The organism is Entomospira culicis (genome assembly GCF_028748145.1).
GTDB lineage: Bacteria > Spirochaetota > Spirochaetia > WRBN01 > WRBN01 > Entomospira > Entomospira culicis.
This window is the reverse complement of sequence record NZ_CP118181.1, coordinates 1-461,373: the sequence shown is the minus strand read 5'-3', so window position 1 is coordinate 461,373 and position 461,373 is coordinate 1. Positions and strand designations below refer to the sequence as shown.

Sequence of the window (461,373 nt, the reverse complement as noted above, 5' to 3'; positions counted from 1 at the left end):
CCCCCATCATCACCTTCCTCAATAAGCTCGATCGCGAAGGCAAAGATCCCTTCGAAGTTCTCGATGAAGTAGAACGCGAGCTCAATCTCCAAGTTACCCCCCTTAGTTGGCCCATCGGACAAGGACAAGCCTTTAAGGGAGTCTACAATCTTTTAGAAGACAACATCCTCCTCTTTGATGCTCACGCCACCGATCTTGAAGCCAAAATGATCGATGGTAAAGATCTCGATAGTGCCGAAGTTAAAGGCCACATCGCCGAGCATCTCCTTACCAAACTTAAAGAAGATCTCGCGATGATCCGTGGGGTCTACCCCACCCTCAACCAAGCAGATTACCTTAAAGGAACGATCTCCCCCGTTCTCTTTGGCAGCGCCCTCAACAACTTTGGCGTACGAGAACTCCTTAATGCCTTGGCGAAGTATGCGCCATCGGCTGGGGCATTTGCCACCGAACAGCGCCTGATTCAACCCGATGAGCCAACACTTAGTGGCTTTATCTTCAAAATTCACGCCAACCTCGACCCCAAACACCGCGACCGCATCGCCTTTATGCGTATCTGTAGTGGCGTGTTTGAAAAGAACAAACTCTACACCCACCCACGCACCGGCAAAACCTATCGCACGGCAACCCCGCTTGCCTTTATGGCACAGAGTCGTGAGGCCACCGATAAGGCCTATCCTGGCGATATTATTGGACTACACGATACGGGTCTCTTTCGCATTGGCGACGCTATCACCGAAGGAGAGAGGCTCGACTTTAAGGGCATTCCTGCCTTCTCGCCCCAACTCTTTCGACGCATCCTCAATAAAGATCCGCTCAAGAGTAAACAATTTAACCGCGCCCTTACCGAACTTAGCGAAGAGGGCGTTATCCAAGTCTTTACCACCTACTACAGCAAGGAGCGCCTCATCGGTGCAGTGGGTGTCTTGCAGTTTGATGTAACCCAATTTCGCCTCACCAGCGAGTATGGTGCCTCCTGTAGTTTTGAAGGGGTCGACTTCAACATCGCCTGCTGGGTCTCTAGTCCAAACAAAGAGGCATGGGATCGCTTCTTTGGCTTTTATGAGAACAAAATCGCCCTCGATAGCAAAGAACGCTTCGTCTTTTTAGCCACCAACCGCTGGACACTCGAACGCACCATGGAGGATCATCCCCAGATTCACTTTGCCTTCACCTCCGAAGGATAGGGCGAATTTATCCTAAAAAATGGCGTCATCTATTGCTAAATTGGGTATAAATTGCGCGTATTTGGTTAAGATCGTTACAAACGAACGCACCATGGAGGATCATCCCCAGATTCACTTTGCCTTCACCTCCGAAGGATAGGGTAAATTTATCCTAAAAATGGCGTTATCTACTGCTAAATTGGGTATAAATTGCGCGTATTTGGTTAAGATCATTACGAAGATAGGCTTGCGCCCAAGGAATCACTAGTGCAGGATCGCCTTGGGGCAAAATAATATCAGGTTGATACCCCCCACGGTCGATTGCCACGTGATAAGAGTTGAGCTCTAAGCTCGTGCCAAAGGAGAGGGCATAGCGCTTACTAGGCAAGATGGCGTAACGTAAATTACCGCTATCGGTACAGCCCATCGAGGGAGATTGCCCCAACACGATGACCTTAAAGCTCTGCTTGGCGAGGTGAACGAGTGTCTCGGCAGAGCTGGCGGTCTTATTGTCGATTAAAATCGCTACTCGTTGGGGATAAGGTCTTGGCTGCTGGAGATGAATCTCCGGCGAAAATCCCGGTAAAGGGGGAATCACAAAGTTACCACTCTGTACGCGCATCGCCTTAACCACGCTCTCGTACCAGAGGCTATCGTTGTGTGCGCCCCACAGCTTAGCATAGTGCGCGGCCAAGGTAAAGTACCCTTGATTGCCGCGACTCGCGCGAAATGCCGTACCGCCCTGCAACAACACGCCAGAAGAGAGATAGGGCCAAAAGTGCGACCAAATCCGATCCGATCCCCCACCATTACCACGCAGGTCAATAATCCAATAAGGCAGGTGCTCCATCGCCTGACGATATTGCGCAAGTAACCCTTCTAAACGAGGCATAAAACCCACATGCAAACTGGGAATCTGCCACAACAGCGTATCACTATCGATAACCGAGGCTTGGGGTTCGAGATTGTTAAACGTAACCGCATGTTGCATCGGCATGCCCACACTTGGTTGATAAAACGATCGAAAGTGATCTTCGTACAGGCGCTCCAGCGATCGCGATGGGGTGAGGATCGACTCCAGACGCACGTGCGGATCTTTTATGTGCTTAATGAGTTGCTGTAAAATAACTTCTCGTCCAGCAAGAGAAATCGTAGCATAGTGCTTAAGCGCGTGGCGACGAAAGAGTTGAAAAGGGATATTTTGGCTCAAGGTGCGCCCTTTCACATAATCGTTGGTTAAATAAAAGAGTAATCTCTCTAAATCATCCACAGTACACACCCACCATCAAGAGTCTTATGTATCAAGCAAATATGCTCCTCACAATCATTTTCTTGCTTACTTATCGGTATTAACTCGCATCAAGTATAATCCTAGAGCCAAGAAGCGTCCACAAACAGATGTATCTTATTGATTAAATTGAATATTCATGTTATGATATATTAAGATCAAATTCATAAAAGAGGACTTTCCCATGAATCGTTTAATAAGATTCTCCTATAAAAAATTTAGTGCGTTCCTTGGCTTAACGCTGTTGATAAGCTTTTATGCCTGTAAGCCATCCACGCCTACCCCCCCAGTAGATATTGATGAAGATATCTATCAACCCAGCGATGCCGAGTTACAAGCTATTGGTATGCAGATTTTTCAAAATGAGACAGGGGGTAATAAAGATCACCTCGTCTTTTGGAACGCTAACGAACCCTTTCCCTCCCTAGGATTAGGACATTTTTTATGGTTTCCGATGGACTATAAAACTGAATTTGGACAAGCAAGTTTTCCCCCACTCATAGAATACTACAAAAAGCATGGCTATACAGAGTCTCAATTGCCCAAGCTCCTCCAAGGAGATACGCAATTTGCACCATGGAGTACGCGCGAAGAGATGTATGTGCAACTCAACGCCAAGGAGCCTGAGATCATGGAATTACGAGACTTTCTTTATAATACCTTTCCCATCCAAGTCAATTTTATTTTTGAACGCCTTAATAACTCTCTCTCCAAAATGCTCATCGTTGCCAGCGATCGTGATCATCTCAAAGCGCAATATCATCGAATGGCAAACAGCCCCAGCGGATACTATCCCCTCATTGACTACGTCAACTTTAAAGGCGAAGGCCTTAGCGGCGATGATCTCTTTACTCCGCTCACCTATATCATAGATATTCTTGGCGACAAAGGCGAATCGGCCTACAATCCTAAACGTGCACGGGTGTATCAAGGTTATGGTTGGGGATTGCGTCAGGTGTTAATGGAGATGCAAGGCAGTGAGCGAGGGCAGGCAGCATTAGATGAATTTAGTCGTAGCGCAGGATTAGTCTTAACCCGCCGTGTAGAGAACGCTCTGCTTGAGGGTAAAGATGAGTCCATCTTTCTGGCTGGTTGGCTCAACCGCACCAAGACCTACGCCCACCCTCTCTTTTAGACTATTATGCTTTATGCTTGAAGAGAAGAGCATGATTAGGTATTCTCTTCAAGCCACCGTTCGATATGTTGCACCATCTCCAAGTGAATTTCTTGCGCCGAACGCCATGTACCATCTGGCTGCGCACAGGCGATACGCACGACGTTCTTCTCCTCTGCCAACATAGCTTGATACGCCTCGCGCACACGCGCCTGAAAAGAGAGATCGCGCTCATAATGATCGCTCTTGCCGTCGGCCGTGCGTTGCTCAAGATTAGCACTCGTCAACGTATCGGGAAGCTCCAAATAAAAGAGCAGATCCGCAGGTGGCAAGGAGAAGATCTTGCTAACATCAGCCAGCCATTGCCGAAATGCCAAGCGCTCTTGCGCGTGAGAAAACTTTGCCGAGTGATAGGCCATGTTACTATAATAATAGCGATCGAGAATGACGAGATCCTCTTTGGTGTCGATATTTTTCATATAATCAAATTGATCGCACGCAAAGAGCAGCGCAACTAAGGCCGGATGCGTCGCCTCAATATCGCCTAAATCGCCATGTAAAAAGCGCGAAATCAGATCACCAAAAGGGCGCTGATGATGGCGTGGAAAGTGCAACACCTCTGGCTGATACAAGGCAAAATACTCTTGCAGTAATCGCGTCTGTAAGCTCTTGCCCACCCCATCCAATCCTTCCAAAACCACCAACATAGCAGATACCACCTCATCATTAACGTCCTTTACTTATCGACGCAGTAAGCCAATAATTCAAATCCATCAGCCAAGCAACCGAAAAAAATTACATGACATTTGTTGCATTTACGCTTGCGTAATTAACAAAATTACTTTATAATGATAGTAACAGGAGATTACAACTTTATGTATATTAGGAGAAATTCCAAAAGTAAACGCATCAGCCTACTCTTAGCCATACTCATGCTAACCAGCTGTCCTCAAGCCAAGCAAGAGCAACCCCAAGCCACCCAGATGCTCCATACTTTTTTAGGGGTAGATTCGCACTACAATCTGCTCTTTAGCGATCAACCCATCAAGGTGGTAACGACGGAGCCGACCGAACATATCTTGGTTGTAAAAGAGTATGTCGAACCGCATGAGATGGCGCGCGCCGTCTGGATTGGGACGATCTCGCAGTTGCACTATCCGCGTAAGAATGCTGATGGAACTCCACGGCTAAGCCTCGCCGAACTCCAAAGCGATTGGCTGGAGATCTTAGCAAATGCGCAATTTCTCCATCTTAATATGATAATCTTTCAAGTGAGCCCGATGCTCGATGCCTTTTATACCTCGGAGCATCGTCCTTGGTCGCAATTTCTTAATGCAGAAAATCGTCAAGGCATTAAGCCCGAATGGGCAGATAGTTTTGATCTTGTCGCATGGATGATTGAGCAGACGCATCAACGTGGCATGGAATTCCACGCTTGGTTCAACCCTTATCGTGTAACTGCTGGCGGACACTACACCATCTCTCTTGGCTCTGATGGCACGCTAGAGGGTGAGTTATCGGTGTTACCTGCTGGGAATTTCGCCAAGGATAATCCCAATACAACCTACCTTTTCGATAAAAAAGTCTACCTCGACCCCGGACTAGATACCACAATAAACCATATTGAAGCGGTCATTGCCGAATTCCTAGAGCGTTATGATGCCGATGCCATTCACTTTGACGACTACTTCTACCCTTACTCCATTTTTGCCAACGGCGAGCGCGTACACTTTGCCGATCAACTGCTCGACCGTGAGACCTTTCGTAACAACCGACGTGGCTTTACCTTTATTGAGGATATCGAAGGGGAAGCTGACTTAGCTCGCTATCAACAAGAAGTTGCCAAGTGGCGTAATGACAACAACGATCGCATGGTTTTGCGCGTTAAAGCTGTCATCGATGCCCACAATGCAGAGAGAGGCAAAGCAGTGCAGTGGGGCATTAGTCCCTTTGGTATCTGGGCGCATTACGACGAAAATCCCCTAGGCTCCAAGACACCCGTTGGCTCTACCGCCTCCTATCGAGATATCTATGCCGACACCCTCAAGTGGGCAAAAGAAGAGCATATCGACTACATTATTCCTCAAGTTTACTGGAACTTTGAGACCAAAGCCGCGCCTTACTCTACAATCACTTACTGGTGGCAAGATGCGCTCAAAGATGCAAGCACGCACCTTTATATTGGACACGCCAATTACAAAACCGGCGTTGCGTGGAACAACTATAGCGATATCGCGAACCAACTGCGCTACAACGCGCGCTTTCCCAAGATTCAAGGCTCTGCCTTCTTCAGCTATAATGATCTGCTCTGGCAAATTCCCAACAACACCGCACGCGCTGTACGCAACCTAGAGCTTATCACCTTGCGCGATCACCTGCGTAAGACCAGTCTCATTCCGGCTAAGCCTTGGCTCGATAGAAAGGAGACCCTCCCCCTCACCTTTATCCATTATGAACCAAGTGAACACCGCCTCTCTTTCCATGACTCCCTTCTTAATGATACGCGCTTTTATGTCATTTACGGCCTTAATGGGGAGCAACGCGAGATCCTTCAGGTTGTTGGGCGCGATAAAAAGATCGCAAAACAAGCCTTCACGCTCAACCCACTAGACCTCCATGGCTACACCCAATTAGGCATTAGCATTAAGGATTTTTCTGGTGTAGAAAACACCATGCAGATCATCAATTTACCGCAATTATAGGAGACATCTTGTATGCAATCATTTCATCTTAAACGGCTCACGTTACTAACCCTTGCTCTCGCCTTTGTCGCGAGCTGTGGATCTGTGGACAACGCAGAGAAGAAGGCAAAACCCAAAAAAGAAGAGCTGGACGAACTCTACACCTTTGAAGGGCTTGCGGATGATTTTTCCCTTATCTTTAGTAATAGTAAGATTCGTGTGGATAGTTCGGAGCCGGGATCTACGGTGCGGGTGGTACGTAACTACGAGGAGCCCAAAGAGATGATGCGCGCTACCTGGATTGCCACGGTGGCGCAGTTGCATTATCCACGTAAAAATGCCAATGGCACCCCTCGTTTGGCGCTTACCGAGCTACAGAGCGACTGGTTAGCAATTCTTGCCAATGCACAATCGCTCAACCTTAATACCATCATTTTTCAGGTGAGTCCTACCCTCGATGCCTTTTATGCCTCCAAGCATCGCCCGTGGTCTGCGATGATCAATCCGCAAAATCGCCAAGGCGTTGCCCCCGAGTGGGCGGGGCGCTTCGATCTTATCGAATGGATGATCGAGGAGACCCATCAACGCGGAATGGAGTTTCATGCATGGTTTAATCCCTATCGCGTAACCGCCGATACCCGTATGCATCAAGCCACGGCTAGCGATCCATTGGCGCATATTCTCAATCAGCTCGATACGAATAATTTTGCTCGTCAACATCCCGATGCCGCCTATCTCTTTGTTGATAATAAAGTCTACCTCGACCCCGGCTCTGCCAAGACGCAAGCCCATATCCAAGCCGTTATTGGCGAATTTATCGCGCGTTATGATGTGGATGCCATTCATTTTGACGACTACTTCTACCCCTATCCTGTCTGGGTAAATGGGGAAAAAGTCTCCTTTAGGAATACCACCCTCGACCACGATAACTTCCGCGATAACCCGCGCAACTTTCGCTTTAGCGAACAGACACAGAGTCCGCGCTATCAACAAGAGGTGGAGAAGTGGCGCAAAGATAACAACGATCAGATGGTAAAACATGTTGCTAACGTCATTGCTCAACACAACGCCACCACGGGTAAGGCGGTGCAGTGGGGGATTAGTCCGTTTGGTGTTTGGGAGCATTTTGATATCGATCGACGCGGAACGTTCACGCGTATTTACGCCTCATCATCCCGTCGAGACATCTACGCCGACACCCTCAAGTGGGCGCAAGAGGAGACCATTGATTATATTATTCCACAAGTCTATTGGCACTTCGAGAGCACCGTCGCCCCCTACTCTACCATCACCTACTGGTGGCAACATGCGCTACGCAAATCTCGCACCCAGCTCATCATTGGACACCCGAACTTCAAAACCAATCAAGAGTGGGAAAATTATCACGAAATTACCAATCAACTGCGCTATAACGCGCGCTTTCCTAAAATTCAAGGCTCTGCGTTCTTCAGCTACAACGACCTCGTACCCGCCCAAGGAACATCTCGCGCTGCGATCATTCGTAACAAAGAGATTCAAGCGCTTGGCGAACATATGCAAACCATCACGCCCAACCCACCCCGCCCGTGGCTCGACCAAAAAGAGACGCTCCCTCTCCAAAACCTCCAATTCAATGCCCGCGACAAGCTCATCACCTTTCAAGACGCCCTCGATAACGACAGCCGTTTCTACCTCGTCTACGGCGTTAAAGGAATGGAGAAAACGCTGCTCCTCATGGTAGGGAGAAACAAAAAAAGCATCGCCCAGAGTCTCTCTTTACGCAATATCAACCTTGATGGCTACGAAACATTGAGCATTAGTATCAAGGATTTTGCTGGCGTGGAGGGTCTAAGTCAATCTATGAATTTATAGGCGAGCCTCTTGACCAACAGAAAAAAATATGGTACATTTGGCAAAAATCTGAACCAATGTGAAGGAAAAAATGAATATATCGTTGTTTATTACATTTAAAGATAATTGCCAAGAAGCGATTGCCTTTTATGCTAAAATCTTTAATACCAAGGTGCAAGATCTAATGACATTCGGGCAGATGCCTACCCAAGAAGGATTTGTCATTCCAGAGGAAGATCGCGAAAAAGTTGTCTTCGCAACGCTAAATGTCTATGGCACTACACTTATGTTCAGCGATCGCATGAGTGGGCAACCTTGGTCAAATCAAGGTAACATCAACGTTACCCTGCGTGGAAAAGAAAAAGACGAGCTTCAGCGTCTTTATGCCGAACTTCAAGTGGGGGGCAAGGTTCTCGTGCCAATGCAACCCACCTTCTGGAGCGATCTCTTTGGGATTGTTCAGGATAAATTCGGAACAACCTGGCAACTTTCCCACGACGCTACTGAGGCATAATTACAAGAGAGGGTACAACTTATGCGACCCTCTCTCTTCTTTACTACTCCCACTCGATGGTGGCCGGTGGTTTGTTCGTGATGTCGTAGACCACACGGCTAACATGGGCAACCTCGTTGACGATACGCGCACCGATACGCTCTAACACCGACCAAGGGAGTTGCGCGAAACGACCGGTCATAAAGTCGTCGCTCTGGATCATCCGCACACCAATGGTGTAGTCATAACTGCGATTATCGCCCTTCACGCCCACGCTCTTGACGGGCAAAAAGACGCAAAATGCCTGCGAAACCGCATCGTAAAGACCAGCAGAGTGCAACTCATCGAGCATAATCGTATCGGCATGTTGAAGAATCGGGATATACTCCGCCTTCACCTCCCCCAAGATACGGATCGTTAAGCCCGGCCCTGGAAAGGGATGACGCATTACCAACGCACGATCAATCCCCATCGCCAAGCCAAGCGCGCGCACCTCATCTTTAAAGAGATACCGTAATGGCTCGACCAACTCCAAATGGAGCTCTTCGGGCAACCCACCGACATTATGATGGCTCTTAATCAACTGCGATTTACCTCCGTGGGCGCTCTCGATGACATCGGAATAGATCGTGCCCTGCGCCAAGAACGTTAAGTGATGCGATTGAATTTGCTCCTTTGCCACGGCTAAAAAGGTCTCGACAAAGAGCTTACCAACAATCTTTCGCTTAGCCTCAGGATCCTCCACCCCCACCAGTGCCGAGAGAAATTGCTCACTCGCATTGACTTGAATAAGATTCAAATTAAAATGTGCCTCGACATACGCCCTCACCTGTTGCGCCTCGTTGGCGCGCATCAACCCGTGATCGACAAAAACACAATAGAGCTGGTTACCAATCGCGCGATCCAGAATTGCCGCGCTCACCAAGCTATCCACCCCGCCCGATAACCCCAGCAAAACCTGTCGATCGCCAATGCGCTCACGCAAAACCTTCACCTCTTCCTCTAGGTAGTAGGGCATCGACCAATTGGCCGGTGCTCGCGCGATGGTCTGCAAAAAGTTGATAAAGAGCGCCTCCCCATGCACCGTATCTTCAGATTCGGGGTGAAACTGTACGGCATAATAAGGTTTTTCACGATGCGCATAGGCAGCCAGCACCCCTTGATCGGTGTAGGCAAGCGCGTCAAAGGCATCGGGCAATACTTCGATATGATCCGAGTGGCTCATCAAGACCTTCGACTCCATCTGCCATCCACAAAAGAGCGGATGCTCCGGCTTAACCAGACGGATTAATGTGGCGCCGAATTCACGCTTTTGCGAACTCTCCACACGCCCACCCGCCTCATGCGCCAAGCGTTGCGCGCCATAGCAAATAAAGAGCATCGGCTTACCACTTGCTAAGAGTGCAGGCGGAATTCCCTGCGCATCCGCATCATGCACACTCATTGGGCCACCGGAGATAACAAAAGCACAGTATGCGTTAAGATCGATAGTAGAAAAGTCGCTGTCGTAGGCAACCACCTGCGAGTAGACGCCCACTTTTCGGGAGCGCTTGGCAATCAGCTGTGTCAACTGCGACCCATAATCTATCACCAAGAGTGCGTCGGTAAGCCAAGCTTCGTGCTTATTTAAGCTCACGCAAAACCTCACTCACATAATTAATATCTACGGTTGAGACATCTAAATGGGTAACAAACCGAATCGTATGCGCATCCAAGGAGAGAACCGCAATGCCACGTTGCGCCAACTTCTCGACAATTTGTACCGCAGGACGATCGGTGTGGAGGAAGAGAATATTGGTTTCCGGCTCGATAACTTGCGTAAAGATCGGATTCTCCTTGGCTGCCTTTGCCAAGAATTGTGCGTGTTGATGATCTTCGGCCAAACGATCGATGTTATGATCGAGGGCGTAGATACCGGCAGCAGCCAACATTCCTGCTTGGCGCATACCACCACCGAGCATTTTTCGCGTACGGCGAGCTTCGTAGACAAAATCACGATCGCCTGCCAAAATCGAACCCACCGGCGCACCTAATCCTTTACTTAAACAGAAAGTTACCGAATGACAATCTTTCACAATCTCCTTGGCACTCATCCCCGAGGCAACACTGGCGTTAAAGAGTCTTGCCCCATCCATGTGGAGCGCCAATTTATGCTCGCGCGCGAAGTCGGCAATCTCCACTAGCTCCAATGCATTCCAGACACTTCCGCCACAAAAATTGTGGGTGTTCTCAATAAAGATTGCACTGGTACGCTCCATATAATAGATGGCTCGCTTGTTCATCAGAGGCTCGAGCGCTTCTCGCTTAAGAATACCGCGATCGCCACTGGCAAGCAATGGCTTTGCCCCCGCCACCGCCGAAATACCCGAAAGCTCCGTACGGTAAGTATGGGCACGTTCGTGCATCAAGACCTCGGTGCCTCGTGGTGCATGCAGATAAGCTGCGATAAGATTACCCATCGTACCACTGCTGACAAAGAGCGCCGACTCCATCCCCAACAGATCGGCAGCCTTCTCTTCTAACGCAAGAATGGTCGGATCCTCCAGATAGACATCGTCCCCCACGGGGGCTTGAAGCATCGCTTTTCGCATCGCCTCAGATGGCTTGGTAAGCGTATCGCTACGCAGATCTACTCTTCGCATATTCATTCTCTTCTCCTGCACACCGAATTTATCCCTACGGACACTATTATTATAATAGAGAATGCGATTTTTAGTCAAGCAATAAAGAAGAATTCGCCTAAAAAGCTTGACAAACTCGCTATTACACGGTAAACTAAAAACATTATGGATGATGAAGATAGCCCGTGTTTATGCGGGAACCTATTCACCTTGTCTAGGAGAAGGTAGCATTATGTTATTATCGTATGTGCTTCTTTTAGTCGTTATACTCTCTTTTTCTGCTCTCTTTTCTATTGCAGAGACCGCCTACACCTCGCTCTCACCTTTACAGGTAGAGAAAATGAAAAGCGATAAGAATCGATTCGCACGGCTAAGCGCTAAGCTTGCCAGCAACGGAGAGAGTTTAATCGGCTCTATCTTAGTAGGCAACAACATCGCCAACACCGTAGCCGGTGCGCTGGCAACCATGCTCACCATTAAGTATCTTGGGCAAGGTGCTGTTGCTTACTCCACGGCTATTTTAACGCTGGTTATTCTTATCTTTGCAGAAGTAACCCCCAAGCAAATCGCCCTAAACCACAACGAATTCTTTGCTGTGCTCCTTGCACCTTTCCTCCAAGTCTTCGTGATTATCCTAAAACCAGTGGTGGCCTTGGTCTCCTTTTTTGGGATGTTCTTTAACCGTCTTTTAGGCGGGAAAAAAGCCAAGCCCTTCAGCCTAGATAGCATTCTTCATATGGTCAAACTTGCCGAAGCCTCGGGTACGGTGCAACAGTATGAGAAAGAGGCCGTTACGGGGCTCTTCCGTCTAGCAGATCACACGGTACAGTCGGTGCTCACCCACCGTAAAGATGTCTTCTCTCTCGATGCCTCGATGAGTATCCACGAAGCACTCGCCGAAGTTGCCGCCCAAAGTTTTACGCGTATCCCCGTCTATGGAGAACGCGGTTGTGAGGAAATCATCGGGGTTGTTTTAGAAAATGACCTCATTAAAGCCTACCTGCATGGCGATGGCGATAAATCCTTGCATTCCATCATGAAAAATCCGATTTATGTACCATCCAGCCTACCGCTTAAAGAGCTCCTTGCCGTCTTCCATCGTGAGTCGCTCAACATTGCCATCGTCTTGGATGAGTACGGTGGCTTAGCCGGAGTAGCTAGCCGAGAAGACGTATTAGAAGAAATTCTCGGCGAGCTCTATGATGAAGATGAAAATCCAGAGCTGGTAATGGAGAGCTTAGGCGACGCGCTACGCCTCTCTGGCGACTTGCCCATCTATCGCCTAGAAGAGGTGGCAGGCGAACGCATTACGCACGACAAACATATCTTTACTGTGGCAGGATTACTCGCAGAAAAACTCGAACGCATCGCCGAGGTGAACGACGAAGTGATCTTTGATGTAGGTAAATTCATTGTCGAACAAGTCACCGAAAATCGTATCGAATCGCTGCTATTTTATCCTAAACGTGAAGAAAATACCCCACTATTAGAGGATTTTTCCGAATAATGATAAAAAATAGTTGCCTCTTGGTACAATTATTGCTATCTTTAAGCTAAGGGGCATCTTTGTGATGAGCGAATATGCTCCCGATCAATATTAATCATAAAAAATTAAAATATCTTGTAAGAAAGAGGTGAAGAAGAGAATGGCAAAACAGCTAAAATTTGACGATGACGCACGTAAAGGTCTCCTTAGTGGTGTCGAACAGCTTAGCAAGGCGGTAAAGGTAACCCTTGGCCCTAAGGGGCGCAATGTTTTGTTGGATAAGAAATTTGGTGCGCCCACCATCACCAAAGATGGCGTAAGCGTGGCCAAAGAGATCGAACTCGAAGATCCTTATGAAAATATGGGCGCGCAACTCATTAAAGAAGTTGCCAGCAAGACCAACGACGTCGCCGGTGATGGTACCACTACCGCTACCGTACTCGCCTACTCCATCGTAAAAGAAGGTCTAAAAAGTGTGGCAGCTGGTATCAACCCGATGGGCATCAAGCGTGGTATCGATCGATCCGTTGCACTTGCCGTGGCAGAAATCCAAAAAGTGGCAAAACCCATCAACGATAAAGAGGAGATCAGCCAAGTTGCCACCATCTCCGCCAACAATGACACCATCATTGGTGAAGAGATTGCTCACGCCATGGAGAAGGTTGGGAAAGATGGCGTTATCGCCGTGGAAGAGAGCAAGACTATCGAGACAACCACCGACTTCGTCGAGGGTATGCAATTTGATCGTGGCTATATCAGCCCCTACTTTGCATCCAACCGCGAAAACATGACATCCCTTCTAAACGATCCCTTTATCCTTATTTGCGATAAGAAGATTACTGTCATGAGCGAGCTTCTTCCTGTCTTGGAGAAGATCGCCCAAACGGGTAAACCTATTCTTATCATTGCTGAAGATGTAGAAGGCGAAGCGCTCGCGACCTTAGTCGTGAACGCCTTACGTGGTGCCCTCCAAGTGGTTGCTGTTAAGGCTCCGGGCTTTGGCGATCGTCGTAAAGCAATGCTTGAGGATATCGCTATCTTAACGGGTGCGGAAGTGATCTCTGATGACCTTGGCATGAAGCTAGAAAATACCGAGCTCACCCAGCTAGGTCGTGCAAAAAGCGTCAAAGTGGAGAAAGAGAATACCACTATTATTAATGGTTCTGGCGCCGAAAGTGCTATCAACCATCGTGTGGCGCAACTTCGCGACCAAATCAAAGAGACTTCCAGTGAATACGATCGGGAAAAATTACAAGAGCGTCTTGCCAAACTCGCAGGTGGCGTTGCCGTGATCAATGTCGGTGCGGTTACCGAAGTCGAGCTCAAAGAGAAAAAACACCGCGTAGAAGATGCCCTAAGCGCAACCCGTGCTGCTATTGAAGAGGGAATTGTTCCTGGGGGTGGCGTAACCCTAGCCCAAGTTGCCTTTGCTCTCGAGAAGACCGATCTCTCAACCTTTACCGAGGAGGAGAAAGTAGGCTTTAAGATTGTCCATCGCGCGCTAGAGGAGCCTATTCGCCAAATTGCCGAGAATGCTGGCGTCGATGGTTCGATTGTCGCCGACCGTGTGAAGCGTGAAAAAGCCGGCACTGGCTTTGATGCCAATAAGATGGAGTGGGTGGATATGGTTAAGGCTGGTATCATCGACCCCGCAAAAGTAACCCGTAGCGCACTACAAAATGCCGCTAGCATTGCAGGACTACTCCTCACCACCAACTGCGCCATTACCGATATCCCTACCAAAGAAGAGTCGCCTGCTGGGGGTGCTCATCCTGGTATGGGTGGCATGGGAATGATGTAACATTTCTTGACAATAACAGGATTAAAATAAGCGCTGAATGTCAGCGCTTATTTTCTATTTGAAAATTAACGTTGACAGAAACCTATTAAATATGCTATCATTCGTGATATGAATTATAAAAAATGGATACTTTTCTTCTTTACCAATATCATCTTTGTCATGCTATCAATTGGTGCTTTTAACTTTTTTACTGATTATGATATTTTGTATGAAAATCCTCATAGTTTTTACTTTAAGCGTATACAGCGTGGCGTTGATGCGCTGAATGCTGGTAACTCGATTATTGATTCAAGCTATCACATCAGACAAGGAGCTTTACAACGACGCTTACATTTAGAGAATAAAAACCCACCTATTTTTGCACTAGGCACATCACGTTTACTGCTATTGAATAGCAGTCATCTTCAAACTAATAATCACTTTATCAACTTAAGTATTCATGGTGGTGGTATTAATGGTATCATTGAAATGTGGCAATATTTTTTAAATAGAAATAACCCATCTTTACCGATACCACAATACGCCATCATTGAATTTTCTCCCCCTTCTCGTGAAGAGAACATATTCGTTGATGAAACGCTATTTAGGGCATGGAGTGAAAAATATCTTGATAGAGAGATACAACAACGCTCATTAGAAAGACGAAGATCATTTCAAACCATGCGTAGAGCCGAACTCTTCTCGTTTTCCTATTTGTTACAAAATCTTCAATTTATTAACCGAGATAATTTTTTTGCGATACCTAATGAGATGCTTGTTGGCAAAAGAACCATACAGTCTGATGGTAGTTATACGTTACATAATCATTCACCCCAAGATGAAAAACACTTTATTGATTTTGGTGAAATGCTGACCAAAGATAACCAACGATACCAGGCATATCGCACTTTAATCAAAGTACTAGCGTTAGATATGCAAAGTTATGGTATTACGCCGATTCTGCTACTAACCCCTTATCCTCCATTAACCTATGATACCTCTATAGAGCGTAGCGACTTTTTACACATAGTTGAGGCTGATATTTTGGGATTTGCTACAGAGCATGGCGTCCCCGTCGTTGGGAGCTTTAATCCATATCGATATAACCTCGATGCCTCATACTTCCGAGACGCTAACCACCCCACCGCGGAGATGTGGGCGATTTTGTTTGAAAATTTTACCTTTGGAGATACTGATGCTCTTTAATACGCCACTTTTTATCTTGCTATTCCTCCCGATCACCCTATTAGGCTATTTTCTCCTGCAACACACCCTAAAAAAAGCAACCCCGGCTAAAATATTCCTCGTATTAGCCTCACTCTTCTTTTATGGTTACTGGAAAAAAGAGTACTTATTTTTAATCACTGGTTCTATTCTTTTCAATTATTTTTTAGGCGTTCTACTATTAAAAAATAAAAATAAATCTATTCTCATACTAGGTATAAGCCTCAATTTACTTCTCATAGGAATCTTTAAATATACAGATTTTGTTATCCAAAATATGAATAGAGTAACCTCCAATGCACTTCCGTTGCTTAACCTAATGCTACCCTTGGCCATCTCTTTCTTCACGTTTCAACAAATTGCATTCTTAGTGGATAGTTATAAGGGTAATGTTCGACATACCAATTTCCTAGACTATACCCTCTTTATCACCTTTTTCCCTCAGCTTATTGCAGGTCCCATCGTTAGCCACAGTGAAATGACTCCCCAGTTCTTAGATGCTAACAACCGTAAAATAAGTAGTGTGAATACAGCTCGAGGTATTTTTATCTTCTCTTTGGGACTATTTAAAAAAGTTATCATTGCAGATACGTTTGCATTATGGGCTAATGCAGGCTTTGGAGACGTTAATTTAGACTTTTTTTCTGCATGGCAAACCTCTTTGAGCTACACCTTTCAATTATACTTTGACTTTAGTGGCTATAGTGATATGGCGATTGGCTTGGCATTACTCTTCAACATTCATCTACCGATCAATTTTAATTCACCGTACAAAGCCCTAAACATTCAAGATTTTTGGCGACGTTGGCATATGACATTAAGTAGATTTTTATCCACCTATGTATATATTCCACTAGGTGGCAATCGTCAAGGCAAGTATAGAACCTACGTCAACCTCACGATCACTTTTTTATTAGGTGGAATTTGGCATGGCGCTGGGTGGACATTCATTATTTGGGGTCTCTTGCATGGCTTGGCATTAGTCATGCATCGTATGTGGCGTCAATGGAATATACGTATGCCTAACATTATAGCCTGGTTGCTTACGTTTGGGTTTATCAACGGTGCTTGGGTCTTCTTTCGTGCCAATAACGTTCGCGAGGCAATGACTCTTTTTAAAGGCATGCTAGGTCTCAATGGCTTTGGTAACATGCAGTCCAATATCGAGACCCTCATTGATTTCATTTTGAGTAATTCATTTTCCATCAACACTAGTCTCACGATTCCGATAATTACTATATATATTTTTAGCGCTCTCCTTATCATCCTTAAAATGAAAAATTCGCAAGAACAACTCATCCAGTTTACAACTAATTATCGAACGCTCTTCCTAGCATCTATGAGTTTTTTAATAGCTTTTCTCGCCTTATTGTCAGATAATAATGTCAGTGATTTTCTATATTTTAATTTCTAATAAAAAAATGGTTAGTAATTTTGATATGAGCTAATCTAAACATACTTGTACCTAAAAAGAAGCACTGGTTTTCCAGTGCTTCTCTCTGTTATCTTTAAACTATTTTAATTTCGAGGCGTTGCCTGCCACATTGAGGGCATCCCAAGTGCGCGCAAAAGGTGGACTATAGGGAATATCCAAGAGACCCAACTCCTTAATCGTCATGCGCTTAGCCACAGCAAATGCCATGGCGCTACCGCGTAGAGCTGCCCCACGCTTTCCTGCAAGTTGCGCCCCTAAAATGACGCCTGTATCGTCGTAAAGAAGCTTGATCCAAATTTTTTGCGCATCGGGATAGTAATTGGTGTGATCTTTATCTTCGATAAACGCACTTTGATAGCTAACACCATGACGCTTTGCCTCTCCCTCCGAGAGCCCCACGCGTACCACCTCTAAGTCGCACGCTTTAAGACTCGCACTGCCCATCATTCCCGTAAAATCACCAGTTGCTACACCCGCCAAGTGATCGGCTAAAAAACGCCCCATCTTATTGGCTGTCGTTGCGAGCGGACTATAAAATGGTTTATCCAATACCAAATGATGCACCGTTGCGCAGTCGCCGATTGCATAGATATCCGTCAGTGATGTTTCCCCGTTGCGATCGGTTTGAATCACACCACGCTCCATCGCAATGCCGCTGGGCTCTAGCCACATTGTTGCCGGCACAATTCCCCCCGCCCAGACAATAATATCCGCAGAAATACGTTGACCATTTTCTAAGATAATGCTCTTATTTTGGTCGATCGCCTTAATGAACGATCCGTAATAACCTTTTACATTGTGGGCATTTAATTCCTCATCAATGAGATTCTGAAATTCCTCATCCACGCTATTTGCCATTGGTTTTGGCGCGCCGTCAATAAGAGAGACTTGATGCCCAAGCTTGAGCGCCCCTTCGACCACCTCGATGCCGATAAAACCCGCACCGATGATTGCCACGTGTTTGGGCGTACTACTATGAAGCGCCTCGTGTAACCTAATACCATCCTCTAAGCGACGCAAGGGATAAATATCCACCCCTTCGGCGAGAGAAAATGGCATGGGCGCTACGCTTGCACCCGTCGCAATCACTAAAGCATCATAGCTCTCGGAGTACTCTTGATTTTTCGCTAAATCTTTAATTAAAATCGATTTATCTTTTGCATTAACCGACAATGCTTCATGTAAAATACGCGTATCAATGCCACTCTCCACAAATTGCTCGGGCGTACGGGCGATCATGTGATGGGGATTGTCAAAAAATCCGCCAACATAAAAAGGTAAACCACACGCGCCTAAGCTCGTCGTGTTACTCTTCTCTAATAAGATAATCTGTGCATCCTTTTTATTTCGACGCATTTTGGCTGCAAATGTCGTACCCGCTGCCGTTGCCCCCACCACAATAATCTTCATAATATCCCCCTGTTCGTCTTATCTTACTCTTCTTGAATTGATGCCGTTGGATCGTTGTAGCGCTCAAGATTAAGCGTCTTTTGCCAGCGACTACTCACAAGTCCGGAAGTCATCGCACCACTGACATTGATAGCCGTACGTCCCATATCGATAAGTGGTTCTACCGAAATTAAGACACCAACCAAAGCTACGGGTAAATTCATGATACTCAAGACAATGAGCGCGGCAAAGGTCGCACCACCACCTACTCCCGCTACACCAAAGCTACTAATAGCTACCACTAAAATCAACTGAATAATCGTACCAATCGTAATATCCATGCCAGAAGAGATCATAATCATAATCGCGAGCATAGCAGGATAGAGACCCGCGCAACCATTTTGTCCAATTGACCCACCCAAACTTGCCGAGAGATTCGCAGAGCTCTCGCTCACCCCCATGCTCTGGGTCTGCGCCTTAACATTAAGCGGAATTGTTCCCATCGAGCTACGGCTGGTAAAAGCAAAGAGAAAGACCGGCCAGCCTTTTTTGACATACGTAGCAGGATTAAGTCCACTGATAGAAATTAAAAGAAGATGCACCAAAAAGATAAGCAAGAGTCCCAAGTAGCTAGCACCAAGGAAGTAGACAAATTTGAGCATCTCCTCAAAAGAACTTGTAGCCATTAAGTTGGTCATCATAGCAAAAACACCATAAGGAGTTAAGCGTAGAACAATCGTTAAAAGACGCATCACCACATCATGAAGCGCCGTTACACCGTCTTTAATAAGAGAGAAGCTCTTCTCTTTTTTGTTTGCAATTTGACGCGCTGCCAAAGAAAAGAGCGCCACAAAAATCACCACACCTAGCGTAGAGGTCTTACGGATACCCGCCATATCTTTAAACGGATTATCTGGTAGCATTTGTCTAATTTGATGCGCCATCCCAAGATTATTAGCATCAACCATTCCCTCCAGCACAGCGCCTCGGTTGGTCATGTCACTAGTAATCACATCTGGTGCCTGCAGGTTAAATACAAGGCTGATACCAATACCAATCATCGCCGATATCGCAGTTGTTGCCACCAGCACCCCGATAATTTGTCCGGTTGCTCCCGCGAGATTCTCGTCTTGCTTCATATTCAAGATCGCACTAGAGATCGAGACGATAATCAATGGCATGATAATCATCTGCAAAAGACCAAGGTAGGCTTGCCCCACCAAGTTTGTCCACTCCAGCGTCTTAAAGAGCATCTGCGCGTGCTGCTCTAAAAAGAGCACCTGCAACACTGCCCCAAAAAGAATACCAAAGGCCAAGCCCGCAAAGACGCGCTTGGAAAAATTAAATTGCTTAGGATTTTTCGCCATGCCTCTAAGCACCAAAAGCATCGCAAAAAAGACCACTCCAATGCCAGCCATCATCATCCAATCACTCATTCTATCCACCTTTCTTCTCTTTTAAAATTAAATATCCCTGTAGAATGACTTATCACCAGCCTACAGGGATCATTAGCTACACCCAGTTAAATCCGCGCAAGTCTGCCACCAAAAGCATACCTGCGAACTCCAAACCACCCACCTTCGCCATGCGCGCGCGCACGTTTAGTGCATAAAGATGATCGGGAACATTGCGCTTGAACGGCCCATTAATCACAATAGAATCGTTCTCCTCAAAGCCGATATCCTCCATAGAAGAGCGCATGTAAACGCGCGTAATGAGCAAATACTGCCCCGACGCCTTAACCTGTGCGCCGTAAAAGGCAGGAAATAGTGCAATATCTTGATCGCGTAAAAGCGCATGCCAACCTGGATACTTAGGGCGACTCTTTAGAACGATAGGAATATTTTTTCCGCCTTGACGTAACGTGGCAATCGTATTGGGATAGCGTCTGGCAAACTGAATTTGCATATCAGCAACACTCTTAACACTCTGATTGTTCACGCGCTCCACCACACCAAAATTCTCTACTCCGCTCTTTATCGCCTGCGATCGCAAACCAACATACTGTAGCTCCAACACCCGATTACCATCAAACGCTGCTAAATCCGCATAAGGCACCACCGCTAACTTGGGGGTATCAGGAGCATCTTGTAAAATCATCTTAGGAAGCATCACCCGTACAAGATCGGCAGGCAAGGCGAAGTTAATACCACTAAATTGCAACAATCCTGAGTAAACAACCCCCACCACAATCCCATCATCATTCACCAGCGGGCCCCCTGAATTACCAGGATTGACCGCAGCATCAATTTGAATAATATTACCCAATGGCGTGCTAGCGATAAACTCTAAAACACGCTCGGTATTGGTGATAACGCCCGTAGAAATATTAGAATTAAAAAGACCCAAAGGCGATCCCAATGCATAAATACGCTGACCTGCCTCCACATTGTTGGCATAAGTTGCAATATCAAACGCAAAATCAGGCTCGTACTCTACCTTAAGCAACGCAAGATCGGCATCCTTGGTGTAACCAATCACCTTAGCAGGCGCACGCACTCCTTTCGTATCGATCACCACGCTCAAATTGACCAGATGCTTGCGATCGCCCTCCACCGCCATCTCAATGACGTGGAAGTTGGTAATAAAGTAGCCATTACGATCGATAAAGAAGCCCGATCCAGAGCCACCAGCCCGACGCACACTTCCACGATCGATGACAAACCCACCATCTACCGAAACTGTTCCCACCGCATCTAACCACTCATGCGGGCGACGATTTTGGTTCACCCATCGAGCATCTTGCGAAGCCACCACCTGACGACGCCCACCCTCTTGAATCAGGCGACGCGTGGTATGCATCAAGCGATGTTGATTTGCCGTATCCAAAAAGAATTTAAGCTGATCATTCGTAAGATAATTTACATCCAACCCACCATCGCCAATCATCGCCAAGGCAACGCCCACCTTGCCCTCGGTAATAAGCTCTCGCGCATATACATAATATGCTTGGGTAAGAGCTCGATCGTCAATCGCCGCCAACGAGTGAAGACTCATGGCATATTGCAACTTCTCCAAGGCACTTGCGCTCTGATTCATTAAATTCGTCAACGCAGGAATCACCTCCGACCGCGTATCGGTATCACGCTGCACCCAACTAAGCTCATAATACCCTACCGGATCCCGCTCTAAAAGTTGCGGTCCTAAAATACGCGTATCTACCGGCAAGCCCCCACGCCCCGACTGTTGCCCACCGCTACCACCACCGGTAAAACATCCCGACAGCAGAAGCGTAAATCCTAATGTTGTTACTGATAACCATCTTTTCATATATTAATATACCTCTTTTAGCCACCGTTTAGCACTGGCAAAGTCGCGCGCCGTCATGGCATCGACACGTACCGGTCGACGTAACCATACTCGCTGTTCTCTAGGCAGTGTTGGTGGTTGATTTATTTTGCGATAAACATTGATATAATCATTTACATCAATATCCCACACTTGCAGACGATAGCCAGCTTGCTCTTCTTCATAAAAGTCAAAATTGCTACCGTCCTCACTAAAGGCAACGCCTACAACCTCATTTTTTTCATAAATTTCTAGTAGTAAGAAGTCGTCATACGCCGAAAATGCTCTGCGACCATACTCAATTACCCCCTTGTTTAGCTTCAAAAAACGGTTAAAGTACCCTACATTATCGCTATCTTCCCAAATGTGGAGAATCTCTCCATCGACCACGCGCATACGACGAAAGTGCCAGTCGCCACGTAGCTCATCGACATAGGCGCTAGCCTCGACTAAATTTCTATCCAATAACATCGGTTTATGATATTGCAACATCGCATGCGGAATACGGCTCTCTCCAATGCTCATCTGATCTAGCCAAGGCGAGAGGGTAATGGCATCAAAGCGCAAGTGATAGACCACCGCCTGCGCACTCGCGCCCTCACGCACCGAGGTATCGCGCGCATAGACCTTGTCGACCTGTGGAAAGTAAGAAAAAACGATCTCTACCTCACGGTCTGCTTGCGCCTCGACAACGCGCTGGGGCTGAAAGCGTTGATACATCACTTCAATCGAAGAAAAATCATCCTGTGTCGGACTCAAGCGCATCATTCCATTCCCCTGCGCATTAACCGTGCCAACCAACTCGGCAAAGCCATCTAAATTCCTATCCTCTGCCCACGCTAACTTACTCGCCAACAATGCCTCATCCTCAAGCGAGGTGAGATACGCTGTTAAGAGATAGTTGCCCTCCAGTTGTTCCCAGTGCGGAGCCTGATAATTGCCACGTGGGTCTAAAAAGGAGTCATCACCCAAAGCAATTTGCTGGCGTACCATTAAGTGATAGTTAATGTTGTTGGCTAGCCATGGCTCTAAGTGGTGCAACACCCGTCCTTGTTGCGCAGGGGCTAGACGACGTACCATCGCCAAGGTAATATCTTGCGAGAGGAGATCCATATCTTCAAAAAAGAGATAATCTTGGCGCATAATATTATATAAAAGATTGAGCTGGGCAAAGTGCGAATTATTATCCACCCCACTCACCAAGAGGGGAAGAATAAAGCGCGCATCGTGATTAAAGCGGCGCATAGCTTGAATAGAAAAGCTACGAAAATTTTTGTCATTGGTATAAAAGAGCGCAAGTTGTTGGTAAAAGAAGGCGTCGCTATTTTGCAACAACCCCTTTGCAAAGAGCGCTTTAATTGCCGAATAATTTTGATGTCGTAGATATATTTCATAGAGATGAAGTTCCCCAATGGCAAGCAAGTCGCCCTTGGCAAGAAGCTCTTCAAAAAGCACTTTGGCTTGCTGATAAGCGCCTTTTTGCATCAGCATACGTCCCTTAAGATGCAAGTATTCAGGGTGGTAATCGCTACGAAACTCATCGCTTAACAATAAAATACGCCAAGCCTCATCATAAAATCCCAGTGTAAAGGCACGTTCAGCTTGCTCTAGGTAGAGATCGAGCAACTGCTCCTTAATATGTTCTTCTCGATGTGATGCCCCTTGGGCAAACAAAAGATGCGAAGGCAGGAAGAAGATCGATAGTGCGATAATCATTATAATCTTACTCGGTTTCATCTGATTTATGGAACTCCTTTGAATGAACACATTCGCTCTCTCTTATTATAGGATAACTTAAAAAAATAAGCAAGTCATTAAAAAGTGCTTTTTTTCTCCAAAAACTTACTTTTCTCTCTAAAAACATCGCGAAGCGGAGAAAATTCGCCTTATTCCTCTTGAATTTATCTGCAAAATAGTGTAAACATTAAAGAGGATATCAACAAAATAGTACAACATTCTGCATTTTGTAATATTTTTTACTTTTTTCTATAATTTGTATCTGTATATGCTAAGCTTCAATCATATTTTGTACGAAACCCCAAAGTTTTGCTACAACATATTATAAATATAAAGAGCGTAACTTATGATGATTAGTCAACATTTTAGACTTGGGATTGACATCGGTTCGACGACAGCAAAAATTGTTCTTCTCGATCCAGAAAATAAGCAGATCTTCACGCGCTACCGTCGCCACAACACCGAGGTCGTGGCAACCATTCTGGGCATTCTCCACGAGGTGCTCACCGAACTTGGCGATATCGACCTCTCCGTCGCCATCACCGGAACAGCGGGAATGGGGATTAGCGAGAAGACCGGTATTCCTTTCGTCCAAGAGGTTGTCGCTGCTGCAGGCGTAGCCAAGGAACTCTACCCAGAGTGTCGCACCCTTATCGACCTAGGCGGAGAAGATGCAAAAATCATCTTCTTCAACCAAGAGATGAAGCCCGATATCCGCATGAACGGCGCATGCGCCGGTGGTACAGGTGCCTTTATCGACCAAATGGCAACCCTACTAGGCTATCCTGTAGAAGAGCTAAGTGCCTTGGCCGATCAACACCAGAACACTTATCCCATTGCCTCGCGCTGTGGTGTTTTTGCTAAAACCGACGTACAAAACCTCATCGCCCGTGGCATTCAACCCAGCGACATCGCAGCGAGCATCTTTCGCGCAGTAGCCTATCAAACGGTTAATGCCCTTGCCCGTGGTGTCGACATCATGCCCAAGATTATCTTCACTGGTGGGCCGCTCACCTTTATGCCCGCCCTCAAGCGCGCCTTCTACGACATCCTCAACATCAATGAATTTGACGTCATCTCCACCAAATCCAGCGAGGTCTTCCCCGCCCTTGGTGCCGCCTTAGATACCTCTCCCGAGAAAGAAGTTGCGAAAATTTCTACCCTCATCGCGCGTATCACCAACATTAAAGAGGAGAACATCACCCTCGATACACGCCTTGAGCCACTCTTTACCTCTGCCGATGAATTTGCCCAGTGGAATCAAGAGTACGAACGTCAATATCAAGTAGAGAAATTTGATCTTAGCACGCTCACCAACGAAACGAAGCTCTTTTTAGGCATCGATTCGGGATCGACCACCACCAAAATCGTCATCTGTGATGAGCATGGTGCTATCGTCGTGCGCGACTACCATCCGAACAATGGTAACCCCGTAGACGCGGTAACCCGTGGTCTCACCTCGGTGTACGAGCAACTCAAAGCCCTCGGGGTAGACAAGCCCAACCTCATTCGCACCGCGACGACTGGTTACGGGGAAGATCTCACGCGCTTTGCCTTTAAGCTTGATGATGGGCTGGTCGAAACCATCGCTCACTACACCGCGGCCTCCTACTTTGCGCCCGATGTCTCATTTATCCTCGATATTGGTGGGCAAGACATGAAGGCCATCTTTATCGAGCATGGCATCATCAACAACCTCGAGCTCAATGAATCGTGCTCTTCAGGGTCGGGCTCCTTTATCGAAACCTTTGCCAAGGGTCTCTCCATGAAGGTACAAGACTTCGCCCAAGAGGCCTGTTACAGTAACGCGCCTTGCGACCTAGGCACGCGCTGTACCGTCTTTATGAATAGTAAGGTAAAGCAAGCCCTCCGCGAAGGCGCAACTCAAGGCGATATCTCTGCCGGCTTGGCCTACTCGGTCATTAAGAACTGCTTCAACAAGGTGCTTAAAATTACCGATATGTCCCTCCTTGGCGACACCGTGGTGGTGCAAGGTGGAACGTTCAAAAATCCTGCAGTCTTACGCGCCCTTGAAAAAGTTATCAACAAAAAAGTAGTGCGCCCCGATATTTGCGAATTGATGGGCGCTTACGGTGCTGCCCTCGTTGCCATCGAGCGCCATCACCAAGAGGCAAAGCCATCCACCTTTATCGGGCTAGATAACCTTGCCGAAGCCCAAAAGTATTCACGTCAGACCCTCACCTGTAAAGGTTGTGAAAATCTCTGCCGTATCACCCAGATGAACTTTACCGACGAAGAGGCCAAAACACGCAAATTCTACAGCGGGAACAAGTGTGAAAAGATCTTTAGTAATAAGCTCATCTCCTCGCATCAGGGCTTTAATATGCACCAATTCAAGCGCGACCTCCTCTGGGCAGGGGTAAAGCCTCTCGACGAACAGCCCAAGCGACCCACCATCGGTATTCCTCGCGTGCTTAATATGTGGGATAACTTTCCCTTTTGGCACGCCATGTTTGAGGAGAGTGGGTTCAACGTTGTCCTCTCCGATCCCTCCACCGTCAGCCTAGCCGAAAAGGGTTATGCCACCGTAATGAGCGAAAATATCTGCTATCCCGCCAAAATTACCAACGGACACATCATCAATTTGGTGGAGAAGAAGGTCGACCGCATCTTCTACCCGATGATCATCTATGAAAAGGCCGAATTTGACGACACTGCCAGTGCCAATGAGTACAATTGTCCGGTTGTGGCTGGCTATCCCGAGGTTATTAGCGCGGCGATGATGCCCGAAACCAAGCACGGTATCCCGTTTGATAAGCCATCACTCGCCATGAACGACAAGAAGCTCTTCAAAAAAGGTCTCTGGAGCTACTTTCATGAGCACTTAGGGGTCAATAAGAAGATCTTTGACGAAGCCTTTGACAAAGCCGTAGCCGCCGACGTGCAGTACCGAAAGGCTATTCAAGAGAAGTCTCAAGCCGTCATCAATGTTGCCCGCGAAGAGAAGCGTCTCCTTATTATGCTCTTGGGTCGCCCCTATCATGTTGACGCCCTCATTAACCACAAGCTCCCCGAGATGATCAGCGCGCTAGGTATCGATGTCCTCACCGAGGACTCTCTGCCTCCGGCTGAACGCGTTGGGCTACATGGCGTTGACGTCTTGACCCAGTGGACCTTCCCCAATCGCATCTACGACGCGGCCATCTGGGCAGGTAGCCAACCCAACGTCGAGGTTATCCACATCAACAGCTTTGGTTGTGGCCCCGATGCCGTAACCATCGACGAAGTGAAGGCACTCTTGGCAAGCTTTGGCAAGTCGCCCACCGTCATCAAGGTCGACGAAATCACCTCCCCTGGTTCAGTGCGTCTACGTATCCGCAGTATGATTGAGAGCGTCGCCATGCGCGGAGAGAATTTTCAACCACAAAAGAAAGAGCGCGCCTTTACCAAAAATTTTGAAGAGATCGATAAAGATCGTATCATCCTCGCCCCAGACTTCTCGCCCTTCTACACGCGCTTTATTGTCAAGTCGATGCGTGATGAGGGCTACAACCTAAAGATCTTACCCGAACCCGATCGTCAAAGTATCCATGTCGGGCTACAGTACACCAATAATGACATCTGCTATCCTGCTACCATCGTGATTGGCGACTTGGTGAAGGCCTTACAGAGTGGCGAGTATGCTATCGACAATGTAGCCGTTGCCCTCACCCAAACCGGTGGACAGTGCCGAGCCAGTAGTTACATCAGCATGCTCAAAAAAGCGCTCATTAGCGCAGGGTTTGCCGATGTTCCTGTGGTTGCCATCAACACCCACGCCGACTCTGGACAACTCAACCGTCAACCCGGCTTTAAGCTTAACCCAACCTCCTTCATGCTCACCTCGCTTTTGGGTCTCCTTTATGGCGATGTCATCGCTAAGCTCTACTGGACCTATGCCACCTACGAAAAAGAGCATGGCACTGCTAAAGCAATGAGTGATAAGTGGTTAGCTGCAGGAGAGGAGATCATCGACTACAAGCACCCGAACCGCATCTACGGCTTAATTGAGCAAGCAGTTGCCGAATTTAACACCATCCAGGTAAAAGAGGGGCGCTTTCCGAAAGTGGGTATTGTTGGCGAGATTTTTGTCAAGTTTAATGAATTTAGCAATAATTACACCGCTCAATGGCTCATTAAAAATGGTATTGAGCCCGACTTTCCACCGCTGGTCAACTTCTTTTTATCCACCATTGTCCAGCAGAAATACAACAAATCTGCTAACGTTGAAAATCATTCGTGGGCAGAACTTCTTGCAATCAAAGCAGCAGCACCTGTCATTTTACATTATGTCAAAAAGGCCAACAAGCTACTTGCTAAGAGTAAGCTTGCCATCAGCCCCATTCACGACATCCGCCACATCGCCAAGAACGCCGCCAAAGGCATGGATCTCGTCTTACAGTTTGGCGAGAGCTGGCTCTTGCCCGGCGACATCATCACCTTCGTCAACGAGGGCACGACGGACGTGCTTTGCCTTCAACCCTTCGGCTGTATTGCCAACCACATCATCGCTAAGGGGATGGAGAAGCGCCTCAAGATGCTCTACCCCAACCTCAACCTCCTCTTCTTGGATATGGATGCAGGTTCCAGCGAGGTCAATATTATTAACCGCTTGAGCTTCTTGGTGAAGGGCGCGCATGACAACCAAAAGAGTCTACACGCCAATGACGCATCCCCGAGTGCCCTTGCAGAAAATCCAGAGAGTGGCTCCTCGGCCATGGGGCAAAGCTAGATGCCTGAGTTACCCGAGGTAGAGAGCGTGCGCCAAGCGCTCCTACCTTATCTTAACGAGACTGTTACGGACGTGGTCGTGCATGATGCATGGCTACGTCAGCCTATTTCAGGGGATATTCCACAAAAACTGCAAGGCAAAAAACTCCTCACCATCGAGCGTATGAGTAAATATCTCTTATTAACCTTTGAGGGTGCGCCTAAACTTCTGGTGCACTTGGGGATGAGCGGCCGACTGGAGAGTCGCGATCATCTGCTTAAACATGATAAAATTTCTTGGCACTTTGCAGATGGGCGCACGCTATATTTTAACGATGCGCGTCGCTTTGGACTGGTGCTCTGGGCGGCGGCATACCGCATGCCTAAGCTTGGCCCAGAGCCACTCACCGACGCGTTTACTCCTGTCTATCTCGAAACCACCATGCACAAACATCGTGCACCGATCAAAGTGGCACTTCTGGATCAAAAGTTGATTGCCGGATTGGGCAACATCTATGCCTGCGAGGCACTCTATGATGCAGGGATATCCCCCACCCGACCAGCTAACCAACTCTCCCAGCCAGAGTACCAACAACTGCACCACTCTATCAACAAGATTATCGCGCGGGCTATCGCACTATCGGGCTCTACTTGGCGAGATTATCGCAAACCCGATGGCCAGAGCGGTCAATTTCAAGACGAATTTATGGTCTACGATCGCGAGGGCGAGCTCACGGAGCACGGCATTGTCGAACGAATCAAACAGGCAGGACGCTCCACCTATTACTGCCCTAATCACCAAAAGTAACCCACCAAAGAGGCAATCATGTTGGATATTATTCTCCTAAAAGTCAAAAAAAATCTCTCCCTTTCGGCAGAAGAGCAAGAGTATATCTTTTTGGAAGCCTTTACTCGCTTTATCCAAAACACCGACGAGGTTGCCTATCCCTTTATCAAAATCAACCTCGAGCATCTTATTTCTGGTTATATCACCGAGGAAGAGCAGATGTCGCCCAACTTTATCCAACAGCTATCAGAGCTTGCCTCCCATACGCTCGCACTGCCTGTCAAGCACCAAGCCGACGGGGTCTACTTTATGGTGCGCTACCTGCTTGCTAAACGAAAAAGCACCACGGCGATGCGCTATGCCGTGCTCTTTTTGCACCAACTAGCAGAAGATAAACGCGAAGAGATCGATAAACTTACGCTTGATTACCTTGAGTACTTCGCAACCAACAATCAAACGGGTAGTCAACCCAGCGACCCAAACAAAGAGCAATTTGCCAAGGTCTACACCGGACTAGAAAAGGGCACCTCTCGGCAATTTCTCACCCCCGAATTTTTGGAAAATCCTTTTCACCCCTACTTCAAAGAGTACAATCCGGAAATCCACCGCATCCTAGCCATGAGTTCGCTGGCACAGCTCAAAAAGAGTTAAAAAACCCTCATATCGAGGGCTAAAACAATCCATAATAATGACTAATCTTAGGCAAAATAGTCGCGTGGAATCGCCGAAATAATGATGTCTGCCACTTGTTCGGCATTCAACCGACCGCTATTAATGATAATATCGGCACCATCAAAGCGATTCATATCGATGCCGTAAATACGATAATAGCGCTGTTGATCGAGGGCATCACGCTGTTGGGTCTCGGCAATTTTGGTTTGTAAGTCGCCCCCCTCACGCTGTGCAATACGACGCGTACGTTCGTCTAAGGGGATATTGAGGAAGATCTTCAAATCCGCCACAGGAAGCATCCAAATCGCCAATCGACTACTCAACACACACGACTGTGCAATTGCCAACTCTAATTGACGCCTATCTAACTCTTTATCAATCTCATCATTCTCTTGTGCCATATTGCGCAACTCATTAAAAGAGACACCTTTATCCTTCGCCAAATTACGAAAGGTATAGTTGACATGCACAATCCCCAATCGCTCGGCAACAATGCGCCCCGCCGTGGTATTGCCACAGCCACTGCGTCCGGACATCGCAATTCTAATGGGTTTAATTAATTTTAATTCACTGCCTTTACTCAATATTTCTCCCCTGTTCACGTATAGAATCTACCACCTCTTTTATCGTCAAACTTGCTTGCTTAATCGCAATCTCCTCGCTCTTGCTGGCGATGGTGTTGGCTTCTCGTTGAATCTCTTGCGCTAAAAAATCGATCCTACGGCCAATCGGTTCGTCCAAATCCAACAGCTCACGCAACGCTTGCACGTGGCTAGACAAACGAATAATCTCTTCCTTAATACTATTTTTCACCAAGTAATACGCAACCTCTTCCATAAAACGTTGCTCATTAAGCACCGCCGTCAGTTGATACTGCTCCATCACTTGCATAAAACGATCGCGCACCTGTTGCATGGCAAACTCTTGGCGATCGGTTAAGATACGAAGCGCCTCTTCGATACTTGCACAATCTTGCGCTAGTGCCTCGCGATGCTTCTTGCCCTCCTCTTGACGAAAGCGTTGCATCGCAGCGATCGCCTCTTCCACACTACGTAAAAAGGTCTGCTCAAAACATGCAGAATCAACACTCATCAAGAGTCCCATCTGTTGCAACTCGCGCAAGCCCACCTGTAAATGCACTCCCACCCCCGCCAATTCACTCGCCAATGTCTTAAGCGTTGATGCCACTTGGGGCTGAAGCGTAAGCGATTGTAACCGTGTGGTTACCCCAGCGCGAAGCTCTATTTTACCACGAGAAAAACGCTCACTAAGCATCTGTCGTGCCACAATTTCATAACTACTCAACTCGTTAGGCAACTGCACATAGAGATCTAAATTCTTTGCATTGTAAGACTTAACCTCCACCCAAAGTTGCACATCAGAATCCTCATGGGTCGCGCGCCCAAACCCCGTCATGCTTACCATCGTCTTTCATCCATTATCTGTTCATATCGTACATTCAATCGTGCCATCTCCTTACTTGGTTTCATCTTTATAGAAAAAATTTTTGTTCACCACGATGCCCACTCCTTTATTAGCTGATGCGATAAGTGAAAATTATCCCCCGCGCCCATGGTAATGAAGAGATCATTCGGTTGAAGCAAGGTGCGTAGTAACGCCAGCGCATCAAGTGGCTCCTCTATATAGTAAAGGTCGGACACTTTTTCCGCTTCTGTTGCCGTGAGAAGATCTTGGGAGGAGAAATTTTCTGGTTTGTGCTCACGTGCCGAGGCGTAAATTTTATGTAAAATCACCACATCAGCAAGCGCGATAGTACGCGCAAAATCGGCCAAAAGCGCATGCGTACGGCTATAGGTATGGCTCATGAAGCTCAAGATAATACGCCGCTCTGGATAGAATTCGCGCAGACCAAGAATCGTCTTCTCGATAGCAGTAGGGTGATGCGCATAGTCATCAAGCACGATAATATTCCTCGCCTTATCATAGCCCACCAGCTCCAATCTCCGGGTTAAGCCATGGAAGGATCGCATGCTTTGCCTTGCACGATCTCCTGAAAAATCGATGCCCCGTTGTAGCGCAATCTCTCGCGCCATCGCCAAAGCCATGCCCGCATTGGCGCGATTATGCTTGCCCGCCAAGGGAATAGCCACGCTATCAACCCAGCCTGAGAGCGAAAACGTATTCATTTCGCCTGCCACTGCTTCGTGAGAGAGCGCATAATCTACCGAATGAAGATGTCCAAATGACCGATAAGAGAGATCTTGACGTGCTTCTTGTACCTGCGCCACAACCATCATCACCTCGGGATCGTCGGCGTTATAAAGTAAAATTCCGCCATTGGGTAGGCGTTGGATAAAGCGGAAAAAAGCATCACGTAACTGCTGGGGACTCTTGTAATAGTCTTGATGATCCCACTCAATCGCCGTTAAGAGGATGGCATTAGGGTGAAAATGCATAAAGTGCTCGCGATACTCGCAGGTCTCGGCGATGAAGATTTCGCTCCCAGCGCAATAGGTCGCGCGATTACCAAAACCTCCCACCAGTGAACCAACCAGCGTCGTTGCCGGCCAGCCCTGCTCTTTGGCGATTAACCCTAGCATCGCCGTCGTGGTGGTTTTGCCATGCACCCCTGCTACGGCAATGCTATAACTCTGCTGACTCAATTTGCCCAACGCCTCAGGATAAGAGAGGATAGAAAGTCCAAGCGCAACAGCACGCGCCAACTCCACATTACGCTGATTATAGGCTGCGCTGTGAATCACCAAATCGATCTCTTTGGTGATATGCTCTTGATCAAATTGGTGATAAATTGTGATCTTCAACGCATCGAGCATGAGACTTGTATAAAAATTTTCGGGATTATCCGAGCCACTCAGGTGAGCGCCACGGTGGTGCAAAATCTCTGCTAATGCCGCACATCCAGCTCCTTTGATTCCAACAATATGGATACGCTTGCGCTCAATATTTGCCCAATCCATGGCTCACCTCAATGATCTAGTTTATCAATGTATCGGATCGTTCTAGCTTAAAGTTTTAGGTGATAATAAAAGTTTTCCTTTTTCATCGTAATAAAGCACAGGAATCGGATTGACGAAAGGCTTTACGCCATGGAGATCCGCCTCGGTTGCCTTTTTCCAGTCGATGGTGGCACCAAAAGGCCCAAGCTTGCCCTTCATCTTGAGAATATCGCCTTGACGATGCAGTTCAACACTATAAGGACTCTTTTTACGTGGATCCATGATGTGTCCGCCGTCGTAGCGGTTACGTTTTTCATTCCAGCGCACGCCCCAAATCACATCCAAGCCCAACATGGGAGGATTACCTGCCAAGTGCGGTGCGCGATCAAGGTCAGTCTCTACGTAGGTGCGCACACGTCCATCTTTTTCGTAAGAGATAAGTGTTCGCCCATAAATAGCCCCCTGAAATTCATAGACCTGCATCACTCCGCTAGGCTCTTTGTCGCCTAAGTCGTACATAAACCAGAGTCCCGTTACGTCCTTGGCACTCTGCGCCCAGAGAGCTGTACTTAATAGTCCGATAAATAATACCGAAAAAATCCGTCTAATCATAACCACCTCCATAAATTTGTATTGATTTAAGGATACAACAAAGAGGATTTTCTGTCAACCTTGTTTCTACAAAAAGAAACGAAAAAGGCGCAAAAATAGCTCTTGCTAAATATTCTCATTTCTCGTATACTAAAGTGCATATGGAGACTATAATTTTAGCATCATCTTCGCCACGCAGGCAAGAGCTATTGAACATTGGAGGCATTCCTTTTGTCGCAGCACCAAGTAACGTCGACGAGAGTATTCCTAAAGAGATGGAACCGCATGTGGCGGTCTTAACCCTAGCCAACAAAAAGTTAGACTTTTTTCTGGAGAATACCCAGCGCGGAGGGTGCAATTGGGTGCTGGCTGCCGACACTCTCGTGCGATTTAATGGCAAAAATATCGGTAAGCCCAAAACCCGCGAAGAGGCAGACGCTATTTTACGCCAATTATCAGGAAAGCAACACACCGTCTACACCGCCATGGTGCTTTATAGCAAGAGCCTCAAACAAAAAGTAGAGAGCGTCGAAGTTGCTTCCATTCGTTTTGCTACCCTTAGCGAAACCGACCTGCAATGGTACTTAGAGACCGGAGAGTGGCAAGATGTTGCCGGTGGATACCGACTCCAAGGCAAGGCACAATTCTTTATTGAGGAGCTCGTGGGGGTACCCTCTACGGTGATTGGTCTACCGTTGCACAAACTCTACAAGATGCTTGCACAACTTAACTATCCCATTAACAACTAAAAGCAGAGGATTATTCCCTCTGCTTTTTTTCTATCCAAATCTAATCACCTCGATTAACGAAACGCACCCGATTGTTTCTGGAGAGTTCTCACCATCTCGATATCACGGGGATCGATGCGATCGGCGTAAATCTCAAAAAAGCGAGGCTCTACACGGAGCGCTAGTCCTAGTGTATACCACTTAGAGGCATTACGCTTTTCTCCCAACTGTTGATATAGCTTATAGACCTGCAAATACGCATCCAAAAGATACTCTTTCTCTTCGGCAGTCAGTTCGCTACGCCCATGACCAAGCTTATCAAAAATCATGACCAGCTCACCGGGTAAAATAAGATCAGGGTCGTTATAGATCCACTGATTGTTTACGTAGAGATCGGGCCAGAGCATGACATTGCCCCACTCGCGTACCGTAATCGTGCTTACCGTATCGCCAGAGACCACTTTATACTCTCTTTGATTGGTCAATTCACGCGCCTTGGCAGAAGGATCTTCCACAGGAGCTAGTGGATCGACAAATTCTCCACCAGATCCATTTAAATTCTCATCAGGATCAACAGAAGGTTGCTCAACCTCTACAGGCGGATCAACAGGAGTGATGACCTCCGGCGGGGTTGGACTAATCACGGGGCGACTAGAGCCACCACCACCTGCAATGAGAGGCACTTTGTCTGAGTTACGCTGTACCAATAACGATCCGCCTAATAATACGGACACTAAAAATAGCAAAAATATTAATACAATCACGGGTTGCTTATACTTCATTCTTCCCACATCTCCCTATCTCTTCCATAAAATTATCGGATAGTATCTCGGTAATATTTAAAGCTCTTCGACATTTTCTTGCATCTCTAAAGTAAAATCTTGCCAGCGATGCAAAATTTCCTCCTGTAGGTAGAGCGCAGCAAAGAGCAGATAATGACTAGGCGCAGCCACAATATTCTCCAGATTATCACTGATACGAATCAGCATTCCCCCACGCACTGCCGATAAGTCGGCAAAGAGCTCTTCTGTTGTTAATCGTTCGTACATAAGCGGATCAACCATCAGGATGTCAGGATTAAGTTGGATTAATTGCTCATCGCTAATCGGTATATAACCTGCGACCGCCTCCCCCTCTAGTTGCGCACCAATATTGACAAATCCCAAAAGTTCCATAACAATAGCAAAATTCGAGCCATCTACGGCTGCACGCCCTAAGTGGTTGATATCCATCGCCGTAACAGATCGAGGTTTATCGCTATGCATGGCCTGTGCCCGTTGCACAATACGCTCCTCAATCTCGCGTAGACGATGCACCAAACTACGTGCGTCCTGCAACGTGCTATCGCCCAGCAATGTGCCAAGCTCAAGCACATGTGCATAGATATCCTCTACACGCATGGGTTGCTCTAATTCATACAGTCTCACGCCAAGCCTACGCAACGTCTCACGATGTTCGTTGTTCACACTCCACTGGCTAGCCAAAATAAGATCTGGTTGATATAACATCACATGCGCAAGCAATTCCATGCTAAAGTCTTTAGGGATAGACGCTCCTAAGATCTTCTCCTTATGCCCATCAGTACCATAGCGATTGAAACGGCTTGATAATCCCACAATCCGCCCCAAATCGTGCTCGGCTAAGAGATCGATCACCAAAGCATCCCCGGCCAAAGAGGTAGAAATAATCCGCTGATAAGCCACATCAGGCTCACCTACCACGCTCTCTTCTGCCACCTGTGGACAACCCAGCAATCCCACCAAAAAGAACGATAAGACCAGCATCCGTCCGCTATTTTTACGCATGCAAAACCTCCTAGGAGACAAGCGCATGTCCCTTACGCCAAGCCCCACTCTTCCAGTATACTCCATTAAGGGTCAATCCGACAACCCAAGTCATCACAAAAGACCACCAAACTCCCGCTACACCCATGTAAGTATTGAGTAACATCGCAACAGGAATGCGTAAAATCAGCGAGACAAAAATAGAGATCGCCATCGAGGCCATTGCATGCCCACTACCACGAATCGCTCCACTAAAGATAAACATCGCTGTTGCAATCGGATAGAACCAAATCGTAATATGAAAATATCCTACACCAATGGCAACTGCCTGCTCGCCTTGCACAAAAAAGTTGAGATAAAATGCAGGATTTATCGCGATAATCGCCGAGACCAATCCGCTAAAGCCCAACCCTATCAGCAACGTAACCATGAGACCTTTTTTTAAACGATCAAACTGCTTTGCCCCAATATTCTGTCCCACAAAAGTTGATATCGTAAGCATAAAATTCATTCCAGGTAAAATAATAAAACTATCCAAGCGCTGAATTGCACTATAGGCGTTGGTGTATGCGGTGCCATGCCCATTTACTAGAGTACTTAAAATCACTAAGCTAAAAGAGATAACCGTCTGTTGCACACTGCCGGGTAAGCCCATGCGTAGCATCTTACGGAAAATGATACGATCAAAAGTCAAACGGTGCAAGTGAAAACGTAAGTGCTCATACTTATGCCTTCCCATATAGACCAGCGCCATCACAAAGCTCATTCCCTGCGCAATAAACGTCGCCCACGCTGCACCTTGCACGCCCCAACCAAAAAGATAAATAAAGAGATAATCTAAAATGATATTTATCGCCGTACTAACAATTAAAAAGAGCAATGGCGTAATTGAGTCGCCGGTGCTACGTAAAATGCTCGAAATACCGTTATAGCCAAAGACAAAAACTGTACTCAAAAAGAGAATTTGCAAATACTCTTGCGCATCATCCATCAAATCATCCGGCAGATTAACCGCACGTAGCGCAAAGGGAGCAATCAGGTAGCCCACAATCGTGATGATCACCGAGCCAATGAGCATTGCGATATAAAACGTCTCGATGCCTCGCTTCAAGCCCGTCCAATCCTTCGCGCCAAAGTAGTGGGCAATCACCACACCACCACCGGCAGTAAAGCCTATCATCGCCGAGAGCACCAAAAAGAAGATCATACCACTTGGCCCTACCGCGCCTACGGCGTTGTCGCCCACAAATTGACTCAACATGATCGTATCGACAGTGGTATAAAATTGTTGAAAAAATCCACTAATTAAGAGCGGAATCGTAAAGCCAATCACCCCTCGGCTAATCGATCCGTCCAATAAGTTATGCTTAGAGACCAACTTATCTCTAAACGCAAAAATCAACCCAGCCACTCCCACAAAAGCGAGGCTTCCCCAAATAATCATCTGTATATTCATCATATGCCATTATCATAGGCCATTCACGCGTTTATGTCAATGATGAGAACACGATAAACATAAGACGCATAATATCATTACTCTTCGCGCTAAATGCATAGACGTTAATGCGTAAATATGCTACTCTTACTAAATGAAGCCGATCAAAGTACCCCTCTTTCCCCTAGCACGATGGCAAAGCATCGTCTTAACGATATTGATTGCCCAAGGCATTACCGTAGGTGCCTATGCCTTCACCACGCCTGTCCTTGCCTTTATCCTCAAAGATCTCTTTGGACTAGAAGGCGAAGAGCTCGTGCGCTGGAATGGTTGGATGTTTGTGGCGCAAGGGGCAACCATGGCGTTGCTCTCGCCGGTGTGGGGCGTACTCGCCGATAAGATGGGCAAGCGCCTCATGCTGGTTCGCGCGATGATGGGGGGCATGGTGGTACTCTTCCTCATGACCTTTGTCCAAAGTCCGATGCAACTGCTCATTTTACGTCTACTTCAAGGCGCATTCACGGGGTCGATCGCGGCAGCCACCGTACTCATTCTCTTCTTCACCCCAAAAGAGAAGAGCGCCACGACGCTCGCGCTATTACAAGTCTCCATTTATATGGGAGGAAGCCTAGGGCCGCTGGTCGGTGGTGCGCTCTACGACTACCTGCTTCGCTTCGATCAACTTAACCAAACCCAGCTAAGTGGACGCGCCAATTTTCTCTTTACCGCGATCCTGCTTGCGATCTCTTCCTTCCTTATCTTACGCTTTGTCCCTAAAGATAGAGTAGAAGGACGCCCCAAAGATCCACAAGCAAGCCAAAGATCAAAATTCCAATTCACGCTCTTTAAAGAGAACCCGCTCCTCTTGATTTTGCTTCTCGCCGGTATGATCGTCAGCATCTCTTTCTCCTTGGTTACGCCCATCTTCCCACTCTTCGTCAAGAGCATCGTCCCCGATACCTTAGACTTAGGAACCATCTCGGGAATCATTATTGGTAGCGCATCCATTACGCTAGCATTGGGTGCGATCTTTTTTGCCAAAATGGGTAAGCGCTTCTCCATGAGCCACCTCTTACTCATTGCGCTTACTGGCGCGGCGCTCTTTTATATTCCACAAGTCTACGCCACCTCTTGGCAGATGCTCCTTATCTTCAGGCTCATCGCCAGCTTCTTCGTTGGAGGCATCACCCCCGGTCTCAACTACCTCATCTCTAGCAATGCACCAAATCATAAACACGGCATCGTCTTTGGGCTGGTCGCCTCGCTCAATGCGGTGGGTTCGGCACTAGGCCCTGCACTAGGCGTATGGGTGGTATCCGACAACCAATTTTACAGCGCCTTTATCATGAGCGCCGGATTATTGATGGCACTGGTGATCATTTTGATGCTCTCGCCTAACATCATTGCGCCCAAACCAGCCACGCCTACCGACATCCCCAACGACAAGAGCTAAGGGACAATGGCCAAAATTCCCTTAAAATCACCACGATAACGTTGATCATTAATATGTAAGCTTCCTGAATTATGGAGATCGATCTTGCTCTGCCCAGCGAGGGTAAGCTTAGCCGATCCACTATTTTTGATCCAATGTAACGTATTTTTAAGGATAAATTCTCCGTGAAAACTTCCACTGCTTTTTACGCGTAACAGATCGACAAGGCTAAGGTGTTTCATCTGCATCGACCCCGAATTCGAGAGATCGACCAACTGCATCGGCGAACGCTCCACCGCTATCTTAGCACTACCGGAGCTTTTGGCATGCATCTCTTGCACGCGCGCATTATCCAACTGCCAACGTATCGACCCACTATTTTCTAAAGCAAGACGCACCAACTCGAGATTATTTAGGATAAATTCCGCCGATCCACTGCTCTGCATCGTCATTTCGGTTGCGGTTATTGCCTCTAAGAGAAGCGCCATCGATCCGCTATTCTTCACATCCATGCGCTTAGCTTGAATGCCATGAAGCTCACCCTTACCCGACCCACTGCCCACCAGACGAAACTCCTCGGCGGAAATGTTACGGATATCGATGGTTTGTTGCGCACTATAAGTTAATAAAAATTTATTTATCTTAATATTTTTCATAAAAAATGAGGTTGTTCCCCGTGAAGATCCAATTCCAAATAAGCGCCAAGGACGCGCTAAATTCATCGACAACTGCGGAATTTCTTCTCCCCGTGCCAAGACAATGCGAATCTTTTCTCCTTCCAGATAAACCTCGCCACCCTTGGAAAGGGAAATCTCTAAACGCCCTTTTTGACGTTTAATTTTAGCGTTTTTTGCAATATACGGCGAGACAAAAACCCCAAAACTATCCCCTTGCTCCACCGTTACACTAAAGTGTCCCTTCAAGAGAAAATCTAAGGTGTGATCCACATCAAGACGCTCGCTAGCCTCCCGATAAAGCAACTGCGTTTGCGCAAAGAGCCCAAAGGGCAAAAGCGCCCACCACACCATCAATATCGCATACTTTTTCATATCACCTCCCACGAACATATCTCTCATATGTACCCTATCGGCAGGGTAAATCTCACCATTAAGAAAATCGCATGCCAAGCTTGATTTTTCTCCTTAGCTATGCTACAATCATCGCATGAATAATGCAAACCCTCACCCACGTTGGCAAATGATTGTCGGGGCGATCCTTTTTGCCGAGATGCTGACCATCGCTGCCTTTACCGTTACCGTACCGATTCTCCCGTTAATTTTAGCCGACTTCTTTGCCCTCGAAGGAGAACAACTCACACGCTGGACAGGCTATTTAAGCGCAGGGCCTTCATTTGCTATGATGATTTTAATGCCAGTTTGGGGCATTTTGGCCGACAAATTTGGTAAACGCTTGATGCTGGCTCGCGCGTTAGCCACGGGCATTCTGATTGTCGGCTTAATGAGCTTTGTGCAGAGTCCGCTCCAACTGCTCATTTTGCAGACGTTGCAAGGTGGCTTTACTGGCTCTATCGCCGCCGCTACGGTATTGATTCTCTTTTATACACCCAAAGGTAAGATCGTCTCCTCGCTTGCGCTTCTGCAGGTGGCCATTTATGTAGGCAAGAGCATTGGCCCGATGATCGGTGGGGCGGTCTACGATCAATTTGGTGGACGCCTCAACTTCCCAATCACCGTCGTAATCCTCGCCATCGCCCTAGGCGTGCTCTTGGCATTCGTCCCCAAAGACGCTTCCAAAAGTCAAGCCGCTCTCCACAAAAAAGCAACGCAATCTACACAAAATCGAGCAAAACCTGCACTTCACCCCTTCTTAATCCTTCTTATTGGTATGACATTTTCTATTGCCATTGCCTTCTCCTTGGTCAATTCGCTCTTTGTTATCTACGTAAAAGAGATGATCCACGCCATTCCCACCCTCGCTGATCGTATCGGGAGCATCAACGGCACGATTATGGCTAGCGCTAACTTAGCCGTTGCCGTAGGAGCACTCGCCTTTAGTCGCCTAAGCAAGCATATCAAGATGGAGAAGACGCTCCTTATCGCCGTGGTGGGGGCAGCGCTCTTTTATATTCCGCAAATCTACGCGCCTAATTGGCAATCGTTGCTGGTTATTCGCACCATCGAGAGCTTCTTTGTGGGTGGCGTTACCCCCGCACTCCAATACTTTATTACGCGTTACGCCCATCCAAATCGACAAGGGACAATCTTTGGTATCAACCGCTCCTTTGACGGCTTAGGGCTCACCCTAGGACCGCTCCTTGGCACGCAGTTGCTCGTCTTTAGCCAGAATAACTTCCAACCCGTCTTCTTTACCGGATCGCTCTTACTGCTAAGCCTTGCCGCGCTCTTTAGCCTCGCCGTATACAAGGAACGCAAGAACTCCCCCGAACTGCTCTGCGCCTGCCAAGCTACCTAGCCAACAGGACAATCACTCCGTACGGGGCAGAGATTGCACTTAGCTTTGGCTCCGCAGTAGTGTTGACCCCAGTAGACCAAAATGGGGTTAATCTTACTCCAATAGCGTTGTGGGATATGCTCCCGCAACAGACGCTCGCTCTCATCGGGGTCGTTACTCTGAATAAAGCCTAGGCGATTAGCAATACGATGCACGTGAATATCGACGCAGATGGCTGGGATGTTAAACCCACGCGACAAGGTCAGATTCGCCGTCTTGAGCCCAACGCCTGTATAGGTTAAGAGCGCCTCCCGATCAGCAGGCGGTTGCTCCATTCCTTTGCTAGCAAGATCTTGTGCAATCGCCCAAATTTGGCTGGCTTTACGCTGATAAAACCCCGCAGGATAGATCGCCTGCGCGATCGCTTCTACCGATAGTTTCGCGATCGCCATCGGAGTACGCCCCAAGGTAAAGAGACGGTCAGCGGAGGGATAAGCCACCTCATCTTTGGTGCGCAACGAGATGATACAGAAGATTAACACCTCAAAGGCCGTTGGATAGATCGGTGTAATTGGGGGCATCAGTGCCTCCATTTTATCTAAAAGCTCGGGCAAAGAAATCGATTTTTCGCGCCTCATCATTCCCCCAATGTAAACATTTGCCTAGTCATTATCCCCATCCGCATAAAAACGACACGGTTCAGGCAGATCGCTCTCCAGTGGTGCCACCGTATGGCGCAGTGTAGAGGGATAAAAGAGCATCGGAGTCTCCTCGCTGACAAACGTCCCTTCAAGCTCCCACTCCACGGTGCGCAGACCAAGAATCGGTTTGAGTAATGTAAGATACCAAAAGAGATGAGGATCCTCTGCGACATTGCTCGAACTATTAAAGATCGTAAAGTCTAATGGGTAGAAGTAGCGCGCTGGGTAGACAAAAAAGATCTCGGGGCGACTCTCCAACAAATAGCCTCGCACCCGATAATTAACCGGACACTTAGGGTAGCTAGCATAGCTAAAAGCCACATTAGCCACCAAACCCATCTCATGCCAATTGCGCGCCAGTTCTGCACGATCGAGCACCTCCGTAGGGCGATGCATGACAACTAAATCAGCGCGTTGCTCCATCAAATCGTAGTGATAGATGCCCAAGACTGGCTCGCGCTCAAACGATCGATACGAAACAAGTGTCCACTGACGATTCACCACATGACTAGTGTATCCACTAAAGAGTATCAACAATAAGATAAGATAGCCACTATAGGGCACAAAGCGTATCAAGAGAAAAACCACCAGTAAGATGGTCACATAATAGAGCCAGAGCGGAGTTGAGCCATAAACAAAATGCGTGCCAACCACCCCTAAGCCAAACCATGCCGACAATCCCGATAAGGAGCCCATCAACAACAACGTACGCCAGTGTCGTCGACGCACCGTGTAGGCATAGATATTCCGCTTGATGCGCGTGGTTGCCCTTGCTAGCACCATCGCCAAGAAGAGCGCCGAGCAAAAGAGCCAAAAGTACGGATTAGCCACCATCAAGTATAAATAAGGCGCATTCGCATTCATTCCTTGATTATAGCCACTCTCACCCTGTAAGATCAAGCCAATTAGGCGAAATTCTCAAAATAATCGCTCTTACAAAAAAAAAGTGCGCTACTATCTTTACAGTGCTTCTTTTTTGAGTATAATAAAAGAAGAAGAAATTCAAGATTTTGTCGAAGAACAAGGAGAAGAGCATGGAGCTACGAACCATCCGTGAAGCCGATTTGGCTGGTAAAAAAGTGGTAATGCGTGTTGATTTCAACGTGCCAATGAAAGAGGGTAAAGTCCAAGACGACACCCGCATTAAGGCAGCATTGGAATCTATTAACTACATTCTAGCCCAAAAACCCCGCTATTTGGTCTTAATGAGCCACTTGGGTGATCCCAAAAAAGATTTCAAAAAAGCCCAAGAAAAGGCGGAAAAAGAGGGCAAATCTCTCGACCAAGAGACCTTCTTTGCGGCCAAAAATCGTATGAAAAACGTTGCAGAGTACCTTGCTAATCTCATCGGTAAGCCCGTAGCCTTTAGCGCACAGACCACCGGTACTCAAGCCCAAGCCGTCTGCGATAGCGCCCCTGAATCGGGCATCATTATGCTAGAGAACACCCGCTTTGATAGTCGCGAAACCAGCAAAGAGGCCAGCGAACGCGAAGCCATGGCCAAAGAGCTCGCAAGCCTTGGCGAAGTCTATGTAAACGATGCCTTTGGTACCGCACACCGCGCCCACGCCAGCACCGAGACGCTTGCGCACTTCTTACCAGCTTACGCGGGATTCCTCATGGAAAAAGAGGTTGCCTACCTCGATCCGATCGTAAGCAATCCCCAAAAACCGATGGTTGCTATCGTAGGTGGGGCAAAGGTATCTAGCAAAATCGCCGTATTGGAGAGCCTCCTCAAGAACGCACACACCCTTATTATTGGTGGTGGTATGGCCTTCACCTTCCTCAAAGCGCAGGGACATACCGTGGGTAAGAGCCTCGTAGAAGATGACTTTATCGACACCGCCAAGAGCCTCTTAGCCAAAGCCAAAGAGATGAATGTGCAAATTCTTCTGCCCGTCGATCACCTTGCCTCTGCCGAATTTGCTGATGTGGAGCCTACTTATGTTGACGCTATCGACCTGCCAGAGAACCTGATGGGTCTTGATGCGGGTAAAAAGAGTGTCGAGCTCTATGCCAAGGCGCTAGAAAATGCCAAGACGGTGGTCTGGAATGGTCCACTTGGTGTCTTTGAGTTTAAGCACTTTGAATTTGGTACCCACGAAATCGCTAAAGTTGTCGCTAGCCTCAAGGCTAAAGGTGGTATCACCGTTGTTGGTGGCGGCGACTCGGTGGCGGCGGTCAATAAGTTTGGTCTCGCAGAGAAGATGTCCCACGTCTCTACCGGCGGTGGCGCTAGCCTTGAGTATCTCGAAGGCAAAGCTCTACCTGGTATCGTCGCACTGAAAAAGTAGCAAACCTTATTACAAAGGGATAGCATCTGTTAGATCTCTTATAGATGCTCTCTCTTTGTAAACGAACGAAACTTGATCTTTTTGCAAGAACGTGATACACTCACTTATGGTTATCTGCTCCGATAGCTTAACTGGATAAAGCCACCGCCTCCTAAGCGGTAGAGTGGAGGTTCGAATCCTCTTCGGGGCATGTTTGCATGTTGCTTTATACGTAAAAATTCGTTATTTTTGATATCAAAAGGAGTTATATCGTTGTGCGAAAAATTATCCCTATGTTGATCCTGCCCTTCCTTCTCCCCCTTCAAACGCAGGCATTACAAATGAATTACACCGTGGGTGCGCGCGTAGGCGTGGGCTTAGGCACCTCTAGCACCACAAAATTCTTTCCTGTTGTCCCTACTGATCTCTATCCGATCCTTCAAGGTTTGCTCACCAATACGGTGCGAGTACAAGGGGCATCTTACAATCACGTAGCAACATCCTTAGGCATTTACGGCGACATCGGCTTTAATCATTGGTTTGCCCTCACCCCCGAATTTTTCGTCTCCTTTGGTAACCGTACCCGCGTGGTTGATCACACCGCAAGTATGATTACCCTAGCCCCCGGAATAGAAATTCCGGAGCTATCCCTCTTAGGACTTTGGGATCAACACCTGCGCTTTACCGACTTTCAGTTTGATCTCTTAGCAAAATTTCGCTATGGTTGGATGTATATCGCGATTGGGCCTGGCTTTTCGATTGCCACCGCGCCTAAATTTGTCGACGATAAATCCCTTAACGACGTCTACAGCCGAAAAATGAAAGTCGACTTCATTAGCGCCTTTGATATCGGACTCAATGTTCCTCTCGACAAAAATAAGCAACACTTTGTAACCTTCAATGCTCGTGCCAACTTTAACATCAGTGGAATGATTGGTCTCTTTCAGGATAGCAAAGCTTGGGATGAGGGGAACTTCGACCAAATCGATCCCCATATTCGTGGCGTCAACAGCGTGCGTGGTACCTTCTACCTCGGCTATATGTATCGTTTTACCTAAGCGTTTTTAGGCAAAAAATAGCGATAAGAAATAAGAGGCGAGTCTTCCCCGCCTCTTTTGCTCTACTTCGCTTTTTCTTTCTTTTCCATAATCGCTTGCACTTCGAGCGCCAACGCCCCATCGGCGGTTACATTGGTTGCTGTTCCTGTGGGATCGGTAGCAAAATCCATCGCAATGGCTAGAGTGATCAATGCTTCACTAAAACCAAAATTGGTTTGTAAAAAGCCCATCGCTGCCAAAATCGCTCCACCCGGAATTCCTGGTGCGGCCACCATAATAATGCCTAACATAAAGATTAACCCAAAAGTATCTGCCAAGGAGACCTCAATGCCTGCAATCGCTGCCAAAGAGAACGCAATAATGCCAACACTAATCGCATTACCAGGCATGTGAATTGCCGAAAAGAGCGGCGTAGTAAAGTCAGCGATATCTTCATCCACCCCAATCACCGTCATTTGACGGCGCGTTACAGGAATCGAGGCGGCGCTAGATCGTGTGCCCAGCGCAGTAACATACGCAGGAAACATTTCCCAAAGCAATTTAAATGGATTGCGCTTAGTCATCACTCCAGCCAAACCAAAGTGCACAAAAAGTGTCAAAATTTGGAAGCTAACCACAAACAAAAAAACCACCAGCATCATACTCATCACGTGCTTAGCCTCACCACTATAACTCATGTTCATAAAGACACCTGTGATATGTAAAGGCAAAAGCGGTAAAATCGCGCGATCAATTAGCTTCTCAATAATCCCTTGAAAAATATGCGCTCCTTCATAAAGCGCGTTCTCCTTGCTCGACAAGCCGGTTAAGCCCAAGCCCAAGACAAACGCAAGCACCAGCGCCGTAAGCACATCCATCACCGGCGGTAAAGGGATACTAAAGTAGCCGGTAAGTAAGAAGTCATTAGGGTTGTCCATCATCTGTTGAAAGCCACCCCCTTCCAAACCCATATAAGGAAGCAACAAGCGAAAAGAAAAGATCGCCAAGCCCACAAAAAATGCCGTACTCACATAGGCAAGCCCCACCGATAATCCTAGCATTCGCCCTGCGCCCTTGCCCAAATCGGCAATACCCATCGTAACAAAAGAGAGAATCAATAGCGGGACAACAAAGCTTAAAAAGGTGCTAAATAATCCATTAAACGTCGCAAAGACGCGCACTGGCCATACCACCTGAAATCGCCCCAACAGAGACCCCACCATCAAACCCAAAACAATTCCCAGCACCAACTTCAATAATAAGGGAATTTTTTTCCTTGTAGCCACCTTCCTCCTCCTTTCATACGCCAAACGCATCAGCGTGTGAGTCATCGTTTAATTTTCACTTAGAGATAACACATAGATCTATCACATTGAAAAGATGGAAATACCTACAATATTAAGCGATTTATTCTTTCATTTTACCAGCTATCGCGTCGATCTCCAAGGATAATGCACCATCTGCCGTAACATTACAGGCCGTACCAAAGGAGTCTTGCGCTAAATGCATCGCAATGGTAAGCGCTAATAGTGTCTCGCCAAACCCCATAATCGAGATCAAAATCGCCGAAGCTGCCATCACCGCCCCCCCAGGAACCCCAGGGGCTGCTACCATCGCAATCCCTAGCATCAACACAAAGTTAATCGCCACGCTATAATCAAAAGGAGCACCACTCATATACATTAAAGAGAAAGCAATCGTACTAATCGTAATCGCGCTACCTGGCATGTGGATGGTTGCAAAGAGAGGGGCGGTAAAGTTAGCAATATCCTCGCGCACCCCCGCTTGCTTCATCTGTTGCTTGCTCACTGGAATACTCGCCGCACTAGACTGCGTACCTAGCGCCGTTACATATGCCGGAAACATCGTCAAAAAGAGTTTTAACGGACTCTTCTTTTGTACAATAGAGGCAACTACAAAGTGGATCACGAGCGTAATCGCATGGTAACTCAAGATAATCCCAAAGACCACCATCATCATCCGCATCACCTCAAAAGCCTTGCCCCCATAGCTCATATTAGCAAAGACTCCGGCAATATGAATCGGTAACAAGGGAATAAGGATCGCTGCGATCAACTTCTCAATGATCTTCTGAAAGGCAAGCAAGCCTTGAAAGAGAGGCTTGCCCATATCGCCAATTTTGGTGAGACCGACCCCCAAAACAAATGCTAAAAGCAGTGCCGTCATCACATCTAATGCGGGAGGCATCGGAATACTAAAGAGACCGCTCACCAAGAAATTTTTTGGATTATCAATAAGATCGCTAAAGACCGCATTCGGCGTTAAGAGCGCAGGAAAGACGATGAGCTGGGAAGCAAACATCGCCAATAAGGTAAAGACAATCGTACTTACATACGCCATACCCACCGATAAACCCAACAACTTTCCCGCGCCACCTCCTAAATCGGCAATCCCCACCGAGACAAAGGAGAGGATCAATAACGGGACAACAAAGCTTAAGAAGCTACCAAATAAGCCATTAAATGTTGCAAGTAGCTGAATTGGCAAGAGGAATCCCATCGCCTTCGTGCTTAATCCTATCGCAATACCCAGCACAATCCCTAATATCAACTTTACCAACAACGGCATCTTTTTCTTACCCACTATCTCCTCCTTTCTCTCGAATCTTTTGGTTATTATAGCATAAATATATCAAAAGATCTATAAAAATCCATAATTAATCCTAAAATAATGAAGAAATCTCGGTGTAGGTCATGCCTAAGGCATCGGCAACCGCCTTATAGGTGAGTTTCCCCTTGTGCGTATTAAGCCCTAAGAGTAACGCAGGATTCTCCTTGCAGGCGAGAACTCCATGATTTGCCAGTGCCAAGAGATAGGCCGAGGTTGCATTGGTCAGCGCAAAGGTGGAGGTACGAGGCGTGGCTCCTGGCATGTTGGCCACCGAATAGTGTAAGACGCCGTGCTTTTCGTAAACAGGATTATCATGGCTGGTGATACGATCAATGCTCTCCACCGATCCACCTTGATCGATTGCCACGTCAATGACAATCGATCCCTTACTCATCGAGGCAACCATGTACTCTTTGACAATCTTAGGCGCTTTGGTACCAGGAATCAAAATCGTCGAGATCAAGACATCGGCACTCTTTACCACCTCGGCAAGATTATACTCATTGGAGTAGAGCGTTTGGATATCGTGATAGGTGTCGTCAATGTAGCGTAAACGTGTAAGATTGACATCCAAAATCGTTACCCGCGCCCCAAGACCATACGCCATACGTGCTGCGCTCAAGCCCGCTACGCCGGCACCCACAATCACCACATGCGCCCGCGCCGTACCTGGTACGCCAGAGAGAAGAATCCCTTTCCCACCATGATGCTTCTCTAAAAAGGTCGAAGCAACATTCACCGCGCGACGACCCGCTACTTCAGACATCGGCGCGAGTAAAGGAAGCGATCGATCGCTTAGCTGGACAGTCTCATAGGCAACCGCGCTTACCCCCTTCTCCATTAGAGCTTTCGTAAGCGCAGGTTCGGCGGCTAAATGTAGATAGGTGTAGAGCAACATGCCCTCTTTAAAGTAGCCATACTCCGAAGGCTGTGGCTCTTTGACCTTTACCACCATCTGTGCATCCCAAGCAGAAGCGCCATCAGCAACTATCGTTGCGCCACTAGCCACATACTCCTCATCGCTAAAGCCACTACCCTCACCTGCCGAGCTTTGCACGCGTACGCTATGCCCTGCCTGCGTTAACATCAACACATTCGCTGGCGTCAACCCCACGCGATTCTCATGATTTTTAATCTCTTTGGGTAATCCAATAACCATTCTCATCTCTCCTTACTTAACAGGTAACATTTCTATCTAACACATTTCATCATATCACGACTCCTCACTTACTGTCTACTTTTTTCTTTGCGGATTTTTACCCTATCAGGTAGCCACATTAGATATTGAACTGTCGTTGCATAAAAACAGCTTGACAATATAAATTCAGTGATGCTATACTGAAGATATTGAATGATTACTTCGTATTTATTCGGTCGCTCCTTTTACACTATAAACTATTTTTCAAGCGAGGCGTTTATGTATCAACGATGGCTAAAATTTTCGTTCATTTACTTTGGAGCCTTTGTCATCTCTATGAGTCAACTCAAAATTGCGCCCACCCTAGTTCTGGATGCACTCAGTAACTCTTTAGGTGTCGATAAAGGCGATATCCAACTGCTATCCTCTATTTTTTCGATATCAGGAATTTTTCTGGCCATCCCAGGTGGAATGTTGATGGCAAAAATTGGCGCCAAACGTTTAATTGTCTTATTAATGGCCGTGCTCGCGTTAGGCAATCTCTTAGGATATGTTTTCATTAGTAACTATCCACTTCTTCTCCTCTCACGCGCAGTTGAAGGCATCTCGTTTGCCATGTATCTCATGGTGGCGATGGTATATATTCGTCATTGGTTTGCCGACAAAGGCAGTGGCACGGCATTAGGCTTTTTTGGCACATTCTCCGCCCTAGCCCAGTTGATCATCTTTAATATTAGTACGACACTCATTCCGCTAACGGGTTTTCGTAGTATCTGGATCTATCTAACCGTGCTCTCGCTACTAACTATGGTACTCTTTATCTTTGTGTTAGAACCGATTGGGACAGAAAAAAATACCAAGCATAAGCCTGAAAATTTTCTTACGCAGGCGCTAAGTGATAAAAAAATTTGGATCTTAACACTAAGCCATGGGGCGATGACCTTTATTCTCTTCACCATGATCCAAATCGGGCCTTTTATGATGAAAGATCTCTACCTACTGCCCGACCATCTCGCCAATGCTTACGCCAGCACCTTTGGTCTTTCGGGCATTATTTCTGGGGTACTTGCCGGTATCATCATTGAAAAGAGCAAAAAACCTGTCATCATTGGAGCGTTAGGATTCATCTTAATGCTCATAAGCGTCTTGATTGCCGTGCCTCTTTACAGCTGGATAACAGACGCGCATCTCTCCACCAGCATTTATATTGGTTGGTGGTTTACTATCTCTTTTGGGATCTCTTTCTCTTACACTGCGGTGATGATCTTAGCCTCCGCCCTCTCGAAAAAACCAGAAGTTACAGGCTATCATATCTCACTGGTCAATACAATGTATTATTTTATGATTGTCGTTGGATCCCCCCTAACCATCAAAGTGATCCTCTCCACTAGCTGGTCTAGGGGATTTACCTTGCTAGCAGGCGTGGCTATCATCGGACTCATGGGGATGATCATCTACAACGTTATGCAATCCAAAAAGGGACAGTAGGTATGCTCTGGGATATTTATCCCATAAAATAAAAAGGAGAAAAGCACAATGTATCAATTTAAAGACGATGTGTCATTTGCCAAAAACTTAGATCAACAAGATCCCTTAGCCCCATTCCAAAAGCGCTTTTTTAAAGTAGAGAATGAGATCTACATGGACGGGAATTCCCTAGGCATGGCCTCCAAAGATGCCCAAGAGAGCTTACTGACCAGTTTGGAGGATTGGAAAAAGGAAGGCATTAAAATTTGGAACACTAAAGATGGCTTATACTTCAATATATCCCGTCTTATCGCCAAAAAGACCGCCCCTCTGTTAAATGCTGATGCGCAGGAAATCATTGCCACGGGCACCATTACCGCAAACATTCACCAAGTATTGGCCACGTTTTATCACCCAACGAAAGAGCGCTATAAAATTGTCGTCGATGAACTTAACTTTGCCAGCGATATTTATGCCGTGCAAAGTCTCATTGAGTTGAAAAATTTAGATCCAAAAGATGCGCTCATTACCGTGAAAAGTCGCGATAGCCGAACCATCGCAACCCAAGATATCATTGATGCCATGCGCGAGGACGTGGCTATTGTCTGGCTTCCATCAGTTCTCTACCGTAGCGCCCAACTTTTGGATATGCAAACGATTACCGAGACTGCACATCAACGAGGTATTCTCGTCGGCTGGGATTTAGCGCACTCAATGGGAGCTATCCCCCACGACTTCAAAGCTATCGATGCTGATTTTGCCGTCTGGTGCAACTATAAGTACATTAATGGTGGACCAGGTGCCTCAGGTGGTCTCTATATCAATAAAAAACACTTTGGCAAAAAAGCCGGGCTACGGGGCTGGTTTGGCAACAAAGATGCCACCCAGTTCCAACTCAATCACACCTTCGATCAAGATATCGATGCCAACGGCTGGCTAATTGGTACCCCCAACATCTTCTCGCTGACCCCGCTCTTAGGCGCACTGCAGATCTTTGAAGAGGCAGGAATTCATCAGATTCGGCAAAAATCACTCCATATTACCGCCTACCTCATGTATCTTATCGATCATAAACTCAAGCCCTTTGGCTATACCGTAGGTAACCCGCGTGAGGATCAATTTAGAGGCGGACATGTCTCTTTAGAGCATGAAGAAGCCTATCGCATTAGTATCGCCTTACGCGATCTTCACGTGATTCCAGACTTCCGAGAGCCCAATGTTATTCGCCTAGCGCCTATCGCTCTTTATAACACCTATGAAGAGGTCTATCGTGTCGTGGAGATATTACAAACCATCATTGTGGACAAACTCTACGAGCAATACTCCATCAATCGGGGTACGGTCGTTTAGTCCGCCTTTATATTACTTAAGTCTATGGCTTTTTACCGAGTCATAGATGATAATTTTTATCTCAAAATTATAAAAATATATTGAATATCTGTATATTCATACCCAAGGAGATTTCCATGTTAGCAACATCAAAACGATCCAACGCCATCCCCACAAGTGCAGTGCGCCAGTTAGCCGCGTACGAACAAGAGGCCACCAAGAAAGGCGTAAAGGTGCTACATCTCAACATCGGCGCACCCGATTTAGACGTATCAAGTGTCTTCTTTCAACGCATCTGTGCTATCGAGTCGCATCAACTCCAATACGTGCCCTCCGCAGGCGTACCCGAGCTTATTCAAGAGGTGCAGACCTACTATAAAAATATGGGTGCCTCCTTTGAAAAAAATGAAATCTACGTAACCACGGGCGGTAGCGAAGCGCTCCTTTACGCCTTTATCGCCCTCTGTGAGGCAGGCGATCGCCTCCTTGTCCCCGAGCCTCTCTACAGCAACTATATCTCGATCGCCAAAGTTGTCGAGGTAGAGATCGACGGGATTCCCACTACCATCGAAGAGGGCTTTCACCTGCCCAGCAAAGAAGAGATCGTGCGCCACATCCACCCCAAAACCAAGGCCATTCTTCTCTCCAATCCCGCTAACCCCACTGGCGTTACCTATAGCGTGGAAGAGGTAAAACGTATCGCCGAAATCGCCAAAGAGCATCACTTATGGATCATTGCCGACGAGGTTTACCGTGAGTATATCTACGACGGCTTTGCCACCAAGAGCTTCTCGCTCCTACCCGAAGTCGCCCAACAGACGGTTATCATCGACTCGATCTCCAAGCGTTTTAGCGCCTGTGGAGCACGTGTAGGCTTTCTGCTCACCAAGAATCAAGAGCTCGCAGCTATCTTTCTCAAACTCTGTCAATCTCGCCTTAGTGGCACGACCCTCGAGCAGATCGGGGCAGCCGCACTCTATCGTGAAGATATGGATTTTATTCGCCGAAGCATTCCCGAATTTAAAGAACGCCGTGATGTCATGTGCGATCTCCTTGCTAAAGTGCCTGGAGTTACCCTGCGCAAACCCGAGGGCGCTTTTTATCTTATGGTTGGGCTTCCCGTAGAGGATAGCCTAGACTTCTCCAAGTGGTTGCTCACCGAATTTGCCGTCGATCAAACCACCGTCATGCTCACCCCCGGAGCCGGCTTCTACACCACGCCCGATAAAGGGAAAAATGAGGTGCGCATCGCCTATGTCCTTAATATTGAAAGCATCAAGAAAGCTGTCGCCATCATTGAAGCAGGGCTCAAAGCTTACAATCAACGCTAATTAACTAAGCGCACTCTCTTCCAACTCATCGTCAGCCTCGTTTCTTTGGCGATGCGTTGGATCTTGAGAGATCTCCACATAATTGTAAAGCTGATAAATACTTACTCCCAATAATCCGCCCGAAAGCATCCCCGTGCCAATGCCCGCATAACCAAATCCGCGAGACATACGCAAGGCTCGTTGCTGTTCATACTCCCAGCCTAAGGAGTAATAGCGGTTGGCTTTTTGTGCATAATCAAGATAGAGATTATAAAAAACAATAGGCAAAATCAACGAGACAATAAAGCTCCCCGCCCACCAATAAAATTGCTTTTTTTGCGCCAAAATCAACTCTTTTTGTTGATCGATAGGCAGAGAAAAACGCAAAAATATCTCCTCATCCACCTCCCGTACTTCGTAAATCAATGGCGGACGAATCTTCGCACGATCGACAATGCTCACCATTTGCCCCGCACGTGCTTGGATAGTAAGAGGTGCTTGCCCTTGATAAATACCATCCAAATAGACCTCCGCCCCATTAATATTCGTGCGGATAAAACGATCGTCATCGCTACTGACAATCGCCTCAAAAGAGAGCTCGTGGCGGGTATTTTCTTGGAGCGAAAGATACCACTCCTGACGCTGAAATCCCACCGCATGCGCGCGTAATCGCCCGTCATCTACCGCTAAATTCTCTAAATGTCTCTGCTCCACGGCTGGCATCCTCGGCACGCCTGTATCATCTTGCCACTGGAGACGAAAGCTTGACGTACTAGGCGTATCCACCAATTCAATAGCCGACCAACTACGCCCCAACCACAGATGACGCGCTGTATCTAGTGCCTTCCGCAACATTTTAGCACGATCTTCCCAAAGAATTACCCCACGAAAAAGCTCCACCCGCTGATTTTGCATACGATCATACCCATACAAATAGAAGAAAAAAGAGCGATTATCCAGCGCCGAATACTCCGCAAATAACCAAAAATTGATGCCAATTTGCGTATCTTCCAACTCATTGATAAGTACACCATTCTCGCGAATAAGCTCAATAGGTAATTGCTCAGGCACTTTGTAATCGGGGATTTTTTGCGGAATCATCTGAAGCACCTTGCGCTGTGCCTTGATACTACGCTTTTGTTCCTGAATTGCTTTTAGATTAGGATACTTCTGCCCTTGAAGCTCTTTCAGTTGCTCCTCTAAACGGTTAAGTCGCTCCTCTTCAAAAAGAAATTCCTCCAGTCTCGCTTGATAAAGCAACCAAAAGTGCGCAAATTCACTCACCTGATGACGAGAAAGAAGCAATAACTCACTCTCCAATTCACTCCAAAGCTGTTTGAGTTGTGGCGGATCATCACTATGTTGCACCATCGCAATACGGTATGCCGACAAAGTCTGCAACGATCGTTGTGCCGAAAAGAGCGACGAAGCTAGACATAAGAAATAGATAAGAATAAGATAGCGCCTCATCATACTAGTGCGAAGTCCACTGCTCTTCTAGTGCAGCTTCGATAAAGAGATCAATTTTTCCATCCATCACCGCGTGAATTTGCGAGGTTTCCGCCTTAGTACGCACATCTTTGACCAATGTATAAGGCTGAAAGACGTAATTTCGCGTCTGACTACCAAAGCCGATATCGCGTTTCTCCACAGCATTAGCCTCTCGTTCTTGATCGCGCTGAGCTTTATAATGTTGATAGAGGCGACCCTTTAAAATCGAATAGGCGATATCCTTATTACGAAATTGACTGCGCTCATTTTGACAGGCCACCACAATACCCGTTGCCAAGTGCGTAATACGTACCGCCGAAGAGGTTTTATTGACCTTCTGTCCACCCGCGCCCGATGCACGATAGGTATCAATACGCACATCGTCGGGCTTGATCTCTACGACGATGGAATCGTCCAAAACCGGCGTTACGTAAACCGAGGCAAAACTGGTATGACGGCGCGCGGCGGCATCAAAAGGAGAGATCCGCACCATACGGTGAATACCCGTCTCGTATTTCAGCAGACCATAAGCATACTCACCCTTAACCTGAAAAGAGATATCACGATAGCCACCCTCGTCATCTTGCACATCGAGAATCTCCTGCTCAAAGCCCTGACTCTGGACATATCGGCTATACATACGATAAAGCATGCGCACCCAATCACAAGACTCCGTGCCACCTGCCCCCGCGTGAATCGTAATAATTGCATCGAGGGGATCACTCTCTTCATGGAGACGCTCACGTTGCAATAACGTCTTATAACTTGCCTGCATCGCCAGATATTGCGCCACCGCCTCGGCTTCCAACTCCGCATCGTCAAGCTCTTTGACAATCTCTAGCGTCGACCTCAACTCATCAGCATCCTGATAAAGCTTCTCCCAAGGTTGATAGCGCGATGCCAACTTCTTAATCTTCACTAAAGTTGCTTCTGCTTTTTGCCTATCGTTCCAAAAATCAGGATGATGACTCATCAACTCCAACTCCATCACCTCGCGTTTCAAGCCAGTAAAGTCAAAGACGCCTCCGTTTTTCATCGATTGCATCATATAGAGAAGTAAATTGTTGACTCAATTCCACCAACGTCATGCTACATCTGCTCCACAACGGGAATCACTAAAAGCTCTAATCCGCGCTTAAGTACCAAGCGCACCTTGTCGCTCAAAAGCAAACGCATCGCCGCAACATCAAGGTTATCTTCTTTAAAGATAGGTAAATCGGTATAAAATTTATTGTACTGCTTACTCAACTCATAAAGATAGACCGCAATAACCGACGGACTATACTCCAAAGCCGCCTTTTGTGTAATCGCAGGAAAATCCGCCAATATTTTTACCAGACGCCACTCTACATCGTGGTTTAAAAGCGTATAGTTCGGCTGAGAAAAGCGCTCAACCAGAGACCTCGCTTCGGATCGACGTAGCATACCAGCAATACGCGCATAAGTATATTGTAAGTAGGGCCCCGTATTTCCCGTAAAGGAGAGCGACTCCTGCGCATTAAACACCATATCTTTTACTGGATTAATTTGCAACAAAAAGTAATGAAGCGCCCCCAACGCCACATCGAAAGCACGCGCCTTTCCACCATCATCCGCCTTACGCTGTGCATTTTCACTCACCAACAACGCCTGCTCAGTAAGCGTATCAAGAAGATCATCGGCATCTACTACTGTACCCTCACGGCTCTTCATCTTTCCATCAGGCAGATTAACCATGCCATAAGAGAGGTGGTGCAACTGCTTCGCCCAAGGATACCCCATCTTATCTAGGGCGTAAAAAAGAATCTCAAAGTGGCGACGTTGTTCGTGCGCCACGACGTAAATCATCCGATCAAAAGGAAAATCCTCATAACGCGCCACCGCTGTACCTAAATCTTGGGTAATATAAATGCTTGTGCCATCAGCCCTTAAAAAGACTTTTGTCGGTAATTCGTCGCTGTTTTTATCCTCTGGAGTAATTTCACTCACATCAAGACGCAAAGAACCATCCTCCGCCTTAAAAAAGACCCCCTTCTGCGCACCAGCAAGGACAATATCCTTACCAAGCTTGTATGTCTCACTCTCATAATAAATCTTATCAAAGGAAACACCCGTGCGTTCATACGTTTGCGCAATACCCGAAACCGCCCAGTGATTCATCTTCTTCCAGAGCTCTAATACCTGAGCATCGCCCGCCTCCCACGCATGGAGCATCGCCTGAATTTCGTTCTCCACCTCAGGATGTTCCTTCTCCCACTGCGCATACTTTACATAATAATCGCCAACAAAGTGATCACTCTTGGTTTGGGTAGACTCAGGCGTTGCACCCTCACCAAACATCTGATAAGCCAGCATGCTTTTACAGATATGCACCCCGCGATCATTCACAATATTCACCTTAAAGAGCTCCGCGCCCGCATTCTTCAAGATACGGCTCAAACTCTCGCCCAAAACATTATTACGCATATGCCCAAGATGCAAAGGCTTATTCGTATTGGGTCCAGAAAATTCCACAATAATCTTTTCCCCAGACAAACTCTCATTTTGACCAAAACCCTCATGCATCGATGACAAAATTTCACGCGTAAAAGCATCCTTGTGCCAAAAAAAGTTGACATACCCAGAAAGCGCAACGACATGAACACTTGAGTCAACCTTTTTAATCTGCTCAACTACTTGTTTGGCAATTACAGCAGGAGAAAGTCTAAGTTGTTTGGCAAAATCAAACAAAGGAATCGCAACATCGCCAAAGCTCTCATCTTTAGGACGCTCTACAATAAGACGCTCAAGAAGATTATCACCCAATTGCTCAGAACGATAAGAAGTCTCCAACGCCTTGGCGACCAATAATTTTAATTGTTCATGATGAATGAGTTCCATATTCCTTTTCTCCTCTTCTCTCTATCGTCCACCAGCAAGCATTTCTGCCTCTCGATCATTCTCCAAGCCCAAACGATGCACGCGCTCCTCTAAGCTTTTTTGATCCATCATAAATTGATAAGTCTGCAACACTAAGCCACGAACTTGCATAATATTATCTCGACTAAGCCCAAGACTCTCTAAGTTAGAGATAGTGTCATAACGTCCACCCAAAGTACGCTCTAAAACACCGCCCAAAACACTCGAAAGCGCCATTAAAATCTCCAAACTACGCTCCAAAATCAGAGAAACCTGACGTTCAATCAAATCCACCACGCCGGCTAACCCATGCACGCGATCGCCACGGGTATAATCCTGTAACTGTAAATAAAAATATCCGTCTGCTGGGGAAATTGCTTGAGAAAATTCTTGTATTTCTTTTTTTAGTAAAGGAATAGAGACCAATGCATCTGCTAACTCTTGAGCATTAGCGCGCTTAATAAAAAGTCCCTCATCATAGAGCTTTTGGATAGCGTACTCCGCACGAGAGGTATAAATTTCACGAAAAAAACGCGTTAAAAGAGCCAAACTGCCCACATAAACAGGACGAAAAATCTCTCTTGACCAAATCTTTCCATCATATCCAGGCAACGGCAATGTCTCGCTAAGCCCGTAAAAACCCTTTATTTCTACCTGTAGCGCGATAAATTTTCGCTTAACCAAATATGCCTGAAAAAGACGTAACGATCGTTGTTGCCAAAATTTACGATACAAAATAAACCAATCTTCTCCGCCACCAATGCTTTGTGGTTCATAAAAATAATCGTCATCAACAATCGAAAGAATGTCGGTTAGAGGGATCTCTTTAAATTTACGAAAATGAAGAATAAGTTCCTCAACCTTCAGCATATCTTGCTTCAATAAAGCAGGAATCTCTGCAACAGCTATACCCTGACGTGCATAACTAAATAAAAAAATTGTCTGCATTAGCTCTCTGTTAGGTAAAAATTCAACAGAACTTATAATGTTGTTTAATTTTTTTAACTGCTTAAAAATAAGCTTAATGGTACACGTATTATCTGTCGAGTAACTCGCAATAACTTTTTCATAGTTAAAAGAGACAAGTCTCTCTAAATAATTTAACCCACGTGCATAAGCATAGAGCTTATCCTTTAGATCATTGTTAATATCTCGAAAACTCTTCTCAAGATTTTCTTCAATCAAAATGCGTGCTTTCGTATTGATATCGTTATCTTCTGCATTTTCGAAAAAATCCGCAGAAAATATCTTATCAGGGTCTGTTGTGAGCAACAGTTTTTCTTGCAAAACTGGTTGAACCACGCCTACCAAATAAGCATTATATTCACGGCGATGTTCACCAACTACATCTTCCATAGGATTCTTTAAAAAATCTAGTGCATGTGCTAAATTAGCCAAAAGCAAACAAAAATCAGACTTAAAGCGATTTTTACCAAAATCAACATACTTTCCAGATTCGGTAACAACTTTTCTCTTCAAACGTGTAAGAAGACTTTGATGTAGAACCTCTTCTTTACTTCGCTTATCGAAATAAGCAATAAATCGAAGCCACAGCTTTGCCCAAAAACCCATGCTTTGGTAAATTTCACTTAAGGAGATAGTAGACCTTTCTTCAGCTTCTCTCTGCAAAAGAAAACTGTCCTCTTCTTGAGGAGAGTCAGTGGGCATCCTTTCGAGCATGCTCTTACGCTCTTCTGCAGAAAGCGACGATACCAATCTGTCAAAAATAGGCGTATTCATAAAAATCTCCGATCAAACCAGATAGTCCCTACGGGGATCGAACCCGTATTTTGAGAATGAGAATCTCATGTCCTAACCATTAGACGAAGGGACCATAAAATATTCTAAATCAATCTATATGACCAAACTTTACTCTTCAACTCCCTGCCTGGCCTAAAAACAGCCACAGAATGACTATCAACTTTTAAGGTTTCACCAGTTCTAGGATTACGGGCGCGTTCTCTACCAACCCTATGTCTCAACTCAAATGTACCAAAACCTCTTAACTCAACAATACGACCACCAGCAAGCCCATCCTTAACTTCTGCAAAAAACTCTTCTATAACTTCATGAATTTCACTTTTGCTTACGGAATAAGACTTACTAGCCAATTTTTTCTCTATGTTATCGATAATCTCGGCTTTGGTCAACTTTGTCTGCAGACCACTCCCTTCAACTTCCATCATAAGTTACCTCAAACGAAGATACTTTTATACCTTCCCTAATTTATTCACTCTTTTCATGAGACGAGATTTTTTTCTGGCTGCAGCATTTTTTTTAATCAAACCTTTACGCGACGCTGTATCCAAATTTTTAATAACTAAACGAAGATTTTCAGGACTAACCTTACCCTCATCCAGATCGTACTCGAATTTTTTTACAACCGTTCGCACGGCGCTCTTTGAGCTACGATTATGAAGTCTTACTGACTTGGACTGACGATCTCGTTTTCTTGAATCTCGTGAATTAGGCATGTACTATCTCCTTTGAAAGCACTTACAACAAAGTTAAATTATCTAAAATCCGAAGGACGGCGTTCTTGACGCTTACACTTCTCGCACTCTGCAAGATGATTCATCTTACCAGATTGAAAAAGGCTTCTCATTTTTACTTCGCCACCGCAATTACAGAAGAACTTTTGTGCTCCTGAACCGATACGGCTATTCTTACTGACCTGTGCCATATTTTCTCCTACACTACAGTATGTAAAACTCTTGCTTAGAATAATCTATTTTCTATTTTTTGTCAATAGGCTAAACCCAAAAAGTGCGAAAATAATCTAACTATTTCTTTCTTATTAATAGTGCTCTTTTCTTTACAAATATTTGATTCTATGTTATTATGAGCTTATGATACAAAAACAAGTGAATACAGAAAAAGCCCCTAAAGCCATTGGGCCCTACGCCCAAGCTATTAAGACAGATGTTTTTATCTTTACCAGCGGCCAGCTAGGTATTGATCCACAAACTGGTGACTTTGTCAGTGCCGATGTGCAAGCCCAAACCAAGCAGATTTTCCACAATCTGCAGGCTGTCCTGCAAGAAGCCGGAAGTTCCCTAGACAAAGTGGTAAAAACCACCGTCTTCTTGAAAGATCTTAACGATTTTGTCGCCGTCAACGAGGTCTACGCCTCCTTCTTTCCCACCAACCTCCCAGCCAGAAGCGCCGTTCAAGTTGCGCGTCTACCCAAGGATGGGTTGGTAGAGATTGAAGTCATCGCGTTAGCCTAATGCATCGCAGAATCACTGCCACTTACGCGTAGGTGGTGATTCTGCCAAAACTATGCACTAACTCACCAGCATAACGTTTCGTCTGTGTATCGCCCTTGCTAGGCCAGCGTAGAATTACGTTTAACTCCTTATTGCTAGGCTCTTTCACATTGAGTTGTTGCGTGATAATTGTATCCATCCACGTGTTGTAATGTAAAAAATCGACCACCCCACTGCTTGCATCATACTTCATGACCATGCCCACATGCGTAAAGGGATCATCGCTGATGCCATTACCATTACGATCATATGTATCGTGAAAAAAGATCAAATCCCCCGCCTGAATCTCGCGCACCGCTACCTCTTCAGAAATCGCATGCAAGATTGCCGTGCCACTCATACCCGTTCGATAAGCCTTATTGAGCCGATTTGCCAAAGGAAAACCCGCCTCCGCAAAGATCGCGTTCATTGTCCCCGAGCAATCGCGCGTAAACCACTTGCCCCCACCACGACTCTCATTGCGTTGTTCAATCAGCTTGGCCGCCTCTAAAACCTTCACCATATCTACCGCTTGCGCCGAGACCGAAACGCTCCATAGCGTTAAAAATGCCATCACCATTAATGTCCGAACTAGTTTCATTTTTACTCCTGTAACCACTGTTGTATCACTTGCACCATCTGTAAAGTGATTGCTTCTACACGTTGTTCATCCTTAGCTAACTTAAAGTATGTCAACGCCTTAATAAAATCCTGTTTACTATAATAATAATCGCCCAATCGTGTCAAGCCGTCAACATAATTGACCGTAACAAAGATACGCTCCGCTGCCGTAATGTCGCCTGCCTGCCACATCTCATTTGCCTTGCGAATCAACAACACCCGATCGCGACTAGCCATCTCTACAGGCTTGCCCACGCGAATAAACCCATCTTTAGGGAGCATCGATATCGCTTTCTCCCGCTCATCTTTACTCATCTTATTTAGCTCCCCCAGCATAATCAAGAATCGCATCCGCCAGACGTTGCGCATCCGCTTGACGCTCAACAGGATCTAATAGATACTTAGCTTCACTCTTAGACATCGTGCGTACCTCCACCAAGAGCGAGGCATGCGCCGGATTATCCTTTAACACCAGATACTCATCGGCAAGGATACGCCCGCCCACAGCAAAACGAGAAATAATCTTCTCCGCCAGACGCTTCGTAGCATCACTATACTTAGCGGAGGCAAGAACCAATCCACTCACATCGCCACTATCGGCATGCAGACTCATGAAAATACTCTTCTCTTTAGGATGATTACGTAAAAAGCGTTGCGTAATCTCTACACGCTTACGCAAGCCCCAGCGCCCACCTACAGGCCGACGACTCTCTTTGGCATCGTTATACACCTCATTCTTTTGGTTGACAAAACTCTCCAAATCGCTATTTTCACGAATGGTATGATTAGGCGCTAAAATCGTCAAATCAACCTCGGCACCGTGTTGCACCAAAATCGCATAAAGACGCAATGCAATGTCGTAGACATACTCATCCTCCACCAAGTAGTAGGTTTTTCCTCCAATATTGACACTGCCCAAAGCGCCAGGATCATAGCCTCCATGCCCAGGATCGAGCATAATTTTATAGCCCTTTAGCGTATCGCTCAATACAGGTAGTTGCGCCACGTCTTCCTTAAAATTGGCATAAAGCAAACTCGCATCCGCATAATCACTCTCCACACTCGTCGCTTGCGGATCGGCGTAGTGCGCACTAGGTTGCACCGGAATCGTTGGTGGTCGACTAAAATAGAGCCGACTAGGCTGAAAATAGGCATACTTAATTTCGATAGGATCAATTAAGGGAGCAATTTCTTCTGCCACCTCCTCTTGGGGAAGATTATCCAGCTCAAAATTCTGGCTAGAACTATTATCCACCAACGGATCGCGAATGCGTAAACGCTGTCCTGATCGAATAATATCGGTATTGAGCGCGTTATACTGCATCAGTTGGTCAATGCTCACCCCATAACGACGCGAAAGCGAATAGAGCGTCTCTCCCTCTTGCACCAAATGCGTCTCCACTAGGTCGGGAATCAACATAATCGTCATCCCTTCCACCAAATTCTGTTTCGCAGAGATCCCCGAATATTGACGCATCTTTTCGGCACTTACTCCGTAAATATCCTCCAAAATCGCCCAACTCTCCCCAGCTTGCACCACATGCACCTTCTGGAGCGCAGCCGCAACGGGAATTTTGAGTTTGGTATATGCCCGAAGCGGACTCTCTTTGGTCATCCGATTAATCCGAAGCAAGACATCCAAAGGCACGCCACTCTTACGGCTCACCCCAAACCAGCCATCGCCAGGGGGCACCATATAAAAGTCATGAGGAATGATCAACTCTTGTCCCTCACGGATCGTGTTATCGGTTAGATTATTTACCAGCCGTAACTGCTCTTCGCTCACCCGAGATGCCTGACTAATGCCGAAGATCGTATCTCCTCGCTTCACCGTATAGGTAAGCGCACCCGCCGAGGCCATCACCAATAGTGTCGAAGTGAAGACAAAAAAGGAGAAGAGCAGACGTTTAATCAACAACTGGCGATCACGCTTCAAGTACCCTGGATAAATCTTACGCACCGGACGTCGCAATAAATGACGACCCATTCTTCTCTCCTCGCCCCCTTTTTTCCTCATTTTAGCTACGCAGATTTACTGATGACGCTGAAGTTCTGCCCAGCCACGCTGTGCCGTCACATTACCAGAATCTAAACGAAGCGCCTGTGCATAATCATTGAGCGCTAACTGCACCTGCCCCTGTCGTTGATAGGCGGCGGCGCGTTCATTGTAGCGAAAGGCACGCGTTGGTTCAAGGTCGATAGCACGGCTAAAGTCAGCAATTGCCAAGAGCAAATCGCCCTTTTTCTCCAGCAAGCGTGCCCGCTCGGCATAACGATGCGCCACATCGGGTTGTAAGGCAATCGCTCGGCTGTAATCGCGTAACGCGTTCTCATAATCCCCCTGTTCCATCAAAAAGTGCGCCCGACGCGCCACAATCGATGCATCTTCAGGAGCTAACTCAATCGCCTTGTTAAAGCTCTCTCGCGCCAGAGCATGCTCCCCACGTAGGGCTTGCCACTCGCCCCGTAGCGCATGATCGCTGGCAAATTTTGGCTCTTCCGTAATTAACTGCGCATAGGCATCAATGGCCTCTTGATTACGATTTTGGCTTCGATAAAATTCCGATCGCACACGCAAATAGGGCGCACTCTGGGGCGATCGCGCAAAACTTGCATCGGCACGCTCTCTATCCCCTAGTGCAAAGTAGAGCTTAGCTCGCTCAAATTCGATACGCTCTTTGGTATCTTGCTCCTTTGCCAAAGAGAGCGCCATATCATAATCCCACAAGGCAGTACGATAGCGATTAATCTTAACATAGGCATAAGCGCGCTCGGTATATCCGACAATCGATTTGGGGTCGGCGGCAATCTTTCGGCTATACCAAGGTAACGACTCCTCCCAAAAACCTTGATGGGCATACTCCCTAGCTACATAGTCAGCCAAGGCATAGCGACGCTCCACAGCCACCAACTCAATAGCAGTACGATAATCGCTCTCTGCCCCATCTAAGTCTCGATGACGCAAGTAAAAACCCGCACGTGCCAAAAGCGCCTGTAACAACGCCTCATCACCCTTAAGCGCAGCCACATCGATAGCGCGATTGTAGGCAGCATGGGCTTGCGTAGATAAACTTAATCGTTCTAAATTCATGGCGTGTTGAAGCTCAATTTGCGAAAAATCGGTAACAAAAACGCGATCCTCACGTTTCTCTTCCAACACCTCCACCCGTTGTGTCTCTAAGCGTGGCTCTTCAATATTATCAGGAACAACCGGCGACGATCGTTCCGCTTGGAGATCGCTCTCGTGGGGCAATCCATCAGCAGACGGAACGCCCTCTGGAGCAGGCTCGCGATCATCAAGATGCTCATCGATCCAATCCAATGCATATCCTTTATAACCCATAAAAGATAACATGAGTAAAAATGTCATTATATTCCGTTTCATACTCCATTTATCGACACTCACCTAGACGAAAATTGACCCAAACGCCCGATTCTTTCCAAAATTCGTCCACGCCAACGGCTTGACATCTTGGCGCGGGCAACCTATAATAGGAAAAATGAATACGCCATTGCTCTTTGAAAATCATGAAATTTGGATCTTTGCCAAACCCGCAGGGCTCGCCGTGCAACCGGGTAAGGGGGTAGCTTACTCGCTGGTAGAGCACTTAACCAGCCTCTTTGAGCAGAAGATCTACCCCGTACACCGCCTTGATGCCGCCACCCAAGGGCTGATTATCATCGCCAAGCGTCCAGCTAGCGCCTATCACTATAGCCAACTTTTTAGCCATCCTACCGCTATCCAAAAGATCTATCATGCCGTGGTTTGGGGCGATGCACCTAGACAGATGGTGGCGGAAGAGGCGATTATGGTACACAATAAAAGTAAGCGCGCCAAGTCGATCATCCAAAAAGTAGAGCGCTGGCAACCCCACGCTTCACTGCTCAAAATCGAGCTACAGTCAGGGCGCATGCACCAGATTCGTATCCACCTAAAGAACCAAAATCTGCCTATCATCGGCGACACCAAATATGGCAACTTCGCCCTCAATCGCACCCTAAAAAGCCCACTCGCGCTCTACGCTAGCGAGTTGATTATCCCCAGCAAAAATATCCACGTCCAACTACCCATCAAACAAGAACTCCACCAACTCAAGCGCGCCATTACCCAACTCAATATCTAAAAATTTCGACACGAAAGCACCCGCCTTATCGTTTTAAGGCAAGTGCTTTATTATCTTTTTACTTTTGATAAAAATCTTGCAAAAATTGTACCACGCTTGGGCGTAAGCCAGCAAGTTCGATAATTTTATCGATCGATCCAACCGACTTAGCGCGCTCAATATTGTGCGTCTGATCGAATTCCACCGCCAGCTCTTGTTGCTTCTCCAAGTAAATCTCTTGATAAAGATCGCTCATCTGACGCGAATCTAACTGCTTCTCCCGATGCGCCCGTTGCCAGCGTTCATCCGCAAGGGTTCGCTTCGCCACCAACGCCGGAAAGACCACCGCAGCTGCGGGCGCTCCGCCAATCACCGAGGCAAACGCCCCACTCAATGCATACGTGGTAATCTGGCTATTGAGCATCTTAGAGAAGACAACATACGCCCCACCATGATAACGCGAGGTAACCACAAAGAGGATAGGACCTTTAAAGTTGACCATCGCCCGACCAATCTCGGCGCCCCACTCCAGTTGACGCAAGCGTAGCGATTCAGGAGAGCCATCGAAGCCCGACAAGTTCGCTAAAATCACCAAAGGCAACCGATCGGAGAAGATATTAACCGCGCGTGCTAACTTATTACTTCCCAAAGGATAGAGCGTTCCACCCGAATAGGTTGCAGGGCCATCGCCACTAATCTGTCCATGACGCGCCTGCGGATGACTCTCAATACCAATCAACCCACAAGCATACCCCCCAATCCGGCTCTGCCACACCACCACGCCTTGCGCATTGGCCATCATTGCCATACGCTCCAAAGGCTCGCTATCTTGATCGCAGAGGGCGCGCATCACTTGCCGCATCGAGAAAGGTTTCTTCCGCTCGCCATTAAGATCCTCACTAAAGATATCATCAATCTTCTGGAATCCCGCTTCAAAGGCATCTTCATAAGGCATCAACCCGATATCGCGCGTCGCAGGATCGTCGCTAACCAGCTTGGCAACCTTTTCTCCTTGTTTCGCATAAAAAGTCGCATAATGACGTAACAAAATATGATAGGCCTCTTTGAGCGTGGGTGCGTAGATTTGCGCCTCACCATTGGGCAACATGATTGCCTGTGCCCCGCCGATCCCTAAGTTGTCGCTTGCCGAAACCGCACCAGCAAAGTCCAGCGCACGCTTACCCGTAAGCAACATACTGCCCATATCAGTCATAATCAAGAGACCACGCGTGTGCATCAACATCGTGGCTTCGGCATTCCAATACGACTGCGCGCCCACATTGATTCCACTGACAATAATATTGATCTCGCCCCCCGCTTGGGTAAATTCGATGATGCGCCGTAAGACCGCCGCCGTCCAATCCAGATTCTCCGTACCAGAATCTAGCGTAATCTTCGCGCCCGAACTCAAGGGTAACCACTCCACCGGCAAGCCCAGCTCACTGGCCATATCCAACACCGCAATCACCCGACGCGCCTCTGGTTCAGCAAGCGACCCCATATCTTGCGTGGCATCCGAGAGAATCATCATCCGTTGATAAAGCACCCCTTGGCTCTCTTGCTCGATAGACCCAACCACCACATTCGCACGGTTCAAGGCGATATCACGCTCCACCACTTGCAACCTAAAACTAGCATCGTCCACCAGATCATACTCCACAAAGCGTGCCTTGGGCAGACCAAAATCCCCATTCTCCAAAAATTTGATCAGTTCATATGGATAGAAGAGACCGCGAGCATGCGCGCGCATCACCTTACTATCATAGTGATTTTGCAACTTAAGAGGCTCGGTCTTGGGCACACGTCGTACCAAACTCATCTGCTGAATCGATCCCGAAGGCGTCAGCGTCAGCTCTTCTTGTTCACCATTAAGATGCGTGATATACACCGAAACACGCTCAATACCCAGTTCCGTATCAAGTAATTTTTGGGTAAGATCGAGGCTGTACTGCCCAATCTCCTCCATCAGTGCATCGATAGGCTGTTGTACGAAGATAAGAATACGATTCCAGTAAAGACGCTTTTTACGTTGCAATTGCGCCTGTCTTAATGCAAAAACTCCCTCCGAAAGCGACTCTTCCAAGCCCAAAAGATGGACTCGCTCGCCCATAATCGGCCGAAGTGCCTCCACACTCATATAAAGAATAAAGCGCTCATCTTTGGCTTGCTCGTGCGCCTGCGCCAAAATCAAACCCATCGTACTGCTCAACTTTTGGTGCTTTAACGCGAAAGGAGCTAAGCGATAGAGACGTAGCTGATGAAAATGAAAGAGATTAAAATCTAAGTAGATCGGGTCAATCTGCCAACCCTCAGGGGTTCGATAGTAATGCTGATAGCGTAAACCCATGGCTCCAGCTTCTGTACTCAAAAAGGTGATACGTACTAAAGAGGTTGATGCCTTTGCCTCTAAGTGCTCAAGCACTTGCGCCAATGACTGTGCCGTATGCGCATGGCAGATTAGGAGGAGGTGTTCGGCTTGACTCTCCAACAATAATTGCGCATCACGCTCCATACTTTGATAGGCAATCATCGAGGCCCGTACTGCGTGCGCGTCGTAATCTTGGTAGGTAAATTCGAAATAATTTGGACGATAAAATCCCACCACCATCGCTCGACCTAAAAAGAGTCGATTAGCCAAAATCTCCATGCCCAAGTGTTCAAAAATCCCGCCATCAATACGGGCAAAGAGCTCCATCTCGCTCACTGGTCCATACTTCATTGCCAAAGGCATTAGCTCATCTTTATGCCGAGGGTACTGGCTCATCATCTCAAAAACGCGCTGAAAACGCACCACCTTATCGCTAGCCAGCGCCTTAAGCTCTTGCGTCGTAAAGTGATGATAGATAAAGTCTTGCGCCACCACCGAGAGCGAGTTGTGCATCTTCACAATCGCCTGCAGATCATCCACCATAAAGCGATCGTTTAGATTAATATCTTTAACATGCACAAAGAGATATTGTAACACTTTCTCCTGTTCTGCCTTGCGTGCGTATGCCTGATAGAGACGATAGCCCAACCCCAAAATCTCTGCACGTTCGAGCTTTTGGTAGCGTTTGCCATACAGGCTAGCTAAGCAAGTCATCAATGCTTGCAACTCCTCTGTAGCCTCGCTTAACGGCAACCCACGCAAGAGGCGTAAAAATCCTTCGCGGTACGAAATTGCGTTGCTATCACTTATCGGCTCATGCGAAAAGAGCTGGTGCGTCATCACGTAAAAAGGAAGCGCGCTGGCCAAAATTTCGCTCTCGGCAGTAACCGCATGAATAATGCTCGGTGAAGCAACATAACCACTCATCAGCGCCTGCACCTCCAGCTCATCCAGAGGCATCTCGCCAAAGAGACCAGCAAAGATATCGCTCTTAACGGTTTGCGTTTGCGCCTCCCCTTGCGACTGCTCTTCAATCTTCATCAAAATCGCACCCGCCATCACCTGCTGACCCACGTCAACCTTAATGCTACTGACCACGCCATCCACCGAGGCATAGACAGGCATCTCCATCTTCATCGCCTCCATGTAAAGCAGAAGATCGCCACTACGTACAAGGCTCCCCACCTCCACCGCAAGCGAAAGCACCACCCCCGGCGAGGCGGCGGCAATCATGCCATAGCTATCACTATCCACAAGATAAGAACTCTGCCCCAACTCGATACGCCAAAGCATGCCACTGGCGCTTACCTGCACCGTCATGGAATCGCCAGCAAAACCCAGAAGCGCCCGCTGATGCGCCTCACGCTGATAGGTGTAAAGATACTGCTGATTATTATAACGAACCACAAAGAGATTCGCCCAAAGCGCCCGCACCTCTAACTGATAGCGCTGTTGCGCCAAGGTTAAGACGATCGATTGCTCCTTAAAGAGCTTAACATCACGCGGTTGCCCCAAAGAGCGCACCTCTTGCACAAAGATCTGCTCCTCACGCTCCTCACGCAAGAGATAAGTTTCGGCAGCCACCACCAAAAGCGCATGCACCGCATAATCCATCGAAATGGTACGTTGCGATAGATACTCCTCCACAAAACGTGTACTCACCCCACCAGCTATCACCTTGGGATGATTCAACAACTCAAGCGCAAAGAGTCGGTTCGTAGTTCCACCCTTAATCGCGATAAAGGTCTCCTCGATGGCGCGCTTGAGTCGAGCTATCGCCTCGGAACGATCGCTTGCACGCACGATAATCTTGGCTACCATACTATCAAATTTAGAAGAGATCGTCGAGCCCGTGGCAATGCTTGAATCAACCCGAACTCCCAAGCCCGCGGCCGGCTTAAAGTAGCGCACAAAGCCTGGAGCTGGCTTAAATTCTTGCATGGCATCCTCGGCGTTAAGACGAAGCTCCATGACATGACCATATGGCGTGCGATCATAGTGGGCGATGCTCTTGCCTTGGGCGATATCGATTTGCGCTGCCACTAAATCAATTTGGTAGAGCTCCTCGGTAATCGGATGCTCCACCTGTAGACGCGCATTGACCTCCATAAAGTAGGCGGCTTGACGCTCCACATCGTAAATAAATTCGACCGTGCCTGCGCCCTCATACTTAGCCTGCTCCAAAAGACGCTTTGCCGAAGCCTCCATCTCCAAAAGCACATCAGGGTCGACGTTGATAGGTGGGGTCTCTTCGATAATCTTTTGATTACGCCGTTGCACACTACAGTCGCGCACGCCAAAGGTCTTCACATTCCCGTGATAGTCGCCAATCGCCTGCACCTCAAAGTGGCGCGCCGTGGCTACCAATCGCTCCATAAAGAGAATATCCGTGCCTGTAAAACGAATCGTCTCCTCACGTGCCGAATGATAAGCATCAGCAAGATCGCTCGCTTGCCATACAAACCGAATGCCACGCCCCCCCCCCGCATTACTTGCCTTGAGGATCACCGGATAACCAATCTTATCTGCCCACTCCTTGGCGTGTTCCAGCGAAGTGATCGACTCCCCTGACCAAGGTGTTACCGCGACATTACTATGCACGGCCAACGCCTTACTATTGATTTTATCGCCCAAAGAAGACATACTCGCCGAGGAAGGGCCTAAAAAGATCAAATCAGCCTGCTCAAGCTTAGAGACAAAGATCGTATCCTCACTGACAAAACCCCAGCCCGCCCAAACGGCATTACAGCCACTTTTGGTGAGAGCGTAGAGCAGTAGCTCGTGCGAAATATAGGCACTCTCTGCCACCGGCTCTTGGCTAAAGCTCGATAGAGGATAAGCATAGTCGGCCTCTTGCACAAAGAGCGCCTGCTCTTCTTCGTCAATATAGAAAGCAACACTGCTAAAATTCGTCTTATGTTTGAGATTGTACTCTTTTAGTGCGCGGATGAAACGCATCGCCGCCTCACCACGGTTGATAATTCCAATCAACGCTCCATCTTCCAATACTGGTCGCATCTCTTATCTCCTCTGCTCACATAGATTGAACGCTTCCGCTAAGCCATACCCAGCGCCTGCACGATCCTTCTTTTGAGTATCGTCTTAAGCTAGGCAATAACTCAAATTTTTATCATACAATCGCATATACAGAATTCATTATAGCACACTTTAAATATAAATACAAGCAAATATATTATCGATAAAAAAATAAAGATGAGTTAAAAATTAGCTATTTTCGGAATAATTCGCTCTTTTCCTCACAACTTTTTTATAAAATTTTGATGCACCCCTTGACCAAAGAGTAAAGAATCTTCTATAATAAAGGCGATTTTAAGTTAGATTGTCAAAAGGGGATTCAATAAATGTTAAACATGATTTTATTGGTATTTTCCCTTGCTTTCACATTTTTTATTGGTTGGATCAGTCGCTGGTTCTACGCTAAGGCGCAAGCCAAAAGCTCCGAACAACAAGCCCTCAAAAATATTGCTCAAATCCAGAAGGAAGCCGAAAACGAACGTAAAGAGCTCCTCTTGGATGCCCAAAGTCAATTAGTTACTGAACGAAAAACCCAAGAAAAAGAGTTACGCGATCAACGTCAAGAGCTCCAGCGTCTTGAAAGTCGTCTCCTTAGCAAAGAGGACAACCTTGATCGAAAAATGCAAGCAACGGAAAAGAAATTGCAGAGCCTCTCCCACAAAGAGAAGCAATTAGAAGAGAAAGAGCATGCTCTCGAAGCACTGCTCACCCAACAACACCAAGAGCTCGAACGCGTCGCAGGGCTCACCATCGAAGAGGCCAAAGAGCAACTCATCCTTGCCATGGAAGATGAGGCGCGTCGTGATGCCAGAACCCTCATCGGTAAGATCGAGCAAGAGACCAAGGAGACCGCCGAAAAGAAAGCGCGCGACATCCTTGTTACCACCATCCAGCGCCTTAGCGCCGAGGTTACCTCCGATATTACCGTTACCGCTGTCAGCCTGCCCAACGACGAAATGAAAGGTCGCATCATCGGGCGAGAAGGTCGCAATATTCGCACCCTAGAGACGCTCACCGGTGTCGATATCATCATCGATGACACCCCAGAGGTTCTCGTGCTTAGCGCCTACGATCCCGTGCGTAAAGCCATCGCCAAGGCCGCCATTGAGCGTCTAGTCAGCGATGGGCGCATTCACCCCACGCGTATTGAAGAAGTTGTACAAAAAATCACCAAAGAATTCAATCAGCTCATCTTTGAAGAGGGCGATAAAGCCGCCTTTGAGCTGGGTCTTACCAACCTTAGCAACGAGACCTTACGCGTACTTGGTCGCCTGCACTTCCGCTCTAGCTATGGACAGAATGTACTTGCCCACAGCAAAGAAGTCAGTAAGATTGCTGGCATGATTGCCGCCGAAGTAGGTGCTAATCGTGAAGTCTGTAAACGCGCCGGTCTCTTCCACGATGTCGGTAAAGGTGTCGACACCGATGGTGATGGTAATCATGCCGAGGTCGGTGCTGAGCTCATGAAAAAATTAGGCGAAAAAGAAGCCGTTGTTCATGCTATTATGGCGCACCATAACGATGTGGAACCGCGCACCCCAGAAGCGATCATCATTCAAGTTGCCGATGCCATCTCCGCATCGCGTCCTGGGGCAAGACGCGAAACCCTCGACGGCTATATCAAACGACTTGAAGCACTCGAGAAGATCGCCAATAGCTATCAAGGCGTCGAACGCGCCTTCGCCGTGCAAGCGGGGCGAGAGTTACGCATTTTAGTCAATCACGAGGATATTTCTGATGAAAAAATGCGCGTCATGGGGCAAAAGATCGCCACTCAAATCGAGAACGAACTCAAATACCCCGGACGCATCCGCATCACCCTCATGAGAGAGACGCGCGTCATTGAATACGCCAAATAATTTTCAACAAAATAAAAAATCACACCAATCGCGTGTGATTTTTTATGCTTTATAACAAATGCTAAAGGAGTACATTATGTCCCTAAAAACCCTCATGATTGGCGATATTGTTGGGCAATCTGGCTTGCGCCACCTCTTCTTCTCTTTACCCAAACTCAAAAAAATCTATCAGCCCGACCTCATCATCGTCAACGGTGAAAACACCAATAAAGGATTTGGCATTCTTCCCGAAGAAGCTGATCTCATGCTCCAACAAGGCGTCGATGTTATCACCAGTGGTAACCATATTTGGCAACATGAATCGCTCTTAACTCACTACTGGCAACACGAATCTCGCCTTTTACGCCCACACAACTACCCTTCGCCATCGCCTGGTAGCGGTTATCTTATTCTTGAAAAAAAGCACAAAAAAATCGCCGTAGTCAATCTACAAGGCCGACAACTTATGCCACACATCATTGATGCGCCCATAGAAACGATGCAAAAACTCCTAAAAATCTTCCATAAAGAACATGTAGAATCAATTTTTGTCGATTTTCATGCCGAGTTAGTCAGTGAAAAAGAGACTATCGCACTCGCTTTCGATGGGAAAATTACTGCACTGGTTGGAACTCATACGCATACGCCCACGATGGATGAAAAAATTCTACCCCAAAAAACTGCCTACATCAGCGATTTAGGCATGGTAGGCGCAACTCCAAGTATCATTGGTGGGGAAATTTCGGCATCTCTGCGAAGAGCTATTTCCCAAATTCCTGGACGTGCCGAGGAAATACAAGAGAGTACGCATAATATTCTCTATGGCGTCCTTATTGAGAGTGAAGCGGGGAAAGCCACCCATATTAACCGTGTAGTTTTTTAATTTTAATCATGATTTATTTTAAAAAAGAAGTTTTATTCTAAAAAATAGGGCTTATAAATAAAAAAAGACTCATTTTGAGTCTTTTTAATATAACCCTTTAATATAGGGAAATATAAAAAGAAAAGGAAAGAGATACGCTTGAGTGAAGTCATTGGTCTAGTTTAAAGTTTAGATGTGTACTACATCTACTATTACCTTTCTCTTAGAAAGGAGGTGATCCAGCCGCACCTTCCGGTACGGCTACCTTGTTATGACTTAACCCCCCTTACTAGTCCCACCTTCGGCGCCGACCTCCTTACGGTTAATCTAGCGACTTCGGGCAGACCCAATTCGGGTGGTTTGACAGGCGGTGTGTACAAGGCCCGGGAACGTATTCACCGCGCCATTCTGATGCGCGATTACTAGCGATTCCAACTTCATGCAGTCGAGTTTCAGACTGCAATCCGAACCGAGGCTGGCTTTTTGAGGTTTGCTCCACGTCACCGCTTTGCTTCTCTTTGTACCAACCATTGTAGCACGTTTGTAGCCCTGGATATAAAGGCCATGCTGACTTGACATCATCCCCACCTTCCTCCAGCTTGTCGCTGGCAGTCTCTCTAGAGTCCTCAACTTAATGTTAGCAACTAAAGATAGGGGTTGCGCTCGTTGCGGGACTTAACCCAACACCTCACGGCACGAGCTGACGACAGCCATGCAGCACCTGTATAGCGGTTCCCGAAAGAACTCCACCATCTCTGATGAATCCCACTATATGTCAAACCCAGGTAAGGTTCCTCGTGTATCATCGAATTAAACAACATGCTCCACCGCTTGTGCGGGCCCCCGTCAATTTCTTTGAGTTTCACCGTTGCCGGCATACTCCCCAGGCGGTACACTTATCGCGTTAGCTTGAGCACTGATCCATGTCAGACCAATGCCTAGTGTACATCGTTTACGGTGTGGACTACCAGGGTATCTAATCCTGTTTGCTCCCCACACTTTCGCGCCTCAGCGTCAATTATCCCCCAGAAACTTGCTTTCGCCTTTGGTGTTCCTTCTAATATCAACAGATTCCACCCCTACACTAGAAATTCCAGTTTCCTCTAGGTAATTCAAGTTAAACAGTTTCCATTGCCTTCCCTCAGTTAAGCCGAGGTATTTGACTACAGACTTGCTCAACAGCCTACGCGCCCTTTACGCCCAATAATTCCGAACAACGCTCGCTCCTTCCGTATTACCGCGGCTGCTGGCACGGAATTAGCCGGAGCTTATTCATGGATTAACGTCATCATCAGGGCATTCCACTCCCCAACTTATTCCTCATCCATAAAAGAACTTTACAACCTCTCGGCCTTCTTCGTTCACGCGGCGTCGCTCCATCAGACTTTCGTCCATTGTGGAAGATTCTTAGCTGCTGCCTCCCGTAGGAGTCTGGGCCGTATCTCAGTCCCAATGTGGCCGTACACCCTCTCAGGCCGGCTAACTATCGTCGCCTTGGTGAGCCTTTACCCCACCAACTAGCTAATAGTACGCAGACTCATCTAACAGCGACACAATTGCGTCTTTCCTCTACAACCACAGTCGTAGAGCTTATTCGGTATTACCCACCATTTCTGATGGCTATCCCCAACTATTAGGTAGATCATCCACGCGTTACTCACCCGTTCGCCACTCTAGCCGATATAAATACCGGTTACCGTTCGACTTGCATGCTTAAGACGCGCCGCTAGCGTTCGTTCTGAGCCAGAATCAAACTCTCCATGATTTATGAACTCTGGATTGCTCCAAAGTCTTTTTCAATTATCATTAACAATTTATTCTTTAAACTCAACTTCTTGACTTCAAACCCAAGCGTATCTCTCTCCCTTCCCTATTCATAAACAAAGCACTCAAGACTCTTCTCATCATCTTCGTTACTTTGGACTGGCAAACTCATGTTTCTTTCAACCACTCTTGCTCGCTTCATCCTCCATTACTATAACCCATCGCCTAACTTTTGTCAACCCATTTTCTCGAAAAAAGTGAAAAAATATTTCAAAAAATCCATAACTCTATGATAACAAACAACTTAAAATTGAAAAAATATTTCATATCGGTACGATAAATTTCGCATAAGACCATGTCAAGCTATGGTAAATTATTTAAAACCCACGATATCAACACCACAAACACAATAAACCAGCGCCAAAGTAGCAACTCTAGTACCACATAAAACCAGCGTATCGCCTTGGTGCGGATCATAACTCCTTTGTTTACCTTGCTGGCCGGGAGCCGTCTTTGTGTTATACTAAAGCCAAGCGACAAGAGCACGCTCGCTAGCGTCGCGCTTATCATCCATATCCAAGTCTGAATGTTTATACCCAAGAAAGTATACGAACGTGGATTCCTTGATAAAGGCTTAACAGGAAAAAAGTAATCAACCACCCCATTCAAGAAAGAAGGAATAACATTCGCCATCTTTAGGAATACTGGAATAAACGTTAGGACTGCCACTATCCACACCACCCTATTAAGTATGCTGGTAAAGTAGCGCTTGCTCATTCGCTGGCTATGGCGATAGTAGCGCATGGTTAGCGTTAAAGGCAGGATAATGATAAAATTTGGGAGAATCATCTCGCGCAAAACAAACCCAAAACCACCCCAGCCCACATTTGGCTGAGCAATAGTCACGACCATCAACCCCACCACAGAGAGAGCAAGCAGCAACCATAGCATCATCTTTTTTATCATATTAAACTCCTTATCTATTTACTTTTGATCTCACCAAAGTGATGAGCTTCGGCGCGCTCTTTGTTGTGTCGATCTCGCTGATCGCTAAAGAAGCGCGTCAAGATCAGAGCCCCGATTAACGAGACGACCATCATATGCAAAAGCGACTGCTCCGTATAATGCGCCAGCCATGCCTGCGCCAACAGGTAGTGGACTAATCTCGCCCACTGCTTCTTCACCAAAGAGACGATCAACCCCACGATGATCAAGAAAAAAATCAAGGCAATCACCACCAGCACCGTATTATAATCATCCTCATCGTGCTTCTTTTTTGGTATCGCTTGCCCTAAGGCGTTAGCCGAGATAATGCGCTTGAGGCGTAGCAATAGCCACCCACCCATCCAGAGTACAATCGGTAAGAGGCTACGCCAACGGTCAAGATTATACTCCTCATAGAGTCTCGTAATGTGGGATATCTGCAAACTTAGCCACGCTATCCATGCCCAAGGAAGCATACTGATGCCCACAAACAAGAGCATGCCACTCCCCAGCATTACCAACAGATGGAAAGGCACTGCACCTAACCAAGCAAATTCCTTTTTTATACGCATGCATCCCTCCTCTTGTCTATCTTAAGAATACTTTTTATTGTAAACAATACTCTTCGCACTGTCAATAAAATGACTGGATATAGACATTTTACCCCGTTCTCGACTAAGCGTTGACTATTTTTTATCCTTACGATATGATGATATTTATACAAACTTATGAGAAAAGGAAACCGTTATGCCTAACAAATTCATCATTTTTTCGATTCTGTTGCTCGTAGCAGGATGCGCCTCCTCTCCTAAAGAAAAAGAGGATAGCGATAGCAACACCACCCCCAGCTCCACCCAGTCCACCGAAGCATCCACCCATCAGCGCCCCAACAACGACGTGAATTACGGTGTGCTTTACTATGCAATACAGGCGCCAGCATCTGCTAATGCTTCGATTCCACAGGGCAACTTTGATGACACCATCCCTGCCTTCGAGCAATCCTTACGGGATCAAGGCATCTTTATCTTCAAGGCTGCCAGACGCGTCATCTCCTATCGTAATGATACCGACACGTTTATTGTTGATTACGCGACAGGACAAGTAAGCCGACAAATTGCAGAGGCATCCGAGGAGGAGCCTAACGAGATCCTCCTCAACATGCACCGCGCCAACGGGTCAAACAACTTTGACCAGTGGAGCATCAACGACTCCGACATTAAGGCGCTCAATGCCACCCTCAAGAGTGCAGGTCTCGAACAAGCCAAGAGTGGCGATGCCATTAAAGTGCTTTTTATCATCCGCTCTTCTAGCTCGGAGCAGGCACGCACCCACTACATTCAAACCATCAAAACCTTGAGCTACACGCTCAACTAACCTGCCATCAGCCCACCATCTTGCATGCGTGGGCGCTCCTCATCGACAATAAAAGAGAAAACTACCCATGAAAGTCTACCCCATGCACGACGATGCCTTAAAAGCCCGTAATCTCTACAAAAAGATCGGTAAAAAGAAGATTTGTCACGCGATAAACCAAAGACATCAGCCTGCATATAAAATCTTTTTCTCTATCACGATATTTGCAATTGCCGCCCTTCTCTCCTCCTTCTTTAGCCGAATCAGCATGTTCCTCTGGCTATTTATTGGCGCTATTATTCTTTTGATCTTTAAAATCCTAAGCGAAGCATTATCACGACGCGTCGCGCGCCTTGATGCCAAACTAGAAGCCGAGCGCTCCCTTCGTCTTAATACGATAGAAGAGAAGCTCTACCTCTATGGCGTTTATCAAGAAATTAAACGCAGCGCTAAACTCATCGATTATCTACACCAGCCCGAGGCACACTACACCAACGCCGCCGCATCAGACAAGCATGGCAAAGTCTGGCGAAGAAAAATTCCCCACGCACTTCACAGCTACATCGATCAAGCTGAAAAAGCACTTAAGCAGACGCTACCCGAGGTAACGCCCTACTATCCCCGAGAATTTCTCTTTACCCACTGCCACATCAACGACGAAGAGGCGTGCTTAACCATTGATTTTCAAATTAACTACCAGACCCAGCTCTTTACCATCTTCCATCCCAAAGATGCCCTACAGCCAACCCATAGCTATCATACCAGCTTCACCGTCAACGTCCATCACTACTTACGCGCTAAAGAGTATCTGCAAGGAGGCACCCGATAAAAGTCTACCCCATGCACGACGATACCTTAAAAGCCCGTAATATCTATAAAAAGATAGGAAAAAAGAAGCTTGCTCGCGCAATGCGTCAACGATACTACCCATACACACATACCATCTTCTTAGGTGGATGCTTCCTCGGTTTCGTCGCACTTCGGATGTTACTTACAATCCCCACCCTGCTTCTCCTAGGCGTTATCCTTGCTGGAATCGCCTTTACCTTTACCAAAATCAGCAAACAATTCGCGCTAAACATTGCACGCATGGAGTATAGACTAACAACCGATCGCGCCCGTCCTCTTCGTAGAATAGAAGAAAAAATCTACCTCCATAGCGTCTACCGAGAGATTAAACGCACCGCTAAACTCATTGATTACCTTAATCATCCGGAATTTCACTACACCAACGCCATTGCCTTCGATAAATTTGGCAATAAGTTATGGCCTATTAAAATTCCCTTCATCTTGCATACACGCATAAAAGAGAGCGAACTAGCGCTGAAACAGACCCTACTCAACCCTAAAGCCTATCGTTCACAGGCTTTAGGGTTGAAGGATATCGCATAGAGGAGGAGAACTCTCTACTTTGGATTCACTTTGAGATCACCTACCAGCTCGCATCAGCGCAACCCTCTCTTAACCATCCCCAGACCACCCCAAGCTATGCCACAAACATGATGATCCATATCCACCATTATTTACGCGCCAAAGAAGCCGTCTCTAAAAAAGATTATCGCTCTCTATAACTGATAAAAATAGTGCCCTTTGAGGTTTGGCAGATTAAAGATTAAAATCTCACTATGAAAGAGAATCCCCTCGAATAAATCCTTAGGGAGACTAATAATGCTGGTGATTTCTGGAAAATGCCCTGAGGAAAAACGTTGCCAACGCTTGCTCGTCTGGGTCTGGTTAAGGCGAAAGCCATAGGGAGTAAACATCACAATTGGAATATCCTTACCAAAGAGCTCTATCACCTTGAGTAGCCATATCTCGGGGAGCAACGGACGACCAGAGTAATGCTCTTTGATATAAGCCTTGGTCTTTGCATCAACATTAAAAGGCGGATTCATGAGGATAAGTGCTGGTTTTTCGGAGAAAAAATCGGGCGTGAGCGACAAGTAATTGACCACCTGCGTATCAATAAAACCCTGATCTTCAATGTCGATCCCTAACACACGATATCCCGCCGAGTGAAAAGGCTCTAGCAACGATCCGGCACCCACACACGGATCAAAAATCAACCCATCCTTCTTAATGTGGGGCGAGAGCAACGCAAAGAGAAAAGCACTCGTCGCCTTGGGCGTGTATATCGTGGCGTTCTTTTGCTCTTTGTAAAAATTATTCCTATCCACCCGATACATCGCTTGCCTCTTGCATCACATTCTTCTATCAAGCTACCATAGTTTACGCTTCTTGTCAACCGAAACAAGCTCTTCGTGATTCTTGATTTTCCCTTAAAAATATATCAATTTAAAAGTATTCATTGTTAATAAACAATACTTTAAAAGACAAATATTTATACAATATTTTATTATAAAAACTTATAAATATTTTTCTTATAAATTTTTATAATAAAATTATAAGAAAATTAGTGTACAACAGAATAAAACCATGTTATACTAATTATATTAAGAATTGTTTGATACATGCTTAATAAAAATCAATTCACAAAGGAAGGATTTCCATGAAAATTGTAACGATTGGTGGAGGCTCAAGCTACACTCCAGAGATTATTGAAGGATTTATTAATCGCCATAAAAATTTACCCGTAAGTGAAATTTGGCTTGTAGACATTGAGGCTGGCAAGAAAAAGCTTGAAACAGTAGGAAGACTCGCGCAACGCATGGTAGAAAAAGCTGGAATCAACTGTAAAGTTCATCTTACGCTAAACAGACGCGAAGCGCTCAAGGGGGCTAGCTTTGTTACCACACAATTTCGGGTGGGACTAATGGAAGCCCGCATTCTCGATGAGCGTATCCCACTATCGCACGGGATGATTGGGCAAGAGACCAACGGTTTTGGTGGCTTCATGAAAGCGCTACGCACTATCCCAGTTATCTTGGATATCGCCAAGGATATGGAAGAGTTGTGCCCGAATGCTTGGCTCATCAACTTTACTAATCCTAGTAGCATGGTAACCGAAGCAGTGCAACGTTTCAGTAAAATTAAGTGTGTGGGTCTATGCAATGTCCCTATCTACTTAGTAAAAACAGCCGAACAAATGTTAGGCGATAGTAATTTTCTCTTGCATTGCGTGGGGATGAATCACTATTTATGGGCAAGACATCTTTACTACAAAGGAAATGATATTCTGCCAGAAAAGCTCGCCGATTTTGTGCGTACCACAAACGAAAGTGAGCAAGTGCGTAATGTCAAAAACATCCCTTGGGATGTCAACTTTGTACAACATCTAGGGATGATGCCAGTAAGCTATCATCGTTATTACTATATGACGGAGCAAATGTTGGAGGAGGAACTCACTAAATTTGACGGTGGTAAAGGAAAAACCCGTGGACAAGAGGTAAAAGAGGTGGAGGAGAAACTCTTTAAACTCTACGAAGATCCAGACTTAGCCGTAAAACCAAAAGAACTCGAAGAACGAGGCGGTACCTACTACAGCGATGCCGCTTGTGATTTAATTCAGGCGATTTATACAAATAATCATCAAATTATGATCGTCAACACCCAAAATAATGGCACGCTCCCCTTCTTGCCCGATGACGCAACCATCGAGACCTCCGCCATGATTACCGATGCAGGACCTATCCCCCTCAAGGCCACTGCCCTGCCTATCATCGCCCAAACCGAACTTCATATCATGAAGACATTTGAGCGACTCACCATTGAAGCAGCAATCAGTGGAAACTACGACACCGCCATCCAAGCCTTAACCCTCAATCCCCTCGTGAAGAAAGGCGAGATTACCCGTCAAGTCCTCAATGAAATGATTCAAGCGCATAAAGCACACCTTCCTAAATGGCAAGTCAGAAAGTAACCACACAACATAGATCATAATACAGCGAGCGGGGAGAGTAAACATCCTCGCTCATTACATTAAAAGGAGTCTTTTATGAGTAGTGAACAGTTAATGGAGAATAAATTTTTGCATAAATTTATTCTTGTCTCAACAAAAATTAGCGAGCAGATCCATCTACGCTCGATGAAAGATGGCTTTGTCACAATGATGCCTCTCTTTATCTTAGCTGGTCTAGCCGTCTTAATAAATAATGTTATCTTGCCGATATTCTTATCTGGAGAGATTCTTGCTACCGTACAAGAGTGGGGCACTGCCATTAATAATGGTACGCTTAATATGGCAGCATTGGGTATTGCTATCTTAATTGCCTATAATCTTGCCAAAAATCGACAATTTATTAACCCAATTGCCACCGCAGTCGTCGCGCTGGGATCGTTTATGATGATTCTACCACTATCACTACCCACTCCAATAGGCGATGAAACCGTGCAACTCAATGGATTAATCTCCTTTAATATGTTGGGATCTGGTGGAATGATTAGTGCGATTGTCATTAGCATCCTCGCCAGTGAACTCTTCATCTTTCTATCTAAAGTAAAAATATTTAAGATTTATCTGGGTGAGGGCGTACCCACCGGTGTAGCTAGATCTTTTGAAGCATTAATTCCCGTTATCCTCACCATGAGTACCATTGCTGCGTCTTCACTTCTCCTTAAGGTGATAACAGGCATGGATTTAATGTCGCTAATTGTCTTTTTAATCCAGCGTCCGCTCCAAGGCGTAAATAATAGCCTCATCGGATTTCTCTTTCTTTATGGGCTAGGTACCTTCCTTTTCTCCTTGGGCATTCATCATAATGTGATTACCTCCGCATTTATTGGACCATTTTTACTTATTAACATCAACGAAAATATGATCGCCTTTAGCGAGGGAGTACCTGCACCACATATTTTAGTCGAACCCTTCATGGCAACATACATGAATATGAGTGGACATGGGCTTACACTTCCTCTCCTCATTGCTATTTTTCTCTTTAGTAAAGATAAACAGTCTCGTACCTTGGGTAAGCTCTCTATTGGGCCCGCACTCTTTAATATTAATGAACCTGTTATCTTTGGCTATCCGATTATCTTCAACCCCCCGATGATGATTCCCTTTGTCCTCGTACCACTACTGGGAGGAACGCTTGCCTACTTTGCAACAGCGCTAGGATTAGTCAATCGTATTGTCGTCATGCTTCCATGGACGACGCCTCCGATTTTGAGTGGTTACCTCGCCACAGGCGGGGATTGGCGCGCTAGTCTCCTCCAAATTATCATCATTGTCATGGGGGTATTTATTTACCTTCCCTTCATGAAAATGAATGAAATGATCGCTCATAAAATAGCCATGAACAGCTCTGAAAAATAACCTTTTGGATACCCGCACACTCTTTTAACAAGGGAAGGATAAAATAATATCCTCCCTTTCTAAGCATGTTGTCAAGAAATTTTATCTTGATTTTTATGCCGATATCCCCTATACTAGCTTCACTTACTTAGTGTAAAGGAGCGATTCCATGCCGAAACTAACCACCATCCACAAGCGCGATCTCTATGCCCAACTAGGCAATACGCATAAGATTTCGCGACGGCTCTTTTATCAACAACCACACGCGAAAAAGAGAGCAATCATTCGCGTTATCCTGCTGATTCTCCTCTTTGGGCTGATTTTTCCACAAATTACTCTCCCCAATAGTTGGACAAGGCGCACGATAGATAGACATTATCAACGGACGATGCAGGCTTGGGAGAGGAGCTCTGCCACCGAACAGGAGAATTGGAGCCGATGGCGTAAGAATCGGTTAAAAGCGTGGCAAGATGCGGAGCTTTTACGCGAGATCGTGCTTGTCGATTACCTAGAGCTCCCCCGTTCCCGACATATTCAAGATGCCACTGCCACAAAATCTCCTCAAGGTGTCGGTCGCGATAGCAATATAACAGTCAATAAATGGCAAGACGAAACCCCCGACGTTGTGCAAGCACTTGTCAAGCGCGCCGAGAGCGATCTACGGAACGGTCTCACCCACCCCAAAGCCTATCGCGCGCAACGCTACATTTTTGGTGATGTTGCCATCTATGGCGATATGCTCCACGTCGACTTAACCATCCTCTATCAGGACGGATCGGCTACCTCACGCGAACAGACCATCACCCTCTACGAACCAATCAAACGCTATGCCTACGCCTCACCCGAAGAGCGGCATCGTATCCAAAAGCAAGAGAATCAGCGCTCTTTAATCCATGCCATTTTTCCCATATTATTCTTTATTACACTATTTCTAGGCTGGATGATCTATCAAAAACGATACGCGCACCGCCTTAAAGATATGCTCGCTATAGATGCCCAAATTCGTACAGGTGCTAGCCTTGAAATTCCTCAAACCACAGCCAATGCTTACTTTAGGTGGTTAAAAAGAGAGATACAGCTCCAACAGAAGCTCTGCGACTACCTAGACGATCCCCAAAATCGTCAACACGATGCCAGCGCCACACATATAACCGGAGATCGCCACTCCGACGCTCGCGATAGTAAAATGATACGTACGTGGGAGAGTGAACAGCCCACCCTCGTCCAAAATATGGTTATCTATGCAGAGAATCATCTTTTAACCAACCGCCACTCCCGAGAAGAGGAGATTACGTTACATTATCCAGCGCTCACGGCGTTATCATCCACGCGTGCCAAAGGCATTCACGAACGAATAGATGCGTTTAATCAGCAATTCTATTTAAAACTCAACAAAGAGGAGACCTATCACCCTAAGCTCTACACCTTTAGTGCGCACCACATCAACGAAGAAGCCAACCAACTCATCATTGAGTTCCTCTTAGAGTACGGCATCGAGGCGCCAAACTATCGCTACTACCCCCAGCAACGCTTTACATTATACGTTGATCTCTATCACCTAACCATGGCAAAGCGTTATCTTGCTCTCAGCGTTAGTTAAGAGTTATCCTTAAACATGGTAAAGACGCTCATCGCCACGCGCTCGACATCTTCTGGGGTGGGCGCTTGCTCCTCGGTCTCGATAAGGGCGGAAGGAAGCTCGCTAAGAAACGGGCTTGGCGTGCAAATTTGCAACTCGCGCTGAATTTTGCGCTGGGCGCATACCGTCATAAAGAGCTTCTCCCGCGCGCGAGTGAGTGCGACATAAAATAACCGACGCTCTTCCTCCATGTTGGCTTCGTCTTCTTGTAAACTGCGCAGTGAAGGCAAGATACCATCCTCCACGCCCGCAATAAAGGTAACATCGAACTCAAGTCCCTTGGCCGCATGAATCGTCATCAAACTGACCGCGCGCTCCTCATCATCGCCACTACGCTCGCGCCCTGCCAAGGCAATACGCGTTAAGTAGGTAGAGAGTTTGGGTTCCAAGTTATCAGGATTCTTCTCCCAACGCTCAAACCAGCCCAAAAATGTAAAGATATTGTCGTACTTCCACTTTGCTGCCTTCTCGTTATCGGGATACTCGCGCACCAAATAGCCCCAGTAATCGAGCGCGACCATCATATCGCCGGCGGTGCGTGCCATCTCTTTATTGGTGGTAAATCGCTGACGAAATTGCTCCATCGTGTCGATAAAATAGGTTAAACCGGCAATCGTTGGCTTAGGAAAGGGCGGATCTGACCACCCTAAAAGACGTTTTGCGGTGTAGTAGAGCGCCTCTTTACGATCGTCGGAGTGCTCTCTTAATGTCGCCAGCGACTGCTTGCCCACACCGCGTCTGGGCGTGTTGATAATCCGGACAAACGCAATATCATCATCGGGATTATCGGCAAGACGCATATAGGCAATGGTATCCTTGATCTCTTTACGCTCAAAGAAGCTACGCCCACCCGAACGGCGATAAGGAATATCGTGGCGGATAAACGCCTCCTCGATCGCATCCATCAGCGAATTATTGCGTGAGAGCACACCAAAGTGATCATACCCACGATGCTCACTCACCCGTAAGGTACGCACCGTGTCGCAAATGAACTCACTCTCTGCCTGATCGTTCTCTAAATAGCGCACCTGTAACGAGGCCTCGGCCGTGGTCGACTCTGTCCAGAGCTCCTTCTCCTTACGATTGGTATTATTGGCAATCAACGCATTGGCCGCCTCGAGGATAACTCCCGTACTACGATAATTTCGCTCTAGCTTAATCTCCATGCGCTGAGGGAAATCCGTCTCAAAGGCCTGAATGTTGGTGTAGTTTGCCCCACGCCAACTGTAAATCGACTGATCATCATCGCCGACCACACACAAATTGGCGTGTGCGCTTGCCAATAATTGAATCAACTGATACTGTTGCAAACTGGTATCCTGAAACTCATCAACCATAATATATTGATAGCGCTGTTGATACGACTGGAGGATCTCAGGATGGGTGCGGAAGAGCTCGAGAGGACGGGCGACAAGATCATCGAAGTCGAAGGCATTTTTGAGTTGCAAAAACTCTTGATACTCCTGAAAGAGCTGGATAATCCCCTTGCTCTGCGTTGCTAAATCGACCATGCCCGACTTGATTTGCCCAAAGAGATGCTCCAGATCGAGCAGATCCTCATGCTCAAGAATCATACCCAACTCGCGCGCACTCTCTTTAATCACATCCCGACGATCCGAACTGTCATAAATGGTAAAGCCATCGCGATAGCCAATAGCCCTGGCCTGCTCGCGCAAGACCTTTACCCCAAAAGCATGAAAGGTGGCAATCGTTAAATTCGAGAGCTTGCGCCCCGTCATCTTTTTAATGCGATGCGCCATCTCATCGGCGGCCTTGTTGGTAAAAGTGAGCGCCAAAATATGGCTCTGCGCAATGCCTTGCTCTAACATGTAGGCAATACGATGGGTAATCACGCCCGTCTTGCCCGAACCCGCACCGGCAATAATCAAGAGCGGGCCTTCAATCGTGGTGGCCGCCTGAAACTGCTGGGGATTTAATGATGCTAAACTCATAGCCACATTGTAGCCAAAAGTTACAAAGTTCGCAAGAGCTTAACACGACTCATTTTTTGTTTTCTTTTGTCGATAATAGAGATCATGAAAAGTAAACGTGTTGCCCATGTGGGCGCAAATTGTGTTTCGTGTGGGGCGTGTAGCCTCGTCTGTCCAGTTAAGGCGATTACCATGGAGAGTGGTATGTATGCGCTAGTCAACCCCGATATTTGCATTGGCTGTACCAAGTGTGAGCGCACTTGCCCGGCGGCGGTCATCAACATGCAAGCACGAGAAAATGTTTCAAAATAAAAATCTCTATTAAAAGGATAATATATGAAAGGTTCGTTTCAACCCATCACCAAGAAGTGGCACGAGTATCTTTGGCTTGCCTCGATTCTCTACTTTGCGTTGGGTTTATTTAATATCTTATTTGCTTGGCTGGGGTTGCTCTGTATACTCACCCCTATCTTATCGGCAATGTTTAAGAGTGATAAGTCGTTCTGTTACAGCACCTGTCCACGTAGTAAATTACTTGATTTACTGGGAGGTAAATTCAAGCTATCACGTAACAAAAAGCCACCAAAGTGGTTAAGCTCTAAGATCTTTCGCAATGTCTTTATGTGGCTCTACTTTGGCTCGGCGTTTATTATCTCGTGTACTACGCTCATTATTATCGCTGGGCGACCCATCCGTGAGAGCATTCGCGAACTCTGGCAATTCTATCTACCGTGGACAGTGCGCCATATCGACAACGTACCCTTTGCACTTTCCACCTTTGCCATGGCAAGCTATGCGTCGTTGCTCACCTCCCTAATCTTGAGCCTCATTACGATGGTGCTCTACCGTCCGCGCACGTGGTGCGCCTACTGCCCAATGGGGACGCTCACCCAAAATCTCTGTGAGGATAACGCCAAAGAAGAGGCGCGTAAATTAGCCAAGGCGATTGCTCGTCAACAGAATCAAAAAGAGAGAGATGCCCATTAGGGCATCTTCTTTGCATCGATAAATATATCAAAGAGATATTTATTTCTTTAAGCCATAAATCATTGCTTCGTCGGAGATAACATCGGGGAGTTTACCGTTCCACTTCTCTATCCACAATTGACGCAACAGATTATCCGTGAGAGTAGCTTGACGAATTTTATTTGCTTCGGCTTCTGCACGAGCCTTAATCAACATCGATTCGGCTTCGCCTTCGGCTTGAGCAATCTTCTTTTCAGCTTCAGCCTTGGTCTCGCGCAACTCATTTTCACGAGTAAGTGCATTTTGTGTGGCCTGAATCTTAGCAATAATGGCTTTACGGATCTCCTCTGGATAGATAGGTTCACCCACCACCGAAATTTGGATCACATTGATACCATAAGGAATAAAACGTGCGCGCACCTCGTCATTGACCTGCGCGATTAACTGCATCGTGCCCTCCTCCAAAAAGGAGTCGATATCGTACTTGGAGGAATTTTTCTGCAACGAGTTGAGGATCTCTTTACGGATCACCACATCGCGGATCTCGGTTACGCCGTAGCGGTAACGCTGAAAAATCTCGATAATTTGATCGCGCTCCAAGCTAAATTCGATACCCAATTGTAGGGTAATCACCAAGCCACCGTTAATCGGAAACTTAAAAGGTTCATTGTAATTGTGATTTTGCAAAAAGGTGGGAAACTGATACCAGTCGGTGTTAATGCCTCGCCAGTAGCGCCCTACATCATAAAGCTCAATTTCGCCCTGCTTGGAGCCTAGGGTATTAACCTTCAAGCCGACATTTCCAGGGGGAACCCGATAGCAAGAGAGGGCAAAAAGCGACAAAGTGATCACCGTGATGGTTCGTGAAATCCGCATAGTTCATGTCTCCTTAGTTGAACAATAATATATGACATTAAAAAGAGTTATGAGTTTTTTTTATCCTCAAGATAGCTAAGCAAGGAGCGCACATAAAGCGCAATCTTTACGATGCTTATCAAGATAAAGAGAACTCCCAAGAGAAAGCTTACGCCTGCAACCAACAACAAGAGATCGCTTGCCATATTACCCAGCATCGGCGCCAGCCAGAAGGCAATCGCCACCCCGATAAATAGGAGCAACGCATAAAAAAAGAGCGCCCAAATGCTCGTTGCCTGCCAAGCGAGTGGGGGTTTTTTGCTAGTAGACATAATCTTTATTCCTTATATATAAAGAGAATTTATCTCATGATACACAAAAAAAGAAAAAATTGCAAGCAACCCTATTGACATTTTTTATCGATTCTGTTAGTATTGTGAACATAGGGTCGTATAGCTCAGTTGGTAGAGCACCACTCTTACAAAGTGGATGTCCTTGGTTCGAGCCCAAGTGCGATCATCAATCTCTCTGTTAAAGAGAGATTTTTTATTCCTCACGCCAAAGTATTAACTCTTTATCTTCCATCACTAAGGCTAGCGTCCCATCGCGCTTCCAATATAAATAATAGAGATTCTCTGCCTCATCTTGCCAATAGAGACGATTTTTCTCTAACCAAAAGGGATACTGCTTGATAAATTCTGTATTCTCCATTGGGTTGGATAATCCCCAAACCACATGTTCATCATAAAAAGCAAGCTGATAATAAAGACGGTCGTCATCGCCCATAGGGGCGCGATAGTACGGGTGCTCTGGGAGAGGAAACGGTTTTTGTTGCAACAAAAAATAACCCACCGTCGCGCCTAAAAGTAGGAGCAACAAGGTGAGTATCATCACTAAACGCTGGATGGGTTTAGTCAATAAGATTCATCTCTTTGAGGTGCTCCATGAGAAATTTTGCACCTAGTGGGCTGTAGGCTTGTGGCTTAATGGCGACAATAGGCACGCCCTTGGCCTCGGCGGTAACCTTGAGGGGATCGAGCATATGACGCACTTGTGGTGCAACAAGAATACCATCCCACTTACTAGATTCAAGCTCACCGGCAACCTCGGCGGTGCCCACGGCTTTGGATTCGATCTCCATTCCACGATTCTTACCCTCTTTAATGAGCGCGTTGACGACCATAGAGCTAGACATTCCGCCAGCACAGGTTAATAAAATACGTAACATACACCATCTCCTTATCGATGAAACAAACTTTCCAATATAAGAATAGTGTAAGCTATCTTTAGGCAATTGTCAATCATTTTTTTTGGATATAGACACAAAAGCCTACAATGCGTATACTATAAGCAAAGGAGCAAGAAAGAGTATGAATACAAGACGACAACAACGTTTAGCCAGTACCATTGAGCAGACAATTATGTTAGCCATTAGCCAAGGCGAGATTAAAGATCCGCGCGTGAAGAGCGAGATCGTTATTACAGAGATCGATTTAGCACGCGATATGAGTCAGGTGAAGGTGTATGTGGGTAGCTATCTTAGCAAAGACGAACTCGAGAGAGCCGTAGAGGGTCTCAACTCAGCATCGGGATTAATGCGTAGCATCTTAGGGCGCGTCTTGCAGACCAAGCAAACGCCTAGACCTATCTTTATTATGGACGAGCGTCTTAAAGAGGGCTTTTATCTAGGCAAGAAGATCGTGCAGGCCAATCGCGCAGCTGGCATCACCGAAGAGGATGTCAAAAAGGCACAGGCGGAGGGCTTTGGTCAAGAATGAGCGCCCCGCATGGATTGTTGCTATGGCATAAACATCCTAACGTAACGAGCTTTCAAGCCCTGCACCCTATCAAAAAGGCGCTGGGTAAAGGCGTAAAAGTGGGACATGCCGGCACGCTAGACAAAGCCGCCGAAGGTCTTCAGTTAGTGCTGGTGGGGGCGTTTACGCGCCTCAACCCGCTCTTTAGCCATCTGGACAAAGAGTATATCGCCACCATCAGCTTTGGATCAGAGACCGACACCCTCGATCGCGAAGGCAGTGTGATCAAAACAGGGGAACTGCCCAGCTATCAACGGGTGCAACGGGCGCTAAAAGAGTTGCGCTTTGGCACGATCATGCAAGCACCGCCTCTCTATAGTGCCATCCATGTGGATGGCAAGCGCGCCTATCAGTATGCGCGATCCGACCAAGCCATCGAGATGAAGATGCGCCCCGTATCGCTTTATAATGTCGAAGTGATTGCCATTCACACCGACGACGACCAACGCGTGCAGAGCATTGTGCTAGATATTACCTGTGGCAGTGGCTTTTATGTGCGATCGTTTGCACGCGACTTTGCCTATAGTTGCCATAGTCTCGCCACGCTCACCGCGCTTGAGCGCGTGGGCATTGGGCATCGTGATAGACCTTGGGCCTTCGCACTGGATAAAGCCATCGCTGATCCTAGTGCAATCCAGCATCAGCTACTATCGGCACGAGAGGCATTAGGTCTATTATTGCCCCATCAGCTAGCGTATGTAAAGCCCGAATATCTCTCATCCGTCAGTCAAGGCAAGCCATTTCGCGAGGAATTTCTGCTAGATATGGGACAGTCTGATCGAGATAAACCGCTCTTTCTCCTCAATGATACAGGCGCGCTTCTTGCCGAAGTGCATCACCGCGATGGGCGCTGGAGCTATCAATTTGTGGTACACGCCCCATGATCCAACGCAACTGGCAAACCGATGATTATTATGTCTCCCCTCTCTCCCTCGCGCTGGGGAGTTTTGATGCAATTCACTATGGGCATCAGGATTTATTGAAAGAGAAGATAGATTCGCTAGAGCGCTGGGTGTTGTACTTTCGGCTTGCCCCACAAGCTCTGCGCCAAACAACCTTTCAAGGGATGGTGCGCAGCGAAGCTCAACGCTTAGAAATTTTTGCAAATTTAGGGCTAGATGGGGCGCTAAGCCTTGACTTTTCTCCAGAAATCAGTAAAATGAACGGTATTGACTTTCTGGAGGAACTCTACCAAAAAGTGGCGATGAAGCAACTGATTATCGGGGAGGATTTTCGCCTAGGTAAAGGTGCGCAGGTTACACACACCGAGATTAAAGCTTGGGCAAAAACCAAGGCAATCAACGTGAGCATTCACCCATTGCGCTACGAAGCAGGAGAAGGGGATAAGTATAGCTCTAGTACCTTACGCGAGGCGGTTCTATCGAGGAATTTCGCGCTCATTGAGGCGACTTCTGGCTATGGCTATGCGATCGATCTTCGGCATCTTGATTGCTACCAAGCAGAAGGTGCTTGGCACTATCGGCTGGAATCTAGCGAGCAAGTCTTACCACCTGATGGTCGCTACCAGACAGTAGAGGGTATCGAGATTGTCAAAAAAGAGGGACTATTAGTGAGCGCCATTCAGTTAGAACAAGCGTTCCTATAAAGATATCACATGATCCTGATTAACCGCTTAACTCTTCGCGTTGGAGCTGGCTAATCGGAGCGTGTCATAAATAAATCATGGCAAAAGAGGCCAAAACGAGCAATCCTTTAAGGATTGGCGAAGGAGAACAAATGTCTTTATCGAAAGAGAAGAAAGCAGAAATCATTGCTAAGTACGGCAAGAGTGGGGCAGACACAGGAAACACCCACGTGCAAGTTGCCCTGCTTACCACCCGCATCAACGAGCTTACCGAGCACTTTAAGATCCACAAGAAGGATCACACTGGCCGCCGTGGTCTACTTAAATTGGTAGGTCAACGCCGTTCGTTGCTCAATTATTTAAAATCTCGCGACCTAAACGCCTACCGCCAGCTCATCGCCGAGCTTGGTCTACGTAAGTAATTGTTGCGGTTGAACCCGAAAAAGATCAAGAGAAGAGGAAGATAAATCATGAGATTGACTCGCGAAGTAAAAGAAAAAATCGCCCAAGAACATGGCAAGGGCAAAGCTGAAAAGAACCACCTAGATGGCTCTCTCCCCGTGCAAATTGTTGGCATTCACACCCGCATCGAAGCGCTCAAGGGCGTAAAGAACGGCACCGCTAAACACCAAATCATCAAACTCAAGCGCACCCGTAGCCAGCTCATCAGCACTTACCGCCGCTTAGACAAGGACGCATCCCTCAAACTTGAGAGCTCCCTTGGCATCATTAAGCACCATTATCACCAAAAACACTAAAATTAAAGACCTACGTCTTTACATTTTTGCAAAAATCTCTTATATTCTAGGTACTTTTGTGCCGAAGATATAAGAGATATTTTATTTGTAGAATCAAACAATGTCTTATGTATAAGGCAAGACCTCTCGGGTAATTTCTTATGGAAGCGATAGGTCAGAAGTAAAAGGAATGAAGTAAATGGAAAGAGCTGTTTTCAAAATTGGTCAGCATGACCTCATCTTAGAGACGGGAAAAATGGGTAGACAAGCCAACGGAGCGGTCTTTGCTAAGTATGCCGGCGTTGCCGTTTTTGCCACCATCTGTTGCTCCAGCGAGGCAGGCGAACCCCTCGACTATGTGCCCGTAAGTGTAGAGTATAACGAAAAATATTACGCCGCTGGTAAGATTCCCGGTGGGTTTCTCAAGCGCGAGGCTAGACCCAAAGATAAGGAGATTCTCGTCTCCCGCCTGATTGACCGTCCGATGCGTCCGCTATTCTACAAGGAATTTGGACGCGATATTCAAGTGATTCCTACCGTCGTCTCTGCCGACCAAATCCACACCCCCGACGTCATCGGTATGATTGCCGCCTTCGCCGCCGTACAAATTTCCGACATTCCTTTTAATGGACCGGTCGCTGCCATCCGCGTCGCCTCCCTTGATGGCAACTTCATTATCAATCCTACCTTCGAAGAGATTGAAAAGGCTGACCTTGATATCGTGGTTGCATCCAATCCAGAAGGCATCTGTATGGTAGAGGGCGGTGCCAAAGAGGTCGGTGAGGAGATTATGCTCGCTGCCATCGCACATGCCGAGGAGTTTCTTGCCAAGTTGCTCCAGTTCTTACGCGAATTTGGCGAGCGTGCAGGCAAAGCGAAACTTCCTCTCCCTACAGCAAAATCGGCGCTACCAGAAGAGGCTGATATCATTGCGTTTGCCAAGCCTCAATTGGCGCATGCTGTCTTTGTGAAAGGTAAGCAAGCAAGACACGAAGCCATCGATGCCGCCAAAGCTGCCGCCAAGGAGAAATTTGCGAGCGAATACGACGAAGAATCGCTAGGCAAGCTTAGCTCTTTACTCGAGAATATCGAGCGTGATGTGGTGCGTGAGAGCATCTTAGAGAAAGGCATGCGCACCGACGGACGTAGCACCACCGATATCCGTGATATTTACTGTGATATTGGTCTGCTTCAGCGCGCGCACGGTTCGGCACTCTTTACGCGTGGCGAGACGCAAAGCTTGGGCGTTGCTACCTTGGGAAGCACCTTTGATGAGCAGATTATGGATAATATTGATGGCGATACGCGCTCACGTTTTATGCTTCATTACAACTTTCCCCCCTTTAGCGTGGGAGAGACCGGTCGTCTGAGTACGGGTCGACGCGAGATTGGTCATGGACACCTTGCCCAGCGCGCACTAGAGCCGATCATCCCATCTAAGGAAGCCTTCCCCTACACGATTCGCGTGGTATCGGAAATTTTGGAGTCGAATGGATCCTCAAGCCAAGCCACCATCTGTTCAGGAAGCATGGCGCTATTGCATGCGGGCGTACCGATTAAATCATCGGTTGCTGGTATTGCGATGGGGTTGATCAAAGAGGGTGATCGTTTTGCCATTCTAAGTGATATTCTTGGCGAAGAAGATCACCTTGGCGACATGGACTTCAAAGTTGCCGGTAGCGATAAAGGCATCACCGCGTTTCAGATGGACATCAAATGCCCCGGTATCACCATCGAGATCATGCGTCAATCGCTAGCGCAAGCGCATGCGGGACGCAAACATATCCTCAAAATTATGAACGAGTCGATTAGCGAACCTGGTACGCCGAGCGAATTTGCCCCGAGCATCGAGAGCTTTAAGGTAGAGATCGACAAAATTGGCGCAATCATTGGGCCTGGTGGTAAAAACATTAAAGCCATTGCCGATAGCAGTCAATCCAAAATCAATATCGAAGATGACGGCACGGTTACCATCGCCGCCAAGACCAAAGAACAGGGACAGCAGGCGCGCTCGTACATTATGGGGTTGGTTAGCGATCCGGAAGTTGGCGTAGTCTACCAAGGCACCGTCAAACGGCTTATGGAATTTGGGGCATTTATCGAAATTTTGCCCGGTAAAGAGGGGCTATGCCATATTTCCAAGCTATCTAAAAAGCGTGTAGAAAAAGTAAGCGATGTTGTGAAAGAGGGGGATGTTGTAAAAGTGAAACTGGTTGAGATTGACAAAATGGGTCGCCTTAACCTAAGCATGAGTGATGTTTAACCGCTTACTTAATTTATATAAAAAAATCTAACGGGAGGATTAAAATGAAGCGTGGTGTACGATTTGCACTAATTTTAATGGCGTTCTTACTCGCTGTAGCATGTAAAAGTGCTCCAGAGACTCAGGAGGATTCTAGCTCATCATCTAGCGACGGTCGCACTAAAGAGGAAGCGGAAGCCAAACATGCCGAGCTTATTCGTAAACAAGAAGAGCTCAAGCGTCGTTACGGTGGTCAGCAAGAGAATCAATCGGAGGAGCAAACAAATGCCTAAGAAAATCTCCAAATTTTTATTACCTCTTTTGCTGATTCCCACACTACTCTTTGCCCAATCTACCATTGAAGACAACCCTTATTTTAAGCGTAGCATGGAGTTACGCAAACAATCCGAAGAAGCACTCACCAAAGGAGACTATGACGCTGCCTATCGTTATGCCGAAGAAGGCTTGAAAGAACTCGAAAAATTTGAGAGCGTCAACTCCTATCTTCTTGCCGAGCAACGTATGAACACGGCTCGTCAGCGAGGACTTAACAACCAAGATCCCGAACTCTTTGCACAAATTGTTGAAGAAGTTGATGCGGCCAGAGCTAACTTACAGGCAGAAAAATTCGCCGAGGGTAAAGAACACAGCGACAGTGCCCTTCTCCTTCTCGATCAACTCATGAGTAAAACTACAAATCTTGTGGAGACCTACACGGTCGTTAAGGGCGACTCCTTATGGAAAATTGCAGGACGCCCCAGCATTTACGGCGATCCCTTCGCTTGGCCACGCATCTACATGGCTAACAAACACAAATTGCGCTACCCAGAAAACCCCGACCTCATCTATCCCGGTCAAATCTTCGATATTCCGCGTTAAAACTCCGCGTCTTCACCATAACAGAGGATTTTTTAGAGGATCTTACTTAGATTTTTCTAAAAAATCCTTCTTTTTTATTGCTTTATTTCCTTTTTTGAGGTAAAATCAAATTCATGCATGGAATTATTTTAATCATCGATCAATATGACTACTCTAAGCACATTAGAGACCTCTTAAGCTTGGGCAAACACGAAGGATTTGACGAATTCATCGTCGCCTATGCCAAGAGTATAGATGAGGCCTATAATATCTTCTTTGAACATCTTCCCGTCCTCATTATCGCCAATGCTCACCTAGAAGGCGGACCTGAAAATCTCCAAATGCTCAAAGAAGAGGAAATGTATCGCCATATTCCCGTCATCCTCGTAACCAAAGAGTACAATCGCCACTACTTTAAGCGCCTCTACGAAGCGGGTGCCGACGCCGTTCTCACCTATCAAGAGGTAGATCTTGGACACTTGCAAGTACGCGCGCGTCCGCTTATCTCGCAATCGGCGTTGTTTCAACTCAAAATCCTCCACTCCAGCGAGCTTCAAGAGAAAGCCCTCCTCGATTTTATCCTCCTAGATATTATTAAGCAATACGTACCCCGCACCATCTGGGAGATTGCCAACAAGTGTGCCGAAGAGCAAACGATGCAAATCAACGAGCAGAGTCTTGAACTCACCTGTGCCTTTGGCGACGTAAAAGGATTCACTACCATCTCGCAAACCATGACTCCTAGCGAAGTGATCTCCTTCCTCAATGTGGCCTACGAAATCGTTACCCGTAATGTCTACGCCCACAATGGCGATATCGATAAATTTATTGGTGATGCCTTCTTTGCTGTCTTCACGAACTCAAAGGATGCCATCAAAGCTATCCGTAATATGCAGTTAGAACTCGTCGAAGCCTCGCGTCAGCGCGAAGCAAATAACGAAGTTCCTGTCATGTTCCGCATCTCGGTACACACCGGTTCGGTTATTCGTGGAAATGTCGGAGGCAACAAGCGTTATGACAACACCTTGATTGGCGATACTGTCAACACCGCCAGTCGACTCGAACATGAAGCGCCCGTTGGTGGCATTATGGTGAGCCAAAGTGCCGCTGCCCAAGCCAATCTTAACGTACCCATTGAGGAGATGACCGCCTTCAATTTACGTGGTCGCGACAGTGTAACCTACGCCTTTTCCTACTTTGACATGGTAGAAAAAGGATTTATCAATGAGGAGGAATTTTTACGTGAGTGATTCGCTATCTGCACGCGCAAGCCAATTGATCCATCAAATTAAAACCGAAATGCATAAAAAGCTTGTCGCCCAAGAGGAGCTGATCTTTGCACTACTCACTGGGCTAGTCACCTCTGGGCACGTACTCATCGAGGGCGCTCCGGGGTTGGCGAAGACCTTAGCAGTAAGCACGCTCTGTCAAATTGCCGACCTCGACTTTAAGCGTATTCAATTTACCCCCGACCTTCTGCCCGCCGATATCGTGGGTACGATGGTTTACAATCAAGCAACGGGTATCTTTACCACAAAAAAGGGGGCGATCTTTGCCAATTTAGTCTTGGCCGATGAGATTAACCGCGCACCGGCAAAAGTGCAAAGCGCCCTACTTGAGGCGATGGCGGAACGTCAGGTTACCATCGGTGAACAGACGCATATCCTACCCTCGCCCTTCCTTGTTCTAGCAACGCAGAACCCAATCGAACAAGAGGGCGCCTATCGCTTACCCGAGGCACAGCTTGATCGCTTTTTAATTAAAGCAAAAATTGACTACCCCAATGCCCACGAAGAGTTAGCTATTCTGCAAAAGATGGGCATCGAAAAAGATATTCCCATTCACAAAATTCTCACTGCCGATGATATCACCCTGCTCAAAGTGGCGACCGATGCGGTGCGGGTCGAAGAGTCGATTGAAAAGTATATCGTGAGTATCATTGTCGCCTCGCGCAGTACTGATGAGTCGTTGCCCTTTACCCGTTGGCTCGACTATGGGGCAAGTCCGCGTGCCACGTTGGCGCTCTATCGCGTTGCTAAGGCGCGCGCGCTCTTTGAGGGGCGTGATTTTGTCTTACCTGAAGATGTTAAGATGAGTGCATTGCCCGTCTTGCGCCACCGATTAGTACTTAGCTACGATGCTGAAGCCGAAGAACTTGATAGCGACGATGTGATTACGTCGATTCTCTCCATGGTGGCCGTACCTTAAACGCATGAAACAACACGCTAGTCGACTCAAAAAACTCAAAATTAAGAGCCAAAAGCTGGTGGATAGCTTCTTTGCAGGCGACTATTCGAGCCTCTTTAAGGGGAGTGGGCTTGAATTTTACGAGGCGCGCCCCTACATTGCTGGCGACGATACGCGCTTTATCGACTGGAATGTGACCGGACGTATGGGTCAACCTTTCTGTAAAATTTTCAAAGAAGAGCGCGAGTTGGTACTCACGATTATTATCGACGTTTCGGCAAGTATGTATGGGGAATTTAGCCACACCAAGAGCACCACAGCGCAAGAGGTCTTAGCATTACTGAGTTTGGCTGCTAGCGAAAATGGCGATCGCGTCGGGATTTTGGCCTTTAGTGATCTCATTGAACTTCACTTTCCGCCTAATCGTGGACAAAATTCCATCTTTAGCCAAATCCAACAGATCCTCTCACTCAAACCCAAAGGACGTGGATCAGACATTGCCATGGCTCTGCGCACGGCTAGCGAAGTGATGAAACGTCGAGGAATCTGTGTGGTGATCAGTGATTTTAAAAGCGATCATTACTGGAAAGAGCTCTCCATGCTCGCGCGCAGACACGATGTGGTGGCAATCCGCATTGAGAGTAATAGCGATCAAATTCTCCCCAAAGCTGGCTATATGACCCTTCTCGATCCAGAAGAGCATCAGAGCCTTGCGCTTATGCCTAGTGGCAGACGCTTTCGCCAAGAGTATCAGGGCTTTTGGCAGACATCGCGTAATCAGTGGCGCAATAATTGTCGCCGGCGTGGCATCTCCACGCTCATTATCAACACCCAAGATGATATCGTGCGCGCGCTCCTTCGCTTCTTTAGGAGGCGCCATCGTGAGCAATAAATACTTTTTTCATAAAAAGATATGCTTTGGCTTGGCTTTGATCATCTTTTTCCCCAACGCTATCTTCAGCCAAACGGAACACATGATAGAAGAGATACGCCCATCCAACCGTAGCCGAACAGTTATTGCCCAAGAGGTTACCTTTACCCCAGCGCACTTCTACCTAGGCGACGATGTCATCTTGCACTTTTGGCTACATACCCTACCCGATGAGCAAGTGGAGAGTGGACTCTATCCACAACAAGAGACGCTCCTCATCGAAAACATTGAGCTTATCCGTAATCAAACTAAGGTCTATGTGAGCATTCACTTTAAGAGCTTTGCCGTCGGCACGCAGTCGCTCGATCTCTATTTTGGCGATGTTCAGGTCGAACCGATCCCCATCACTACGCGATCGCTTGTCAACGAGGGATACGACCAAGCACGCGATATCTACCCACCGCTGTTGTTACCCAAAACTAAATTCTTTGCTATCACGATTACCTCTATTCTCCTCTTGGGTGTTCCACTTATCCTCCTCATTATGCACGTGATTAAGCAAATTCTTCTTTTCTATAAAAAACGAAGTATGATTCCTTATCGTATTTTTATTAAGAGTATCGCCCAGCTAATGCGTAACGAGAGCCAACTCACCGACGCGCAATACTACCATCAATTAAATCAGAGTATGCGCCACTATCTTACCCATCAGCTCTCTCTACCCACGTTGCCCTCTGCCACGCCCCTTGAGATGCGACGGTTGCTGATGGATATTTTTCCGCAGGAATCGAGCCAAAAATTGATGCAAATCATCCAACGTAGCGATAGCATTCGCTTTGGCGGGCATTATGCCGAGGTCGGAGAGCGCGAAGCGGACACCACATTTATGCTAAGTTTGGCTAAAGAGCTAGAAATTTCGACAAAAGAGGCAAAACGGTGATGCTCTTTGATAAACCCAGTTATTTGCTCCTCTTGCTTCTGTTGATTCCGTTAGGCTATCTCTATTATCTTTGGCCTAGTCGAGGCGGACGCGTCGTGATCAGTTATAAAATCTACAAAGATAAGCAAGCCATCGCGAGGCAGTACGGTATCTTCTTCTTGGCGGGAGTTAGCCAGATCTTCTTGTTTGCCACCTTTATTCTCTTGATTATTGCCTTGGCGAATCCCACTTTCATCGAGAGACACCGTATCCTTTTACATGAAAGTTCTGCTATTATGATCGTGATGGACGTCTCGCCCTCGATGGCTGCGCAAGACTCTGGACAGAACGACTCGCGTTTTGACATCGCACGCGAGGCTATCCTACGCTTTATCGCCCAGAGGGAGAATACCCCGATTGGGCTTATCACCTTTGGGCTAGAGGCGGCGGTACGCATCCCGCTGACCAAGGATTATCCCTTCTTCGCCCAGCGTCTTGACGATGTCTGGTTGATGGAGCATGGGGATGGCACCAATATCGGCATGGCGCTCTCGTTGGCTGCGTTGCAACTTCAGCGCTCCAAAGCCGAGCACAAAACTATCATTCTCATCACCGATGGCGCGAATAATGTCGAGGATATCAACACCGACGATGCCATTGCCTTGTTACAGTCGTTGAATATCCAAGCCTTTACCGTGGGCGTGGGCTCGCAAGAGCGCTTACCCATTTCAGTGTGGGATAAAAAAAATGAGCAACTTTTACAAGGAGTCGTCAGTGATGCCTACGACGAGGAGTTGATGCGCGCCATTGCCGTACAAACAGGTGGTTATTTCTTTAAGAGCGAAAGTGCCAGCGCCTTTGATTCGATGTTTACCGTAGTAGAACAACAGCGCGAACAAGAGGGCATCCACCGCATTAGCGTTACTGCCTACTCGACTCAGTTTGACCTTATCTTTATTGCATTTATGGCTTTGTGGGGATTCATCATCATCCGCTATCTGCTCTTGCGGGAGGTCTTTTGATGTTAAATCCACAAGCCTTATGGTGGCTTCTCTTACTCATTCCCTTAACAATACTCTCGCTCTTGCGCTATCGGCAGAGCTGGAAGATTTACACCCAATTGGGCGCCAATGCTAAGCAACGTCTACCTTTTACCCTACGCCATTTTGGTAAGGATATCACGCTAGGTTTGGCGACCAGTGCCATCGTGCTGGCAATGACCGACAGCTATTGGGGTAGCTCTTTGGTACGCGAAGCACATAGCGGGGTAGAGATTGTCTTTGCCATGGATGTTTCACGCAGTATGCTCGCCGAGGATGCTCCGGGGCAACGACTTAACGTGGCGAAGACCCTCGCGCAAGAGCTTCTCTTTAGCATCAAAGATCCGTACGTAGGCGTGGTTGTCTTCAAAGGAGATGCCTTTACTGCCCTACCGTTAACCACCGATCGTGAGCTGGTGGCCGAGGTTTTAGAGGCAATAGAGACAAGTTGGTTGACCCATGCGGGGACAAATATCGCCCAAGCATTGCGCCATTCGCGCGAACTCTTCTCTAAGGATAGCCAAGCCGAACGCATTATTATTCTCTTCTCCGATGGGGAGACGACCCAAGGCAACACCCGTGAGGAGTTACGTATCCTCTTTCATGATAATGTCAAAGTGTATGCGATCGGCATTGGCGATCCTAATGGAGCGCAAGTCTTGGACGATCAAGGTAAACCGCGCATGAGTCAAGAGGGAGAGCCCTTGCGTAGTAGTCTTAACCCTGCCTTATTACGCAATATCGCCACCAATAGCAACGGCGCCTACTTCTGGGCAGGCGATGTGCAAACCGTTGATCAGCTTAAAAAAATCGTTAAGCAAAACGAATTTAAAAGCGTTCGGCTGGTGCAACAACCGCGATCGCTCTTTCCTCTGTTCACTTTTATTGCGATATTTTCCTTAACATTACATCTTATCATTAGGAGTTGGTCATGGAAATCCCTTTTTGGCGTACGCGAATATCAATAACGTTACCTTATCGCACACCAATATCAATCAAGCTAGCAAGCCTTATGCCAACATCCATCTATCTAAAGAGGTCTGGGCGCAAGATTTTGGCTCTTCTCTTTGGTCTTCTCCTCACGGGTTGTAGCCAATCGCAGGCCATGTGGCAAGTGATGGTGGGTAACTATCGCTATGAACAAGGGCGCTATACGCAAGCTACCACCAACTACTTTAGCGCGCTACAACAGGAGTATGAAATCGATGTGATTCAATATAATCTTGGGGTGCTCTACCATGCGCAAGGCGAAGTGGAAGCTGCCCAAAGTAAGTGGGAACTCGTTGATGCGACTGCACCTGATCTCTTACGTGCAAAGGCGCATTATAATCGAGGAGTGGTCTTGTATCAACTTGGCGAGTACAAGCAGGCGATCGCACAATTTCGCAAAGCGCTTTTGCTCAATAGCCAAGATAGAGCGGCAAAAATCAATATGGAAATTGCCCAAAATGCACAGCATCGTAAAGAGAATCGCGATGAGAACGCAAATGAAGCTCCGCCACTCTCGCAACAAAATCAACGACAACTTGACTATCTCAAGCGTCGAAGCACGATCTTTCTCAACATCGAAACACAGGACGACACATGGATCGATCCCGACGACATTTAATCCTCCTTGCACTCTGGTTTGCGATAACCAGTCAGCTAACAGCTCAAGAAATGCCTGAGCTGGAGGAGGATTTTGTCCAAGGGTATTATCGTACCGAGCAGAATGTCTTTTATCAAGAATTTCCCTTTGAATTGATCTTAGTCTTTCCGATTAAATACACCACGCGTAATCAACTCACCCCCCCGCTCGACTTCCCCGGCATCGATTTAGAGGTTCTCGAAGGCCCAACCCCACGTATCAGCTACACCGCGCAAGGTAGCATCATGGAGTATCGCTATCTTTTACGTGCTAAGCGAACCGGCGCCATCGCTATCGATAGCTTCTCGTTACGCACCACCGAAGCGTATAGTCGTATTGCCCCTTTTTACCTCGAAGTGCAGAGCATCAACGCACAAAAAGAGGATACTCCGCACTTGCGTTGGCTAGGCGTACCCAAAGAGATCTATCAAGGGGAGAGTTTCCAAGCCGAACTCATTTTGCTAAATGCCTTTCACGATTGGCGGATTCTTCACTCACCTAAAGTGAGCGCCAGAGGTCTGATTATTGAGCGAAGTTCTCCTTATATACAAAAAATTTACTATCAAAACAAACCCAGCCTGCGCCTTGGACAATGGACATTCTTCTCCAGTAGTACGGGAACACACGTCATCGACCCTGTTGCCTTGACGATTGCTAATATTCCGTTTGTCAGCCCAGAGCAACGCATTACGGTGAAACCCTTGCCACAAGCTTCTCTTCTCGATAACTTCAATGCGACTGCCATTGGTAACTTTACGTTAAATCTTTTATACGATCCACCTAACAACGAAAATATCGTTTACGTACGGGTGCAACTTGCAGGCGAAGGGGCGATCCATCTCATCGATGTCCCACCCATTCAGGTCGAGGGGATGCAGTTGCTTCACAAAGAGAGCGCGAATCTTATCAAGCCAAGTGCCCACGGCTATAGCGGAAGCAAAGAGGATGGCTATTTTTTTCTGATTGACAATTATCAAGATAGCCGAATTTTCTTAGATAGCTTTAGTTGGTTCAACCCGCAAACCCAGCGTTATCACCAGAGCGAACCCCAGACAATCTCGTTTATTCGCACTAAAACCCCGATTAATCCCACCACCTATCGTACCTATCACTCTTTACAAGAACCCTTGGGATTTAATGGCGATTTACGTCTCATGCCCTATCTTATTGCGATGGGCGTATGGTACATCGGGGTTGCCTTCTTAATGATTCGCTATCGCCCGAAAAAGCGCACCAGCCTACGCTTCTTCTCTTGGCATCTGCCTTGGCTCTTTTTTCTCTATGCGTTCTGGCCATCGCCAGCAAATCCGGCACTCGATCAAGCGGAACATACGATGGCTTTAGGTCAATGGGAGCAAGCCCTCGATCATTTAGAGACGCTTGCACAAGATCCTCGCTATCGCCACACGCAAGGCATTATTGCCTTTAATACCGCTGTAGCCCACCATCATTTGGGGCATCTAGCGGAGAAACGCTACTTTTTTATCAAGGCTAGTCAGCTAGCACCCCTCTCCCCGCTCTTTAGAGAAGCTCTGCAACTGGAGGGATTGGAGCAATTTGCCAAGAATCGAAGTTATCAACATCGACTCTTTGTGCTAAGCTATTGGCTAGCATGGCTGGCTCTGATCATTTATGCATGGCTCTTTCATCATAAACATCTGCGATGGCGCGAAACACTCTCTGCAGTTATCTTTTTTAGCATTCTCTTATGGGGATCGCTTATCGCACTGCATGCGCCACAGCCCAGCATTGCCGTGGCTAAGGAAGATTTTCAAGCGCTACGCATCCCTGATGAGCAGGCCAATTTCGGCGAGACGATTCAAGAAGGCGAGGTCTTTTACCTAGAGGGCAGAGGGCGTAACTATGTACAACTAAGCGATCGAGCGGGGAAAGAGGGCTGGGTGCAAGAGCGTTATATTTTAGTGATCAAGGAATAAAATATGAAAGAGAATCATCAACGTAAACATATCATGGAGGAGGCACTTCGTGCCTATCCGCCCTATCAAGAACAACGACGCTATACCCCAACTGTAAAAAATCCCGATCAAACCAAGGCAGAAAGAAAAAATGAGCCGTCCAAAAGTACCAAACGTGAAACCAAACACCTTACGCCGAAGAGTATGGCTGACTGGCTAGAGATCTATCCCCCTAAAGAGAAGAAGGCGGAAGAGTATTTCGAGCCATCGCGACACCAGAAGGTGAATAACGTGAAAGCCGAGCGTGAACTCGACCTCCACGGCATGACCTGGTTAGAGGCGCAAGAGGCGATGAATCGTTTTATCCAGCGCGCAAGGCAAGATGGCATCATTGCCGTACGGATCATTCATGGAAAAGGCAATCGCTCTAAGGTGGAAGGGGGCGTGCTCAAACAGCGGGTCTATGACTACTTAGAGGCCGATAAACGCATTAAAAAAGTCAAACAAGCCGGCTACAGGGATGGACAATCAGGGGCATGTTATGCCATTATAAAGGTACAGTCCATGTAACCTACAATCACTCCTCGCGCACTAAGAATAGAGATAGCAGCGCCTCTTGTGTCATTATCATAGTTGGGAAACATCAAACCCTGTGAAAAAAAAGGAAGGTACCTATGCAATTTTTTGATACCCACGCCCACATTGGGCTCATCAGTAACGACCCGATTGAGCGGTTAATCACCCTCAAGAGCGCCAAGAAGGCGGGCGTGGAGGCGATCATCGCGATCTCTAACAACCTCATCGATTTTGAAGAGATCTACCAACAACTGGCAATGAGCCCAAACCTCTATTTTGCTGCAGGTATCTCGCCCACCGAGGTAGAGCACAAACCAAAAGAGTGGATGGATCAACTGGAAGCTATCCTTGAGCGTCCCAAAGTTGTCGCCGTGGGGGAGACCGGCTTGGACTATGTCAAAAAGAGTGGCAGCCGAAGCCAGCAGATCGAACTCTTTATCAAACACCTCCAGCTCGCCCAAAAGAGCAACAAGCCCGTGATCATTCACAACCGAGAAGCCGGCGACGAAATCTTAGACGTACTAAGCTCCTACATGCCCAGCCGAGGTGCGGTACTCCACTGCTTTTGTGAGGATGCGCCCTTTGCCCTCAAGGCGATTGAGCAATTTGAACACCTCTATATCTCGTTTGCGGGGAATTTAACTTGGAAAACTTCATACAATCTTCATAAAGCTGCAGTACAATTACCTATAGAACGCATCTTAGTGGAGAGCGAGTCGCCCTTTATGAAGCCTAGTGCCTATCATGATCAGCGTACGAAACCCGCCTTCATCCATAGCACCGTAGAATTTCTGGCTCACTTGCGCGATGAACCATTAGAAGATGTCGCTCGAACACTTTTTGATAATGCAAAAAAACTTTTTCAAATTTAAGGATAAAGATAAGGATAGTACAATTATATGCATCAATACAAACCCCTCAAGATTGGCAATATTACCCTCGACGGGAATCTCATTTTAGCACCCATGGCTGGCTACACCGATCAAGCCTTTCGTCAAATCTCCATGGAGCATGGCGCGAGCATGGCCTATGCCGAGATGTCTAGCTGTGAGGCGCTGTGGCGGAATATCGACAGCGAAAAGACCGATCTCATCATGCAACCCTACCCAAATGAGAAGCATTTAGCCTTGCAACTCTTTGCCGGTAATGCCGAAGCCGTGGCTAACAGTATGCCTCGTGTCTTGGCAATGAAGCCTGCAATTGTCGATTTTAATGTAGGCTGTCCCGTTCCCAAAGTGAACAAGAGCGGTGCTGGATCTGCGTTGATGCAGAACACCGACGAACTCAAGGCAATTCTCACCACCATTAGAGCACTAGTGCCCAAAGAGATCCCGATGACCGTAAAATTTCGTAGTGGCTGGACGCAAGAGAGTCGTAATTATCTGGATGTGGCTGAAATCGCCCTCAATGCTGGGGCGGACATGATAAGTATGCATCCGCGTACCCGATCGCAAGCCTACGGTGGCAATGCCGATTGGTCGCTTCTCAAAACCCTAAAAGAGACCTTCCCTGATGCAACCGTCTGTGCCTCAGGCGATCTCATGTCGCCAGAAGCTATCAAGCAGATGTTTGAAGAGACCGGCGTGGACGCCGCCATGATCGCTCGCGGGAGCATCGGAAATCCCTTCATCTTTAACCAGACCAAAGAGCTCATGACCACAGGATCGTATCACGTTGAGAGCGATCGTCAACGCGTGCAAGTTGCTCATCAACACCTCACGCTTATGTACCACTATCGAGGCGAGCGCTACACCACCAACGAGATCAAAAAGCACCTTGCCCAATACATGCGTGGCAACGCGCTCTTTACCCACTATCGTAAAGCCCTTGTGCTTGCCACCAGCTACCAAGAGATGCTCACCCTTTTTGATGAGCTCCTTGCCAACCTGCACACCCACGCGGAGTAAACCATGTCTACTTGCGTTAAAAGAGAAAATTCGTTATACTTAAGATGGATGATTGTATCTTAATCAACCATCCCTAGAGAAAATTGTTGGAGGAAGTGAAGATGAGAAAGAGTGTTATCGCCGGTAATTGGAAGATGAATAAGAGCCCTAGTGAGGCTAAGGTGTTGGTTGAGGCGCTATTGCCTCTTGCCAAAGAGAGTGATGTTGAGGTGATTATTGCCCCTAATTTTGTGAGTCTGCCTAGCGTTACTGCGCAAGTGAAGGGATCGAAGATTAAGGTAGCGGCGCAAAACATGTGTGCTATCGAATCGGGTGCGGTTACTGGGGAGACGAGCGTACTCATGCTCAAGGATATCGGGGTAGAAGCGGTCATTTTGGGTCATAGTGAGCGCCGTCAATACTTTGGTGAGACCAATGAGATTGTCAACAAAAAGATCGCTCTGGCGCTACAACATCAACTCATCCCTATCTACTGTGTAGGCGAGACCCTAGAAGAGCGTGAAGGTGGTAAATTCTTAGCCATTATCGAGCAACAAGTGAAAGAAGGACTTCACAATATCAGCGCAACGGATATGCCTAAAGTCATCATTGCTTACGAACCAGTTTGGGCCATTGGTACGGGTAAAGTCGCATCGGGTGAGCAAGCCGAAGAGGTGCATGCCCATATTCGCAGGGTCCTTGCCACGCTCTACAGCCAGAGTGTCGCCGATGCGGTAACTATTCAATATGGTGGAAGCGTCAACCCAGAGAACGTGAAAGAGTTGATGGCAAAACCCAACATCGACGGTGCATTGGTAGGCGGAGCCAGCCTCAAAGCCGACTCCTTTGGCGCACTGATCAATTACAACAAGTAAAGAGGTAGGAAGCATTTATGGCTATTATTAGCAACGTTTTATTGGTTCTCTTCATTATCAGCGCAATCCTCATGACGCTCTTGGTTATCTTTCAAGACGATCAAGGCGATGGCATTGGCGGATTGTTTAGCAGTGGAAGTTCACCTTTTCGCTCCCGTTCAGGCAACCTTTTGCAACACATGACCACCGCGGTGGCGATCTTCTTTTTTGTAACGGCACTAGGCTACGCGTTTGCCATGAAGCCTCGCGATCCCTTGGCTAATCTCAATATCGCTCCCGATGAGGGAACCTATTTAGAGAGCATCAATCAAGCAGATTCGCAAGAGCCCGATGCGCTCAACTTCAACTTCGATCTTAACGCCAACAGTAGTGGCATCGGCTTTGGAGATAACCTCACAGGAGCTTCTTCTCCCTTTGGGCAGGTCACGCCTCCCACTCCCACTACGGAAGCAACAACAAACGAGGCCTCTAGCGAACAAGAGTAACCATAAATAAGCAGGTTTTTATGATGAAAACCTGCCACATTAAGGAATAAACAGGAACAACGTATGAATAAATTTAGCAAAGCATTGACTCTATTGACACTTCTCCTTCTACTACCTACTGCGCAAATTTTCGCGCAAGCTCTCTCACAAACCTTAGTTACGGTCAACTACCTCAAACCAGAGACTATCCCCGAGAGTGAATTTAGAAAGATTTTAAATCTTATTCAAATTAGATCTGGACAAATCCTCAATGGCACCGAGCGCAAGGCGCTTCTTGATGCCATGATTGATGATATTATTGTCATGCAAGCAGCCACTAGCGCCAATATTCGTGCAACCGAAGGCGATGTGATCCAAAAGCTAAAAGAGATGGGGCAAGTGCCCCCTGGTTGGTCACTTCAGGCCATCAAAGATCAGTATAACAGCAGTGAAATGCGACGCCATCAGAGCTGGGAAGAGATGATTGAATCTTTACGTAAAGAGATCATCAAACAGAACTACATTGTAAGCCAGATTAAGCCTCGCACGCCCACCAATGCTGAAATCGAAAAGGCTTATGTTGATAACCGAGACAACTTCATCTTACCCACCCGCGTTGGCGTATCGCACATCTTTATCGCTACCATCAATAACGAGGGAAACCCGCTCCCTGCCGAGGAACGTCAGCGTAAATTGCAAGTCGCCCAAGAGGCCTCTCAACGCATCAACTCAGGTGCTATCACCTTTGAGCAAGGTGTGCGTCAATACAGTGAAGATGCTGGTAGTGCCAACCAACTTGGCTACCTCGGCGCTATCCCCGATGAATCCGAAGCACGCACCATCTTTGGCGATGCTTTTATGAATGCCGCCCTCTCCTTACGCCCCGGTCAAGTCTCTCAAGTCATCACCTCCCCTCGAGGCTACCACATCATCCGTGTTACCGACCGCGAAGAAGGCAAACTCCTCACCCTCAATGACGCCAACCCCTACAACCCAAACATGTCCGTACGCGACCTCGTCTTCCAACAGCTTCAAATGCAATTCTTCCAAGATGATGCTACAGCACTCATCCAAAATATGCGATCCCAAGCCACCATCAACATCAACCAAGCCCAATGGTTAGGCTGGGAGCAAGGTTCCAAAAATCCCTAAACCATCCCCATAAAAAGAGGAGGCTCACCTCGAGTCTCTTCTTTATTCGTTTAGAATCCAGAGGAAACGGCCGATAAATAAAATGCAAGATAATAAATCTTTGACAAACGAGGGTATCTAGGCATGCGCGATGCATTCATAAAATTGGGTTATTTCTTTTTGGTTTTGATCGTTCTCTACGGCGTCTGGTCATTCTTCTTCCGTATCATGGGCAATAACGACATCGATGCCCTCCTGCGCAAAGCAGATATCGCCATCCAAAATGAGGATTATGACCAAGCTCACCGCTACCTTAAAAGCATCAGTCGCTCGCGATTAGATGCCCGTAATCGTTTGAGAATTCTCGCCAGAGCCTTTGAAATCGCCGATAAAACCAACGACTTCACCTACCTCGAAAAAGAGAGCGCCAGCGCCGTACGCGCATTTAATAATCGAGAAGATTTCAAAGCTTTCCAAGTCCTCGCCCTTAGCGAGAATAACAAGAGAAAACCAGCCAGTCAAATCGCAAAAAATCACCTCCATGATCTTCGTTTTAAAGATATTCGTGCCAGAGCCATTCTTAGCGAACTCTTTAGAAACGAAGGGAATCCGCTTCTTGCTGCCCAAGAACAACTCACCAATAATACCGAGCCTGCCTTCTACTTAGAAATGGCACAACTGCTCAACTCACCTATTCTCTACTTCAACACATCTTTACTCTACCTCATGAATCATGACACAAAGAAAGCACAAGACCTCCTTAACAATTTTATCTATAGCAATGAGATATCTACTACCCGCCGTGCCATTATCGCCTACGAACTAGGCTTCTACGACATCGCATTCAACCTTCTCCATGAGCAAGGAGCTAATCAATTAGACTCTATCCAAGCTGTTCTCCTTCTTGCCGATCTCGAACTCTTACGCGGTAATCAGCTCATCGCTCTCGATCTTTATCGTACTGCACTGGCGATGGATCCTCAGTTTAGCCCTATTCCTTGGCTCAATGTCGCATTGCTCTCACAAAAACTGCTAAACACCTCTCAAGCCGATACTTTTAGCATGCTCAATGAGGGATTCAATCGCTTTCCCACGCATACGCTACTGGTAATTGCGCGCCTACAATATATGCAAAACCAAGTGGAAGCGCAACAGCAGATTCGTGCGTTTAACCAAACTTATCCCAACAACTCCTATAGCTATCTCTTTTGGTTGAATCACTTTAATCCCATAGAGCATTTAGAGGTGATCAGCGCTAAACTTTGGAATCTCTTCAATTACAATCCTAGCGATGCCTACCTCACCCGCTACATGATTTGGTTCTTCCTCGGACAACGTAATTTTGATGATGCCCGACTGGTACTACAACGTTATCGTGGAGTAGACGAAAGCTGGAAAAAAAGTTACGAAGCGCTCATTTTTGCCTTAGAACGTAATTTTTCAGACGCATCAGCGCTCCTAAAAGAGGAAGATGCTAATTGGATCAATCTATATAACCATGCAGTAATCCTTATCCATCTACATAATTATACAGATGCAATTAACCATCTTATTAACGCCACCGCTCTCTATCGCGCACTGGATCCCGATGATTTTAATCAACATTATTTTGCCCAGATACAGGCGCAACTTGCACTTGCCTACCTCTCTAATGGCAACCTACCCATGGCACAAAGCGCCATTCAAGAGGCACTTCGTAATGATCCTAACCATAAGCATGCCTTAGAATTACTTCAAACTATCGCCAAAGAGAGATAACGCAGATGATTAAGTTAAAAACCAAAAAAGAGATCGCCGGCATCAAATCCAGTTGTCAGTTATTAGCAGGTGGCTTTCGAGAACTCACACCTCTCATGCGTGCTGGAGTTTCTGGCTTAGAGATTAATCAATGGGCAGAAGAGTATGCAAAAAAGCATAACGCCAAGCCGTCCTTTAGCACCTATGGGGGATTCCCCACGGCAACCTGTATTTCCGTGAACCACTGTGTGATTCACGGTGTTCCGAATGCCCAACCGTTTAAGGAAGGTGATATTGTTGGCATCGATTTTGGATTGGAGCTCAATGGCTTTTTTAGCGATATGGCTATCACCTTCGCCATTGGTACAATCTCAAATTCTGCTCAAAAGCTCTTGGAAGACACCAAAGCCTCCTTGATGTTAGGCATCGAGGCTGTCGACTCAGAAAATGGTCGCATCCAAGATATTGGCAAGGCAATTTCTGCATTTTTAAAACCAAAAGGCTACGGAATTGTGCACGACTTTTGCGGGCATGGGGTTGGCTTAGCTGTACACGAAGATCCGCAAATTTCGCACGACTACCCATCCTTTGGTGCAAATCCTCGCTTTAAAGAGGGAATGGTATTTGCCATCGAACCAATGATAAATCTTGGTAGCCCCGATGTTTACGTCGATCGTAAAGACAAGTGGAGTGTCTACACCAAAGACGGCGCACTCTCGGCACACTTTGAACACACGATTGCGATTACAGAAAATGGAATAGAAATCCTTACATTAATTTAACTAGGAGGCAACCATGGAACGAGATCTCTTTTTTACCACTCCCTTAACTGACGAAGAGCTGAAAAAACGCGCCACCGAACGCGAACGTCAAGATTTTCGCACCACTTACTTCCGAGATGCAACAGCTATTATCCATAGCTCTCCTTTTCGTCGACTAAAACACAAAACACAAGTCTTTTTTGCCCCCAAAAACGATCATATCTGCACCCGCATGGAGCATGTGATGCACGTCTCCACCATCTCTAACGTCATCTGTCGATCGTTAGGATTAGATGCAGATCTCGCTTGGGCTATCGGCTTAGGACACGATTTAGGACACGCCCCCTTTGGGCATGTGGGTGAAGAAATTTTAAGTGATGTCATTAAGGAACAGAACGCCTCGTTAAGTTTTAAGCATGAAATTTATGGCTTACGTGTCGTCGATAAATTGGTATCCGATGGAAAAGGACTCAATCTTACCTATGCGGTGCGCGATGGTATTATTACCCACTGTGGAGAGAAATTCGAACAGGCAATTGAACCAGATTTTCGTATCAAACCACTAGAAACCATCACCGATCGCACCTTCTATCCCAGTACGTGGGAGGGTTGTGTGATGCGGATGTCCGATAAAATCGCTTATCTGGGTAGAGATTTTGAAGATGCTATAACCCTAGGCATCGTAAAAGTTAGCGATCTGCCCCCTTTAGTGCAAAAAATGCTAGGCAACAGCAATGCCACAATTATTAACACCCTCACCTCCGACATGATTAAAACCAGTGAAAAGAGTGGAAAGATTGGCTTTTCCGATGATATTTTTGAGGCATTCACCGTTTTAAGAAAATTTAATTATGAAAAAATTTACTTTAGCTCACAACTTACTCGCTTTAATACGCAATTACGTGATGTGTTACGGATTTTATATCGCCATCTTATGGAGATAACCGATAAGTGGGGGCTAGATTTTTCTTCGTATAAAGCAAGCTATACCCCATTAGACAATCACTTTGGTAAATACTTAGAGAGTATGCAACATTTGTATAGCACCAAAGAGGAGCTCTCCATTTTTGCCTCGTTAGATTTTATCGCAGGGATGACCGACAACTACGCCCTAGATACCGTGGAAAAGTTGATTATTCCCCAAAGATTTTAATAATTAAGAGGCACTTTTTCGGCTAACACTATTCTCAAAGAGACCAAAAATTGCTCCACAAATTCCGCCTAAAAGGTGCGCAAAATAAGAGATGTCGCCCTCGCTTTTGGCGCGCACCACCTCCATCCAGACGTACATAGCGGCAACAAGAAAGAAACTTAAAGGAATTTCCCCACGCTTAACATTGGCAAAAGAGGTCAAAACAATCATCATAAAGACAATTCCACTGGCACCCAAGAGCATGGTAGAGAAGAAAAACGCATTGATTAATCCATTCAATAAGGCTGTCATAAAAATCATAATCGCGATGCTTCCCGAGCTATAACGCTCCTCCAAACTTGGGCCTAAAAGAAGAATAAACATCATATTACTGGTGAGATGATTAATATCGACATGACCAAAAATGTAGGTAACTAAACGCAAGTAAGCCGAATAATTTTTAGGATCAAAAGTCATTTTACCTTCGGCAGTAAAGACATTATGGATGAGGTTTGGGGCGAGTTGCGCATCGATAAAGAGAATAAGCATGGCGAAAAAAGCAAAAGTTAGGGTAACAGGTGCATTGTAGGTGATGCGCATATGATTCTCCTATAAAAAAACCTCACAGCTGTGAGGTTAAAAATACATCTCCTAGGGGAATCGAACCCCTCTTCTCAGGATGAAAACCTGATGTCCTAACCGATAGACGAAGGAGACATTTATTCATCTGTTAATATGATAGCAGATTGGTTGATTTTTGTCAAGTACTTTTTAGAGAAGTACAAATAAAATAATACTAAAGTGGTAACAATCTATTTTGAGAGAAATGATAACCTCTCTCACCCTTTGTTGCAATTTTATTGAGAGTTAACAAAATATCTTGTTCATCTGGAATAGTACCATTTTGAAGTAACGGCATAATATCCAATACAATTTGATCAAAGGAAGGATAGTTTTCTTGCCTATTTTCTCGAATAAGATATGAACTCAGATAATATTCAATTCTTTTTGTTAAAGGAATATGTGTTTTAAATTTTGTTTTAGCTTTTAAAGTAAATTTTTTACTGGTAGCATCGTACTCATAATGTTTATGCAAAACTGCATCTAAATCAGGAAATTCCTTCTCCAATAAATCTAAATACCCATTTTCTAAACCATCTTGAACAATAAAATCATTAATTCCCTCAATAGTCGCCCCTTTGTTTTGAGCAATCATTGACTCAATATGATTAAAGACCAGATCGCTTAGCGAAGCGCCGATATTCGCCTTTAATAGTGAGAGCGGAGATTTAACCTTTCTAAAGTATAGAATAAGTTGACCCGAAAGCACCATATGACCTTGTCTTTTTTTAAAACTAGTCTGAGAGACGGACTCTTTACGTGAAGCCACGTATTCAAAACCAACACTCTTGAAGGTATCAACTATTGTGCTCCAATACTTAGGTTTCTCATGCTGAAAGACGAAAGCAACCCATCTATCCCACTTTAACACTCTAAACATGGCTTCAACAGATCGAGTTAATAAATTTTTATACTCTTCAAAACTCTTATCTAAAGAACCTTTTTCAATAACCTCATTCTCTTTATCTTGCTGTGTAACCTCTAGGTCTAACCAAGCATTAAACATGGTAGAGAGATCTAAATATGCTATTTTAGCGCCATAAGGCGGATCTGTATAGATAAAATCTACAGATTCATCAGGGATACCCTCCAACTTAGTTGCATCACCACGTAAAATAGAGTAGGCATATCGCTGATTTCGTTCCATATAAATCTCTTCTTTGGCTTTAATTAGTCGTGATAGCTTATGCCCATAGGTTTTAGATAGATCTAAGGAAACGGGATTTTTTGCCTTTCTATAACGAGAATAACGAAATACTGCTGAGTCTCCGGCATTTGGTGTTCTACTCTTAGAAGGATGATAGGTTAAATTATGTTTCGTTAAGGATGAGCTAAATGCCAACAAACAACTTCTTCTTATCCCCTCTTTTTTTTGTTGTAAGATGATGCTCTTTAGCAATGCTAATTCTGCTAACTGTATATCAGTAAACAATTCATAGAGGTTATGAAAATCACTACCAGTACTATTAATGGGTTCATTTTTAGGCAATGGTAACTTCTCTAGTAACTTTTTAACCTCAGAGGCATTTTTGGGTCTTTGTTTATCAAATTGTGCTAAAATATCAATTTTAGCTTTTTCTAACTCCTTGCTTTCTACGGACATTAGCAAACTTTCTACCCAAAAACTCGATATAGGATTTAAGTCAACATGAATCGCCTTTCGCCCTAAAACAAAAGCCTCGATGGCGGTAACTCCACCCCCGCCAAAGGGATCCAAAACCGTATCGCCTGGATTAGTAAAGGCATTAATATGGCTTTGCAGGACATCCCAACTTTGACGCGTAAAGTAGCCATGTACTCCATAATGGCGCCTTGTCGCTTGCTTCTGAATTTTACCCAATGGTTGAGGAATTTTACATGTGGCATAATCGAAATTAGAGGGGTGGGATACCGAAGCTAATTTTAAATTTGGGGTTAATTGCCCATTTATGATTAGAATCAAATTATCTATGTCCACTTGTCTTGGATTCGTAAGATCAAGCCTGACAATAGGGGTCTCTTTACTAAATTCAAACATAGTAAATAAAAAACCATTACACAAGCCAAAATATCTACTTTTTATTTCTGGATGCATGGCATAGTAATAAACTTGCTCGACATTTTTCCCTTGCTCAACATCCTGATTGGGAGCTTTAGCGTCTAAAACAAAAATAGTTTGCCCCTGCTCCTCCAAGAGATAATCTGGAAAAACATGTACCTCACGCCTAATTGAGCGTACTTGCATCAATGGATTTTGCAATTTTTTACTTCGTACAATTCGTTTTTCTTTCTCTATGCCCCATCCCAAAGCATGAAGAATAGGCATAATAATTTCTTCTCTTACCGAGTCTTCTTTAAAATTAGCATCACGTAGTTGACTGAAATCAAAACCTCTTAAAAAATCTACTAACATGACACTACCTCCCGTAGATAATAAATATAAGAAAAATTAATGAAAAAAAGTAAAACCATAAATCAAGCCGATAATTAAACCAAGCAGAGCACCAGCGGCCACTTGAAGGGAGGTGTGCCCGAGGTTCGTTTTGAAGCCCTCCACGGTAAAGCCACGCCCAAAAAGCGTAGTGAGTTCGTCTTTAATATAGTTAAGATAGACGGCATGAGAGCCTGCGGCTTGACGCACGCCACGCGCGTCGTACATAACGATGAGGGAGGTAACAAAGGATAGGGCAAAGATATCGCTTTGGACACCTCTGGCGAAACCTAAAATAGTCGTGAGGCTAATCATGGTAGAGGAGTGGGAACTGGGCATTCCGCCGGCTCCTTTAACGAGATGTACATCCCAGCTACCGGTACGTAGATACTCAAAAAGAGGCTTTAGCCATTGTGCAAGAACCCAAGCTGTAAAAGGAGTGATGATAAAGATATATTTTTGTATAAAAAGATACATGAAGATCTCGCAACAATTTAGGATAGAGCACGCCAAAGCCAACTGTGGGATTCGAACCCACCACCTGCAGATTACAAGTCAGCTGCTCTACCAAATGAGCTAAGTTGGCAAGGATGGGGAGTGTAGGATTCGAACCTACGAAGGCGAAGCCAGCAGATTTACAGTCTGATCCCTTTGACCGCTCGGGAAACTCCCCTATTCAACTTACAAGAAACACTATACGCCAAAATTAAAATCTTGTCAACTAGCTAAGATGATTATTTTACAAAAAATTATTCTTAAGAGAAATGATCAGACGCTTAGAAACATAGACGCTTCGCCTTATTTTTAAATAATTTATTTATTTTACAAGATAAATTTTGCTAAAATCGCCCTAATCTCATCAAATTATCTCAAATTTATCTCTAAAAAGATGATGGAATAGTAGAAACAATTTAGGAAAATAGTGTATACTAACATTAAGAAAAGTATTAGGAAGGAAGTTATGAAGTTGAACCCAAGAAAGCAATACGAAGGCATAGTAGCTGTTGTTATGCTCGTGATGTTCACGTTTGTAATCATCTTTATGCAAACAGGAGCCTTTTATTGGCTTTATAAAAATGAAATTTACAGCCGTATCGAAAACCGTGCCATCCGCTCACAAACGGTGAGACTGCAAAACCTTGACAGTCTTCTTATCTCCAGCATTCAAAATGCCGAATCTCTTGCTGATGTTATAGGTATGGTCGGCATTACCCCCGACATGAGCACAGAAAAAGAACAAACCATCCAGCGTCTTATGCGCGTTACCGAGGACTCTCCCAATATCTTTAGTAAATTCGGTCTCTCCACCGTCTACGACTATGATAAAGGCGGTACCTATATTCGCACCGATAGCAACACGGAAATCCCAGAAACTGCCATTCGCCGTAGCTGGACGCTCAACGGATATAAGGATGCACAAAATAACGAGAAAACCTTCCTTTCTCCTGCCTATTCCGATAACTTTACGGGGGAGAGAGTCTTCACTGTCTACGTACCGGTCTTTGACAATAGCGGAAATGTCGTAGCCATGCTCATGGGCGATGTGCTCTTTGAAAAGGTCATCGCAGCCATCACCAGCCAGACCAATCGTATCAGTAACTCTGCTTTTAGCATTCTTATTAGTGATAAGGGACTGATTACCCACAGCTTCAAAAACCCCAGAGATAACGGCATCTTTAATGAAAACTCCAACATCTTCTCCCTGCATTCGGGTATCCCACCGCTTGAACAAGAACGCATGCTCAATAGCCCCATGCACTTTTACATAAATAATAATCACGGGTTCTACTACTCTACCGTTAAGCTCACCGCTAATCCCCGCTGGATTGTCTACACCTATGGTAGCATCAGCGACTTTACCAACGAGCTCTACTCCCTTGTCTTCTGGGCAATCATGGTAGGTCTCTTTGCGCTACTTGCCTCCTTCCTGATTGTCTACTTTTATATCCGTCGCCCGCTCTATCGTACTGCCAAGCACATTATCAACACGAATGAGGGCAATTTTGCTTCACTACATATATCTAATAGAGATTTGGAAGAAATCTACGTAGTGGATCAAGCCATACAACAATTTACCAATCGTGTTAGTCAAGTTGTCCAGAATCTCCATCTGCACAACAAAGAGCTTATCCTTAAGAGTAAAACTGCCGTTGCTAGCCTTGAGATCATTAACGCGAACACGGTAGAAGTCGACCATCAAATCCATCTGCACCCTGTCTACTTAGATAAATCGCGTGGACTCAAAGAGGGAATCTTATCCAGCATTGCCTTTAAAGAAGAGCGCGTAGAGCTTATCAGTAAACTTGCGGCCATGCAAGCCGAACGTATCTCCGAAGCAACTGTAGCCCTAGAGCAACTCTCGGCAAACATGACCTCCATTGATACGAATATGACCGCTGTTGAGGAGAGTGCGAAAGAGCTTCAAGTGGTGGGAGAAGAGGGGCGACGCCAGCTACAAACCACGGATAAACTTATTCGTGCCATTTTGGAGAAATCTCGCACCCTCTATGAAACAAACAAAGTCATCGAGGAGATATCCGAGCGCACCAACCTCTTAGCGATGAACGCAGCTATCGAGGCTGCTCATGCGGGGGATATGGGACGTGGTTTTGCCGTGGTTGCAGAAGAGATTCGTACCCTGGCCACCAACTCAAGCGAACAATTGGCTATTAGTTCGGAAAATCTCAACCAAGTTAGTAGCCTGATTACCCAAATCTTCAAGGCAAGTCGTCTGCTAGATGGTAATTTCCTTCAGATTGAGGAAGGTATCGCCTCTCTTAACATGCAAAGTACGCAAGTTAAAGAGTCTGTTTATGAGCAAAGTCGTGGCACACAGAGTATCGTTAATGCACTAGGATCCCTTAAGGTTGCTTCGCAAGATATTCGTGATAAGTCTGAATTGGTTAAGGTTACGGCATCTGGTATTGCCAAGCATGCTAACGAGCTATCTAAATTCAATACACAATTTCTCGATGTGGTGAGAGCCATTACTACCGAGGAAGAAATTACTCGTGACAGTAGCAAAAAGGCGCTTGAGATCATGAATTCTAATGCGAAAAACATTCAAGGGATTAACACCTTTGTCCAAAAATTCACTAGCGATGAGAGTCAGACGCACTCTAACGGAGGAAAATAAATGATAGAACCATCAAAAAAAGAGAAGATCAAAAAAACCAAAAAGCCAAAAAAAGTGCGTAAGCCCTTTCGTAACTCTGCTAACTTTACCTTAATCCTCTTCATCGTCTTTATTTCGCTTTTACAATCTGCCCTCTTTCTTACAATGTACAACACTGGTCTCACCGGTCGTATTATGTCGCGCACTAGCACCGGTATCTCTGACACAGTATCGGGAATTGGCAACTCCGTGGTGCAATTTAAGCGCTTCTTATCAGAAATGTCGCAACACTTTACTGTCATCGGTTTTGATGAAAACAATTACGATACGCTCTCCAACATCACCGTAAAAGCCGTAAAAAACCATCCCTCTATTACCAATATCTCCTTCTTTACCCTCAAAGATTTTAATGAAGGTGGCTTTTATTCCATTGCGTTGCACGCAGATCAAGTTGGGCGCGATCAAATTCGTAAGTCGCTTAACATCCCCGGCATAAACGAGGTGCTTAATACCTCTCAACAAGTGGTTACCGATGTTTATATGGATACCATTATAAACGTACCCGTCTTTAGCGTACTTACCCCCGTCTATAGCCAATATGGAGAGATTATTGGGATTATTATTGCAGATTTTGACATTGAAGATTTTTTTAAAGTTTCCCTGCTTTACAGCCGTGCCATATCTGAATCAGCTTGGCCGATGATCAGCGATCGTACTGGTTCCTTAGTTGTAAGCTCCCACAATGAAACCACTGGACGATCTTATTCTGTGGGGGATCAACTCTCTGATCACTTGATGAAAGTCTCCGAAAACGATTGGAAGCGCATTTTTGAGGCCCGAGGTGAACCCCTTATGCATGGGGCTGCCAACCGTTATACTATCTCGAAATTTATTCCCAACACCCCTTGGCTTCTCACCATTTATGGTAATCTCGACGACTTTACCAGAGAACGATTAGGCTTTATTCTCAGCTCCATCGCCGTTATCGTCATCGCTATTCTCTTGAGTATGCTCGTCATTCTCCTCTTCGTCAAAGATCCCTTCAATAATCTTGCAAGACAAGTTGCTAAGCTTAGCGACGGTGATTTAGTCAACATTAAAATGCCAAAGGTTACCATGCTTGAAATTAATATGGTCTCCAATGAGCTCTTTCATCTAGTAAAACACTTTAAGGAATCACTTTGTGCCTCTGTATCCTCCCTTGAGGGCATGCGCCAGACAAAAGATAGTGTCCTAAACCAAATTGAGCTCACGCAAAAGACCTTCGACTCCATTCAGCAAAAAGTAAACGCGCTCAAAACCGAAGTGCAAGGTGAAACACAGACGCGCACCGAGATGAAAGCGCTCATTACCACCAAACTTGGGCAACTTACCGCCATTCAAGATAGCAACAGCGAGCAATTGCGCGCACTTACCAGCTCTTCAGTCTCGGTAGAGGAGCTCTCCGCTAACATCAACTCCATCAATAATAACATTAATATCATGGCAAAAAATGCACGCGACCTACGCGAAGCAGGAGTCAGTGGTAAAGAGCAATTAATTCAAACCGATACGCTTATTCGTCAAATTCTTGAAAAATCTGAAAGTCTAAACGCTACTAACTTGGTTATTGAAGACATTGCCGAACGCACCAACCTCCTTGCCATGAACGCTGCCATTGAAGCTGCTCATGCAGGCGATATGGGGCGAGGCTTTGCCGTTGTTGCTGGTGAAATTCGTATCTTGGCGATGAATTCTGGTACCCAACTTACCATTAGCGCGCAAAACCTTCAAGCGGTTAACGACCTCGTCTCTAACATTTTCGATGCAAGTCGGGCGATGGAGAACAGCTTTGTCTCGATTCTCGACGGTATGCAACAGCTTAACGAAAAGACCACACAAGTTGAAGAAGCTATGCGCGAACAGAGTAGTGGTACCAAAGATATTGTTAGCTCTCTGGATATCCTCAAAAAGAATTCTGATCAAATCCAACAGGAGATGACCGCTATTATTAATGTTACCCATAAAATCCTCGCTAACGTTGCCACACTGGAGGAAATTGAGGCGGAACTTAATACCTCTATTGGTGATATTGAATCCTTGGAGAAGAAGAATGTCGATATCATCCGCAAAATCCTACGCATCGTAAAGGAGTCTCATGAAGTCCTTGATGAGATGTCCAATGAGTTGCTTGCCTTCAGAGTTGTTGTTAAATAAGGAGGAAAACCTCCCCAGACAAAAAAAATAGCGACCAATTGGTCGCTATTTTTTATTTACTTTAAAAGAAGTTGGTTACCACAACTCATCACGAGGATCATCGTCTGCACGTCCGGTTGTTACACCATATAGGTCAACCACAGCACGTAAATCGTCTAACCATAAGAGGTAAACGCCACGCGCCTCTTCTAAGTCAGCACGAACAATAAACTCCTCCACAAAGATACCAGCAAGGTGTCCATAATGACGATCTTTTTGCACCACAGACTCAGGAATAGAGACACTCAACTGCTTCCAACCAGCAAAATCAAGCTTACCCATCACCAACTCATGACGGCGACCTTCATAATCACGAATCACAATACTCAAAGTATGAGGAACATTACGTCCAGCAACCTGCACGCTGATTGTCTTGGTTACACCCTCAATGAGCAGAGGATTCACGGATTTAATGGTAAAGTGAGAAAGCGCACGGCGAATAAATTGTACACGCGCACCAAGAATAAATCCACTCTCGTCTTGTGCACCATCTTCACCATTGAGAGGCAACTTCTCTACAGAACCATCGCTCTCGAGACCACGCACGGTAATGATACCATTATCGCGAGACATACGTCCAACCCAAGCACTAGGATCACTCATCGTGCTTACCTGTACCTCTTGGAGTTTGGTTGGATCAGAAACAGCGCTGTTGGTGCCTACTTGACCTGCCTGCGTACTTACAGGACGACCTTCCCAGATTTGATCAAGCACGCGAGGCTCAGTCAAATCGATACCATCAAAGTTGCTCATATTGCGACGTTGACTAATCGTGGTAAAGTTATCAAGATAGACAAAGAAATTATCCGCACGCTCGGCAGCATTGATCTCCACAATAAACTTCACCAAACGTAATTCACGACGTAGTGGGAAGGTATCATTACGTTGATTGATGCTAGAAGGAATGCTTGCACTTAGATTGCGCCATCCCATGTAATTAAGGCGACCCATGTTAATACGATGTTGTACTTGATTAGAATCTTCTACTACCGCGATAAAGTCGTGGTTAAAGTTACTTCCCCACACCCAAATACCCATCGCCTTAACCACACCTGTTAGGGGGATAGGAGATGGCGTACTACCATCGCGGGTAGGGATAATCTCGATGTAATTGCGTCCACGCTGAGTAAACGCACCATTGATAGCCAAAACCTGTAACGATTCTGCGTTTTCAGGACGCTCACCGTACTTATCGCGTGGCCAAGTGTTGGCAAGGGTCATTAAAGGAAAATCCTCTACACTGTTTTGACTACCCACAACACTCCACTGAATGTTCTCCTGCCCCTCATCGGCATAGGTACCATCGCCATCAAAGGAGTCCACCACACGTGTCTCCAAAGTGAGCATAGGCCCTAGGCTTTGTGCTTGGGCGGTGAAGCCAGCAGCTAACAACATACCTATAAGTGTTAAGCTCTTTTTCATCTGCACTCTCCTACTAAAATTTATTTTATACTACTATTAGTATCGACGCTATCACGCTAAAAGTCGATCGATAATCGCATCAAGCTCATGTAGCTCTTCATCTTTATCCATCTCACCCTCCTTAGCATGAAGAGTTGTTTACTCTTCTTAAGTTTAGCACATTATTCACTTTTTGACTAGATCTTGGCATCTTATATTACCATTATTTTTATCATATAACTAGATAACCCCGTAAAAATCGCGCACAACCTTCTTATTTTTACGAAAAAGAGAAAATTTGACAAAAATTTGCTTTTCTTATCTCTTTATGCTATAATGTCGTTATTCTTTGTGTATAGTTTGAAATGAATTTTATTGGAGGAAATAGATGATTTGTCAAATATTTGAAAACGACGGCGACGCTGATTTAGTTACCGCCATGTTAGAATCCTACCTAGAGGCCCGTGGCATGCAAGCAACAATCACTAAGTACGATAAGAATTTTGCTCCCGATATCTTTGCCCGTTCCCATATCGAGATGACCCCCGCCCTCATCATCGACGAAGAGCTTGTCATTGCCGGTGAACAACTCGAAGCCCGTGATATCATCACCCGTATCTTCGAAGTCATCGAAGGCGAAACCTTGGAAAGTGGCTCTAGTTGTGGAAGCGGTGGTTGTGGCACTGGAAGCAGTTCCGGTGGTGGTTGTGGCTGTGGTTCAGGGGGCTCTAGCGGCGGTGGCGGTTGTGGCTCGGGTAGCTGTGGTTGTCATTAGGTTCAATACATAACCCTAGAGCAATCTAGGGTTTTCTACAAAACTGCCATGATATTTAAGCGCAATAACACCTCTACCGCGACAATGGTTAGCAATCCGGTAAAGCCGATGGATGCGCTGGCAGCAGCGCCTTGTTCTTTACCCATTTCAGTCGCACGAGCCATCCCCAAAACGTGGGCAACTGCTCCTAATGCGTATCCTTGCGCCAAAGGTGTCTCAATTTTAAGGATCTTAAAGAGAAACGGGCCAAATAAATTCCCCACCACTCCCGCCCAAATGATCCCAAAGACAGCAAGCTCACCAATGCCACCAATGCGATCAATAATCAGCAGACCAATTGGAGAAGTTACCGACTTGGGAACAACAGAGTGTGCAACCAAACCCTCAAGACCCACCGCCATAATGCCCAGTTGCGCCAAACTTAATGCCGAAATGACCGCAACAAAGGTCGAGACAAGTAGCGGAATAGGATAACGTTTAATCAACTCCCAGCCCTCGTACATGGAGTACCCTAGCGCGATGGTCATCGGCCACAAGAAAAATGTAATCGTCTTGTTCGCCAACATATATTCTGTAAAGTCAACTTTACCATATTGCACCAGAAAAATAATGATAATGCCACCCCACAGCGTCGAATTTAAGAGAGCCAACCCCTTAGCTTTACGTTGCATCCAACGCACCGCCAAGTAGACGGCAATCGTCAATCCCACTAAAACCAGTGGTTCATTAATAATTTTAATGAGTTTCTCCATCATCATTCCCTCACTTGCCCAGCTTAATCTCTCTGACTTCTCGTGCATCTTGCCGCTTAATCATCCACTCTAACACAAAACCGGTGATCATCAGCGGGGCAAGTGTGCCTAATGTTACCACCAATAGAAACGGAATAATCACCGATTGCACTTGCTCCCAGTACTCTAAGATACCCACAATCATGGGAATAAACAACATGCCCGAGATCGCCATAAGCTGATTGCTTAATAAACCGACCCGCTCAGGCTTTAGCCACTTAAATTTCAACGCAAGAAAAAGAAACATCATCGACAAAATTAAGCCTGGCAACGGCACCAGCAAAGAGACAAGGTGCCCCAAGAGACCAAATCCAATCAAAATAAGCAATTGTTCTAATATTATCATCGACAAACTCCCTTTTATTGCACAAGGCTAATAAACACAAAACGACCTCTCATGTCCATAAGACACGAAGAGGCCTTTCATTGTGCATCTATTTGCATAAAAACGTCTGCCTTAGGCTTTAACGACCTTACCCGCCTTCATACACTTTGCACACACTTTAACCTGCGACCGACGACCAGCCACCAAAGCACGTACTTTAAATAGATTAGGTTTAAAGGTGCGTCCCGTGCGACGTACTACGTGCTCGCCGTTACCACCTTGTTTCTTACTTTTACCCTTACGTGGCACACTGTTGCCGGTAATGGTTGCTTTGCCACAAAAATCACACTCTCTAGACATTCTATTTGACCTCTACTCTTTCTTGGATATCCATTAGACGAACTCTATTATACTAAAATTAGCCCACTTTGTAAAGAGGCGCACGCGCCTTTCTTTAGCCAATTTTTGCATTTAGTAGCTTGGTCGTGGATAAATGATGCCCATCAGCAATCATTTTTTTCCCGGTAAGCGTAACAACGCCCGATTTCGCTTCCATGGGGAATTTATCAAAGTCGTCAATTTTGATATTCGCCTTGGCTGGAAGATCCGCCTCACCCTCGGGTAACACACGACTACCCATCGGCGCTTGCGTAAAGATCACCTCACAATTATCTGCCTCATCCTCGGCGGCAAGGAGCATACCAAGGCTCTCCACCCCACGGAATTTGCTCTTTTTGAGGTTTGCCACCACCACAATATGCTTATCCAAAAGCTCTTCTTCTTTATAATATGGTACGATAGAGGAGACAATTTGACGCTGGCTATCGCCTAAGTCAAGTTGCAAAATATAGAGCTTGTCGGCATCGGCATGGCGCTCCACCTTGGTAACTTTTGCCACACGCAGGTCGATAAGGCTAGCAAAAGATGCAGGCGCATCAGACGTTGACTCACTCTTGTTGGGGGATTGGGTTACTTCTTGCACGGGATCTCCTCCGAATTTTAGGCGTAATTTTTCGATGTACTCCTCTTCGAGCATCTCAAAGAGAAGCATGCTCGTTCCGAGTTTACTCAAGCCCGAAGTCTGCCCAAGATGCGTCCAGTTGAGATCACCTTGAAGCATAATGCCAATTTTTTGCGCACTCATCGGGATAAATGGCAACATGAGACGCGCAAGATCCAAAATAAGATAAGTTAAATTGAAGATCAAATTTACGGCACGCGCAGGCTCTTCGGTACGCGTGCGCCAAGGCTCTCCTGCTTGAAATTGCTTATTCCCAAAGTCGCTCAAAGCCAAAATCTCTTTGAGCGCATCTTTAAGTTCCGCCTTCTCCAAGTGCGCGATAATCACCGCCTCTTGGGCTTGCACATGTTGCCAAAATGGCTCATCACGCACACCAGCAGGAATCGCACCATCATAGAATTTATGGATAAAAGAGAGCGTACGGTTGACCAAATTCCCAAAGTTTCCCACCAACTCGCTATTGACCACCTCTTTAAAGCCCTTCCAGCTAAATTGCGTATCACTCTTCTCGGGGCGCATATACATTAAATAGAAGCGCCAAACATCGGTGTCGATAGTCGTCGCAATGCAGTCGTTACCAAAGACACCCACGCCACGCGTCTTACTGAATTTTCCGTTTTCATAATTAAGATACTCCGTAGAACTCATGCGATGAAGCATCGTCCACTTCTGTCCCGTCGCCAAGAGCGTGGAGGGGAAGACTACCGTGTGGAAAGGAATATTATCTTTACCGATAAATTGAATTAACTCGACATGCTGGGGATTTTGCCACCAGCTGTGCCAATCATTTTTGCGTAGCTCGGCGGTCATCGAGATGTAGCCGATGGGCGCATCAAACCAAACATAAAAGACTTTATCCTCAAAGCCCGCCTTGGGCACAGGAATCCCCCACTTTAAGTCGCGGGTAATGCACCGTTGCTTAAGCCCATCACGCATCCAACTGTGTGTCATGGCAAGGGCGTTGGCAGCCCACAACTCCTCGGCTTTCGACTCCTGCATCCACTGGGTTAGCCCCTCGGCAAGCGCAGGCAAATCGATGTATAAATTTTGTGTTGTACGAAGCTGCGAAGCTTCTCCGCAAACCTCACAGTGAGGCTCTTTTAATTCGTGCGTATCCAACACCTTACCACAATGCTCACACTGATCGCCACGGGCTTGATTGTATCCACAATGCGCGCACGTACCAATGACAAAACGATCGGCTAAAAAGCGATCGCAGGAGAGACAATAATGTTGCTCATCCTCTTGCGCGTGGATATATCCCGCCTCATCGATGCGGGTAAAGATATCCTGCACAATTTTGGTGTGGGTGGGATTACTGGTACGACTAAAATTATCAAAATTGATATTAAACCACGTATAGATACCCCGATGTTCATAGTGATAGCGCTCGCAAAGCGCCTGTGGGGTAACGCCCTCTTTGAGCGCCTTGGTCTCGGTGGCGGTGCCATATTCGTCGGTGCCACAGATATAGAGCGTCTCAAAGCCTGCAGATCGACAATAACGCGCAAAGACATCGGCCGAAAGCACTTGAATTAAATTTCCTAAATGCGGAATGTTGTTCACATAAGGCAATGCTGCCGTAATTAATCGTCTCTTCATGCTTTTATTATAGCCGATGTTTGCTAATAAATCAAGATATTATGCGCAATCGCTTGACACTTCTCAAAAGAAAGTGTAGACTATTGAATAAATATACACTAATATCCGTATCTAGTAAATTCACGTACTAATATATTTTTTTCACACAAAGGAGCTGTGTATGTTTTATAAACCCTTACAAATTGGTGATTTACATGTGCCTATCCCGATCATTCAGGGTGGCATGGGCGTAGGAGTCAGCCTCTCTGGACTTGCTAGTGCGGTAGCCAATGCCGGCGGTATTGGGGTGATTTCGGGGGCGCAAATTGGTTTTGATCAGCCTGATTTTGCCAAAAACCCTCTCAAAGTCAACCTAGAAGCACTTACTCGCCATATCCACATCGCCAAGGAGAAGGCAAAAAAAGGTATCATCGGGGTCAACTTGATGGTGGCACTGCATCAATATACCGAGTACGTCAAGACGGCAGTTAAGAGCGGGGCGGACATTATCTTTTCGGGGGCGGGGCTTCCCATGGAGTTGCCCGAATTTGTGAAAGGAAGCAAGACCAAAATTGCACCGATTGTCTCTTCGGTGCGGGCAGCTAAATTGATTTTAAACAATTGGTTACGCAAATTCGATTATCCTGCTGATGCTGTCGTGGTGGAAGGCCCCATGGCTGGTGGACACTTGGGCTTTGCTCCCACCTACTTTGAGACCAAAGCCGATTTCGATCTTGAACTAGTCGACATCATCGCGATGGTGAAAGAGTTCGGCGAAAAGGTAGGACGCAAGATCCCCCTTATCTTCGGCGGGGGTGTCTTCGATCAAAGCGATTTCAAGAAGTATCTCACGCTCGGATGCGATGGTATCCAGATGGGTACACGCTTTGTCGCCACCCACGAGTGCGATGCTCCGATGAGCTTTAAGCACTCCTATATTACAGCGAAAGAGAGCGATATCACCATCATTAAGAGCCCCGTGGGTATGCCGGGGCGCGCGATTGTTAATCCCTTTATGCAGAAGGTTTTAGAAGATGGACGCGTGCCGGTTAAGAAGTGCTACAAGTGTCTCTCTAAGTGCAATCCACGCACCATTCCCTACTGCATCACCGAGGCGCTTATTCACGCTGCCGAAGGACGCATGGACGAGGGGTTGCTCTTTTGTGGACAAAATGCCCACCGCATCCAAAAGATCGTCTCGGTGCAAGAGCTTTTCGACGAGATGACCCAGAGCGCATAAACACTCATCCATTTTATAGGAGATCTATATTATAATGTATAAAGGAGAGGAGAAATTCTCTCCTTTATGACTCTTTTTTACGATAGAGAATTGTCGTTTTGGGTGTCTCACTGGCGGTAGGGTCGAAAAAGGCCTCATTCCAGACCTCCATGCGATATTGATCATCCACAAAGAGCGCCACCTGACCATCGGCAATCCGCCTCTCAAAACGGGCGATCGTCAAAGCCAACCACTGCCCATCGTACATCGCTTCGTCCATCATCACATAGTCGTGCGCCGAGATCGGTTGATAAATGCGTTGCAACTTCGCCAAGACATCCACAAAGTCCATTCCCGTCGTTACATAACGAATATCTGCCAAAAACGCCCCACCAGGTTGATAAATGCCCTGCAACGCGCCGTCCATTCCCTGCCAACGATGCGCAGGCAAGGCAAACCACACCCGCTGAGTATCCGCAAAAAGATACTCTACCCGTTCGGCATCCACCTCCTCAAGCGCCAAAAAGTCGAGATAACTCATCGCCAATGGCTCGCCCAAAAAGGGATAATGCGCCTTCTCTCGCTTGCTCTGCGCACCACACCCTACCAATATCATGCCCATTACTAACCAAAATATCTTCTTCATTCCATCATTATACACAATTTATCTACCCAAAAGCAAGCGCTCATACATTTTATGCAAAAAAGCATTTGCATTCAGCGTAAACTCATAGTATAATAGTAGAAGAAAGAGCAGAAAAGGAGTTTTTTGTCTATGGATGCTAAAAAAATTGCCAGCGATCTCTTAACCCAAATTAAACCCGAGTATATCTTAGGGCTGCAACATTGCGCCACGCGACTGCGTTTTCGGCTTAAAGAGAGCGCTCAAGTGGACGACAAAGCCGTAGAAGCCATCGAGGGCGTACTTAGTGTAGTACGCAGTGGTGGACAGTATCAAGTTATCATCGGACCTGGGGTTATCGACGTCTTTCGCTACCTCAATGACGTACTCAAAATCAGCGATGCCACCCCGCGTCTCAACAAAGGACAAGCCGGCACAAAAATCCAAGACGTCATCTTTAATTACATTTCAGGCTCGCTCCAACCGCTCTTACCCGCCATGGCTGGCGCAGGTATCATTAAAGGATTACTCGCGCTTTTAGTTGTCATCCTCGCCAAAACCTCACCAAACTACGCCTTTACCACCAGTGGCACCTATCAACTTTTAGATGCCATCAGTGATAGTGCCTTCTACTTTCTCCCCATCTTTTTAGGCTTTAGTGCAGCCAAAACCCTCGGGAGCAATCCCTACATCGGTGCGCTGCTTGGCGCAATTCTCCTCCACCCCATCATTGGCAATATGGCAACCAATTTTATGGCAACCAATACATTAGAGCGCTTTTTAGGGCTTCCCTTTATCCCCATGAACTATGCCAATAGCGTGCTTCCCATACTCGTAAGTGTCGCTATCCTCGCCCCGTTTGAGCGTTTTCTCCAACGCGTATTGCCCAAAAGCTTAACCATTATCCTCGTCTCGCTCACTATTCTCTTGGTGCTTGTTCCCGTGGTGGTGATGCTCTTTGGTCCTGCGATGTACTTTCTTTCCATCGGGCTTGTCAACCTTATCGAATACTTTCTCAACATCGCCCCATGGCTGGTGGGTGCAATTCTGGGCGGTACATGGTTCCTCCTTGTAACCCTAGGATTACACTGGGCGCTTATCCCTATCACATATATTCAATACGCCGAGTACGGCTCTTCTTCTTTACTGGCCCTCTTTTGGGTCTCTACCATGGCACAAATCGGTGTAACCATTGCCGTACTTATTCGCAATAAAGATCAAAATTTTCAAACGCTTATTCGGCCTGCGACAGGCGTAGCGATTCTTGCTGGCATCACCGAGCCTATCGTCTATGGTGTGGTGCTCAAATACAAACGCCTCATCCCCATCGTTGCCCTTAGCGGAGCCATCAGTGGCGCGCTTACTGCCATCCTAAAAGTATCTAGCACCCCCGCTGGACTAGGTGGAATTTTAAGCTGGCCGGGTTTTCTTGGTGCGCCAAGCAACTCCTTCACTATCGCCATCTTAGCCATGATTATTCAAGTAGCTACTGCCATCTTAGCCATGATCTTAGCTCTGGCATGGGGACATGAGGAGAAAGTTAAATAGTGCTTTCTCTATCTATCAAAAAGTATGAAAAAATATACTAAGCAAAGGAGCTAATATACGATGTCTAACCAACCATTGTTTCCAAAAGATTTCCTGTGGGGAGGGGCTGTGGCCGCCTGCCAAGTAGAAGGTGCGTACAACAAAGATGGCAAGGGTCTCTCCACTGCCGACGTGATTGCGCACGGCATGATGAACGATCCAACCGATCCTATCGACCCGAACACCTTTTATCCCTACCACGAGGCGATCGACTTTTACCATCGCTACAAAGACGACATTAAACTCTTCAAAGAGATGGGCTTTAAAGCCTTTCGTACCTCGATTGCCTGGAGCCGTATCTTCCCCCATGGCGACGATGCCAGACCAAATGAAGCAGGCTTAAAATTCTACGATGATCTCTTTGACGAATTGATCAAACACGACATCGAACCCGTCATTACCATCACTCACTTTGAGACGCCACTTTCCCTCGCGCACAAGTATGGTGGCTGGGCAGATCGCCGTCTGATTGAATATTACACCCGCTTTGTACGCACCATCTTTGAGCGCTACAAGGGTAAAGTAAAGTACTGGATGACTTTCAACGAAATTAACATCATCCTCCACATCCCCTTTACTGGCGGAGCGCTCACCGTAAAAAAAGGCGAAGCTGGCTACGAACAAGCGCTCTATAGTGCAATGCATCATCAATTTGTCGCCAGTGCTACGGCTGTAAAACTTGGACATGAAATTATGGGTAAGGATGCGATGATCGGCTGTATGATCGCCTTTGGCCCCACCTATCCTGAAACATCTAATCCTTTAGATGCACTCAAAATGCAAGAGCACATGCGCAACACCACCACCTTTAGCGATGTGCAAGTGCGCGGTGCTTATCCCGAACACTACCTAAGAGAACTCGAAAAGAAAGGCATCAAGCTACCCATTGAAGCAGGCGATCTGGAAGTAATTAAGGCGCACACCGTCGATTTTATTGGCTTTAGCTACTATAGTAGCCATACGGTCTCGCATAAGGGTGGAGGCGAAGAGCAGTCGAATTTCTTCAAAAATACCGTAAAAAACCCATACCTCTCCCCCGTAGATGAAAGCGCCAAAGAGTGGAGCTGGCCAGTTGATCCTATCGGTTTACGCTACTCTCTTCACTATCTACAAGATCGCTACAACAAACCATTATTCATTGTGGAGAATGGACTTGGTGCTAAAGATGTTATTGCCGAAGATGGTAAAATTCATGACGACTATCGCATCACCTACCTCAAGCGTCACTTGCAAGAGGTCGCAATCGCCATCGATGAAGGCGTCAATCTTTTAGGCTACACCAGTTGGGGGCCTATCGACCTAGTGAGTGCCGGCACCTCACAAATGAGCAAGCGCTATGGCTACATCTATGTCGATCGCGACGACCATGGCAACGGTACGCTTAAACGCACCCCAAAAGAGAGTTTCTACTGGTATCAAGCTGTCATCAAGAGCAACGGAGCGCATTTATATACATAAAAAAGGAAGGTAAAAAAGAGGGTCTGCACTAATACCATTTCACCGTGGTATTAGTGCGTTTTTATTCACTCAGTCTTACTATCTAAATATTTATCCACATGTGCTAAAATGGTATCCACCGTGGCTAGCGCACCTTGACCAATATCTCCACAGGCTAAGAGATCACTTTTGGGCTCGATGATCTGCATGCCATAGCCCCGCAAAATTTGAATATTATTCTGCACAATCGGATTTTGATACATACGCGTATTCATGGCAGGGGCTAGCATAATCGAGGTGCCATCCATCACTAAGGCAAAGGTAGAGAGGAGATCATCGGCCAACCCATGCGCAAGTTTTGCGATGATATTTGCACTAGCAGGCGCGATAAGCAATAAGTCAGACTCTTTAGCTAGCGTAATATGCCGAATCTCATGCGGATATTGCTCCAAATCGAACATCTGGGTAAGTACCGGCTCTTTGGTGAGGGCTTGTAACGTGTGAGGCGTAATAAATCGCTCGGCAGACTCGGTCATCATCGCCTGCACGCGATAGCCACGCTTACCCAGTTGACTCGCCAAATCGGCAGCCTTGTAGGCAGCAATGCTCCCCGTAATCCCCAATGTAATCAACGTTGTACTCATTGCTTTTCGCTCCTTTTGATTGCATTTCTCTCTTTTAAGAGACGTTCCACAATGCCCTGCGCGATGTGTGGTTTAGACGACCACGTACTAATCTGGCGATCGGCATCGATAAAAAAGGCAACATGCCCATCCTCCGAGATATCTTCCACCCGATTAGCAAGGACAAAATCACATTGGCATCTTTGTAAAAGAGAAAATCCGATCACTATTAACTCCTCGACAGTTTCCGTGGCTGCCAGTTTAAAGCCCACAATGGTTGCGTGTGGTGCTAAAGCGCGCAATTGATCAATAAGTTTAGCATTGGGCGCTAGCATTAAGAGCGGGTTAGTGATGCTAGAGCTCATCTTTTTGGGGAGCTCTGCTCCTTGCTGATACTGCTCTAAATATGCTTTAATCATTGTAGTAGAAGGATTTGAATGAGATTCTAACCACAGTGACAGCTCTTCGGCAAGCGTATCCAACGATGATACTGCCGAGACGTGATAATCACTTATCGCCATACTATGAATGATGACATCGGGCGAATGATGCTCCATAATCGAGCGTAATCTGGCTTGCACCTGCGCATGACTCTCCACAATATGGGTAGTAATTTTTGCATGAATATCAGGTAGAATCGCCTGCTTGGTCGTTAGCAAATGTATCGATTCAACCTCTTGCCTCAAGGCAAATTCCTTGGCAATCAACGCACCTAGTTCGCCCGTAGAACTATTGGTAATCTTCCGTACATCATCAATCTTTTCGCTGGTGCCGCCAGCTGTTATTAAGATATGCATAATCACCTCCGCTCTTATTATATCCTATTAAGATAAATCGATCAACCATGCCTACGCATGGGCGAGTGCGAATAAATATACTGTTATCTTCTATTCTCTTGTTTATTTTCATGATATATGCTACAATTAGGCATATTTATTATTTTGGTAGGACAATATGCATATACCTAAAAAAAGTTTTCTATTCATGATGTTATTACTTCTTCTTGTCGGGTGTAATCCCGATAAAAAGTCGCAACCAGTGGGCAAGAGCATCATGGTGGGTGTACCTAATCCGCGCACGCCTATCGACACGCATCTCTCGCCATTAGCTGCGGTACAAAGTATTTATAATCATATGGTTGAGACGCTCTATACCGTAGATGAAGAGATGAATATCGTGCCTCTCTTGGCAAAGGCGTTACCCACTATCTCCGAAGATGCATTGCATTACACCTTTACGCTAAGAGACGATGTCTACTTTCATGATGGAAGCCACCTCACCAGTCGTGATGTGCAATTTCTCTTTGAGCGTCTCTTTGATCCCCAGACTCCCGGTGTCTCCAACGCATTTTATAAAGAAGTTGCCGGGAGTGATGCCTACTTTGCGGGTGAGGCACAAAGCATCAGTGGGTTTACCATCATCGATGATTACACCTTTACCATCGAGTTGAGTCGACCATCGCTTGCCTTTGTTGATGCGCTGAGCATGGGCTATGCGGGCATTATCCCTCGAGAAAGTTTCCTCGCCCATCAAGAAACATGGGGGCATAGCGTGCTGATCGGCAGTGGCCCGTACCGTTTTGTGCGCTACCATCCCAATGAAGGTGTGATCATGGAGGTAAATGAGGCGTATCGAGATGGGCGATCGGCTATCGATCGCATCGAATTCCGCTATATGGATGATGCCTATACCGCGCTTTTAGAGTATGAACAGGGCAACCTCGATGTGGTAGAGCTCAACCCCGATCAATACGCACAGTACGCCTCTGGCAACTATCGTGATGAAATTCATCGCTGGAATACACTTGGTACCAATGTCATCTTCATCAACACCAAACATCAAGATCTTGGTAATCCATTGGTGCGCAAGGCTCTACTTTATGCGCTAGATCGCGACGATATCGCAGAACATGTCTACCAACATCTTGCCGATAAAGTAGACAATTTCGTTCCTGTGGGATCGGTAGGGTACAACCCCCATATCACCTTGCCTAAGCATAGTACCCAACGCGCCAAAGAACTCCTTGCCGAGGCAGGCTATAACGAACCTCTCAATATCGAAGTGGTTTACACCAGCGGAAAAGTGCTCGATCGCCAATTATGGACGCTCGCGCAAGCCCAGCTCAAAGAGGCAGGTATCAACCTTATCATCAAAGAAGCAGACGCGGCTGCCTTTCTCGATCTCACCATGAGCGGACAAGTCTACCTGCATAATCGCGCATGGCTCTTGCCCTATCCCGACGGCAGCATCTTTTTAGACTATCTCCACGGGACAAGTAGCCATCGCGCATCGGTAAACTACCAAAACCCCGAGCTAGATGATATCCTCGAGCGCGCCCAAGCTAGCCCCGACGCCAACGAACGTCGCGCCCTGTATGAAGAGGCAGAACGCATCTTGGTGGAAGAGGCAACCGTGGTCATTCCGCTAACAAATCAACATATCTTCAACCTCGTAAAACCCCACCTCATCAACATGAAGCGTATCAACAGCCTCTACCAGTTTCAAGAGAGCGACATCGTCCGCCCCTAGCGCATCACCTTTCGCTTGCAAACCCTCCGGCCTCTGGAGGGTTCTCTCTTTAAAAACACGCTATTTACGAAATAACTTGATATTCTCTTCAATATACGCCACCGTCTCGGAAATCGGATCGTCTGAGGTAGAACGCCACAGCTCCTCTTCATCCCCCTTTTTATTATGATGCAAAATAATAAATTGTTTTTCAATATAATCATATACGACCCAGCCCTTACGATCCCACCCATTTTCTTTGGGAAAAACTAAATTATGATAATCTTTTGCGCCACTTTTAAACCAATATTCTACATGTAGATTCTGTTTAATAGCTGACGTATTCAATTCATCCTCTAATGCAGCCAAAAAAACACTGTGGCAATACCCACCACCCGTCTTTTTTGATAGTAAAAGAAATCGGTTAACATGTGTATAGAAATCTGCATACATATGCGTGGGATGTAAATGTCGAAATAATTGAGGGTATTTGACTAAACAGTACTGCCAATCATTTCTTTTCGTTGCTGGGTCAACTAGATGATTCTCAATGATGTCAGCTAATGACTTTTTCTGTAAAACATCTAACAAAGGTAACGTGTATTTTCGCTTAGCTTCATCGGCAAAGAGTGCACGTAAACTATTTGTTTCACGGGGATTAGTAGAATAAAACATATACTGAATGTATTCTGATGGACGATAATAACAATCATTACCAAAAGTAAGCAAAGCACTGCGTAATACATGCATCGCCTGCGCCTCTTGCTCCACACTATCCTTAAAGAGCTGGCTAAGGGTTGCCCAATACTTATTAAAGGTTGCCAAAGCCAACGCTTCGGGCTTATCTTTATCGCCGGCTAGGTAGAGTGCTGCGCGGATTTGCCCACCAAAGTATCGATGCTTTTCCGCCGCATAGATGGCTGTAGCAAAGGCTTCCTTCTCTGGATGGTGTAAGATAATGCTGGCCTTGATTCGCTCCTCTTTCACTTGCTCTTGATTCAACGCGCCAATTTTATGCTTACTATCACTGATGTACGCTAAAATACCATCCCAATGCTCGCTTAAATTTTTGATTTCAGCAAGCACATTACTAAAGGTTTTTACCCGCTCATCATCCTCGCGAAAAACCGTTGTGTAGCTATTGTAGACAAGGTTGTTCATCACGCGAAACCATTGATGCGCCAAACCATCAGCCCAAAGATCCACCGCTTTATCCTTAGCTTGTCGGGCGTACTCACTCAAGACAAAAAACATGTAGCGTCGCTCAATATTGATCTCTTCTTTTGGTAGAATGAAGGGATCGATTTTAGCATTCAACTTTTCGTCCTTATCCACCTTACACAAAAAGTTGAGCGTATGATAGAGCGTGGTGAGAAACGGCGCATCAATCTTGGCAAGCGTGGTCTCATTAGAAAGCGTATACCACCAATCTTTGTTGCCATAAGTATCAATCACGCCGTAGTTATGAAACAAGACCTCAAGGAAGCGCGCAAAATCTTCATCAAATTTCTCTTTAGAGCGAGACCAAAAGTAATCCGTCCAGATGCCGTCCATATTCTTTGTAAAATCATCCTTATCCAAATGCTCTTGAGCCTGTCCCACCAAGATAGCTTTAACATTCTCAAACGAGCTAAGCATCTTGCCACGGGCATTTAATTTGATATAGAGATCATCTGGTGAACCGATTTCGGCAATGGGCAGATAAAAGAAGTAGACCTTCCCAGACTCCAAGCCTGCGATCAACGTTTGTAAGTCGCTCTCCGCAAAATGTTTATGAATCGCATCCAGCATCACCAAGACCGACTGCACACTCGGATCGAATGCCCAATCATGCGAGAACCAATGACTATCTACAATCGCTTCACTTGGTGGAGCTTCGTGGTGCATATCGGCATGATGCTCAACCAGTTCCTTGAGGAATGCTTTAGAAGTTTCTCGGGTTTCATAACTGAATTTCTTCAATTTCTCCAAAGCTTCACTGTTGCCAGCTCGACTGTAAAGATAGAGATGCAATAGCCATACGGTGGTGAGGCGTTGTTGCCCATCGACAGGTAAAAAGCTATCGTTGACAGTTTTACCATAGATAAAGTTTAAATCCAAGGATTTATCATCATGCAAGAGCGCTTCTTTTAAATCGCTAAGAAATTTGTTACGGATAGAGTCAATCTTCTCACTCTCACGCCCTTGCGCGTAATCTCGCTGAATACGGGGGATCACCACCTCTTGCTTTGCTAATAACTCTAATAATGTCATACGCTGATTATCGCTCACTGTTTCGCTCCTTCTTTCGCCACTCTTTGTCAAAAAATGATTGTAAAATTACTTGCATTTTTTCGATATATTGCTTTTTATCTGCATCCGTCCACAGCTTCAACTCTCCCTCTTGTAGATCATCAGTATAGGCTTTAATAAAGATATTACGGGTAGCGGTGGGAATAAACTGCCCCGCTTGCTCTTTTTTAAGTAAAAATGCGCGTTTCTCGAGAAAAGGTTTATTACCATAAGCACGATTGGTAGTAGCATCAAGTAAGGTTAAGTTGTGGATACGATTATCAGCATCGCCTTCCCCATCCTTATCTGCGGTAGCGTGGATATGTTCAATATCCCAGTCCTCTTTTTTGTAGATGTCGAAGGGAAAACGATGTTGCTTATCCCCTTGAGCCACCAGCGTGGCGATATTGAAGAGCAATAATAAGTTAGCAATCGCTTTCTTATCGCCACTGCTACCATACTCGATCGCTTCAGGATTCTGTAGAAAGGTATCCACAAATTTTCGATTTTTCACTAAAGCCATCAAATCATCGATCTGCTGACTCTTCTTTTTACCATCAATTAAATCAAGAATTTTTTGAACCCCCGTACCCGTGGCAAGCAAATAACCAATAATATGATAATAATCTAAGTTATCATACCAGTAGTGCAACTGTGCATTTAGAAGTTTCACTTTCTTCCAGAGAGTCTCACGCAGTTGTGTTCGGTCTTTTTCTTCGCGAAAGAGCTCATCAAAAACATGAAAAGCATAGATGGGATCCTTTTGATCTGACTCGCGCTTATTCTTATCTTCCTGCCTTGCAATGATCTGAAAAAGAACATCCAGCCGTGTCTCATAGCTCTTGTTTACTCCATTAAAAAAGTACCAAAAGGCATCGTTCTCTAAGCCATGCTCAATCTCTTGCCAAGAGTTTGCCAAAGCTAGCTGTTCGCTCTCCATCGTGGTATTAGTATAGTTTTGATCACGAAAGAAGACACCCTTGATCAACTCGGCATTGGTTAGGGAAATTTTACCCATATTAACCCGCTGAAATAGCTCAATTTCGTAGGTGTTGTCGTCAATTTTATCGGTATTTTTCTCTATCTCGTACCAAATAAAAAAAGCCGAATTTTCTATTTTATCATTAAGTTCAGTCATGAGTTCTTCTCTTGGCTCAACTTGCTTATCAAAAAACTTATTCATCACATCATACGCTTGCCACATATAATGATAATCAATGTTATCATCCTTCTCATTCTTGGCTTGCTCATCGTCTTTTCCCAAACTTGCCAAAAAGTTCTTACTCTTCTCACGCGTCTCATACTCAATACTAAATCCTGACTCTGACTTAGATACTTGCCTAAAAATAGCGATAGTAGTGAGTCGCTGTTGCCCGTCAACTACGGTGTACGATCCATCGTTGCGTTTTTTCACAATCAGCGGTTGCAAGCAATATTGACCCTCAACCGCACCATTCTCCTTAGCATCCTTAAACTCAATCAGATCCCGTAATAAATCTTCCACCTGTTGCTTACCCCAACGATACCCACGCTGATAGGCCGGCACATAAAAGCGATAAGGTTTTCCATTGTCGCCTTTGCGCAAATCGCCAACGGTCTTTTTCCAACTAGTCTCCACAATGATTCCTCCATTCGCACTATTATAGCACGAGAATTTCTATCATGCAACAATAAAATGATAGATCTATCTATTTTATAACAAATAATCAGTAAAAGCCTACTTCTCCATATCAAAAAATTTGTTATATTGCTCAACAAGTTTAGAAATATGCCAGCGCTCTTGCATAAAGGTTAATAGATTTACACTTCGTTTAACAATCATTTCATCATGCCAATCTAAAGGATAATCGCTGGCTAACCGCTTGGCACTCCATGTATCTTTTTGATAAATCGCTAACTTCTCAGGATAAGATTTATTACTCGCCTCACTATTCTTCTCCAGCAACACGAGATTACCCAAGGCATGCAACAATCGATGCTGTGTCGCCTCATCATGATGAGCAAAATGCTGCTGCCAATAATCGATCTTCTCAAATGTTTGTGGGAAAATGTGTTCAATACTCACCTGCGATGATTTATCTTCATCAGCGGTTTTGGCTACCTTAGACCAAGAGATAATCTGCTCTACTCCTGCTTGCTCGGCTAAGGATAATTCATATTCATATAAAAAATAGCGTAAATCTGTCCATGCATAAAAACCATTTTTAAGCTTTCCGCTCCTTTTTTCAAAGAGAGTTTCTATTTTCTTTAAAAAATAATCTAGGTTAGCTACCATGCTTTGGGATAATTTCTCGCGATTCTCTCTCATTGCCTTTAACGAACCTTGGCGTGGATAATGAGATTGACTATAGCGATAAAGACGATAGGCATAGGTTTGAGCCCAACCAAAATCCCCAGAATCACCAAAATTACCTTGCAAAAAGATCCAACGCTCTACAGCTTGTAAAAAGGGAAGAAAAAAAGATCTCTCATGAGGATTATCTTGCACCTCAAAGAGCGTAACCGCCAATAATGCAACCAAAGAGGAGTTGTTACTCTCTCGCAAAATTGCTGCCAACCAACGCCTCTCTTGTGGAGTGATCATAATATGCTCAAATCGAGAGATCGTTACCGTAGCAAAATCATGCACCAATGCCCAATAACTAACCCATTCCGAGAGACTCCTTAAGTACTTTTCGATAAATTCTAAGGTTACATATTCACTAGATGACATTTTTGTAGGGAAGATCTTTTTTAACAAGCGATCTTGCCACCTTTCATCCTCACGCTCCCAAATAATCAAAAAGTGTGCCTCAAGGTATGCCTCTACCGTACCACTGCTCTCTTGATGATCTAAATAATGAAACAAGGTGTGCCATGTCTGATCAATCTTGGCTTGTAGCTGCTTAACTTGCTCGGAGGTTGCTTCTATTTTGGTAGAGAGGTGGATTAATCGACTCTTTAAAAGTTCGACGATGGTTAATGGCTTGCCTCGATTATTCATCGACTCAAAAAGAAGGTGCATATCTTGTTCCGCTGCCACCTCAAAGAGATTAAACACTAGCCCACTAGCTATTTTTTGCCACACTATCCGTTGCTCTGTTGGTAATCGTGATACGAATTGATTATGAAAAAATTGCCTAGCCTCCAGCATATTTTTCGCATAAAGACTTTCATAGCTAGTTGGTAGCTCTCGACTCTGAAGAATACTATGCCAAGTGTCATGCAACTCTTGTGTGGTCTTATGAATCTCATAATCAAAAAGAGCCAAAGAGTCGGTAGTTTGGAGATATTGATGCTCTTCTGCTAAAGATAAAACACCCAGTTCAGTCAACAAACTCATCATAATTAAGAGCGTGGTCAAGCGTTGCTGACCATCTACCAAATAATAAACAGCACGATCGCTCTCGTGTGCTAACCACGCTTGCTCAACTGCATTTGTCTGATAATGCTCTGCCTTAGCGAGGGTAAGTAGCCCCGTATAGTGTTTTTTATGCTCCAGCAACCCATCCAGATCATCCCAAAGATCCTGCCATTGCTCCTTCTGCCAAGCATAACCTCGCTGATACGGCGGAATACGTAAGAGTCGTTTTCCATTAAAAAGATCGGATATCTTCATTAAAATGCTTGCCATCGCGCCTCTCCTTTAAAGATGTTCGTGGTAGCCATGGCGTAAGAGAAAGTGTGCATAAGCTTGTGGGTTAGCCACGCGATCCATCGTGGTGTAAAAGTGTTGACAAATCTCGGCATGCTTTAACGGCTCTTGTTCAAGAATAATCCAATACGCACTTCCATAAAGATCTTCAGGATCAACAGCAATGTTTAGCTCTTGGGCAAGAGCAAAGCAGGCGATATCTTTATAGCGACGATTAAACTGGGCTAAATCGTGGGCAGCGTAGATGCGTGCATGAAAGCGGTGCCAAAACTTATCACTTTCATCATCGGTAATACTGCGGGGTAGCTCATACTCCTCATAAAAGAGATTGGTTAAACACTCCGATAGATCCCCAGTAAAATCTTGCTCTTTCTTATTCATCCAAGTATTCATATCTGATTCGCCCATCAGATAGTTAGTAACCTCATCCGAAATATCATGCAAACTACCTTTAATCTTAGGGAAACTCTTATCCTTAACCAAGTGGTGACGCACGGCAGCATAGCAATAATACCACTGTTGATCTGGGAAGGATTCGGCTTTTTCCCAATCAATAACATACTGATGCAATGCCTCAAAATGCTCTTCATTCGCCAAGTAGTGGGTATAGAGCTTGAATAAATTATGCTCACTCTCCACTGCCTTATTTAGCTCCAGCGAGGCGATGGCATCCACAACCGCCATCTTTTGCGTAAAAATTTTATCAAATAATACCACGTTTTTATCAAAGGCAATATCCGCATCAAAGTCAATACCCTCTGGCTCATCCGCCCAAACATACCATAAAAAAGCGCCGGCAAGTACCTCAGTCTTATTAATCTTGTAGCGTTTCTTAAAGATAGCCACCCAATCAATGCCTTGCACCTTCTCTAACTCATGCATCATTTCATCCATTTTTGTCATACGTTATCCTCCATTCGTACCAGTATAGCACAAAAATTTCTACCTTTCAATAACAAAATAATAAAAATTTATCAGCCAACAAACCACGCCTCTAACCCTTGTGCTTTTATGCCGAATTTGGTAGAATAAAGTACCTTTTTCTAACGGAGTAAACAATGGCACAGATGAGAAATATCGGGATTATGGCGCACGTGGATGCCGGCAAGACCACCGTGAGTGAGCGCATTCTCTTTTATACGGGCAAGAGTAGACGCATCGGCGATGTGGATGACGGCACCACCCAGATGGATTGGATGGAGCAAGAGCAACAGCGTGGCATCACCATTCAGAGCGCGGCGACGACCTGTTTTTGGCACAATACCCAGATCAACCTCATCGACACCCCAGGCCACGTCGACTTTACTGCCGAAGTAGAGCGCTCGCTTCGCGTACTCGATGGCGCTGTCGCCGTATTCTGTGCCGTTGGTGGCGTGCAACCCCAAAGTGAGACCGTCTGGCGACAGGCAAACAAGTATCACGTGCCACGCATCGCCTTCATTAACAAGCTCGATCGCACCGGTGCCAACTATCTCCATGTATTAAAGCAGATCGAAGAAAAGCTCCACACCAAACCACTGGCACTGCAACTGCCCATCTATCAACAAGAAGAGTTACTCGGTCTCATCGATCTCATTACCATGCAGTATCTGCAATTTGACGAATCCTCACAGGGGGCAACGGTAATCAGCTCCCCCATTCCGAGCGAACACCTCGAGCAAGCCCAAGAGGCGCGAGATCAAATGCTTGATACCCTCTCTACCTATAGCGAAGAGCTTATTACGCTCTTGCTAGAAGAGGCCGAGATTCCACAAGATCTTATTCTTAGCGAGCTTCGCCGTCTTACGATTGCACGCGAGCTTACCCCCGTATTGATGGGCAGTGCCCTTAAAAACAAGGGCGTGCAACCGCTTTTGGATGCCGTTACCCACTTCCTGCCCGATCCCTTTGAGCTTGGCGACGTGCCAGCTAAATTGGTCAGTAAGAATAAACGCGAAGAGATTGCTATTTCGCGTCTTTCTACCAAGGATTTTGTCGCATTGATCTTTAAAATTCAGCAAGACAAAGAGAGCGGGGCGCTCTGTTATGCGAGGGTCTATGCCGGTAGCATTAAGAGCGGTACGATGGTGCTCAACGTGGGCAAGGAGAAGAAAGAGCGTATTGGCAAACTCTACCGCATGCACGCGCGCACGCCCGAGCAGATCAATGAACTAAAAGCCGGCGATGTCGGTGTGATTCAGGGCTTTAAACTCGCGCAGACGGGAGATACCATCACCGATGGCTTAAACGTAGTCCTCGAATCGATTGACTTTCCCGAGCCAGTCATCTCCATCGCTATTGAGCCAAAGAGCCTTGCCGATCTCGATAAACTCAAAGAGGTAATGACGCTACTCCAACGCGAAGATCCGACCTTCCTCCTTAAAGAGAATAGTGAGACGGGGCAATTGTTGATTAGTGGCATGGGGGAGCTCCATCTCGATGTCCTCACCACGCGAGCGAGGGATGACTTTAAAGCACAATTTAATGTCGGTAAACCACAAGTTAGCTATCGTGAAAGCATTGAAGGCAGTGCCACCCTCACCGAGACCTTCGATCGCCCAATTAACGGCAAAGAGTCCTTCGCTGGTCTCACCCTCCACGTAGCACCTAACGAGCGCGGCGCTGGTAATCGCATCACCAATGAGCTAGCCAAAACCCTACCCGATGAACTTCAACAAGCGATCATTCGTGGGATTGAAGCTTCGCTTGCTTCGGGTATCGTGATGGGCTACGCCTGCTTGGATATCCACGTCACCATCCAGAGTGTGCAATACAATGAGGAGCTTGCCCACGAAGTTGCCTATCAAAGTTTAGGTGCGATACTCACCGAAAAAGCCTGTACCGAGGCCAATCCGATCCTCTTGGAACCTGTGATGGCGGTGATCATCGAGGTGCCTAACGACTATGTGGGCGAGGTCATTAGCAAACTCACGACGCGTGGCGGTATTGTAATGGGGGTAGATATGCAGGATAATATTCAGTTGCTCGACGTGCAAGCTCCGCTCACCAAGATGTTTGGCTACAGCACCGAGTTACGTAGTCAGAGCCAAGGGCGCGCCTCCTTCTCGATGAAATTTTCCCACTATGAGAAGAAGACAAACTAGAACAAAACTTCCCCGTATCTCTTACATTATAATATAGACGATACGGGGTATCTTTTTGTTGAAAATACTACGCTTTAGGTAAGCTTTGCATATACTCATGCATGGCCTTTGCAACCACTTTACTATGGGCTACCGCCTCTACCACGGTGCGTGCGCCACGTACCACGTCGCCTGAGGCAAATACTCCCGCGCGTGAGGTGTGCCCTAAGTCATCGGTGGTGAGCAAGCCACGCTGGTTTGCCTCTAGCCCCTTGGTGGTTTTTACTAAGTTATTCTGAGGACCTTGACTAATCGAAACGATCACGCTATCGGCAAGATGAAGCGCTTGCGTGCCGGCAACATCAATAAAATCACCTGCCTCATCTTGGGTTACATCGATAAAGATAACCCCTTCATCCGTGATCTCTACAGGACGCTTATTGTAAGCAAAATGAACGCCCTCCAGCTGTGCATAGCTAAATTCGTAATGACTGGCCGCTACCTCAGAGGTGATAGAGAAGCACGTGAGGTGTTCTACGCCCTTACGCAACGCCGTGCGTGCCACATCCATGGCAGCATTACCAGCACCAATCACGATAACTCGTTTACCCAACCTAAAGCTATCCGGACTATTGAGATAATTAATGCCATAATGCACATGACCAAAGGTCTCGCCCTTAATTTTGAGCGCATTTGGCTTCCAGACACCCGTACCCACAAAGATCGCTTTGTAGCCATCGTTAAAGAGATCATCCAGACCGATAGCCCCACCGATCAAGGTGTTAGGGCGAATTTTTACCCCGCGGTCAATGAGTTGGCGCTGTTCAATATTCTCCAATATCGAGTGTGGCAATCTAAATGCAGGAATCCCATAGCGCAAAACGCCACCGATCTTCTCTTTACTCTCAAAAATTGTCACTTGATAGCCCATCTGTGAAAGAATAATGGCGATGGTAATGCCCGCTGGGCCAGAGCCGATAATCCCCACGCGAATACCATTACTAGGCGCAGGGACTACTTGCATTTTTTGACTATAAAGATCAGAAATATAATGTTCAATAGTAGAAAAGTGCACCGGCACGCCCTTATGATTGAGCACACAACTGCCCTCACATTGGCTCTCGTGGTCGCAAACTAGACTACAGACCAATGATAAGGGATTATTATCAAAGAGCAACTTCCCCGCCTCATCTAACTTATTCTCTTTAAAAAGACGAATCACCTCAGGAATATTGGTACGAATCGGGCAACCATCTTTTTCTGGTTTAGTGGGATTACCGTCGCGACAAAAAGGTTTTTTACACTGCAAACAACGATTCGCCTCATCCATCACATGTAAAGCCATAAGAATATTCTCCTTCAATCATGAGCTATTTCTATAACTATACATCAAAAAATCAAAAAAATCTACCAGAAAATAGACCCGATGCCATCTATACACAAAAAATATTTTATTGTATAATCATAGAGAAGTTTCTAAGAGAAAAACGAACCGCGATCTACATAAAAGGAAAATCTTCATGCAAAAACAACCACACAAATCAAATTTTTGGGGCTACTTTCAGAGCCTAGGCAAAACCTTCATGTTACCCGTCTCCCTCTTGGCGGCGATGGGCTTATTATTGGGGATTGGCTCGGCCTTTACCTCTAGCGACATGCTCGCACGTTTCCCCCTCTTAAGTAGCCTGCCCATGCGCTATCTCTTTGGCTACATGAGCCAGATTGGTGGGCTTGCCTTTAGTAATTTAAGCATTATGTTTGCCATCGCTATTCCGTTAGGGCTAAGCCGACAAGAGAAAGGCGTCGCAGCCTTTGCCGGCTTTGTTGGCTTTATGGCGATGCATCTGGGAACGAACTTTGCGCTCCAGTTTCACCAAATGATTCCAAGCGATCCAACACTCTATCGATCTTTAGGACAGAGTACGATCATGGGCATCCACACCATCGATACGGGCGTATTAGGCGGTATTATGGTTGGTGCAATTGTGGCAAGATTACACACGCGCTTTTATACCATCAAACTTCCCGATGCCTTCGCCTTCTTTGGTGGGCCGCGCTTTGTCCCCATTATTAGTGCATTGGTGGCCTCGGTGATGGGTTTGATTGTCCCATTTATCTGGCCATTCTTTAGTAACGCGATTGTCGCCTTGGGCGGGTTAATCCAAAAATCGGGTATCTTTGCCCCGATGGTCTTTTTTACCAGCGAGCGCTTGTTGATTCCGATTGGATTGCATCATATTTTGGTTGCGATGGTGCGCTTTACCGAAATCGGTGGCAGTGAACTAGTTGGCGACCAAATGGTTCATGGGGCGCTTAATATCTTTTACGCGCAAATCCGCGATGGGTATGAGATTTCCGCTAGTGCCACGCAATTTTTATCACAAGGCAAGATGCCTTCATTCCTCTTTGGGCTACCTGCCGTAACATTAGCGATGTACCACACTGCGTTCAAAGAGAATCGCCCCGTCATAAAAAGTCTCTTTCTCTCTGGCGTTATCGCCTCGGTGGTGGGGGGTATTACCGAGCCTATCGAATTTTTATTCTTGTTCATTAGCCCGATGCTCTTTCTCTTCCACGCCATCATGACCGGGCTTGGCGCAATGGTGGTCGCCTTATTGGGTATCCGCATTGGCAACACCGACGGTAATCTTATTGATCTGGTTATTTACGGCGTCTTGCAAGGCAACGATACCCGTTGGTGGCTCATTTTGGTGATAGGCCCGATCTGGGGAGTGCTTTACTACGTCGTCTTTCGCATGGTGATTAGGAAAAAGAATCTCAAAACCCCCGGACGGGAGATCATAGAGAGCCCAGAGGCTACCCAAGATGATCCCCTAGGCGATGGCGCCAATAGCAGAGCGCAACTCTACTTGAATGCGTTGGGGGGAAGAGAAAATATCCTCTCGTTGGACAACTGCATTACGCGCCTTCGCCTAGAAATTCACGATGCTAAATTGGTCGATGATGCCCAGCTCAAACGGTTAGGCGCAACCGGTGTGATTCACGTGGGGGATCAAGCCTTACAAGTGATCATTGGGCCGCAAGTTCACCTCTTACGTCAAGAGATTGATAAACTACTATAAAAGGAATCCATTATGCCCTATGATTTTACTACATTCATCGATCGTCGTGGCACCTACTCCACCCAGTGGGACTTTGTGCAAGATCGTTTTGGTAAGGCAAATCTCCTGCCCTTCACCATCAGCGACATGGATTTTGCCATCGCACCGGAGATCCAACAGGCCTTAGAGAAGCATGTAACCCATGGCATCTTTGGCTATAGTCGATGGAACCATGCCGACTTTAAAGAGGCTATCGCCTTGTGGTTTAGCAAGCGATTCACCACGACCATCGATCCTAATACGATCGCGTACAGCCCCTCGATCATCTACAGTTGCGCACAATTTATCGATTTATACACGCAGGAAGGCGACGGCGTTGTCGTGCAAACGCCCTGCTACGACGCCTTTATTCCGCTCATTGAAGGGCGTAATCGCCACTTAATCGCGAACCCATTACGCTTTGACGGCACGACTTATCACCTTGATCTAATCGATTTAGCAGAGAAACTCCCTCGTGCCAAAGCCATCTTATTATGTAATCCACATAACCCCACCGGGATCATCTTTAGTCCAGAGGAACTAAGCCAAATCGTCGCACTTGCTAGGCAACACGACGTGGCCATTATCAGCGATGAGGCGCATATGGACTTAGTTTTTTCGCCCCATCAACACACCCCCATCTGTGCCGTGTGGGGCGATTACCCTAAAGTCGTCCTCGCCACCAGTACCGCCAAAGGCTTTAATCTCGCATCGCTAGGGGGATCGTATCTCCTAAGTAATGACCCAACCATCAAAGAGCGCTTCAATCAACAACTCAAGCGCGACGGACTCTCCTCACCACCCATTCTGGCCATCCTCGCAACCATCAGCGCCTATCATCAAGCAGAGGCTTGGCTAGAAGCACTCCTTACACAACTAGAGAGAAATCGCGCGCTGCTAAATGATTTTTTTACCCAACACTTACCACAATTACAGTTACATCCAAGCGTGGCAACCTACTTTGCTTGGATAGACATTTCAAGCCTTCATCTCTCATCAGCTGAAGTGCAACAACGCCTCATCAATCATGGGTTGGCCATCATGAAAGGAGAGACCTATCGCCAAGAGAGTCCGCTCTTTTTGCGTATGAATATCGCCTGTCCGCCAAGTAAAATTCACCAGTCGCTCATACAAATGCATCAGGCTTTTGGTTAAATATCACTTGTCGTCGATTGTAATGATAATAAATTATCAAAAAATACTTGACGAAATATCATTTTAACCTATAAATTGATATTAAGATTTATCCAAAAGGAGCTTATTATGAACAAAATTGTTCAATTACTAGCATTGACAGTGCTAGTAAGTACACCACTCACTGCCCAGGTAGAGCTAAAAGTAAATGAAGCCAAACAGAATGCCTACACGCTCTTCACTGACAAGGACGCAATTCATGGCAAAAGTATTCACCGCATTATGAGTGCCACCGTTACCGAGCACATCGGTAAAGGCAAAACGCGTCAAAGCTTCAGAACTGATATCGACGTGGCTATGATACGCACCAAAAAGAGCACTCTCTACCAAATAAAATTTTCCAGTGAAAACCCCGCGCTCAGAGGGGATGTTGATGGCTTAATCTTGCTAATAGATGATAAGTCTACCACGCTTGATACCAAGTATTACGAGCATAGAACCTACACCCAAGAGAAACAGACATACACAAGGTACATATCTACCTTTTTAGTAGATAAAAAGGTGATAGAAAGCATGCTTGTCGCGCGCAATAATATCCGCTTTACGCCCGTCTCTTCCTCTCTTCCTAATAATCAAGCGACAACCGTTGTCAATGGAGCGGAAAATTTACGTAACTTTAAAGACAGTTTACGGCTGATTATTAGCAACGATGTGATTAAAGACGTTCGAGGTGAACCCTTTACTCTGTAAGTTTATGGCTACGGGGTTATTCCCGTAGCCATATATTATCTAAATTCTCTCTTTGATAACAACCAGAAGAGTCCCAAACTCATCAGTCCCAGTCCCCCTATTCCCAGCGATCCCCAGAGGTAGAGAGTATTGGCCGATGCGTTATCCCATCTTGCAAAGAGATAGACACTGACCCACGGCAACAAGAGATCGGGCAAGTAGCCAACAAACGATATCATGCCGATCATGCGACCCAAATAGCGCTTGTCTACCCGAATATAATGCAATAACGACCAATAGACCCCACGGATCATCGCATTAGTTAAGCTCACTGCAATTACCACGACAACCACGAGCGTTGTCTTCTTTAGCACTGTCAGTAAAAGGATAAGCCCCAGCATCGAGCCGACCATCGCAATCAGCAAGATCATCGGCTTTGCCCAGCGATCGGCAAGAAATCCGCCTAACATCGATCCCACCAGACGCATCCACAGCGCCAGCGAAATCCAACGCATCACCAAGCCACTATCTAGCGCAAAATTGACCGACAACAACCCATAAAAAGAGAATCCCGTAAAAAAGAGCGTATACCCACTAAAGATAATCGCACTCATCAAAAGCATCAGGGTGCGACTTTGCCTATCCAGCTTCCAAACAAACCACCCTCGCTCTTTATCCCTCGGAGCTGCTTTATCCACCCTCTCTACGCGAACTTCATCTTGTAAAAAAAGCACGACAAGTACCGCAAGCCCTAGTTGCAGTGTACTAAAATAGAGAAAAACCGATCGCATACCTGCCTCTTGATGCGCTAAGGAGTGCGTCTCTGCACGCACCATCCATTGGTAAAGAATTGTCGCAACCGTGGCAAAGAGTGCTTCAAATCCGCCCCTTCCGCCATCTAATAGACCAAAAATTCGCCCCTCATTGCGTGCGTTACTCAATAATTTGGCACTACGCATGTGTGCACTCCAAAAGAGAAAGACCGCGCTAAATCCCAAGCCCACATAGAGCCAGCGTGCAATAGCATAAGGCGGTAGCGTCGCCAAACCCGCACTCAATAGCGCTGTCGACGTCAACGCAATCATAATCAATCGCTTCACCGAAAAGCGATCGGCAAGCCAACCACTAGGCAAATAGCCAAGCACAATCGCCAAACCCATCCACGCATACAAGGCGTTCAACTGTGCCACGCTTATCTTCAACGTAGACTCTAAAACCTCCTGAAAATTCGCGCGCAAATAGATCAAGCGAAAGATCGCCCCCGCACTCATCGCCAACAATAATAACTGTCCATATACCCCAAAAGTCGCCCGCGTTTGCTTCAACACAGCCACCTCACTCATGCGTATTTTCTCTAATATGTCGACATGTTCACGCCGATAATCAAAACGATACGCATAAAAATCGTATCAAACGACAAAGAGAATCAATCATCACCAAGGATTTTATTCATGACTAACCAAAAAGTGCTCTATCCCTTAACCAACCCCATCAAAAGTTACGCATGGGGGCATCGTGATACGCTACCTGCCCTCCTGCATTACAACAATCCAAACAAGAGTCCGCAAGCCGAACTCTGGATGGGCGCCCACCCACAATCACCCAGTACGACCATCCATCAAGATCAATCAATCCCTCTTCCTGATCTTCTAGCCCTCGATCCAACCCACTTTTTAGGCGACAATCATGGAACAAGCCTTCCCTTTCTCTTCAAGATCTTAGCCATTAAAGATCCGCTCTCTCTCCAAGTGCACCCCGAAAAAGCCCTGGCCGAAGCGGGATTTATTCAGGAAAATCTCCAACATATCCCCCTAGACGATGCCAAGCGTACCTACAAAGATAGCAACGACAAGACCGAAATGCTCTATGCCTACAGCGATGACGTCTGGGCATTAGTCGGGTTTCGGCCTTATGCCGATACCATCAGCGATCTTCAAGCCATCGCAAGCCCAACACTGCAGACGCTCCTTCTCCCATTCAGCCAAAACCCTAGCCCACACACCTTAGAGCAATTCCTCGTTGCCCTCCTCACCGCCGAGGCTTCACACAAAAATCAGATCCTTCATGATATTCTCATCCATAAAGCAAGCCTTCCCATCCTAAACGATCGGTGGCAGTGGCTTAGCACCCTCCATCAACACTATCCGCAAGATATCGCCATTTTAGCGCCGCTCTACATGAATCTTCTGCATCTACCTAAAGGAGATGCGCTCTTTGTGCCTAGCGGGACACTGCATGCTTATTTGCAAGGCACAGGTATCGAAATTATGGCAGCTAGCGATAATGTCGTGCGCTTTGGGCTCACCGAAAAATACGTCGACCTCGCCAGCCTTAGCCGTGTTGTTACCTTTGATGCGCAAAAACCCCACATCTTACCCGCCAGCCACAATCAACCATTTAGCACCCCACCGTGTAGCTTTACCTTTACGCATATGACAAAAGATCAATCCTATACGCTTCCTGCTAACAATCCAGCACAAATCATTTTAGTCTTAAATGGATCTGCGACAATCACCAATCCGATCCTACATATTAGCTATGCATTAAATGCAGGTCAATCTATCTTTATTCCTTACAATGCAGGAAGTTACCACATAGAGCATCATGGGGAGCTCTTTATCGCTACAACCTACACCTAAATAAAAAAGAGGAGCCATCTTCATCGATCGCTCCTCTTTGTATCCATTTGTGTTGGTTACATCTCTTTGCGAGGCTTCAAGAAGTTACGCAACAGCTTACTCATGCCACCACCCTCTTTATAGTCAACGTTCTCTAAGCGCGAGACCAAGTGCATCACACACTCCGAAGGTCGAGAGGCTGGATCGAGCACCAAAAAAGGCACTTGTCGGCGCACTGCCTGACTGACAATCGGGTCGTCATAGACATAGCCAAGATAATCAACTTTTAAATTGAGAAACTGGCTAGCAATGCTAATGACTCGCTGTTGCACCTTTTTGGCCTCGGTAACGCTCTGCGCCCGATTAACAATAAGCTTAAGGCTCATCTCTTGACTATCAATTTCGGTGCTCATAATCTTAATAAGACCATAAGCATCGGTAATCGAGGTAGGTTCAGGTGTGATGACAATCAGCACGTCATCGGCAGCCTCAATAAAGCTCAAGACGTTGCTAGAGACCCCCGCCGAGGTGTCGATAATGACGATATCGGCGTAGCTTAGCTCCTGAAGCTCCTCAATAAATTCTTTGCGCTCATCATCCTCAAGATTTGCAATCTTAGCAAAGCCCGAGGCACCGGCAACAATTTGAATACCATAATTGGTGTCCAAAATGATCTCACGCATGCTCTTTTGCTTGCGCACCACGTGATAGAGGTTATACTTAGGGATAACGCCCATCACCACATTCACGTTAGCAAGCCCTAAGTCCGCGTCTAAAACAACGACTTTTTTCTTTAGTTTGGCATAAGCAATCGCCAAATTAATGGAGATATTTGTCTTACCAACCCCGCCCTTGCCCGATGCCACCGCAATAATACGCGTCTTCTTCTCCCGCGAGGGGCGCATCTCTTTCATAAGTTCTCGTAAACCTTCAGCCTGATCTGCCATGCTCGTCCTCTATCTATTCCTCTCTTCAGCTTTTTCAATCATTCTATCTAACACCTCATCCGAAAATCCCATCATCCGCTCCCAAATACGCGCCACGCTACCACTCTTGATATTAGCCGGCAAAACCTCTTGCCCCGTCGTAATAAAGGCAATGGGCACGCGCTTTTCAATAATAGGAGAGAGCACCGAACCAATTTTACGCGTCTCGTCCATCTTGGTGATGATGACCGACTTGTAGCCAAAAATAACAAATCGACTCAAAATCTCCCGAATATCGCTCTCCTTCGTCGTCGCGCTCACTGCCACATGAATATCGGCATTGCGCGTTACCTCCAAAATCTTCTGCACCTCGGCTAGCTTTACCGTATCACGCGGGCTGTTTCCCGTGGTGTCGATAAAGACATAATCCGCATCTTTAGCCTGTTGCAACGCGTTCTTTAACTCCTCGGCGTCATAGATAGTGGCGGGTTCCACTCCCAAAATCTCTCCATAAGCACCCAGTTGCTCCTTGGCTCCCACACGATAAATATCCATATTAAAGAGCCGGATATCCAAAGGCACATCGCGCGAACCATAACGCGTAAGCGCAAGCGTTGCCATCTTTACCAGACTCGTCGTCTTTCCCACGCCAGTTGGCCCTACTAAGACAATGACCCGCGTACCACTTTTAGGCAACTCACGCGCAAAAGAGAGCTTATTCGCTATCTCTTGCAAAATTGCCTCTTCTACTAACGCAAAATCGTCCAGTTCGCCTAAACTAAAATCCTTCTTGATCGCCTCGATCAAACTATCGGCAAAAAAGGGTGAAAAATCATTATCCTCAATTAAAATTGATCGAATTCTTTGCAAAGATGGATGTCCGTTCTCCTCTTGCACCGTAGGAGTGCGTAGAGAATTTTTTTCGACATGGTGCTCCAGCGTCTCCATTTTCTGGAGCAAGGTCTGCATCACCTTGGAAAGATCGTTCTCCCGCTTAACCTGCTCGGCGATACGGGTGGCTTCACGAATCTCTTCGGCCTTTTTCTCGATGATTTGACGTCTGGAGTCGGGCTCTTCCTCCATGATGTAGGCCTCTACTTGCACGACTTCGCGTCCACCTAAGCCTAAAATACCACCTTCGGTTTTGTATCGATGCGTTACCGATAAAATCCGCGATCCATACTTTTGGTTGAGCTTGGCTAACGCCTCATCTAGCGTATCAGCTGTTTCAATTACACTAATCGTTGTCCGCATACTCCCTCTAACGCTCTTATTTTAAGAGAGTCGAATCTCCCCTAGCTTCTCTAGTTGCACATCGCTTGCCACCTCTAAAATAGAGAGCACCGCTAAGTTTGGTGCCTCGCGCATACAGCTGTTTTTCACCAATGCACGCGCGCTTTCGCTACACAAAATAATTGGATAGAAACCCTCCCCCTGCACGATATTAATCGCCGAAAGAAGCGCATTGAGCCACTGACGATGCAGATCGACATGCAACGCAGCCACAGGGCCTAAGGTTGTCTCCTGACGAGAGTCGATGATCGCCTGTTCAAGCTCTGGCTCAATGGTTAATACACGTAAGATACGATCCTCATCCAAATATTGTAGGGTAATCTGGCGGCCTAATGTCTGACGACACTTCTCCACCAGCATACTCGTCTCCTTCGTGATAGGGCCATAATCGCCAACCGTCTCTAAAATCGAGACAATATTGCGAATCGAGACCTGCTCGCGCAAGAGCGCTTGTAAAATCTTCTGGATCTCACCCACGCTGAAGTGCTTGTTGACCTCATCCACCACCGCAGCCTGATCTTTACGCAATTCATCGAGCATGCGCTTCACATCTTGACGTCCCAATAGCTCATGTGCATGACTCTTGATAATCTCGGTTAAGTGCGTAGCCACCACGCTGGGGCTATCTACCACGGTATAACCCAATCGCTCGGCACGATCGCGCTCTTCATCAGTAATCCAAATCGCAGGTAACCCGAAGGTAGGATCGACAGCAGGATCGCCAAAGAGCGCTTCACGCTCCCCACCCGCATTAATCGCTAAATATTGATCGAGACGTAAGTGTCCACCGCCAACCTCAACGCCCTTAATTTTGAGACAATATTCACCGGGGTCAAGGCGCATATTATCGACAATACGGATAGGGGCTGCCACCAGTCCCAAATCCAAAGCTGCCTCGCGCCGAATACGCGTGATACGCTCCAGAAGCTCTGCACCCTGCTCTTTATCGACCAACGGAATCAAACCATACCCCAACTCAAGACTCAAGGTATCAAGGGGTACGACGGGGGCAATCTCAGGATTTTTACGCTCCAGTTCTACCTTCGCCTCTTCGTTCTCGTCAACCTTCATCTGTACATATTCACGTCGACTCAACATAAAGGCAAGGAAGAGCGTTAATCCCGACAAGATAAGAAGTACCAACGTGGGAAAAGAAGGAATCAATGCCATGCCAAAGAGCACGCCACCGGCAATCCAGTAGAGCTGGGAGCTCTGACTAAATTGCTCCCGCGCCTCGTCACCAAAGCTCTCCTTACCAACGCTACGCGTAACCAAAAGACCCGTTGCCACCGAAATGAGCAACGCCGGCAATTGCGAGACCAAGCCATCACCAATAGTAAAGCGCGTATACACCGCCAAAGCACCACCAAAGCTCTCCCCGCGCACGGCAACACCCACGATAAGACCAGCGACGATATTGACAATCGTGATAAAGATACCAGCCTTAACCCCACCACCAATAAATTTAGTGGCACCATCCATCGCTCCGTAAAAATCCATGGTGCGCTGTAGCATCATCTTTTTGTAGGTCATCTCGTTCTCGGTGATGGCTCCATTATTGAACTCACTCTCAATGGACATCTGCTTCATCTGCATACTATCTAACGCAAAACGCGCAGCCACTTCGGAGACACGCGTGGCTCCCTTGGTGATAACCATCACCTGAACCACCATAATGATAATAAAGATGGTTGCACCGATAATGAGACCTTCTGCACCGGAGCTACGACCCACCACAAATTCAGAGAAGGCGATGATGAGTTGAGCGTTAAAATTTTGCCCCTCGGATAAAATCATCCGCGTCGTACTAATATTGAGCACAAACCCAAAAACCGTCATTAACAAGAGAAGTGTAGGAAAGATCGAGAATTGTACCGGCTCTTTTACGTAAAGACTAAGCAAAATGATAATGATAGACGCAGCAAGGTTTAAGGAAAGAAGAAAGTCTAAAACAAAGCCTGGCAAAGGAATAATCATAAAGAGAACAATAGCAATAACGCCAAAGCCAACAAATAAGTTGGTACTATTGGTCAACAACGATCGTTTAAGGACACTGCGCACATCATAGGGTATGGATGCCATATTATTCTTTTCCATTTGTAATCAACCCACCTCTTATCAAGAACTTTAACCGATGATTCATTTTATAAACCCATGTCTGTGAAACCATAAGCATAGTATAACAGAGATACGCTATTTGCAAAAGCGCTTTTGGAGACTTTTTTGCTTAAATTCAATAGACATAGTTTTGTTATATAACGGTAAATTCTCCACAAAACTCAAGAGGGCTTACGCACATTCTTGCTTTTTTGGGCAAAGATGGACGCGTAACCCTCTATGAATGTGAAAAAAAACTAGATAATTGGATCGCCAACGCGATGCGCTTTAAGAAGATTGGTCGAGGCGGTTTTGCTCATGGGTACGCCACACGTAAAGACGATCATATCGCCATCTTTGATGTGCCCGAGGCTCTTGGCGCGCTCAATGGAGTATTCTAAGGTCTCTTTGAGCTCTTTATCCTCACCAAGATCGCTGACAAATCCCTCTACACCCCAAACCAAGGAGAGTTGACGCACCACTTGCTCGCTGGGGGTCTGCGCGATAATCGGACAACCCGGACGCCAGCGCGCTACCGCTCTAGCACTATGCCCACTCTCGGTGTGGACAATAATCGCAGTCGCATCGAGAATGGCAGCGACATCACAGGCAGCACGAGCAATCGACTTACTAGTGAGCATCGGATCTTCTCGATTCATCTTATCACGATTATCAAAAAATTCATCCCAATAATTGGTGGCGGCCTCGGTAGTCTTAGCCACTTTTGCCATCATGGCCACCGACTCAATTGGATACTTACCGGCAGCGCTCTCGCCCGATAGCATCACCGCCGAGACCCCCTGCATCACCGCACTAGCCACATCGCTAACTTCCGCACGCGTAGGGCGAGGGTTGACAATCATCGAGTCAAGCATCTGCGTCGCTGTGATAACAATTTTTCCTGCCTTGCGACACGCTTCGATCATCGTACGCTGGGCAATAGGCACTGTCTCTAGGGGAATTTCTACACCAAGATCGCCACGTGCCACCATGACGCCATCCACCACTTTGAGGATCTCTTCAAAGTTATCCATACCTTCGTGATTTTCGATTTTTGCGATAATTTTGATATTTCCATCGCCAAATTTCTTAAGCAATTCTCGAAGCTCAATGATATCTTGTGCCGTACGCGTAAAACTAGCAGCCACGTAATCGACATGATTATTGACACCAAATTCCAAGTCGCCAATATCCTTAGGCGCTAAAAATGGCATCGGAATCGAGACACCAGGAACGTTCATGTTTTTACGATCGCCCACCGTACCGCCATTCTCTACACGACAATTGATCTTGCCTGCCTTCTTATCCACATCTACCACGCGAAAAGCCACCAAACCGTCATTAGCAAGGATACGATCGCCGGTCTGCACATAAAGGGGCAACTCCTTAAAGCTCACCGAGGAGTTGTGCTGATCGCCCATAATCTCCTCCACATGCAAGGTGAACTCCTGACCCGCCTCCAAGGTAATTTTCTCATTAAAACGACCCATACGAATTTCAGGGCCCTTCGTATCCAATAAGATCGCCACATTACGGCGCTCCTCTTGCGCAATCTCACGAATCGTCTTAATCCGCGCCGCATGCTCATCATACGAACCATGCGAAAAGTTTAACCGCGCCACATTCATCCCCGCACGAATCATCTCTCGTAATACAATGGGATCCTCAGACGCAGGCCCAATGGTTGCAATAATCTTCGTTCTTTTTTTCATTCTATCCTTCCTCTGTTGTCTCTATCCTGTCGACTCTACAAATATACTACCTAAAAATGAAATAAAATGCAACCCTAACCGATATTCTCCCAAACATTCTAGCAAATTTAAAAGACACTTTACAATGTGCAAAGAATATGCTATATTATAGAGGATGATTTCGTTTAAGAAAATTTTTAAATCTAATTCCCAAATCTCCACCACCGAGCTGGCTACCCTCTCGAATGCACTCTTTAAAATTTTCTTTTTCATCTTCATCCTTGCTCTAGCTATCCTCACCATCCAAAAGAGCAACTACTATCGCAGAAACTATCAAAATCTTGTTACCAGTTCCGTGAACCACAATATCAACTTCCTTACCGCCTGGCTAAGTCAACAGCGTCAACTTATCTATAACCTCGCACAATCCGACGCCATCGTAAATTACCTCCAAGATCCTTCCAACCTTGAGAATGCCAAAAACGCGCACGCTCGCCTTACCAACCTAAAATCCTTCTCACCCTCTTTTACCAATGCCCTTGTCATTGTCAACACGCAAACCCTCGCCCAGCATACACAATCTATCGCCCCCTATGCTGCCGTTGACCATCATGGTAATCAATTCTCCCTAGAGGGCACCCTCTCTCTACTCATGGACACCAGCCTACCACCACTAACCACCTTCTTTTCCGGCGCTAATCTTGATACCCTCTCTTATGCACCCTTTATCCAAAAAGGTGATAAAAACTTCTTTATTGGTAAACTAGAAGTAACTACGGTGCGGGCAAGTTTTCCTCTTGTCCAACTTATTCACAACGCCAACGCCGAGCTTTTGGGTGCTATCGTCTTTAATGTCGATCTTGCTGCATTCCTCTCCAGTTCCAATGCGATCTCTTTAGGCGAGAGCGGGAGATCTTTTATCACTGACGGTAACGCGACCTTTGTTAGCCCACAAATCCAGACCAATGAGCTCATCTATGACGCAAAACTAGAGCCTCTTAAACGTTGGCTTCACCAAAATATTTACGCTATTAACATCGAGAATCACCAGGGTTCCCTTCAACATCTCTGGATAGAAGAGCGATCTTATGTCTTTTACGCGCGCGTACTCTCGTACTTTCAAACGATCGATGAACCTATTTATATCATTTTTATACAAGAATTTGAAGAGGCCTTTAAACCTGCCTTTCTTGACTTCCTCTGGAGTGATTTTATCCTCCTAATCATCTTTGCCATGGGCGGTGGCTTAGTGATCTTCTTCCTTTACGAACAGTATCGACGAAGCTTTGACATGGAAAAGCTCTACAACCAAAAAAAATACAACGATCTTATCCAACTAAGCCTTGTCGACGGATTAACCGGACTCTTTAACCGCACCTTCTTTCGGCAAAACCGCGACGAAATGGAGAAATTTGAAGGCAACATCGGTATTATCGTTATCGACGTAGATGGGCTAAAGATTATCAACGACACCTTCGGACACGAACAAGGCGATGCCCTTATCCGTATGTGTTCTAAAATCATTAAAGGGTCGTTACCAAAAATGAAAATTTCTCGTATTGGTGGCGACGAATTTATGGCCTTTCTCCCCAACCACAATAGAACTCAAGTGGAACAACTGGTAAAACGTCTCAAGGATAATATCGCCCTCATCAACCACCAAGGACACACCCTGCCCCTGCCTATCAGCTTCTCTATTGGTTGGGCTTCTCTGCAAGGTCCTTATGTAACCAATGAGCTCTTCCGTGAAGCCGATGCTCTGCTTTATAACCAAAAATCCGAGCAATCCCTCAAGCTTCGCGCCCGTATCCTCAAACACTTCTCCCGTATGCTCGTGAAGGCAGACCCGACCACCACCAATCACTATCTTGAGATTTTACGCATTGCGCACAGCATCGCCCAAAAGATCCATGATACCGAAAATGTCGATTTTAATGCGCTCCATCTGCTCGTACGCTATCATAACATCGGGCTCATCTCCTACGATAAAGATGCGCAAGTCCTCTCTAATCATATCCAAACCGGCTACCGTATTGCGCTCTACCTACCTAAGCTCACCCCCATAGCACGCCTTATTCTTACCCATGAAGAAATTTACTGCGGAACGGGACCGCTCAATTTTAAAGCAAACGAGATCCCTATCGAGTGTCGTATTTTAACCGTTGCACTTCTCTTTATTTCACGCTATCACGGTAGCTGTAACCAAAATAGCGCGCTCACATTAAATTCCATCAAACGCGATAGTGGCCGCCTCTTCGATCCCCAGCTGGTAGATATCCTCACCGAGATCGTCAATATCGACTACCAATCCTACCTCTCCGCCAGCGAGGCATAAGCTTACGGCATCGATGCCGATTCTAGCAAAGTTGCTTCTTCTGTAATCCACAATAAATGCACTGCTCCATCTTCCCAGTAGGCATATTTTACCCCCATAAGATCTTCACTCTCCACCCAAGTAAACGCGTCCCAAGGAATTTTTCCTTGTTTCATGATGGGAGAGATGGTGAGCGTGATCACCTCATTGTGGATATTGCCAAAAAGGGTGCGCCACTCCAGCGCTAGTCGCCCTTCAAAATCACTAAGGGTATCGCTTAACAGGAGCGCATCCATCTGCAGACCTAATCGCGAATCTCGAACTATTCCTTGCTCTAACTCCCAAACAAGCGCGCGATCGGGGTTTTTCACCACGAAACTCTCCTCCACCAATTGCCTATCGATATCCTCAAACCTGCTCACAATCCCTAAGCCATACAGGAATGTATCGCCATGACGAATCACATAAAGCTCACTAGCACTCTCCAAAAACACCGCAGGTGTCTGTCGACAGGCCACCATCAATCCAACCAATCCAATTATCATCCATCGTTGCATACCAACAGTTTACCTGATTATCTTTTTTTCGACAAGCGCTCCTTTTCTCTATACAAAATCTTGTTTTTTGATTATAATAGTAAATAGGAGAAGTATATGCCGACTATTTGCTTATTTAATGGAAAAATTTATACTGGTGTCGCCGTCATCGAGGCGGGCGCGCTTATCATCGATGGCGATCACATTGAAGATGTGGTTACCATGGATCGTCTCAAAAAAAAATCCCTCCCCAGTGACACCCTCTATATCGATCTGCAAGGGAAGTCAATCGCCCCCGGTTTTATCGACACCCACATCCACGGCTTAGAGGGCTTTGACACGGCGCACGGCGAGTTAGAGGACTTTCTAGGGATCTCTGCCGGTCTGCCAAGAATCGGTGTAACCAGCTTTTGCCCCACGCTCTATCCCCAACAAGAAGCAGATATGCTCAAAGCGATCCACTTCGGTGCGCAAGCCATGGGTAAGGAGAGCGGTGCGGTGATTCACGGATTACACTTAGAAGGACCGTTTATCAGCTGTAATAAGTTGGGCGTTCAGCGCCCCGAGACGATTAAGAGTGTCGATATCGACTTTATGAAACGGATGCAAGAGGCAGGAGGCGACGCGATTCGTATCATGACCGTTGCACCCGAACTCAAAAATATGCGCGACCTCGCCCTGCACTGCGCCCACACCAGTAATACCATCCTCTCGGCAGGCCACACCGACGCCACTTACGACAATATGATGGAAGGCATCCAAGCAGGAATTTTGCACTGTACCCACATGTTCAACGCAATGCGATCGTTGCACCATCGGGATCCCGGTGGGGTGGGAGCGATTCTCATTCACCCAGACTTCTCCTGCGAGCTGATCGCCGACGGTGTCCATGTTCACCCCGCACTGGTTAAATTATTACTAGACAACAAACCAAGTAATAAAATCATTCTGGTTACCGACGCGCTCGCACCTACCATGCAGAGCGGGGAAGGACCTTTCTTTGCCAATGGAGAAGAGGTCTATATGAGCGAAGAGGGCATTTGGCGACGTAAAAAAGATGGCGTTATCGCCGGAAGCGCCCTCACCCTCGACCGCGCCGTCCTGAATATGACCAAGTGGGGTACTTCGCGCGAATCGGCCTTACGCATGGCTGCCACCAATGCTGCGCTTCTCCTTAACAAAGAGATCGAAGTGGGCTACCTGCTCCCCGAAAAATTTGCCGACTTTATCATTTTTGAAGAGAGCTCGATGGAGATTCAAGCGACCTATGTGCGCGGAGTTTGTAAATACGAAAAATAATCTTAGATCCCCCTGAAATCAGCGGGGATTTTTTTCTATCCTTTACTCCATACTTATCGTGATAGTAGTGTAAGGTATCCCCTGCCGACGCTTTTGCGCGTCATAAAATGTCTTTAGCGCAATGCGTAGCTCTTTATGTCTCCAGTTACAGCCATTGTTGCCATTATCGCCATACCAACAGTTCTCATGATTAAATTCATCTGCGGCCAAACGCTCAATATCCTGATTAATCGACATCAAAACAAGACTGATACTTCGCGATCGCAATAACAATCGGCCGTTAGCAAAGATAATGGCAGAAATTTTAGTCTCGGCATCGATACCCCAATAAAATTCCTTGGCATTGAGCGTATCACTTGGTGTAACCTCTTGCCATCCTGCATCCACCAGTCGCTGAGTTATCTGCGCGCGCGACAAGCCAAATTCCATGCGTGGCAACTCGGCCAAATCGGTGAGCCACTTCGGTAAAAGATAGCCACTCGCCCACAAATTACTGGTCATAAAAAACCCTAAAAAGAGTATCCAACTGATGTTTCGCATACTATTTCTCCTTAGCTAAGGATAGTATAGCGCATTTAGCTGATTTTGTCTTTCATCGCCAGATCTTGCAAGCAGTAGCGCGCCCACTGCCAACTAAGCAAGCACCAAACCACAAAAATGGGAATACCACCGTACCAAAAGAGGGAAACATCACTAAGTTCAAATAATTGGAATGCAGAAAAAAGATAGTAACGCGTTCCAAAAATGAGAAAAAATAAGACAAATAACGGGAGTAAAGCGTAACCAAACCCAACTTCTTTATAAGGAAGCGCTACAACTTGTTGTGGTGAAAAATTGCCTGTAGCCATCTTTTTTAATCTCTTTTTTCTGGCTAAGTAAATAGGTAAATTAATAAGCACAATACCCCAAAATATCATATCCACTATCATGGCTATCTTGGCGAAAAATGTAATGCTATCTAAAAAGAAAAAAAGGAAAGGAAAAAGTAAGAGAAAAAGAGGCATAACAGTCCCGATACTCACCAGCAAATACGCGCTCCAAACCCCTAAAACTAAAATTCCAGCCAAAAGACTCTTGCCTAATGCCTGCCAAAAGTAGCGCACAAAAATCCTCCTTAGGTAAAAAAGACCCACCAGCAGGGCGGGTCTCTTCTTAACCAGTAAAGAACCTTAGCGTGAGTAGAACTCAACAACCAACTGCTCATTACCAATAAGTTGGATATCGCTACGCACGGGTTCGCGCTCTACCTTAGCCTTTAGGGCGTCGGCATCGAGGCTCATCCATGCAGCCAAAGGCTGTTGATTCTTTGCCAAGTTATTGCGTGCAAGGGTTTTACTGCGATCGTTGTTAGGCTTAACGCTGATCTCATCGTTCACGTTCACCTGAAAACTTGGGATATTGACGCGTCGCCCATTGACATAAATGTGTCCGTGAGAGACAAATTGACGCGCAGCCGATCGCGTAGGAGCCAAACCAAGACGATAAATCACGTTGTCTAGGCGCTTCTCCAAGAGGATAATCAAGTTATCACCCGTAAGACCTTCAAGGCGCTTCGCCATTGCGAAGGTATTTCTAAATTGACGCTCCGAGACGCCGTAAGCAAAACGAATTTTCTGCTTCTCGATCAACTGCTTGGCATACTCACTCTGCTTACCTCGCATCTTGCGTCCACGCTCTTGCCCCGGACCTTGAGGCTTCTTCTTGAGCAATTTATCATATTTACTATGACCGTAAATGTTGACACCTAAACGGCGGACAATTTTACCACGTGCGGTGGAATTCTTTGCCATTACTCTTCTCCTTCCTAAAATATTTTCCCCAAAAAAGGGAACATCTTATTCTAACATATTCAACAAATAAAATCTACCCCTTAGCCCGACACCCATTGCAACGGCTTCCCTCAGGGCGGGTGCATCCGCAAGAGGTGGTTACCAATTTTTTAGACTTTTTTTCGCCTTCCAGCCAGATTTTTCGCTCTTTTTCGTAGACAAGTCCCTCGGCGCTACGGCGCAACGGCTTAGCTGCCATGTCCTGCGTATTGATCAAACTAAGCTCTTTGGTGAGCGCATGCACTTCTATTACCTTGTAAGAGACATTTTCCAATAAGACAATCGCATGCTCTTGGGGTAACTCATCGCGCACTTCGGCGTAGTAATCGTACTCATAAGAGAGACAGCAGAGCAAGCGTCCGCATGCACCCGAAATTTTAGAGGAGTTAAGCGATAGCTCTTGATCTTTGACCATTTTGATGCTGGCAGGCTTAACTTGATCGTTGACTTTGTGACAACAGTACTCGCGTCCACACATTGCCAAACCACCCATGGCTCGCGTTTCATCACGCACGCCAATCTGTCTAAGTTCAATTCTTGTATGAAATTGAGAAACCAAATCCTTCACCAGCTCCCGAAAATCAACACGCTGTTCTGCCGTAAAAAAGATCAACACCTTACTCTTACCCAAAAGCAGATGAACCTTCGTAAGTTTCATCTCCAAACGGTGATAGGCAATCTTTTTTTTACAAATATCCCAGTACTCCCCAGCCAAACGTTCATTATCCTCTTGCTCTAAGAGATCACGTTCGCTCGCCTGCCGTAAAATCTTACCCTCGTGCCGTTTAACCTCACTGCCCTCTGCATTCGACGCATTAGCCTTGCCCAGCACCCGTACCAAATCCACCCCATAACGCGTATCAGCAACCATCACATCGCCACTTTGCAATTGCTCAAAAGGAGAAGAAGCCACCTCAATCTCATGGATATACGGAAGCTTCACTAAATAAAAAAACTCACCCCGTGAGTTAGATTTGTATATATTTTTCATAAAGACCCACTTTACCAAACGTAATTAATAATTAATCCACGAATTTCGTCGATTTTTGCTAAAATTAAAATCATATCCCGTTGCTCTGCCAACACCGCACGCGCTAGACGATCCAATTTTTCATCCACAACGCGCACTAAATTGTACTCTTTTTGCATCATACTATGACGGTTAATACGCCCCTTGACGCGATCATGTTGATAGGCACGTTTACGGATAATGTCTAAAAATGTCTTTACCGCCTGTCGATAATCACCAAGGCAACTCAAGGTGTAATCATGCCGTAACCGTTCTCCCAAGACAAAAACATCGTCCATTGCCTGCTCGATCAACGTATCATCAATCACCGCATCAGCAACACTATCGCTCGCTTTCGTCGCAGAGTCTTGTAAGATGGAGGAAAAATCCCTTCTCGGCGGTACACTCACCCGTTGATTTTTGCGCTTTTCCACCGCATCATTAGGCAAAAGCAACCCAGCAAATTCGCTAGCAACCGACACCTTTGCCATATTTAAGGCTTATTCCCCAATTTTTGCCAATCAACACTAAAAAAAGCGTTACTTGGTTTGGTTTCACTAGGTAAAAGATGTTGAGACGCACTGCCTGCTCCCGCCTCTACATGGCAAAATCCGTGCAAAAAAACGCCCTCTTCTACCAAAATCTGGGGAGTCTTCACACTCCCTATCACCAGCGCCGTAGAGAGAATAGTCACACGCTCTTCGGCAACAATGTCGCCATGAACGGCACCGCCAATCACCACCACCCTTGCGCGAATCGAGCTCTTTACTCTCCCCGTTTTACTCACTAAGACCTTCTCACTACAGACAATCGATCCGGAAAAGTCTCCATCAACGCGTAAAATCCCTTTGAGCTCTACCGATCCAGAGAACGTGGATCCCTCACCTACAATTGAATTGACAAATTCATCTCTTCCTGCCATGCAAAAATCCTAATTCCTAATGCGAATATAGCCGACCAAAGAGGAATCAATGATCGAAAGATATTGCATCGGGTCGCGCGCCTCTGTACCCAAAAGCACCTCAAAATGCACGTGAGATCCCGTAGCCCGTCCCGTGGCACCCATTAAGCCCAGCTGTTCGCCCTGCTTTACCCGCTGTCCTTCTACCACTGTATAACGTTGCATGTGCGCGTAGCGTGTATAAAAACCATAATTATGTCTCACATAGACAATATTTCCATAGCCTCCAGCATTATAAGAGGTACGCACGACCACACCATCAGCCGCAGCGACTACAGGAGTACCGACAGAGTGCGCAATATCAACCCCCGTATGGAATTGCCAACCGTCGGTAAAGGGGTCACGCCCAGGACCAAAGAGCATGGTAATCGTACCACGACGACTAATCACTGGCCATGCAGTAGGAATTTCGGATAAAAATTGTTTTTGCGTATCAAGCAATTCCCCCAAGGTCGCAATAAGCGGTATCGTATCTTCAATCGTACGAATAGAATCTTCGATCTTTTGAATGCCTAAATCTTGCGCACTCTGAGCACCCCGCGAAGAAACAGTGCCACCCTCAAGGTCTCCACCCTGCTCACTTAGATGCGCTAAGGCAGTATGCCCAAAATCACGATCGATGGTGCTAATGGTTCCCTCTAATACCTCGGTAATTGCTGGTAAGGGACCCACTGCTTGCCAAAGTTTTTGCGATTCATCCATAATTTTTAAGATGCTAGCATCTTGGTTGTCGATCTTTTGCGTAAGCTGGTAGTTGGATGTGGAGAAGAGAATCACAAAGAAAAAGAGCCCCACAAAGAGAAACCCAAAAACCCACAATGACAAAATCGAGACACGAAAGGAGAGCACTTTCCCCTCGTCATGGGGTGCAAGCATGATGGTTAGAGGTCTACGCCAATGTTGCCAGCTCTGTTTTATTGCATTAAACAGGGAAAAACGCCTCTTTTTTGACCCATTTTCATCTTTCTTCATCTTGCGCACCTTTGTCTATGTCCTCTCTTCATATTACTAGATATTGTGGCTTCTGTCAAGTTAAGCACCATAATTTTTCCGTAAAAGTTGGATACGTTTGAGCCAGAATTGCCCATGGGTGTACATCTCTTTTACTCTTACATCGGCGATACGATTTGCCCAGCTCATGGCGATGCGCGCACTGCGATTGATGGCGATGGCAAAGGTTTCGTCCTCTTTTTTTAGATTATCGGCATAGAGGTAGGGTAAAATAAAGTTGTAGGGACGTTCGATTTGTGTTTCGTGCAAATCGCAAGCTAAACGCAGGGCATCGATGGCTTTGTGGTGCTCTTCAGATTGATTCGTTGCTTTGGCTAGGGCGTAGAGACGCAGTTCATCGGCCATGGTGCGTAATACGCCATAGCGCTCTCCGTAGCCACGCTGACCCTCTAACACGTGATAGCCATCCAGCCACTCTTCGTCTTCGCTGACAGTGTAATGGCGATCGCGATCCAATTCATAACTTGCATCAAGAACAGCAACCATTGCTTCATACTCTTCTTGTTGCCAGTACATGATGGCGTAAAAATAGCTCAACTCAAGATCCATCGCCAACGCGCTGCCCCAAGCCTTGGCCTTATCCCACTCCTGTTTGTATACATAACATAAAAAGATCCAATTTTTTAAGACCTTAGCTGCCTGTTGTTGATGATACTGCTCAGCTAGAGCCAGATCTTCTTCTAGGCGAAGGATCGCATGCTCGTAGCGACCAAGTTCGATATCAATACGGCTCTCGATAAAGCGCGCTATCTGCCAACGTTGATGATTGCCCATCGCTTGGGCATGCTCCTGCGCCCGATGTGCATGCTCCCTAGCCAGTGAAAGATTACCATAACAGAAGACCATCCGTGCTTGTAGGGTCATCGCCATCAGCTCGCCATAAACAAAGCCAAACGTACTAAAAAGACGCAAGGCGATCTCGCCAAACTCCAACCCTTGACGCACCTTACCCTGCTTAAAAAGGACAAAAGCCAATTCATAATTGGCTAGCGCCTCGCCTTTGTGTTCGGAATTCTTTTGAAAAGAGAAGGTCAACTTCTTCAACTGACCCACCAAGCGCTCTTCAAGCTCCATCTCCATTGCTTCATTACGATATTTTTGGAGCAAGTAGTAATTGGCAAAGATATTATCCGAGGCCTCCACATACGGTAAATCGTCGACAAAGCGCTCGCTGTCGCTAAAAATTTGATGCTTAAGCATCTTCGATCGTAACTTTGCCGTATACAATATCGCTTTGAGTGTCGCCCGTTGTGTGTGGCTAAGCTCACGATCTTCTAAATAATTAAAGGTTAAATAAAAGCGTACATCTACCCGCCTAGCATCCAGCAACCCATGTAAATTGTCATGAATAATACCCAACGTCGCATCGATAGCTCCGCTCTTCTCCACCAGCATAAAGAGATACCACAGACTATCCTCGCCCAGCACCCGATACTTCAAGAGATACTCTCCCAAGCGCGCAACATACGCTTGGGCTTGCGATCCAGCGTAGGCGTACAGCTCGATCTGTAAAAGGGTAAACATCAAGCGCGGAGCACTCTGCACATCGGTAATCAGACGCAACTTCTCCAAGAGACGCAAGCGTTTGTAAACCAACAACTGCCCCTGCCCATCCAACTCTAACGAAGCAACCACCGTCGCCACATCGATCATCCCATCGGCAAGCATCACTTGAAAGAGCACCCGTTGCGCAAGTTCATCCAACTGCCAAAAGACACCATGCAGTAAACTTGCCAAGTCCACCGACTCTACCACCACCTCTTGACTCTCTAACCACTGCCACAAAATCGCCTCATATGGCGTCATCACCTGCGCGCCGTCGCTGGCATGCACGCCCAAAAGACCATCTTCATAATAGTATGTCTCATTCACCCGATAGGCTTCTACCTCATAGTGCGGAAATTCGATAAGCTTATGCTCCACCGCCACCACCGTCAATCCATAATGATGCATAATCTCCAGTACTTGATGAAAGATCTTTTGGTTCATTGGATGCAGATATTGACTATGATAGACCAACACCCACCCCGGCAAGCGCTCCTCCTGACAATACTTACGATACGATCGAAAGTAGAAAAATGCCAACTGCAAGAGATCGCTTGCCATCCGATCAAGGGAGTGTGGCGATTTCCGCTCTTTAATATAAGCGATAAATCCCTGTAACGGTGCAAACATCGCCTGCTCTTCTTCAAGAATATCATGCTCCATGCGTGCTAACACATGCCCGCAAAAGAGCGACAAAAAAGGTCTCAGCAGATCGTATTTTTGCGTATAGCTATCAATTTTGGCAAAAGAGAATGCGTCATGGTGCGAAACCTCTGCCAACACCACCTCGATGCTATAGCGCTTGCCCATGCCCATCTCTCCATAAAAGAGAAGAAATTTTCGTTGTAAGACTCCATAAAAGTGCTTCTTCAACACGTGCTTAATCGACGATTGAAAGAGCCACTCCAACTGCACATCGCGCATTGCCCAGAGCGTGGAGTGTAGCCCATGCACCAGCGCCAAATGTCCCATATCGGTAGACTCCACATAATTGCCTAACGCGGGCATACTTGCCGTATCAATCCAAACATAATCATCAAGTGTGGCAAGCGAGAGTAATCGCGCAACCGCCTGCTCACTCTCAAAGCGATCGCTGACTAAAATCGTGCTACCAATATGCTCCTTGCGACGTTCGCTCAACAAATCAAAGAGATCAAAAGCACTCTCCATGGCAATCATCCCCGACTCCGCATACTCCGAAGGAAACGTCATTTGATAAGGATGCCGTACCTGCCAGCTTCCGCCATTAGCGTGCACCACCCGCGCAAAGTGCTCCTCTAATCCAGCCAAAAGCGTCGGATTTACCACCTTAAGCTGATTATATCCATACAAAGCAACATGAACATAATACACCTAATCCTCTCCCTTCTGCCAATCTAGGGCGATAAGTTTTTGGCGATCGCCACGAAAGAGAAGCTCCAGTAAATAAGAGTCCCCATTATGGCTCAACAGACGTAATCGTCTCGCAAAGAATTCCCCCTGCCCTTGCCATGCGCCCACACGTACGCTATCAATCCGAGGCAATATCGTCATCAAGGCCTGATGCTCCTCACGAATCAACAACTGCGTGCGCGCATCCAGATAAGAGCTAGAGAGCCTGCGACGCAAGAGATCTGCCACCACGGTGCGAAAGAGAGCATCCTCACTCTTGTCTAAATGCAAAACAATTTTACCCAACGCCTCGTCTGTAGGATACGTTGCCTGTTGATACAACATCCATGCCCGACGTAAGGGTTCCTCCTGCGCCCCAGCTGGGGAACTAAACATCATCAGTAGTCCAAAAGATAAAAGATATCGATAGTGTTGCAAGGCACGCCTCCTGCTACAATTGTCGGCCAATCAATAAAAAAATCCCCACAGCAGCAGGGATTTTATCGGGAATATCTACTCGTACTAAGTGATTAAAACCAAAAGCGAATACCAAACTCGCCACCAAGACCACCACCAAGCCCTACTCCACCACTGCCAAAGCCCACGCCCACACTAGGAACAAATGCCAACCAAAGATCCAAGCGATCGAAAAACATAAAGCGCAAACCCAAAGGCAGTCGACCACCAAGATCAAATTGTGCGCCATCAGAAAAAAAATTCATGCCTACATAAGGACCTACTCCGCCATATAGTCCAAACCAATCGGTAAAATTAAGTTCTAAAAAGATCCAATCTGCCTGTGTATGCAAAATAAAGTGTCCACTACCGCCCCAAAAACGTAAGCCAAAGTCCCAGTTTCCTTTCGCACCAATCTCACCAATACCCACGCTTAAACCAAAACCATTACCCACTCCCCAACCTCGATAAGAAGCCGAAGTGCCCCACAACGCACCCACGCCCACACGTGCCTGAACAGTTGATAAACCGATCATGCTAAACAAACATATCAATACTATTTTTTTCATTTTTTACACTCCTGATTTGAATGAAATCATGATACAAGATAATGGAATTAAATGAAAAAAACAAGAAGAATCCTTCTTTTTCAAAGGATTCTTTCTATAAAATTATGTAAGGCTAATATATACCTTTAGCGATTAGAACCAGAAACGGAAACCAATCTCTCCACCAATACCACCACCAATACCAAAAGAATTACTTCCCTTATTACCATAGTAATCCTTGTTGTAGAACGTCATACCAAGACCAACATTAGGGACAAAGGCAATCCAAATATCAAACATGTCAGCAAGCATAAAACGGAAGCCCACAGGAACACGCGCCCCTACGTCTAAGCCAAAGTAACCACCATATTTTTCGTTCTTACCTGTAACAGGATTATACCAACTATCCTTAGAACCAAAAGCCAATCCAACATAAGGACCTACACCCACATAGAAAGCTACCCAATCGGTAAAATTATACTGGTAAAGATGCCAGTCTAAATCTAAACCTACCCAAAAACGACCATTACCACCAGAAGCACGGACTGCAAGCTCCCAGTCAACATCCTCTAAACTCCCCACACCAAGGCTGAATCCGGCACCCCAAGAACCACCCCAACCATTCCATGAAGCGCTACCACCAAAGACAACGCCAAGACCAATCGCGCTTGCCGAGGTAGCGCCTACAAATACTAACGCGCTTACCATCATCATTTTTTTAAACATAACTTTTTTCTCCAAACAATAAAATTAGAAATCACTTCTTTTTTAGTATAAAAAAACCGATTCCCAGTAAAACTATACCAGAAATCGTAATTAATTGCAATAATGATTTTTAAAAAATTATGCCTTTACAAAAAAATTAACCAATCCAAAAGCGGAAACCCGTCTGCAAGCCAATGCCGTAATACATACCAGTATAAGCTTTAGCGGTAGTTTTTACTTCCTCATCCGTAAGAATTGTTTTCGTTCTTATACTAGAGTAGTTATAGCTTACACCACCACTAGGCACAACGGCAAACCAGAAATCAAACATTTCCGTTACAAAACGCAACCCTACAGGCATAATCGCACCAAACTCCCAGTTGGTACTACTGGTTTTCACCTCAAAAAGTACATTATTCGTATCCTCACTCTTTCTATTGTGGAATCCAATATGCGGTCCCACACCCACATAGAACAAAACAGAGTCAGTCAACTCGCCCATAAATACATGGAAGGGTGCATCTAGGTTGATTTCGATACCATGGGGATTCGCTTTCGTGCCAAACCAGGTGGTAATACCAATCTCCATAAAGATCTCTTCCATCTCACCAATAGCCACATTCAATCCAAAACCAGGATTAGCGCCACCGTGGCGTCCCCAGCTACCTTCACCCACTAAACCGATACCTACTGCAGCATTTGCCGAAGTAGCACCAATGAGTGCCAAAGCACACAACATCACAAATTTCTTCATAAATAGCTCCTCATCATAAGATTCTATAATGAAGCTACTACTTTTTTGTTAAAGCGTCAAGGCAATTTTACAAGAATAAACTCTTACTTACACTCTTCTCTACCAAGTAACTGCGTAACTCCGCTAAAGAGAGATCATTCTTGTCTACCCCGCCACGGATTTTCATGCTTGCCGTGCCGTTTTCGGCATCTCGCCCACCCACGATAATAGTATAAGGAATGCGTAACTCATTAGCGCGTTTAATTTTCGCCTGCATCCGATCATCGCCATCATCCAGAGAGACACGGAGATCAGCCTCCCCTAAATAGCGCGCCACTTGTTGGGCATACTCCACAAATTTCATGCTCACTGGCACAATACGCACTTGAATCGGTGCTAACCACAACGGAAATGCGCCCGCGTAATGCTCGGTAAGCACGCCAAAAAAGCGCTCCAACGAGCCCAGCAACGCCCGATGCACCATATAGGGGCGCTTTGCTTCGCCATCTCTATCGATGAAGGTGAGCTTGAAACGCTCGGGCATGTTAAAGTCGAGTTGAATGGTCGATAATTGCCACTCGCGCCCCATCGAGTCCTCAATCTTTAAATCGATCTTAGGGCCATAAAACGCACCACCGCCCTCATCCACACCAAAGCTCAAATCGGCGCGATCCAAAGCAGATCGCAACGCATCCGTCGCCTCTTGCCAACGATGCGCCTCGCCCACGCTCTTCTCTTTAGGCTGGGTACTCAAAAAAGCTTGAATCTTGCTAAATCCAAAGGTAGACAAGATATGCAGGCTAAATTGCAACGCAGCGTACACCTCATCGGCGAGTTGTTCGGGCGTACAGAAGATATGCGCATCATCTTGGGTAAAGCCACGCACGCGCATCAGTCCATGCAACGCGCCCGCACGCTCATAGCGGTAGACGGTGCCCAGCTCTGCCCACCGACACGGCAATTGACGATAGCTCTTCTTGTCGTTTTGATAGATCATGATATGAAAGGGACAGTTCATCGGCTTGGCATAATACTCCTGCCCATCCACATCCATCGCGCTATACATCCCCTCTTTGTAGAAGTCCAAATGCCCCGATGTCTCCCAAAGCCAAGAGCGCCCCACATGCGGAGTATAAATCAATTCGTAGCCATGCTTAATATGCTCTTTACGCCAAAAATCCTCCAAAACCAAGCGAATACGCCCACCCATCGGATGCCAATAAGCCAAGCCCGCGCCCGCCTCCTCGTGGAAACTAAAGAGATCAAGATCCTTCCCAATGCGTCGATGATCGCGCTTCTCGCGCTCTTGGAGCATAGTTAGATGATGATCAAGCTCGGCTTTACTTGCAAATGCCGTCGCATAAATGCGTTGCAGTTGATCACGCTTCTCATCGCCACGCCAGTAAGCACCCGCCAAGTTGAGCAAAGCAAAGCCATCTACGGATAAATCCGCCGTACTCTCCACATGCGGGCCTCGGCACAAATCCACAAAATCGCCCAACCGATAAATTGTAATCACCGCATCAGCAGGAAGCTCTTCAATAATCTCTACTTTATAAGGATTATGCGCAAAGAGAGCAAGCGCCTGCTCTTTAGCAATCTCTTCGCGCACAAAAGCGAGATTTTTGCCCAAAATTTCGCGCATCTTGGTCTCAATTGCGGGAAAATCCTCCAAAACCAATCGCACCGGAAGCTTCATATCATAATAAAAGCCCTCGTTAATGGCAGGGCCAATCGCAAAGAGCGTGGTAGGATAGAGCTCCTGCACCGCTGCGGCCAAAACATGCGCCATACTATGACGCACTGTTGCTAAATCAAAGTTACCCATCGCTTTATCCTCCCTAATCTCTAATAAAATTACTTACTTTTGCATAACTGCGTCATAGCCAGCTTCATCAATAGCATCGATAATAAGACGCTCTTCTAGTGCATCCTCACTGCGAATGACTAAAGTCCCTTGCTCCAGATTAACCTCAGCATGCACCACCGAAGCAAGCGCAAGCGCTGCCTCCTCCACCCGTTTTTTGCAATGTCCGCAACTCATGCCACTCACATTGAATTTATATTCTTGCATATAATTAAACTCCTAGAACATTCTTTATAAAAGACTTCTCTATCCTATCACATTTTTCTCAAGATGACAAGAGACTTTTCTCCAAAAAGCGCTCTATCTTCTGCCGATATGATGCCGATAAGGAGAAGGTGTTGAAGGCTCTGTTACGATCAACTGCAATCTTTGGATTGGCTAAGTTTGCTCTGCGTCTCTTGGGGGCGCTGTGGCTGAGCTATACCTTAATCTTTTTGGTGTTGCATGCCAGCGGTGGGCAGGTGATTTCCAGCGATCTTCCCCTTAGCCGGCAGGCGCAAGAGGCGTTGCGTAAGGAGCTCTTTTTGGATAGGCCCTTGCACCAACAATACTTTTTTTATCTAAAAAAGATCATATCGCTAGAGTGGGGCTATAGCATCCACAATCGTCAAATGCCACTGCACACCATCCTTGCCTATGCCATGCTCATCACCGCCGTTCTGGCGATCCTAGCCATGCTTCTTACCCTACCCATCGCGCTTGCTATCGCCTTAATCGCCTACTTTCACCCAACGCACTGGATACGTCAAGTTATCCTCATCCTCATGCTATTACTAGGCTCGCTACCCACCCTCATCCTTGTCCCCATCGCCTTTTTGTGGATAATTCACTTTCAGCCATCGCTCTATGGCGCTACCATGATTTGGTATCACCCACCATGGCTAACCATCTTATCAATTGTTATGGCGATTCCTTATATCGCGATTTTTGCTCGCATCCTTTATACCGATCTGCGTTTTCACCCGAGACAGCAGTATCTCGCTCAATATCTTGCGATGGGCTTTTCTCTACCTCGCACGCTCTGGATGCTCCGCTCGCGTATGCTTTTACCCATCAATAAATATATGGGTACTGCCTTTGCGCAACTCCTTAGTGGCTCGATTCTTTTGGAGGAATTTTTTCGTCTGCCTGCCCTAGGTACGCTCTCGCTCCAAGCCATCCGCAACCGCGACTACCCCGTAGTGCTCTTAACGTCGATGGCTTTTACCCTTATCTTTCTCCTACTGACCCAGCTATCGGCCTACCTGCATACGCGCCTCGATCCGCGGAGCCGATACCCATGATACCCAAAAAAGCAACACGCTCACTCCTCTTTTTCACCCTTATCCTACTGATAATGCTCGCTCCCTCCTTCTTTTTAGACGGGCAACAACATACAATCCATCTGGAGCAAACACTTCTCTTGCCCCGCTGGATACAAGTGCCCTATCTTGGCACCGATGCCCTCGGACGCGATCTCCTCGTGCAACTATGCATAGCACTAAGTACGTCGTTATGGCTTGCCCTCTCGGCGTTGTTCGTTGCTACCCTTCTTGCGATGATTTTCAGTATCAGCGCCTCGTGGTTGCCACCCAAAATATCAGCTCTCTTACTTTGGATACCAAAAGCACTCTTTATTCTACCCGCCACGCTCCTTAGCGCCTCATTACTCAACATCACAGGACAACACACCCTCACCCTCTGGCTCACCCTACTGATTGCCCCTCTCTTTATCCTCACGCACTTTCTCCACCTCTCCCTCGCTAGCCAAAAGAACGAACTCTATTGGCTCTACAGCCAAAGCACCGGTAGCCAATCGGCCTACCGCATGATGCAACATCAACTGCCCTATGCCCTCTACCATATCGTTCCCTTTGCCGTCGCGCGCCTCCCAAGTCTCATCATTTTAGAGGGAACACTCTCCTTTATTGGGCTTGGTCTTCAATCGCCCAAACTCTCGCTAGGACTCCTGCTCCAACAATCTATTCCTCACATCCAGAGCTACCCACATCTCTTTTTTGTGCCTGCCCTCACTTTTCTTTTTTCCTTATTTTTGCTACAATGGATGAGTCTACGCCTGCAAATGAGTCTACAGCGCCACTAAAGGAGATGCTTATGGGAGTACCACTGCTTCATATCGAGAATCTGGGGGTAACCTTTGATACCCATCATGGACTCATTCATGCAAGCCATAGTGTCAATCTTACGCTACATGCAGGCGATATTTTAGGCATCGTGGGGGAATCTGGCTCCGGTAAGAGCGTCTCAATGATGGCTGTAGCGCGTCTACTGCCTAGCTACGCGCAAACCAGCGGATCCATTCTTTACAAAAATATCCCCATCCATCAGCTCAATCATCAAGCATTTAAAGCCTATCGTGGTAAGAAGATTCTTTACCTCTTTCAAGATCCGCTTACTGCCCTCAACCCCTATCTTAGAGTGGGCAAACAGCTCATCGAGACCATCCGTTTACACCAAAAAGTGGATAAGTCTACCGCCCAAGCCATCGCAGAGAAGCTACTGGCTAAAGTGCATCTCACGCAAAGCGATCGGGTGATGCGCCTCTATCCCCATCAGTGTTCGGGAGGAATGCGCCAACGGATTTTACTCGCCCTCGCCCTCGCCTGCCAGCCCGAAATCCTCATTGCCGACGAACCCACCAGCGCCCTAGATGCGATCACTGCCGCCCAAATCATGCAACTGCTCGATCAACTTCGTAAAGAAGAGGGCTTGAGCATCATTCTTATTAGCCATGATCTCCCTATCGTGCAAGCGATATGCTCCCACATTAGCGTCTTCTATCAAGGCACTATCATCGAGAGCAACACTAAAGAAGCGATCATAGGCCAGCCCCAAGCGCCCTACACCCAAGCATTGCTCCATGCGATGCACCAGATGGAGTAAGATTATGCAAGAAGCTCACAAAAATTTACTAGAGATAAAATCCCTAAGCTGTAGCTACACGACACGCGAGCGTGCGACGAATCTTGCACTTAATGATATCTCTTTTATGATGCCTTTAGGGCAAAACCTTGGCGTGATTGGCGAATCGGGCTCGGGCAAGAGTTCGCTGATTCGTAGCCTAGCCAAATTGATTCCTAGCGAAAGTAAACAGATTCTCTTTGACGGCAATCGCATCGACCATCTAAGCCAGCGCGACTTCAACCCCTTGCGTAAAGAGATGCAACTGATCTTTCAAGATCCGCACAGCTCCTTCAACCCCTATCTCTCGTTACAACGCTCGCTGTTGGAGCCTTTGCGCGCCTTTCCCACTACCATCACAAAATCTTTATGGCAAGAGCATATCGAAGAGATGGTACAAGAGGTGGGATTATCTCCTAGCCTCTTACAACGCTACCCCAAAGAGCTCTCTGGAGGAATGGCACAACGCATGAACATCGCCCGTGCGCTGTTGCTCCATCCGAAACTTATCCTTGCCGATGAGCCTGTGAGTGCCTTAGACTTTGTCATTCAAGCACAAGTTATTGATCTAATGGCGCAACTTCAAGCGCGCTATCACACTAATTATCTCATTATTAGCCATAGCTTTCCGATCATTAAAGCACTCTGCCCCCATATCATCATTTTATACAAAGGACGTATTGTGGAGTATGGTGCGACCCACAACGTGATGAGCAATCCTATCCATCCTTACACCCAGCAAATTCTCTTAGCAACACGTAAACCTCTTAGCCCGATATCGCCACAAGAGAGCGAGGCAACGCTCGTACACAAGGGAGAAGAGTACTATTTCCATCCCCATGTGCAAGCGCAACACTTTATCACCTTGACCATTGCAAGCAACCATGGCGTGGGCGTTTATCGAACCTAAACAAAGGTTAGAGCCTGTCAAACAGATCTTCTGCCAAAACTTAGGCGAAAGGTAGGTGTAGGACAAAAAAGTCTTCCTCTATACCGCCATCGAGGAATTGACTCTTGGCAAACCCGAGTCTCTGATAAAAAGGCACTTTATTCTCGCGTGCCAACAACACAATCGAGGTGCAATGCTCTTCTTTAGCTCTCACCTTAACATACTCCATCAGGGGGCGTGCCAACCCCTTCCCGCGAAAGTGCTCTTCAATGGTAAAAGCATCCAAGTAGTAAGCGTTAGCATAAGGGAGCATCCACGTGCTATCGGCGCCCAAGATGCCCATTAAACGTGGACTCAATTTAATCGGTGCATCGAGGGTGGTAAAGTAGCCGTTGTCGATAAGCGCTTGGTAAATGCTCTGATAAAATTGCATAATTTTCACAATCGGATAGGCGATAAATCCGCCCAAAATGTGCCCAGCATCATCGCTCATCACGCGTACGGTGTGGAGGGACATCGGCAAGGGTTCGTGGTGTCTGGCTAGCTCTTGCATACGCGTTAAAACCACATCATCCTCTTCGCTATTGCAGATCAGATAGGCGTAATCCTTATAGGCCGACATAATCAACCTTACCACCTGTTCTACTTCCCCATCGCTAGCTACGCGTAGCTGTGTCATCATATTCTACCTCTTTTAATTCAGTGATATTTACCTATTATACTGAAAAGATCAAGCGCTTGTCAAGGAAGCCGTAGACAGACGCACATCAGTAGCAATCCCAGTGCTTGCCCATCAAGCCTTTAACGGGATAAATAGGGCAAAAATCGAACCTTGAGGCGTATTGTTCTTTACGATAATCTTCCAGCCGTGCGCATCAACAATGCGTTTAACCAAGGTGAGTCCCAGCCCCACGCCACCCGTACCCCGATTACGCGACTGTTCTAAACGATAAAAACGCTCAAAGATCAGCTCCTTCTCGGCATCTGGCACGCCATAACCAGTATCCACAACCTCGATGATGAGCTGATGATCACGCACACGCGTCTGCAACCCCACACTCCCACCCGAAGGCGTATACTTCATTGCGTTGCTCAGCAGATTAATAACCGCTTGCTTAAAGCGATCGATGTCGGCGTGAATCATTTGCTCACTTCCAATCTTTGACCAAAAGCTAAGCCCACTCTTGAGACCTAATTGTTCGTAGACGATCGCCAAATCCTGTAAGAGGTCGTCCACCACAATGCGCTCTTTTTTGAGCGTAAGATTATCATCTTCCAAGTCGCTAATTTTACCCAACTCACCCACCAACGAGGTTAAGCGCAAGATCTCCGCCCGAAAAGTGAGCAGGCTCTCGGGTCCTACCTCAACAACGCCATCCATATAAGCCTCCGAAAGCGCCAATAACGCGTTAAGGGGCGTGCGGATCTCATGGCTAATGTCGCTGGTAAGACGCTTGCGTAGTGCGCGTTGCTCTTGCAAGGAGATTGCTAAAAAATTGAGCGCCCGCGTCAACTGAGCAATCTCGCGTGTGCCACTTCTGTCCTCAATTTTATGATTCAAATTACCACTCTGCATCTCCACCGCAGCATGCGTAAGATTGCGCAAAGGATCGCTCAATAAATGCGATAAGATCATCGCCGTAATCCCTGCCAAGACCAATCCCAAAAAGACCGTACCCATCGCGCTCACCAAGAGATACTGTTGCATATCCACCCCTTCGGGATGGAGACTGCTGTTAAGATCACTGGCAATCACCACGTAGCCGACTGTCCAACCATTGTAGCGAATTGGCTTTTCCATTATCTCGTACTGCTCGCTATCAAGCACCTCAAAGGAGAAAACTGGAGCTTCTACGGCACCTCTTCTTCCGCGCGGAATACGCCGTTGCGTCGTCGTTGGGGAGATAATTTGCCCCGTCTGCTTCGTCGTTCGCCAGATAATCTCCCGCTGATCATTGAGCAACGTTACCACCTGTCCATTCAGCATCGATTGACGCACACTGGCCTGTCCACTACGAATATTCCAGCTCTTGTCCTGTTGATACACCGCCTCTAAATACCCCACAATATCCGCCGTGCTACGCTCACGACTCACACTCTCATAGCGTTGAAACTGCTCGTTAATCTCCTTGGTAAATTGATAGGAGGTATAGAGCGCAAAGACCGCTATCACCGCAAAAAAGACGATAAACATCCGCACCTGAAGCGGAAGCTCAAAGAGCGGGCGCTTAAAGATACGCATGGCTTAATGCGATGCCTTGGTAAAGCGATAGCCCACACCATAGACCGTCTCAATATAGATAGGCTTACGGGAGTCGGGTTCGATTTTACGACGCAAATTCTTGATATGCACATCCACCGTGCGTTCATCGCCATCAAAGGCCATATCAAAGGCACGATCGAGCATCTTCGCCCGCGTAAAGACAATACCAGGGTTCTCCGCCATCAACAACAAGAGACTCAACTCCTGCTTGGTAAGCGTAACCTCCTCATTGTCAACAATCACTCGATGCTCATCGGGAATAATTTTAAGCGAAGGCGGATAAAAGAGCTCCTTTTGCACCGCAAGGGGCTTTACTCGCCTCAAAATGGTGCGAATTCGCGCAACAAGCTCTTTGGGGCTAAAGGGCTTAACAATATAATCATCCGCCCCCAAATCCAATCCCGCTAACCGATCAGACTCCTCGCTCTTTGCCGTCAACATGATGATAGGAATATTGCTCGTCTTACGAATTTCACGGCAAATCTCTTCCCCCGAAATATCAGGCAACATCAAATCTAAGATGACAAAATCGACTACTTCATTATAAAAATAGATCAACGCCTCTTTGCCATTCTCGCTGACAAAGACCCGATAATCTTCTCGCTCCAAATAAGCCTTCACCACATCACGCGCAGTCGGCTCATCGTCCACCAATAAAATATTCACCCAAAACTCCTTATTTATCTCTTCATTACGAAAAAAAATTACATGCTAACTCTTAGGGCAAATACGCCTCTCCACCTTACTCTTCAAGGTAACTTCCGCGTAGAGATCGTCAACATTGGTTACATCTTGCCACAAGAGCAACTGCTTTAAATCGTCGTGTAACATCTCTTGCCAGCCCTCTGCGCTAGAGAGCATATCGCTATTGACCCAGCGTGCGCCGGCACTCAACGCCATAAAAAGCAACTTTGCCGAGAGCTTCCGACTCTTTGCCACCACAGGATATCCTGCTTGACGGATCTTTGCGATGCTTGCGAGCCCCAAATTTTGCACCCCAAGCCGATGCGGATCGAGTGCAACTTGCCAAAAGTCTACCCGATACGCTCCACGCTCATTAAGACGCATGACAAAAGTATCGATACTCTCTTGATTATAAAAATTACCCACCATCAAAATCGCCTCCGGAGCAACCATACGAAAGGCAATCACCTGTTCAACCACCGCCTGTTGCGCACCATGCTCTACCTCAAGCAAAAACCACTTAAATTTGTGCCCCAACATCTTTTTAGCATAGACCAGTTCACTCTCCCCCAACCCAAAACGTACAATATAGCGATTAGCCAATGCGCTATTTTGACGAGGGTTAAAGAGATCGTCCAGCACATCCACCTCTAGCTGACTATGTAACACCAACGGAAGCTCCATCTGTGGGGCATGTTTGCGTAAATCCCCGAGTGTCTGTGGGGCAAGAAGATACGAAAACATCGATTGCCCTTGGTAGGCCGTAAGCAACGCCAACGACCCAATACCACTCTCTTTACTAAATTTAGGCTCAATGTAACAGCTCTCTTCATCCAGGTATTCCCACATGCCCTCCATATCATCTATCATGCAAAACTCCTTATCCACAGCTTCTTCCATAAATTGTACAATACCCGGCACAAAATTGCAAGGCAAAAGCACGCTAGGGTCTTTTCAAAAAGGATAAAATCGTCTATCATCTTATTAATTTAGCACAAAATGAGACAAAATGCTATCACATTACCCCATTAAGATAAGGAAAGGAGTACAACAAACGTGGCAAAAGAGAAAAAAAGCCCTAATCCTCACACCCAAACCAACAGCTATGGCGCGAGCATGGATAAGCTTATTAGCCTGTGTAAACGTCGAGGATTTATTTACCAAGGTTCGGAAATTTACGGCGGTCTTAATGGGACGTGGGACTATGGCCCTTTAGGTGTAGAGCTTAAACGCAATATTCAGCAGGCCTGGTGGAAGAGTATGGTAGGATCGCATGCTAATATTGTCGGGTTAGATGCTGCCATTTTGATGCACCCTACCGTCTGGAAGGCATCGGGGCATGTGGATAATTTTAGCGATCCGATGGTAGACTGCAAAGCCTGTAAGCAACGTTTTCGCGCTGATAAAATTGACCCGAGCGCGATTGCCAACAAAAAGTGCCCCAACTGCGAGGGCGAACTCACCGATCCACGCCAGTTCAACCTCATGTTTAAGACCCACATGGGGCCTGTTGCCGATGCCGACGATAGTGCCGTCTACCTTCGCCCCGAGACCGCGCAAGGAATTTTTGTCAACTTTAAAAATGTTGTCGATACCACCCGCCAGAGCGTGCCCTTTGGCATCGCCCAAGTAGGTAAGGCTTTCCGTAACGAGATCACCACCAAAAATTTCATCTTCCGCACCGCCGAATTTGAGCAGATGGAGATGCAATACTTCGTGAAACCCGGCACCGACCTCGCGGAACTCGAAGCGTGGAAGACCAAACGCCTGAACTACTATCACCAAAACCTAGGTATTCTGCCCGAAAACCTCCGCTTCCATCAACATGGCAAAGACGAACTCGCCCATTACGCCGTCGACGCCTATGATATTGAGTATCACTACCCCTTTGGCTGGGAAGAGTTAGAAGGGTTGCACGATCGTAGCGATTTTGATTTGCGTCAACACCAAGAATTTAGTGGAAAAAAGCTCCACTACCAAGATCCCATCACCAACGAAAAGTACCTACCCTACGTCATCGAGACCAGCGCTGGTCTCACCCGCTCGGTGCTCATCACCCTGATGGATGCCTATGAAGAGCAGACGCTCACGATGAATGAGGATGGCACCATCGGCGATCATCGCGTAGTGATGCACTTTCATCCTAACATCGCACCGATAATGGCAGGAATCTTCCCCTTAATGAAGAAAGAAGGGTTGGACACCATCGCCCAAGAGCTCACCCAAGAGTTACGCGATGTCTTCAATGTGGAGTACGACGCATCAGGAGCAATTGGCCGTCGCTATCGTCGTATGGACGAGATCGGTACGCCCTACTGCATCACTGTCGACCATCAAACCAAAGAGGACAACACCGTTACCTTGCGCTTTAGAGATTCGATGGAGCAAGTACGTATTTCCAAAAATGATCTTGTCCACCACATCCTCAAGTTCAATCGGGAGTACCAACGCAAACCTTAATAAATACGTAAATAGTGAGATAATTTAATTATTTATCTCATCCTCCATCGCTGGTGTCTGCAGGGCATCAGCGATAATTTTCTGCCAGTGTAAACCGCGCGCATCACGTGGACGCTGAAGGATAAATTGCTCGATATACTCTTCTGCCATAACAAAATCATCCAAATAAAAGGCACTAATCGCTATACCCAAATAGGCATCGGCAACGCCCAAATCAAGAGCTACCACCGCTTGGTAAAGCGCTTGAGCCTCGTCATAAGCTTTCTCCTTGAGTAGGAGGTTAGCTAAATTGATATAGGCAGGGACAAAGTCTGGACGCAGTGCGATTGCGCGCTGGTAAGATGCCTTCGCTAATGCGGGCTTACGCATTTGTAGATGAATCTGCGCTAAATTATAGTGTGCCAAGAGATGCTCTGGGTCGAGCGCGATTGCACGCTCCATACTACTCTTAGCCATCGTCCAGCGCTTGAGCGCCACGTAGACCATGCCATGCTCAAAGCGATAACGCGCCACATCTGGCGCAAAGCGCACCACATCCCGATAGAGGCGATCGGCTTGCGCGTAATTACCAGCACGATAAGCCTCTCTAGCAAGCTCTATGCGCTCGATAGGCTCGATAGGCTCATTGGCAAAGCCCGACATAAGCACAACAGAGTTCCATATCAACGCAATAAACCATGCCCTTCTCATTCCTTACCTCCCGTCAATCGCTGCTCAATTTGTAGCCGAAGCACCCGCGCATCATCGTCATCAGGCATAAGCGCCTCGTATTTTTTGAGATAAACATCTGCCTGTGTGGCATCATCTTTTCCATGTAGATAGACCAACGCCGTATCGTAGTAGACATCGACAAACATCACATACTCCGCCTGACTGACAGCATGCAAAGCAATTTTCCCCGACTCTATCTGGGTGATAATATCGAGATAAAGCACCAATGCTACCTCATAATAGTGTTGCATGACGTAGAGTTTAGCTAATTGAATTGCATAGAGATGCTCTTCAGGCTCGATGAGATGCGCTTGCTTTAGCATCGCCTGTGCTTGACTTAACTTGCGTTGCGATAGATAAATTTCACCCAAATTGTAATGCGCTGCGTGGTTCTCTTTATTGAGATAGATTGCTTTTTGGAACATGGCAATGGCAGGATTAATGCGATTTTTTTGGGTTAAAAAGTAGCCCATCTCATGGTAAATGGAGTCGTTTTCTGGCTGAAATTCGAGCAATTGCACCGCAATCGCTAAGCCACGATCGTAGTGATGCCCCTCACTGGCATCTACCAAGAGCGCCCAAAGTTGGGATTCGGATAAGGTTGTCAGGTGCGCGATGCGTTGCCCGTGGCTGGAGGTTGCGCTATATTCGTTCAAAATCTGCTCAATCTCACTCTCCATCGACTGCGTGGCACAGCTACTTATCAACCATAACATGTTCACGCCCAGCACAAACCATACGCGCACTATCCCTTGTTTCATAGCCACTCCTACCACCTAGATGCTTCTATTATACAACAAAAAAGACCTTTAGAAAAGGTCTTTTCGTTAAGGCATAAGAAATGTTTTCTACCAGTAGCCCTTAAGCATGGTGTTCGCACGAGAGCGAATGTCTTGGCTGAATCCGCGACCTTGGCTAAGCATGGTAAGCACCTCGATGGTCTGAAGGTCAGGATCAGAAGAACTCGCCACCTTCTCCATTGCCTTGAGATACTCATCAGCGACGCTATTGTTACTGGTGCGTGCCATGTTACGAAGCATAGCATCATTTAACACGCGTAGCGCAAGCAGACCACTGTCGCCAGCACCTAAGTTCGCGATAGCCTCAAAGCCAGCGACTAATGCCATAGGATGAGTCTCGAGATCGATCGCCTCGAAGACGATTTTTCGTGCTTCATCCATACCACTATTACCTAAAACAGTCATTGCACCAGCGCGCACATCGGCGTAATCGGTGGAGCGGGAGGTGTGATCGCGCCATACCGTACCCATACCAGCCAAGACACCCAAGGCCTTGATGCTCTCGCTATCGACACCGATATCGCCATTCTCAAACGATCGTAAGAGATCGATTTTCTGTAGACGATCGTCGCTACGTGCCTGACGCATCAACACATCACTCTTGGTACTGGCCACAGCGCCAAGACTCAACACCGCCAAAAAGATCATTAACAAACTTACTCTTCTATTCATAGACATCTCCTACTTCTATTAAACGGATCACTACAACGTTAAGTTTACTATCTCTTGCAAAAAATGTCAAAACCCTAAACGCAAAATTTAGCTAAATTTTGATAAATATCTTGATTTTTTTCGGCGAATATGCCATGGTATAGGCATGAGCATCGCAATTTTTCCTGGGAGCTTTGACCCACCCACCTACGGACACCTCAATTTGATCCAACGATCGGCAGCGATTTTTGATCGCTTGCACGTCCTCATCGCGGTAAATCCGAACAAATCATCCTTCTTTAGCGACGAGGATCGCCTCTTTATGATGCAAGAACTCTGTAAAGATCTGCCCAACGTCACGGTTATCACGTGGAGCACTTTCGTGGTGGAGTACGCGCGTCAACATCATATCCAGACGATTATCCGAGGCGTGCGCCCCTTGAGCGACTTTGCCAACGAGTTTGAACAGGCGCTCTACAACTATCAGCTAAACGACCAAGTGGAGACGCTCTTTATGCCCAGCGCCGGTAAGTACGCCATCTTGCGCTCCTCGGCACTAAGAGAGATTGCGCTGTTGGGGGGCGATATCACCTCGATGGCGCCCAAGGTGGTAGCCGATATGATGCACAAGAAATTAAATATCGATAAATAACCAGTCAACACCTTGACTTTTTTTACCAGATCGAGTATCCTAATAGACGTGTTGCCGAGGTGGTGAAATGGTAGACACAGGAGACTTAAAATCTCCCGGCCGCAAGGCTGTACGGGTTCAAGTCCCGTTCTCGGCACAAAAATTGAAGCTCCAAGTGATACACGCTATTGCCTGGAGTTTTTTATTTTTAATCAAAAAGGATGGATATACATGAGTGAATTTGCTAATTTAAGCCCTAAAGAACGAGAAGAAGCTTATGCTAAATACTTAAAAACCGCAGAAAGACGAAGCGGAGAAGGTAAGTTGTCTTTAACAACTATTTCAATGTATCTTGATTATCTCAAGAAAAAAGAAGTTATTAGCGCCATTTCCACAGAAATTTTACCCAATTTTTATCAATACAAATCTTATGCAGATGTTATTGAAGCCAACCGCATCTTAAGAGCTTCCCCTCATTTTGAGAAAGTTAATCAGACCAGTGCACATGGTACGCTAGCTGCCACCATTGAGCATTACTTAAATTTTCTCAAAGAATATAAACAAAAATAGACATTAAGCAACGTGCCGAGGGTCTATTTTTCTGTTGTAATCTACCTTAGCGTAAAAAGCCAAAGTGATAGATAGCATCGGCTAGCTTTACCGTGAGCGCCTTGTAAGGCTCTTCTAGCATGGCGCTGTAAGCATCTTGTTGTTTACCGCCCTTATACTGCTTCAAGCTGTTCTTGATTTGATACCAACCCACGTCGCTACGCCCTAGCTTGTACTCGTCTAAAATTTTGGGGGAGAAGTTGGCATACTCTTTAAAGTACTGCTGATAGATCCACTTGCCCGCCTCTAGCACCGCCTGCGCCTGTGCGCTGATGTAGGCTTGATTTGCCTCCAAATAATCAACCATAAAGTAACTCTCCAGCTTGCTACCGCCTACATCACTGGGGGAATACGGGAAGAAGTGATTGACTAAGGTGTACGCCTGCCCCTGATACACAAGCTTGCTTGCACCTGCACTTAAGTTGGAACCATTAAAGAGCATATAAACCAAACAATCTAATTCAAATTCTTTGGTTAAGGGCTTGGTGGGTTGCAAAAATTGATCCCGATCATTGAGCCACGTACCCCGAATCGCTCGGCGCACTGCAAAAACCACCGCCGCCTGATGCAAATTATCTGGGTTGACATAAAAGCCATGACCTTTCCCATACGGAGAACTAAAAAGCGTTGTACCACGCCCAGCATTTTGAAAATCGTTTGCATCTGCAAAAATATATCCTATCGCATTATCACTCCAATATGTTAATGGAATAAAATTAGCCGTAAAAACTTTTAAAGCATTTTTTAAAGGCACAACACGAGGAAGATTCGGATTAGCCTTGGGTCGGTCAATCCATTTATTAAGATAGGTCTCTTTAGGTTGGTTAAAGAACTTTTTTTGTTCTTTACTGCTAATTGCCCCTTCGGCATCCTTAATATCGGTATCTAAGACATCGCAAACAATCTCTGTAATCGGCTGGGGTTTGCCTAAATCCCACATCAAAAAGGCAATAGGATAACTTCCGTCAACAGTATCAAAGTTGCGACTATGGAAGACGAATCCACCCAGATACTTAGCCTGCCACTGCTCTCTAAAGCGCTCAAAATTAGGCGAATTAATATGTTTTACCTTACTAAACATGGCGATAATCGCGTGTGGCATCTCTTTTTGGATGCGTACTAAAAATTGGGCGTACAACTCGTTGCTGGCCGCGCCCCACTCCTTTTTCATCATATACTTAGCCACGCCCTTCTCTTTGGCGATGCCGGCCTTGCTATCAAAACTCAAGGTTGTTCCTGCCTCGCCGTAGGGTGGGTTCATCAGCACCACGATCTTTTTACCGGCTTTGATAGCTTCCTCAAGCTCTTTGGGGAATTTACGTGCGCCGAGAATCTTCTCGCCCGTGCGTGAGTTAAAGGAGTGATCATAATCGGTATAGGCAATCGTGCCATCGGGTTGCACATCGTCATTGAGGTAGTCATACTGCCAGATGGTGGCCTCTTGAAGCTTGGCATAGCGCTCGCTATTCTTTGCATTGAGCTTCATAATATCCACCTCGCGTTGCTTGAGCGTGCTTAGAAACAAGTTGCGCGGTTTCTCATGAATCTGCTCCAGATTACCCGTACCACAGGCCATATCCCACACGATATATTCATTCTGCCAATCTTTGCCCAGAATCTCGGCTAGTTTGGCGTAGGCTTGTTTTACAAACTTTAGTGGGGTATAAAATTCCCCGTCGTAACGACGCTCGCCTAAGGGCATCAGGGCGTCTCGTCGGGAAATTAATTGATCGCGATACTGCTCTTTGGGCGGACGTTGCCAACGGTTCCAATAAATTTGATAGGACTCCTCGTTGGTTACCTTCGCCTCTCTCCTATTATTATCAAATAAAAAGATCTTTTGCCCATCGAGAAACACCAACCTCGCCGATGCAGGAAGCTCTTTTTGGTAGACACTCGCACTCTTGCCATCGTGCATCAAATCGGCATAAAAGAGAAAGGTCAATTCGCTCTCGGCCAAGACGGCGCTCTCGCCCTCGGGGACAACCGTTAAACGCAAATGCTCTCCCACCAAAAGCGCCCACGAGGCATACGCCTCATCCAAATTATCGGGGATAATATCAGTGCGGGTGAGTTGATTACTCTTTTTGATCTCATCAAATGTCGCAAGGAATTTCTGCTCCTCGCCCTCGTATTTAAAGTAAAATGCAATGATATGATAGGCGATAAGCTCTTGGATTTTGGCAAAGTCTGCCTTACTCAAGGCCTTAACGTCGCTTGCGCTCTTGCCCCAACCAATAACCGTATGCATCTCTTCAAACGCCCGTTGAATGTTCGCATAGGGGAGAATCCCCACCTTTGCCTGATCGATCACCAGCAAAAACGAGGGCAAGTGCTCGCCCTTAACCAGCGCCTGATGCACATAATGCAAGCTCTGCGCAAACATCACGTCCAACGCCACCTCGCCAGCCTTGGCTTCTACCCAAATTTTATCGCCATTAATGCGGATATCGATTAAATTTTTGGTGTACTCGCTACTGCGTAACTTCAAAAAGGCAAGATACGCATCCTTCACATCCTCTTCGCTAGCCTGCTTGTTGCCTTTGCTTAACCCTTGTAATTTTTCATAAAAAGACCGTGCCATGACTCACCCCCGCCTAGTAAATCATCGTAACATGAAGGGAAAAACTTTATGCATCACGCACCACCAAAATCGATCCCTCGCGCTGAGTAAAACCTTGTTTGTGATAGTAAACATCCACATCACTCATCACATAGATAGTGCCATTAGGGTAATCGCGCGCCAGCTCTTCGATAAGCATTTTGCCCAACTGATGACCACGAAACTCTTTTTGCACAAGAAGATCATAGATGTAGAGCCCAAAGCCATCATCATCTCGAGCGCGTAGGTAAGCTACAATATGATGATCAAGAATCGCGACATACACAATGGAACTTTCAAGCGCACGTTGGTAGCGCTCTGCCGTTAAGGGATCGGTATAACCGTGCCAATCGTCCTCCAAGCGCATCATCGCAAAGAGACGCGTGTAGTCGCTAAGTAGATATCGACGTATCAAAAAGCCTAAAGACATACACCTACCCTACGCTTCTGGGGGAGTACGTTCTTCTCTCATACGCGCGTGGGCGGCAGCAATGGCAGCGTCAAAGCGCTCTTGAGGAACTGCTTGTGCCATTTTTTCAAATGCAACGATAATGCCATTAATCCCATTTTGTAAAGACTCTTTTAAGGAATCAACCACAATCGCTTGCGTCTCGGCTGCTTTAAGCATCAGCATTTGGCTGGTTACTGCGCTCAAGAGCATGTGGTAGGTCTCTTTATCTAGGTTGACAATATTGTCATCCACATCAAAGTGCGCGCTGATGAGCTGTTCGTTGTTCTCGCCCTTCTCGAGGGTAACACTTAATGATACTCGCATTGGAATATCTCCTTTGTCTAACATGAGATAACAAAAAATCACAAAGCATGCCAACGCATCAGCCAACCACGCGTCCAGAGGGACTCGAACCCCCAACCTATTGCTTAGAAGGCAATTGCTCTATCCGGTTGAGCTATGAACGCTTATCTTCTATCCTAAAGATGTTACCATTGTAACCAATCTTGATAAAAAAGTCAATTACTACTCCTTGCTACGCGAGACTTTTTCGGCAAGGCTTGCCTCGACAAAGCCCTTAAAGAGTGGATGCACCGCAAACGGTTTACTTTTGAACTCAGGGTGAAACTGCCCCGCCAAGAACCATTTATGGCTAGGAAGCTCCATAATTTCCACCAAGTCCAACTCGGGGTTGATGCCAGAAAAGCGCATGCCTTTGGCCTCAAATTCGGTGCGATATGCATTATTAAATTCGTAGCGATGGCGATGTCTCTCGTAAATATCGCTCTCTTGATATAATTGATGTGCAAGACTATCTGGCGTAATCTGCGTGTGAAAACTGCCCAAACGCATCGTGCCACCCATATTATGCTGTTGCTTCTGCTCTTCCATGATGTCGATAATCGGATATGCTGTCTCTTCGTTAAATTCAGTAGAGTGTGCGTCGCTCCAGCCCAGTTGTGATCGGGCAAATTCGATAGCTAAACACTGCATACCCAAACAGATACCAAAGAGCGGAATATTATTTTCACGCGCAAAACCAATTGCCTTAATGATACCCTCCACCCCACGCTCGCCAAAGCCACCAGGAATTAAAATTCCGTGTCCGGCCCTGAGGATCTGCCAGCTTAACTCATCACCTGACTCGATATCTTCGGCATTAATCAAAAGTAACTGCACCTCCGCGCGCACCGCCAACCCAGCATGCTCAAGTGCCTCATAAACCGACTTATACGCATCCTGATGGCTAATATACTTGCCCACCACCGCAATGCTCACCAACTGACGATTCGTCTTACGGAATGCCTTAGCAATCTCCTGCCACTTCTGCATATCCCGAGGCGTATCAGTAGCCAAATGTAACGCCTTTAATACCGCCGTGTCGAAGCCCTCTTTGGCAAAAATTTCTGGCATCTGGTAGATAGAGTTAGGCGCATTATACGCCGAGATAACCGAAGCCTCCTCCACATCACAAAAGAGCGATATTTTCGCTCGAACCTCCATCGGCAAGGGCATATTACTGCGCACCACAATCACCTGCGGATGGATTCCGCTCTTCATCAGCTCCTTCACCGAGTGTTGCGTTGGCTTACTCTTCACCTCGTCGGCTGCCGAAAGGTGCGGAGCTAAGGTAAGGTGCACATAGGCAACATTCTCTACCCCTTGATCGCGCGTAAATTGACGAATCGCCTCCAAGTAAGGAACACTCTCAATGTCGCCAACCGTACCGCCAACCTCCACCACGTGGATATCGCTCTCATTCTCTTGTGCACATAAGCGAATACGATTTTTGATCTCATCGGTAATATGGGGGATGATCTGCACCGTCTTGCCCAAGTAATCGCCACGACGCTCGCGCTCCAACACCGACATATACACCTGACCAGTGGTCATCGAATTTTTACGACGCACCTGCCCCGTAGTAAAGCGCTCATAATTACCCAAATCCAAATCCGCTTCCGCGCCATCTTCGGTAACATACACCTCGCCATGCTCGTAAGGGCTCATCGTACCAGGATCCATGTTCAGATAGGGATCGATCTTCTGCAAAGAGACCCGATAACCTCGCGCCTCCAAGAGTGCGCCCAAGCTACTCACGGCGACTCCCTTTCCTAAACTGCTAGCTACGCCACCAGTAACAAAGACATATTTTCTATTGCTCATAAATTTTAGTCTCGCCCTCCATCGCCCATTATTTTATACGATAATGCATTTTTTGGCAAGAAGAGTAAGACTAAATATTGATGAAAATCTAATAAAATTTTACTTCTGCTCTAGAATCGATGGCTTTAGGAAAATCTTACGATTCAACTGTCTAAAGCCAAACTCATGGTAAAACGGTACGTCTAAGCGAGACCATAAAATTAAGTTGGTGCGCTTAAAGAGTTCCGAATTCGTCAACAGATCAAAAATCTGATGCGCAATTCCCTTGTGGCGATAGTCAGGTAACAAGATCACATCGCGCACGATGCTTACCGAGCCGTAGTCCGAAAGTACACGGGCAAAGGCCACTAGTTTATTACGATCGTACACCGAAAGGCAATAAGAGTGCCGTAACGACTCCTCTACTAAGTATTGGCTACGGTTATTGAGCATATTTCCCTGCAACAATAAGTCGTATACCCCCACCGGATCCACCTTTTCGTCGGTGTATAAAAAGCCATTTTTTTCTAATTCCATACATTTCTCCTTCCATTATCTAGCTCATCCCTACTAGATACCATTATAGCACCTCTTTGGGTTTTTTGCAAACGATTTTTTTATCAGCTCTACAAGTTGCGCAAAGAAGCCTCTACTTCGTCGATAAGATAACTAGGAACGCTCGCGCCAGCGGTCAGCCCGATGCGCTCATAATGTTGCAGTGCACCCAAGTCTAACATACTCGCCTGACTCACCAAGTAAGCGGCCACGCCTGCAACCTCTGCACTCTCCACCAAGCCCTTGGTGTTGGCGCTATTCTTGTCGCCCACCACGACAATGGCATCAACCTCTTTCGCCAGCTCCTTCACGGCTTTTTGGCGATCTTGCGTGGCAGGGCAGATCGATGGGCGAAATTCCTTCAATTGATAACGCTTGGCAAGTTCGGTTTTAATCTCGTTAAAGAGATCGGGGCGTAGGGTCGTCTGCGACAAGACAAAGATCTCCTGCGCATCAATATCCAAGGCGCTCGCCTCTGCCACCGATCCAATCACGCTCAACTTTTTTGGATCCGCAAAGCCACGCATCGCAATGATCTCGGCATGTTCGCTCTTCCCCACAATCACCACATGATAGCCCGCCTCGCGCGCTTTTTGCACATCTTTTTGATTCATCACCACCAAAGGACACGTCGCATCGATGAGTTGATAGCCCCGCTTCTCCAAGCTTGCACGCACTTGCGGATCTAAACCATGTGCCCGAATTAGTAAACGATCGCCTTCGCCCGTCTGGGCCAATGTCTCAAGATCGCTCATCCCCAACCCTAAGCCCGCCAAACGTTGATTCTCGATCTCATTATGGATCAACAAGCCCAACGATCGCAAGCTCTTATCCTGCCCAATATTCTCCTCGGCGATGCGCACTGCGCGCTCTACGCCCATACAATATCCCATGCTTTTGGCCCGTATAATTTTTGGCATATTTCTCTTTTTCTCCTCTAAGTCGCTTGTCATAGCCCCTCATTATGAGTATTATTAAGGCAATTCTACCCCTATTGTAGATCATTTTGTGTAAAGTGAGAAGCCCATGGACGTATCTATTCACCCTAACATCGGCGAGGTCTTCACGCCCAGCTATTGGGCGCAATTTGCCGCGCAAACCAGTGGCATCTATCAGGCTTGGCTCGATGGTGCTTCTGTCCTTGATCCCTTTATGGGCGAAGGCGCACTGCTCTTGGCGCTCATCGACCTTGCGATTAAAGATAATATCCCCGTCGCCGAGATCCCTATCCATCGCCTCTTTGGTTTCGATTGGCAAGTGATGCACATCAACACCTTTAAGCGATTCATAGAGGATCGGCAACTCACATTTATCGCTGAGAATTTTATGGTTACCGACACCTTCTTCTGCCACAAAGAGCTCACCATCGACATCCTCTTTACCAATCCCCCATGGATCACCTTCGGTAGCCTTAGCCCCGAGCGCCAAGCCCAACTCAAACCGCTCTTCATTCACTACGACTTGGTAAACACCAGCTCCTTTATCATGGGGGGCTCCCACGTCGATCTCTCGGCGCTGGCTCTCGCCGTAAGCCTCGATCGCTGGCCTCCACAAAAACGACAACTCTTAGCCTTTATTCCCCACTCACTGCTCACCTCGGCAGCCCACGCTCCGTGGCGCAACTTTATCCCCAGAAATTCCCCAATACTTCAGCCACAGTGGTACTATAATCTCTCCAACCTCAAGGTCTTTCCCATCTCTTGCGACTACGGCCTTCTCTACATGACCGAAAATCCACCCAGCCGACACTACTACAAAAAACCCGTTACCGCCAATCATTGGCGCGAACAACCTTGGCCTAATACCCAAATCACTCCCGAACCATTCCCCCTCAAGCCCCAACAGCGTCCCAGACAAGGCATTAACACATCAGGAGCTAATAGCTGTTTCATCTTTCAACACTACCAAGTGATCGATGACGAACATGTGCAAGTGAGTAACGTCCACCACGAGGTCATCCTCCCGAAAGCGCTCGTCCACCCGCTCTTAACCGCAAAAAATTTCAAAGAAGATCACTTTGAGCCCTATCGCTGGATCTTTCTGCCTTATCACCCCGAAGATGGACAGATCCTCTCGCAAAAAGAGCTAGAACATAACTACCCCAGCGCCTACACCTACCTTTTACGTGTGAAAGAACAACTAACCAGTAGAAAGGGAATTATGCTTAAAAGCTACATGAAACGTGCCGATTTTTATGTCCTATTAGGGGTTAATAGCTATACCTTCGCACCCTACAAGGTTGTCTGGCAGGCGATGGGCAGTTACATCATGCGACCGATCATCGTTACCCGGGACATTCACGCCAATCAAGCACTTCATGCCTACATTCCCGCCTACAGCCTAGAAGAAGCGCAAGCCATTCAAGCCTTCCTCGAGAGCTATCCTGTGCAAGATTACTTCCACGCCTTCGATGTGGCAGGCAGTAAGAGCTTTGCCCAACCCCACCGCCTGCTTGCCCTCTTCGATTTTACACAAAACTCTTAAAATGAATAATCATTAAACCAATTCAGCAAAACGAGTTAGGCGTTCAAATGCTTGATTCAATAAGCGTGATGCTTCTTCGCCTTCTCCCATCAGATTCATATCGTCCAAGAGCTCCAACACCTCTTGCGTATGACGCACAAAGAGCGTAAATTTGAGGATCGGTTTAAAGTAAAAGCGCCCTTTTTGATCTTGCATCAGCGCCAAGAAGCCCAATATTTGACCCCGTCGGCTAACCACAAGTTTACCGATATCTTGCGCCTGCTGGAGAAAGTGCACTAAAGCTTCACCCGCTTGAGGAGTGAAATTCGGATACTTATCGCACTGCTTACAGACCATCTTTTTAGGCGATTCCATGCTCGCTAAAGCAACCGCCAATGTAGGATTCAAGCCATTCATCTGCAGATTATCGCCTAGTAATAGCGTGGCTTTACTGCCCTTAGGCAAATGGATCACCACCTCAGGGGCATGCTTGCCACGGCTCTCCTGCCAGATGGCTTGCCCATCGAGATTGACCGTCGCCTTTTTCCCCTTAGCGCCCTTCTCTAAAGGATAGAAGAGTTTTCCCACGCTCACGCCTAACGGTTTATCTTTGGCGGAGTTAGCGCCTTTGGCTTTTTTATCAAACTTCGCACTCTCCCGACTAGACGAAGGTTTCTTGGCGTAGGCACCCAGCGACTGCCAAAGTTCAGGGCTAAGCTCCTCTATCCAGCTACGCTCAATCTTACCCACACTACGAGCATACATGCGTGTCGTCTTGACAATCTCCCCAGCCAAAATGTAGGGCGATGCCTTCTTAAACATGTACGATCCAGGGTGAATCATAATACGATCGGCGGTGAGGCTACGGTAGACATTTTGCCCCGTTTGCACACAGATAAATTGTACCAACCCAGCCATACAACAGCTCATATACTCTTTGTAGCTACCCCCTTGCCCAATCACCGCACCCATGGCGTGGAGAATCTCCTCTAACTGACGCTTCACATTACGGATCTCTTGCATGGTACGTAAATCCAAGTAATTTACCTGACAAAATTCCTCTGGATTATCCGTCGCCTCAAAGGCATTATAGAGCAATTGATAGCCCATAAAATCGCCCTGTTCATGCTGAAAGCGCCGTTGCGCCTCGCGCGCCTCTATCTCTTCGCCCAAGGGAAAGAGATAAGGATTATTACTACTCAAAAAAGCACACGCGGTAGCACACTCGCTTAACACTTGCGGATAGTGGAGCAACGCATGCACCAAAATACGCCCATGGCGTGGCAAGAGAGGAAGTTGTAAAAGCATCTGCCCCGTTGAGGTAATCTGATACGCCTCATCCACCGCGCCAAGCAAGGTGAGCGTCTCTAAGCCACTGGCAACGCCTGCTTTGGATGGCTTATCAATAAAGTCGAATTCCAAGAAATTCTTCACGCCCAGCCCCGCCATCCGTAAGACCACCTCGCTCAAATCAGTACGAAAGATCTCCTGCGTGCCGTAGTGGGGGCGATGCGCAAAGGCCTCTTTGCTATACAATCGATAACACGTACCGGCAGCGGTGCGTCCGGCGCGCCCTTTACGCTGATCGGCAGCAGCCTTACTGACTAAATCTTGCTCTAAACTATTGGTGTAGGTGCGCTGATTATAGATATTCTCCTTGTGCAACCCCGAATCAATCACCGTACGAATACCATCAATCGTGATGGAAGTCTCGGCTATGTTGGTCGCAATCACCACCTTGTGCTTACCAAAAGGGCTCTTGAGAAAGACGCGCTCCTGCTCCTCTTTGGCGAGCATGCCATAGAGAGGGAGCATCCAAAGCTTCTTGCTGATGGGCAATTGGGCTAGCGCCTGCATACAGATCTTAATGGCGCGCTCACCCGGTAAAAAGATGAGAATATCCCCTGCTTTGCGATCAGTGGTGATAACGGTCTCTACGCGCTGGACAATCTTAGCGATGAGCGCCTCTTCGGTGTCGTTTTCAGGCGGATCATAAATAACCGTTACCGGATAGGTCGGCGTATCCAACGAGACCACTGGTGCGCGATCGAAATACTCCGAAAAGGCGCGTACGTTGAGTGTTGCCGAAGAGATAATCACTTTGAGATCGCTACGTTTTTTCAAAATCTGTTTGATTAACCCGAGGATAAAGTCGATATTGAGGCTACGCTCATGCGCCTCATCTATCATCAAAATGGTATACTCGCTTAATAGGGGGTCGGTCTTGAGCTCTTGGAGTAACGTACCGTCGGTCATAATTTTGATGCGGGTGCGCTTAGAGGTGTGATCCTCAAATCGCATTTTATAACCGACAAATTCACCCAAGGTAACACCCACTTGCTTGGCGATAAAATCGCTAACACCTAACGTGGCAATACGCCTAGGCTGGGTTACCCCAATAACACCGAGGTCGCTATAGCCGGCCTCATGCAAAATAATGGGAAGTTGTGTCGTTTTGCCACTACCCGTGGGGCTCTCCACGATGACAACGGCATGTTCCTTGAGAATCGATAGAATTTCTTCTCGATGCTTATAGATTGGGAGTCGTTTTGGTTTCATATACCCCTATTCTACAAATTTTTTTGCAAAAAGTATAGATCCCACTAGGCGAATTTACGAATTTTATTTATAATGTATCGCATGAACCAGATCAAGTTGCTACCCGCTCATGAGGCACGCCGACTAGCTGCCGGTGAAGTGATCGAGCGCCCAGCCAGTGCCCTGCGCGAACTCATCGATAACGCTATCGACGCTAAAGCCAAACAGATCACCATCCATCTCAAACACGGGGGTATCGAAGAGATCACCATCATTGACGACGGGCTTGGCATCTTACCCGACGACCTTCCCCTCACCATTGTCAGCCATGCGACAAGTAAAATCCAGCGTGTCGAAGATCTCGATCGTCTTCAAACACTGGGCTTTCGTGGCGAGGCGCTGGCTAGCTTGGCAACCTGCGCTAAACTAGAGATCACCAGCAAGCATGCCCAAAGCGATGCTCATCAACTCCTTGCCCACGATGGTGTGGTCGAGAGCATTAAACCATCGGCCCATCCTGTAGGAACCACCATCCGCGTGCGAGAACTCTTTTACACCATTCCTGTCCGTAAACGCTTTCTCAAAAGTAGCACCGCCGAAGCCAGAGAGTCGACCCAAGTGGTCTACGAAAAGGCACTCGCCCATCCGCAGATCGGCTTTACGCTCTTTCTCGACGGAAAACAGAAGCTTCAGCTACCCAGCCAGAGCCTTGCCGCGCGCGCTGTGGGTCTCTATCCCCAACAACTTGGGCAAGATCCCCTCGTCAGCTTTCGCGAAGAGTCCACCGACGAAGGCTTTAGCCTCCAGATTATCAGTAGCCCGATTCATCTGCACCGCACCGATAAGCGCTATATCCACTTTTACGCCAATGGCCGACGCATCATGGAGTATGCCCCCGTGCAAGCCGTGCTCCACGCCTACGACAAGCTCTTACCGGGTGGACAATTTCCTTCTGGCTTTATCTTTGTACAGATTCGTCCTGATCTGGTCGATTTTAATATTCATCCTGCCAAGCGTGAGGCTAAATTCACCAACCTTCCGCTAATTCATCGCGCCATCACCCAATTACTCATCCAAAAACTCGCTACATTCCAGCCCACCATCCACGAGAGTTCGCTCTTTCGCCCCATCACTCCACCGATAGTCAACCCGCTCCCCGATCTCTCCCACCAAGAAGCGTGGTTGGCAACTCCACCCAAAGGCAAGGCACAGGGAAATGCCTCCCATCCTAAAAGTTATTCGCGCATCATTGCGGGGGATAACATTGCCGATTTTTTAGGACTCACTCCACAAGCCAATCCCGCACACTCACATGCTCCTCAAGCAGAAACACCACATGTCTCTCTCACCGCATCGAGCATTGAGCCACTGCTTGCCCAAAAGAGCACTCTTTCTGGCGGAATCACCCAGAGTTGGTATTACCTAGGGCAAGTATTTGGCGTTTTTCTCCTCGTAGAGAAAGGCGACAGTCTCTTTCTCCTCGACCAACACGCCGCCCACGAACGTATCCGTTTCGAAGAGATTCTCGCCCAGCCTCCAGTGGTGGAACGACTGCTCACGCCACTAAAAATAGAAGTTTCCCCCGACCAAATGCTCCTAATGAACCTTGCGAAAGAAGAACTTCAAGAGATGGGCATCGAGTTTCAAGGAGTCGATGAGGAGCATATCGAACTGCTCTCTTGCCCCAGTCTGGGGCAGAGCTTGAGCTTTTGGCAAGAGTATCTACTCAATCTCGAAAAAGGTATCAAAAAGACGCTCTACGCCACCATCGCCTGCCACAACGCCATCAAAGAAGGCGAATACCTCGACGACCAAGGTGCCATCGACCTCATTAAAGCCACCTTCGCCCTAGCCGAGCCCTTCTGCCCCCACGGACGCCCGTTGTGGATCGAGCTCACCCGCGAACAACTCTACAAATGGATCAAACGCATCGTCTAAAGTAACTCCTTTTTTGAAACTTTTTATTGACAAAATAAAGATAGTCTATTAAAATAAATATATATACGCAGAATACGAGGGATAAAAAATGGTTGCTAATTATTGTCAAAGCTGTGGTATTCCGATGGGCGAAGAAAAATCGTTCTATGGCACGCATCACGATGGATCGTCGGCAGAGGATTATTGCCATCACTGTTTTAAAGATGGTTCGTTTATCCATGATCTAACGCTAGACCAAATGATGCGTATCTCGCTCATCTATCTAAGCGAGGTTCATCCAGAGTTGAGCAAAGAAGAGGCTGAACAACGTCTACGCGAAAGCCTCCCCAAACTCAAACGCTGGCAGTAGGTGATATCAGGCTTCTCTCGCGCAAGCATATGCAGGGGAGAAGCCTCTTTTATTTAAGAAAAATCGCGCTTAAAGACGTACTTATCGATGGCTTTAGCAAGACCATCCTCGTCGATCGTATCGGTTACCGCGTTGGCATAACTCTTGACATCATCGGTAGCATTGCCCATCGCTACGCCCCAGCCCACGTACTCTAGCATCTGGGTGTCGTTACCACCATCGCCCAAGGCCATCACCTCGTTAATGCCGATACCGTATAGCTTAGCCACTGCCTCTACCGCCGTACCCTTATGTAGCCCGAGAGGCCAAATTTCGGCGTAATCCACCCCTTGAAAGACACTTAACGCGAGGGAGATGGGAATATCCTTAGTAAGCTCCTCGATGACAGCGTGGCTATAGGGGCCCACCACAAATTTGGTGATATAAGGAATCGCTAAGAGATCTTCCTTAACAATAGATTCACGGTAAGCGTGCGCATGCGCGTGCATGGTGTATGGTAGACAGTAGGAGAGATCGGCATCAAAGACGGCAAAGGGAATCTCCTTCGCGCTGAAACGTTCCACCAACAAACGATAGGCATCATGGGGGAGCCCGTGTAGGTTGATAAATTCACCGCTAGGAGCAAGCGTGGCAGCGCCATTGCACATCACGTGATAATCTTCTTCCATGCCTAATTCAACAATTAAATCTTTGAGCAGTCCATAACTACGCCCTGTGGCAATCGCGGTTTTGATGCCAGCTTCTTTCAATTTACGGATCGCATCTTTGGCGCTGTTACTAATATAAACGCCGTCGTCATTGTGGCTTAAAATTGTGCCATCCATATCCATGGCAACCATCTTAATCTCTCTCATCTATCCCTCCTCGGATACGTATTTTTATTCATCTTGTTCTTACTCTGGCGCGCTTGATTTAGGCACGGGGGTAGTGGCGACGATACGCTTGATAGGTTGACGTGATCAGGGTATCAAGGGTGCTGTGTTGGGGGTGCCAATGCAGAAGCTCTTGCGCTTTACTAGACGAAGCCACCAGTTGCGCAGGATCACCTGCACGACGCTCGCCATATTGCATGGGGATAGGTTTACCGTGTACCAAAACGGCTTGATCATAAATCTCTTTGACGCTCAAGCCCATGCCCGTGCCGAGATTCAGGGCAACGCTCTTATCCTCACGGTCAATATACTCTAATGCCTTGACGTGCGCCGTAGCAAGATCGCTGACATGAATATAGTCGCGGATACAGGTGCCATCTTGGGTGGGATAATCCTTACCAAAGATGGTCAACTCAGGGCGGATGCCAAACGCGCACTCCATGATTACGGGGATAAGATTCGCAGGATTCTTCTCCAAGCCAAGAATTGTTTCGCTAGGATCGTAGCCGGCAGCATTGAAGTAGCGCAACGTAGCATAACGCATCGAACGAAGACGATCGTACCACGCTAAAAATCGCTCAATCTCCAACTTGGTAAACCCATAGTAGCTAGTAGGAGCTTTGGGCGCATCCTCTTGGATAGGCGTACCGTCGCCCTCGCCAAAGATAGCGGCACTGCTGGAGAAGACCATGCGTGTAATACCAAGGGCGCTCATCGCATTGAGGACATTCAGCGTACCCATAATGTTATTGATACTGTACTTTTCTGGGTGCGTCATGCTCTCGCCCACGGCCTTAAAGGCAGCCAAGTGAATAACCGCATCGTAGCCGGTAAGCTCTTTAACGAGCGTAGGGTAGTCGAGGATGTCCGCCTCAACGTTATGCGCCTCATCAAAATAATTGATTGTTTGTCCTGTACTAAGATTATCATAAACCTTAACCGTATGTCCGGCCTGCAAAAGTGCCTGCACCACGTGCGATCCGATATATCCTGCCCCACCAATGACGACAACTTTCATTCTGTTACCTCCTTGTCATGCCCTATGTCTGTAAATTATCTCGCAGTAAAATAAGAACTTTACACAAAGTATAGCATAAAATTGACTTTTGTGATATACTCGCAACTTAGATATGGAAGTTTTTATTCTAGGCTGTGGCGGCATGATGCCGTTACCCAATCGCCACTTAACCTCAATGCTGGTGCGACGTGATGGGGATCTGCTCTTATTTGATTGCGGAGAAGCGACCCAAATCTCGCTAAAGAAGCTCAATTTACGCTGGAAAAAGATCAAAGCGATCTTTATTAGCCACACCCACGCCGATCATATTACCGGATTGCCTGGCATGTTGATGTTATCGAGTCAGGTGCATCGTGACGAACCGCTTTATATTATTGGGCCACCCAAAGTAAAGGCCTATGTGGAGGCGCAACTCGATACACTAGATATGTATATCAATTATCAGATTGTGATTATCGAGATTGACCCCTATCAACGCGAAGTCGTTTTTGAGGACGAAGCGTATGTGGTGCGCAATTTTCCGCTCTATCATCGACGCGTCTGTGTGGGGTACAGCATCGAAGAGAAGCCTCGTGCTGGCGTTTTTCACCCCGACCGCGCACGCGCTTTGGGTATCCCCGAAGGACCACTATGGGGCAAGCTTCAACGTGGGCAGAGCGTAGAAAATCAAGCTGGAGAGACTATTAAACCTAGCCAAGTTATTGGTGCACCCCGATCGGGGCGCAAGATCTCGTTTGTTACCGACACCCTCTATAACCCAAGCATCGCCAAAGATGTATTCGGTAGCGATCTGCTCATTTGCGAAGGGATGTTCACCCAAGAGCTTCTTGCCAGCGCCCAAGAAAAACATCACCTGATTGCCAAACAAAGCGGACAGATCGCCAAAGATGCGCAGGTCAAACAGATGGGTCTCATCCACTACAGCCCGCGCTACATGGACTGGGAATTACCCAAACTCCTCCAAGAAGCCCAAAGCATCTTCCCCAATACCTTCCTCTCCCGCGACCGCATGCACCTCCACATCCCCCATCAAGAAGACGAAACATCACCTAATTGCCAACCATAAAGATCTTTTTTACTTTTTAAAATGGGGTCAATATCTTCAAATCAACCATATTTACCCCAAATTAGCCACTTTTTTAAAGTTATTGACCCACAAAATCGATATTAGCAGTATAATTAATCTTAGAAGGACTAGATCAAAAGGTGCTAAAAATGCTAGAATAAAGATCGATAGTGGTAAAGACCTAGCATACAGCAACTATCACAGAGTATGTTGAATAGAAAATCTATATAGCCACAACTGTTTAAGTGAGGGATATTAGGGATGAGTGATTACTTTGACACGGACAATGATGACTTATTAAAAGTCTTCTACATAGAAGCCGAACAACAAGTAGAAAAATTAGAACAGAATGTCTTAGCCATGGAGGACGATCCCTCGGATAAAGATGCCATAGATGAGATCTTTCGCGCTGCCCACACCGTAAAAGGTGGTGCTGCCACCGTACAGATGACCGAACTCGCCGAATTTACCCACGCAGTTGAAGATCTACTAGACGAAATTCGTGCCGATAAAATTGTCGCCAATAGTGAAATTGTCGATGCCATCTTGCGTAGCGTCGATGTTATCAAGGCCATGCTCGAAGAGCGCAAGGCTGGTAGCATCTACCAAGAAGATGTCTCCGAACTCAAAGAGAGTCTGCGTCGACTAGCCCAAAAAGATGCCCCCAAGACCAAACCCAAAGCTTCCCCCACGCCCGTGGCATCGTCTGCGCCTTCTTCTCAAGAAGCCGTCGCCCAGAGTGGTCCCTCTGCATCTGTCACCGAGCATGACTTTGTTGAGCTACGCGAAATGCTTCGCACCACCACCAACGGCGAAAAAGTTTACCGCGTACGTGTCGAATTCGATGAAGAAAATCCCATGAATTCCGTTGGTGGTATCCAAATTTTCGCCCTTTTGAAAAAATTCGGCCAAATTTTACGCACCTTCCCCGACTTTGACAGCCTCTATGAGGATCAATTCTTCCCCTTCGTTGACTACTATATTCTCTCCAGTATGAATGAGGAAGAGATTGCCAAGAAATCAATGATGTCTGACGTAACCCTAAGCATTGATGTGCATAATATCGACAACCTTCCCTTCTCCGGCACCCCAGAATCCGTCCCACAAGAAGTTGCCCATGAAGAAGAACCCAGTAGCAGCAATGTTCCCGCCACCACTGCCCCCAACAATAACGCACCAGCCAAACGCACAGCCCCCAAAAAGTCCGTTGAACAGGCGCAGATTATCCGTGTTGACAGTAAGCGTATCGATGTTTTACTCAACCTTGTCTCCGAAATTGTCATCACCAAGGGTACGTTCAACCAGATATCTGGGCAATTTAACTCCACCCTCAATAACTTCTATGCCTATCGTAACTACCTTAACGCCATGTCTAAATCCTTCTTGGAGATCTTTTCGGAGCAACTCGACCACGTACAAAATGGCACGCTCTCTTTGAGTGATCTGAAAAAATTTGTTACCTCACCCAATAATATGAATGAACTTCAAGGGCAGTTTGATAGTGTCGAGAGTGAATTTAAATCAACAATGACAAAATTCCGCTCTATCACCACCGACCTTGCGCGAACCACCGGCGAGTTGCACAATGCTGTGCTCAAAATCCGCATGGTTCCCGTCGATCAAGTCTTCCAGCGCTTCCCCCGATTGGTGCGCGACTTAGCAAAAAATCTTCATAAAAATGTACGCCTTGAAATCATCGGTGGTGAGACGGAGATGGACAAAATTGTTACCGAAGAGCTCTTCGATCCACTGATGCACTGTGTGCGCAATAGCATGGATCATGGTCTTGAAACCCCCGAAAAACGCCTTGCTTCCGGCAAGAGTGAGCAGGGATCACTATCCCTTAAAGCAAGTAATCAGGGAAATATGGTTGTTATTGAGATCACTGATGATGGCGCGGGTATTGATGTCGAGGCGGTAAAGGCCAAAGCCATTGAGCGTGGTATCCTTAGCGCAGGCAAGGTGATTTCTGATCAAGAAGCCTTTCACCTTATTATGGAACCTGGCTTCTCCACCGCCAAGCAAATTACCGATATCTCAGGACGTGGTGTCGGGCTCGATGTGGTGAGAAAATCTATCGAAAAACTCAACGGTGAGATCACCATCTGGAGCGAATACGGTAAAGGGTCTACCTTCACCATTAAACTCCCGCTCACCTTGGCGATTATTCAAGGTCTTATGGTGCGTGTTGCTGACAGCATTTATGTTATCCCCATCACCTCCGTTTTGGAGAGCTTCCGTATCAAGCCAGAGGTTATTATGCATCTCGATGGCTATGAGGTCTTTAATGTTCGCGAAGATGTTGTCTCCATCTTGCGCCTAAGTAAACTCTTCCAGCTCCCCAGCGAAGAAAAGAGTGCCGACTACAACTTTATCGTTGTGGTGGGTACCGAAGAGAAGAAGATCGGTCTTATGGTCGATGCACTTATTGGTGAGGAAGATGTCGTGATTAAACCCCTACGCGATCAATATACTAGTACCCCAGGGGTTGCAGGGGCAACCATCTTAGGCGACGGTTCCGTAAGCCTTATTGTCGATGTAGGGCAACTTTTAGCTTTGGGTCTCAACCAAGAGATCAAAGAGCGCGAAGTCAGCAACAACCCCGATATCGTTCTAGAGGAGAATGAGAAATGGTAGAAACAGACCAAGAACATATGCATAAAAGCACCATGGCAATGGTGGATTACAAAGCCGTTACCTTTACACTTGCTGGAAAAGATTATGGTGTCGATATCATGAGCGTACGTGAAATTTCAAGAGGAGGGAGATTTACCTACGTCCCTAATACCCCTCACTTTGTACGCGGTGTCTACAACCTGCGCGGAGAGATTATTCCGATTGTCGATTTACGCCAATTCTTTGGTCTGCCAGTCCATAAGGATGAAAAAGTCGAAGGCATTCTCATCTGTCGCGTAAAAAACACCACCCTAGGGCTCGTTGTAGACTCTATTGAAAAAGTCGTCGGAATCGATCGTCGGGATATCCAGCCAGCTCACCCCATGTTCGCCGAAATCAATATCCAGTACATTGAAGGCATCATCGATCGTGAGGATCGCCTCTACGTATTGCTCAACATCCATCAAATTTTCGGCATTGCCAAGGATCTTATGGATGATGAACTTGCTAAAGAGGAAGCGCATGAAGAAGAGGTCGCCGCTGTCCCAGCTCCTGCACAACCTGAGCCTACGGCAAGTACCCCGACTCCATCCACTCCAGCTACGCCAACCTCACAACCAACAAGTCAATCTTTCGTGAAAACCCCAGAGGTTATCGAACCCTTTGTTGCGGTGGAGCAAGAGATACCTGCTAGCGTACAGGTTGAACCAGATGCACAAACGCAAGCACTCTTAGATATGCTTAATAATATGCCTGAGCCCAACGCCGACATTCTCATTCAGCCTGATATTGAGGATCTCCTCTCGGATGGGAAACATCATACTCGAAGGGTTACCTTTAAGGGAGATGAGAGAGGATGGGAGCAATTAGTTGCCGACCTCGCAGATCTTATCTCTTTCCGCGTTACCCATATCAATGAAAACTGGATCGCACAGCGCGCCAATGAATACCTAGATAAGGGCAAATCTCTGGAACTAAATGAAGAGGACGATGCGTTGCGTTTCCTTAAGGGTTTCTTCTCGGCAAAGACAGGGCAATTGTGGTCTAAAGAGATGATGGACGAACTTAATGATCATCTTAGTCCGCAAGAAAAAGGCATTTATCACATTTGGAATCCAGGTTGTGCTACTGGACATGAATCTTATTCTGTATTAGGCACAGTATTAGTGAACGGAGTGAGTAATACACCTAAGGTTTATGCCCAGGACATTGATCTTATTCTCGCATCCCAAGCCCCTCACCTTACCTTCGAAAGCCACGAGCTTCCTGAAAATTTCGATATGCTCATGACGGAAAGCACGCAAGGACTTCAATTTAAAAATGAGTACAAAAATTTCATCATCTTTGAATATGCCGACGTCGTCAATGTGCAAAACTTTCCAGGCATCAATCTTATTGTAGCCCGCGACATCCTCTCTTATCTAACAGAAGATGAAATACAGAATTTCTTGGAGGTTGCCAATAACGGCGCGGAAATAGGAACAGTTATGGTTCTAGGCGACCACGAAGAGTTGCATGACCAGAAGTGGAAGCCTGTGGACAGTCAATATTTATCTATTTACAAAAAAATAGAGTAATGAAAATTTTATATAAAGAAGAGGCTTAGTATGCGGGTAGATTACATAAACCCTTTTGTTGAATCAGCATTTTCTGTCATTAGAGAGGTTCTCAACTGCGATGTGAAGCGAGGATCTATCTATCTTAAAAATAACACTCAATCCATTATGGGCGTAGCGACAATTGTTGGTCTTGCAGGCGCAGTTGAGGGGCGTATCCTCATTGATATGGACAAGGACACCTCCCTAAAAGTGGTCTCGGCGATGAATTTTGAGGAGATTACCGAGCTTGATGATCTCTCGAAATCGACATTGAGCGAGCTTGCGAATATGGTTACTGGGCATGCCGTTACGCGTCTTCATGAGTTAGGGTTTCGCTTCGATTTGACCCCACCTGCGGTCATCATTGGCGACAACCTCAAAATTCATGACGTCGGTGTCGAGGCAATTGTCGTACCGATGATGACCACAATGGGTAAGATTGAAATTAATGTTGCGATAAAGGAGAGAAGATAATGAAAGGTGCATCAGATATTCCAGGAATTGCTACCAAAGCGCCCGAGGGTGTACGTGCCGATGGGACTCCGTTTCGAGTTATGGTGGTGGATGACTCCATCTTTATAGCCAAGCAGATTGGACAAATCCTTACCAGTGAAGGGTTTGAGGTTATTACTACCGCTGGTGATGGGGAAGAGGCGGTAAAGAAATACCAAGAGCTACAATCTAAAATTGATCTCGTTACTATGGACATTACCATGCCAAAAATGGACGGAGTTACTGCCCTTGAGAAGATCATGGAATTTGATCCCAATGCGAAAATCGTCATGATTTCTGCCTTGGGTCGCCAAGATTTAGTCAAAAAATCGCTCCTTTTGGGTGCGAAAAACTATATCGTTAAGCCACTAGATCGTAAAAAAGTTTTAGAGCGCGTGGTCAGTGTTGTTAAGGTTGAAGGCTAATTGGATAGTTTCACCCCCCAAGCAAAACACGTAGGATTCATTGCTCTTATTGGTCGTCCTAGTACCGGTAAGAGTACCTTTATTAATCGTGTGGTGGGTCATAACCTCGCTATCGTTGCTGCGCTACCGCAAAGTACCAGACAACGGGTGCGAGGCATCCTTAACACCACCGATGCGCAACTTATCTTCACCGACACCCCCGGTATTCACAGTAGCGAAAAACGCTTTAATCGCCACTTACTCAATCAAGCCAAACTGGGCATGGAAGAGGCCGATGTAATTCTCTATCTCGTGGACGTTACCCGTAAAATTGCCGAGGAGGAGATGGCAATCGCCACACTTCTCAAAAGCGTTTCGCAACCCGTGGTTATTGCGCTAAACAAAACCGATAAAGCCAAAAACTTTACCGTAGACTATATGCTGTTTTTTAACAAACTCTTTCCTAACAAAGAGATATTCAAAATATCTGCAAAAGAAAACATGGGCATCCATCCCCTACTACATCACTTAACTTCACTTCTTCCCGTAGGGCCTATGCTCTATCCTGAAGATATTTACACGGATCAAGAACCCTCCTTGCGCATCGCTGAAATTTTGCGTAAACATGCGATTCTTTCCCTCAAAGAAGAAATTCCTCATGCGCTCTATGTTAAAATAGAGGATCTCCAGATGAAAGGCGCGCGGCTCTGGGTACGGGTGGCGCTGGTAGTAGAACGTGAAAGCCAAAAGCCGATCCTCATTGGTAAGGGTGCGTCAAATCTACGTAAAATTCGTATTGCTTCTCTCAAAGAGTTATCGACGGTTTTTCCTTATAAAATCGATCTTGATATCCAAATAAAGGTTGATAAAGATTGGCGTAGCAATGAACATCGCCTTAGTCAAATCTTAACCCCTTAGGAATTTTCGTGTCAGGAAAAGTCATTCTTTACGTAGCAATGAGTTTAGATGGATATCTCGCTAAAAAAAATCACGCGATGGACTGGTTGCTTGGAGAAAGTGCGCGTGAAGATATCGACAATGGATATGCGCAATTTTACGATACCATAGGTACACTCCTCATGGGAGCCACTACGTATCGTGAAATCATCGAGCATCTCTCGCCCGATGCCTGGCCTTATCCAGATAAACCCAGCTATGTCTTTACCTCTAAAGCATATCCAGCACAACCTGATGTGCACTTCATACGAAACAGTCCTAGTCAAATCCTTCATGAAATTCGTAAAACTTCTCAACAAGATATTTGGTTGGTTGGCGGAGCGCGATTGATTCATACCTTTATGTCAAAAAATCTCATCGATAAGTATATCATCTCGATCATCCCTACCCTCTTGGGTGAGGGCATTCTGCTCTTTGCCCAACGCGAAGAAGCGGAGATCAAACTCTCCCTTATCGAACAACGAAGCGTTGATGGCATTGTCGAACTACATTATATTCCGCGTAAAAAGCCAGAATAATCATGCTTGAACTTATCGTGAATATAATATAAAAAAGGGACGGCTTCGTCCCTTTTCTTCTTTGCGATCCTACTTGCTCTTCTCCAGACCTAACGTAATCGACGTTTGATCACAGACCTCGGTTGGACCATAATATTGAATCGCCCCAGGATAGGCAAAGTCGTTCTCCACCGCCCACTTTTCACGCACATGCGCAAAGTACTGGAATGGTTTGCCATTGAGCTCCACCAGCGCCTTACGGATAACTGGCTTCATCTCGCCGTGGCGACGCTCCATATTCATCATCATCGTGAGCGGGATACCACCAGCAACCCACTCACTAGCAGGGCGTTGCAACTCGCGTAAACTGCTGATATAACCAGTCATGCCATTAGCAATCAACAAGAAGGAGGTGTAACCCAAGCTGTAGCAGTAGTCTGCATCAAAATTACTAGGAAAAGCGCATCGTCCTTCATAACCAAAGAAGTGTCCTAACGGTGCGAACTTACCCTTATACTTACCTTCAGCCTTAGCCTTCTCTAGGTAACTTGCCACCATTTTGGAGAGAAGCTTCTCGGTTTCGATGAGAGAAACCTGCACATTACCATGTGGATCGCGATCTAAAATAAGTTGAAATTGAATATCGCGCGGGAGCGAAGCATAGACCTCGGCACTCTTGGCATCGAGTTGCGCATGCACCCACTCCGGTTGCTTTTCTAGCTCGATTGCACCAAATTCGTCAGCTTTTTCGCTCATCATATCATTTAGCTTGGCGATGAGCGCCTTAATTTCAGGGATAAATTCAACCAATCCTTCTGGAATCAGCACGATACCAAAATTCCAGCCCTTTTCAGCACGTTTCATCACACTATGAGCAATCTCTTGCACAACGTCAGCTAAGGTCATCTGTTTAGCCTCAACCTCTTCGCTAATCAACGTTACATTAGGACGCGTCTGAAGGGCGCACTCAAGCGCAATGTGGCTTGCCGATCGACCCATCAATTTGATAAAGTGCCAATACTTACGCGCCGACATCGCATCGCGTGCAATATTACCAATCAACTCCGAGTAGGTTTTGGCAGCGGTGTCAAAGCCAAAGCTCGTCTCGATAAACTGATTCTTGAGATCACCATCGATGGTTTTAGGGCAACCAATCACTTGAATGGAACTATTCTTTGCCTTAAAGTACTCCGCCAAGACAGCGCCATTGGTATTGCTGTCATCACCACCAATCACGACAAGAGCATCCAAAGAGAGCTTCTGTGCATTCTCCAAGACCAAATCAAACTGCTCACTACTCTCCAACTTGGTGCGCCCAGATTGAATCATATCAAAGCCACCGGTATTGCGATACTCATCCATCAAGCTGTCGGTAACTTCAAGGTACTTCGCCTCAAGCAAGCCCGATGGACCACCCAAAAAGCCAAAGAGTTGACTCTGTGGATTAGCCTTTTTTAAGCCATCATACAAGCCAGCAATAACGTTATGACCACCTGGTGCCTGTCCACCCGAGAGGATAACACCCACCTTGATAGGATTGAAGGTTGCCGAAGAGGCACCACTCTCAAAAGAGACAATCGGTTGGCCGTAGGTGTGTGGAAAAAGTTGCTTAATCGCTTGCTGATCGGCGAAACTTTCAGTTGCAGAACCCTTAACCGCAACAACATTCTTGACATCTTGCATAAGGGCACTGGGCAGTTTGGGCAGATAAGCATATCGAGCTTTCTGCAAGGCGGTGATAGACTTCATAATCGTCTTCTAAACTCCTTGTATTCTATAACTTTATCTATATAGCTACTCAACACGAAGTAGCTCTTATTTTCTTACTAAATTCCTGCCAACTATGATACATTTCATCGTGCACCGGCTGATAGATGCCTAACAATGCACCATGCAACGCCTGATGAAAGCGAATGCGCTCTTCCTGTAAAAGAAGCTCCATATCTTGCAAATATTGCCCACCATGAATCCTGATAAGGCGTTCCTGCCAATGCTCGCGCAGAGGAAGCACAGCAAAGGCGTGTTCACCCAAAATCATTCCCATATGATCAAGCGCATCGTCGTGCCAACGTTCACTTTTAATCACAAAAAAAATCGCACTCGCACTAGAGAGATTGATCAGTAATTGCTCATAAATCCCCTCGCACTCGCTTGGCAAGTGCGCTTCAAGCTCACGCAATGTCTTCAGTAATTGATCATAACGTTCCACAAAAGCCTCGCTAGCATCACGCTGAACCCCAATCCACTGTTGCTTAATCGATTGATAAAAATTCTCTATCGACTGCTCAATCACCGCGCTTTTAGGACGATACCACCAACGTTGCCAAGGATAAAGCTTTTGATAAGAAGCCTTCATATCCAACTCCATCCGATCTAAAAGGGCATCAAAAAAAGTAAAAAAAGGAAAGACCAATAGACCAAAATCGCGCATAAAGCCCCGCTGTTTAGAGAAAAATTGCCTCTCTATGAGATCTAAGTGATGAACAATATCGTGATTTTGCTCTTGCATATTATGTCGACTCTCCCTCATATTTGCCTCTCCCATCACTAAAGGAACGACTCCCCCGGACGTATTAAGACAAGCTTACCTTCGCGCTCCTCATCACGCAATTGATCTAAAAATTCGCGCGTTACCCGATCAACCTCACGCTTAGCAATTAAGCCCATCAATGCCTCCTCCTGAAGAACGGCATCCATACGACGCTTGCTCAACGAAGCAAGAATAAGATCGCGAATAGGCTGGCTCTTTGCCTTAATCAGAATCGCTAACTCATCATTACGAAGCGCTTGTAAACGTGCTTGTAAATCCTTCGGTTGCATCCACGTTAATGCATCGATGGTAAAGAGTTGCTGCTCAATTGCACGTGCCGTCGTTGGCTCCTCTCCGGCAAGTTTATCCAAAATATCGCGCTCTTTATCCGCAGACATATAACGCAAGATTTGTACCAAAGCCTCTTGTCCGTCAAACTCTTCTTGCTCCACTGGCTTGCCCATAAGGCGTAAGCGCTCTTGCAACACCTCTTCAATGCGCGTAATCACCTCGGTATCCACGCGCTTAACCTTGACAATACGCTTAATAAGATCCGTCTGCTCAAAGGGCGCAACCGACTCCAACACGCGCTTTGCCGTGAGCGGTTTAATACGTGGTAGAATAATCGCCAAAATCTCAATCGACTCATCTTTTAGTAAAGCCACCACCTGCTCTTCAGGGATATCGGACAAGAAGCTAAAGGGCTTCTCCACCAAATCAGGCACCGCCGTACGCAAGATACGCGCACTAGCATCTTCACCAAAGGCTGTTTTAAGGAAACCCTTCGCCGTATCCATGCCGTCCACCTGTTCAGCTTGATTAGCCCTCGCATGAGCCTTTTCTGCTTTAATACGCGAAACTTCCGCCATCACTTGGCGAATCTCCTCCACACTCATGTGCGAGAGCGCCTCATTCGCGGCCTCGGTTCCCATCATCATTAAAAGCTCTGCCGATCGCCGTACCCCACGACTCACAGGTGGGGAAGCCGGAGACTCTTCTTTTTTTACATCAGCGCGTAACGGACGCTCCATATCACTCTTTATATCTGGCTTAGGCATCACCGAAGCAGAGGCTTGCCTGCTTGGCGTGCTTGAGGAGACCACTTTTTGATAGGCATCTAACCCTTTTTTATTCAATCGCATAGACATCTATTAGATTAGCTTTTTATGCTATAAAAATCAAGCCTTTTCATAAAAAAAAGGTGGATAATTGCTATCCACCTCGATTTTTTCGTTAAAGACGCACGTCGATGCGGTTGCTAACCTCTTGTTTGAGGAGATTTTGGATTGCCATGAGCGTACCAGTAGCAGAACTAGCACAGCCTACACAAGCACCTTTATAGTTGATGTGTACGATGAGACGATTGTTCTCTTCGTAGAAGTCGCCCAATTCGGCAGCCCCACCATCCATAGCGAGCATCGGTGAGATAACCTCGGTGAAGAACTCTTGCAAATGTTTTCCCTTCTGGAAAATCGACATCTGCTCAAAGGTAAGCTCCGAAGCCTCTTTGGGCTGTTGCTTGCCCTCTTTGGCCATCTCGGCGAGGGTATCGCGTAGAATGTCCTCAATGTACATCTCTTTGGCTTCATGTCCACCGGGACGTAGACAACTCTTGCAGAATCCACCCGCCTTGGTGTACTGGGTAACCTCTTCTAAAGTGGAGAGATTGTTAATACGGATCGCGTCCTTGATGTCGCCGATACGTACGCGCGCGCACTCACAGACGATTTGCGAATCCTCATAGACACTGCGATCGACACCATAAAAGTTGGCTGCCGCCTCTTTAATCGCATCGTGCGCCATAACGCTACAATGCATCTTTTGTGGAGGCACGGCAGGCTTATTCTCATCGTCACGCAAATGCTTCTCCACAATCAAATTATCGATCGTGAGAGCCTCTTTTACCGTCTTACCAATGCAGAGCTCTACCATCATATCGCTAGCGGCAATTGCGGTACCGCATCCAAAACTCTTAAACTTGGCGGCGACAATCTTTTCATTCTCATCTACCACCCAAAATAGACGCACGGCATCACCACACGCCTCGGCACCGAAGTCGGCAACCACCAACTTACCGCCCATGAGGGTTGCTTCGGCTTGGCTAATCTCACCACGATGCTTAGGGTCGTTCATGCGAGAGGCAACCTTAGAGCTGTACTCATCCCACAACGCGCCACCGATTAAATCACTTTTGGCCATATTGGGCCTCCTTTGCTGTAATATATCAATTCGAATCTTTCTTAAATAAAGAATCAGAGAAATTCGTTATTATTGAACTCCCTACTTATATTATAGCAAAAAAGCAAAAAAATATCGAGTCTTTTTTTAACAATTTTGCTTATAAAATGCAAAAAAATTTTATTTAAAACAAACTTTTTCGTGTTATAACGCAAAAAAGAGAGGCGTTGAACGCCTCTCGACAAGATTTTACTGTAAAACAAAAACTACATCACCTTTACGGAATACCCCAAGGTCAAGCTGAAAGGCAGGCTCATACGCACACCATTATCAGGACTTAGGTAGGTCTTAATTTGAGGCAAGAAGTACCACGTACTACGGAAATCTACCGACAAGCGCCCAGCATTGCCAAAGTCTACCTGCGCACCAAAGCCAGCCATGATACCCACATCAAAACGCTTGTCGGGGGTAAAGAAACGCGTGTTTGCTTCGTTGTAAGGCATATTAATATTACCCTGTGTAGCATCAGCCACACCAGCAAAGTCAGGATTAAATTGCTCCTTAACTCTTCCTAGAATCACAGAAGTAGAGAGACCTCCTAGCAAGTGTACCGAGACCATCTCCGTAGGGCGAACCACGGTAAACTGGTTGATCAAATTAAAGTTAAAGGCCATCCAACTATAGCGCATCTCTCCCGTAAGCTCGGGATGATCTGGACCATCTACGATGGAGGACTTCATATAATTACCTGCGTAAGTTAATCCGCGATTAAAGGCAAACATGACCTCTGGCACCAAACTATACCAATCAGTAATATCAACTTGGGTAAATACGCCCAATGCCCCAGAAAATTGCACCATCTGGTTCGTGCTACGTACTGCAACGACTTCGGGCGTTACTCCAGCGAATACCCCATTAAAGGTATAAAGTCCGATATTACCATAGCCACGGGTGATAGCACCCTCGCCACGAATACCCACATGCACATTTACCGCAAAAAGCGAGGCGGGTGTTATCAATAGCAGAAGTAATCCAGCCATAAGCTGTCTTTTTATCATCTCATTCTCCTATATACTAAAAATCTGCCCCAGCTAGGTTAGCCTCATATTCTACAAAGATACGTCATCTACTCCCTCAATATAGCACATATTTGTTCTTATGTAAAGATACAAAATCACTAAATTTGCAAAAATGTTCTTATCAATAGATACAAAATTCTTAAATTCTCTCTAAATGTACTTGCAAAAAGAAACAAAATATGTTATCTTCAAGTTAAACCCAGCTATGGTTACCTAGAATACGTTGCATCTACACACTAACTTATTTAGGAGTAAACATACTATGCGGTTTAAAAAATTGTATATGACTCTCTTCTTCTCGCTTGCAAGCACGCTAGCTGGCTATGCGCAAGAAGAGCAAACCTCCGGTAGTGCCATACGTGGTGAATTAAACTTTCTCTACTCGCATATTTTGGCAGGAAAGCAAATTGGTCTTGGTGGTTTTGGCAGTGATTTTCACTCGGTGCTTACCCCCGTGGGGCGCTTTCTTAATGATGTAGAGAATGAAATTTGGGCAAAGCAACCCCTCTTTAACCTTGGGCTAGAAGGCAATCTCATACTTAAATCTCTCTACCAAAGCGATGCCATCACCCTCTCACCCATATTAAGCTACTCGCTACGCTATAGCCACGAACGCTATCGTATTGCCTACGATCCCGATATGATTCACCCGGAAAATCCCATTCCCGTGGGACAATTAGGTGGGCCTGGTTCTGTTGAGGATATACAGCTCCATAGCCTAATTAACCAACTCTCCTTTGGTGTCCGTATGGAGCATGGCGAAAGCGCTTTTTATAGTCAACTCTCCTTGGGCGTGCTCTTTTACACTCCGCTCTCCCTAAAGTGGAAGCGCCAAGCTTACGACGCACAGGGTAACCCTACGGTTGATGCTACCCATTCTGTTGGTTTAGGAGAATCTCTCTTGGTCAGTGGCTCTACCGATTCACATGAAGCTGGCGTACATATCCTATCTCTACGAGGAACGTCGGAATTTTTGGCATCTATTGGTGCAAGAATTGGTTATGGTCCTGTCTTTGTCGGTATCAACTACGCCACCAATATGCGGGTGAATGTTGTCAGTTTTGATATTGGCCTCACCTTATACCCCGTCGCAAGGAGTAACAGTTAAATGAATAAATATATCAAATTCTTTTTCATTAGCACCTGCGCGTTGCTAACCTTTTCGCCCCTTTTTGCTCAAGAAGAGAATCAAGAGAGCGATTCCGTTGAAGAGACCACAACCGTTAATCGTCAACCATCGCCTTGGCAAGCCCATGTTGGTATCGGCATGAACATTGGTGTAAATGGTCTACCTAGCCAAATCTCTAACGATTTAGCCATGAAAGAGGGATTTCTCTCCGCAGTAGGCACTATGCGTGGTCTGCCCCTAGGTGCCTCTTTTTTCGCAGGAGTTGGCTATCAATTTACGGGAACCGCACATAGTGTTGGATTAGAAGTTGGCATGGGTATTCATAACGACGGTGGTAGTGCGCGCGTTACCCTAGGCGACGACCCCGCCAATATCCCAGGCTATGTGTTTGATGGCACCATTGGGGCTATGGGTGATAGTGCTGGCATGCTAGGAATGGCTAAAATGTTTATACCCATGATTTACCCCGGAATGAGCACCATCAACACCATGAAAGGTCAGTATCTTGATCCCAAGTTACGCGTCTACTATCGCTACAACAAGGAGACATGGAACATTCAGGCAGGTATGGGTCTGGGATTTCTCATCGCCATGAACTACTTTGCCTATCCCTCCAAAGTACGTAGTGATTACACCTTTTCTGAAGATTTAGAAAATGCCGAAATGCTTTTTGACTTTGGCTGGGCTTCGGCGATGAGTCAAGGACCTATCACCGCAACACGTATTCCCTTCCCCCTAGTTATGCGCGATGGCACGGTGATGATGCGCGCTATCCAGCCCCTCGCCGACCTTCACTTCCGCGCTAGCTACAAAAACTACTACTTCGATGTCTCCTACTCCACCGAATTCCGCTTTATCCACCATGTTAAGTTGGGTATGGGTATTATGTTTGCCTAATTTTTTCGATATTTTATGCAAAAGAGAAGTGGGAGATATCTCCCACTTTTTTTCTATCCTATCGAACATTTACTCTTGCTTGCCTAACCAAAACGTTTGTAATTCTGCATGGCGATAATGCCAGAAGGTCAGCAGTTGAAATTGCAAATCATCAAAAAATTCGCGTTGCATCATCAGTGCCTCTCGCCCTAAATAGCGATAGTGCCAACTCTCATAATCGTAGCCCGTCTCTGCTTCGTACCCGTTAGGATAGGAGAGGCTAAAGCCATAAGTGTGAGCATGTTTTTCCAGCCACTGTTGCATCTTGGTACCGGTAAAGCTCGCGTTAATCGAGCCAAAGTCGACGACCGTACCCAGTTGATGCTGACTCGTGCCTGCCTTTGCCGAGAGTCTATCGGCCTCTACCTGCCCCAGTTGACGTACCCAGCCAGCATAAACATCCTGTTGTCGAGAATAACTGCGATAAGTACTGGAGACCAAGAGCGGAGTACCCTCGCGCACTGCCTGTTGATGCATCGCCTCCAGTGCATTAACGCTCTCTCGACGCAACTCATGCCCCGCACGGTTGACCCGTGGCCAGACTAAACTATCAAGTTTGATTAAATCGTTTGGGGCGTAATCGGCAGGGAGAAAGTGTTGCTTATCCACCAGCCATAGCAACGACTCATCGCTACGAAACATGACGTGTGCCAAGGCTAAAAAGCGTTCTCCGTCGGCAATCATGCGACGCTGTTGTGGCTCATGCAACGCAGATTCCTCTACAAATGCCTGCCAGCTATGCGTAGTAAAGGTAAAGTAAGGCGAGAGGTACGCTACCACCTCGTCCTCGGCAAAAATCGTCTCTTTTGAGGTACAACCCAACAGACTCATCAGCAAGATACCATAGATTAGTTGTCTCATGCTACTCTCCCTTTTTATGAAGTTATTTGGATAAAAGCTCGCTCCCATAGACAATCTGCGCGCCATGTTTCTCTAGCCAAGCATAGCCCTCCACCAAACCATACCCCAGACGACTGGGCGCATGCGCATCACTAGAGACCAACACCGAAACCTGCTCCCTAAGCATCTCTTGCCAAAAAACCTCACTGCGATGCAACGGCGCAGAAGTATTAAACTCCATCGGTTTATTGTGCGCCTTTGCCAACTTAGCAATCGCCTGCCAGACATCGCGCAAGGAAGCATCATTTTTTTGCACATAATCATTCATAATCACCCGATCGGCATGCCCAATAAAGAGAAAGTGCGGTTGCGTAATCGCCCAACGAAGCTGTTCAATATAAAGATCGAAGTGCTTCGCGCTCTCGATCGATCCCAAATCGGCATACGATCCATCGCCCAAACGGATATAATGGATCGATCCCAATAGGTAATCGGGTTTAAGTTGCGGGATAAGCACCTCCTCAAGGTAGGCTTTCTCTTGGCTGATGATATCCACCTCCATTCCCAAATAGATCGGAATGGTTGCCTCTTTTTTGGCGCTAAGCACCTCATCACGATAGAGCGAAAGTTCGCTCTCCTTCATCTTAAAGCCTTGCACACCATACATGTGGCTAGGCACCGGACTGTGGTCACTAAAGCCCAATGCGCGAAATTGCAATGCTTCTGCCTGTTTAATATACTCCAACGCGGTGCCACTGGCGTGTCCACAATAGGGTAAATGCGTATGAAAATTCTCTAACATACCCTTATTATACATCCTTATCTAATTTTTTACTAGCAATATCCCTTGACTTTTACGCAATAATCGGCACAATAAAGGTATGAAGATTATCGTCAACGCACGCTTTTTGTGCACACGCGCCACCGGTGTTCAACGCTTTGCTTTCGAGATCTCTCGCTACCTCAAGCGCCTCGATCATAGCATCGAATTTCTCTGCCCCCACAACATTCAGCAAGATGCTTGGGCAGATGAGCTGGGTGCTAAAGTCATTGGACACTTCCAAGGGCATCTCTGGGAACAGATCGATCTCTTTAGATACCTCAAACGCCAGCCCAACGCCATCCTCTTCTCTCCGGGTAATACTGGCCCGCTCTTTGTAAAACAGCAACTCCTCGTCCTCCACGACGTTGCATTTCTCACTAATCCGCAAGCATTTAACTGGAAATTTCGTCTTTACTACCGCTTTCTCATTAAGCGATTGAGCAAAAATGTTGCCAAAATCACCACCGTTAGCGACTTCTCCCGTCAAGAGATCCTCTCCTTTTACCCCCACGTTCAAGAGAAGATCCACGTCGTCTACAATGGCATCACCCGTTTTCCGCGTAATCTCTCGCAGTATGTGGGCAAACCATATTTTCTCGTGGTGGGCTCCTTCGATCCGCGTAAAAATATTCCCTTTATTATCGAAACCTATCGTAAGCTTCCAGAGGAGAATCGCCCTCGCCTCAAAATAGTGGGAGGCTTTGGTAAAACCTTCAAAAAAGAGAATTTTGGGACGATTCCTAGCGATGTCGAATTTGTGGGACAAGCCGGCGATGATACCCTCGCGCGCCTTTACAGTAACGCCACTGCCCTCCTCTTTCCCTCCATCTATGAAGGCTTTGGACTGCCCCCCGTCGAGGCGATGAGCTTTGGCACGCCTTGTCTGGTTTCGGATATCCCTGTACTCCACGAGGTACTCAAAGACGCCGCCCTCTTTCTTCCCATCAACAACGAAGAGCTCTGGATTGATGCGTTGATCCAAATTCAACAAGATAAGGAACTCCGCAATAGCCTCAAAGAGCGGGGTCTATTACAAAGTCAAAAATTTAGCTGGGAAGTAAGTGCCAATCAAATTTATCAACATCTCAAGGAGATCGCCCCACAATGATGAAAGTTGCTCTAATTCACTACTGGCTGGTGGGCATGCGTGGTGGCGAAAAGGTGCTAGAGGCGCTTTGTGAACTCTTCCCCCAAGCCGACATTTATACCCATGTCTACGATCCCAAAAAGATTAGCGCAACCATCAAGCGCCACCGCGTTTACACTACGGCTATCCAACGTCTTCCACGCGCTACATCTTGGTATCAACGCTATTTGCCTCTCATGCCCCGCGCCCTCGAAGCGCTTGATCTAAGCAACTACGATCTCATCATCAGCAGTGAGAGCGGCCCAGCCAAAGGCATCCTCGCCCCCAGCCATATCCCCCACGTCTGCTACTGCCACACCCCCATGCGCTATCTTTGGGATTACTACCACTACTATCTAAAGAGTAGCGGAAAGCTCACCCAGCTCTTCTTTCGCCACTTTGCCCCCGCCCTACGAACGTGGGATCTGCTTAGCGCCTATCGGGTTGATCACTTTATTACCAACTCGCACAACGTCGCCCGACGCATCATGCGTACCTACCAACGCGAAAGCACCGTCATCTATCCCCCAGTCGATCTGCCCGATGCCGAAATCCTCTCTACACAAAAAGGGAATTTTTATCTCTTTTTAGGACAAGTAACCGCCTATAAACGCGCCGATCTCGCCATCGACGCCTTTCGTAAAAGTGGTCTTCCATTAGTTATCGCGGGTGCAGGCGATGCAATCAAGAATCTGCCTGCTAATATCCAAGCGCTCGGCTTTGTCTCCAGCCAAAAACGTCAAGAGCTCCTCGCGCAAGCCAAAGCACTCCTCTTTCCCGGGGAAGAGGATTTTGGTATCGTTCCCCTCGAGGCTATGGCGCACGGCACGCCGGTCATCGCCTACGCCAAAGGTGGCGCGCTCGAGACGGTGATTCCCGAAGTCAGTGGCATTCTCTTTCAAGAGCAGACCGTAGATTCGCTCCAAGGCGCTATCGAACAACTCGAGGCAAACCCACAACGCTTCAACCCAAAAACCCTCTATGCCCATGCCCAAAAATTCTCAAAGGAACGCTTTAAAGAGCAAATGCATCGCTATATTGAACAACGATTATCCGAGCATAAAGCTATCGTCGGCACTCCCATGCGCGACTAAATTCTAACTCTTATTAAATTTGCTTGCCACAAGGTAAAGCTCAAATGACTCCTTGCGCACCGCTTTCGGACGCATGGTTTTTACATCGACAAAATGAAGTTTCGCCTGCTCGATCAGCTCCTGCTCATCACCACCAGCGAAAATTTTCGCAATAAAGAGTCCGCCCTCCACCAAATGCGCCAGTGCCAAACCCAACGCCTGCTCCACCAGCCGATAACTGCGCGCACTATCCACCAAGCGATCGCCCGTGGTAGCAGGAGCAGCATCGCAAACCACTGCATCATAAGCCCCGTAGCTAGCGATTTTTGCCGAGACATCTTCACGTAAAAAGTCGCCCTTAATAAAATCGATTTGCTTATTCGCCAAGACTTTACTATCCAATGGTTTCAAATCGCAGGCAACCACGCGCGCCTGATGCTTACGCACCAAATAAAACGACCAGCTTCCAGGTGCTGCCCCAAGATCGAGGACTAAACTATCGCTCTTGATGCCTCCGCTCTTTGCCAAAATCTCTTCCAACTTATACACCGAACGCGCAGGATACCCTTCCACCTTGGCCTTTTCCGCCCAAAAGTCGTTACTACTACGACGATTTCCCCCCGCTTTAGGCAAGATAGTGCTCCTTAAGGTGAGCAATCAGCGCCTCTAAGGAGAGATCCTTGAGGCTCTCTCGTTCGACAAATTTACGTAAAGTATAACCCTCGCCCTCCACAAAGATGCCCAACCTTGCCCCTTTGCGTAGCGCATACTTAGTCTGTTGATCGACCTTTTTCTGCCCTGGATAGATCTCTACCACCACACCTAAATCGCGTAACATGCGCATTAATGCCCCCACCTTGGCTAAGTCAACGGGGGCATAAATCATCATGCGTAAACGCTCGCTAATATTAAGCTGCGATAAAATATTCTCTGCCGACAAGAGGCGATCTAAACCGATGCTCCCACCCACGCCACTCATAGGATTTTTACTATAGAGTGCCATTAGGTTATCATAGCGACCACCAGAACAGATCGACCCTAACGCCCGATCATCTAACAGAAACGTCTCAAACACCATGCCTGTATAGTAGTCTAACCCACGCGTAATTTTAGGATTAACGGTGAAAAAATGTGCAACATCTAGCGCTTTAAATTGTCTAAAAAGATTTTCCAACACTAACAACGACGCATGATCACCCATCAAGTTACGTAGCTTAGCAATCGTCGCCCAAGCATCGCTTGCTGGTGTGATAAAATCCTTGAGCTTCGCAATCATTTCAGCACTTATCAATGGAAGAAGCTCCGTCTCCACCACCTGCCAGCCTAGCTTATCCACCTTATCTAGGGATCGCAAAATTTCGGTATTGTGCTGAGCAATTCCCAACTGCTCCAAGTAACCCAGTAGAATCCCGCGATGGTTCACCTCGATGACAAAGGCAGGCACGCCGAGTAAAACCAGCGCAGTTTGCGCCGTCATAAGGATATCAAGATCGGCCATCGCATCATCGCTACCCACAATGTCAAAATCACATTGATAAAATTCACGAAAGCGCCCGCGTTGAGGCTTCTCGCCCCGCCAGACCTTTGCAATATGATAGCGCTTAAAGGGTAGCGCCAACTCATCACGATGCATCGTTACATAGCGCGCCAGAGGCACAGTGAGATCGAAGCGCATGGCAACATCGCGCTCACCGGCATCTTTAAAACGAAAAATTTGCTTCTCTGTCTCCCCGCCACTCTTGCCTAATAAGGTCTCGGTGTACTCCAACGTTGGCGTATCAATCGCCTCATAGCCCTGCAACGCAAAGGCATCGGCAAGCTTCTCCATAATCTGGCGACGCAGATGCTCCTCTTGCGGAAGAGCATCGCGAAATCCCTTAACAATGCGTGGTTCTATCATGCTTGGCTCGACCCTTTTGCCACCACACGCTTCTTCTCTACCGCAAAGTGTTCACCATCGCGCCTTTTAATGAAAAAGTAGTAGACCAAACTTGCAATAAAGATAGAAGAGTAGGTTCCCACCGTAATACCCACCATCATTTTGATAGCAAAGAGCTGTACCGACCCCGTAGCAAAAATAATCAACGGCAAAATAGCGAGCATTGTACTACTCGTGGTAAGGATGGTACGGGAAAGCGTTTGGCTTAACGATCCGTTAATGATATCCTCAATGCGAGATCCAAAGCGTAAATTCTGTCCATTTTCACGGATACGGTCGAAGATAACAATCGAGTCGTTAAGCGAATAGGCCAAAATCGCCAGAACTGCCGCCACCGTCGCCGAGCTAACCTCCAACTGAAGTGCGCCAATAAAACCTAAAATAAAGACCACATCATGCACCGTACCCAGAAGCGTTGCCAACGAGAAGCCTAAGCGCTTAAACCTCAACCACAAGTAGAATAAGATAAGGACAACCGATCCCAAAATCGCCTTAAGCGCCCCACTAATCGTATCCTCAGAGAAGGAAGAACCCACAAACTCACTACTTAAAAGATTCGCCTCACCAAATTGTCCACGTAAAAGCTCCATAATCTTCTGCTCGGTAACTCCAGCAAAATTTTCCTCGCTACTCTCGGGCACACTAATGCGGAAGTAGCCACGCGTATCGACATCCACCACCTTGACATTATCCACCGAACTTAAGGCATCTTGCACGGCAACTAAGCTACCCTCGCCATCGATAAAGACATTCATGCTCAATCCGGCGCTAAAGTCAACACCCACATTGAAGCCTTTTTGCGTAAATGTTCCCACCCAAAGTCCGGCTAAAACCAACAGACCAATCGGGGTAACCATCTTCGCCAGACGCAAGAAGGGTAACTTACGCTCCTCTTTTGCGTGGCTCTTATCGACAGGGCGCACGCTAGCACCGTAACCAATCGAGATATTTTGCGCGCGAAACCAGTCGCTACCCATATCAAAAAGAAGTCGAGAGATATACACCGCGGTAAAGAGGTTGGTAATGATACCAATCGCAAGCGTCACCGCAAAGCCCTTCACTGGCCCCGATCCCATCTGCGAGAGGAAGAGCGCCACAATAAACGTGGTAATATTAGAGTCAAAAATTGCACTAAAGGCACGTGCAAATCCGCGCTCGATGGCAACCTTTCGGCTATGCCCAGCACGTAGCTCCTCTTTAATACGCTCAAAGATCAACACATTCGCATCAATCGCCATACCCACGTTCAAAATGATACCCGCCATGCTGGTCAGCGTCAAAGTAAAGCCAATCGAAGAGAGTAGCGCCAAGGTAAAGAGCAAGTTGAGTAATAAGGTAATCGAGGCTTGCACACCCGATCCCTTATAGTAGGCCACGGCAAAAATCACCACCAACAAAAAGCCAAAAAGAAGCGCACGTACACCAGCTTCGATGGTTTCCGCCCCAAGCGTAGGCCCTACACTTTGGATGTTGATAATGCTCAAGTCAACGGGTAAGCCACTGCTCTTAAGGACAATCGAAAGTTGTTGCGCTTCAATCGGGGTAAAGCCAGTTACCTGCACGTTTCCCCCCGGAATTGGCCCTGCGATATTGGCAACGCTCTTAATGCTACCTTCCATCACCACGGCTAATTGTCTGCCCACATTCTCTGAAGTAAGACGAGCGAAGATAACCGCCCCCTCATTGTCTAAGGAGAAGTTTACCGTCGGCTCACCAAAGTCAGAACTACCGATGCTCACGCCCTTAATGTGCGAGCCTGCCATGCTCACTTCGGCATCGAGCACGTAATATCCACGAAATTCTTCTTCGCCAAATTTATCGCGCACCGAGTAAGGGAAGATAAGATAATCGGCGCTCAAGATGTTAGTATCGGTAAAACGACCCGTACGCGTATCGATTAGTTCGATAGCCGTGGGATTTTGACTAAAGTAATAAGCCATAAGGTTGGTCTGTTCAATATTAACCAAATGAAAGGATAAGCTTCCCTGTTGGGCAACTAGGCGATTGATCGCATCGGGATCTTGCTCCCCCGGAAGCTCGATTAGGATCTGATCGCTACCTTGACGACGAATATTGGGTTCGGTCGCACCAAAGCGATCGGCACGATTACGCACCGCATCTACGGCGCTCACCATCGCATCGTTGATCTCTTGCACATTAGGTTCGCGCTCTAACTTCTCCACCAGCGGAGTAAAATCAGCACGTAGTGTCGCCCCCAAGCCACCAGCTAAATCGAGACCAAGATTAAACGCACGCTCTTTAATGCGCTTTACATCGAGCACCTTCTGCCCGTGATAATTACGAGAAAAGTCGATCAACTCATCGCGAGACTGGGTAAAGCGTAAGAGATCTGGTACGCTAGGATTAGCAGGAAAAGCGACCTTCGCCAATCGATATGTCTGCTTAGCGTAGTCGTAAAAGTAGCCAAGCTCCTCAGGTAAGGTTACCATCTGGCTTGGATTCTCTCTACTTTGCACAACCAACGCCTCTAAGGCTTGTACATCCCACTGTGCCTGCACTCTAGCCTGCTGACCGATCACCTCTTTGGGTTGCACCGCAGCCACCTTGAGCTCCTCACTCATACCAGAGAAGAACCACTGATACGTAGGATACAAAAACACCACCGACAATGCGATCATCGAGGTTACAATAATGAGTCTAACTATTTTGCCCATATACTTCTTTACCCTTCCTTACACCGTACTTTTTACTTTAACCTGCTTACTTACTCTTTTCCACAGCGTTCTCGTTGGAACGCACCACACTGGCAATCGAAGAAGCCAAAAATTCCACTTTCACGTTATCGTCGATCTGCAAAACAACGATCTGATGACCATCGATCTCCTTAACGGTATCAACTTTTGCACGCATGCCACCAGCGGTAATCACTTTGTCGCCCTTTTTCAGGCTAGAACGCATCTTTTTAAGCTCTTTTTGTTGCTTGGCTGCCGGACGCATCATCATAAAGTAGATGATCAAAAACATTCCACCAAACATAATCATCGTCCCCATTGCCTGTCCACCTGCCGGTGCTGCCTGTAGCATCCATCCGTTCATTCTTCGCTCCTTTGTCTTTTCCTAAAAATTGACATCATCTCTACTATTATTCCTATCTTGATACCATATTATTGCCATTTAGTCAATCCTCTTATCGAGAAAATCCCACGGATAGAGGCTTTTTGGCTTGACAATTTGACGATTTTTTTGGTAAACTAGAGATATTATGACATTACCCAACAAGCTAACAGTCTCTCGACTCTTTATTACGCCGATTTTTTATCTGCTTTTTCTCTATACACACCAGTTAGAAGCATATACCCCGTTACGTACGACACTCGCTTGGGTACTCTTTGGCGCATGGCTCTATTGCGAAATTTCTGATGTTGTGGATGGCTTTATTGCCCGTAAATACAATCTCACTTCTGATATGGGAAAATTGCTCGATCCCTTTGCCGATGTCTTAAGTAGAGTAACCTACTTTGCCCTCTTTACGCAAGTAGGTTGGGTGAGCTTCTGGCCCTTACTCCTGATCTTCTGGCGTGAACTCTCCATTACCTTTATTCGCGCCGTTACCGCTAAACATGGCGTAGCTATGGGCGCCTCCTCGGCAGGCAAGACCAAAGCCATCTTTTACTTCATCATGAGCCTGCTAGGCATGCTCTACTTCCTTGCTCTCAACTACCCACAACTTCAACACCTCACCCACAATCAAGCCACCCTCCAACTCCTCAATATCGTCTTCATGCTCACCGCTTTAGCCTCGGTACTCTCTTTTGCTAGCTACTTTGCCATCTTTATGCGTACGCCCTACATGCAAGAATTTATCAAAGAGTAAAGCAACAAGCCTATCGCCTACAACAATGTAAGTGGATCGTTCTCTATCTCACAATATACCCCGCTACGTTTGGGCATGGAGTCAAAGTGATGGCTAAAGATCTGCATAAATTGCGGATAGTCATTTACCATAAAGATAATCTGCCAGCGATACTTCCCCGCAATCCGACGCAACACCGCCTCGCTGGGGCCAAGCATCTCCACGGCAAGCCCGTAATTTGTCAAGATATCACTCCAATATTGATAGCTACTCTCGGCTAAGGCGATCACCGCATCTTCATTTGCCCCACGAAAAACCAACCGCAACATCCGACTAAAAGGCGGAAATCCCGTCTCCCGTCTTGCTTCTAACTCTTTGCGTAAAAAGCCTTCGGTGTCGTTGTTCAATGTATACTGTAATGCCGACTGCTCCACCACATAGCTCTGCGCCAAGACCAATCCCAACTCCTCATAACGCCCCGCGCGCCCCGCCACTTGCTGTAAAAAAGTAAAGAGGCGCTCCGTTGCCCGAAAATCAGGGAGGTTCAACCCCACATCTGCTGAGACAATCACCACCGCACGCAAGAGAGGAAAATTAAAACCCTTGGCAAGCATCTGTGTACCGATCAATAAATCGGCTTCGCCACGCTCAAAGGCGGCAACCACCTCCAGTTGGCTCTTATCTTGACGCACACTATCGCTATCCAGACGCAAAATCTTCAGCCCACCAAAAATGCGCTTCGCCTCCTGCTCCACCACCTCCACACCAAACGACTTATACCCTCCACGCAGGCTCCCACACGCCGGACAACTCTCAATCTTCGCCTGAGTGTAACCACAATAGTGGCAAAGCATCCTATCTTTATCTCGATAATACGTCAGCGAGACGCTACAGTGCGGACAAAAAGCCTCATAACGACAATTGGGGCAGAGATAATAACGCCCATACCCACGTCGATTAATAAAGATAAGACTCTGGCGACCCAATTTTTTACTTTGCCAGATCTCATCCACCGCCCGTTTGGAGAAAACGCTTTGACTCTCCTCCAGCTTCATATCGATCAACTCAATCACGGATTGCCTGCCACCTCCGGCAAATCCCACCAAATCAACCCGCTCAATCACTCCGCCCAGCATCGCATGATAGGCCTCTAGGGAAGGCGTTGCCGATCCCATAATCAGTGTAACATCACTGCCCTTGCGCGCCAGATACATCGCCACTTGACGCGCATGAAAACGTGGTGTCGCCTGCGATTTATACGAGGGATCATGCTCCTCGTCTAAGATAATCAACCCTAAATTTTTAAGCGGAGCAAAAATCGCGCTACGCACCCCCAAGACAATATCGACCTCACCCTTCAAGATACGTTGCCATTGATGCAAGCGCTTACTTGGGCTCAACCCAGAGTGCAACACCGCCACGCGCTCCTTGCCAAATTGTCGCTCCAATAGCCCCAACACCGAAGCAACCAGAGCAATCTCCGGTAAAAGATAAATCGCCTGCTTACCACGCCTCAAGGCATCGGCAATCATCAGCATAAAGACCGCCGTCTTGCCCGATCCCGTATGTCCAAAGAGATAGTACCAGCCAACCTTGGCTTGCATCTGCATAATAGCACGCTTTTGACTATCGGTTAAAGCCTCTGGAGCAATCGGTTGCGCGACGCTCAAGGTGATAATGTGAGGTTCAATCTCTTTACGTCCGCTAGGCGTCATCGCAAAGAGCGCCTCACCTAAGGAGCAGAAATTGTATCTAGCTAAATACGTAGCAAATTCAAGATAAGAAGGCTCAAAAAGAACATTCCCCTTATCCAAAAGACGTTTAATTGGCTTGAGTGTATAATCAATTCGTGGAATCCCCTCGCCCGAAGCGACCACAAAGCCCACCAAATCGCGAGAACCAAAGGGCGCGACAACCCGCGCCCCAATCGCTAGCAACTGCGAAGCCGTATAAGTAAAGAGTTGCTTCATCGGAAGCTTAAAAGCAACCTCTACCCAATACTCCATGTCAGCATCCTAGTGCGATCCTTTATAGATGATGCGCACTTGCTTATAGAGACCTTCGCCTTCACTCTGGGTAATCACATCATCACGATCACTAAGCGTCGTGTGCACAATGCGACGTTCAAACGGATTCATCGGCTCTAGCAAGCGACTCTTACGTTGTTTCACCGCTAAATTTGCATGCTTCATCGCCATGCCTTGAATCGCATCCTCACGACGCTCACGATAATTTTCTGCATCTACAATCACGCGCTCCTCCGTCTCATCCGAGAAGATCGTATTAAGATAGACACTCACCAAGAGCTGAAGCGCATCCAAATTTTTACCCTTACGCCCAATCAACACCGCAGCCTCCGACGAGACAATATCCAAGTGCAACCGCCCCTGTTGATCATAAACCACATTAATCGTGGCGGTATAACCCATATGTTTAATCATTGTCAAGAGAAAATCCTTTGCCTTCTCCTCACGTACCTGCGCATGCTCACTGGTAGCAGGCGTATGACTCTTCACCGCAGGCGTACTCTCTTTAACCTTCTCATCGGCAACATGCACCCGAATCCGCACACTCGATCGCTTGAAGAGAAATCCCTTCTTTGCCTCGCTGGAGAGGATCTCAACATCAAAGTCGGCACTCTCTAAGCCAAGCTCTTGTACGGCTTTTTCAATTGCTTCACGTTCATTTTTGCCTTCAAATTCTCTTATCATTTCTTCTTTCCTTTAGATTGATTTAGTCGTTGTTGATAGGCGGCCATCAATTGGGCGCGCTGTTGATTTTTCCCTCGCTTTTTTGCCTCTTTTTTCGCGTGCATCTTCTCTAATGTCCCATCTTTTTTCCAGTGGTTAATTAAAAGCTGCTGGAAGAGCCCTAAAATATTCGAAACTGTCCAGTAAAGGAAGAGTCCCGAGGGCATGTTGTAGAGCATAAAGAAGAAGATAAGTGGTAGTAGCCACATCATGGTGCGCATTTGTTGGTTATTGGCCGTGGTATCATTCATCGAGAGAAAAGTCGTGAGCATCTGGGTTACAATATAAAAGATGGGTAAGAGGTTGAGATAATTCCAGCCCAATAGGGGCAAAGGACGGCTAAACGTAAGGAATTTATCCGGAGAAGAGAGATCTTGCACCCAAAGAATCCACGGTGCACCACGAAGCTCAAAGTACTGGTTAAAGAGCGAAAAGAGCGCCAAAAGAATCGGTAATTGAATCAACATCGGTAAGCACCCACCCGCTGGATTAACCCCTTCTTTTTGATAAAGCTCCATCTGTTTTCGCGCTAATTCCTCTTTATTATCCTTGTACTTCTCTTGGAGTGCCTTGAGCTTAGGTTGAACCTTGGTCATCGAGGACATGCTCACCGCACTGGAGATCGAGGGTTTAAGGAGTAAAAGCTTGACCAAAACTGTCAAAATGACAATCGCCCAACCCCAGTTGCCCACAAAGCCATAAATAAAGAAGAGTATCCACTTTAATGGTGTAATAATTACCCCCAAGAAGACATGCGCGTCCATTGCCCGATTGAGGTAGAGATCGCTCACGCCCCACGCATTATCCTTGGCGATATTATATCGCAACAACTGCGCCTCTTGCTTTGGCCCCATATAGTAGAAGAGTTCATCACGCACCTCAAGCATACGACCAGTGGTTGCCCCACGCGTAACATTAAATTGTAATCCGCTCTTCTGTGTCTCTTCGTCCAGAGAACGCGTACTCCAGTGCATGCGTAAGGGTGCATTTTGAGGAATTCCCAAGAGTAAAAAGTACTTTTCGCTCACCCCCGCCCAAAGTGCGCCATCATTAGCCGTAGCCACGCCTGCACGCATCTTAGCCATCACCCGTTTTTTGTCGGCGTTTAAATAAATTGAATGACGAAAGGTATCACGTCCATCTAAACGCTCAAAATCAGGACCCAATTGAGGTAGGCTCTCCAACGTATACCCACCTGTGAGTAACGCCTGAGGTAGGGGAAGATCATCCAGCGCAACAAATGCAACGTTTACTTTAAAGAGATACTCCTCGTTAAAGTGAAATTCCTTAAGCAGACGAATGGATTGACTCTCGCCAGCTTGCGCTAACGTGTAGCGAAAATCATAAGCAAAAATCAGCGCATCAGCGCGCTGTTCTATCAAGGTGAAGTTCGCTGTTAATGGTTTTAAGCTATTATCCTCAGGAAAGTAGAGCGTAAATGCCCCCGCAGGTTCGCTGTTAAAAGGTAGCACCAATTCGATAGGCTCTTTGGTACGCGGATCGTGAAACTCGCGCAACTTTAAGGATTGCATGGTTGCGCCCTGCGTGGAGAAGGTTATCTCATAAAGCCCATCACTATGAATATAAGTGCTCTCCTTGATTGGAGTTACTTCTCCCTCTTCTCCTGCTACAGGAACAAATAAGCTAAGGGCAGTAGTGGAGGTAGCGGGTAAGGCATCCGCCACGCCCGAAGCCTCTGTGTGGGTGGGAACTTCTACAGGGGGATAGAGTTTGCTCATGACAAAATTTCCGGTGAGAAAGACAATACTGACCAGTGCAATCGTTAAAATAAGTCGCTTATCCATGCTAAATTTATCAATCCTTTTTCTTTAAAATCTATGCAAAATATCATTTTCTGTAAGTTAGGGAACATGATCAATACCACCCTCATGCCAAGGATGACAGCGTAAAATACGTTTAATGCCAAGGAAGCTACCACGCCAAGGACCATGCTTTTTAAGTGCCTGAAGCGTATAGCTTGAGCAAGTGGGATAGTAACGACAGCTTGGCCGTTTAAGTGGGGAAATGCACTTTTGGTAACAATGCACCAGTGCTATCATTAGGGTATTAATGATACTACTCAACGGGCGAAGAATAATCTGTATTGTAGGTAAGAGCTTCATCATGATCTCTGTTTATGATTCCTAGTCGTTCAAACATATGGCTAAGCTGATTGGCACAAGAGGAGAGGGATAATTCTTTATCATAAACTAGGACAACAATGTCGTAGGAAGATAAGATATGTAGATACACCTTGTTTAACGCCTCTCGTAGCAATCGCTTGGCTCTATTTCTCTGTACTGCATTGCCATACTTTCTGCCCACACCCACACCATAACGCGCGATGCTCAGCTGATTTTCTCGATAGAAGATGGTCATCTGAGCATATCTTAGGCGTTTACCCTGCTGAAGAGTGAGCTTAAATGTCTGCTTATTGAGTCTTACTCTTTTAGTAAGATTTTTTTTCATCCGAAACCGTTAAGCTATGGCGACCTTTGGCACGGCGACGGGCTAATACTGCGCGTCCACCAAAGTCTGCCATGCGAGCTCTAAAGCCGAATTTGCGCACTCGTTTACGCTTTGATGGTTGGTAGGTTCGTTTTCCCTTACTCATAATCTCTCATTCTCCTCACAACTAGGCTCACGCTAAGTGATACTTACATTACTGCCTAATACTATGACAAATTTTAGCATTCTTGTCAATCCTCTTGCGCTTAAATTTTCAACAATCCTATCTTTTGGAGGAGGATAAGGGTCTCTTGGCGGAGGGTATCGAAGGGGATGATCTCGATATGGAATAGTTGAGAGGCGAGAATGATGCCGACAAGGAGTAAATTTCCATAAAATTCTAGTTGGCGTAATTTGAGTTCCATCCCCACTTTGGTGTAGTAGCTAAAGAGCAGTCGCCCCATGCTCAAGGGTGGGATGGGGATGAGCATTAAGATGACCATGCTAAGATTAAAATAGCTTAGATTACCAATAAAGAACGTGCGAATAAAGTCTGGTAATATCGATAGATAGTAGCCAATATAGAACCAAAAAAGCGCCATCACCAAGTAAAAAATCGGGCTAAAAAGATGCAAGAGCATCACACCTAAACGCCCCCAACGAAACTGCGAGGCATCGCGATATAAAAAGTGGAATTCACTGCTCCAACCCAATCCCCAAAAGATCGTCAAGCCAATGCGTTGAAGATTAAAGTAGCTGGTGATATCGGCAGGAAAGCCCACCCGCTTGCCGTTGACCCGTCGCTTTAACCACGATGCCACATATAATTGCGCCGTATCATGCAACGCATAACTGCCCAACGCCACGCCAAGTATGATTACTAATTCCATCGCACCCTTCCTACTTTCTCCCCCCACTATACCACACTTATCCCCAAAAAGCAAGCCACAGCCAACCACCCTTGCAAAGAGGCGCGCGATGTGTTATACTTGTTAAGAGATCAGCACGAAAAGGACAGGCACAACCCATCATGGCAAAAAAATCTGACGAAAAATTGGCATCTTCCATCGAAAAACATCACGACACCACCGGTAAAAATGAGGCCTTCGAAGCCACCCGCGTCCAGATCGAACGCCAATTTGGTAAGGGCTCGCTTATCCGTATGGGAGAAAATCCCAAGCTAGACATCCAAGTCATCCCCTCGGGGTCGGTTGTCCTCGACGAGGCGATTGGCGTAGGTGGCTACCCTAGGGGGCGCGTCATCGAGATTTATGGCCCTGAGAGTTCGGGTAAAACCACCCTCGCCCTCCATGCGGTCTGCGAAGCCCAAAAAAAAGGCGGAATCGCTGCTTTTGTCGATGCCGAACATGCCCTCGACCCCGCTTACGCCAAAGCCCTAGGCGTTAATGTCGACGACCTCTGGGTCTCCCAGCCCGATTCAGGGGAACAAGCCCTAGAAATCGCCGAACAGCTGGCACGCTCTGGCGCTGTCGATATTATTGTTGTCGACTCCGTCGCTGCCCTCGTTCCCGAAGCCGAAATCAACGGCGAAATGGGCGACAATCACGTCGGTCTCCAAGCCCGTCTCATGAGCCAAGCGCTCCGCAAACTCACCTCCGTCATCGCCAAGAGTGGCACCTGCATCATCTTTATCAACCAAATCCGTATGAAAATCGGCGTAATGTACGGTAGCCCCGAGACCACCACCGGAGGAAACGCCCTCAAATTTTATGCCTCCTTGCGCATCGAGGTGCGTAAAGGCGAAACTATCATGAAGAGTGCCGACGAGATTCTTGGCAACAAAGTCAATGTGAAAATTGTCAAAAATAAAGTCTCCCCTCCCTTCAAAAAGGTGGAGCTTGAACTGGTCTACGGCAAGGGTATTTCCGCCTCGGCAAGCCTCCTAGATGTTGCGGTGAAGCACAACCTCATCCAAAAATCAGGTAGCTGGTTTAGCTATGGCGAAGAGAAGATCGGGCAAGGACGTGACAACGCCAAGCTCTTTCTCGAGAGTAACCCTGAAGTCTGGGAGAAGATTACCGCGCAAATTCAAGCCATCATCCACGGCGATACCGAAGAGAGCGCACCTGCCGAAGAACCAGTCAAAGAGAAGAAGAAAAAGTCTAGCGATAAGACCGATAACGAGGACGAATCTCTCTTTTAGCTTAAGAGAGACTCCTTATTGCTCCGTCTGACCCCTCCTCTAAAAAGAGTATTCTTTCTAACATTGGTCATAATAATGCCGTTACTTCTTCCCCTTACTCGCTAACACTTCGGCAAGACGTTGCTCTTGCCATGCTAAAAAAAGCTCGTGATTAGGCTCCATAAACCACTGTGCCTGTCGACGCGTGGTATTATACACCGACAAGATTGGCATGAAGAGTGTAACCAATGCCACCCACCCCGTAGCCACCAATATCGGATTTATCCACCAAACCCAAACCAACGCCCAGCCAATTATTATAGGAGAAAATAATAGTATACCATAAATCATCATCAATTTTTTAAATTTTTTGGTAAAAATATCACCATGTTTTTGCGCTAAATACTCTATGAGTAAAAATTTCTTAGGAGTATAACCCCACGTCCCTAATAAGCTCGTCAAAAAGAGATAGCCAAACAAAATCTCCAAGCCATCACTATTCCACCTAGCCAGAGGTAGGGGTAGCAGAAAAAGGATAAGGGTTAATATTACCAACGCATAGCTCCAGATATAATAATGTTTTACGTTGATCACCCGTTGTGTACTTGAGAGGGCATAGGTGGGATAAGGATGTGGGTTAAAGCCCAGCAACTGGAACAAAGCCAGCTCTAGTAAGCCAAGAACCACGGCCGTACCCATTACCAGCACCGTAAAGAAGCCCAGCCACCTCGGCATAAATGCATCCCAGCTTGAGATGACCAGCGAGCTAAGCCCATAAATCAAGGCGACATTTGCCAGCCAAACCATACCATACCTAAGCCACGCCATTGGCGCGCCCTTTACTCTTTTCTCATGACTCTCTTCCATTCGTTACTCCTTCTCCTGATGGGTAGATAAAAAGGCGATGCCCTCGTCGATAAGCCACTGGCTCTTCCCGCTCACCGTTTTGGCCGGTGGCAGGGATTGCAACAAAAGCTTGCCGTACGCCTTGCTTTTAATACGATTATCCAAAATATAGATCAAGCCAAAATCTTTGTCTTTACGGATCAATCGACCAAAGCCCTGCTTGAGCTTTATCGCTGCTTCGGGAATCTGCAACTGCATAAAAGGCGACAAACCCGCCTTCTCCATCGCCTCGCTCTTGGCTTGGGCAATAGGTGAGTTGGGCGGAGCAAAGGGCAGTCGGCAGAGCGCCACCACCTTTAGCATCCGATTATTGATATCGACGCCCTCCCAAAAGCTGTCGGTGGCAAGCAACACTGCCGATCCATGCTCCTCAAAGCGACGCACCAGATGGCTACGTGCCATCTCTCCTTGCGCCAATACCAGAATGCCCAATGGTTCAAGGCGCTCCTTGAGGATCTCAAAGGCATGGTGCATCGCCCGATAACTGGTAAAGAGCGCCAATCCTCTGCCCTGCGATCCAATAAAGATACGGCTCAAAAATTCTACCACATAAGTATCAAACGAGGGGCGCTCTGGTGCAGGCCCATCGGTGGGAAGCCCCAAAAAGGCCAACTCTCCATAGCGAAATGGTGAAAGATAGGTGCGAAAATGCACCTCGCGCCCATCATAGCCATTGAGTCCCAAATTGCGCTTAAAATAGGCAAAATCACCATTCATACTCAATGTCGCCGAGACCATAATCACCGTAGCATGCGCCTCGTACACCAAACTACGCATCTGAATGCCCAAATCCAATGGCGTTACCTCAAAGCGCACATACTCCTCATGCGCAACCGTGCGACGACGCTCGCCCCAGTACACCGACCCCTCATCCTCCAGATAATGCAGAAAGCTCTTCGCCACATCGGCCATCTCACGCATGCGCTGTAATCCTTGACGCGCCTCTAACACCAAAGGTAAATTCGCCTCACTACGCTCCTTCACCGCATCCACCAGCTTCTTGATCTGTGCCTGCAATCGCTTTAACTCTTTCGCCAGATCGCCCAATGGCACCAACACCCCAGCCTCTAAATGCGCCGGCACCACCACCGACGATAACCGAAAAGATTCACTAATATGCAACGCCGACTGACTCATCAAGCGCTGGGCAGATTCGCGCGTCTGTTCCAAAGAGTGATACGCCTGATTAATCGCATGTTTCACGTTGCTATCCCCCTGTAAAAACCGCTCTATCTGGGGCAATAAGCCATAGCCCTCGTGTCCCTTGCGTCGATGCCAACGGCTCAAGAGGCGATTGATGCTATAGTGTGTAAGATGACTCGAAAAGAAGCTCGTAGCCGAGTGTAAAATATTATGCGCCTCGTCAAAGATAAGTCTTGAATATGCGGGTAAAAGGCGTACCACCTCGCTGGTGAGTTGACGTAGCTCTAAATCGGCAAAGACCAAGTGATGATTGGCGACAATGATATGCGCTGCCTCGAGTTTTTTGCGCGCAATGTTGAGAAAACAACGGTCATAATCAACACAACTCTTGCCCAAACAGCTCTCACTCTCGCAATTAATCTTCTGCCAAAGCGCCTCTTCCACCACCATCTCTAGCTCACCACGATCGCCACTTTCACTACGCTGTACCCACTGGGCAAGCTCATCCATCCCGTAATTCATACTGGCCAGAAAGTGCGCATCTTCCGCCAAGGTCTCTTCATATCGCTTCCAACAGAGATAATTTTGACGACCCTTGGCTAGCTCTACCCGAATCTCACTTTTAAGCAACGACTGTACCATCGGGACATCCTTACGCATCAATTGTTCTTGTAAATTGATAGTAGCCGTAGAGATAACAATCTTCTCTTCGTTACGCACCGCCCACGCCATCGCAGGAATTAAATAGGCAAAACTCTTACCCGTACCCGTGCCTGCTTCGGCGATTAAAAGCGTATCATGATTAAAGGCATCCACCACCGCTTGACTCAGCGCAATCTGCCCTTCACGTACCTCATAATCAGCCACCCGCCGACTCAATACACCACCCTCTCCCAACACTTTGGTTACAAGATCTTCTGGTAACGGCTTAGGGCTTGAATCCTCGCTCATGATGATACTCCTACTAAATACCTGCTTAGGAAGGTTTTATTTTGATGATGCCATGCTCGCTTGCCACCAACCAAGCACCTCTATCGCACGCCTTTTGGCTTGGGAAGATTGGGCAATCTCGCGACTATACTCCTCTCCCACAAAAAGATAAGAGAGCTCTTGCCAACAGGAGAGATCCCCGTTAATAAATTGCTCCAAAAAAGTCATCTCTCGCTTGCACCATGCCCGATGCACCGCACGATGCACCGCGGTACTAGACCATGTTATCTTTGGCTTTGACTCCGCAAACATCGGGCTAATCTCATCATTCCATAACGGTAATCCCATCGCCATCGCATAAGGCGAATTCAACGTAAAGATCCGCTTTGTCGTGCTGTGGATCAACATCTGCGCGTAACTTTGCATCACCACATCACTATCCAGTAGATGATCTTGCACTCCTTGCACCTTGACTAACGGGCGCTCAAGCGTTGCCTGCAACAGGGGTATCCCCACAAGACGATGATAACCAGCCAACTGCATGGCGTGCGTATAGCTTCCACGCGCATGACTCTTACCCAACGTAAAAGCAAAGTCGATACCACAAAGGATAATCGGTTGATCGCTCATCTGGAGAGCGAGGGTAATCGCGGTAATGCCCACCGATCCCCCCGCAATCAAACTAGGTAGACCAAACACCTCACGAATACGCTGATAAAATGAGGCGTGGCTAAAGTCACTAAGCGTAAAAAAAGTCTCCCCCGCATGCAATCTTTTTGTTTGTGGATGAGCGCTAAGATCGCAGAGCATCGGTACATCAGGGTAGTACACCCCAATAAAATCGAGCAAATTGATCACACTCGCCTCTAAGCAAATCATCAAATCGGGCGTAATCCCATACGCCATCAGCGCCGGCAAGGCAGTGTCCACAGCAATCACATAGTACGATCCAGCACGCTCTGCCAACCAATCGCGAGCGTACTCCAACGTCAACCCCGCACCCACTACCACAATCGGGCGCTCCATTCGAGGTAACGTCGTATACGTTACTGGCGCAGAAGCAAGCTGTTTAATGCAATTACGCAACCATCGCCGATGCACCCGTTGTAACATTTGCGCATTCTTATGCTGTTGCTCTACCAAAACCTTGATACTATCCATAAACTGCGTATAATTAGCAAGTAAGTGTTGGTGTCCCGCCGAGGCATAGATCACCACAAGCGTCTTGAGTGCCAAGAATTCCCAATCCTTCAGCCAATGCTCCACCAGATAAGAATCCATCGTCTCCAAGTAGCGAAAATTTAGTGTTTCTTTTAATCGATAGGAACGGTGAAACTGGGCTAAGGTTGCATCCAACTCTAAGCAGATGATAGCCGAGTTATCAGGGACTTGCGAAACAAATTCAAATAATCCATAGTGAAGCAACGGGCTAACCACTACATACAATGTGTTAGGCGATAAAATAGAGGGGAAGCGCGAGAGCGCTTGGCGTTGTGGATAGCGTGAAGAGTAGAGATAACGCCCTTGATAGCGAAGGGTATCGCCATCGAGAGCGCGAATCATCTCTAGTTGCATTGGGGTTAAGAACGATTAGGGGCAATCACTCCCGTCTGCTTCATAAAGCGGGCTAAAGCGCGCTCAAAAGCACCATCACGGTAGCGAGAAGAATTTTTAAAATACTCTTGCATCCCAAGTTCACTCTGCATGCGCACAAATGCCTCCATATAATAGAGATCTTCTTGCATATTGAGCGCCTGATAGGTGCGTTCGGCAATAGGAGTAAAGTAAGCCACCCCATTGCCTAAGAGGATTAGTGTAGGGGATGCATTGAGCGGAGCATTAAACGCTTGCTGGAAAAATTCACGACTACGCATCAGCGATTGAATTGTAGAATTCTCCAAGGAAGGGAACGCCTGCTCAAAGGAAGTAATTAGCCCCTGATAGGGCGAGTAGCTCCCCTGCATATTCAAGCCATAGACCATAGAAAAGTAATCGCTATCGCCCACCGTAGCATTGAGACCCGTCATAAAAGAGGTAAAATCTTCTTGCGATCCTTGAAGTGGCTGTAAAAGTGCACCAAAATGTTGCGACAACGTATCGCGATCCCGCTCAATGAGATAGGTGAGAAGCGCATTTTTGTCTAACTCATCGCTCATATCAATGGCTTGGGGAACACCTTCAAGCTGATAAAAGAGATAACTCTCCTCATCGGTAAATCCTTGGATAAAGGGCAGAGGCTCGGTAACATCCCCCTCGCGTAAAGCCGAAAGCAGAGGCAAAAGCTCAGAGCGATCCATTCCCGTCTGTTGTTGGAGTTGATAAAAATATTGCGCACCCATCAAACCACCTTGCGCGGCATAGACATCGCGACTAAACGGCGTGCTTGCCTGCGCCGAGGCTAAGAGCTCGACACTCACCTCACCGGAAAGTAACTTCTGATGAACCTCTTGCGCGCTAGCTAAATCACCCGTGTGCACATAGCGACGCAAATACCATTTTTGGAAAAGATCCTGATGTGCAGTAGCATAATCGGCGAGAAATTCATCAGAAAGGGAACTATATGGTAAATAAGCAATAGAAACTTGACGCTCTTTTTGCATCGGGTTTAACATAAGCTGACTAAAAGCTGGATCACGTGCGATACCGTCCATTGCGCCAGACTGAAATTGACGGACACTCAAAGCTTGACGCTGACTATCAAACTGAGAACTGCGATCAACAACACTCATATTGGCGAGCATCGTGTTCGTTACGCCCATATCCCGTAAAACACGCGCCACCTCTTCGGTACTCACCAAGACACCGGCACGCTGCGCCTCATCAAGCCAAGCCTCCTGCATCATTGCCTGTTCAAACGATCGCTCAAGAAGCATGGGAATAATCATATATGCATTTTGATCGTTTATCTGAGAAGCAATACGTTGTCGATCTTCCTCAAAGATACGCGCCATTCTACTACCCTGCGTAAAGGCAACCGTACGCGAGCCGTATTGACCAAATTTCGCTTGATTAACGCCACCACTAGCAAGCACGGCAAAAAGTGGGGCAACCACAAAAGAGGCAACAATCATCACCAGTAGCATCCAGCCAATGACCGTACTTCTACCACTCTTTTTAGGCATGGGGATAACATGTTCCTGTGCGGAAGGGGCTTTTTCTAATGTTTTGGGACTCTTACTCTTCGACATGGTTCCTATCTCTTTTTGGACAATATTTATGAATGCTTGCATCGCTACAATCTTCTCTATTATGGCAAGATTCCCTATTTTTGTCAACTAAAAATTGCCAAACTCTTGCTTTTTTTATGGATATCATGTAAACTAGAGTGATATGGTCTCTCTTATTTTAGGCGATAATCGTTCTGATACGTTTCTGCAAAGATCCGCATGGCTGGGTCTTAATGTTTCCTTGTTCTTGGTGATTTTTATGATATTTACTCCTAAACTTATGGCGCAACAGATTCATCATCGCGCCTTCTTCTCGCCCACGCTCAAAAATGAGTGGCGTTATAGCATTTATTTACCTAAGGTGGTGAGCGAGCATCCAGAGGAGAAGTATCCCGTCATCTTTATGCTCCACGGCATGTTCAATACCGACAAGAGCTTTGAGACTAAGAAATTCGCGTCACTTATTAATGACTTAATTGAAAAAAACCTGATTGATCCCGTAATTGTGGTCTTTCCCAATGGTTTTCGTCAGAGCTGGTGGGTAGACTCCGAAGCCTTTGGCTCGATTGAGAGCGCCTTCTTTCACGATCTCCTACCTCACATCGCCCTCTACTACGCCATCTCTACCGACCCGCAAAAACGTGTCATCGCAGGCATTAGTATGGGTGGCTTTGGCGCCCTCAATTATGCATTCCATCATAGCGATACCTTTGCCCACCTATGGCTCTTCTCCCCAGCGCTCTTTCTGCCTTCGCCCTTAAATCCCGAGACCCACCCCGATGCTACCCCCGGTAATTGGCGAGAGCGCATCGTTCTTAGAAACGTCATTCAATATCGCGCCTTTGCCTTTGCCGGGGAGGCACAACCCTTCAATGCCCTGCTCTTCATCCCCAAAACCTATCCCTACCTCCATGAGCGCCGACCTGATCGGCTTGCAGAGCTCGATATTCTCCTCTTCTATGGCGACGCCGACCCCATCACCGATTCTGGCACGCGCTTTCTCCACGACTTCTTTACAGAACACGTCCCCCACGCCAAAATCTTTGTAACCCCAAGTGCAGGACATCAATGGAGCCTCTGGCGTACCGACTTTGCTCGCGCCCTACAGGCAACTTTTCCTTATATCAATCAAGAAAAATTGCATTGATTTTTTTTGCAAATCGTGTTATTATATGTAACGTATGAACGCAAAATATCAAAAAATCACCATCACCCCCACGCAAGCGATGACGCTCCTAGGTGGATACGCCCAAAAAAAGGTATCTGCACAGCTTAAAGCTATTAGCTTTATTTCGCTATATCTTATTATATTTCAAGTATTTATCCTTGGCAACTCCCTCAATAATCCTCTTGTCATTTTTATAGGCTTAGTCGCAGTCGTCTTAGGGCTTGCGTTCTTTTTAGAGGGTCTTTTTCTTAGCGTCATGCCCCTCGCCGAGATGGCTGGTGCCGAACTTCCCAATAAAACGCCCCTCACCATCACGCTAGGCTTAGCCTTCGCCCTCGGTGCGCTAGCAACCCTTGCCGAGCCTGCTATGGTGGTGCTCCAAAGTGTGGCAAACTTTATCCCCATGCATCAAGCACCGCTACTTTACTATCTCTTTAATGAAAATAATTTTCTCTTTATCCTTGCGCTAGGCTTTGGCGTAGGCTTTGCCATGCTTGCCGGTAGCCTTATGACACTGAAGAATCTCTCGCTTAAAGCCTTTATCATTACCCTCCTCTTACTTGCCCTCACCCTCTCCATTATCGCCTACCTCGACCCTCGCTCACGCCCAATGGTCGCCTTAGCGTGGGATGCAGGCGGTATCGCTACGGGCGCAGTTACCGTTCCGCTTATCATCGCCTTTGGGTTAGGAATCAATCGCACCACCGGTAGCAACTCCGACAGCAACGGCTTAGGCATTGTTACCCTTGCCAACTTAGGCCCTATCAATGCACTTTTAACCTTGAGCCTGCTCTTACGCAACCGTATGCCCCATCCACAAGAGACATTAGAAATATTTTTACAAGACCCAAAAGCCAGTATCTTTACCGCTAACACCCTAGAGCACATCGATACGTCTTGGCTAAGCCAACTCTCCGAACATCTACAGCTCTTCCTCAGCCAATTAGGCGCGGCCATCACGGCGGTAGGGCCTTTAGTCTTAGCGTTGGTCGTAATTATCATGCTCTTTATCCGCAAAAAGCCCAACCTCATCGATGAAAAAGTACTGGGCGTTCTCTTTAGCATTGTGGGCATGTTCTTCCTTAACTACGGCATCCAAACCGGTCTCACGCCCCTTGGGCAAGGCGTAGGGGCGAACGTCTCTAGTATTATTAAGCCTACCGAAGCTCCGCCTAAAACTATCGAAAATTTCCAAATCGATCAACTAGCATACTTCCCAAAGGCAGATGGCGAACGTGTTGCCTTCTTCCCGTTGGTTATAGATGATAAGATAAATTACATTCCCTTTGAAGAAGCGCTCTACGATGCCGAACAAAAGACCTATCATCTACGCGCTGATCACCCCATCTTTGAGGAGGAAATTGCCCTGCCTTGGGGTAAAATGGCACTCTTTTTTGCCTTTTTTGTTCTTCTTGGCTTTGGCGCTGTGGTTGCCGAACCTACCCTGCATGCGCTTGCCAACACCCTCTCTGAACTGACTGCCGGTAGTTTTCCTAAAGCACAGCTCATCAAGCAAGTCGCGCTAGGGGTGGGCATTGGTCTGGCAATTGGCGTGTTGCGGATGATGTTTGATATCCCCTTTATCTTGATTCTTTTGCCTCTCTATACCATTGCTCTTCTCTTAACCATATTCAGCGAAAGTACATACATGGCAATTGCGTGGGATGCCGCCGGTGTCGCCACTGGGCCAATTACGGTGCCTCTGGTTATCGCCGTAGGATTGGGCTTAAATCAATACTTTCAAAGTAGCGAACAATTTGGCTTTTTAACCCTCGGTGCTACTATCCCCATTCTTATCTTACTAACCATCAGTCTTGGCGAGAAGATTCAACAACGCCGACTCAAACAAGCGGGAGGATCGCAATAATGCACCCACATCAACTCATTAAAATCACCCTCACTCTCAACCACGCACTTCAAGAAGAGGCAATCGCCACCCTCACCAAGCTCAAAAGCCCCTATGTGCTTACCCAGAGTGCGCGCAGTGCCACCATTCCCCCTAAAAAATTTTGGCAAACGCGTATCCAAACCAAAGACGAACAACAAGATATCTTTGAGCTTTACGTTCCTTACGAGTTAGAGCTTCTCTACCTCCAGACACTCGTAGACGATCTTTATCTTCTCGTACCCGGACGTGGCTCGGTGCTTAGTCAAGCCGTTACGCTCTACACGCACATCTACCAACACGCAGAGATGGAGACAAGTTCGCTCAAGCGCCAAGTGATTGAGCAACTCTTAAGCACCGAAATGCATCTTATCTCCCTGATTGGCGCAAGAGGCGATGCGGGACAACTTTGTCATGCACTGCTTACCCGTGGCTATCCCTCGCCCTCCATTGCCTATGGCATGGGCATGGGCACGCGCTCACGCATGGGGCTACTGCGTATTACTATCTCGCCAGAAAAAGAGCTTCTTCACCTGCCAGTGCACCATCGCGATAGCCAATTTGTGCTCCAGTTGCTTGCCCACCAAGCACGCCTAGACCTGCCTGGCAAAGGATTTTTGTCGTACTTTCCCATCCGCTATGCCAAAATCAACACCAAAACCCATAACGACGATCCTTCCCGTCTAGCTAGCATCGAACAGGTGATCTCGGCAATTGATACCCTCCAAGGTGGCATCGAGTGGCGCAGTAAAAATATGCACTACACCCAAAGCACCACCAGCATTAATAGTAATAAGATGGTTCAACTCACCTTTACTGGTACGCGTGGCATTAGCGAGATTATTACGCCCATCGCATTTGATTTAGGCGGAAGAGGCGCGACCATGACGCGAAAAAATTTCTATGAATTTGGGGAACATCCTGAGAATCTCTTTGAAACCCACGAACGAGAATCTTGTAGCCTTGCCCTCATGCCCGAAATCGCCGTTAAATTGATTATGCACGTGGCAGAACACCTCAATTGGCAAGATATTGGGCTCTCTAGCATCGAGGAGTATGAAATTTTCCATGCATCCTAATAATATCGATCTTTTATGCCGAAAATCTCTTGATAAAAGCATTTTTTTCATGTACACTAGAATATGTGAGTGAATGGATTCTAAACAAATATTACAAACGTTGTCTAACATGTGGCTCTTATCTAAAGAAGAAGGACGATCTTGTCGTCTTTTGCAGTGCTACCTGCGAGCAGAAGTATCGCTTATGTATCAACTGCCATCGTCCCTTTGTCCTCACGCTCTCTCGACGCCACTACTGTAGTAGTGAGTGTAAAATTCGCTATATTTTTAAACAATTTGGTTCATACAAGTGCGTAGTGCAAATTACGCATCAACCACAGGAGAAACAATGAAGCATAAGTTGATTTTTTTAGGCTCCCCCGGTGCGGGAAAAGGCACAATGGCGCAACGATTAGCCGTTCATATGGGCATTCCCCACATCTCTACGGGCGACATTTTTCGAGAGAATATTAAAAATGAAACGCCTCTTGGCAATGAGGTAAAGTCGATTCTTAGTAGTGGCGCACTCGTACCCGATGCCCTTACCATCGCCTTAGTCGCCGATCGCTTAGGCAGAGAAGATGCGCACCATGGCTATATTTTAGATGGCTTTCCGCGTACGCTTGCACAAGCCGACGCTCTAGCTACGATCTCTACCATCGACCAAGCGATCAATTTTGTTGTGCCACAAACGGTCATCATCGCCAGACTCAGCGGACGACTTGTCTGCCCTCACTGTAACGCAAGCTTCCATAAAAACGACTTTCCTCCCCAAAAAGAGGGCATTTGCGACCACTGTGGACATGCACTCATCGTGCGCAAAGACGACCAACCCGAGGCCATTAAACATCGCCTTACCGTCTATGCCTCCGAAACACAGCCCCTCATTGAGTACTATAAAAATAAACAGCTCCTTACCGATTTGGATAGCTCCCAAGATATGGACAAGGTGTTTGACGATCTCTTAACGCTCCTTGCCCACACAGGAGATAATCGTTAGCATGATGCTCACCTCTTATACCCTTGAGGAACTCCACCAAAAGACGCTCGCCGATCAACCCAAATTCCGCGCCAAGCAACTTTGGCAGGCGCTTTATCACCATAAGGCGACCCATGTCAATGATATCCATGTATGGCCCGCTGCCTTGCGCGAGAACTTTTCGCAACCCAATCTTTTTTCTAGCAAAATTGTGAAGACACTCACCGAGGATAAACAGGTCAAACTCGTAATCGAACTGCACGATCAACGACGGGTGGAGACGGTGCTTTTGGTCGATAAAAACGATCGCAAAACCGCCTGTCTCTCCTCGCAAGTGGGCTGTGCGATGGGGTGTACCTTTTGCAAAACCGGCACGTTGGGTCTCACCCGTAACCTCGAAGTAGGCGAGATCATCGAGCAATTTCTCTTTCTCCAAAACAACTACGGCACGCTTGATAATGTCGTCTTTATGGGCATGGGCGAGCCGACGGCGAACCTCCTTGCTGTCCTCAAGACTATCCGTCTCTTAGGCGATAAAGAGAGCCTGCACATGAGTCCACGCCGTTTTACCATTAGCACCTGTGGCATTACCTCGGGGATTCGTGCCATTGCCGATGCTAACCCGCAAATTGGTTTGGCCTTTAGTTTGGTAACCGCCAACGATGAAAAACGCCCCATCATTATGCCCAGCGCCAAGAAGAACCCACTGCCAGAACTCAAATCGGCATTGCTCTACTATCAACAAAAGGGTGGGCGACGCATTACCCTCGAAATGGCGCTTTTGCCTGACTACAATATGAGCAAAGAAGATGCCAGAAAAGTTGCTCAATTTGGCGAGGGGTTAGAGTATATCGCCAATATCATTCCGTGGAATCCCGTCGCAGGTCTGCCCTATCGTAGCCCCACACAGGAAGAGATCGATCAATTTAGCGACTGGCTAGAGGATTTTGGTGTACCAGCTACCCGTCGTTATCGCCGAGCCTCTACTATTGCAGGCGCATGTGGGCAATTGGGGGAGGGCTAAGCCCTCCTCTTATCCCTACGTTTTATTTAATTGTCGTTCCCTCAAAGGGTTGCTCATTTAAGATTGCCTTGAGATTTTCGAGATTCTTGCCATTGGCTACCACTACGGTTAGCTTATGTTCCTTCGAAAATTTCGCGGCAATCGGATCGAAGGGTAAATTCGAACCTGGTAACCAACTCTCGCCCACCAAGGCTTGGAGATCTTGCCAGCTCATGGTTTTGAGCGGTTGGGCGTTGGGATTTTTTTGGGGGTCGTCTGAATAAACATAGCTGATATTCGAAAGATTTACTAAGCGCTCCGACCCGAAACGATGCGCCAAAACCGCAGCGTCGTAGTCGCTAGAGAAACCAGGTTTCCAGCCTGCACCCACGAGGATACGTCCCTTAGCGAAGGTGTCAACCTCGGGATTCTCTACCACGGGCTCAAGGCAGAGATCGCCAAAGAGCGTCTTAACCAACTGGGCATTGAGCTTGGTCGCCTGAATACCAATCCAATCGAGTGCGTCGTTATCGATATCTTTAACTAAGCTCCGTGCCGCCCCTTGATACAGCCGTGCCGGAGCTCCACCTCCCACCACAATAATCAATTTTCGCGCACTATCTTCCTCTAAATACTGGGTAACTAAGGCGTGAAATTGTTGCAAAAATTCCACATCTACCGCATCGGGTGCGACCAATGACCCACCCAGCGACAACGTTTTCATCGACATACTATTGAACTCCTTTCAAATCCATTTCTCTCTATTATACGCTATTTAATGCAATAAAGGAAGAGGATCAATCGCATTTTTGCCACGTAAAAGTGAAAAGTAGAGTCGGTGAATCAACCATGAAAAACCATATATCTTTCATCGTATACCAACAAAGATTTAGTGCAACAAGGGAAGCGGATCAATCGCATTTCCGCCACGTAAAAGCGAAAAGTAGAACTGCCCATGCCGACCGTCGCTAGCTACTTGTCCGACCAAATCTCCTTGCTTGATACTACTGTCCAAGCGGTGCGTGGATGGGCTGGCTAAGTTACCATAAAATCCGATATACTCCTGATGCTTAGCCACAATATAGTAGCCAAGTTTATGGTGATAGCCCGACTCGATGATGATGCCATCACCAATAAAATAGACAGGACTCTCGGGTTTCGTCTGAAATAAAACACCAGAAGCGTAGCGATCTAAGCCGGTAAGTTGATCCATATTGTGTCCATAGACCTCTTTTAAGCTGCCAAAGACGGGGTAGATAAAGGTATTGCCGATCATCCGTTTGAGTTTTGTGGCACTCATCTGTCGATGCGGAATGAAGATCGATCCCTCCACAGACTCGCGCTCGCTGTTGATATAATTTGCCGATCGCAAGAGATCTTCGTCGACTTTGTAGTGCTTGGCTACCCACCGAAGAGTGCGTTCGCGCCCCAAGTCGACCATCAAGCCATCCATAAAAGGAAGCTTTACCACCTCAAAATGCGCCGACTCTTCCAACGTTTGTAAGCCATTAAAACTCAAAAGCGTACCAATAGAGAGCGCATAGCGCTGGGCAAGCGAAGAGATCCCGATGCCCTCGCCAAGCACCGCCGTATAGTAGAGACCTTGATGGATAGGATTAACCAGCACCACCGACTGCTGACTGCCCATACGCTCGCGCAACTCAAAATCTAAAAGCGGTAGCTCTAATGATGCCTCCATTAAAAAGAGCGCAGGCGGAGCCACATAGCGTTGGGCTTGCACAAAGAGGATCAATCCCACCCCAATGATGGCTAAGGAGCTAAGCAATACCGCACCATGAAAATAACTCGCACGAAAAATCGTTGCGATATTCGCATGCTGTGTCTTGGGCAGAGTGCGCCATCTCTTCTCTTTTACGGGGCTCTTGCGCTTAGGACGCAAAAACGAATCGACCGGTAGTGCCATACTCTTTAGTGTATCGTCTCTCAAAGAGCGAAAATCAACCCCACTGCCATCAAAATCCCCAGTGTGTCACCCTTGACACAATTTTGCTATCTGCGTTATAGTATGGTTACATTTTAGAGAAAATAAGTCTCAACCGATATTTTAGGAGTATTTCTATGAAACGTTTTCTATCGCTATCTCTCTTGATAGTAGCGCTCGTAAGCGCCTGCACCGGTAAGGGTAATCAGGAGGAGTCGAACCTACCAACTATCCACACCACACTCTTTCTTACCTACGACTTCGCCAAAGCGATCGCGGGGGATAAGATGCACGTGGAGCTCTTTGTACCAGCAGGGGTGGATACCCACACCTACGAGCCATCGGCAAATGATATGCTCAAAGCACAAAAGAGCGCACTCTTTCTCTGGACCAGTAGCACCATGGAGCCTTGGATGCCTAAGCTAATCGAAAGCCTTAATATCGAAAAGCAGAGCGTCAACCTCGCCGATGCCCTTCATCTCCATGAGCTCAATGGCGGAGAAGGCCACGATCATCATGATCATGACCACGAACATCACCATCACCACGATAACGATCCCCACTTTTGGATGAATCCCAACTTCTTGCTCCCCCTCTTCGACGCGGTAACCCAGAGCATCATCGCCCAAGACCCCGACAATCGTACCTATTACGAAACCAACGCCCAAATCTACCGCGAAGAGCTTCAAGCCATCATCACCGACGCACAAGAGATCGTGGCAACCAGCCCCAAACATCCGCTTCTCTTTGGCGGGGGATTCTCTCACCAAGCCTTCTTAACCGCCTACAACCTCCCCTATTTCAGCGTCTATGCCAGCGACAGCATTGAGAACGAACCCACCATCGCCCACCTTGCCACCATTCGCCAAGCGATACAAGAGCAAGGGCTCATCTATATCTTTGTCGATCCCATGCTCACCACCAAAATCGCCACCACCCTCGCCGAAGATTACAACCTTCTCATTTTACCTTGGCACACCGGACACACCCTCAATAAAGAAGATCTCGACGCTGAAGTCAGCTACCTCGACCTTCTTAAAGAGAACAACGACTACCTCCTCTTAGCACTCCACAATCAACCTGTCTTGCCTAGTAACTAAAAAGTAGACCACCCCATGAGCGATCCCAATACCTGCCCCAATGCCATTATCGAACTAAAAAACGTCGGTCTCGCCTATAGCGCGAGTATCCAAGCCCTCCACGACATCAATCTCTGCCTCCATCAAGGCGACTACCTCTGCCTGCTGGGCAACAACGGCGCAGGAAAGAGTTCACTCGTCAAGATCATCGTGGGGCTTCTCTGCCCCACTCAAGGCTCGGTGCACTACTACATCGATCGCTACGCCATTAGCTACCTCCCCCAAGAGAGCTATCACCTACCCAGCATGCCCGCCAGCGTCTGGGAGGTGGTGCTCTCGGGTAGTCAACACAAACAGCACGCCTTTTTCTACAGCAAAGAGATAAAAGAGTATGCGCGCAAGCTCTTAATTGATCTTGATTTATTGCACCTCCAGCATCGCTCGATGAGTCAGCTATCGGGTGGGCAAAAGCGACGTATTCTCCTTGCTCGATCACTCATCTCCAAGCCAAAGCTTCTCATCCTCGACGAACCCAATGCAGGTCTCGACCAACAGGCTACCGCCGATCTCTACCAGCTACTAGCCAATCTCAACGAGCAAGGTCTCTCAATCCTCATGGTCTCCCACGATCAAGACGCGGTGAAAAAATACGCAAAAAACGTCGTGATGATCGACAAAACCATCCAATTTTGGGGCTCTAAACACTTCTGGCACCTCAACCAAGGAGACAAACCGTGACGCTATCGACGCTCCTCTCTCTGCTTAGCCTAGAATTTGTCCAAAGAGCGATGCTAGTCGGCTTTGTTATCTCCTTGGCAACCGCGCTGTTGGGCACGGTCTTGGTCTACAAGCGCCTTGCCCTCATTGGCGACGGCTTAGCCCATATCGGCTTTGGCGCGCTCTCCCTAGCCGTGGCGATGGCATGGGCACCCTTGCTCTTTGCCATCCCGATGATGGTGATCGCCTCGGTCATCGTTGTCCTCATCAGCGAGAATAAACGTATCTACTCCGATGCCCTTATCGGCATTATCTCCAACAGCGCGCTGGCCTTTGGTATTGTGATAGCCACCAAAAGCAAGGGCTTTTCCGTAGACGTGGCTGGCTATCTCTTTGGCTCGTTGCTCACGCTTACCAAGCTCGATGTTATTGTCAGTTTGATCCTCGGCTCGTTGGTGATCTTTTTGATGATCTTCTTACACCATCGCCTCTTCATCATCACCCACGACCCCGAATATGCCAAGACGCGTGGCATCAACACCCGTTTCTATAAAATCATCCTCGCCATCCTCACCGGCATCACAGTCGCCATTGGCATGCGCCTTACCGGTAGCTTGCTCATCTCAAGCCTTATCATCTTTCCGGTGAGCATCGCCCATCGCCTCACCCACAGCTACCTACGCCTCGTTGTGATCTCCGCCATCATCGCACTGATCACCTTCTACCTCGGCATCATCCTCTCCATCCTCGCAGGGATTCCCAGTGGCGCATCGATTATTCTCTTCAATCTCTTTACCTTTATCCTCGTCTCCCTGATTAAACGAAAATAAAAGGTCGACCGAATCACTTAATGAAAATAAAAATTACCATAGGTGATTTCTATGATGCGATCCGTATCATAACTATAATCAACATCTAAATAATTATCGCCAATGGCATAGGTAACCCGCTGATGTTTTTCCTTGTTATAGCTCTTATTAAATTCCCATACTTTAAGAATTTTGTATTCAGCTAAAAGCTTCTTAGCCGCACTACTCTTTTGCCCAATAAAGAGTTTCTTCCCCTCCAGATAAAGCGGATACGTCGCTGCTTCCCCCCGAACAGTGATGTTAGAAAAGGTATCGTTACCTAAAATAACCTCCAATCCTGAACTCTTCTTGTAGTATAAAAAGTCCAATATAGTAGACGGATAATCCCCTCGACCTTTCTTTTCATACGCACCCAAAAGAGCGACAACCTCATCTTCTTTGACACCAAAAACTAACTTCTCTTTTTTATTAAAGAGAACCCCATCTGCTAACAAATCAATACGTTTAATCGACGTAATCTGCTGTGCATAGAGCATGGTTGCCGTCAAAACAATCGCAACCAGCCATACTAATTTTTTCATATTTACTCCTCTCTTCATCATAAAGCGTTAATACTCACCCCAAGTATATTCAATAAAAATAGGGCGTTTTTCTTCAAGATTAAATGTATTATTCTCCACAAGATAGCGCATGATGCCTGCCTTCTGATTTTCCCGTCTTAAGTTGTTTACGCTGCTATACTGAAGCTTACCATTTGGTGATAAGATCGGTTCACCTGTGTTCGCATCGCGCACCACCACATGGTTTGCGTAAAGATGCAATGAGGGTAACTCTTCCGTAAATATCCTCGGTTTAGCTAAATTTTTAAAGTATGCCGGCGCACTACTCGTATCTATTGCCAAGCCAGTAGGATGCACTTGCTCTACAATTGCCAAGATCTCTTGCGCACTAAAGCCCACAACGACACGTGCCATGCGAAAAACTACGCGATGCTCCGCTTGCCCATGCGTATGAACATAATACGTGTCAGCCTCCACAAAGGGAGTATTACGCATGCTCCTATAACTATCATGCGTATGAGATTGCAGAAAGACAACATCCAGATTCCGCACCGATGCCATCGCTTCTAGCTCTCTTATTTTTTGTCGATAATAGACCCGATCAGGGAACGTCGACGACCACGGCATCGGATCCATAAAGAGCTTCATCGTATTGATATCGCTCCTCTTTACCTTTGCATCGGTTGTGCAACTACCTATCAATAGCGCTAAAATAGCCACCCAAGTAACAAGTCTCACGAATGTTTTCATCTTTACTCCGCTATTCATCGTGAAACACTCCCAGTATTGCGCCATCACGCTGACGCACTTTAAGATAAGGCACGCCGCCGGAACTTAGGATAATACCATCTCTTTTAACTTCAGGCAGAGTTCCCTCAATAAACCAAATCTTGCCAGATTCCCCCGAAATCTCTTTGCCTAGCAAGCGGTAGGGCATTTTCTCTAACACTTCCTTGCCGTAGATATCCAGCCAGATAATTTTAGCAATCGCTAAGGCTAAACTCTCGCTAAAGACCATCCCCTCACGCTCCACATCGGCGCGCACCCGATGCGTCTCAAATGTCGCGATAAATAACACCGCGCCATTATCCTTACGCAAGCGCATCACCAATCGATCTTGATGGGAGACAGCCCACGTATCGCCTTTGCTTTTTACTACCAAATCATCTAACTCTACCATATTTTGCTGGTAATAATCGCTAAAGTAGAGATGGTTGAGATAGGCATGCGCCAACGCTTGCACAATCTCGGCTCTTGGCACAAAGCCCTCTTTAGGCACCACATAATCATTAGCATAATACGCAAATCCCTGCATGCTACAAACCATCAACCCTAATACAAATCCTATCTTTTTCATCATATCCTCCTAAAAAAATCCATCGCATCAATAAGTGTAATCCGCGTAGCTTAACGTCCAGATCCAGTCATCTTCTAATCGATCCGCACTCAATACTAACATGACAGCGGGATCGTCGTATATGGATGCAAAAAGAATACTCTTTTTCGCAAGATCTTGCATGTCTACTGCTCGATACTTTTTCAATAACGGGGCAACAAGCGTACTAAAATCTTCCATCGCCTCATAAAAAGAGACCTCGATACGGTTTAACCGGTAGACATCTTCGTTATCAGGATAAAAATCAAAAGAAACATTATCAACAACGATACGTTCCTTGATTTGCTCAAATAGAAGCTCCCCTTGCTCCGCTGATCTCTGATTATATCGGTTTATTAACGCCAAAAATTCCTCGCGAGACATGCCAAGGGTCATATCACCTATCGGTAAATAGCTGCGCATCACGGCTGGGGGCTTGAGCAAGATGTAGTCAGGATAAATATAATTAAAGTAGAGATATCCACCCATAATAACAAGGAGCAACAGTCCTATAATTTTTTTCACGATTAGTCTCCTCAACGTATGGATAAAAAAATCCTTCCGATCAGGGATGGGAAGGATTCTCGCTATACAAAACTACGTCATGAAGCATTACTTCAAGACAGCTTGCTCCACTTGCTGAAACTCACTGCGCCAGCTACCTTGATTTACGCGGATCATATTGATCGCGCTACAGGCAACCTCGAAGTAGTTACGACGCAAGGTCTTAGGGTCAGACGACTCAAGCAGTGCCTTTTTACGGCTAAAGATAATAACTAAGTAGCCATAAATCGACGAGAAGGCCATAAGCAAAAAGTCTCTAGGATCGCCACTTTTAATGACACCAGCCCCTTGTGCTTGCGTGATAGCCGCCAAAGGCTTAGCGACAATACGTTGCATACTATCCATTAATGCAGGATAGGCGGCCCAATTATCCACGGCGTCGCCGTTGGCAATGATTAAAAACTCTGGGTGCTCCTCGCAAAAGTCGTACATGACCATCGCGGATTTAACGAACATCCCGATAACATCGTCTTTGAAGGGCTCAAACACTTGCTCCTCGAGCAAGAGGTTTAACTCATCCAATCGTCTAGCTACAATCGCAGCCATGAGGGCTTTTTTGTCGGAATAGTGGTGATACATCGCAGCGCTGGTAACGCCTAGGGCGTTGGCAAGAGCCTTTAGAGTGAGCGCGCTCACGCCTTTTTCGCAGATAATCTGGATACCTTTTTCAAGAAGATCCTGCTTCAAGTCGGCCTGATAATGATACTTTTTTTTCGCTGTTTCCATGTTTTTCTCCTTAAATAAACATCGAGTTCATTTTGATGACTCAAAAAATAGTTGATACTCCCATTCTCCTGCACCCTGATAGTAGCGACTCCACCAAAAGCGCAGAAAGACTTACGCATTAAAACTCATACTCAACCTCAATATACTATATTTTGGTTAAATTGTCTACCTTTTTTATATAATTCCTTTTCAAAATAAAATGCATCACTTTTTTTAAAAAATCTTATCATAAATAATAAACGGCTCTCACTTGTAGGAGTATTATAGATTTACTAGCCATTTCTGTCAATACCCCCCTCTTGACAGTGCTCGTTAAATGGCATAGAATAAGGGATCTTTAGACAAAGGGGGTGATGACTTATCGCCACAATTAAGGTAAACGATGATGAGCCACTAGAAAAGGCTATCAAGCGTTTTAAGCGTATCGTTGAGAAAGAGGGCATTATTCGTGAGTGGAAAAATCGCGAGTTCTACGAAAAACCTTCTACTATCAATAATCGCAAAAAGAAAGCCCTAATTCGTAAGCAAGCTAAAAAGAGCAGACGAACGGCTACTGGTAGCAAATATTAGTTTGTAAAAACCGCTAAGCTACTACAGGGAGTTGGTGAGTTATTTCTTGCAATATCAAGAGTTATCACCAACCCCTTCTTTGTAAAACTTCCCATAAGGCAAGGTAATCTATCATGGCCATTCAATGGTATCCTGGGCACATGCATAAACTCAAAGCCACGCTTAAAAGCACCCTTCCCCTTGTAGACGTGGTGCTAGAAGTGGTTGATGCACGCGCGCCGATAAGCTCACGTAACCCAATGCTCGACGAAATCTTAGGTAAAAAGCCTCGCATCATCCTCCTCAATAAAGCCGAACTCGCCGATCCTAATATGCTCCATGAGTGGCAAGAGTTTTTTAAAACCAAAAAAAAATATAAATCTTTAGCGATTTCTGCCAAAACACGAACAAATTTGGATCGCATCAAAGGCGAAATTCAACAAATTTTTAAATCCAAAGAACAACAACGTTTGCGCAATCCCCGTGCACTCATCATCGGCGTGCCCAACTGTGGCAAGAGTACCATCATCAATGCCCTCGCCCGCGAACACCGTGCCAAGGCCGCCAATCAACCCGGAGTAACCAAGCAAGTTACCCTCTATCACGCGCAAAGTGTCGACATTTACGACACCCCCGGACTCCTATGGCCCAACCTCGAAGATCAAGAGGCTGCTGCACGATTAGCCGTCTTAGCCGCCGTACGCGACGAAGTTTACCATCCAAGTGAAGCTTTCGCATCGGTCTATCTATTTTTAAAGAGCCATTATGCCGATCGTCTAATAGAGCGATACAAAATTCCTCTGCACGATAATGCGCATGATTACCTTATCGCCTTGACCACGACACTTAATAAAAAGGACATAGAGGCAACCGCGCTCTTACTCTTTAATGACTTACGAGGAGGAAAGCTGGGTCGCTTCTGCTTGGAGAGACCGCCGTATGTTACCTAGCCAACCGTTTGCTAAATTTCAGGAGACCTTACACGCCATTGCGCAAAAACTTGCCGATCATGGCTATCAATGTTATGTCGTAGGCGGGGCGGTACGCGATCACTTTTTGGAAAAAGAGTCGCTAGATATCGACCTTGCCACCGACGCATCCCCCAAAGAAGTAAGTAAGATCTTTCGCCACACTATCCCCACAGGCATCGCCCATGGTACGGTAACCATCCTCTACCACAACATTCCTTTTGAGATAACCACGTTCCGCACCGATGGCAAGTATGAAGATGCGCGCCACCCCGAGAGCGTGCAATTTGTCCAATCTATCGATGAAGATCTTAAGAGACGCGATTTTACCATCAATGCCATTGCTTATCATATCTTAGATGGTGAATTTTATGACCCCCTCGGTGGTATCGACGCTATCCAGAACAAAGAGATCACTGCGATTGGTGTGCCTGCCGAGCGCTTTCAAGAAGATCTCTTACGCATTTTGCGCGGAGTGCGTTTTTTGGCAGAGCTTAAAGGTTTCGTCCTCGATGAGGCTACTGCTATCGCCATGCATCAGCATGCACCCGGACTACACAAAATCAGCAAAGAGCGTATCACCAAAGAGATGAAAAAACTCCTTACCGGCGCGCAAGCCAGCTACGCCCTAGAAGTTGCCTATAACCTTGGCATCTGGGATGGACTCTTTGATGAGCTTGCCTTCTATCATCAAAAGCTTATTTTACCCGAACAAACATTATGGCAAACCCTGCTACGGGCAATTGATTACACTCCGCAGAGCATGCTCCATCTACGCATCGCGATTCTTCTTAGCGCTTTGGGCGAACTTGAATCTGCCAGTGAAGCCTATCAAGTGATTTATCGCAGTGCCAAGCTAGCCGAAGAGCTGTTAGTGCGCTATAAAGTGAGCAACGCGCTCAAACAAAAGGTGAGCCATCTTATTCGCTATCAAGAGCTTATTCTCCTTGACCTCTGGAGCGATGCTGATATTCGACGCTGGCTTTCACAAGTAAAAATTGAACATGTCGAAGAGATTGTCCTCCTCAACAAGGCGCTCTACCAAGCCTGTGGACGCGCGGTGTATGAATTGGAAGAATTTTATCAACGGGTTAAAAACATTATCGCGCAAGATCCACCCATTACGATACAGCAATTGGCAATCAATGGGGCGGAACTGATTGAGGTGGGCGTACCCGCTGGTCCTCGCGTGGGGGAGTTCCTTCAGCAATTACTAGAACTTGTCCTTGATGATCCTGAATTCAACACCAAAAACAACTTGCTACACGCAACAAAATTCTTTATGTCCATCTAAACCATAGATACCTTCTACGTATCAAGATAAAGAGTAGCGACAACCCTAGCGCTTGTAACAAAAACCCCACCATACTGCCTATCAGGGTAGGCGTTAGCCAAGTGGTACGTAACCCGAGAATCAATAAGATGATGGTAGCGGCGAAGTAAGGCTTTTGTGCGTCGTCTTTGCTCCAGAGAAGCAGGAGAAGAACAAATCCGGTCAACCCAGATAGCACGGTGCGCAAGAGCGTTAAGGCGTAAGGATCGATGACGGGGAGCAGGTAGCTCTCCAGCGAGGCGAGCGTTTGGATGGGCTGATGCAAGATAAAAATATAAAGGATCATCGCGTAGTAGAGCAAAAACGCATCGATGTGGATTTTGATCGCACCAAGCTCAACTAGGCTCATAAAGAGAAGCGAGGAGAGCGCTAAAAAATAGCCAAAAATCGCTAAAGATAAACCAAATATCTGTAAGCTTTGCTCGGATAAGAGAAGGGGAAAAAAGAGCAGTAAACGCATGCCTTGTAAGGCTAATCCCAATGCGTAACTTAATAATACCATTAACTCTGGAGCGTTGGTTTTAGGAAAGAGCAGATAGATGGAGAGGAAAATGGCTAGGGCTAAGAGCATTGAGCCCATAATATTCGTGGTGGCAACCAGATCGAGTGAGACGCGTACGGAGCTAATCCAGTAGGCAAGAAGAGCTACCGCGACTATGTTGCTTATTAACAACAATAAGATAATACGGTTACGCGCATTAATGGTCATGAGGAGGCGCTAAATTTCCATCAATGTGAGAATAAATAAGAGCGTGGCGTAAATCACCCCCAAAAAGAAGAAGAAGGTTGCGCCCCAAAGTAATCCTGTGATAATCTTTGCTTTCATGATGAAGCTCCTTGTGTGGAATGAGAAAAGTATAGCTAATTATCGACAAAAAAGTCAAGGAGATCGCTCCCCTTGACTCGTTTTTTTACAATAATGTCGTATCTACCACCAAAACTTGGTGCGGATATACATGTGGTTTCCGAAAGAACCAGACTCACCATTAGCGTGAGGGAAGCGGTTGTCCCAGTGGTTGGTATCGTCGATACCACCATTGTACTTGTTACCCACAAAGTAACCCAACAAAAGCTCCATGTTGCTAATACCGACAAACTTCATACCCATGTCAAAACCAAAGCGCTCGTAACCCTGTAGAGAGTGCCCGAAGTATTGCTCGACAGACTCATTCTTGCGAAGGTCAACGCTCATACCGCCGTAAACCTCAAAGAATTTAGAGAACATCAAGAGGTCAAAGCGCATGGCAAGGGCGTGGCGCTCGGTAAAAGTTGCCTCACTCGCACTATCAACAGGCTTCATCTGAAGCTTTTGACCATAACCAATGTTAAAACGAATCATATCTGTCCACGTATAGCGCAAACCGGTGGTAAATCCAAAACGATTGAGATAAGCCACACCAAGCGCAGTAGCAGTATCATTGAGAGAGGCACCATGCCACTGTACACCCTCACCAAAGTATTCTTTACCATGGGTGTACATACCAAAGTCGGCAGCAAAAGCAAAACCAATGCGCATGTCGTCGTTAAGGTTGTAGCTGACACCACCAGAACCACCAACGGTGTGTTGCTCTAGCTTGCGTCCAACACCATACCAACCCTCTGGATTACCATCTGGATCTCTAAGCCAACCACCCTCAAGAATAGGGTTTCCATCAGCATCAACGTTACCAGTATCGCGCCCACCGTCAATGCCCCACTGTGCAGAGCCGATGTAGGCGTAGTAGATGTTCCAGTCGATAGCGAGTGCGCCGTCCATGAGGGTCATGCCTTCGCTCTCGATATTCAAGATGGTGCTAAAGTCGTTGTTAGATCGGCTGAAGTCCGCATCGTGGATCATCCAAATCTTGAGCGGGAAGGTATCAGATAGTGCGTAGATAGGCACATCCCAGCGGATATTCCACTTATCTTTTACTACGTCAGTTTGGATATCATCACCACTCATGAAACCAAAGCCCAATGCGTGCTTGTCGGCAAGATAGTTGGAGTTATCGGTGATAAGACCAATGGTAAACTTCAAGCCTACATGGTCATCCATCCCAAGCTCACCCAAAATGTCGGTGTATCCATGGGAGTTGCTACTGGTTACCTTGTCTTCAAGGTTAGGATCTTCGGCATTCCAGAAACCACCGCTCCATTCGCCACCAAACTTACCCAATTGCAACTGCATGTTCACACCGGTGTACTTGGTGAATTTGTAGTTAAAGTTGAGTTCTGATTGATCAACGTGCACATAAGAGGTGCCATCCATGTTCATCTGGGTAGAGAAGCGCATCTCACCGCTAAAGGTCATTTCATTGATGAAACGGCTTTCACTTTGAGCCTCACTCTGCTCCTGTGCATCGGTGTTCTCCCCTTCCTCTTCTTGCGCAAAGACCATGGTGCTAACAGCCATGAATCCCGCTAAGAGCAACAACACTTTTTTCATTTTTTACTCCTTAAGTAAGCGATATTACCACTGGTAATACTTACATTCTAAACCGACTGTTTAACGTTGTCAACCAAAAAAAACACATTTTCTTCATCTTTTTTTGATATAAACGTCACCTAAGGAGCTATTTTTTTACCTTACAATGATTTATAAAAATCTACTTTTTTTATCATATTGCATAAAAATTACTAAACTTTCACCAAAATTCGCTATTATCCAGAAATTTTTGCCTTAATCGCACGAATACGATGCATAATATTATAGTCATGCACCTCTGGCGCGATGCCCGTAGATCCCAATTCTTCCACCAAAAAGATATTTTTTATCTCTTTATGTTGACTCTTGGCGATCTCTAATAATTTTTGTAAAATTGCATCCAACTGCGCGCCAATATACTGTTGCGTTAAGAGCGACAGATGACGCGTTGCAGGTATTTGCTCGGTGAGTAGCTCATAATAACGCCCCTCACTATCCACAAGGGTAAAGTCATCAGAGAGTTTGAAGCTCTCTTTAAAGGGGCGCGCCGCCAAGCCATAACCCGAAGGCTGATAAAATGAGAGACTAATATATCTATCGCGATGGATAAGCAACTGTTGGTAGCTAGAGAGGAGCATGTGGCTCTCCTCGCCGTTGTATAAAAAGCGACAGGTCTCACTCTCTTGCCCCTTAATCATCAGGCTAAAACGACGCAATTTACGCGCACTCTGCTGTTGGCGATACTGATTCTCCAAGTCTAGCTCCAGTAAAGTCAACTCCTTATCGATAAGGCTATACTGACCATTCTCACTCACCATCGGCACGGCAAAGCCCAACTTACGCACCACTGAGACATCCGCCCAATCCACAATTTCTCTTTCATTATAATATGCGCTAACTGTCATCACATCGATATAATCTGCCCAGTCTCTCGCCGAAATACCTAATTCTAAAGCGCTCTTCGTTAATATCGACAAAATTTCAGCAGGAATGGGTACACTACGCGCCTCCTCTATCACCGAAACCAACGAAAACTCAGGAATAGGCAACGCCCACGTGCGCAAACGGTCGTGCACCATCTGCATCAACGAATTCTCTTGCGTCAACCCCGAGACCTCTACCACCAGCGCGTTGTCAAAAGAGGCATCGCTCGCTAGCTCGGTAATCGACGGATAACCGGCAAAAGGCGTAAGCGGTTCGAGCAATTGCGTAAAAAAGCTCTTGCCCACCCCACGCCTTCCCCGCAAACCCAAATGCTTACCCGACAAAATCACCAATAACGCCAACAAAAATTGCTCTCTTCGCTCATAAATCATCGGGGTTATTTGCTCCTGCACCAACGCCATCCACGCGCCCACACTCTCTCTTTTCATACAAATAGTGTAGCACGAATCGCCACTTGCGTCAAACCTTTCTCCATTTTTACAAAAGAGGCGGACTTTTTCCTATTTAATGTCGATATTATAAAAAAGATCCCCGCGATCCCAAATCTATCAGATTCAAGGAGTTCCTTTATGCAAAAAATATTACGCATCAGCCTACTTATCACGCTCATGCACCTCCTCCTCATCCCCGCCTTTGCACAACAACAAGAGAGCACGATCGACATCACCCTACATCAATACTTACGTGGTCTACGCACCCAGCGCATCACCTCGTTTATTGCCAACGCCCGCTTTATCCGCGATGGCGATACCACCCGAGCCTTCCACCAAAATGCCCAAGGCCTCCGCCTCACCCTCACCGGAGACCACCAAAGCCAAGCTATCCATACCATCACCCTCTGCCTCGACAACCCCCAACACCCCACCAAAAGCGACCGTTGGCTACGCACCCTCAGCGCAACCCTCGCCATTCTTATCCCACAATCCAGCGAGGTCGACCGCCTCCTCGTCATCGAGCGCACCATCAGCAACGAAACCGCAACCTTCCACCAGCTATCCCTCCAATCAAACTGGCAACCTTGTGGTAAAGCCATCACCATCACCTTATAACGCTCTCTTCTTATCTATATGAAGAGAGAAAAATCGTATACGCCCTTGACATCTTTGGCTAAATAGGCTATCATAAAGTCGACTTATGGGGATGTAGCTCAGTTGGTAGAGCGCTTGAATGGCATTCAAGAGGTCAGGGGTTCGATTCCCCTCATCTCCACACTTTTATATCACTGCGAGGCAGTTATGCATATCGATCTTTCTAAAATTGCCACCGAGCAAATCAACCCCAACACCAAACACATTGATCAACTCTCTACCCTTGAAATGCTCAAACTGATCAACGAAGAAGACCAAAAAGTTGCCCTTGCCGTCGCACAAACGCTCCCGGCTATCGCCACCGTCATCGATGCGACCGTTAGCGCCATGCAAAAAGGCGGACGCCTCTTCTATCTTGGCGCAGGAACCTCTGGTCGTCTGGGTGTACTCGATGCATCAGAATGTCCCCCAACCTTCGGTGTCGATCCCTCCCTCGTTGTCGGTGTCATCGCTGGTGGAGAAGATGCGCTACGCAACGCCATCGAGGGTGCTGAAGACGATAGCGCTATGGGTGGAAAAGATTTAGCCAGCCATAATTTTACCAAAAACGATATTCTTGTTGGCATTACAGCAAGTGGACGTACCCCTTATGTCCATGGTGGTCTACGTTACGCCCATGAGCTGGGCGCAAAAACTGCGCTTATCGCCTGTTCTAAACAGTTGGAACAAGCCCCCTATATCGATACTCTTATTGAAGTTTTACCGGGCCCTGAAGTGCTTACTGGATCTACTCGACTCAAGAGCGGAACGTCGCAAAAGCTCGTAGTCAATATGATCTCTACAGGTACGATGATTCGTCTAGGAAAAGCTTTTGGTAACCTCATGGTCGATGTGAAACCCTCCAATGAGAAGCTTATCGAGCGACAAATTCGCATCGTCCAAGAGGCAACTGGTGCATCGCGTGAGCAAGCCCAAGCCACACTCCAGCTTAGCCAACGTAGCTCGAAGGTTGCTATTCTCATGATCTTAGCCAACATTAACTACGATCAAGCTATCGCTTTACTTGAGGAGCACCAAGGATTTATCTCCAAGGCGCTACAACATCAGCCCTAACAAAAAAGGATCCCTAACACGCATGAAGAGTCCCTACGATCAGCGCATCAAAGAGCATCCAGAAGATGCTAAAGCCTACTATGAACGGGGCGTCTATTTCTTAGAAGAGCCAACCACCCTAGATCTAGCCAAAAAAGATTTCTGGCGGTGTATCGATTTAGGTGATTTCATTGCCGATAGCTATAGCAACCTCGCCCTCATCTACGACATGGAAAACGATCCAAGCCAAGCGCAAGTTCTTCTCGAGAAAGCCGTAGAAGCCGATCCAGAACATACCGTTAGCTGGTTTGCTTTAGGCACACTACACTCTATTTACGGCAACCATGAGCAGGCGCTTTATGCCTTGGCTCGTGTCTTAGCGATAGAGATGGATTTTCATGAAGAGGATGAGTACTTAGAAGAGGATGTCTCCTTCTCCATGGAGGCATTTGCTCTACGCGCAAGAATTTATCTGGAAAAGAATGAAAATGCCCTTGCCCTTGCCGAGTGCCAAGCCTCACGCGCCTTTGACGCCGAACAAAATGAGTGCGATCTCTTAGAAATTGTCGCGTTAGTCCGGCTAAATCAGACAAAAGAGGCAAAGAAACTTCTCCAAACGCTCCTTAACGATGAAGAGATCACCTTAGAAAACCTCAAAGAACATCCCGTTTTTAGCGAGTTACAAGAATTTTTGTAAAAAATCACTCTCCTTCATACTTCCTTCACATCCCTAAGATATACTCTCATTAAGTGCATAGTTAGAGATTTTAACAATGTGTTTATGTAATACTCCTTTTCAAAAACTAAAGAGATCATCGTTGATGATCTCTTTGTTTATTTCTATGCTATTGCCCAACCTACATACCCAGATTCTCATCCATTATCTGAATACTAAGGCTAGGTTGAACCCCGACTCCGGCATATGTCATAATAAGGGTGTGGGTAAAAGAGGTGTTTAAGTACCACATATAAACCAAAAATTTTGCACTATCCTGTAAAATAGGTCTACCGTATCCCAAGTACCCATCTTTTTTAGGGCCTCCCACCTCCTGCACAAGCGCAATAAATTGCTCCTCACTCACGGCGTTAGGAAAGAAAAGGTTGACAGCAAAGAGCCGATTACGGTGAAAAAAGAAGTAGATATCAACCGATTGATTAAACCAATTGACCCGATAGACCAATAAACGTACATTGGCTGTACCTTGGGCATCACGGATAGCTTGAAAGGCAATGGCGGGTTCTCTTTTCCAGAGTTCGTTCTCTGCCTCAAGCACCTCTTGCCAGGCGTGCGTGCGTGCGTGGCGCTGTAACGCTTCGGTGGAGGAGCCTAGAGGAATCTGAAAAAGATCACTTAAAACACTTTGCGCCATAACTGCGCTGGAGAGCAACAACAATAGCATTGCAATGGAAAAAATACGCATGATAAACTCCTATTGCCTCTTAGTTTACCCAATTATGCTAAATTTATCAAGCAAGAGAACCTTAAGACTTTGACTATTTTTGTAAAATTCGCTATGATAGAGAGCATGAAGTATGCTTATCTTATTTTATTTGTGTTGCTTAGCTCGCCTCTCTTTGCCAATCCTGCCAATCATCATCAAAAAGAAGCCTCGCGCATCTACATGTATGGCGTTGCCTATCAAGCCGAAGGTGAGTGGGAGAAAGCGCGCAACCATTATGAATACGCTATCAAGCTCTATCCTTATGATGAACGCTTTTATTCAGCACTAAGCTATCTCTATTTTGATCGAAAAGAGTATCAAAAGGCGATTGCGGTACTCACCCAAGCAATCCAAATTTTCCCTAAAAATGTCGACTTTCTCTACCATCGGGCCTTCTTCTACACCATGAGCAATGCCGAACATCTTGCCCTTGCCGACTGGAATACCATCATCACCCGCGAGCCTAACAACACCTATGCCCGCTGGCAACGTGGACAATATTATCTCAAGCATCAACAATACCAACGCGCCAAAGAGGATTTTGCCAATCTTGCTCGCCACGACTCCCACCCCAGTCGTATTGCCAACTTCTACCTTGCACGCGCGCACCAAGCCCTAGGCGAATACGATGAGGCTGTCAAACAACTACACATCTACGTGCAAGCAACCGAGACGCAACCCCACAATCCCTATCATCCGGTAGGCAAAGCCTACTTTCACCTCGCGCACAACCTACGCCTAGCCGGCAAGATTTCCGAAGCCAGCGTATATTATAGTAAAGCAATCGATGCGAAATTTTGGCCAGACGTAACCTCTGCCCAACGCGTGGAAGCCCAAAAATATAGCAATCACTCCCTCAATATTATTCGTTAAAAAGAGCGCATGATGAAAGATCACCCATTGATTACGCTTACCACCATCCCGCTCTTTAGCGCACTGATTATCTTTGGATCGTACATCAAGCTCCCGATGCTCGGTATCCCCATCACCGCGCAATCGTTCTTTATTATGCTGGTAGCTCTCTTGTGGGGCGTCAAGATCGCAGTCGCTTCGGTGGCTCTCTGGATCTTCTTGGGCATCTTAGGCTTACCCGTCTTTGCCACGGGCGCTAATGGTCTTGCCTTCTTCATCATGCCCACCAGTGGCTATATCTTGGGCTATCTCCTTATGGCAATCGTTGCCGGCTGGGTAGGACATATCAAATTCCCCGTAACACTCTCTAGTACCATCCGTATCATCTTACGCACTATCCTCTTGATACCGGCACTTCTTAGTGTCTATCTCATTGGCTTACCTTGGTTACGTTGGCGTAGTGGCCATCAACTTGCCGATGGGTCGATGGAGTGGCTAAGCTGGCAAGAAATTTTTTGGATGGGCTTTCTTCTCTTCCTCCTGCCTGATCTGATCAAGAGTATTCTTGTCGCCATTACCTATGAGCTTTTACCTCGCCCTCATCAACAGGAGCAGTAATTGCCCTTACTAACTCTCAATCGCCTAAGCAAGTCGTATGAGAAAAAGTGCATTCTCGATGCGTTATCGATGACGCTACCACATCGTAGTTGTGCCATCCTCGCAGGCGCTTGTGGATCAGGGAAGAGTTTACTCTTACGCCTAATTGCCGATCTCGAGAAGCCCGACAGTGGAGCCATCACCTTAGATACCGAACATCAAACGAAACCCAAAGGCAAGACAAAATATCGATCGGTAAGTTTGCTCATGCAAAGTGTGGAGAGTCAACTTTTAGGGCAGAGCGTCTGGGACGATCTCTATCTCCATCCCATGCTCGCCGGCGAGAGCAATGATGAAGCCAAACGCATCACCGAAGAGGCGCTCAGGCACTTTGGATTATGGCATATACGCCATCAAGCACCGCACACCCTAAGCGGAGGGCAGATGCGATTACTCCTCTTAGCCGGAATTTTCACCCACCGCTCCGCCCTTATCCTTTTGGATGAACCCTTTGCCAATCTCGACTATACCGCGGTCAAACAAGTACGATCGGGCATCGAACTTCTTCTGAAAGCAGGCAAGAGTGTGATAATTGCCACCCATGAAGTGGAAAAAGTGATCTCCCTTGCCAACTATCTACTCATTCTTTCTGAAAAAAAGATAGCGTTAGAGAGGCCCCTCACCGAAAAAAATAGAGACCAAATTCCTTGGCAAGATTTCGATCTCAAAGATCCCTACGCTCCAGCTTGGCAGTGGTAAGATGATTGCGGACAAGCGCTATTTAATTCCGCTCTGGGCGATCTTTTTAGGTACGACACAGCAGGCATCCGCCCCATGGCACCTTGCTCTGGTGTGGCTCTTGGCCATCCCGCTCTTTATGAGTTATCGGATGGGAAAACTTATCCATGTGCTTTATCGGGGGCGATTCATTATCCTCATTGCCTTAAGTTATCAACTCTTTTCACTGATAACATTAAGCGCCTCTTGGTCAACTCTCCTCTTGAAAAGCAGTCAAATCACGACACAAATCATCCTCGCTCTCCTGCTTTACCATCTGCTTAACGAAGCAGATATCATCGCCAGTATCATGCTCTACCTCAAGCCCTTACATCGCCCCAAATGGAGCGCCGATCTTGCTATAAGTATTCTCTTAGTAAGAAGTTATCTTGTCCAAATTCCACCGCTTTGGCGCCGCCGAACCTATGCCATCACCCTACGCTATCGCCCAAAACCTCGCGCCTATCGTACCCTTATCACCATCCCCTTGTTCCTTCAAGATCTCCTCGAGTACCCCCAACAGATGAGTCGCACCCTCACCCTACGCCACTATCATCATCACTTCTGCCCCATCTCTTACCCCAAGAAAAGTGGTGATGCCTTGTCATTTTTCCTCTATTATGGTATACTATCGTTAGTTTTCGTATACTAAACATTCCTAGTTACGCCAAACCAAAGGGGCAAAACATGCCAAGTATTTTACATTTTAAGACAAAATCAGTCATCTACTTTCAAGGCGACCATACCTCGCACTTCTACCTCCTGCGTAGAGGCAGTGTGGAGCTCTCTTCTGACACCCATAACAAAAGCGAGATTATTCAACCGGGCTTCTTCTTTGGCACACAGGCAACCCTCATTGGTAAAACCCAGAGCCAAACCGCCATGGCCACGCTCCCAAGCGAAATTGTCAGCTTTGAATACAAAGAATTTCTTGCGCTCATCCAAAGTAATGAGACATTACGTACCTCTATCCTCAAAACATTCATCGATCAACTCACAGGCATTCACACACAAGTCTTACACCTCATGAGCGACGCCACCACCGAGGACGAAAAAGTTGACTTTGAACACTTTCTCATCAAAACCGCCAACTTCTTCCTCAAAAATCGCGCATACTCCCAAGCCAAACAGAGCTATGAACGCTATATTGCGCGCTTTCCTAATGGAGAATTTATCAACATCGCACAAGAAAAAGCCGACTACTCCAGTCAAAAGATTGGTGGGGAGGATGATCTAAGCACAAAGCTCTACCTTACCGTCTCAGAGCCAGCAAACCAACAAGGTAGTCAGCTAACGCCCATGCAAACCGAGTATGAAGAGATGCAGGTGCTGCTTAATCAAAAGAAGCACTCCCAAGCGCTTCTACGCCTTACCCGTCTGGTACGCATGGAGAGCGATCCGGCGTTTGATACCCTCATTGCCTCTTGTCGCTATCTCTTAGGTGAAACGTTGATGCAGATGGACAAATTTGCCGATGCGATTGAACCATTGAGCACCTTCATTGCCGAACATAGCGAGCACGATGATATCGATCGCGCAAGACTCTATTTAGGGCTTGCCTATGAGAAGACCAACAACGAAAATGCTGCCCAAGGCGTCTATGTCAAACTACTAGAAACCTTACCGGTAAAGAGTCCGATGTACAATAAGGTCAAACAGACTTTGGAAAATCTACGCAAAAAGAAGAGTTAAAATATGAGTGAAACAACCAAAACCGGGGGTCTTGAACGATTCTTAGTTACGTTTAAACAGGGTGAAATTATCTTTTTCGAACATGACACAGAAGATGTCGCCTACATGATTAAGCAAGGGAAAATTCGCCTTGTGAAAATTATTAATGGCGTAGAAAAATTCGTAGCGACCGTTGGCGATGGCGACTTTTTCGGCGAAATGGCTATTCTTGCGAACAATCCTCGCAGTGCTACGGCAATTGCCATTGAAGAGACGCAAGCATACAAAATTTCCAAAACCAACTTTGAACTCCTCATTAATGCCAATGTTACCATCGCCACCAAAATCCTCACACTTAGCGCCCAGCGCATTCAACGTCAACGTCGACAGCTTCAAATCCTTCTGCTCAACGATGATGAGACGCAAGTCCTCGATGCGCTACTGATGCTCTATGAACAACTAGAGATCACCAATAAAGAGAATGTTACGATCAATATTACCCCATATGAACTAACGACTTGGGCGGGCGTTGCGATGGATAAGGCGAAAAAAATCCTCGCAACCTATCAAGAGAATCGACGTATCTCTGTCTTTCCCGATCGCATCATTATTCAAAATATTCAAGAGCTTCAACGCATTGTGCAAGCAAGACGCAAAAGCGTGAGTGATACCGATGATTCAACAACCTAGAAACGAGGCATTTATAACAATTTCCGTTTTCTAAAAAAGCGAAAAAGCCCCACCTCCACGACCAGCGTAAAGAGAGTAACCCACCAGAAAGCGTACGGAACATTCTGAAAGGGGAGATCAACATTCATCCCATAGATGCTTGCCATGAGCGAGGGCCACATCAATAGAAGCGAGATAGAGGTAAGGCGACGCATGACGTGGTTAAGGTTGTTATTGATAACCCCCACGAAGNTCTCCATCGTAGAGTTGAGAATTTTAATATGAATATGCACCGCTTGCTCTGCTTCACGCATTTCGATGGTTACGTCGTTGTGAAGTTCTTGCTCTTCGGCATCCATGACGAATCCACGCATCCGTTGGATCTTCTCCAATAAGGCGGCGTTGGCTCTTAAACTTGTCATAATAAAGACAAAGCTCTTGGAGATCTCTAACAAGCTAAAGAGTCCGTCGTTACCCATATTTTTACGCATTTGATAGACCGTATCGTCCATGACTCGCTTAAGATCTTGCAAGCAACGTGAATATTCATAACTAACGCGTAGAATAATTGATAAAATATACAATAAATGACTACGATCGCTAATGATCATCTTGCGTGGGATATTGTGATCGATGAAAGAAAAGGTGTAGTTCGAGAGGGTGAGCATCGCGTGATCGGTAACAATGATACCCAAAGGCGCGGTAAAATAAGGCGGTTTTTGGTTGGGGTCATAGACAGGCACACGCACGATGGCCATCATGCCACCGTTATCGAGCCACTCAAAGCGTGAAAGCTCATCGGGGTCGACGGCATCATTAAGGTCGTCCTTGGCGATACCCAGCTGGATAGAGAGCTGTTGGAGCTCATCATGACTAGGAGCAACCACTTGATACCAACTACGTTCTTGACCATTATGAATAATCGTCTTTTTTAATTCAATCACCGCTTGCCCCTCGCTTAAAAGATCTCTAACTCTCCTATTTTAATGAATTTAGGCTATTTTGTCAAGATTAACCTCCTTTGGTTGGAAGAGTTGGAGAATTTTTCGCTCGATGATATCGTTAAGATAGAGCCAAAAAGGTAGGCGATCGATCTTCTCCTGCGTAATTAAGGGGCTAGACCAAAGCTCATCCCCAACAAGGAGTACAAGCTCCCCCACGGCTACCTGCGGTGCAATGGGTGCAGTAAGACTCTCACTCTGGCGCGACAATCTACTAGCTTGCCACTCATCCTCGCGCAGGGGATAGGCAAGGAGCGCTTCATCACTTAGGGCAAGTTCTGTGCTTCGGCGATTTCCACCTAGCACCGGCACCTGCAGATATTGATAAAATTGCGGATGTTCGCTGATGTTGTAATAACGATAATTAGCGAAACCGTAGTCAAAGAGTGCGCGGGCATCACTCTCGCGTCGGGCAGAACCCGTCTGAGTACCGGGGGCTTTTACGCCCATAATCACAGCGATGAGGCGCATATCACCACGCTTTGCCGTAGCTACCAAGTTATAGCCCGATTCATCGAGGTAGCCCGTTTTTAACCCATCCGCACCCTCGTAACTAGTAATCAATTTATTCGCGTTAGAGTAAGTCAAGGTGTAGCGCCTCACCCCAGCATGGTTCATTTGACGCAAAGACGGATAAGAGAAGCGCTCCACGCTATGCAATTGTGCAATTGCTTGTGGATAGCGCTTGAGGTAAGCTCTGGCAATGTGCGCGTACTCATAGGCGGTGGTGCGATTATCGTTGCCGATACCCGATGGGTCGATAAAATACGACTGCTCTAAGCCAAGCTCTTGCACCAAATCGTTCATTGCTTGCACAAACGCCTCCACCGAACCACTCACCTGCTCGGCTAGCGCAACCGATGCATCATTACCACTGGCAATCGCCATGCCTAACATCAAGTCATAAAAAGTTAAACGTTGCCCCGGTTCAATCCCCATCAAACTACTGCGCGCAGGCATATTATAGAGCGCAGCCCGCTCGCTCACGGTGATGGGCGTATCTAAGGCAACGGTATGCGCCTCAAGGGCCTGATAGGCCAAAAAGAGCGAGACAATCTTGGTCAGGCTAGCAGGAATACGCACCTCATCGGCATGATAGGCGTAGAGCACCCGCCCCGACTCCATATCCATCAGAATCGCCGATTGGGCATGCTCCACCAACGCCTGAGAGGCAAAGAGCCACGATGACCCAGTCAGCCAAACCAAAGCGACTATCCAGCTAATTCTCTTCATAATTCCTCCATATTGATATGCAATAGTTTATGGATAGACCCATCTCGATGCTCTTATCTTAGCACACCTACGCCGATACTTCAAGTAATACAAATCCAAATCAAGGAGTCATAACCAATGATAGATCCGCATGTGATAGCTAAACGATTTCTCTTCATTTTCGCCAGTTGCTTAGGCGTATTTAACCTAAGCGCCAAGGAATTCGCTTATCAATTTACCAAAGGCGACCAATTTCGCTCCATCTCCACAGTCAATGAAGAGGCTAGCTGGGAGGGAACCCCCCCATTAAAAGCGCAAATCATTAACCGTATCGCCTTTAAAGTGATCAATGTTGATGCCAACGGAGCAGGACAGTTACAAGGCGAAATGCACACCTCCGAACAAGGATCGGAGGAGGACTCATCCCTCTGGGAAAAGGGCTACACCACAACCTATTGGCTAGAGCGACTAGGTAAACATCGCGTAGCAGCACACTTGTTTGTACCGGCAGTACGCCATGCTCCGGCCTTTCCTGCGCGCGACATCAAAGTGGGCGAAAAGTGGCTTCACCCCGGTGAGGAAGTACTCGATCTGCGATCCAATGAATTAATCTATATAACGCGCCCCTATAGCATCCCCTTTAATGGTGAATACGAATACAAGGGCGTGGTAAAAGAAGAGGGTAAAGAGTATCATCTTATTCAGCTAAAATATCAGTGGAGCTCTACCCTGCCCCCATCCTCCATCAGCACGGTTAATAAACGTGGATTCTATGCCATCATTAATATCAAGGGCACACACTCTATGAACATTTATTGGGATGATGAAGTGCATCAGCCTGCTCGTTACGAGGAGCAATATCACTACACATTTACCACAGAAAATAAAATGACTTATACCATCAAGGGTACTGCCGAGGCCTATCTTATTATGGCCGATAAAATGGATAAAGACGAGATGATCGACGCGATTAATGAGGAGATTGAGCGCCTTGGTATCGACGATGTGCGCGTAGAGCGCGACGAAGATGGCATCAATCTTATTATGGAGAATATCCAATTTAACCCCAACTCCGCCTACCTTAACGAGACTGAGCGTGAAAAACTCGCGAAAATCGCCCAAATTTTACGCGCCTACCCCGATCGCGATTTAGAGATTGTCGGACACACCGCTAAGGCGGTCAACGAGCTGGCTGCTAAGCGCCTCTCTGAGCAACGCGCTTTAAGTGTCGCCAACTTCTTCATTAAAGATGGTGCACGCGCCAAAGAGCAGATCATTACCCGAGGAGAGGGTAGTCGCATGCCCATTGCCACCAACGACACGCCTGAGGGGATGGAAAAAAATCGCCGTGTGGAGATAAAAATACGCGAAAACTAGGCAAAATGGATACACAAAAAAGAAAAAATCTGCTATATTCAAGAACAGAAAGAGGAGTTCATGCATGGAAGTGGTCAAAAAATCGTGGTTTAAGTCGCTATTAGGCATTACCTTAATCGTGGTAGTGAGTGTCTTTACCACCTATTTTACTTTGTTTAAAATATTCCAATTTCAAGGCGTTAGCGCCCTAGCCCAAGAGAGTGAATTTACGCTACCACGCATCACCCAAAGTGATTTTCAAGAGGCGTTGCGCGAAGTTTCGGCGCAAACGTTACGCGGTGTGGTGCGTGTGGACGCAATTAGCATTAAGCGGGTGCCTGTGAGAAATCAACAGAATCCTTGGGACTTTTTCTTTAGTCAAGAGTTTTTTAATCGCTCCGAAGAGCCTAACGAAGAGCGTGAATTTCGCTCAGGGAATTTGGGCACGGGCTTTGTCGTAGAGCGCGAGGGTAATACCCTCTACATCCTCACCAACTACCACGTGGCCGGCGAAGCAACCGAAGTTTCTGTCGACTTTTTTGACGGGCGTACCTTTACCGCCGAAATTCTTGCTGGGGATGAGCGACGCGATCTTGCGCTTCTTAAAGTAGACGTGGGCAACGACAATGACGATATTCTCGCCCTACCCCTTGGCGACAGCAACGACTTAGTGGTAGGCGATTGGATTTTGGCTGCTGGTAGTCCCTTTGGCTATGATTTTACGGTAACTTCGGGCATGATTAGCGCCCTAGGTCGCACCGGTGGGCCTCGCTCTAATATCAACGACTTTATCCAGAGCGATGCGTCGATTAACCAAGGTAATTCTGGTGGCCCATTGGTCAACATGCGAGGCGAAGTCGTCGGTATTAACACTTGGATCGCCACACAAAATGGTGGATCAATCGGCTTGAGCTTCTCCGTCCCCATCAACAATGCTAAAGAGGTTCTTCCTTATCTCAAAAAAGGAAAAACGCCAGAGTACGGCTGGGTCGGTATCACGGTTATCGATTTGCGCGCCCTAGGTGGCGAGGAGTATGCCAAGAGTGCGGGGTTTAGCCAGACACGCGGAGCGGTGGTCAGCAGTGTGATTAAAGGAAGCCCCGCGGAAAAGGGTGGCTTGATGGCTGGCGATCTCGTCTTGAGTATTAATGACCAAGCCGTTAATAGCGCCGATCGCGTGGTCTACTTGGTGAGTGCGCTACCCGTGGGTTCAAAGGCGAACGTACTGGTGGTGCGCGATGGCAAAGAGCAACTTATCACACTGAATATTGAGGCAAGAGCACCTGAATCAACAGTTAATAGTCAGGAGGTACGAAGCTGGCCTGGCTTGATTGTGGTACCCCTCACCGACGCATTACGTAACGAGTGGCGCATCGAAAAGAGTGTGCAAGGTGTCGTTGTTGCCTCTATCGATCGTGGCTCTGGACTCGCCGTACTACGCCCCAATGACATCATTACATCGGTAAACGGACAACGCACCCAAGATGTACAGAGCTTCTATCGTCTTATCAACGATCCGAAGACCAATCGCTATGAAATTATCTTCAGACGCGAGAACACCTCCATCGAAATTACCATCAGAAGAGAGTAGAAATCACCTAAAGGAGCATAAAATTTCATGCTCCTCTTATTTTTATTTTGACAAGATTAGAGAACCGTGGTATCTTTTTATTAAGAGAAACTAAAAGATTCAATATGAATTATTTTTTCAGCAATAAAAAGAGGTTTATCATGAAAAGAGCCGTTTATGCGCCCGTCAGTGGTCGTCCGGTTGCTCTGGAGGATGGCACCGATGTTGCCTTTGCCGAGAAGCTCCTTGGCGATGGCTACGCCATCAAACCTGGGAGTTTGGCAAAAATTATCCACTCCCCTGTGGAGGGAAAGATCGCCGTCATCAACTCTCACTTACACGCCGTAGCCATCACCTCTAATGATGGGTTGGACATTTTAGTACACGTGGGGGTAGATACCGTCGAACTTAATGGCGAAGGATTTCGCATCCTATGTAAAGTGGGGCAAAAGGTTTCGGTAGGAGATCCGCTCATTAAGGCAGATTTTGCCTACATCCGTGCCTACGCCACCGACGATATGGTCTCGGTTATCGTTACCAACACCAGCGATACGATGGTCTTTACGCCCGCGTCTCATCGAGAGGGAGTAAAATCTGGCGATCTATTATTTACTGTGGAATAAATAAAAAAGTGAGGAAGAGGAGACATTATGAAATCAGTGTATGCACCTGTCAGTGGTAAGGCCTTAGCGCTAGAAGATACCGTTGACCCCGTTTTTTCCGAAAAGATGTTAGGTGATGGTTACGCCATTGAACCCGATAAACAAGCAAAGATCATTCACTCCCCCGTAACCGGACGCATCGCCGTAGTTAATGGGCAAAATCACGCACTTGCCATCACCTCCGAAGATGGCTTGGATGTCTTAGTACATGTGGGCGTTGATACTGTCGATCTCAACGGCGAGGGCTTCAAAATGCTCTGCAAAGCCGGGGAGAATGTAGAGGTCGGGCAACCCCTTATGGAGGTAGATTTTAAATACATCAAAGCCTACGCCACCGACAACACCGTCTTTGTCATCATCACCAACACCACCAAAGAGATGGTCTTTGCCCCCACGCCCTACCGTACCGTAACTCATCAAGATCTCCTCTACAGCGTACGTTAAAAGGTCTCTTTTTAGATCGATCATCCTTAAAAAGAGTACATTCACGCTTTTGTATAATAGATGATTTGACTAAATACCCCCTTTTGCGGTATACTCTACATGAGTATGTATCGTTTTGTGCCTAAAAGTAGATGTTGATAAATTTATTTTAAATAAATAATGGTGCTCTATGAGTTCTTTTGGGGTTCATAGAGCCAACCGTTGGAGGATATATGATTTTTTTAGCACCCGCAACCGGTAAAGTTTTACCTATCAAAGACGCTCCCGACCCTGTTTTTGCCAACAAAATGCTTGGCGATGGCATCATTATTGTGCCCGATGGCAAGAAAGGCGAAGTCTGCTCTCCCATTAGTGGCACCATCAAGACGCTCAATCCCAGCCTGCACGCCTTCACCATCGAAGACTTTCAAACAGGCCTTGAGGTTCTCGTACACATCGGTGTCGACACCGTCTCGCTTCAGGGTAAAGGCTTTAAAACCAAACGCATCAAAGAGGGTTCGGTCGTCAAGGCAGGACAACCGCTCATTGTCGTAAACTACGATCTCATTCGCTCGCGTCAACTCTCCGACTACATCATGATCATTGTCATCAATCGCCCCAAAGCTGTCGTTAAAGATCTCTCTAATGGCTCGGTCAAAGCAGAAAGTCCGCTCTTCTCCATCGAAGAATCGGCCGCCCTCGCCCAACAGGAGAGTGCGACTAGCGATGCGCCATTGGTAACTTCCGACTGGATTGTCGTCAAAAATCCTACGGGTCTACACGCGCGCCCCACCGCTCGTTTGGTCAATCTCGCCCAGCAAGTAACGGGATCGGTCGTCATCGAGCATGAAAAAGGCAAATCTGCCGACGGGAAATCAACCACCGCCATCATGGGCTTAGGCGTTGCATCGGGCGATAAAATCCGTATCCAAGCTCCCAGTGAAGCTGATTTTAAACCAATGATTGATGCAATCAATGCAGGTCTTGGTGAAGATATTAGTGGTTTTGGCGGCGCATCTAAAACCAACACCGCGCCTGCACACAAAGAAGAGCCCGCGCTCGTCAAGCAAGACTTTGACACCAGCCAACAAGCGATCAAAACCTCAGGCGAGAGTAAATTATCGCTACACATCGCCAGCCCAGGTCTTGCCATCGGCAATGCCTTTATCCTCAAGCACGAAGATTTAGGGCTTGAGCCAAATATCATCGGCTCGGTGGAGGAAGAGGTTCAATTTTTACGCAATGCACTAAAAAAATCAGAAGCAAATATTCAAGCCGAAATGGCAGAAGCCGACAGCGAAGGCAAAGAGATCCTCGAAGCGCACCTCGCCTTCCTCACCGATCCCTCTTTTGTCGATGAGACCGAAGAGCTTATCGCTACGGGAAAAAATGCCGCTTGGAGTTGGCATCAAATTACCGAGAAGAACGCCAAAGAGCTCGCCGCCAGCGAAAACGAGTACTTGGCCGCCCGTGCTGCCGATGTAAAGGATGTCGCTAGACGCGTGCTCACCCTTATTCTTGGTGATGACGAGCAAGTGGTCTATCCAGAGAATGCCATCGTCCTCACCGAAGAGTTCTTCCCCAGCGATATCGGTCGTATGACCGCCAACGTCATCGGCACCACCACCATCCTTGGTACGCCCACCGGTCATGCTGCCATCATGATGCGTAACCGTGGTATTCCTAGCCTTTATGGTGCGCCCAAGAGCCTCACCTCGATTAAAAATGGCACAACCATCATCATCGATGCGCAAAAGGGCGAGCTCATTGTCGATCCATCCCCAGAAACGCTGAATCGCTACAAAGACGAGGCCACCAAGAGCGCGCAAATCCGTGAGCAAAATCTTGCGAATGCGCACCAACCAGCTACCACCACCGACAGACATACCGTCCAAATTTCGGGTAATATCTCCGACGTATCCGAAGCGAAAATTGCTATCGAGCGCGGAGCTGAAGGCTTTGGACTCGTGCGCAGTGAGTTTCTCTTTCACGATCGCGCCAAAGCTCCCTCCGAAGAAGAGCAGATCGCTATCTACCAACCCATCCTCGATGTTACGGGTGAAGGTCATCACGCGGTAGTTCGCCTGCTCGATGCTGGTGGCGATAAGCCCATCTCCTATGTACGCGCCGCTCCTGAGGAGAATCCGCTCCTTGGTATTCGTGGCGTACGCCTCTTTATCGATAATGAAGATCTCCTTCGCACCCAACTTCGCGCGTTACTCAAGTGTAAACCCTACAATAAATTACACATCATGATTCCAATGATTGCCGTCATGAAAGAGGTAGACATGGTGCGTGAAATTATGCACGATGAGGCAAAAAAACTCGGCATCAACACAAACGATTTACCTAAGCTTGGTATCATGGCGGAAACTCCTGCCGTCTGTGCGATGAGCGAGCAATTCGCCCGTCATGTCGACTTCTTTAGTGTGGGAAGCAACGACCTCACCCAATACACCATGGCGATGGATCGCACCCACTCACGCCTTGCCTCCGAGGCGAGCGCCGCAAACCCTGCGGTTCTGCACCAAATCCGCCTCTTATGCGAAGGTGCGAAAAAGCATAATACGCATGTCGCCGTCTGTGGAGGAGCTGCCTCTGACCCCATCACCGCGGCCGTTTTTATTGGTCTTGGTGTCGATGAGCTAGCCTGTTCGGGCGTATCAGTGCCACAAATCAAGGCGCTCATGCGCAAACACTCCCTCAAAGAGCTACAGGCCGTGGCGCAAAAAGCCCTCGCCTGTGAGACCGAAGAGGAAGTCAAACACGTGGTTACCCAAGCCCTTCAACTCTAAATTTTTCAGAAAGATAGAAATAAGAAGGGGAGTCAGTCATGACTCCCCGATCTTTTATTTACCATTTATTGCTAAATCATACAAAAAAAGAACTAAAGTCGCTCCTCTTCTAAACGTAACAGTTCATAGACGCTCTCCCAGTCGATCTTTGCACGTCGACTCATTAGCCAGCCGATGGGGCGAGAGAGGAGAAAGACAAAGAGAAATCCCAAGCCTACCGCGCCAATGCCAGGGGAAAGGAGAAAAAAGATCGGAATAAGCCTTGAAAAAAAAATTTGAAACGTACGGGCGCGATATTGCCCCTGATGAAGCATCGCCCGTAAACGACTTCCATCTTCAACCAAAAGTACCACTAGCCAGATAAAGTAAAGCAAGTGGCTCACCAAAACAATTACTACTAAGTTAAGCATATCAATATATCTCAAAAGATACCAATTGAGCATAAAATCTGCCAAAAAGAAGAGCGATAAAAAGAGCATCCATTCCAAAAATGCCTGACGTTGCTTCGCATGGAGAAAAATCTCGCTCAAAAAAAGGGCAAATCTATTCATCTACAACCATCCTCTTTAGCTTCATACGATTACTCATCAACATGATACCGTAAATAGGATAGACCAATAACCGTGAGAGCTTAAATCCACCTCGTTGATGCAACTCTTTTTGCATAGGACGCTTCTTCTTACCAATAAAAACATCAAAACAATCGCGACAATAGAGCGTAATCCCCGGTTTAAATTCGTTTTTATAGTGATAGAGCCAACGCTCCTGCTTGGGAAGTCCCTTGGAGGTAAGGAGTAACGTTGGCGAGGCCTTACGGATAGCCTCAATCACACTGGCTTCCTGCTCTGCCTTTAAGCCACCAGGATGATAGCCCACAAAGAGCATATGGGGGTAGCTTGCCCGAAGATTTTGATAAACCCGCACCGTACGCTTCTGCTTGCCACCCAGTACATAGACGCTAGTATTACGCACGCCCTCTAGCGCACCAAGAATGCTTAAGACCACCTCAATGCTAACCAAAGAGGTAAGCGCCTCGCGATAGACAAAGGATAATCCCTTAATAATACTGGGTTCAGCCGGTAATACCAAAGCTGATTGCTCGAGCATTTGCATGGTCTCGCGCTTTCTTCTTGCTCTAAACAACATATTATGCGTTAAAAAAATTACTTGATTGCTCTCTCCATTATTAATCAACGAGACAACATATTCGCGCAACTCTTGCACCGAGTCAAACGTATCTACTGGCACACCCAGTAATCTGAGCCTGCGCCTTCCTCTCTGTTCCATGAAAATCTTATACCCCTTTATACCGCAATAATGTATTGATAGCCCCTAAAGCATAAAGCCCTGCATGCTCGGTGCGCAAAATGGTCTCACCAAAATGATAAAAATATGCCCCGCGCGCAAGGAACGCCTCCACCTCCTGCAAAGAGAAGCCCCCCTCTGGCCCAACAAAAATACGTATCTGCTTTGCCGATTGCAACTGTTGTACAGATAACACCAAGAGATCTTGCTCTAACGTTGGCGCACTTGCTGGATGACAGACGATCTCTAATGCATCATCTGCTCTCTGCAAAAGCTCCCCCAATAAGCAAACTTGCTCTATCTTATTGTATACTAAGTTGCCCGATTGCTCAATAGCCTCGCGGGCAATTCGTCCCCAACGCTCGGTTTTTTGTCCACGCTCTTTAAAGTCGCTATGTTCGGAGATGACAGGTCTGACCGCGCTCACCCCCGCCTCAATTGCCATGCGTAAGATGTCGTCGAATTTGCTCGCCTTAGGATAGGATTGAACCAACGTAATCTCCACAGCAGGTGGCATAATTGCCTGAATCTGAAGTACCTCTACCTCAAGGCTACGCTTCTCGATTCTAGTTACCACAATTTCGGCAAGATGATAAGGAAGATAAGGCGATCGCGCTTGTAACTTCGCACCCACACGCATACGCAAAACATCGCGCAAATGACGCACGTGCACTTCATCCAGTAGAAGAGGCTCGCCAACAACCAACGGCTTCTCTATCCAAAGCAAACGCATTAAGGCGCACTCTGTAGCGTCTTTACAACCGTGGCAAGCGCGTAGTCATAAGTAAGATGATAAAGCGGTTGAGGAAGTTCCTGTAGCGCCTGTTTATAGCGAATATCCCACAGCAAGAAGTCTACAGGGAGAAGCCACTCTCGCGCTAATCTCACCACATTGAGATCAAACTCCTCCTCATCTAAGGAGCTCAAAAGCGCCTGATAGCTAGGCTCTAAGATCAATTGATTATAGGCATTGACTTGCCCTTGAGTAAGGGGAAAGGGCGATGGGATGCGATAGTCGGGAATAATGCCATCTACGCTGATGTTGCGCCCGCTGGCCGTATAGTAATGCGCAACGGTTAAGGTGAAGTACTCGCTAGGTTGGCTATCCAAAACCAAAACTGCCTGCACGCTCGACTTCCCATAACTACCTCGACCATAAATGGTTGCTCGTCCTAAATCTTGTAAAGCGCCAGCCATAACCTCGGCAGCAGAGGCAGTATTTTGATTGATAAGGATCACAATCGGCACATCAGAGGCAATCGAGATGGCGCTATTTGCCTTATAAAGACGCGTCTGCGCTTTGGCACGTGAACGGGTCTCCACGATTGTGCCTTCTGATAAAAAGAGATCGCTAGCATGGATGGCAGATTCAAGCTCCCCGCCCTGATTGTCCCGTAAATCGAGAATCAAGTGGCGCAGACCTTTGCGGTTAAGCGATAGAAGCGCGTGTTCCAATGCTTGCGCGGTTTTGGGTGTAAATTGGGTGATTTTAACATAGCCCAACCCCTCATCAATAAAATCAAAAAAGACCGTAGGCACTTCTACCTTCTCGCGCTTCATGCGTAAGGAGAGTAGTTGCTCATCGCGTAAAAGCGAAAGCTCCAGCTGACTGCCCACCGCCCCACGCAAGAGGTAGGTTATCTCATCAAGGCTCTTGCCCGTGATCGGCTGACCATTAATCATAAGGAGGTGATCACCCACCATAGCGCCAGCGCGCTTAGCAACGCCGTTGTCGTAAATAGTAGAGACCACCACGACACTGGAGTTAGCGTGAAGATAGCGAAGCTCCAAACCAATGCCACCATAATCACCTTGCACGCTCTCTTGCAGATGCATGGCATCCTCATTGAGAGCGTAATCAGCGTATGGATCGTTAAGATAGTTTGCCATGCCCAAGAGCGCAGCCGATAAGAGCTCGTAATCATCCACCTCTTCCACGTAGGTAGCAAGGATATAATTATAGACAGTTTCAAATTTCTTCACCTGTCGCTCACGACGGCGCTCCTCTAGTGTGGAGGCAGGCTTAAAGGCAAACTCATTGCGAGTAATGGTAATGCCCAAAAGCAGAATCACAACCAGCAGTACGGCGATAATCGAGAGGAAAAGAATTTGTTCATTACTAAAACGTAACGGTGACTCTTGTTTCTTTGGATTCATGCGTTGTTATTATCCCATATTTTCATAATAATTACAAGAGCCAACAAAGTAAAGCGCTCTATGATTTTTTTGCATTTTGTAGTAGAAGTGCCGCTTCGTCGTCGTCGAGCATGGGTATCTCTTGGTCAGTGAGGGTCTCTAGGTAGTGGCTCAGCTGTGCCAATGCGTCCTCTTCGTCATCGCCCTCTACCCAGAGCGTAACTTGGCTATCTTGGGTAACGCTAAGCTTGAGAACCTTTAAAAATTCTTTGGCATTGCAAAAAATTTCGCCTCGTTGCATTTTGATTTCCGAGTGAAATCGCTTTGCTTGCTCCACAAAGCCGGCTGCCAAACGCGAGTGTAGCCCGATGGGGCTGGTAATAGTGATGGTTTTTGATATCATTATGCTCATTCCTTATTCTTTAGAGTGAAAAAACATCGACTTTCTTGATGCTCTCCTTATACTATTTTGCACGACTTTTTCGCATTCGTCAAGGATTTATCGTCATAAAGCACTTGATTAATTACCAAGATTAAGCGTAAAATAGCCTTAACATTGATTGTCTTACAGGAGAGATACCTATGCACTTTAGCCAACGCACGCATACCATCGCCCAGCTTAATCAATCGCTAGTCGGGCAAACCATTACCCTTAATGGATGGGTTCACCGTCTACGCGACCAAGGGTCGCTTATTTTTATCAACTTGCGCGATCGCTACGGCATCGCCCAGTGTCTACTGGAGGATAACGCTCCGCAAGATGTCAAAACCCTCGCTAAAAGCCTGCACAATGAGTATTGTATCGCCATTACCGGCACTGTACAGGCGCGCCCCGATGCCATGATCAATACCAACATGGCTGGTGGCGATATAGAGATTATCGTAACATCCATCGAAATTCTCAATACCTCCCTCACGCCTCCCTTCATTATTAGCGAAGATGCCAGCCCCGCCAAGGAAGATCTACGCTTAAAGTATCGCTATTTAGATATGCGATCGGGGCGCATGCAACGCAATTTACGCATTCGTCATGAGGTGAATCTCTCGATCCGCAATACGCTAAGCAAGATGGATTTTTACGAAATCGAGACGCCCCTCCTCATCAAGAGCACTCCAGAGGGCGCGCGCGACTACGTGGTGCCTAGCCGTATCTACCCCAATCAATTTTTCGCTCTACCCCAAAGCCCGCAGATCCATAAGCAAATCTTGATGGTTGGCGGTTACGATCGCTACTTTCAGATTGCCCGTTGTTTCCGCGATGAAGATCCTCGTGGCGACCGTCAACCTGAATTTACCCAAATTGATATCGAAATGAGCTTCGTTCAACGCGACGACGTTCTCCAGATGGCAGAACATCTCTTTAGCACCGTCATGCAAGATGTCTTAAACTATCAGGTTGCCACGCCTTTCCCGCGCTTTAGCTATCATGAGTCGATGAACCGCTTTGGTTGCGACAAGCCCGATATTCGCTTTGCCCTAGAGCTTGAGGATGCTACCAAGTTTGTCCAAGCCAGCGAGGCTACCTTTATGCACGAGGCGCTTAAAGATGCCAAAAATAGCGCAAAAATGTTACGCATCGCCCACTATGCCCCCACCATGAGCCGTAAAGTGGCCAGCGAACTCGAAAATATCGCAAAAAAGGCTGGGCTATCTGGGCTTGCTTGGCTCAAAGTTACCGACACTGGCTTTGAAGGCGGTGCATCGAAGTTCTTTGCCAACACATTTGCCGATCTCACAAAAGAATTTTCTCTTCAACCTGACGAAGTGGTGCTTATCGCCGTGGGTGATTGGGCAAAGGTCTGTACGGCATTGGGTAACATCCGCACCAAGCTCGGCAACGAACTTAACCTCATCGATAAGAGCCAGTTCGCCTTCTGCTGGGTGGTAGACTTTCCCCTCTTTGCGTTTGATGAAGAGCGTCAAATGTGGCAACCCATGCACCACATGTTCTCCAGTCCCCAAGATCGCTTCATAGAAAACTTTGAGAAGAATCCTGCGGAAGTCTTGGGCGACCTCTACGACCTTGTCCTCAATGGCTATGAATTGGCATCAGGGTCTATCCGTATCCACGACCGTACCATTCAAGAGCGCATCTTCGCCCTTATCGGCTACGCCAAAGAGGTGGCTGCCGAGCGCTTTGGCTTTATGCTCGATGCCTTTGAGTATGGTGCGCCCCCCCATGGTGGGGTGGCTGCCGGTATCGACCGCCTTGTCATGTTAATGTGTGGCGAAGAGACCATTCGTGAAGTCATTGCGTATCCTAAGAATACCGCCGGCTTTGCCCCACTAGAGGAAGCACCCGCCCCCCTCGAAGAGACACAGTTGGAAGAGCTCCATCTTATCTTGAAAAAACCTAATTAAGCTACTAGAAAGAGAGCCAACAAATCGCTCTCTTTCTAGTAATAAAAATACTTTTTTGTATTGAATAATATTCTGTAATGTGCTATAATAGTGTATTATTACACACGCAAAAAGGAGTAAGGTTTTAATGGGATTTAGTGAAGATTTATATGCGCTAGGCAAAAAATACCAAGAGTACGAAGAAGCCGGTGGAAAAGAGGGTATTATGAAAGTTTTACCTCACGAGGAAGCCGTAAAAGCGGCAATTATTCGCCCCTTTATCAAAGTATTAGGCTACGATACTGCAAATCCTCTGGAGGTAATGCCCGAGTACACGGCGGATACTCCAGATAAAAAAGGAGAGAAAGTTGACTTTGCTATTATGCATAATTTCTCTCCAATTTTGTTAATAGAATGTAAAAAAGCAGATGCCAACCTTGGCAAACATAGTGGTCAATTATATCGCTACTTCTCAACAGAAAAAGCAAAATTTGCGTTACTAACAAATGGTAAGGAATATCGTTTTTTTAGTGATTTAGATGAAGATAACAAAATGGATACTGGGCATTTTTTACTCGCTGATATCACAAAGCTCAACGATGATGTGATCAATGATCTTAAACGATTTCGTAAAGATGCCTTTAATCAGGATGAACTCATCGAGTATGCCGAGCGCTCTAAATATCTTGCCTTGCTCAAAGAAAAAATTAAAAATGACTTTGAGAATCCAGAAAAGGATTTTGTCTCTATTCTCTACACGAGAATTAAAGGCCCCAAGGTTACAGACAAGCGCCTACCAGGTTATACGGAGCTAGTGAAAACGGCATGGATTCAATTGTTGAATGAAAATTTTAATGCTCGTATCGCGAGGGCTACCATGCCCGACACTGATCCAATTCAAGGATCTACAACCGAAAAAAAGGGTATTGAAACCACTGAAGAAGAGTTAGCTTTCTATAAAAAAGTTGTCAACTTACTTAAAGACGAAGTAAGTGCAAAAGATATTGCATACCGCGATGCTGTAGGACAATTTTCTATTTTATGGCAAGATAACCGTAGACAGCCGATAGTCCATTTCATATCCGAAAGTTCATCCGCATATAACGGGGAGAAAAGTATCACTCTTTTCCCCATTAATAAAGAAACTGGGGAAAAAACAGACTCTAAAATGACTATCAAGTCTATCAACGATATCAAGCACCACAAAGAAACAATGCTTGAGACTATTCAATTTTACCAAAAGTAATCTACCCCATCCCGTAAAATTAAATCAGAGGGATAACTCCCTCTGATTTATTGAAAAGCTATCTAAAATAAGTCCTTAAAACGCGCCATCTACGGCAAGACGCATCGGTTCTACATAATCGTGCAAGCTGTGGAGCTGTTGCATGAGATAGATAGGCACAAAGTCGCGCATCTCCATGCCTTGCGGGCAATTCTTTTCGGCGTTCTCCATAAATTCTTGCGAACTAATCGGTTTAGCAGCGCCCATCATCACCACGTTAGGTTGAGGCTCATCAGCACTCATCGAGATATCGCTTACCTTGAGAACTAAGCCATTTAAGCTCAAAAATTGAATATAGTCAAAACCACGCATATAGCTGTACATCTCGGGGATAGCCTTAGCCGTATCGGGTTGATTGGGGCGCGTACGCGTACCGGTAGGAAAGACCAAGATAGGATGTCCGCTATTTTTACGCTTGGTCATCTCTTTAATGGCCGAGAGGTTCATCTTCTTGTACTCGTTGAGCTCCTCACCCGAGAGCTTATCCAACGAACGCGAGGGCATAATTACAATGCGATTGTACACTTGGATAAAGGCTGCAATAAACCGATCGCTATCACGGCTTAACTTGACCCCAGCCATAGCGATAAGATTGTCGGCAAAGCCCTTCCCAATCGCAGGATCGTTATCGGCGAGGTACGTGATATTTGTGAGATCGAAGTTGGAGAAGTGCTCCGAGAGCACCAGCACCGACTTTCCCGACTGTGCCAACTTCCAACTCTCCGCCAAATGGTGCGCATCGATAATCTTACTCCCAGGCAAGATAAGCCCGCGCGCTAATAGATCGGCAGTCTCTCTAGCCTCAGGATTCCCCGCACGATAGACGGTCTCTGGCGTAACCACCTCGGTTACATCTTCAGGCAGAAGGCTCAGTAGCTTCTCTGTCTGCTCTACACTCGTTGCGCGGAAAAATCCATATAACTTATTCTCCACGCTTGCCAATTGCTCTTCTTGTTCTTTCATTCTTTTATGATAAAAGGATTGCCCACTTTTGTCAAGTTTTGACCCTTGCCATAAGCGGAATTTTCCTTTATACTAGATGATAATATGAACAATACCAACCCAATACCCCAAGCCCTTAGCCCTGAGCAAGCCTCCTTTGCCCTCCCTATCGTCGATCACAGCGAAACCGCGCACCCGATCGCTCTTACACAACCTTCGCTTCTCCCCACCTTTCATGCATGGCTAAAACAACCTCCTCGCCATCCCTTTCTCCTCGTTGCCCCACCTACGGCGGGCTATCAATCCTTTCTAACCAATGAAATTCCCCACACAAACCAAGAGACCATCAGCTATCTTATCTTCACCTACCCAGCGTTTCCGCTTGCGCCTACCCCGATGCAAGCACCCACGCTTCTGCGTCTTCCCCAAAATCAGGCCGAGCGCCTCCTAACCGATGTGCGCCTCTTCACCCAGAGCCTGCAAACGCTCATCCTCAATATCCCGCAACAGAGCTCTATTCTTCAACAAGAGGAAAATTACACCAAAGATCTTCTACGGCTAGAGCAACAATTGCTCACCCCCATCAAATCTTTGGCGAAAAATTTCCAGCTCTACATTGTCGAAGAAGAGAATTTACGCTTCAAAGCCTTTCCTAAATTTCAAGTCATGCACCAAGAGAACCTCTACAGCCTTGAAGAGATTGACCATCTTTACTACCAAAAAGAGCTCACCACCAGCGAGTGGCAGAGCATTCAACAACAATATAGTGCGATTCTTCATCGCTGGCAAGAGGCGATTAAAGTCATTCGTCAACAAGAGCTAACTTGGGAAGAGCGCTTTCATCAACACATCCGTCAATATAGCATCAATCAAATTAATCAGCACTTTCATACGTTTACCGACACTCTCCAGCAAACCGATCTCCTCAACTTTCTTACACGGGTGCAAGAAGCCCTTGTCCACACACTACACTTCACCCCATCCCCCAATCATCTCACCCTCTTTGAGGCGATGCCCCACCCCATCCAAGTGCAATGCATTCATAGCCGAAATCAAGCCTCACTGTGGGTTGCCTATGACGACATCCACAACCTATGGGGAAGCTACGACATCAAAGAGAGTGGATTACAACTGGAACCCGGACTCCTCTTGCGTCATCCACAAAGTGTCGTTTTCATACAACTCCCAGACCTCTTACGTCAAAACGATACGTGGCTCTCCTTTAAAGAGATGCTCCATAGCCAGAGCCTCTCCCTCGTCGCCGAGCAAGCCACGTTCCCCACCATCCTCACCCCGCTTACTTCGCGTATCGTGCTAATTGCCCCTCCCCTGCTCTACGAAACCATCCTCTACCAAGATGCCGATCTCCAACGCCTCTTTCCTATCTTTATTCTATGGCAAAGCGAAGTGCTCCACACGCCAACCATCCTCGGCACCTACCAACACTGGCTTACCCAGCAACTTTCTAGCTACGCCCCACAGGCAATCATCGATAGCGCCATTACCGAGCCGTTAATACGCCACTTTATCCACATCAGCGAGAATCGTAAAACCATCAGCACCGAATTCGATCTACTGCAACCGATACAACATTATCTCACGCTCTTTAACCCACCACTCACCCCAGAGAGCATCCAGCAGGCCATTCTCTGGGATCGTCAACAGAAGGCTCATTTATGGCGACAAATGCTTCAAGAGATCGAATTTGAAAGTGTCCACATCCCCACGCAAGGCATGGCTGTGGGTAAGGTTGTCGCGCTGGTTGTTATCGATATTGCCCAAGAGAGCTATGGGCTACCCACCCTGCTTAGTGCCACCGCCGCCGCCGGCAAAGATGGATTGATCAACATTGAGCGTGAGGCGGGTCTCTCTGGCGAAATCCACGACAAGGGGGCCTTCATCGCGGATGCCTATATCCGTCAACAACTTGGGCGCTACACCAGCTTGAGCGTAAGCGCTAGCCTTGCCTTTGAGCAGACCTACGATGGCGTAGAGGGCGACTCTGCCACCGCCGCTGAAGTCGCTACCATCCTCTCCGCTATCGGTAACATCCCGCTCAAACAGAGCATCGGCATTACCGGAAGCATGAACCAACATGGCGAACTCCAAGCCATCGGTGGTATCTCCCAAAAGATCGAAGGCTTCTTTACCCTCTGCCAACAGCGCGGACTCACCGGCGAACAGGGTGTCATTCTGCCTGCGCAAAACATCCAACACCTGCTACTCTCTTCCGAAATTATCCAAGCCATCACCGAAAAACGCTTCCACCTCTGGCCCTGCACCCATATCCACCAAGCCATCGCCCTGCTTAGCGACCTCAACGTAAGCCCGCCCGATGCCAAACATCGCTACCCCAAAGGCAGCTTCTTTCACCTTGTTGAAGAAGAGCTCAAACGCTTCTCTAGCTAGTTGACTTTTTTTCCATTTAAGGGTAAAATAACAAGCATATCGGGTTGTAGCCCAGTGGTCTAGGGTATCAGTCTGGGGGACTGAGGGTCGGGGGTTCGAATCCCCCCAACCCGATTTTTTATGTACTCCCACCCCTTAGCCAGTTGACAATATCAGCATGTCATAAAACCTTTTTTGTAAAACGTAAAGGTGCAGGCGATGACTACCATCAGTTTTTTTGCAGGCGTCGGAGGCATAGACTTAGCCTTTGAACAAGCCGGATTTCAAGCCATCTGGGCAAATGAGATCGACGGCTATGCAGCCCAAACCTATCGTGCAAACTTCACGAATCCACTCATTCAAGCAGATATCCGCACCCTAGACATAGAGACGATTCCCGATGCTGATATTTTATTAGCTGGCTTTCCTTGTCAAGCTTTTTCTGTTGCTGGTTACCGAAAAGGCTTCTACGATGAACGTGGCAACCTCTTCTTTGATCTTTTAAAAATCATTGAAGCAAAAAAGCCTTCTATTCTCTTTTTAGAGAATGTGAAAAATCTTGTAGGACATGATCAGGGCAAAACCTTTCGTATCATCATTGATGCTTTAGAGATTAATGGTTATTTTGTTAAATATCAAGTGCTTAATGCGGCGCATTACGGAAATATCCCCCAAAATAGAGAGCGTATTTACATCGTAGCATTTAGAAAAAAAGACCATTACTTTCACTTTGACTTTCCCAAACCACAGGAACTGACCACGCAACTTAGCGATCTTATCAACTATCAAGATAAGGTTGACGAGAAGTATTACTACACCAGCGAGAAGAATGACTTTTACCCTATTTTAGAAGCAGAAATGCAACGTATTGATACACTTTATCAATGGCGTCGTCAGTATGTGCGTGAAAATAAATCAGGATTATGTCCCACGCTTACGGCTAATATGGGCACTGGTGGGCATAATGTTCCTCTTGTTAAGACCCCATTAGGCATCCGAAAGCTTACGCCAAGAGAGTGCTTTAACCTCCAAGGGTTTCCTAAAGAGTTTAGGCTTCCTCTCATTGCACAGAGTAAACTCTACACACAAGCAGGAAACTCTGTAGTGGTTAGCGTCATTCATGCGATTGCGCAAGAGATAAAAAAAGCGCTCAATAAACGCATCATCAATTAGAATACAATCAACAATTAGAATACAATCAACAATTATATTAAAAGTTGATCCGGCAGCCTGATGTAAAGAGAATTAATGCGCCGAATCATCTCAAAAAAGAACCCTTTTGCTCCTGCGCTTCATTCCTTACATAAGATACATGATTATGAAAAACAACATAGAAGAGTCAAGAAGCTACCGCTCTACAACAAGCGTTGTAAGTCAAACTCAATACGATTGCGACGCTTCATTTGGAGATTACGCTCGCGGTTACCTAAAAAGTCGGCAGTAATTGTCCCGTTCCACTGATTGCCGCGCACAATCTGCTCCATCTGCTCGCGGGTAATGGTGATGCGAATATACTCTTTCTTCTCTTTGCCATCTTTCATGCGCTCTTCGATAGTCGTGTTAGCCGAGGTACTCTCGATATGCACACCATTAAGCATAAGAGAACGTACGCCTAAAGCAATATTTTGAAGCTCCTGATTGGTAACCGTACCACGGCGATACTCAATTTCACTCTCGATCTCTACCCAATAGCTCTTCTCGCCGTTGTCGTTGGTGCTGTGCCCAAGGTGAATATCCATGGAGAGTTCAGGATTACTGCGCTCCATCTCAAATTCGGCAATCTCCAGATACGTCTCTTGCACCCAATCACCACTACTACTGCGTACCGTGCGTTGTTTTATGCCAGCAAATACAACAACAGGAACCATCAATAAAACCAAAGCTAATAGCTTCTTAGACATAATTTTTTCTCCTTGGTATAAAAAAACGATTGACTTTTTTATCAAAATACGATAGGATGAAAGAACAGTTGGGCGTCGACAAGTGGTAAGTCAACTGACTCTGAATCAGTCATTCGGAGGTTCGAATCCTTCCGCCCAAGCTCTTTAAACCAAACAAAAGTGCGTGGTAACTCTTATTTAATAAAAGTTGCTACGCACTTAATGTAACTAACTACTCAGGACTGATAGCTGTGGTTGGGCAAACGCCTTCACAAGCTCCACAGTCGATGCAGATTGCAGGATCAATATAGCGAGCGTTATCAACTTCGCTAATCGCATCTACAGGGCAAACTGGCTCACAAGCACCGCAATTGATGCATGTATCTTTGTTTACTAAACGTGGCATAGCTTCTTCTCCTTTACTTTAAAAATTTTTCTACTGCCTTAATTATAGTGCTATTTGACAAAAATTGCAAGTAGACCTAATTAAAGCGTCGCTTCTCTCTAAAGGTGCCATCGCCATCGACATCTCGTTCTATCATCACGATATAGACGCCATCAAGGTAATGAATAATGATATCGATACGTCCATCATGATCGCTATCAATCTCTTGACGCTCGAGCAAACCTTTCGCATCATAGTAGTAGAACGTGTCAAATTGACCATCACCGTTAGAATCAATCGCTTTGTACTGCAATGTACCGTTATTGGTTCTACGCTCCTCATAGCCTTGTGTCTCTGGCTGTTGATTTGCTCCAAGCAAACTCATTGTTGATAGAATGAATAAAAATCCCCATACGCTTCTCTTCATCATACGCTTAGTCTATCAATACTCTGGATTTTAATCAAGTAAATTTGATACATTTACGCGAAATTCTCCAAAATACGACTCCTCCTCTCTCGTTTTTTGTCCAAATATTACGCCAAACCACGATACACCGCGCTCGCCTGCGCGTGTGCACACACATGACTTTGCCAACGCCCTGCATGAGCTTGCGCCACCTCATCCCTTACCAGCTCCACCCGATTGTTATCTTTAGAGAGATGGCATAAAAAGAGTTGCTTCAAATGCGGACTATGCGCAATCTTTTGTAAAAATTGCACTGCCTGCTCATTAGAAAGATGCCCCTTACGCCCACTAATACGACGCTTAAGAAAGGGGGGATAACGCCCCGCCTGTAATAATTCCTCATTATAGTTTGCCTCCAAAAAGAGCACATGGCTATAATATGCCATACGATACATTGGTGGTAAAATTACCCCAGTGTCGGTAAGCACCATAAAACGAATCCCCTCCAGCTCTAACAGATAACTCAAACTCTCCGGCGCATCGTGTGAGGTAGCAAAGGTAGAAAATCCGCCCTCACTCAACGAATAGTTTGCATCCAAAGCGATACTCCAACTGCGCAATTGCGGAAATTTATCCAACAAATTCTCCAGCAAAATCGGCGCTCCAACCACCAAGGCATCCAAATGTGAGGCAAGCTCCCCCACTCCCAAAAGATGATCCTGATGCGTATGCGTACAGAAAATCGTCGTTGGTTTAAAGAGCGAAAAGCCAAGCATCTGCAATCGTTCGATAATAACCTTCGCCTTAAACCCCGCATCTACCAAAAAGAGATGCCCTTGCGTCTCAAATGCATACGCGTTACCACTACTGCCCGAGCCCAACACCGCATAACAAACCGCATGAGGCACCCCAGATCGTTGCGCCTGCGTAATTCCTTCGATACACACCTAGCGCCGTTTCTTTTTAGAGTTCTCAGGCTCAATCGGTGCAACAATCGGAATAACCTCCTCTGGCGTAGCCTCCGCAGGCGTATTAACCGAAGGACTCTCGACCACCTTAGGTGGTGGCGGTGGTGGCGCTTCAATCTCAATACGCAATGTCTCTACATCATTAGATTGCTTCAATTTAACAAAAAGCAAACGGTTGACCGCGTCATAAAAATACCCACTGTTCACACCATTTAAGTTCGAACTCAGATTCAATCGCTGTCCACCCAAGCTTACCCCTAAAACAGGACGCACCAAATGCGTAAGTACCAAGTAATGCGTGTCGCGCCCTTTATATTGAACAGTCAACTGTAAGAGCGTGTCACTCATCGTGCGTAACGTCGCATCATCGGCAATCGAAAGGATCCGTTGCTCACGTCCCACCGCCACTAAATGAACCTGCGGTAAGGCAAAGGTGTCATAAAAGAGACCAAAAAAGTGCTCCAAACCCCAATACACCTCACCCACCTGCGGTCGACCCTCTTGCCATAGCGCCAACGTCGGAATCTCGCCATTGCTATTGGCAAAATCTAACGCACCAAAAATTAAGCTCTCGCGCATCTGCTGAATAGGACGATTTTTAAGGTAATTCATATTGACATTTAACTGCTCCAAGCGTCTCAAAACATCGGCATACTCCAGCATCGCACCCAATAAGAGTGTATCATTGTGGAGGAGATAGATGCCCTTCTTCAAAAAGACCAAATGTTTCTCGAGCGCCTCTAACTGTCGCTGTATTGCTAAAAGATTCTCATTCGTCGACTGATTGGTGAGCGCGCCCATCAAAAAGTCAATCTTATTTAAAATAACATTAGGGGTATCATTCACATTAACCGTACGCGCGAGTACCGTAGTCCTATTAAGAAGCAACGGAGCCTTAAGCGCCATCTCGGTATAGAGATGTTTGTCAACAAACAACTTACTACTATCGCCCAGCACTTGTTGCCAAGCGCGCTCTTGTACGGCAAACGTACGTTGATTTTTCGCCCAGATCGCCACCATATCACCGCTCATCGGGGTGAGCCAGAGCGGAAATTCGTTGGCACTAAGGAGATTTTGCGACCTAGTATTATCCCAAAACTGCCCCACGCGATTACGAGATTGTGCCTGCCAAAGCTGGGTTAGCGTTGCCTCAAGATTAAACACCTCGCGATTTTCCCCATCTCTCCACAGACCATTTTGTGGATTATACCGCTGTTCAAAGAAAGGAAGTGCTCGGCTCAAATACCGTTGCACCACACTATCATAGCGCTCAAAGCTAAGAAGATCTTGTGCCTCTTCCAGCCATTGACTAAATTCCTTTGGTTGCCCAAAAAGATTACTGCTAATTTGAAGCCGATCAAAACCGATCTCGTCCATCCAGATCAACTGCATCTCATTTTGCTCAAAGTTAAACGTGCTTATCTCAAAATCACCTTCTACGGCATAATTTTGCGCACCAAGCTGAAAGCGCACGCCAAGGCCATCATCCACAATACTTACATCAGCATGAGGCACAAAACGTAAACTCACCATCTGCGCCTGATAGGGCATCTCGCTGTGCTCCACATCCAGCGCAAATCCCTCGTCAAACGAAAAGAAGTGAAGCTCTAACCCCTGCGAAAGGTAGACAACAAATTGCTCCACATCCACCTCTTTATAGCTTAAAACGCTAGGAAAGTGCTCCACCCCATTCGTATCAACAATACGCACCGCCTGAGGTTCGCCTAGGGGAAAGTAGCCATAACGCGAGTCAATGCGTAAATCGGCTAAATCGCGCAACATCTCGTCGCTATGCCAGCGCCCCTGCACCAAAAAGTTGCCCATACGCACCGCAAAAAGGCGATCGTGCTGTTGCCAAATAATCCACCCTAAAAGCAATCCACCCATCAAATAGACAAGCGGAATACCCACTACAAAAAAAGAGCGAAATCTACTGCCTACGGTTCTCTGTATCATTATTGAAGCTCCTGCATGCTCTCCATCTTACGGCGTTGCTCGGCAACATGACGCCCAAATCGCGCGCGATCGCCCTCTTCGGCTAAATCGAAATAACTCTGCGCTAATCCGTAATCTTCTTGCTCCATCGCCAACATTCCTAATGCATAATTAATCAGCGCTTCGGAAGCACCCAGCGCTAAAGATTCATTATAAAATTCCAATGCACGATCAAAGTCTTCTAAATGAAAGGAGACCAACCCCATATAGTAATAGGCGCTCCATAAATTGGGCATCACCTTAGAGGCTTGCGTAAAGAGCTCCAAAGCTCCTGCATAATCCTCCTGTGCAATGGCATCGCGCCCTTGCTCCATTAAGAGATTGAAGCCCGGACGGCTAAAGTATTGCTCGATGTCGCTCGTCAACCCGATAAGTTCACTATGATTATTGCCACGCCCCGTCAACTCACGCGTAATGATCATCCGCATCGTGGCGTTATGCTCGTTCATGAGATAGTTGACCACGGCCCAAGAGTGCGCCAAGGCGCTCTCTAAATTATCCTCAAAGGCCTCATCGTCTAAAGACAAAAGTTCGCTCAACGTAAGCGCGCGATCGGTACGTACTAACTGTAAGCGATCGAGATAAAGATGATTTTCACGCACCGCAAAACCCGAACCATCCTCGCTAAGTGTGGCAATCTCAAAGTAGAGCGCTAATCCTTCTCGTAGCCAGCTCGACATCTCCGGAGCTACCGCAAAAAGGTACTGCAAAAAGCCATTCTTCAAAAGAGAGGCGCGCATCGCATCCTCATCGGCACGCGGGTAGACAAAAAGCACGCTCATCTCTGGGCGCTTAGCGTTGAGTAAAAAGAGAAAATCCTCTCGATTGCTCAAATCAAATTCAGCAGGAAAAGTGGACAAGGCCGCTAAGTAGCTACTATGATTGGCAAAGATACGTACGCGAAAAGGCCAGTCGGCAGTTTCATTGTCAAAATATTGTTGAAAGAGGCGTAAACTCGCCTCCAACTGCACGGCAATCGCGCTGGTTTGACTCTCATCAAGATCGCTTTCTAGTTGGTAGGATTGACTTGATTGGGTGATGCGCCCACGAGGCACCGAGGTTTGCGCCGTTGCCGACCAACCAAAGCCCATGGCTAGGATAATTAATAATACTTTTTTCATTCTGTTGATGCCTCCGTCCTCTATCTCTCTATTGAATTATATCAAAAATTTAACTCTCATGCTAGTAGCGATCGCTACCTTCATCGCCACTAGGCATCGCCCCATAAGCACTCTCTGGCGACAGGGTGGCATCCGTTTCATAGAAGCGCAGGATGCGTGCATGAAATTCTTCCATCTCTTGACGCACAGTATCACTGATATCGCCGTACTTTAAATGGTGTTCAATCAAGATTTTTGCTTCATTTAAATAGTAGCGCGCCTCTAAGGTTTGACGGGCAATTTGCTCTTCTAACGCCTCTAATTTAGATTGAAGCTCCGCTGGTTTTGGATCAACAAAGCTCTCTAGTTCCTCTCTAAGTGCTTGCTCCTGCGTTCTAAGCGACGCTAAATCATACAAAGCGATACGCGCAATTGCATAGCGAGGTTGATAATACTCTTCAAGACTAAAGGCAGCCTCCAAAAAGAGTTTTCGCGCACCGATAAAATCTTCTTGCTCAAAGAGTTGCATACCCGCAAGATAAGCTTGATGATGATTCTTCGTATTGCCTAAATGCTCACGCAAAACAATCTGAATGTCCTGCGCAAAAAACCCATCCAAGCGCTCGGCCAAAAGCGCATTGTTGGCTTGAATCACCGCCAATAACGTCTCCTCTTCAGGCACAATATACTCAAGCTCTGTCAATAAGTACTGAAATTCCCAGCTTACATCAGGCAGTGCATCTTTCTCTAGCGAATAGGCACTATAAAGATAATGAATAAGCAGCCAAGCATAGCGCGCATCATCACTAAAAGTGTAATACTCCTCACCCCTCTCATCGGTGCTTAAGGTGTAAAGAGCAGGAACGCTCGTGATATTTTTATAGAAAGTGCGGTTGCGGATAATCTGGCGAATATCAATGTGCAGGTGGATATCCTCAAAGTAAAGGGAAAAGCCATCACGCAAGAGCATAGGCAGGGTGGGCATTGCGATCGTGGCGAATTGAATAAACCCTTGACGTCTTAATAATTGCTCTCTGCGTAAAGGATTAGTAACCCCATAAAGGTAGAGAACGACCTCACCATCAGCCTCTTGCACGGTGATAAAATCTGTGCGCTGATGAAAACTCTCATCGCCACTAAGGGCAACTAGTGCCGACTGAAAATCCTCTTGTTTGGTAAAATAACGAACCTTAAAGGGATGCCTCTCTCCAAGAATTTGGGTAAAATTCAAAAAGTACCACGGCGCCTGATAGTATTTAGCGTAAGTCGTAAGATTTTGCATTAAAGATTGCGCTTCAGGCGTCTGCAATAAGTCGTTGGTTTGTCCGTTGTAAATTTGGTAAATGACTGTTTTGGGGACAAAAAATGCTGGAATATCGGGATAAACACTCTCTCTAAAACCTTCTTTAGGCATATCCTCGGAGGTAGGCAAGACGTTTTCAATGGGGGTAGGAGAACTTTGCGCAGGGATATTATCGGCTAAAGGCGCATCTGCCTCCAGCTCCTGTGCATTTATTGTCCATGGCAGAAATACTAATATGACTAAAAGTCGACGTACGCTCATCATTGCTCTCTTCTTTCCTCGTTATCGCAAAAAATTATTGACTCTCTCTTAACCTATCGGTAAAATCCTCTAAAAATTATGATTGACCAGCAAAAAATTGCCTTATTTAATCATTTTACCTACCGAGATATGGACTTCTTTTAAAATTACGCCCGTATACTTCTCGATACCCCGTACAATAAAGGTCTGCAGGTCATAAAGCGTCTGACTCATCTGGGCTTTGTAGGTCGTGGCAATGGTCAGACGCACGATAAATTGATCGCCATTAGTGCGACGAATACGCACTTTTTCTGGACGAATCGAGCCATCAAACTCCTGCACACAGTGAAGCACCATCTGACTAATCGCCGCTTCACTAATGGTAACTGCACCGCGTTTACCATCCTGAAATTGCGGGCGTACCACCGTTTTTTCCACCTCTTGATTGGTCTTTTTTTTAAAAAATCCCTTCGATCCCTTAAAAAAGAGACTAATCCTATCATAAATAAGATGAGGCAAACGCTGTTGAATCTCCACTACAGGCACGGGAATAACGTGCTTACCCTCACTACGGTTACGCCGCGCAATGGCGATCTCCTCGGGGGTAGAGATCTCTTCAATACGGATAATTTTGAAAATTTCAGGCAAATTGAGCCGTTCGGCAATCTTCTCTACCATGCGGTCGCTAGTGCCAAGCAAGAGAATCTTCTTAAATTTGACACTCTCTAGCGCAGTAATCGCCTCTTGACGGTGTAAAGCCTCATCAAAAATCGCTGTACGCACCGCATTAAGCGAGTAGCGCTCATTCTTAGCGCTCTTGCCGGCAAGGATTTTATTACGCAAGATCAAGAGCCCATCATCGACAATAATATCGATGTCATGCTTCTCGGCAATCAACTTTGCCCTAAAACTCTTGCCTGTCCCGCTCTTTCCCACCAAGGCATAAACCTTGACACCTTTTAGTATCCAGCGAATATTTGTAATCTGGTTTATGACCTTAGCGCCAAAGCTTGCATCATCTTTGTTCGCCATCGGTTTCGCTCTCTCTTGCCTACAGTTGACCAATATCCAATAGATACTGCATTAGCTCTTGAAGATGATCAATTTCATGTCGCTTGGCGTAGCGATCGATCATCTCGACAATCTCTTGCCACTGCCCATCACTCAATTGCTCGTGCGCACTCTTTTCTAGTTCATTATGAAAAAAGTCAATCACACAAGCCAGTTGCTCTGGCGAGGTAGCATGCGCGTCATAGAGCTCTCTAGCCATAGGTTCTGGAAGCCCCACAATACGCACAAAGTAATCAGCAATCGATGCCTCAACGTCAAAGGTGGCATCCTCTCGTTGATGCTTATGCGCCTGCTTAACTTTGCTTAAAAAATAGTTCGATGCTTGCATGCTTCTCGCCCCTTCTCCACCTCTTTAGTATAACGCATTTTACTGATTATTACTAGTGGGTATTGCTACGATTTAAAGAGAAAAAGATCTCTTCATATAGAGATCTTTTTGCTTTCCATTAATAATCACTTTCTTCGTGATTGATAAGTCGGGATGGCAGGACTCGAACCTGCGATATCCTGCTCCCAAAGCAGGCGCCATAGCCGCTAGGCGACACCCCGATTTCCTCAATAGTATAAACGAAAGAGAGATACTTTGTCAAGTACCTCTGCTCTCTTTTTTCGTTAAAACAACAACTAATAGGTATTCATTGCCCAGTTAAAGCGTAAATAGAAGTGTCCATTTCGGCTCTTAACCAAACCAGGGTCGGCGATGGCACCCAAAAAGTTAGATCCTGCATGCCATCCCGTACGAATATTAATCTTATCGATAGGCTTGTAGGAGAGACCCACCTCATAGCCGATGCGCCCTACTTGATCCCAGAACCCAGTACGTGCCTCTTGCACACCTACGGAAATTCCTGCAAAGGGGGTGATACGAGAGAAGCCCTCCATCACATGCCAATCGGTGCGTAAGGAGACAAATGTATTGGGGCGTCTACCCATGATCCCTTCATCTGGCGTAAATCCAAAGCTTCCAAAGACACGTGCCACCCACGCAGCGTTAATGGTAACCCACTCAGGAACATGCACATTGATACCAGCCTCATAAGATAAACTCCCCTTACGTTCTCCAAAGTACACCGCATCCGTATCCACTAAGCCACTCTCTAGGTTCATATCAAAATCTTCTTTGTAGCGTAATAAACGATAGCTACCATAGTACCACTGATAATCCGTAATCATACCCACGGTAATGGTGGCGTTTTCAGGCAAGAAGAATTTAAAATTGAAGCTTCCGCCTACCAAATGGCTACCAAAAATGCCTTCACCACCACGAAAGTGACTACCGATTTGCGTTGCCATTACGTTATTGGAATCCTCCAACTGCTCGGTCATCATTGGCTTCCACTCTTCGCCCTTACCAAGACGTGGATCGCCTCCCTGCCAATGGTGATAGTGCGCATTTATGCCCATCTGCCCCCACATGCCAAAGCGAATATCAGAGGCTGTTACCTCGCCAAGCATAGACCAACCATAGCCATTACGACTAAAATCCAAGTCGCTCACCGCGGCAAAATTCAATTTAAAATCACGAATCGCATTAATCGGCATATCCAAGCGCCAAGCTAACTGATCCAACTGAAACGCGCGCGTCATCACCGCACTCGTTCCCATCTCAAAGGCCGTCGCAGGACCTCCCTGCCAACTGGGCGCATTCAATCCTTCCCAAGCCTCAAAGTGCAGGTATCCCGCAGAGAACTTCAAGCCAATCGCCTCATTTTTCCCCAACAAGCCTAAAGGATCCACCCAACCAAAAGCTCGACGTACACCCACACCGATAGAGTTAGGGTTATTCATATAGAAGTTAGTACCCACACCCTGTAAGTTAAGCTGAATGGTTGCACCGGCAAAAGGCCCATACATATAGTTAAATCCCAAATAGGTAGAGACCAAATTCGCCCCACCCACTAAGTCGCCCTCTTTACCCCGTAGACCAAAGAGTGTATCTGGACCTGTAACCCGAGGGCCTACCCAGCCACGTGCATCCACCCCAGCCACAACGGTAAAGGTATGACTTTGCGCATAGAGCTGACCAAAGCTTAAAATGCTTAGCGCCCCCGTCATTGCAAATTGTATCCACTTTTTCATCACTTTTCTCTCCTTATTAAGCCAACCAGCACCTACCTACTGCGCATAAGTGCGTACACGTGCCATCCATCCTTCGCGCCAACGATCTTCCCCGCGTTCGATAGGAGAGAGCTTGATGCGTTGGTTGAGTACCTTTGCCGCTGCACTAGAGAAATCTTTCAACGCAGGCTTACCGGTCTTGGTGCCTTTCATCGTCTCCAATACCTGCAACAATCCCCAGCCCACATTTTTGTAGCGTTCGTTCGGATTAATGCCCTCCCCCTTAAAATTGACATAGTCAATTAACGGATAAAAACCACCAGGACTCTGGGCAACCCGATAAAATTGTTGCTTCACATGATCAGGACGGCTACTTGCCTCCATCATTAAAGGTAAGGCAGCCACCAATCTATCCATAATATAACGAACTTGTACCTCTTGGTGTTCATAAAGAAAGTCGATTAATGCTAAGATATCCTTATCGTTAGCCTCTTTCTTTGCGAGAAATTCCTCCCGACTATTCCATGGTGCATAAGGGGTTGCCGTCATAATCTTAGGCAAATCGCTAGACTTATAGCCATTATCCAGATACGCCTTCACTAAGCCAGGAAAACTCTCGGTAAAAGGTTCGTTCGCGCCACGCTTAAACCAAATAAAGTGTCCAATGCCCAACGAAGGAAAATCTTCGCCCACATTCCAATGCACCAGCAACTCTTTTTTCCCGCCAGTCTCATTCTGAAAAATACGCTGTCCCGCTGCCTTTAGCTCTTCGCTGGTGGGGTTGAGCGTTGGCTCTTCTGCCCAAAGGGTAAAAGATGTCAACAATAACATCAAAGCGAGTAATTTTTTCTTCATTCTATTCCTCCTAGTCATTATACTACAGATTGTATATACCTTAATCATACAATGCTTATTTATGGCTGTCAAGCATTTTTTTAGAAAAATTTTCGTACCTACAGCCATATATTTATTATAAGAACATTAATTTTCAGCCTTTTCACTACTCCAAAGCTGGGCGCGCATGGCCCATTGGATACGAATATAGAATTGCCCGTCTCTACTGCGAGAGGGGCTATTACCGGGCGCGACGATTTGGCCTAAAAACCACGACCCCGCATGCCAGCCGGTACGCACTAAAAACCCATCTACAGGCCGATAGGCTAACCCGATATCATAACCGATACGCCCCATTTGATCCCACGCGCCAGGGCGAGCCTCGGTGAGACCAATAGCAATTCCATTGTAAAAACTCAAGCCATGCGCCGCGTCGAACATTAAAAAGTCTAAACGCAACGCAAGATACCCATTCGATCGCATGCCAATCACGCCTTCATCGTGGCTAAAACCCAGCATATCCGTCGCGCGATTGATCCAACCCGCCCATATACTCACCCAATCGGGGTGGACAAAGTGAACTCCCGTCTGAAAGGCTACCGATCCTTTACGTTGACCAAAGTAGGTATCCAGTCGGCCATTGGTCTCCACCACATTGAAATTTTCCTCGAAGCGTTGAATCAAATAGTCGCCAAAATACCACTGATAGTCGCCCATGAAACCGATATTAACACGCATGCGTTGGGGCAAATGAAACGTAATATTGGCGCTCGTCCCCACCAGATGACTGCCAAAGAGCCCGCGTCCGCTAAAATTATTATGACGCGTATTGCCACTTTCGGCTACCCAAAGTTCATCGGGGTTTTTAGGATCGCCACCCTGCCAGTGGTGATAATACATATTAATACCCACCGTCGCCACCGAGCCCAGACGAATACGATTCGCCGTAACCTCCCCCATAATCGTCCAGCCATTGTGCGCGCGACTAAAATCGAGATCACTGGTAACCGTAAAGCTCAAATCCACATAATCCTGCACCGCATACACCGGCATATCGATACGCCAGAGTAGGGTGTCAAACATCGCCGCCCGAAAGAGCTCCAACTGGGTGGATAGACGAAAATTCGTCGCGCTACCGCCCAAGCGATGTGGAGCAGTAAAGGCGGGTTCCTCCTCAAAACTAAGTTGACCCACCCAAAATTTTAATCCAATATCCTTATCCCGATTGAGCCAACGCAACACATCAATCCAACCATAAGCACGCCGAACACTCACCGTATCCTGATCAAAAAAGAGCGAAAAATCGGCCATGTTCCCCTCAAAATTGAGTTCTAGTACCGTGCCGAAGAAGGTTTCATAGAGATACTCCAACCCCAAAAAGGTATTGATCACCCGCGCACCGCCGTACAAATCACCCACTTGCGGACGATCGGGGCGAGGTAATCCCCCCGGAAAGATATTCTGCCCACTCACCGAGCTAGGCGACGTTAAGCGCGGCCCTGCCCAACCGCGCATGTCTACGTGTCCGTACATAAAAAACGCATGCACCGGCTCTCTAGGTGGAGCATCTTCATCCACCTCCTGCCGATCTTCAGGATCGAGAATATCCTCCTCCTGCGCCCAGCTCCCATGGATGCTCAACACCAGCCACACGACGCCGATCCATATCCTATATTTAATCACGATGATTTCCTTGTGCCAACCATCTGCTATGTTATCACACGATACTTATACTCCATCACTAATAAACCTTCATCACTTAGAAATTAGTATAAGATAAATCGTAAAAGAGATCAAGCTCATACAAAAAGTCGTTATCCATCGTATGCAACCAAACAAGCCCCACCTGACCAATCTTATCGTCATTTATATATACAAATTGATGCGAAAATCCATTATCCACCCAAATATATGCCAATAAAAATTGCTCTATAACACACATATAGAGCTTAAAAATAGACAAAACCCCCATTTCAGGAGGTTTTTTACGCAACAGAAACAAAACCAAGACTATTTTAACGCATACGTCTGTGTTGTAAAGTGTAAAATATGCGTAGTAACAATATGATCAAGCATAAAGACAAATTTAACCGATATTCTATCACCAGCTTTAAGTGCTGGTCTGCCTTTAGCCACTAATTTTTCATTAAGTTTTATAATCTCAGGATCATTAACACTCCATTCATTAAATCTTTTCCCAGCCGCTTCTCTTTTCACAAAACCTTGGCTTACCGTACTCTTTTCCCCATCTTTATCGATAGTCCAAGCCTCACCTGTAACATAATCGAGTTCAATTTGGTCACTCTGCCCATACCCGCGATCATAAACTAAAATTAATGCATCACGAATATCCGTAGGCCAGATGTATGAACCAGTGTCATGAATATTACCCACAATACTAGCCCTTCCAAAATCTTCTCGATATTGCGATGCGGTTAGCGAGCTAGACATATTATAAGGACGATGCCCCAAGGGATCCTCGTCCGAATCTACCAAGAAAAAGACCTTTCCCGCATTTAGGTAGTTAGGCAACCCTGATCCTAGTCCAACCACATTGGTTCGGTCAATTTTGGGGGAACAGGCCAACATCAATAGAGGAAATAGCCATAATACAGCTTTTTTCATTTTCATCAATTAAAACTCCTTTTACTAAAAAGTAGAAATAGTATATTCATTATAGAACATAATGTCAACGTTCTCATTTAGTTTTTAAAGGAAAAAATAAAAATAAAGCTCATGTCAATCAGCTAGGGGATAGCGTGTCATACAGGCTAAAGGGTGCGGTGCAACAGCTCACCACGTAGCTGACAATCACTTGGCGGATGATCTCTTTATTGCTATCGCGCGCGGCCAAATCGTACTGCGAGGCAAAGACCATAATCGCATCCAACTCTTCATCCGTGTAAAACTTATGAGCAAGTTGGGTCGACTGCGCCCGCTGATAAAAGATCTTCAACTCCTTAAGCGCCTGCTGTCCACTATAGCCATTTGCCACCAGCGCGTTATAGTCGATTACCCCCTTAAAGCTTCGATTCAAAACAATCAACGTCATCACGCTCAAGCCATCTTTACTGTGCATCAACTGCTCTACTTGATCTAAGGCCTCGGGTAAATTACGCTTTGCCAACGAAAAAAAGAGATCATGCACCGTGATCTCTTTGGTCTGCTCCACGAAATCGCGCACCGCATTTAGGGTAATCATTGGCTCTGGAAGATCACTCTGCCCTTGCAACAAAAAATCCAAGGTTCGCTTAATCGCCTGACTATCACTCAGCAAACGTGAAAGCAGAAGATGCAACGCCTCTTCCTCAATCTTGCCCGATCGTTGCGCCAGATAACTATGCACAAACGCTTCCAACTCCTCCTCGCTAAGCGCCTTAAAAACCTTCTTCTGCGCCGAAGGTACCACCGCCTCCAAGCTCTTATCTAAACGCTCCTCATCACTGATAAAAATTAGGTAGCCACTGCCCACGCCCTTCTTTATAAAGTTGATAAGCCCCTTAAGCTCCCCCTTCTTAATCGCTTCTGCCATCATCACCTCGATCCATGGCAGATCCCCAAAGAGCGATGGGCTCTGCAACAACCCCAAAATCCGCGTCTCTTCCAGCTCGTGCCCATAAAATCGATGCACCTCCAACCCGCCGGCGCGCTTCATCGCCTTGGCCTTCAACTTCTGCAGATACTCCAGCTTAAGCCCATTCTCCAACCCCAACAGCGCATACACCTCTTTATCACTCACCCGATCACCCCCTTCCCAATCTATCATAAAATAGCCATCCCTTACAACTATCCACGCGTAAACTCTTTAGGATTAGCCAAAAAATGTCGATATCTACCAGTAGCGAGACCCTATAAGGATGAAATATTAGCATGATAAAGCAATTTTCCTATATCTTACTTCTCCTCTGCCTAACCGCCTTTACCTCTTGGGCTGGCGATGTCGCCACCTTTGTCAACATGGGCTTTAGCGACGACGCGCGCTTCTTCCTCTTCGGTCAATATGGCTACGACGAGAGTAAACGTCAAGTTTACGCGCAAGCTATCTTTGTCGATATCGAAAAAAACGACTACACCAAAGATGGCTTTCATCAGCGCACCCTCGCGAGCAATCCTCAATCAGGCGATATTATGGACGGCGCCTTCCTCGAACTCATCGAGCAACTCGCCACTATCCGTAAAAAATATAAGATCAACTACGCCCTCAAAGGACGTATCATCTATGCCAGCTCGGTGATGCGCGAAAGCGCCCGTACCGCCCAATCAAAAAGCTCCGAATCCCTCCAATTTCGCGACTTTGAAGCCAATCGCACCTTTAACGTAACCCTCAACCAAAATGTCGCCAACCCACAAAAATCCACCTTCGCCATCACCTTCACCATCACCCATGCCAACAACACCAAACACTCCTACACCGTCGGACACCCCGATATCCAACGCCACGTCTCCCACTACGAAATCGATCGGATTATCGTCAGTCCCAACGGCAAATCCCTTATCTTTATCGTCGCCATGCGCATGCCCAATGCGCAAGGTACCCCCAATGTTCGCTATATGGTGGAGGCTATCCAAATTGAATCATAAAGCACGCTATTTATTCCTTATCTTCTTACTCCCTATGTTCTTATTTGCGCAAGCAAGCGACAATGAATCAAGCGATCCACCCCGCGCCTTCGACAACCTCTCCCTAGGGATGTCCTACGACGCCCTTCTTGATGCTCTGGCCGAGAGTAGCTACTTTATCTATCGCGGTCGCCCCGATGTCTCCATGCTCGATCCCCTCGATCGTACCACCATTGAAGTGCGTGGCGCTGGCTTCGTCTACCGAGGCTTCTTCACCTTCTATGAAGATCAACTCTACAGCATGAGCATCGTTCTCCATGAGGCGCGCCTCGACTATTTTACCCTCTGGCGCACGCTACAAGAGCGTTATGGCGATCCCCAAGCGATCAACCCCAAACACTCCGTCTGGGAGAACGAGACGACGCGCCTCTCTTTAGAGCAACCTGCCACCCTCAAGTACCTCGACAAGACCACCTTTAATAAACTCTTAGATCGAAGCAACACCGACAAATCCGCCCTCGACCGAAGTCGCGATCGCTTCTTGGAGCAACTCTAATGAAACGGCTTATCTACCTACTTATTCTCATTACTACACTTCTGCCATTAAGTGCAAGCACCAACCTTACCGAACGTTCTCTACAGATCAATGGACAGACCTTCATTGTTGAACTGGCCGACAATCCATCCACCCGCGCACAAGGGCTAATGTATCGTACCCAGCTTGATCCGTTGCGTGGGATGCTCTTCGTCTTTCCTGATAGCGAACGCCGCTCTTTCTATATGAAAAACACCTTTATTCCACTCTCTATCGCCTATATCAGCGCTGATGGTATCATTATGGAAATTTATGATATGCAACCACATGAGCTACGCTCGGTGCCTAGTCGCTATGCCGTCATGTACGCATTAGAAGTCAATCAGGGACTCTTCAAACAACTTAATATTACCGCAGGAATGAAGGTGCATAACCTACCACCAGCTAGCCCCAATTAATCCAAATTGATCACACTATAGTGTAAAAAGACCGGCTTAGATAGTTGAAGCGTCATTGTTTGAATATCTAACTCCGTGTTAAGACCAGCCCATACCAACTGCCCGGTATTGCTTTGAGAGCCAACATCATTGTGTGCACGCTCCATTGCGCTGAAAGGCAATAGGTTTACGCGGATAAGCTCATCTTGAAAGAGAATTTGTCCACCACCATTCTTAACAAAAATTTGACCCGTTGTCGTATTGAGTTCAACAATATATGGAGGGGCTTGACCAGCCATTGGTTGCCAAATAAAGCGTGGCTTTACCACCGAATTTGCAACACTTGGAAAGCTCTTATGATAGCCAAAGTGCCGAAAGATATCCTCCTCTCGAGAGTACCCTGACTCGGAGAGATTTTGATCAAAGTCTACATCCGGAGAGTAGACCTTATAATATAGCACAAATCCATTGCTCTTTTCTAGCTCAAAGGTTACCAACGCCCCATTACGGGAGAGAACAGCGGGCGGAGCTACCAAAATCTGCGTCGGCAACCCACACCCACTCACTCCTAATAAAAAAAATGCAAAAGTAATCTTTTTTATCATGCGTAGCTACAGAAGCTCACTTGATTCAACTTCTGGTAACGCATCAAAGTGCATCAATCTTGCTTGCGCAATCATATACCAAACATTTTCCCTATCCAGCATCGACAAAATATTACGATACAAAGAGATAGCATGTTCGATATCATCGCCCTCCCAAAGATAAGCTTGCAAAACTTCTGCTTCATACTGCATATCGATAGTCATCACATCATGGCTACGCAAGAGCTCACTCAATGCGTTCAACGCCTCTTCGCGCTCACCCAATGCAAGATGCATATAAGCAACATTTAACTGCGCCTTAGGTGCCATATAATTACGTTTCTGCTTTGCCACTACCTGATAAAGGGCAAGTGCCTCGGCGGTATTGCCCTCCAAGTGGGCGTACTGGGCAAGGAGCATCGTGGCAGCATTACGTACATACTTGACAGAACTGGTGCGCAACGCCTCTAACTCCGCCTGTTGCTGTGCGGTAAGCACAACAATATTTTCTGGCGAGGCATTTGCCGAAGCAATCACCCGATCAATGCGCGCCACTTGCTCATCGCGATACGCAAACCACTGATTAGTGGCGAAAATTACTCCCGCCACTAATACGATGGATAAGCCAAGCACGCCAAAAATAAAGCGACTCTTTACTTTAGCTCTTTTTGTTTTCTCCATTTTGCTTCTATCCTACTGCCCTATTCTTTGTCAAAAAAATCTGCAAAGGTTGCACCGCTACTGTCGTCTGTGTCATTGCCTTCGGCGATGTACTTATTCATCTCCTGACGATTCTGCGCACGGCTCAACTCACGGATCGAGAGGGCAAGACGGCGATTTTCCGGAGCAAATTCGATAATCAACGCCTTGAGCTTCTGCCCAATCTCAATACGCTCCATCAACTCTTCAGCATTGGCATTACGATCCTCGCTCAACTGACTCTTATGAATTAAGCCATCAATCTCACCGGGAACACGCACAAAGAGACCAAAGTCTGTCTTGCTGATAACCTCACCCTCGACAGGCTCACCGCGCTTATAGTGCTCATAGAGACTCTCCCATGGATCAACTTGTAGTTGCTTCATACCAAGGGCGATGCGCATATGCTCGGAGTCAATCTCAAGGATAAGAACTTCCACTTCTTGCCCTTCTTTAAGCAACGCTTGGGCACTGCGTGGACGCTTTTGCCAAGAGATGTCATCAATATGTAAGAAGCCTTCTACGCCCTCTTCTAGCTCGATAACTGCACCGCTGAAGGTAACTTTTTTGATGGCGCGAATAAACTTGGTGCCAACGGGGTTCGTCTCGACAAATTTAATCCAAGGATTCTCCATCGTATGTTTTAATCCAAGGGAGATCTTCTCGGCTTCGGTATCGTAACCAAGGATAGCAACCTTCACCACATCGCCAACCGAAAGCACTTCTTTAGGGTGCTTAATGCGCTTGCTCCAGCTTAAGTCGGAGATATGCACCAAGCCCTCAATGCCCTCCTCAAGCTCTACAAAAGCACCAAAATCAGTAAGTTTGGTAACCTTACCCTCCACGATATCGTCCACACCATAGCGCTCCTCAAAGCCAAGCCAAGGATCGTTGCTAAAGTGTTTGAGGCTAAGGTTGATACGCTTGTTTTCAGGATCAAGGCGCGCAACTTTAAGCTCAATGGTTTGATCTTTTTGCACGTAATCTCTTGGACGCGCTGCATGTCCCCAACTCATATCATTAAGATGGAGAAGACCATCAAAGCCACCTAGGTCGATAAAAGCACCAAAACTGGTAAAGCTCTTAACCACACCGGTCACATTGTCGCCGATTTGGGTACTCTTAAAGAACTCTTCACGCTTAGCCTCATTCTCTGCCTGCAAAAGCTCTTTACGGGTAACCACCACATTAAGGCGATCGCCATGTTCTGGATGCTGAAGCCGATCGATAAGAAATTGCGTGCGCATGCCAACATACTTAGCGCTATCCTCTACACGATGCGTATCAACCTTAGAGATCGGAAGAAAGGCCGTAATACCGCCACCTAACTCAACGCTAAATCCACCGGTGGTTGCTTTCTTAATAAGACCGTCGATAGGACGCTTCTGGGCAAAGGCCTCTTCAAGCATCTTCTTGACGTTCTCTTTCTCGGCCTCGCGCTTGGATACGCGCATTTTATCGGCATCAAGCACGACAACGCGCTCTTTATCGCCTAACTTAGGAGGCGTTGTGAATTCGTCAAGAGAAACTCTAACTTCGCTTTTTAAACCGAAGTCCAAATAGACAACCTCCTCATCCACTTTCACTACAATACCTTCAATCACATCACCTTTTTTGGGATGCTCTGTGTCTGTTATGGCTTGGTGCCACTGGGCCATCTGGTTAGATGTTTCTCTTTCGCTCATCTGCTAAACCGCTCCTATACTCTGATGTCTGCGATTTTGGTTTGAATCATCGCATAGACATCCTCTAATGATTTGTCCGACGAGTCGATATACCAAGCCTCTGGTACAATCTGCAATGCACCCACCGACTTTGTTCTATCGATCTCATCTCTATTTTGAATGCTTTTTTGAATTTCGTCAAGACTCAAAGTGCTATATTCTTGCTGAAATCGTCTTTTTGCACGAATTTCTACCGAAGCATCAAGATAAATTTTCAATTGCGCATCGGGAAAGACAACGCTCGTCATATCCCTACCCTCGCAAACCACGTCTCTGTTGGCGACCAGAGAACGCATTTTTTCGTTTAAGATCGTACGCACCGCCACTACAGAAGAGACTTTTGGTACCCACGCATCAATGACATCACTGTGGAGATCGCCGGATAAGGCAACCCCATTTACCAGAAGCGCACCATCGGCGATGCTAAAATCAATCGACTGTGCAATAGTAATCCACGCCCCTTCATCCATGCTCTGCGCGCGCAAACCATAGAGTGTTACCGCACGATAAAAGTATCCCGAGTTCAATAGAAAAAAGTCCATCCGCTCGGCTATTAACTTCGCCAACGCACTCTTACCGCCACCAGCAGGCCCATCAATTGCTACTATCATCGCTACTCTCCTAACGGTACTGGCGTAGACTAATGCTACTGACCATACCCAGTAATATCATCATCGTTAAAACCGAAGAACCACCATACGAGAGCAAGAAGAGTGGTACGCCCTTAATCGGCATTAACCCAATCACCATCCCCACATTAACCCAAACATGAATCAATAAGAGAGAAAAGATGCCACCGCTCACTAACATACTAAAACGATCTTGCGCCTTGAGTGTTAAAAATAATAATCTTAGGAGCAAAATGCTATAGGCGCTCAACAAAATGATCGCACCGATAAAGCCCCGTTCCTCCATAATAATCGAAAAGATAAAGTCGGTGCTCTGCTCAGGGAGAAATTGATTGTGCGAGTGCGTACCACCTAGGTAACCTCGTCCATACATTCCACCCGATCCGATAGCAGTTAAAGACTGTAAAATATGCCAACCCGCCCCCAACGGATCGATATCAGGATTGATGAAAACCCGCAAACGATCCCATTGATAAGGACGAAAGTAGTTGTGCGCCAACCAGGTAAGTCCTACGCCAAACCCAAAGGTAGATAACACATAACTAGAGAGCACGTAAGCATCTTTACGATATGTCAGCCAACCAATCACGCTCAAGCCAAGCAACCCTCCCGAGAGTAAAAGAACCCTCGCCAGCCACTCTTTAGAGGTAAAAATTGTGGTAAGCCACGTATCCTGCTCACGGATTAAGTCATAATAAAGAGGCACAAAAATCATAATTAAAAACCAAATCAACGCAACCACAAAGAAGGTCAAGAGCATCGCGCTACCACCGGCGATAAAGAACATCATCCCCAAAATGCCCACAAAGACCATCGCCGTACCAAAATCTGGTTGTCTTAACGTGAGCGCCATGGGGATAAGCAAAATCAACCCCGAGATCAAAAGCGTTGTCGCATGACGCGGATTACGTCCATACGCACTTAAATAGCGTGCCACCATCAAGATAAAGCCGATCTTGGCAAATTCTGCAGGCTGACCACCCAAAGGCCCAATTCCTAACCAACGTCGAGCGCCTGAAATTTTCACGCCAAAAATCAACACCGCAATCAACAAGAGAATATTAATCGCATAAATCAATGGCGCAACATCACGAAATCGCTGATAATCTGTCGCCGTTAATGCGAAAAAGATCGCCAATCCCACCGTCGCAAAGAGTAATTGCTTCTTCCACTCATTATTAATCAATACGCCTTGCGCGTTGACCCCAGCCGAGTATACATAAAAAATACTAAATGTCAACAAAACGATAATCGGTATGAAGAGCAGATAGTCAAATCGCTTTAAAAATTCGACAATAGACCGCATCTAAGCTCCCTCCAATTGTGCTAACACCTCTGCGGTCGCCGGCAATGGGCGCGATGGCATTACGTAAGAGTCTCCCGTAATCGCACGCCAATTCATGTACCACGGACGCAAGGTGCGCAATACATCATGATAATCTTGCTCGGCAAAATACCCCTGAATAATCAAATCAGTTATCTTGGTAGACCACCACTCATAATTATCATTTGCCTCAATCTGTACCACCACCACAATCCGTTCGGTTGGGTCATCAGTCTGATAAGGGGCATACGCGACAAACCAGTCGTGATAGTGCCCCGCAATACCCGTCTCACCGGTTCCCGTCTTGCCCGCAGCCGTGACCACACGCGTAAGCAGCCGACCCGTACCATCCGTTACGACCCAGCGCATATCCTCTGCTAGACGTTGCCATGTCTGCGAAGAGATGCTCGCCTCGTGCAACACATGTGGACGGTGTTCATCGCTAAAACCACTCTCCTCATTGTGAATACGCTTCACAATCCGCGGTTTATAAATAACTCCCGTATTTGCCACCATCGCACCCACATTTGCCACTTGTAAGGGAGTTACCTGTAAAAATCCCTGTCCAATCGCCATATTAAGCGTATCACCACCAACCCAAGCACTATTAAAGATATCCTCTTTCCAAGCCTTGTCTGGCACCATACCGCTCTTCTCATTGGGTAAATCGATATCAGTAGAGGCACCTAGACCAAAATCTCGCGCCACCTCGGATATCATCGCCGGGTCATGATTACCCCGACTATCTTTGCCTAAATAATCGCGTGCAATCGTCCAAAAGTACACATTACAGCTATTGCCCAGCGCCTCACGCAAATTCTGCATGCCCCCTTTGTGGTGCGGGTGATCATTAAAACGCATATTGCCTAAAGTCAAAAAGCCACTGCAGTGCACGCGAAAATCAGGCGAAACATTCGTCTTCTCTATAATTGTAGCATGCGTAACAATCTTAAAGGTAGAAGCAGGCGGATAGACCGCAGAGATGGCACGATTGATAAAAGGAAAATTGGGGTTTGATATCTGGGCGGCAAACCCACGCTCACCCGACTCGCTGAAAGTATTGGCGTTAAAGACCGGATTGCTCACCATCGCCAAGATCTCACCAGTTGCCGGCTTTAAGACCACCACTGATCCACGCCTGCCAGCCATCGCGTCGTAGGCAAGCTTCTGCACACGCATATCAATCGTTAGATAAATATCCGATCCATTTTGGGGCAACTTGCGCTCCTCTTCCAACTCACGTACCGGTCGACCGCGCGCATCCACCATAAAAAATTGTCGCCCCGCTGTACCGCGCAGAAACTTATCGTAACTCTTCTCTACGCCCGTCTTACCAATCTTATCCCCACGTCGATACCCCTCATTATAGAGAATTTGTAACTCATCTTCGCTAATTTCGGCAACATAGCCCAAAATATGCGCAATTCCGGCCTCTTCTGAGTAGATACGCTTAGCCTGCGCCTCCCAAATTAACCCCGGAAAGCTCTCCTTATTCTCGGCAAAATAGGCAATTTGGGTAAAATCAACATCTTCTCGAATTAAAACAGGATCGTAGCTGCGATAGAGTGTATCAGGCAATCTTCGATTCAAAAAGGCAGGCGACACATTAAGTCGATACGCTAATCGCTCCTTTAGTTGTTGCAACTCAAGCTCACCACCCACCTCGGCAGGAATCACTTTCAATGTAAAAAAATTCTCATGAAAAACCAGCGGTACCCCATTACGATCATAAATAAACCCCCGACGTGGCGGAATAAGACGAGAACTCGTCGAGATCGTTTCCGATACTTCGGAAAATTTATTGCCACGCTTAATCTGTAAATGGAACACGCGTAGCATAAAGATGCTCAATAAGATCACCACCAATGCCATCAACGCAAAAATTCTCTCTTTACTCAAGAACTTATCTTCCATTAAATCTTCTGCTCCCAGCGAATAAAGTCTGCTACCGCCTTAAGAATACGGCGCACCAACCAAAAGATGGGTAAGGTTATCAGCAAGTTAAGTGCCAACTCCACCAACATATTCATCATCATACCAAAAAGCGAATAGATCTCCAGACCAAAAATACGTGCAATCAGCCACGTAACCGCATACTTAAAGATCGTAGCCACGCCCACCGTAAACAACGCCACCAACACCGCACCCACCACAAAGCGCCCTTTAAGTGCGCCAAAGGTTGTGCCCATCAACATCTTCACCATTGCATTGACACCTAACGGTTGCGCTAGTGCAAAATCCTCCAAGATACCACCCAGCCAGCCAGCACTCTGACCCACCCCGCGCCCAAATTCCACCGAAAAGAGCACCAAAATAATCAATGCAATATCGGGAAAAATCGCAATGCCATTAAAAACGACAATCCCTTTAAGAATTCCCTGCACTAAACTTACCACCGATAAGAGTGAGAAGAGAATGAAAAATCGTCTCATGGCATATCCTCCCCATCAATAGCCTGATATGCCAAGCCACTGGCTGCCTGCTCGTCATAATAATCTTGGTAGACACGCCCAACTTCCATCGCCTGCAACTCGCTCTCTAAGCGCCATTGCGTCGACTCCTCGGCAATCAAGACAAAGACATAATCAAGCCTACCTAAATCGATAATACTCTTAAGACGAATCTGCAAAGAGACCTGCGTTGGATCATTAATCACCTCAACAACTTCGCCAATATACAGATCCGAGATAATCTCGCTCTCTTCAGACTGTTGTTGCATAATCGCGCTCGTCACCACCAAGTCGCCAATCGCAATATTATTGAGTGCGTTACGCGAGATATAATTGAGCAATAATTCATCGCCACTCCAACTTCCACCCGTAATCAACCCCTCATAGCCCGAAGGAATCAATTGTGCCGCCAAAAACGTGTTACTTTGCGTAAGAGGCACCACCGTAGAACGATAGGCAAAGACCTCTTGCACACGACCAACCACCCCATAAAGCTCTTGTTCAGGACTATAAGCCATCACTAGCATCTTCGGTTTGATACCCGCAGCCGAACCCTTATTGATGGAAAAAACATTAGACAAATTACTCGCATCGCGCGCCACCACCTGTGCATGCACTTGCTGATATCCCATCAATGCAGGAATACCCAAACGACGACGCAACCGTTCATTCTCTAGGTTAAGCCGATGAAATTCCATCTCGTAATAGCTGTACTGCTGGATATGCTGCTGCATCTTTTTATAGTGAATATTCATGCGCCACAGCCGAATAAAATCACTGCCCAGCTGTCGCACCGACCCCACCCCGCCACTAAGACCAGACTGTATCGCCCCTAACGCCGTACCGCCTCCATAACGAATGCTCTCGCTAAAACCACTGCTTCTAGCGAGAATCATTAAGGAGGTGAGCGTTAAGTAAAAGAGCATAGCGACATTATTACGTGTGAGAATTCCTCTAAACATAATTCCTCGATATTATTTAATTTCCTAGTGTGTCGTAAATACTGCGATTACCATTCTTGCCAATGTAGTCAAAGTACTTGCCCGCGCCCAACACCACACACAAGAGCGGATTTTCTGCCAGAATCACCGGCACACCCGTCTCCTTAGCAAGCAGTTTGTAAAGCCCCTTCAAGTTCGACCCACCACCGGTCATCACGATGCCACGCTCCAAAATATCAGCAGCCAATTCAGGTGGAGTCTTGCTCAACGTACGCTTAACCTCTTCAATAATCACATTGATAGGATCTTGCAAAGCCTCACGGATCTCCACCGAGTCAACCTCAAGGCGCTTGGGTAAACCCGTAATCGCATCCGTTCCTTTAATTTCCATCTTCTCGATCGTCTTATCAGGCACCGCATTACCTATCTTAATTTTGAGATCTTCGGCAGTCTGATCACCAATAATCACATTATGCACCGTGCGCACATGCTTGACAATCGCCTCATCAAACTCATCGCCACCAATACGCACCGCATTGCTAACCACCGTTCCGCCCAAAGAGATAACCGACACCTCCGTCGTACCACCACCAATATCACAAATCATGTGCCCAGCTGGCTCAAAAACGGGAATATTAGCGCCAAGGGCAGCAGCAAAGCTCTCATGGATAACCTTGACGAAACGCGCGCCTGCCTTATATGCACTCTCGTGCACCGCCTGCGCCTCTACTTCAGTAATACACGAAGGCACACCAATCACCATGCGCGGTTTCACCATAAAGGAGTTTGGTACAACCTTTTTGATAAAATAACTAATCATCTTTTCTGTCGTCTGGAGATCGCTAATTACACCATCACGCAACGGGCGAATCGCCACAATGTCCTCCGGCGTACGGCTAAGCATCCGCTTGGCTTCCGTTCCCACCGCCCGAATCTGACGCGTACCACGCTCCATCGCCACGACCGTTGGCTCATCCAAAACAATGCCCTTACCGCGAAGGTAAACCAACGTGTTACAAGTTCCTAAATCGATTCCAATATCTGTCGACATGCCAAAAAGTGCCATATACCTCTATCTCCTGCCTTCACTTTTTTTCCGATAATCCTGATTATTCACTCTTTTCTTCCTTCATTTACACTCATTGTACACTATCTTCTTTGTGGATAGCAACAACTTTTTTGATTCTTACACATCTTTATTCTCCATAGATTTTGGCATACGCCTCGCTATTTTGTGGATTAAGCTGTAACGATCGACGCCAACTTGCACGTGCAAGATTGAGGTTACCCTCTTCTTCATAAATCTTTCCTAAAATAAAATGTGCTTGCGCATCGTCGGGAAAGCGACGCAATAAGAGCAAGTAAAGTTGCTTAGCCTCAGTCAAATTACCCATATCATAATAGACCTTCGCCAATTTCATCTCGATACGATCGCGCACATTGTCATCTTGGTTGAGCTCCAACGCGCGTAAAAACTCGCCCCGCGCATCTAAAAATTTCCCACTCATCGCATAAGCATCGCCCAATATAATATGATACTGACTACTGCGTTCGCCATGCACCTGTTGAAGATGCGCCACCCCACGTTCAGCATCGCCCATGCGAATATACGCCACCCCTAAATGCTCATGAATTTGCGCCACATCGTAGCCAAGTTCTCTAGCAGAAAGCAAATGCTCCACCGCTACATTGGCATAATACTCATTAAGATGCAAGTAAGCTTGTGCCAACACGTAGTGCACCTGCGCGCGAAAAACAAAATCCTTATCTAACTCCAACGCCAAACGCAAATGATAAATCGCATCGCGTAAATAACGGGTGCGTTCCTGAGGTTCATAGCTATAAACCCCCAAATAAAAACTCGCAATACCGGCAAACGCACGCGCATTTGCATCCACTGGATTCATCGCCAGCGTATCTTCGGCCAAAAAGAGCACGCGTAAAAAATTCCCCTCATTAAGCAGTTCGACAATATCTTCTCGCTCACGCAAAGAACCCACATAGATGCGCACCGCCCTAGCACCCACATAAAAAGCCAGTCCGATAATGACAAAAACCATCACCACAAATAACCCAAACATATTCGTTCGTGATAATAGTCTTCTTCTCATATACTCCCTATTCACTCCCTATAAAAAAGGTAGACCCATAAGCCGGGTTCTGTTTCGCGCTGTCATCTATCTTCGACTACTATTACTAGCAACCTCTTTGCACCCTACCCGCAAGGTTATAGACGGGGCATCTCCTTGCTATTTGGGCTTGCTTCGAGCGGGGTTTTCCCTGCCACCCCTGTCGCCAGTGGTGCGGTGAGCTCTTACCTCACCTTTTCACCCTTACCCACACCATAAAGTATCGGCGGTATCTTTTCTGTGGCACTTTCCATCGCAGTATTGCTACCGCGTCAGGTCGTTAGCCTGCGCTCTCCCCTATGAAGCCCGGACTTTCCTCTCTTTACGAGCGACAGCCTGAATCTACCTATTACTCTCTAACTATGCCAGCTAATTATCTTCATAATCGCCAGCCATCTCATCATCAATCAACGTAGGAGGCTCTTCTTCTTCAAAATCATCCTCATCGACCAAGTCAATCAAGCCACCCATCTCGTCTGCGTCGATATACCCAGTGAAGAATTCATCGACATCGCCATTCTCAAAGTAAAGAACCCGACTACAATATGGGCAAAACTCCACCTTGTGCGCCATACGTACTTCATTAACAAAGTTTGCCGGCAAAACAATATGACATCCACTGCAGACCCCCGAGCGGATACCAACAATACCTAGACCCAATTTATTCTTAATGATACTCTCAAATTTATGCAAAAGACTCACATCCAAATCAGGGGTAAGACGTTGCTCCTCAATAAGTAGCTCACGTAGACGTTGTTCATCTTTTTCGCTCTCTTTTTGCACACTGCGCTCCACATCATTGAGCTCCTGCTCCTGATCTTGAATCAACTCAAGTTCACTCTGCATCGCCTCATTGAGCGCCTGCAACTCTTGATCATGCTTACGTAACTCATGACGTAAACGATCTTCCTCCAACGCCGCATCATTAATCTCTTTCTCTAGTGCCTCAAATTCACGTTGCGTCTTCACCGCCTCCATACGACGCTCTGCAGACTCACGCACAATCTGTGCATCGCCAAGATCAATACGAAGACGACTGACAATCTCAGACAAACCAGCATGCGCGTGTTCCTTCTCGCCATAACTCTTACGCAAGCGCGCAACCACATCCGACTGCGTCGACAATTGCTTAGGAATCGCACTCAAATGGCGCTCAATCTCATATCGCTCCGCAAGCACTTCTTGTAATTGCTGTAACTTTTCAAATACCTCTTGCATGCTCTCTCCTCACCTTAACCCGACTAAATTTTGTGTCATTTATTGCTCTAAAAACTCTTTCAATCGCTTGCTTCGACGTGGATTTTTCAATCGACGCAATGCCTTCGCCTCAATCTGACGAATCCGCTCTCGCGTAACATTAAAGTATAAGCCCACCTCTTCAAGCGTCAACGAATAGCCACCATCCAACCCAAAGCGCATCTTCAAGACCTCCCGCTCACGCGCATTAAGCGCCTCAAGGGTCTCGGCAAGCTCCTCTTGTAGGATGCGGAAGGAGGTTTGGTTGGCAGGATTTTCCGCATCTTTATCGTCGATAAAATCGCCCAACAAACTATCTTCTTCCTCACCAATGGGCGTCTCCAAACTGATAGGTTCGCGGGCAACATTTTTCACCGATTTAATCCGACTCACCGTCCAACCCAAGCGCTCAGCCACCTCATCATCGCTAGGCTCCCGCCCCATAATTTGGGTAAGTTGACGCGTCTCACGCATCACTTTATTAATCTGCTCAATCATATGAACCGGTACACGAATCGTACGTGCCTGATCGGAAATCGATCGCGAAATCGCCTGACGGATCCACCACGTCGCATAAGTAGAAAATTTGAATCCTTTACGATACTCATACTTTTCCACCGCTTTAATCAACCCGATATTGCCCTCTTGCACCAAATCGAAGAAGTGCAATCCACGGTTGATATACTTCTTGGCGATCGAGACAACAAGACGTAAGTTAGCCTCGGTAAGACGATCTTTAGCACTCTTCATCAACGCCTGACCAGCATAAATTTGCTCGCTCATCTCCAAAATACGATCCGCAGACTCTTCATACTGCATCTCGATTTCGTGCAAGGTTTTATCGGTCAATTGAATATGACGAATCTTCTCTTTAATTTCATCGCCATTCAACCCAAGCTGTTGCTCCATACGCGCGCGCTCAGGGGCGCTAGCCAACTGGCGACTCAAAAGACGCAGTTCACGCATATTCTGCACCATCAGCTCTTTTTGAATCTTCGTGATCTCCATGCGACAGCGACGAATCTCTTTTGCCTCATCCAAAATATGCTCAGAAAAGTTAAAGATCTCCTCTTGATGGATCTTAATTTTACTAATCTCCTGAAGCAACTTTTTACGACTCGACTTAAGCTTATCATCTTGCAGAACTTGCCCACTTTGCGTGAGAATTTTCGTCTTCAAGTCCATATGTTGCTTTAAATTAGCAAACATTGGCTTTAAGACATCACGATAAGCCTGATTGAGGCGACGACGCTCAGCGAGCACATCCACGCTCTCTTTAAGTAAGAACTCCTCGCTCTCCTCGCTCTTATCAAACGCCCGACGTGCTAATTCATAAAATTCATAAATAAGCACACCACTGCCTTGCAAAGCATCCCGAATTTTGGTCTCACCCTCTTCCATCTGCTTAGAGAGCGTAATCTCCTCCTCAGCAGTAAGGAGCTTCTCTTTACCAATTTCGCGCAAGTAAAGACGGATAGGATCATCAAGTCCGCCGTCGCTATCGCCACCAATGAGCTTCTTTTTGGTTTTACTCAAATCGATATACTTATCCACAGAGACTTCTAAATGTTCGCCATCCTCATCCTCAAGCCCCAACTCCGTTTCATCAGCAAGATCGTCGTCTAAGCCAAGCTCGTCGCTCTCTTCCACCTCAACCATGCGGATATTCTTCTCTTCTAAAAAGGCAAGCACGTCATCAATTTTACTACCACTGATCAAGTCTGCCGGTAAGAATTCATTAAGCTCATCGTAAGTAATCTGCTTTTTAAGCTTGGTGTACTCCAGCAACTTCTCGATCGCAGGGTGCGACTCTATTTTATCCATGCATGCCCTCCCAGACCTCGTGTAAATCGAGGTTAATTCTATTGACTTCCACTTGCAACTCACTAATCAACATGACATCCTTCTCTTGCTCACTCTTGGCTAAATCCAACAACAGTCGACCCCTCTGGTGCGTAAATTCTTGAAAAGAGATCCGCGCCCATGCACGTGTTGCGCGTTGTTGCCAAGAATCTTGGGCATCGCTCATCGACAATCTCTTCTGCTCTAATAGCTCTTTTATCGACGCATCTAGGGAATATGTTTCGAATAAATGATCCATATTCACTAAATTTGTGGGGGTATCAACCAAATATTGATAAATTTCTGCCAAATTCCACGCCGACAAATCCATCATCACCAGAAATTCCTCATACTCTTTATAAAGTTGAGCATCCATAAGAGACGCGCTTAACACCTCTAAGACATCCTCTTTGTCCACCCCACCAGATGGAGGCGCAAGAGAAAAATCCCTAGGCATATCCGATTTAACGCTACTAAAGGACTCTTCACTAAAGCGCGTATACTCGGCAACAACCGCATCGACGGAAATATGGAGCTTTCCTGCGAGCATCTTGAGGTAAGATTCGCGACGTACCGGCGAGGGTACAATACTAATATACTTAAATATGGGCAAACTGGCACGCATTTGTTGATCAATATTATCTTTTGGTATCTCCTTGAACTGCTCTTGAAGCAAGAAATCAAAGTATAGGCTAGCATGTTTAATCGATTTTGTCAAGAGATCCACCTGTCCGTACTCTAAGCACTCGCTCGGATCTTTGTTTGCCGGTAGACGCACCGCGCGTAAGCTACTAACACCGCTCTCCTCGCAAATCATTGCCGATTGATGAATCGCCTTCTGCCCCGCAGCATCCCCATCCATCAACAAAAGAGCACTGCTAGCAAAGCGTCGCACCAATTCGGCCTGCTCCAAGGTAAATGCTGAGCCCAACGGTGCCACCGCCTGTGTATAGCCCATCTGATGCAACGCCATCACATCCATCGCGCCTTCGCAAAGGATAAATTGCTCCTCTTTGCGGATACTCTCCTTGGCCTGCCCCATGCCATAGAGCTCCTTACGCTTAGAAAAGAGCACCGTCTCGGGGCTATTGATATACTTGGGAGCATCGGCTTTGGCATCGGGCATCGCGCGCCCACTGTATGCGACAACCTCACCAGCACTATTTATCAACGGAAAAATAATTCTATCACGAAAAATACTATACATTGGATGCTTTTTAGAAAAGAGTCCGCTCTCGGCTAAAAAGGGCTCACTATAGCCACGTTTTAGCAGAAATTGATACAACTCCTGATAACCACTCATGCCATATCCCACCCGAAATGTGCGAATATTCTCCTCGCTAAGCCCCCGCTTATACAAATAGGCCAACGCCTCTTGCCCGCGCGCACTATGCCAAAGCAAATGCTCAAAGCTCTTGGTCAGTCGCTGGTAAAGTTCTTGCAATGTTTTACGTTGAAGAATCTCGCGCTGAACCTCCTCGCGCTCTGGAGAGAGGTCGATGCCCACCCGTTGCGCTAATACACGCACCGCTTCGGGGAAGTCGACCCCCTCCATTTGCATATAAAACTGAAAGAGACCACCCTTTGCCCCACAGCCAAAACAGTGGTAACTGCGGTACTCTCGAGAGATGCTAAAGCTAGGTGTCTTCTCATGGTGAAAAGGACAGCATGCCCAAAATCGCCCGCTTTTGGACTGAACACTGATATAAGATCCAATCAGCTCCACGATGTCTAATCGCTCTTCAATTTGTGCAACAACCGCCTTAGAAAAGCTCATGATTACACGTCTGCACGCTCACCTCCACCACGAGATGCATCCCCCCCTAGGTTCTGACTATAACACATTCATGACTTCTTCAAGCCAACGCTCCACACGCGCTAACGATGCAAGGTCAAGCCTCTCTTGCGGACTATGCAGATCGTAAATGTTTGGCCCAATGCTAATCATATCCATTTCGGAATCTAGCAACATCCAGTAACCACACTCCAACCCCGCATGCACCGTATGTACCTGCAACGTGGCATCTGGATAAAGCGCCCGATACCTATCAGCCATCAACCCCGTAATCCTACTTGAGGCTAAAGGCGCCCACGGTGCCGTCATGCCAAGATCCTTCACCTCAGCGCCAACCTTATCCGCAAGTTCGCGCATTGTCTGCTGTACACCTTCAATATCGCGTTGCAGAAAGCTTCGATGAAAAGTCGTGATAGTAAACGCTTTGCCATCGTATTGGGTAAGTGCCAAGTTGTTCGAGGTCTGTACCTCGCCACTTACCTCATTTGCCCAAGTCATCACCCCATGCGGAGTCTCTTTTAAAAGCGTCATCAGCGCATCTTGGCTAGCCTTGGTTAAAGGATGATGCGTGTGTGTCGTTAGCTCTTCCAATAAAAATGCAACATACTCCTGTTCGCCACTCACCAGTCGACTCTTCATCGTGCGAAGCTCTTCTTTGTCCAGAGCATTTGCCAATGCCAAAACAAGATAGCCATCACGCGCAATCGCATTTCGCGCCATACCAGCTTGCATTTCCACCAAACGATACGCCATATCGCTCTCTTCCAATTGCTGAAGAAGATCAAGCAGTACCTTATTACTCGAGAGGCGACCCAAGTGGATATCAATGCCCGAGTGCCCACCAGTAAGTCCCTGCACGCTCACTTTAACCAATAATTTTGCTCGAAATTCCGTATCATGTTCCACAGGTAAACGAAGCTCTAGGGTATTTCCCCCCGCACAACCATTAATCAGCGCCCCTTCTACCGAGTTGTCGATATTAATGAGGCGACGCCCCGTAAAAAAACCTCGCTGAACCGCAGCTGCGCCATGCATCCCCACCTCTTCTTGCACGGTAATCAAGATCTCCAGAGGCGGATGATGGGGCAATTGCGCGCAATAAAACGCAAGAGCAATCCCTATCCCATTATCGGCTCCAAGGGTTGTCCCCTTAGCATGCAAAAAGCCATCTTCTTCATAAATCTCGATAGCCTCATTGGCAAAGTCAATAAGATGCCCCGGCTCACTCACACAGACCATATCCATATGTGCCTGTAGCACCAACGTCTCTTTATGAAGACCCGCGCCCGCACCTGCAACACGAATAAGCAAGTTCCCCGCATCATCGCTTGCCACCTGATAGCCACGCGCCAATGCATAATCGCGTAAAAATCGCGCTACCTTCTCCTCTTGATAAGGCGGGCGTGGCACCTTAGCCAGCTCTTTAAAAAAATCTAAACTCCACATCTACCCAAACCAATCCTTTTGTCGTTTTTCTTTTTGCACGCTATATTAAAGCTCTGCCATCATCGCTGCCAAAAGCGACTGCATCTGTCCGATAGTTGCAATCTCCACGCGCTCGGTAGGACTATGCAGATCAAAGAGATTCGGGCCAATGCTGATCACATCCACACCGGGGCTAAGACGCTCCCAATACCCACACTCCAAGCCCACATGACGTGCTACTTCGAGCGGTTTTTGCCCAAAAAGATGCGCATAAACACGGCTACAAACTGCGCGTAATTCGCTCTGTTCTTTAGGAGGCCAAGCCGGATAGTCACCTGCACTCACCATCTGCGCAGAACTCTTTGCCACAATATCAGTAATCGTCTGCTTCATCATAGGCAACATCGCATTATCAAAACTGCGATACGAAACGACGATCTTTATCTGATTATCAACCAGCTTAATGCTCGCCACATTAGAGGAAGTGCGCGGAAGCTTGACCTGCTCATCCTGCCAATCGCGTACGCCATGCGGAAGTTCGCTAAGAAGATACGTGATGTCGGTGAGCATCGAGACGCTAAAGGGCTGATGCGCACCACCGACAGTTTTAAGCTCGCGCTTTAAGGTGAGCTGTTCACCATCGCCACTCTTAAGGGTAGAAGAGATCTCACTCGCGCTTTTGGCTTGCTCTGCATCGGCAAAGAGTAAAACCATCTTACCATCACGGGCAATGGCATTTGCGGCCGCTCCCGCATCGATAGATTGGATACGAAAGTCGAAGCCTGCCTTTTGATACTGCGTTAAGAGATTGCCCAAAATTTTCGTAGCAGAGAGGCGATTAAGTCCGATATTTCCACCCGAGTGCCCACCCTTAAGCCCAACAATCTCGATGCTTAATTCGATTGTTGCCAGATAAGCAGATTCGGTCGTTATAGGTAAGGTGATAATCGCATCGTCGCCACCAGCGGAACCAGTAGTAATGACACCAATTTGACCACTATCAAGATTGATAAGGCGCTTACCGGTGAAAAAGCCTGCCTGCATCTTATCGGCACCAGTCATACCCACCTCTTCGTCGACAGTAAGCAAAATTTCCAACGGCGGATGATTATCCAATGTAGCACAGTAGAACGCCAAGGCAACGCCCACACCATTATCCGCGCCCAAAGTGGTACCTCGCGCTTTAAGAAAACCATCCTCCTCATAGATGGAGAGCGGATCGTTCATAAAGTCGATAACCACATCAGGACTCTTCTCACAGACCATATCCATATGCCCCTGCAAGACCACCACAGGATGATCTTTGGTAGTTCCAGCGCCTGCGACACGAATCAAGAGATTACCCGCACTATCAACCTTATAGTCATAACCCAAAGCTTTTGCTTCGTCGATAAAAAACTGACGCGCCTTCTCCTCATGATAAGACGGGCGTGGCACCTCTGTTAAGCGCTTAAAAAAATCCAATGCGTACATCTCATTCTCCCTCTCTTTATTTTACTCTACTTTTGACAAAAATACAACCAAAACTTAATCGGGGTAGACAGGATCAAAAGCACCGGGGCGATTTTGGTCGTTGATGTAGAGCTGGTTGTAAACAAAGCCTCGATCTTTTAATTTTTCACGACGCTCCAAGCTAAAGGGCATATTACGCCAAAAAATACCACGCACCTCACGCTCAAGCTTTTGCATGCCCTCGCTCTCTTTGCTAATCCACAAAACATAATTTTCGATAAAGGTCATACGCACATCGCCACGCATCTTCTCTCCCGAGAACCACTGAAAGAACCCACCCGTTAAGCCCTCTTCCATCCAGTAGTGCGCCGCCATCTCTTTGGCCTGTTGCCAACGTAGATCCCCCAAAGCAATGATAACCGCCATGCGCAAGTCGCCTGGAAACATCGGAATGGCAATACGACCACGACTAGTTGCCTTATTGTTGCGCTCATAAGGCTCCCAACAGACACCACTATTACCATAAGAAGGGATAATAATCACATGAGGGGGAATACGATTAACTTGGCGTCTAAATTCTCGGCGAAAGATGCCCACATCGATCTTTTCAATCTCGTCCATGGTTTTGATAACGTTTTCCCGCGTAGCAATCGTGGCGATGCGCGCCATAAAGAACTGACTTGCCAAGATCGGGTAGTGATTTCCCCGACGCCCCGTACACATCTTTGCCAAGACAGCAATCTGTCCGGCTTCTTTCTCAGCGAGGCTATTATCCACCGTGGGCGCACCATTACTTAAACGCTCAAGGTCGCTCTCTACTTTGTCAATATCGGCAAGAAGCTCAAGATATTTGTTATAATTAAGCTCCACATTCTTCGACATATTCGTAATGTTCTTAAGCGCGCTAGCCAGTTGGGTGATAGCACTTTTTTGTTCCTCATCAAAGGGAAGGTGCACCCCCTCTAGCCGATGCGAAATGTGCTGTTCGGCAAGCTTAGTGCTTAGCGTGTTAAACTGCTCCATCATCTCTTGACGCTCGCGCTCCAGATTCTGCATAAAGCCTGCCATGGCATCCTTAGTACCAGTCAACTTATCAAGTTTGCTTCTAAGACGCGCAATCTCCACCCCCACATCGCCCTTACGGCTGGTAACCTCTTCATCAGTAGCAAGGCGATTCACCTTACCCTCGGCGACCATCTTCACCCACTCATCGCAATACCAGACCGCCTCTCCGGTGTTGTTCTCCCAGATAATCTCGCTCAACACCTCGCGATGCTCTTTACCGATAAGATTTGGCAAGACTGCACCATAGCGCACCGCCAGTTGCTTAGGCTCTGGTACGCCATCTTCTAGCGACTTCAACATCAACTGCTTATGAAGCTCCCAATAAATCGGGATGATACGATTTTTTAACTCAAGCTTCTCGCCAGCGTCGGTACTCTTAAACATCTTGGTGAGCGTATCATGTAAGCGCACCGCAATGTCGCCCTCATCTTTTAGCACAGTTTTGTAGTAGAGCGGGTCGTCGAATAAAGGCGCAGGCGGACGGGTAAATTCGGTGATCTCATTAAACGCGCGCTTACGTAGCTCCACCTTGAGCGCCTCGGGAATCTCCTTAGCAGGACTAAGCTCGCTGTACTCAGGCACGGCTTTAGGAAGCGCATCATCCAGAGGTGCATCCTCGCCAAATTCGTCAAAATCTTTCATGATATCATCAAGATCCATATCTTATCTCCCTTCGCATCTCTCGACGTTGTTCTATTAAAGTAACTCTTTTCTATCTGTGATACAAGTAAAAACCACCATAGCAAAATCGCCTTGCCTCTAAAGATAGTACACTAACTATCTTTTTAGCACAAAAAAGGGATTTTGCCTAGTGGGTCTATCTATTTATGTATAGGGAGGGCTCTAGGAACCGCGTAAAAATGCCTTTGCCAAGCCTCCTTGCGAAGTTTCGCGATATTCAGGGCGAAGGTTAAGACCAGTCTCCCACATGGTTGCCACCACGGTGTCAAAAGAGACCCGATGACCATCTTCGGCAAAGAGCGCATAGTAGGCAGCATCATAAGCACGACGCGCGCCCACGGCATTGCGCTCAATACAAGGAATCTGCACCAAGCCATCCACAGGATCACAGGTAAGCCCCAAGTGATGCTCCATACCAATCTCGGCGGCGTACTCCTGTTGTGCGATCGTCCCCTTTAAAAGATAGGTTGCTCCCGCAGCGGCCATCGAGGCTGCCGATCCAATCTCCGCCTGACACCCTGCCTCTGCCCCGCTCACCGAGGCATTCTTCTTGATCACAATCCCAAACATCCCTGCCACCGCGAGAGCTTTTGCCATCTCCTCGTCGCTAAATTGATGCTTTTTCTGCAAAAAGTAGAATAATCCCGGTAATAAACCCGCAGCCCCACACGTTGGCGCAGTGATAATAAACGAACCCGCGGCATTCTCCTCGCTCACGGCAAGGCCATAGGCAAAGAGTTCGCCAAGCTCTCTGACCTCGCCACTTTGCTCTTGACTCTTGGCAAAAAACTTCTTCGCGCGACGCTTCAACTGCAACGACCCTGGTAAGACCTCATCGGCTGCCAGCCCACTATGCACGGCCTCTTTCATCACGTTCCAGACATTATCTCGTAAAAAGGTTAAGATCTCCTGCCCCTCATACTCCACCGCTAACTGCCAAAGCTCCACACCTTTTTCTTGCGCATCCTGATGAATTTCGGCAAAATTTTGATAGGGATAGGTCGAAACCTCCGCCGTACTGCTCTCTCCCTCATGCGCAAGGTTGCCCCCACCAATCGAGAAGATCTGCTCGCGCCCAATCTCCTGCCCGTCTTGATATGCCTTAAAGAGCATGCCGTTAGGATGAAAGGGATGGACATAGTCCATCTTAAATTCGACATCGATGCTACGACCCGCATCCTCAAAGACCTTCTTGATAATATAATCCGTAAGATGCCCCTTGCCTGTCGCCGCCAACGATCCCCAAAGTTCCACAGCATAACTATCGGCCTTGCTGTACTGCGACAAAAAGCTCTCACTCGCGCGCATGGGGCCAATCGTATGACTAGACGAAGGCCCAGGCCCTATCTTATATAAAATTCTAAGCGATTCCATCGTTTACTTACCCTCATTTCTTCTAAAAAGTTTCATGTTTCCACATCCCTATGTTTGATTATACATCCGAATGCCTATTTTGTCAAAAGTTTAGTCCGGCGGAAAGTTAGACCAACGTCCTTGATCATCAAGCCGGCTACCGTGAGCAATTGCTGGAATCGGACGCCACTTAATGACAAGCTCCAGCTGTTGTTGCCAGCCTGCCATCCACACTCCTGTATTACTATATAGTTGCCCTGGATTACCTCGGTACTTCATGGTGATCGTCCAATCGGGAAGTTGCCAAGCGAACCCCACCTGCACCACGCCAATTTTAAAGGGCGATAGTCGACGCAGATCGGTATTACTAAACGCAAAGGAGTTGCCTAAATCTCGCCAAAACGACGGCTTCGTGGTGATGCCCAACGTCTCGCGCATAAAATTGAAGTAGGTATACATCGCCATATTGTAGGAGAGCGTCGATAAACTAAGCGTGAACTGTTCCGCGATGCGCCAATCTAAACGCAGGCCAATCTCAAAGGTGGTCTCGGTATACTCTACCAAGTCTAAACGCAACTCCCCCACCACCGAGAGATCCCACGAGGTAAAATTACGCTCCATCCAGCCATAGTTATTAGAGCCCAACAAAGGTTGATCGAGCTTGGCATAAAAATATGACGGCTGAAACGCAATCGCTGCCCGTCCCTGCTCATCCAAATTCATCTGCCAAATATAGCTAGATTGATCCCACGTTAAGAGTTCGCGCTCCTGCCAAATGAACCCTACCTTTAAACCAAAAAGACGAATCGCGCTCTCCAGATACTCCATTCCTTTACGAAAATCAACCCGCACATCGGCATACAATCCCACATACTTCCACGGTTCATACTGGCTCTTGAGACCCCAACCATAGCGCTGATTATCCTGCAAATCCAACTCATTAAAATAAAAATAGCTCTCGGTGCGCCAGTCGTACCAGTCGACCCCAACACCTGCCTTAATCTCACCGGTCAACTCATTGCGTTGGTTCACTGTGCGATAGATATGTTGCCCCTGCACGCTCGCATACGCCCAATAAAGTCCCGTATCGTACTGCAGAAGACCATTAAGGCGATGGTTACGAAACGAGGCATGCCAACGATTCGTCCGTTGTCCCTGATCCACATTGTAGACATTCTCAAAAAAGTCTAACTGCGCCTGATAACTAACATTGCTCTTGCCCCAATACGTATCGCTCTCAAACGGGCGCGAATTTACCTGCCATAAGCTACCCAGTCGCACCTGCGTAAGACGCTCCATCTGTACTTGTTGGGCATCACTTATCGCATCCGTGAAGGCAAAGGTCTGATGCGTAGCATCTTGCGTAAAGGCGCTAGTAAGCATCACCTTTCTTGCCCAATCAAACTTAAAGCCCACCTCACTGCGATTGGAAAAGAGATTTTGCCAAGTCAACGGCGCTTTCCAGTCGACCAACGGAATCGACGACCGATTATCAATACGCCTCGCAAAGAGACGCTCCTCTACGCGCGCATTATAATAAAAATCCCAACGATAACTCTTCCAATCTACCTTCGACTCATTGGCTGAAGACTCTGCCTCTTCACCCTCATCCTCTTCGGTTACCTCATCAATACTCTCCTCATCACCCTCCTCCGTGATCTCTTCTTCACTCATCTCCTCCTCGTCTTCCGTCTGCCATATATTGCTCTTCTCCATGTTTTTGGAGAGAATCGGCACTTCTCCGCGCACACTCACACCAGTGTTAAATGCATTAAGCGTACGCAACGCGTAAAAGTGGCTCGAGGCCGCATATACCGAGGGCGCTTCGGCATTGGAACGAGGTTCTAAAATCAACTCACTGTTCGCATATAAAATATTGATCTCATCTAAGCCCGTCAAACCAATGGCAAAACGACGACTATAACGTAAATAAGTCTCACTCACCGCATTGGCTTGAGGCACCAGATCCCAAGGTTGAGAGCCGAGCGCGATAAAGCCAAAGAGATCCGCACCCACCCGACGGTACATAAAAAAATCCGTACGAAAGCGCGGATCACTAAAGAGATCGAAACGAAACCGCAGGTTACTCACCTCGCCTTGTAACTGCGCACCATAGCGAAAAGGCACGCGTCGCCCAAAAAAGTAGCCATGCTCTCGCAACGTCTTCCCATCAGGGCCGGCCACGGTCAAATCATTAAATGTCGTACGCGTAAAAGCCACGCCCACTTTATACTCAATATTTGCCCAGTCAAAACCACCCCACAAGCCCGTCATCACGCCATCACGGCCATAATAATCCACCATCAACGAAAGGTAGCCAGCACGCTTGTGCTTCTCCTCCTCTCCCGTAAGGTTAAAGCTGAAAATCCCCAAATTCGCAGCCTCTGGCGGTTTTCCCCACAGATGCGTCGTGGTATTAATCACCGTACCATGGATATTTGAGTAGCCAAAGACAGGGTTAAAAAAGAGAATTTGATCGTTGTGATAATAGTACGGAAAGTAGAGAATCGGCACGCGCCCCATATACAATAGCGGATTCTTCACCACCCAGCTATTATCCGCCAAGACCCAGACCGCCTGTGCGCGCAAACTCCAATACGGATCGTCTAATTGCGACGTAGCTACCTGAAAATCCTCAATGGTTACACTACCACTAGCGCTCTTGGTGATGGCGGAAGATTTATAGAAGAACTGCATCTCATCAAACAGACTAATATCACTGCCATCATAACTACTCCAAACACCCGTTACTAAACCGGTCAAATTATCGCTCTCAAAGAGCAACTGCTCCGCCTCAAAGCGCTGCGTAATACCCACACCTGCGACCTCATACTGCACATTACCCGATGCAAAAATGAGCCCACCACTTTTGTTGATACGTACCAGATCCGCACGAATCGTATGGCTCACCCCATTCTCTTCAATCGTGATGACCACGCCACCGCGAAGCTCAAGAACCTCCTGCGCCAACTCGCCAATTTTGCCTGCAAAAAATTCTCGCGCTTGCTCAATGGTTACCCGACGCCGTCTCGGCTCGCCCTCATCTGCAACCACCGCCTGCGGATCAGAAGCCTCATCCTCGACAATCGCATCTTCTGCTGTCTGCCCAAAGAGACTCACACCCATCAAGAGCATCAAGCCAAGATGTATCCACTGCCCCCACTTCTTACGCCTCATAACTTACTCATCGGTCGATTTCCCCCAAAACTACTTGTCAATTTACGCAATTTTAGCTATAATTACTCCCATGATGACACGAGAAGAACGAACCTTAGCCGGCCATTGGGCAGACATTTGGGCCGATCGTATTGTACGCGAACGTGGGGAAAAAGATCAATACACCTGCGCCTCGGGTATCACCCCCAGTGGCACTGTCCACATCGGTAACTTTAGAGAAATTATCAGCACACAGCTAGTCTACCAAGCCCTCAAAGATCTAGGCAAAGACGCCCGATTCCTCTATAGCTGGGACGACTACGACGTCTTTCGTAAAGTACCCAAAAATATGCCTAAACAGGAACTTCTCGCCCAGTATCTGCGCAAACCTATCGACGCCGTCCCCGACGTCTACGGCAAAGAAGAGAGCTACGCCCGCGCCAATGAGGTCTATGTCGAGGAGCTCCTCCCGCTTGTTGGCATCAATCCAACATACCTCTATCAATCCAAAAAGTACCGCGCCCACCACTACGCCGAGCAGATGCGTATCGCCCTGCAAGCGCGCGAGGCAATCCGCGCCCAACTCAACACCCACCGCACGCATGATTTAGAAGAGGCATGGTTTCCCATCAGCATCTTCTGCGAGGCTTGTGAGCGCGATCAGACCACCGTTGAGGCTTATGATGGCGAGTATCATATCACCTACACCTGCCAAAGTTGTAACCATCACGCCACCACCGACATCCGCACCTCCTCTTCCGTCAAACTGCCATGGCGTATCGATTGGCCGATGCGTTGGGCATACGAACAGGTCGACTTCGAGCCCGCCGGTAAAGATCACCACAGCGAAGGCGGGAGCTTCGACACCGCACGCCTAACCTCTCAAGAGACCTACAATTGGCCGGCGCCCGTAACCTTTATGTACGAATTTGTCAGCATTAAAGGAGGCACCGGCAAAATTTCCTCCTCTGGAGGCGAGGTCATCGACCTAAGCGACTGCCTAGAAATTTATCAACCCGAGATCGTCCGCTACCTCTTTGCAGGCACGCGTACCAACGCCTCTTTTGCTATCAGCTTCGATCTTGACGTTATTAAGATATACGAGGATTACGACCGCTGTGAGCGTAGCTACTATCAACAAAAACCTGCTTCCCTCGAGGACAAAAAATTCAAAAAGTGGGCGAAAGAAGCGCGCATTTACGAGCTTAGCCAGCTGGATAAACCCGAAGCCACCATGCCCTATCAAGTGCCCTTTCGCCACCTCACCACCCTCTTACAAATCCATGCAGGCGACATCGAGGCGACCCTCGCCCACCTCCACGACCTCCCCGTGCATCAGCGCGATAAGGTAAAAACCCGTGCCATCTGCGCGTGGAACTGGATTCAAAATTGCGCTCCAGCCGAATTTACCTTTACCCTACAAACAACCAAACCCGCCGACTGGCAATTAAATAGCGTCGAACAAGCCATCCTCACCCGTCTTATCGCCATTCTCCCCGCACTCGATATCGACAACGAAGAGACCTTTGGCATCAAACTCTACAACATCGCCAAAGAGATGGAAATCGATAGCGCGCTCATGTTTACCACCATTTATCGCGCCCTACTAGGACAAGAAAAAGGTCCCAGACTCATCAATTTTCTCTTCACTCTAGGAAAAACGCGGTTGCAAGAGCTCCTTCGTTTATACCAGTAAAAGAAGATGACCAAAATCACTTGCTTTTATCAGCATTAACGCTTATACTAGGAAGTGCCTAACACAACGGTAGCTATAGGAGGATTGTTTATGCTATCACCTTCGGGTAAAATGCCCAAATCAGGATCGATCTCGTTAATTGTACTGGCAGTATTGGCCGTTGCCTACACCTTGCACTTTCTCTCTTCTGTCTTTATTCCGATTATTGTAGCGCTACTCTTTGCCGCCTTCTTAGAGCCAATCGTGCGCAAGATGGTTGCCATCAAAATTCCTCGCATCCTTGCTATCATTTTGGCAGTAAGCATTTCTTTACTTATTATAGCCCTATTACTCCTCATTGTGATTGCCAGCCTCTCGGAGTTTTTTAGCTATATTGCTAACCTCACTCCGCGTGCTACGATCATGATTAATGACTTATTAGAATCGGACTTTTTAACCAACACCCTAGCTCACTTTAATATCGATCAAGAAGCAGTACGCCAAACATTCTCCATCTCTGCGCTACTCAATCGTTTCATTAGCGAACTCTCCACCACGATTCTCAACTTTACCAACTCTGGACTTACCTTCTTCTCCTCTGTCTTTATGATCACCCTCTTCAGTGTCTTCTTTTTGATGGAATCCCATGACTTTTCCAGTGTAGTCCTTCACGTAATGGGTAGCCAATCCGCCAAGAATTTTTCTGATCTTGGCGAGGAAATTTCCGTACAGATCGGGCGCTATCTTTACGTAAAAACACTAGTAAGTATCATGACAGGGGTTGCCATCTTCATTGTCGCATCTATTACTGGTCTCAAATTTGCCATGATGTGGGGTCTGCTTGGCTTCTTGCTCAACTATATTCCTGTCATCGGTTCGGCAGTGGTGGTTATCGGTATTATCCTCGCATCGATTTTACAATTTTATAGCATGCCCGTTCCGCTCTTTACAAATCTTATCGCCATGCCTCTTATTCAAGTCATCTTCGGTAACATCATCGACCCACGCATGCAAGGCAAATCACTCGATATCAGCCCCTCTCTGGTGCTTATTAGTCTTTCGATTTGGGGCGCAATTTGGGGCATTCCTGGCATGTTCTTGAGTATTCCCGCCACTGTTCTTATCAAAATTATTCTCCACAAATTTGATAGCACCCGTAATCTTGCCAAGCTCATGGGGCTTAAGCGTCAAGAAATTATTATAGAAACAAAAGAGGAGCCAAAGCATGGCAATTAACACCCTTATTTTTGATTTTGATGGCACACTCGTCGACTCCGAGATGGCGCACACCTTAGCCACCCACGCCTTTCTTCAAAGCCTAAGCGTGGGCGCTCCTGCTGGAAATTTTGTCGGGAAAGGTCTGCTCGACTTCTTGCAAGCCCTCAAAGCCACCCATCCATCATTACCCCACACCATCGAAGAACTGGTCGAACGCTTTGAAGATGCCTTCATGAAGATTGCACCCAATCACGTCCATCCCTATCCAAAAACCATCGCACTTGCCAAACAAGCCAAGGAAAGAGGCTATACCATCGCCATTGCCAGTGGCTCGCACCTCACATTACTAAAAAAAGTCTCCAAGCTCTTTGGTATCGATACCATTTTTGGCGATGCCTACTACTCCTCTGAGGACGACCCCGCCGGAAAACCTTCCCCCGATCTCTTCCTACGCGTAGCCAAAATTCTACAAGTATCCCCAGACAAAGCCCTCGTACTAGAAGATAGCTACCCCGGTTATATGGCCGCACAAAACGCCAACATGCCCGTGCTCATGCTCCCCGACCCACGCTTTAGTAGTCAGCATACCTTCGACAACGCCGACCTTCTCTTTGATACGCCTCATAACCTCGATATCGATACGGTCTTTACCTACTGTGAAACACATTAAACGCATAGCATGATGCAGGTTAGCTCTTTTTGAGCAAGCAGGCAAAGAAGAGGTCGCCGCCATTAACTTGAGGAGCAATACGTAGATACGGGTAACTTTCTGGTATGAGAAGATGCTCGATAGCCTCATGATTGATACCAAGGATTTGGCAATTTTCTCTTAATCGTCTTTCTGCAGGAACAATAGAAAATTGACTAGTTTTGGCTAAAAAGCGTTCAATCACATCCTCATTCTCGATAGGATAGAGGCTACAAGTAATATAGAGAAGCTCCCCTCCGCTCTCGACCAATTTACCCGCTTGCAAAAGAATATCGAGTTGCTTATCGCTCAAGGTTTTCACTTGGGATTGCCCAAAACGATAGCGATCTTCAGGGTTGCGTCGCCATACGCCACTGCCCGAGCAAGGTGCGTCAACGACTACCAGCGGATAGAGACTCTTCGCAAGCTCTTTTTGACTCTTCCAGCGAAACTTAATGCCAGCGCGCTTGGCACGCTCAACCACGGTCGCTTTAAGCTCTTGGCGAATATCACTCGCAGTGAGTTCAATATGCGGCCAGATCGTTGCCATCGCAATACCTTTTCCGCCGTAGCCTGCACAGTAGTCTAAAATTTTAGAGGTTTGTTGCGAAACGAAAAGCGCCATCAATTGCGAAGAGTGATCTTGCACGTCAAAAAAGATATCCGCCTCATCACGGATTCTACCGCGCACCCAGAGCGCACTTGACATCAACAAAGGATCAACTTGCACCCCACGCTCTATTAAATGCTCTCTCACGACATCGCTCGCATTCCGTCGTAAAAGCACCAACAGCGTCGTCGGCGCGCGCCCCTGCACATAATCAATCAATGCATCCAAACGCTCACTATACACTGCCTCAATCTGACGAAAACCCCAATCATCCACCGAGAGAAGCAAGCGTTGTTGCTCGCGTTTCTCTAACGATTGCCACCAAGAACGATAAACATCATCCACGCTATCTTCATAGTGCATAACAATTAATGTAAGAATATCCATACCAATACTTCGACTAGCTTGTTGCAGTAAGATACGATAGCGTAGATAATGGTAAAAATAATCCATGACCAAAAACCTTGCCTCTTTGGTTAAATGATAGCGACGGATACGCCGTTTAAAAAGGAGATCAGCTTTACCAAATCCGCGCTCAAAGGCTTCGATTAAGTCGGGCAATACATGCTCATCAAGACTCACTGCGGATCGCTCAAGACACCAATATAAGGTAAATTGCGATAACGTTGCTGGTAATCTAGCCCATAGCCCACCACAAAGAGATCCTCAATGGTGAAGCCCACATAATCCGCCTCAATCTCCACCAACCGGCGAGAAGGCTTATCCAGCAATGCACAGACTTCAATGCTCCTAGGATTGCCCTCGCTAATCATCTCTTTAAGCTTCTTTAGAGTACGCCCCGTATCAACAATATCCTCCACAATTAACACCGGACGATGCGTAATCTGGGTCGTCATGCCATGCACAACCTGCAGTTGCCCACTGGTGAGACCACCATGATAACTAGCAACGCTAATAAAATCGACCTCTAAAGGTAAATCAATTTCGCGCATGAGATCTGCCACAAAGAGAATTGATCCCTTAAGTGTGCAGATAATGACTAAATCCTTCTCTTCTTTATAGCGTTGTGTCAGCTCTGCGCCTAACTCGGTAATACGTTTTTTTAAGGTTGGAGCTGTAATGAATGGTTCTGTTTGTGCAAAAAACAAGTTATTACCTCACATTCTATCATAAATAAGAGTTTAGTGTAGCCTTTTTTTTCATTTTATTCAAGCCTTTCGACAAAAAAGTTACGAAAATCATCCTCATTGGCTTGGTTCTGCAAAAGAGAACGAACGAGATTTTTGAGCTCATCCACTTTACGATCATAATAAAGTACGCCCTCAACGGCGAGACTAATCGCCCCACTCTCCTCACTCACAATTAAGACAAGTGCGTCGCTCTCTTCACTAACGCCCAGCGCCGCCCGATGGCGCGTACCAAAACTTTTACGTAAATTATCCTGCTTACTTAAAGGCAAAAAGCAACCCGCAGCCATAATCCGTCCATGATGAATAATCACCGCGCCATCGTGTAATAACGTATCATGCGCAAAAATTGTCGTTAAGAGCGCGCCGGATACCTCCGCCTCTAAACGCGTGCCCGTATCGGCAATGTCGCGTAAGGTCAATGTTCGCGTAAAGACCACCAAAGCACCACGTCGTTGTTCGGCCAGAGAAGCAAGTGAAGTGAAAATCATATCAACCTTCTCCGCCGAGGCCTCCTGCTCACGACGACTCCACCCCTGACGCCCAATCTTCGCCAACATCTTTCGCAATTCCGGCTGAAAAATTAGTGCCACCGCAATAATTAGAAAAGGGCTAATCAGGCGATAAATCCACAGCAACGTTTCTAGCTGAAAGAGGTATGCCACCAAAAATATCGCCAAAGGACCACGAATTCCACGAAAAAGAGATTGACCATAGCTACGTAAAACATATCGATAAAAGTAATAAAATATTGCCGATAAGATACCAATGTCCAGTAATGGACGCAAAAAATTCCTAAAAAAGAGCGTCTCATTAAGCCAACTATCCATGCGGATATCCTAAGAACGCTGGCTCTTAACCGAAACTAAGAAGGAATCTCTCACGCCATTTAAGCGCAGTTGATGCTCCACCGCTCCTAACTCATCGGCTTTTAAGGGTCCTACTAAGAGACGATTCATCATCCCAAGTCGTCCATAGGTTCCGGTGATCACTAGCGGTAAATTAGCGCGATGACGCTCGATCTGGGCACGTAACTTTAATGGTTGAATCGTCGCAAAGACTTGAATATAAAAACCCTCTTCCAGTTCAGCTTGCCAATAAGGCGCTAAAAATTGTTGATCAATCAGGGGCAAGGTACTCCAAGGATTATCCAGAATCGGTTTAGGATCTGGGGTAATCGGATCTTTGGGCTTATCACTGCCCGAGGGTAAGATATCTTCATCCTTGCCATCTACGCCATCCAAGTGAGGTCCATCTACAGGATGCCAATCGTCCTTGGGCTTACCACTGCCCGAGGGTAAGAGATCTTCATCCTTGCCATCTACACCATCTAAGTGAGGCCCATCTACAGGATGCCAGTCGTCCTTGGGCTTATCACTACCAGATGGTAAGAGATCTTCCCCCGTGCCATCTACACCATCTAAGTGAGGTCCATCTACAGGATGCCAGTCGTCCTTGGGCTTATCACTACCAGATGGTAAGAGATCTTCCCCCGTGCCATCTACACCATCTAAGTGAGGTCCATCAATGATATCATACTCCCATTCCTCATCGGAAGAATCACCTGTGGCCGGCGATGGAACTAGCGTAATCAACGCAACACTATTAGGATCGGAGCGTTGGGGAGCACCATTGGCTTCCGCAGAAGGCAAGGATCCATCATCCGAATGCTCATCGGTCGGCGTAGAATTTTCCGTATCTGTTGCACCCGTATCTCCACTCTTATCATCTCCTTCATCAGGAATCGGACGCGGCCCTGGATTTCGGCTCCAACTACGCACGCGCTCCTCGGTATTCGTGCGATCGCCCTCAGTAAACCAACGACTTCCCGTCATCGTGCGCTCTTGGGGATTATCTCGTACAACCGCATCGGCGTTATTCTTATCAGGTAAGGGCGGATTCTCCACAGGCGGAGTAACCGGCGGTGTGGTAGTATCCTCTGTTAGGGGATTCTCTATGGGAGGATCAACCGCATCTGGGGTAGTGTCCTCTATAGTATCATCTGTAGAAGGATTACCTTCATCAGATGTCCTATCCTTCGTCTCTTCCTCAATCTCATCAATCACCTCATTGGGGTCAATAACTTCATCACTGCCTGCAGGTGGTCGCGCCTCGGCATCCTCAATAATCACCTCAATCTCGGGTTCACCAAAAAAGTCAAAAGAGGCTAGGCGCGCCACGACAAATCTTGGATAAAAACTCGCCTCTTCCTCTTGGCTCTGTCCCGAGAGAACCATAAACCCACCAAAGAGCAGAAAACCCAAGCCCAAGAGAGCTAGATAATGTTTAATATGTACCCATTCGACATTGATTTGCATGTTACCCTTACACTCTTGCGCCAATTTTTCGTCTCTCTATCCTAAGCCTAACGTACGAGTCTGCTCGGTTAAAAAAGGATCAAGTCTCTTCATTAAGCGAGATAACGTTGCGGTATCGCGCACATTTAGAGACTCCTTCACTTCACCAATAAGCTGACCATTAATTGTATACATCATCAAAAGAAAATCACCATTACTTCTTACATTCCAGAGAATAAATGCGCTCGCACCCATCTGTTGAGCCATATACTGCGCAAGCTCTATCCCCACCTGATCGATAGGGTTCTGCTCACTTAAAGCCAAGATGCCTTTCTCAAAAAACCACTCCGAAATAGCAAGTTCGATGTCATTTGCGAGGGCGCTGGCACTACCACTACCAGACTGTTTCACCAATAAGACCTTACCAAAAGCCGATTGCATTGAGATCACAATCGCCAAAAATAGCCATCCAATTCGTTTCATCTGCTCAACTCCACTTTGTATATCGACAAGCAAGAAAGAATGATCAAGATACTAGCGTAGATTTTTCACAATTTGTGCTAAATTTTCTCCCACATAGCTCAATTGCTCCTCGCTCATGGTGTTAAAGAGGGGCAGACTCATGACCTGTTGATAGCGTTGCATGGCCTGTAAAAAATCATTATCTCTGCCTAAATCGTTAAATGCCGTCATTAAATGTAAAGGTTTAAAATGAACATTGCAAACGATGCCTGCTTCTGCCATCTGCGTGATGATGCGATTACGTTCTTGGATATCTTTTATAGGCAGGCAAACAAGCGCAAGGTGGTAGGAGCTTTGGTACTCATCCGCCTCATCCCAAGCCGGTAAAGAGATAGGAGAAGGGAGCATCTGGCGATACGATTGATAGAGCGTTTTTCGACGTGATAAGGTCTGGGCGTAGCGACCAAGTTGACTGCGTCCCAAGGCCGCCATGATATCAGGCATGTTGCATTTATAGCCCGAAAAGAGAATATCATACTCCCAGCCATTGCCCTGTGCCTTGGCAAGCGCATCCTTATTCTGTCCATGCAACGACCAAAGCATCACTTCACGGTAGATAGTTTCCGCATCCACACCAAAGAGCGAATGGAAAGAGAGCGCCCCACCCTCAGCCGTGGTGAGATTCTTTACCGCATGAAACGAGAAGGCGCTAAAATCGGCTAAACTGCCACTCTTACGCCCATAATATTGCGCACCCAAACTGTGCGCCGCATCGGCAATTAAGGTGATACGATCGGCATGGTTAAAGAGACGGCTCTTAGGTAAACCAGAAAACGAAGCTCGATGCGCCTCGATAACGCGATAAAGCGCATCATAGTCGCAAGGATAGCCTCCAATATCCACCGCAATAATCGCCTTGGTTTTGGGTGTGATGGCGCGATCAACCGCCGTGATATCGAGATTATAACCATCATGCGCGATATCCACCAAAATGGGTGTTGCCCCCACATGACGAATCACATTGACCGTGGCCGCGTAGGTATACACCGAGGTAATCACCTCGTCGCCTGCGCCAATGCCCAAAAGACGCAAAGTAATCTCCATTCCCGCCGTAGCCGAGTTGAGCACTGCCACCCGCGCCCCTGACATCCAGTCCGAAAGCTCACGCTCAAATTGCTTAGCCTGCGCGCCCGTGGTAATCCAACCCGACCGCAACACATCACTTACCGCAAGAATATCTTCTTCGGTAATCTCTGGGGGAGAGAAAGGCACCTTCGTCATCACATGTTGCTCCTTAAGATCGATACTAACGTTGATCGGTGAGTGCTTTTGCACGCCAAAGCTCAATTTTACGCACCTGTGCCTCTTGCTCTTTTTGCTCATTCAAGGCGATATGCAACTGCTTAAGTACCTCTAACACCCGAATTGCCTTGTCCATATCGGTGTTGATGCGCGTAATTTCATACTTCATGCGAAAGCCATCGGCAACATCACTCAGATAGGTTTTCAATTGCATCAAATAGCTCTTACGTTCGTAAACATTTTCCGCTCTAATATCGAGATTTTGTACAAGGTTCTTAAAGTTGAAGGCATTTTTATAAATCAACGCAAGCTCATAGGAGAGATCTAACACGCTCCAGTGCCAGCGACTCTGCACATCAAAGAAGTGATCGAGGTAATCAAGATAAAATCCCGTACGTGCTACCAGTTTATAGCCGGTAAACTCCTCAATTTCAGCATGCGCCTTGGCACGCACATCCTTCTCATCGTAGAGAAAGTCTTGCGAAGTAGAGAAAATCTTGGCAAGGTAGTCTACCGAGAGCGCCAAATACTTACGTGCCGACTTCAAAATCGTCTCATTGCTTGTCGTAAAAATAGCGTGATAAATCTGATTTTGAACAATGTAATAACTAGCAATACTCAAACTTAAGCGCAAGCCTTCCATATAGTCTGCCATCTCAGGCGCTGCCTTTTGCCCAAGTTCTGTTAAAAATTTGCGTTCAATCATAAGCATCCGATCAACCATAGTCCGATATCCAGCCGACTTCTTCAAAAAGACCTTATGATTAGTAACACTCTTTTTTTCCATTCTCTTCCCCTATCCATCATGCGAGTTCAACAACGATCGGGCATGCTCAAGGGCATGGTCTCCGGTATTTCCGCTTAGCATTCTTGCTATCTCCTCCACACGTTGCTCATGAGTCATTGTATGGATATTCGTTCTAGTATGATCATCGACCACTTCTTTTTCGATCTTGAGCTGAGATTGTGCAGCCGCAGCGATGGAGGCTAGGTGGGTGATACAGATGACCTGTTTTTTTTGTGCCAAACGACGCATGTGCTTAGCCACTTGCACCGCGACCTCACCACCAATACCGGTATCAATCTCATCAAAAATAAGGCAGTCAACCTCTTCTTGGCTCGCCAGCACACTCTTGAGGATCAAGAGAATACGGCTACTCTCACCGCCTGAAGCCACCTCTTTAAGCGGTTTGAGCGGTTCGCCAGCGTTGGCACTAAAAAGAAAGGCAACTTCATCCGCGCCTGTCGAGCCAATCACCCGATCGCCTGCACGATTTTTACGCGGAGCTACCGATACCACCAAGCGCGCATGAGGCAAACTTACCTCGCCCAAGAGCTTCTCCATCTCTTCTTCCAAGTACCGTGCACTACTCTCGCGCTGTTGCGTAATTACCAGCGTCTTTTGACGTAATTCTTGCTCAAGCGCCTCGATTTCACTCTCTAACTCTACCTGCAGATGCTCGGCATTATTCTGTTCACCAAGCTCTATCTCAATATCTTGATAGTATTTAAGCAAGCCCGCCAGATGCCCGCTACCATACTTCTTCTCCAACCGTTGATACTCCATGAGCTTGGCCTGCACGCGATCCAACTCATCAGGCGAACCCATTAGCGTATCTTGTAGAAGGGAAAAGGAGTCGCTGACATCCTCCACTTCCAAAATCGCGCCCTCTAACCGCTTCTCCAACTCACGACTCTCACTATCTTCCAGATGCTTAAGGAGATGCCTCGCCTCTTTGAGACCTAAAATCAAGCCACTATTGCCACGCATCATGGCATGAAAACGCTGAAGTGTCTGCTGAATACGCTCGCGATTCTCCAATTGATTCGCCCGTGCTAAGAGTTCGTCCTTCTCCTCTTGACTAGGCTTTAGCTCGCCAATCTCCTCGTATGCCTTCTCTCGATAAATACGATCGGCAAGGTCGGTCTCTGCCTGCTCGCGCATGAGTTTAAGTTGCTCTTTTTTGGTGCGTAAAAGCGTAAACTGCTGGCTAAAGAGTTGCACATCCTCTTGAATTTTCGCCACCCGATCCAACAAAAGTCGCTGATTCTCTTGATTATAAAGTGATTGATGCTCATGTTGCCCGTGCATATCAAAAAGCAACGCCGAAATCTCTTGTAGCTGTTCGCGCGTAATACGTGCGCCATTAGCATAAATCGAGGAATTGCCCTTCACCCGCACCACCCGTCGCAACTCTAAGCAATCATCACCCACATCAATATCTAAGTCTGATAAGAGCGCGCGCACCATGGGATGATCGCCTAATCGTACCACGCCGATCACCTCCGCTTCCTCACTGCCATGGCGAATAAACTGCGTATTACTCTTCTCCCCTAACAATAACCCTAAGGCATTCACTAACAACGATTTACCTGCTCCTGTCTCACCGGTAAGTGCGGTAAAGCCATGCTCAAATATCACGGAAACTTGATCCAATAATGCGTAATTTTTAACCCTTAACTCTTGCAACATACCGATGCTCCTGGGTATAAAGTAAACCATCCCAATTTTTTTTGTAGCGCCTGATAAAAAAGCGCCTCACGTTGCTCGCCCACTGCCCATAACACTCTCTCACTAGCCAACCCAAGACGAAATTCCCACGCCCCCGAGGCAATCTCCACCCCCTCACCATCACGCAAGAGAAGCAAACCATCCTCACTTGCCACCTCCACCCAAACCACGTCCGCCTCATCAAAGATAATCGGACGTGCCGAGAGATCAAAAGGAGCAATCGCCTGCAATAGCAAAACCTTTGCACTAGGTGAGATAATCGGTGCACCAAGCGTCAAACTATACCCCGTAGAACCCGTCGGGGTCGATAAGACCAGCCCCTCCGCACGCACACGCATTGTTGGGCTACTCCCCACCTTAAACGTCATCGCAAGGAGCTTCCGTCCTACCGAGGTGATCGCCACCTCATTAATCGCTAAAAGCCGTTGCGCGAATTTCTCTTGTTGATAAACTTCCATCGCTAACATAGGCGCAGAAAGAAAAGGCAATTTACCCGATAAAAAATCATCAATTGCCTCTTGCCAAGAGACCGCACCATGTTCAGCCAAAAATCCCACCGTACCTGCATGAATCGCCAAAATCGGGATAGCCAAAGCATGCAAGCAGAGGCTCGCGCGCAAGATGGTGCCGTCGCCACCAAGGACGATTGCAAGGGAAGAAGCGTCACTAGCTTCAGCTGTATAGATATTCAATTGACTAAGCGAGAGCACAGTAATCGAACACGCATCTTTAGACAAAAGAAACGTATGCACCGCCGAAAGAAGATGCGTGGCTTTCATCTTTTCATTATAAATAAGCAATATCTGCATGGTTGATCGAGAAGATGCCTCACCCAGCGGATGAATCACAACCTACTCCAAGCTACCGAGACTTCGCCTGCGGATATTGATCTAGCTCCTCTTCACTTGCCGACTTAAAGGAGCGAAGCATGCGCAAGCGTCCAAGCTCCTTCACATCAAAGAGGCGATCGATATCCAGAATCACTAGATACCCCGCATCTTGAGGGCTAACCCCCTCGATATACTCGGCGCCAATATTGGTGATCATCTGCGGTGGTGGCTGAATCGTAGCGCGATCAACATCCATCACACTCAAGATTTTATCGATAATGACACCTACCTTCATTCCAGATAAGTTAATAATCACAAAGCCCGAGAGCATCGCATCATCCTCACTAAGCAGAGCCTTTGCGATACCAAAGCGTCGATGTAAATTGATGATAGGAATAATCTCGCCACGCAAATTGAGTACACCCTCAATGTAGGCTGGGGCGTGCGGAATAGGGCGAACGGTATGATTGGAATAAATTTCCTTTACATGCATGATGTCAATGCCGTAACGCTCTTCACCTAGCTGAAAAGTAACAAGCTGTTTTTTATCGCTCATCCCCTTGGCTTTATTATTGCTCATTCCCCTAGCTTTGTTTGAATTTGAACTCATTTTCCACTCCTTTCGTAACATCATCCACGCTAAGACGTCATCATCAAGGCCTTATTTATGTTATGTAACTATCTTGCTAATATACTCTGACTCTATTATACCAAAAATCGCCCCCTTTTGACTAGTGCTAATTGCCCTAAAGCCAGACAAAATTGTGCTCTTTTTTGCTTATTTTATAATTGATTGATTACCTATAAAGGTTTTTTTGCTTTTATCCGATAAAATCGATATGAAGATAGAGTCCTTTTCCCGTAACGCACTAGGCGAGGAGCAGAGTAAAAGTGAGGAGCAATACACCAAAAATCTGCAAAAACTCACCGATCTCTCGCAAGCCGAGTACGATTTAACCACGATGTCGCAAGCCGAAATCGATAAGCTTAAAGAAACCACCCGTGGCATCGAGCAGATCTTTGTCAAAATGCTCACCGACCAGATGCGCAAGAGCATCCAACGCCCCCAAAGCGACTCCGCCTCGCTAGGGCAGAGTAAAGATCTCTTTGAGGAGATGCTCTACGACGAGTATGGCAAAAAGCTCACCGAGCAACATAGCTTTGGCATCGCCGACACCCTCTTTCGCCAACTCACCACCCCCGTCGTCCGCCCGCAAGACCTCGAGCGCCTCTACCAAAACCAAATCAACACCCAAGCCAAGCCGAACCCCGAATAATACAACCTGCCCCGCTAGGAGAACATTTCGAACTCGCAGTCAACCTCTGGACAATCTCTAGCTTTGTTGCACCTATTTTAGCATCAATAAGCCTTTGTTTCTTTCCCGCGAAAAAGCACTGGCTCTAGCTTATTCCCCTCTTTACAATTTTGGTTCAGCCGATATGCTTTATTATTAATTGGATGTTTCCCACCACCCTCACTATCTCTTTTTTTACCCAAAGCTTCTTCGATCTAAACTCAATCATAATCATCCTCCGTACCCTCCTATTGAGCGAAGCCTTGCTCTTTATCCTTCTTTTGCCTATTCCTTTCTTCTTTTTTAAGCCATAAAAAAGCTACCCAAAATGGGTAGCTTTCATCTATATAACCAAGAATGTTCTTAGAATTTGGTAGGAGTAATCTCCAACACTTCATAGTGGTAGTGGCGGTCGTTGATGGTGAATTCGCAGGTATCGCCCACCTTTTTGCCCAGTAATTTCATGGCAAAGGGAGCTTGGTAGGAGATAATCTTCTTATCGGGGTTACTCTCCCACGGGCCAAGAATCGTGTAGGTCTCTTTACGCTTGCCCTCGATAGGTTGCAGCGTAACCACCACGCCAAAGCCAATCATGCTAGCGTCAACTTGATCGGGCGTGAAGAGGCGCGCCTGTTCGATATCTTTTTGCAAGCGTCCAACCTCCATCTGGAGCTGATTCTGCATCTCTTTACCACTGATATACTCGGCGTTCTCTTTAAGGTCGCCCTTCTTAATCGCCTCGCCAATTTCAGCAGAGTTGCGAGGAATTTCCACCTCCAAAATCTCTTTAAGGCGATGTTGCTTCTGGTGATAAGATTTCTCCGTAACCCACAAGACATCAGTAGCCATACGGCGCGGGTGCATCACTTCGCTCTCACTAGAACTCTTCTTTACCACCTCAAGATCAAGCGATGGATAGCGTGCCAAGATCATTGTCTTAACCAACTCGACATCCTTCTCTTCTACCCCGCGCATTTCACGCAAGAGGGCAAAGAGACGCGAGGCGATCTTTTCACTAGATTCCTCGAGGAAGGTCTCTAAATGACCATCTTTGAAGAGCCAACCGAAGGTCAAACGGTAGATACGCTTACTCTGAATAAGATCTTTCTTAGCTTGCACGTTGCGCGCCGAAATATCGACCAAGTGGAGCATCGCAAAGACCACACGTTCGCGATCGATGCCAAAGCGCTCAAAGCGCCCCTCATCGAGCTGAAGGTAAGAGATCAGCGACCAGAAGGCATCAAAATGGCTACGATAACGATCCAAAATCGTCTGGAACACCGCCTTAATATCCTCTTCGCGATGGCTAGCCAGCAAGTCATCCACCATCGACGCAGAAGGCTGTAAGGGTAACAGCGCCAAGTAGACCTCTTGCCAATGCTCCACATAGCGCTTTACATTAATCAGGAATTCATGGCGATAGCCATCGCCCTCGATGCCCATAAAGAGCGGTTCAATATCCAAAACTGTGTCAAAAAAATCTTTAAAATTATACGGAATATTGGTATCCAGCGAGAGCCCCATCTTCGTAATACGTTGAATAAGCAGATAGCTCATAATGGTATAGAGATCGACGTGCGCATCGCTACGTACATACGAGTAAAAGTACTTGTACATCTCCTGCAGATACTCACTTTCGGTGTCGCACTCTTCAATAAATTGCTCAAAGATGGCAAGCTTTTTAAAGAAATTTTCCTCACCCTTAAAGCGATTCCACTCTTTCTCCTCAAAGCTGATTGGGGTATTGCGTAGGGTATAGGCGTCAACTTTACTGCCGTCGTTCCCAAAAATATCCACCGTCTTGGTCAAACGACGCGCCTCATTACTCCACGTGCTCCACTCACTTTGCGTAAAGAGCGAGGGGACAAGTTCGGCCTTGATGCGTTTAAAGTCGGTCCTACCGCCATTGCTTCCGGCCAAAATCGTCAACGCCCAGATCATCTCAGACTTAATCTTTGCACGCAGCTTCTCCTTGGGCATCGTCGCCTTTAACACCCAAATATGGTGCTTATCCAGCCCCATCAAGCTAGTGGTGGCCATATCGAGCGCCATTTTGTGTCCGCGCTGTTTGGCAAAGTCGATTAGCACCTCGTCCTCAGTGATGCTCCGCACACGCCCCACACCCCAGTTGCGGTGGTAGACAAACTTGCCCTTATCCAAACTGATATGCTTATCAAAACTCTCCAGCGCCTCGGTGATAGGACGCCAATTTTGTGCCAAACAAGAGATCTTCAAGACCTCTTCTAAGCGAGAGTGCTCGGAATACTTCTGGCGATAGGCATCGACCAAATCACGACGGGCAATATTGTCCTTCGCATTCATCGAGAGGATCTTTTTGAGCTGAACAATCGCTAAATCGATCTGATCTTGCTTGCGCAAATGCAGATAGTACTCACGGATAAATTCGGAGGCACGCAAAGGATCAATCGTGCTCTCCACCTTGAGGATAATCGCATTGAAAACATCGTAAGCGCGTGGATCAAGAGCGAGTAACTTCACCCAGCTCTCATGAATACCCTGCACATGTTTACGGTGAATATAACGAAAAATCGCTTTTTTATAAAGAGCAATCGCGCTCTTTAGCTCACCGCGCCCTTCGTAGATTTGTGCCAGCTGAAACGCAACCGTCGCATTATTATAATCAACCTTAACCAATCGCTCTAAAACAGCAAAGTACTCATCCTCTTGCCCCGCCTGTAGATAGCGCTCGGCAAGATACTCCAGTGCACTCTTATTCTCGCCATAAGAGAGCATGCGATGACATAGATGCTCGACCACCGGCAGACGACCTTTTTGATAAAAGAGACTAATCAACTCCAAGAAGTCTGCCTCTTCCAACAACTGTTCACGCCACGCCAAAAGACCACCCAGATAAAGAGCCGTAATGCTCTGCTTGTGATTCTTCAACCACTCATCGCAGTGCTCACGCACCTGTTCAACTGCCTCCTTCTCGGTTATCTGCTCGATAAGGGCATCAATGCTCTCAAAACGGCTGATGGTAAAGTCGTTTATCGAGGCGCTTGTCCAACTCTCTTCTTCCAATAACTGCTGCACACGATCCAACAAAGGGTCTGTCATTCCACTCTCCACGTTTTTCTCACAACTTGTATTTTTTATAAACTCTTTCATCTAAAAATTTAATCTCAAATAGCACTTTCTCGATATTTTGACGCGTTACTTGCGCATCTACCTGATTGGCAACGAAGTAGTCGATAAGCCAAAAGAGGCGATAAATCAAGCGTGGCACGAGAAAGCCACGCTTTTCTGGATGCTCCTCCACCTGCGCGCGCAAGGCGTGGATACTATGATTAAGCCTTGCATACTCGCTATTGCTAAGCTCTCGACTGGTATCAAAGAGACCGAAAACCACGCCGTAAACGGCCATCCACTCAGCAAGATAGGTTTCAGGTAAATGCAGTTCACGCGTCTTTTGACGCAACTGCTTAATCATCACCGACTCTAAATTATCCATTAAAATCCGATCAGCACCATGAAAAAAAGCCTCTCTAAAGAGAATTTTGGCGCGCCCCTCTTCGTCGATAATGGCGTAACAATCAGCGAGTTCGGCAAGGGCGGAGGGATTTTTTGCATCCAGCTCCAAAACCAAGGCATAAATATCGATAGCTTCATCGTAATCGCCCCGGTATTTATAAGCTCTAGCCAAGGCAAAAGCATACTGTGCATCTTGCTCTAAACGCGGGTGTGTCTTAAGCTGTTCAATGACGTTGCCAAAGACTTGCATACGCACCACGTGGATCACCCGATCAAGCACGAGGGTATCGGACCGCACGATGTTTTTATAGAAATTGAGCCACGCCTCATAGGTGGCAGGGAAGAGCTCCAAGAGGGGTAGATGACGAAGCTTTTTCAGACGCGCATCCCAAAAATCGCAGGTCTTTACCATGAGCGAGGGCAGGCGACTATCAAGGTCGATAAAAATAGCCTTTTGCATGATCTCGCTAGCCGATGCGTAATTACCTTGTTGTATCTCACGCAATGCTTCCTCATAAAATGTATTGAGGGTAGGCTGATCAGGAGAAGAGTCATCGGCAGAGGGCTCGATATTTGGTGAAAATTCTTGATTTTCTGGTAAAGGTTTTTCTGCTACTTGACGACTACTTTGTAGTAGTGAGTCGTTGAGGAGGTGGTTAAAGTCAATTTTTTTCAAATCGATATGCGTCTTTTCAAGGGGCTGTGACTGGTTATAATCGAATTTTTCTTTTTGATCACGCATCGTATCTCCCCCTTAACAACAGTTTATCTGGATCTCTTCCATTAGGGGTGGGTAAATAGACTATCCCCTTCTCCCCCGATTTTAATAATACGCTTTTTTGGGGTGGTTATGCAAGGCTTTTTGAAAAAAAATCACAAAAAATTAGCGATATTTCTTATGTTCATGGAGAATAAAAAATAGCTTTACCATAAATAAACCGCTCCTATTACGTGGTTTTATCCTTTTACCAGAAAAATTTTGGCGATTTTATTTTTTTTGGTCAAAGATGCTCATGAAGCTTATCGACCTAGCCGATATTTACAAAGAGAAGCTTTTTTTAGTAGAATAGAAGTTAGTTAATTGATACAGGAGGCGTTAAATGTCCGATACAAATCTCATGAACGATATGGACGATGTTGCAGAAGCAGGTGGTAAAAAGAAAAAAGGGCGCTTAAGCCTTGGCGGTTCGATGGCAGGCGGTATTATCAAAATCCTTGCCTTTATTGCCGGTATTATCGGCGCGATTCTCTTTATTGTTGTCGTAAGTGTTATCACCTACAACGTAATGGATAAAGGCGCGCAAACCCAAGCACTCCAAGACGCTAGTGAGATCTACCATCCCCCCGGTAATCACGAATATGCTGATGTTATCAAAGTGCGTGGCCGCACTTCCGATCGCGTAGGACGTACCTTCATGATTGACGTTCGCCTTGGCTATCGCCCTGGAGATGAGAAGACCATCGCCGAACTCGCTCGTCGCACCCCACAGCTACAAGACCTATTACGCCAGTTCTTCAGCTCTCAAAAAGTAGAAAACCTCACCCCAGAGCGCGAAGATGCTCTCAAAGCTGAACTACGTAATCAAGTCAATAACATCTTAAGTCAAGGGCAGGTTACCGATGTCATCTTTACCGAGAAGATCATCGACTTTAGCTAAATTCAATTAATCGCTAAAAACCAAGAATAGGAAAACGAGCAAATGACTGAAGTTCTTTCGCAAGATGAAATAGACCAATTACTCACCACTTTTTCTGCAGGTAGCAGTTCTGGTATGGATGAGAATGTCCGCACCCCCCTCGAGGCAAAGCGCAATCGGAGCATAAAAATATACGACTTCAAGCGCCCCGATAAATTTAGCAAGGAGCAAATTCGCACTGTCTCCATCATGCACGAAACTTTCTCGCGCTTAGCTAGCACCAGCCTATCGGCACAGCTACGCGCCCTTGTCAGTGTGCACGTCGCCTCTGTCGACCAGCTCACCTACGAGGAGTTCTTGCGATCCATCCCAAACCCTACCGCCCTCTCGGTCATCAACATGGATCCCCTTAAAGGTTCTGCTATCCTAGAGATTGACCCCTCCATCACCTTCTCCATCATCGATCGCCTCTTTGGTGGTACGGGTGAGAGCAGTAAGATCAACCGCGAACTCACCGAAATTGAAGTAGCAGTTCTTGGTGGTATCGTTACACGCCTGCTAAGTAATATGAAAGAGGCTTGGAGTCAGGTCATCGAGCTACGCGCGCGCCTTGGACAAATTGAGACCAATCCGCAATTTGCACAAATCGTGCCACCTAGCGAGATGGTTATTTTAGTAACGATGGAGACCAAAATCGAAGAGATTGAGGGCATGATGAACTTCTGTATCCCCTATCTCACCATCGAACCTATTATTAGTAAGCTCTCGGCACAATATTGGTATGCATCGGTAAGGCGTGGCTTTACTACCGAAAATTTAACCACTCTTAAAGAGAAGCTCTCACGTATTAATGTGGATATTGTCGCCGAAATTGGACGTGTCGATATCCCTATGCGCGACATCATGGCGCTCAAGCTCGGCGATCTCCTACGTTTACCTCATGTTAAGTCCAGTAGCCCGCTTATTCTTAAAATTGGCGATCGATCCAAATTCGAGTGCCGTCCAGGAGTCGTTGGTCGACGTGTCTCTGTGCAAATTACACATAAATTAGAAGAAATTCATAGCGAAGAGTTCGACGAGCTCATCGCATCAGATCGGGAGGATGATTAGATATGATGGGAGACGGATCTCTATCTCAAGACGAAATCAATGCCCTACTCATGGGCGCTGCAGAAAACCACAAACAAGAAGAGCTCTTTTCAACAGAGACCTTAAACACCATAAAAGAGCTCTTCAGTCCCTTGGTGGATAATATCGAAGTTACGCTCAAAACCATGGCGGATAAAAATATTTCCGTAACGCTTGCCGACGTAAAAAGTAGCAATAAAGCCGACTTTCTCGAACGTTTTAATGAGAAGATCATCGATGCTGTTGCCTCTTTCTCTGGCGTGCTAGAGTGTAATCATCACTACCTCTTTGATGCCAATGAAGCAACCAAACTTACCGAGGAGCTTACCGGTCAAAAAGAGCATGTTGACTCTGAGGTTATCTCCACTTCTGCGCTCGCAGAGTTTCTCACGGCACTCTCCGACCAAACGACACAAGCCATCAGTGAAAAGCTAGGGCAAACGCTCGAAGCAACGCCAGTTAATGTTCAATTTATGGACGCAGGCTTAGCGCGCCTACCTTCTGATGACTTTATCTTCGTCTCCTACACCCTCAATATCGAGAGCGAGGCTATCAGCCTCTACACCATCATCGATCCACAACTCATCGACAAACTCTCGCAACCCAAAGCCTCTGCGCTACCCAAAGAAGAAGCCTACCTTGCCAATAGTCATCAACAAACCGGAGCTTCTCTCTCTGGTCAATCACAAGCCAATGTTGTTGGCTATTCAACACTCAATCAACCAACACCAGTTGTACAGGGGGTCAGTTTGCCTAACTTAGTAAGTGGAAGTGCTCCACAAGAGACCAAAAACATCGGTCTACTCATGGACGTAATGATGGAGGTTACCGTCGAACTTGGACGTACCCGTCAGCCTATTAAAGATATCTTAAGCATTGGAGAGGGAACTATCATCGAGCTGGATAAACTTGCCGGTGAGCCTGTTGACATCTTGGTAAACCACAACCGTATCGCTAAGGGAGAGGTTGTAGTTATCGACGAAAACTTTGGTGTGCGTATTACAGAAATCCTCTCGGGTGCAGACAAATTAACCGATCGATAGCCATGATGAACGTTTTTTCGCTCTTCTTGCGTAAATTCTTGATGCTAGCGATGCTCTTGATGGTTACCTTGCCTCTCTGTGCGCAATCAGAAGCTTCTCCACCAGAAGCTTCTGAGGTTTCCAATGAGCAAACGCTCCTGCTTGAGCCACTAACCGGCTCGCAAGGGGAGGTGCGTCCTCTTGCACAAAGTGGCTTTATGGCGTTAGTGCAAGCGATTTTAGCGCTGATTTTTGTCCTTGGCTTGGTCTATCTTACCATTTTCTTCTTGCGTAAACTTACGGGAAAAGAGGCACAAGTTAGCTCGCACATCCAAATCTTAGAGACACGTTCCATAAAGGCTGGTAATGCAATCAGCATCATTGAGATTGCCGATCGTCTCTTTATCGTGGGAGTCGGGGAGAACATCACCCCCATTGGGGAGATCACCGATCAAGAACAGCGCGATCTTATTAGGCTTGCACAAGCAAAAAAAGAGGCGCCGGTTCAAGAGCGTTTTTTCCAGATGCTCAAAGGCAAAATCCAAAAAAACGATGCCAATACTCCAGAGGAAATTACCTCATCACCGACGAGAAACAAAGATTTTTTGAAGGATTACACCTCGCGTTTGCACAACCCCTCTCATCAGGAGAAGAATAATCATGAATAAATTCATTCACCTCTTCCTCTTTCTTATCTTTTTCACGCCCCTTGTTTCAGCGCAAAACTTTGATATCCCCCTCTCCGATGATGGCGTTCCGGGTGGGCAAATCCCTATTCCAAATATCGGTTTCAGTGTTACACAACCCCAATCGGGCAGTGAGATGGCCTTTAGTGTCCAGATCATGCTCCTCTTGGCGGTCTTGAGCCTTGCACCATCTTTTATCATCCTCATGACCAGCTTTTTACGTATCTCCATTGTGCTCGACTTTGTTAAACGCGCGCTTAGCCTCCAGCAATCGCCACCCACGCAGGTCATTAACGGGTTAGCGCTCTTTATGACCATCCTCATTATGTGGCCTACCTTTAGTGAGGTCTACAACCAAGCCATCGCCCCTGCAGGGCGAGGAGAGATGACCGCTAGTCAAATGTACGTGCAAGCCGAGGCTCCCTTGCGTCGCTTTATGTTTGAACAAGTGCGCAAAAACCCCACCAATATCCAACTCTTTATGCGTTTACGAGGGCTTCCTGCACCCACCTCGCTGGCAGATATTCCTACCTATATTCTTATCCCCGCCTTTATCCTCCACGAGCTTACCGAGGCATTTAAAATGGGTATCTATATCTATATTCCCTTTATTATTATCGATATGGTCGTCGCATCCGCATTAATGGCGATGGGTATGATTATGTTACCGCCGGTGATGATTTCGATGCCCTTTAAACTGATTCTCTTTGTGATGGTTGATGGCTGGAGTTTACTAGCCGAACAGTTGATTCGAAGCTTTTTTCCAGGTGGCTAGGGAGGTATAATTAAATGATATCAGAAGTTACCATTGTTGCGCTCTTTCGCGAAGCGGTGATGCAAGTGCTGATGTTGGCAGCACCTGTCTTAATTATTGGCGCGGTGGTGGGTCTCATCCTCTCCATCTTTCAGGCGACTACGAGCATTCAAGATCAAACGCTAACCTTTGTTCCCAAAATTATCGCTATCTTCTTAACGCTTGCGCTCTTCTTCCCATGGATGATGCAGACGCTACGTGAGTATACCATCTCCCTCTTTTCGATGATCTCAACGCTCTCTTAACCATGAGGTTACACTAAAGTGCTCTCCGAAAGTACGCTTCCCCTGCTCTTTTTGATCTTCGCAAGAGTCTTTGCGATGATACAAATCGCCCCCGTCATCTCCTCGCAAGGGATTCCTTATGCGGTGAGAGCGGGCTTGGCCTTCTTTACTGCGACATTGGTTTTACCGATTCTACAAAGCCGTGGCTATCCCGTACCCACGGGGTACATCGACTTCTTTCTCCTCCTTACTGCCGAGGTGATTATTGGCTTGATTATTGGGTTTTATCTGGTGATGATCTTTATGCTCTTTGAATTGATTGCCCAAATGTTCTCCATACAGATGGGTTTTGCCGCCGCCGAGATGTTCGATCCCCTCACCAATAGCGAGTCGGCACTAGTGGGACAATTTCTCAATTTGGGCGCATTCTTTATCTTTTTGCAGACCTTCGGACTCCAGAAACTCTTCCTTATTGGGGTAGAGGGAAGCTTTTTACACCTTAATGCATCCACCTTTCTCTTTTCCCCAGAATCGCTTAGCCAAACGATGATTCAAGCCATGGCGATGACCTTTGGGCAAGCCCTCTTGATGGCACTGCCCATTATTGGCGCACTCTTTATGCTTAGTGTAACGATGGGTTTGATGGCGAAGGCCGCCCCACAGATGAACCTCCTGATGGTGGGTTTTCCTATCCAGATCTCTTTGGGACTCTTTATGCTCATCATCACGATTCCAGCACTATTCAACCTCTTTTCCTCGATTCTTGATCGCACGTGGGAGGTCATTGGATCGATTATTTTGGGGATGCGTTGATGATTGAACAAGATAAGCAATATACATCTTTACATCGTCCTGCCGACACCTTGACATGGTTTTCGCTCCAGCACTTTGCCAAAGCCGAAGACGAGGGACGCACCGAAGATCCCACGGATCGTAAAAAGCGCAAATCACGCGAAGAAGGTAAAGTTGCCAAGAGTGCCGACCTTACCCAAGCACTTACACTCTTTGTCGCTCTATTGACATTAGCCTTCTTTGGTAAATACATGGTAAGATTGCTTGCCGAGATGATGCACTTCTACTTCTCCCAGCTCACCGATCACCCTAGCCGTATCGAACAACCTAATCTTAGCGGCAATTTGGGATCGGCGTTTTACAGCTACTACTTTCGTAGCGTTGGCCCTATCTTTGCCACGACTTTTATCGTTGCGTTTGTCTCCATGGCGCTACAAGTAGGCTTTGTCTATGCACCAAAAGCCATTAAGCCCGACTTCAAAAAAATTGCACCCAACTTCGCAAAATACATAAGTAAAACATTCCTCTCCATCGAAGCTATTTATAATCTTTTTAAATCAATTTTTAAGGTTATCATCATCGGGTTTGTCGGCTACTTGACGATCTCTAGTTCGATTAACAAGCTCTCGGTGGCGGCCTATAGTTCAATTTCGCAGATAAGTACTTTTTTGATCTCCCGTATCTTTATTATGATGCTGATTGTCAGCATCTTTATGCTGGCGCTGGCAATTATCGACTTTATGTTTCAACGCCATCAATTTAAAGAGACCATCAAGATGACGAAGCAAGAGATCAAAGACGAGATGAAAGAAGATATGGGTAACCCGCACGTCAAGTCATTGATGCGTCAACGCATGATGGAGCTTTTGCGCAGTAGCATGATCCAAAACGTGCCCAAAGCCGACGTCATTATCACCAACCCGACACACTTTTCGGTCGCGCTGGAGTATACTTGGGGCGCGCCTGCTCCTCGTGTTACCGCTAAAGGCGAGGATCTTATGGCTCTAAAAATTCGAGAAATTGCGCAAGCTAATGATGTGCCTTTAGTCGAAAATCGCCCGCTGGCGCGCGCACTCTATGCGACCGTGGAGATTGGTGATGAGGTACCCGAAGAATTCCTCAAAATTGTTGCCGATATCCTCGCCTCGCTTCCCAAGATTCAAGCCAAAATGCGAGGCAATTAAGCGGTGCGCGCTATCCGACATCTCCTGATTACTGGTGGTTGTGGCTTTATTGGGGTCAACCTCATTCGTTACTTACTCTCCCCCAAAAGTGGATTTACTGGCGTTATCATTAATATCGATAAACTGACCTACGCCTCTCAACCGCACGCGCTTGTGGAGATGCCGACCGATCGCTATCACTTTATCCAAGGCGACATTAGTGATCTTCGCTTAGTTGAACAAATTCTTCAAGAGTATTCTATCGATACGATTTGCCATCTGGCCGCCGAGAGTCATGTCGATCGCAGCATCAATGCACCGTCGGCTTTTATGCAGAGCAATGTGATGGGAACATTCACGATTCTTGAGGCAATTCGACAGAACAACCCCCACATTTACCTCCACCATGTCAGCACTGACGAGGTCTTTGGCTCACTGCATGAAGATGAGCCGGCCTTCACCGAGCAATCGCCCTACCACCCCAATAATCCCTACAGCGCTAGCAAGGCCAGTAGCGATCATCTGGTTTGGGCGTATCGTCACACTTATGGCTTGCCTATCACCATGAGCCATGCGACAAATAATTATGGTGCGTATCAGCATCAGGAGAAATTTATTCCGCGCATGCTGGCAGGATTACTTCAACGTAAATCCCTTCCGCTCTATGGCGATGGTAGCCACCTGCGTGATTGGCTCCATGTGGAAGATCACGTACGGGCGATTTGGTGCATTCTCCAGATGGGGAAAATTGGGGAAAGCTACAATATCGGAGCAAATAATCCTTATTCTAATAAAGACTTGCTTCACTTATTGTGTCAGATAGTAGCCAATCAACAAACCGTTCCTGTTGAGGATCTCTACGCTCTCATCACACCCGTAGCCGATCGCTTGGGACATGATTATCGCTATGCCATCGATGCAAAAAAAATAGAAGTTGATCTAGGCTGGCGCGCCCAAATCAACTTTCAACAAGGCATAACCAATTACGTGCGCTGGTTTATCGAGACCTATCCCCATTAATTGCCTCGGCGATAACTGATTGCTTGATCGTAGGCGCGATCGTAGAGTTCGGCGCTCTTTTTCCACGAAAAATCCTGTGCCATCGCGCGCTTACGCATCTGTTGGATATGCTCAGGGCGCTGATAATAGGTCTCTACCGCATAGTTAACCGCCCACCAAAAACCATCCACATTATAATCATTAAAGAGCCAGCCTGTCCCCGCACCGTCCTCCACGCGATATGCCTCTACGGTATCGGCCAGGCCACCAGTTCTACGCACTATGGGTAGTGTTCCATAACGCAAACTATACATCTGATTGAGGCCACAAGGTTCGTAACGAGAGGGCATCAAAAAGAAGTCTGCACCGGCCTCTACCAAATGAGAGAGTGGTTCATCAAAAGTGATATGCACCGAAATTTGTTCCGGATAGCGCTGGGCAAAGGCGCGAAGCCCATCCTCCAAGCCCGCCTCCCCCGTACCAATGATCACCACTTGCACCTTAGGATGATAATGCATCAGTCGTTGCAGTACGCCCCAATCGCCAAGGAGTAACTCGGCACCTTTCTGGGAAACCAAACGCGAAACCATCGCCAAAATCGGATGCTCCTTCTCTTGCGGTAAACCCATGCGCTCTTGCAGACGCTGCTTGAGGATCGCTTTATTAGATAAATCCTCTGCGGAATAGTGGTGTGGTGCTAAAAAGCGATCAGTTTGGGGATTCCATACCTCCTCGTCGATACCATTCAAAATGCCCCAAATCTGTTCGTGTCGCTGACGTAACAACCAATCTTGCCCCTCGCCGTATGCATCAGACTGAATCTCTTGCGCATAAGTTGGGCTCACCGTGGTGATTAAGTTACTGGCGGTAATGCCCGCCTTCATCAAATTGATGCTATCTAGCGCCTCTAACCCTTGCATCAAAAAGTCGTGCCAGCCAATTTGCGCATAAAAGAGATCCGCTTTAGGAAACCATCCCTGATAGCCAAGATTATGGATCGTGAAGACCGAAGCTGTAGGGGCAAAATCACCCTCGCGCTCCCACGTATTTAGGTAGACAGGCACAAGTGCAGTGGGCCAATCGTGGGCGTGCATCACATCGGGAAACCACTGAAGTGCCTTACAGAGCTGAAATGCGCCACGACTAAGTAACGAAAATCGTGCAAAATTATCATCAAAACTGGAAGAAGGTGTCGCCCCGTAAATACCACTACGCCCAAAGTACCCCTCATGATCGAGAAAATAGACCGGTACGGATGAACGAGGTAAATGCCCCTCATAAATTGCGCACCACTCCTGCGACCAGCCCAACGGCACACCTAATGGTGCAGGATGGCGTTGCAAATCATCGCGCGAAATGTGGTAATATCGTGGAATAACCACCCGTACATCATGCCCCAACTTCGCCAAAGCAATCGCCAAAGAGCTCACCATATCGCCCAAGCCCCCGCTCTTAGCAAACGGCACTAACTCACTGCTAACAAAGAGTATCTTCTTCATCCCATTCCCCTTTTTTCATAAAAAAGACCCCCAGTTAAGGAGGTCGTTGACACATGCTTTACAAAAGAGACCTCGCTAAACTTTCAAACGATTGATGATGGTATCAAGCATTTGATCCACCACATTAACAAAGCGTGCACTCGCGGTAAAGCCATGTTGAAAACGTACTAAGTCGGCGAACTCTTCGTTAATATTGACACCGCTAATCGATTGGCGAATATCATCCAAATTTTTATTGATTGTGGAGAAAGCCGCGTGCGTCTCTTGCGCTTCAAAGCCTTTGGCACCAATCAAAGCAACCGAGTCCGCAAAGAAGTCATCAAAGCTCGTAAGCCGATCGATCATCACCTTTTCGTGGCGTAAATCAGCAATCGCGAGCGCCGAAGCGTTATTACCGATAGCCACCTCGCCACTACCGGCAAGCGGTTTGGCTGCTGCAACATTGTTAGCATCCGAGGCGATTTGCGCATTAACCGCAATCCATGCCGATGGACGTTGCAATGGTGTGGTTTGAAAACTAACGCCTTGCGTAACACGTAACTGCTCCTCGGCGGCATTAGGGTTTTGATAATCATACGCACCATCGGCGCCACTAGCATTTAATAGACCGGCATAACCCACCAAGAATTGCCCCGAATCCTCCACGTGGCGGATAACAAAGTCAGGCGTATTATCGCCATAGGATAAAGATCCTTTAAGCGATAAATTCCCATTCACATCCAAACGCGCCACCACATCAGCACCCGAGTAATTAATGCGATTGATGATATCCCCTACCGTGTCATTGGGGTTGTACGCGATGGTTACTAAGTCGCCATTGCCTGCCGAGAGAGTAATCTCCCCTGCAAGCCCCACCTGTTGCGTTGCCTTAAGCTGGTTTGCTCCAGAGATGCGGAAGAGATAGGTGCTGTCAAGCTGACCATCACCCGTAGTATCGATACTACCTGTTGCATTTTCGATATAATTATTCTGACGGAAAAAGTCAAGTCCACTATTCCCATTCATGCCCGCACCCTGCGCGTGTACATCATTAACTAAATCGATAAAATGCACCGTCATGGCATCGAGCTTACGTAGTTCGTCTTTCACATCGACATCGCGTAATTCGATAAGTGCGCCTAACTTACCCCCTGCTACACGATACGTATCGTGGTAGGAGTCGCGGTTATGAGGCGGATTAATATCGCCCCAGCGCACCATCGCTAAACCATCATTATTAGGATCAGCTTCGGCGGAGAGCGGGTTAACAAGCTCGCCCTGCACTAAGATACGCCCACCAATATGCACGCGAAACTCATCAGCATCTTGATGATCAACACTAACTGGTACAAGCACCGCTAGCTCACGGATCATCTGATCGCGTTTATCTAAGAGATCGTTAGGCTCATCACCAATCGCCTGTACGCGCGCAATCTGCACGTTGAGCTTGGCAATCGCTTCAGTCTTTTGATTAATCTCAGTTACGGTAAATTTAATATCATCATTGAGCAAAAGACGTTGCTCTTGAAGCATAGCATGGCGATGATTGATCGATTCGCTTAGTGCCTTACCATTTTGCACCACCTGCACCCGCGCGGCCAAACTCTCGGGATTCTCGGCGACATCTTGCCAGCTATTCCAGAAGTGATCCATAAAGGTACGCACGCTAACATCGTTAGGCTCGTTGTAGATCTTCTCTAACTTGTCCACATAAAAATCGCGTGTACGCCAGTAACCAAGGTCGTCGCTGGCAGAGATAACCTGATTTTCGTGGAGCACATCAAAGACGCGCTCGATGCGCGTGGTGGTAGGCCCTTGCCCCAATTGTCCGGGCACGTGTACACGAGCAAGCCCCGGATCATAGAGAGGATCGATGGTGCCAATGCGCACGCGCTGACGAGAGTAGCCCTCGGTATTAAGATTGGTGATGTTATGACCGGTAGTTTGCAGGGCGGTTTGGTGCGCAAACATACCGCGTTTGCCCATCTCTAAGCCCATGAATGTTGAATGCATTGACTCTATCCTCTTCTCTTTTTAAAGATCTTATCTTAAGTATCGATCCATTTTGTGATTAGCTTAATGATATTTTGCGTTATTTGATGCTGTCAAACAAGAATGAATCGGGATCTTGTAGGGCGCGTTTGCCGGTACGTTTGTAGGGGGCGGCGTTATTTTGCTGGGTAACTTGCGACTTGTTGATGACCTCATCGACGAGTTGCATGCGCACACGGCTATAGGCCTCTAGGCTCTTGAGGCGGCACTTCATTTTGTAGACCTCGGCGCGTAATTGCAGATAGCTACTCTTCATGCGTTCGCGCATATCTTCGGGGAAGAAAGCGACAAGCTCAAAGAAGCTACGATCGTTGGGCAAGGTGTAGGCAAGATAGAGGGATTGACAGAGCTCATCGCGCTTCTCTTCTACACTGGAGACATCTTGGGCAAGACGGGTCGACTCCTTGAGGATATTTTGTAATACCGGCCACTTCTTGCCCTGCACGGCCATACGCAACGCATCGTATCCAGCGTTAAACTCTTTGATCAAGCTAAGCTCTCGATCGATGGTCGCTTTTAGGGCGATAATTGTATCAATTGTTTGCATGCGATTTCTTTAACTCCTACCTTTTTCTATCGTCATCTAACACGGGGTTTCTTTATCAAGCGCGCGAAGTTTTGTGTATTTTCCCCAATTTATCTACTGAATAAAAAGGATTGAACGCACTGCTTGAGGCTTGTTATATCGTCAGCAGGCAAGCGATAATTAATAGGCAAGGAGCGTAAAAATGTCAATTGTCGTTTGGCATAATTTCGGCTCTCTTTTTTGATGCGTTCCTTAATTTCTGCCAAAGATAGTCCTTCCATAAAAAATTGTCGATAGCCAATTGCCTTGCTTGCCGGCATGGATGCATTAAGCCCCTTACGCTTGAGGTCTTCCACCTCTGCGACTAACCCCGCCTGCCACATTGCCTCCACCCGATCGTTGATGCGTGCATAAAGCTCCTCGCGCGGACGCACCAGTTCGATTAAACAAAAATCATACCTATCGCGCAATACGTCCTTCTCCAAGAGGAAGCTAGAGAGCGGTTTGCCACTGTCATAATAAACCTCTAGCGCACGGCTCACCCGATAGCTATCTTGCCACGCCAGACGCTCGGCACTTATTGGATCAATCGATGTAAGATGCGCATAGAGCGCCTCTTGCCCGATATCGCGCGCCATCTGCTCCACATAAGCACGACTAGCCTCACTAGCAGGAGGCGTGGTGGGTAGACCATAAAGAAAATGTCGCAAGTAATAGAGCGTCCCGCCACTTAATAGAGCAACCTTATCCTCACGCGCCAGATCGGCTATGATCGCATCACTTTTTTGCACAAAATCTGCCACATTCATCTGCTCGTCAAGATTGAGTAAATCGAGCATAAAATGAGGCAATATCGCGCGCTCTTCTAGGCTAGGCTTTGCCACGCCAATCGATAAATCACGATACATCGCTGAAGCGTCGGCATAAATCACCGCATCTACCAACTGCGACAACGCCAAAACCGCTGTACTCTTACCCACAGCGGTCGCCCCCAACAAGAGGATAACAGGTCGTTTAGATCGACTCGTTATGGTAATCAACTCTCTTCAACAATACTTCTTTTAGCGCTGCCGAGACATATTTTCCCTCACACTCTTCCACCGTCGGACTACCCGTTACCGTTAATTGCGCAGCGCGCTTGATGGCGGCGTTGGTCATCTCATAGACATTTCCAGTGTGATTCACAATCTCTTTTAATGGAATATTCAATTTTTTAGAAGCCATATCTCTCCCTTCTTCCACCTGATATGCCTTTACTATACCAAATATGCCATAACATTACAAGTCTATTCCTGCGATATCTTTACTTTCTTCGTCTTGGGTTTGGGGATAGGTAACTCTTCGCGTAAGATAAGTGCTGGTCTCTGACCATCCATAATCATCCTCTTATCACCTTGACAAAACCACATTCCCCCATTATAATATGATAACATAGAACGCCAAGAAAGATAAGGACGGACAGCGACCACCCATGCGAATAATCCAGTGATGCACCCATAACCCAGTAGCTCTCTAGCCCAGAGAGAATTAAGCCCCAAAACAGTCGTTGATTGCATGGGGTCGTGGATATCCCATCATGGAGAAATTTCTATGGCGCTCCTCTTAGAAGCCACCAACCTAAGTCATACCTTCACCGATCAAGAACTCTTTAGTTGTAAGCAATTGCAAATCTTTTCTGGCGATAAAATTGGGCTCATCGGAGCCAACGGATCGGGGAAATCGACACTACTCCACATCCTCTTTGGCACCTTCCCACCCGATCGCGGAACCGTTCGTCGTCTCTGCGACATCAACTACTTTACCCAATTCGACCCCCTCCCCACGCCCCCCGATGACGAACAACTGCGTCGCTATCACGTCATCAACAAAATCGATCAACCCAGCGTAAGTGGCGGCGAAGCCACCAAGATCAAGATTGCCCAGACCATCCAAGCCCACACCCCGCTCATCTTTGCCGACGAAATTACCACCCACCTCGATACCCCCAGCAAAAATCTTCTCCTTACCGATCTGCAGCGTTGCGAAACACTCCTGATTGTCAGCCACGACCGCCATCTGCTCGATCAAATTTGCAACAAAATCATCGCCATAGAAGATGGCATCATTCGCTCCTATCAGGGCAACTACAGCGACTATCTCGCCATCAAAGAACAAGAAAATGGCGAAGCAGAATTTGCCTATCAACAATACACCAAAGAGAAAAAGCGTCTGCAAGCCAGCGTAACCCGCGCCAAACAACGCGCCAACGCTATTAAATCTGCGCCCTCACGCATGGGTAATAGCGAAGCGCGATTACACAAAGGCGAGGTAAAGAGTCGCCAAAAGGTTGCCCATCGCCACGCCACCGTCTTAGAGCATCGCTTAAAATCGCTAGAGGTTAAACATAGCGTACCCCAAAAGCGTCTCTCCTTCGACTTTACCCTTACCCATCCGCTTGCCAACAAGTGGCTTATGCAAGCGGAGAATCTCACCTTTGCCTATCCCGATCAAGCTCCGCTCTACCAAGATGCACACTTTATCATCCCCAATGGCTCAAAAACCGCTCTCTATGGCGAAAATGGATGCGGTAAAAGTACGCTCATCAATCAGATCATTCACCAAGCATCGGGAATCCACCTCGTACCACAGGTGAAACTGGGCATCTTTAAGCAAGACCTCTCTAATATCATACCCGATAAAACCTTGTTCGATAACGCGATGCTCCATAGCGTGCGACCGCCAGCCATCGTCAGAGCGATGCTCGCGGGCATGGGCTTCTCCTCGGTAGATTATCACAAACGTGCTTCGCAACTCTCTGGGGGAGAGCGCGTAAAGTTGAGCCTCTGTAGCATCTTTGCCTCGCAGGCCAACCTCCTCCTCTTAGACGAGCCGACGAACTTCCTCGATATCCTCGCCGTCGAGACCCTACAACAAATGCTTAGTCATTATCCGGGCACGGTGATACTTGTCTCCCACGACCAAGCCCTCGTACAACGCATCGCCACCCGACTCATCATCTTTGATGAGGGAAACCTACGCACCCACGAAGGCGATCTAGCTAGCTATCTTATCACAAAAACCTAGCATCACATACGCACAAAAGAGAACGGCTCTCCCCCACGCATGCCATCAATCAAGATCGCGCTGGGAGAGGCATCGGCGATCACATTGACGCGCTCATCGGCAGGGCGAGAAAATGCCACAATCTGTAACTCCCCGTGATAGCGCGGATACGCCTGATTATCCACCGCAACTGTATAGGGTGCTCGGGTTTGTGGAGATCGTGCCTCAATGGGCAGAAGATGCTTCATCAACAAGCGAGACTCCTGCGATCGTACCACGCATTCACCCATATCCGTGCGATTCGTGTGCTCGGCTTGCAGTAATGCCACCTCACTTGGCTGGAGATCTGCTTGAGGTGTTACAAAGAGCGTCAATCGTCGGGGCGACAACAAACTACACTGTTCTAATTCCGCTACACTTGCCATCGCATCGCCAATAATCACATGTTCGGTGCCCAACTGCCACAAATGTTGCATGGCTACCGCTGGCAAGAGATTTCGATGTTGCTCTAGCGTGGGTAAGCCCGCATACAAAGGCGCACGTGGACGATAATGCGAAGCAACAAAGGCCATCGTAGAGAAGCCCATCTCGTGAAAAAAGTGATTTCTTTGCGCTAATAATTCTGCGCTAATGCCTGTATCCTCACGCGGATAGTAGTTATGACAGACCTCGACATGAGCCACATTTAGCCCTAAACGCACCAAATTTTGCCAATTTTCTTGGCTAATTACGCTGGCATTAAGCGATATTTTACAGGATAACTGATGCGAAAGCGCCACGATCTCCTCATCGCTAAAACCAAAATCTAAACGTAACGCATGCAGTGGCATCGTTGCCCAATCATATCGATCAAAATACTCTTTACTGGTATCGATCACCAACTTTAGCCCCAGCTTCTGGCAATGCGCGATCATCAAATCAACCTCACGCGCCAAACGCCTCTCATCGGCTTCGGGGATATGCAACGAACTAAAGACCAACCCAAACCCTAAGGCTTTCGCCGAATCTAAATAGCGCGCATACTCCGCCCACGCAATATCCAACCCAGGAAAAAGACTCACTCCTAACATGTCGACATTATAATAGATTTACATACCCGCTGTCAAGCTTTACTTATTTAGCATAATATGATAAGATGAATATTGACGAGAATAAATTTTCTCATCTATAATAGGAGTATGTCGTATGACCCATGAAGAACTTAGTAAGACCCTCTTACCCCTGCTCGGCGGTAAGGAGAACATCATCGCTGTAGCTAACTGTATGACACGTTTACGATTAACCCTTGTTGATCTGCGTAAAGTAGATAGCAGGGTGCTCAAACAAACCGAAGGCGTATTAGGTATCGTAGAAGATCTCAATTTCCAAATCATTATCGGTCCTGGCAAAGCGCAAAAAGTACGCGAAGCCTTCGAAATCGTCCTCAAAGAGCAGGGGTGGATCGCCCATCAAACCGCCACTACCGAACCAGACAACGATTGGCAAGCCAACAAAAACGCCCTCAAAGCTGGACAAAAACCCTCCAAAATGCGTAACTTCCTCAAGGTTATTGGTAATATCTTCTTTCCCCTTATTCCTGCCATCATCGCCGGCGGACTCTTTCGGGGCATCGCTAGTCTCACCAACCAGCTACTCATTGCAGAGGTTATGAAAAATGGCGGCACTCCGCTCCAGAGCATCGTCATTACGGTTCAGTTATTGAATCTTCTTGGCAACGCCTTTTGGAGTTACTTTGCTATCTTTACCGGAGTAAATGCCGCGAAACAATTTGGTGCTACCGAGGTTTTAGGCGGAATGATCGGTGCCATGAGTATTGATCCGCTGGTCAATACCATCGCGAACTCTTTTAACGGAGTTTTTGGAGATCTCGTGATCTACAACGCGCAAACGCCCTTACAATCCCTCTTAATCAGCGGAAAAGGCGGAGTCATTGGGGTGATTTTTGGCGTTTACCTTCTCTCCATCATCGAGAAACGACTACGAAAAATTATCCCCGATGTCCTCGATCTTGTTCTCACTGGCTTCTTGGCAATCCTCATCACAGGAATCCTCATGCTCTTTGCCGTCATGCCACTTGCCGGTCTCTTCTCCGACATCCTCATTAAAGGGCTCTCCTACCTCATCAACTCACCCTATACCATTGTCAATGTTATCTCTGGCTACGTGCTGGCTGCCCTCTTCTTGCCGATGGTTTTACTCGGGCTCCACCATGGGCTCATCCCGATCTACGATATTCAGTTACAACAGTTAGGCTATGTAACGCTCTTTCCCGTACTCGCGATGGCAGGGGCTGGACAAGTGGGAGCAACCATCGCAATTTACCTAAAAGCACGTCAAGTGCGTAATTTTCGTATGCAAAAGATTATCACAGGAGCGTTGCCTGCAGGATTTTTAGGGGTGGGCGAACCGCTTATCTATGGCGTAACCTTGCCCTTGGGGAAATCCTTTATCACCGCGGGATTAGGTGCAGGCTTTGGTGGCGCATGGATCATGCTTACTCAAGTGGGAACTACGGCATGGGGTCCCTCAGGCTTAGTGGGTCTACCCCTAACCAAAGACCCATCCTCCTTCGTCAACTACTTCATTGGCTTACTTATCGCCTACCTCATGGGCTTTATTATTACAATGATTGCCCTCAAGAAAGAGGATGTTGCTAACGTATAATCAACCTCTCAGCGAGTGCTAGCACGGTATAGCGCTCGCTTATTGTCCAATCACTACACTCTGATGCTCGCCCACATAAACCATCGCCTCGGCATAGAAAAAAGGAATCTCTGCAGGCAGGGTTACCACGCCATCGTTATGAATGGTGAGGGTGGTGGGCTTGAGCGCAATAAGCGGTTCGATGGTAATAATGCTGCCGGCTTTTAAGCGAGAAAAGGGCGATCCAGCATTGTAACAAAAGGCAATTGTCGGCTCCTCGTGCAACGCGTACCCCACCCCATGCCCACAAGCGCCCTCCACAATCGAGACGCCCGCTTGCATGGCGGCCAACTGCGCGGCTTGCACAATATTCAAGAGACGTTCCCCTGCTTTGGCGGCTTTGGCGGCAGCTTCTTGCACCGCGAGTGCGCCCTTCTTGAGCAGAAGGATTTCACGCCGATACGGCGGAAGGTGATAAATTCTAGCCAAGTCAGCATGATATCCCTGATAGAGAATCCAGATATCCAAAGTAAAGGCTTCGCCAGCTTGCAACGGTTCTTCCTGAAATATACGATGATCAGGGTGCACCTGTCCGAAACGACAAAAGGAGATCTGACTTGGGGCTAACGTTACACCTAATTGTAATGCATACGCTTGCGCCTGTGCTTTAAAATACGATGGAGTCATACCCACCACGATCAATGGCTCGAGGTAATCGAAAAGTTGCATCAATAACTGCGCCGACTGGCTAATGCCCACCACCCGCTGACGCAAACTCTCCTCATAAAGCTCACCCGTTGCAATGAGCCCAACTTTTAAACTCACAAAGATACTCCCCCGCTTCTCCTCATGCTCTTGCCTAGAACATCGGTATGAGCCAAGGAAAAATCAATGTTGCGACGCATTTATATCGGTAAAACATTACCATCTAGCCAAACGCCCAGCACACTGTTAATAATAGCTAAAAAGAGCATGACAAACATATAGAGCGTCTCGCCAAGAATGTGGTGAAGGCGAATTTTGCGATAACGACTGACCACAACACGTAAGATGATCATAAAGAGCGTGGCGACAAACGAAAAAGTTGCTGTATAACGCGTAATATCCAAAAGACGATACTGGGTGCTAGGCGTAAAGCGTTGATACATCCCGATAAGAAAGAAAAAGACAGCAAGCATACTGGTACGCATCATAATATTCACGATGCGCCGTAAGATAAGGCGATTGGCGTAGAGATAGCGCAACACTCTGCCTTGATAAGGATACTTCTCTTTGGCTTTTGGCATAATTATTCTATCGGTCATAGCGAGGAAAATCGGAAGGGAAATAACAAAAAAAGATGATTTTATCCCATATTTTAATATTAATATAAATTATAATACAGACACACATCTTTTATAAATATTTATAAAAAAATATTTAATTACTAAATTATAATTCATTTTATATTGACAAAAGAGTAAATTCATTTTATAATTATAAAATCTCAAAAGATACTTGGCAAATCATCATTTAATAAATCATCGGCACTAAGTGAGGAAAAAGAGACGAAAATTACCAAAAGACAAAAAATATTGATATTTTTTAATATTTATATAAATTATAATTCATATCAGTGTCTATATGCATAAATATCAATATTTAATAAATATTTGCATTATAATTTATTTTTTATTGACAAAATAAGAAAGTCATTCTATAATAGAAGAAAGGAGAGGTTGATGACCAGTAAAGAGAAGGCTACCTGTAAACGCATTATCCAACGCGCCATTCGAGATATTAAGGATCATCATGCGACGGCAATTCCTGGGGTCAATATTCCTTTAGATGTGCAGAGCGCCACACAGATGGTTTGCGAGCTTGCCGAGGTATTTCAAATGGAGCATTTGCATCGCGCTGGTGCCCAACGACTCTTGCTTTCTACCCTCTGGCAAGTATCGCGCAAGCATCCCCAAAAATATACCAAGAAAGAAATTACCCGTCTACCCATTTTAGAAGGATTTCTCTTTTGGGATGGGGAAGACCCCGCCCACACCCTGCTGCGTGAAAGTGGCTGGGCAATCGCTAAGGGCTTTGCGCTCAAACAAAAAGACAAATAGAGAAACATTTTCCGTCCTTTGCCCCACTTAGTCGCTTGAGTGGGGCTTTTTTTATATAAATTTATCGAAAATAACGCCAAAAGATATTGACTTAGTTTGCGTAATTAGCTATAATGAAGACCGATTGAATATCGAAGACTCCATGCGATGGTGATGAAATGGTAGACATGCTAGCTTGAGGTGCTAGTGGCCGCTCGGCCGTGGGGGTTCAAGTCCCCCCCGTCGCATTCCTAGTTACCCGTTAGCTTGCGTTGTAAAACGAAGGTAACCGTTAGATTTAACCCATCTAATGCCTAGCTAAGTGCCCGTTGCCAAGTCAAGTGGGACATCTAATAAAATCGATCGCGCTAAAGCTGGTCTCATTATATTGATGCACATCTCCTCTCTTGGTAGCACGCCATTATACGTTGTTATAATGATATTTTTTTAGGAGAGGTATGCAATGCCTACAATTAATCAGCTCGTTCGTCAAGGACGAAAGAGCAAAACCACAAAAACAAAGTCTCCTGCTTTGCAAAATTGTCCCCAAAAACGTGGCGTATGTGTGCGTGTTATCGTGCAAACCCCACGTAAACCAAACTCCGCTCAACGTAAGGTTGCGCGTGTGCGTCTATCTAACAAGATGGAAGTTTGGGCGTATATCCCCGGTATTGGCCACAACCTTCAAGAGCACAATGTCGTGCTTATTCGTGGTGGATTAGTAAAAGACCTTCCTGGTGTGCGTTATCACATTGTACGTGGAGCCAAAGACTCCCTTGGTGTTGATGGTCGCCGACAAGGTCGCAGTAAGTACGGCGCGAAGAAGCCAAAAACCTAACAACGCGTCAACCTACCTATCTCACCATTTAAAGGAGTTATGCTGAAAAATGCCAAGAAAAAAATATACCAAAATCGATCGTCCCGTAGAACCAGATCCAGTTTACAATAGTCAGGTGGTAACACGCTTTATCTCTCGCATGATGCTTAGCGGTAAGAAGAATGTCTGTCGCTCTATCATGTATGAAGCAATGGAAAAAGTTGCCGAAAAGGGTCAAAAAGAGGCTATTGAGATCTTTAATAAAGCGCTCGAAAATGTCAAACCCCTCGTTGAAGTTAAATCTCGCCGTGTCGGTGGTGCGACCTTCCAAGTACCCATCGAAGTAAAAGAGTCGCGCCGAGAAGCCCTCGCTATGCGCTGGATCATCGCCGCCTCTCGCAAGCGCAATGGTCGTAGCATGGCAGAAAAGCTCGCCAACGAACTCCTTGATGCCGCCAACAACACGGGTGCATCTTTCAAAAAGAAAGAGGATATGCACAAAATGGCCGAGGCCAACCGCGCCTTTGCTCACTACAAGTGGTGGTAGCCTAATAATTTTGATTCTCTCTTTTATTTTACAGAAGAGAGAATCATCTCTTTTTTTATGCAAAAGTCATTGACATAATTTCTTCCTTATAGTATGATATTAAGCATAATATTTTACAATTTTGAATGAGGGTTTCATGAAAAAATTATTTTTTGCTCTAATCTCCATCGCAGCACTTAGCTTAGTTAGCTGTGGCGGTAACAAAGACAATGCTGGTGCTGATAATAGCAACCAGTCTTCCACCAGCGCATCTAAGCCAGCCGCACCTAAGCTAGCCTATGTCTACTCCTACGCAGATGTTACTATTGGTACAATGGGATCTCTTCCGGTTACGCCACTTATCAATGGTCGCGACATGATGGAAGTAGCGCAAGATCCAAAGCTTGCTCAAGATTTGAAATTTGCAGAGATAATGCAAAATTCTACAGTTGAGTTTACTGTAGAAGATCCATCTATTATTAACTTTATGTCTGGTGGTGGCGTAGGTCCTACTAGCGCTGTAGGTGCTATTAGTGGGCAGAAAGCGGGTACTACAACCGTTAGCTATGTTGTTACTTACAAAGATACTACCTACGAGGGTACGTTTAACGTAACGGTTACTGAGTAATTGTTTTAATATAGACAACACTTTTTTAAAGCTCTCATTTCTTTGAGGGCTTTTTTTATTATCTGGATGAGAGATTTTTTTTCATTATCTAGCATTTTCTCCTCTACGAATAATCGCTAAAACGGCTCTTTTTGCTTGACACTATCTCGTGCTTTGGGCTAAGCTAACCTTATCACATACACGTGATTATGTGGGTTAGTTTGCATTATATACTTGACGCAAAGATATATCTTTTGTCTAGCAGTGTTGATGATCTTAAAGGGGGATATATAGATGAAAAAAATGTTCTTATTATGTACGTTGATCTTCGTACAGGTAAGCCAAATGCAGGCAATGACCATTGGACTGGGTGCGCGCGTGGGGGCGGAATTCTCCTTAAATAGTGCCTATCCGGGGGATCAGCCAATGATGGAGCAAATTTCTAAACTTTACAGCCATAAAGACGGGCAACTCTTTAGTGTGAACCTAGTTATGGGACTCTTAGCGGATTTTCGTTTTAGTTCATGGTTTTCGCTCTCGCCATCGGCACAGTTTGCGCTACAGCGACGCGCGAACCTTCAGATGGAGAACAACACTAATGCCAATGACATCAGTAATTTTCATCTGCGCTACAATACCTTAGACGTTGATTTATTAGCAAAATTTCACGCTAAATGGTGGTATCTGGGCATTGGTGCAGGACTTGCCTTTTACTCACCAGTAGCCTTTAATGTAGAGAGTGAAACGCTGGAGACTGATTTCTTTAAAATGCAACGAAAAATGGGTGTTAATGTGGTATTAGATAGTGGGCTTTATATTCCAATTGCACAATCGGAGCACCATCACCTGCTATTAAGCATGCGTACCACCTTCGATGTGCAGGGCATAAAGACTATCTATAATGTCATAAAAGAGGCTCCTGAAAATCCCTCTACCAGCGATATCATTGATATTTTGGGGCAACAAACTCATGTCTTTAGTCCACTGTCGATCTCTATGATGCTTGGTTATTTCGTTCAATTTTAGTTTCTTTGGAAGAAAAGGATCGTAAAATTTCCTTTTCTTCCTTTTTTAGCCAAATAACATATTGACTTCGTTTTACAAATAATATATATTGTATGTATTATTTAAAAAGGGAGTACAATCATGTCTCAACTACACAAAATTTTATTAATGATTCCGCTATTCATCGCAACCAATGTAGGATTAGTAAAGTCAGCTCATGCCTTCGATATCGGGGTGGGCGCGCGCCTTGGCTATGAAGCCTCGCTTAACTTGCACTGGCCTGGCGACGATTTATGGTTTGGAAACAATGGGCTAAGCTTAGAATGGCAGGGCTTCCTCAATCTCAGTAACAACTTTACTGCCGGTATCTTCGCAGACATTCGTCTAGCCTCATGGTTCTCCATTAGCCCAGCATTCAATTTTTCTACGGCACGTAAAATGCCAATGGATCTATCCGTTTATGATTACTTGGTGGAGGATGTGGTGGTAAGCATGAGTGCCAATACCTTCGATCTAGATCTTGTTGCTAAATTTCATATTGGCTGGTGGTACTTCGGCACAGGAGTGGGTCTAAGTATGACCACTGCCCCAACTTTTACGGCAATATCGGAAGATGGAAAGGAGAATTTCGATCCAGAAGGATTAATCCCAACGAAAGGCTTCACTGGATTTAGCCTTGTTCTCGATACAGGTCTTTACATTCCTATTGTCTCCAATAACCACAATGTCTTTATCGGATGGAGAACCACCATTCTACTTAACTCTATTTCTTATGTCACAAATCTTTTCTTCGGGGACGAGGAACAAGAAAGAAACAGTGCCTTTGCTATCTCCCCAGTAGCCACTAGCATCACCGTAGGGTACGTCTATCGATTTATCTAGGTAACCGCGAACTAGGAGTTCCTATGCTCAATCCTGCTATACAAAATATTATGTATAGTAGGTAGCTTTTTCTAAAAGAGGGTAAATTATGTCTCAACGATACAAAATTTTATTACTGATTCCCCTATTCATTATAGCAAACTTGGGTCTAGCTAAACCAGCCCAAGCTTTTGATATTAGTGTAGGAACACGCCTTGGTTATGAGCTGTCGGTCATCAATAAACGCTGGTCAGACGACGCTCTCTATTTAAACGGAGATCAATATAAAGTGGTTTGGTCGCGTATTCCCAGTGGTAGTAACTTCACGCTAGGTCTCTTCGCGGATCTTCGCTTAATTGATTGGTTTTCTCTCTCCCCTGCCCTCAACTTTTCCCTTAATCGTCAAACAAAAGTAAATCTATATGATGATGAGAAAGAAATGAACCGACCCATGCGTCTGGGTACACATACCTTAGATGTAGAGCTACTAGCAAAAATCCATGTGGCGCATTGGTATCTTGGGATGGGACTTGGGTTAAACATGAATAGTGCACCAACCCTCACCTCTAATTCAGCGCGAAAAAAAGTAAGTTACACCCCTGAAAATCTTGAAAAAAGAGGATTTATTGGATTTAATGTTGTCCTTGATACCGGCTTCTACCTCCCTTTTGCCGGAAAAAGACATAACATTTTTCTTGGTTGGCGCACCACCCTCACAGTTAATAGCCCAAATGAATTCAGGAACGAGAGCTTTAGTCTTACAACACCGGTTAGTACCAGCCTCACTGCAGGATACGTCTATCGATTTATCTAAGGAAGAGATCCCCAAAAACGTATGCTTCTCTTGACGCAATAGAAAAAATCGTTTACACTACTATTAGGATGAAAAAAGTAAATTATTTATTCATACTTATGGCTAGCTTGGGGCTAACTATCTTTAGTCGACCCCTGATGGCAGTAGAGATTGGTTTGGGTGCGCGTATAGGTTTTGAAGGTGCCTTAACTTCAGTTACCTTCCCCCTGCGTATTCCATATCAAGAAGGGCAACTTGGTCTCGATTATCTACAACCAATTAACGGAGCCGTAACAGGAGGGCTCTTTATGGATTTTCGTCTTACTCCTAAGTTCTCGATTACCCCCGCCCTAAACGTAAGTGTCAATCGTAAGAGTACCTATAGTATGTTATTTATTGATACCAAAACGAATGAGCAAACGCAGTTGGATGAAACCATCACCGCGGTAACACATAGCTTTGATGCAGAGATCTTATTGAAGTATCATGCAAAATGGTGGTACTTTGGTTTTGGTGCTGGGGTAAGCCTTAACACGAAGCCAACACTAACGTATAATACTACAGAGGAGGGTGCGCGTATTTTCCCAGAAATAGACAATACCAAAGCTCATTGGGGAGCTAATGTTATTTTTGATACGGGCTACTACTTTCCTATAGACTACTTTCAACGACACCATATTTTGTTGGGTTGGCGTACTACATTTGATGTCAAAGGTATTATTGATAGCGTTAAGATACAGACCGATCCGTATGATACAAACACCAATATTTATGCTATCAGTTGGGCAAGCATGGCCTTGAGCTTAGGATATGTTTTTTATATCCGATAAAAATAAGATGAAGAAGATCTTTTTAAAAAAATTTATTGACAAGTAGAAAAAATTATACGTTCTTTGGTATACGAATAAAAAAAAGGAGTATACAATGAAGAGTGTAAGTAAATTTTTACTATCATCATTATTCGTAGGGATCTCTCTATTAGGGATAACGAGTAAGGTAACCGCCTTTGAAGTGGGTCTTGGTATGAGAGCGGGAGTTGAGGCCTCATTCGACGTGCACTGGGCCGGGGATCAATTCATGCTTGGTAGTGGCGAGGGTGGCTGGAACGTTAAATATCAACACTTACCCTTTACCCTAAATTTTACGGGAGGATTTTTTGCCGATTTTCGCTTTGGGGAGTGCAACAATTTCGCCATAAGTCCGGGCTTTAACTTCGCGGTAGCTAGGCGCACCACCATGGATATAAAATATACCGAAGATGGCGCAGAAGCAACCATTAAGGTAAGCCACAGCTCTTTTGACTTAGAAGTACTCGCTAAATTCTTTTTAGGAATATGGTACGTAGGCGTAGGACCTGGAGTTACAATTAACACCGCCCCCATCTTTAAAGATATCGCCGATGGTGGCAACTTTGATCTAGGACGAGACTTTAAGCAAGCTTATGTCGGCATGAATTTTGTCCTAGATACCGGCTTCTACATTCCCCTTGGTGGCTACGATAACCACAACATCATGATTGGTTGGCGCACGGCGGTTGACGTAACGAGCTTTTATCACTACTTCTCCATGCTCTCTGCCATGCAAGACGACCGCGCCTATAGCCTAAAAGCAAACGGAATGACGCTCTTTAGTACCGCGCTTAGCGTAGGCTATGTCTACCGTTTTATTAACTAAGGATATGGTAATAGCACCATTGCATGAGTGATTCGGCATGCAAAAAGTAAATAAGCACCTTAACATATAAGGTGCTTAGATGAAGATTTAATATCTGCATAAGCATTATTCTGTCTTTTAAAATGACAATAAATTACAATAATTTCATTATTTATTTAAAATATACAAAAATTCATTGACTTTTTCTTAGAAATATGTTATTTTTAAGGAAAATCATATCCGAAAGAAGGAAAGATAAATGAAAATTTTCTCGATGAAAAAGACCGTTCTTGGTCTACTCCTCCTTGCAGGTGTTGCCTTAAACAGCAATGCAGTTGAAATTGGTATCGGTGTTCGTGTGGGTTTCGAGAATGAATTCACCACCCGTATGGAAAAGAATAGCGAAGGGACTTTTGGTAATGCTCAAGACGTCAAATTTGGCGCAGCGATGCAAGCAGGGCTCTTTGCAGATATTGGTCTTACCGAGTGGTTTGCTATCACCCCCGGTGTGAACGTCTCTCTCTTCCGTGGTGTCATGAATAAAACCTACGGCACTGATGCCGATGGAAACTGGGATAAAAATCAGTGGAGTAGCGCAAGCAGTAATTTTATGGCCATTGATGTGGATCTCCTAGCAAAATTAATGTACGGCAACTGGTATGGTGCTGTAGGTGTCGGTATGACCTTTACAACTGCTCCTACCATGACGTTTAAAGATTCCGATGGCTCTTCTGAAAAATTTAATAGTAATGCAACCAGTCGTATCAGTATGAATATTGTCATGGATACTGGTCTTTACTTTCCCTTGATGGATAGCGAAAACCACTTCCTCATCACGGGTATCCGCACTACCTACGACGTCTTTGCTCTATTCGCAAAAGAGATGAGCCGCAATCAAGCAATGAAGGCTATGGCTAATCCTTATGATATTAAATTTGCTGGTGCTTCTCCCTTTACTGCAGCATTTACCGTTGGGTACATGTTTAAGTTTGCTTAATTAAATCACTTAGTTTTTAACACCGAGAGGAGCAAATGCTCCTCTCTTTTTTGTATTATCATTTCATAAACCTACAAAAAAATTGCTAGGGAATAATCCCGAATCTTATTGTTTTGACTCACACATAATAAAAAAGAGGATGTTCCCATCCTCTTCACTCTTCTTGCGTTGTTGCTTAATTATGCGCGCAATACTTTATTGATTGCTTGTTCAATTGCAGTATCGGCAGTTTGCACGCTCTTTTGCGATGCCTCATACGCACGGTTCACGGTAATCATCGTTACCATCTCTTGCACCGCGTTCACCGAGGAGGTCTCTAAAAAGCCCTGCAACACTTGTGGACGGCGCTCACCTACTTGCAAGTCGCGCGCCTCACCCGAAAGCTCGGTAGCTTGCCACATGCTATTACCCACTTTATTCAAGTAGCGCTCGGCTGGTTGATCCATCGTATCGAAGAAGTGCACAATCCGTAAACGATCTACAACCTCACTCTGCGCCCAATCATTCTCGCGCGCCGTAATTACCGCACGTGGGTCGCCATCAATGGCGCTATTATGCAAAATCGTGCCATCTTTGTCTACCTTAAAGTTATGGAGCTTCACCTGAATCGGGCCGTTCTCGCCCAACACGCGATAGCCGTCCTTCGTCTCCAGATAGCCTTCCTTCCCCAACATAAACGATCCATTGCGGGTATAGCGCTCGCCATAAGGTGTCTCAATGACAAAAAAGCCCATCGCCAAGGTATCTTCATTATTCCCCAGCGCTAAATCAAAGGCATTCTCTGTCTGTTTAAAGCTGCCTTGCTCAAAAAGCGTGTACGTCTCGTTATACTCCACACCCATGCCTAGCTTACCCACAATCGGTGCGCTGTCGTAGCTACCGATAGGCAAGGTAACCCGTCCGTTGTCGTTTACCCGTTGAATGAGTAGCTCTGGAAAGGCCTTTAGGATTGATACGTCCTTTTTGTAGCCCGTCAAATCGACATTGGCTAAGTTGTTTGCCACCACATCTAAACGATGCTCATTTGCCTGCATGCCCGAGGCACCAATATATAATCCTCTAACCATTGCTCTTCCTCTTCTCTTTTAATGATACACCATATTGATAATTTATACAATCCTTTTTTAATTGCGCACCACATACGCATCGACAAAATCACTGCTGCGATCAAAAAGAGATCGCGACTGAAAGGCTCGGCGTAGAGTCTCCTGATCACGTAAGTAATCACGAAAGCGTTGGGCTTCAGCGATATTTTGCCAAGCGCCAAAGCGTAAGCGATAAAGCACCCGATCGCCTTGGGTTACCGTCTCAATCGTACCAGACAATCCTAACTCCTGCAGCGCCTCGGCCGCCGCCACCGCACGCGCTAAACTGCTAAAGCTTCCCGCCTGCACCCAATACTCCCCACGGGTAGAGCTCTTGCTAGGGGGCGAAGGGGTAGGGCTACTCGGCGTGCTAGCGCTCTTACCGTCATTGGTGTCTTTATCTTTTATCGGTGCATTAGTTACCGTATCGGTGATGGGGGGAACAACCGCGGGCGTATCTTCATCGGGAATAATAATCGCAATCGGTGCATCGTCGGGGTTATCCAAATTGGTACTCGGTACCTCATCCTTACCCTTACCAGGAAGTTCGGCAATAAGCGTGCCTTCATCCACGCGTGGAAAGAAGAGCGTGCCCACCCAAATGCTCGCACCCACGACCACGGCAGAGAGAATTAATGTAACAATTGTTCCCTTTTTTACCATCATTTTCCTGCTATTTTATCTAAGATAATGTTAAGCTCGCGCGCCAAATCCGCCAACGACTCATTGTTGTTAATGTAATATATATCGACATTTTTCCAGAAAAGTTGAGGCCTCAAGAGGCGTTGCGCCCAAATTCGTCGGATAACAAAGCCTAAACTCCGTTTATCCCGCACCAGCGCGCGCTTCATACGTTGACACAATTTCGCCTGCACATAGATAAGTGCGTCCACGCCTTCTACCTTAACCATCGGCAATAACGCAGCATTAATCACGATGCGTTCGCCAGCATGCTCTGCTAGCACTTGATGGATCTTCTCCACGACATAGGGATGGCTAATCTGATTGAGTGTATCGAGTTTCTTCTTATCACTAAAGACCACCCGTCCTAATTTCTTCCTGTCAAGGCCACCGGCATCATCAAAAATATCATCCTCCATAAAGGCCACGACAATCTCGCGCTCTTTTACCTGTAACGCCTCTTGACCTAGCTTATCCGCATCAATCACCAACCAGCCATCATCAGCAAGAAGGCGACTCACTGCATCTTTGCCACCGCACGCCTTACCACAAACCCCTAAAACCACAATGCACCTCTTTTACACATCAATGATAATTTTGCCATAGCCGGTGCGAATCTCCACCTCCGAAAGCCTCTGTCCTGAAGCACCCCCCCAAGATCCCACACTTGCCAGCTGTTTGGGTAGACGCTCACGTTTGCCGTTGATCGTTGCACCACCGGCTAATTGTCCGGCACGCAAAAAGATACGCCCACCTGTCATCCACAATAAAGAGATATCCCCATAAATGGTTTGTAGGTCGACAAAATCGAAGGCAACCTGCTCCAGACGTAACGCACCATGCGCACTCTTGGCAAAAACCTTGCGCCCTCGTACCCTATCCACCACAATATCGCCTTGTAATGTTTCAAGAAAGAGGCTCTGTAATAGCTCCACCCCACGCCCCTCAAGGGTAATATCGCCCATCAGCACTTTAAATCGATAAGGGACATGGCGAAAGGTTTTAGGAATCTCAAGATACATCGTAAGATTTGTCGCTGGGCTCTCCTTAATCACCTCACGATTCTCCCAGAGATCGCTAGCACGCTCTCCCAAAGCAAGCTCTTCACCCACTGACAACACACCAGATCCTTTATGATAACGTACCTTGTGGCGAAATTCTCGCGCGCCATCACCCACCAGACGCATGCCTAGTTGATGACCATCCACCCAAGAAATTCTTAAATGCACCTTCAAGAGATCGATCTCTAAACTCTGGATAGGCTCTCTACTTCGATAGATCTCCACCTCCTCGGCAGAGCCAAAACTCACCAAGCACATTATCCCGATCACGATTCCTACCCATCGCCACTCTCTCATCTTCTACCTCTAGGCTTATCATAACATATCTATCGCTTTTAACTCAAGCGCGCCCTGCAAAGATAAAGAAGATCTCACCACCAAGCAAGATCTTCTTTAACGCTTTTACGTAGAATCCAAATATGGCTAATACTAGTCGATAACTTTATGTCCTTTCCATTTACCACTGCGATAGCGTGCGTTAAAGAGTACCCATAAAATCACGACATAAGCAACTGCCGTAAGATAAATGGCATACTGCACCCACTCCCCAGTAAAATTCATCAAGATAAGAGGAGGAAGAATCATGGTGAATAATACCGTAACAGCAATGCGTGAGGAGAGATAACGCCCATCGCCCAACGCCTTAAGCGCCTGCATGTAGACATTAAAAAAGGCATCTGGAATCAACCATAAACCGGTAATCATTAAGAAATAACGGGCAATTCGCTTCGTCTCATCCAGCAATTCTAGGTCTAAGTGCTCCTCACCAGAACCGTATAGCGCGATTAAGAAATCGGGAATAAGCACAAAGATTAAAAGCATAATCGAGGCATAACTCACCGTTAAAATTAATACCCGACGTACAATCACATTGAGATTATGTAGCCGATTTGCCCCACGCTCTTGCGCCACAACCACGGCACCTGCCGTTGCCATAGAGACGACCGGCATATAAACAAAATTCTGTAACCCATAACCAATACCCGCGGCAGCCACCGTAGCATCGCCGAATTTACCCAAAGCTATCAGCAAGAAGGCATACCCTGTCGCCTCTAATCCCAGCTTCAATCCAGCCGGTACACCAAACTTAAGCATGCGCTTAATGATGTCAGGCTCGAAACGCGGACGTAAAATCCCCTTAAACTCGCGTGAAGCGAACAAGAAAAAGATAATCGCAAAGGTAACACTCGTGATAACTCCCAGCACCGAGGCTAATCCCGCACCGGCAATACCCATCTCCGGAAAGATGCCGTTACCAAAAATCAAGAAGTAGTCCATAACGATATTGACCAGGTTGCCCACAACTGCGACAATCATCGAAAAAAGGGTCTTACCGCGCCCAATAAAGAAGGCTACCAAGGCAAACTGAATCAACCCTACCGATTGCATAACAATCATATAACTAAAGTAGGTCTTCTCTTCTTGCACCAACAGTTCAGAATGATCAAAAAAAGGAAGCGCAAAAAATTCTCGGCTAATCGGCAAGGTAATGATCATAAATGCGCCAAAAACTAAAGCCAAAAAGAGTCCTGCCCACACCGGCGAGGCGAGCATATTCTTACGCTCTGCACCATAGTACTGCGCCACCATATCGTTAGCAAAGGCAATGGTACCATTAAAAAAGAAACCAATGGCTAATGCCAAGTCGCCTGCCGTACCTACAGCAGCAAAGGAGACCAAGTCGTAATGCGAGACAAAAATCCTGTCCGTAAGCAACATGGCCGCAAAAATTAATCCTTGCACCACCATCGGCAATGCAATCCGTAAAATTCGACGATAACTCGTGTTCTCCTGATCTATCATCGGGTTTAAAGTAGCGTTACTACCCATAAAATCACTCCTTATATAACATTAATCAAATCCATAATCGCTTTGCTGAAATGATAACTGTGAAGACCACTGCTTCCATGTTGCCACAATCAATTGCTTTGGCATCGGTTCTTTCTCCTACAAATAAAGCATTTAGGCATGTCTACGACCACCTTACTCAAATCATATATTTATTTTTAATATAAACTTTCTAAAAAACACTTACAAATATCCCTATACATAAATAACATACATCTTTCTACTTATTTAAGTTCAAACAAGTATACTCACATATAGATACCTTGCACGCATCGCACATTTCGTCGTTGAATGTTCTATTAAATCGTTTTTTATGCGGGGACTATCCCCAGAATTATGGTAACAACCACCTTTTTGCTCTGCACCAACAACCGATAAAACAACACGCTGAATGGTTGGTGGGAAAATTGTAGAAGAGAGCTCTGCAAACGTCTATCCAGAGCATCTCTTCTTCTACATTATACACTGACTACAAATTTTTTGCAACACCTTTTTTCAAGTTAATCAATCACGTGATTATCCTTCCACTTACCACTACGGTAGCGCAAGCCAAAAATAATCCAAAGGATAATGACATAGATAATCGTCATGCCGTAGATAACATACTTAGGCCACGCAGCGTCGATTCCACTAAGGAAAACAGCAGGCAAGGTAATCAATGCAAAGACCATAATAATCATCGTAATCGAGATAAAACGGCTATCTCCTAAGGCTTTAAGCGTTTGCATATAAGTGTTAAAGAAGACATCAGGCACTAGCCAAAGCCCCGTAATCAACAAGAAATAGCGCGCAATATGCTTTGTCTCGGCCAATAATTCGGGATCGGCACTATCGCCACTATCAAAAATTGTAATCAGCTGCTCTGGAAAACGCCACATAATAAAGAGCATCAACAAGCTATAAACCGATCCAATAATCATCACTTTACGTAAAATTAATCTAAAATTATGCATACGCAACGCGCCACGCTCTTGCCCAATTAAGATTGCGCCAGCGTTCGCTACCGAGGTTGTGGGTGAATAAACAATATTCTGTAGACCAAAGCTAACCGCAGAAGCGGCCAACGCTGCCGTACTAATCTTCCCTAAAAACATCTGCATAACCGTAAAGCCTAGCATCTCTAAGCCAACCTGTAAGCCTGCAGGCAAGCCCAACAGAAAGAGACGCTTGATAATTTCTGGTTGAAAACGCGGGCGCAACATATCTTCTTGTACGCGTTTAGCATCCACAAAAAACCAAATTGCAATCAATAAGCTCACCACCGCAGAGATCAAGGAGGCAAGCCCTGCTCCAGCAATGCCCATTTCGGGAAAAGGCCCAACCCCAAAAATTAACAACCAATCAAAGAGAATATTGCTCAAGTTACCCGCCACCATCACAATCATCATCTTATAGGTTTGACCAATGCCAATAAAGTAGCTCAACAGCGCCCGCTGAAAGAGCATCACCGCATACATCAAGATAATATAACGAAAGTATACCTGCTCTGCTTTGATTAACGCCTCTTCATGTCCAAAAAAAGAGAACTCAAAAATCTTCTGGGTCAGCGGTAACGTGATCACCAATAACACCGCAAAAATACTTGCCAAAAAGAGCCCCGCCCACACCGGTGCAGCCAACATATTTTTTCGCTTAGCCCCATAATACTGCGCAACAATATTGTTAGCAAACCCTACCGTTTCACCGGTAAAAAAGCCAAATGCCGTTGCAAGCCCACCCGCCGTACTCGCAGCGGCAAGATACATTACATCATAGTTACCCACAAAGATACGATCCACCAAGAGCATCACCGAGAACATTAATCCCTGAATCACCATCGGTATGGCTACCTTAAGTAATCGGCTATAACTCGTCCGCTCCTGATCCGTGTGGTACTTATCGACTATCGCGTCCATCTCTTTTACCTAATCCTTTTATCACGCTATTACAGTGAAATTAACCCGCTCTTTATGTTCATGTAATGTGGGTTTCAGAATAGTATAACCAATCTTTTTGATTTTGTCAAGTAATATTGTTAAAATCTATTCTCTTCTGACAAAAACGTGCGCCGAATCTTAGACTTTTGCGCCCCATGATCAAAGCTCTTCTGCACATGTTCTTGTACATTATACCCTTCATCCATCACAAAAACATAATGGATAACTCCCGACTCATCGTACACCGGATAGCATCGATAATCCCCGAGACTAAGCGTATCACTCTGAGTAGAAAAGTATGCTACATAACGCTTTACCTCAAAATCACTAATAATGTCTCCTAAATACTTACCCGCCTGCAACTCTAAGCCCAAGCGCTCGCGGGCGACACTACTATGCCCTAAAACAATGCCTCCAGCATCCACGATCACTAAGAACGGCTCTACCATCTCCTGCATCACATCAAATAAGACCTTCTGCGCACCTATCTTAAGCCGACGCTTTTCACTCAACTGCAAGGTTTGCGCCAAAATATCATTAAGATGGCGACCAAACTGCCCCAATATCCGCTCTACACGTTGAGGATTATAGGCGCTCGTGCCCGCAAGCTTTGCCATCCGCATCAACTCTCGATCCACCCGCTTAGAACTCGCATAAAGCCAGTGCATCATCAAAGCATAAACAACCAAAAAGACAATATGCATATACAAGTGTGTCTCACGCAAATATTTAATGCCGGGGTATTTACTAGAAATTACATAGTCGATATAGAGCAAAAAAACCAATTGAATCAACAGCGTGCTCATAAAGACGAAAAAAAATTTTCGGCTCGTTAATAAAATCAACTTACTCATTCTTGAACCTATCCATCGCGCTGGTAGAGCCCACCACAATCAAAATGTCGCTTGCTTCAATTTTATCTTCAGGGCCAGGCAATAGAATCTCCTCGCCTTGTGTGGGTAATCCCTCTTCGCTCACCAAGAGATGAATACGCCGAATCGCCACGATATTAATACCATACTGCTTGCGCAGGTCTAACTCGCGCAACTCTTTTCCAACCAATGCTTTATTGGCAACAACTTCAGCTAACATCACCGCATTACTAAGACGAATCACATCTAAAATATGCGGACTCGCCAACTGATGCGCCAAACGTTTACCACTCTCCTCTTCCACATTGATAATTTGATCAGCACCAACCTTTGTGAGCGCATGTGCATGAATCGTCGTCTCCGCACGCGCCACGATATAAGGAACGCCCACCTGTTTAAGATACAGCACCGCCAAAATCGCCACCTCAAATTGACTAAGCGCAACCAGCGCCACATCCACATCATCCAACGGCGCGCGAATCGTAAAAGATTCCTCCTCCGCATCAATTAGCAACGCTTGGGCAACGCGCCCCTTCACTAAGTCAAGCGCATTTTGATCGTTATCAATCGCAATCACGCTAAAACCTTTCTCTGCCAACGCCGTCGCTAGATGCACGCCAAATTGCCCCAAACCAATCACCGCAAAGACTCTATCCTTATCTTCTGCCATTGTCCACCTCTTTTCTATCCGATATACACATTGCCCAAAGGATAACTAGGCTCTTTCTTCACCTCGCGTTCTTGGGCAAAACTAAAGAGCGTAAGCGCACCCAAACGACCAATCAGCATTACCGACATAATCACAATACGTCCTAATACCGTAAGATCGCTGGTATAATTGAGCGAGGTGCCCACCGTGCCCAACGCCGATACCACCTCCCAAAAAATAGCAAAAGGCTCTTGCACTCGCTCGGTGATACTCAAGGCAAAGGTTGCCAATATCACCACTAAAATCGCACTGATAAAGAGAATATTAGCACGACGCACATCCTCCCAGCTAATGCTCATCTGACCAATTTTCGCCAAAGGACGCTGTTGAATAAAGGCACGGAATCCTGCAAAAATCACCAGTATCGTATTGAGTTTAATACCGCCTGCCGTTCCTCCAGATGCTCCACCAATAAACATTCCTAGTAAAAAGAGCCCTTGCGTAGAGAAGCGCAACGTGGTAAAATCGCGCGACATAAAGCCTGCAGTCTTGGCATCTACCGATAAAAAAGCACTCTCAATATACTGCTGTGCCGTACTAAGTACATAAATCGAGTGAGGATGCTCAAAGGCATAAAAGAGAAAGAAGAGGACAACCATCAACAATATCGATCCATAGCCACTACGTAACACTAGTGTGCTATTATTCATTGTTACCTGTGTGCGATTCAGATGATCTACCCCCTTGCTAAGATAACGACCAAGCGCGCGCTTCATGCGATTTAACTCATAAAAAATAAAGTTAAAGCCCACCACCCCAAAAATAATCAGCAAATTGATCATCCACAAAAAAGAGAAGTCAAATCTCAAGCTCTCTAGCGATCCCCCCGTAAAGAGCGAAAATCCTGCATTATTAAACGCCGATATGCTAAAAAAGATCCCATGCCCCAGCGCAGGCATCAAGAGATACTCCTGTACCACAAAAAAGTGCCAAACAAAATAACTCGCGCCAATCAACTCAATGATAAGCGTCGCCCAAATCACCCGTAGCGCAACCTTGCCCACATCCGAAACCGCATCATCGCTAAAGGAGTAGGCCAGCAAGGTACGCCCCGATAGCCCCACCGATCGTCGCACATAAAGCATAATCGATCCCAATAAGGCAATACCAATTCCCCCCAGTTGCACCGCCAAAACCAAGACCCCCAGCCCAAACGGACTAAACGTCGAAGCAATATCTACCGGCGCTAACCCCGTAACACAAATCGCCGATACCGTTAAAAAGAGCGCATTCAACGCGCTCAATCCCCCCTCTTGATATCCGTATTGCGAAATTGGCAGGAGAAGGAGCACCGTAAACAAGAGAATCAATGCGGTATAACTCAACACCATCATATGCGCAGGCCGTTGGAGAAGCATCCCGATATAGCGTTTAAGTTGCGCCTGATTAATTTGATGCAGATAAAAAGAGAGGCTGTGTATCAAGATAAACGCATAAAACACCTTCTGATGCCCCAAGCTATATTGGTAGTTTGGCAGACGAAGCCAACCATAGCTCAAGGTTACGGCACTCCAGAGTAAAATAACGAGAAAGCGTCGTAGCCACAGCCCGATCTGATCAGTGCGACTAACTAGCTGATAAATCACATCGGCAACCACCCAACTCATCAAAAGCTTAGGCATCCAACGCAAGAACCAATCTACCCGAAAGAGTATCTGTGCGTAGTCGCTACTAGCAAGGAAGATAAAGACAATCGAAAAGATCATCAGGAGAAGATTGGTACGACGAAAAAATTGTCGAACATTAACCCGCGCCACAACTGCTCCTACTGATTCGTTTGCCGATCGATCTCAAGGGTAACTTGACCAATCGGGACTTTCAACTGCTTGGCAATCTGCTCTACCGACCAGCCCTCTTCATACAATCGGATAATCGCCTCCTTCTTATTGACCGCCTTATTCTTTTTCGGTTTTGCAAGCGCAGGCTCATCCTCCTCGCTCTCGTCTACCGTATGAATCGTCTTGAGCGCGCTCTTGGCGTTACGATGGAGTTTATCCAAGCGCTCTTCGGCCTCGACAATCCAATCACGCATCACATCGATTTTTGCCACCCGATGCTCCATATCATGTACCCGCTCTTCAGAGCTCTCAAAGAATTTCAAGAGATAATCCACCTTGATGCGTTGCTCTTCGACCAGCTTCATTTGGCTACTCACCTCATCTAAATGCTGATGCATCTGTTCTACCTGTTGCATCGAGAGATCGATGGTTTCGGTCATGCGTTGCGCCCGTTGTGCCTGCTCTTCTAGCTTGGCCTCTTGCACTTGCATCAACTGAAGATCGCTCTGCATCGCCTGCGCTTGCTGGCTAAGTGATTGCTCCTGACTCTTCAAATTGACCAAATCTTGCTGAATATCATTAAGCTGTTCGTGTAACAACGCGATATTCTTCGCCTTACGCTCCACCCGCTCGTAGGTCTGCTCCACATGTCCAATCTGGGCGCTCATCTCTTCAAACTGCGCGCGCGCCTGTTGCATCAAGGCGATCTTATCATCAAGTTTACTGTTCGCCTCCAACGCCACATTGAGATTAAGCTGAATTTCTTGCACCTCTTCTCGACGAAGATCCATTTGCGCGCTCTGCATCTTGAGATCGTTAAGCGACTCTTCCAAAGACTCCTTAAAGCGCATAATCTCCTCAAAGAGCGGAGTGCTCTGGGCAAAGGCTTGCTGACGCTCCTCAATATCTACCAACTTCGCCGTCAAGGCAGAGGTCTGCTCATGGATAGTCGCCAAGACCTCATCGCGCATCGCCATCGCCTCTTGTGCCAAGAGCGTTGCACTCGATTTGGTCTGCTCCATCTGGGCGCTCACCTCGTCCTTAAACTGCTTGGCTTGGGCAATCACCGCCTCCTGAATCTGATTCACCTCTTCCTTCATGCTCACCATCGCGCTTTGGCTCTGATCCTCAAAGGAACTTGCCAACTGCGCCGCCTGCATGCTCAAGGCATCCAACTGCTCCACAATACGCTCGCGCTCGGCTTTGCCCTGCCCAATCACCAGATCGCGCTCTTGAGCAAACTCCTCTTGCAACATCGCAACATTCTCCTTGACCTTACTCTGCAACTCAAGATACTTATCTTGCAACTCTTTTTCAAGGGATTTTGCCGCCTCATCGCTCATCGTCTTCCACTGGAGTAACTCATGCTTGTAGCTATCGAGCATCTGAATCAACTCCTTACGCTCACTGCTAAGCTCGGCATCCAAGCCTTGCAATTGCGCTTGCGTCTGCTCCTTCACATGTGCCACTTGTACCACCACATGACGCTCAAACTCTTGCATCTCTTCGCCCATGTTGCCTTGGAAGTTGCGCAACTGTTGCTGACTTTGACTCTGGCTCTCCGCCAAATCCTTATGTAAACGTTCACGCTGATGATCCAAATCGGCTAAAAGTGCTTGTTGTACCTCCATCAAGCGCGTATCCAACTCTGCCTTAGCCCGACCACCAATCTCTTCCAGACGCTTCTGCATGCTCTGTTGAAGCTGTTGCACCTGTTCGTGCACCTGCTTAACCTCTTGATTCGTCGCAAGGATAAGTCCCTCGCTCTCTTCTTTAAAGAGACGTAGCTGCTCTTGTGTCTTGCCGGCTAGACTATCAAACTGTTCTTTATAACGACTCTGATAACTCTCACCCAACTCCATGCGCGCCTGATGCTGTTCTTGCTCAAGCATAGCAAGTTTAGTCTCATAAGTATACTGCCACTCTTGCACCTTGTTGCGTAGCGCCTCCTCCCGACGTACCACATCCTCGCTAAAGAGCTGTTCAAATTGCGCCAAGCGCCCACTGACTTGGTCAAGCGTCTCTTGACGCATCTGTGCTAAGCGATTTTCCAGCGCCGTAACCGCCTGCTCCACCGCCTGCATGCTCAATTGGGCGCGCTCCATCTCCTGACTATTACGCTCACGCAAATCGCTCTCAAGGCTAGTAAGATCAGTTAAAATACGCTGATTAACCTCGCCCACCATCTGGTGTAAATTACTCTCCAACTGGGCAATATTCTGCGTCATGCGCTCCAAGTTGAGCGTAGCTCGCTCCACCTCGCGCTCATGTTTATGATGAATATCGCTCTCAAAAGCCACCAACTGATGCCCAATGCGATCGCTTACCTCACTTAAACTCACGCGTAAAGAGTGCTCCAATTGATCCACATCGCTAATGAAACCCTCCAGGCGATGCATCTTCATTTTTAAGGAGTCCTCATAATCGTTGAGGCGATCCTCGATCGTACCCATCACATCCAAACTCAAGTCATCACCAGTCTGCTTCACCGTGCTACGGATCAACTGCTGAAGCTCCTCCTGTCCACGCAACAACTCTCGCAGAGCATTTTCGCGGATGCTCATCAACTGCTCGCCCAAGGTATTACGCAACTCCTCCAAGTGGTGCTGTTTCTCTCTTAAATCCAAAAGAGACTCTTCGGCCTCGCTGGTCATACTTACCAACTGGCTCTCCAACTTGCTACGATACTCCTTCACGCGCTCATCATTCTCTGCACCCAAACGCAATACCGTATCTTGGATAATGCGCGCGCGCTCCTCAAGCTGAACAATGCGCTGATCGAGCTTGGCGACCACCTCGCCCTCCATCGCCTCCATCCTCTCTTGCACCACCTGACGCATCGAGACCTCACGCTGACGCAACTGCTCTTCAATCTGTAATAAGAAAGCCTCCTGTTGCTCCTCAATACGTAATGACTCAGCCTCAAAATGCGCCTGATGCGCTTGATACACCGCACGCTCCGCCTCTGCCTTAGCCTCCAGCTCACGCATACGCTCGCTCATCTGCGCCTCATTCACCGTGAGACGCTCCTGAAAACCACTAAAGACCCGATCCTTACGCTCAATCAGTTCGGCAGAGAGTTGATCAATAACCTCTTGTAGACGCTCGCCTTGCAAGTGCGCTTGCGTAAGAAGATCGGCCTTTTGCGCCTCCAATGCACCCTTAAACTCTTCATTTTCGTGTAGAGCCTTCTCAAAGCGTTGCGCAAAATTCTCCTCAAAGTTATCTAACTGCTCGCTGACCACCTCTTTCTGTGCATTCACCTGCTCAAGCATCTGGGTAAATTGCGCTTGGGTCTGCTCCATGGCTAGGCGATACTGCGCTTCCTGCTCGTTCATCAGCTCCTTATAGCGATCAATCTGCTCATGGGTAAGCTCGGCGGTAATCTCTTTGAGCTCTTGCTCCGCCTTCTCCACCTGCGTACGCAAATGCGCTTGCATCGCCACCTTCTGTGCTTGAATTTCCTCTTGTGCCACTTGCGCATCGCCCAAGGCAATCGCTAGCTTCTCTTTGAGCTCTTGCTCAAACTGCACATAACGTTGCTCTAGGCTATCGCCGATGCCATCAAGATTCTCCCCAGCCGCCGCCACACGCGCAATAAGTGCTGCCTCTAACTCCTCACGCTTATGGGCAAATTCGCCTTCCAAACGAGAGAGTGCATCGCCTGCAATCGCAATACGTGAGGCTAACTCCTCATCAAATTCAGCCTGTTTCGCATCGAATTCCGCCTGCACCTGCCCAAGATTACGGATCGCCTCTTGCAAACGCTCGCTAAAGTCGCTCTCAAAATCACTCTGCTTATGCAACAATTGCTCTTCCAAATCACGCAACGACTCCATCGCCAAGGCAATGCGCCCATTGTAATCTTCCGAGAAGGCATCTTGCTTCGCACCAATCTTCGCATTAAATGCCTGCCAACTCGCATCAATCTGCTCCACACGTTGCGTAAACTGAAGCTCTAAGCCCTCTTGTTCATGCTTAAAGTGTTGCTCCAACTGGCGCGACTGCTCGCTAAATTCCTCCATCATTTGCGTAACACGCGTCGTGTAGATCTGCTCTTTCGCCTCAAAACTCTCCGAGAGATTCTGCCACAACTGCTGTGCATACGCCATGCGCTCTTCTACCAAGGCCGTATACTCGCTCTCCTTAGCCTTTGCTTCGGCACCAAAATCACGCATCTGCGCATCGTGCTTATCAAAATGCTGTAATAACTCCAGCTCTTGTTCGCTGGCGATGCTTTGCATGCGCTCTTTAAGACTTGCCAGATGTGCTTCTAACGCCTCGATATGCGCCTGACTTTCGGCATCTAACAGCATATTTTTATCCTGCACCGCCTCTTCTAAGCGAGAGAAGATGATAGAAATTTTCTCTTGCTCTTGCGCCATGCGTGCGTGCATCTGCTCGATATTTGCCTCAAAGGCACTCTTCTGCTCCGCCAAAGCTCGCGTAAGGCGATGTTGTTGCTCGCCCGCCTCACTATCCAACGACGCGATCAATGTCTGGGTACGCGCATGATACTCCTCACGCTCCAAGGCAATCGCTTCACTGGCCTCTTGCAAATTCGCCGTCCAACGCTCGCTCGCCTCTTGCCACTGCCCTTGATGCTCGGCAGTTAATCCACGCAACAGCTCTTCTTGCTCTACCACAAAAAGTTCCAACGTCTGGGCAAGCTCGCGCCACTGGGCTTGCTTAGCTTCATCCTCTTGCGATAGCTCATGCAGGCTCTGCGCAACCTTCGCTCTAGCCTGCTCCACCGTCGCTAAGAAGCCTTGCTCCTCGGCGATAAGCGCTTGCTGATGGCTCTGAATATCTTGCGTGATCTGCTCTTTACGTTGCTCTAGCTCAAGGCTAAAGAGCGCCAGTTCATCGGCAATTTTCTGATCAATCTCAACTTTATCTCTTTGTAAATGCTCAAGATGCTCACGCTCCCACGCACTAGCTTGCTCTTGTTGCGCACGATAGATCGCCTCTAGTTCGCTACTAAGCGCTTGCGCCTTAGCCAACGCCTCTTGACGATCGTTATCCATCGTGGCCATCGCCGACTGTACTCCTTGCAATGCCTGATGCACTTGACTAGAGAGATCTTCCTCATAAAGCTCGCTCATCTGCGCTAATTTGGATTTTAACACCGCAAAATTCTCCTGCAGTGCCTGCTCCTCTTCGCTAAAGGTTGTATGCAGAAGCCCTTGGTGCTCACTCCACCAGCTCTTATGCCCCTGATGTGCCTCCTTTAACTCACTTTGTAACGCCTCAATCGCCTTGTTAAAGTCGTTAAGACCACCTTCTGCCTCATCCAAATGCGCCTTCATTAAGAGCACCGCCTCGCGCTCCTCGTTGCCCAACTGCTCGGCAAAGACCTCCCAACGCTCTTTAAGCTCTTGTTGGTACTGCGCCTGCTCTTGCTCCAGCTGTGCCACGCGTAACAAGAGATGCTCTTGCGTCCCTTCCATGTCACTACGTACCCGCTGAAGCTTCTCTTGCAGGTGAAGTTGCTCTTCCTCCAGTTGCTCTTTTTGGAGCGAAAGCTCCTCGCGCATGGTTTGACTCAAGCTCTCCACCTCTTGGCGTACGCTCGATTGCAACTGCTCCATCTGGGCATCCAATCGACTCTCCTCATCGGCAATAAGCTTGCGCTTATCCTCCAACTCACTTAAAAGCTCATTGCTCAGCTCATCAGTACGCTTTGCCATCTGTTGATAAGCCTGCTCAAATTGTGCATCCACTTGCGTTTGAATTTGGGCAATCTTCTCTTCATGCTCCTGCACCTCGCTAGCAAAGAGATGGGTAAGCTCTTGCGTCTCTTGCCCCATCGTCTCTAGGCGATGCTGGAGCGCCTCCAGCGCCTGACTACCAAGCTCCTCCACCTCACTCAAACGCGATCGCATCTCATCAGTAAGACGCTCAAGCTCCTGATTAAACTGTTGCTGTTGCTCCTCGGCAAGCTCCTGATTGCTCTTTAAATCAGCCGTAAAGAGCTCCATCTCTTGCACCTGTTGCGCAAAGTTATCACGCAAACTACCCAGCTTAGCCTCCCAATCATTACGCATCTGCTGAGCTAACTCCTCTAAGCGCAACGTAACTTGCATGCGGAGATTTTCGCGTTGTTGCGTAAATTCTTCAAACGCACTGCTCTCCAAGCTGGCAATACGGCTCTCAATCAATTCTTGCGCCGCATCTAAACCCACGCTCTTTTTGAGAAGCTCGCGGTTTTGGTGCTCCAAGCGATCATTCATAATATTAAGCTCATGTTGCCAGGTCTGTTCCATCTGGGAGGCATCATCTTTGGCTTGAGCAATCTTCTCACCAAACATCTCACTAACCTGCAACATTTGACTACGCCACTGCTCACGCGTGGCAATCGCCTCTTCTTTAAATGCTCGCTCTTGCTCACTAAAGAGTTGCTGGAGACGCTCCTGTTGCTCCAGATGCTCACTCTCCATGGCTTGTGCGATCTCTTGGGTCTTCTCTTGTTGAGCGTGCACTTGTGCAAAGAGATCTTCTGAGGCCTTGAGCAACTCTTGGCGACGCTCTTCCATCTTGAGTGCCGCATCACCCAACTTATCGCGCCAAACCGATCCCGTGGTTTCAATGGCAGCATCAATATCGAGTTCGGCATGATTGACCCGCGCATCCAAAGCACGATTCAATGCCTCAAAGCGCTCGCGCCAACTCTCCTCCACACTCTTGGCATACAGCATCGCCTCTTCGCCTCGCTTATCCAAAGCATGACGCAACTCTTCCACCTGTTGCGACCAGAGCTCTTGCACTTGCTGCGCCTGATGGCTACTACGTTGATCGACACCATCCATCCAAGATTGAATCTCCGCATGCATCGTCTCAAATTGTTCGCGCCAACGCGCCTCAATTTCCGCGCGCATCTCACTGGCCAAGCCCTCGTGCTTATTCGCCTCTTCCCCCATCGCCAAAAGATCAGCCTGCCACTGCTCATCCAACTTTGCAATATTCTCTTGCAGAAGTTGCCACTTCTGTTGTAGCGCACTCTCCTCTTCTTCTAGACGTTGCTCAAAGGCCAGCTCTTGTAGCTCTAATTTTTCTAAAAGATTTTGGCTGATGTTCGCCTCTTGCTCTTCCAGTGAGGCTAAGTGGGACAAAAGCTCACTACGACGCTCCTCCACACCTTGCACCATCTGCTGATGCAACGCATGTAGCTCCCGATGTAAGTCGTCAATCTTTGCCACCAGTTGCGCCCGCTCTTGCTCAAGCTGTTGCGCTATCTCACCTCGATGCTCGCCCAACATCGCGCTAAACTCCGCCTCTTGTGCACCCTTCTGCCGTTGTAACTGCTCCACTAAATCTACCAAGCGTAAACTCTCTTCTTCGATACGCTCCTGTAAGATCACCTTCTCGCCCTGCCAGTAACGCTCCACCTCACTAGTGATATCGTGGCTACCCTGCTTAAATTCATCCATCTGCACGTGGAAGAGTTGCTTCATTGCCTCTAGTTGGATGAGAAGTTCTTCTTTTTCATCCGCCATTTGCGCCTCGATAGACTGGCTTTGCTGGAGAGTCTTTTCTGCAATCTCCCTAAATTGACGCGAAATCTCCGCCTCTTGCTCTTGCATGCTCGCTTGCAATGTCGCCCGCTGATCCTCTAGCTGTGCCTGCCACTCTTGCTCTAACTGCGCGTGCTTCTCATAAATTTGAGCTAAGGCAAGCGCCTCTTGCTCCTGATGACTCTGCCAAGCTCGCTCTAACTCCTCACGCTTATGCGAAAACTCATCAAGGCTAGCCTGCCACTGATTACGTAACTCCTCTTGCTCAAGCTCGCTCAACTGGGCAACCTCTTGCAAACGCGCCTCTTGCTCTTGCTGATTAAGCTCCATCTTCGCCTGCAACGCCTGCCATTGTTCGTGCCAGCTCTCCTCAAAGAGACGCACCTTCTCCAACGCAATACGCAACTGCTCACTAAGCTCACCATCAATAATCTGGCTCTTCTGATCAATCTGCTCTAATAACAACTGCGAACGACGATCAGCATCCTCAATGCGCTCCTGCAAGAGCGCATCCATGCTCTCCAGTTCACGCCCCCACTTCTCTTGAAGCTCCAAACTACGATCGGCAGCCTCATCGATACGACGAGATGCTTGCTCCTCTAACTGCTGAAATGCCTCTTGCCAACGCGACTCTACCTTGGTTTGACTATCACTTGCCTCGTCAATACGACGAGATGCTTGCTCCTCTAACTGCTGGAACGCCTCTTGCCAACGCGCCTCTATCTCCATCTTAGTAGCAATTGTTCGCTCTAAATCTATCTGCACTCGCTCCTGATAGGCATGAAATTCGCGTTGCCATGCTTGCTCTTGCTCTTGTGAAAAGTGTTCTGCCTTATATTTTTGCTCTAAGTAGAGATGCTCCCATTCGCTCTCTTTTGCCTGTAGCTCCAACTTTGTAAGCTCCACCGCATCGGAGGCCTCTTGCACCTGTGCCGTAAAAATCGCTTTAAGCTCGGCGATGCTCGCCTGCCAAGTATCCATCCCCTCACTACTTTCGGCGCTAAGTTCATGCGCGCGCTCTTCAAGGTGCGCCTTTAATGTATTAAATTTATCCGCCAAGAGCTCCTCTAACGTGCCACTCCAATGCTCCATACTCTGCAAGCGCTCCTGCACAATCACCTGATTACGCTCAAGTTGCTCTTGCCAAGCAAGTTCAAGTTCGCTAAGATGGCTCTGGGTCTGTGCGATCTTCTCCTGCATCTGCGACTCAAATTGATCAAAATTACTCTGCCAGCGATGCGACAACTCATCGGCAATCGCATTCACATCACCAAGGCGATGACCAACCTCACCCTCCACCTCGCGCATGCGTTGCGCCCACGCCTCTAGTGCCTCTTCTATCTTCGACTCACTATTACGCAACTGCTCACTCAAGCCCTCCGTGTAACTCTCATAGCGCTCGCGCCACGCCCCCTCTAATAACTCCGCCTGCTCACCAAGCGTCTTAAACTGAGCCTCGTAAATCGCCTTGATGCGTGCATGCTCTTCGCTCAACTCCTGTTTGCGTTGCTCACTCTCGCCTTCGGCATCCAACTGCCAGCTCGATAACGTCTCTTGCCAACGATCCTGCCAACGCTTCTGCTCCTCTTCAAAGGATAAAAAGAGCACATGTTGATTAGCATGCCAGAGCTCTTGCTTCTCTTGCCACGTGCGCAACGCCTGCTCCTGCTCGGCAAGGAGAGTCGCCTCCTTGGCACGCACCTCATCTTTAAGAAGCTCTTCTAAGAGACCCAATTGTCCGTTGATCTCGCTATTTAACGTGCTAAGTTGCTCCTGTTGCTCATGGAGCTGGGTACGCCAACGCTCATTTAACTGCTCAAACTCATTCTCGCGTTCTTGGATGCGTTGATGTAAATCCTCCACCGACGCAATAAGAGAAGACTGTGCCCGCTGACTCTCCTCATATCCTTGCGCAATCTGCTCCTTAAGTTGTCGCGCAACATCATCCACCTCACTAAGCCACTGCTCCTTTGCCGAAGAAATGCGATCGCGTAACTCCGCGCTCTCCTCAGAAAGCAACTCGCCTGTCTGTCTAAGCTCATCCACCCGCTCCAACGCGCTCAAGCTCTCCAAACGTAAAGACTCCTCCACTCGCTCCTTCATTTGCACCATCATCTGGGCAAGCTCCAACTCAATACGTTCTTGCGCATGGTTAATCTCCGTTAAGAAACGCAAATCACGCTCTTGCCACATCACCGAGAGATCGTTAAATTGCTCCTGCCAGCGATGCGCCACTTCGGCACGCTTTTCGTCCAGAAGTTGCTCTTGCGCCACCAATTGCTCTTGCACTTGCACCCGAATCTTCTCGACAAGTGCCATGCTCGCCTCATCCTCATCCGCAATCGACTGTTGCAACTGCGCCAAGCGCTCACGCCACTGCTCCTCGATGGTGCGCACCTCGGTGTGAAGATCGCTCTGTTTTTGCGCTAGACCATCGAGCATACCGCGCATCGTCTCTTCCAGCGCCTCTTGACTTGCCAGACTCTCTGCCTGCCAAACCTCTTGCTTACCCACAAGATCTTGACGGATCTCTTCATTGAGCGTTAAAAATTGTTGCTCAAAAGCAAGTTCCTGTTGATCAAAGTGCGCTTCTCGCTCGGCAAAACGCTCGCTAAAGGTTGCGAAACGTTCCTGCCAGCGCGCTTCTAAATGGGTCAACTCACCCAACGATTGATCGACGCGAAAAGTAAATTTCTGCTCAAGCTCGATAATTTTATTACCAAAAGCTGCCTCCACATCGCTCACCTCAAGCTTCTCGGCATCAATCAGCGACAACGTCTCCTCTTTCCAAGCTCGATAAGCTTCTAACCACTCATCACGCTCGCTAGTGAGTGCCTGCAAACCCGCATCCAAAAGTGTCTGGGCGCGCTCATTCGCCTCGGTGCCAAAGCGATCAAATTGACTAAACCACTGCTCCACCGCTTGAAGAGAGGTTTGGTGTTGTTCGTTCATTTTAAGCTGGAAGTCAGCGATTTCCGCCTCGAAGATCGCCTGTTGTTCGCCTAACTCGCGCTCATAACTCGAGACACGGGCGCTCCATTGCTGTTGACTAGCGGCCAACTCCTCCTGCATCTGCTCCATGGTAAGACGTTGTTCAGCTTGTAGCTCACCAGATTCTTCCATAAAGCTCGCCTTACGCTCTTCAAGCCAAGCATCCAACCGCGCAATCTCTTGCTGGGCGCGCCCTTGTAGCTCTTCTAACTGATGCGAGACCTGCTCCTGTCCCCCCACCAGCTGTTGGTGCCAACCCTGAATTTGCTCGGCAACGCGCGTAACATTATCACTAATAGCTTGATTAAATTGCTCCTGCACCACATCAATTTGGCTCTGATATCGTACCTTCTCTTCCTCTAAGCTCTTAGCATAATTTTCTGATAAACCTTGGTATTCGCTCTGCACCTCTTGCCACGCACCCTGCAGATCGTGGGAGAGATCTTTTAGTTGTTGACGCTCGCGCGTCATCTCTAGGTCGATATCGCTAAGACGCTCTTGCCAACGACTCTGTAACTCCAACACCTCCATCTGCACCTTGGCAAAGGCCGATTGCTCACTGGCAGCCACTTGTGTCGTGATAAACGTTTCCAAATCTTGATAGGTCGCGTCGATACTCTTCTGAAAGGCGTCGAGCTTATCCACACTCGCCTGCTCTTGCTCGATAAGATTTTGCTTAAGCTCCTGATGAAACTCCTCCAATGAGAGAAACTGTTGCTCAATGCCCGCTACTTCGTTATCGATCATCGCTTTACGCTCTTCTAATAATTGATGCGTATCGGTAACCTTGGTAGACAAAAGCTCGGTGAGTTCGCCCAGTTGACTTTGACTCAACTCTTGTAATTGCAATAAGTTAGCCTCAAATTGCGCGTGCACCACACTCTCCAAGTGCGATAACTGCTCGTTGACTAAATTATAGTTGCCCTCATAGCCCTGTTGCATGCGCGCCTCAACCTCTTGCAGTTGCTGGCTAAAGGCTTCATAGCGCTCATTAAGCGTTTGCGCTAAGGCATCGCTTTGGATAATTTTCTGGCTAAAGTGCGACTCTAGCGCCTCGGTGCGTGCCTCTAAATTCGCCTCGATGCTCTCGTATTTTTGCTCTTGAAGCTGGGCAAGCTGATGCCCCACATCGATGAGCGATTGCTCTAACTGTTCGGCTAGTAAGGATTTGTGCTCTTCAATATCTGATCGTAAAGCGTCGGCTCGTTTGTGCAACTCTTGATGATTGCGAGAGAAGTGTTCGCTAAGTTCCTGTTGATCTTGCTGAACCTGATGCCCAAAGTGTTCCTTCCAGCGTTCATATTCGGCGCGTAGCTCTTGTGCAGACTCCTGCCAACGTTGCTCTTCTTGTGCAATCTTTGTATCAATCTCTTTCTGTTTTACATCCAAGAGCGCATCAGCGTCTTGCAACCAGCGCTTATACTCCTCTTGCATATCCTCTAGCGCAACATTAAGCGCATTGTGATCACCAATAATCCGCTCGGCAAGCGCCACTCGTTCGCCATCAATCTGCGCCAACATCGCCTGCATGCGATCGGTCAACTGCTGATGCTCTTCATTGACCGTCGACTCAATATAACGGAGTTTCTGTGCTAGCTCATCGTTGATTGCCTGCACTAAATCGACCTGCTCAAGCGCCTGTGATTTCACCGTTGCCACCTGCTGGGCAACCTCGCCTTGCAATGTGCCATTAAGCTCTGCTACACGCTGGGCTAATAAGGTTTGAAGCTCACTAGCCTGTCCCCTAAATTCATGCTCCATAAAGGTTTCTAGGGAGTGCATCTGCTGGGCAAAGGCGTGATGTTCCGACTCCATCTTCATCGCCTGATCGGCAAGTTCATTAAAGCGATAGGCAAGATCCTCTTCCATGTCGCGATACTTTTGCGTAAAGGCGCTAAACTCCTCCACCTGATGCTCCAAAGCCTGCCCAAAGCGCGCTGACTCCTGTTGAAAGAGCGTATTGGTAAGCTCCTGAAGCTTACTAAATTGACTCTCAATATTCTCTTTAATTTGATAGAGACCCTCGCTCTCCATGCGCTTAGCTTGCTCTTCAAGTTGCGCCAAATGCCCTTGGTAGATCTCCTCAATGCGATGCATTTCGGCAGCAAAGGCTTTCAAGCTACTCATGAGGGTATGCTCTTTCTGCTCAATCACAGTGGCAAGCTCTGCCTTCAGCGACTCACCCATCGCCAACTGCTTAGCAACCTGCTCCTTTACATCGCCACTTTCTTGAACAATTAACTGGCTAAAGGCCTCACGTTGACTACGCAATGCCTCATCGTTGCGATCGGCTAAATCGATTAAGATACGATTCGCATGCGCCTCGATCTTCTCGACCTTCTCTTGGATCTTTTGGCTCTTCTTCATGGTTTCGTCAAGGATTTTGGCATCGTTTTTGAGATTCTCCAAGCTCTCAAAGACCTGATCACGCTCATTGGTAAAGCTCAAGACGAGATCTTTTACCTCGTTAAGTGCCTCGCCACGTGCCACAATCTCACGCACATCCTCTTCTACCCGCTTGAGGATCTCTCGCCCCGTTTTATCGTGGCTCTCTAGCTCGCCAAAGAGATCGTGCACTTGTTGGGTCGTCTGTTGCACGTACTCCTCAAGCTCCTGACGCTTCTTGTCAAAAAAGCGTTGCACCCCGCTGATGCTACGGCTATTTTTATCATTACGCTTGAGCGTAACTGCCAAGCCTATCGCGACAAACGATATTATCAAACTACCAATACTCAAAAAATCCATGTTATTTATCAACCTTTACAATGATGCAATCCAGTTTAACACCAAATCTGCAAATGATTTATATCCATAAAATGTGATATCGGCTAAACTATTCTTTACCGGCTTGCCCCATTTTAAATGAGCTGTATACATGCCGGCCGATTTAGCCCCTTCTACATCGTATTTATGGCTATTACCCACAAAGAGCACCTCTTCTGGGCGAACGTTTAGCTGTTGTGCAATGGCTAAGAAGCCTCTTGGGTCGGGCTTTAGGGCGCCGGCATCTTCGGAGCAGAGTTCCCCGTCCCAGATGCCATCTAAACCCAAATAACCCACCTTGGGATTGATAGGAAAATCGGAAAAGAGCGCCACTTTGAGACCCGCCTCTTTAAGGGCGAGAACGCTCTCTTTGCAGTGCTTATAGGGTTTGATCTTATGGAAAATTTGCTCCCAACGGGTGCGAAATTCCTCAATTTGTCGACGCGAAGTTGCCGTATCATAACGTCCGTGGCTATACTGCGACATCAATTGCCCCTGAAATTCCAGAAAGTCGACCCCCGCCTTCGCCACCTCATCAGGATGGGCATGAAGGTAGTGCCTTGCTTTATTCAAGCGTAAGAGTCTACGCCCATAACGAATAAAGAGCGGAATCGACATTATATGCATAAGCGTATTGGGGTAAACCGTCCCATCAACATCAAAGATGACTGCCTTAATTTTCATATCCTCTCAATTCTACCCTATTTTCAAGGAATCTTCAAGTTATCTCAAAAAAAAATCCCACATTCTCCTATAATCCTTATCGAATTTGTGCTAAGCCTCTTCTAATTTTGATGATTTTCGGCTATGATAAGAGCATGAATCGCTATTTCCTGCGCATTATGATTATCTTGTTGATACCCTTTTTTGGGGGTTGTCTCTCGACAAAGAATGTCAATCTTAGCGAGACGGGCACGCTCTTTAATAATAATCGCTCCTTCGATGCGCGGGAGGTCGAGGCAATGCGCATCTTACGGCTCAACATTGACCGTATCGAGCTACGCCCCGAAGATATCACCCGTTTGCAAGATCTCCTAGAGACCAATATGTTCTTTGTCCCCAACCCAGAAGCTAGCCAAAAGCAAGAGCCTATCAACACCGATAACCTCCCCTCCTTTGGCAAGCAAGAGTACGATGAGAATCGCATGAGAAGACCCTCGCCACCGCCACCAGCACCCTCTCGGCGCGAAACCCAAGTGCGTATCCTCGAAATTCAAGCCGTTATTCGCCTGCTCTCGCGCGACTACTCACCTCGTACTTTTTTACTTATCCTCGAACAACTCTCCTATCCCATGCCCGAAGAGGAACTCTCCCCCAATCAAGCCATTAGAGAAGAAGATAGAGACATGTATCACCCGATCCGCGAAGAAGCACTACGATATGTCTATAGCGCCGATGCAGAGATGTATCCCTACGTTTGGCAAATTATCCAAAGCGGTCGCCTACCCCCTCAAATGAGCGCGCGCCTTGTACCATTCTTTAGACGCGTACCCCATGGAGCGGTTTATCTCTTTACCTTACTGCAACGTGAAGAGACCGTAATTGTGGATACCGTCGTCCAAGAACTGGCCAGCATCTATCCAGACCATAATAATCCACAGCTCAAAGAGATTCTCGATCCAGCTAGATTTAATCAACATATAGCTGGTCCTTGGATCTTCTCCTATGAAGATTCCGATGCCTTTATTCTCGGCATTAACCTCATGAATTCTCCAGATCCTAAAGTGCAAGAAGCAACCAAGCGCGCCCTCTTTAGACGCCCGACACCATGGCTAACTCAAGAGGCTGTCAATACACTCGATACCCCCCAAACCCCCGCCGTACGCATGCTTCTTATTGAATTTTTAGCACGACAAAATCACCCGCTCTCGCTCTACTTTATCCACGAACTCCTGCTTCACCCACAATCTTCCGTGCGCTCCTTCGCTCACCAATTTATCATCACTGCGGATGCAACCTACTATCCCTATCTCATCGAACATCTCACCAATCCTGATACCCCCGAGCCCTTACTCCTTGCGCTCATGCCCTATACCCTCAATTTTCTACGCCTTAGCACCGCCGAAGTTATGCTTCCCCTTCTCGATCATCCTACTAGCGCCGTCAGCGTGCAAAGTCAGCAATTCTTTAGACAAATCATACAGCAAACAAATATCCAAGAACTCCTCCTCGAGACCTATCGGCAAAATCTCACTGCCAAGGCAAGCACGCTCTTTATCATGGAACTCTTTATGTCTAATGGATTAACGCAAATTATTACCTACGGAAAAACTGAAAAGGAGCTTGTCTATGAACCAAGTCTCTTCTTCCTTCTTACCCATGCCAATGACGATCTTTGGCAAACGAGCATCACGCAAGCAAAACCTGCCACGCTACAGGTCTTCCTTAATCGCATTGTCGACCTACAGCGACTTATTCAATCAAGTAGAGGGATCGATCAAACAAATAACATTATCCAGATAAGCAAAGAGCTAACCGAAGTAAATCGAAAACTGCAAGGGCAAAGAGAAGAGCAACAACGCCTCTTCAACCAAATTATCAATAACCGTGATAATAACCAAAGCTTAGACAATACACAAGAACTACGCCACCAACGTGATCAATTAACAGTAGCGTTACGACAAAATTTTTCTCGTGGAAATGCGCAACAAAAAGAAGCGTTTTTACGCTATCAAAGTATTATACAGGAGATAAATACCAGCCTCTTAAGTCTGCGCGTCGACCAACGCCCCATCGCCGAAACACTGCTAAGACGCGCTGGATTATCAACAGAGTGGATACAATCCTTCCAAATGTTACCACCGCTATAACTTAGCGAGGCATCAACACTTGGGAGCCGTTGTCATTATGAAAAATGAGTTCCTCCGCACGAAAGCTTCGTAAACTGAGTAAACTTTTAGGAAAGAGGCGTGTCTCTAAAACCTTAGCCTGCCCGATCAAAACAATACGCCCCGGAGAGCGACTAGATATGGAAAGTTTCTCTACCTCGCTATGAATCAACCCCTTACTATTACCCTCAAAATGTAACGATAAACTCTCCATACGTAAAATCCCACGCGTAGAAACATTGCCGTCAATTTGTAAAGTAACCTCATCCAAACCGTCTAATCCCAAAGAGAAGAGAATCTCATCCGTAGGATAAGGGAAGAAGCGTCGAGAGGGAATGATGTAAAGCGTATCTTCCTTAACCGAGAACTCCACACGCTCTAACAAGGGGGCTTTCATATTAGAAGCGATCCCTTGCATATTAGAGAGCGTAATATTAAATGGTCCCTGGACAATAATCTTGGAGTAAGAGCCAAGCGCGGATAGATCAACCAACTCCTCACCAGCTAAAAGACTATCCTCATCTATGGATAATTCTGGACCCATGCTAAGACAAGAAGATAAGAGAGCAAACAGCGCAACCACAAGAAGCCTATACTTACTGTACATATTATTCTTTGCCCCCCATTTATCTACATAACCCAAAAATAGACTATCCCAAAACTAGCGCTTACTGAATTGGAACTTGCGACGCGCACCACGTTGACCGTACTTCTTGCGCTCAACCATACGACTATCGCGAGTTAAGAAGCCGTTGGCTTTAATGGTTGCATGATTACTCTCATCATGAAGCACCAATGCGCGGGCTAAACCATGACGACAAGCACCAGCTTGACCACTTACGCCACCACCACGAATGGTTACCACAAGATCAAACTTGTTCATCGCATCTACCACCTGTAGTGGTTGCATAACCATCGCCACATGCTCTTTTACAGGGAAATACTCTTGAATATCCTTACCGTTGACGCGTACTTTACCACTACCGTTACGTAAGTAGACACGCGCTACTGCGGTTTTACGACGACCTACACCAATTGCTAAATTTACATTACTACTCATAAAATTTTATCTCTCTTAGCGAAAATGTTACCACTGATACGCAGTTGGTTGTTGTGCGGCGTGCGGATGTTTATCGCCACTATAAATTTTAATCGATCGGAACATACTGTTACCTAAAGTACCTTTAGGAAGCATTCCTTTAATAGCAAGACGCATCGGCGCATCTGGGCGACGCTGAAGCAACTTTTCGTAGCTAAAGGATCGCATTCCACCGGGGTAACCCGAGTGTCGATAATACATCTTTTTCTGGGTTTTATTTCCCGTCATTAGCGCTTTATCGGCGTTGACAATGACGACAAAGTCTCCAATTAGTTGATGCGGAGTATAGCATCCCTTATGTTTACCGCGGGCTAAGTAAGCAGCTTTCACAGCCACCTCACCTAATGGTCGGTCTGTAGCATCAATGATGTGCCACTCTCTTTTGACTTCTTGTGGCTTGACAAATACTGTTTTCATTCTGTAACGAGCATCCTATCATTTTGAATTCTTTATACTTAACTCCGATTATAGCACATTTATCTCGCTTCTGTCAAGGAAGATTACGTGATCTTAAAGATAAAAGCGATATTATGGGCGATTTCCTTGCTCTTTGCTCTTTTTTGTCGATATACTGGGTGATAATTTTACAAAAAGGATAGAGTTATGCGTTATTATTTTTTTATTTTTGGTGTTTTTGCGCTGGTCTCCTGCTCCGATCTTGCTTCTATGGAGATGCAACAGCAGTCGGAGGATCTTCAGGAGGCGCTTGGCGATCTTCAGGAAGCTAGTCTGGAATTTAGGCAGGCACATGATACCCTTATCCTTGCCCAAGCCGATCTTCAGGAAGCCAAGACGGATCTTGGTCTAGCCATCGAGGATCTTAGCCAAGCTATGCAAGATCTCCAGCTTGCCATTGCCGATTTTAACGAAGCGCACGCCGATCTCAAAGAGGCCTCATCGGATCTCACCCAAGCCGGCGCCGATCTTTTGCTTGCCGGCAAGGAGCTGAAAGAGCTCCTTCTCGATTATGAACTTATTAAAGAGACACCCTAAGAGCTACGCTTCTCTAAATAACGCAACAAATTGGTGATATCCGCAGGGTTGAGACCACTCAAACTCAACGCCTCTTGTAGCGTTTTTGGGCGACTCTCTGCCAACCGCGCGCGCGCCTCGGTGGAGAGGTTGCTAATCTGTTCATAGGCAAAATCGCTAGGAATACGCACCTTGGCATAGTGCGCCATCTTCTTCACCTCTTGCTCCTCTTGTTGCAGATAGCCCGCATAGCGCACATCCATGTAGATGCTCTTCTGCCAATTCTCCGGCAACTGATTAAATTCCACGCTACTTCTTTGCGCATCAGCAAGGCTATACGCTGGATCTTGTATCGCCTTCTCTAAGCTTCTGTCCTCTTTGCGACCATCTTGCCAGCGCGCCTTCTGCTTTTTGATCAGCTCCTTCACCACATCGATACGTGCCATCTTATCCTTAAACTGTTCGTATCGCTCCTCCGTGTGCAACCCTAATTGATATCCACGTAAAAAGAGGCGCTCATCGGCCTTATCATGACGCAAACGCATCCGATACTCCGCCCGACTAGTAAACATACGATAAGGCTCTTTTACGCCTTTTTGGGTGATATCATCCACCAAAATGCCCAAATAGGCATCGCTACGCGCCAACACAAAGAGCGGTTCGCCCCGCATCTTCAACACCGCATTTACCCCAGCCAAAAAGCCTTGACCGGCCGCCTCTTCATAGCCACTGGTACCATTTACCTGCCCGGCAAAGTAGAGACCTGCCATCTTTTTATGCTCCAAGCCCGCCGTCAGCTCGCGCGGATCAACATAATCATACTCCACTGCATAGCCGGGTTTCACCACCTCCACGCGCTCCATCCCAGGAATGGTGCGTAAAAATGCTTCTTGCAGATCTTCTGGCAAACCAGAGTATAACCCATTAAGATAAGCATCGTCGCTCTGGGCGCTCTCGGGTTCAATAAAAATATGATGGCGCTCTTTATCGGGAAAACGCATCACCTTCTCCTCAAAGCTCGGGCAATAGCGAGGCCCACTCGCAACCTCTGTCCAGATAGGCGACTGCTCAATGTTATCGCGAATAATTTTGTGCGCACGCTCATCGGTATGCACCATATAACAGGGCTTCTGCTCCACATTAAGCGCTTGCTGATCGCGACTAAAGCTAAAAGCCTGCGCAGGATCGCCAAATTGCGCCTGCATCTTCTCCAAATCTAAACTACGAAACCGCACCCGCGCCGAAGTGCTGGTACTAAAACGGTGCATCGAGAGACCATACTCGCGTAATTTTTTACCCAAACCAATGGCAGCAGGCTCACCAATACGCCCATAGGGTTGCTCCATCGTACCAATCATAATGCGCCCCTCCAAGAAGGTTCCGCTACAGAGAATCACCGCCTTAGCACGAATGGTACGTCCACGTTCGAGGCGAACACCATAGCAGACCTTCCCATCAGTGAGTAAATCGACCACCGTCTCTTGGTAGATAGAGAGCGAAGACTCCCCATCAAGCGCGATTCTCGCCCGCGCCGAGTAGAGATACTTATCAATCTGCGCACGTGGACTCTGGGCAGCACCACCCCTACTCTCATTCAACATACGATACTGCAACATGCTCGCATCGGCCAAGTGAGGCATCTCTCCACCCAGCGCATCTAGCTCGCGGACAATTGCCCCCTTCGCCAGACCACCAATCGCCGGATTACAACTAATACGCCCAATGCTCTCTATCGTCTGCGTAACCAAGAGCGTCTTTGCGCCCAGACGCGCCGCCGCCAAACTCGCCTCAATGCCAGCATGCCCCGCGCCAATCACAATAATATCAAAATCCATTCCTTACTCCTCATACCCTTGGTGCGAAACAACTATCTTATCACCAAGAAAAACGCTACACCATACCAGAAAATTCTTTGACTACTCTTCCTCTCGATGCAAAAAGAGTTGACCCATCAGCACCAAGCAGAACGCGACAACAAAGGCGAAAATTCCATACCAACGTAATGCAGGCTTCCGATCTACCACTTGGCGTACCACCTGACCCACCTCACGATTGTCGGCAAGATTCTCCACCCCACGCACCACGATTAGCGCCTCATTGGGGCGAAAAAAGCCAACTTTTCGTGCCTCCAAAATAATCGTCTCATCGTTATGCTCGTGGTCTGCCTTAATTGCCTCTAACATCACCTGCAACGAGAGCAACGCATCGAGATTCTCTTGCATTTGTTCGATCTCTCGCCGTTGCTGGGCTTGCAACCCAAAATTCATCGACCCAAGAAAGAGATCGACAAGCAATAAACTCAAAAGTCCAGCATAAAGCGCCCACCAAATCTTTTTATATCGAGATAACATACCTATCTACTCTGAATACTCAACTGCGCCTCACTCAAGCGTAGATACATCGGGCCTTGCGCGAAATCATCTGCCCCCAGCTCTTGATAATGCGCAAAAGCCAAGCGCGCCAAAAGTCCCGCCTTCGCCTCGTGCGCCGTTTCAAGCGGGATACACGCAAGGTCATCTCTAATAATCTCCTGCATAAAGCTATCCACGCCATAACCACTCACCCACCACTCAAGGGAAGAAACATCCGTCATCTTCTGGCTAAGCTCCAGTGCGCCAATATCCAAAGGCTCACTTATCGGCTTGCCAAAGTGAAAAAGTTGCGCATAATAACGATGCTTACGCGCATCCAGAATTACCGCACTGTAGGTATGCTTTTTAAGCTCTTCTGCATATACCAATAACGTAGATAGACTCACCAACGGCTTCTTGAGCGCATAGGCAATACCCTTGCCCGCCGCCATACCCACGCGCAACCCCGTAAAGGTGCCAGGACCACGCATCACCGTGATGAGATCGATCGCCTGAGGGGTAAGCTCTGCCTTAGCTACTAAACGCTGTAGGGTGGGGGTGAGTGCCTCTTGCTGTTTGCTATCGCCTACGATGCGCTCTTCATACAGAGTATCGCCACGCAAGAGCGCCACGCCTAGGTACGCCCCAGCACTGTCGATAGAAAGAATGTTAGGTTTGCTCAACTCCATACCACCGCCACCTTACGCGCATTGTCCGCCTCGATAGTGATCGAAATCTCCACCTTGGGCGAGGGAATTTCCGCTTCGATCAACTGCGGCCACTCAATTAAAAGGAGGGCGCGCCCAAGCTCTTCCTCGATGCCCAACTGATACCACGAATCAAGATCAGTAATGCGATAAAGATCGAGATGCTTAATTGGGATAGAGGCAGGGTAGTCGTGGACAATAGCAAACGATGGTGAGGCCACCATACCAGGCGAGACCCCAAAATAGCTCATCATGCCACGCACCAATAATGTCTTACCCGCCCCCAGCGTACCTTTAAGAAGCACCGTGGTTTGAGGCGTTAATCGCGAAGCCAACCTCTCTCCTAAAAGAAAGAGCTCATCCTCACTTGCACAGCGATAATACTCTGGCGCTTCCTTAATAGAGGTGTCCATTATTGTGCAACTCCAAAATACGCTCCTTTAACAAACGCACCAAAGGAATCAATGGGTACTCTGCCCCCTTAGGAAATGATGCAGTAATGCTCTTCTGTCCTAGTGGGTCGGTCTCCACGATAAAGTGAATAGGGACTTCAAAGTCGCCAATGGCTTCACTGCGAAAGTGCGCCTTACCATCATACTTCTGACGATAGTAGACCGCGTTCGGTTCTGGTTCTATCTCTCTAATTTCGATTAATTCCATAGCTTTTCATCCTCATCTACGTTCATAAATCATACACTAAATAGCTAATTTGATTCAAGCTCGATCGGCTCGTTTGTAAAAATTGTACATGTATTTGCTTTTGCTCGCCCAGTTGCACCAGCTTCTCCACCCGACCATAACAGACCACACGTTGCGTAGCGCCCATAAATTGTAAGTAGACAAATTGATGCAAAAGCAAATCTTGGCTACTTTTAAGCACCGCGCCCACCAGCGAGAGCTCTAAGAGAGAGCATAGTTCCTCTTTTTGGGCAGTAAATTGACGATTTCCCGTCTTATCTAAAAGCAGATCGGCTGGCGCAAGCAGAGCCTCGCGATCAAAACGGCGCGAAGGCGGGCGTTGATCAGCAAGAATCTCTATCGATTTGCTATGCGCAAAAAAGAGCGATAATTGCCCAGAATCTTCCTTTACCGTGCGTAGTTTTGCCGTAAAGTGATACTCAAAGTGCTGGGCATCGGTATAGAGAAACTCAAAAATCCCGCGATGGCTCAAAGTTGCCCACTGCTCTTGGGACATCTTCTCTAGCGCCACCGAAAACCCTAAATTTGTCAACTGTATGCACCGCGCGCGCAAAGATAATCGCACATTATCGGGCTTATTGATTAGTAGAAGCGCATCCATCGGTAAATCCTTGGTAGTCAACAAGCTAGGCGATACCTTCACCCGATCAAAAAAGCGTTTGATTTCGTAATATTGATACTGTAAAAGCTCGCGCTCTTTAAGGGAGATACTCAAATCCATCTCCACATCGTTGAGTGCCTTAAGAAGAATTTTATTAAGTAGTCGCGAATTCATCAGCGTATAGGCGCTCTCTTTGATGTGATAGTCGCGCACCAATTGCCACAAGAGTCGGCGAGGCTCACTCTTCATGCCAATACGTATCGCTTGATGATGAAAACGCCATTGTCGATAGCGCACGTAGAGCCATGAGCGGTAGAGCATCGCAAATAGCAGAGTCAAAGAGAGAAGAACAAGTAACGAATAAATCACCATCAACGTTAGGATTGCCCCAAAGAGAGCACGCGAAATTCTTCTTCTAACGTTTTTAAAGATTGGAGGCGCTCCACCAATTCATATTCAGCCAAATCCGCAGTAAGGATAAAATCTTTCGTATCAAATGCTTCCACCATCTGCGTCATAATGCCAAGGCTCTCCTCCAGCCAAGCATCCAGACGATCATAAAGCGCATCGTGGCTCTCCGGTAAGAGGCGACTGACCCGTTTTAGCTTCTGTAAAGCCTCGGTAAAGAGCAAAATCTCATAGGCAGAGGTCGCATCCTGATTGCTCTGAAGCGTAATCCCCATATCCAACATCGCTTGCTCTTTCTCTAGCAACGCCTGCATGCCATGCAACGTTACAGTAATGGGATCTTCAAGCTCAGCATTACGCTCGGCAAGGCAACGCACCACCACCGTAAGCGCTTTTTGATAGAGCGACGTCTCCTCTGCTTTGCCATCATATTGAGGGAGTCGGGCCAAAAGTTGGAAGAAGTCAGGCGAGAGAGAGAAATCTTGCAACCAAAATTCCACACTCTTTGCCCACTGCGTAATGTTGTGCGCGCATTTATCTAACTGACATCCCTTACCTGTTTCGATATGTTTAAGCAGAGTATTCGCACGCTTGCTCACCTCATCAAGATCTAAAATAACCGCGGTGGTTAAACTAAGCAACCCGATCTGCGTGATGGGTAATTGAGCATCAATACCACGACCTGCACCATCCACCAGCAACTGCTCAATCATCCGCCCCTGATTAAAGAGATAGAGGCGCAAGGTTGGGATAAGATCACCCAACACCTTCTCGCCATCTAGCTGATACGGCACATCTACTCCATCAATCTCTATCTTCACCTAACACCTCTTTAACGATTATTTTGACTACGATTCATACCCTCAATCTGACTCTGCAGGCGCTCCATTTCGCGTTGGGCATTCTCGGCAGCGGCAAAGTCACGGATCCACTGCTGGCGCTTGCGCTCGAGATCTTCATCAAAGGCAGTAAGGGCGTCGGTATGACGCTTAATTTCACTATCAAGCTGTTGTGAGCGCGTGGCAATCACACTACGAGGGCCAAAAGTGTACGTGCTTGCCGTCGCGCTTAACCCTGTGGGTAAAAATTGATCCTCTTCTTTGGTGGGATCAGGATTAGGGTTTGGCATACGACCACGCACCAAGCCCGTCTCATAGACACCTTGGGAAAGCGGAGCGCGGGCAAAAAAGTCGCGCACATCTTCCCAACTCTCATTAAGTGCGAATTCAAAGCGATCTTGATCGTGGATATTAAAGTAGCCTAAACGGTCGGCACCACTAGCCGAAGAGTTGAGTCGTCTGGTACTTACACCCATATTCGCAAAAATATACTGCTCTTCGCCATCCACACCAATAGGATAAGCCGAAATCATCATCGATTGCATACGGCTCTTTAACCCATTGAGCTGTTGATCGCCCTGCATCAACCCCAGAATCTCCTTAGCAAGTTCCACGTCGCGCTCGGTCGTGTAGTATCCCGTCTCTAAGATGCTCTCGTTATCACGTATCGTGGTGGCGGCATTGATATGAAAGACCGTCCAGTTGTAGTAAAAGAGGAACTCCTCAATCGCGCGGGTGGCCTTTTCTGTATCGTATTTTACACTTAAATCGACCACCTCATCGCTAGCACTACGTAGCTCAATAGTCTGCCCCGGAACGAGATCTTCAATCACATTGGTATCGCGCGTTACATCCACACCATCGATATTGAATTCGGCATCTTGCGCCCGAGAGACCGCATTAATCGGTGTCCAATCGGTGAGATTAGGAAAAGATAACTCCATACTATTAATCGTGATATCACGCACTCCATCCTGATTATTCAAGACAATGCCCTGCAGGCGCTGACCAGCAAATTGATCAAGAGATAACTCAATCATGCCATCCTCACCGGCGGTGTTGGCAAGCGAAGAGAGCGCAACTAAGCGATCATTAATACGCAAGAAAACATTATCATTAGGGCTAGAGACAGGCAGATCATAAGGGATATTGTCGGGGGTTACGGGGGTTAAGCGCCCCTCACGCAGAGCTTGATCGACATTTTGCCGATCAGCAGCCGCCAAGAAGGCAACATTCGGTCTAGGACGATCTTGTGTGCTATATTGTAGGCGTAAAATTGCGCCCTCTTGAATCCGATCATCATCGACCTCTACCGCCAAAGCCACGGTACGCCCCGAGCTAAGCAAAAGCTCTTCTTTGGGGTCGAAGAGTCGCCCAACCGCATTAGCACTACGTGAGTCACTCTCCACGCGTAAAGTGAGATCAACTTGATCGGTGATGAGCCCTAAATCAAACGCGAGCTCTTTCGCCTTGCCCTCAAAGTCGATAGCATTTTGCGCACCAATCAAGCGAGACTCTAAAAATATCGTCTGTTGATTAGCGTGGCTCTGTACCACTGAAGAGCGTAACACCTCAGGGTTGATCGCATTGAGCGCCTCACTAAAGGCTCTCAGGTCGCCTCCGGCAAAATTGACATTAATTTCCTCATCACCCACCCGAAATTGATAGATACCAGCCTCGATAGTACGGGTAACATCGACAGGCTGCGAAGAGAAGCGATCGGCACTGGCGATCTGCTTCACCTGAATCTGCATATCGACAGGCTCAATATCGCGACGCGGACGCACAATCGCCACATCTTCATTCGTGCTAGTTGCCATGCGATCGCGAAAGACATTATTAAGACCATACAGCTGACGGCTGGCCTCCTCAAGCTTTAATAAGCGATTATTCAGCTCCATCCAGACACTTTTGCGTAGTTTGCTCTGCTCTAAGCGCTCCTCGATGGGTTTGCGTCGCACTTTGGCAAGCTCCACCAAGCGCTCAATATATTGATCGTACTGGCTACTAACACCAGGGACACCTAATTCGGCCATCGCATGAACCTCCTGCGGTCTAATCGCTCATAGAATAAGCTATTTTTATCTTTTTGACAAGAGCTTTGTTTTAAAAGATATGGGAGAAGATTGCTCCTCTCCCATATTATCGGACAAAGAGGTGCTTAACCTAAGAGGCGCGTAACAGTTGCTGCACTCTGATTGGCTTGGGCAAGCATGGCAGTTCCAGCTTGATTGAGAATCTGCTCACGTGCAAGTTCGACCATGCCACTTGCCATATTGAGATCACGGATTTGGCTCTCGGTGGATTGTAGGTTTTCCGAAGCAATTGCTTGGGAACGAGAAGCCATCTCCATGCGGTTTTGATAGGCACCAAGATCGGCGCGCTGGCGATTAACCGTTTGGAGTGCGACATCAACCATCGCAATCGAGCTGTTAGCACCATCCATGGTCGAGACATCAACCAGCGACTCACCCTGATCGGTACCAATGCTTAACGCCTCTGGAGTCATTGCGCCCACGTACATGGTGGTAAATTGATCGGTGTTAGCACCCATATGGATACGCATTCCGCTCGTGCCTTCGCCAAAATCACCAGTCAAAAGCTTCATGGTGTTGAACTCGGCTTGGGATGCGATACGGCTAATCTCGGTTACCATCTGATCGACCTCAACCTGAATATATCCACGATCTTCTTCAGCGTAGATACCGTTGGCTGCCTGCACGGAGAGCTCACGGATACGTTGAAGCGCGTCGGTGGTGCCTTGTAGGTAGCCTTCTGTTGTTTGAATAAAAGAGACGCCATCATTCATGTTGCGTACGGCTTGGTTTAAGCCGCGTACTTGTGCGCGCATCTTTTCCGATACCGCGAGTCCCGAAGCGTCGTCGCCGGCGCGGGTAATGCGTTGACCTTGAGCCAATTTTTCCATGTCTTTACGCATAACCTGATTGGTGTTGTTGAGATTACGATTTGCGTTCATCGCACTCATGTTGTGATTGATAATCATTTGTTCCTCCTGATTAACATACTGACTCTCTTTTATTAAGAAAAAAAGAGACCCGTCTCTTATAAAGACGGGTTTTCATTATCAAACTTAAGCTAAATTTTAGTTAAGAAGACGAGTAACACTAGCTGTGCTCTGGTTAGCTTGTGCAAGCATAGCAGTACCAGCTTGGTTAAGGATTTGCTCACGAGCAAGCTCAACCATACCAGTTGCCATATTCAAATCACGAATTTGGCTCTCGGTGGATTGTAGGTTCTCCGAAGCAGTTGCCTGACTACGGGAAGCCATTTCCATGCGGTTCTGGTATGCACCAAGGTTAGAACGTTGTTCATTAACGGTTTTTAGAGCGTTATCAACGGTAGCGATCAAGGTGTTAGCGTTATCCATAGTGGTAACATCAGCACCCTCTACGCCAAGAGCCTCAGCGGTCATCGAATTAACATACATAAACGAGTATTGATCGGTGTTAGCACCCATGTGGATACGCATACCGTCAGTTCCCTCAGCCATGGTACCATCAAGAAGGTTCATGGTGTTGAACTGAGCTTGAGAAGCAATACGGTTGATCTCGGTTACCATTTGGGAAACCTCTACTTGGATATAACCACGATCTTCTTCAGCGTAGATACCGTTAGCAGCCTGTACGGAGAGCTCACGAATACGTTGTAGAGACTCGGTGGTACCTTGTAGGTAACCCTCGGTGGTTTGAATAAAAGAAACACCGTCATTGATGTTACGAACAGCTTGGTTTAAACCGCGAACTTGTGCGCGCATCTTCTCCGATACAGCAAGCCCCGAAGCGTCATCACCAGCGCGGGTGATGCGTTGACCTTGAGCCAACTTCTCCATGTCTTTGCGCATAACTTGATTGGTGTTGTCTAAGTTGCGATTTGCGTTCATCGCACTCATGTTGTGATTGATAATCATTTTTCTCCCTCCATAGATTCTGAAGTACAAAAATCCATTTTGCACTCATTCTTGGTTTTAGGCATTTCTGCCAGATTTATATTAAGTATAACATGTTTATAAAAAAAAGGGAAGTACCTAATGCAAAAATTCACATTCTTTCTGAAAATTTTTATCCTCTTATATTATAAATAAGAAAGAGCACATCAAACTGTACTCTTTCTCGAAATTTTTCTTTACAATTTGTGCAAATTATCCCAAAAGTCGCATCACACCAGAGCTACTTTGATTGGCTTGTGCCAGCATCGCCGTACCAGCTTGATTCAAAATTTGCTCACGACTTAACTCAACCATTCCGTTTGCCATATTCAAATCGCGAATCTGGCTCTCCGTAGATTGGAGATTCTCCGATGCCGTTGCCTGACTACGCGAGGCCATCTCCATACGGTTTTGATACGCACCCAAATTGGAGCGCTCGCTACTCACCATCTGTAGAGCGCGATCCACTGTCGCAATCGCAGTATTAGCCTCGTCCGCCGTAAGCAAGCTGATACCCTCCACACCCAGCGACTCCGCACTCATCGAGTTCACATACATCGACGAGTACTGATCCGTATTCGCGCCCATATGGATACGCATCCCTTCCGTCCCTTCGGCTAAATTCCCATCCAAAAGATTCATCGTGTTGAACTGCGCCTGTGAGGCAATTCGGTTAATCTCCGTTACCATCTGCGAAACCTCAACCTGAATATACCCACGATCCTCTTCGGCATAGATACCGTTAGCCGCCTGCACCGATAACTCTCGGATACGTTGTAGCGATTCTGTAGTGCCTTGCAGATACCCCTCGGTGGTCTGAATAAACGAAACACCATCATTAATGTTACGAACAGCCTGATTCAATCCACGCACCTGCGCGCGCATCTTCTCCGAAACCGCCAACCCAGAAGCATCATCGCCTGCGCGGGTAATACGTTGCCCCGTAGCAAGCTTCTCCATGTCCTTACGCATCACCTGATTGGTGTTGTTTAAATTTCGATTGGCGTTCATCGCACTCATATTATGATTGATAATCATTTTATATCCTCCATTCTTCTTGATTAGGCATAAAGTTTACTCCGCTGGCCAGCTTGCTCCCTCTACTCTTTTAATGTTACGCAAAAGTTAATTAAAAGTCAAGTTAATTGTTTAAATAGAAAGAATTAATTATGATTACTTTTTACACACAACATCCTATATATTGCCAACCTACTTTTTATAAAGAATAATGGCAAGAAAATCATCCCAACTTCCTTGCCTTTCGCTATTCCTAGATAAAAAATTCGCCTAAGAGACGCGCTCCATCGTAAACTGAAGCCACGCACTTGGTGGAATCACCGGTGGACGACCAGCCGCCCCATAGGCAAGCTCTGGTGGCAAAATGACAATACGTTTTTCCCCCACTTGCATCTGAAGCATCATCTCATCCCACCCCGCAATCACATAGCCATCGCCAGCAGGCACTTCAATCGGTTCGTTGCGTTGGTAGCTACTGTCAAAACGACTCCCACTAGGAAAGAGCACGCCATCATAATGCATACTCACCACCTGTCCGCGGTTTGGACGCTCGCCGCTCCCCGCCTTCTCGATAATATAATACACACCCAGCTCACTCACTTGGATATTCGGATACTGCTTCTTAATCTCAGCAATCATCGACGCATTCGCCTTCTCCTGCGTCGCGCGCTCTTTGGTTTTGTAATCCAAATCGATAGCATCAAAATTCGCCTGATCAATCACAAACGCCTGCGCCTTATCACCCTTACGCAAAATCGTAACCGTCTCGATACGATCATTCTGCTTGATCGCATTCACCACCTGCTGATCGATATCAGCAACCACTTGCCCAAAGATAGTATGCTTGCCATTCAAATGCGGTGTAGGCACGTGCGTAATAAAGAATTGACTTCCATTTGTCCCAGCACCCGCATTCGCCATCGCCAAGAGACCCGCACGATTAAAGGTGAGACCTTCCACAATTTCGTCAGCAAAGCGATAACCAGGCCCACCCGACCCACTCGCAGTTGGGTCTCCACCCTGAATCATAAAATTATCGATCACACGGTGAAAGGTCAAGCCATCGTAAAATGCCCCACTCTTATTCGCCTTACTCAAGCTTCCCATGGCTAATCCAGCAAAATTGACCACCGTCAACGGTGCCTGCTCGTAGAATAACTCTACCCAAATATCCCCACGGGTGGTGCTAATAACGGCATATAAGCCATCATTCAACGTCTTGATACGTTCGTCTCTGTCCATCTGACTTCCTTCAATGATTAAATTTTTCTGCTCACTTACACGTTTTTGCTCCGACGAAGCACTCTGAGCATCAGCACTCTTCTGACAGCTCAACAATCCCACACTCAACAGGGCAACCGCCCAAAGTTTATACATTCTCCTTACTCCCACCATTAAGCATAATCCTTGATACGAATATTAGGCACTTTCTCTTTAAGCGATTTCACAAATCCCTCGCGCGTTACATTATCTTTTAGGGCAACAAAGACGGTATCAAACCCAGCGATTAACCCCAAAATCTCATCAAAGCCAAGGTGTTCAATCGCCAAGCCCAGCGAGTTTGCAAAGCCCTCTGGCGAGCGAAAAACCGCCATATTTCCAGAAAAATCGAGCGACAGACAACCGCGCTCAATATCCAACTGTGATTCATTTAAATAATTATTCTGTGTCCCTCCCTCACCGGGGAGCATATAGCGGAATGAACCAAATTTATCCACCGTACGCCACACCTGTAGCGTACGCAAATCACGACTGAGCGTGGCCTGAGTAACCTTATAGCCCTCGTGCTCCAGCTGACTTTGAAGTTGCTCTTGGCTAGAAATATGCTTCTCCGCTATCAACCGCTCAATCAGTTTTAAACGATGAATTCTTGCTTTCACTGCTGTTATTCTCTCTTTATTTATAGAACTTATTGCATCGATTTTTATCGATATACCCTTATTATACCATATTTTTATACAAAAAGAGAAGATCTTTTTATCATTTATACCAAAGAAAATTGACGATGTGCGTAATTTTTAGATATTTATTCGCAAAAAACCTATCAATCTAAAATTTTGCTCGCTATCTGACTCACACGTTGTTGCCTCTGGGCTAAACTATAGCCAATCTCCTCGTCGCCTCCAAAGATCCTCACTTGCGACTTTGCCCGTGTAATCGCCGTATAAATCAGGCTTCGATCAAGCAAGCGCTTTGCGTTACTAGGAAGCAATACCGCCACGTTCTCATACTCCGATCCCTGACTTTTGTGTACCGTAATCGCATAAGCCACCTCATACGCACCTAGCTCCGTCGATAGATAACAGCGATAGGTCGATTCGCCCTCGCGAAAAAGTGCATAGTACGTGCCATCCAGCTTCAATATCACCCCCCGATCGCCATTTGCCAAGCCAAGTTCAGGTTGATTCACCGTAATCACAATCGGCATACCATCATACAAACTATCCAAAAAACCCAACCGCTTACGCACCTCTAAGTTAATGCTCTTCACACCATACGCGCCATCATGCACCGGTGTAATCACCGCAAACATATCATACATCGCAAAGAATGCTTTTGCTATTTCGATTTGCCTAGCATTCAACCCGAAGGTTGCATCATACGCGCCAAGCCTCGCTGTTTTAGGGATATACATAGCATACTGCTCTTTGACCCAGTCGTAAAATTTCGACGCATCTGTCGGCAATGCATGAAAAAAGAGACTCTCCGATTGGTGCGCACGCACCTCACTACGGATCTTTTCCACCTCTGCTTTATCCCCACGCAAAAAAGCTTGAGCTAGTCCCAAAATCGCCACATTCGATCGCTGACTTCCTTTCAAAAAGAGCATGTTTTTTGCTAAAGGATCATGCTTACCCGTCGGAATTTCTTGCGGATGTTGATGATAATAGACCAAGTCCGATAAAATCGCCCCACGCGCAACGCTCGGTAGTTGATCGGCATCGCCTAAAAAGATAACCTTACAACGCCTAGGTAGCGCGCTCAAGAGTTGCTCAAAAAGGTAGATATCCACCATGCTCATCTCGTCGACAATCACCACATCAACGCTAAGCGGATACGCTCGTCCATGGGTAAACGTGCCATCACTGCGATAGCCCAGCGCCCGATGCAGCGTACTCAACATTAAATCAAAGTGTGAAAACTTAGCCTCTTTATGCATCCCCTCTTGGATACGTGCCACCGCCTTTGCCGTAGGCGCGCTCACCAAAAGCGACAACCTCTTCCCAGCATGCCCTGCCCATAAATCCAAAAGTTTGAGCAATCGCACCAAAGAAAAGGTCTTCCCCGATCCTGGCCCACCGCTCAACAATAAGAAATCGCTCGCCAAAATGCGCGCCCCCGCCAAGGCGATCGCCTCATTCACAGACGAATCCGAAGCTTGCCAAGCATGCAACAACGCTTCTGGCTCTCTAACCTCAAACGCCGTAGCCGAAGAGCGCATGATCAGCTCATTTTTCATCAAATCAACCACACGTTCTTCCAAATTCCAAAAACGCCGTAAATAGAGATACCTCCCCGATAAAACCAAAGGAGTTGCTCGCTCTCCAGCCACATCCTCAAGACTAACCAGTTCGCAACTACGTAAACGCTCCAGCTCCTTATTGCTAAGTTCGAGCGCTAACGATCCCCCATCAACCGCAAGAAGCAGACGATGCAAGATCGTCTCTAATGCCATATATTCCCTAGGTAATCGCGCGATCAACTCCTGCAAGAGATATGCCGACAAGGGTGCAAGAGATGTCTCTTTTCTCTCCACTAAATTTCTAATTGTATCGATGCTAACCAAACTACTCCTCACGTTGAATAATGGATAGAACCTCTTGGGCACTCTTCGCGCGAATCAACTCTTGACAAAATGCCTTATCACGCGTAAGATGCGCAATCTCATTGAGCGCCTCAATATGCAACGACGCGTACTCCGGATTAGCCAAAATCAAAAAGAAGATCTTCGCCGGTGCCCCATCCAAACTATCAAAAGCGATGCCATCAGGGGCAATACCAATCGCCATAGCCACCTTCTCCACTTCGGTAGTCTTCGCATGTGGAATGGCAATCTCCCCACCCAATCCCGTCGAACCCTTCTGCTCGCGCGCCACCACGGCCATATAGGCCTCTTCTACATTACTAATAATGTTATCTTTTGCCAATATCATCACCAGCTCACGTAAAACGTCCTCTTTTTTGTGCGAAACTAATGGTGTTTTAATCCGATGTACATTTAATGTCTTCATTACATTCATCTCTTCTCTCCCTTAAGATAGCGACTCTCTGCTCTATCTTACAATGTATTATAAAGTTTGTCTACCCGCTTACTATCCTTAACCACCAAGACCGAACAGGAGACGTTGCGTAGCAGACGCTCCATCTCATTGTGATGCTCATCGCGCTTACTGCGAATCGAGGCCAACTCACCGATAACCAAGATGTTTATCTCCTCTTCCTTAACTACGCGTATCACCTCTTTATAAACCTCGCCCTCTTCGATAAGCGGATGCACCAGCACCCCCTTCTTTTGGGCTAAGTGAATCAACTCATCCAAATGCTTACGCGCATCGTTTTGCATATCTTGTAGATACTCCTCTTGCTCCAACTGCAAAAATATCTTCGCACGTACCAAATCATTAAGCGCCTTGGTATTAATCACATGCACGCCATAAAGTTCTAACTGATAAGACTTTGCCATGTAAATCGCATACTTCATAGCAGTAAGCGCCTCGTCTGTACCATCAGCGTAAACCAAAATTTTTGGTATACCCTCCATCTTCATCCTCCTTTACTGCCTCTTCTGTAGATGCTGTTTGACGCTCTTCATTAAGACAAACATATCGCGCTCGCTCTCCTCTAAATGCGACTCTATCACCCGAATTTGTCCCTGCGCACTAGGAATAGCGATACGATCTAGCGCATTAACCTTACGGATCGTACGCTTGACCTCGTGCGCCAAACGCATAATACCAATCTTTAGCTCCGCCAGACGCCCCATCAGCTGTACCGCCTGCTTAAAGGCGATCACGGCTTCATCAAGCGCCGATCCCGCACCATATCCACTGTAATAAGGGGGATGATCGACAAAATGCGTAGTAACCGCAGGAATACTCACTCCCATAATGCGCCGATTATCCACCACAATTTCACTCTCAATGTTCACCGTTAATGCCTGTGCGTAGGCATTGAGTCGCCCATTGGCCACCACCGAGTCGCGTAATGCCTTATACGCACTCGCTAATAGCGCGTCTGCCCGCTCCTCAAACTCCGTAGCCTGATCAATCAATCGCATCAACTCCATAATCAAAATCGTGCGCTTTTGATCGAGTAACTCATAGCCCTGTTTAGCAAATTTGAGCTCATCTTTAAGCTTATTGAGATTCGTCTTGGTAGGGGCGTATTGGTGCTTAGTGGCCATAATATTGCTCAATCTCCTCTTCGGTTAGACGCGTCAACTCCTCCTTAGGTAGCATCGAGACCAAGCGCCAACCACGCTCCAATGTCTCTTCAATCGTACGATTCTCCTCAAAGCCTTGCGCCCCAAAATCACGCTCAAACGCCTCGCCAAAAGCGATATAGCTCTTATCCAAATCGGTCAACTCATCCTCACCAATCACCGAGGCTAAATTGCGGACATCTTTGACATAACTATATGCAGCAAAGAGTTGTGCCGATAGATGTGGATGATCAGCCCGAGTAAGCCCCTCACCAATACCGTCCTTCATCAAGCGCGATAAACTCGCCAAACTAGCAATCGGTGGATAGATGCCTTGCGCATGCATCATGCGATCAAAGACAATTTGTCCCTCGGTAATATATCCTGTCAGATCGGGAATGGGGTGCGAAATGTCATCATTAGGCATCGTGAGAATAGGAATTTGCGTAATCGATCCCTTCTTGCCTTTAAGCATGCCAGCGCGCTCATAAAGCTCGGCTAAGTCAGAATAGAGATACCCCGGATAGCCCTTACGGCTAGGAATCTCCGATCGCATAGTAGAGATCTCGCGCAGACTCTCGCAGTAGTTAGCCATGTCAATCATAATCACCAAGACGTGCTTATCACAATCAAAGGCCAAGTGTTCGGCCAAGGTGAGCGCGACACGCGGGGTAATGGTGCGTTCCACACTTGGATCATCCGCCAGACTCAAAAAGAGCGCCACATTGCCCAACACCCCCGACTCCTCAAAGGTCTTGGTAAAGTAATGCGCCACATCACTCTTTACACCCATCGCAGCAAAAACCACGCAAAATTCCTCGGTGCCATCGCCCCCCGTAATCTTCGCCTGACGCGCAATCTGCGCCGCCAACCGCTCGTGAGGCATACCGTTCCCACTAAAAATAGGAAGCTTCTGCCCACGAATCAAGGTATTCATCCCGTCGATAAGGCTAATGCCCGTCTGGATAAAATTCTTGGGATACAGACGCGAAGCAGGGTTCATCGGCAAACCATTGACATTAAGTTCTTTTGTAGGGATAATCTCCGCTCCGCCATCAATCGGGCGCCCCAAACCGTCAAAAACTCTGCCCAGCATGCTCTCGCTCACGCCAAGCATCAAAGGTTGCCCCGAAAATTTTACGCGCGTATCTGGCAAATTGAGCCCCGTGGTGCTCTCAAACAACTGCACCACCACCACATCTTTACTGGTATCAAGCACATTCCCTAAGCGAACGTTTCCCTCTTTATCAGAACACTCCACCAGCTCTTGATAGCCAATATTGTGCGTATTTTTAATATAAATTAATGGACCATTAATCTCGCTAATACCCACATACTCGCGCTTAGCAAGTAAGGCACGATCAATACTATCCTTTGAACTAAGCATCTCTTCCCTCCGTCTGGCTAATTGCTTGCTCTAATGCTAGCTCCATGGCATCAAACTCTTCTAATTGCTCGTTCGGTACGGTAAGTTTCATTCGCACCAATGCGCGCACCGCATCAAGCTGGCGGATATGCACCAAGTGCGCGCCATTACGAATCGCTTGACTGCCCAGTTGCCAATAGCGCACAATGAGTCCAAGCATTTTAGCCTGTTTCTGCATCGTAGAAAATTGATCCACCTTATCAAAAGCGCTCTGCTGTAAAAAGGCATTTTTAAACATCGTACAAACCTCTAAGACAAATTGCTGGCTCTCAGGCAATGCATCGGCACCCACCAGCTTAACCACTTGTTGCAACTTGTCCTCCTTCAATAGTAATTCTACCATGGTATTACGATTTTTGGTAAATTCTTCGCTCACCTCACGTTGCCACCACCCTTGCAGATCAGGCAAATACTCCGAATAGCTGTCGATCCAACTAATGCTAGGAAAGTGCCTTGCATAAGCCAGCGATCGATCGAGCGCCCAAAAGGCACGCACAAAGCGTTTGGTGTGCTGAGTTACCGGCTCGGAGAAATCTCCCCCCGGAGGCGATACCGCACCAATAATCGTTACCGATCCGTGGCTATGATTGAGGTTGCACATCAACCCCGCACGCTCATAAAAAGCTGCGATTCTTGTGGGAAGATAGGCAGGAAAGCCCTCTTCAGCAGGCATCTCTTCCATACGACCTGAGAGCTCACGCATCGCCTCTGCCCAACGACTCGTAGAATCTGCCATAATCGCCACGTGATAGCCCATATCCCGATAATACTCGGCGATGGTAACCCCCGTATAGACACTCGCCTCACGCGCAGAGACCGGCATATTACTGGTATTGGCGATCAAAATCGTACGCTCCATCAAGCTCTTGCCAGTTCTAGGGTCAATCAAGTGCGGAAATTCATTCAACACATCCGTCATCTCATTCCCACGTTCGCCACAGCCAATATAGACAATAATATCCGCATCACACCACTTTGCTACCGCATGTTGCGTCATTGTCTTACCCGCGCCAAAAGGACCTGGTAACGCTACCGCACCACCTTTTGCTAACGGAAAGAGCGTATCGATAACCCGTTGCCCTGTAATCAGAGGAATATCCAAAGGTAGACGCTCCTTAACCGGACGTGGTGTGCGAATCGACCAACGCTGAACCATAGTGAGCTCGTACTCTTTACCCTGTGCACTCTTGACCTTGAAGATTACCTCGTCAACAAGGTACTCACCGGCGACTTGCACCATCTCCACCGTAGCGCCATTACCCACATGCGCAGGTAACATTATGCGATGTTCCACCGCACTACTCTCTGGAACCACCCCAAGCACATCACCAACATTCACCTTATTCCCTTGCGTAACCTTGGGGGTAAATGACCAACGCTTTTCATAGCTGATCGCAGGCGCACTAATGCCTCGAGCCATAAAGGCACCACTGGCAGCCTCCAATGCTTGTAGGGGTCGCTGAATACCATCATAGATCGATCCAATCAACCCCGGAGCAAGCTCTACACTCAAGGGCATGCCCTCGCCATAAACCTCATCCCCCGGTGCAATCCCCACCGAACTCTCATACACCTGCACCACCGCACTATCGCCAGCTAGCTTAACCACCTCACCGATAATACGCTCTTTGCCTACGTGGGCTAGCTCCATCATCATGGCGTCGCTCACCCCGTCGATATGCACTACCGGGCCAGTTACGCGTTTTACTCGTCCTATTAATCGCTCCATCTCTTCCCTCTTAAAATAGCTTGCTTGCAGCTAGACGACTCAACCTAGCCCGCTCTCTTGCAAAACGCGCGCCAAAAGTGTTATCACACAAGCGTCTGCCGTCTTGCGAGCTAACTATCGGCCCAACGCCAGCATGCACGCCAGATGGATGCAAGGCAAGCTCTACTTGCATTCCCAGCTCATCATTCGCTCTACGTATCAATTTATGCATCATTTGCTCATCCCACAGAGACAAATCCAATTTACCCAACTGTACGTACAACTGAGCATCGGCAACCACCTGCATACCTTCAAAAATCCAGTATTCTAAACGCTCCAGATAAGCCGGCGTAGCGGTGCGGTGTATCAATTGTTGATAGCACTCCTCCATCACCTCGCTCATGATACGACTATGCAAAGCTAAGGTCATCTGCTTCGTCTCGTTAGTCAGACGCTGGGCTACATCTCGCTCTAGCTGATTGCTCTCCTGACGCTTCTCTTGCTCTAACTGCTCTTTAAAGGTAGCAAGCTTGGCATCAAACTCACGGCGCAATCTCACCTCTTCTGCCTTGGCCTGAGCCTCCAGCGTCGCAATGCGCCCTTGGCTCTGCTCGTCAATCGCTCCGATCATCTGAACTTTCGCACTCTCATTGTCCATGCTACGCTCCTATATTTTGATGCCCATCGCCTGTACCGCAAGGTCATGCAAAGATTGACGGTTGGGATCACGCCCTTGTGTGCCTGGAATCTCGCAGATCAGCGGGAACTGATGCGAGAAGATGTAGGCATCGACCTCCTCTCGAATCAAATCCGCGATCGTATCCTCCATAAGCACGATACCCAAGCCCTTCATCGCAAGCACGCGCTGGAAAGTCTCCCTAGCACTCGCTTCGTCGTGCACCACCGCACCCTCCACCCCGGCTAAGTGAAAGCCTAATACCACATCATCACTACCCATCACAAAGTACTGCATCGCTATGCCACGCGACCCTTTAGCCGTTGAGCATGATCACAAAAGCCATCGCAAAGCCCATGATAACCACACCTTCGCCTAAGGCAACAAAGATAAAGGCTTGACCTAGCATCTTTGGCTTCTCGCTGATAACGCCTAAAGCAGCCGCGCCAACACTAGCAATTGCAATGCCTGCACCTAAGGCCGCAAGTCCAAATGCAATGCCCGCCCCCAATAAGCCCATACCATTAGCCGCCTTGGGTGCCGCCACCTCTTGCTGCGTAGGCGTTGCCTCTTGGGCATGCACTTTCTGTCCACCAAAAACCATCAATACAGTCGCCATCGCCAAAACCAACGCGATAAAACTAGCTCCCGTGATCCACGCAAATTTCTTCTGTGCTCCATCCATGGTTACACGCTCCTTACCTTAATATAATCTATATTTTTTGCTCTTTCATCAAATAAAATTCACACTGTCTACAAATACACCAACGCTAAAACTAGCTCTGCTTACCCGTCTCTTCATGCAGAGAGATAGGTTGATAGATGCGACCACCGCTCTCAAAGTATCTACTAAAGAATTCGTAAAACTGCAAACGCATGCTATTAACTGCCGCCAACAAGCCCTCCAAGGCGATAACCAAGACGTTGGCAAAGACGATGATGACAATCGAGAGCCATAAATACGGACTCTGCTGGGCCATCGAGTAAAAGACACTCATTAAGACCACATGCACCATTCCCATCGCACCAATACGAATAAAACTCACCGTGCTCGAGAAGTAGCCAATCATCATCTCATAAAGCTCAAAGAGCCACTGCAACGGCCAGACCACTATCTGTTTAAAAGCTAAGGATCGCTTCTCTTTCTTGTTCTCTTCTAGCGTATGTTTCACGGGAATCAGGATAAAGCTTACCGCAATGCCGACAAGCAACAGTGGGACAAGATCACGATAAGGATAGCTCTCCAGCCCCTGCGTGAGGGCATCCCAAATCATGTGCATTGCCGAGGCGTAAAAGAGCGCACCCAAGAGACCATTAGCGCCAAAAACCAGCGCAAAATAGTTCTTCTTCCGTACTTGATTGATCGCGTTAAAGAGAAAGCCTGTACCAATCACCACAAACCCAATCTTAAAGCTCAAGGCAAAGATGCCATAAATCGATTGAATCGAACTAGCAGTCGTATGATGCGGTTCCCCCGTCATCACGATACCATGCAGATCAAACCAGACCGGTGCCAACCATTGAAAGCCAAAGTAACTGCCAAACATCACGCCAAAAAATATCGCCGACAAACCGCAGTACGTAACAATCTTTCCCGCATTCATCAGCGATGCTCCAGCACTTTTTGCTTTGTATGCTCTTCGCCAGAGGTAGATCCCCAAAAAGAAGATCACCAGACCCTGCCCTGCATCAGCAAACATCAAGCCAAACATTAAGGTAAAGAAGATCGAGACCATAAAGGTTGGGTCTACTTGACCATATTTAACAACACCATAGGTATTTACCAAAAGTTCATACGGACGACTAACTACGTTATTTTTCAACTTAGTAGGAGGCTCGGCTTGCACCTCGCTCTTGCTAGCATCGACAGGCACCGCCTCTAATTGAATAATCGCACGCCCTTGTGTCGCTTCTTTGAGTGCCTCTATCACCACCATTTTTTCTGAAGCTGGCACCCACCCGGAAAAGATCACTGTCGTGTTTGTACTGTTGAATTGCCCCTGAATCTGCTCATAAAGCTCCTTAGCGCGTAACGCCAACCAAGCACTCTGTAAACTCGCTTGCTCGGACTGCAATAAATTCTCCACCAGCGAACTACGTTGCTCTTGCTCTTGCACAAGCCCCTGAAGACTTGCTTCTAGCTGTGTGCGAAAACGCTCACGCAAGGAAACCTCGTCTAAGTTGCTAGGTGCAAGCTCACTCAAGCGATAGCGCTCCAAAATCTTCATAATTTCGGGGGCATCGCTTTTATTAAAAAGAAGCTCCAACGCTAGCTCATTGACATGATTGGTCTCTAAGCTGACAAGGCTAAAGCTCTTCAATTTTTTCTGTAAATTTGGCGCGTAGACCAAAGGGATAAGACCTCGATAACTTAGGAGCGCATGCTCCACTTGATTGTCGGTATAACTAAGCAGACGCTTCTGGAGAATGCGCATCTCATGTAAACGTTGTTGTACACGACGTTGCTCTTCGCGAATAGAGGCAATCTTGGTATTCAGCTCCCCCACAAGATTCTCTACTCGGGAGAGATCTAACGCGGGTAATTCTCGAGAGACCTCCAGATCTCGCGTATCAGGATAAGCTATCTTACCTAACTCTAGGAGCGTGCCACAGCGCCTGCGTAAATCGGCGATCTTATTCTGTGTTGTACTCTTGCTATATTGGCGCACCCCTTCCTGATCACGATAGTGCGCATCAATAGCAAATTCCACCGCACCAACTGCTAAGAGGCGCTTAGTAACACTATCCACATCCTGACTAAGCACAATCGCCGAGAGATACTCCATCTTTTCCGTTAATAACATCGCATTTACCTCATTTTACTCTAATCGTGTCATCTGCATAATTTGATCGGAAGAAATTGCATACACCTTGGCATTGATAATCGAAAGAATCGTTCGTCTATCATGCTCTACCAAAAAGAAATAGGCAACAATCGGCGCACAAGAGAAGGGCGGATAACTTAACGCGCGCTTGCCACTCGTGTATAAAAGTTCGCGCTCGGCAAGCATTAACAGAAGGGAAATAGGCTCTTCCTCATGAGCCGTTAGCGCCGGATACCACTCTACTAAGAGCTTGCGTAATTGATCCTCATCATGGATCACATCCATCCAGAGCTTTGGCTGGAGCCGACTGCCTCCTGACAAAAATTCCGCCTCCATTTGCACATTTTTATCGACATGGTAAGCAACCAATCCTCGACCAAATTGCAAATTTTCCATATCAATATACGCACCCATCAGTTGTTGCATCATGATACGCTCGCCAGCAGGCAATAAGTGAATGACGCGCTGAATATCAGTAAATACATAGCGGTCTAGCGCGACCTCAAGCGCATAAAGCGTGCGATCGCTAAGAATTGTTGCCTCATGCGCATGAAGAATTTGGGCATAGGGCGTCTCTTTAAGATGCTCACGCATCTCGTCGAGCGTAGCGCTCGCCATCAGCGTCTCATAGGAGATATCGTATGCTAGGAGCATCTGCCCGCTAGGCAAAGAGATGCTTCTTAACGGTTTTTGTAGGATCTCCCGATAAAACCAGACGCGTAACGCCGTCTTAAGGAGTGCAGTCTCATGCATCATTAAGAGCGACTTCATAAAATCTTGCACCGAGGCACTCAATCCCAAACTCAAATGAGAGAGTAAGCGCATCTGGCTCTGCGTAAAGGCTTGTTCGGCAAGAATTAAATCGCCACTTTGTTGATAAGATTGATAGAAGTCATCGTAATAGGTGCCACGTAAATGGGCTAGACTCTCCTCTAAAGAGCCCGCCTGAATCATCTTGACAAGCAAAGATTTATCCAATAAATACGAAAGACGAGAGCGTAAACGAGCATTAATATAAGCGTAGCGTTGCACTTGGAACATTTACGACTCCTATGGGGTTGTCCAGAAGGTCTCAACTAAAAGGCTAACCACCTCACCCTTCTTGGCATCTAAAAGGAGCGCCTCTTGCGAGAGAAGGCTCTGCTGTGTCTCTATCTTTTGCTGAAGATCCTGCTCCATTTGCACTCTCATCGCATCGATTTCCCGTCGCTGCTGCGCCAGAAGAGTACTCTTTTGGACGCGAAAATCCTCATACAACTGGCGCTCCAACATCTGTTTTTGTTGCGCCAAATCCGCAATCTTCGCCGAAAGTCTCTTCGCCCCCGCCTGCTCTGCCTCTAAAATCTCTGTAAGTTCGCTCTGTAACATAGACCACCCCTACTCCTTTTTCCTCTCCCTAAACAAGCCCAAAAGAAGCATCAGCACCCTGCACCGACCCTCTTCCTATTTATTAATAGTACTCGATTTTTTATTTTTGACAAGTACCTTCCAATAAAATTAACGTATTTTCGCTAAAATCGTGCAAATTTTTCATCGATCTAACTTTTTACTTGACAAAAGTGCCCTTTTTTTATAGAATAAAAGAGGATTGTTGTGTTTTTACTTAGTAAGATAAAAGATCTAGCACAAAAGTCCGATCATTCGCATGCCAGCCTAAAACGCATGTGCAAATCACTTTTATCATAAAGATGAGGTATAAAAAGAATGGCAGTTCCTAAGTACAAACCCAGCAAAGCGCGCACCAAACGTCGTCGCACCATCAACATGCGCCTAGCAAGCCCAGAACTAAGCACCTGTAGCAATTGTGGCAATAGCGTCAGCCGCCACCGTGTTTGCCAAAAGTGTGGCTTCTATCGCGGACGTCAAATTATCGACATTTAACCCGTAACTAAGAGATAAAATTCACGTTTTATCTTTATTCTTATCTAATTCCGTAGCAACCCTACGGCAAACTTTATTAAACAGGAGAGGTGTTTTTATGCATACAGAAGAGGAACTTTTTGAGCAACTCAAAAAAATCATTGTAGAAAAACTCAAAGTAGAAGATCCAGCCAAGGTTACCAAAGAGGCACGCTTTAGAGAGGATCTCAATGCAGATAGCTTAGATACATACGATCTAGTCTACTCAATCGAGGAAGAGATGGAGATTACCATTCCTGCCGAAAAAGCCACAGACTTTGAAAAAGTTGGCGATGCTCTTGCCTTTATCGTCTCGCAAAAGAACTAAACGGCGTTGAAACATCAACATCATACTCTGCTGAAACATCAGCAGAGTCTTCTTCAAACCTGTCAAGAGAAATTCAAAATCTCTTTCTTCGATAAATCTCTTCTCCTCCAAGCACTCTCCCACAGCTCTTACGCTAACGAACAAAGGAGTCCGCTTGCAAGTAATGAGCGTCTTGAATTCCTTGGTGATGCTGTCCTCGATCTCGTTATGGTAGAGTATCTTTTTCATCAGTTTCCCGAACATAGCGAGGGGTTACTCACCCGCATGAAGGCAAACCTCGTCTGCGAGGCGATGCTTGCAAAAATTGCCCAACATATCGACTTAGGACGCTGTTTACTCCTCAACAAAGGCGAAGAGCGCGATGGTGGTCGCCAGAAAAGTGCCCTCCTTGCCGATGCGATGGAAGCTCTCTTTGGTGCGCTCTACCTCGATCAAGGCCTCAATATTGCGCGTATTTTCATCCTCCAGCTCTATCAACCTTACTTTCATGACCTTGCGGAGAACCTGCTCACCAAAGATGCCAAGTCTAAACTCAATGAATGTCGACAAAAAGGGGGGAACACCCTCCCAGAATATCGTGTCATCCGTGAATGGGGCGATGATCACGCCAAGCAGTATGAGGTCGGTATCTTTTTTGATGAAACATTGGTGGCAACAGGCACTGGACAGAACAAAAAAGAGGCCTCTCAAGATGCCGCGCACAATGCCTATCAACATGTCTGTAAAGGGATGAAGCATGAATAACCTAGATCCGCGCTATTTTACAAGGAGATACCTATGTCAAATCCCGATGCGTGGGGTACGCTTTATATCGTCGCCACGCCCATTGGCAACCTAGAAGATCTCACGTTTCGCGCCTTAAGAATACTCAAAGAGGTCTCCTACATTGGGTGTGAGGATACGCGTAAAACATCTAAGTTATTACATCATTATGATATATCACAAAAACGTTTACTCGCCTGTCATCGCCATAACGAGCGCGCTTCGGCGCAGGGTATTATCAAGCTTTTAGAGGCCGGACATGACGTTGCCTACTGTAGTGACTCTGGCACCCCCGGTATCAGCGATCCGGGGGCGAGGCTGGTGGAGAGTGTCTTGCTCGCGGGTGGACAGGTGCATCCCATTCCGGGAGTCAGTGCCTTAGCTACACTCTTTTCGGTGATGGGCACCAATGATGAAACGCTTCTTTTTGCTGGATTTCTTCCTCAACGCGGGCAAAAACGCACCAAGCGTCTCCAAGAATTGCTCACCATGCAGAGTGCAATATTGCTCTATGAATCCCCTTATCGTGCGGAAAATTTACTTAAAGAACTTGCCGAACTTGCCCCCGATCGTCATCTCATTGTCGGCAGGGAGATGACCAAACTCTATGAGGAATTTTGGCGCGGATCTGCTCAGAGCCTTGCCCATGAGCGAATCGGTACACCTTTTATTGGCGAGTTTGCATTAATTATTACATATAATCATAAATGTTAAGAATAAATCAGGCGATAATTAAAGAGACGAGCTAATCAAGGAGTTACCATGAATATCAATCGGATCAATCCGCTAGATCCTCTGTTTTCAGTCAAGAAACCTGAAGCCATGGGGCGTGTTGAGCGTAGTGAACGCGGACAATCGATTCAAGTCTCCTCAGATGCTCAATTAGCACACGAGAGACTCTACGCGCTGGAAGCAGTGCGTCGTGCACCAGATGTGCGAGCTGATGAAATTGTCCGAGTACAGGCAGCCATTGCTGACCCGAATTATCTTAACGATAAGATTGAGGCACTTGCCGACCGTCTTTTAGATGCTTGGAATTGGTAGCTGATGACCTAGTAAACCTAGCGTACTAGCCGTTACAAGGGGGAGCAAATGCTCCCCCTTGTGCTTTATAAATCATTGTAACAGCATAATTTAATCTTGTAACTAAGGCTCACAATGATCCATCCACGGGAAACAATTCGCATAGGGAAGCTTATTGGCCTCAAGATCCAAAATAATCGGAATTAAGTGATGATTCCCTAACAATCGCTCTACTAAAAAAGCGTACATATTATCCATACTCGGATCATGCTGATGCTCTGGCCAGAGAAACTCGCGTCCAAAACTGCCACCCCAAGCTAACTTAACGACAATATCTTGTTCTCGATTAAATGTATAAATATACCTTTCGAGATAGGATTTAGGCAAGTAATTCTTAATCGCACCATTAGCACCGAGCGCACCGAAGGTAACCGCATAAATTTCTCGATTAAGATTTGCCACAAGGTTGAGCATAAGTGCACGACTGGCCGTAGCTTGCGCCAGTAATGCGCCAAAAGAGTGCCCTACCATTAAGATTTTATAGTCTTGATAGTTTGGCTCGGTGAGTACGGTAAGAAAGAGTTGCCACGCCTGCCTTAGCTGACTATTGAGCACAAAATTTTGCGGACTCAAAGAGAAATAACTATCGGTGAGCATCTCGTTGATCATTCGAGATTGATAAGCTTTGAGAGCTTGCTCTTGCTTATGAGGATCTTTGATTTTCCAGATCTTCTCTAGCTGTTTTTGGCGCTCTTCTTGGCGATGATCGCTACTCTCGGCACGCTGAAAAAAGCGCGAAAGTACCGCACTTGCATCGGCACGAAAGTCTAAATACTCGGTGGTTGAATCAAAATAGATCACCACCAAACGCTCTTCTGCATACGATCGTACCATCCAATCAAAGCCGTCATAACCACTGATACGATCATAACGCGTCTCGTGCAGTCCCTCTAAAATATCCACAAACGTGTAGGCACTAAGCGTGATAGGCTCTCCAAAAAAGAGCAACAACAATGTGCAGATCCATCCTCTCATTCTTTCTAGATTAACGAATTTTTGAAGAAAATGCAAGGCTATTGAGCAAAATCCCTTTCTTTTTTTAGTGATTTATTGTATATTGTTACACATGAGAAGAGAACATCCCTACCGCTATCTCCTGTTGCTATTAATTTTATTGCCATTTAATCTTTACGCTTCTGGCGATGATAGCCCAGAAGATCCGCCACATCCCCTATCCGTACACTTCTCGCCTAAGCATACGGCGGGTTTTATTGGCATCGATTTAGGGGGTGGCTTAACCCAAGAACCCCGAAGTGTCTTTAATGGTAGTATTCATGGCGGCATTACCTTCTACTATAAGGATATGCAGGCAGAGTTGATGAATTCCGTGATGGGGCTCTTTTTAAACACCTCCCTCTACGCCGGATTTGACTTAAATGTATCTAAAAAACGTATCGCTTGGGCACCAAAAATTGGCGTTGCCCAATTACTTGGCCCCATCATTATCGGGTTAGAGACCTTCTTTTATACGCCCTCTAACTTTCAAGAGTACGACATCCGTCTCTACCCATTCTTTGGCGTATCGATCCTAAACATTGTCTCGCTCACCGCAGGCCCAGCCTTACACGTGGGCGGAACGAAGATCGATCAAATCTCTAGCTGGCGTGTCTACTTTACGATACGTATGCCTATCGAGTTGATACGTTATTTTATGGGATTATAAGCAATTATTCCAAACAATACGCTACTGCCAAGTCATCTCTAGCCACTCCTTACCGGCTAAAAAATCTATCACCGAGAGTTCTTGCTCGATGCGCTGATTCTTTATCACGGTAGAACCTTTGCTGGTCTGCAACGAGGCATTCTTCGCATTCTTAGGCAATGTTAAGGTGAACGTCATGGTGGCGCGCTCTAGCTCTTGGGCAAGGCGATTACGCTCATTTTGCGTTGCCCCAAAGATATTGGCCAGCTGTTGGATATACGCACTACGACTACTCGCGCTCCACTGGCTAGGCACTTTAGGCAAGATACTCATCGAGGCATAAAAAAGTTCAAGCTCTACCTCGCTCATCGCCAAACGTAAGCGATAGGTTTGGTTCTCCTGATAGAATTGGATCGCCTTAAACCCTGCCTCACTAAATTCCTGTTGAAATCGTGCTAAATCGTTAATGGCAAAGCGATAAGACAAACGATTTCCAGCTAATCGACGTAACTGTTGATTCTGGACATACGGCAATAAAAACGCAAGCGCCTCATCAAAAGCCGAGGGCAACCCATCCTCACGAGGCGCAACCCCCATCATAACGTCGAGATCTTCAAAGTAGCTCATCATCACGCTCGAGAGCGCGCCCTCACTGGCAAAGCTGATGCTAAATTGCCCCGCCTTCGGCTCACGGATGGTCATATCGCTCTTTCCAGCGCAACTGCTCAATATCATCAACAATAAAAGAAAAAATCCTACTCTCGATCGCATGTAACTCCTCTCTAATCCTCAAAATAGATATAAATATGAGGCTCAATTAACGGTGTGGCAAAGGCAACCACCTGCCAGCGCTTATCAATAAGCTGTAAGGTGATCTGATTCTCGAGGGTCTGCCCATCTTGAAAGGTGAGCGTATATTTCGCGCGGGCCTCGCTCTCTTGGTCATTGAGGCTAAATTCAGTAACCAATACACTACTGTTAGCGTAACGTTGACGCTCGGTAAGGGAAAAGGCATCGGCGTGTCCCTCAAGCAAAGCAACCTGCTCTAAGGCAGATCCCTGCGCCAGATGCGATAAGGGATCGAAGTTAAGCTGATAGAGATGGCGTACAAAATCATTTGCCACACCTTCAGGCGAGTCACTTATCCCCAATACCCCACGGCACGATAAAGGCAACACCAGCGCCCACATCCACAATAGATAAAATTTCCTCATGCTCCTAGTATAGCCTCAATGGCGCGAATAGACAAGAGGTTGCCAACAATGGTGATTGTAGCGCCAAAGAGAGATTTGATTGACAACGTGATGATTTATGTAGTATAATAAAGAAAATAATTTCTTTTAAAAAGGAGTTTTCTTAATGAAACGATTTGTATTGATGCTAGCCCTAGTAGCGCTAGCCACTAGCCCCCTTGCCGCGCAATTTAGCCCAGATGCGTATGGTTTGAAAAATTGGACGAGGATAGAGTATCGTGCCAACGACCCCGTCTACGGTAAGAGCATCTGGCGATATTGGACTACAGGTTATTCCCAGTACCGCTACCCCGCACTGCAGCAAGATAGATATGGCGTTAGAATCTATATCTATGCGATAGAGAACGCCGAGGGCATCCACTACCTCTTGCGCTATGAGACTAGCCACTACGAGATTAGAGACAACCTCTCTTCAGTTAACCTCATACTCCGCATTGATGATAATGGTTATAGGTTACCTGCACGCGTCGAGAAGACGGTGGATCACAACGGGCGCGTTCTCTCTTTCGACTTTTACGTACCCCTTAGCGAAGAGGATATACAGAATATTGGGGGCGTAACAAGCTACTTTGCCGTCTGGCCTGAGATTAATGACGTGCAGCTCAATAATACCCATCATGCCAAAGATTATAGAACAAAAAGCGCTATTAAATACTTCCAAAACGAGATGCAAAACATTATGGAGCCTCGCGATAAAAAGGTCAAAAAGAAATTTATTACGGGTACGCCGTTTACTTTTTAGTGTATTTTTTGGGTGGCTACACTTCGTAGCCACTATCTAGCCCAAAGCTCACACTGCGCATCAGTTTGACAGAACATAACTTTTTGTGTAGACTGTAAGCATCATGAAGAGTAAATATCCCCTTAACCTAACCCCCTTTATCCGCAGTGCTCCCTGGGGGGGCGATGGCGCGCTCTTGCCTTTTTTGGCTAGCCTCGCCATCAAAAAAGCAAAAGAGAGCCATCCCCTTGCTGAGCTTTGGTATAGCGCCTACCCCTTAGCACCTAGCACGACGGTAGTAGAAAAGAAGAGTTTCACCCTTCACCAGCTGTTGCATCAACAGAGCGCCTTATTGTTGGGCGACACCACCGATCGCAACCTGCCATTTATCATCAAGATTCTCCACGCCGAGCGCGCGCAACCGTTGCATCTCCACCCCAATGAGGCACAAGCCAAGGCAGGCATGCTCCTCGAGAACCAAGCTCATCTCGCGCCAGAGAAGCGCCTCTTCCATGACGCGTTTGCCAAGAGTGAGCTCCTCTATGCTCTCGACCCGCAAGTGGAGATCCTCGCAGGATTTTTACCTTTTGCCGAAATTCAAGAGCGCTTGGAGCTCTTTAGCATTGCCTCGTTGCAGAAGATGGCGCAACCTTTTTATCAATCGCCCACGCCCCAGAGCTTGCAAGCCTTGCTTATGCAACTCTTTACACTGCCAGCCAAAGAGCAACAGGTGCTTGCCCAACAAATTCTGCGCATTGCCGACGACTACCAAGAGATCTTTAGCTATGCATCACAGATTGTCCATTTAGCGGGAGAAAATCCAGAAGATCTCACATTAATCATGCCCCTCTTCTTGCAACACCAGCTCTTAATGTGTGATGAAAGCATCCTCATTGCTCCGCAAACACCCCACCTCATCCTACGTGGCTTGATGGTAGAGATTAGCACCCCCAGCGACAACATGCTCCCCTTAGCCTCGCCGTCTAGTCATCATCCCGCATCGTTCTGGTCGCACCTCGATCTTACGCTTCCTCAACCTAACCTTATCCAGCGCGACCGCCACAACCCTGATCTTCCCCTAAGCAACCTTCCCTTTCATATACAAATGGTACACCTCGAAGAGAGTCATTTTATCAACGGCAAGAATCAGCCACTCATTCTCCTCGCGCTCAAAGGAAAAGCGCGTCTCTCCAGTGCGTCGGGAAATCGCTTACGAGACAAGCTCCCCATCGACGACATCGCCCTCACGCGTGGTGAGGCGATCTTTCTCCCCCACGAGGCCGGTGGCTACACCCTAGAGGGGCGCGGACTATTTCTCTTGGTTTGGAGATTATAAGAGAATTGTTCGCTCTTACTCCGACAAATTCTATAAAAAGAAGAAGGTTTTATCATGCATAAAAAAAGAAAATTGCTCTCCCTCCTCTTAGGTACGCTCCTGTTGAGTACACTAACCAGCTGTAATCGAGCGCCCAAAACGCTCAACTTGACAATATATCAACCGTTGCCAAGTCTCCAAGCGTTTGTCCAACAAGAGACATTTTTCACCGAGATCGCCACCATCGGATTCAACACCATCATGCTCAATAGTACGCAATTCTCCCGTGAGCAACTGGAGCAAGCTGTCGCCCTCGCGCATCAAGCTAATCTCTTTGTGATCATCGAGTTACCTTATACACCAAGCCTCACTCAACAGATACATCACTGGGTGCGTAATCACCAAGTTGACGGCATTATCCTCGACAGCACCGATAACATCAACGATGCCGAACGCAAAGAGCTACAAACCCTCATCAAGCAGAGCGCCACACTCAACCAAAAAGAGAAGCAGGCGTGGGGAACAGCTGGCTATCTCATTGGACGTAGCCACCAAACCAGTTGGGAATTTTTTACCGAAGCGACCTTTGGACACAACGGCCGACGCAAGGAGATGCAAATCTTCCTCAACACGCTAGGGCAACAGAGCCTCGAGCAAGCGCTCATCACCCAAAACGAATCTCCGCAAATCCTCATCCACTTCCACAATCTACGCTCCCTCTACGGCGAACGCGCGCAAGCCATCACCACAACCCCGCCCAGCATCATCGCCAACACCCCCAAGAGCGCCCCACTCCTCTGGTTTATCGGTACGCTCCCCCAGCCTTTCCACTACACCGGTATGCTCCACCCCCAAGACGATCGTCTCCTTCAGCAAGAGCTTCCCACTATTCTTAAAATCCGTCAGCAAGAACCCTTGCTCCAACGCGCCAAACTCATGCTCTTAGGCCACTCTACCACCATTTACAGCGATGTGCTCTACCAGGGCAACCAACAGATGGTGCGCGTCTTTAATTTTGGCGACGACCACTCCATTCTCAATCTCGCGGTGGTGAGCAATGTGGTGCGTGGCAAACGACTTATCGATGTGATGACAGGCGAAGAAATTCCACGCATCAATCGTGGGTTTCGCATTCCTATAGACGGCGGGGCGAGTCGCCTCTTTTACGTACGCTAAAAGATATCTTCTTACCTCAAATAAAAAAGAGCGCCCCATCAGGCGCTCTCTATGGTTATGTTACATTAAGAAGGCATCTCTTCAGGATTGTAATACTCTTTCCATACCATCCAGTTTAGGTAACTATGAGTAATAAAATCAACAATTTGCTTTTGACGATCTTCTAAAGCTGATCTCTTCCAACTTCTACGCTTATTATACTCCACAAAAACACCATGATATTGCGCTAAAGAAGGATGATTATCCTTCGTAATACACGCTTGAACACACTCCTGTTTTTCCTTAAAAGACTTATTACTTAGCTCACTGTTAAGTGATTTTGCTACCAAAGTAAGATTTCCCCAGCCATATAAACGATCATAAAAAACCTCTAAATCTTTTTCTTTGTCAAAATTTATATCACTCCAGAAAGAATAGCCTTCAATCTCCAAATTCCGATTCAAACTCTGGGGAGCAATATGTTCGATGCTTTTAGGCATATCCTCCCACCTAATTAGTTCTAATCCCTGCTCGGCACGCAACTGCAACTCCCAGCGCCACAAAATGTAATAAACAATTGACCCATGCGGTCTTCTTAGTAGCTTTTCATAAACCACCGACTCTCCCAAAGCGTAAGGATGTTGCCATTCTCCCTCCACTTCAAAAGAATTGATATACAACCTATTTAGAAAATGCCACATATACTCAGCAACAGATCCATGATGCTCCTTACTATCAAGCCACCAACGCATCCAATCTCGTAAAAAACCATGCTCAAATCGCTTGCTATGATTCACACAATTAACTCTAACCAGCAATTGTTCAAAGGCAAAAAAGAGTTGCTGATAAGCAAACGATATCTTATTTTTGTTAAATGGTTCTAGCTCATTTTGCAAGAAAAAGAAAGGATAAAAAGACTCCCCCTTAGAAAGAATAGTAACACTTTTAGCAACGGAGAATTGTCCCTCATCTTTAAGATAATCACTAAAATCTAGTAATGTCTTAAACGCCTTCTCTAAATGTGCTGTAAAAGTATCTAAATATTCCATAATAGCTACTTTGTCATTCTTTAAACTCTTTCCCACTGCATCGCTAAAGTGTTCTTCAAAGCTACGCTTATTCTTTTCAAAATGAAAGTAAAACGCGTCCAAACAAGCATAAAGCACTTGATCTTCATTAAGCCCTAATTTAGCGAGCTTATCACTACCATCAGAATCTTCTAGGTTCTCCTCGACGTTCACACCAATTCTAATCTTTTCAATATTCTGATAAATGTTGGTGAATCGATCATAAAAGCGTTTTAAACGCACAAAGTCTGCCCCATTGCGATAATACTGAAAAGCAACAAAGGCCTTAACTTTCTCTAGCTCTGTAAGCACTTTACCGCGATCGTTTTGAAAAGTAAAAATATGCGTGGCTTCTATAAGATTCTCAATTTCATGAATCGTAACCTGTGCACTAGCTAACACAGCAACCATCGTATCTATTTCGGTGGACTCCCTCTCTTGGAGTTGCTTGGAAAAATATCGATAAGCTGCTGATAATCGTTCAGCAGATAAAGTAGTTTCACGTACTTTTAACTCCTTAGCATCTACGTCTTTCACTTTTATCAAGCTAGAAAAAAATTCTTGATCATACGCTACTGTATGGAATTTATCTAGAAATTTTTGAATAAACGATACTGTTTTGGCGCTTAAATTATGGCGATGAATGCTGGCTAGAAAAAGCGCAACGGTAGTAAGTCGTTGTTGCCCATCAATCATTTGTCCATCATTACGTCCAGACTCCTTAAGCATCAAAAAGTGCCCATAATAGTAAGGAATTCCTTTAGTAGCTATTCCTGCTCTAGAGTCATCTAGCGCTTCCTCAATATCTTTTAAAAAGCGTGTATAGTGCTTTTTATCCCAGCTATACGCTCGCTGAAAATCCGGCACAATGAGCTGATCATAACAATTAACCAAATCAGATAAAGTAGTCATTTTTAAAATTGTGTCTCCTTTTTATATTAACATAAAATCTATTCATTTTATAATAACACAAAAAACACATAAACACAACACACTTATTAAACAATACATATTAATTAATTCTACTTGCCCAAACAAAACTGACGAAACATCGCGTCCATGGCATCTTGTTGCATATCCGTGCCAATGAGTTGGGCAAAATATCCGCTGGCTTTTCGCAACGTAAAGGCCACCAAATCGAGGGCATCTTCCTTAGCAAGCGCCTCGCACTCTACCAACGTGTTAAGCGCCTGTTGTACAATTTCCCGCTGACGCAACGAACCCAAAAGTGCATGCTCGCGACGTTTAGCCACGCCATCGGGGTCGATATGCGCGACCAGCTTTGCCAACATCTCCTCCAACCCCAACCCTTTTAATACCGATATCGCCAAGCGTTCCTCCATTCCAACTTGCGCATCTCTAGCCAATGCATCGCGCTTATTCTCTAACCAAATCAACTTATCTCTATACATTAGCATAAAATCATCATCGGCAGGTTGCGCTGGTGTAGTAAGATAGAGAATCACATCCGCCTGAGCTAAGAGTTCATAGCTCTTCTGGATGCCCATCTGCTCAATCGCCTGCGCACTCTCGCGCAAGCCCGCAGTATCTACCAAACGAATCGGATAACCGTGCACATCCAGCGTTACCTCAATATAATCACGTGTCGTACCAGCTTCTGGCGAGACAATCGCCCGCTCACTGCCCACCAACCAGTTAAAGAGCGAACTCTTACCCACGTTCGGTTCTCCGGCCAAGACCACCAACGCACCCTCTTGCAAAATTTGTCCAATCGGCTCTTCTTTAAGATAGCGAAATAATTGTTCGCGCAAGCTATCTAATGGTAGCCAGACAAAAGGCTCTAGCTCCTCTTCAGGATAATCTAAATAGGCCTCCACCGCCCCCAAACGATCGATAATGGCTTGATAGATCGCACCGAATTCCTTGCCCAAGCCACCCGATAATCGATGCAATGCCGATTGTGCCGCCAGCGCTGTCTGTGCCATGATCAACTCATGCACTGCCTCGGCTTGGGTTAAATCCATCTTGCCATGCTTCACCGCACGATACGAAAATTCCCCCGGAAGCGCCAACCGAAAACCACAACTCACTAAGTAATGAAGAATTGTCTCAATTAAATGTGGATTACCATGACAATAGATCTCACAAGCCTCCTCGCCCGTGTAGCCTGCTCCATGGGTAAAAGGAGCAATCATCACCTCATCAAGCGTTTGGTTGCTCTGCCTGTCAACCAGTTTACCAAAAACCATGCGGTGCGACTGGTCTAACTTTCCCGTAAAGCTCGACGCTAATAAGGCCAGCGTGCCCTCCCCACTCAGGCGAATTACTGCCAGTGCCGAACGTCCCCAAGGCGTTGCCAGTGCTACAATCGGCTCGTTGGTATAGAGTGCTTCCATCGCAGATGTCTCCTCGCTTTATCGATAAAATTGCCAAATTGATATCATTATCGGCTAAATAAATTGCTACTTGAGAGAAAAAAATTTATTTCCTCCTTGTGGATAAGAGAAAAAATTTTTATTATCTTGTGGATAACTTGGGCATAAATGAATTTATTTTTGCACAACAGCTAAAGTTTATATGCCTATCAACCTATACAAATAAAAGATAAAAAAATAATTCCATACTAATCAACGCTTTAACAAAAAGCATTCCGATAGCATGCTCCTCACTACCTCCAACACTTATCCACAAAAAAATTTTGTAACTTGTGGATAACTTGTGATAATTATGTGGCTTAGTTGTCGATGTTATAAGCAAGAGAGAAAAAAGTCATTGGTTCAATGCGCTCTCCTCCGTCCGTTACGAGGTATGCATTTATGTCTAGCAACATCATTCAGGATTTGCCGAAAATTGAACTGCATCGGCACATCGAGGGTTCGTTTCATCCACCCACGCTCTTCCAAATTGCCCAAAAAAATCGTCTCGATTTTCCCCAAGAATTTGAAGCCTTCAAAGAGCAACTCCAATTTCCCAAAGATTCCAAGCCCGACTTCGCGCTATTCCTAAGTAAATTCTACAACAAGTGGTACAACGATCTCGATGATGTCTACACCGTCGTCTACAACTCTTTTCTTAATATAGATCAGAATGAAAATCTATTCTATAGTGAAATTCGCTTCAACCCCTTTCACTTCTGCATCAACAAAGGTTTCGATCCCGTTGATACGCTCAAGACCTTCCTCATGGCCGCCCGTAGCGCCATCCGCGAAAAACAGAGCCACACCAAACTCCTCATGACCATCAACCGTGGCTTCTACCCTGAAGAGCGTTACATGGAAGTCTTTAAACAGTTTGTCGATAAGGTCGACCTCACCGGCATTATTGGCATCGATCTTGCGGGTGATGAGGTCAATTTTCCACCCGAAAAATTTCAACATTTCTTCCAGCTCATCCAGAGTCATGGATTGCCTGCCACCATCCACGCAGGAGAAGTTACCTCTGCCGATCAAATTTGGACAGCCATCGACAAACTGCACGCCAAACGTATCGGGCACGGCGTAAAAGTTACCGATGACCCAAACCTAATTGCTTATGCTAAAGAGAAAAGTATCGCGTTTGAGATGTGTCCGATTAGTAATTATCAAACCGGTGCAGTACCCGACACCGCCAACCATCCCATCCGCGATCTCCTACGGGAAGGTCTCTGCGTAACCCTCAATAGCGACGACCCCACCGTGCAAAATGCCACCCTTGTTGACGACTATAACGCTTGTCATCACCAAATGGGGCTCTCTATCGACGAGCTTAAAGCGCTCAACCTCAACTCTATCCAAGCCTCGTTCTTACCACCCAAAGAGAAAATCGACCTAGAAAAGAACTTTTTGCAAGCTTGGGGAAAAGTTACTTCAGCACACTAAGTAATAGTAAGATAAATCAGAGTCTAGCACAATAAATATGTTAGACTCTGCTATTTACCTAGCAATTACCCAAGGAGTTCATCTCTTCGGCATAGACATAGGCAAGGATGGGTTCTTTCATCGTAAAGGGCATGTTACGATCAGCTTGAATGTGGATGCGCGACTGGTTGTACTCGTGGTCATAGTAGACATCTTTGGTGGTGCCACACATTACCAAGTCGCGGTCGCCTAGCCGAAACTGAAGCTTGATATGAAGCCCCACCTGCCCACGCCCCTCGGCAATAATAGCAGCCCCGCCCTCGGAAATATCACGAATCACACACTCAAAGCCCGCCGCCTGACGCTCAATCTCATAATTGGCTTGCTGATGCGCAGGAATTAAAAAAAATCTTGCAGGCGCGTCCAACTTAATACGTGGATGCGCGCGTCGTACATATTGCTGGATATGTCGCGTATGTTGAAGATCGAGGTACAATCCCTTTTTTCGTAATAATTTACTAGAAAAACGATACCCCGCATCAGAACGCCAAAAGTAGACAATAACCTCATCAGAGATCTCATCCACCTCATCAAGCAAACGTATCTGCAACGCATGATTCTCCTTGCCCATCACTTTGGCATTTTTACGACACCCATTCGTAAATTCCACTGTCAAGATCATGCCCATCTCTAAAGATTCAGTACTACTCTTGCCTGAAGTCTGTTTTTTCGCCAGACTTGCGCTATGAAGTTGATGCTCCAGTTTAGTATATGCACCGTAAAGACGTTCTAACAAGCCACTATGCTCTTGCATCAGTGCCTTTTGTCCAGAAACAACCGCAATCACTTGCAAGAGCGCGGACTTACTACGAAAAAATCCTGAGAGACGCAGACGCTTTTTCATGATATATTTAAGGAGAAGTAAGCGCTCCTTAGGGGAGAAGTAATAGCGTCTAGCCTCAGCACAAAAGATAGCAATGCGTATGATATACCACAATCCTATCGCCAAAGCTAGCCAGCCCACTACACGCAATATCTCTATCCAGTTATAACTCATAGCTTAATAATATCGTTATTTACTTAAATAATCAATCACTTTTCTTTAGAGCACCAAGAATAAAATACAACATCGCGCCCAAAAGAATCATGCTAAAAGACATCAACTGCCCCATGGAGAAATTGAACCAACTAACAAAGACCCCCGGTGTATCCTTACCAGCCCCCAGCGCAATGATGTAACCAAGCTGACTATCAGGTTCGCGTAAATACTCAATAAAAAAGCGCGCAACACCATAGCCCATCAAGTAAAAGGCAAAAACCTGCCCCGGTACACGCACGCGCGGTCGCACGATAAAGACCAAAACTAATCCCAAAATCACGCCCTCAAAGAGCGCCTCGTACAGCTGACTCGGGTGGCGCGGTAGGTTAATATATGCGCCACTAATCTCCATTCCCGCTTGACTTGCAATATCACGCACCCAAGCAAGTCGGGTAGCAAAGGGCGTGGCATCTGGAAAGATCATTCCTAATGGCCCTGCGGTCGCCTTACCATACAACTCGGCATTGGCAAAATTCCCCAAACGTCCAAAGGTGTAGCCAAAAGGAATGACTGCAGAAAAGAGATCGGTTACACGCCAAAAAGAGATGCGATGCTTTCTCACATAAAGCAATACTCCAACAAACGCGCCCACCGCTCCGCCGTGATAGGAAAGTCCAGAGATACCAAATTGTCCATTTTGATAAGGAATAATGATCGTCCAAGGTGCTTGCATATAAGAGGAAAAATCGTAAAAGAGCACGTAAAATGCTCTAGCACCAATAATTAAGCCAAGCATGCCACTAAAAAGAATATCGGCTAACTGCTCTTTTTTGGCTAAAAAGGGCTCTTTCTCATGCAAGCGCTTGGCAAGAATATAGGTAAGCAAAAAGGCAATAATATAGCCCAGCGCGTACCAACGCAACGTAAATGTTCCTATATGAAAATTGGGAAAAATCTCAGGTTTTAACCAACTGGGATAGTGCATATTGATAGTACTCCTTATGGTACAAAAATTATTGAATTTGAAAGAAAAAGCGATCGAGATGATCCATGCGCTCTTTACTTAAACGGCTGTATGGGGTAATGGGATACTCCTCAAAGACACGTCGGTAATAGTTATAAGATCGGCGTAGATCGCGCGCTTGCGTGTGATTTTCAAAGATCTGCGCCAAGCGATAGAGTACCTCCGCACTCACCGGATCGGCTCGAAAACGTGCGACAAAAGTCTCACCCAGTTCGGTTGCTAAAAGGTGATAAATTTGCTCTTGCCATAAGAGGTCGAACGCACGCTTAAGCTCCGCTTGCCCTAATGTGTTTTTTTGCTCTCGCAACGCCTGCGCTTGCGCGGCAATCGCTTGTGCACTTTGCGACTGATAAATAATCTCTTCTAATGTCATCGCTGCTTGTACCTCGGAGCTAGGCGCAGATTGTGGCGCGGGAGATGCGGTAGACGTTCGATACGGATCAATCACCACGGTAACTTCACGCTTTTCATAACCACTGGGCAACTGTCGGCTAAACTCTAGCGTATAGCTCCCCGATTCCATCGCACGCAAGGTATAGCGTGTAGCATTATTCTCTAACATCGTACGCTCTACCACTTGCAATCGCCCGGTAACATTGGTAATCAACACCCAACCGCGTTCGGTAAGATCGATGTTAAAAAAGAGTCCCGTCTGGCTACGCACCAGATGATTCTGCGGAGCTGGGGTTTGCGTGCTCTCCGCTGGTGGTGGGCTAGCGGTGGTAGGAGGCGTAGCGGTGGCAGGCGGAGTAATTACGCGCACCGGAAGCTTGCTGGTTGGGTTACCTGATGCAGAGGATGATGGAGGTGTTCCTTGATTGGTTGAAGGATTACTCGCGCTAGGTGTTGATGCCGTGGATTTAGCAGGGGTGCTTGGCTTAGCGGGCGTACTCGCTTTAGGGGGATTGCCACTTGCCGAGGGCGTGGTTGCCTTAGGCGCTGGGGGCGTAGTCGGTTTCTTCTCGGCAGGAGGTGTCCCTTGATTGCTCGAGGAATTCTGCTTTGATGGTGTCGTCGGGGAAGTATTTGCAGGTGGATTGGGAGTAGTAGGCGTTGATGCCGTGGGTTTAGCAGGGGTGCTTGGCTTAGCGGGCGTATTCGCTTTAGGGGGATTACTGCTTGCCGAGGGCGTGGTTGCCTTAGGCGCTGGGGGCGTAGTCGGTTTCTTCTCGGCAGGAGGTGTCCCTTGATTGGTTGAAGGATTCTGCTTTGGTGGTGTCGTCGGGGAAGTATTTGCAGGTGGATTGGGAGTAGCAGGCGTTGATGCCGCGGGTTTAGCGGGTGTATTCGTTTTAGGGGGATTACTACTTGCCGAAGGCGTGGTTACCTTTGGCGCTGGGGACGTAGTAGGCTTTTTCTCGGCAGGAGGTGTTCCTTGATTGGTTGAAGGTTTACTCGCGCTAGGCGTTGATGTTGTGGGCTTAGCAGGGGTACTCGATGGCAACTCTTTTTTGGGTGTAACCTTTGGTGTTGGTGAGCTATCAGGGGAGGCCGTCTCACCACGCTCGCCTTGTAAACGGTTAATAACCTCTGCTTGCTCAATGGACTGCGTATCTAACATGGCGGGGTTCGCCGAACGCATGCCTCTCGATTCAGTACTCATTAGCGCAACAGGATTTTGCGCAATCATCGGATAATCGTCGATCTTCTGTGGCGCTTGCATCTGGAGACCTAAATGAACACCCCCTAAAAGCAAAACCACTGCACCTAAAAATCCTACTAATTTACGTCGCATCTTCTCTTCCTTGAGCTCTAAAAATTTGGATCTTCGGCACGAACACTCGCAATATAATCGCGTAAATTTTGCCGACTGCGATCAGGGAGTTGCTCAAATGCCAGCGCTTGTGGATCAATCCAGAGCTCACCAAGCAGCGCCATGCGCTCTTCCAATGAGACCGAGCTACGCCATGGTTGATAACGTGCGGTGAAGTCCAGAGGCTCTTCGGGAAAGATATAATCTTGAATGGTGGGCAGGCGTAACAATGCTTGATACTCCGAAGGCGAGAAGAGTCGTTGCTGACTCTCAAGCTGTTTGAGTAATTTCTTATTACGGTAGCTATCCACAATTTGAATACCGTTAATCACTAATGTAATGAATAAGACCGACCCAATAAAGATCCAAACGTTGCGCTTGCCAAAGAGGCGAAAAGGACTTATCTTTTTCATGAAAGATTTTTTGCGTTTTTTTGGGGCTTTTTCTTTAGCCATATCGTCTTACCTCGTACCTAGGAGTTTTCTTTCTTCTCATTTATCCTTGATTATCGGCAGATTGACGACGTTTAACAACCACTTTTCGCACAACTTTTGGAGCGTCCTCACTCTTTTTACGATATTTTTCGATGAGTTTGGGATCGCGCAAGGGCTCATTGTCGCGGATCTCTTTGCGTTCAAAGAGGCGTTTTTTCATGCGTTGGTACTGACGAATGAACATGGCTAGGCTCTCAGCGTCGATGCGTACCGTGCGGGCAAAGGCTTCGCTGGTTTGCTTGAATTTACGCTCGGCGATGACCACCTGTAACATACGCGCGCGTCGATGCAAGGAGAATTTAAAGTAGCGCTCACCAGAACCACTGCTACTCTTGATTGCCCAACTATCGGGAAGCTCTTTACTGGCAAAGCTCTGCTTCTCAAGTTGCTCTAAGAGCGTCTGCGCTTTGAGCAAGTGTGTCTCGAAAAAGTTGAGATCTTCTTCAAAAACATTCAGTGCAAAGCGATCAAAACCCTCACTCTCATTCTTCACACTCTCGGCGATCACCAAAAATAGATCGCGAAAGCGGTTCTCTTTGACATTGATAAAGTATGTCTTCTGCCCATGTTGTGTGTAAATCACACTCGAATCAATCTCACCTCGTTCACCCATGCTCTCTATTATGCTCTAAAATGGCATCTTATTCAAGTCTTACCTTTAAAATCTTGCAATTTTGGCCGATATTATAGAGTAAGATGAGAGACTACAGAGCTATTATTGTCCTTTTTTGGGGACTTTTCACCCTAACGCCCTCGGTTAATGCGACTATTAACACGCGGATTGTCTATACTGAACAGTGGTATCGCCTCTACCATCAGCATCTTTTGCGCTCTCCTAGTGACGAATTTGAAAACCTCGTCTACCTAGAGCACGCCTTAAATGCCGAATTTAGCCACCCGCTCTACGCCCTTGCCAAGATAGAGAGCGCCGATCAGTGGCAACTTTATCGCTATCTCTTTAAGATGCACCTCAACTTACAGATGGTACGTACCTACATGGCGCTTGCCGATAAGTACGATCGAAGAAACGTGCCCTTTTATAGCGCCCCCTGGAAAGAGCAGAGCCTCAAAAATCTCGATATCGCCGAGAACTACTACCAACGCGCGCGCTACTTTTGGGACGAAGCCCTTATTTGGATCGAGCAGATGGATAATCCCGACTTTCGCTGGATTTATATCCCCGAAATAAGCAACTGGCACAACGAGCGTACCTTAATTCGGGAAAACAAATTAGACTTTGCCAAAATCCTCGATCGCCACTTAGCCAAACTTCAAGAGAATCGCGAAAAATTACACGCTTTGTAAAAGATAAAATATCCCCTCTCCAAAAAAGAAGAAGAGCATGTTACCATGCTCTTCCCTTATATCTTATTATCTTAACTTCACACTAGAGCCCTAGCTAATGTTGAATTTTAAGACCATCTCTTTAAGCTTCTCTACCAAAAGGAGCGTCTCCTCGGCAACCGCATTGATGTGCTTGGTGTCGACATCCGCCTCGGTAACGCCCTTAAGCTGAACATCTACATAACCACTAATCTGGTTAGAGAGCTGGCTCAAGACGCGCACGGAATTACGCAACGTGAGGTCGGCCTCTTGTTGCTGACGTGTTTGAGACTTAATCGATTCAGAAGTTTCGCTCAAAGAAGAGAGCGCACCAACAATATTGGAAGAGTCTTGCGCCTGATTAATCATCGCCTGCGCAATATCAAGGGTGATACTATTAGACTTCTCAATACCCTTAGAAATAACCTCCAAAGAGTCTTGAACGTGCACCGCCGTCTCTAATCCGTTGCTAACCGTCTCACTCATACTCTGAACATAACCACGGATAACCTTAGATTGAACCGTAGCATTCTCCGAAAGGCTACGCACCTCATTAGCAACCACGGCAAATCCACGGCCATACTCACCAGCATGGGCTGCCTCAATCGAAGCATTCATCGCAAGAAGATTCGTCTGGCTAGCCACACGAGAGATCAAACTCACACCCTCGATAACCTTATCATTTGCCTCTTCAATTGCTTGCATTGCGCGCATCGCAGCCTGCATCGCCTCGGTACCCTGATTGGTAACACTAACCAAATCTTGCGCGACCTTCTTGGCCTCTTCGGTCATGTTACGTACCTCGTTTACACTCTGTGCAAACTTCTCCACCGAAGTGGTCGTCTCCGCGATAAAGGCATTCTGCCCATCTACCCCGTCAATAATCGCAGCAATCGAGTTCGTAAGTGTTTGAAGCTGATAATTAACCGTCTCCATGGAACTATTTTGCTCCGAAATACTCGTATTCACCAGATCACTTTGCTTACGTAAGTCAAGCATCGTGGTCGCCGAGGTCTTACCTGCGGTAGTAATCTCATTAGAAGCCAGCAAGACCTTCTCTGCAGTATCTTTAAGCCCAAGTGCCAACTCCTCTACATAACCAATAAGCAAGTTGACATAACCAGTCATGTAGCCTACGTCGTTAAATTCGGCAATATAAATACGAGAACGCAAAGAAGACTCACCACGGATAATCGAACGCACCGTGTAAGAGAGGTTATCAATCTGACGCTTAATGCTTCCCATAATCGTATCGAAAATAAAGCCCGCCATAATCGTCAAAAAGCCAATTAACGTAATAAAAAGTGTCAACTCTTTAAGGAGCATATCCTCAAAACTCTGCGTGCCCAAGTAGTGCACATTACCCAAGGTAACGTTTACACGATACTTATTACGATCTGCCAAATCTTGTAAGTATTTCAAGTAGCCACTATCTACCAGATGGCTTCCATCCTCATTAAAAACAATAGACCCGTCATTAACATCAGCTGCACGACTAAAAATCTCCGCCGATTTCGCCTGAATCATCGTCGGCATCGTCTTAACAAAATTCGCAGAGAGCATCAAGTTCACCACAATCACAATGGCATAACCAAGCGTCTTTTTACGAATACTCTGTGGTTGATGATCGCCCATCGTGGATTGCTCAAGCGCAAGATAGACCGGCACAAAAAAGCGATCGGTTAAGGCACTGACCGAGACCGTAATCATCAATACCGCAGAAACTGCCCACAATGCATTGCCCCAAATCTCTACCAAGCTAGAACCAAATGCCTTAAGAACAAAGTCGTGCACCGCAATCACCGCACCAACAACCACAAACCAACGAAAAATACCTATGTTTCTTCTAATCAAGCTCTTCTGTCTGGCGATAGAGCGTATATCTTCTTCGGTATCCTGTGGCATACTCTCTAGAAGCTCCCACTCCTTCACCACACGGATGCGTAAATACAGATACAAAACAAACATACCACCTACCATCGCCAAGCCAAAACGAAGCAACCCTTCCGTCAATAAGTAGTTCAACCAAGTATCCGCACTCAAATTAGCACCATAAAAAGAAAAACTTAATAAGCGCAAAATTCGAATGATAAAGTTGTAAAACCCAGCGAAGGCTGCGCTCAATATCGCAACCCTAAATGCGATTCGATTATTCATCAACCACTCTCCTCTCTCTCTCTTTTCTCATTTTAATTTACCACACGAATACGCATAGTATTTTCTTGTACCTGTCCATCCACAGTTGTTACTCTCAGTACCATGTTTAACTGTCCCTCCAATAATTGCGTACTAGCCACATTCAATAATCCCTCTTCATTATATAATTTCTTAATCATTACCGGCTTTCCTTCGGACAAATACGCCAAGCCTCCCTCCTCTCGCATACTGCTAAAATCAAGAGTACCCACGCTATTACCCAGCACCTGTAGCGAGACTTCGCGCACTGCCAGCCGACTACCCACGTCATTAAGCGTGTAGATAGATGCGTATAATGTGCCCTCCATGCTAGGCAAAACCGCCCCATTATATACGGGATAGCGCTCTCCAAGAGCATTCACCATCACCAGCTGATCCACTATCACACGACCACTCATACGACCAAGCGACAAAAACAATCCAGGGTTTACATAGCGACGCACCCGACTATCGAAGAGATACAGTTCATAAACATTTGTCGACAACGCCAACACATCTTCCCCAAAAAGACGCATCACCTGCGCACTCTTGATGCTAGCAGGCAGACTCTGCGTGTAATCAATGGAGGTATACACCGAGTAGAGCTCTTCCTCATGGGCAACAAGCACCGTGCCACTGCTGCGCGAAGGAATCAGGCTCTGCGCATCTTGACTAAACAAGATCTCCCCCGTCTCAATAGGTTGTAGCATATCTTCTTGCGTACGTAAACGTAATCCACGCGCAACCATGCTCCCAGAAGCGACTCTCTGCCCAAAATTTTCCAACACTTGCGCATCCTCGGTAGGCCAAGTGTATGCAAAGAGCGAAGGTATACTCGCGATAACTAGCAGTAAAATTAAAAGACTTCTCATTTTTGCCACGTCACTTCCATCATCACTCCATCAATACCCATGAAAAATTTATCGCCTTGCGCAAGCAAAACTGTCCGATCTTCACTCTCAAAAGGGATATCCGCAAAGAGATACTCGCCATCTGCGGAGTAGAGCTGTAGTCGCTTCTCTTGCCCCACCATACTCACCACACCAAACATATTCGCCACAATATCAGGAACAAAGAGCTCTAAACTTCCGGCTAAAACAAATTCTTTTAATTGCTCTACTCTTTTACTATCGGATATTTGAAAGATAAAAAGTTTATTTTCTCCTTCATAATAGACAAATTTTTCTGCTTTATCGAAAAAAAGTGGCACACCGCGCCGTATTTCGTCGGTGGGGCGGTGCACAATACGCGTATAGCCATTGATTCCTTTGCGAAAGAGGATGAAGCGTTGCTGGTTAATTCCGGCAATCGTCGCAATATATTGCCCGCTAGGACTAATTTTTACACCATAGATGCCTAAATACTCGCTACCCACAATCTGATGTTGATCGATACGTTGGCCATCTCTATCCAAAAGCGTGATATTCCCGACAATATCACCAATGGCAATTAGATTCTCATTGGCATCAAAGGAGCTAATAAACGCGCCCACTTCATAATGCCACAGAAGCGCACCATGAGCATCATAGCGCGAAACTTCGCCGGTAATGTTATTAACAAAATAGAGATCCTCGCCAAAAAAGAGCGGGACGCCTGCCTGTGCAATCGAAGCAATAAGCGTGCCGTCGGGGCGGTAATAGCGATTATCCGTATTCGATTGGGAGTAGAGAACGTAACCGTCTGCACTGTGTGCAAGCCGATCTTCGACTAAAAATTTCGATCGCAAAGCAAATTCACTATCTATATAGCCTAAATAACCCGATAATGCAAAGGAGGAGAGTCTCTCCTCATCAAAGGTATCACTTACCTGCGCGCTAGGCAGGGCGATTGCTTGCACGGCAACAAAGTATCGCTCTTTACCTAGGCGAATAGGCAGAAAGAGGAAATGTATAACAAAGAGCAATAATATGAGTCCGTCTATGGTTCGTTTCATCGTTTCTTGATATCCTTAATCTATCATAACCTTAATTCAAGCTTTAAGTCAATCTATTTAGGAGCAAAAATTGTTAAATCTAAAAACTAAAGAAGAACTTATTCACCATGCCGTCCAGGCAAGCGATAAATCGTATAGTCCCTACTCGCACTTTGCGGTGGGCGCTGCCCTGCTTACCAACGACGAAACGATCATTACAGGGGCAAATATCGAGAATATCTCGTTTGGATTGAGTAACTGCGCCGAACGTTCGGCGATCTTTAGCGCCCTTAGTCAAGGCATTACCGAATTTAAGGCGATTGCGATCTTCTCGCCTCAAGCAAAAACGCCTTTGCAACCCTGTGGCGCTTGTCGACAGGTGCTTGCCGAATTTGTCCCCGAAAGCTTCCCCATCCTGCTCATCAGCCAGAACAAAGAGGTTACCGAAACTACCCTCGGTGCGCTCTTCCCCATGAGCTTTCAATCCCTAGGCGATGCCAAATCTCACACCAGTAAATAGGATAAAAAATAAAGGAATTTCTCTTGCCCCTCACCTCACACCAACGAGTACGTCAAAAAGTGTAGAAATTCCTCCATCACCAAAAACGCCCGTCGCTCCAAGGCCTCTACGCTATCCTCCGGCGTATGCCATGTGCGCCAACTAGCCGGGAGAAGTGGATAGATCAACTTACGAAACTCCTCACTTAGATAACCCTTCTCCAGTGCCTGCATGGCACGCTCATTTTTGACCACCTCATGCCAATTGCTATGCGCTAAGGCTGCCTCACAGGCGGGCAAAACCGAAAAATAGACCGCTGGGTAGCCATTGAGCAAAAAACCCAAATCATCCGAAAAGAGCGCATAAATCCAATCGGCAGGTCGCCCTTGAAACGCCCGTAAAATGCTCGCGCCATTGTTTATCGCCTGATACGCTTCATCGTAAAAATCCTTACCAATCAGCCGTTGCTTCAAACTCTGATCCAACAACAGCGACCCCGCCCCCCCAATAGCAATCGTATCCCCAATCCCACACATATCAAAGACATAGAACTGCGTATGCTCCAGCCCACGACTCTTAAAAAAGCGCGCCAGCTGAAACGCTCCTTGCGAACTAATCGGACCATTAAGAATCTCCTCCCCATCGGTAAAGAGGATCTGCACCTGCCCATGATCACGCTCGTGCGCTAGCCTACCAGCATGCGCTAATAGTTGAAAAACCGCCGCCCCATTATCGTTTCCCCCCGGACTATGCGGAACTTTGTCGTAGTGCGCCACAAAAATCTTCGTAACCCGACGTGGATCATACGCCCCCTCAAAGCGCACCAAGAGATGACGCCTACCCAAGAGCTCAATCTTCTTGCCTCGGATACCACAGCGCATCAGCCAACGACGCAGATACTCAAATCGATCTTCGCTCTGGCTAAATTCGCGCATATCCTTCATCAACTCTGCAGGTAGATCACTCTTCATGAATACGTTTGCCCTACTCTCTCCACGACCTACTGGGTATCGTTGCTAGGGCGTATGGATTTTCTTTAAATTCTCTAATAGATTAACCAAAAATCGACAAACGTGGCTGTGCCCAACGGTATCCGTAAAAGAGCATAATACCAATAGGCGTATGCACCGACCCCTTAGGGCGCTCCGTATCTACATAATTAAGCGGTTTATAGTGCGGATTGAGCTTCCAATCCATGCGCAAACTTGTACCCACATAGCCGGCATTTTTAGGCAGATTATACTCCACACCCAGCTCTACGACAACCCCCATGCCCACCGCATTCAAAAAATAATCGGCAAAATTGACCTTCTGGGTCTCCCCGCTGATCGTCTCGGTGAGAGGTCCTACGCCCGTGCTTAATGCCAGACCAACCCCCGCCGTAAAGATAACGTAAGAACCCACAGGCAAGCGCCCCTTAATAAGGATATCAAAATCCATTGTTGTCCAACTTAACTGGTAGTTCTCTCGACGAAATCCATGCCGCAAGCCAATCATAAAGTCGCTCTGAATTGCCAGATACTTCATAAAAGCATACTCAGCAAATACGCCCGCATGACCCTTCATCAATAGACCATTGGAAGGTTGCCCCAATGGCCCAGACGCCCAATTAAATCCCACGCCTCCCTTAATACCCAACGCCCAGTGCGCATCATCATTTGAGGAAAACGCACTTGTTCCACTCTGAGCAAAGCTTCCAGCTCCGCCCAGCACTATCAGCATTAAGATTGTCGCTATCTTCTTCATACATTATCCTTCTTTCCTTGCCTTACGTTCATCCAAGCCCCAACGTGCCTGCTATCAGGATAAAACATATTAAAATACTCTGTCAAGACGATAGCTAGGGGATTTTACTAAAATTCACGATTTATTGCCCTGTTATGCCCTCTTTCTTAGCAAATTTCTCCACAAAAAAGGTCAGCGCACCATCACCCGTAACATTGGCAGCCGTACCAAAGGAGTCCTGCGCCAGATAGATAGCAATCATCAGGCTTAAAAGCGTGGCATCAAAACCTAAAATACTCTGCAATACTCCAGAAGCGGCCATAATCGATCCCCCAGGAACACCGGGTGCTGCTACCATCATGATGGAGGCGCTAAAGATAAACGAGATCATTGTCGCAGTCTCGATAGAATGCCCCATCAACAACGAGACCGCCAAGGCACTGGTGGTAATCGTAATGATGCTACCAGGCATATGAATCGTCGTAAAGAGCGGAACCGTAAAGTTGACAATATTCTCATCTGCGCCGTTCTTAATCGTGCACTGGCGCGTTACTGGCATCGTTGCCACGCTAGATTGCGTACCAATTGCCGCAAAGTAAGCAGGAAGCATCGTTTTTAGCATGACAAAGGGATTCTTCCCACGCATCGTACCAGCCAGCGTATAATGAACAATCAACATAATCCAGTGCATCGCAATAATAAGCACGAAAATAAGCGCCATCACCCCCAACACTTGCAACGCCTCGCCGTCAAACGCCATGCTCATAAAGATACCCGCAATATGGAAAGGTAAGAGCGGAATAATGATACTGCCAATAATCTTCTCGACAATCTTTTGAAAGGAGTTAAGCACCTCGTACAACGCACCACGCTCGCCCAGTGTAGAGACCCCAATCCCCAAAATAAACGCAGCAATCAACGCGCTGGTAATGGGGAAGAGTGCTGGCATATCGATGCTAAAGAGCCTCTCCAGTGCCAAACCGCCCTCTTGCCTAGTAATCTCTAAAGACATAAAGCCATTGTCCAAAAGCCTTGGAATCACCGTACTGCCCACACCATAAGCAAAGAGACCAGCAAGTACCGTACTCGTATATGCAAGCAGTACGGCAAAGCCAAGCATCTTACCAGCACCACGCCCCAGTTCGGCAATCCCCACCGAGACAAACGCCACAATCAACAACGGCACCACGAACCCTAAGAAATTACCAAAAATGCCATTAAATGTTACCAAAATGCGCCCTGGAATCATTGCCCACAGCATCCCCTGATCGGCCATCTGCCGAATGGCGATACCCAAGAAAAATCCCAGTGCAATCGCAATGAGTAACTTTACAATCAACGGTACTCTTTTCATCCTCTACCCCACTTATCTGATATTTTAAACGTAGCTAAACCACGCTTATCTTCATCGTCCCAACCCAAGACCATCAACCCTTAAATGCTATGGATACCCACGCAAACGCGCGTTACAACCTATACATATTTTATATCGTATCATGCGAAAAGGCTTATGTCAACTATTTTGTGTCGATAGCCCTACCCTTGTTCTTGGCTAAACGCGTATCCCAATAAATTCAAAGACAAAATCGCTGTCATCATAAAGAGAAGCGGAGCATAGGCAAGGTGAGGATAACTAAAAAAATATTGCTTTGCCTCGCTTAAGGCGTAGCCCCAGCTTGGATTTGGCGGCATAACCCCCAACCCTAAAAAGCTCAAGCTCGCCTCGCTCAAAATAACCATGGCTAATGCCGTAACCACCGTGTGGATCATCGGTTGCCAGAGCGCCGGTAGATAGTGATAGACCAGCAAATGCCATCCCCGCTTCCCTAGCGACTGCGCAACAGCGAGATACTCCAAGCCCTGTTGCTCATGGATAGTAGCAATCATCACCTTGAGAAAACGCGGACTCATCGCAATACCCAACAACAAGATCATCGCGCCCAAACCATTCCCCCAAATCACAATCATCACTAACGCAAAGAGAATTGTAGGAAAGATCAAGATAAAATCCATCACAACTCGCGCGAAAAAGCCCAACCACCGCGCCCATACCACGCTCATCACCACCAGCAAGAAGCCTATTCCAAAGGCCAAACTCACCGCACCAAAAGCAATCACCAGCGCCGTACGACCGGCCACCATCATCCTGCTCAAAAGATCGCGTCCTAAGAGATCTGTTCCCAATAAGTGTTCCACACGAGGCGTAAGCAAACGCTTATCCTCCTGTATCATCATCGCATCATAAGGCGTCCACCACCACGAGAGCAACGCAGGCACCACCACCCATAAGAGCCCCAGCAACCCCAGCCAAAAAGAAATTCGCCTATACAGTTGCACCATCACCCACCGCCTGTTGTGCTCGAGGATTAAGCTTATACAAGATCACCTCCAGCACCATGTTACTGATCGAAACCATCAAGACAAAATAGAGCGTAATGCCCTGCACCAAAGGCAAGTCGCGCGCACTAACCGCGTTAATCAAGAGTTGCCCTAGCCCCGGTAACATAAAGAGCATTTCGATGATAATACTTCCACTTAAGAGATCAATCCAAATCAAACCTAACATCATCACCGTAGACGTTAAACTCCCGCGTAGCGCATGCCCAAAACGCAATCGCCTCTCCGAGAGTCCACGCGCCAACCCGCTCACCACGTAGCGCTGACGAATTTCTCGTTGCCAGCTAGAGATAAGATAACGTGCCAGATACGCACTCTGGACAAATGCCAAAACCAGCGCAGGGGCAAAATAATCACGCCAATCAAGCTCCAGATAAAAGAGCGAAAACCATCCCAACTTAATACTAAAGATCTGAATCACCATCATGCCCAGCCAAAACTGCGGAATCGCCAAGAAAATCTGACTCAACCAGATGACCCACGTAATCACAGTACGTCGGCGCAATATCATCACAAAAGAGGCAATAATAAACGAAAACCCAATCGTTAAGCTCATTGAGACAAGCGTAAGCCTTAGCGTAACCCCCGCGTGTCGAGCAATAAGATCGACCACAGGCTCTTTATAGCGCGTGGAAATACCCAAATCGCCCTGCATCGCGCGCGCCAGCCAGTCGACAAAGCGTATCCAAAGCGATCGATCTAAACCCATCTCGGTGCGAAGCGTTGCCAATAACAGCTCATCTGCCTCTACCCCAACACTCAACAAAGCCGCATCCCCCGGAATCACACTAAAGACAACAAAAAGACTCACCACCGCCAAAAGCGCCAAAAAACACGTATAACAGAGTCGCCTTGTCAAAAAAAGCCATCGATTCGCGTGTTTCATACCCTATGCCAAAGAATATTCTCGTACCCGAAAGGTGCGAAGTGGATACATCTGCCAACCCCGTAAATCCTTACGCATCACGGCAGCCAACCATGGATCAAAAAGAAAGAGCGCCACCGCCTCTTGCGCTAAAATCGCCTGCGCCTCATGGTAGGCGACAACTTCTTCCTCAAACGAGGTACTCCTTAATGCGCGATGCAAACTCTCCTCAAATCCCTGATGTGTAAAACCAGTAAACGCCGTCTGCGATTGCTGACTATATCGCACCAATTGCTGATAAGCACTCAACTTACCTGTCAAGCCCACAATCGTCGCTTGATACTTGCCACCTTGATACACCTCGCTCAACCAACTCGCCCATTCAATCGCCTCAATCTCCATAACCACGCCCACCGCCGATAATTGCGTGGCTAAAATTTCGGCATTACGTAAGTGTATCGCATAGTTGCTAGGCACATGTACGCGAAAACGCAAAGGATTTTGCTCATGATAACCAGCCGCTTGGAGAAGCTCTTGCGCTTTTTCTGGATTATAAGGATAAAAGTTCGCCAAGCCATGGTGATAAAATGCGCCCAACACTGGCGACATGCCCGTATCCAAGCGCTCTGCCTCGCCGTTAAATAAGAGATTAATCAACCGCTCTTTATCGATTGCATGATTAAGCGCCTGACGCACGCGCTTATCGTTAAATGGTGCCACGCGATGATTCATCGCCAGTAAGACCGTCAAATTTTGCGGCGTAAGAATCACCTGTAGAGCATCTACCATCTGGTTATCCAACGAGGTAGGATCAATCTGTACGGCTAAATCAATTGCCCCACTGCGCAAGCCGAGAAGGATGCCGGCACTCTCCTTAATAATGATAAAATCGACGGCTTCAAAATAAGAGAGCCCCGCCTCATGTAAAAATGAATCATCAAAGCGCTCCAGACGCACCACTCGCCCCGCATCATAACGGACAAAACGATACGCGCCCGTCCCGCTATGTGGATTTTCCCCCTCCGAGGCACTAAAGATCCACGTTGTCGCCACTAAATTGAGAAAGTCGGCACTGGACTCGCGCAAACGAATCTCTACGATATGCGTATCAAGTGCTTCCACGCTCTCTACCAACGCAAAACGACTGCTATACTGCGCATAAGTTTGATAGGTATGTACCACATCCTTGGCAGTAAGCAGTTCACCATGATGAAAGATCACATCATCGCGCAAATGAAAGAGAAATCGCTGATTCTCCTCAAACGCTTGCCACTCCTTGGCTAAATGCGGATGCACACGACCAGCTACATCATAACGAAGCAGTGCGTCAAAGACATTGTCAAAGAGCGCAATGACATCCGCAGAGGTCATCTGCAGAGGATTCGTCGTCTCAGGCTCGATGGTAATGGCAACACGTAATAGCCGATCGCTTGCCCGCTCTTGTCCACCACGACAACTGACCACCATCAACAATCCCCATAACAGCACACGAAATCGACGCATCGATTGCCTCCTTGTTGTGCAATTTTTTATAAATTAAATTTAAAAAAGATTACATCACCATCTTGCACCACATACTCCTTGCCCTCTTGACGCAACTTACCCTTGCTCTTAATCGCCGATTCACTGCCTAATGCAAAGAGATCCTCGCAGTGATAAACCTCGGCCTTGATAAATCCCTTCTCAAAGTCGGTGTGGATAACCGCTGCTGCCCGTGGGGCTTTGTCCCCTTCATGAAACGTCCAAGCGCGATTCTCTTTTTGTCCCACTGTAAAAAAGGTGCGTAAGTTAAGCATGTGATAAGCCTTTTGGCTCAACTGTTGAAGTCCCGTTATGGTAATGCCCGCCTCGGCCAAAAAGAGCGCACGCTCATCAGCATCTTCAAGCTCACTAATCTCCGCCTCAAGCTTACCGCAGAGGGTAATTACCTCGCGATTGGTAGCTTTGGCAAGCTCGCGCACCGCCTGTACATACTGATTCTCTTGATTAATCGAGGCCTCATCGACATTGCAGACTAAAAGTTCTGACTTCGCGGTGATCAAAAAAAGTTCTTGCATGATAAGCGCCTCATCATCCGAGATCTCTAAGGCGCGAGCGGGAAGATCTTCTTCGAGATGTGCCGATAAACGCTGAAGAAATGCCTCCTCGGCGATGGCTTTACCGCTGACTTTCTTATCAGGATTCTTCTTGAGGCGTTGGTTCTTCTCAAGGCGATTGAGCACCGTCTCGAGATCGGCAAGGATAAGCTCGGTATCAATAATGCCAATATCACGTACCGGATCGATGCTCCCCATCACGTGGATCATATCAGGATCGTCGAAACAGCGCACCACGTGGGCAATCATACCCGTTTGGCGAATATTGGCAAGAAATTTATTGCCTAAGCCCTCGCCCTTGCTGGCACCTGCTACCAATCCGGCGATATCGACAAATTCCATCGTCGCAAAGAGAACCTTCTCAGCAGGGTTGATCGTATTAATCCGATCTAAACGCGCATCGGGCACATTAACAATGCTCTTATTGGGCTCAATTGTGCAAAAGGCATAGTTGGCAACTTCGGCTTTGGTTGCACTCAATCCACTAAAGATGGTCGATTTTCCCACGTTGGGCAGACCTACAATTCCACAATTGACACTCATATATAGCGATTCCTCTTCCTTTGCGCCCATCAGATAAGGGCTTCTTGCTATTGAGTATAACGTATCGGCTTGAAGTATGTCAATAAAAGAGAAAAATTTTACACGAAAAAACGATTTTTTCTTATAGGCAAACGATTGACCTACCCAACAAGGAGAATAAGATAACCAGCCTTCGTTGACAGCGCTCTCAAAAAGAATTACGCTAAGCCTACACCTCGAACAAGGAGAGTATTGCTATGTTTAACCCTAAAAGGGCGACGCTTTTGTTACTTTTATCTATGAGTGCAATAGTTGCTTGTAAGCCATCAGCATCTAAGTCGAATACGAACAACAACAATCAAATAATAGACAAACCCGCACCAGATCCAGATCCGGAACCCAATCCAGTTCCTAAACCTGAACCAGAGCCTAACCCAGATCCTAACCCAGATCCTAAACCTGAACCAGAGCCTGAACCAGAGCCCGAGCCTGAACCAGAACCAGAGCCAGATCCTAAACCAGAGCCAGAGCCAGAACCAGATCCTAAACCAGAGCCAGAGCCAGAACCAGAGCCCGAGCCTGAGCCTGAACCAGATCCCGAACCAAAACGCACACCAGCCCCCACCCCAGTCTCTTCCAGAGATATCATCACCAACGATTGGGATATTCCCCAAGAAGTGCGCGATGCTCTCGCCCCAAATAGTATACTGAACATCGGGTACTATATCATTCCAGAGGCCAAACTTAGCGCATTCCGCGACGACCCTCAAGCCTTTATGCCCAAGCTAAACACCTGGAGTGACGGCACTACAATGATTGATATCTATGGCCTAAGCCATAGAGAGAATCAAGATGTATTCATGCTCACAGCTTCCCCACACTGGTTGCGTCTTAACTTTACCAACACTAAGGCACCCACCGTCTCTTATACCAATAGTAATGATATTAATGTTGTTGACGAGCAATTATGGAGAAACTACAACCCCCAAATATTCTTCTCTGAACCTTGGTCAATGCAAAATAGGGACGTTAGGCTCTTAAACACTCTCTTACCCAAGTTGGAAGTAAAAGCAGGCGAAAAATTTTACCTCCTCTTCGTCTTTAATTTTTTCAATAGAGACAGGAGTAACCCCTTAAACGTCTACTCTCACCCCATCAACATCGACAATCTAGAAGCAATCTCTTATGTGATGGGAGATTAACCATTCTATATAATGGAATCTCTTGCCTCTTTTCTCTTTTCAAGCACCCTTTATCTACCAATAGTTTCAGAAAAAATTAGGGTAATGCCTAATAAAAAAATAAAGGAGCGTACTGCTATGTTTAACAAAAAAAGAATCACTCTATCATTACTTTTTTGTCTAAGTGCCATGGTGAGCTGTAAGCCATCAACATCAAAGTCTACCCCACCATCTCCTCCCAAGCCAAACCCTATACCAAATTTCACTCAACCACCAGCACCGCTCTCCTCGCGTGATATTGTTGCCAGCTATCCCTTTCTTCCCAAAGAGGTGATAGATACCGTCAGTAAGGAGGCGAGCATCTCTCTGCGTTATCTCTTGATTCCAGAAGCGAAATTACAAGCATTCCGAGAAGACCCCAATAAATTTGTCCCGATGCTCAATCAATGGAGCAGTAAAAATGCGCTAAGTCGCTATAACTATTTGATGCACTATCTTGAGCAACCCGCCTTCTTTTTGCGCCCACATCTACATTGGATACAACTCAATTTTACCGATCCCCAAGCACCCACCATCTCTTACGTTGGCGAGGACATAGATGACGTCATTAATGCTCCGCTTCAAAAAATCGGCTTTCACAAACCTTTTAATGAACCTTGGGATATAGAAGATCTTGATATCGATGATTTAAACCTAACCTTCCCAGAATTAAGCGTTAAAGCAGGGGATAAATTCTACTTCCTCATTCTTTTACGCGTACAAGAAGTTAGCCATAAACCAACGCCATACTACACCTACACCATTAATCTTGACAATTTAGAAGAATTTCTCTACACGATGGCATAACCATCAGCCAAAACTTCTCACGCCATATCTCTAAACCTAGCAACCATCAACCTAGTAGTACCTATTTCATATCGATATTGGGTTGATCTTATTTTTGCAAGTATTGGGGCGTTGCCCTATAACAAAATAAAGGAGCGTAAATGTATGTTTAACAAAAAGAGAGTAACCTTGCTGTTGCTTTTATGTGTGGCTACCATAGTAAGCTGTAAGCCCTCAGCATCTAAATCTAACCCAAGTGGGAACAATCAAACCATAGACAAACCCGCACCAGATCCAGATCCTACCCCAGACCCAGATCCTCTACCACCGCCACCAGTCTCTGATATTGATGTTGTTGTTACCTATCCATTTCTCCCTAAAGATGCAATGGACTCCGTTACAGAGGAGACGAAAATCTCCCTACGTTACGTTCTAGTTCCTGAAGCAAAGTTAGACGCCTTCCGCGCCAACCCAAACCAATTCGTCTCTATTCTCAACAAATGGGTTGGAGAAAAGAGGTTAGGAAGCTATAATTATCTAAAACATAATGAAGTACAAGAGTTCTTCTTTTTAAATCCTCACTTGCACGACTTCCGCCTCAACTTTACTGACCGTAATGCCCCTACCATGTCTTATAGTGAAGAGGGTATCCCAACCGTTACCAACGAGCTAATAAAGAGAATTGGATATACAAAGTCGTTCTCTGAAGCTTGGTCTTTACAAGACGATGATGTTAGCTCCTTAAACGAAACCTTCCCCGATTTAGCCGTAAAAGCTGGAGAAAAATTCTATCTCCTGCTCGCAATCGCTATATCTAGAATAAGTCCGCAAAGTACTTTTTTATCCTACTATATGCACCCCATCAATCTTGACAATTTAGAGAAGTTTGTCTACACGATGGCATAACCATCAGCCAAAACTTCTCGCGCAATAGCTCTAAACCTAGTAACCATCAACCTAATAGTGACTATTCCCATCTCGCTATTGGGTTGATCTTATTTTCGCAAGTATTGGGGCGTTGCCCTATAAAAAATAAAGGAGCGTAAATGTATGTTTAGCAAAAAGAGAGTAACCTTGCTGTTGCTTTTATGTGTGGCTACCATAGTAAGTTGTAAGCCAACAGCGTCTAAGTCTCAGCCAAGTGGGAACAATCAAACCATAGACAAACCCGCACCAGATCCAGATCCAGATCCAGAGCCAGATCCCAATCCAGACCCAGATCCCAATCCAGACCCAGATCCTACCCCAGACCCAGATCCTACCCCAGACCCAGATCCTACCCCAGACCCAGATCCTACCCCAGACCCAGATCCTACCCCAGACCCAGATCCCTGTCACCGTTAACA

416 protein-coding genes, 13 tRNA genes, 1 rRNA gene and 1 other RNA gene (1 of these 431 only partly in view) are annotated in these 461,373 nt (G+C 46.8%); 177 read left to right on the top strand and 254 right to left on the bottom strand.

Annotated elements, in window-relative coordinates:
* Window positions 1-1,187 carry the 3' portion of a peptide chain release factor 3 gene (locus PVA46_RS02150; protein ID WP_167695125.1) on the top strand. It extends 382 nt beyond the left edge of the window, so only the last 1,187 of its 1,569 coding nucleotides appear in the window; its start codon lies beyond the left edge, outside the window; the stop codon is at window positions 1,185-1,187.
* Window positions 1,188-1,350: 163 nt separating this feature from the next.
* Here PVA46_RS02150 and PVA46_RS02145 read toward each other — a convergent pair whose 3' ends face one another.
* On the bottom strand, window positions 1,351-2,436 hold the full coding sequence (locus tag PVA46_RS02145; protein WP_167695124.1) for a S41 family peptidase: 1,086 nt from the start codon (window positions 2,434-2,436) through the stop codon (window positions 1,351-1,353).
* A 202-nt stretch (window positions 2,437-2,638) separates the two neighbouring features.
* On the opposite strand from PVA46_RS02145, the gene PVA46_RS02140 reads away from it, so the two are divergent.
* On the top strand, window positions 2,639-3,589 hold the full coding sequence (locus PVA46_RS02140) for a hypothetical protein (RefSeq protein WP_167695123.1): 951 nt from the start codon (window positions 2,639-2,641) through the stop codon (window positions 3,587-3,589).
* Window positions 3,590-3,624: 35 nt separating this feature from the next.
* Here PVA46_RS02140 and PVA46_RS02135 read toward each other — a convergent pair whose 3' ends face one another.
* A complete protein-coding gene (locus tag PVA46_RS02135) occupies window positions 3,625-4,275 on the bottom strand; it encodes a dTMP kinase (protein ID WP_167695122.1) in 651 nt (216 codons plus the stop codon).
* Window positions 4,276-4,443: 168 nt separating this feature from the next.
* On the opposite strand from PVA46_RS02135, the gene PVA46_RS02130 reads away from it, so the two are divergent.
* The 3 genes from PVA46_RS02130 to PVA46_RS02120 all read left to right on the top strand — a co-directional run bounded on the left by PVA46_RS02130 (window position 4,444) and on the right by PVA46_RS02120 (window position 8,593).
* A complete protein-coding gene (locus PVA46_RS02130; RefSeq protein WP_167695121.1) occupies window positions 4,444-6,270 on the top strand; it encodes a glycoside hydrolase family 10-like protein in 1,827 nt (608 codons plus the stop codon).
* 12 nt (window positions 6,271-6,282) lie between these two features.
* Complete coding sequence (locus PVA46_RS02125; RefSeq protein ID WP_167695120.1) at window positions 6,283-8,100, top strand: glycoside hydrolase family 10-like protein; 1,818 nt, start codon at window positions 6,283-6,285, stop codon at window positions 8,098-8,100.
* A gap of 70 nt (window positions 8,101-8,170) precedes the next feature.
* On the top strand, window positions 8,171-8,593 hold the full coding sequence (locus PVA46_RS02120; RefSeq protein ID WP_167695119.1) for a VOC family protein: 423 nt from the start codon (window positions 8,171-8,173) through the stop codon (window positions 8,591-8,593).
* 43 nt (window positions 8,594-8,636) lie between these two features.
* On the opposite strand, the gene guaA is transcribed toward PVA46_RS02120, so the two are convergent.
* Window positions 8,637-10,208 (bottom strand): glutamine-hydrolyzing GMP synthase, encoded by a 1,572-nt coding sequence (guaA, locus tag PVA46_RS02115; RefSeq protein ID WP_167695118.1) that lies wholly within the window; start codon window positions 10,206-10,208, stop codon window positions 8,637-8,639.
* Window positions 10,195-11,220 carry a threonine aldolase family protein gene (locus PVA46_RS02110; RefSeq protein ID WP_212603839.1) on the bottom strand — a complete coding sequence of 342 codons (1,026 nt, stop codon included), beginning with the start codon at window positions 11,218-11,220 and terminating at the stop codon, window positions 10,195-10,197. Before PVA46_RS02110 ends, guaA begins: the two co-directional genes overlap by 14 nt.
* Before the next feature lie 205 nt (window positions 11,221-11,425).
* Between PVA46_RS02110 and PVA46_RS02105 the strand changes: the two genes are divergently transcribed.
* The 4 genes from PVA46_RS02105 to PVA46_RS02090 all read left to right on the top strand — a co-directional run bounded on the left by PVA46_RS02105 (window position 11,426) and on the right by PVA46_RS02090 (window position 17,097).
* On the top strand, window positions 11,426-12,700 hold the full coding sequence (locus tag PVA46_RS02105) for a hemolysin family protein (RefSeq protein WP_167695117.1): 1,275 nt from the start codon (window positions 11,426-11,428) through the stop codon (window positions 12,698-12,700).
* Between the two features lie 139 nt (window positions 12,701-12,839).
* Window positions 12,840-14,480 (top strand): chaperonin GroEL, encoded by a 1,641-nt coding sequence (groL, locus tag PVA46_RS02100; protein WP_167695116.1) that lies wholly within the window; start codon window positions 12,840-12,842, stop codon window positions 14,478-14,480.
* 108 nt (window positions 14,481-14,588) lie between these two features.
* The gene (locus PVA46_RS02095) at window positions 14,589-15,665 is read left to right on the top strand and encodes an SGNH/GDSL hydrolase family protein (protein WP_167695115.1); all 1,077 of its coding nucleotides are present in this window, start codon (window positions 14,589-14,591) and stop codon (window positions 15,663-15,665) included.
* A gap of 295 nt (window positions 15,666-15,960) precedes the next feature.
* On the top strand, window positions 15,961-17,097 hold the full coding sequence (locus PVA46_RS02090; RefSeq protein WP_274360309.1) for an MBOAT family O-acyltransferase: 1,137 nt from the start codon (window positions 15,961-15,963) through the stop codon (window positions 17,095-17,097).
* Between the two features lie 99 nt (window positions 17,098-17,196).
* Here PVA46_RS02090 and PVA46_RS02085 read toward each other — a convergent pair whose 3' ends face one another.
* The 4 genes from PVA46_RS02085 to PVA46_RS02070 form a co-directional block, all read right to left on the bottom strand.
* The gene (locus tag PVA46_RS02085) at window positions 17,197-18,528 is read right to left on the bottom strand and encodes a CoA-disulfide reductase (RefSeq protein ID WP_167695114.1); all 1,332 of its coding nucleotides are present in this window, start codon (window positions 18,526-18,528) and stop codon (window positions 17,197-17,199) included.
* Between the two features lie 23 nt (window positions 18,529-18,551).
* Window positions 18,552-19,943 (bottom strand): cation:dicarboxylate symporter family transporter, encoded by a 1,392-nt coding sequence (locus tag PVA46_RS02080; protein WP_167696255.1) that lies wholly within the window; start codon window positions 19,941-19,943, stop codon window positions 18,552-18,554.
* Window positions 19,944-20,019: 76 nt separating this feature from the next.
* Window positions 20,020-21,777 carry a S1C family serine protease gene (locus PVA46_RS02075; RefSeq protein ID WP_167695113.1) on the bottom strand — a complete coding sequence of 586 codons (1,758 nt, stop codon included), beginning with the start codon at window positions 21,775-21,777 and terminating at the stop codon, window positions 20,020-20,022.
* A gap of 3 nt (window positions 21,778-21,780) precedes the next feature.
* Entirely contained in the window at window positions 21,781-23,532 is a 1,752-nt protein-coding gene (locus PVA46_RS02070) for a tetratricopeptide repeat protein (protein ID WP_167695112.1), read from the bottom strand.
* Between the two features lie 346 nt (window positions 23,533-23,878).
* Here PVA46_RS02070 and PVA46_RS02065 point away from each other — a divergent pair, with 346 nt between their 5' ends.
* Genes PVA46_RS02065 through PVA46_RS02055 form a run of 3 tightly spaced genes read left to right on the top strand, consistent with a single transcriptional unit; the run spans window position 23,879 to window position 29,680 of the window.
* Complete coding sequence (locus PVA46_RS02065; RefSeq protein ID WP_212603836.1) at window positions 23,879-28,264, top strand: acyl-CoA dehydratase activase; 4,386 nt, start codon at window positions 23,879-23,881, stop codon at window positions 28,262-28,264.
* The gene (mutM, locus tag PVA46_RS02060) at window positions 28,265-29,050 is read left to right on the top strand and encodes a bifunctional DNA-formamidopyrimidine glycosylase/DNA-(apurinic or apyrimidinic site) lyase (protein ID WP_167695111.1); all 786 of its coding nucleotides are present in this window, start codon (window positions 28,265-28,267) and stop codon (window positions 29,048-29,050) included. It abuts the gene before it with no gap.
* Between the two features lie 18 nt (window positions 29,051-29,068).
* A complete protein-coding gene (locus tag PVA46_RS02055; protein WP_167695110.1) occupies window positions 29,069-29,680 on the top strand; it encodes a hypothetical protein in 612 nt (203 codons plus the stop codon).
* Window positions 29,681-29,727: 47 nt separating this feature from the next.
* Here PVA46_RS02055 and cmk (PVA46_RS02050) read toward each other — a convergent pair whose 3' ends face one another.
* The 4 genes from cmk (PVA46_RS02050) to PVA46_RS02035 form a co-directional block, all read right to left on the bottom strand.
* Entirely contained in the window at window positions 29,728-30,285 is a 558-nt protein-coding gene (gene cmk / locus PVA46_RS02050) for a (d)CMP kinase (protein ID WP_246226694.1), read from the bottom strand.
* The gene (locus PVA46_RS02045) at window positions 30,278-31,126 is read right to left on the bottom strand and encodes a YicC family protein (protein ID WP_167695109.1); all 849 of its coding nucleotides are present in this window, start codon (window positions 31,124-31,126) and stop codon (window positions 30,278-30,280) included. Before PVA46_RS02045 ends, cmk (PVA46_RS02050) begins: the two co-directional genes overlap by 8 nt.
* A gap of 86 nt (window positions 31,127-31,212) precedes the next feature.
* Window positions 31,213-32,640 carry a UDP-N-acetylmuramate--L-alanine ligase gene (gene murC / locus PVA46_RS02040; RefSeq protein ID WP_167695108.1) on the bottom strand — a complete coding sequence of 476 codons (1,428 nt, stop codon included), beginning with the start codon at window positions 32,638-32,640 and terminating at the stop codon, window positions 31,213-31,215.
* A 42-nt stretch (window positions 32,641-32,682) separates the two neighbouring features.
* Window positions 32,683-33,231, bottom strand: coding sequence for a DUF2147 domain-containing protein (locus tag PVA46_RS02035; RefSeq protein WP_167695107.1), 549 nt, complete (start codon window positions 33,229-33,231; stop codon window positions 32,683-32,685).
* Window positions 33,232-33,371: 140 nt separating this feature from the next.
* Between PVA46_RS02035 and PVA46_RS02030 the strand changes: the two genes are divergently transcribed.
* Window positions 33,372-33,959, top strand: a complete 588-nt coding sequence (locus PVA46_RS02030; RefSeq protein ID WP_167695106.1) for a Maf family protein — start codon at window positions 33,372-33,374, stop codon at window positions 33,957-33,959.
* A gap of 53 nt (window positions 33,960-34,012) precedes the next feature.
* Here PVA46_RS02030 and PVA46_RS02025 read toward each other — a convergent pair whose 3' ends face one another.
* Genes PVA46_RS02025 through PVA46_RS02015 form a run of 3 tightly spaced genes read right to left on the bottom strand, consistent with a single transcriptional unit; the run spans window position 34,013 to window position 37,181 of the window.
* Window positions 34,013-34,720 (bottom strand): LysM peptidoglycan-binding domain-containing protein, encoded by a 708-nt coding sequence (locus PVA46_RS02025; protein ID WP_167695105.1) that lies wholly within the window; start codon window positions 34,718-34,720, stop codon window positions 34,013-34,015.
* Between the two features lie 57 nt (window positions 34,721-34,777).
* Window positions 34,778-35,743, bottom strand: coding sequence for an ABC transporter substrate-binding protein (locus PVA46_RS02020; RefSeq protein WP_167695104.1), 966 nt, complete (start codon window positions 35,741-35,743; stop codon window positions 34,778-34,780).
* Between the two features lie 10 nt (window positions 35,744-35,753).
* Window positions 35,754-37,181 carry an MATE family efflux transporter gene (locus PVA46_RS02015; protein ID WP_167695103.1) on the bottom strand — a complete coding sequence of 476 codons (1,428 nt, stop codon included), beginning with the start codon at window positions 37,179-37,181 and terminating at the stop codon, window positions 35,754-35,756.
* 130 nt (window positions 37,182-37,311) lie between these two features.
* Here PVA46_RS02015 and PVA46_RS02010 point away from each other — a divergent pair, with 130 nt between their 5' ends.
* Entirely contained in the window at window positions 37,312-38,610 is a 1,299-nt protein-coding gene (locus PVA46_RS02010) for an MFS transporter (RefSeq protein WP_167695102.1), read from the top strand.
* Here the strand turns inward: PVA46_RS02010 and PVA46_RS02005 are convergent.
* Window positions 38,607-39,665 (bottom strand): GIN domain-containing protein, encoded by a 1,059-nt coding sequence (locus PVA46_RS02005; protein ID WP_274360308.1) that lies wholly within the window; start codon window positions 39,663-39,665, stop codon window positions 38,607-38,609. The two genes, PVA46_RS02010 and PVA46_RS02005, sit on opposite strands and share 4 nt — an antisense overlap.
* 88 nt (window positions 39,666-39,753) lie before the next feature.
* Here PVA46_RS02005 and PVA46_RS02000 point away from each other — a divergent pair, with 88 nt between their 5' ends.
* Window positions 39,754-41,022: an MFS transporter gene (locus tag PVA46_RS02000; protein WP_167695100.1), complete on the top strand. Its 1,269-nt coding sequence runs from the start codon at window positions 39,754-39,756 to the stop codon at window positions 41,020-41,022.
* On the opposite strand, the gene PVA46_RS01995 is transcribed toward PVA46_RS02000, so the two are convergent.
* Both PVA46_RS01995 and PVA46_RS01990 read right to left on the bottom strand, forming a co-directional pair.
* Window positions 41,019-41,582 (bottom strand): endonuclease III domain-containing protein, encoded by a 564-nt coding sequence (locus PVA46_RS01995; protein WP_167695099.1) that lies wholly within the window; start codon window positions 41,580-41,582, stop codon window positions 41,019-41,021. The two genes, PVA46_RS02000 and PVA46_RS01995, sit on opposite strands and share 4 nt — an antisense overlap.
* A gap of 81 nt (window positions 41,583-41,663) precedes the next feature.
* Window positions 41,664-42,566: a hypothetical protein gene (locus PVA46_RS01990; protein WP_274360307.1), complete on the bottom strand. Its 903-nt coding sequence runs from the start codon at window positions 42,564-42,566 to the stop codon at window positions 41,664-41,666.
* 170 nt (window positions 42,567-42,736) lie between these two features.
* On the opposite strand from PVA46_RS01990, the gene PVA46_RS01985 reads away from it, so the two are divergent.
* The 3 genes from PVA46_RS01985 (at window position 42,737) to PVA46_RS01975 (ending at window position 45,033) form a co-directional block, all read left to right on the top strand.
* Complete coding sequence (locus PVA46_RS01985) at window positions 42,737-43,996, top strand: phosphoglycerate kinase (RefSeq protein ID WP_167695097.1); 1,260 nt, start codon at window positions 42,737-42,739, stop codon at window positions 43,994-43,996.
* 116 nt (window positions 43,997-44,112) lie between these two features.
* A tRNA-Arg gene (locus PVA46_RS01980) sits at window positions 44,113-44,186 on the top strand.
* A 64-nt stretch (window positions 44,187-44,250) separates the two neighbouring features.
* Entirely contained in the window at window positions 44,251-45,033 is a 783-nt protein-coding gene (locus PVA46_RS01975; protein ID WP_167695096.1) for a hypothetical protein, read from the top strand.
* Between the two features lie 62 nt (window positions 45,034-45,095).
* On the opposite strand, the gene PVA46_RS01970 is transcribed toward PVA46_RS01975, so the two are convergent.
* From PVA46_RS01970 to ald, 3 genes are all read right to left on the bottom strand, one after another.
* The gene (locus PVA46_RS01970; RefSeq protein ID WP_167695095.1) at window positions 45,096-46,298 is read right to left on the bottom strand and encodes a cation:dicarboxylate symporter family transporter; all 1,203 of its coding nucleotides are present in this window, start codon (window positions 46,296-46,298) and stop codon (window positions 45,096-45,098) included.
* Window positions 46,299-46,419: 121 nt separating this feature from the next.
* Window positions 46,420-47,616, bottom strand: a complete 1,197-nt coding sequence (locus PVA46_RS01965; protein ID WP_212603835.1) for a cation:dicarboxylate symporter family transporter — start codon at window positions 47,614-47,616, stop codon at window positions 46,420-46,422.
* Window positions 47,617-47,695: 79 nt separating this feature from the next.
* Window positions 47,696-48,808: an alanine dehydrogenase gene (gene ald, locus PVA46_RS01960; RefSeq protein ID WP_246226692.1), complete on the bottom strand. Its 1,113-nt coding sequence runs from the start codon at window positions 48,806-48,808 to the stop codon at window positions 47,696-47,698.
* A gap of 186 nt (window positions 48,809-48,994) precedes the next feature.
* Here ald and PVA46_RS01955 point away from each other — a divergent pair, with 186 nt between their 5' ends.
* From PVA46_RS01955 to PVA46_RS01945, 3 genes are all read left to right on the top strand, one after another.
* Window positions 48,995-50,269, top strand: coding sequence for an MFS transporter (locus tag PVA46_RS01955; protein ID WP_338032670.1), 1,275 nt, complete (start codon window positions 48,995-48,997; stop codon window positions 50,267-50,269).
* Window positions 50,270-50,317: 48 nt separating this feature from the next.
* A complete protein-coding gene (gene kynU / locus PVA46_RS01950) occupies window positions 50,318-51,598 on the top strand; it encodes a kynureninase (RefSeq protein WP_167695093.1) in 1,281 nt (426 codons plus the stop codon).
* A gap of 116 nt (window positions 51,599-51,714) precedes the next feature.
* The gene (locus PVA46_RS01945) at window positions 51,715-52,908 is read left to right on the top strand and encodes a pyridoxal phosphate-dependent aminotransferase (protein ID WP_167695092.1); all 1,194 of its coding nucleotides are present in this window, start codon (window positions 51,715-51,717) and stop codon (window positions 52,906-52,908) included.
* Here the strand turns inward: PVA46_RS01945 and PVA46_RS01940 are convergent, their stop codons facing one another.
* The 8 genes from PVA46_RS01940 to PVA46_RS01905 form a co-directional block, all read right to left on the bottom strand.
* A complete protein-coding gene (locus PVA46_RS01940) occupies window positions 52,909-54,360 on the bottom strand; it encodes a PEGA domain-containing protein (RefSeq protein WP_167695091.1) in 1,452 nt (483 codons plus the stop codon).
* A gap of 1 nt (window position 54,361) precedes the next feature.
* A protein-coding gene (prfB, locus tag PVA46_RS01935) for a peptide chain release factor 2 (RefSeq protein WP_246226690.1) occupies window positions 54,362-55,466 on the bottom strand; the annotation gives its coding sequence in 2 pieces (ribosomal slippage) (window positions 54,362-55,393 and window positions 55,395-55,466; 1,104 coding nt in all).
* A 1-nt stretch (window position 55,467) separates the two neighbouring features.
* Window positions 55,468-57,237, bottom strand: coding sequence for an arginine--tRNA ligase (gene argS, locus PVA46_RS01930; protein ID WP_167695089.1), 1,770 nt, complete (start codon window positions 57,235-57,237; stop codon window positions 55,468-55,470).
* A 21-nt stretch (window positions 57,238-57,258) separates the two neighbouring features.
* Window positions 57,259-58,995, bottom strand: a complete 1,737-nt coding sequence (locus tag PVA46_RS01925) for a DUF5312 family protein (protein WP_167695088.1) — start codon at window positions 58,993-58,995, stop codon at window positions 57,259-57,261.
* 22 nt (window positions 58,996-59,017) lie between these two features.
* Window positions 59,018-59,089, bottom strand: a tRNA-Glu gene (locus tag PVA46_RS01920).
* Window positions 59,090-59,099: 10 nt separating this feature from the next.
* On the bottom strand, window positions 59,100-59,441 hold the full coding sequence (locus tag PVA46_RS01915; RefSeq protein WP_246226688.1) for an HU family DNA-binding protein: 342 nt from the start codon (window positions 59,439-59,441) through the stop codon (window positions 59,100-59,102).
* 24 nt (window positions 59,442-59,465) lie between these two features.
* Window positions 59,466-59,729 (bottom strand): 30S ribosomal protein S20, encoded by a 264-nt coding sequence (rpsT, locus tag PVA46_RS01910; protein ID WP_167695087.1) that lies wholly within the window; start codon window positions 59,727-59,729, stop codon window positions 59,466-59,468.
* Window positions 59,730-59,767: 38 nt separating this feature from the next.
* The gene (locus tag PVA46_RS01905; protein ID WP_167695086.1) at window positions 59,768-59,938 is read right to left on the bottom strand and encodes a hypothetical protein; all 171 of its coding nucleotides are present in this window, start codon (window positions 59,936-59,938) and stop codon (window positions 59,768-59,770) included.
* Between the two features lie 169 nt (window positions 59,939-60,107).
* Between PVA46_RS01905 and PVA46_RS01900 the strand changes: the two genes are divergently transcribed.
* Window positions 60,108-60,485 (top strand): RidA family protein, encoded by a 378-nt coding sequence (locus tag PVA46_RS01900; protein WP_274360332.1) that lies wholly within the window; start codon window positions 60,108-60,110, stop codon window positions 60,483-60,485.
* A 22-nt stretch (window positions 60,486-60,507) separates the two neighbouring features.
* Here the strand turns inward: PVA46_RS01900 and PVA46_RS01895 are convergent, their stop codons facing one another.
* Genes PVA46_RS01895 through PVA46_RS01880 form a run of 4 tightly spaced genes read right to left on the bottom strand, consistent with a single transcriptional unit; the run spans window position 60,508 to window position 64,509 of the window.
* Window positions 60,508-61,104: an NlpC/P60 family protein gene (locus tag PVA46_RS01895; RefSeq protein ID WP_167695084.1), complete on the bottom strand. Its 597-nt coding sequence runs from the start codon at window positions 61,102-61,104 to the stop codon at window positions 60,508-60,510.
* A gap of 2 nt (window positions 61,105-61,106) precedes the next feature.
* On the bottom strand, window positions 61,107-61,439 hold the full coding sequence (locus PVA46_RS01890; RefSeq protein WP_167695083.1) for an SH3 domain-containing protein: 333 nt from the start codon (window positions 61,437-61,439) through the stop codon (window positions 61,107-61,109).
* A gap of 1 nt (window position 61,440) precedes the next feature.
* Window positions 61,441-63,111: a LysM peptidoglycan-binding domain-containing protein gene (locus PVA46_RS01885; RefSeq protein WP_167695082.1), complete on the bottom strand. Its 1,671-nt coding sequence runs from the start codon at window positions 63,109-63,111 to the stop codon at window positions 61,441-61,443.
* Window positions 63,112-63,156: 45 nt separating this feature from the next.
* Window positions 63,157-64,509, bottom strand: a complete 1,353-nt coding sequence (locus tag PVA46_RS01880) for a tetratricopeptide repeat protein (RefSeq protein ID WP_167695081.1) — start codon at window positions 64,507-64,509, stop codon at window positions 63,157-63,159.
* Window positions 64,510-64,624: 115 nt separating this feature from the next.
* Between PVA46_RS01880 and PVA46_RS01875 the strand changes: the two genes are divergently transcribed.
* The gene (locus PVA46_RS01875) at window positions 64,625-65,248 is read left to right on the top strand and encodes an RluA family pseudouridine synthase (protein ID WP_167695080.1); all 624 of its coding nucleotides are present in this window, start codon (window positions 64,625-64,627) and stop codon (window positions 65,246-65,248) included.
* Window positions 65,249-65,306: 58 nt separating this feature from the next.
* Here the strand turns inward: PVA46_RS01875 and PVA46_RS01870 are convergent, their stop codons facing one another.
* Entirely contained in the window at window positions 65,307-70,613 is a 5,307-nt protein-coding gene (locus PVA46_RS01870) for an ATP-binding protein (RefSeq protein WP_167695079.1), read from the bottom strand.
* A 344-nt stretch (window positions 70,614-70,957) separates the two neighbouring features.
* On the opposite strand from PVA46_RS01870, the gene rny reads away from it, so the two are divergent.
* Together rny and PVA46_RS01860 are read left to right on the top strand one after the other, a co-directional pair.
* Window positions 70,958-72,490, top strand: a complete 1,533-nt coding sequence (rny, locus tag PVA46_RS01865) for a ribonuclease Y (RefSeq protein WP_167695078.1) — start codon at window positions 70,958-70,960, stop codon at window positions 72,488-72,490.
* Between the two features lie 76 nt (window positions 72,491-72,566).
* Window positions 72,567-73,352, top strand: a complete 786-nt coding sequence (locus PVA46_RS01860) for a TIGR00282 family metallophosphoesterase (RefSeq protein ID WP_167695077.1) — start codon at window positions 72,567-72,569, stop codon at window positions 73,350-73,352.
* A 206-nt stretch (window positions 73,353-73,558) separates the two neighbouring features.
* On the opposite strand, the gene PVA46_RS01855 is transcribed toward PVA46_RS01860, so the two are convergent.
* From PVA46_RS01855 to PVA46_RS01845, 3 genes are all read right to left on the bottom strand, one after another.
* Window positions 73,559-75,096 (bottom strand): 16S ribosomal RNA (locus PVA46_RS01855).
* A gap of 362 nt (window positions 75,097-75,458) precedes the next feature.
* Window positions 75,459-76,061, bottom strand: coding sequence for a hypothetical protein (locus PVA46_RS01850; RefSeq protein WP_167695076.1), 603 nt, complete (start codon window positions 76,059-76,061; stop codon window positions 75,459-75,461).
* A gap of 14 nt (window positions 76,062-76,075) precedes the next feature.
* Window positions 76,076-76,651, bottom strand: a complete 576-nt coding sequence (locus tag PVA46_RS01845; RefSeq protein ID WP_167695075.1) for a hypothetical protein — start codon at window positions 76,649-76,651, stop codon at window positions 76,076-76,078.
* Window positions 76,652-76,826: 175 nt separating this feature from the next.
* Between PVA46_RS01845 and PVA46_RS01840 the strand changes: the two genes are divergently transcribed.
* From PVA46_RS01840 to PVA46_RS01830, 3 genes are all read left to right on the top strand, one after another.
* The gene (locus PVA46_RS01840; protein ID WP_167695074.1) at window positions 76,827-77,453 is read left to right on the top strand and encodes a hypothetical protein; all 627 of its coding nucleotides are present in this window, start codon (window positions 76,827-76,829) and stop codon (window positions 77,451-77,453) included.
* A gap of 67 nt (window positions 77,454-77,520) precedes the next feature.
* The gene (locus PVA46_RS01835; protein WP_167695073.1) at window positions 77,521-78,261 is read left to right on the top strand and encodes a hypothetical protein; all 741 of its coding nucleotides are present in this window, start codon (window positions 77,521-77,523) and stop codon (window positions 78,259-78,261) included.
* Between the two features lie 11 nt (window positions 78,262-78,272).
* Window positions 78,273-78,824 carry a hypothetical protein gene (locus tag PVA46_RS01830; protein WP_167695072.1) on the top strand — a complete coding sequence of 184 codons (552 nt, stop codon included), beginning with the start codon at window positions 78,273-78,275 and terminating at the stop codon, window positions 78,822-78,824.
* A 173-nt stretch (window positions 78,825-78,997) separates the two neighbouring features.
* Here the strand turns inward: PVA46_RS01830 and PVA46_RS01825 are convergent, their stop codons facing one another.
* Entirely contained in the window at window positions 78,998-79,618 is a 621-nt protein-coding gene (locus PVA46_RS01825; protein WP_167695071.1) for a DNA methyltransferase family protein, read from the bottom strand.
* Window positions 79,619-79,941: 323 nt separating this feature from the next.
* On the opposite strand from PVA46_RS01825, the gene PVA46_RS01820 reads away from it, so the two are divergent.
* From PVA46_RS01820 to PVA46_RS01810, 3 genes are all read left to right on the top strand, one after another.
* Entirely contained in the window at window positions 79,942-81,252 is a 1,311-nt protein-coding gene (locus PVA46_RS01820) for a 6-phospho-beta-glucosidase (RefSeq protein WP_167695070.1), read from the top strand.
* 75 nt (window positions 81,253-81,327) lie between these two features.
* A complete protein-coding gene (locus PVA46_RS01815; RefSeq protein WP_167695069.1) occupies window positions 81,328-82,644 on the top strand; it encodes a PTS sugar transporter subunit IIC in 1,317 nt (438 codons plus the stop codon).
* 148 nt (window positions 82,645-82,792) lie between these two features.
* Window positions 82,793-84,223 carry a hypothetical protein gene (locus tag PVA46_RS01810; protein ID WP_167695068.1) on the top strand — a complete coding sequence of 477 codons (1,431 nt, stop codon included), beginning with the start codon at window positions 82,793-82,795 and terminating at the stop codon, window positions 84,221-84,223.
* Here PVA46_RS01810 and PVA46_RS01805 read toward each other — a convergent pair.
* A complete protein-coding gene (locus tag PVA46_RS01805; protein ID WP_167695067.1) occupies window positions 84,220-86,214 on the bottom strand; it encodes an ATP-dependent helicase in 1,995 nt (664 codons plus the stop codon). The genes PVA46_RS01810 and PVA46_RS01805 overlap by 4 nt on opposite strands.
* Before the next feature lie 84 nt (window positions 86,215-86,298).
* On the opposite strand from PVA46_RS01805, the gene PVA46_RS01800 reads away from it, so the two are divergent.
* Entirely contained in the window at window positions 86,299-86,505 is a 207-nt protein-coding gene (locus PVA46_RS01800; RefSeq protein WP_167695066.1) for an ATP-binding protein, read from the top strand.
* A gap of 24 nt (window positions 86,506-86,529) precedes the next feature.
* Entirely contained in the window at window positions 86,530-87,180 is a 651-nt protein-coding gene (locus tag PVA46_RS01795; protein WP_167695065.1) for a 4Fe-4S binding protein, read from the top strand.
* Between the two features lie 39 nt (window positions 87,181-87,219).
* Here the strand turns inward: PVA46_RS01795 and PVA46_RS01790 are convergent, their stop codons facing one another.
* Both PVA46_RS01790 and PVA46_RS01785 read right to left on the bottom strand, forming a co-directional pair.
* Complete coding sequence (locus PVA46_RS01790) at window positions 87,220-88,035, bottom strand: SPFH domain-containing protein (protein WP_167695064.1); 816 nt, start codon at window positions 88,033-88,035, stop codon at window positions 87,220-87,222.
* A gap of 47 nt (window positions 88,036-88,082) precedes the next feature.
* Entirely contained in the window at window positions 88,083-88,346 is a 264-nt protein-coding gene (locus tag PVA46_RS01785) for a hypothetical protein (protein WP_167695063.1), read from the bottom strand.
* 114 nt (window positions 88,347-88,460) lie between these two features.
* Between PVA46_RS01785 and PVA46_RS01780 the strand changes: the two genes are divergently transcribed.
* Window positions 88,461-88,533 (top strand) — tRNA-Val (locus tag PVA46_RS01780).
* Window positions 88,534-88,560: 27 nt separating this feature from the next.
* Here PVA46_RS01780 and PVA46_RS01775 read toward each other — a convergent pair.
* Both PVA46_RS01775 and PVA46_RS01770 read right to left on the bottom strand, forming a co-directional pair.
* Window positions 88,561-88,932, bottom strand: coding sequence for a hypothetical protein (locus PVA46_RS01775; protein ID WP_167695062.1), 372 nt, complete (start codon window positions 88,930-88,932; stop codon window positions 88,561-88,563).
* Complete coding sequence (locus PVA46_RS01770; protein ID WP_167695061.1) at window positions 88,925-89,242, bottom strand: PTS sugar transporter subunit IIB; 318 nt, start codon at window positions 89,240-89,242, stop codon at window positions 88,925-88,927. The genes PVA46_RS01775 and PVA46_RS01770 overlap by 8 nt, the downstream gene beginning before the upstream one ends.
* A gap of 142 nt (window positions 89,243-89,384) precedes the next feature.
* Here PVA46_RS01770 and rbfA point away from each other — a divergent pair, with 142 nt between their 5' ends.
* The 25 genes from rbfA (at window position 89,385) to PVA46_RS01645 (ending at window position 112,396) form a co-directional block, all read left to right on the top strand.
* Complete coding sequence (gene rbfA, locus PVA46_RS01765) at window positions 89,385-89,792, top strand: 30S ribosome-binding factor RbfA (RefSeq protein ID WP_167695060.1); 408 nt, start codon at window positions 89,385-89,387, stop codon at window positions 89,790-89,792.
* The gene (gene truB / locus PVA46_RS01760; RefSeq protein WP_167695059.1) at window positions 89,789-90,715 is read left to right on the top strand and encodes a tRNA pseudouridine(55) synthase TruB; all 927 of its coding nucleotides are present in this window, start codon (window positions 89,789-89,791) and stop codon (window positions 90,713-90,715) included. Before rbfA ends, truB begins: the two co-directional genes overlap by 4 nt.
* A complete protein-coding gene (locus PVA46_RS01755) occupies window positions 90,712-91,437 on the top strand; it encodes a nucleotidyl transferase family protein (protein WP_167695058.1) in 726 nt (241 codons plus the stop codon). The genes truB and PVA46_RS01755 overlap by 4 nt, the downstream gene beginning before the upstream one ends.
* A 131-nt stretch (window positions 91,438-91,568) precedes the next feature.
* Window positions 91,569-91,838 (top strand): 30S ribosomal protein S15, encoded by a 270-nt coding sequence (rpsO, locus tag PVA46_RS01750; RefSeq protein ID WP_167695057.1) that lies wholly within the window; start codon window positions 91,569-91,571, stop codon window positions 91,836-91,838.
* Between the two features lie 48 nt (window positions 91,839-91,886).
* Window positions 91,887-92,174, top strand: a complete 288-nt coding sequence (locus tag PVA46_RS01745; protein ID WP_167695056.1) for a hypothetical protein — start codon at window positions 91,887-91,889, stop codon at window positions 92,172-92,174.
* A 178-nt stretch (window positions 92,175-92,352) separates the two neighbouring features.
* Window positions 92,353-94,416 (top strand): polyribonucleotide nucleotidyltransferase, encoded by a 2,064-nt coding sequence (pnp, locus tag PVA46_RS01740; RefSeq protein WP_167695055.1) that lies wholly within the window; start codon window positions 92,353-92,355, stop codon window positions 94,414-94,416.
* 44 nt (window positions 94,417-94,460) lie between these two features.
* On the top strand, window positions 94,461-94,688 hold the full coding sequence (locus PVA46_RS01735; protein WP_167695054.1) for a hypothetical protein: 228 nt from the start codon (window positions 94,461-94,463) through the stop codon (window positions 94,686-94,688).
* The gene (locus PVA46_RS01730) at window positions 94,681-95,274 is read left to right on the top strand and encodes a LysM peptidoglycan-binding domain-containing protein (protein ID WP_167695053.1); all 594 of its coding nucleotides are present in this window, start codon (window positions 94,681-94,683) and stop codon (window positions 95,272-95,274) included. The genes PVA46_RS01735 and PVA46_RS01730 overlap by 8 nt, the downstream gene beginning before the upstream one ends.
* A gap of 113 nt (window positions 95,275-95,387) precedes the next feature.
* On the top strand, window positions 95,388-96,503 hold the full coding sequence (locus PVA46_RS01725; protein ID WP_167695052.1) for an adenylate/guanylate cyclase domain-containing response regulator: 1,116 nt from the start codon (window positions 95,388-95,390) through the stop codon (window positions 96,501-96,503).
* Entirely contained in the window at window positions 96,478-97,461 is a 984-nt protein-coding gene (locus PVA46_RS01720; protein ID WP_167695051.1) for an AAA family ATPase, read from the top strand. Before PVA46_RS01725 ends, PVA46_RS01720 begins: the two co-directional genes overlap by 26 nt.
* A gap of 4 nt (window positions 97,462-97,465) precedes the next feature.
* Entirely contained in the window at window positions 97,466-98,332 is an 867-nt protein-coding gene (locus PVA46_RS01715; protein WP_167695050.1) for a DUF58 domain-containing protein, read from the top strand.
* Complete coding sequence (locus PVA46_RS01710) at window positions 98,322-99,251, top strand: hypothetical protein (RefSeq protein ID WP_167695049.1); 930 nt, start codon at window positions 98,322-98,324, stop codon at window positions 99,249-99,251. Before PVA46_RS01715 ends, PVA46_RS01710 begins: the two co-directional genes overlap by 11 nt.
* The gene (locus PVA46_RS01705) at window positions 99,251-100,252 is read left to right on the top strand and encodes a VWA domain-containing protein (RefSeq protein WP_246226718.1); all 1,002 of its coding nucleotides are present in this window, start codon (window positions 99,251-99,253) and stop codon (window positions 100,250-100,252) included. The genes PVA46_RS01710 and PVA46_RS01705 overlap by 1 nt, the downstream gene beginning before the upstream one ends.
* Window positions 100,252-101,238: a vWA domain-containing protein gene (locus PVA46_RS01700; protein WP_167695047.1), complete on the top strand. Its 987-nt coding sequence runs from the start codon at window positions 100,252-100,254 to the stop codon at window positions 101,236-101,238. Before PVA46_RS01705 ends, PVA46_RS01700 begins: the two co-directional genes overlap by 1 nt.
* Window positions 101,202-101,879: a tetratricopeptide repeat protein gene (locus PVA46_RS01695; protein ID WP_167695046.1), complete on the top strand. Its 678-nt coding sequence runs from the start codon at window positions 101,202-101,204 to the stop codon at window positions 101,877-101,879. Before PVA46_RS01700 ends, PVA46_RS01695 begins: the two co-directional genes overlap by 37 nt.
* A complete protein-coding gene (locus PVA46_RS01690; RefSeq protein WP_167695045.1) occupies window positions 101,855-103,834 on the top strand; it encodes an SH3 domain-containing protein in 1,980 nt (659 codons plus the stop codon). Before PVA46_RS01695 ends, PVA46_RS01690 begins: the two co-directional genes overlap by 25 nt.
* 3 nt (window positions 103,835-103,837) lie before the next feature.
* The gene (locus tag PVA46_RS01685; protein ID WP_167695044.1) at window positions 103,838-104,383 is read left to right on the top strand and encodes a Smr/MutS family protein; all 546 of its coding nucleotides are present in this window, start codon (window positions 103,838-103,840) and stop codon (window positions 104,381-104,383) included.
* Between the two features lie 104 nt (window positions 104,384-104,487).
* Window positions 104,488-105,261 carry a TatD family hydrolase gene (locus PVA46_RS01680; RefSeq protein ID WP_167695043.1) on the top strand — a complete coding sequence of 258 codons (774 nt, stop codon included), beginning with the start codon at window positions 104,488-104,490 and terminating at the stop codon, window positions 105,259-105,261.
* Between the two features lie 27 nt (window positions 105,262-105,288).
* Window positions 105,289-106,296 carry a tRNA dihydrouridine synthase DusB gene (gene dusB, locus PVA46_RS01675; protein ID WP_167695042.1) on the top strand — a complete coding sequence of 336 codons (1,008 nt, stop codon included), beginning with the start codon at window positions 105,289-105,291 and terminating at the stop codon, window positions 106,294-106,296.
* A gap of 101 nt (window positions 106,297-106,397) precedes the next feature.
* Window positions 106,398-107,150 (top strand): triose-phosphate isomerase, encoded by a 753-nt coding sequence (tpiA, locus tag PVA46_RS01670; protein WP_167695041.1) that lies wholly within the window; start codon window positions 106,398-106,400, stop codon window positions 107,148-107,150.
* A 17-nt stretch (window positions 107,151-107,167) separates the two neighbouring features.
* A complete protein-coding gene (gene secG / locus PVA46_RS01665; RefSeq protein WP_167695040.1) occupies window positions 107,168-107,635 on the top strand; it encodes a preprotein translocase subunit SecG in 468 nt (155 codons plus the stop codon).
* Window positions 107,636-107,698: 63 nt separating this feature from the next.
* A complete protein-coding gene (locus PVA46_RS01660) occupies window positions 107,699-108,766 on the top strand; it encodes a peptidylprolyl isomerase (RefSeq protein WP_167695039.1) in 1,068 nt (355 codons plus the stop codon).
* 123 nt (window positions 108,767-108,889) lie between these two features.
* A complete protein-coding gene (locus PVA46_RS01655; protein WP_167695038.1) occupies window positions 108,890-110,503 on the top strand; it encodes a tetratricopeptide repeat protein in 1,614 nt (537 codons plus the stop codon).
* 5 nt (window positions 110,504-110,508) lie between these two features.
* Window positions 110,509-111,264 carry a type I methionyl aminopeptidase gene (map, locus tag PVA46_RS01650; protein ID WP_167695037.1) on the top strand — a complete coding sequence of 252 codons (756 nt, stop codon included), beginning with the start codon at window positions 110,509-110,511 and terminating at the stop codon, window positions 111,262-111,264.
* 13 nt (window positions 111,265-111,277) lie between these two features.
* The gene (locus tag PVA46_RS01645) at window positions 111,278-112,396 is read left to right on the top strand and encodes a deoxyguanosinetriphosphate triphosphohydrolase family protein (protein ID WP_167695036.1); all 1,119 of its coding nucleotides are present in this window, start codon (window positions 111,278-111,280) and stop codon (window positions 112,394-112,396) included.
* A 3-nt stretch (window positions 112,397-112,399) separates the two neighbouring features.
* Here PVA46_RS01645 and PVA46_RS01640 read toward each other — a convergent pair whose 3' ends face one another.
* The 6 genes from PVA46_RS01640 to PVA46_RS01615 all read right to left on the bottom strand — a co-directional run bounded on the left by PVA46_RS01640 (window position 112,400) and on the right by PVA46_RS01615 (window position 116,079).
* On the bottom strand, window positions 112,400-112,975 hold the full coding sequence (locus tag PVA46_RS01640) for a rhomboid family intramembrane serine protease (protein WP_167695035.1): 576 nt from the start codon (window positions 112,973-112,975) through the stop codon (window positions 112,400-112,402).
* 45 nt (window positions 112,976-113,020) lie between these two features.
* Window positions 113,021-113,092: transfer RNA gene (locus tag PVA46_RS01635), tRNA-Glu, on the bottom strand.
* A 79-nt stretch (window positions 113,093-113,171) separates the two neighbouring features.
* Complete coding sequence (locus PVA46_RS01630; protein ID WP_167695034.1) at window positions 113,172-115,388, bottom strand: DNA methyltransferase; 2,217 nt, start codon at window positions 115,386-115,388, stop codon at window positions 113,172-113,174.
* 36 nt (window positions 115,389-115,424) lie between these two features.
* Window positions 115,425-115,883: a divergent PAP2 family protein gene (locus PVA46_RS01625; RefSeq protein ID WP_167695033.1), complete on the bottom strand. Its 459-nt coding sequence runs from the start codon at window positions 115,881-115,883 to the stop codon at window positions 115,425-115,427.
* A 36-nt stretch (window positions 115,884-115,919) separates the two neighbouring features.
* Window positions 115,920-115,992: transfer RNA gene (locus tag PVA46_RS01620), tRNA-Thr, on the bottom strand.
* A gap of 5 nt (window positions 115,993-115,997) precedes the next feature.
* Window positions 115,998-116,079, bottom strand: a tRNA-Tyr gene (locus PVA46_RS01615).
* Between the two features lie 369 nt (window positions 116,080-116,448).
* On the opposite strand from PVA46_RS01615, the gene PVA46_RS01610 reads away from it, so the two are divergent.
* Together PVA46_RS01610 and PVA46_RS01605 are read left to right on the top strand one after the other, a co-directional pair.
* Window positions 116,449-118,542, top strand: a complete 2,094-nt coding sequence (locus PVA46_RS01610; protein WP_274360304.1) for a methyl-accepting chemotaxis protein — start codon at window positions 116,449-116,451, stop codon at window positions 118,540-118,542.
* Complete coding sequence (locus tag PVA46_RS01605) at window positions 118,543-120,717, top strand: methyl-accepting chemotaxis protein (RefSeq protein ID WP_167695031.1); 2,175 nt, start codon at window positions 118,543-118,545, stop codon at window positions 120,715-120,717.
* Between the two features lie 75 nt (window positions 120,718-120,792).
* On the opposite strand, the gene PVA46_RS01600 is transcribed toward PVA46_RS01605, so the two are convergent.
* Complete coding sequence (locus PVA46_RS01600; RefSeq protein ID WP_167695030.1) at window positions 120,793-122,178, bottom strand: flagellar filament outer layer protein FlaA; 1,386 nt, start codon at window positions 122,176-122,178, stop codon at window positions 120,793-120,795.
* A 367-nt stretch (window positions 122,179-122,545) separates the two neighbouring features.
* Between PVA46_RS01600 and PVA46_RS01595 the strand changes: the two genes are divergently transcribed.
* On the top strand, window positions 122,546-122,932 hold the full coding sequence (locus tag PVA46_RS01595; protein ID WP_167695029.1) for a thioredoxin family protein: 387 nt from the start codon (window positions 122,546-122,548) through the stop codon (window positions 122,930-122,932).
* 35 nt (window positions 122,933-122,967) lie between these two features.
* Here the strand turns inward: PVA46_RS01595 and PVA46_RS01590 are convergent, their stop codons facing one another.
* From PVA46_RS01590 to metG, 4 genes are all read right to left on the bottom strand, one after another.
* Window positions 122,968-123,732, bottom strand: a complete 765-nt coding sequence (locus tag PVA46_RS01590) for an LrgB family protein (RefSeq protein WP_167695028.1) — start codon at window positions 123,730-123,732, stop codon at window positions 122,968-122,970.
* A complete protein-coding gene (locus PVA46_RS01585; protein ID WP_167695027.1) occupies window positions 123,695-124,069 on the bottom strand; it encodes a CidA/LrgA family protein in 375 nt (124 codons plus the stop codon). Before PVA46_RS01585 ends, PVA46_RS01590 begins: the two co-directional genes overlap by 38 nt.
* 111 nt (window positions 124,070-124,180) lie before the next feature.
* The gene (rpmB, locus tag PVA46_RS01580) at window positions 124,181-124,408 is read right to left on the bottom strand and encodes a 50S ribosomal protein L28 (protein ID WP_167695026.1); all 228 of its coding nucleotides are present in this window, start codon (window positions 124,406-124,408) and stop codon (window positions 124,181-124,183) included.
* 94 nt (window positions 124,409-124,502) lie between these two features.
* On the bottom strand, window positions 124,503-126,671 hold the full coding sequence (gene metG, locus PVA46_RS01575; RefSeq protein ID WP_167695025.1) for a methionine--tRNA ligase: 2,169 nt from the start codon (window positions 126,669-126,671) through the stop codon (window positions 124,503-124,505).
* A 160-nt stretch (window positions 126,672-126,831) separates the two neighbouring features.
* On the opposite strand from metG, the gene PVA46_RS01570 reads away from it, so the two are divergent.
* Window positions 126,832-127,890, top strand: a complete 1,059-nt coding sequence (locus tag PVA46_RS01570) for an NAD(P)H-dependent flavin oxidoreductase (protein WP_167695024.1) — start codon at window positions 126,832-126,834, stop codon at window positions 127,888-127,890.
* A 64-nt stretch (window positions 127,891-127,954) separates the two neighbouring features.
* On the opposite strand, the gene PVA46_RS01565 is transcribed toward PVA46_RS01570, so the two are convergent.
* Window positions 127,955-128,515, bottom strand: coding sequence for a hypothetical protein (locus PVA46_RS01565; RefSeq protein ID WP_167695023.1), 561 nt, complete (start codon window positions 128,513-128,515; stop codon window positions 127,955-127,957).
* Window positions 128,516-128,644: 129 nt separating this feature from the next.
* On the opposite strand from PVA46_RS01565, the gene PVA46_RS01560 reads away from it, so the two are divergent.
* Window positions 128,645-130,039, top strand: a complete 1,395-nt coding sequence (locus tag PVA46_RS01560; RefSeq protein WP_167696244.1) for a PTS transporter subunit EIIC — start codon at window positions 128,645-128,647, stop codon at window positions 130,037-130,039.
* Between the two features lie 60 nt (window positions 130,040-130,099).
* Complete coding sequence (locus PVA46_RS01555; RefSeq protein ID WP_167695022.1) at window positions 130,100-131,536, top strand: glycoside hydrolase family 1 protein; 1,437 nt, start codon at window positions 130,100-130,102, stop codon at window positions 131,534-131,536.
* Window positions 131,537-131,601: 65 nt separating this feature from the next.
* Here the strand turns inward: PVA46_RS01555 and PVA46_RS01550 are convergent, their stop codons facing one another.
* Both PVA46_RS01550 and PVA46_RS01545 read right to left on the bottom strand, forming a co-directional pair.
* Window positions 131,602-132,159 carry a flavoprotein gene (locus tag PVA46_RS01550; protein WP_167695021.1) on the bottom strand — a complete coding sequence of 186 codons (558 nt, stop codon included), beginning with the start codon at window positions 132,157-132,159 and terminating at the stop codon, window positions 131,602-131,604.
* Window positions 132,156-132,935: a phosphopantothenoylcysteine decarboxylase domain-containing protein gene (locus PVA46_RS01545; protein ID WP_167695020.1), complete on the bottom strand. Its 780-nt coding sequence runs from the start codon at window positions 132,933-132,935 to the stop codon at window positions 132,156-132,158. The genes PVA46_RS01550 and PVA46_RS01545 overlap by 4 nt, the downstream gene beginning before the upstream one ends.
* Before the next feature lie 187 nt (window positions 132,936-133,122).
* On the opposite strand from PVA46_RS01545, the gene PVA46_RS01540 reads away from it, so the two are divergent.
* Window positions 133,123-134,667, top strand: a complete 1,545-nt coding sequence (locus PVA46_RS01540; protein WP_167695019.1) for an ABC transporter substrate-binding protein — start codon at window positions 133,123-133,125, stop codon at window positions 134,665-134,667.
* Between the two features lie 60 nt (window positions 134,668-134,727).
* Here PVA46_RS01540 and PVA46_RS01535 read toward each other — a convergent pair whose 3' ends face one another.
* The 4 genes from PVA46_RS01535 to PVA46_RS01520 form a co-directional block, all read right to left on the bottom strand.
* Window positions 134,728-136,917 (bottom strand): DUF262 domain-containing protein, encoded by a 2,190-nt coding sequence (locus PVA46_RS01535; protein WP_167695018.1) that lies wholly within the window; start codon window positions 136,915-136,917, stop codon window positions 134,728-134,730.
* Window positions 136,907-138,535: a DUF262 domain-containing protein gene (locus tag PVA46_RS01530; RefSeq protein ID WP_167695017.1), complete on the bottom strand. Its 1,629-nt coding sequence runs from the start codon at window positions 138,533-138,535 to the stop codon at window positions 136,907-136,909. Before PVA46_RS01530 ends, PVA46_RS01535 begins: the two co-directional genes overlap by 11 nt.
* A 99-nt stretch (window positions 138,536-138,634) precedes the next feature.
* Window positions 138,635-140,530 carry a DUF262 domain-containing protein gene (locus PVA46_RS01525; RefSeq protein WP_167695016.1) on the bottom strand — a complete coding sequence of 632 codons (1,896 nt, stop codon included), beginning with the start codon at window positions 140,528-140,530 and terminating at the stop codon, window positions 138,635-138,637.
* 12 nt (window positions 140,531-140,542) lie between these two features.
* Entirely contained in the window at window positions 140,543-141,454 is a 912-nt protein-coding gene (locus PVA46_RS01520; protein WP_167695015.1) for a hypothetical protein, read from the bottom strand.
* A gap of 155 nt (window positions 141,455-141,609) precedes the next feature.
* Here PVA46_RS01520 and fusA point away from each other — a divergent pair, with 155 nt between their 5' ends.
* A complete protein-coding gene (fusA, locus tag PVA46_RS01515; protein WP_167695014.1) occupies window positions 141,610-143,634 on the top strand; it encodes an elongation factor G in 2,025 nt (674 codons plus the stop codon).
* 67 nt (window positions 143,635-143,701) lie between these two features.
* Here fusA and PVA46_RS01510 read toward each other — a convergent pair whose 3' ends face one another.
* Window positions 143,702-144,958 (bottom strand): NAD(P)-dependent oxidoreductase, encoded by a 1,257-nt coding sequence (locus tag PVA46_RS01510; protein ID WP_167695013.1) that lies wholly within the window; start codon window positions 144,956-144,958, stop codon window positions 143,702-143,704.
* A 175-nt stretch (window positions 144,959-145,133) separates the two neighbouring features.
* On the opposite strand from PVA46_RS01510, the gene malX reads away from it, so the two are divergent.
* The 3 genes from malX to PVA46_RS01495 all read left to right on the top strand — a co-directional run bounded on the left by malX (window position 145,134) and on the right by PVA46_RS01495 (window position 148,598).
* Window positions 145,134-146,696, top strand: coding sequence for a maltose/glucose-specific PTS transporter subunit IIBC (malX, locus tag PVA46_RS01505; RefSeq protein ID WP_167695012.1), 1,563 nt, complete (start codon window positions 145,134-145,136; stop codon window positions 146,694-146,696).
* A gap of 12 nt (window positions 146,697-146,708) precedes the next feature.
* Complete coding sequence (locus PVA46_RS01500) at window positions 146,709-147,869, top strand: MalY/PatB family protein (protein WP_167695011.1); 1,161 nt, start codon at window positions 146,709-146,711, stop codon at window positions 147,867-147,869.
* Window positions 147,870-147,977: 108 nt separating this feature from the next.
* Entirely contained in the window at window positions 147,978-148,598 is a 621-nt protein-coding gene (locus tag PVA46_RS01495; RefSeq protein WP_167695010.1) for a hypothetical protein, read from the top strand.
* A 35-nt stretch (window positions 148,599-148,633) separates the two neighbouring features.
* Here the strand turns inward: PVA46_RS01495 and PVA46_RS01490 are convergent, their stop codons facing one another.
* Window positions 148,634-149,920: an MFS transporter gene (locus PVA46_RS01490; protein WP_167695009.1), complete on the bottom strand. Its 1,287-nt coding sequence runs from the start codon at window positions 149,918-149,920 to the stop codon at window positions 148,634-148,636.
* A gap of 108 nt (window positions 149,921-150,028) precedes the next feature.
* On the opposite strand from PVA46_RS01490, the gene manA reads away from it, so the two are divergent.
* Complete coding sequence (gene manA / locus PVA46_RS01485) at window positions 150,029-151,216, top strand: mannose-6-phosphate isomerase, class I (RefSeq protein ID WP_167695008.1); 1,188 nt, start codon at window positions 150,029-150,031, stop codon at window positions 151,214-151,216.
* Window positions 151,217-151,272: 56 nt separating this feature from the next.
* Here manA and PVA46_RS01480 read toward each other — a convergent pair whose 3' ends face one another.
* From PVA46_RS01480 to pyk, 4 genes are all read right to left on the bottom strand, one after another.
* Window positions 151,273-152,142, bottom strand: a complete 870-nt coding sequence (locus PVA46_RS01480; RefSeq protein ID WP_167695007.1) for a MinD/ParA family protein — start codon at window positions 152,140-152,142, stop codon at window positions 151,273-151,275.
* Window positions 152,143-152,151: 9 nt separating this feature from the next.
* Entirely contained in the window at window positions 152,152-153,375 is a 1,224-nt protein-coding gene (locus PVA46_RS01475; RefSeq protein WP_167695006.1) for a flagellar biosynthesis protein FlhF, read from the bottom strand.
* 21 nt (window positions 153,376-153,396) lie between these two features.
* On the bottom strand, window positions 153,397-155,511 hold the full coding sequence (flhA, locus tag PVA46_RS01470; protein ID WP_246226685.1) for a flagellar biosynthesis protein FlhA: 2,115 nt from the start codon (window positions 155,509-155,511) through the stop codon (window positions 153,397-153,399).
* 257 nt (window positions 155,512-155,768) lie between these two features.
* Window positions 155,769-157,223: a pyruvate kinase gene (pyk, locus tag PVA46_RS01465; RefSeq protein WP_167695005.1), complete on the bottom strand. Its 1,455-nt coding sequence runs from the start codon at window positions 157,221-157,223 to the stop codon at window positions 155,769-155,771.
* Between the two features lie 154 nt (window positions 157,224-157,377).
* Here pyk and PVA46_RS01460 point away from each other — a divergent pair, with 154 nt between their 5' ends.
* Window positions 157,378-159,537 (top strand): diguanylate cyclase, encoded by a 2,160-nt coding sequence (locus PVA46_RS01460; protein ID WP_167695004.1) that lies wholly within the window; start codon window positions 157,378-157,380, stop codon window positions 159,535-159,537.
* A gap of 2 nt (window positions 159,538-159,539) precedes the next feature.
* Here PVA46_RS01460 and PVA46_RS01455 read toward each other — a convergent pair whose 3' ends face one another.
* The gene (locus PVA46_RS01455; RefSeq protein WP_167695003.1) at window positions 159,540-160,073 is read right to left on the bottom strand and encodes a hypothetical protein; all 534 of its coding nucleotides are present in this window, start codon (window positions 160,071-160,073) and stop codon (window positions 159,540-159,542) included.
* A gap of 96 nt (window positions 160,074-160,169) precedes the next feature.
* On the opposite strand from PVA46_RS01455, the gene nagA reads away from it, so the two are divergent.
* Window positions 160,170-161,351, top strand: coding sequence for an N-acetylglucosamine-6-phosphate deacetylase (nagA, locus tag PVA46_RS01450; RefSeq protein WP_167695002.1), 1,182 nt, complete (start codon window positions 160,170-160,172; stop codon window positions 161,349-161,351).
* A gap of 42 nt (window positions 161,352-161,393) precedes the next feature.
* Here nagA and PVA46_RS01445 read toward each other — a convergent pair whose 3' ends face one another.
* From PVA46_RS01445 to PVA46_RS01380, 14 genes are all read right to left on the bottom strand, one after another.
* Window positions 161,394-161,891 carry a hypothetical protein gene (locus tag PVA46_RS01445; RefSeq protein ID WP_167695001.1) on the bottom strand — a complete coding sequence of 166 codons (498 nt, stop codon included), beginning with the start codon at window positions 161,889-161,891 and terminating at the stop codon, window positions 161,394-161,396.
* Between the two features lie 35 nt (window positions 161,892-161,926).
* Window positions 161,927-162,454: a hypothetical protein gene (locus tag PVA46_RS01440; RefSeq protein ID WP_167695000.1), complete on the bottom strand. Its 528-nt coding sequence runs from the start codon at window positions 162,452-162,454 to the stop codon at window positions 161,927-161,929.
* A 66-nt stretch (window positions 162,455-162,520) separates the two neighbouring features.
* A complete protein-coding gene (rpsD, locus tag PVA46_RS01435) occupies window positions 162,521-163,141 on the bottom strand; it encodes a 30S ribosomal protein S4 (RefSeq protein WP_167694999.1) in 621 nt (206 codons plus the stop codon).
* A gap of 73 nt (window positions 163,142-163,214) precedes the next feature.
* A complete protein-coding gene (locus tag PVA46_RS01430; protein ID WP_167694998.1) occupies window positions 163,215-164,171 on the bottom strand; it encodes a PSP1 domain-containing protein in 957 nt (318 codons plus the stop codon).
* A gap of 11 nt (window positions 164,172-164,182) precedes the next feature.
* Entirely contained in the window at window positions 164,183-164,680 is a 498-nt protein-coding gene (locus PVA46_RS01425) for a YaaR family protein (RefSeq protein WP_167694997.1), read from the bottom strand.
* Window positions 164,681-164,682: 2 nt separating this feature from the next.
* Window positions 164,683-165,111, bottom strand: a complete 429-nt coding sequence (locus PVA46_RS01420) for a bactofilin family protein (RefSeq protein ID WP_167694996.1) — start codon at window positions 165,109-165,111, stop codon at window positions 164,683-164,685.
* 9 nt (window positions 165,112-165,120) lie between these two features.
* On the bottom strand, window positions 165,121-166,122 hold the full coding sequence (locus PVA46_RS01415) for a M23 family metallopeptidase (RefSeq protein WP_167694995.1): 1,002 nt from the start codon (window positions 166,120-166,122) through the stop codon (window positions 165,121-165,123).
* A gap of 60 nt (window positions 166,123-166,182) precedes the next feature.
* Complete coding sequence (locus PVA46_RS01410; RefSeq protein WP_167694994.1) at window positions 166,183-169,059, bottom strand: ATP-binding protein; 2,877 nt, start codon at window positions 169,057-169,059, stop codon at window positions 166,183-166,185.
* Window positions 169,060-169,515 carry a hypothetical protein gene (locus PVA46_RS01405; protein ID WP_167694993.1) on the bottom strand — a complete coding sequence of 152 codons (456 nt, stop codon included), beginning with the start codon at window positions 169,513-169,515 and terminating at the stop codon, window positions 169,060-169,062.
* A gap of 92 nt (window positions 169,516-169,607) precedes the next feature.
* Window positions 169,608-170,102: a hypothetical protein gene (locus PVA46_RS01400; RefSeq protein ID WP_167694992.1), complete on the bottom strand. Its 495-nt coding sequence runs from the start codon at window positions 170,100-170,102 to the stop codon at window positions 169,608-169,610.
* Between the two features lie 132 nt (window positions 170,103-170,234).
* Complete coding sequence (locus tag PVA46_RS01395) at window positions 170,235-170,795, bottom strand: hypothetical protein (RefSeq protein ID WP_167694991.1); 561 nt, start codon at window positions 170,793-170,795, stop codon at window positions 170,235-170,237.
* 148 nt (window positions 170,796-170,943) lie between these two features.
* Window positions 170,944-171,528: a hypothetical protein gene (locus PVA46_RS01390; RefSeq protein ID WP_167694990.1), complete on the bottom strand. Its 585-nt coding sequence runs from the start codon at window positions 171,526-171,528 to the stop codon at window positions 170,944-170,946.
* 79 nt (window positions 171,529-171,607) lie between these two features.
* A complete protein-coding gene (gene thrS / locus PVA46_RS01385; RefSeq protein WP_167694989.1) occupies window positions 171,608-173,347 on the bottom strand; it encodes a threonine--tRNA ligase in 1,740 nt (579 codons plus the stop codon).
* Window positions 173,348-173,380: 33 nt separating this feature from the next.
* Window positions 173,381-173,593: a heavy-metal-associated domain-containing protein gene (locus PVA46_RS01380; RefSeq protein ID WP_167694988.1), complete on the bottom strand. Its 213-nt coding sequence runs from the start codon at window positions 173,591-173,593 to the stop codon at window positions 173,381-173,383.
* A 131-nt stretch (window positions 173,594-173,724) separates the two neighbouring features.
* Between PVA46_RS01380 and PVA46_RS01375 the strand changes: the two genes are divergently transcribed.
* Genes PVA46_RS01375 through PVA46_RS01360 form a run of 4 tightly spaced genes read left to right on the top strand, consistent with a single transcriptional unit; the run spans window position 173,725 to window position 177,197 of the window.
* Complete coding sequence (locus PVA46_RS01375) at window positions 173,725-174,669, top strand: ABC transporter permease subunit (RefSeq protein WP_167694987.1); 945 nt, start codon at window positions 173,725-173,727, stop codon at window positions 174,667-174,669.
* Window positions 174,666-175,469 (top strand): hypothetical protein, encoded by an 804-nt coding sequence (locus PVA46_RS01370; protein ID WP_167694986.1) that lies wholly within the window; start codon window positions 174,666-174,668, stop codon window positions 175,467-175,469. Before PVA46_RS01375 ends, PVA46_RS01370 begins: the two co-directional genes overlap by 4 nt.
* Window positions 175,470-175,480: 11 nt before the next feature.
* Window positions 175,481-176,269, top strand: a complete 789-nt coding sequence (locus tag PVA46_RS01365; RefSeq protein WP_167694985.1) for an ABC transporter ATP-binding protein — start codon at window positions 175,481-175,483, stop codon at window positions 176,267-176,269.
* 4 nt (window positions 176,270-176,273) lie between these two features.
* Window positions 176,274-177,197 (top strand): ABC transporter ATP-binding protein, encoded by a 924-nt coding sequence (locus tag PVA46_RS01360; protein WP_167694984.1) that lies wholly within the window; start codon window positions 176,274-176,276, stop codon window positions 177,195-177,197.
* A 40-nt stretch (window positions 177,198-177,237) separates the two neighbouring features.
* On the opposite strand, the gene PVA46_RS01355 is transcribed toward PVA46_RS01360, so the two are convergent.
* The 4 genes from PVA46_RS01355 to PVA46_RS01340 form a co-directional block, all read right to left on the bottom strand.
* Window positions 177,238-177,858 (bottom strand): GNAT family N-acetyltransferase, encoded by a 621-nt coding sequence (locus PVA46_RS01355; RefSeq protein WP_167694983.1) that lies wholly within the window; start codon window positions 177,856-177,858, stop codon window positions 177,238-177,240.
* Between the two features lie 111 nt (window positions 177,859-177,969).
* The gene (locus PVA46_RS01350) at window positions 177,970-179,418 is read right to left on the bottom strand and encodes an ATP-binding protein (RefSeq protein ID WP_167694982.1); all 1,449 of its coding nucleotides are present in this window, start codon (window positions 179,416-179,418) and stop codon (window positions 177,970-177,972) included.
* Between the two features lie 3 nt (window positions 179,419-179,421).
* On the bottom strand, window positions 179,422-180,105 hold the full coding sequence (locus PVA46_RS01345) for a response regulator transcription factor (RefSeq protein ID WP_167694981.1): 684 nt from the start codon (window positions 180,103-180,105) through the stop codon (window positions 179,422-179,424).
* Window positions 180,106-180,150: 45 nt separating this feature from the next.
* Window positions 180,151-180,993 (bottom strand): hypothetical protein, encoded by an 843-nt coding sequence (locus tag PVA46_RS01340; RefSeq protein ID WP_167694980.1) that lies wholly within the window; start codon window positions 180,991-180,993, stop codon window positions 180,151-180,153.
* 246 nt (window positions 180,994-181,239) lie between these two features.
* On the opposite strand from PVA46_RS01340, the gene PVA46_RS01335 reads away from it, so the two are divergent.
* Window positions 181,240-182,583 carry a glycine--tRNA ligase gene (locus PVA46_RS01335; RefSeq protein WP_167696240.1) on the top strand — a complete coding sequence of 448 codons (1,344 nt, stop codon included), beginning with the start codon at window positions 181,240-181,242 and terminating at the stop codon, window positions 182,581-182,583.
* 24 nt (window positions 182,584-182,607) lie between these two features.
* On the opposite strand, the gene PVA46_RS01330 is transcribed toward PVA46_RS01335, so the two are convergent.
* The 3 genes from PVA46_RS01330 to PVA46_RS01320 all read right to left on the bottom strand — a co-directional run bounded on the left by PVA46_RS01330 (window position 182,608) and on the right by PVA46_RS01320 (window position 184,766).
* Window positions 182,608-183,273 (bottom strand): tetratricopeptide repeat protein, encoded by a 666-nt coding sequence (locus PVA46_RS01330; RefSeq protein ID WP_167694979.1) that lies wholly within the window; start codon window positions 183,271-183,273, stop codon window positions 182,608-182,610.
* Window positions 183,270-184,055, bottom strand: a complete 786-nt coding sequence (locus PVA46_RS01325; RefSeq protein ID WP_167694978.1) for a tetratricopeptide repeat protein — start codon at window positions 184,053-184,055, stop codon at window positions 183,270-183,272. Before PVA46_RS01325 ends, PVA46_RS01330 begins: the two co-directional genes overlap by 4 nt.
* An 87-nt stretch (window positions 184,056-184,142) precedes the next feature.
* Window positions 184,143-184,766, bottom strand: a complete 624-nt coding sequence (locus tag PVA46_RS01320; RefSeq protein WP_167694977.1) for a hypothetical protein — start codon at window positions 184,764-184,766, stop codon at window positions 184,143-184,145.
* Window positions 184,767-184,911: 145 nt separating this feature from the next.
* Here PVA46_RS01320 and coaD point away from each other — a divergent pair, with 145 nt between their 5' ends.
* The 3 genes from coaD to PVA46_RS01305 all read left to right on the top strand — a co-directional run bounded on the left by coaD (window position 184,912) and on the right by PVA46_RS01305 (window position 185,946).
* Entirely contained in the window at window positions 184,912-185,397 is a 486-nt protein-coding gene (gene coaD / locus PVA46_RS01315) for a pantetheine-phosphate adenylyltransferase (RefSeq protein ID WP_167694976.1), read from the top strand.
* A gap of 53 nt (window positions 185,398-185,450) precedes the next feature.
* Window positions 185,451-185,533: transfer RNA gene (locus tag PVA46_RS01310), tRNA-Leu, on the top strand.
* A gap of 74 nt (window positions 185,534-185,607) precedes the next feature.
* Window positions 185,608-185,946, top strand: a complete 339-nt coding sequence (locus PVA46_RS01305) for a hypothetical protein (protein WP_167694975.1) — start codon at window positions 185,608-185,610, stop codon at window positions 185,944-185,946.
* A 46-nt stretch (window positions 185,947-185,992) separates the two neighbouring features.
* On the opposite strand, the gene PVA46_RS01300 is transcribed toward PVA46_RS01305, so the two are convergent.
* From PVA46_RS01300 to ispH, 7 genes are all read right to left on the bottom strand, one after another.
* A complete protein-coding gene (locus tag PVA46_RS01300) occupies window positions 185,993-188,569 on the bottom strand; it encodes a hypothetical protein (protein ID WP_167694974.1) in 2,577 nt (858 codons plus the stop codon).
* A gap of 46 nt (window positions 188,570-188,615) precedes the next feature.
* Window positions 188,616-189,017, bottom strand: a complete 402-nt coding sequence (locus PVA46_RS01295; protein WP_167694973.1) for a GNAT family N-acetyltransferase — start codon at window positions 189,015-189,017, stop codon at window positions 188,616-188,618.
* Between the two features lie 9 nt (window positions 189,018-189,026).
* Window positions 189,027-189,362, bottom strand: coding sequence for a hypothetical protein (locus PVA46_RS01290; RefSeq protein WP_167694972.1), 336 nt, complete (start codon window positions 189,360-189,362; stop codon window positions 189,027-189,029).
* Window positions 189,363-189,431: 69 nt separating this feature from the next.
* Window positions 189,432-189,505: transfer RNA gene (locus tag PVA46_RS01285), tRNA-Arg, on the bottom strand.
* Window positions 189,506-189,563: 58 nt separating this feature from the next.
* Window positions 189,564-191,201, bottom strand: coding sequence for a CTP synthase (locus PVA46_RS01280; RefSeq protein WP_167694971.1), 1,638 nt, complete (start codon window positions 191,199-191,201; stop codon window positions 189,564-189,566).
* 99 nt (window positions 191,202-191,300) lie between these two features.
* Complete coding sequence (locus PVA46_RS01275) at window positions 191,301-191,717, bottom strand: GNAT family N-acetyltransferase (protein ID WP_167694970.1); 417 nt, start codon at window positions 191,715-191,717, stop codon at window positions 191,301-191,303.
* An 89-nt stretch (window positions 191,718-191,806) separates the two neighbouring features.
* Window positions 191,807-192,655: a 4-hydroxy-3-methylbut-2-enyl diphosphate reductase gene (ispH, locus tag PVA46_RS01270; protein ID WP_167694969.1), complete on the bottom strand. Its 849-nt coding sequence runs from the start codon at window positions 192,653-192,655 to the stop codon at window positions 191,807-191,809.
* A 106-nt stretch (window positions 192,656-192,761) separates the two neighbouring features.
* On the opposite strand from ispH, the gene PVA46_RS01265 reads away from it, so the two are divergent.
* Window positions 192,762-194,219 (top strand): hypothetical protein, encoded by a 1,458-nt coding sequence (locus PVA46_RS01265; RefSeq protein ID WP_167694968.1) that lies wholly within the window; start codon window positions 192,762-192,764, stop codon window positions 194,217-194,219.
* A gap of 12 nt (window positions 194,220-194,231) precedes the next feature.
* Here the strand turns inward: PVA46_RS01265 and PVA46_RS01260 are convergent, their stop codons facing one another.
* Window positions 194,232-196,757: a helicase-related protein gene (locus PVA46_RS01260; protein ID WP_167694967.1), complete on the bottom strand. Its 2,526-nt coding sequence runs from the start codon at window positions 196,755-196,757 to the stop codon at window positions 194,232-194,234.
* A gap of 81 nt (window positions 196,758-196,838) precedes the next feature.
* Between PVA46_RS01260 and mutL the strand changes: the two genes are divergently transcribed.
* Together mutL and PVA46_RS01250 are read left to right on the top strand one after the other, a co-directional pair.
* On the top strand, window positions 196,839-198,674 hold the full coding sequence (gene mutL, locus PVA46_RS01255) for a DNA mismatch repair endonuclease MutL (protein ID WP_167694966.1): 1,836 nt from the start codon (window positions 196,839-196,841) through the stop codon (window positions 198,672-198,674).
* An 88-nt stretch (window positions 198,675-198,762) separates the two neighbouring features.
* Entirely contained in the window at window positions 198,763-199,023 is a 261-nt protein-coding gene (locus PVA46_RS01250; protein ID WP_167694965.1) for a zinc ribbon domain-containing protein, read from the top strand.
* Between the two features lie 53 nt (window positions 199,024-199,076).
* Here PVA46_RS01250 and PVA46_RS01245 read toward each other — a convergent pair whose 3' ends face one another.
* On the bottom strand, window positions 199,077-199,877 hold the full coding sequence (locus tag PVA46_RS01245) for an HAD family hydrolase (protein WP_167694964.1): 801 nt from the start codon (window positions 199,875-199,877) through the stop codon (window positions 199,077-199,079).
* Between the two features lie 58 nt (window positions 199,878-199,935).
* Entirely contained in the window at window positions 199,936-200,913 is a 978-nt protein-coding gene (gene galE, locus PVA46_RS01240) for a UDP-glucose 4-epimerase GalE (RefSeq protein WP_167694963.1), read from the bottom strand.
* 112 nt (window positions 200,914-201,025) lie between these two features.
* Here galE and PVA46_RS01235 point away from each other — a divergent pair, with 112 nt between their 5' ends.
* The 7 genes from PVA46_RS01235 (at window position 201,026) to PVA46_RS01205 (ending at window position 208,564) form a co-directional block, all read left to right on the top strand.
* Window positions 201,026-201,979 (top strand): ribonuclease Z, encoded by a 954-nt coding sequence (locus PVA46_RS01235; protein WP_167694962.1) that lies wholly within the window; start codon window positions 201,026-201,028, stop codon window positions 201,977-201,979.
* 261 nt (window positions 201,980-202,240) lie between these two features.
* The gene (locus PVA46_RS01230) at window positions 202,241-204,616 is read left to right on the top strand and encodes a chemotaxis protein CheA (RefSeq protein WP_167694961.1); all 2,376 of its coding nucleotides are present in this window, start codon (window positions 202,241-202,243) and stop codon (window positions 204,614-204,616) included.
* Complete coding sequence (locus PVA46_RS01225) at window positions 204,610-206,172, top strand: chemotaxis protein CheW (protein WP_167694960.1); 1,563 nt, start codon at window positions 204,610-204,612, stop codon at window positions 206,170-206,172. Before PVA46_RS01230 ends, PVA46_RS01225 begins: the two co-directional genes overlap by 7 nt.
* Before the next feature lie 30 nt (window positions 206,173-206,202).
* On the top strand, window positions 206,203-206,667 hold the full coding sequence (locus PVA46_RS01220; RefSeq protein ID WP_167694959.1) for a chemotaxis protein CheX: 465 nt from the start codon (window positions 206,203-206,205) through the stop codon (window positions 206,665-206,667).
* Window positions 206,667-207,110 carry a response regulator gene (locus PVA46_RS01215; protein ID WP_167694958.1) on the top strand — a complete coding sequence of 148 codons (444 nt, stop codon included), beginning with the start codon at window positions 206,667-206,669 and terminating at the stop codon, window positions 207,108-207,110. Before PVA46_RS01220 ends, PVA46_RS01215 begins: the two co-directional genes overlap by 1 nt.
* On the top strand, window positions 207,111-208,007 hold the full coding sequence (gene era / locus PVA46_RS01210; RefSeq protein WP_167694957.1) for a GTPase Era: 897 nt from the start codon (window positions 207,111-207,113) through the stop codon (window positions 208,005-208,007).
* Window positions 208,008-208,015: 8 nt separating this feature from the next.
* On the top strand, window positions 208,016-208,564 hold the full coding sequence (locus tag PVA46_RS01205) for a dihydrofolate reductase family protein (RefSeq protein ID WP_167694956.1): 549 nt from the start codon (window positions 208,016-208,018) through the stop codon (window positions 208,562-208,564).
* Window positions 208,565-208,633: 69 nt separating this feature from the next.
* Here the strand turns inward: PVA46_RS01205 and PVA46_RS01200 are convergent, their stop codons facing one another.
* From PVA46_RS01200 to PVA46_RS01180, 5 genes are all read right to left on the bottom strand, one after another.
* Complete coding sequence (locus tag PVA46_RS01200; RefSeq protein ID WP_167694955.1) at window positions 208,634-210,292, bottom strand: diphosphate--fructose-6-phosphate 1-phosphotransferase; 1,659 nt, start codon at window positions 210,290-210,292, stop codon at window positions 208,634-208,636.
* A gap of 49 nt (window positions 210,293-210,341) precedes the next feature.
* Window positions 210,342-211,052, bottom strand: a complete 711-nt coding sequence (locus PVA46_RS01195; protein ID WP_167694954.1) for a hypothetical protein — start codon at window positions 211,050-211,052, stop codon at window positions 210,342-210,344.
* A 38-nt stretch (window positions 211,053-211,090) separates the two neighbouring features.
* A complete protein-coding gene (locus tag PVA46_RS01190) occupies window positions 211,091-212,221 on the bottom strand; it encodes a FliG C-terminal domain-containing protein (RefSeq protein WP_274360302.1) in 1,131 nt (376 codons plus the stop codon).
* Window positions 212,222-212,306: 85 nt separating this feature from the next.
* Window positions 212,307-213,272, bottom strand: a complete 966-nt coding sequence (locus tag PVA46_RS01185; protein ID WP_167694952.1) for an iron-sulfur cluster assembly scaffold protein — start codon at window positions 213,270-213,272, stop codon at window positions 212,307-212,309.
* A 245-nt stretch (window positions 213,273-213,517) separates the two neighbouring features.
* Complete coding sequence (locus PVA46_RS01180; RefSeq protein ID WP_167694951.1) at window positions 213,518-214,309, bottom strand: hypothetical protein; 792 nt, start codon at window positions 214,307-214,309, stop codon at window positions 213,518-213,520.
* Window positions 214,310-214,592: 283 nt separating this feature from the next.
* On the opposite strand from PVA46_RS01180, the gene PVA46_RS01175 reads away from it, so the two are divergent.
* Together PVA46_RS01175 and PVA46_RS01170 are read left to right on the top strand one after the other, a co-directional pair.
* Window positions 214,593-215,438: a hypothetical protein gene (locus tag PVA46_RS01175; RefSeq protein ID WP_167694950.1), complete on the top strand. Its 846-nt coding sequence runs from the start codon at window positions 214,593-214,595 to the stop codon at window positions 215,436-215,438.
* Window positions 215,439-216,356 carry a hypothetical protein gene (locus PVA46_RS01170; protein WP_167694949.1) on the top strand — a complete coding sequence of 306 codons (918 nt, stop codon included), beginning with the start codon at window positions 215,439-215,441 and terminating at the stop codon, window positions 216,354-216,356.
* A 69-nt stretch (window positions 216,357-216,425) separates the two neighbouring features.
* Here PVA46_RS01170 and PVA46_RS01165 read toward each other — a convergent pair whose 3' ends face one another.
* Together PVA46_RS01165 and PVA46_RS01160 are read right to left on the bottom strand one after the other, a co-directional pair.
* Entirely contained in the window at window positions 216,426-217,256 is an 831-nt protein-coding gene (locus PVA46_RS01165; RefSeq protein ID WP_167694948.1) for a M15 family metallopeptidase, read from the bottom strand.
* Window positions 217,257-217,278: 22 nt separating this feature from the next.
* Window positions 217,279-218,037 (bottom strand): PHP domain-containing protein, encoded by a 759-nt coding sequence (locus PVA46_RS01160; protein ID WP_167694947.1) that lies wholly within the window; start codon window positions 218,035-218,037, stop codon window positions 217,279-217,281.
* A gap of 79 nt (window positions 218,038-218,116) precedes the next feature.
* Here PVA46_RS01160 and PVA46_RS01155 point away from each other — a divergent pair, with 79 nt between their 5' ends.
* Together PVA46_RS01155 and PVA46_RS01150 are read left to right on the top strand one after the other, a co-directional pair.
* On the top strand, window positions 218,117-219,166 hold the full coding sequence (locus tag PVA46_RS01155) for a glycosyltransferase family 4 protein (protein WP_167694946.1): 1,050 nt from the start codon (window positions 218,117-218,119) through the stop codon (window positions 219,164-219,166).
* Window positions 219,163-220,278 (top strand): glycosyltransferase, encoded by a 1,116-nt coding sequence (locus tag PVA46_RS01150; protein ID WP_246226682.1) that lies wholly within the window; start codon window positions 219,163-219,165, stop codon window positions 220,276-220,278. The genes PVA46_RS01155 and PVA46_RS01150 overlap by 4 nt, the downstream gene beginning before the upstream one ends.
* A gap of 3 nt (window positions 220,279-220,281) precedes the next feature.
* Here the strand turns inward: PVA46_RS01150 and PVA46_RS01145 are convergent, their stop codons facing one another.
* The 4 genes from PVA46_RS01145 to yajC are packed head-to-tail and all read right to left on the bottom strand — an operon-like array spanning window position 220,282 to window position 225,253.
* A complete protein-coding gene (locus PVA46_RS01145; RefSeq protein WP_167694945.1) occupies window positions 220,282-220,890 on the bottom strand; it encodes an SAM-dependent methyltransferase in 609 nt (202 codons plus the stop codon).
* Entirely contained in the window at window positions 220,883-222,157 is a 1,275-nt protein-coding gene (gene hisS, locus PVA46_RS01140; protein ID WP_167694944.1) for a histidine--tRNA ligase, read from the bottom strand. Before hisS ends, PVA46_RS01145 begins: the two co-directional genes overlap by 8 nt.
* Window positions 222,154-224,871 (bottom strand): protein translocase subunit SecD, encoded by a 2,718-nt coding sequence (gene secD, locus PVA46_RS01135; protein ID WP_167694943.1) that lies wholly within the window; start codon window positions 224,869-224,871, stop codon window positions 222,154-222,156. The genes hisS and secD overlap by 4 nt, the downstream gene beginning before the upstream one ends.
* A 46-nt stretch (window positions 224,872-224,917) precedes the next feature.
* Window positions 224,918-225,253 carry a preprotein translocase subunit YajC gene (yajC, locus tag PVA46_RS01130; protein ID WP_167694942.1) on the bottom strand — a complete coding sequence of 112 codons (336 nt, stop codon included), beginning with the start codon at window positions 225,251-225,253 and terminating at the stop codon, window positions 224,918-224,920.
* A gap of 166 nt (window positions 225,254-225,419) precedes the next feature.
* Here yajC and pgsA point away from each other — a divergent pair, with 166 nt between their 5' ends.
* Window positions 225,420-226,031: a CDP-diacylglycerol--glycerol-3-phosphate 3-phosphatidyltransferase gene (gene pgsA / locus PVA46_RS01125; protein WP_167694941.1), complete on the top strand. Its 612-nt coding sequence runs from the start codon at window positions 225,420-225,422 to the stop codon at window positions 226,029-226,031.
* A gap of 17 nt (window positions 226,032-226,048) precedes the next feature.
* Here pgsA and priA read toward each other — a convergent pair whose 3' ends face one another.
* The 7 genes from priA to PVA46_RS01095 form a co-directional block, all read right to left on the bottom strand.
* Window positions 226,049-228,016, bottom strand: a complete 1,968-nt coding sequence (gene priA / locus PVA46_RS01120; protein WP_167694940.1) for a replication restart helicase PriA — start codon at window positions 228,014-228,016, stop codon at window positions 226,049-226,051.
* Window positions 228,017-228,025: 9 nt separating this feature from the next.
* Window positions 228,026-228,721, bottom strand: coding sequence for an RNA-binding cell elongation regulator Jag/EloR (gene jag / locus PVA46_RS01115; RefSeq protein WP_167694939.1), 696 nt, complete (start codon window positions 228,719-228,721; stop codon window positions 228,026-228,028).
* Window positions 228,718-230,565, bottom strand: a complete 1,848-nt coding sequence (locus tag PVA46_RS01110) for a YidC/Oxa1 family insertase periplasmic-domain containing protein (RefSeq protein ID WP_167694938.1) — start codon at window positions 230,563-230,565, stop codon at window positions 228,718-228,720. The genes jag and PVA46_RS01110 overlap by 4 nt, the downstream gene beginning before the upstream one ends.
* 57 nt (window positions 230,566-230,622) lie before the next feature.
* Window positions 230,623-230,886 carry a membrane protein insertion efficiency factor YidD gene (yidD, locus tag PVA46_RS01105; protein WP_420828751.1) on the bottom strand — a complete coding sequence of 88 codons (264 nt, stop codon included), beginning with the start codon at window positions 230,884-230,886 and terminating at the stop codon, window positions 230,623-230,625.
* Window positions 230,837-231,229: a ribonuclease P protein component gene (rnpA, locus tag PVA46_RS08385; protein ID WP_167694937.1), complete on the bottom strand. Its 393-nt coding sequence runs from the start codon at window positions 231,227-231,229 to the stop codon at window positions 230,837-230,839. The genes yidD and rnpA overlap by 50 nt, the downstream gene beginning before the upstream one ends.
* Window positions 231,210-231,374 carry a 50S ribosomal protein L34 gene (gene rpmH, locus PVA46_RS01100; protein WP_167694936.1) on the bottom strand — a complete coding sequence of 55 codons (165 nt, stop codon included), beginning with the start codon at window positions 231,372-231,374 and terminating at the stop codon, window positions 231,210-231,212. The genes rnpA and rpmH overlap by 20 nt, the downstream gene beginning before the upstream one ends.
* A 100-nt stretch (window positions 231,375-231,474) precedes the next feature.
* Window positions 231,475-232,098, bottom strand: coding sequence for a zinc metalloprotease (locus tag PVA46_RS01095; RefSeq protein ID WP_167694935.1), 624 nt, complete (start codon window positions 232,096-232,098; stop codon window positions 231,475-231,477).
* Window positions 232,099-232,238: 140 nt separating this feature from the next.
* Here PVA46_RS01095 and recA point away from each other — a divergent pair, with 140 nt between their 5' ends.
* Entirely contained in the window at window positions 232,239-233,372 is a 1,134-nt protein-coding gene (recA, locus tag PVA46_RS01090; RefSeq protein ID WP_167694934.1) for a recombinase RecA, read from the top strand.
* Between the two features lie 81 nt (window positions 233,373-233,453).
* Here the strand turns inward: recA and PVA46_RS01085 are convergent, their stop codons facing one another.
* From PVA46_RS01085 to PVA46_RS01070, 4 genes are read right to left on the bottom strand one after another with little or no spacing between them, the layout of a single operon-like run.
* Window positions 233,454-234,218, bottom strand: coding sequence for a hypothetical protein (locus tag PVA46_RS01085; protein ID WP_167694933.1), 765 nt, complete (start codon window positions 234,216-234,218; stop codon window positions 233,454-233,456).
* 3 nt (window positions 234,219-234,221) lie between these two features.
* The gene (locus tag PVA46_RS01080; protein ID WP_167694932.1) at window positions 234,222-236,351 is read right to left on the bottom strand and encodes an ATP-dependent DNA helicase; all 2,130 of its coding nucleotides are present in this window, start codon (window positions 236,349-236,351) and stop codon (window positions 234,222-234,224) included.
* A 36-nt stretch (window positions 236,352-236,387) separates the two neighbouring features.
* Window positions 236,388-237,905, bottom strand: a complete 1,518-nt coding sequence (locus tag PVA46_RS01075; protein ID WP_167694931.1) for a motility associated factor glycosyltransferase family protein — start codon at window positions 237,903-237,905, stop codon at window positions 236,388-236,390.
* A 5-nt stretch (window positions 237,906-237,910) separates the two neighbouring features.
* Complete coding sequence (locus PVA46_RS01070; protein WP_167694930.1) at window positions 237,911-239,518, bottom strand: hypothetical protein; 1,608 nt, start codon at window positions 239,516-239,518, stop codon at window positions 237,911-237,913.
* A gap of 142 nt (window positions 239,519-239,660) precedes the next feature.
* Between PVA46_RS01070 and PVA46_RS01065 the strand changes: the two genes are divergently transcribed.
* From PVA46_RS01065 to rlmN, 6 genes are all read left to right on the top strand, one after another.
* Window positions 239,661-240,644: an alpha/beta hydrolase gene (locus tag PVA46_RS01065; protein WP_167694929.1), complete on the top strand. Its 984-nt coding sequence runs from the start codon at window positions 239,661-239,663 to the stop codon at window positions 240,642-240,644.
* A gap of 34 nt (window positions 240,645-240,678) precedes the next feature.
* A complete protein-coding gene (locus PVA46_RS01060) occupies window positions 240,679-242,532 on the top strand; it encodes a DUF1538 family protein (protein ID WP_167694928.1) in 1,854 nt (617 codons plus the stop codon).
* Complete coding sequence (locus PVA46_RS01055) at window positions 242,532-243,629, top strand: hypothetical protein (RefSeq protein WP_167694927.1); 1,098 nt, start codon at window positions 242,532-242,534, stop codon at window positions 243,627-243,629. The genes PVA46_RS01060 and PVA46_RS01055 overlap by 1 nt, the downstream gene beginning before the upstream one ends.
* Window positions 243,630-243,694: 65 nt before the next feature.
* Window positions 243,695-243,961: a hypothetical protein gene (locus PVA46_RS01050; RefSeq protein WP_274360301.1), complete on the top strand. Its 267-nt coding sequence runs from the start codon at window positions 243,695-243,697 to the stop codon at window positions 243,959-243,961.
* A complete protein-coding gene (locus PVA46_RS01045) occupies window positions 243,958-244,608 on the top strand; it encodes an adenylate kinase (protein WP_167694926.1) in 651 nt (216 codons plus the stop codon). Before PVA46_RS01050 ends, PVA46_RS01045 begins: the two co-directional genes overlap by 4 nt.
* 1 nt (window position 244,609) lies before the next feature.
* Window positions 244,610-245,611 (top strand): 23S rRNA (adenine(2503)-C(2))-methyltransferase RlmN, encoded by a 1,002-nt coding sequence (gene rlmN, locus PVA46_RS01040; RefSeq protein ID WP_167694925.1) that lies wholly within the window; start codon window positions 244,610-244,612, stop codon window positions 245,609-245,611.
* A gap of 22 nt (window positions 245,612-245,633) precedes the next feature.
* Here rlmN and pyrH read toward each other — a convergent pair whose 3' ends face one another.
* Both pyrH and PVA46_RS01030 read right to left on the bottom strand, forming a co-directional pair.
* Complete coding sequence (gene pyrH, locus PVA46_RS01035; RefSeq protein WP_167694924.1) at window positions 245,634-246,320, bottom strand: UMP kinase; 687 nt, start codon at window positions 246,318-246,320, stop codon at window positions 245,634-245,636.
* A gap of 159 nt (window positions 246,321-246,479) precedes the next feature.
* On the bottom strand, window positions 246,480-247,514 hold the full coding sequence (locus PVA46_RS01030) for a M23 family metallopeptidase (RefSeq protein ID WP_167694923.1): 1,035 nt from the start codon (window positions 247,512-247,514) through the stop codon (window positions 246,480-246,482).
* A 155-nt stretch (window positions 247,515-247,669) separates the two neighbouring features.
* Here PVA46_RS01030 and PVA46_RS01025 point away from each other — a divergent pair, with 155 nt between their 5' ends.
* From PVA46_RS01025 to PVA46_RS01015, 3 genes are read left to right on the top strand one after another with little or no spacing between them, the layout of a single operon-like run.
* A complete protein-coding gene (locus tag PVA46_RS01025) occupies window positions 247,670-248,632 on the top strand; it encodes a metal ABC transporter substrate-binding protein (protein WP_167694922.1) in 963 nt (320 codons plus the stop codon).
* Between the two features lie 15 nt (window positions 248,633-248,647).
* A complete protein-coding gene (locus PVA46_RS01020) occupies window positions 248,648-249,349 on the top strand; it encodes a metal ABC transporter ATP-binding protein (RefSeq protein ID WP_167694921.1) in 702 nt (233 codons plus the stop codon).
* The gene (locus PVA46_RS01015; protein ID WP_167694920.1) at window positions 249,346-250,158 is read left to right on the top strand and encodes a metal ABC transporter permease; all 813 of its coding nucleotides are present in this window, start codon (window positions 249,346-249,348) and stop codon (window positions 250,156-250,158) included. Before PVA46_RS01020 ends, PVA46_RS01015 begins: the two co-directional genes overlap by 4 nt.
* 17 nt (window positions 250,159-250,175) lie before the next feature.
* Here PVA46_RS01015 and PVA46_RS01010 read toward each other — a convergent pair whose 3' ends face one another.
* The 5 genes from PVA46_RS01010 to PVA46_RS00990 all read right to left on the bottom strand — a co-directional run bounded on the left by PVA46_RS01010 (window position 250,176) and on the right by PVA46_RS00990 (window position 253,362).
* Window positions 250,176-250,718 carry a hypothetical protein gene (locus PVA46_RS01010; protein ID WP_167694919.1) on the bottom strand — a complete coding sequence of 181 codons (543 nt, stop codon included), beginning with the start codon at window positions 250,716-250,718 and terminating at the stop codon, window positions 250,176-250,178.
* A gap of 27 nt (window positions 250,719-250,745) precedes the next feature.
* A complete protein-coding gene (locus PVA46_RS01005; RefSeq protein ID WP_167701234.1) occupies window positions 250,746-251,447 on the bottom strand; it encodes a hypothetical protein in 702 nt (233 codons plus the stop codon).
* Window positions 251,448-251,457: 10 nt separating this feature from the next.
* Window positions 251,458-252,054, bottom strand: coding sequence for an NTF2 fold immunity protein (locus tag PVA46_RS01000; RefSeq protein ID WP_274360300.1), 597 nt, complete (start codon window positions 252,052-252,054; stop codon window positions 251,458-251,460).
* A gap of 27 nt (window positions 252,055-252,081) precedes the next feature.
* On the bottom strand, window positions 252,082-252,597 hold the full coding sequence (locus PVA46_RS00995) for a hypothetical protein (RefSeq protein WP_167694916.1): 516 nt from the start codon (window positions 252,595-252,597) through the stop codon (window positions 252,082-252,084).
* 87 nt (window positions 252,598-252,684) lie between these two features.
* The gene (locus tag PVA46_RS00990) at window positions 252,685-253,362 is read right to left on the bottom strand and encodes a TetR/AcrR family transcriptional regulator (RefSeq protein WP_167694915.1); all 678 of its coding nucleotides are present in this window, start codon (window positions 253,360-253,362) and stop codon (window positions 252,685-252,687) included.
* 360 nt (window positions 253,363-253,722) lie between these two features.
* Here PVA46_RS00990 and rpsU point away from each other — a divergent pair, with 360 nt between their 5' ends.
* The 3 genes from rpsU (at window position 253,723) to PVA46_RS00975 (ending at window position 256,173) form a co-directional block, all read left to right on the top strand.
* Entirely contained in the window at window positions 253,723-253,932 is a 210-nt protein-coding gene (gene rpsU / locus PVA46_RS00985; RefSeq protein ID WP_167696234.1) for a 30S ribosomal protein S21, read from the top strand.
* A 113-nt stretch (window positions 253,933-254,045) separates the two neighbouring features.
* Window positions 254,046-254,861: a ribosome biogenesis GTPase YlqF gene (gene ylqF, locus PVA46_RS00980; RefSeq protein ID WP_167694914.1), complete on the top strand. Its 816-nt coding sequence runs from the start codon at window positions 254,046-254,048 to the stop codon at window positions 254,859-254,861.
* The gene (locus PVA46_RS00975) at window positions 254,851-256,173 is read left to right on the top strand and encodes a CCA tRNA nucleotidyltransferase (RefSeq protein ID WP_167694913.1); all 1,323 of its coding nucleotides are present in this window, start codon (window positions 254,851-254,853) and stop codon (window positions 256,171-256,173) included. The genes ylqF and PVA46_RS00975 overlap by 11 nt, the downstream gene beginning before the upstream one ends.
* On the opposite strand, the gene PVA46_RS00970 is transcribed toward PVA46_RS00975, so the two are convergent.
* The 3 genes from PVA46_RS00970 to PVA46_RS00960 form a co-directional block, all read right to left on the bottom strand.
* Window positions 256,160-256,921: a hypothetical protein gene (locus PVA46_RS00970; protein ID WP_167694912.1), complete on the bottom strand. Its 762-nt coding sequence runs from the start codon at window positions 256,919-256,921 to the stop codon at window positions 256,160-256,162. The two genes, PVA46_RS00975 and PVA46_RS00970, sit on opposite strands and share 14 nt — an antisense overlap.
* Window positions 256,922-257,140: 219 nt before the next feature.
* Window positions 257,141-258,637 (bottom strand): hypothetical protein, encoded by a 1,497-nt coding sequence (locus tag PVA46_RS00965; RefSeq protein ID WP_167694911.1) that lies wholly within the window; start codon window positions 258,635-258,637, stop codon window positions 257,141-257,143.
* A gap of 215 nt (window positions 258,638-258,852) precedes the next feature.
* A complete protein-coding gene (locus tag PVA46_RS00960; protein ID WP_167694910.1) occupies window positions 258,853-259,989 on the bottom strand; it encodes a hypothetical protein in 1,137 nt (378 codons plus the stop codon).
* A 141-nt stretch (window positions 259,990-260,130) separates the two neighbouring features.
* Here PVA46_RS00960 and PVA46_RS00955 point away from each other — a divergent pair, with 141 nt between their 5' ends.
* From PVA46_RS00955 to PVA46_RS00940, 4 genes are all read left to right on the top strand, one after another.
* On the top strand, window positions 260,131-260,610 hold the full coding sequence (locus tag PVA46_RS00955; protein ID WP_167694909.1) for a hypothetical protein: 480 nt from the start codon (window positions 260,131-260,133) through the stop codon (window positions 260,608-260,610).
* 87 nt (window positions 260,611-260,697) lie between these two features.
* Window positions 260,698-260,770: transfer RNA gene (locus PVA46_RS00950), tRNA-Ala, on the top strand.
* 26 nt (window positions 260,771-260,796) lie between these two features.
* Complete coding sequence (gene murQ / locus PVA46_RS00945) at window positions 260,797-261,702, top strand: N-acetylmuramic acid 6-phosphate etherase (protein ID WP_167694908.1); 906 nt, start codon at window positions 260,797-260,799, stop codon at window positions 261,700-261,702.
* 22 nt (window positions 261,703-261,724) lie between these two features.
* Window positions 261,725-262,378 carry a tetratricopeptide repeat protein gene (locus tag PVA46_RS00940; RefSeq protein ID WP_167694907.1) on the top strand — a complete coding sequence of 218 codons (654 nt, stop codon included), beginning with the start codon at window positions 261,725-261,727 and terminating at the stop codon, window positions 262,376-262,378.
* 160 nt (window positions 262,379-262,538) lie between these two features.
* Here PVA46_RS00940 and PVA46_RS00935 read toward each other — a convergent pair whose 3' ends face one another.
* Window positions 262,539-263,102, bottom strand: coding sequence for a hypothetical protein (locus PVA46_RS00935; protein WP_167694906.1), 564 nt, complete (start codon window positions 263,100-263,102; stop codon window positions 262,539-262,541).
* Between the two features lie 105 nt (window positions 263,103-263,207).
* Here PVA46_RS00935 and PVA46_RS00930 point away from each other — a divergent pair, with 105 nt between their 5' ends.
* The 6 genes from PVA46_RS00930 to PVA46_RS00905 are packed head-to-tail and all read left to right on the top strand — an operon-like array spanning window position 263,208 to window position 267,710.
* Complete coding sequence (locus PVA46_RS00930) at window positions 263,208-263,996, top strand: tetratricopeptide repeat protein (RefSeq protein ID WP_167694905.1); 789 nt, start codon at window positions 263,208-263,210, stop codon at window positions 263,994-263,996.
* Window positions 263,997-264,005: 9 nt separating this feature from the next.
* Window positions 264,006-264,593 (top strand): biotin transporter BioY, encoded by a 588-nt coding sequence (locus tag PVA46_RS00925; RefSeq protein ID WP_167694904.1) that lies wholly within the window; start codon window positions 264,006-264,008, stop codon window positions 264,591-264,593.
* Entirely contained in the window at window positions 264,594-265,331 is a 738-nt protein-coding gene (locus PVA46_RS00920; protein WP_167694903.1) for an energy-coupling factor ABC transporter ATP-binding protein, read from the top strand.
* Window position 265,332: 1 nt separating this feature from the next.
* The gene (locus tag PVA46_RS00915; protein WP_167694902.1) at window positions 265,333-266,001 is read left to right on the top strand and encodes a hypothetical protein; all 669 of its coding nucleotides are present in this window, start codon (window positions 265,333-265,335) and stop codon (window positions 265,999-266,001) included.
* Between the two features lie 35 nt (window positions 266,002-266,036).
* Entirely contained in the window at window positions 266,037-267,041 is a 1,005-nt protein-coding gene (locus PVA46_RS00910) for a cyclic nucleotide-binding domain-containing protein (protein ID WP_167694901.1), read from the top strand.
* Window positions 267,042-267,044: 3 nt separating this feature from the next.
* Window positions 267,045-267,710: a Crp/Fnr family transcriptional regulator gene (locus tag PVA46_RS00905; protein ID WP_167694900.1), complete on the top strand. Its 666-nt coding sequence runs from the start codon at window positions 267,045-267,047 to the stop codon at window positions 267,708-267,710.
* An 11-nt stretch (window positions 267,711-267,721) separates the two neighbouring features.
* Here the strand turns inward: PVA46_RS00905 and PVA46_RS00900 are convergent, their stop codons facing one another.
* Window positions 267,722-268,633 carry a magnesium transporter CorA family protein gene (locus tag PVA46_RS00900; RefSeq protein ID WP_274360298.1) on the bottom strand — a complete coding sequence of 304 codons (912 nt, stop codon included), beginning with the start codon at window positions 268,631-268,633 and terminating at the stop codon, window positions 267,722-267,724.
* A 48-nt stretch (window positions 268,634-268,681) separates the two neighbouring features.
* A complete protein-coding gene (locus tag PVA46_RS00895) occupies window positions 268,682-269,923 on the bottom strand; it encodes a D-alanyl-D-alanine carboxypeptidase family protein (protein WP_167694898.1) in 1,242 nt (413 codons plus the stop codon).
* A 117-nt stretch (window positions 269,924-270,040) separates the two neighbouring features.
* Between PVA46_RS00895 and PVA46_RS00890 the strand changes: the two genes are divergently transcribed.
* The 5 genes from PVA46_RS00890 to ptsP all read left to right on the top strand — a co-directional run bounded on the left by PVA46_RS00890 (window position 270,041) and on the right by ptsP (window position 276,708).
* The gene (locus tag PVA46_RS00890) at window positions 270,041-271,279 is read left to right on the top strand and encodes an OmpA family protein (RefSeq protein ID WP_167694897.1); all 1,239 of its coding nucleotides are present in this window, start codon (window positions 270,041-270,043) and stop codon (window positions 271,277-271,279) included.
* A gap of 64 nt (window positions 271,280-271,343) precedes the next feature.
* Window positions 271,344-272,849, top strand: coding sequence for a trypsin-like peptidase domain-containing protein (locus tag PVA46_RS00885; protein WP_167694896.1), 1,506 nt, complete (start codon window positions 271,344-271,346; stop codon window positions 272,847-272,849).
* Between the two features lie 140 nt (window positions 272,850-272,989).
* Window positions 272,990-273,451 (top strand): PTS sugar transporter subunit IIA, encoded by a 462-nt coding sequence (locus tag PVA46_RS00880; protein WP_167694895.1) that lies wholly within the window; start codon window positions 272,990-272,992, stop codon window positions 273,449-273,451.
* Window positions 273,452-273,478: 27 nt separating this feature from the next.
* Window positions 273,479-273,934: a PTS sugar transporter subunit IIA gene (locus tag PVA46_RS00875; protein ID WP_167694894.1), complete on the top strand. Its 456-nt coding sequence runs from the start codon at window positions 273,479-273,481 to the stop codon at window positions 273,932-273,934.
* Between the two features lie 212 nt (window positions 273,935-274,146).
* Entirely contained in the window at window positions 274,147-276,708 is a 2,562-nt protein-coding gene (gene ptsP, locus PVA46_RS00870; protein WP_167694893.1) for a phosphoenolpyruvate--protein phosphotransferase, read from the top strand.
* Window positions 276,709-276,800: 92 nt separating this feature from the next.
* Here ptsP and PVA46_RS00865 read toward each other — a convergent pair whose 3' ends face one another.
* The 5 genes from PVA46_RS00865 to PVA46_RS00845 are packed head-to-tail and all read right to left on the bottom strand — an operon-like array spanning window position 276,801 to window position 280,552.
* Window positions 276,801-277,259, bottom strand: coding sequence for a hypothetical protein (locus PVA46_RS00865; RefSeq protein WP_167694892.1), 459 nt, complete (start codon window positions 277,257-277,259; stop codon window positions 276,801-276,803).
* The gene (locus tag PVA46_RS00860) at window positions 277,252-277,995 is read right to left on the bottom strand and encodes a WecB/TagA/CpsF family glycosyltransferase (RefSeq protein WP_167694891.1); all 744 of its coding nucleotides are present in this window, start codon (window positions 277,993-277,995) and stop codon (window positions 277,252-277,254) included. Before PVA46_RS00860 ends, PVA46_RS00865 begins: the two co-directional genes overlap by 8 nt.
* A gap of 7 nt (window positions 277,996-278,002) precedes the next feature.
* Entirely contained in the window at window positions 278,003-278,746 is a 744-nt protein-coding gene (locus PVA46_RS00855; protein WP_167694890.1) for an RsmE family RNA methyltransferase, read from the bottom strand.
* On the bottom strand, window positions 278,746-280,170 hold the full coding sequence (locus tag PVA46_RS00850; protein ID WP_167694889.1) for a S41 family peptidase: 1,425 nt from the start codon (window positions 280,168-280,170) through the stop codon (window positions 278,746-278,748). The genes PVA46_RS00855 and PVA46_RS00850 overlap by 1 nt, the downstream gene beginning before the upstream one ends.
* 58 nt (window positions 280,171-280,228) lie before the next feature.
* The gene (locus tag PVA46_RS00845) at window positions 280,229-280,552 is read right to left on the bottom strand and encodes an HPr family phosphocarrier protein (RefSeq protein WP_167694888.1); all 324 of its coding nucleotides are present in this window, start codon (window positions 280,550-280,552) and stop codon (window positions 280,229-280,231) included.
* Between the two features lie 179 nt (window positions 280,553-280,731).
* Here PVA46_RS00845 and aspS point away from each other — a divergent pair, with 179 nt between their 5' ends.
* Together aspS and PVA46_RS00835 are read left to right on the top strand one after the other, a co-directional pair.
* The gene (aspS, locus tag PVA46_RS00840; RefSeq protein ID WP_167694887.1) at window positions 280,732-282,510 is read left to right on the top strand and encodes an aspartate--tRNA ligase; all 1,779 of its coding nucleotides are present in this window, start codon (window positions 280,732-280,734) and stop codon (window positions 282,508-282,510) included.
* Between the two features lie 127 nt (window positions 282,511-282,637).
* A complete protein-coding gene (locus tag PVA46_RS00835; protein WP_167694886.1) occupies window positions 282,638-283,735 on the top strand; it encodes a type I restriction endonuclease in 1,098 nt (365 codons plus the stop codon).
* A gap of 75 nt (window positions 283,736-283,810) precedes the next feature.
* On the opposite strand, the gene PVA46_RS00830 is transcribed toward PVA46_RS00835, so the two are convergent.
* The gene (locus PVA46_RS00830; protein WP_167694885.1) at window positions 283,811-284,737 is read right to left on the bottom strand and encodes a lysophospholipid acyltransferase family protein; all 927 of its coding nucleotides are present in this window, start codon (window positions 284,735-284,737) and stop codon (window positions 283,811-283,813) included.
* Window positions 284,738-284,821: 84 nt separating this feature from the next.
* Between PVA46_RS00830 and PVA46_RS00825 the strand changes: the two genes are divergently transcribed.
* From PVA46_RS00825 to PVA46_RS00815, 3 genes are all read left to right on the top strand, one after another.
* Window positions 284,822-287,125 carry a S16 family serine protease gene (locus PVA46_RS00825; RefSeq protein ID WP_167694884.1) on the top strand — a complete coding sequence of 768 codons (2,304 nt, stop codon included), beginning with the start codon at window positions 284,822-284,824 and terminating at the stop codon, window positions 287,123-287,125.
* A gap of 40 nt (window positions 287,126-287,165) precedes the next feature.
* Window positions 287,166-287,239: transfer RNA gene (locus PVA46_RS00820), tRNA-Pro, on the top strand.
* Window positions 287,240-287,323: 84 nt separating this feature from the next.
* Window positions 287,324-288,277: a DNA cytosine methyltransferase gene (locus tag PVA46_RS00815; protein WP_167694883.1), complete on the top strand. Its 954-nt coding sequence runs from the start codon at window positions 287,324-287,326 to the stop codon at window positions 288,275-288,277.
* A 182-nt stretch (window positions 288,278-288,459) separates the two neighbouring features.
* Here the strand turns inward: PVA46_RS00815 and PVA46_RS00810 are convergent, their stop codons facing one another.
* Window positions 288,460-289,005 (bottom strand): hypothetical protein, encoded by a 546-nt coding sequence (locus tag PVA46_RS00810; RefSeq protein ID WP_167694882.1) that lies wholly within the window; start codon window positions 289,003-289,005, stop codon window positions 288,460-288,462.
* A 68-nt stretch (window positions 289,006-289,073) separates the two neighbouring features.
* On the opposite strand from PVA46_RS00810, the gene PVA46_RS00805 reads away from it, so the two are divergent.
* Window positions 289,074-289,145: transfer RNA gene (locus tag PVA46_RS00805), tRNA-Gln, on the top strand.
* Between the two features lie 71 nt (window positions 289,146-289,216).
* Here PVA46_RS00805 and PVA46_RS00800 read toward each other — a convergent pair.
* From PVA46_RS00800 to holA, 15 genes are all read right to left on the bottom strand, one after another.
* Complete coding sequence (locus tag PVA46_RS00800; protein ID WP_167694881.1) at window positions 289,217-289,390, bottom strand: DUF362 domain-containing protein; 174 nt, start codon at window positions 289,388-289,390, stop codon at window positions 289,217-289,219.
* Window positions 289,391-289,466: 76 nt separating this feature from the next.
* Window positions 289,467-289,799 carry a hypothetical protein gene (locus PVA46_RS00795; protein WP_167694880.1) on the bottom strand — a complete coding sequence of 111 codons (333 nt, stop codon included), beginning with the start codon at window positions 289,797-289,799 and terminating at the stop codon, window positions 289,467-289,469.
* 104 nt (window positions 289,800-289,903) lie between these two features.
* Window positions 289,904-290,722, bottom strand: coding sequence for an MBL fold metallo-hydrolase (locus tag PVA46_RS00790; RefSeq protein WP_167694879.1), 819 nt, complete (start codon window positions 290,720-290,722; stop codon window positions 289,904-289,906).
* Window positions 290,723-292,699, bottom strand: a complete 1,977-nt coding sequence (locus PVA46_RS00785) for a hypothetical protein (protein WP_167694878.1) — start codon at window positions 292,697-292,699, stop codon at window positions 290,723-290,725.
* Window positions 292,699-293,859: a tetratricopeptide repeat protein gene (locus PVA46_RS00780; protein WP_167694877.1), complete on the bottom strand. Its 1,161-nt coding sequence runs from the start codon at window positions 293,857-293,859 to the stop codon at window positions 292,699-292,701. Before PVA46_RS00780 ends, PVA46_RS00785 begins: the two co-directional genes overlap by 1 nt.
* Window positions 293,860-293,920: 61 nt before the next feature.
* A complete protein-coding gene (locus PVA46_RS00775; RefSeq protein ID WP_167694876.1) occupies window positions 293,921-295,405 on the bottom strand; it encodes a hypothetical protein in 1,485 nt (494 codons plus the stop codon).
* Window positions 295,406-295,504: 99 nt separating this feature from the next.
* Window positions 295,505-296,413, bottom strand: a complete 909-nt coding sequence (locus tag PVA46_RS00770; RefSeq protein WP_212603834.1) for a P-loop nucleotide/nucleoside kinase family protein — start codon at window positions 296,411-296,413, stop codon at window positions 295,505-295,507.
* Window positions 296,414-296,432: 19 nt separating this feature from the next.
* Window positions 296,433-296,780, bottom strand: a complete 348-nt coding sequence (locus PVA46_RS00765; protein ID WP_167694875.1) for a hypothetical protein — start codon at window positions 296,778-296,780, stop codon at window positions 296,433-296,435.
* A gap of 148 nt (window positions 296,781-296,928) precedes the next feature.
* Window positions 296,929-297,001: transfer RNA gene (locus PVA46_RS00760), tRNA-Pro, on the bottom strand.
* A 75-nt stretch (window positions 297,002-297,076) separates the two neighbouring features.
* A complete protein-coding gene (locus tag PVA46_RS00755; protein WP_167694874.1) occupies window positions 297,077-298,531 on the bottom strand; it encodes a hypothetical protein in 1,455 nt (484 codons plus the stop codon).
* Between the two features lie 36 nt (window positions 298,532-298,567).
* Window positions 298,568-299,365 carry a hypothetical protein gene (locus tag PVA46_RS00750; protein WP_167694873.1) on the bottom strand — a complete coding sequence of 266 codons (798 nt, stop codon included), beginning with the start codon at window positions 299,363-299,365 and terminating at the stop codon, window positions 298,568-298,570.
* Between the two features lie 126 nt (window positions 299,366-299,491).
* Window positions 299,492-301,027, bottom strand: coding sequence for a hypothetical protein (locus PVA46_RS00745; protein ID WP_167694872.1), 1,536 nt, complete (start codon window positions 301,025-301,027; stop codon window positions 299,492-299,494).
* 76 nt (window positions 301,028-301,103) lie between these two features.
* Window positions 301,104-301,262, bottom strand: coding sequence for a hypothetical protein (locus PVA46_RS00740; RefSeq protein WP_167694871.1), 159 nt, complete (start codon window positions 301,260-301,262; stop codon window positions 301,104-301,106).
* A gap of 92 nt (window positions 301,263-301,354) precedes the next feature.
* Complete coding sequence (locus tag PVA46_RS00735) at window positions 301,355-301,975, bottom strand: hypothetical protein (RefSeq protein ID WP_167694870.1); 621 nt, start codon at window positions 301,973-301,975, stop codon at window positions 301,355-301,357.
* A gap of 112 nt (window positions 301,976-302,087) precedes the next feature.
* On the bottom strand, window positions 302,088-303,110 hold the full coding sequence (holA, locus tag PVA46_RS00730) for a DNA polymerase III subunit delta (RefSeq protein ID WP_167694869.1): 1,023 nt from the start codon (window positions 303,108-303,110) through the stop codon (window positions 302,088-302,090).
* A 104-nt stretch (window positions 303,111-303,214) separates the two neighbouring features.
* Between holA and PVA46_RS00725 the strand changes: the two genes are divergently transcribed.
* The 3 genes from PVA46_RS00725 to PVA46_RS00715 are packed head-to-tail and all read left to right on the top strand — an operon-like array spanning window position 303,215 to window position 304,897.
* Entirely contained in the window at window positions 303,215-303,925 is a 711-nt protein-coding gene (locus PVA46_RS00725) for a DUF2259 domain-containing protein (protein ID WP_167694868.1), read from the top strand.
* Window positions 303,915-304,460 carry a hypothetical protein gene (locus tag PVA46_RS00720; RefSeq protein ID WP_167694867.1) on the top strand — a complete coding sequence of 182 codons (546 nt, stop codon included), beginning with the start codon at window positions 303,915-303,917 and terminating at the stop codon, window positions 304,458-304,460. The genes PVA46_RS00725 and PVA46_RS00720 overlap by 11 nt, the downstream gene beginning before the upstream one ends.
* Window positions 304,460-304,897: a DUF192 domain-containing protein gene (locus tag PVA46_RS00715; RefSeq protein ID WP_167694866.1), complete on the top strand. Its 438-nt coding sequence runs from the start codon at window positions 304,460-304,462 to the stop codon at window positions 304,895-304,897. The genes PVA46_RS00720 and PVA46_RS00715 overlap by 1 nt, the downstream gene beginning before the upstream one ends.
* Here the strand turns inward: PVA46_RS00715 and PVA46_RS00710 are convergent.
* The 19 genes from PVA46_RS00710 to PVA46_RS00620 form a co-directional block, all read right to left on the bottom strand.
* A complete protein-coding gene (locus PVA46_RS00710) occupies window positions 304,894-305,481 on the bottom strand; it encodes a hypothetical protein (RefSeq protein ID WP_167694865.1) in 588 nt (195 codons plus the stop codon). The two genes, PVA46_RS00715 and PVA46_RS00710, sit on opposite strands and share 4 nt — an antisense overlap.
* A gap of 6 nt (window positions 305,482-305,487) precedes the next feature.
* Window positions 305,488-306,141: a hypothetical protein gene (locus PVA46_RS00705; RefSeq protein ID WP_167694864.1), complete on the bottom strand. Its 654-nt coding sequence runs from the start codon at window positions 306,139-306,141 to the stop codon at window positions 305,488-305,490.
* A gap of 20 nt (window positions 306,142-306,161) precedes the next feature.
* A complete protein-coding gene (locus tag PVA46_RS00700; protein ID WP_167694863.1) occupies window positions 306,162-307,844 on the bottom strand; it encodes a S1 RNA-binding domain-containing protein in 1,683 nt (560 codons plus the stop codon).
* A gap of 14 nt (window positions 307,845-307,858) precedes the next feature.
* Entirely contained in the window at window positions 307,859-308,494 is a 636-nt protein-coding gene (cmk, locus tag PVA46_RS00695; RefSeq protein WP_167694862.1) for a (d)CMP kinase, read from the bottom strand.
* Between the two features lie 10 nt (window positions 308,495-308,504).
* Window positions 308,505-309,818, bottom strand: coding sequence for a rod shape-determining protein RodA (gene rodA / locus PVA46_RS00690; RefSeq protein ID WP_167694861.1), 1,314 nt, complete (start codon window positions 309,816-309,818; stop codon window positions 308,505-308,507).
* Window positions 309,819-311,750 (bottom strand): penicillin-binding protein 2, encoded by a 1,932-nt coding sequence (mrdA, locus tag PVA46_RS00685; RefSeq protein ID WP_167694860.1) that lies wholly within the window; start codon window positions 311,748-311,750, stop codon window positions 309,819-309,821.
* The gene (gene mreD / locus PVA46_RS00680; RefSeq protein ID WP_167694859.1) at window positions 311,750-312,268 is read right to left on the bottom strand and encodes a rod shape-determining protein MreD; all 519 of its coding nucleotides are present in this window, start codon (window positions 312,266-312,268) and stop codon (window positions 311,750-311,752) included. Before mreD ends, mrdA begins: the two co-directional genes overlap by 1 nt.
* Window positions 312,265-313,248 carry a rod shape-determining protein MreC gene (gene mreC / locus PVA46_RS00675; protein ID WP_167694858.1) on the bottom strand — a complete coding sequence of 328 codons (984 nt, stop codon included), beginning with the start codon at window positions 313,246-313,248 and terminating at the stop codon, window positions 312,265-312,267. Before mreC ends, mreD begins: the two co-directional genes overlap by 4 nt.
* Before the next feature lie 16 nt (window positions 313,249-313,264).
* Entirely contained in the window at window positions 313,265-314,278 is a 1,014-nt protein-coding gene (locus PVA46_RS00670; protein ID WP_274360297.1) for a rod shape-determining protein, read from the bottom strand.
* A gap of 145 nt (window positions 314,279-314,423) precedes the next feature.
* Window positions 314,424-315,338 (bottom strand): tetratricopeptide repeat protein, encoded by a 915-nt coding sequence (locus tag PVA46_RS00665; RefSeq protein ID WP_167694856.1) that lies wholly within the window; start codon window positions 315,336-315,338, stop codon window positions 314,424-314,426.
* 22 nt (window positions 315,339-315,360) lie between these two features.
* An RNA gene (gene rnpB, locus PVA46_RS00660) (RNase P RNA component class A) lies at window positions 315,361-315,705 on the bottom strand.
* A 20-nt stretch (window positions 315,706-315,725) separates the two neighbouring features.
* Complete coding sequence (locus PVA46_RS00655; protein WP_167694855.1) at window positions 315,726-316,574, bottom strand: zinc ribbon domain-containing protein; 849 nt, start codon at window positions 316,572-316,574, stop codon at window positions 315,726-315,728.
* A 39-nt stretch (window positions 316,575-316,613) separates the two neighbouring features.
* Window positions 316,614-318,416, bottom strand: a complete 1,803-nt coding sequence (gene rpoD / locus PVA46_RS00650; RefSeq protein ID WP_167694853.1) for an RNA polymerase sigma factor RpoD — start codon at window positions 318,414-318,416, stop codon at window positions 316,614-316,616.
* Window positions 318,409-320,211 (bottom strand): DNA primase, encoded by a 1,803-nt coding sequence (gene dnaG, locus PVA46_RS00645; RefSeq protein ID WP_167694851.1) that lies wholly within the window; start codon window positions 320,209-320,211, stop codon window positions 318,409-318,411. Before dnaG ends, rpoD begins: the two co-directional genes overlap by 8 nt.
* Window positions 320,212-320,268: 57 nt before the next feature.
* A complete protein-coding gene (pepD, locus tag PVA46_RS00640; protein ID WP_167694849.1) occupies window positions 320,269-321,675 on the bottom strand; it encodes a beta-Ala-His dipeptidase in 1,407 nt (468 codons plus the stop codon).
* 45 nt (window positions 321,676-321,720) lie between these two features.
* The gene (gene pepD, locus PVA46_RS00635) at window positions 321,721-323,127 is read right to left on the bottom strand and encodes a beta-Ala-His dipeptidase (protein ID WP_167694847.1); all 1,407 of its coding nucleotides are present in this window, start codon (window positions 323,125-323,127) and stop codon (window positions 321,721-321,723) included.
* 54 nt (window positions 323,128-323,181) lie between these two features.
* Window positions 323,182-324,831 (bottom strand): hypothetical protein, encoded by a 1,650-nt coding sequence (locus tag PVA46_RS00630; RefSeq protein ID WP_167694845.1) that lies wholly within the window; start codon window positions 324,829-324,831, stop codon window positions 323,182-323,184.
* A 183-nt stretch (window positions 324,832-325,014) separates the two neighbouring features.
* A complete protein-coding gene (locus PVA46_RS00625; RefSeq protein ID WP_167694843.1) occupies window positions 325,015-326,226 on the bottom strand; it encodes an L-serine ammonia-lyase, iron-sulfur-dependent, subunit alpha in 1,212 nt (403 codons plus the stop codon).
* Window positions 326,227-326,316: 90 nt separating this feature from the next.
* A complete protein-coding gene (locus tag PVA46_RS00620) occupies window positions 326,317-329,382 on the bottom strand; it encodes an LPS-assembly protein LptD (RefSeq protein WP_167694841.1) in 3,066 nt (1,021 codons plus the stop codon).
* Window positions 329,383-329,455: 73 nt separating this feature from the next.
* Between PVA46_RS00620 and lysS the strand changes: the two genes are divergently transcribed.
* The 3 genes from lysS (at window position 329,456) to PVA46_RS00605 (ending at window position 332,924) form a co-directional block, all read left to right on the top strand.
* The gene (gene lysS, locus PVA46_RS00615; RefSeq protein WP_167696230.1) at window positions 329,456-331,057 is read left to right on the top strand and encodes a lysine--tRNA ligase; all 1,602 of its coding nucleotides are present in this window, start codon (window positions 329,456-329,458) and stop codon (window positions 331,055-331,057) included.
* A 90-nt stretch (window positions 331,058-331,147) separates the two neighbouring features.
* On the top strand, window positions 331,148-332,272 hold the full coding sequence (locus PVA46_RS00610; protein ID WP_167694839.1) for an AI-2E family transporter: 1,125 nt from the start codon (window positions 331,148-331,150) through the stop codon (window positions 332,270-332,272).
* On the top strand, window positions 332,262-332,924 hold the full coding sequence (locus PVA46_RS00605; RefSeq protein ID WP_167694836.1) for an HAD family hydrolase: 663 nt from the start codon (window positions 332,262-332,264) through the stop codon (window positions 332,922-332,924). The genes PVA46_RS00610 and PVA46_RS00605 overlap by 11 nt, the downstream gene beginning before the upstream one ends.
* 19 nt (window positions 332,925-332,943) lie before the next feature.
* Here PVA46_RS00605 and PVA46_RS00600 read toward each other — a convergent pair whose 3' ends face one another.
* From PVA46_RS00600 to PVA46_RS00555, 10 genes are read right to left on the bottom strand one after another with little or no spacing between them, the layout of a single operon-like run.
* On the bottom strand, window positions 332,944-334,113 hold the full coding sequence (locus tag PVA46_RS00600) for an RsmB/NOP family class I SAM-dependent RNA methyltransferase (RefSeq protein WP_167694834.1): 1,170 nt from the start codon (window positions 334,111-334,113) through the stop codon (window positions 332,944-332,946).
* A gap of 17 nt (window positions 334,114-334,130) precedes the next feature.
* Window positions 334,131-334,661: a hypoxanthine phosphoribosyltransferase gene (gene hpt, locus PVA46_RS00595; RefSeq protein WP_212603833.1), complete on the bottom strand. Its 531-nt coding sequence runs from the start codon at window positions 334,659-334,661 to the stop codon at window positions 334,131-334,133.
* Between the two features lie 56 nt (window positions 334,662-334,717).
* Window positions 334,718-335,530, bottom strand: a complete 813-nt coding sequence (gene cdaA / locus PVA46_RS00590) for a diadenylate cyclase CdaA (protein WP_167694833.1) — start codon at window positions 335,528-335,530, stop codon at window positions 334,718-334,720.
* 9 nt (window positions 335,531-335,539) lie between these two features.
* Complete coding sequence (locus PVA46_RS00585) at window positions 335,540-337,018, bottom strand: hypothetical protein (RefSeq protein ID WP_167694831.1); 1,479 nt, start codon at window positions 337,016-337,018, stop codon at window positions 335,540-335,542.
* 36 nt (window positions 337,019-337,054) lie between these two features.
* Complete coding sequence (locus PVA46_RS00580; RefSeq protein WP_167694829.1) at window positions 337,055-337,480, bottom strand: hypothetical protein; 426 nt, start codon at window positions 337,478-337,480, stop codon at window positions 337,055-337,057.
* 51 nt (window positions 337,481-337,531) lie between these two features.
* Window positions 337,532-338,794, bottom strand: a complete 1,263-nt coding sequence (locus tag PVA46_RS00575; RefSeq protein WP_212603832.1) for a DegT/DnrJ/EryC1/StrS family aminotransferase — start codon at window positions 338,792-338,794, stop codon at window positions 337,532-337,534.
* Entirely contained in the window at window positions 338,766-339,548 is a 783-nt protein-coding gene (locus tag PVA46_RS00570) for a hypothetical protein (RefSeq protein ID WP_167694828.1), read from the bottom strand. The genes PVA46_RS00575 and PVA46_RS00570 overlap by 29 nt, the downstream gene beginning before the upstream one ends.
* Before the next feature lie 9 nt (window positions 339,549-339,557).
* Window positions 339,558-341,234, bottom strand: a complete 1,677-nt coding sequence (gene recN, locus PVA46_RS00565; protein WP_167694826.1) for a DNA repair protein RecN — start codon at window positions 341,232-341,234, stop codon at window positions 339,558-339,560.
* Window positions 341,219-342,121, bottom strand: a complete 903-nt coding sequence (locus tag PVA46_RS00560; RefSeq protein ID WP_167694824.1) for an NAD(+)/NADH kinase — start codon at window positions 342,119-342,121, stop codon at window positions 341,219-341,221. Before PVA46_RS00560 ends, recN begins: the two co-directional genes overlap by 16 nt.
* Before the next feature lie 13 nt (window positions 342,122-342,134).
* Window positions 342,135-342,659 carry a chemotaxis protein CheW gene (locus tag PVA46_RS00555; protein ID WP_167696225.1) on the bottom strand — a complete coding sequence of 175 codons (525 nt, stop codon included), beginning with the start codon at window positions 342,657-342,659 and terminating at the stop codon, window positions 342,135-342,137.
* 283 nt (window positions 342,660-342,942) lie between these two features.
* Between PVA46_RS00555 and PVA46_RS00550 the strand changes: the two genes are divergently transcribed.
* Complete coding sequence (locus tag PVA46_RS00550) at window positions 342,943-343,380, top strand: rod-binding protein (protein WP_167694822.1); 438 nt, start codon at window positions 342,943-342,945, stop codon at window positions 343,378-343,380.
* Window positions 343,381-343,761: 381 nt separating this feature from the next.
* Here the strand turns inward: PVA46_RS00550 and greA are convergent, their stop codons facing one another.
* Both greA and PVA46_RS00540 read right to left on the bottom strand, forming a co-directional pair.
* On the bottom strand, window positions 343,762-346,476 hold the full coding sequence (gene greA, locus PVA46_RS00545; protein ID WP_167694820.1) for a transcription elongation factor GreA: 2,715 nt from the start codon (window positions 346,474-346,476) through the stop codon (window positions 343,762-343,764).
* 19 nt (window positions 346,477-346,495) lie between these two features.
* Window positions 346,496-347,632, bottom strand: a complete 1,137-nt coding sequence (locus PVA46_RS00540) for a tetratricopeptide repeat protein (protein WP_167694818.1) — start codon at window positions 347,630-347,632, stop codon at window positions 346,496-346,498.
* A gap of 358 nt (window positions 347,633-347,990) precedes the next feature.
* Between PVA46_RS00540 and PVA46_RS00535 the strand changes: the two genes are divergently transcribed.
* Genes PVA46_RS00535 through rfbB form a run of 9 tightly spaced genes read left to right on the top strand, consistent with a single transcriptional unit; the run spans window position 347,991 to window position 355,376 of the window.
* Window positions 347,991-348,548, top strand: coding sequence for a flagellar basal body-associated FliL family protein (locus PVA46_RS00535; RefSeq protein WP_167694817.1), 558 nt, complete (start codon window positions 347,991-347,993; stop codon window positions 348,546-348,548).
* Between the two features lie 42 nt (window positions 348,549-348,590).
* The gene (gene fliM / locus PVA46_RS00530; protein ID WP_167694815.1) at window positions 348,591-349,637 is read left to right on the top strand and encodes a flagellar motor switch protein FliM; all 1,047 of its coding nucleotides are present in this window, start codon (window positions 348,591-348,593) and stop codon (window positions 349,635-349,637) included.
* A 2-nt stretch (window positions 349,638-349,639) separates the two neighbouring features.
* Complete coding sequence (gene fliN / locus PVA46_RS00525; protein ID WP_167694813.1) at window positions 349,640-350,698, top strand: flagellar motor switch protein FliN; 1,059 nt, start codon at window positions 349,640-349,642, stop codon at window positions 350,696-350,698.
* Window positions 350,699-350,703: 5 nt separating this feature from the next.
* Window positions 350,704-351,345, top strand: coding sequence for a FliO/MopB family protein (locus tag PVA46_RS00520; protein ID WP_274360296.1), 642 nt, complete (start codon window positions 350,704-350,706; stop codon window positions 351,343-351,345).
* Window positions 351,338-352,138: a flagellar type III secretion system pore protein FliP gene (gene fliP / locus PVA46_RS00515; protein WP_167694810.1), complete on the top strand. Its 801-nt coding sequence runs from the start codon at window positions 351,338-351,340 to the stop codon at window positions 352,136-352,138. Before PVA46_RS00520 ends, fliP begins: the two co-directional genes overlap by 8 nt.
* A 14-nt stretch (window positions 352,139-352,152) precedes the next feature.
* Window positions 352,153-352,422 (top strand): flagellar biosynthesis protein FliQ, encoded by a 270-nt coding sequence (fliQ, locus tag PVA46_RS00510; RefSeq protein WP_212603831.1) that lies wholly within the window; start codon window positions 352,153-352,155, stop codon window positions 352,420-352,422.
* A gap of 18 nt (window positions 352,423-352,440) precedes the next feature.
* Entirely contained in the window at window positions 352,441-353,214 is a 774-nt protein-coding gene (fliR, locus tag PVA46_RS00505; protein WP_274360295.1) for a flagellar biosynthetic protein FliR, read from the top strand.
* Window positions 353,175-354,377, top strand: a complete 1,203-nt coding sequence (gene flhB, locus PVA46_RS00500) for a flagellar biosynthesis protein FlhB (RefSeq protein WP_274360294.1) — start codon at window positions 353,175-353,177, stop codon at window positions 354,375-354,377. Before fliR ends, flhB begins: the two co-directional genes overlap by 40 nt.
* A 3-nt stretch (window positions 354,378-354,380) precedes the next feature.
* On the top strand, window positions 354,381-355,376 hold the full coding sequence (gene rfbB, locus PVA46_RS00495) for a dTDP-glucose 4,6-dehydratase (RefSeq protein ID WP_212603830.1): 996 nt from the start codon (window positions 354,381-354,383) through the stop codon (window positions 355,374-355,376).
* Here rfbB and glgA read toward each other — a convergent pair.
* From glgA to rpoZ, 5 genes are all read right to left on the bottom strand, one after another.
* On the bottom strand, window positions 355,373-356,854 hold the full coding sequence (gene glgA / locus PVA46_RS00490) for a glycogen synthase GlgA (protein ID WP_167694805.1): 1,482 nt from the start codon (window positions 356,852-356,854) through the stop codon (window positions 355,373-355,375). The two genes, rfbB and glgA, sit on opposite strands and share 4 nt — an antisense overlap.
* 75 nt (window positions 356,855-356,929) lie before the next feature.
* Window positions 356,930-358,846 carry a flagellar hook-associated protein FlgK gene (flgK, locus tag PVA46_RS00485; RefSeq protein WP_167694803.1) on the bottom strand — a complete coding sequence of 639 codons (1,917 nt, stop codon included), beginning with the start codon at window positions 358,844-358,846 and terminating at the stop codon, window positions 356,930-356,932.
* A gap of 79 nt (window positions 358,847-358,925) precedes the next feature.
* On the bottom strand, window positions 358,926-359,432 hold the full coding sequence (locus PVA46_RS00480) for a hypothetical protein (RefSeq protein ID WP_167694802.1): 507 nt from the start codon (window positions 359,430-359,432) through the stop codon (window positions 358,926-358,928).
* An 89-nt stretch (window positions 359,433-359,521) separates the two neighbouring features.
* Window positions 359,522-360,451 carry a tRNA (adenosine(37)-N6)-dimethylallyltransferase MiaA gene (gene miaA / locus PVA46_RS00475; RefSeq protein WP_167694800.1) on the bottom strand — a complete coding sequence of 310 codons (930 nt, stop codon included), beginning with the start codon at window positions 360,449-360,451 and terminating at the stop codon, window positions 359,522-359,524.
* The gene (gene rpoZ / locus PVA46_RS00470) at window positions 360,426-360,635 is read right to left on the bottom strand and encodes a DNA-directed RNA polymerase subunit omega (RefSeq protein WP_167694798.1); all 210 of its coding nucleotides are present in this window, start codon (window positions 360,633-360,635) and stop codon (window positions 360,426-360,428) included. Before rpoZ ends, miaA begins: the two co-directional genes overlap by 26 nt.
* A gap of 366 nt (window positions 360,636-361,001) precedes the next feature.
* Here rpoZ and abc-f point away from each other — a divergent pair, with 366 nt between their 5' ends.
* Complete coding sequence (gene abc-f, locus PVA46_RS00465) at window positions 361,002-362,474, top strand: ribosomal protection-like ABC-F family protein (protein ID WP_167694797.1); 1,473 nt, start codon at window positions 361,002-361,004, stop codon at window positions 362,472-362,474.
* Window positions 362,475-362,476: 2 nt separating this feature from the next.
* Here the strand turns inward: abc-f and PVA46_RS00460 are convergent, their stop codons facing one another.
* Window positions 362,477-363,523 (bottom strand): MupG family TIM beta-alpha barrel fold protein, encoded by a 1,047-nt coding sequence (locus tag PVA46_RS00460; RefSeq protein WP_167694795.1) that lies wholly within the window; start codon window positions 363,521-363,523, stop codon window positions 362,477-362,479.
* A 115-nt stretch (window positions 363,524-363,638) separates the two neighbouring features.
* On the opposite strand from PVA46_RS00460, the gene PVA46_RS00455 reads away from it, so the two are divergent.
* Entirely contained in the window at window positions 363,639-365,117 is a 1,479-nt protein-coding gene (locus PVA46_RS00455; protein WP_167694793.1) for a PTS transporter subunit EIIC, read from the top strand.
* Window positions 365,118-365,156: 39 nt separating this feature from the next.
* On the opposite strand, the gene PVA46_RS00450 is transcribed toward PVA46_RS00455, so the two are convergent.
* A complete protein-coding gene (locus PVA46_RS00450) occupies window positions 365,157-365,921 on the bottom strand; it encodes a M24 family metallopeptidase (protein WP_167694792.1) in 765 nt (254 codons plus the stop codon).
* An 80-nt stretch (window positions 365,922-366,001) separates the two neighbouring features.
* Window positions 366,002-366,382: a hypothetical protein gene (locus PVA46_RS00445; protein WP_167694790.1), complete on the bottom strand. Its 381-nt coding sequence runs from the start codon at window positions 366,380-366,382 to the stop codon at window positions 366,002-366,004.
* A gap of 435 nt (window positions 366,383-366,817) precedes the next feature.
* Between PVA46_RS00445 and PVA46_RS00440 the strand changes: the two genes are divergently transcribed.
* The 11 genes from PVA46_RS00440 (at window position 366,818) to PVA46_RS00390 (ending at window position 374,433) form a co-directional block, all read left to right on the top strand.
* Window positions 366,818-367,195 carry a hypothetical protein gene (locus PVA46_RS00440; RefSeq protein ID WP_167694789.1) on the top strand — a complete coding sequence of 126 codons (378 nt, stop codon included), beginning with the start codon at window positions 366,818-366,820 and terminating at the stop codon, window positions 367,193-367,195.
* Window positions 367,196-367,339: 144 nt separating this feature from the next.
* Window positions 367,340-367,422 (top strand) — tRNA-Leu (locus tag PVA46_RS00435).
* Between the two features lie 215 nt (window positions 367,423-367,637).
* A complete protein-coding gene (rpsL, locus tag PVA46_RS00430) occupies window positions 367,638-368,012 on the top strand; it encodes a 30S ribosomal protein S12 (protein WP_167694787.1) in 375 nt (124 codons plus the stop codon).
* Window positions 368,013-368,061: 49 nt separating this feature from the next.
* Window positions 368,062-368,538 carry a 30S ribosomal protein S7 gene (gene rpsG / locus PVA46_RS00425; RefSeq protein WP_167694785.1) on the top strand — a complete coding sequence of 159 codons (477 nt, stop codon included), beginning with the start codon at window positions 368,062-368,064 and terminating at the stop codon, window positions 368,536-368,538.
* A gap of 136 nt (window positions 368,539-368,674) precedes the next feature.
* Complete coding sequence (locus PVA46_RS00420; RefSeq protein ID WP_167694783.1) at window positions 368,675-369,145, top strand: hypothetical protein; 471 nt, start codon at window positions 368,675-368,677, stop codon at window positions 369,143-369,145.
* Window positions 369,146-369,418: 273 nt separating this feature from the next.
* Window positions 369,419-370,150 (top strand): porin family protein, encoded by a 732-nt coding sequence (locus tag PVA46_RS00415; protein ID WP_167694781.1) that lies wholly within the window; start codon window positions 369,419-369,421, stop codon window positions 370,148-370,150.
* Window positions 370,151-370,270: 120 nt separating this feature from the next.
* Complete coding sequence (locus PVA46_RS00410) at window positions 370,271-371,011, top strand: hypothetical protein (RefSeq protein ID WP_167694780.1); 741 nt, start codon at window positions 370,271-370,273, stop codon at window positions 371,009-371,011.
* An 88-nt stretch (window positions 371,012-371,099) separates the two neighbouring features.
* The gene (locus PVA46_RS00405) at window positions 371,100-371,804 is read left to right on the top strand and encodes a hypothetical protein (protein WP_167694778.1); all 705 of its coding nucleotides are present in this window, start codon (window positions 371,100-371,102) and stop codon (window positions 371,802-371,804) included.
* A gap of 68 nt (window positions 371,805-371,872) precedes the next feature.
* On the top strand, window positions 371,873-372,613 hold the full coding sequence (locus tag PVA46_RS00400) for a porin family protein (RefSeq protein WP_274360293.1): 741 nt from the start codon (window positions 371,873-371,875) through the stop codon (window positions 372,611-372,613).
* Between the two features lie 94 nt (window positions 372,614-372,707).
* Window positions 372,708-373,457, top strand: coding sequence for a hypothetical protein (locus PVA46_RS00395; protein WP_167694774.1), 750 nt, complete (start codon window positions 372,708-372,710; stop codon window positions 373,455-373,457).
* A gap of 238 nt (window positions 373,458-373,695) precedes the next feature.
* Window positions 373,696-374,433: an outer membrane beta-barrel protein gene (locus PVA46_RS00390; RefSeq protein ID WP_167694772.1), complete on the top strand. Its 738-nt coding sequence runs from the start codon at window positions 373,696-373,698 to the stop codon at window positions 374,431-374,433.
* A 179-nt stretch (window positions 374,434-374,612) separates the two neighbouring features.
* Here PVA46_RS00390 and PVA46_RS00385 read toward each other — a convergent pair whose 3' ends face one another.
* The 11 genes from PVA46_RS00385 to PVA46_RS00335 all read right to left on the bottom strand — a co-directional run bounded on the left by PVA46_RS00385 (window position 374,613) and on the right by PVA46_RS00335 (window position 398,335).
* Complete coding sequence (locus PVA46_RS00385; RefSeq protein ID WP_167694771.1) at window positions 374,613-375,500, bottom strand: flagellar hook-basal body protein; 888 nt, start codon at window positions 375,498-375,500, stop codon at window positions 374,613-374,615.
* Between the two features lie 57 nt (window positions 375,501-375,557).
* Window positions 375,558-376,184 carry an SPOR domain-containing protein gene (locus PVA46_RS00380; protein ID WP_167694769.1) on the bottom strand — a complete coding sequence of 209 codons (627 nt, stop codon included), beginning with the start codon at window positions 376,182-376,184 and terminating at the stop codon, window positions 375,558-375,560.
* Entirely contained in the window at window positions 376,181-376,765 is a 585-nt protein-coding gene (coaE, locus tag PVA46_RS00375; protein WP_167694768.1) for a dephospho-CoA kinase, read from the bottom strand. The genes PVA46_RS00380 and coaE overlap by 4 nt, the downstream gene beginning before the upstream one ends.
* Window positions 376,766-376,777: 12 nt before the next feature.
* Complete coding sequence (locus tag PVA46_RS00370; RefSeq protein WP_274360292.1) at window positions 376,778-377,557, bottom strand: DUF4097 family beta strand repeat-containing protein; 780 nt, start codon at window positions 377,555-377,557, stop codon at window positions 376,778-376,780.
* A gap of 132 nt (window positions 377,558-377,689) precedes the next feature.
* Window positions 377,690-379,090, bottom strand: a complete 1,401-nt coding sequence (locus PVA46_RS00365; protein ID WP_167694764.1) for an MATE family efflux transporter — start codon at window positions 379,088-379,090, stop codon at window positions 377,690-377,692.
* Window positions 379,091-379,608: 518 nt separating this feature from the next.
* Window positions 379,609-381,003, bottom strand: coding sequence for an MATE family efflux transporter (locus PVA46_RS00360; RefSeq protein ID WP_167694762.1), 1,395 nt, complete (start codon window positions 381,001-381,003; stop codon window positions 379,609-379,611).
* Window positions 381,004-381,122: 119 nt separating this feature from the next.
* A complete protein-coding gene (locus PVA46_RS00355) occupies window positions 381,123-381,878 on the bottom strand; it encodes a hypothetical protein (protein WP_167694761.1) in 756 nt (251 codons plus the stop codon).
* Entirely contained in the window at window positions 381,871-382,566 is a 696-nt protein-coding gene (locus tag PVA46_RS00350) for a potassium channel family protein (RefSeq protein ID WP_167694759.1), read from the bottom strand. Before PVA46_RS00350 ends, PVA46_RS00355 begins: the two co-directional genes overlap by 8 nt.
* 14 nt (window positions 382,567-382,580) lie before the next feature.
* Entirely contained in the window at window positions 382,581-384,362 is a 1,782-nt protein-coding gene (locus PVA46_RS00345) for a potassium transporter TrkG (protein WP_167694757.1), read from the bottom strand.
* A gap of 8 nt (window positions 384,363-384,370) precedes the next feature.
* A complete protein-coding gene (locus tag PVA46_RS00340; RefSeq protein WP_167694756.1) occupies window positions 384,371-397,633 on the bottom strand; it encodes a SpiroCoCo family coiled-coil protein in 13,263 nt (4,420 codons plus the stop codon).
* A 15-nt stretch (window positions 397,634-397,648) separates the two neighbouring features.
* Window positions 397,649-398,335, bottom strand: coding sequence for an HAD family hydrolase (locus PVA46_RS00335; RefSeq protein WP_167694754.1), 687 nt, complete (start codon window positions 398,333-398,335; stop codon window positions 397,649-397,651).
* A 134-nt stretch (window positions 398,336-398,469) separates the two neighbouring features.
* Between PVA46_RS00335 and PVA46_RS00330 the strand changes: the two genes are divergently transcribed.
* A complete protein-coding gene (locus tag PVA46_RS00330; RefSeq protein ID WP_167694752.1) occupies window positions 398,470-400,461 on the top strand; it encodes a hypothetical protein in 1,992 nt (663 codons plus the stop codon).
* Between the two features lies 1 nt (window position 400,462).
* On the opposite strand, the gene PVA46_RS00325 is transcribed toward PVA46_RS00330, so the two are convergent.
* The 3 genes from PVA46_RS00325 to rplM are packed head-to-tail and all read right to left on the bottom strand — an operon-like array spanning window position 400,463 to window position 401,995.
* The gene (locus PVA46_RS00325; protein WP_167694750.1) at window positions 400,463-401,086 is read right to left on the bottom strand and encodes a GIN domain-containing protein; all 624 of its coding nucleotides are present in this window, start codon (window positions 401,084-401,086) and stop codon (window positions 400,463-400,465) included.
* 54 nt (window positions 401,087-401,140) lie between these two features.
* Window positions 401,141-401,539, bottom strand: coding sequence for a 30S ribosomal protein S9 (rpsI, locus tag PVA46_RS00320; RefSeq protein WP_167694749.1), 399 nt, complete (start codon window positions 401,537-401,539; stop codon window positions 401,141-401,143).
* A gap of 27 nt (window positions 401,540-401,566) precedes the next feature.
* Window positions 401,567-401,995 (bottom strand): 50S ribosomal protein L13, encoded by a 429-nt coding sequence (gene rplM, locus PVA46_RS00315; RefSeq protein ID WP_167694747.1) that lies wholly within the window; start codon window positions 401,993-401,995, stop codon window positions 401,567-401,569.
* Window positions 401,996-402,181: 186 nt separating this feature from the next.
* Here rplM and PVA46_RS00310 point away from each other — a divergent pair, with 186 nt between their 5' ends.
* Window positions 402,182-402,571, top strand: coding sequence for a hypothetical protein (locus tag PVA46_RS00310; protein WP_167694745.1), 390 nt, complete (start codon window positions 402,182-402,184; stop codon window positions 402,569-402,571).
* On the opposite strand, the gene mnmG is transcribed toward PVA46_RS00310, so the two are convergent.
* The 25 genes from mnmG to PVA46_RS00185 all read right to left on the bottom strand — a co-directional run bounded on the left by mnmG (window position 402,568) and on the right by PVA46_RS00185 (window position 426,543).
* Window positions 402,568-404,385, bottom strand: coding sequence for a tRNA uridine-5-carboxymethylaminomethyl(34) synthesis enzyme MnmG (gene mnmG, locus PVA46_RS00305; RefSeq protein ID WP_167694743.1), 1,818 nt, complete (start codon window positions 404,383-404,385; stop codon window positions 402,568-402,570). The two genes, PVA46_RS00310 and mnmG, sit on opposite strands and share 4 nt — an antisense overlap.
* A gap of 81 nt (window positions 404,386-404,466) precedes the next feature.
* The gene (locus PVA46_RS00300; protein WP_167694741.1) at window positions 404,467-404,901 is read right to left on the bottom strand and encodes a hypothetical protein; all 435 of its coding nucleotides are present in this window, start codon (window positions 404,899-404,901) and stop codon (window positions 404,467-404,469) included.
* A gap of 2 nt (window positions 404,902-404,903) precedes the next feature.
* Window positions 404,904-405,590 carry a tRNA (adenosine(37)-N6)-threonylcarbamoyltransferase complex dimerization subunit type 1 TsaB gene (gene tsaB / locus PVA46_RS00295; protein ID WP_167694740.1) on the bottom strand — a complete coding sequence of 229 codons (687 nt, stop codon included), beginning with the start codon at window positions 405,588-405,590 and terminating at the stop codon, window positions 404,904-404,906.
* Window positions 405,581-406,021, bottom strand: coding sequence for a tRNA (adenosine(37)-N6)-threonylcarbamoyltransferase complex ATPase subunit type 1 TsaE (gene tsaE, locus PVA46_RS00290; protein WP_167694738.1), 441 nt, complete (start codon window positions 406,019-406,021; stop codon window positions 405,581-405,583). Before tsaE ends, tsaB begins: the two co-directional genes overlap by 10 nt.
* Window positions 406,005-406,268, bottom strand: a complete 264-nt coding sequence (locus PVA46_RS00285) for a hypothetical protein (RefSeq protein ID WP_167694737.1) — start codon at window positions 406,266-406,268, stop codon at window positions 406,005-406,007. The genes tsaE and PVA46_RS00285 overlap by 17 nt, the downstream gene beginning before the upstream one ends.
* A gap of 22 nt (window positions 406,269-406,290) precedes the next feature.
* On the bottom strand, window positions 406,291-407,229 hold the full coding sequence (locus tag PVA46_RS00280; RefSeq protein ID WP_274360291.1) for a hypothetical protein: 939 nt from the start codon (window positions 407,227-407,229) through the stop codon (window positions 406,291-406,293).
* Between the two features lie 56 nt (window positions 407,230-407,285).
* The gene (locus tag PVA46_RS00275) at window positions 407,286-408,137 is read right to left on the bottom strand and encodes a hypothetical protein (RefSeq protein ID WP_167694734.1); all 852 of its coding nucleotides are present in this window, start codon (window positions 408,135-408,137) and stop codon (window positions 407,286-407,288) included.
* Window positions 408,138-408,148: 11 nt separating this feature from the next.
* Window positions 408,149-410,191 carry a flagellar filament capping protein FliD gene (gene fliD, locus PVA46_RS00270; RefSeq protein ID WP_167694732.1) on the bottom strand — a complete coding sequence of 681 codons (2,043 nt, stop codon included), beginning with the start codon at window positions 410,189-410,191 and terminating at the stop codon, window positions 408,149-408,151.
* A 125-nt stretch (window positions 410,192-410,316) separates the two neighbouring features.
* Window positions 410,317-411,159 (bottom strand): flagellin N-terminal helical domain-containing protein, encoded by an 843-nt coding sequence (locus tag PVA46_RS00265; protein ID WP_167694730.1) that lies wholly within the window; start codon window positions 411,157-411,159, stop codon window positions 410,317-410,319.
* Between the two features lie 99 nt (window positions 411,160-411,258).
* Complete coding sequence (locus PVA46_RS00260) at window positions 411,259-412,083, bottom strand: flagellin N-terminal helical domain-containing protein (RefSeq protein WP_167694729.1); 825 nt, start codon at window positions 412,081-412,083, stop codon at window positions 411,259-411,261.
* Between the two features lie 231 nt (window positions 412,084-412,314).
* Window positions 412,315-413,139, bottom strand: coding sequence for a flagellin N-terminal helical domain-containing protein (locus PVA46_RS00255; protein WP_167694728.1), 825 nt, complete (start codon window positions 413,137-413,139; stop codon window positions 412,315-412,317).
* Between the two features lie 249 nt (window positions 413,140-413,388).
* On the bottom strand, window positions 413,389-414,495 hold the full coding sequence (locus PVA46_RS00250) for a peptidylprolyl isomerase (protein WP_274360290.1): 1,107 nt from the start codon (window positions 414,493-414,495) through the stop codon (window positions 413,389-413,391).
* 17 nt (window positions 414,496-414,512) lie between these two features.
* Window positions 414,513-414,998, bottom strand: a complete 486-nt coding sequence (locus tag PVA46_RS00245) for an arginine repressor (protein WP_167694727.1) — start codon at window positions 414,996-414,998, stop codon at window positions 414,513-414,515.
* Between the two features lie 164 nt (window positions 414,999-415,162).
* Window positions 415,163-416,875, bottom strand: a complete 1,713-nt coding sequence (gene recD / locus PVA46_RS00240) for an exodeoxyribonuclease V subunit alpha (protein WP_274360289.1) — start codon at window positions 416,873-416,875, stop codon at window positions 415,163-415,165.
* Between the two features lie 31 nt (window positions 416,876-416,906).
* Window positions 416,907-417,359 (bottom strand): PTS sugar transporter subunit IIA, encoded by a 453-nt coding sequence (locus tag PVA46_RS00235; protein WP_167694725.1) that lies wholly within the window; start codon window positions 417,357-417,359, stop codon window positions 416,907-416,909.
* A 38-nt stretch (window positions 417,360-417,397) separates the two neighbouring features.
* The gene (locus PVA46_RS00230) at window positions 417,398-417,880 is read right to left on the bottom strand and encodes a universal stress protein (RefSeq protein ID WP_167694724.1); all 483 of its coding nucleotides are present in this window, start codon (window positions 417,878-417,880) and stop codon (window positions 417,398-417,400) included.
* Window positions 417,881-417,892: 12 nt separating this feature from the next.
* Entirely contained in the window at window positions 417,893-418,522 is a 630-nt protein-coding gene (locus PVA46_RS00225) for a V-type ATP synthase subunit D (protein ID WP_167694723.1), read from the bottom strand.
* Window positions 418,512-419,927, bottom strand: a complete 1,416-nt coding sequence (locus PVA46_RS00220) for a V-type ATP synthase subunit B (RefSeq protein WP_167694722.1) — start codon at window positions 419,925-419,927, stop codon at window positions 418,512-418,514. The genes PVA46_RS00225 and PVA46_RS00220 overlap by 11 nt, the downstream gene beginning before the upstream one ends.
* A complete protein-coding gene (locus tag PVA46_RS00215; RefSeq protein WP_167694721.1) occupies window positions 419,920-421,695 on the bottom strand; it encodes a V-type ATP synthase subunit A in 1,776 nt (591 codons plus the stop codon). The genes PVA46_RS00220 and PVA46_RS00215 overlap by 8 nt, the downstream gene beginning before the upstream one ends.
* A 10-nt stretch (window positions 421,696-421,705) precedes the next feature.
* Window positions 421,706-422,332: a V-type ATP synthase subunit E family protein gene (locus PVA46_RS00210; RefSeq protein ID WP_167694720.1), complete on the bottom strand. Its 627-nt coding sequence runs from the start codon at window positions 422,330-422,332 to the stop codon at window positions 421,706-421,708.
* Between the two features lie 9 nt (window positions 422,333-422,341).
* On the bottom strand, window positions 422,342-422,632 hold the full coding sequence (locus tag PVA46_RS00205) for a V-type ATP synthase subunit F (protein WP_274360341.1): 291 nt from the start codon (window positions 422,630-422,632) through the stop codon (window positions 422,342-422,344).
* A 34-nt stretch (window positions 422,633-422,666) separates the two neighbouring features.
* On the bottom strand, window positions 422,667-423,035 hold the full coding sequence (locus PVA46_RS00200) for an ATP synthase subunit C (protein ID WP_167694718.1): 369 nt from the start codon (window positions 423,033-423,035) through the stop codon (window positions 422,667-422,669).
* A gap of 91 nt (window positions 423,036-423,126) precedes the next feature.
* Entirely contained in the window at window positions 423,127-425,154 is a 2,028-nt protein-coding gene (locus PVA46_RS00195; protein ID WP_167694717.1) for a V-type ATP synthase subunit I, read from the bottom strand.
* Window positions 425,155-425,169: 15 nt separating this feature from the next.
* Complete coding sequence (locus tag PVA46_RS00190; protein WP_167694716.1) at window positions 425,170-426,216, bottom strand: V-type ATPase subunit; 1,047 nt, start codon at window positions 426,214-426,216, stop codon at window positions 425,170-425,172.
* 9 nt (window positions 426,217-426,225) lie between these two features.
* Window positions 426,226-426,543, bottom strand: a complete 318-nt coding sequence (locus tag PVA46_RS00185) for a hypothetical protein (protein ID WP_167694715.1) — start codon at window positions 426,541-426,543, stop codon at window positions 426,226-426,228.
* A gap of 336 nt (window positions 426,544-426,879) precedes the next feature.
* Between PVA46_RS00185 and rpmF the strand changes: the two genes are divergently transcribed.
* The 5 genes from rpmF to PVA46_RS00160 all read left to right on the top strand — a co-directional run bounded on the left by rpmF (window position 426,880) and on the right by PVA46_RS00160 (window position 429,208).
* Window positions 426,880-427,056, top strand: a complete 177-nt coding sequence (gene rpmF / locus PVA46_RS00180; protein ID WP_167694714.1) for a 50S ribosomal protein L32 — start codon at window positions 426,880-426,882, stop codon at window positions 427,054-427,056.
* A gap of 97 nt (window positions 427,057-427,153) precedes the next feature.
* Entirely contained in the window at window positions 427,154-427,402 is a 249-nt protein-coding gene (gene acpP, locus PVA46_RS00175) for an acyl carrier protein (RefSeq protein ID WP_167694713.1), read from the top strand.
* Window positions 427,403-427,408: 6 nt separating this feature from the next.
* The gene (gene rnc / locus PVA46_RS00170; RefSeq protein WP_167694712.1) at window positions 427,409-428,146 is read left to right on the top strand and encodes a ribonuclease III; all 738 of its coding nucleotides are present in this window, start codon (window positions 427,409-427,411) and stop codon (window positions 428,144-428,146) included.
* Window positions 428,147-428,179: 33 nt separating this feature from the next.
* Window positions 428,180-428,878 carry a 16S rRNA (cytidine(1402)-2'-O)-methyltransferase gene (gene rsmI / locus PVA46_RS00165; RefSeq protein ID WP_167694711.1) on the top strand — a complete coding sequence of 233 codons (699 nt, stop codon included), beginning with the start codon at window positions 428,180-428,182 and terminating at the stop codon, window positions 428,876-428,878.
* Window positions 428,879-428,926: 48 nt separating this feature from the next.
* Window positions 428,927-429,208 (top strand): flagellar biosynthesis anti-sigma factor FlgM, encoded by a 282-nt coding sequence (locus PVA46_RS00160; RefSeq protein ID WP_167694710.1) that lies wholly within the window; start codon window positions 428,927-428,929, stop codon window positions 429,206-429,208.
* 102 nt (window positions 429,209-429,310) lie between these two features.
* Here PVA46_RS00160 and PVA46_RS00155 read toward each other — a convergent pair whose 3' ends face one another.
* Window positions 429,311-430,222 carry a lipase family protein gene (locus PVA46_RS00155; protein ID WP_167694709.1) on the bottom strand — a complete coding sequence of 304 codons (912 nt, stop codon included), beginning with the start codon at window positions 430,220-430,222 and terminating at the stop codon, window positions 429,311-429,313.
* A 91-nt stretch (window positions 430,223-430,313) separates the two neighbouring features.
* Here PVA46_RS00155 and PVA46_RS00150 point away from each other — a divergent pair, with 91 nt between their 5' ends.
* The gene (locus tag PVA46_RS00150) at window positions 430,314-430,910 is read left to right on the top strand and encodes a hypothetical protein (protein ID WP_167694708.1); all 597 of its coding nucleotides are present in this window, start codon (window positions 430,314-430,316) and stop codon (window positions 430,908-430,910) included.
* A 21-nt stretch (window positions 430,911-430,931) separates the two neighbouring features.
* Here PVA46_RS00150 and PVA46_RS00145 read toward each other — a convergent pair whose 3' ends face one another.
* Window positions 430,932-431,660, bottom strand: a complete 729-nt coding sequence (locus PVA46_RS00145; protein WP_167694707.1) for a hypothetical protein — start codon at window positions 431,658-431,660, stop codon at window positions 430,932-430,934.
* Window positions 431,661-431,671: 11 nt separating this feature from the next.
* The gene (locus PVA46_RS00140; protein WP_167694706.1) at window positions 431,672-432,103 is read right to left on the bottom strand and encodes a hypothetical protein; all 432 of its coding nucleotides are present in this window, start codon (window positions 432,101-432,103) and stop codon (window positions 431,672-431,674) included.
* A gap of 145 nt (window positions 432,104-432,248) precedes the next feature.
* Here PVA46_RS00140 and PVA46_RS00135 point away from each other — a divergent pair, with 145 nt between their 5' ends.
* The 3 genes from PVA46_RS00135 (at window position 432,249) to PVA46_RS00125 (ending at window position 435,354) form a co-directional block, all read left to right on the top strand.
* Window positions 432,249-432,884, top strand: a complete 636-nt coding sequence (locus PVA46_RS00135; protein ID WP_167694705.1) for a hypothetical protein — start codon at window positions 432,249-432,251, stop codon at window positions 432,882-432,884.
* A 103-nt stretch (window positions 432,885-432,987) separates the two neighbouring features.
* Window positions 432,988-434,199, top strand: a complete 1,212-nt coding sequence (locus PVA46_RS00130; protein ID WP_167694704.1) for a type I phosphomannose isomerase catalytic subunit — start codon at window positions 432,988-432,990, stop codon at window positions 434,197-434,199.
* Window positions 434,200-434,253: 54 nt separating this feature from the next.
* Complete coding sequence (locus PVA46_RS00125; protein ID WP_167694703.1) at window positions 434,254-435,354, top strand: alpha-amylase family protein; 1,101 nt, start codon at window positions 434,254-434,256, stop codon at window positions 435,352-435,354.
* Window positions 435,355-435,419: 65 nt separating this feature from the next.
* Here PVA46_RS00125 and PVA46_RS00120 read toward each other — a convergent pair whose 3' ends face one another.
* On the bottom strand, window positions 435,420-437,312 hold the full coding sequence (locus PVA46_RS00120; protein WP_167694702.1) for a DUF262 domain-containing protein: 1,893 nt from the start codon (window positions 437,310-437,312) through the stop codon (window positions 435,420-435,422).
* Between the two features lie 110 nt (window positions 437,313-437,422).
* The gene (gene mnmE, locus PVA46_RS00115; protein ID WP_167694701.1) at window positions 437,423-438,757 is read right to left on the bottom strand and encodes a tRNA uridine-5-carboxymethylaminomethyl(34) synthesis GTPase MnmE; all 1,335 of its coding nucleotides are present in this window, start codon (window positions 438,755-438,757) and stop codon (window positions 437,423-437,425) included.
* A 420-nt stretch (window positions 438,758-439,177) separates the two neighbouring features.
* Here mnmE and add point away from each other — a divergent pair, with 420 nt between their 5' ends.
* Window positions 439,178-440,218 carry an adenosine deaminase gene (gene add, locus PVA46_RS00110; RefSeq protein WP_167694700.1) on the top strand — a complete coding sequence of 347 codons (1,041 nt, stop codon included), beginning with the start codon at window positions 439,178-439,180 and terminating at the stop codon, window positions 440,216-440,218.
* 58 nt (window positions 440,219-440,276) lie between these two features.
* On the opposite strand, the gene PVA46_RS00105 is transcribed toward add, so the two are convergent.
* From PVA46_RS00105 to PVA46_RS00085, 5 genes are all read right to left on the bottom strand, one after another.
* A complete protein-coding gene (locus tag PVA46_RS00105; protein ID WP_167694699.1) occupies window positions 440,277-441,254 on the bottom strand; it encodes a PilZ domain-containing protein in 978 nt (325 codons plus the stop codon).
* 31 nt (window positions 441,255-441,285) lie between these two features.
* Complete coding sequence (gene lgt / locus PVA46_RS00100; RefSeq protein WP_167694698.1) at window positions 441,286-442,221, bottom strand: prolipoprotein diacylglyceryl transferase; 936 nt, start codon at window positions 442,219-442,221, stop codon at window positions 441,286-441,288.
* Window positions 442,222-442,249: 28 nt separating this feature from the next.
* Entirely contained in the window at window positions 442,250-443,995 is a 1,746-nt protein-coding gene (locus PVA46_RS00095; protein ID WP_167694697.1) for an outer membrane protein assembly factor BamD, read from the bottom strand.
* 17 nt (window positions 443,996-444,012) lie between these two features.
* Entirely contained in the window at window positions 444,013-444,426 is a 414-nt protein-coding gene (locus PVA46_RS00090; protein WP_167694696.1) for a hypothetical protein, read from the bottom strand.
* 82 nt (window positions 444,427-444,508) lie between these two features.
* Window positions 444,509-445,120 carry a DUF3276 family protein gene (locus tag PVA46_RS00085; RefSeq protein ID WP_167694695.1) on the bottom strand — a complete coding sequence of 204 codons (612 nt, stop codon included), beginning with the start codon at window positions 445,118-445,120 and terminating at the stop codon, window positions 444,509-444,511.
* Between the two features lie 83 nt (window positions 445,121-445,203).
* Between PVA46_RS00085 and PVA46_RS00080 the strand changes: the two genes are divergently transcribed.
* Window positions 445,204-445,812 carry a hypothetical protein gene (locus tag PVA46_RS00080; RefSeq protein ID WP_167694694.1) on the top strand — a complete coding sequence of 203 codons (609 nt, stop codon included), beginning with the start codon at window positions 445,204-445,206 and terminating at the stop codon, window positions 445,810-445,812.
* 90 nt (window positions 445,813-445,902) lie between these two features.
* Here PVA46_RS00080 and PVA46_RS00075 read toward each other — a convergent pair whose 3' ends face one another.
* Genes PVA46_RS00075 through PVA46_RS00065 form a run of 3 tightly spaced genes read right to left on the bottom strand, consistent with a single transcriptional unit; the run spans window position 445,903 to window position 449,938 of the window.
* On the bottom strand, window positions 445,903-447,987 hold the full coding sequence (locus tag PVA46_RS00075) for a methyl-accepting chemotaxis protein (protein ID WP_167694693.1): 2,085 nt from the start codon (window positions 447,985-447,987) through the stop codon (window positions 445,903-445,905).
* Between the two features lie 32 nt (window positions 447,988-448,019).
* A complete protein-coding gene (locus PVA46_RS00070; protein ID WP_167694692.1) occupies window positions 448,020-448,886 on the bottom strand; it encodes a hypothetical protein in 867 nt (288 codons plus the stop codon).
* Window positions 448,874-449,938: a hypothetical protein gene (locus PVA46_RS00065; protein WP_167694691.1), complete on the bottom strand. Its 1,065-nt coding sequence runs from the start codon at window positions 449,936-449,938 to the stop codon at window positions 448,874-448,876. The genes PVA46_RS00070 and PVA46_RS00065 overlap by 13 nt, the downstream gene beginning before the upstream one ends.
* Window positions 449,939-450,008: 70 nt before the next feature.
* On the opposite strand from PVA46_RS00065, the gene PVA46_RS00060 reads away from it, so the two are divergent.
* Window positions 450,009-450,437, top strand: a complete 429-nt coding sequence (locus PVA46_RS00060) for a cytidine deaminase (protein WP_167694690.1) — start codon at window positions 450,009-450,011, stop codon at window positions 450,435-450,437.
* 35 nt (window positions 450,438-450,472) lie between these two features.
* On the opposite strand, the gene PVA46_RS00055 is transcribed toward PVA46_RS00060, so the two are convergent.
* The 7 genes from PVA46_RS00055 to ychF form a co-directional block, all read right to left on the bottom strand.
* Complete coding sequence (locus PVA46_RS00055; RefSeq protein WP_167694689.1) at window positions 450,473-451,387, bottom strand: M28 family peptidase; 915 nt, start codon at window positions 451,385-451,387, stop codon at window positions 450,473-450,475.
* 82 nt (window positions 451,388-451,469) lie between these two features.
* Window positions 451,470-452,162 (bottom strand): outer membrane beta-barrel protein, encoded by a 693-nt coding sequence (locus tag PVA46_RS00050; RefSeq protein ID WP_167694688.1) that lies wholly within the window; start codon window positions 452,160-452,162, stop codon window positions 451,470-451,472.
* Window positions 452,163-452,283: 121 nt separating this feature from the next.
* Window positions 452,284-453,495: a dicarboxylate/amino acid:cation symporter gene (locus PVA46_RS00045; RefSeq protein WP_167694687.1), complete on the bottom strand. Its 1,212-nt coding sequence runs from the start codon at window positions 453,493-453,495 to the stop codon at window positions 452,284-452,286.
* A 182-nt stretch (window positions 453,496-453,677) separates the two neighbouring features.
* Window positions 453,678-454,481 (bottom strand): ABC transporter permease, encoded by an 804-nt coding sequence (locus tag PVA46_RS00040; RefSeq protein WP_167694686.1) that lies wholly within the window; start codon window positions 454,479-454,481, stop codon window positions 453,678-453,680.
* Window positions 454,465-455,424 carry an ABC transporter permease gene (locus PVA46_RS00035; protein WP_167694685.1) on the bottom strand — a complete coding sequence of 320 codons (960 nt, stop codon included), beginning with the start codon at window positions 455,422-455,424 and terminating at the stop codon, window positions 454,465-454,467. The genes PVA46_RS00040 and PVA46_RS00035 overlap by 17 nt, the downstream gene beginning before the upstream one ends.
* A gap of 3 nt (window positions 455,425-455,427) precedes the next feature.
* Window positions 455,428-456,906, bottom strand: coding sequence for an ABC transporter substrate-binding protein (locus PVA46_RS00030; protein WP_167694684.1), 1,479 nt, complete (start codon window positions 456,904-456,906; stop codon window positions 455,428-455,430).
* A 26-nt stretch (window positions 456,907-456,932) separates the two neighbouring features.
* Window positions 456,933-458,042, bottom strand: a complete 1,110-nt coding sequence (gene ychF, locus PVA46_RS00025; RefSeq protein WP_167696218.1) for a redox-regulated ATPase YchF — start codon at window positions 458,040-458,042, stop codon at window positions 456,933-456,935.
* A gap of 236 nt (window positions 458,043-458,278) precedes the next feature.
* Here ychF and PVA46_RS00020 point away from each other — a divergent pair, with 236 nt between their 5' ends.
* The 4 genes from PVA46_RS00020 (at window position 458,279) to PVA46_RS00005 (ending at window position 461,371) form a co-directional block, all read left to right on the top strand.
* Window positions 458,279-459,223, top strand: a complete 945-nt coding sequence (locus PVA46_RS00020; RefSeq protein WP_212603829.1) for a hypothetical protein — start codon at window positions 458,279-458,281, stop codon at window positions 459,221-459,223.
* A 117-nt stretch (window positions 459,224-459,340) separates the two neighbouring features.
* Window positions 459,341-460,048, top strand: coding sequence for a hypothetical protein (locus tag PVA46_RS00015; RefSeq protein ID WP_167694683.1), 708 nt, complete (start codon window positions 459,341-459,343; stop codon window positions 460,046-460,048).
* Window positions 460,049-460,192: 144 nt separating this feature from the next.
* Complete coding sequence (locus PVA46_RS00010; protein ID WP_167694682.1) at window positions 460,193-460,933, top strand: hypothetical protein; 741 nt, start codon at window positions 460,193-460,195, stop codon at window positions 460,931-460,933.
* Window positions 460,934-461,077: 144 nt separating this feature from the next.
* Window positions 461,078-461,371: a hypothetical protein gene (locus tag PVA46_RS00005; protein WP_212603950.1), complete on the top strand. Its 294-nt coding sequence runs from the start codon at window positions 461,078-461,080 to the stop codon at window positions 461,369-461,371.
* Window positions 461,372-461,373 lie beyond the last annotated feature (2 nt).

What these genes read in the sequence shown, in the direction of transcription:
- cmk (WP_167694862.1), bottom strand. Translation starts at nt 308,494, where the DNA reads ATGATAGTAGCAATTGATGGGCCTGCTGGTGGCGGTAAGAGTGCGTTG.
- PVA46_RS01365 (WP_167694985.1), top strand. Translation starts at nt 175,481, where the DNA reads ATGGGAGTACCACTGCTTCATATCGAGAATCTGGGGGTAACCTTTGAT.
- PVA46_RS01250 (WP_167694965.1), top strand. Translation starts at nt 198,763, where the DNA reads ATGGTTGCTAATTATTGTCAAAGCTGTGGTATTCCGATGGGCGAAGAA.
- PVA46_RS01320 (WP_167694977.1), bottom strand. Translation starts at nt 184,766, where the DNA reads ATGAATAGAAGAGTAAGTTTGTTAATGATCTTTTTGGCGGTGTTGAGT.
- PVA46_RS00670 (WP_274360297.1), bottom strand. Translation starts at nt 314,278, where the DNA reads ATGTCGACAGATATTGGAATCGATTTAGGAACTTGTAACACGTTGGTT.
- PVA46_RS00080 (WP_167694694.1), top strand. Translation starts at nt 445,204, where the DNA reads ATGAGAGACTACAGAGCTATTATTGTCCTTTTTTGGGGACTTTTCACC.
- PVA46_RS01845 (WP_167695075.1), bottom strand. Translation starts at nt 76,651, where the DNA reads ATGCGTATAAAAAAGGAATTTGCTTGGTTAGGTGCAGTGCCTTTCCAT.
- PVA46_RS01905 (WP_167695086.1), bottom strand. Translation starts at nt 59,938, where the DNA reads ATGGCACAGGTCAGTAAGAATAGCCGTATCGGTTCAGGAGCACAAAAG.
- PVA46_RS00210 (WP_167694720.1), bottom strand. Translation starts at nt 422,332, where the DNA reads ATGGACAATGAGAGTGCGAAAGTTCAGATGATCGGAGCGATTGACGAG.
- rny (WP_167695078.1), top strand. Translation starts at nt 70,958, where the DNA reads ATGTTAAACATGATTTTATTGGTATTTTCCCTTGCTTTCACATTTTTT.
- PVA46_RS00835 (WP_167694886.1), top strand. Translation starts at nt 282,638, where the DNA reads ATGGGATTTAGTGAAGATTTATATGCGCTAGGCAAAAAATACCAAGAG.
- PVA46_RS00220 (WP_167694722.1), bottom strand. Translation starts at nt 419,927, where the DNA reads ATGCTTAGTTCAAAGGATAGTATTGATCGTGCCTTACTTGCTAAGCGC.
- rpsL (WP_167694787.1), top strand. Translation starts at nt 367,638, where the DNA reads ATGCCTACAATTAATCAGCTCGTTCGTCAAGGACGAAAGAGCAAAACC.
- PVA46_RS01260 (WP_167694967.1), bottom strand. Translation starts at nt 196,757, where the DNA reads ATGAAACCAAAACGACTCCCAATCTATAAGCATCGAGAAGAAATTCTA.
- argS (WP_167695089.1), bottom strand. Translation starts at nt 57,237, where the DNA reads ATGGAACTCATTCATCATGAACAATTAAAATTATTGGTCGCCAAGGCG.
- PVA46_RS01280 (WP_167694971.1), bottom strand. Translation starts at nt 191,201, where the DNA reads ATGAGCAATAGAAAATATGTCTTTGTTACTGGTGGCGTAGCTAGCAGT.
- PVA46_RS00045 (WP_167694687.1), bottom strand. Translation starts at nt 453,495, where the DNA reads ATGAAAAGAGTACCGTTGATTGTAAAGTTACTCATTGCGATTGCACTG.
- PVA46_RS01995 (WP_167695099.1), bottom strand. Translation starts at nt 41,582, where the DNA reads ATGCCCCCAATTACACCGATCTATCCAACGGCCTTTGAGGTGTTAATC.
- PVA46_RS01080 (WP_167694932.1), bottom strand. Translation starts at nt 236,351, where the DNA reads ATGAGCGAGGATTCAAGCCCTAAGCCGTTACCAGAAGATCTTGTAACC.
- PVA46_RS01700 (WP_167695047.1), top strand. Translation starts at nt 100,252, where the DNA reads ATGTTAAATCCACAAGCCTTATGGTGGCTTCTCTTACTCATTCCCTTA.
- PVA46_RS01990 (WP_274360307.1), bottom strand. Translation starts at nt 42,566, where the DNA reads ATGAATGCGAATGCGCCTTATTTATACTTGATGGTGGCTAATCCGTAC.
- PVA46_RS00550 (WP_167694822.1), top strand. Translation starts at nt 342,943, where the DNA reads ATGAAGATAGAGTCCTTTTCCCGTAACGCACTAGGCGAGGAGCAGAGT.
- PVA46_RS00915 (WP_167694902.1), top strand. Translation starts at nt 265,333, where the DNA reads ATGATTGCGGACAAGCGCTATTTAATTCCGCTCTGGGCGATCTTTTTA.
- PVA46_RS00310 (WP_167694745.1), top strand. Translation starts at nt 402,182, where the DNA reads ATGCGTTATTATTTTTTTATTTTTGGTGTTTTTGCGCTGGTCTCCTGC.
- metG (WP_167695025.1), bottom strand. Translation starts at nt 126,671, where the DNA reads ATGAAGAGACGATTAATTACGGCAGCATTGCCTTATGTGAACAACATT.
- PVA46_RS02020 (WP_167695104.1), bottom strand. Translation starts at nt 35,743, where the DNA reads ATGCGTAAAAATAGCGGACGGATGCTGGTCTTATCGTTCTTTTTGGTG.
- rpsO (WP_167695057.1), top strand. Translation starts at nt 91,569, where the DNA reads ATGTCTTTATCGAAAGAGAAGAAAGCAGAAATCATTGCTAAGTACGGC.
- PVA46_RS01475 (WP_167695006.1), bottom strand. Translation starts at nt 153,375, where the DNA reads ATGCGGACAACGATTAGTGTAATTGAAACAGCTGATACGCTAGATGAG.
- PVA46_RS00855 (WP_167694890.1), bottom strand. Translation starts at nt 278,746, where the DNA reads ATGCGTTTGCTTTGGATAGAGAAGCCGTTGGTTGTTGGCGAGCCTCTT.
- PVA46_RS02095 (WP_167695115.1), top strand. Translation starts at nt 14,589, where the DNA reads ATGAATTATAAAAAATGGATACTTTTCTTCTTTACCAATATCATCTTT.
- PVA46_RS01360 (WP_167694984.1), top strand. Translation starts at nt 176,274, where the DNA reads ATGCAAGAAGCTCACAAAAATTTACTAGAGATAAAATCCCTAAGCTGT.
- PVA46_RS01805 (WP_167695067.1), bottom strand. Translation starts at nt 86,214, where the DNA reads ATGAGTTTAGCATCATTAAATCCCCAGCAGTTTCAGGCGGCCACCACG.
- thrS (WP_167694989.1), bottom strand. Translation starts at nt 173,347, where the DNA reads ATGGGTAACTTTGATTTAGCAACAGTGCGTCATAGTATGGCGCATGTT.
- PVA46_RS00850 (WP_167694889.1), bottom strand. Translation starts at nt 280,170, where the DNA reads ATGAATCCAAAGAAACAAGAGTCACCGTTACGTTTTAGTAATGAACAA.
- PVA46_RS01445 (WP_167695001.1), bottom strand. Translation starts at nt 161,891, where the DNA reads ATGCGAAACATCAGTTGGATACTCTTTTTAGGGTTTTTTATGACCAGT.
- fliQ (WP_212603831.1), top strand. Translation starts at nt 352,153, where the DNA reads ATGATATCAGAAGTTACCATTGTTGCGCTCTTTCGCGAAGCGGTGATG.
- PVA46_RS00385 (WP_167694771.1), bottom strand. Translation starts at nt 375,500, where the DNA reads ATGGTTAGAGGATTATATATTGGTGCCTCGGGCATGCAGGCAAATGAG.
- PVA46_RS01870 (WP_167695079.1), bottom strand. Translation starts at nt 70,613, where the DNA reads ATGCGACCAGTATTGGAAGATGGAGCGTTGATTGGAATTATCAACCGT.
- PVA46_RS00390 (WP_167694772.1), top strand. Translation starts at nt 373,696, where the DNA reads ATGAAAATTTTCTCGATGAAAAAGACCGTTCTTGGTCTACTCCTCCTT.
- PVA46_RS00340 (WP_167694756.1), bottom strand. Translation starts at nt 397,633, where the DNA reads ATGGATTTTTTGAGTATTGGTAGTTTGATAATATCGTTTGTCGCGATA.
- PVA46_RS01940 (WP_167695091.1), bottom strand. Translation starts at nt 54,360, where the DNA reads ATGATGAGGCGCTATCTTATTCTTATCTATTTCTTATGTCTAGCTTCG.
- PVA46_RS01525 (WP_167695016.1), bottom strand. Translation starts at nt 140,530, where the DNA reads ATGGCAAGCATTTTAATGAAGATATCCGATCTTTTTAATGGAAAACGA.
- PVA46_RS00830 (WP_167694885.1), bottom strand. Translation starts at nt 284,737, where the DNA reads ATGAAAGAACAAGAAGAGCAATTGGCAAGCGTGGAGAATAAGTTATAT.
- rnpA (WP_167694937.1), bottom strand. Translation starts at nt 231,229, where the DNA reads ATGAAAAAAAATCTTACTAAAAGAGTAAGACTCAATAAGCAGACATTT.
- PVA46_RS00350 (WP_167694759.1), bottom strand. Translation starts at nt 382,566, where the DNA reads ATGGCAGAAGATAAGGATAGAGTCTTTGCGGTGATTGGTTTGGGGCAA.
- PVA46_RS01190 (WP_274360302.1), bottom strand. Translation starts at nt 212,221, where the DNA reads ATGTCTATGCGATTGAATAAAAAAGGGTTAGATGCCTATCAAAAAGTG.
- PVA46_RS01085 (WP_167694933.1), bottom strand. Translation starts at nt 234,218, where the DNA reads ATGGAAGAGAGTCATGAGAAAAGAGTAAAGGGCGCGCCAATGGCGTGG.
- PVA46_RS00910 (WP_167694901.1), top strand. Translation starts at nt 266,037, where the DNA reads ATGCCAAGTATTTTACATTTTAAGACAAAATCAGTCATCTACTTTCAA.
- PVA46_RS00585 (WP_167694831.1), bottom strand. Translation starts at nt 337,018, where the DNA reads ATGCAAATCAATGTCGAATGGGTACATATTAAACATTATCTAGCTCTC.
- PVA46_RS01415 (WP_167694995.1), bottom strand. Translation starts at nt 166,122, where the DNA reads ATGAAGAAAGATGAAAATGGGTCAAAAAAGAGGCGTTTTTCCCTGTTT.
- PVA46_RS00205 (WP_274360341.1), bottom strand. Translation starts at nt 422,632, where the DNA reads ATGGGTAGTGATGATGTGGTATTAGGCTTTCACTTAGCCGGGGTGGAG.
- PVA46_RS00810 (WP_167694882.1), bottom strand. Translation starts at nt 289,005, where the DNA reads ATGTCTAAGAAGCTATTAGCTTTGGTTTTATTGATGGTTCCTGTTGTT.
- lgt (WP_167694698.1), bottom strand. Translation starts at nt 442,221, where the DNA reads ATGCACTATCCCAGTTGGTTAAAACCTGAGATTTTTCCCAATTTTCAT.
- ylqF (WP_167694914.1), top strand. Translation starts at nt 254,046, where the DNA reads ATGGCCATTCAATGGTATCCTGGGCACATGCATAAACTCAAAGCCACG.
- PVA46_RS00765 (WP_167694875.1), bottom strand. Translation starts at nt 296,780, where the DNA reads ATGCAAGCATCGAACTATTTTTTAAGCAAAGTTAAGCAGGCGCATAAG.
- PVA46_RS00200 (WP_167694718.1), bottom strand. Translation starts at nt 423,035, where the DNA reads ATGGATGGAGCACAGAAGAAATTTGCGTGGATCACGGGAGCTAGTTTT.
- PVA46_RS01110 (WP_167694938.1), bottom strand. Translation starts at nt 230,565, where the DNA reads ATGGATAAGCGACTTATTTTAACGATTGCACTGGTCAGTATTGTCTTT.
- PVA46_RS01430 (WP_167694998.1), bottom strand. Translation starts at nt 164,171, where the DNA reads ATGAAAAATATATACAAATCTAACTCACGGGGTGAGTTTTTTTATTTA.
- PVA46_RS00705 (WP_167694864.1), bottom strand. Translation starts at nt 306,141, where the DNA reads ATGGAGAAAACAAAAAGAGCTAAAGTAAAGAGTCGCTTTATTTTTGGC.
- PVA46_RS01005 (WP_167701234.1), bottom strand. Translation starts at nt 251,447, where the DNA reads ATGAAAACATTCGTGAGACTTGTTACTTGGGTGGCTATTTTAGCGCTA.
- PVA46_RS01810 (WP_167695068.1), top strand. Translation starts at nt 82,793, where the DNA reads ATGCCGAAACTAACCACCATCCACAAGCGCGATCTCTATGCCCAACTA.
- PVA46_RS00535 (WP_167694817.1), top strand. Translation starts at nt 347,991, where the DNA reads ATGTCCGATACAAATCTCATGAACGATATGGACGATGTTGCAGAAGCA.
- PVA46_RS00885 (WP_167694896.1), top strand. Translation starts at nt 271,344, where the DNA reads ATGGAAGTGGTCAAAAAATCGTGGTTTAAGTCGCTATTAGGCATTACC.
- PVA46_RS02000 (WP_167695100.1), top strand. Translation starts at nt 39,754, where the DNA reads ATGAATAATGCAAACCCTCACCCACGTTGGCAAATGATTGTCGGGGCG.
- PVA46_RS00365 (WP_167694764.1), bottom strand. Translation starts at nt 379,090, where the DNA reads ATGGGTAGTAACGCTACTTTAAACCCGATGATAGATCAGGAGAACACG.
- PVA46_RS00075 (WP_167694693.1), bottom strand. Translation starts at nt 447,987, where the DNA reads ATGAATAATCGAATCGCATTTAGGGTTGCGATATTGAGCGCAGCCTTC.
- mnmG (WP_167694743.1), bottom strand. Translation starts at nt 404,385, where the DNA reads ATGGATTTTGATATTATTGTGATTGGCGCGGGGCATGCTGGCATTGAG.
- PVA46_RS01555 (WP_167695022.1), top strand. Translation starts at nt 130,100, where the DNA reads ATGTCTAACCAACCATTGTTTCCAAAAGATTTCCTGTGGGGAGGGGCT.
- add (WP_167694700.1), top strand. Translation starts at nt 439,178, where the DNA reads ATGTCTAGCAACATCATTCAGGATTTGCCGAAAATTGAACTGCATCGG.
- PVA46_RS02135 (WP_167695122.1), bottom strand. Translation starts at nt 4,275, where the DNA reads ATGTTGGTGGTTTTGGAAGGATTGGATGGGGTGGGCAAGAGCTTACAG.
- PVA46_RS01605 (WP_167695031.1), top strand. Translation starts at nt 118,543, where the DNA reads ATGATAGAACCATCAAAAAAAGAGAAGATCAAAAAAACCAAAAAGCCA.
- PVA46_RS02110 (WP_212603839.1), bottom strand. Translation starts at nt 11,220, where the DNA reads ATGAATATGCGAAGAGTAGATCTGCGTAGCGATACGCTTACCAAGCCA.
- PVA46_RS00010 (WP_167694682.1), top strand. Translation starts at nt 460,193, where the DNA reads ATGTTTAACAAAAAGAGAGTAACCTTGCTGTTGCTTTTATGTGTGGCT.
- PVA46_RS00710 (WP_167694865.1), bottom strand. Translation starts at nt 305,481, where the DNA reads ATGATAAAAAAGATTACTTTTGCATTTTTTTTATTAGGAGTGAGTGGG.
- cdaA (WP_167694833.1), bottom strand. Translation starts at nt 335,530, where the DNA reads ATGGATAGTTGGCTTAATGAGACGCTCTTTTTTAGGAATTTTTTGCGT.
- pepD (WP_167694849.1), bottom strand. Translation starts at nt 321,675, where the DNA reads ATGTGGAGTTTAGATTTTTTTAAAGAGCTGGCTAAGGTGCCACGCCCG.
- ald (WP_246226692.1), bottom strand. Translation starts at nt 48,808, where the DNA reads ATGAGAATGGTTATTGGATTACCCAAAGAGATTAAAAATCATGAGAAT.
- PVA46_RS01020 (WP_167694921.1), top strand. Translation starts at nt 248,648, where the DNA reads ATGAGCGATCCCAATACCTGCCCCAATGCCATTATCGAACTAAAAAAC.
- PVA46_RS00825 (WP_167694884.1), top strand. Translation starts at nt 284,822, where the DNA reads ATGAACAATACCAACCCAATACCCCAAGCCCTTAGCCCTGAGCAAGCC.
- PVA46_RS00040 (WP_167694686.1), bottom strand. Translation starts at nt 454,481, where the DNA reads ATGGTGCAACTGTATAGGCGAATTTCTTTTTGGCTGGGGTTGCTGGGG.
- PVA46_RS00370 (WP_274360292.1), bottom strand. Translation starts at nt 377,557, where the DNA reads ATGAGAGAGTGGCGATGGGTAGGAATCGTGATCGGGATAATGTGCTTG.
- rlmN (WP_167694925.1), top strand. Translation starts at nt 244,610, where the DNA reads ATGATGCTCACCTCTTATACCCTTGAGGAACTCCACCAAAAGACGCTC.
- PVA46_RS01185 (WP_167694952.1), bottom strand. Translation starts at nt 213,272, where the DNA reads ATGGCCAAAAGTGATTTAATCGGTGGCGCGTTGTGGGATGAGTACAGC.
- PVA46_RS00890 (WP_167694897.1), top strand. Translation starts at nt 270,041, where the DNA reads ATGATAGATCCGCATGTGATAGCTAAACGATTTCTCTTCATTTTCGCC.
- PVA46_RS01795 (WP_167695065.1), top strand. Translation starts at nt 86,530, where the DNA reads ATGAAAGGTTCGTTTCAACCCATCACCAAGAAGTGGCACGAGTATCTT.
- PVA46_RS01460 (WP_167695004.1), top strand. Translation starts at nt 157,378, where the DNA reads ATGATTTCGTTTAAGAAAATTTTTAAATCTAATTCCCAAATCTCCACC.
- galE (WP_167694963.1), bottom strand. Translation starts at nt 200,913, where the DNA reads ATGAAAGTTGTCGTCATTGGTGGGGCAGGATATATCGGATCGCACGTG.
- secD (WP_167694943.1), bottom strand. Translation starts at nt 224,871, where the DNA reads ATGGGCAAAATAGTTAGACTCATTATTGTAACCTCGATGATCGCATTG.
- PVA46_RS01370 (WP_167694986.1), top strand. Translation starts at nt 174,666, where the DNA reads ATGATACCCAAAAAAGCAACACGCTCACTCCTCTTTTTCACCCTTATC.
- fliM (WP_167694815.1), top strand. Translation starts at nt 348,591, where the DNA reads ATGACTGAAGTTCTTTCGCAAGATGAAATAGACCAATTACTCACCACT.
- PVA46_RS01790 (WP_167695064.1), bottom strand. Translation starts at nt 88,035, where the DNA reads ATGCGGATTTCACGAACCATCACGGTGATCACTTTGTCGCTTTTTGCC.
- truB (WP_167695059.1), top strand. Translation starts at nt 89,789, where the DNA reads ATGAGCGCCCCGCATGGATTGTTGCTATGGCATAAACATCCTAACGTA.
- PVA46_RS01770 (WP_167695061.1), bottom strand. Translation starts at nt 89,242, where the DNA reads ATGTTACGTATTTTATTAACCTGTGCTGGCGGAATGTCTAGCTCTATG.
- PVA46_RS00150 (WP_167694708.1), top strand. Translation starts at nt 430,314, where the DNA reads ATGAGAAGAGAACATCCCTACCGCTATCTCCTGTTGCTATTAATTTTA.
- PVA46_RS02125 (WP_167695120.1), top strand. Translation starts at nt 6,283, where the DNA reads ATGCAATCATTTCATCTTAAACGGCTCACGTTACTAACCCTTGCTCTC.
- PVA46_RS01715 (WP_167695050.1), top strand. Translation starts at nt 97,466, where the DNA reads ATGAAACAACACGCTAGTCGACTCAAAAAACTCAAAATTAAGAGCCAA.
- PVA46_RS00875 (WP_167694894.1), top strand. Translation starts at nt 273,479, where the DNA reads ATGAAATCAGTGTATGCACCTGTCAGTGGTAAGGCCTTAGCGCTAGAA.
- PVA46_RS01690 (WP_167695045.1), top strand. Translation starts at nt 101,855, where the DNA reads ATGGATCGATCCCGACGACATTTAATCCTCCTTGCACTCTGGTTTGCG.
- PVA46_RS00735 (WP_167694870.1), bottom strand. Translation starts at nt 301,975, where the DNA reads ATGAAAATGAAAAAAGCTGTATTATGGCTATTTCCTCTATTGATGTTG.
- PVA46_RS01720 (WP_167695051.1), top strand. Translation starts at nt 96,478, where the DNA reads ATGAGGAGGAATTTTTACGTGAGTGATTCGCTATCTGCACGCGCAAGC.
- fusA (WP_167695014.1), top strand. Translation starts at nt 141,610, where the DNA reads ATGGCACAGATGAGAAATATCGGGATTATGGCGCACGTGGATGCCGGC.
- PVA46_RS01595 (WP_167695029.1), top strand. Translation starts at nt 122,546, where the DNA reads ATGATTTGTCAAATATTTGAAAACGACGGCGACGCTGATTTAGTTACC.
- PVA46_RS01355 (WP_167694983.1), bottom strand. Translation starts at nt 177,858, where the DNA reads ATGATGACACAGCTACGCGTAGCTAGCGATGGGGAAGTAGAACAGGTG.
- PVA46_RS02065 (WP_212603836.1), top strand. Translation starts at nt 23,879, where the DNA reads ATGATGATTAGTCAACATTTTAGACTTGGGATTGACATCGGTTCGACG.
- PVA46_RS00235 (WP_167694725.1), bottom strand. Translation starts at nt 417,359, where the DNA reads ATGAATGTAATGAAGACATTAAATGTACATCGGATTAAAACACCATTA.
- PVA46_RS02140 (WP_167695123.1), top strand. Translation starts at nt 2,639, where the DNA reads ATGAATCGTTTAATAAGATTCTCCTATAAAAAATTTAGTGCGTTCCTT.
- fliD (WP_167694732.1), bottom strand. Translation starts at nt 410,191, where the DNA reads ATGGCCGAATTAGGTGTCCCTGGTGTTAGTAGCCAGTACGATCAATAT.
- PVA46_RS01175 (WP_167694950.1), top strand. Translation starts at nt 214,593, where the DNA reads ATGCGGTTTAAAAAATTGTATATGACTCTCTTCTTCTCGCTTGCAAGC.
- PVA46_RS01330 (WP_167694979.1), bottom strand. Translation starts at nt 183,273, where the DNA reads ATGAGAAGGGCATGGTTTATTGCGTTGATATGGAACTCTGTTGTGCTT.
- PVA46_RS01705 (WP_246226718.1), top strand. Translation starts at nt 99,251, where the DNA reads ATGCTCTTTGATAAACCCAGTTATTTGCTCCTCTTGCTTCTGTTGATT.
- PVA46_RS01560 (WP_167696244.1), top strand. Translation starts at nt 128,645, where the DNA reads ATGGATGCTAAAAAAATTGCCAGCGATCTCTTAACCCAAATTAAACCC.
- PVA46_RS01335 (WP_167696240.1), top strand. Translation starts at nt 181,240, where the DNA reads ATGGATAAGCTTATTAGCCTGTGTAAACGTCGAGGATTTATTTACCAA.
- PVA46_RS01730 (WP_167695053.1), top strand. Translation starts at nt 94,681, where the DNA reads ATGCCTAAGAAAATCTCCAAATTTTTATTACCTCTTTTGCTGATTCCC.
- PVA46_RS00880 (WP_167694895.1), top strand. Translation starts at nt 272,990, where the DNA reads ATGAAAAGAGCCGTTTATGCGCCCGTCAGTGGTCGTCCGGTTGCTCTG.
- tpiA (WP_167695041.1), top strand. Translation starts at nt 106,398, where the DNA reads ATGAGAAAGAGTGTTATCGCCGGTAATTGGAAGATGAATAAGAGCCCT.
- PVA46_RS01290 (WP_167694972.1), bottom strand. Translation starts at nt 189,362, where the DNA reads ATGCGAGTATCATTAAGTGTTACCCTCGAGAAGGGCGAGAACAACGAA.
- PVA46_RS00065 (WP_167694691.1), bottom strand. Translation starts at nt 449,938, where the DNA reads ATGAAACGAACCATAGACGGACTCATATTATTGCTCTTTGTTATACAT.
- PVA46_RS01055 (WP_167694927.1), top strand. Translation starts at nt 242,532, where the DNA reads ATGCACCCACATCAACTCATTAAAATCACCCTCACTCTCAACCACGCA.
- PVA46_RS01875 (WP_167695080.1), top strand. Translation starts at nt 64,625, where the DNA reads ATGAATACGCCATTGCTCTTTGAAAATCATGAAATTTGGATCTTTGCC.
- PVA46_RS01885 (WP_167695082.1), bottom strand. Translation starts at nt 63,111, where the DNA reads ATGGGTCGTCATTTATTGCGACGTCCGGTGCGTAAGATTTATCCAGGG.
- PVA46_RS01825 (WP_167695071.1), bottom strand. Translation starts at nt 79,618, where the DNA reads ATGTATCGGGTGGATAGGAATAATTTTTACAAAGAGCAAAAGAACGCC.
- PVA46_RS01170 (WP_167694949.1), top strand. Translation starts at nt 215,439, where the DNA reads ATGAATAAATATATCAAATTCTTTTTCATTAGCACCTGCGCGTTGCTA.
- PVA46_RS00455 (WP_167694793.1), top strand. Translation starts at nt 363,639, where the DNA reads ATGACCCATGAAGAACTTAGTAAGACCCTCTTACCCCTGCTCGGCGGT.
- holA (WP_167694869.1), bottom strand. Translation starts at nt 303,110, where the DNA reads ATGATAGATTGGGAAGGGGGTGATCGGGTGAGTGATAAAGAGGTGTAT.
- PVA46_RS01155 (WP_167694946.1), top strand. Translation starts at nt 218,117, where the DNA reads ATGAAGATTATCGTCAACGCACGCTTTTTGTGCACACGCGCCACCGGT.
- greA (WP_167694820.1), bottom strand. Translation starts at nt 346,476, where the DNA reads ATGACAGACCCTTTGTTGGATCGTGTGCAGCAGTTATTGGAAGAAGAG.
- rpmF (WP_167694714.1), top strand. Translation starts at nt 426,880, where the DNA reads ATGGCAGTTCCTAAGTACAAACCCAGCAAAGCGCGCACCAAACGTCGT.
- rpsI (WP_167694749.1), bottom strand. Translation starts at nt 401,539, where the DNA reads ATGAGTAGTAATGTAAATTTAGCAATTGGTGTAGGTCGTCGTAAAACC.
- PVA46_RS00135 (WP_167694705.1), top strand. Translation starts at nt 432,249, where the DNA reads ATGAAACGATTTGTATTGATGCTAGCCCTAGTAGCGCTAGCCACTAGC.
- PVA46_RS01645 (WP_167695036.1), top strand. Translation starts at nt 111,278, where the DNA reads ATGGAACGAGATCTCTTTTTTACCACTCCCTTAACTGACGAAGAGCTG.
- PVA46_RS00625 (WP_167694843.1), bottom strand. Translation starts at nt 326,226, where the DNA reads ATGGAATCGCTTAGAATTTTATATAAGATAGGGCCTGGGCCTTCGTCT.
- PVA46_RS00335 (WP_167694754.1), bottom strand. Translation starts at nt 398,335, where the DNA reads ATGAAAATTAAGGCAGTCATCTTTGATGTTGATGGGACGGTTTACCCC.
- PVA46_RS00055 (WP_167694689.1), bottom strand. Translation starts at nt 451,387, where the DNA reads ATGAAGAGTGATCTACCTGCAGAGTTGATGAAGGATATGCGCGAATTT.
- coaD (WP_167694976.1), top strand. Translation starts at nt 184,912, where the DNA reads ATGAGCATCGCAATTTTTCCTGGGAGCTTTGACCCACCCACCTACGGA.
- PVA46_RS00355 (WP_167694761.1), bottom strand. Translation starts at nt 381,878, where the DNA reads ATGAGTAAGTTGATTTTATTAACGAGCCGAAAATTTTTTTTCGTCTTT.
- PVA46_RS00580 (WP_167694829.1), bottom strand. Translation starts at nt 337,480, where the DNA reads ATGAAACGAATTGGATGGCTATTTTTGGCGATTGTGATCTCAATGCAA.
- PVA46_RS01060 (WP_167694928.1), top strand. Translation starts at nt 240,679, where the DNA reads ATGAACGCAAAATATCAAAAAATCACCATCACCCCCACGCAAGCGATG.
- pyrH (WP_167694924.1), bottom strand. Translation starts at nt 246,320, where the DNA reads ATGTCGATGAAAACGTTGTCGCTGGGTGGGTCATTGGTCGCACCCGAT.
- PVA46_RS01850 (WP_167695076.1), bottom strand. Translation starts at nt 76,061, where the DNA reads ATGATAAAAAAGATGATGCTATGGTTGCTGCTTGCTCTCTCTGTGGTG.
- PVA46_RS00395 (WP_167694774.1), top strand. Translation starts at nt 372,708, where the DNA reads ATGAAGAGTGTAAGTAAATTTTTACTATCATCATTATTCGTAGGGATC.
- mutL (WP_167694966.1), top strand. Translation starts at nt 196,839, where the DNA reads ATGAACCAGATCAAGTTGCTACCCGCTCATGAGGCACGCCGACTAGCT.
- PVA46_RS01245 (WP_167694964.1), bottom strand. Translation starts at nt 199,877, where the DNA reads ATGAGAGAGATTAAGATGGTTGCCATGGATATGGATGGCACAATTTTA.
- PVA46_RS01165 (WP_167694948.1), bottom strand. Translation starts at nt 217,256, where the DNA reads ATGAGACAACTAATCTATGGTATCTTGCTGATGAGTCTGTTGGGTTGT.
- PVA46_RS00845 (WP_167694888.1), bottom strand. Translation starts at nt 280,552, where the DNA reads ATGATATCAAAAACCATCACTATTACCAGCCCCATCGGGCTACACTCG.
- PVA46_RS01745 (WP_167695056.1), top strand. Translation starts at nt 91,887, where the DNA reads ATGAGATTGACTCGCGAAGTAAAAGAAAAAATCGCCCAAGAACATGGC.
- PVA46_RS00480 (WP_167694802.1), bottom strand. Translation starts at nt 359,432, where the DNA reads ATGCAAACAATTGATACAATTATCGCCCTAAAAGCGACCATCGATCGA.
- PVA46_RS01545 (WP_167695020.1), bottom strand. Translation starts at nt 132,935, where the DNA reads ATGCATATCTTAATAACAGCTGGCGGCACCAGCGAAAAGATTGATGAT.
- PVA46_RS01095 (WP_167694935.1), bottom strand. Translation starts at nt 232,098, where the DNA reads ATGGAATTAGTAATCATACTTGGCGTGGCGTTGGGCAGTTATGCGTTG.
- kynU (WP_167695093.1), top strand. Translation starts at nt 50,318, where the DNA reads ATGTATCAATTTAAAGACGATGTGTCATTTGCCAAAAACTTAGATCAA.
- PVA46_RS01630 (WP_167695034.1), bottom strand. Translation starts at nt 115,388, where the DNA reads ATGTTAGTAGATTTTTTAAGAGGTTTTGATTTCAGTCAACTACGTGAT.
- yidD (WP_420828751.1), bottom strand. Translation starts at nt 230,886, where the DNA reads ATGATGAAGCTCTTACCTACAATACAGATTATTCTTCGCCCGTTGAGT.
- PVA46_RS01520 (WP_167695015.1), bottom strand. Translation starts at nt 141,454, where the DNA reads ATGACAAAAATGGATGAAATGATGCATGAGTTAGAGAAGGTGCAAGGC.
- PVA46_RS00085 (WP_167694695.1), bottom strand. Translation starts at nt 445,120, where the DNA reads ATGGGTGAACGAGGTGAGATTGATTCGAGTGTGATTTACACACAACAT.
- PVA46_RS00400 (WP_274360293.1), top strand. Translation starts at nt 371,873, where the DNA reads ATGAAAAAAGTAAATTATTTATTCATACTTATGGCTAGCTTGGGGCTA.
- yajC (WP_167694942.1), bottom strand. Translation starts at nt 225,253, where the DNA reads ATGAACGGATGGATGCTACAGGCAGCACCGGCAGGTGGACAGGCAATG.
- PVA46_RS01550 (WP_167695021.1), bottom strand. Translation starts at nt 132,159, where the DNA reads ATGAGTACAACGTTGATTACATTGGGGATTACGGGGAGCATTGCTGCC.
- pnp (WP_167695055.1), top strand. Translation starts at nt 92,353, where the DNA reads ATGGAAAGAGCTGTTTTCAAAATTGGTCAGCATGACCTCATCTTAGAG.
- PVA46_RS00265 (WP_167694730.1), bottom strand. Translation starts at nt 411,159, where the DNA reads ATGATTATCAATCACAACATGAGTGCGATGAACGCAAATCGTAATCTC.
- PVA46_RS00090 (WP_167694696.1), bottom strand. Translation starts at nt 444,426, where the DNA reads ATGAAAAAGATAAGTCCTTTTCGCCTCTTTGGCAAGCGCAACGTTTGG.
- abc-f (WP_167694797.1), top strand. Translation starts at nt 361,002, where the DNA reads ATGGCGCTCCTCTTAGAAGCCACCAACCTAAGTCATACCTTCACCGAT.
- PVA46_RS00260 (WP_167694729.1), bottom strand. Translation starts at nt 412,083, where the DNA reads ATGATTATCAATCACAACATGAGTGCGATGAACGCAAATCGCAACTTA.
- tsaE (WP_167694738.1), bottom strand. Translation starts at nt 406,021, where the DNA reads ATGGACACCTCTATTAAGGAAGCGCCAGAGTATTATCGCTGTGCAAGT.
- PVA46_RS02090 (WP_274360309.1), top strand. Translation starts at nt 15,961, where the DNA reads ATGAATAGAGTAACCTCCAATGCACTTCCGTTGCTTAACCTAATGCTA.
- PVA46_RS01895 (WP_167695084.1), bottom strand. Translation starts at nt 61,104, where the DNA reads ATGAAACTAGTTCGGACATTAATGGTGATGGCATTTTTAACGCTATGG.
- rsmI (WP_167694711.1), top strand. Translation starts at nt 428,180, where the DNA reads ATGTCAAATCCCGATGCGTGGGGTACGCTTTATATCGTCGCCACGCCC.
- PVA46_RS00975 (WP_167694913.1), top strand. Translation starts at nt 254,851, where the DNA reads ATGTTACCTAGCCAACCGTTTGCTAAATTTCAGGAGACCTTACACGCC.
- PVA46_RS01600 (WP_167695030.1), bottom strand. Translation starts at nt 122,178, where the DNA reads ATGAAAAAGAGCTTAACACTTATAGGTATGTTGTTAGCTGCTGGCTTC.
- groL (WP_167695116.1), top strand. Translation starts at nt 12,840, where the DNA reads ATGGCAAAACAGCTAAAATTTGACGATGACGCACGTAAAGGTCTCCTT.
- PVA46_RS00145 (WP_167694707.1), bottom strand. Translation starts at nt 431,660, where the DNA reads ATGCGATCGAGAGTAGGATTTTTTCTTTTATTGTTGATGATATTGAGC.
- PVA46_RS01725 (WP_167695052.1), top strand. Translation starts at nt 95,388, where the DNA reads ATGCATGGAATTATTTTAATCATCGATCAATATGACTACTCTAAGCAC.
- murQ (WP_167694908.1), top strand. Translation starts at nt 260,797, where the DNA reads ATGCATATCGATCTTTCTAAAATTGCCACCGAGCAAATCAACCCCAAC.
- PVA46_RS00415 (WP_167694781.1), top strand. Translation starts at nt 369,419, where the DNA reads ATGAAAAAAATGTTCTTATTATGTACGTTGATCTTCGTACAGGTAAGC.
- PVA46_RS00125 (WP_167694703.1), top strand. Translation starts at nt 434,254, where the DNA reads ATGCATAAAAAAAGAAAATTGCTCTCCCTCCTCTTAGGTACGCTCCTG.
- PVA46_RS02025 (WP_167695105.1), bottom strand. Translation starts at nt 34,720, where the DNA reads ATGAAGTATAAGCAACCCGTGATTGTATTAATATTTTTGCTATTTTTA.
- ptsP (WP_167694893.1), top strand. Translation starts at nt 274,147, where the DNA reads ATGATTTTTTTAGCACCCGCAACCGGTAAAGTTTTACCTATCAAAGAC.
- PVA46_RS00160 (WP_167694710.1), top strand. Translation starts at nt 428,927, where the DNA reads ATGAATATCAATCGGATCAATCCGCTAGATCCTCTGTTTTCAGTCAAG.
- rpsD (WP_167694999.1), bottom strand. Translation starts at nt 163,141, where the DNA reads ATGGCAAAGAATTCCACCGCACGTGGTAAAATTGTCCGCCGTTTAGGT.
- PVA46_RS02010 (WP_167695102.1), top strand. Translation starts at nt 37,312, where the DNA reads ATGAAGCCGATCAAAGTACCCCTCTTTCCCCTAGCACGATGGCAAAGC.
- PVA46_RS01820 (WP_167695070.1), top strand. Translation starts at nt 79,942, where the DNA reads ATGAAAATTGTAACGATTGGTGGAGGCTCAAGCTACACTCCAGAGATT.
- PVA46_RS02105 (WP_167695117.1), top strand. Translation starts at nt 11,426, where the DNA reads ATGTTATTATCGTATGTGCTTCTTTTAGTCGTTATACTCTCTTTTTCT.
- PVA46_RS01915 (WP_246226688.1), bottom strand. Translation starts at nt 59,441, where the DNA reads ATGATGGAAGTTGAAGGGAGTGGTCTGCAGACAAAGTTGACCAAAGCC.
- PVA46_RS00005 (WP_212603950.1), top strand. Translation starts at nt 461,078, where the DNA reads ATGTTTAGCAAAAAGAGAGTAACCTTGCTGTTGCTTTTATGTGTGGCT.
- PVA46_RS01045 (WP_167694926.1), top strand. Translation starts at nt 243,958, where the DNA reads ATGAAGCATAAGTTGATTTTTTTAGGCTCCCCCGGTGCGGGAAAAGGC.
- PVA46_RS00990 (WP_167694915.1), bottom strand. Translation starts at nt 253,362, where the DNA reads ATGGAAACAGCGAAAAAAAAGTATCATTATCAGGCCGACTTGAAGCAG.
- PVA46_RS02080 (WP_167696255.1), bottom strand. Translation starts at nt 19,943, where the DNA reads ATGAGTGATTGGATGATGATGGCTGGCATTGGAGTGGTCTTTTTTGCG.
- PVA46_RS00665 (WP_167694856.1), bottom strand. Translation starts at nt 315,338, where the DNA reads ATGAGAAGAAGACTATTATCACGAACGAATATGTTTGGGTTATTTGTG.
- secG (WP_167695040.1), top strand. Translation starts at nt 107,168, where the DNA reads ATGGCTATTATTAGCAACGTTTTATTGGTTCTCTTCATTATCAGCGCA.
- PVA46_RS02005 (WP_274360308.1), bottom strand. Translation starts at nt 39,665, where the DNA reads ATGAGAGATATGTTCGTGGGAGGTGATATGAAAAAGTATGCGATATTG.
- PVA46_RS00895 (WP_167694898.1), bottom strand. Translation starts at nt 269,923, where the DNA reads ATGAAGAGAATTAGCTGGATAGTCGCTTTGGTTTGGCTGACTGGGTCA.
- PVA46_RS01030 (WP_167694923.1), bottom strand. Translation starts at nt 247,514, where the DNA reads ATGGCACTACCGGTCGATTCGTTTTTGCGTCCTAAGCGCAAGAGCCCC.
- PVA46_RS00050 (WP_167694688.1), bottom strand. Translation starts at nt 452,162, where the DNA reads ATGAAGAAGATAGCGACAATCTTAATGCTGATAGTGCTGGGCGGAGCT.
- PVA46_RS01500 (WP_167695011.1), top strand. Translation starts at nt 146,709, where the DNA reads ATGCCCTATGATTTTACTACATTCATCGATCGTCGTGGCACCTACTCC.
- rpsT (WP_167695087.1), bottom strand. Translation starts at nt 59,729, where the DNA reads ATGCCTAATTCACGAGATTCAAGAAAACGAGATCGTCAGTCCAAGTCA.
- PVA46_RS00140 (WP_167694706.1), bottom strand. Translation starts at nt 432,103, where the DNA reads ATGAGGAAATTTTATCTATTGTGGATGTGGGCGCTGGTGTTGCCTTTA.
- PVA46_RS00460 (WP_167694795.1), bottom strand. Translation starts at nt 363,523, where the DNA reads ATGTTAGGAGTGAGTCTTTTTCCTGGGTTGGATATTGCGTGGGCGGAG.
- rbfA (WP_167695060.1), top strand. Translation starts at nt 89,385, where the DNA reads ATGAATACAAGACGACAACAACGTTTAGCCAGTACCATTGAGCAGACA.
- PVA46_RS01890 (WP_167695083.1), bottom strand. Translation starts at nt 61,439, where the DNA reads ATGAGTAAAGATGAGCGGGAGAAAGCGATATCGATGCTCCCTAAAGAT.
- PVA46_RS01295 (WP_167694973.1), bottom strand. Translation starts at nt 189,017, where the DNA reads ATGTCTTTAGGCTTTTTGATACGTCGATATCTACTTAGCGACTACACG.
- PVA46_RS00965 (WP_167694911.1), bottom strand. Translation starts at nt 258,637, where the DNA reads ATGAAAAAAGTGTTGTTGCTCTTAGCGGGATTCATGGCTGTTAGCACC.
- PVA46_RS00030 (WP_167694684.1), bottom strand. Translation starts at nt 456,906, where the DNA reads ATGCGTCGATTTCGTGTGCTGTTATGGGGATTGTTGATGGTGGTCAGT.
- PVA46_RS00300 (WP_167694741.1), bottom strand. Translation starts at nt 404,901, where the DNA reads ATGTTATCTCGATATAAAAAGATTTGGTGGGCGCTTTATGCTGGACTT.
- PVA46_RS00655 (WP_167694855.1), bottom strand. Translation starts at nt 316,574, where the DNA reads ATGCAAGAGGTATTTGAAAAGTTACAGCAATTACAAGAAGTGCTTGCG.
- PVA46_RS00570 (WP_167694828.1), bottom strand. Translation starts at nt 339,548, where the DNA reads ATGGAAAAAAAGAGTGTTACTAATCATAAGGTCTTTTTGAAGAAGTCG.
- PVA46_RS01070 (WP_167694930.1), bottom strand. Translation starts at nt 239,518, where the DNA reads ATGTCGAAGAGTAAGAGTCCCAAAACATTAGAAAAAGCCCCTTCCGCA.
- PVA46_RS00700 (WP_167694863.1), bottom strand. Translation starts at nt 307,844, where the DNA reads ATGAGCGAAAGAGAAACATCTAACCAGATGGCCCAGTGGCACCAAGCC.
- PVA46_RS02055 (WP_167695110.1), top strand. Translation starts at nt 29,069, where the DNA reads ATGTTGGATATTATTCTCCTAAAAGTCAAAAAAAATCTCTCCCTTTCG.
- PVA46_RS01880 (WP_167695081.1), bottom strand. Translation starts at nt 64,509, where the DNA reads ATGAAACGGAATATAATGACATTTTTACTCATGTTATCTTTTATGGGT.
- PVA46_RS00630 (WP_167694845.1), bottom strand. Translation starts at nt 324,831, where the DNA reads ATGGATCTTGATGATATCATGAAAGATTTTGACGAATTTGGCGAGGAT.
- PVA46_RS02030 (WP_167695106.1), top strand. Translation starts at nt 33,372, where the DNA reads ATGGAGACTATAATTTTAGCATCATCTTCGCCACGCAGGCAAGAGCTA.
- hisS (WP_167694944.1), bottom strand. Translation starts at nt 222,157, where the DNA reads ATGATAGAACCACGCATTGTTAAGGGATTTCGCGATGCTCTTCCGCAA.
- aspS (WP_167694887.1), top strand. Translation starts at nt 280,732, where the DNA reads ATGCACTTTAGCCAACGCACGCATACCATCGCCCAGCTTAATCAATCG.
- PVA46_RS01380 (WP_167694988.1), bottom strand. Translation starts at nt 173,593, where the DNA reads ATGCAAGAATATAAATTCAATGTGAGTGGCATGAGTTGCGGACATTGC.
- PVA46_RS01680 (WP_167695043.1), top strand. Translation starts at nt 104,488, where the DNA reads ATGCAATTTTTTGATACCCACGCCCACATTGGGCTCATCAGTAACGAC.
- PVA46_RS01195 (WP_167694954.1), bottom strand. Translation starts at nt 211,052, where the DNA reads ATGCAAGAGCAAAATCACGATATTGTTCATCACTTAGATCTCATAGAG.
- PVA46_RS00380 (WP_167694769.1), bottom strand. Translation starts at nt 376,184, where the DNA reads ATGATGGTAAAAAAGGGAACAATTGTTACATTAATTCTCTCTGCCGTG.
- PVA46_RS01590 (WP_167695028.1), bottom strand. Translation starts at nt 123,732, where the DNA reads ATGCACGAGAAGTCAGAGAGATTAAGCTGGGCAAGTGAGGGAATGATG.
- priA (WP_167694940.1), bottom strand. Translation starts at nt 228,016, where the DNA reads ATGGAGTATTGGGTAGAGGTTGCTTTTAAGCTTCCGATGAAGCAACTC.
- PVA46_RS02120 (WP_167695119.1), top strand. Translation starts at nt 8,171, where the DNA reads ATGAATATATCGTTGTTTATTACATTTAAAGATAATTGCCAAGAAGCG.
- PVA46_RS02085 (WP_167695114.1), bottom strand. Translation starts at nt 18,528, where the DNA reads ATGAAGATTATTGTGGTGGGGGCAACGGCAGCGGGTACGACATTTGCA.
- PVA46_RS00755 (WP_167694874.1), bottom strand. Translation starts at nt 298,531, where the DNA reads ATGAAAAAGTGGATACAATTTGCAATGACGGGGGCGCTAAGCATTTTA.
- PVA46_RS02130 (WP_167695121.1), top strand. Translation starts at nt 4,444, where the DNA reads ATGTATATTAGGAGAAATTCCAAAAGTAAACGCATCAGCCTACTCTTA.
- PVA46_RS00405 (WP_167694778.1), top strand. Translation starts at nt 371,100, where the DNA reads ATGTCTCAACGATACAAAATTTTATTACTGATTCCCCTATTCATTATA.
- PVA46_RS00225 (WP_167694723.1), bottom strand. Translation starts at nt 418,522, where the DNA reads ATGGCCACTAAGCACCAATACGCCCCTACCAAGACGAATCTCAATAAG.
- jag (WP_167694939.1), bottom strand. Translation starts at nt 228,721, where the DNA reads ATGATAAGAGAATTTGAAGGCAAAAATGAACGTGAAGCAATTGAAAAA.
- mreD (WP_167694859.1), bottom strand. Translation starts at nt 312,268, where the DNA reads ATGAGACGATTTTTCATTCTCTTCTCACTCTTATCGGTGGTAAGTTTA.
- pepD (WP_167694847.1), bottom strand. Translation starts at nt 323,127, where the DNA reads ATGTACGCATTGGATTTTTTTAAGCGCTTAACAGAGGTGCCACGCCCG.
- PVA46_RS00105 (WP_167694699.1), bottom strand. Translation starts at nt 441,254, where the DNA reads ATGAGTTATAACTGGATAGAGATATTGCGTGTAGTGGGCTGGCTAGCT.
- PVA46_RS00715 (WP_167694866.1), top strand. Translation starts at nt 304,460, where the DNA reads ATGAAACGGCTTATCTACCTACTTATTCTCATTACTACACTTCTGCCA.
- PVA46_RS01735 (WP_167695054.1), top strand. Translation starts at nt 94,461, where the DNA reads ATGAAGCGTGGTGTACGATTTGCACTAATTTTAATGGCGTTCTTACTC.
- PVA46_RS00780 (WP_167694877.1), bottom strand. Translation starts at nt 293,859, where the DNA reads ATGAAAAAAGTATTATTAATTATCCTAGCCATGGGCTTTGGTTGGTCG.
- rpoZ (WP_167694798.1), bottom strand. Translation starts at nt 360,635, where the DNA reads ATGGCTTCTAAAAAATTGAATATTCCATTAAAAGAGATTGTGAATCAC.
- PVA46_RS00195 (WP_167694717.1), bottom strand. Translation starts at nt 425,154, where the DNA reads ATGTTATTAACGGAAAAGATGGAGTATCTCTCGGCGATTGTGCTTAGT.
- ispH (WP_167694969.1), bottom strand. Translation starts at nt 192,655, where the DNA reads ATGCCAAAAATTATACGGGCCAAAAGCATGGGATATTGTATGGGCGTA.
- PVA46_RS01150 (WP_246226682.1), top strand. Translation starts at nt 219,163, where the DNA reads ATGATGAAAGTTGCTCTAATTCACTACTGGCTGGTGGGCATGCGTGGT.
- PVA46_RS01785 (WP_167695063.1), bottom strand. Translation starts at nt 88,346, where the DNA reads ATGTCTACTAGCAAAAAACCCCCACTCGCTTGGCAGGCAACGAGCATT.
- map (WP_167695037.1), top strand. Translation starts at nt 110,509, where the DNA reads ATGATTAAGTTAAAAACCAAAAAAGAGATCGCCGGCATCAAATCCAGT.
- PVA46_RS00215 (WP_167694721.1), bottom strand. Translation starts at nt 421,695, where the DNA reads ATGGAGCGATTAATAGGACGAGTAAAACGCGTAACTGGCCCGGTAGTG.
- PVA46_RS01570 (WP_167695024.1), top strand. Translation starts at nt 126,832, where the DNA reads ATGTTTTATAAACCCTTACAAATTGGTGATTTACATGTGCCTATCCCG.
- PVA46_RS00785 (WP_167694878.1), bottom strand. Translation starts at nt 292,699, where the DNA reads ATGATACAGAGAACCGTAGGCAGTAGATTTCGCTCTTTTTTTGTAGTG.
- PVA46_RS00935 (WP_167694906.1), bottom strand. Translation starts at nt 263,102, where the DNA reads ATGCGTATTTTTTCCATTGCAATGCTATTGTTGTTGCTCTCCAGCGCA.
- PVA46_RS00815 (WP_167694883.1), top strand. Translation starts at nt 287,324, where the DNA reads ATGACTACCATCAGTTTTTTTGCAGGCGTCGGAGGCATAGACTTAGCC.
- PVA46_RS01075 (WP_167694931.1), bottom strand. Translation starts at nt 237,905, where the DNA reads ATGCAACTAGAGATGATTCGCGCTCTCGATGGCGATACCCTTCGCTAT.
- PVA46_RS01010 (WP_167694919.1), bottom strand. Translation starts at nt 250,718, where the DNA reads ATGAAAAAATTAGTATGGCTGGTTGCGATTGTTTTGACGGCAACCATG.
- PVA46_RS00015 (WP_167694683.1), top strand. Translation starts at nt 459,341, where the DNA reads ATGTTTAACAAAAAAAGAATCACTCTATCATTACTTTTTTGTCTAAGT.
- PVA46_RS01325 (WP_167694978.1), bottom strand. Translation starts at nt 184,055, where the DNA reads ATGAAACAAGGGATAGTGCGCGTATGGTTTGTGCTGGGCGTGAACATG.
- PVA46_RS01350 (WP_167694982.1), bottom strand. Translation starts at nt 179,418, where the DNA reads ATGCGTATCTTTAAGCGCCCGCTCTTTGAGCTTCCGCTTCAGGTGCGG.
- mutM (WP_167695111.1), top strand. Translation starts at nt 28,265, where the DNA reads ATGCCTGAGTTACCCGAGGTAGAGAGCGTGCGCCAAGCGCTCCTACCT.
- PVA46_RS00770 (WP_212603834.1), bottom strand. Translation starts at nt 296,413, where the DNA reads ATGGCGAACAAAGATGATGCAAGCTTTGGCGCTAAGGTCATAAACCAG.
- dnaG (WP_167694851.1), bottom strand. Translation starts at nt 320,211, where the DNA reads ATGAGCTTTTCTAAGGCGGTTGTTGCACAAATTGAAGAGCGATTAGAC.
- PVA46_RS00130 (WP_167694704.1), top strand. Translation starts at nt 432,988, where the DNA reads ATGAAGAGTAAATATCCCCTTAACCTAACCCCCTTTATCCGCAGTGCT.
- PVA46_RS02015 (WP_167695103.1), bottom strand. Translation starts at nt 37,181, where the DNA reads ATGATGAATATACAGATGATTATTTGGGGAAGCCTCGCTTTTGTGGGA.
- mreC (WP_167694858.1), bottom strand. Translation starts at nt 313,248, where the DNA reads ATGTTTAGAGGAATTCTCACACGTAATAATGTCGCTATGCTCTTTTAC.
- PVA46_RS01540 (WP_167695019.1), top strand. Translation starts at nt 133,123, where the DNA reads ATGATGTTATTACTTCTTCTTGTCGGGTGTAATCCCGATAAAAAGTCG.
- rpmB (WP_167695026.1), bottom strand. Translation starts at nt 124,408, where the DNA reads ATGTCTAGAGAGTGTGATTTTTGTGGCAAAGCAACCATTACCGGCAAC.
- PVA46_RS00120 (WP_167694702.1), bottom strand. Translation starts at nt 437,312, where the DNA reads ATGACTACTTTATCTGATTTGGTTAATTGTTATGATCAGCTCATTGTG.
- PVA46_RS00605 (WP_167694836.1), top strand. Translation starts at nt 332,262, where the DNA reads ATGGCAATTAACACCCTTATTTTTGATTTTGATGGCACACTCGTCGAC.
- PVA46_RS01755 (WP_167695058.1), top strand. Translation starts at nt 90,712, where the DNA reads ATGATCCAACGCAACTGGCAAACCGATGATTATTATGTCTCCCCTCTC.
- PVA46_RS00035 (WP_167694685.1), bottom strand. Translation starts at nt 455,424, where the DNA reads ATGAAACACGCGAATCGATGGCTTTTTTTGACAAGGCGACTCTGTTAT.
- PVA46_RS00860 (WP_167694891.1), bottom strand. Translation starts at nt 277,995, where the DNA reads ATGGAACAGAGAGGAAGGCGCAGGCTCAGATTACTGGGTGTGCCAGTA.
- PVA46_RS02075 (WP_167695113.1), bottom strand. Translation starts at nt 21,777, where the DNA reads ATGAAAAGATGGTTATCAGTAACAACATTAGGATTTACGCTTCTGCTG.
- recN (WP_167694826.1), bottom strand. Translation starts at nt 341,234, where the DNA reads ATGTTGCAAGAGTTAAGGGTTAAAAATTACGCATTATTGGATCAAGTT.
- PVA46_RS00865 (WP_167694892.1), bottom strand. Translation starts at nt 277,259, where the DNA reads ATGAATAGATTTGCCCTTTTTTTGAGCGAGATTTTTCTCCATGCGAAG.
- mrdA (WP_167694860.1), bottom strand. Translation starts at nt 311,750, where the DNA reads ATGGAAGATAAGTTCTTGAGTAAAGAGAGAATTTTTGCGTTGATGGCA.
- fliP (WP_167694810.1), top strand. Translation starts at nt 351,338, where the DNA reads ATGAATAAATTCATTCACCTCTTCCTCTTTCTTATCTTTTTCACGCCC.
- PVA46_RS00420 (WP_167694783.1), top strand. Translation starts at nt 368,675, where the DNA reads ATGAAAAAATTATTTTTTGCTCTAATCTCCATCGCAGCACTTAGCTTA.
- PVA46_RS01490 (WP_167695009.1), bottom strand. Translation starts at nt 149,920, where the DNA reads ATGAGTGAGGTGGCTGTGTTGAAGCAAACGCGGGCGACTTTTGGGGTA.
- pyk (WP_167695005.1), bottom strand. Translation starts at nt 157,223, where the DNA reads ATGAAAAAAAGAACGAAGATTATTGCAACCATTGGGCCTGCGTCTGAG.
- PVA46_RS01225 (WP_167694960.1), top strand. Translation starts at nt 204,610, where the DNA reads ATGGTAGAAACAGACCAAGAACATATGCATAAAAGCACCATGGCAATG.
- PVA46_RS01160 (WP_167694947.1), bottom strand. Translation starts at nt 218,037, where the DNA reads ATGTTAGAGAATTTTCATACGCATTTACCCTATTGTGGACACGCCAGT.
- PVA46_RS00925 (WP_167694904.1), top strand. Translation starts at nt 264,006, where the DNA reads ATGATGAAAGATCACCCATTGATTACGCTTACCACCATCCCGCTCTTT.
- PVA46_RS01400 (WP_167694992.1), bottom strand. Translation starts at nt 170,102, where the DNA reads ATGAAAAAAATAGTATTGATATGTTTGTTTAGCATGATCGGTTTATCA.
- nagA (WP_167695002.1), top strand. Translation starts at nt 160,170, where the DNA reads ATGCCGACTATTTGCTTATTTAATGGAAAAATTTATACTGGTGTCGCC.
- PVA46_RS01640 (WP_167695035.1), bottom strand. Translation starts at nt 112,975, where the DNA reads ATGCGCATCACCTACAATGCACCTGTTACCCTAACTTTTGCTTTTTTC.
- PVA46_RS00410 (WP_167694780.1), top strand. Translation starts at nt 370,271, where the DNA reads ATGTCTCAACTACACAAAATTTTATTAATGATTCCGCTATTCATCGCA.
- PVA46_RS00775 (WP_167694876.1), bottom strand. Translation starts at nt 295,405, where the DNA reads ATGATGAGCGTACGTCGACTTTTAGTCATATTAGTATTTCTGCCATGG.
- PVA46_RS00190 (WP_167694716.1), bottom strand. Translation starts at nt 426,216, where the DNA reads ATGTTCCAAGTGCAACGCTACGCTTATATTAATGCTCGTTTACGCTCT.
- PVA46_RS01695 (WP_167695046.1), top strand. Translation starts at nt 101,202, where the DNA reads ATGGAAATCCCTTTTTGGCGTACGCGAATATCAATAACGTTACCTTAT.
- PVA46_RS01610 (WP_274360304.1), top strand. Translation starts at nt 116,449, where the DNA reads ATGCAAACAGGAGCCTTTTATTGGCTTTATAAAAATGAAATTTACAGC.
- PVA46_RS00285 (WP_167694737.1), bottom strand. Translation starts at nt 406,268, where the DNA reads ATGGAATTAATCGAAATTAGAGAGATAGAACCAGAACCGAACGCGGTC.
- PVA46_RS01815 (WP_167695069.1), top strand. Translation starts at nt 81,328, where the DNA reads ATGAGTAGTGAACAGTTAATGGAGAATAAATTTTTGCATAAATTTATT.
- PVA46_RS00725 (WP_167694868.1), top strand. Translation starts at nt 303,215, where the DNA reads ATGATAAAGCAATTTTCCTATATCTTACTTCTCCTCTGCCTAACCGCC.
- PVA46_RS00520 (WP_274360296.1), top strand. Translation starts at nt 350,704, where the DNA reads ATGAACGTTTTTTCGCTCTTCTTGCGTAAATTCTTGATGCTAGCGATG.
- PVA46_RS02070 (WP_167695112.1), bottom strand. Translation starts at nt 23,532, where the DNA reads ATGAAACCGAGTAAGATTATAATGATTATCGCACTATCGATCTTCTTC.
- glgA (WP_167694805.1), bottom strand. Translation starts at nt 356,854, where the DNA reads ATGAAGAAGATACTCTTTGTTAGCAGTGAGTTAGTGCCGTTTGCTAAG.
- PVA46_RS00800 (WP_167694881.1), bottom strand. Translation starts at nt 289,390, where the DNA reads ATGCCACGTTTAGTAAACAAAGATACATGCATCAATTGCGGTGCTTGT.
- PVA46_RS01425 (WP_167694997.1), bottom strand. Translation starts at nt 164,680, where the DNA reads ATGGCAAAGGTGTCGGTTGCTAGCGAATTTGCTGGGTTGCTTTTGCCT.
- PVA46_RS00610 (WP_167694839.1), top strand. Translation starts at nt 331,148, where the DNA reads ATGCTATCACCTTCGGGTAAAATGCCCAAATCAGGATCGATCTCGTTA.
- pgsA (WP_167694941.1), top strand. Translation starts at nt 225,420, where the DNA reads ATGACATTACCCAACAAGCTAACAGTCTCTCGACTCTTTATTACGCCG.
- fliN (WP_167694813.1), top strand. Translation starts at nt 349,640, where the DNA reads ATGATGGGAGACGGATCTCTATCTCAAGACGAAATCAATGCCCTACTC.
- dusB (WP_167695042.1), top strand. Translation starts at nt 105,289, where the DNA reads ATGCATCAATACAAACCCCTCAAGATTGGCAATATTACCCTCGACGGG.
- PVA46_RS01300 (WP_167694974.1), bottom strand. Translation starts at nt 188,569, where the DNA reads ATGGCACGGTCTTTTTATGAAAAATTACAAGGGTTAAGCAAAGGCAAC.
- rodA (WP_167694861.1), bottom strand. Translation starts at nt 309,818, where the DNA reads ATGCGGTCTATTGTCGAATTTTTAAAGCGATTTGACTATCTGCTCTTC.
- PVA46_RS01065 (WP_167694929.1), top strand. Translation starts at nt 239,661, where the DNA reads ATGGTCTCTCTTATTTTAGGCGATAATCGTTCTGATACGTTTCTGCAA.
- murC (WP_167695108.1), bottom strand. Translation starts at nt 32,640, where the DNA reads ATGGATTGGGCAAATATTGAGCGCAAGCGTATCCATATTGTTGGAATC.
- PVA46_RS00960 (WP_167694910.1), bottom strand. Translation starts at nt 259,989, where the DNA reads ATGAAAAGAGAGAGTGTGGGCGCGTGGATGGCGTTGGTGCAGGAGCAA.
- PVA46_RS01455 (WP_167695003.1), bottom strand. Translation starts at nt 160,073, where the DNA reads ATGCAACGATGGATGATAATTGGATTGGTTGGATTGATGGTGGCCTGT.
- PVA46_RS01625 (WP_167695033.1), bottom strand. Translation starts at nt 115,883, where the DNA reads ATGTATCTTTTTATACAAAAATATATCTTTATCATCACTCCTTTTACA.
- PVA46_RS01495 (WP_167695010.1), top strand. Translation starts at nt 147,978, where the DNA reads ATGAACAAAATTGTTCAATTACTAGCATTGACAGTGCTAGTAAGTACA.
- PVA46_RS01215 (WP_167694958.1), top strand. Translation starts at nt 206,667, where the DNA reads ATGAAAGGTGCATCAGATATTCCAGGAATTGCTACCAAAGCGCCCGAG.
- PVA46_RS01660 (WP_167695039.1), top strand. Translation starts at nt 107,699, where the DNA reads ATGAATAAATTTAGCAAAGCATTGACTCTATTGACACTTCTCCTTCTA.
- PVA46_RS01340 (WP_167694980.1), bottom strand. Translation starts at nt 180,993, where the DNA reads ATGATAGATGATATGGAGGGCATGTGGGAATACCTGGATGAAGAGAGC.
- PVA46_RS00555 (WP_167696225.1), bottom strand. Translation starts at nt 342,659, where the DNA reads ATGAGCGATAAAAAACAGCTTGTTACTTTTCAGCTAGGTGAAGAGCGT.
- PVA46_RS00930 (WP_167694905.1), top strand. Translation starts at nt 263,208, where the DNA reads ATGAAGTATGCTTATCTTATTTTATTTGTGTTGCTTAGCTCGCCTCTC.
- rpmH (WP_167694936.1), bottom strand. Translation starts at nt 231,374, where the DNA reads ATGAGTAAGGGAAAACGAACCTACCAACCATCAAAGCGTAAACGAGTG.
- PVA46_RS01275 (WP_167694970.1), bottom strand. Translation starts at nt 191,717, where the DNA reads ATGGAATTAGAAAAAAATGGCTTTTTATACACCGACGAAAAGGTGGAT.
- PVA46_RS00020 (WP_212603829.1), top strand. Translation starts at nt 458,279, where the DNA reads ATGTTTAACCCTAAAAGGGCGACGCTTTTGTTACTTTTATCTATGAGT.
- flhA (WP_246226685.1), bottom strand. Translation starts at nt 155,511, where the DNA reads ATGGAAAAGAATAATATGGCATCCATACCCTATGATGTGCGCAGTGTC.
- PVA46_RS01655 (WP_167695038.1), top strand. Translation starts at nt 108,890, where the DNA reads ATGCGCGATGCATTCATAAAATTGGGTTATTTCTTTTTGGTTTTGATC.
- PVA46_RS00970 (WP_167694912.1), bottom strand. Translation starts at nt 256,921, where the DNA reads ATGACCATTAATGCGCGTAACCGTATTATCTTATTGTTGTTAATAAGC.
- PVA46_RS01235 (WP_167694962.1), top strand. Translation starts at nt 201,026, where the DNA reads ATGGAAGTTTTTATTCTAGGCTGTGGCGGCATGATGCCGTTACCCAAT.
- PVA46_RS01480 (WP_167695007.1), bottom strand. Translation starts at nt 152,142, where the DNA reads ATGGCAGATCAGGCTGAAGGTTTACGAGAACTTATGAAAGAGATGCGC.
- PVA46_RS00185 (WP_167694715.1), bottom strand. Translation starts at nt 426,543, where the DNA reads ATGTTACAGAGCGAACTTACAGAGATTTTAGAGGCAGAGCAGGCGGGG.
- PVA46_RS00255 (WP_167694728.1), bottom strand. Translation starts at nt 413,139, where the DNA reads ATGATTATCAATCATAATATGAGTGCGATGAACGCCAATCGAAATTTA.
- ychF (WP_167696218.1), bottom strand. Translation starts at nt 458,042, where the DNA reads ATGAGTGTCAATTGTGGAATTGTAGGTCTGCCCAACGTGGGAAAATCG.
- rplM (WP_167694747.1), bottom strand. Translation starts at nt 401,995, where the DNA reads ATGAAAACAGTATTTGTCAAGCCACAAGAAGTCAAAAGAGAGTGGCAC.
- PVA46_RS00445 (WP_167694790.1), bottom strand. Translation starts at nt 366,382, where the DNA reads ATGCCAAAAGCCAAAGAGAAGTATCCTTATCAAGGCAGAGTGTTGCGC.
- tsaB (WP_167694740.1), bottom strand. Translation starts at nt 405,590, where the DNA reads ATGGAGTTGAGCAAACCTAACATTCTTTCTATCGACAGTGCTGGGGCG.
- PVA46_RS00750 (WP_167694873.1), bottom strand. Translation starts at nt 299,365, where the DNA reads ATGAAGAAAAAATTACTCGCTTTGATGTTATTGTTGACATCTTTTACC.
- PVA46_RS01945 (WP_167695092.1), top strand. Translation starts at nt 51,715, where the DNA reads ATGTTAGCAACATCAAAACGATCCAACGCCATCCCCACAAGTGCAGTG.
- PVA46_RS00330 (WP_167694752.1), top strand. Translation starts at nt 398,470, where the DNA reads ATGAATCGCTATTTCCTGCGCATTATGATTATCTTGTTGATACCCTTT.
- PVA46_RS01985 (WP_167695097.1), top strand. Translation starts at nt 42,737, where the DNA reads ATGGAGCTACGAACCATCCGTGAAGCCGATTTGGCTGGTAAAAAAGTG.
- PVA46_RS01025 (WP_167694922.1), top strand. Translation starts at nt 247,670, where the DNA reads ATGAAACGTTTTCTATCGCTATCTCTCTTGATAGTAGCGCTCGTAAGC.
- PVA46_RS01830 (WP_167695072.1), top strand. Translation starts at nt 78,273, where the DNA reads ATGCACGACGATACCTTAAAAGCCCGTAATATCTATAAAAAGATAGGA.
- PVA46_RS00280 (WP_274360291.1), bottom strand. Translation starts at nt 407,229, where the DNA reads ATGCTCTACCGCTCATGGCTCTACGTGCGCTATCGACAATGGCGTTTT.
- PVA46_RS00940 (WP_167694907.1), top strand. Translation starts at nt 261,725, where the DNA reads ATGAAGAGTCCCTACGATCAGCGCATCAAAGAGCATCCAGAAGATGCT.
- PVA46_RS00540 (WP_167694818.1), bottom strand. Translation starts at nt 347,632, where the DNA reads ATGCGTGATCAAAAAGAAAAATTCGATTATAACCAGTCACAGCCCCTT.
- acpP (WP_167694713.1), top strand. Translation starts at nt 427,154, where the DNA reads ATGCATACAGAAGAGGAACTTTTTGAGCAACTCAAAAAAATCATTGTA.
- mnmE (WP_167694701.1), bottom strand. Translation starts at nt 438,757, where the DNA reads ATGGAAGCACTCTATACCAACGAGCCGATTGTAGCACTGGCAACGCCT.
- PVA46_RS01835 (WP_167695073.1), top strand. Translation starts at nt 77,521, where the DNA reads ATGAAAGTCTACCCCATGCACGACGATGCCTTAAAAGCCCGTAATCTC.
- PVA46_RS00230 (WP_167694724.1), bottom strand. Translation starts at nt 417,880, where the DNA reads ATGGAGGGTATACCAAAAATTTTGGTTTACGCTGATGGTACAGACGAG.
- PVA46_RS02045 (WP_167695109.1), bottom strand. Translation starts at nt 31,126, where the DNA reads ATGGTAAGCATGACGGGGTTTGGGCGCGCGACCCATGAGGATTCTGAT.
- manA (WP_167695008.1), top strand. Translation starts at nt 150,029, where the DNA reads ATGACTAACCAAAAAGTGCTCTATCCCTTAACCAACCCCATCAAAAGT.
- PVA46_RS01955 (WP_338032670.1), top strand. Translation starts at nt 48,995, where the DNA reads ATGATTACTTCGTATTTATTCGGTCGCTCCTTTTACACTATAAACTAT.
- PVA46_RS00250 (WP_274360290.1), bottom strand. Translation starts at nt 414,495, where the DNA reads ATGTATAAACTTTGGGCGGTTGCCCTGTTGAGTGTGGGATTGTTGAGC.
- PVA46_RS00440 (WP_167694789.1), top strand. Translation starts at nt 366,818, where the DNA reads ATGACCAGTAAAGAGAAGGCTACCTGTAAACGCATTATCCAACGCGCC.
- PVA46_RS01180 (WP_167694951.1), bottom strand. Translation starts at nt 214,309, where the DNA reads ATGATAAAAAGACAGCTTATGGCTGGATTACTTCTGCTATTGATAACA.
- lysS (WP_167696230.1), top strand. Translation starts at nt 329,456, where the DNA reads ATGACACGAGAAGAACGAACCTTAGCCGGCCATTGGGCAGACATTTGG.
- PVA46_RS01305 (WP_167694975.1), top strand. Translation starts at nt 185,608, where the DNA reads ATGAGTGAATTTGCTAATTTAAGCCCTAAAGAACGAGAAGAAGCTTAT.
- PVA46_RS01230 (WP_167694961.1), top strand. Translation starts at nt 202,241, where the DNA reads ATGAGTGATTACTTTGACACGGACAATGATGACTTATTAAAAGTCTTC.
- PVA46_RS00155 (WP_167694709.1), bottom strand. Translation starts at nt 430,222, where the DNA reads ATGAGAGGATGGATCTGCACATTGTTGTTGCTCTTTTTTGGAGAGCCT.
- PVA46_RS00360 (WP_167694762.1), bottom strand. Translation starts at nt 381,003, where the DNA reads ATGGACGCGATAGTCGATAAGTACCACACGGATCAGGAGCGGACGAGT.
- recA (WP_167694934.1), top strand. Translation starts at nt 232,239, where the DNA reads ATGGCAAAAAAATCTGACGAAAAATTGGCATCTTCCATCGAAAAACAT.
- PVA46_RS00325 (WP_167694750.1), bottom strand. Translation starts at nt 401,086, where the DNA reads ATGTACAGTAAGTATAGGCTTCTTGTGGTTGCGCTGTTTGCTCTCTTA.
- PVA46_RS00620 (WP_167694841.1), bottom strand. Translation starts at nt 329,382, where the DNA reads ATGAGGCGTAAGAAGTGGGGGCAGTGGATACATCTTGGCTTGATGCTC.
- PVA46_RS01510 (WP_167695013.1), bottom strand. Translation starts at nt 144,958, where the DNA reads ATGGCTTTACATGTGATGGATGAGGCGAATCGTTGTTTGCAGTGTAAA.
- PVA46_RS01585 (WP_167695027.1), bottom strand. Translation starts at nt 124,069, where the DNA reads ATGATAATATTAGAACAATTGCTTATTTTGATTGGATTTGGTCTCTTG.
- PVA46_RS01860 (WP_167695077.1), top strand. Translation starts at nt 72,567, where the DNA reads ATGTCCCTAAAAACCCTCATGATTGGCGATATTGTTGGGCAATCTGGC.
- malX (WP_167695012.1), top strand. Translation starts at nt 145,134, where the DNA reads ATGCAAAAACAACCACACAAATCAAATTTTTGGGGCTACTTTCAGAGC.
- PVA46_RS00095 (WP_167694697.1), bottom strand. Translation starts at nt 443,995, where the DNA reads ATGCGACGTAAATTAGTAGGATTTTTAGGTGCAGTGGTTTTGCTTTTA.
- PVA46_RS01420 (WP_167694996.1), bottom strand. Translation starts at nt 165,111, where the DNA reads ATGGCAGGAAGAGATGAATTTGTCAATTCAATTGTAGGTGAGGGATCC.
- PVA46_RS01265 (WP_167694968.1), top strand. Translation starts at nt 192,762, where the DNA reads ATGGACGTATCTATTCACCCTAACATCGGCGAGGTCTTCACGCCCAGC.
- PVA46_RS02035 (WP_167695107.1), bottom strand. Translation starts at nt 33,231, where the DNA reads ATGATTAGACGGATTTTTTCGGTATTATTTATCGGACTATTAAGTACA.
- PVA46_RS00905 (WP_167694900.1), top strand. Translation starts at nt 267,045, where the DNA reads ATGAGTGAAACAACCAAAACCGGGGGTCTTGAACGATTCTTAGTTACG.
- PVA46_RS01000 (WP_274360300.1), bottom strand. Translation starts at nt 252,054, where the DNA reads ATGAAAAAGATAGGATTTGTATTAGGGTTGATGGTTTGTAGCATGCAG.
- PVA46_RS01220 (WP_167694959.1), top strand. Translation starts at nt 206,203, where the DNA reads ATGCGGGTAGATTACATAAACCCTTTTGTTGAATCAGCATTTTCTGTC.
- flgK (WP_167694803.1), bottom strand. Translation starts at nt 358,846, where the DNA reads ATGCATTCAACATTCATGGGCTTAGAGATGGGCAAACGCGGTATGTTT.
- PVA46_RS01565 (WP_167695023.1), bottom strand. Translation starts at nt 128,515, where the DNA reads ATGAAGAAGATATTTTGGTTAGTAATGGGCATGATATTGGTAGGGTGT.
- PVA46_RS01200 (WP_167694955.1), bottom strand. Translation starts at nt 210,292, where the DNA reads ATGAAGTCTATCACCGCCTTGCAGAAAGCTCGATATGCTTATCTGCCC.
- PVA46_RS01800 (WP_167695066.1), top strand. Translation starts at nt 86,299, where the DNA reads ATGAAAAGTAAACGTGTTGCCCATGTGGGCGCAAATTGTGTTTCGTGT.
- PVA46_RS01395 (WP_167694991.1), bottom strand. Translation starts at nt 170,795, where the DNA reads ATGATGATGGTAAGCGCGTTAGTATTTGTAGGCGCTACCTCGGCAAGC.
- PVA46_RS00795 (WP_167694880.1), bottom strand. Translation starts at nt 289,799, where the DNA reads ATGATGAAGAGAAGCGTATGGGGATTTTTATTCATTCTATCAACAATG.
- rpoD (WP_167694853.1), bottom strand. Translation starts at nt 318,416, where the DNA reads ATGGATAAAATAGAGTCGCACCCTGCGATCGAGAAGTTGCTGGAGTAC.
- PVA46_RS00955 (WP_167694909.1), top strand. Translation starts at nt 260,131, where the DNA reads ATGCAAAAAATATTACGCATCAGCCTACTTATCACGCTCATGCACCTC.
- PVA46_RS01840 (WP_167695074.1), top strand. Translation starts at nt 76,827, where the DNA reads ATGCCTAACAAATTCATCATTTTTTCGATTCTGTTGCTCGTAGCAGGA.
- PVA46_RS01685 (WP_167695044.1), top strand. Translation starts at nt 103,838, where the DNA reads ATGAAAGAGAATCATCAACGTAAACATATCATGGAGGAGGCACTTCGT.
- PVA46_RS01925 (WP_167695088.1), bottom strand. Translation starts at nt 58,995, where the DNA reads ATGAATACGCCTATTTTTGACAGATTGGTATCGTCGCTTTCTGCAGAA.
- rpsG (WP_167694785.1), top strand. Translation starts at nt 368,062, where the DNA reads ATGCCAAGAAAAAAATATACCAAAATCGATCGTCCCGTAGAACCAGAT.